Genomic DNA, 461,373 nt, shown 5'->3' on the forward strand with positions numbered 1-461,373 from the left:
AGACCTCCCCACATATAGGAAAATTTATCTCCAAAGAGTGTGAATAGCTTTTCTTTATCTGCAATTCGCTCTTTAATGATCTTCATTTCTAATTCTTTTCTTTCTTCACCTATTTCTAGACTCATGATTTGTTCAGCATCGGATGTTGAATATAATCCTGTTGTTTCGTGGTTAAGTCCTACGACAAATTTCCAAAGGGGATCACGATTAGATAAAGGATACTGTGTAACTCCTGTAGCAATGAATGCAGAGCTCACGAGATAATGGACAGCATAAAAGACAAAAAGAATACCAATAAGTTTCTTTGTTGTAGTAACCATTGATTTCTTATCTTTCCCAAGAAACCCGTGAAGGAATAGATAAATAATAACTGCTAATAAAATAAAGCTACCTAGAGGACGTGTTATATCACCAAGCGCTAGTGTAATCCCTACAAAGATCCAAGTATATTTACTATAGAATCTTTTTGACACTAATAAATAGAACCCTAAATAAAATAAAAATGTTGCAAGGTGGTCATTAGTTAAGACAGAGCTCATCATAATGCTTGGAATAAAAAAAGCATATAATAGTCCAGCTATACGCCCAGTCCACTCATTAAAAATGTTGCTTGTAATGCTATATATACATATGGTAGTTCCTGTACAATAAAGGACATTTAACAACTTCAGGATGAATATATGGTTACCGAATACATTGATGATAAAAGCTTGATACATCGTAAATCCAAGTTGATATACCCATGCTGTATAGTAGGGAGAACTTGAAAAACTATAGTCACCGTGAGCAGCTTGTACAGCACTCCTATACATTAATGCAAAGTCAGATTCAATTGGTGTTGGGACTTTTAGAATCCAAATGAACCGAAGGGTAAACGTGCAAAGTATTAACAAAATAATAAAGGCAGTTTTAGAAAGATATTTATTACAAAGGTAAGTTAGTAATATCAGCAAAATCATAATGATAATTACAATTGGGCCGCTAATAAGTGTTCGAACACTTAGAGTTTCTTTAACAGTTAAATAAGAGCCCCAAATAGTAAAAGCAAAGATAAGTAAGCATAAAAACACGAGGCATTTTGCTAACAATGAATTTAAACGATTCCATTGTAGGGTTAACATGGCTTATTACACTCCTTGTTTTTATTAATTTTCAAGGTGAAGTATAGTAATAATTTATGTATTTAGATGGGAATAAAGCGCACTCTTCATAAGAATGCAATTTTTTAAACAAGGTAAAATGTTTTTCCTAAAGAAGAAATAATGAAATATGCCTCTTGTCTTAGACAAGAGGCATATTTTTATCCCGCATTAACGGGCAGTAAGACCCCCACTGATGGAAGTTTCACTTTATTGATGAGCAGCTTTTTCCGCCCATTCCTCTACGTTCCAAACTTTTGTAATCCAACCTTCATAAAAGTCTGGTTCGTGGCAAACAAGAACGATTGTCCCTTTATAGGCTTTCATAGCGCGCTGTAATTCATCTTTTGCTGTTACGTCAAGGTGATTTGTTGGCTCGTCAAATAATAGCCAGTTACTTTCTGTTGCCATTAATTTGCATAAACGAACTTTTGCTTGCTCACCACCACTTAGTTGGCTCAATGGACGAGAAATATGCTCATTTTTTAAACCGCATTTCGCAAGCATTGCACGTACTTGATGTTGGTCTAAGTGTGGGAACGCATTCCATACATCATCAATTGGTGTAATATTTTCTGCTTTTACTTCTTGTTCAAAATAAGCTGGCTCTAAGAAATCACCAAGGCTTGTTTTTCCGCTTAGCGGTTTAATTTTTCCAAGAATCGTTTTGAGTAATGTTGATTTTCCGACACCATTACATCCGACAATGGCAATTTTCTCACCACGTTCAATTGTCATTGTTAATTTCGGTAATAGAGGGTGTGTATAGCCAATTTCTACATCTTCTCCTTCGAAGACAAAGCGGCTGCTTGCACGGCACTCTTTAAAAGAAAACTCAGGTTTCATAGCAGTTTCTGGACGATCAATACGCTCCATACGCTCCAACTGCTTTTGACGGCTTTTTGCACGTCCTGTCGTTGAGTAACGCGCTTTATTTCGTGCGATAAAATCTTCTTGCTGTTTAATGAACTCTTGTTGTTTTTGATATGCTTGTAAATGTTGATTTTTGTTGATTTCTGCTAGTTCTAAGAACTTTTCATATGTTGCTGTGTAGCGTGTCATTTTTGAGAATTCCAGATGGAAAATAACATTGACACATTTGTTCATAAATTCTGTATCATGGGAAATTAAAAGGAACGCATGTGGATATTCTTTTAAATAGTTTGCTAACCATTGAATGTGTTCAACGTCTAAATAGTTGGTCGGCTCATCGAGTAATAGCACTTCTGGTTGCTCAAGTAATAGTTTAGCAAGCAATACTTTCGTACGTTGTCCACCACTTAATGCTGAAACATCACGATCTAAACCAATTGCATCAATTCCAAGACCGCGTGCTGCTTCTTCAATTTTAATATCTAATAAATAGAAACCGCCTGCTTCAAGTGCATCTTGCGCTTCTGCCATCTGTTCAAGTAGTACTTCTAATTCTTCTGGTGATGCCGTTGCCATTTTTTCAGTAATTGTATTTAACTCTTTTTCTTTCTCAAATAACGGTAAGAATGCATCTGTTAATACGTCACGAATAGTTCTTCCAGGCGTTAAAATTGTGTGCTGGTCTAAATATCCGTAATGCGTACCTGGTGTCCATTCTACACGTCCTTGATCATGAATAAGTTGCCCTGTAATAATATTCATAAATGTTGATTTACCAACGCCGTTTGCGCCGACTAAGCCAACATGTTCTCCTGCTAATAAACGCATTGATACATCTTTAAATAATGTACGATCGCCAAAGGTATGCCCTAGGTTTTCAACTGTTAATAAGCTCATAGTGTCCTCCGCCCTGTTTGAAATAGTATCTTGAATCATGATACTAAATTCTTAAATATAAAGCTATCTTTAAATTATCACGTATTCCTTATGAATGGGATATGTAACTTTATGGGAAAAAGTTATGTTTGTACTCAGGAAGAATATGAATTGTTGTAACTATCGATTTACCTTACAATAATGTAATTTTTTTGTAAGATAAATCGATAGTTGATTCCTTTTATATATTATACACTTTCGTTAACAAGGCCTTATGAACATATAGATGAATAAATATAATGATAAATACGATGATGCGTGCTTTATACCAAGATGATAAATTGTCATTATTTTATTCATCACTTGTTTAGAGATTATAAAAAATCTCCTTGTTTTTTTGTAAGTTAAAACCCTATAAAGAAAAAGCAACTGTCCAACGAAGGATCAGTTGCTTTTTCTTTTATCACGCTATTCGCGGGCAGTAGGACCTCCACCTCAAGATTGAGAGAGAAGTGCAGTAGATAGGTGGGGGCTAACTGTCCCGTAAAAGCCCGATTGGTGAGGGCTTTCCATCAGTGGGGATAAAGAAACTCCTCACCGATGGAAGTTTCACTTTATTTAAAGTACCCTCTGACAATTCCTTTTAAGCGATTTGCATGGAATTTTCGTTTATCGTTAGAGATGTTTTGCATCGTACGGAATGTAGCAGCAGCAATGGCACGTACAAAGTAAGGGAATCCGTAATGCAAGCGAATGACTCTGCCGAAACCTCCAGCATAGGAAATTGCTCTTTTCAATGATTGCTCATTAATGACTTCTTCTTTTACAGGATGATATACGAAAAGGTCTTTCTTAAATACACCTGTATATCCATTCTTCATACCGCGAAGTACGAAGTCAGTTTCTTCACCGGCTCCATAAATCGTTCCTGATCCAACTCCTAAGTCTTCATCAAATGTGCCTACATCTTGTACAAATTGTTTCGTGAAGAATAGTGCAAAGGAAGGTCCCATGAAGCCATATTTGTTATTTAAAATGATGTCTGTTTCTGGTGCGTGTATTAAAGAGCCTGTCCCTTCTACATTTGTTGTATTGGTAGAGACAAAGTGAATATCTTTGTCTCTACCAAACGTTTCTTGGATGCTTTCTAATACATTTGTTTCGTAAATACAATCGTCATCTGGAAAAGCAATAATATCGCCGTCAATTACTTTTAATCCTGTGTTACGTGCACGAGATAGACCTTTAATTGGTGTGTATATATAGTTGATTGGGAATTTTTCTTTATAATCTTCAAATAAATCAGAGATTGGTATATCATTTTGATCAACTACGATGAGTTCAAAGTTTTTGTATGTTTGTTTTTCTAGCGATGTTAGTAAATCTATAATATCATCACGTCTGCCGCAAGTGGCCATGATTAAAGAGAATTTCAATCGTAACAGCTCCTTTAAGAAGTTTCGTTAGCAGGAGGATTGAGGAAAAGATGTAGTATCCTTTCCTCATGTGTATTACGCTTTTTTAAATTTTATTTTATTTAAAAACATAAAGAGAATTTCATCTTTTGTTACCAATAAGATAAGAGCGTAAGCAAATATATTTACTGAAATTGTGATAAAAGCAAATGATAGCGTGTTTTTGAAATACATCTTTACAATAAATGTTAATGGAATAAACGTTAGTGAGTAAAGTAAATATTTTAATTTGCTCATATCAAACAATGTGTAATTTACTTTTAATTTCTTCTTTACATACATATATTCCAAAACAATCAATAAGCAGTTTGCAATTGTTGTTGTGAAAATAGCAGTTGCTGGTGTGAAGACATGAAAGATAATTAATGAAATATCTAATACAAGGTTTGTGAAACCGCATATGAATAAAAAGCGAACTAAAATATGTTCTTTCTTCTTCACATAAATAATTTGGTTCGATAGAATCGACTCGATTCCTACGGAAACCATATATAGAGCAAAAATAGATAATGTATTCCCAGCAGGTGCAAATTCGGATCCGCCATAAATAACAACAGCAGCATGAGAAATTAAAATGAGGCCAACAGCAGCAGGGAAGAGTGTAATAAAGTATACCTTTGAAATCTTATTTAATAATGTTTCATACTCTTTTTCATCAGCATTTCCTGATAAATAGGATAGTCTTGGAATGGTAACTTGAATTACGCTGACCATTAGTGTATTAACAATGGTCATCATTTGAAAGGCCATTACATAGAATGCCACATACTCTGCACCTAAATATTCTCCAAGTAAGAAACGGTCTAATTGTGTATACAAGATGCTTGTATTTGAGAAAATAACAACTGCTAGTAATGGTTTTAAGTGCGGAACGATTGTAATATTAGAGAAATCAAATTTTATTTTCCGCTTAATGTATATAAAGCTAGTAAAATGATTTAAAAATGTTGAAAGAGCTAATAGTGCTGCATATTGTTTATAGTCGTTTGCATTATGAACGATTATAAATAATAGCACAACGTAAGTTAATCTAACACAAATGGTTTTTATAGCAATAAAATCATATTTTTCATGAGCCTCATTTACCCATTCTACGTAGAACATATTCGAAATGAAGTTAAATCCGAAAATAACTAACACCGGGAATATTTTTTCATTGCCATAGCCGATGTAACTAAATATTAAAAAGGTTGTTAGAGCAAATAAGCTTGTCATTAAATTAATAAGGTAAAGGTTTGTGAAAAGTTGACTTACCTTTTTTTTATCATTTTTTATTAAGCTCATTTCTCGTAATCCATATTGATAAATACCAAATACAGCAAAAATGAAGAAGTAATTAAAAATCGTATCAGCAAAGTTAACAGTTCCCATTGATTGTGCTCCAAGCGCTCGGTAAGCGTATGGTCCAACGAGTAAGGGGAGAATAATGTTAAAGACATTCAGTGCAATCTTATACAAAATGTTTTTAAATAGTGATTTTTGCATAACTAGATCCTTCTATACATAATTTTATGGAGTTCATGATTTGTGCTTTATCTATTACACATTTCGTAATTATACGATTTATCTTATGTTGTGGGCAAATTTTTTTAAAAGCCCTAGCTAACTTATAAGTAACCTTATCAGTGTAACGCACGTAAACTTTGTAAAGCAACTTATGGAAATAATCATTGATGAAAACGGATTTTAAATGTCATATTAAAGATTAAGAAGAAGTATGAGAAACCACCATCCTAATAGAGGATGGTGGTTTCTTTAATTATGCATTCCACGGTTTTTGGATGGTTAGTACTTCTGCCATTTCTTTACTTTTTAGTCGGTTCAGTTTTCGTTTTTCTGCACGTTCTGCACCTGTATTATATAACCATTGCTCTTCTTCTGTTTCAGCAATTAAACCTGGTACAGAGGATGGTTTTCCGTCCTCTAATGCCACGAAAGTAATGAAGCAAGTAGCAGCAATGCGGCGTTCACCGCCTAATAAATCCTCTGCAACGACTTTTACGAATACTTCCATAGAAGATCTTCCTGTATAACAAACGAATGCTTCATAGCAAACAGAATCAGTTTGATGAATTGGTGTTAAAAAGTCAACAGAATCGATAGAAGCTGTCACACAGTGTTTACGGCTATGACGTGCAGCTGCGATAGAAGCAATGCTATCAATTTCTGCTAATAATTTTCCGCCAAATAATGTTTGATGGTTATTTAAGTCATTCGGAAAAACACGTGTTGTTTTTATCGCCTTGGATTCTCTCATAAATTTCTTTTCCATATTATCTACTCCTGTTTGTTTTGTTCTAATGATACCCATAAGAACTCGATTTGTTCTGTTCATTATTTATAATAATTAATGAACAGAAGTTTCACTCCGTATAGATTGTAGTGTAAAAGAGATTTCGCTTACATTGCAAGGAGAATATGTGATGTTACTAGCTTTGTCATAGAAATAGGCTACCAGCACTCCTTTTATTCATGATAAAATCATTTTGTTAAAAATATAAAGTTAAAGGGAATAGATATCCTTTAACAAAGAGAAAAAGAGGTGCAATGCAATAGAATTATGAGTAATGTACAGATAGGCTTTCATTCTTTTTTTAACAAGATAGTAGTTGGACTCATGTTCCTCTTTTTTTTATATTCATTTTGGTATTCTTTTGAAGAGGTAAGCAATATTTTTGATATAAACTCTTCCAGTTTAGTGATTGTGTTAGGTGTTTGTATCATTTTAATTTTGCTGGCTACATCTATTTTACAATATCGATTTACGAGTAAACAATTTATTCTTTTTCTTATTTCAATTACTGTGGTACTTCGCTTTCTATCAATTGTGTCGATGGGAGCCCCACTTGAAGGTAACGCGAAGGTGATATATGAGGCCGCTAAGCAAATTGGGCAAGGAAATACTAGTTTAAGCGGAATAGAAAATCTTGTACAATTACCTTTTATTATGTATGAATCCTTTTTTATTCGTCTTTTTGGAGATGCAATGTTTGTATTAAAGATATGTAATATCTTATATTGCGGGGCTACAGCCTTTTGTATTTACAAGCTTGCTTCTACGCTATTTCATGAAGAATGCGGCCGAATTGCAGCTATGTTATATGCTTTGTATATTCCTAATATTGTACTTTGTTCCGTGTTAACGAATGAACATTTAGCAACATGTTTATTTTATTTTGCATGTTACTTACTTATACATAAAGGTTTAAGTCACTCGTATATGTGGGGAGTGGCTGCTGCTTTATTTGCTTTTAGTAATATGATTCGTCCATTAGGTTTATTTTTGATTATAGTCCTTGTTATGTACCTTGTAGTGGTGGAAGTTTTGCAAAGTGCAGAACGAAAAAAAATGCTTTTTAAAATAGTAGGTGTATGCGTTATATTTTATGGTGTCCATTACGGAGTAAGTTACGCGTTGGCAAAATCAAATAGTTTACAATATACATTTACAAATGATCAGTATATTCAATCTGTATTAGTAGGAGGAAATGAAAAAACAACAGAACAAGAGAAGAAAGAGAAAAAAGAGTATACTGTGGATTTTATAAATAAAAAGTTGAAAGCAATAGAGATGGATCAGTTTACCTCTATTCAAATGAGTTTAGGGAAATTTCAGAAACAAGGAATACAAAACACTCTTATAAAGGGTGGGTACCTTATATATATAATGATTACAATATTTGCAGCAATTGCTATGTTACATCTTCTATTTCAAAAACCGGGAAATGAAAGTTATATGCTGCTTCTATTCATTACAGGAGGCTATTTATTTACAAGATTTATGGATATGCGTATTGTATATGATGGCATACTAGTCCCTAGTTTATTGATATTACAAAGCTATGGGATATATATAGTATATCAATATTGTCAAAAGCTGTTTTTTAAAAAATAAAAGAATCCTCTAAGTAGGATTCTTTTTTCATCTTTAAAAATGCTTAGCATGATTGTTCCTCCTGTATATGTTTATCCTGCTATCTCTAGACAATAAGCCCCTACCTCAAAATTTAAAGGCGAAATCCCTTGTTGGTAGAAGTTTTACCTTATAAAATGTTTGGCATTTTATTTATTATAGCTTTTCTTTAGATTCTTATATTTAATTTAAGTGATTATAATAACATAAAGAAAGAGAATTCTTCCGAGAATTCCCTTTTGTATGAAAATAGATCAATGACCTTTATTCATTCTTGCATGTGTCTTGAAAAAGACTGGGAAATGTACATTATAGATAAAAGTTACAACACGTATAGTAAATGTTACAAGTAAACAAATATAGAAAGCTAATACGTGTGATCCCATTTCATACGTAATAAGAAAGCTAATTGCACCTAAAATGGAGGCAATTGCATAAATTTCTTTACGAAAGACATATGGGATATCTTGAGCACAAATATCGCGTAAAATTCCACCGCCAATACCTGTAATTACTCCCATAGAAACAACTAAGAAAGAAGCAGTCATATGATGGGTAATGGCTGCATTTGCACCGATTGCAGTAAATACGCCTAAACCAACAGCGTCTGAGAGCATAATAACAACTTGTAATTTATGAATTCTTTCAAAAAACATACAAGTAAATAATGCGGCTAAGATGCTAATGAAAAAGTAAATGGGTTGAACAAATGCAACTGGAGGTAAGTTTCCAATCATAACATCGCGAATTATCCCGCCGCCAAGTGCAGTTGCTACAGATAAACAAAGGACACCAAATAAATCAAGTTCTTTTTTCAAGCCTACTAATGTACCAGAAATGGCAGCTGCGATAATACCGAGAAATGTAAATACATCAATTAAAAACATTGCTCCAATCCCTTCCTTCTAAAGATGTTCCAAGGAAAGAATATACACTAAAGTTATGAAAATAACAATTACTGTTTCGCTACATGTAAAAAAAGTGAAAGAATAAGGAAAGAAAGCGTTTGAAAATGCTATTTGAGAGTGAATAAATTATAAAGTGAAACTTTCCTCAGTGGGGGTCTTACCGCCCGTTAATGCGGGATAAAAATGAGGTTTTTAAAGATTTTAGTATTCAATTAAAATACCACTTAGTCAATTGAGGACTTATGCTATAATAAGTATTTGGAACGAGTTACGATACTTACAATATTTATCGGAGGCAAAGATGTTAAATAACAATAGTTTAGGTTATAAATTCGAGAGCTTTCTATTGATTTTTATTATATTACAACCAATTATAGACTTGCTTACATCATTTTGTATTTTAGTGCTCAAAATTGATGCAACGGTTGGAGTGATATCGCGTTTCTTTGTTATGGCTCTTGCTGGTATTTATATTCTCATGCAAGCCCGTGTTAGAGAAAACCGAAAATATATTATATATTTACTTGGACTAGGAATTGTCCTTGGATTAGGATTTTTAAATAATAAAATGATTAAGAATCCGATGTTACAAGGAGAAGAGATTAAGTTTATCGCAAAGACGTTATACCCATTTGTCATGATAAGCTGTTATATTCTAGTATTTAAGTCATTAAAAATGAAAGAAACGATGCATACAAAGATGAGAAATTATGTAGCGTATGCAGCTTTAATTATAAATGTGGTTATGGTTGTATCTATCGCAACGGGAACAGATTCTAATAGTTATGAATATTTTAAAGAAGGTTCACGTGGCTGGTTTTTTGCAGGGAATGAACTTGGATCGGTTTTAGCAATAATATGTCCAATTGTTGTTTTGTATTCTATTGAAAAAACAACAAGCTTGGCAAAGAGTTATTTTTGGATTCCGTCTCTTTTAATAATATTTTCATTATTTGCAGTTGGTACAAAAGTAGGAGCGGGAGCTATTTTCTGTACAGTTGCTATTGCTATTTTTATGTGCTTTATACAAGCATTTTTACAACGGAAAGAGCATAATAAAAAGCCATATTTGTTAAATGGTTTGATTGCAACAGTTATATTTGTAGGAGTATTGGGGTATTTTCCGTTCTCGCCAATATATAAAAATACAAGTATTCATGTTCAAGTTTTTGAAAAAGTACAACGAGAGAAAAAACAACAGAATAAACCTGTTACACCAGAGGATATTAAAAAAGAGAAAGAAGAAGAGAAACAGGCTGAGACACAATCTCTCATTTTCAGTGGACGTGAATTATTTACACAGATGTATAAAGACTTTTATAAACAAGCGCCTATGTCTCAGAAGTTACTTGGTATGGGGTATGGTGGTAACTTTAAAGATGCCCCAAAATTAATTGAAAGAGATTTCCATGATTGGTTTTACACATTTGGAATTATCGGTTTCATTTTCCTTATGATTCCATTTGTGTATTATGGTTTGAGAATCCTAATGGTATTTATAACAAGGTTTCGTGATATGTTTACAGTTAAGTATGCGTTGTTAGCTGCGGGTCTTTTGTTAGCATTAGGAATTGCTTTTACAGCAGGTCACGTATTAACGGCACCAGGGGTAAGTATTTACTTTGCTGTATTATTGGCATATTTAATCGTAGATTTAGAAATAGAATGATGGGAAAATAAAAGCTAGCATTATGTTAGCTTTTATTTTTTGCTATAGTAAAACAAAGGAAAAATATATTAACGGAGGAAGAAAAAGATGAAAGTGTTACATATGAATGCTGGAGCAGAGACAGGTGGCGGAAAAACGCATATTATTTCACTTTTGTCACAATTTCCGAAAGATGAAGTAGAATTAGCAGTATTTGAAGAAGGTCCAATTGCAAGCGAAGCGAGAGCGTTAGGGATAAAGGTACACGTTTTTTCACAATCATCTCGCTATGATATATCTATTCTCTCAAAAATACGTTCTTTTATTAATGAAGAACGTTTTGATATCGTTCATACACATGGAGCAAGAGCAAATTTTTATCTTTCTCTATTAAAAAGAAAGATAAGTGCCAAATGGGTCACAACAGTTCACAGTGATCCGACGCTGGATTTTATGAAACGTGGTTTAAAAGGATGGATTTTTACAAAGTTAAATTTACGTTCGTTTAAGAAGATTGATTTGTTTTTTGCAATTACAGAACGTTTTAAGAGAAATACGGTAACACTAGGTGTACCAGAGGATAAAATTTGTACAATCTATAATGGTATTGAATATGATCTTACACCAGCAAAGCCTTATAACTTAGAGGAACAATTCGGTATACAAGCAGACGTATTTACAGCGATTCAAGTAGCGCGTCTTCACCCTGTTAAAGGGCATGAAATATTATTTGAGGCATTACAAAATACGGAGATTCCAAATATAAAAGTATTGTTACTTGGCGATGGTCCGATTGAGAATGAGCTAAAAGAAATGGTAAAACAAAAAGGAATAGAAGATAAAGTACTATTTTTAGGACATCGTCAAGATGTAAAAGAATTATATGCATCAGCACATATTAACTTACTTACATCACATAGTGAAAGTTTCTCACTTGTTTTATTAGAAGCGGCAAATCAACGTTTAACTTCTATTGCTACAGATGTTGGTGATATGTCACAGCTCATTGTCGATGAGACATATGGCTGGATCATTCCAACTGGCGATGCTGCGGCTCTTGCTCATGCATTAGAGGAAGCATATGAAAAATGGAAGAATGGTGAATTGGCGGAAATGGGTGAGCGTTTATATATGCATGCGTCTTCTCACTTTTCCTTACGAAAGGTGTATGAAGATACGCATAAAGCGTATGAAAAGCTTTTATCCCGCATTAACGGGCAGTAAGCCCCAAACCTCAAGATTCAAAGAAAAGCGAAGAAGATAGGTGGGGGATAACTGCCCGTAAAAGCCCGATTGGTTCAACTAACCATTAGTGAGAAGAGAGTTCACTGATGGTTAGTTGAACCTTATAGAAATAGAAAAGATATTTGAAATAGAGAGGATTTTAAATATGGCAGTGCAAACAATTGATATTTTAGGCGTGCCCTTCTCAACGATGACAATGGAAGAAACGATTCGATATATGCTGCAGCAGCTAGAAAAGGAACAAGAGAATACATTCCAAGTTGTAACGGCAAACCCTGAAATTGTGATGTGTGCAAAAAAAGATGCTAAATTCCATGAAACGCTTCTTCAGGCAGATATTATTACACCGGATGGAATTGGCGTAGTAAAGGCAAGCGGTATGCTAGGTACACCGTTAAAAGAGCGTGTAGCAGGTTTTGATTTGATGAGTGATTTATTTAAAACATTATCACAAGAGAAGAAATCGGTATCTGTCTTTTTACTTGGAGCAAAGCCGCACGTTGTAGAAAAAGCTGCTCAAACTTTAACAGAAAGATATGAAGCGTTATCCATTGTAGGTACACAAGATGGATATTTTAAACAAGAGCAGGAAGAAGAAATTATTGCGCGTATTCAAGAAGCGCAGCCAGATATTTTGCTTGTTGCACTTGGATTCCCAAGACAGGAAAATTTTATTCAGCAGAATAAACATCGTTTAAATACAAAGATAGCTGTTGGTGTTGGGGGAAGTTTTGATGTTTGGGCAGGAGAAGTAAAGCGTGCCCCGAAATGGATTCAAGCTATTCATTTAGAATGGTTTTATCGTTTATGCAGCAATCCAACGCGCTGGCGTCGTCAACTTGTATTAGTTGAATTTTTAAAAGAAGTGGTTCGGTCGAAAAGGTAGCGATATTTTGCTACCTTTTTTTCTATGCAAGTCTGTATACGTAACGCACTTTCCCCATGAAAAAATACCTATGTATGAGGTGTTTTTTCATGGGAAAGATAAGGTTTATGTAGGTAGTTCGTCTTCTTTAGTACGTAATTAAAAAAGTATTTTACTTATGTAATATACATATGTAAAATGAAGTGTAAAGACAGCTTTGTAAGGAGGACCTCTAGTGGGGAAAGTTACAGAAATCTCGAATCGAAAGCTTCTCGGAATTGCTGGGCTTGGTTGGCTATTTGATGCAATGGATGTTGGGATTCTTTCGTTTATTATTGCTGCTTTACAAAAAGAATGGCAGCTTAGTGCACAGCAGATGGGGTGGATTGGTAGTATTAACTCCATTGGAATGGCAGTTGGAGCACTTATATTTGGGATATTAGCAGATAAAATCGGTCGTAAACCCGTTTTTATTATTACATTATTATTATTTTCTGTTGGTAGCGGTTTAACAGCTTTATCAACAACATTAACTGTATTTCTTATACTTCGTTTTCTTATTGGAATGGGACTTGGAGGAGAATTACCTGTTGCATCAACACTTGTATCTGAAAGTGTTGCCGCACATGAACGTGGTAAAATTGTTGTTTTATTAGAAAGCTTTTGGGCTGGTGGGTGGTTAATTGCTGCTCTCATTTCATATTTTGTTATTCCGACATATGGTTGGCAAACAGCGATGGTTTTAAGTGCAATTCCAGCTTTTTATGCACTATATTTACGCTGGAGTTTACCAGATTCACCACAATTTCAAAAAGCACCTCAAAAACAATCTGTATTTGCAAATATAAAGGCAGTTTGGTCTGGGGATTACAGAAGAGCGACTGCTATGCTCTGGATTTTATGGTTTTGTGTTGTATTTTCTTATTATGGAATGTTCCTTTGGCTTCCAAGTGTACTAGTATTAAAAGGGTTTAGTTTAATTAAAAGCTTTCAATATGTGTTAATTATGACACTTGCGCAGCTTCCGGGTTATTTTACAGCTGCTTGGTTTATTGAACGTTTTGGCCGGAAGTTTGTGTTGATCACATACTTACTTGGAACGGCATGCAGCGCATATTTCTTCGGGGAAGCAGATTCACTTCTCACGTTAATGATCGCAGGTATGTTGCTATCTTTCTTTAATTTAGGAGCTTGGGGAGCGTTATATGCGTATACGCCAGAGCAGTATCCAACAGTTATTCGTGGTACAGGAGCTGGGATGGCAGCGGCATTTGGCCGCATCGGTGGTATTTTAGGACCATTATTAGTTGGTTATCTCGTAGCCACGCATGTTTCTCTTTCTGTTATCTTTACGGTCTTTTGTACAGCTATTGTAATTGGTGCTCTTGCTGTACTTGTGCTTGGAAAAGAAACAAAACAACAAGAATTAATATAATGAAAAGGAAGCTATGTAAAGCTTCCTTTTCATTGTTTTCTGACAAAAACATGGTATATTTGATAGAAAAATGGTTTATAAAAAGGGATTATTTCGAAAAAAGCGAATGTATACAACAAGGCGTATGGACAAAAGGATTAGGTGGTTGGGCAGACATGAAAATTTTAATCGTAAATGAACGAGAAGAAAACAGAGGACAATTAATAGATTTTTTCAAAGAACATGTAAAGAATTTGGAATGTTTTGAAGCGAAAACAGGAATGGAATCACTACAGATAGCGAAAAAGTATACGCCAGATTTTATTTTTTTAGATACACAATTACCAGATGCAACGGGTTTTGAAGTCGCAGGCTTGTTGCGCCAATTAACATTACATACAAAGTTTATATTTACAGGAAACGACATGAAAGATGCAATTATATCATTTCGTTTTCACGCTTTTTACTACTTATTGCAACCATTTAAGCAGGAAGACTTGCAGTTTTTATTGCATAGTATTGAGCAAGAAAGAGTAACACGAGAGAGGAATCGATTGCAAAAGCTCCCGATTGAATGTCATGAAGGAATTACATATATTCTTCCAGACGATATTGTATATATAAGTAAAAATAAAGAAAATAAAACAGTTTCAATTTATACAATCAATAATCAATATATCTCAACGTATACATTGCAAGAATTAGAAGGTAAGTTAGCGGTATACGATTTTTTACGTGTTCATAAAAGTTATCTTATTAACGTTATATATGTGCGAGAATTAAAGCCTTATTATAACGGAACGTATAACTTATATCTGGAAAGGTATGATAACCAGCCGATACCTGTTAGTCGAAATTATGTAAAACGGCTTCGAAATAAAATTGAGTTGTAACAAGTCGTGGACGAATTTAAACATGTTAAAATAGGAAACATTCATCATAAGGAATATTATATTTAACTATTCTGAAAATTTAGTACAATTCCCTCTAAGGCATAACATTAGGGGGGATTTTTGTTGAAAGCATGGAAATCTATTTTACTTTGGGGTGTGATTACGGCTTTAGGAGCAGCAGGATTTGCTGTTTTAGCGTTATCTCGCGGTGAAACGATTAATGCAGTTTGGTTGTTGGTTGCCGCTGTTTCCGTATATGCTGTTGCATATCGCTTTTATAGTAGATTTATCTCCAGAAAAGTTTTTGAATTGGACGATAATCGAAAAACACCGGCAGAGCTTTTGAATGATGGGAAAGATTATGTTCCGACAAATAAATGGGTTTTATTTGGGCACCACTTTGCGGCAATTGCTGGGGCTGGACCGCTAGTTGGTCCAATCTTAGCTGCACAGATGGGATATTTACCAGGAACGCTTTGGATTATTGTTGGAGTTGTGTTAGCCGGAGCTGTACAAGATTTTGTGATTTTGTTCGCGTCTATGCGTCGCAACGGGAAGTCGCTTGGTGAAATGATTAAAGAAGAGATTGGTCCAGTAACAGGTTTTATTGCGATGATCGGTATTTTGGGAATTATGATTATTTTATTAGCGGTATTAGCTCTTGTTGTGGTGAAAGCGCTCGTAGGAAGCCCGTGGGGAATGTTTACGATTGCAGCAACAATTCCAATTGCAATTTTAATGGGTGTATATATGCGTTACATTCGTCCAGGCCGTGTTGGAGAAGGTTCAGTTATCGGTATTATTTTACTTCTTTTGTCACTTGTAGCGGGTCAGTATGTAGCAGAAAACCCAACGCTTGCTACTATGTTTACATTCAAAGGTGAAACAATTGCAATTATGCTTATTATTTATGGATTTATTGCTTCTGCATTGCCTGTTTGGTTATTACTTGCACCGCGTGATTATTTAAGTACGTTTTTAAAGATTGGAACAATTGTTGGTTTAGCGCTCGGTATCGTGATTGTTGCACCAGATTTACAAATGCCGGCAGTTTCACAATTTATTGATGGAACGGGCCCAGTATTTGCAGGGAATTTATTCCCATTCTTATTTATTACAATTGCTTGCGGAGCTGTATCTGGCTTCCATGCGCTTGTTTCTTCTGGTACGACCCCGAAAATGATAGAAAGGGAAGGACATGCACAGCCAATTGGTTACGGTGCTATGCTTATGGAATCATTTGTTGCAGCGATGGCAATGATTGCAGCTTGTGTACTAACGCCAGGTACATACTTTGCAATTAATAGCCCTCCGGCAGTCATTGGAACGGATGTAACACAGGCAGCACAAGTAATTAGTTCTTGGGGGTTTACTGTGACGCCAAATGAGCTGAAAGAATTGGCTGTAAACGTCGGAGAACAAACGATATTATCTCGTACAGGTGGGGCACCGACGTTCGCGATTGGGATGGCTCATATTTTCTCTCAAGTAATTGGCGGAAAAGCATTAATGGCATTTTGGTATCACTTTGCAATTTTATTTGAAGCGCTCTTCATTTTAACAACGATTGATGCAGGAACACGTGTTGGTCGGTTTATGATTCAAGACATTTTAGGGCACGTTTATAAACCATTTGCAAAAACAGATTCTATGCTTTCCAATATTGTTGCAACAACGCTGTGTGTTCTAGGATGGGGATATTTCTTATATCAAGGGGTAATTGATCCGCTTGGTGGTATCAATACGCTATGGCCGCTCTTTGGAATCGCAAATCAAATGTTAGCTGGGATTGCATTATTACTTGGAACGACTGTTTTGTTTAAAATGGGAAAAAAGGCATATGTTTGGGTGACACTCATTCCGACAACGTGGTTACTGATTGTTACAATGACAGCTGGCTATCAAAAGTTATTTCATGAAAATCCGAAAATTGGATTCCTCTCTCATGCAAAAGTGTTTCAAAGTGCACTAGATAAAGGGAAACTATTAGCACCGGCGAAAAACGTAGCACAAATGAAACAAATTATTTTTAATGATTATATTGACGCGACGCTTTGTGGAATTTTCATGCTTGTTGTAATCGCGGTACTGATATCGTCTATTAGAATATGGATACAAGTATTGAACAATAAAGCAACTCCATTAAAAGAAGCGGCGTATGTTCCACGCGATGAAAGCGAGGCACAGCACTATGCTTAAAACAATGATAAGCATGTGGAGATACCGAAAACAATTTATTAGTTTGCTTGTTGGTGTACCTAGCTATGAGAAGTATGTTGCTCATATGAAACAACAACATCCAAATGAAATGATATTATCTCGAAAACAATTTTTTGCCGAAGCGCAAGAAGCAAGATTTAATGCGAAGGGCGGTAAAATTTCGAGATGCTGTTAGAGAGAATATAGTAAAAAAGGGCGATATCTCGCTCTTTTTTTATGTTTCAAAGTTTCACGTGAAACATATAAAGAAAAGTTTGGGAATTGTAGGGGGATAATATACAAAAATAAATAGGAAAAGGGGTACAAAATGGATAGGGATGGAACTTTCATGTGAGTCTTCAAGTTGTAAAAAGACCAGGTATATTTTTATGCTAGATAATCTAGTTGTTAATACAACTATTATCCTTTCTTTTATTTTTGTTGGTATTGTAATGGGAACTTTAGGTGTTCTGCTTATGAAGTTTGGTGTCCATATTGAGGATGTGATGCTAGATTTACGCTATCTTTCTGTTATATTAGCTTTCATCATTATTTTAATTGTACGTTTATTGTTAACGAATTATTCGGTAGGTGCTTCAATCTATGTAGACTCACTGCAGCAATTTATTCAACTTGCAGATGATGCATTATACTCTTCCAACGAAATAGAAGAAATCAAGTGAGTGCTGTTTCATGAAAAATAAAGTCGTCACGTATGGACGACTTTATTTTAAATTTTAATCCCGCTATTCGCGGGCAGTAAGACCCCTACCATTGATTGAAGTTTCACTTTATACAAGCTCTTTTCCAGCTCCAAATTTACGATATGCACCGTGATGAGTTGGACCCACATATTCGTTTAGTTTGAATGAGTGGTGAATTGCAGCTGTAATAAACTCTTTTGCTACTTGCACAGCTTCTTTTACAGATTTTCCTTTTGCTAACTCTGCTGTAATTGCAGCAGCATATGTACAACCTGCACCGTGTGTGTATGTTGTTTCAATTTTTTCAGATTCTAAAATTTCAAATGTTTCTCCATCGTATAATAAATCGATTGCTTTTTCTGTTCCTAGCTTGCTGCCGCCTTTAATAAGTACATATTTTGTACCTAAAGCATGGATTTTTTCAGCAGCTTGCTTCATATCTTCAAGTGAGTTAATTTTTACACCGCTTAGTTGATACGCTTCAAATAAATTTGGTGTTACAATCAATGCTTTTGGAACAAGCACATCGCGTAAGCATTCGTTCGTTTCCGGGTGAAGCGCCTCGTCTGCCCCTTTACATACCATAACAGGGTCTACTACTACGTTTTGTAGATTATGTTTCTCAATTGTTTCAGCAACAAGTTCAATAATTTCAACAGATCCAAGCATACCTGTTTTTAATGCATCAACGCCAACGCCTTCAATTGTCGTTTCTAATTGTGGTTTCAATGTAGACGCTGGAATTGGGAACACATTATGTGCCCAACCGTTATGTGGATCCATTGTTACGATTGTTGTAAGAGCTGTCATACCATATACCCCAAGCTCTTGGAATGTTTTTAAGTCTGCTTGCATACCAGCGCCGCCGCTTGTATCAGATCCAGCAATTGTAAGTGCTTTGTTTAATGTCATTGTGAAAGCCCCCTCAAGTAATATAATGAAAACTACATTTTTATCCATTATATCAATGTTATGAATAACTACAAAGTGAAAAAGTTACTTGCATGTTTTAGAAGAGACTGAATTTGATACAATGAGAAATGAAAATATTGTATGTAGGAGTAGATATGATTAACGACACATTTAAGGCTGGTAGAGGATTTAACAGCAGAAGAAATTATTGCAGCAGGTCTTGAAAAAGCTGTTAAAGTAGCAAGTGCGTTCTAATTAACAAAACAAATGCTATTTAATAGAGCAGTACCAACACTATAAAAGTGCCGGTACTGTTTTTTTATCCCGCTATTCGTGGGCAGTAATACTCCCACCTCAAAATTCGGTGAAAACAAAGAAGATAGGTGGGAGATAAACTGCCCGTAAAAGCCCGATTGGTTCAACTAATAATCAGTGGGGAATGAAGAAAACCCCCACTGCTGGGAGTTTCACTTTATTTTATTATTTTATTTTTGTACCAGTTCTTCTTGTTCATTCTTATTATGATTCGGAAGTGGAAATACATTACCGATCATTGCAGCTCCAATCATTGGTAACAATAAATTAATTGGGAAGAACATGAGTAATAATAATGTCATAGCGATTGGTTTTCGTACTGCATAGCTTGAAATAGCTGTCGTTACAATAGCTACACAAGCAACTGGATCTAATGACGGTATGAGAGTTGCTATAGCATAGCCAATACTTGCACCAGAAAATACAATTGGAAAAATATGTCCGCCACGCCAACCTGTAGTTAAACAAACCGCGGTTATACACAACTTTAAAATCCCTGAAAGAGCCAGTATCCCAAATGATATTCCTGTCCATTCATTTACTAAGTCTTTTAATTGGTGTTCTCCTGAAAACAGTGTATACGGAAGTATAGTTCCTGCAATCCCTAAAAGGATACCACCTATAATCGCTAATGTTAGCTTATATTCTTGAAAAGGATGTACTATTTTTTCTAATATATGTTCGAATTGGAAATAACAGTATCCCACCCCAACACCTATAAAAATAAGAGGGAGAAAGGCAATCCATTCATGGAGTGCAAAAGATCCTTCTCCGAAATTAACAATAAAGGATCCTCGATTATCGAACTGACTGAGAAATAAATAAACAGTAAAACCAGCAAAAGTAGTAGCGAGATATACAATAGTCTTTTTCCCTTTAAAATTTTCAGTGAGTTGTGTATCCTCATGTTCTCTTGGAGCTAAATAACCGAATAGTGGTGCATTAAAAATAACACTTAAAGCAGCGCCAATCCCAAATTCTGTTAGTTCGTGCATTCCTTTTAAAGTAAATTTAAAGCGATCACCAACCCACGTACAAAGCCCACCTATAATCCCAACAAGTGCTGCTTCCGGTCCTAAGCTTGCGCCAAATACTAAAACAATAATAGCTGTTAACGTAGCTTTATGCACAAAATGGTACTCGATTCTACCTGTTTTCTGATATTCAGCCATGGTCTCTGGCATTAAACGAGGATATGTACCGAAATACTTCTGTGTCAGTCCGACAAGAACACCACCAATTACTGTTACACAAATTGTGTAATAAGAGGGTGATCCTAATTCTTTAGGTAAATATTCCCAAATAAACTGGATTCCAACATTTGTGATAACTAAAAATAACCAGACTATAGCACCAACTATAGCACCTAGAAATATACCGTACATGATGAGTAAATAGTGCATGTTTCTCCTAGTAGCCATTTTTTATGCCTCCTTTATGTTACATCCTATTATGAAAAAGTTAGAGATTCTGATACGAAAATAATTGGATAACTCATTCAATATGAATATTATCTTTTTTAAAGAGCTACTTATTCAAAGTATATTACAAAAATCAGCATCATTATTGTATGAAACCCTGAACTAGTCATAATTTTAATCATGTTTATACATATATTTTGATGCTTGCTAAAATTAAGTATAACTCTTTAATTTTACATAGTAAGTAAAGTTTTTGAAACGTTTTTTTTGTTTTTAGTATAGAATATCAATGTTTTTTTAATATAATTTAAAGTTTGAGAATGAACAAACGGATTGTTGTTATTTTTACAAAGATTCAGAAAAATAATTGACACTAGGAAATATTTGCTATAAAATCAACGGTAATTGCATAAGTCTTATCAAGAATAGGTGGAGGGACCGGGCCCTACGAAACCTTGGCAACAGCCGTAAAACGGAATTGTGCCAAATCCTGCAGGTATTTCCTGAACGATAAGAAAGGCGACATGTCGAGCGTTTATCTAAGCTGCTTCTTTCTTATTTAGGAAAGAAGCAGCTTTTTTTATGTTAAGAAAGAAAGGGGATTGAGGAATGAGTGATACAAGGGGAAAAGGCACAATTTGTGTACAAGGTGGTTATACGCCGAAAAATGGTGAACCGCGTGTTTTGCCGCTTTATCAAAGTACGACGTATAAATACGATACATCTGACGATTTAGCAGCTCTTTTTAATTTAGAGGCAGAAGGTTATATTTATACCCGTATTGGTAACCCAACGCTTGCGGCGTTTGAGCAGAAACTGACGGAGTTAGAAGGCGGAGTTGGTGCGGTTGCAACTGCATCTGGGCAGGCTGCAATTATGTTAGCGGTATTAAATATTTGCGGCAGCGGCGATCACCTACTTTGCTCATCAACAGTATACGGCGGTACATTTAATCTATTTGCAGTTAGTCTGCGGAAACTTGGCATTGAGGTTACCTTCTTTAATCCAAATTTAGCCGCTGATGAAATTGTTGCTCTCGCAAATGAGAAAACAAAGCTTGTGTATGCAGAATCGCTTGGAAATCCAGCGATGAATGTTCTTAATTTTAAAGAGCTTTCTGATGCAGCAAAAGAGCTTGAGGTGCCATTTATCGTCGACAATACGTTAGCGACGCCGTATTTATGTCATGCATTTGAACATGGTGCAAACATTGTCGTTCATTCTACAACGAAATATATTGATGGTCATGCAAGTTCACTTGGCGGTATTGTCATTGATGGCGGTAATTTCGATTGGAGCAAGTTTCCTGAATTTGTTGAACCAGATCCAAGTTATCATGGTGTGAGTTACGTCCAAAGATTTGGGCAGGCGGCATACATTGTGAAAGCTCGTGTACAGTTATTAAGAGACTATGGAAATTGTATGAGTCCATTCAATGCGTATGTAAGCAATATTGGCTTAGAAACATTGCATCTTCGTATGGAGCGTCATAGTCAAAATGCACTAGCTGTTGCACAGTGGCTATCTCAGCATGAACGCGTTGAGTGGGTCAATTATCCAGGACTTCAAGGTAATGAAAATTATGCATTGGCACAAAAATATTTACCGAAAGGTGCGAGCGGTGTTTTAACGTTTGGAGTAAAAGGCGGTATTGAATCCGCTAAGCAGTTTATTGCAAATGTGAAGCTCGCAGCATTGGTGACGCACGTGGCAGATGCAAGAACTTGTGTGATTCATCCTGCAAGCACGACGCATCGTCAGCTTACTGAAGAGCAGCAGCATCTGGCCGGTGTAACGCCTGATTTAATTCGGTTATCGGTTGGTATTGAAGATGCGGCGGATATTATTGCTGATTTAGCAGAAGCCCTTTCTGGAGGAAAACAGTATGCCGATCATCGTTGCTAAAGATTTACCCGCTCGTAAAGTATTACAAAATGAAAATATTTTCGTGATGACGAAAGAACGAGCAGAAACACAAGATATCCGTGCTTTGAAGATTGCTATTTTAAATTTAATGCCAACAAAGCAAGAAACTGAAACGCAGTTGCTTCGTTTAATTGGAAATACACCGCTTCAGCTCGATGTACATTTACTGCATATGGAATCTCATACATCAAGAAATGTGGCGCAGGAGCATTTAACAAGCTTCTATAAAACATTTCGGGATATTGAAGGGGAAAAATTTGACGGACTGATTATTACTGGCGCTCCGGTTGAAACACTTCCTTTTGAAGAGGTAGATTATTGGGAAGAATTGAAGCAAATTATGGACTATTCGAAGAAGCATGTTACATCGACGCTTCACGTTTGTTGGGGGGCACAAGCGGGGTTGTATTATCACTATGGTGTTCCGAAACATCCGCTTCAGCAAAAGATGTTTGGTGTGTTTGAGCATGAAGTGAAGCAGGAGCATGTGAAATTGTTACGCGGTTTTGATGAAAGCTTTTTTGCACCGCATTCTCGTCATACAGAAGTCCGTGCATCGGATATTCAAAAAGTGCAGGAACTTGATATGTTAGCGACATCTGAAGAAGCTGGTGTTCATCTCGTTATGAGTAAAGACGAAAAGCATATTTTTGTTCTTGGCCATAGTGAATACAGCTGCGAGACGTTAAAGCAAGAATATGAGCGTGATCAACAAAAGGGGCTCGATATTGCTATTCCAAAAAACTATTTTAGGCATGACAATCCATTGGAAAAGCCAGTGGTAAAATGGCGTAGCCATGGGAATCTACTATTTTCAAATTGGCTAAATTACTATGTATATCAAGAAACCCCTTATATTTTGTAAAGGAAACTATACAACACTTGGTAGCGTTTTCTTTGTAAGGAGTGCCTTTTATTATTCGGAATGTTCCAAATATATTGTTTTTTTGAATTTTACCTTATATAATGGCACCTAAATACAATTTTTAGAGGGGTGGACAATATTATGAACGAAATTCGAGTCGGCTTATTAGGTCTTGGAACTGTAGGAAGCGGTGTGGTGCGTATTATTGAAGATCATCAAGATCGTTTAGCGCATCAAATCGGTTGTCCTGTCAAAGTAGCAAAGGTGTTAGTACAAAACATAGAAAAAGAACGTGAGGTCCAATTAACCCCTACATTGTTAACGAAAAATCCAGATGAAATTATAAATAATCCAGATGTTGATGTTGTTATTGAGGTGATGGGCGGTGTAGAAGATGCGAAAGCATATATTTTACAAGCGCTGCAAAACGGAAAGCATGTTGTAACAGCAAATAAAGATTTAATGGCACTTCACGGTGCAGAACTTCTTACTGTGGCAAAAGCAAATCAAGCTGATTTGTTTTATGAAGCGAGTGTAGCAGGCGGTATTCCGATTTTGCGAAGCATTGTGGAAGGTCTCTCTTCTGATCGGATTACGAAAATGATGGGGATTGTGAACGGAACAACGAATTTTATTTTGACAAAAATGTCTGACGAAGGGAGAGCATACGAAGACGTGTTAAATGAAGCACAGCAACTGGGATTTGCAGAAGCAGATCCAACATCGGACGTTGAAGGGTTAGATGCGGCTCGAAAGATGACGATCTTAGCGACACTAGGCTTTTCTACAAATGTAGAACTTCATGATGTGAATGTAAAAGGGATTACATCCATTACGGAGGAGGATATTACATATAGTAAGAGCTTAGGCTATACAATTAAGTTAATCGGCGTAGCGAAGCGTGATGGTGAGAAGTTAGAGGTGACAGTAGAACCAACACTGCTGCCAAATGCGCACCCGCTTGCAGCTGTTCAAAATGAATATAATGCCGTATATGTATACGGCGAAGCGGTAGGAGAAACAATGTTTTACGGACCAGGTGCAGGAAGTTTACCAACAGCAACAGCTGTTGTATCTGACTTAGTTGCAGTTATGAAAAATGTACGCCTCGGTGTAACAGGGAATAGTGCTGTGACTCCGCAATATGAGAAAGTGTTAAAAGAGGAAGACGAAATTTATGTGAAGAAGTTTCTACGCCTTCATGTGAAAGATGAGGTAGGTGTGTTTGCAAAAATTACATCTCTGTTCTCTGAACGCGGTGTAAGCTTCGAAAAGATTATTCAAATGCCATTACAAGAGAAAGGAGCGGCTGAGATTGTCATCGTTACACATCGCGCATCCCTTGCAGATTATGCGTATATTTTAGAAACGCTAGAAACGTATGAAGAAGTGGCTTGCGTGAAAGCGAATTACCGTATTGAAGGAGATGCTCGCTAATGTGGAACGGACTACTTGCTGCTTATAAAGAATATTTACCGATTACTAATCAGACGCCGGCCCTTTCGTTATCAGAAGGAAATACACCACTTGTTTTATTAGAAAACCTTTCAGAAAAATGGGGTGTTTCTGTTTATGCGAAAGTAGAAGGGGCAAACCCGACTGGTTCCTTTAAAGATCGCGGGATGGTTATGGCAGTAGCGAAGGCAAAGGAAGCTGGCAGCAAAACGGTTATTTGTGCTTCAACAGGAAATACATCTGCGTCTGCGGCTGCTTATGCAGCGCGCGCAGGTTTATCTTGTATTGTTATGATTCCGAACGGAAAAATTGCATACGGTAAGTTGGCTCAGGCAGTGATGTACGGAGCTGAGATTATTAGTATTGACGGGAACTTTGACCATGCTCTGCAAATGGTGCGGAAGCTGAGCGACTCATCGCCCATTACACTTGTGAATTCAGTGAATCCGTATCGCATTGAAGGGCAAAAAACAGCAGCATTTGAAATTTGTGATGCACTTGGAAAAGCGCCTGATATTTTAGCCATTCCAGTTGGGAATGCGGGCAATATTACAGCATACTGGAAAGGGTTTACAGAGTATAACGAAAAGCATAGTACGGGTTTACCGGAAATGCGCGGCTTTGAAGCGGAAGGAGCGGCAGCGATTGTACGCGGATATAAAATTGAAGATCCTGAGACAGTTGCCACTGCAATACGCATCGGTAACCCTGCAAGCTGGGATAAAGCCGTTGCAGCTGCCCGTGATTCAAATGGAAAAATTGATGAGGTAACAGATGCAGAAATTCTTCAGGCATATGAATGGCTTGCTAAGTATGAAGGGATTTTTGCAGAGCCTGCTTCTTGTGCGTCGCTTGCTGGTATTTATAAGCAAGTACAAACAGGAAAAATAACAAAGGGAAGTAAAATTGTTGCTGTTTTAACAGGAAATGGTTTAAAAGATCCTAATATTGCAATTGATACGAAAAAAATTCAGCCGCTTGTTTTGCCAAATGATGAAAAGGTTGTGTTTGAACACATTCAAGGAGCTGTCCTGCGATGAAGGCAGCTCCCATGTTTACAATTCGTGTGCCTGCCAGTACAGCAAATCTTGGGCCAGGCTTTGATTCAATTGGCCTTGCGGTAAGTAAATATTTAACGGTAGATGTATTTTCGCATTACAGATGGGAGTGCAAGGCCAAAACACCACTTCTTCAAGGTGTTCCAGAAGATGAGAATAATTTACTGATTGAGACTGCTAGGGGAATAGCCGCTCGTTATAATAAGGAGCTTCCATATTGTAGTCTCTATCTCGATAGTGATATTCCATTAGCAAGAGGACTTGGAAGCAGTGCCTCGGCAATTATTGCTGGGATTGAACTTGCCGATCAGCTCTGTGATTTGCATTTATCTAGCAGAGAAAAGCTATTGATTGCAACGGAAATAGAAGGACATATCGATAATGTTGGAGCTGCGTTATATGGTGGACTTATAATAGGAACGTATGATGGAAAAGATATTGCATTTTTGTCACAGCCTATTCATGATGTAGAACTTGTTGCAGTTATTCCTTCATATGAACTCAAAACAGTTCATTCAAGAGACGTGCTTCCGAGTAAGTTATCGTATATGGACGGCATTCGCGGCAGTGGTGTTGCCAATGTACTTGTAGCAGCTTTATGTAAAGAGGATTGGGTGCTTGCTGGAGAAATGATGAAACAGGATATGTTTCATGAACCGTACCGTAAGCAGCTTGTTCCTGAATTACAAAAACTTCATGAATTAGAGCATGAGAATGTATATGGTGTTTCTTTAAGCGGTGCCGGACCAACTGTGCTTTGTTATGTGAAAAAAGGAAGTGCTCAAGAAGTGAAGGTATGGCTGCAATCTATTTTCAGTCATTGCGTGGTAGAAACGCTTCAAGTTGTAAACGAAGGGGTTCATATTATATACGAACAACAAAAGCCCATTGAAAGCATATAGCTTTCAATGGGCTTCTTGCGTACGACTACTTTGTAAGATTTTTGTACCAATTTGAATAAATGTTTGAATGAGCCAGCCTGTTGTAAAAGATAGAATAATGGTACCAAAATAAATAGGCCCATGTAGCATGAAACTACCAGCTAAAAATAGACAAGCTAGAGAAATTTCTGTTTTCTGAAAGGACCACTTTGTTTTTTCAGAGATTGTTAAAACAAATGCTTCTTGCGGCGCAGTGCCAAGCTGTGATGAAACATAAATACCGATACCTGCGCCGACAGATACATTTCCGCATATAAGTGTTATATAATTTGGAAGAGCTCGAATGCCATCCATTATAAATGCAACGGAGCCAATCATATCAACAAAAACGGAGATTAGCACCATCGTTACGATTGTACCAATTGTAATGCGCTTTCGGTTCATATACAGTACGATAAGGGTAAAGATAAGATTGATAATAAACATCCAAGATCCGATGCTTAAACCAAAATTTTGATATAAAGCAATGAAAAGCGAATCATACGGACTAAGACCAAATGAAGTAATCGTTGTCATCATATTTATACCGAGAGAGAGTAGCAGTAATCCACCTATAAAAAAGATATACTCTAGCTTAATTTTCATAATGAAACACAAATCCTTTCTTAATAAGCTTGCTAGCAAAGGATATAATGTGAAAAGCTTACCAGGTCAAGGGGTACATTTCTAAAATTTTTTTGTATGCGATAATATGAATGATGGGAAGGAGGATTTTATTATGCCAAATATAAAAAAAATCGCAGAAATGGCAGGTGTCTCAATTTCTACCGTTTCACGCGTTTTAAATAATCATCCGTATGTAAATGAGCAAAAACGAAAAGAGATATTAGCAATTATCGAAAAGTTAAATTATACGCAAAATTCGAATGCCATCCATTTAGTAAGAGGGAAAACGAATGTTATTGGTGTTCTCCTTCCGTTTGTAAACAATCAATATTACAGTGCAATTATAGAAGGCATTTCAAGAGAGGCCGCAAAACATAATTACAATATGATGCTTTGTCAAACAGGTTATAGTGCTGATAAAGAAATAGAAATTTTGAATATGTTAAAGATGAAAAAGTTAGATGGAGTCATAATATGTTCGAAAATCAATGATTGTCAGGAGATCGAGAAGTACGCAAAGTTTGGTCCAATTGTGACGTGTGAAGATACGATATCAAATACAATTTCTAGTATTCATATTGATCACTACAAAACGTTTGCATTAGGAATGGAGTATTTAATAGAAAAGGGACATAAACGAATTGGATACTGCGTTGGACGAAGTAATAGTTTCAACAGTCAAAATCGAAAGCAAGCGTACTTGGACGCTTTATCATCTATCCATGTTATGCCGAAAGAGGAGTGGGAGTTTGTAGATTGTTTTACAATAGAGGACGGGAAACGTGTTGTTCAATCACTGCTTCATATGAAAGAGCGTCCAACCGCTCTTCTTGTATCTTGTAATCATATTGCATCTGGTATTGTAACAGCCGCCCAAAAAAGCGGCCTTTCTATTCCAGATGATATCACGATTATTGGTTGTGATGATCAGCAAGTTGCAGAGATACTAGATATTACAACAATTGCTCATTCGAGTGTGGAGGTTGGTGCAGGTGCGTTTACAATTTTGCATGACCAAATTACGAGTAGAGAAAAAGAAGTAAAAAGAATTGAGTTATTTGCGAAATTAACGGAAAGACTTACAACATAAGGAATAAAGTGAAAAGCACAATCTGGATTAAAATGATTGTGCTTTTTTCATAGGCTGATGAAAATCGCTTTTCGAATTTCCATTTGGTATAATATGGTCAATCTATAAGGGGATAAAGGGGTTTTAGGATGAGATCGAAATTTGTGAAAGCTATTTTATTTGTTACACTGGCATCTTTTTGTTTATTTGCTTACGGCTTTATTGCCGGTGTAAATGATGTTCTAAATCCGAAAGTCTCTAAGTTAACTCCCGCTGTGCCAAAAGAAGCAAAAGGGAAACAACAAAAAGGAACGTTACAAATTGTTAGTTTAGGTGATTCTTTAACGCGCGGTGTTGGAGATAAAGAAGGCATTGGATATATTGGACGTATGAAGAATGAATTGCAAACGAAATACAAACAAAAGGTAGCGCTTACAAATTTAGCGGTGAGCGGTGCAAAAATGCCTGATTTACTGAAACAAATGGAAAGCAGCGGCGCCGAGTATGCAATCAAGAAAGCTGATGTGCTTGTTTTGACAATTGGAGGAAATGACTTATTTCCAGGGTGGGAATCGCTTGGGAATCTTGATTTAACGACGTATCGCCCTGATACAGTAACATTTCAAAATAATGCGAAGCAAATTTTATCCAAGCTGCGGCAATTAAATCCAAACAGCCCAATTTTCTGGATTGGTTTGTATAATCCATTTGAAGATGTAGAAGAGCTAAAAGGCTCGTCTCCAATTGTTATTGATTGGAATGCGTCATTAGAAAAAATTGCACTCGATTATCCAAACGTATATGTTGTCCCGACATTTGATATGTTCCAAAATCGTGGTAAGGATTTATTATATTCTGATCACTTTCACCCGAATGAAACAGGCTATACATTCATAGCGGATCGGTTATTACAAAATGTTGTGAGTAAATTAAAGCTTACTGGGGGTGAAGAGAAATGACGACGGTACTATCTGCACGAAATTTAAAAAAAGTAATTAAGAAAAAAACGCTTGTTGAAAATGTATCGTTTGATATACAACAAGGAGAAGTATTTGGTTTTTTGGGGCCAAACGGAGCGGGGAAAACAACAACGATTCGTATGCTTGTCGGTCTTATTCAAGCAACAGAGGGAACAATTTCAATCGGTGATTATGATATAAAAGAAGATTTTCGCGGGGCGATGAGGCAAATTGGGAGTATCGTTGAAAACCCTGAATTGTATACATATTTGACTGGCTTTGAGAATTTAAAGCAATTTGCTCGCATGCTGGGCGGGATTTCTGATGAGCGTATTATAGAAATTGCAAAAATGGTACATCTTCATGAACGCATTCACGATAAGGTGAAAACATATTCACTTGGAATGAAGCAACGTCTTGGGATTGCACAAGCTCTTCTTGGGAATCCGAAACTCCTTATATTAGATGAACCGACGAATGGGCTCGATCCGGCTGGTATTCGAGAACTTCGTGAATTTGTGCATACACTTGTGAAAGAGGAAAACATGAGCGTATTCATCTCCAGCCATTTGTTAAGTGAAGTGCAAATGATTTGTGACCGGGTTGCGATTATTAATAAGGGGAAAGTGATTACGGTAGCAAGGGTTGAAGAATTAGTGAAGCAAGCGAGTGGCCGTATGGAGTGGATTGTTACACCGCTTGAAAAAGCAAAGACAGTGCTTGAAGAATCTGGTGAAGTGACAGAACTTGTAATAGAAGAAGGGCGATTATTATGCCGGATGAATCAAGAGCGTGTAAGTTTTTGCAATAAGAAATTAGTAGAGCACGATGTAGACGTTCATAGTGTAAAAGAAATTGTATTTACATTAGAAGATTTATTTATGGAACTGACAAAGGGGGAGCAACATGCGTGAATTTGCGAACCTCGTCTATAATGAGGCGGAGAAAATATATCGAAAGAAGCGCATCTTAGTAGTCATGCTCATTTTGGCGATATTAATTCCAATTTTTGTGTATGCGCAGTATCGGGAAGTGCAGACGACTATAAAACGTCTTGGTACAAGTGATTGGAAAGTATCGTTGCAGCAGCAAATTGTTGATTCGCAAAATCGTTTAAATAGCTCGCGTCTACCGGAAGAATGGAAAGACTGGCTAAAAGTAAGGATAGAACAGCAACAATATTATTTAGATCATAATATTAATCCAATTGCTCCAGGAGCACCGACTTTTGTACGTTTATTTATTGAACAAGGAATTACGTTATTTATTCCGCTTCTCGTCATGATTGTAGCAATTGATATCGTATCGGGAGAACGGAGCGATGGAACGATGAAAATGCTCCTTACTCGGCCAATTCGGCGCTGGAAAATTCTTTTAAGTAAATACGTGACGATGGTGCTGTTTATTTCGCTCATTTTATTACTTGTTGGTGTTATTTCTTATGTAATATCAGGAATTGTATTTGGTTATTCGGGATGGAGTTTACCGGTGCTGACAGGGTTTGTTACTGAAAAGGATACGTTAAACACAAACTTTGTTCATCTTATTCCGCAGTGGCAATATATTATTATGGCTTACGGGCTTGCTTGGTTTGTTGCGGTTGTCGTCGGCACAATCTCATTTATGGTTTCCGTACTGATTCGCAATACACCGGCTGGCATGGGAGTTATGCTGGCAGCATTAATTGCGGGAGGTATCTTAAATAATTTTGCAACGTCTTGGGAAGGTGCAAAATATATTTTTAGTGTCAATTTATCGTTAACGGATTACTTATCAGGACAGTTACCAGCACTGCAAGGATTATCGATGAGCTTTTCATTACTTAATCTAACAATTTGGGCAGTTGTATCGCTCATTATTGCTTTTGCAGTATTTACAAAACAAGATATGGTCAATTAATACAATAGGAAGTGAAAAAATGGAACAAATACTAAAGAATGATTGGGCACCGTTGCTCGCACCTGAATTTGAGAAACCATACTATCAACAATTACAATTATTTTTAAAAGAAGAATATCATACACATGTTGTATATCCAAAGCAGGAGGATATTTTTAATGCTTTGCATTATACAAGCTATCAAGATACGAAGGTACTTATTTTAGGACAAGATCCATATCATGGGCCAGATCAAGCGCACGGTTTAAGTTTTTCGGTGCAACCTGGCGTACGTACGCCGCCGTCACTGCAAAACATGTATAAAGAATTACTGGATGACCTTGGCTATCCAATCCCGAATAACGGCTATTTAGTAAAATGGGCAGAGCAAGGTGTGCTTTTACTAAATACTGTATTAACTGTACGTCAAGGAGAAGCCAATTCCCATAAAGGAAAAGGGTGGGAAGTTTTCACAGATCGCATTATTGAATTGTTAAATGAACGTGAGAAACCAGTTATCTTTGTGTTATGGGGACGACCTGCTCAGGCAAAGAAAAAGCTCATTACGAATCCAAACCATCATATTATTGAATCTGTTCATCCAAGCCCATTATCAGCACGCCGAGGGTTCTTTGGCAGCAAACCATTTTCAAAAATAAACAACTTGTTAGTAAAACAAGGAGAACAGGAGATTGATTGGCAAATTCCGAACCTCTAAATAAGAGTTCTTTCATTTAGAGATTTATACATTTAAAAAACAGACCACTACATATGTAGCGGTCTGTTTTTATTTATTTTCTTCTTTTTTTAATTTCGCATCTAGTACGAACGTACCAAATGGAATAACAGATGCAACAAGCGCACCAAATGCCCATGACTTTGATTTATGATGAATAGTGGTTACTTGAAAGACAGCGTAGATGAATAGTATAAACAAGACACCATGTGCCATACCTGCTACAGTAACGGCTTTTGCAAAACCTGCAAAATATTTCAGCGGCATTGCGATGAATAGAAGGATGAGAAAAGAAATTCCTTCAAGTACTCCAATAACTCTTAAACGTCCAATCGGTGTTGATAACATAAAATGACCTCCTTATAAGCCTGTCTATGATAAATTTGTATTCTTTTTGTGAATAAAATAGCCTATTTTATTCCATTATAATCGAAAATAAACTTTACACTACAAGAATAGTGCAAAGTTCAAAATATCTTCACAAGCTGCTAAAAATAAAAGATAAATCCCGCTGAAATATTTGACTTCAGCGGGATTTTATAGACGATTGGTTTAACTAATCTTCAGCGAGCAAGTTATTCTATACAAGCACTTCGCTGTTTAATACAAATTGTTCTACGACTTTTGCAACACCGTCATTCATGTTTGTGTCTGTTACATGATTAGCAATGGCTTTAATGTCATCAGGTGCATTGCCCATTGCAACGCCAAGGCCAGCAAATTCAATCATTGCTAGGTCATTGTAGCTATCGCCCATTGCGATAACTTCTTCACGTTGAATACCAAGTTTTTGGATGAGTTGGTTTAAGCTTGTGCCCTTTGTTACGCCAGCCTCTGTAAATTCTAAGAAGAATGGCTTTGAGCGCATAACACTTAATTGTCCTTCAAATTCTTGTTGTAATTTTTTTTCAACCTCTACAAGGCGTTCTGGTGCTTCCATCATTAATACTTTCACAACAGGTTCTTTCACTGTATCTACAAAACTATCAATTTCAATAATTGGCATACCCGTAATATGAGCTTCAACTTCTGTATATTGATTATTTTCTTCTGTTACAATGTCATCGCCGATATACGTATGAATCCAAACATCCTCATGCTGGCTTGTTTTATATAAATTATGAACGGTTTCAGGTGATAACGTACTGCTAAATAATTCCTCATTTGTTTTGCAGTTAATAATTTTTGCGCCGTTAAACGATAAAATAAAACTTCCGTATTCTTCTAAACGAAGTTCTTTTGCAATCGCCCACATCGCAAATGTTGGGCGGCCAGAAGCTAGTACGACTTTCACGCCGCACTCTTGTGCTTTCATCAGCGCTTCTTTTGTACGCGGTGAAATGGTATGGTCATCGCGAAGTAATGTATCATCTAAATCTAGTACAATCATTTTATAAGACATTTGAATGGTCCTTCCTATATGGATTTAACATAAGTTATAAGACATCGAACTTCTTTGTTAATGGAATCGATTCCGTGCGCATTCATATACGAGCAGAAGAATCTTGTCTGCTCGTATATGTCTCTATTATCGTAACAATACTTAAAATAGACTGCAATGCTTGAAGTTTGCCAATTTGGTTTACATTTTGTGTCGATTGGCTCAACTAACCCTCAGTGGGGGAGGAAGAACCCCACACTGAGGGAAGTTTCACTTTACGATGCTTGTTTGTCTGTTGAACGAGAAAATAATACTTCTAGTATAATTGCCATTACAGAACCGAGTACAAGGCCGTTGCTTAAAAAGGATGCAAGAAACGGTGGAAGTGAAGAAAAGGATTCTGATGGGATGAACATGACACCAATCCCGGTAAAGAGAGCAAGACCGGAAACTTTGAATAAGCGTTCTTTATCTTTCACAGTTTCATATTCTCGAAAAGCTAGCCCAATCATACTTGCAAATACAGGATAAATAGCTGCATAACCAACAGCTACTGGAATCGCTGCAAAGAAAGATGTAACTTTCGGAAATAGGCTAATGAGAATAATAAAGGTTGAACCTAGAATAAACGGTAATCGTTTATAAATATTTGTTGTTGAAATAAAACCAGCTGATCCAGAAATAGCAACAGGCCCAATTGCTGAAAAAAGGCCCCCCAGAAGCTGGTTGATGCCAGTAATAACCCCTGCTTGTTTAAATCGATTTTGTATTGGGGTTTCTTCATGTTTTGAAACGACTTGTTGCACAACGCGAATACTTGCTAACATGTTTGTAAGCAGTAGTAGTGTTACGAAAACAACCGTAATGACCATATTCCATTCTACGCGGGGCATACCGAAAACAAAGATAGAAGGAAGATGGATGATATCATTTACTGGTGTAATCGGATTAGAGAGTCCGAAGTAAGCAAATAGAATCCAGCCGATTACGATACTACATAAAACAGAATATTGTCCCAGAACAGGTAGCTTCATAATAAAGAATGATAGTAAAATAACGATGAGAGAAAGAAGAAGTACTTTTCCTTGTATTTCTTTATGCTGTCCATCAAGTCCAAACATTCCTTTCAAAAAGGAGCCGCTTAGCTGGGCAACGAGAAGAAATAAATATGTTCCGACGACAGTTGGTGTAAAATAGCGCACGAGCTTATCGATAAGTCCAAATACACTAAGAAGGATACAAATGAGACCGCTTAGTAAAAAAGAATATTGTAATACACGAAGTGTTTCACCACTTGACCCGAATAACGTAATTCCGAGGCTTGCGTATAACGAAAATATACCCCACCAAAGTCCAGCAGGCCCTTCTTGAATTGGCAAGCGATGTCCAAATACAGCTTGTAATATGCCGGCAAAGCCAAGAACAAATAATGTTCGTTGTACAAAAGCGATAGCCTCTGCCCCTTCAAGTCCGTAATTAGCAGCAACGCTAATCGGAACAATAAGACTACCGGCTAAAATAAATAATGCCCATTGCAAGGCAGAAAGAAAAGTTTTCATCTTATCGACCTCTTTCTTGTATTCCGTTTCTAGTATATATGTATTTGATTTGTTGTGGCAAAGATTGAACATAGAGAAAAGAGATGAAAGAATATCATGAGTGCACGTAAACAATTGATTATTGCAATTATATGTATGTGTTTCGTTGTAATTGTTGGAACAATCGGGTTTATGATAATAGAAGAGATTAGTATGTTTCAAGCATTTTGGATGACAATGATTACTGTATTAACAGTTGGATATGGAGATGCCGTCCCATTAACGAAAGCAGGAAAGATTTTTGCCCTTTTAATTATTCCACTTGGTGTCGGTATTGTGACGTATGCAATTGGGGTAGTAGCAGCTATGATTGTCGAGGGAAATTTATTTCAAGCGATGCGGAGGAAGAAGATGGAGAAACAAATTGCAGAAATAAAAGATCATATTATTGTGTGCGGGTGCGGCAGGGTTGGTTTGCAAGTTGTGCAAGAATTACGAGAAAAAAACATTCCGTTTATTGTTGTTGATAGAGAAGAGTCTGTATTAGTAGAGCAAAAGCTTTTATATGTACACGGCGATGCAACAGAAGATGGGGTGTTACATAAAGCTGGTATTACGAGGGCAATTGGTTTAGTGGCAATCGTTGCCAGTGATGCAGAAAATGTGTTTATTACATTAACTGCAAGGGGCCTAAATGCGAATATTAAAATCATAGCTCGGGCAGAAAAACAAGAATCGGAAGAGAAGCTAAGACGCGCTGGCGCGAATAAAGTTATTAATCCATCCAGTATGGCGGGAATTCATATTGCAAAAGGCATTACAAATCCTTTAACGGTTAATTATATAGATACAGTGTTATATGGAACAGAGCAGAATTTTGCTATTGAAGAAATTGAAATGGCTGCAGGGTCATCCTTAATTGGGAAAACATTAATAGAAGGAAATGTAAGAAATCGTTTTGATGTTACGATTTTAGCGATTTTGCGAGATGGTCATATTATTCATAACCCAACAGGGGCGGAAAAGTTGGCAGAACGTGATATGATAATAGTATTTGGTCCAGTAGAGAAATTGGAGCAATTTGAGAAAGAATTACAATACATGAGGTGATAAAGAATGCAAATATCTAGCGATAAGATTTTGAATAAAATGGCAAGCGAAATTGCAAAAGCGAAAGGAAGCGAATCACATAAAACGAAAGAACATCTTCTAGTTGTTCGTGCATTATGCGATTTATTGCTTGAAGAACAGACGGAAGTTCCTGCGTATGTTGAGCCGAAAATACAAACACATGTTATAGCGCCGCAAATGCCGGTTCAGCCAATTGCTTCGTTTTCAGGAGAGCCTGTATATATAAAAGAAGACGATGCAAATGGAAACTCTCTTTTTGATTTTTAAGAGTTAAATAGTTGGATTATGTGTAAAAAATTTTTTATTATAAAAATAAAAAGGGGAATTCCAATGAAAATTTTCTTCTTATTAGGTTGTATTGCAGCTGCACTAGCTGTTGCACTCGGTGCATTTGGAGCGCATGGACTTGAAGGGAAAATCTCTGCGAAAATGTTAGATGTGTGGAAAACAGGTGTTACGTATCAAATGTTTCATGCAGGTGGATTATTTGTTGTAGCTTTGTTAATGGACAAGATTCAATCTTCTCTTGTAAGCGCAGCAGGCTGGTGTATGGTGGCAGGTATTATTATGTTTTCCGGAAGCTTATACGCATTAAGTACAACTGGTATGAAATTTTTTGGTCCAATCACTCCGCTTGGCGGCGTAGCATTTATTGTAGGCTGGGTTTTATTAGGAACTGCGGTCGTAAAAGGATTATAAAGTGAAACTTCTTCTTGGGAAACGTTTTTCTTCCCAAGAGGTTAGTTGAACCAATCGGGCCCTTACAGATGGTTTGTACTTACTTCCTTATCTAACCTCTTACCAGCTGTTTGGGCGGGATAAAAATAAAACAAAAGCTGGCATTTGCCAGCTTTTTCTTATCATCTTGGAGGGTAAGTTGCTGGTTGTTGTCCTGGGAAGTAGGTGATTTCTCCAGGAAATTCTACATAGTCAAGATAGATCATAAGTAGTAAATAACGTTTTCCGGACTTAGGTTCACTTACAATGATATGATCGCGTCCTGCAGCCTCAATGATGCCTGTATAGGATTGTGTACCAAGTGTGCTGCCGCGCTCATATGTCATGAAAAAAGTCGCTGGTTTTCCTTTGTTTAAACGAAGGATATTTTCAATATACGATTGCTCAAGTGGAAGCATGCCTTGAGAAGCGGCAATTTGCGCTTGAGTAGGTTGCGGCGTTTGTGGCATTTGCATTTGTTGTCCTGGTTGCCCTGGTTGCCCTGGTTGCGGCTGCATATATCCACCAGATGGTTGATAAAATCCTCCCCCATAGTATGGGTTTTGTTGCTGTGCCATACAAAATCCCTCCTCTTTTCAATTCACTAATATACACCTGGACAGGCTTCACCAGTTGGTTGGAAAAAGCAATGGTTTTTAAAACGACCAGAATTTTCTTGATTAAACCAAGTTGGCGGACAATCACCTGGTGGTCGGAAAAACCATAAAGAAAAATTAGCAGGCCAAAAGCGTTCACCTTGAACTGTGCGTCTTGCCAAAGCGACATCACTTTCACGAGCACGCTGATAAAAGTAACCTTTTTGCGTCGCCTCAAACCCACCAGGACTTTGAAATACCATTTGACGAAGGTTTCGAATCTTTTTAAAGTCTAAGCAATTCCCTCTTACGCGATTGACGCCGACATTTCCAACCAAAAGCATTCCTTTAGGCCCTTCTCCTTCTGCTTCTGCCCGCATTAACCTTGCGAGTAGTCTTAATTCTTCATCTGTATAGGCAATAACACCCATCTCTTTCACCTCTCTTATTACTCTGCTAGAGAAAAGAAAGTGTAGAACAATCACTAATTCATAGGTATGAAAAAAAAGGAGCAGATATGACAACTAAGCCATGTTTTGTGATGAGGGATAATCTTTAGTTTGATTGAGGGTTGATTCAACTGAGAGTGTTAGCAGGGTATAAAAAAAGGAACGAAAAATCGTTCCTTTTTAGCTTATACATGTAAAAATTTTGCGACCTTCTCGCTTGGTAAAATGTTTCCAATGAAAAATGTTCCAAACTCACCGTAACGTGCACTTACTTCATCAAAGCGCATTTCGTATACAAGTTTCTTAAATTGAAGAACATCATCAGCGAATAATGTTACGCCCCATTCATAATCATCAAAACCTACAGAGCCAGTAATGATTTGACGTACTTTTCCTGCATATTGACGACCGATTTTGCCGTGGCTATACATTAATTTTTTACGCTCTTCCATCGGTAACATGTACCAGTTATCATCACCTTGGCGGCGCTTGTCCATTGGATAGAAGCAAACGTGATTTGCTTTTGGTAATGTTGGGTATAGACGCGCAAGAATTTGTGGATTTTGGTACGGATCTTCTTCAGCAGGAAGATAGTTACTTAACTCCACAACAGATACGTAAGAGTATGTAGGAAGCATATACTCTGCTAATGTTGTTTTATTGAATTCTGCTTCAATTTCATTTAATTCTTCCATTGTTGGACGTAAAATCATGAACATGATATCAGCCTTTTGTCCAACGATTGTATACATTGCATGGCTACCTTGTTTTGCAGTTTCTGTTTTGTTCCATTTTTCAACGATGTTGAAAAATTCGAACATTGCTTGCTGACGTTCGTCACTAGATAATGTTTTCCATGCCGCCCAGTCCATAGAACGGAAATCGTGTAAACAATACCAACCATCTAACGTTTTTGCTGCTTCACTCATTAGATTCACCTCGAATAGTCAAGTTTTACACGTTAACTATATCATATATAGATGAAAAAGCATGTATCGGAATCTTGGAAGCACAAAATTGTCACATTTCATGGCGGAATTTTAAGAAAATATAATCATTTTTATTTTGCCTATTTTTTAGAAGCAATAAGTTTAAAATATAGATAAAAAGCGGTATTCTTAAATATGGATTTGAATTTGTAGGAGGGTTATTCGTGAGCAATTTATTTACAACAGTAAAAGAAAAAGTTCAAGGGAAAGGCGTTTCTATCGTACTTCCTGAAGGAACTGATGAAAGAATTTTAGGCGCTGCAGAGCGTTTAGCAAAAGAAGAATTAGTAAAACCAATCTTAGTTGGTAATAAAGAAGAAATTAGCGCGAAAGCTGCTAGCATGAACTTAACATTAGCAGGTGTTGATATTTATGACCCAGCTACATACGAAGAAATGGATGCAATGGTAGCATCTTTCGTTGAACGCCGTAAAGGTAAAGCAACAGAAGAAGCTGCTCGTGAAATCTTAAAAGACGAAAACTATTTCGGTACTATGCTTGTATACATGGGAAAAGCACAAGGCTTAGTAAGCGGTGCAGCTCATTCTACAGCTGATACAGTTCGTCCAGCACTTCAAATCATTAAAACAAAACCAGGCGTTACAAAAACTTCTGGCGTATTTATCATGGTACGTGAAGAAGAGAAATATGTATTCGCTGACTGTGCAATCAACATTGCTCCAAACAGCCAAGATTTAGCTGAAATTGGTATTGAAAGTGCAAAAACAGCTGAATTATTCGGCATCGATCCACGCGTTGCAATGTTAAGCTTCTCTACAAAGGGTTCTGCGAAATCTCCAGAAACAGAGAAAGTTGTAGAAGCAACTCGCATCGCGAAAGAAATGGCTCCTGAGTTAACATTAGACGGTGAGTTCCAATTTGACGCTGCATTCGTACCATCTGTAGCAGAAAAGAAAGCACCAGGCTCTGTTATTAAAGGTGATGCTAACGTATTCGTATTCCCAAGCTTAGAAGCTGGTAATATCGGCTACAAAATTGCACAACGCTTAGGTAACTTCGAAGCAGTGGGACCAATCTTACAAGGCTTAAACATGCCAGTAAATGATTTATCTCGTGGTTGTAACGAAGAAGAAGTGTACAAGTTAGCTCTAATTACAGCAGCTCAAGCACTATAATTATGAAAAAAGCCCCGCATTTGCGGGGCTTTTTAGTTTTCTAATCCAAGTGATTTATTGTTTCGATCAATAATGCGCTGTAAGTGATGTTCGTATAATGGTACTTCGTCTATTGTAAGCTGTGACGGTGTTAACTGCGGTGTGAAATGCTGTAATGTTTGTAAAAGTCGCATCATCAAATCTTGTACGGTAATGTCTTTACCAAGTAGTTCTGATAAGGAAGCCATCGTACTTGGAACGATTTCGGGATAGGTAAACTTTGTTTCTTCTCCTTGAATAGCTAAGTTATAAAAATCACGAACAAGTGCAGCGCGTTCTGAACCGCTATTTGTGGCACATAAATAAATTTGTACAGCAACGCCTCCACGAATGCGGCGCTGTGAAATACCAGCAAACTTTTTATCGTCAATGCTTAAATCATAGCTGCCAGGACAGTAAGAGCCGACGATTTCTTTTGCTTCAATATTGACATCATAATCTTTTAGCATTTCTTTAATTAAATGCCACATTGTATCATAGCCAAGATCGATATCAATGCCTTTTTCTGTTTCTTGGAATAGAAGAGAGACGTTCAGAACACCCTCATCTAACACAACAGCGAGCCCGCCTGAATTGCGGACAATGGCATTGAAACCTTTACTTTTTAAAAATTCAATTCCCTGTTTTAAATAAGGTAATCGTGTATCTTGAATGCCAAGAACAATTGTATTGTGATGAACCCAAGAGCGCATTGTTGCAGCAGATGTACCGTTTCCGACTGTTGTACATAACGTATCATCCATTGCGAAAGACTGCAGCGCATGGAATTGCGGACCTAAGCTTGATTGATCAACAATGCGCCACTCTGGTTGAGATAGAATCGAACGAGAATCGCTCATGTAAATAACCCCTTATCTATAAAATGACAATATTTATCAGTAAGACCCCCACCTCAAGATTCAGAGAAAAGCGAAGAAGATAGGTGGGGGATAACTGCCCGTAAAAGCCCGATTGGGCGGGCTTCCCATCAGTGGGGGGAAAAACACCACTGATGGAAGTTTCACTTTATTATAGCAAAAAAGAGAGAGTAGAGAGGAAGGTTGTGAAGAAGAACCTGAAAGGATTGAAAAAGCTAGAAAAAACTAGAGTTAAAAGAAAATCCGAAAAAAGAGAGTTATCCCGATGTACGTAGAGAATCTAAGATGGAAGAATTTCAAACGGTGAATGAAACCATAATAAAAAGGATGCTATCATAGCATCCTTCTCATTCCGCAATCTTTTCTAAATTTCCGTTTCGATCCATGCGAAACGAGGTTTGTGTACGCTCTTCGTCGTCCATTAATGCAAGTTTACGCGCGCGGTTCATAATTTTCATCAGCGTCTCGTAATCTTCTTGAACTGTAGTTGATTGCTGTTCTAGTTTTTCCACTTTCGTTTCTAATTCAGCATTTCTTCGCATATACTCGGCAATTTCTTGTTTCAATCTCTCATTCTCTCTTTCAAGCGCGGATACTTTTACATTAGAAGTTCCGAGTGACTGTAGAAAATGGATAACGTCGTGCATAGCAATGGAAGAAGTTGTTGGCGTTACTTGGGCAGTTTGAACAGTTTGAACGGTTTGAACGTTTTGAACGGTTTGAATAGGTTGCTCAATTTCGATAGCTATATTTTCATCGGTTGTTACAGTAGATGAAATCGGCGGTGTATATAGAAGGCGTTTTTTCGCCTGTTCGCCGCCATTTGCACGCATTTTATCTTTACGATGCTTTTTCGCAAGTTGTAATGCTTGATCGTAACTATAGCGCACCACAGCATTCCAACGAAATCCACAAGCTGCTGAGGTACGATTTAATTTATCACCAACTTCTTCAAAGGCATTTAATTGTGTACTTCCTTCGCGAACGTGGCGCAAAACGGTTTCAGCAAGAAGTAAATCATCTTCTTCAGTCCAAGCATCTTGTCTTACTTTCATAGATTCATCTCCCTTTCTTTTTATCAATATCTTATTTTTAGAATGGACAAAATAAACCCCTTTTATACAAAGCTTTTAAAATTATGGTAGATTTTGAGCGGAAGTGTGTTTGCAGGTTATATTTGCTGTGCGAAAAAGCGAGAGTATGTGATTGGTTTGACATGAAACCTGGCAGGAAGAAAACTTGCATCACATCAAAAAGAAAGGTAAAATACCATTTAGTGTTTATTGTTATATGTACTTGAGAAAAGTTTCAAATAGAGGAAGTGTTATATAAAATGGGAAACGAATTTCGTGTGTGTGATGATTGTCAGGCAACGAATATTAAGACGTTAGTACCGCGTTTAAAAAAAATAGATGAATGTGCAGATATTCAAATCGGATGCCAATCGTATTGCGGTCCTGGTCGTAAGAAATCATTTGCATTTGTAAATAACCGTCCAGTTGCAGCACCAAATGAAGATGAGTTAATTAAAAAAATTGAAGCAAAGTTAAACAAGTAAAAAGATGCGATATCGTATCTTTTTTTTGTACACTAAAGTTTTTCAGGGCGTAAAAAAGTTTTGTATAACAAAATTAGTGGTTGACAAATTTTAGTGTAAATTTGTAGAATGATATTGAGAATCATTATCGAAATCAAGAATCGCTCTTGGTTTTCTTTTTTTGCCCTATAATGAGAATGAATTTCATTATTATTTATGTATATTAAGAGTTAGGATGTTGTAGATGGAAGTGAGTACGAGAAGGTTTTACGAAGAAGAATCGGTAGACGTAAAAGAGATAAAAAGCCGGCCTCTTATTGCCTTAATGATTTTAATTGTTGGGACTGCTTTATTAGCTTTAAGTATGGCAACTTCTATATCGTTTGGTGCTGCCGATATTAGTTTGAAAACAGTATGGCAAGCTGTGTTTCAGTTTGATGAATCGATTACATACCATAATGTTATTCAAGAATTGCGGCTTCCAAGAGCGATTGGAGGAGCAGTTGTTGGAGCATTTTTAGCAGTATCTGGTGCGATTATGCAGGGGATGACGCGAAACCCACTTGCGTCTCCGTCACTTATGGGGATTACAGACGGATCAGTATTTGGAATTGCGATTATGTTTGCGTTCTTTCCAAACTCGCCATACTTCATGTTCGTAATTGCTTCCTTTATTGGTGCAGCATTTGGTGCGAGCATTGTGTATGGGATTGGTGCAGCATCTCAGGGTGGATTAACGCCAATTAAGTTAGCGTTATCAGGAGCGGCGATTAGTGCATTATTAGGCGCAATTTCCTCTGGGATTGCACTATATTTTAACCTAGCGCAAGAAGTTAGTATGTGGCATGCAGGCGGTGTTGCTGGTGTAAAATGGGAAAGTTTACGTATGCTACTTCCAGTTGGTCTCGTTTGTCTTATTGTTGCTATTATGCTAGCAAGATATATTACGATTTTAAGTTTTGGTGAAGAAATTGCTATTGGACTTGGACAAAATACGAAGCTCATTAAGTTGATTGGAACTATCCTTGTCCTTATTTTAACAGGTTCTGCGGTTTCAATGGCTGGATCTGTTGGGTTTGTTGGCCTTGTTATTCCACACTTAACGCGCTTTCTTGTTGGGTCAGATTATCGCTGGGTGATTCCGTGTGCTGCCGTTTTAGGCGGCTTGCTTGTTGAATGTGCCGACATAATTTCCCGTATTATAAATCCGCCATTTGAAACACCAATTGGTGCTGTAACAGCGATGGTCGGAGTACCATTCTTCCTCTACTTAGCACGTAAAGAAGGGAGAGGGAAAATGTGAATCAAGGAATTTTAACGAAAAAAAATATTTCAATTTTATCTAGTATTAGTATTTTAATTTGTGCAGTATTTTTCATTAGCTTATATACAGGTACATTCAAAGTGTCACCGGTTGAAGTATTAAAAACACTCGTTGGACTTGGAGCCGAAGATCAAGCAACAATTTTATTTGATTTTCGTATGCCACGAATAATTATTGCAATTTTCGTTGGATCAGCTTTGGCTGTTTCAGGTGCAATTATGCAAGGACTATCTCGAAACCCACTTGCTGATCCAGGGATTATGGGTATTAATGCCGGGGCTGGATTATCGGTTGTTGTCTTTGTTTATTTCTTCTTTGGAAAAGTAACGATGTCTTCGTTTTTATCTGTATTTATTTTGCCGTTTTTTGCTTTAGTTGGTGCAATACTGGCGGCAGTTATTATTTATGCGCTTGCTTGGAAGGACGGAGTTTCTCCGGTTCGTTTAATTCTTGTCGGGATTGCCGTAGCAGCCGGATTTGGAGCTGTAAGTCTAGTATTCTCGATGAAAATGACATCAAATGATTTCCGCTTTGCTACGATTTGGTTATCGGGAAGTTTATGGGGAACAGATTGGAAATTCGTATTAAGCGTTCTGCCGTGGATGCTTATTTTCTTACCGATTGCTTTTATGAAGGCACACGTCTTAAATGTAATGAATTTAGGAGATGCAGCGGCAACAGGTCTCGGTTTGGATGTTGAGAAAGAACGCCGCAAGTTACTATTTATCGCTGTTTGTTTAGCTGGTGCCTCCGTTGCAGTAGCAGGGGGAATTAGTTTTATTGGATTAATGGCTCCCCATCTTGCGCGCCGCTTAGTAGGTGGAAAGCATCAAATAATGTTACCAACTGCTGCGTTAATTGGAACATTATTGCTATTGTTTTCTGATCTTCTTTCACGCAGTTTACTTACAACATCAGAAATACCGGTCGGTCTTGTCATTTCAGTGATAGGCGCGCCGTATTTCATTTATTTACTTGTAAAAACAAGATAAGGGAGACGATCTATATGCCATCTTTATCAGTTGATTCGATATCTGTTGGATATAATGAAAATTTCATTATTGATGGGTTATCTGTTGAAATACCTGAAGGGAAAATTACAACAATTATTGGTCCAAATGGATGTGGGAAATCTACGCTGCTCAAAACAACTTCGCGCATTTTAAAGGCAAAACGGGGCACTGTTTATTTGGACGGGAAAGCAATTGAGAAACAGGCGACGAAAGAAATTGCGAAAAAAATGGCGATTTTGCCGCAGACAGCAGAAGTGCCAACAGGTCTTACTGTATTTGAACTTGTTTCATATGGACGTTTCCCGCATCAAAAAGGGTTCGGTACGCTATCAGAAGAAGATTATCGCTACATTCGCTGGGCGCTTGATGTGACTGGCATGAGGGAATTTGCAAATCGACCAGCCGAGGCACTCTCAGGTGGGCAACGTCAACGTGTTTGGATTGCGATGGCACTCGCACAAGGAACAGACTTGCTTGTGTTAGATGAGCCAACAACGTATCTTGATATGGCGCATCAACTTGAAGTGTTGAATTTATTAAGAAAGTTAAATGAAGAAGAAGGCCGGACGATTGTGATGGTTATTCATGATTTAAATCATGCTTCTCGTTTTTCTAATCATATGATTGCGTTAAAAGATGGAAAATTAATGAAACAAGGAACGCCTGATGAAGTCATGACATCTGAAACGCTTCGCGAAGTGTTTGAAATTGAAGCACAAATTGTTTCGTGTCCTGTCAATGGCAAACCAATTTGTCTTACTTACGATTTAATGGAAATCAATAAAGTGAAACTTTCAGCAGTGGGGGTCTTACTGCCCGTTAATGCGGGATAAACAAGTGCGTAAGCAGGCTTAATTTGGTTCTAGCGGGCAATAAATGGCTGACGATAGAGTCGGAGATTTACTGCCCGTTAGAACGGGAGAAGGTTAGGTTTCCATAATTTCATAAAAATGGTTGGTTTTATGAAGAGACTCTTGTAGATGGTCATTTTGTAAGAAAGAGTTTCGTAGCGCTGTCTATTTAGAGTGAGATTATAATAAGGTCAGGAGAGAGAATCATGAAGAAGTTCAAAGTTACTCTATTAGTTTTCGTGTTAGCTATTATTTCTGTATTATTTGCTGCATGTTCTTCTGATAAGAAAGAAGAAAAGAAAGCAGATGCAAAAAGTGAAGAGCGCGTTGTCAAACATGCTAAAGGGGAAATTAAAATTCCTGCAAATCCAAAGAGAATTGCTGATTTAAGCGGGTCAACAGAAGAATTATTAATATTCGGCATGAAACCTGTTATTACGGCAAATACGACCGAAGAGAAAATTGACGCACATATTGCAAATCAATTAAAAGGTGTGAAGCCAGTTGGTTCTGCTTGGGGCGATAAAATTAACATCGAAGCAGTAGCTGCTGCAAAACCAGATGTAATTTTGGTGAACAATCGTCAAGAAAAAATCTATGATCAATTATCTAAAATTGCACCAACAGTTATGTTAAGTACCCCATTAGATCAGTGGCGTCCAAAGTTTGAAGAAGTAGGTGAAATCTTCGGTAAAGAAAAAGAAGCAGCTGCATGGCTGAAGAAATATGATGAAAAAGCAAGCCAATTACATGATGAAATCGTTGCAAAAACTGGCGATGCGAAATTCATGGTAATGGCTGCATATCCGAATGCATTCCGTGTTTACGGTGATTACGGTTACGGTAGTGTTCTATTTAAAGATTTAAAATTGCCAGCAGTTAATGGCACACCAACAGATAAGCCGTTAGTACAATTGCAAAAAGAAGCATTAATTGATTATAATCCGGACTATTTATTTGTATTTACAACAGGTGACGGCACGCAGCGTCTAAAAGAATTCCAAGAAGAAACAATTTGGAAAAACATGAACGCTGTGAAAAACAATCATGTGTATATGATTAAAAATGAAGATCTCAATAAAGGATACTTCCCGCTTGGTAAAGAGATGTTATTAGATGAGCTATCTAATTTTATTTTAGAAAAATAATGATGATAGAGAAAATCACCTTCGTTTTTTGAAGGTGATTTGCTTTTTATACAGTAATATACAGTCTTTCATTTCTTTCTGTTTCGCCTTTCGTTTATAATAGGAGTAAGAACGTATAATGGAGGGCGGTGAATTTTAATGGCATATGTAAGTGACAAATTAGATGAAACGAAAGTGTTTAAAGACCCAGTGCATAAGTATGTGCATGTGCGCGATCGCGTGATTTGGGATTTAATCGGGACGAAAGAGTTTCAACGTCTGCGCCGCATTAAGCAGCTAGGGACGACATTTTTTACATTTCACGGTGCGGAGCATAGTCGCTTTACTCATTCATTAGGTGTCTATGAAATTATCCGCCGTATGATTGACGATGTGTTTGATGGAAGACCAGATTGGAATGCTGAAGATCGTTTGTTGTGCTTATGTGCAGCACTCCTGCATGATGTAGGACATGGTCCTTTTTCGCATTCATTTGAAAAAGTATTTAAACTAAACCATGAAAAGTTTACACAAGAAATTATTGTAGGCGACACAGAAATTCACGATGTATTAAGCCGTGTTGATCGTGAGTTTCCGCAAAAGGTAGCAGACGTCATTGCAAAAACATCTCATAATAAATTAGCAATTAGTATGATTTCTAGCCAAATTGATGCGGATCGTATGGACTATTTATTACGAGATGCGTACTTTACAGGTGTGAAATATGGAAACTTTGATATGGAGCGGATTTTACGGGTAATGCGTCCATTTAATAATCAAGTTGTGATTAAATATAGCGGTATGCATGCTGTAGAGCATTATATTATGAGCCGATATCAAATGTACTGGCAAGTGTATTTTCACCCAGTAACGCGCAGTGCGGAAGTAATTTTAACGAAAATTTTGCACAGGGCGAAAGCATTGCATGAACAATACTATACATTTAAATATCATCCGGTTCATTTCTACTCTTTATTTGAAGGAGAAGTAACGGTAGAGGATTATTTAAAGTTAGACGAGAATGTGATGTATTATTACTTCCAAGTATGGCAAGACGAAGAGGATGCCATTTTAAGTGATTTATGTCGCCGTTTTATGAACCGTAACTTGTTCAAATGTGTAGATTTCACAGAAAAGCACGGGCTAAACAATTGGGTAGAATTAAATAGTTTATTTAAGAAAATTGGGCTTGATCCAGAATATTATTTAGTAGTAGATTCCACATCAGATCTGCCGTATGACTTTTACCGTGCAGGTGAAGAGGAAGAACGTCTGCCAATTTTACTCCTTATGCCGAATGGAGAGCTCCGTGAATTATCTCGTGAGTCGGATATTGTTGAGGCAATTACAGGTAAAAAGAGAACTGATCAAAAATTGTTCTATCCGCATGATTTACTGTATGAAGACGGACGAAAAGGAAAAGTAAAAGAAAAGATTATTCGTCTATTAGAAGGAAAAGAGTAGGAGAAGCAGCAGGGCTCCTTCTCCTGTATCAAATATTATTCTTGGTCGCTTAAGCGTTTGCCGCCAACTGCGTAATGATTTTTAGACATTTCTTCAATGAAAACAACGATGTTTTCTTCAGGAGCACCAGTTGTTTCGCTTACTGCTGCAGTTACTTTCTCAGCAAGAGCTTTCTTTTGTTCTTCTGTGCGTCCTTCTAGCATTTTTACTGTTACGTATGGCATATGTATCGCTCCTTTTATGTATATTACAGTACTATTATAACGGATTCTTGAAGAGAACAATCAGAAAAAGAAATTTTTTTCTTTTTTAACATAATGAAGAGGGAGAGGAAGTATGGAACACTTTTTTGCATATCCGCTGTACCAATTACCGTTATTGGCAATGGCTGTTGTAATAGCTTTGTCAGTACATGAATTTGCACATGCTTATGTTGCGTATAAATTTGGAGATGATACAGCAAAAAGACAAGGCCGTTTAACATTATCTCCACTGGCACACTTAGATATAATCGGGCTTATTGCTGTATTATTAATCGGATTTGGTTGGGCACGTCCAGTACCAGTCAATCCTTATAATTTTAAAAGACCACGTCTTGCTGGTATTCTTGTTTCAATTGCTGGACCAATTAGTAACTTATTATTAGGAGCCCTTGGGCTTATTGCTTGGTATAGCTTGTTGAAATTTGGAATTATTGATGCAGTCCCAATAGCAGTAGGAGAAACACTATTTCAGTTCTTTCAAATTTTTATCGGGATTAATATAGTTTTATTTATTTTTAATTTGTTACCAATCCCGCCATTAGATGGTTACCGTGTTGTGGAAGATTTAGCACCGACAAATGTACGTGCGAAAATGACGCAATATGAAAAATACGGTTCAATCTTTTTATTAATTCTTGTGATTACACCGTTAGATCGATATACGATTCAGCCAATTTTCCAAGTCGTTATTCCGCACGTTTTAGGTATGCTGCATAGTATAATTGGACCACTATTTGGATTGTATTAGAAGAGAAGGGGAGGCTTTCTTATGGCAGAGAAAAAGAAACAAATCGGTTTTAATATTATTAAAAATGACTCCACAGATGGACATGGCGGTTTTGGAGTCGGCGCATTAAGTCTAGAAAATATTTCTCCTGTTATTATTGATGTAACAGAAGGAACGGCAGTTGTTGATATTGGTGCGATGCATGCACGCAGTGCTGCTGAAAAAGGAATTAAATTTTTAACTAATAAAGAAGAAGTACCAAATGCACAACCATATTGGCTCGTTTGGGTGACAATTGAGCGCACTGCAAACGGCGCATATTATGCTGGTGTAACTGCATGCGAAATGACAATAGACCGTGAAATTCGCCGCGGCTATAAATCATTACCTGAGCATGTAAATAAAATGGACAAATCATTAAAGCGTTACATCATGGTTGATCATATGGATGAACCTTCTAAAAAAGTACTTGGTACGTTCTTAAAAGAACATAATGAAGAGCTATGGAATCTTTCTAGTGAGAAATTACGTAGCGAATTGTTAGGAGAGTAATAGGAAATCCCTTTCGTGTTGAAAGGGATTTTTTGTTTGTTCTGAAATAGGCGAAATGTTGGTACCGGTATTTTATCCTGCTATTTGCGGGCAGTGTCACCTTATATGCAGGAAATAAAAGGTTTTGTTAGAAAACATATTTTATATGAAAATTTTTATAAAGGGTACGAGGAGGAGGACACATCTTGGAATTAAAGGGAAGTCGTATTTTAGTAAAGATTCTTGAAGATAATGATGCAGAAAAATTGTTAGATTTGGAATTGAAAAACCGCGATTTTTTTCAAACATATACACCGTTAAGAGAGTGTGATTTTTATACGTTAGAAGGTCAACTGGATCGAATTAGGAAGAACAAGGAAAAGAAAGATCTTGATGAGCTATATTCATTTGGTATTTACGTAATCGAAACAGAAGAATTAATTGGGAATATTACACTGACAGAGGTGCTGCGTGGCCCCTTACAAAGTTGCTATATTGGATATTATCTAGATCAAAATCATAATGGAAAAGGATATATGACAGAGGCTGTTCGTCTTGTTGTATCGTATGCGTTTAATGAGCTGAAACTCCATCGATTAGAAGCAGGAGTTATGCCACATAATATCGGATCGATAAAAGTTTTAGAGAAATCAGGGTTTCATAAAGAGGGAATTGCAAAGAAAAATGTAAAGATAAATGGAAGATGGGAAGATCATCAAGTGTTAGCTATCGTAAATGATAAGGATGAATAGGGGATAGTACTTATTTTGCGCTGTTTAAGAAAGAAAAGGGAGCAGAAGAATCACTGCGCCCTTTTTGTAATGTAATCTTTGAGTGGTTTCATTTTATAAGTTTCCGTTACCAAGGGAAATACTTTTTCCACCAGCTTTCTTTACCTTTCGTTTTCTCTTTTAGCACCGCCTCAAATTCATCTTTTTCATCAATATGATCCATACAATATTCTGTTGGCTCAGTACCTTTTACAAAATACATTTTTACAGAAGTAGGACAACCTTTCGTTGCGATTTTCCCATTTTCAGGGTTAATGTTTAATGCGACAACATTGGCCGGCTTTTTAAAATCTTTTTTCGGGCTTTCCTCTAAACCTTGCTCCATAATGGTTGCCCACATATTTTTCGCATAAGATTGCTCAGCTGGGTTAGAGATTGTTTTTTGTTTATCGTAGCCGACCCAAATACCTGTCACGAGCTGTGGTGTAAAGCCAATCATCCAGCTATCTGTCTCGGTTGAACCTGATTTTCCAGCGTATGTGCGGGATAACTTTGGAATAAGGTTTTGTCCAGTGACAGAGGCGTAGCTGCTTAATTTTTTATTAAACATGCCCGTCATCATTTCTTCCATCACAAAGGCATTATTCTCATCAAGAATTTGTTTGTTTTCTAAATGAGCATCATACAAAATGTTTCCATCATGATCGACAACGCGCCGAATAAATGTCGGTTTCACTTGCTTGCCGCCGTTAGCAAGCATACTGTAAGCATTCACCATTTCAAGCGGTTTTACAGGAGATGTTCCAAGTGCAAGCGATGGAACATCTTTTAATGCGCTTGTAATCCCAAATTGCTTCGCCGTTTTTACAAGTGACTCTTCACCTAAGAAAAGATGTGTTTTCACAGCGTACACATTATCAGAAACAGAAAGTGCTTGCATCATCGTTATAAAGTCATCTGCATAATAGCCTTTATAATTCGCTGGGTTATATTTGGAAACACCATCGCCTAATGTGAATACAGTATGCTCACTTTTTAAGCGAGTTACTGGTGTAAAGCCTTGCTCAAGAGCGGCGTAATATAAAAAGGGTTTAAATGTTGAACCTGGCTGCCGGTACGCTTGCGTTGCTCGGTTGAATTGACTCTTCTTATAATCGCGTCCGCCAACAAGTGACATTACTTCGCCTGTTTTTGGATTCATGGATACAATAGCCGTTTCTATTTCTGTTGTACTTGGGATGGTTTCTTTTACTGTACTTTCCGCAATTGTTTGTAGCTTTGGATCTAGCGTTGTATATACACGCAGGCCACCGCGTCCTACTGTTTGTTCATCGAGACCAGCATCATTGATGAGGGAAGTTCGTACAACATCCTGAAAATAAGGTGCCATTTCTGCTACTTCTTCTTTTTCAAGAGGGGCCAAGGTGAGTTGTTCTTTTTTGGCCGCTGTTGCTTCTTTCTTCGTGATATACCCCTGTTCTACCATTTCATCTAAAATGAGAGCTTGTCTTTCTTTGGCCCGATTTTCATGTGAGTAGGGAGAATACAAACTTGGGCCTTTTGGAATGCCTGCTAGCATACTTGCTTCTGCTAAATTTAAATCTTTCGCATTTTTATTAAAGTAGAGACGAGCTGCTGCTTCAATGCCATAAGCACCATGCCCGTAGTAAATCGTATTTAAATAACCTTGTAAAATATTATTTTTATTGTAATTAACTTCAAGTCGGATGGTGTACATCGCTTCTAACAGTTTTCGTTTCCATGTTTTATCGTGGTCCAAATATAAATTTCGGGCGTATTGCTGCGTAATTGTACTTGCGCCTTGTACTTTTGCCCTCGCTTTAATGTCAGCAATTACTGCCCCGCCGATGCGCTTTACATCAAAACCATGATGTTTATAAAAGCGCTGATCTTCAATAGAAAGCGTTGCTTCTCTCACGTAAGGTGAAATATGGTCGAGTGACACATTATAGCGTTCCTGCGCTCCGTGACTTTGCCCCATAACAGAGTCATCATTTGCATAAAAGATAGTTGTTTGCGGAACTGCAATAGGTGGTGGACCGGCAATTTTTGCAACAAGTAAGATAATGAAAATAGTAGAAACAAAGAAAATAACACATGATAACAGTGCAGTGAGGAAAAAGCGCATATATTTTGCTTGTTTTTCATTTGCTGTAAGTTCCATTTTTTGTCACCCCTCATAGCATACTTTTATTAGTATTGAGGGTTTTGGCTGTTTTTAAACTAAAAAAGAGCTTCTTATTAAGAAAGAAGCTCAAAAGCACGTGTTGGCCAGTCGGTAATGATTACATCGACGCCGTAATCTATCATCCTTTGTAAGTCTTTGTATTCATTGATTGTATAAGGGCGGAATATGTATCCTTGCTGCTGAGCCATTTGTACAAACTCTTTTGTGAGTAATTCAAAATTTGGATGAAGACCATTTGCCTGTCTTTTCTTTGCTTCAGCAATTGGATCCACGAGTGGTTCATCGTATAAAATCGCGCGAGGGATCTCTGGCGCTAAAGCTGCAAGCAGGGAAACGGATTCATGATTAAACGAAGAAAATACAATTTGATTAGATAGATGAAATTCGCGAACAAGATCGACGACTTTTTCTTCTATACGGGGATAACGAATAACATCCGTTTTTAATTCAATATTTAATTGCATTGTTGTTGTAGAAAGCCAAATAAGCACTTCACGGAGCGTTGGGATTTTTGCTTCATGGAAAGAAGGATCTTTATAACTGCCAGCATCGAGTGCTTGCAATTGCTGGACAGTTTGTTCATATACAAGTCCTGCTCCATTTGTAGTTCGGTCCACAGTTTCATCGTGAATGACAACAACTTCTCCATCTTTGGAGATATGTACATCAAGCTCAATGCCATGCGCACCAACACGCTCAGCCTCTTGAAAAGCAATCATTGTATTTTCTGGGTGCGTACTTCTCACACCGCGATGCGCAAAAATAAGTGGTTGTTTCATAACAAATTCTCCTTATGGTTCATTTTATCCCGCATCTCACCTTAAGGTTCGGAGAGAAGCGAAGAAGATAGGTGGGAGATGAAAAAATCCCGACTGATGAAAGTTTCACTTTGCTTCAATTATGAAACTGAGCAATCAAAAATACAATGCCGGTAGAAAAAATTTACAAAGGCGTAATGGTTGCACAAAAGTTAACGTTAACGTAAAATGTAATATTGTTAGGGAGGAGGAATAAAATTGTATAAAATTGATGAAGTTACAAAACAAACAGGTTTAACAAAGCGGACTCTTCGTTATTATGAGGAAATTGGCTTAATTCATCCGCCAGAGCGCAGTGAAGGGAATATTCGCCTATATACAGATGAAGATGTAGAGAGAATCAAAAAAATTGTAGAAGCGAAAGAAGTATTAGGTATTACGCTTCAAGAAATGCAGTATTTCTTATCACTTAAAGAACGTATGGAGCAAAGAAAAAATAGTGATAACCCGCGCGACCGAGAAGTAATTCAAGAAATAGCGCATATGCTGACAAATCAAGTCGAGACGTTAGATAAGAAAATGCTACAAATGAAGCGCGTGAAGGAAGAATTAGAACATAGCTTGGAAAGAGCAACGAAGTTCTTAGAAGAAACAAAAGGAGAGTGATTTATATGGAGAGTAAACAACGACTTGGAAGGCTTATTACAGTAGTCGCTACTTTTCTTGCCTTTTCTGGCATTGGAGTAGTCGATCCAATTTTGCCAAGCATTGCAGAGCAAATCGGTGCAACACATTGGCAAGTAGAAATGTTATTTACAGCCTATATTTTAACGATGGCAATTATGATGCTGCCAGCTGGTCTTTTTGCGGCAAGATTTGGCGATAAGCGTATGATGACAATTGGTCTTGCAACTGTAACGGTATTTGCGTGTATTTGCGGATTCTCACAAACAATTACGCAGTTATCTATTTTTCGTGCCGGCTGGGGTTTAGGGAATGCGATGTTTTTTGCAACGGCAATGACGTTATTAATTGCGCTGAGCAAAGAGGTGCATGAAGCTGTTGGATTGTATGAGGCAGCAATTGGTTTAGGTATGGCGGGAGGTCCGCTGTTAGGTGGTTTATTAGGTGGATATTCTTGGCGTTATCCGTTTTTTGCGACAAGTGTTTTAATTGCTTTAGCATTTATTCTTGTTTTCTTTTTTGTGAAAGAACCAGAGCGCAAAGTGAAACGTCAGTCAGCTGGATTGAAGGAATTAATTAATCTGGTGAAATATAAACCTTTCATACAAGGTGCCATTTCCGGGATGTTATATTACTATGCTTTCTTTGTTGTCTTAGCATATTCACCGCTTGTTTTACATTTATCTGCCATTCAGCTTGGCTTTGTCTTTTGTGGCTGGGGTCTTGCATTAGCGTATGGTTCTGCTGTGCTTGCACACCAATTAGAAGGAAAATACGAACCGAAAATGTTACTACGCTATAGCTTGCTTGTATTTGCAATCTTTTTAATGCTATTGTTCTTCGTACAAGTCATGTGGTTACAAATTGTACTAATCATTTTATCAGGATTAGCGTCTGGTCTTAATAATGCATTATTTACAAGTTACGTAATGGATATCTCACCTTATGAAAGATCTATTACATCTGGTGTATATAATTTTGTTCGTTGGCTGGGCGGGGCAATTGCACCAATTTTATCTGGAATTATTGGTCACGTAGTTTCACCGCAAAGTCCGTTTTTAGTAGGAGGAATTGTTGCGCTAGTTGGATGTGTGATGATTTGTCTACCGATTCGAGAAAATGAGAGCAAAACCCTTTCCTAGGAAAGGGTTTTCTTACCGTTTTATACATAATTGACTAAATATACGAACGAAAACGACTCGTTTACAATATATTTACGTTCCTTTTTATATTTTTAACTATACATTTTACATGTTTTGTTTTATTTTTGTTAGGGGACATTAATGGTGTCCACATTATAATTTGCAACGAAAGGCGTGATTGTACAATGGAACTATGGTTCACTGAGAAACAAACAAAGCATTTTGGAATTACAGCGCGTATTAACCGCACTTTACATACGGAGCAAACAGAATTTCAAAAGCTAGATATGGTTGAAACTGAAGAATTCGGCAATATGCTTATTTTAGATGGCATGGTTATGACAACGCAAAAGGATGAATTCGTATATCACGAAATGGTAGCGCACGTACCATTATTCACACATCCAAACCCTGAAAACGTTTTAGTTGTTGGCGGCGGAGATGGCGGCGTTATTCGTGAAGTATTAAAACACCCAAGCGTGAAAAAAGCGACGCTTGTTGAAATTGATGGAAAAGTAATCGAGTACTCTAAAAAATACTTACCAGAAATTGCTGGCGAGTTAGAAAATCCACGTGTAGAAGTAAAAGTAGGCGATGGCTTCATGCACATTGCTGAAAGCGAAAACGTGTATGACGTAATCATGGTTGATTCTACAGAGCCAGTAGGCCCAGCTGTAAACTTATTTACAAAAGGATTCTACGCTGGAATCTCTAAAGCGTTAAAAGAAGACGGTATTTTCGTAGCGCAAACAGATAACCCTTGGTTCACACCAGAATTAATTTCAAACGTGTTTAAAGACGTAAAAGAAATTTTCCCAATTACACGTCTATACACAGCAAACATTCCAACGTATCCAAGCGGCCTTTGGACATTCACAATCGGATCTAAGAAGCATGATCCACTAGAAGTAAGTGAAGAGCGTTTCCACGAAATCGAAACGAAATACTATACAAAAGAACTTCACAAAGCAGCATTCGTATTACCTAAATTCGTTGGGGATTTAATTAAGTAAGAAAAGCGAAGCTGACGGTGGCTAAGGTTCTTTCCCACAGAAGGCACTATTTGCTTTCTCGTGGGGAAGGTTCTTAGATGCTAGGGTCTAGTGGGACAGAGCTAGCTGCCGAAGTTGTAATAAAAGTAAGTAAATTTCTTCTCGACTAATTGGGTTGAGGCGAGTGTGGTAAATCGATAAAGAGGAGCAAAACCGCTCCAAATTTGAGACAAAATGAAAGGTTGGGATACCTTCAGTTCCAGATAGGAGGAAAAAGAATATGCGTTTTGATGAAGCTTATTCAGGTAAAGTATTTATTAACAGTCATCCAAGTTTTGAAGATGCTGAGGTTGTTATTTATGGGATGCCGATGGATTGGACAGTAAGTTATCGTCCGGGTTCTCGTTTCGGTCCAGCACGTATTCGTGAAGTATCAATTGGACTAGAAGAATATAGTCCGTATTTAGATCGTGAATTAGAGGAAGTTAAATATTTTGATGCAGGTGATATTCCGCTTCCTTTCGGTAATGCACAGCGCAGCTTAGACATGATCGAAGAATATGTAACAAAACTATTAGATGCTGGTAAGTTTCCACTAGGTCTTGGTGGTGAGCACCTAGTGTCTTGGCCAATTTTTAAGGCGATGGCCAAAAAATATCCAGATTTAGCAATCATCCACATGGATGCTCATACAGATTTACGTGAGTCGTATGAAGGCGAGCCTTTATCTCACTCTACACCAATTCGTAAAGTGTGCGATTTAATTGGTCCAGAAAACGTATATTCTTTCGGTATTCGTTCTGGTATGAAGGAAGAATTTGAGTGGGCAAAAGAAGTTGGCATGAACTTATACAAATTTGATGTATTAGAACCATTAAAGAAAGTATTGCCAACACTTGCAGGACGCCCAGTCTATGTTACGATTGATATCGACGTATTAGACCCAGCGCATGCTCCTGGTACAGGAACATTAGAAGCTGGCGGTATCACTTCAAAAGAACTACTAGATTCCATTGTTGCAATTGCAAATTCAAATATAAACGTAGTTGGAGCAGACTTAGTAGAAGTAGCTCCTGTATATGATCACAGTGACCAAACACCAATCGCAGCAAGTAAATTTGTGCGCGAAATGTTACTTGGATGGGTGCAGAAATAAAAGCGAAGCCGACTGTTTAGGCCTGGTGGCTAAGGTTCTTTCCCGTAAAAAGTGCTTTTTACTTTTAGGCGGGGAAGGTTCTTAGACGCAAAGGCCTAGGAGGCGTAGCTAGATAGAAATAAAAGTAAAGCGACCAAGTATTCCAGTCACTAGAGCTAGATGAAAAGTAAGCTTTCTAAAAAAGGCTATTTCGAATGAATTCGAAATAGCCTTTTTTGTTGGGAAGATATTTTAATTAACTTCTCTTACAATGATGTAAGAGAAATGTAAGAAAAATCGATAGAGACTATTTTGGATAGATTTTATACTCAATGAAGCATTATACAAGGATACATGTTAGAGGTGGAAAGATTCGTGCGTATGATATTAAAAGTTATAGCGGTACTGGCTATTTTAGGCGGTGCAGGTGTTTTTTACTTACAATCAAAAACAGAAGGTGTGCAAGCTTTTGTAGATAACTTTTTTTCAGGTAAGGAAGTAAAGGATTATTATGCTGTAACAAATCAAGGGGAGAAAAAAGGCGATAAGTATTTGTATACATTTACTGCTTATGATAGGGATGGAAATGAGCAAGTTGTGAAAAAAATGATAAATCGTGAACTTTGCCAAGGAGTATACTTGAAAATTTACGCAAAAGGCAGCCAAGGAAAAGGATTGGCAGAACTGCGAGAGAATGAAGTGCCAGCGAAAGTGCTAGAAAAACTGAAAAAATAATGAAAAACCCAAGTTCAATATGAACTTGGGTTTTAATGTTTTACAAGGATGATACCAACATTTTTATAAATTGCTTTTTGAACTACATCTTTCAATAGGTTTCCTAATATTTCAGCAGACAGACACCGCTGTTTTTTGATATGATAGGAAAAGTGATTTATTATGAACTATATGTAATATCTATAACATTTCGAAAGGTGTGCAAGACGTGGAGAAGCAACTTGCAGGCTTACCAGTACAAGTTCACTTTGTAACGGAAGTTCGTGAAGGGGCGCGAAAGGAAACTATTGCTTTTGACGCAAATGGTCTATACTATGTAAAGGGTCAAAGTACATATGTAACGTTTCAAGAGCCGAACGAACAAGGCGAAGTGAAGACAATTATTAAAATCCAAGATGATCAAGTTCTCATTATGCGTTCAGGTGCTATTTCTATGCGTCAAACTCATAAAAAAGGCGAGTGGACAACAGGAACGTATACAAGTGAACTTGGAACGTTTGCATTGCAAACGAAAACAGATAACGTCCTTTTTAAATGGTCGGAAGAAAAGAAAAAGGGACAACTCTTTCTAACGTATGCATTGCTTCTAAGTGAGCAAGAAGCAGGCCGATATACAATTACTATTAATCTCAAGGAGGCACAATAATGAACTCTTTAGAACAAGTAAAAGAACTCATTAAAGAGGAAATTAAAGCTGCTGTAGTAAAAGCAGAATTAGCGACAGAAGAACAAATTCCAAACGTTGTATTAGAAACGCCAAAAGATAAAACACATGGTGATTTCTCTACAAACATGGCGATGCAGCTTGCACGCGTAGCGAAAAAGGCACCGCGCATGATTGCAGAAGAATTAATTGCAAATTTCGATAAAGCAAAAGCTTCTATTGAAAAAATCGAAATTGCTGGACCTGGCTTCATTAACTTCTACATGGATAACAGCTACTTAACAGATCTAATTCCAACAATTATTACAGCTGGCGAAGCTTACGGTGAAACAAGCACTGGTAAAGGTGAGAAAGTACAAGTTGAGTTCGTATCTGCAAACCCAACAGGTGACCTTCACTTAGGACATGCGCGCGGCGCGGCAGTTGGTGACACGTTATGTAACGTATTAGCAAAAGCAGGATACGATGTATCTCGTGAATATTATATTAACGATGCTGGTAACCAAATTCATAACTTAGCGCTTTCTGTTGAAGCTCGTTACATGCAAGCGTTAGGGTTAGATAAAGAAATGCCAGAAGACGGTTACCATGGTGCAGATATTATCGGTATCGGGAAGCGTTTAGCAGAAGAGTTTGGCGATCGTTATGCAAAAGCTGACGCAAAAGAAAGCTACGAATTCTACCGTGAGTACGGTTTGAAATATGAATTAGCAAAACTTCAAAAAGACTTAGAAAGCTTCCGTGTTAAATTTGATGTGTGGTTCTCTGAAACATCATTATACAAAAACGGTAAAATCGATGAAGCTCTTGCAGCGTTAAAAGAGCGCGAAGAGGTATTTGAAGAAGAGGGCGCAACATGGTTCCGTTCTACAACTTACGGTGATGATAAAGACCGCGTATTAATTAAAAACGATGGTTCTTACACATACTTAACGCCAGATATTGCGTATCACCGTGATAAATTAGAGCGTGGTTTTGAGAAATTAATTAACATTTGGGGTGCTGACCACCACGGTTACATTCCACGTATGAAAGCAGCAATTCAAGCGCTTGGATACGATAAAGATACATTAGAAGTAGAAATCATCCAAATGGTACAACTATACCAAAACGGTGAAAAAGTAAAAATGAGTAAACGTACAGGTAAAGCTGTTACACTTCGTGAGCTTATGGAAGAAGTAGGCGTGGACGCAATGCGTTACTTCTTTGCAATGCGCAGCGGTGATTCTCATTTAGACTTTGATATGGACTTAGCGGTATCAAAATCAAATGAAAACCCTGTATACTATGCACAATACGCACATGCACGCGTATGCAGCATCCTTCGCCAAGGTGAAGAGCTTGGATTAACTGCAGGCAGCGATGTTAACTACAAACTTGTTGCTTCTGAGAAAGAAGTAGACTTATTAAAGAAACTGGGTGAATTCCCAGCGGCAGTTGCAGAAGCAGCACAAAAACGTCTGCCACACCGCATTACAAGCTATGCATTTGACTTAGCAGCAGCGCTTCATAGCTTCTACAATGCAGAAAAAGTATTAAACCAAGATAACCTAGAGTTAAGTAAAGCTCGTTACGACTTAATGCGTGCGGTACGCATTACACTTCAAAATGCATTAGCATTAGTTGGAGTATCTGCACCTGAGAAGATGTAATAAAGTGAAACTACCGAGTACTCTAGTCGCTGGCACTAGATAATAAAAAAGCAGGATGTACGGAAATATTTCCGTGCATCCTGCTTTTTCTTATAGTTGTGTTAAAATAATTGGTTCACCGCGTGTAACGACAACGGTATGCTCACATTGAGCAACAAGGCTTTTATCTGGCGTTACAAATGTCCAGCCATCATCACCGCGTTCGATAATATGATCCGCACCCATGGATACGAATGGTTCTACTGCTAAGACAAGTCCGTCTTTTAATAGCGCACTATCCATAGGATCGAAATAGCTTAAAATATGGTTTGGTGCTTCGTGTAAGCTAAGTCCAATGCCGTGTCCTGTTAAGTTTTGAATTACTGCGTAGCCATTTTTACGCGCATCATTGGAAACCGCACGACCAATTTGGTTTTGTTTTGCGCCAGCTTTTACTTTTTTCATGGCTGCCCAAAATGCACTTTCAGCAGCAGCGCAAAGTTTTTCTTTTGCTTCATCTTGTCCAAGAACGAACGAAATACCTGTATCTGCGTAGTAACCGTCAAGTGCTGCAGATACATCTACGTTTACTAAATCGCCTTCTTTTAGGACGCGATTCCCTGGAATGCCGTGGGCAACTTCTTCATTGACACTAATGCAAGTTGTGCCTGGAAAATCATATTCTTTTTCAGGTGCAGAAATGGCACCGTGCTCATCTAATACTTTCTTACCAATTAAATCAAGCTCTTTCGTTGTCATACCTGGCTTCGCTTGTTTCTTCATTTCCTCGCGAGCAAGCGCAACGATGCGGCCGATTTTTCGTAAGCCTTCTAAATCTTTTTCATTACGAATAATCATGAAAACCACTGTCCTTCCTCGAATGTACATCTCACATGATTGTATCACGTTTGTTTTTGTCCTGCTACTTGCGTGGGAAAACCCGTATTTTAAGATTTCCTGACATTTGTCATATTCATATCATGACGTCTTTTACTGTTTTCCATCTCTTCCAATTTATACAATATAAGTGTAAGTAACGATGGAGGTGGAGAAATGGAACAAGTAATTGAAGTGAATGGTGTTTCAAAAACATTTAAATATAAAAAAGCAGTAAATAACGTTTCATTTACAGTAGAGAAGGGGAAAATTGTTGCATTACTTGGACCAAACGGGGCTGGGAAAACAACAATAATTTCGATGATGCTTGGATTAAGGGATCCTTCAGAAGGAAATATTTCTATATTTGGCAAGAGCCCAAAGCACCGGGACGTTCGCAATCGCCTTGGGGCAATGCTGCAAGAGGTGAGCGTAATTGATAGTATCTCTGTGGAAGAGGCAATTGATTTATTTCGTAGTTATTATACGAATCCACTTGCAAAAGAAACACTGCTTCAGCTATCCAATTTAGAGTCAGAAAGAAAGCAAAGATGTGAAAAGTTATCTGGTGGTCAGAAAAGACGTTTGAATTTTGCACTCGCACTTGCTGGAAATCCAGAATTACTATTTTTAGATGAACCAACAGTAGGGATGGACATCACGTCTAGAAAAAACTTTTGGGATACAATTCGAAAGTTAGCAGGTGAAGGAAAAACGATTATGTTAACAACACATTATTTAGAAGAAGCAGATGCACTAGCAGATCGAATTTTATTGTTTGCAAATGGGAAAGTGATTGCTGATGGAACACCAGATGAGATGAAAGCAACAATTTCTCAAAAAACAATTTCATTTTATGCAAAAGAGGAAATGCCAACAAGCCTGCTTCGAAGTTTATCTCATGTTACAAGTGTCCAGTGGCATGAAAAACGTGTGGTGCTGACAACAGATGATACAGATGCTACACTCCGGGAAATTTTCAATAAAAACTTGCCGGTCATGGATATTGCTGTTGAGCGCGGCAGCTTGGATGAAGCTTTTGAACAGTTTGTTGCAAATCAGAAGGAGGGAATTGCATGAGAGCGTTTTGGATGCAATGTAAAATAGAAATATTACGTACGTTTCGCAATAAATTATTTATCTTTTTCTCGTTATTAATGCCAGTTATGTTTTATTACATTTTTACAAATGTCGTGTCAGTGCCGGAAAATGGAGATGCATGGAAAGCACACTATTTAATTTCAATGGCTACTTTTAGTATTGTAGGAACAGCACTTTTTAGTTTCGGTGTTCGTCTTTCACAAGAAAAAGGGCAAGGATGGACACAGCTTTTACAAATTACACCGCTGCCAGAAGGGGCGTATTTATCTGCAAAAATTGTTGCACAAACGCTTGTAAATGCTTTTTCAATCTTAGTTATTTTTATCGCGGGAATATTAATTAATGATGTACAGTTAACGATTGGACAGTGGATTGGCGCTGGATTATGGTTGTTAATTGGTGTTACGCCATTTTTAGCGCTTGGAACGGTAATTGGTTCGATTAAGAAGGCTGATGCGGCTGCTGGGCTAGCAAATATTTTAAATATGTGTTTAGCCATTCTAGGTGGTTTATGGATGCCAATCGAAGTATTACCAAAAGCGTTAAGAAGTATTGGGGAATGGACACCGACATATCGTTTCGGAAGCGGTGCTTGGGATATTGTTGCTGGTAAGGCAATTGGCTGGGAGAATGTTGCAGTGTTAGGAGGTTATTTCATCGCTTTTGTTGTATTATCAATATATATAAGAAAGAGACAGGAAGCGATATAAAATGATCGAAAAGAAACAGTTTGAATTCTTTCCAAAACATATGGGATTTTTCCCTTATATATGGCTCGTGTACTTGTTGTTTCCTCTTTATTACTTGATGGGGCAATCAGGTTGGAAATTGATATTAGGAGGCGGGATGCTCATACTCTTTGTTATTGCATACCGCCAGCTTTATTTTGTGAAAAAAACATTTGTTATATGGGCATGTATTCAATTTATGATTACATTTCTATTTAGTGCATTTTATGAACCATATATGATTTATTTTGGATTTTATACAGCAAATGCAATGGGGTTTACACCGACAAAAAAACAATTTCGATTGTTGTTTTTCCTTTTGATCGTAATGATTGGTTCTTTTATGTTGCTGCATATGAATGAGCTTACAAAAGCGTCTTTTATAACAGCGATTCCGATGTTTATTTTAATGATTCTTACACCATTTGGTATGCGGAATTTTAATCAAAAAAAGATATTAAAAACACAATTAAGTGAAGCAAATGAACAAATTCGTGATCTAGTGAAGCGAGAAGAACGCCAGCGCATTGCGAGAGATTTACATGATACGTTAGGACATACGTTATCGCTTATTACGCTAAAAAGTCAGCTTGTTGAGAAGCTTATTGTGAAAAATCCAGAACGTGCTTGTCTAGAGGCAAAGGAAATCACGCAAACATCAAGAAATGCGTTAAAACAATTACGGGAATTAATTTCTGATATGCGTATGATTACGGTGGAAGAAGAGCTAGAGCAAGTGAAGGTGATTCTCCAAGCGGCCAATATATCATTAGAAGTAAAGCAGGAGACAAGTACGAATGTATTATCACCGCTAGAACAAAACATTTTAGGAATGTGTTTACGTGAAGCGGTGACAAACGTTGTAAAACATAGCAAGGCAACAACGTGCGTGGTTGCTTTACTTGAAACACAAGGGAAATTGATTTTACAAGTAAAGGATAATGGAATCGGACTACAAAAAAATCATGATGGGAATGGCATTCTTGGAATGAGAGAACGATTGGCTCTTATTGATGGAGTACTTGAGCTAGACGCTATTCATGATGGAACGATGTTAACAATACATGTACCAATTGTTATAAGAACAGGGAAAGATGGGGTGAGAGCATGATTCGAATCATCATTGCAGAAGATCAGCGTATGCTTCGCGGAGCGTTAGGAGCTTTACTTGATTTAGAAGATGATATTGAGGTTGTTGGGCAGGCGGAAAACGGAGAAGAGGCTTTGCGACTAATTGAAAAACTACAGCCAGATGTTAGTATTATGGACATTGAAATGCCAATTCAGAGCGGATTAGATGTGGCTGAAACGTTACGGAAACAACAGTCACAGTGTAGAGTTATGATTTTAACAACATTTGCCCGTCCTGGTTATTTCGAGCGAGCGATGAAAGCAAACGTGCATGGGTATTTATTAAAAGATAGTCCAAGTGAAGATCTTGCAGCGGCAATTCGGAATGTAATGAATGGGAAAAGAGAAATTTCTCCTGAGCTCATGTTTGGGCTTTGGCAAGAACAAAATCCGCTAACAGATAGAGAAAGAGAGGTTCTCTTGTTAGCGAAAGAAGGAAAAACGGCAAACGAAATTGCAAAAACACTATACTTGTCATCTGGAACCGTTCGAAACTATATTTCCGATGTGTTAACGAAATTAAATGCAAAAAATCGGATTGAGGCAATTACAATTGCTGAAGAAAAAGGGTGGATATGAAAAAAGAAACAACTGTCTTATCTAGTAATGGGTTCGGTTTAGAGGGAGAAAACAGTAAATAACATACATTTTGGAGATGTAATTCGTATATGAATTAGCATCTCTTTTTTATCCCGCTATTCGTGGGCAGTAATACTCCCACCTCAAAATTCGGTGAAAGCAAAGAAGTTAGGTGGGAGATAAACTGCCCTTATTTTCATACGTACATCGCCTTTCATGTGTTTATAGAAAAAAGGAAAGGACTGTTCCAATCCATTCTTTTCCTTTGTCTAAAAGAGAGTGAGGAGAAACATCTTGAATTGAAAGTGAAACGGAAGCTTCTAAGTCGTGATTGATTTCTTTCTTCACTTGTTCTAAAAACGGTGAGCCATATAATATACAATTGATTTCATGGTTCAGATATAAGCTTCTCATATCAAAATTCGCAGTTCCAATATCACAAATACAGCCATCTATCATTACAATTTTGGCATGAAAAAATCCATCTTGAAATTCGTAAATATGACAGCCTGCTTCAATAAGCTTCCGGCAATATGGGAGTTTCGCTTCACGAACAAATGGATGATCCGCTTTTTTAGGTACGAGAATGGTAATACGAACGCCTCGCTTTTTTGCGCGTAGCAATGCACTCATTAGCTTTTTCCCAGGGATAAAATAGGGCGTACCGATATATAGCTCTTTCGTTGCCTTTTCAATTAAATCGAGAAAAGTTTGTTGTAAATAAGCGCCGTCAGTTGGTACGAACTGATGGGAAGTTTCTCCCTTTTCCAGTATTGGAAAGTAATAATCTTCATGCAATAAATCTTCATTTGTATCATCGCGCCAATCGTGTAGAAACTGCGTTTGTAAGTCTTGTACGCCTTCTCCGGTAAGGCGTAGATGGTAATCACGCCATGGACCGAGTGCAGCATTATGCCCTAGGTATTCTTCACCGATATTAAAGCCTCCGATATAGCCGATTTTTCCGTCAATAATCGTAATTTTTCTATGGTTCCGTTGATTAGCGGAAAAAAAGAGAAATGGGAGACGGATTTTATGACAAAATGAAAAATGTATGCCCTGTTGTTTTAATTCACGGATTGTTTCCTTTGATAAATGATGGCTGCCAATCCGATCAAGGAGAAGGCGTACTTCAATACCTTGTTGTGCTTTTTCCATTAGAAGCTGTAAAAATGTATGGCTAATCTCATCGTTTTTTACGATAAAAAATAAAATATGTACGTGATGCTTAGCCTGTTGTATATCAGTAAATAGCTCCTTATATAATGTTTGGCCATATGTATAGAGTTTAAAGTTACTATGGCGCAAAGGAAATGAACGAGGTTTAAGTTGTTTTAAATGAAGTTTTCTTCCATATATGAAGTCGAAATTTATCCACAGTAAGAAAAAGACAAGGAAGAGAAATAAAAAGCTCATGTATCCATTCCCTCCTCTATATTCATTTTTATCCCGCTATTTGCGGGCAGTAAGACCCCTACCTCAAGATTCAGAGAGAAGCGAGGAAGATAGATGGGGGATAATTGCCCGTAAAAGTCCAATTGGTTAACCATCAGTGGGGATGAAAAAATCCCTTGCTGATGGAAGTTTCACTTTATAGTTTCACCGAAATAAAAAGCTTTATGAAAAAATATATTGTTGTATAACAAAAAACTGTTGACTGAACGCTCACTCATCATATAATGGAAATAGGGGCAATAAATTCAGAAAATTATTTATTTTCGAAGATTCGAAAAAGGGAATATTACACGGAGAGGGGTTGGCAGAAAGATGAATAGCTTATTAATTGTGAATTGGTTGGCGACAATCGCCATCATAGCGTATGCAGCATATTTATTTGTATATCTCATACGAACGCGGATTACCTACATACAATTAGGAAAGAAAGTCGAATTTGATCGCCGCTTCAAAGAAAGATGGGATCTTATTAAGGGGAATGTCTTCGGACAAAAGAAGCTTCTTAAAGATAAAAAGAGCGGTATCATGCATGTTATGTTTTTTTATGGATTTATTCTTGTCCAATTTGGAGCAATTGACTTCATATGGAAAGGCTTAGCACCAGGATCACATCTTCCACTTGGACCACTATACCCTGCATTTACATTCTTCCAAGAAATCGTCACACTCATCATTTTAATTGCAGTCTTTTGGGCTTTTTATAGAAGGTATATTGAAAAACTTGTGCGCTTAAAACGTAATTTTAAAGCGGGACTTGTTTTAATTTTTATCGGCGGCTTAATGCTATCTGTTCTTCTTGGTAACGGAATGGGCATCATTTGGCATGGCGAGGAATTATCATGGAGTGAACCAATTGCTTCTGCAATCGCTTACTTATTTTCTGGAATTGGTGAAACAGCTGCGATTGTTGTGTTCTATTTTGCGTGGTGGATGCATCTACTTATTTTGTTAACGTTTTTAGTTTACGTGCCACAATCGAAGCATGCACATTTAATTGCAGGACCAGCAAATGTATATTTTAGCCGTTTAACAAACCCAGGAAAATTAGAAAAAATCGATTTTGAAGATGAAACACAAGAAACATTTGGCGTTGGAAAAATTGAAGATTTCAAACAAACGCAACTTATTGATTTATACGCATGTGTAGAGTGCGGCCGCTGTACAAATATGTGCCCAGCAACGGGAACAGGAAAGATGCTATCACCGATGGATTTAATATTAAAACTGCGTGATCATTTAACGGATAAAGGCGCAGCGGTGACATCGCGCGCACCATGGGTTCCAACTGTTGCATTTAACAATACACAAGGTAATCAGCTAGCGATGATGGCGGCTGGAGAGGGACAACATGAATCTGCAGCAACATTAGCATACAATCCAAGTTTAATTGGCGATGTCATTACAGAAACAGAAATTTGGGCTTGTACAACGTGTCGTAACTGCGAAGACCAATGTCCAGTTATGAATGAACATGTTGATAAAATTATTGATTTGCGCCGCTATCTTGTTTTAACAGAAGGAAAAATGGATCCAGAAGCGCAGCGTGCCCTGACAAATATCGAGCGTCAAGGAAACCCTTGGGGGCTGAACCGTAAAGAGCGTGAAACGTGGCGTACGATGGAAGAAGAAGTTTCTATTCCGACTGTGAAAGAGAAAACGAAAGCAGGCGAAGAGTTTGAGTACTTATTCTGGGTAGGCTCTATGGGATCATATGATAACCGCAGCCAAAAAATTGCGTTATCGTTTGCGAAGCTGATGAACGAAGCTGGTATTTCCTTTGCTATCCTCGGAAATAAAGAGAGAAACTCAGGTGATACACCGCGTCGTCTTGGAAATGAATTTGTCTTCCAAGAGATGGCGAACAAGAATATTGAAGAGTTTGAAAAAGCGGGCGTTAAGAAAATCGTGACAATTGATCCGCACGCATATAACACGTTTAAAAATGAGTATCCGGACTTTGGCTTACAAGCAGAAGTCTATCATCATACAGAATTGTTAGCACAGTGGGTGAAAGAAGGACGATTAAAACCAGTTCACCGCGTAGAAGAAACGATTACGTATCACGATTCTTGTTATTTAGGACGCTACAACGAAGTGTACGAAGCGCCGCGTAATATTTTAAAAGCGATTCCAGGCGTGAATCTCATTGAAATGGAGCGTAACCGCGAAACAGGAATGTGCTGCGGAGCGGGCGGTGGTCTGATGTGGATGGAAGAGACTGCTGGTTCTCGTATTAACGTTGCACGTACAGAGCAAGCGCTTGCTACATCGCCGACGATCATCGGTACGGGCTGTCCATATTGCTTAACGATGATTAGTGACGGTACGAAGGCAAAAGAAGTAGAAGAACGCGTGCAAACCCTTGATATAACAGAGATTTTAGAGCGCTCTGTTATCGGGTCAAAGAAAGAAGCAATGTAACATGTAAGAATCCGTACAACTTTAGATAAAAGGGGGTGCAAAGGTTGCACCTCTTTCTCACAACAGCTGAACTGAACGAGCGTTCAATCAACGCCGCAAAATGAAGAAATGGGGGAATATGTTTTGACTAGAACAGTAATTTTAAGTGCTGCAAGAACACCTGTTGGAAAGTTTGGGGGAGCTTTAAAGGATGTAAAGGCAACGAAGCTTGGAGGAATTGCAATTGGAGCGGCATTAGAGCGCGCGAATGTTGCAGCAAGTGATATTGAAGAAGTTATATTTGGAGCGGTTATTCAAGGTGGTCAGGGACAAATTCCATCACGCCAGGCGGCAAGAGAAGCAGGGATCCCATGGGAGACGCGCACAGAAACAGTCAATAAAGTATGTGCTTCCGGGCTTCGTGCAGTAACGTTAGCAGATCAAATTATTCGTACCGGCGACCAATCGTTACTTGTAGCAGGCGGCATGGAATCGATGAGTAATAGTCCATATATTTTACGCGGTGCACGCTGGGGATATCGCATGGGGCATAACGAGGTTGTTGACTTAAACGTGGCAGATGGCTTAACGTGCTCATTTTCTGGCGTGCATATGGGTGTGTACGGCGGAGATGTAGCGAAAGAAGATGGTATTTCCCGCGAAATGCAAGATGAATGGGCATGCCGCAGTCATATGCGCGCCGTTGCATCACGCAAGGAAGGCCGATTTGAAGAAGAAATTGTACCTGTATCTGTGCCGCAGCGAAAAGGTGAGCCGGTAGTTGTTGCTCACGACGAAGCACCGCGCGAAGATACAACAGTTGAAAAACTAGCAAAATTAAAACCTGTATTTGATAAGGATGCAGCGGTTACCGCAGGAAATGCACCAGGTTTAAATGACGGCGCGGCAGCGCTCGTATTAATGAGTGAAGAGCGTGCGAAGCAAGAGGGAAGAAAGCCGCTTGCGACAATTTTAGGTCATACAGCGATCGCGGTTGAAGCGAAAGATTTCCCGAGAACACCAGGTTATGCCATTAACGAGTTGTTAAAGAAAACAGGTAAGAAAGTAGAAGAGATAGATTTATTTGAGATTAATGAAGCATTTGCGGCTGTAGCTATTGCAAGTGCAAATATTGCTGGTATTGATCCAGAAAAGATTAACGTAAATGGCGGAGCAGTTGCGATGGGACATCCAATCGGAGCAAGCGGTGCGCGCATTATCGTTACTCTTATTCATGCGTTAAAGCAGCGCGGCGGCGGAATCGGTATTGCATCTATTTGCAGCGGCGGCGGTCAAGGCGACGCAATTATGATAGAGGTTCAGTAAAAAAGGGGGCTATAAATATGACGGTACAAAGCATTGTTGTAATTGGTTCAGGACAAATGGGATCTGGAATTGCACAGGTATGTGCGATGGCAGGTTATGACGTATATATGCAAGATTTAAAACAAGAGCAGTTAGACCGCGGCATGGGGATTATTACGAAAAATTTATCTAGGCAAGTTGAGAAAGGCCGCATGAGTGAAGAGGATAAGCAGGCAACATTAAATCGTCTTACAGCAACACTTACACTTGATTGCGTGAAAGAAGCAGATCTTGTCATTGAAGCAGCTGTAGAGAGAATGGATATTAAAAAACAAATTTTTGCGAACTTAGATACGTTAGCACCGGATCATACGATCTTGGCAACAAATACATCATCGCTGCCAATTACAGAGATCGCAGCTGTTACGAATCGTCCAGAAAAGGTTATTGGCATGCATTTTATGAATCCGGTTCCTGTTATGAAGCTTGTTGAAATTATTCGCGGCTTAGCAACAGAGGACGTTGTATATGAAACGATTGAAGATATTACGAAAAAAATCGGCAAAGTTCCAGTTGAAGTAAATGACTTCCCAGGATTTGTTTCGAACCGTATTTTATTGCCAATGATTAACGAAGCAATTTATACGCTATATGAGGGCGTGGCGACGAAAGAAGCGATTGATGAAGTTATGAAGCTCGGCATGAATCATCCGATGGGACCGTTGACACTCGCTGATTTTATCGGTTTAGATACGTGTCTATACATTATGGAAGTACTGCACGAAGGATTAGGAGATAGCAAATATCGCCCATGTCCGTTACTTCGTAAATACGTAAACGCAGGCTGGTTAGGGCGCAAGACAGGACGCGGTTTTTACGTTTACGAATAATAACATACTCCGGTAGGGCACCTCTTTGCATGCACTAGTGGTCTTACCAAATAGTTGAATTACTATATAAAACAATTTGAGGTGGAGCATATGAACTTTCAATTTACAGAAGAGCAGCAAATGATGCGAAAAATGGTTCGGGATTTCGCTCAAAAGGAAATTGCTCCCTTTGTTCCTACTATGGAACAAGGGGTGTTTCCTAGAGAAGTCTTACAGAAAATGGGCGAGCTTGGACTGATGGGAATTCCTATTCCAGCGAAATACGGCGGAGCGGAAATGGACTTTATTTCATATATTTTAGCAATTAATGAACTGTCAAAAGTAAGCGCAACCGTAGGTGTAATTTTAGCAGTGCATACCTCTGTTGGAACGAATCCTATTTTATATTTTGGAACAGAAGAGCAAAAGCAAAAGTATCTTCCGAAGTTAGCAGCTGGTGAATATTTAGGAGCGTTTGCATTGACAGAGCCAGGCGCTGGATCAGATGCAGGAAGTTTGAAATCAAGGGCAGTTAGATGCGGTGATGAGTACGTAATTAACGGTTCAAAAGTATTTATCACAAACGGCGGCGAGGCAGATACATATATCGTGTTTGCTTCTACGAATCCGGATGCGGGTACACGCGGGATATCGGCATTTATTGTTGAGAAAGATACACCGGGTTTAATCATTGGAAAAGATGAGCACAAAATGGGGCTATTAGGTTCTCGTACAGTGCAATTAACGTTCGAGGACATGAGAGTTCCTGCTGAGAATTTGCTTGGCGAAGAGGGTCAAGGTTTTAAAGTGGCAATGGCAAACTTAGATGTTGGTCGCATTGGTATCGGGGCGCAGTCACTTGGCATCGCTGAAGCAGCGCTTGCATGTGCTACTGATTATGCGAAAGATCGTCACCAATTTGGCAAGCCGATTGCCGCGCAGCAAGGACTAGGCTTTAAGCTAGCGGATATGGCAACGGCTGTTGAAGCAGCACGTTTACTCGTATACCGTGCAGCATCACTAAGGGCACAAGGCTTACCGTGCGGGAAAGAAGCGTCAATTGCAAAACTATTTGCTTCCAAAACAGCAGTAGAAGTTGCGATTGAAGCTGTGCAGGTGCTTGGCGGTTACGGTTATACAAAAGAGTATCCTGCGGAGCGATTCTTCCGCGATGCAAAAATATGTGAGATTTATGAAGGAACAAGTGAGATTCAGCGCTTAGTTATTAGCAGAGCGCTTTAAGGGGGAATAGAGATGCACTTTAAATTATCAGAAGAACATGAAATGATTCGGAAAATGGTTCGTGATTTTTCGAGAAATGAAGTGGCACCAACGGCAGCAGAGCGCGACGAGGAAGAACGCTTTGACCGCGCTTTATTTGATCAAATGGCGGAGCTTGGCTTAACTGGTATTCCGTGGCCTGAAGAGTACGGTGGAATTGGGAGCGATTACTTGGCTTATGTGATTGCGGTAGAAGAGCTGTCACGTGTTTGCGCATCTACAGCTGTAACATTATCGGCGCATACGTCGCTTGCAGGATGGCCAATTTTTAAATTTGGTACAGAGGAGCAAAAACAGAAATATTTACGTCCGATGGCAGAAGGAAAGAAAATTGGAGCTTACGGCTTAACAGAGCCGGGTTCAGGCTCTGATGCTGGTGGAATGAAAACAACAGCAAAGCGTGACGGCGATCATTATATTTTGAACGGTTCGAAAATTTTCATTACAAATGGCGGAATTGCGGATATTTATGTTGTGTTTGCACTGACAGATTCAGAGTCAAAGCAGCGCGGAACAAGTGCATTTATTGTGGAAAGCGATGCGCCTGGATTTTCTGTTGGAAAGAAAGAGAGCAAGCTTGGTATTCGTTCTTCACCGACGACGGAGATTATATTTGAAGATTGCCGCATTCCTGCCGAGAACTTACTTGGCGAGGAAGGCCAAGGATTTAAAATTGCGATGCAAACGTTAGACGGCGGCCGTAATGGTATTGCTGCGCAAGCGGTTGGCATCGCACAAGGTGCACTTGATGCTGCTGCCGATTATGCGAAGGAACGCCATCAATTTGGTAAACCAATTGCTGCGCAGCAGGGGATTGGCTTTAAACTAGCAGATATGGCGACGGGTGTAGAGGCGGCACGCTTGTTAACATATCAAGCGGCTTGGCTTGAGTCAGAAGGACTGCCGTATGGCAAAGAATCAGCAATGTCGAAATTGTTTGCAGGAGACACGGCGATGAAAGTGACAACCGAAGCTGTGCAAGTATTTGGGGGATATGGTTATACGAAAGATTATCCAGTTGAGCGTTTTATGCGTGATGCGAAGATTACGCAAATTTACGAAGGCACGCAAGAAATTCAGCGCCTTGTTATTTCACGTATGTTAACGAAGTAGAAGCTAGAAGAAGCGTAGGGAGCCTCCTACGCTTCTTCCTGCAAAATGACAGAGAAAGGGGTGAAGGATATGGTTAAGCACAATGTACAAGCATCTGTGAAAGATGAAAAACTTATTGCACTTCGGCGCGAACAAATGATTAAAGGTGCTGTACAGCTCTTTAAGCAAAAAGGATTTCCGCGCACAACAACGAGAGAAATCGCGAAAGCAGCAGGCTTTAGCATTGGTACACTCTATGAATATATTCGAACGAAAGATGATGTGCTTTATTTAGTGTGCGATAGCATTTATGAACATGTAAAAGATCGTTTAGAGCAAGTGCTGTGCAGAGAAAAAGGCAGCATTGATAGTTTAAAAGCCGCGATTACAAATTATTTTAAAGTTATGGATGAGCTGCAAGAAGAGGTCCTTATTATGTATCAAGAAGTTCGTTTTTTACCAAAAGAGTCGCTGCCTTACGTATTAGAGAAAGAATTTCAAATGGTAGGGATGTTCGAAAATATTTTGCAGCAATGTGTTCAAAATAAGGTATTTACTTTAACAAAAAAAGAGGTTCAACTGCTTGCTCATAATATTTTTATTCAAGGACAAATGTGGGGATTTCGGCGCTGGGCACTGCAGAAACTTTATACATTGGAAGAATATACAGAGATGCAAATTCGTTATGTATTAAATGGTGCTCATATGATTCAAAACTAAAAAGGGCAATAACGTTGCAATATGTAGGGAAATCACTTTATGATTCCCTATTTTTTTTGTGGCATATTTGGTGGAGTTTTGTTTATAATGAATAGTATGGATTTTTTTTGAACAGGCCTTTATATTAATAGGATATATTTTAAGAAAGGAAGTGCCGCATAAGTGAATTTAAAGCAATATTCACCAGAAGAGCTAAAAGAATTGTCCATGATCGAAGCTGTACATAGCTTGTTAGAGGAAAAACAACAAGCAACATCTTTTCACGATCTAGTTCAAGAAATTGCTCAATTACTGGGACTAACTGAAGAGCAAGTTGCTGCGAGAATCGCACAATTTTATACAGATTTAAATATCGATGGGCGCTTTATCAATCTCGGAGAAAATCGTTGGGGACTACGCGGATGGTATCCATATGAGCAAATTGATGAAGAAATCTTACCTCAACCGAAACCTAAGAAGAAACGTAAGGTAGAAGAGGACGAGCTAGATGACTACAACGATGATGAAGAGGACGACTTCGAAGAAGAGGCAGATGAAGACTTTGAAGAAGTTGAAGATGAAGACGAAGATGTAGAAGATCTTGATGAAATTCTGGATGAAGATGATGAAGATCTTGATGATCTAGAGGACGACGATGATTTTGCCGATGAAGATGAGTTGGAATACGACGAATCAGGCGAAGAAGAGGAAGAACAGTAGTCCTTGACTTTTTATTATCGTCCATGTAGAATCATTTTTGGGCTCTTTAAAAAAGACGATAATAACTTTTACGTGTAAATATAAAAGAAAATTGCTCCCTATTTATTACTTTTAGTGATAAAGGGAGCAATTTTCTTTTTTGTTTTTTGTTTAGAAAAACAAAAGAGTCTAACAATAAGATAAGGTAAGTGTTATCTACATACGTTGCGATTTGCAGCGATGATTATATAACAGCAAACTAGAAGGGAGTACTTTCATGACTAAGTATATTTTTGTCACAGGCGGTGTAGTATCTTCTTTAGGAAAAGGTATTACAGCAGCATCTTTAGGAAGACTTTTAAAAAATAGAGGACTAAACGTAACAACCCAAAAGTTTGATCCATACATTAACGTAGACCCAGGGACAATGAGCCCATACCAACACGGTGAGGTTTTCGTAACAGATGATGGTGCAGAAACAGACTTAGACCTTGGTCACTATGAGCGTTTCATCGATATTAACTTAAATAAATACAGCAGCGTAACAACAGGTAAAATTTACTCTTCTGTTCTTCAAAAAGAGCGTCGCGGTGAATATTTAGGGGGAACAGTTCAAGTTATTCCTCACATTACGAACGAAATTAAAGAACGCGTATTCCGTGCGGGTCGTGAAACAAATGCAGACGTTATCATTACAGAAATCGGCGGAACTGTTGGTGACATTGAGTCTCTACCATTCTTAGAAGCAATTCGCCAAATTAAGAGCGATATTGGCCGTGACAATGTAATGTACATTCACTGTACGTTAATTCCGTACTTAAAAGCAGCGGGTGAAATGAAAACAAAACCAACGCAGCACAGCGTTAAAGAACTTCGCAGCTTAGGTATTCAGCCAAATATTATCGTTGTTCGTACAGAACTTCCTGTTTCTCAAGATATGAAAGATAAGCTTGCATTATTCTGCGATATCGATCCAAAAGCAGTAATTGAAGCGCGCGATGCAGATACATTATATACAGTTCCATTATCTCTTCAAGAGCAAAATATGGACCAAATCGTTTGCGATCACTTAAAACTAGACAATCCAGCTGCAGACATGACAGAGTGGAATGCATTAGTAGAAAAAGTACGCAACCTGTCTAAGAAAACAAAAATCGCTCTTGTTGGTAAATATGTAGAGCTTCAAGATGCATACATTTCTGTTGTAGAAGCACTTCGTCATGCAGGTTACAAATTTGATACAGATGTAGAAGTGAAATGGGTAAATGCTGAGCACGTAACAGCAGAAAACGTGAAAGAATTAGTTGGCGATACAGATGGTATCCTTGTACCAGGTGGTTTCGGTGACCGCGGTGTTGAAGGTAAAATCGCTGCAATTCAGTATGCACGTGAAAACAAAGTTCCATTCTTAGGAATTTGCTTAGGTATGCAGCTTGCATCAATCGAATTTGCACGTAACGTATTAGGATTAGAAGGAGCTAACTCTTCTGAAATCAATCCTGACACGCCTTACGCAATTATCGATTTATTACCAGAACAAAAAGATGTAGAAGATTTAGGCGGTACACTTCGTCTTGGTCTATACCCATGTAAGCTTACTCCAGAAACAAATGCTTACAATGCGTATACCGAGCCAGTTGTTTATGAACGTCACCGTCATCGCTATGAGTTCAATAATCAATTCCGTCAAGACATGGAAAACGCTGGATTCATCTTCTCTGGTACAAGCCCAGACGGCCGTTTAGTAGAAATTATCGAATTAAAAGAGCATCCTTGGTTCGTGGCATCACAGTTCCACCCAGAATTTGTATCTCGTCCAAATCGTCCGCAACCATTGTTCCGTGACTTCGTAGAAGCTTCTATTATTAATAAAGAAGGTAAGTAATAAGAAAAAGGCGTCCTATATAGGGCGCCTTTTTACGTCACTCATATTCATTCATAATGTCATCGATTGTAAATTTTAATCCATGATATGCAAATAAAGCCGTTATTAAACTTGGAAAACCATAGCGAGAGCCATCGTCATCTGGAATCAATGCCTTTACAAGCTTTGTATCAATATGTGCATCGGTGAATTGTTCTAGCGATAATTCGCCTTCTTGTTTTGCAGAAATACCAACAATAAAATGACCGTTTTCTTGCAGCTGCTTTGCTAATGAAATGATATCTTCATCCGTGGAAAAGCGGCTGATAAGTAGTATACGGTCAGCGACGGTCGCGCTTGCTTGTTTACCGTCTTCAAATAGCCGTTTTGCACTTTGCATAGGCTCGGATCCATACAAAGCTTCACAAATTACACCTTCCATCTCTTTTGTACCGTGCAAATAAATGTGGCCATCTCCAACTAATGCTTGTGCAAGTAAACGAGCGCCATCTTCTATATTCATCTCTTCTTTCTGAGCAATTCTTGTGAAATAACCACCCAGCTGAGTGGAAAAAATTTTAAACATGAGGATTCTCCTTTCTAACGTGTTAGACGGCTTTCATTATAGCTCATTTTTTCATAAAGGCGCTAGCGCTAGTAAATAGTAGGCGGTAAAATAAGAAAGAATAGGAAGGAATTTGATAAAAAGTAGCGAAAATAATCGAAAGAGATATGAGAAATATAAATTTTGTATTTATATAGAAAGGTTGGATAACATGGAAGGGAAAATCCTAATCGTTGATGATCAATACGGCATTCGTGTTTTATTACACGAGGTGTTTCAAAAGGAAGGGTATCAAACATTCCAAGCAGCAAACGGTTTTCAAGCCCTTGATATTGTGAAAAAAGACTGTCCTGATTTAGTTATTTTAGATATGAAAATTCCAGGTATGGATGGAATTGAAATTTTAAAACATGTGAAAGAAATTAATCAAGAAATTAAAGTGATTTTAATGACGGCGTATGGGGAATTAGATATGATTCAAGAAGCGAAAGACCTTGGTGCATTAATGCACTTTGCAAAGCCGTTCGATATTGATGAAATTCGCAGTGCTGTGCGAAAAGAAATTACAGTACAAGCATAATCGTGAATTTTTTATTAAAAAATATAGAAAAAAGCGTTTTCATGGGCTGATGAGCAGGTGAATGCAGTTGAGTTTTTGAGTACAAGTTGGTATCCTATTGAGTGTAGAAAAAAGTCCGGTATGTGATTATACATATTTTTCCTTTTCGTGGTCATACTACCATCGATAAGAACTTATCGGATACAAAAAACGTTTTTAGGAGGATTCACCATGCCTTTAGTTTCCATGAAAGAAATGCTAAACAAAGCGCTAGAAGGAAAATACGCAGTTGGTCAATTCAACATGAACAACTTAGAGTGGACACAAGCTATCTTAGCTGCTGCGGAAGAAGAAAAATCTCCTGTAATTTTAGGTGTATCTGAGGGCGCAGCTCGTCATATGACTGGTTTCAAAACAGTTGTAGCTATGGTTAAAGCTTTAATCGAAGAAATGAACATCACTGTTCCTGTAGCGATTCATCTTGACCATGGTTCAAGCTTCGAAAAATGTAAAGAAGCAATTGATGCAGGTTTCACATCTGTAATGATCGACGCTTCTCACCACCCATTTGAAGAAAATATCGAAACTACTAAAAAAGTAGTAGAATATGCACACGCTCGTAACGTATCTGTAGAAGCTGAGCTTGGTACAGTTGGCGGACAAGAAGATGACGTAGTAGCTGAAGGTGTTATCTACGCTAATCCAGAGGAATGTAAAGAACTAGTAGCTGCAACAGGTATCGACTGCCTAGCTCCAGCATTAGGTTCTGTACATGGTCCTTACAAAGGTGAGCCTAACTTAGGATTCAAAGAAATGGAAGAAGTTCGTGACTTAACTGGTGTACCTTTAGTACTTCATGGTGGTACTGGTATCCCAACAGCTGACATTAAAAAATCTATCTCTTTAGGTACTTCTAAAATCAACGTAAACACTGAAAACCAAATCGAGTTTACAAAAGCGGTTCGTGAAGTATTAAATAAAGACCAAGAAGTTTATGATCCTCGTAAATTTATCGGACCTGGTCGTGAAGCAATTAAAGCGACTGTAATCGGTAAAATTCGTGAATTTGGTTCTAACGGTCAAGCATAATTCTAAAAATATTTTTAGAAACCGTCTAGCCTTTTAGACGGTTTCGTTTCGTTGTATAATGAAAGCGTGACCATTTTATGGGATAGACAATTTTCTACTTGTTAAGGCGTTTGAAAGGAAATATTTTTATAATTGTGTAAAAATAGAGGAAACAAATAGCATGGATATACTCATACGTGTAAAAACGTATCCGAAGTTGTGAAATCACCCGTTGTAGTGGGGAGGCTGGAACGGTAGATGAATTCACGAGAAGGGGGCTCAAAATGGACAAGTTGCTGATTGAAGGCGGTGTGCCTTTGCAAGGTTCGATTCGTGTAAGTGGTGCAAAAAATAGTGCTGTTGCGCTTATTCCCGCGACCATTTTAGCAGAAACACCAGTTACAATTGGTGGTGTACCTAATATTTCTGATGTAAAAATACTTGGTGACTTATTAGAAGAAATTGGTGGTTCTGTTACGTATCATCAAGACGAAGAAATGACAATTGATCCTTCTAAAATGGTAGCCATGCCTCTTCCAAATGGAAAGGTAAAAAAACTGCGTGCTTCTTATTATTTAATGGGAGCGATGCTCGGTCGTTTCAAAAAAGCAGTAATTGGGCTTCCTGGTGGATGTCATCTAGGACCAAGGCCAATTGATCAGCATATTAAGGGGTTTGAAGCGCTTGGAGCATATGTAACAAATGAGCAAGGTGCAATCTATTTACGTGCAGACGAACTGCGGGGAGCACGTATTTATTTAGATGTTGTCAGCGTAGGTGCGACAATTAATATCATGCTTGCTGCAGTGCGTGCAAAAGGTAGAACAGTAATTGAAAATGCAGCGAAAGAACCAGAAATTATTGATGTAGCGACGCTTCTTACAAGCATGGGTGCTCGTATTAAAGGAGCAGGAACAGATGTGATTCGTATTGATGGTGTTGAATCGCTTCATGGTTGTTACCATTCTATTATTCCTGATCGCATTGAAGCTGGAACATATATGATTTTGGGCGCAGCTTCTGGTGGTGAAGTTACAGTTGATAATGTGATTCCGCAGCATTTAGAATCCATAACGGCTAAGCTTCGAGAAATGGGTGTAAAAGTAGATACACACGATGATCAAATTGTGGTGAATGGGAATCGCCAACTAAAAATGGTAGATGTAAAAACACTCGTATATCCAGGATTTCCGACTGATTTACAGCAACCATTTACAGCGTTATTAACGAAAGCGAATGGAACGGCAGTTGTAACGGATACCATTTACGGAGCGCGTTTTAAACATATAGATGAGTTAAGAAGAATGAATGCGCAAATTAAAGTGGAAGGTCGTTCTGCTATCGTAACAGGCCCTGCTTCGCTGCAAGGAGCCAAAGTAAAAGCGAGTGACTTACGCGCCGGGGCTGCTCTTGTAATCGCAGGTTTAATGGCAGAAGGAATCACAGAAGTTACAGGATTAGAGCATATTGATCGTGGATATGAAAATTTAGAAGATAAGCTTCGAGGTCTTGGAGCAAAAATCTGGCGTGAAAAAATGACAAGTCAAGAGATTGAACAGATGAAAAATGCATAAAGATCTTTACATGGGTAAAGTGATATATTTGTATAAAGTGTAAGTGAAAACGGCATAAGGTAAAAATTTTATTGGAAGTTTAGTATGAGATAAATATTACGGCTTAAAGGAGAGGGATTATTGTGGAAAGAAGTTTATCTATGGAATTAGTACGTGTAACAGAGGCTGCAGCGTTATCATCTGCGCGTTGGATGGGACGCGGTAAGAAAGATGAAGCAGATGGTGCAGCAACGTCAGCAATGCGCGACGTATTTGATACAGTACCAATGAAAGGAACAGTGGTAATTGGCGAAGGGGAAATGGATGAGGCGCCGATGCTATATATTGGTGAAAAATTAGGAACTGGATATGGTCCGCGTGTTGATGTAGCGGTTGATCCGTTAGAAGGAACAAATATTGTTGCAGCAGGAGGATGGAATGCGTTAGCTGTTATTGCGGTAGCAGACCATGGAAATTTACTGCATGCACCTGATATGTATATGGAAAAAATTGCAGTTGGCCCAGAAGCGGTTGGTGCTGTCGATATTAATGCACCGGTTATTGATAATTTACGCGCTGTTGCAAAAGCAAAAAACAAAGATATTGAAGATGTTGTAGCAACGATTTTAAACAGACCACGTCACCAAGCAATTATTGAGGAAATCCGTAAAGCGGGAGCTCGCATTAAATTAATTAACGATGGTGATGTAGCTGGTGCAATCAACACAGCATTTGATCGCACAGGCGTTGATATTTTATTCGGATCTGGCGGTGCGCCTGAAGGGGTACTAGCAGCCGTTGCATTAAAATGTTTAGGCGGAGAAATTCAAGGAAAGCTTCTGCCACAAAATGATGCAGAATTACAGCGCTGCAAAAAGATGGGTATCGATGATATTAATCGCATTCTTCGTATGGAAGATTTAGTAAGAGGTGACGATGCAATCTTTGCGGCAACAGGTGTTACGGACGGAGAATTACTGCGCGGTGTTCAATTTAAAGGAAGTACTGGTACAACACACTCCCTTGTTATGCGTGCAAAATCTGGGACAGTTCGCTTTGTTGACGGGCGTCATAGCTTAAGCAAGAAACCAAACTTAGTTATAAAGTAAAACTTCCATTAGTGGGGAGGCTTTATCCTCCGCTGATGGAAAGCTCCCATCAATCGTGATAAAATAAAAAGCGTGCAAAAGATGGGTAGAGCGAAGACAAATTTTCTTGTCTTCGCTTCTTGTATTTGTCTCGCAACGTATTGATTAAAACGAGGTAAAAGGGTTACAATAGTGAATATTACCCTACTTGTACTTATTGCCTTTCATTATTACGTATTTGCCTTCCGTAATTTCCCTTACCCATCTGAAAAGAGAATAATATCAAAGTGTGGTGTCTGAATGAATTTAACAATTTCAGCTTTAGAGAACATGAAATTAAAAGAGTTATATGAGCTTGCGAAAGAATTTAAGATTTCCTATTACAGCAAATTAACAAAGAAAGAGTTAATTTTTGCGATTTTAAAAGCACGAGCAGAAAAAGAAGGTTTCTTTTTCATGGAAGGTGTACTTGAAATTATTCAATCAGAAGGATTTGGATTCTTACGTCCAATCAACTATTCTCCGAGTTCTGAAGATATTTATATTTCAGCTTCGCAAATTCGTCGTTTTGATTTGCGTAATGGAGACAAGGTTTCTGGTAAAGTGCGACCTCCGAAGGAGAATGAACGTTATTTTGGATTGTTGCAAGTTGAAGCAGTCAATGGAGATGATCCAGAATCAGCAAAGGAACGTGTGCATTTCCCTGCGTTAACACCGTTATATCCAAATCGTCAAATGAAATTGGAGACGGAAACGAAGAAACTATCAACACGCATCATGGATTTAATTGCACCAGTTGGGTTTGGTCAACGTGGTCTAATTGTTGCGCCTCCAAAGGCTGGTAAAACGATGCTGTTAAAAGAGATTGCTCACAGTGTTACAACGAATCATCCAGAAGCAGAACTGATTGTACTTTTAATTGATGAACGTCCAGAGGAAGTAACAGATATTGAACGTTCTGTAAAAGGTGATGTTGTAAGTTCTACTTTTGATGAAGTTCCGGAAAATCACATTAAAGTGGCTGAGCTTGTGCTAGAGCGTGCAATGCGCCTTGTTGAGCATAAAAAAGACGTTATCATTTTAATGGATAGTATTACCCGTTTAGCGCGCGCCTACAACCTTGTAATTCCACCAAGTGGACGTACGTTATCAGGTGGTATTGACCCAGCGGCATTCCATCGACCAAAGCGCTTTTTCGGAGCAGCTCGTAATATTGAAGAGGGCGGTAGCTTAACAATTTTAGCAACAGCTCTTGTTGACACAGGGTCTCGTATGGATGATGTCATTTATGAAGAGTTCAAAGGAACAGGAAACATGGAGCTTCATTTAGATCGTTCTTTAGCAGAACGTCGTATTTTCCCAGCTATTGATATTCGTCGTTCTGGTACACGCAAAGAAGATCTATTAATTCCAAAAGAGCATTTAGACAAGTTATGGGGTATTCGCAAAACGATGAGAGATACACCAGACTTCATAGAAAGCTTCTTACGCAAGTTACGTCAAACGAAGACAAATGAAGAATTCTTAAAAAATATCCCTGAAGATTCAAAGAGATATGTCGCGATGAAGTAATGCTAAAAACAGGTAGTTGCAAAATGCAGATAGCCTTGTTATAATTTCATCATGTGCGTTTCATCATTATAGTTGTGATTGCAGCTAACGATGAAAAACTCTGTTTCGAAAATGATTCAGGGCGGAAGGAGATGAAAAGAATGAAAGCAGGAATCCATCCAGATTACAAAAAAGTTGTATTTATGGATACTAACACAGGCTTTAAATTCTTAAGCGGATCTACAAAAGGTTCTAACGAAACTGTCGAGTGGGAAGATGGTAACACTTATCCATTATTAAAAGTCGAGATCAGTTCTGATTCTCACCCATTCTACACAGGACGTCAGAAGTTTGCTACTGCAGACGGACGTGTTGATCGCTTCAACAAGAAATACGGCCTTAAGTAATAACAAACATAAAGCAGGCAAGTGTATATATCCGCTTGTCTGTTTTTTTTGCGAAAATATAAACCTTTACCTACTTACAGTAAGAATAAGTAGACGAAAGGAGGAGCTCTTATGTACGTAATAAATCAAGACGGTTGGATTGAAGTGGTTTGCGGAAGCATGTTTTCGGGGAAATCAGAAGAGCTCATCCGCCGTGTACGCCGGACACAATTCGCAAAGCAAAATGCAATTGTATTTAAACCGTGTATTGATAATCGTTATAGTGAAGAAGATGTTGTGTCTCATAATGGATTGAAAGTAAGAGCAGTTCCTGTTGCGGCTTCAAAAGAGATGTTTGAGCATGTAACAGAAGATATAGATGTTATAGCAATTGATGAAGTGCAATTTTTTGATGGGGACATTGTGGAAGTGGTGCAAGAATTGGCAAACCGCGGCTATCGTGTGATTGTTGCTGGTTTAGACCAAGATTTCCGGGGTCTACCATTTGGACAAGTTCCTCAGCTTATGGCGATTGCGGAGCATGTGACGAAGCTGCAAGCAGTATGTGCTAAATGCGGATCTCCTGCAAGTCGTACGCAACGTTTAATTGATGGGGAACCAGCGTCTTTTGATGATCCTATTATTTTAGTTGCTGCATCAGAATCATATGAACCACGTTGTCGTCATTGTCATGTTGTGCCAATTAAACAGAGATAAAAACTCGCTACATAAGGCGGGTTTTTTTAGAAAATGCGTAGGGGCTGAATGAGCCGTTTGCGTTTTTAAATATAATTTGCGTTTTTTTTGTTATGTACCATATACTATTTGTATTAGAGACTAGGATGTTGAGGTGAATAGTGTGTTAGATCGTTTGCAAGCTGTAGAAGACCGTTATGAGAAGTTAAATGAGCTTTTAAGTGATCCAGAGATTATAAGTGATTCAAACAAACTTCGTGAGTATTCAAAAGAACAATCTGATATACAAGAGACGGTAGAGGTGTACCGTGAGTATAAAGATGCTCGTGAACAATTAAGAGATGCAAAGGCGATGTTAGAAGAGAAGTTAGATGCTGACATGCGTGAAATGGTAAAAGAAGAAGTGTCTGAGCTAGAGGGACAAGAGAAGGAATTATCAGAGCGTCTGAAAATTTTACTTGTTCCAAAGGACCCGAATGATGATAAGAACGTTATCGTAGAGGTTCGTGGTGCTGCTGGTGGTGATGAAGCGGCATTATTTGCTGGTGATTTATACCGTATGTATAGCCGTTATGCTGAGGTGCAAGGTTGGAAAACTGAAATTATCGAAGCGAGTTATACAGAACTAGGTGGATATAAAGAGATTATCTTTATGATCAACGGTAAAGGCGCTTTTGCAAAGTTGAAATTTGAAAATGGTGCGCACCGTGTGCAACGTGTTCCGGAAACAGAATCTGGAGGACGTATCCATACTTCTACAGCAACTGTAGCTGTATTACCGGAAGCAGAAGAAGTAGAAATCGATATTCATGAAAAAGATGTTCGTGTGGATACGTTTGCTTCTAGTGGTCCTGGTGGACAAAGTGTTAATACAACGATGTCAGCGGTACGTTTAACGCATTTACCGACTGGTGTAGTTGTTTCTTGTCAGGATGAAAAGTCACAAATTAAGAATAAAGAAAAAGCAATGAAAGTATTACGTGCACGTGTTTATGATAAGTTTAGACAAGAAGCGCAAGCTGAGTACGATCAAAACCGTAAACAAGCTGTTGGTACGGGAGACCGTTCTGAGCGTATTCGTACGTACAACTTCCCGCAAAACCGTGTTACAGACCATCGAATCGGTTTAACGATTCAGAAGCTGGATCAAATCTTACAAGGTAAGTTAGATGATTTCATCAATGCCTTAGTGATGGAAGATCAGGCGCAAAAGATGGAGGCAGCTGAGTAATGCGTGTCTATGAAGCCCTGAAATGGGCTTCTTCTTTTTTACAAGAAAATGGGCGAGATGAAAATGCGGGAGAAATTGTCCTTTGTCATGTATTAAAGACGAATCGAACAGGTTTAATGATGAACATGCGTGAAGAATTAACGGAAGAACAAGAGCAAACTTTTACAAACTTTATCCACAAGCATGTAGAAGGTATACCTGTTCAGTACTTAATTGGATATGAAATGTTTTATGGACGTCCATTTTTCGTAAATGAAGAAGTACTAATACCAAGGCCAGAAACAGAGGAGCTTGTGCTAGGTGTGCTAACACGTATTCGCCGTAAATTTGGGGATAAGCACGTGCATGTGGCGGACATTGGTACTGGCAGCGGGGCAATTTCGATTACACTTTCTTTAGAAAATCCTCATTTACATGTATACACAGTCGATATTGCTCCGGAATCGATTGAAGTGGCGCAGAAAAATGCAGCAGAATTACAGGCAAATGTAACGTTCTACCACGGTGATTTATTGTCGCCGTTTCAGGAAACGAAGCAAAAGCTAGATGTTGTTGTGTCGAATCCTCCTTATATTCCAGAAGAAGATTGGAGAGGGCTTTCTTCTGTTGTGAAGGAGCATGAGCCAAAGCGTGCGCTTGTTGGCGGTGAAGATGGGCTCAATTTCTATAGACGCTTTATGGAAGAGCTGCCAAAGGTTCTGCAAGAAGAAGCGATTGTTGCTTTTGAGGTAGGTGTGGGGCAAGGAGAAGATGTGCGTGCCCTGCTGCAAGAAACATTCCCGCACGCACATGTCGAGATTGTCTTTGATATTAATGGGAAAGATCGTATGGTCTTTGCGGAAATGTAATTTTAACAGGGGGCTGACCTGAAAATGGACTTTTGTCAGCCCCCTTTAGTGCATCTAGCATGTTGAATATCGTCGAAGGGTCTTTATCCCGCATTAACGGGCAGTAAAGGCTGGAGAAAAGCGGGGAAGAAAACTGCCCGTAAAAGCCCGATTGGTGAGAGCTTTCCATTAGTGAGAAAAGCGTCACTGATGGAAGTTTCACTTTATATCGTGCCGAAGCGCCGATATATCGAAAAAAACGGTCGATATATCAGTGGACATGATCTTAAAAAGAAAAGCGTTTGTATGAATCACCTAAAAAACGAATAGATTCTGAATTTAGTAGTTTAGAAAGAAAAAAACTTGTCTACACTGTTTTACTGAAGGGGCGGTGGAGATAGGATGAAAAAACAAGCGATTGCTTATCTGCTTTTATTATTAATCGGTGCACAAATGGTTGCGCACTTTGGATATATGAAAGTTGATGCAAAGGAACCTGTCGTAATTCCCAAAGAAGCAATTCGATTACGTATTTTGGCTAATAGTGATTCGAAGGAAGATCAAGAGTTAAAACGTAAAGTGCGCGATGAAGTGAAAGCACAAATCGATGGCTGGGTGGCAGATTTAAAATCGTTTGAAGACGCACGTCGTATCATCCGAAGCCGTATTCCGGAACTTGAACAAACAGTGGCGAACACGTTGAAACGAGAAGGCAGTAAGGAAACTTTTACAGTTCAGTTTAATAAGCATATTAAATTTCCAACGAAATTGTATGGGAACTTTATTTATCCAGCTGGAGAGTATGAAGCGGTACTTGTGACAATTGGTAAAGGTGAAGGTGCAAATTGGTGGTGCGTGTTATTTCCTCCAATGTGTTTCTTAGATTTCTCTAGTGGTACAGCTGTGGAGAAAGAAGAGCATGTTGTAAAGGCGGAAACAATTGACGAGGACGATATAGAAGAAAATTATTTGCAAAAGGAAGTTGCAAGAGAAGAAGTAAAACAATCTCTTAAAGCTAAGAAAGAGACAAACATCGCACCTAAACAAAAGGTAAAGGCAAAGGCTATGCGAGAAAACAGGGCTGAGAAAGAATTACAGGAACAAGAAGAAGTAAAGCAAGATGAACCGAGTGCTGTCAAAAAAGAAGAGCACGTGAAGGTAGTAGAAGAAACGGAAGAAAAGCCAAAGGTAAAATTGTTTATCGTTGAAGCATTTGCATCTTTATTTTCAAAATAAGTTCTAAAAGATAATCCCTCCTCATATATAAAAATATGGGGAGGGATTATGTATGAAGCAAATACGTTTTGCTACAAAAACAGATGTAGAAAGATTGCAGGCCTTTTTTGGACAAGCTCATATGAAGGAAGAACGACTAGATCAATTATATGGGAACTTTATGATATTAGAAGAAGAGGGAAAAATTCAAGCGGCCGTTGGATTTGAGCAAGCTGGAACTGATGCGCTTCTTCGCTCTTGTTTATTCACACCTGCTGTGGATAAAGTTACATTCTTACATTTTTTTGAAACGTTTTTGCAGTATATTAAAGAGAAAAGTATTGAGCAATTATATTTACTCACAAAGAGTCCACAGTCGGTTACAATATTTCAGTTTTTCCAGTTTGAAGTTGTGGAAAAGCATGTTGTGTCAGAAGAAATTCAAGCATTAGAACATTTTTGTAAAAATATAAAACAACCAAATGTAATTATACTAAATTGTCAGCTATTCACAAAGTTATCCACTGATTAAATTGATTTATCCACATTTTGTGGATAAATCTTATTTGTCTTTTGGATAAATCTCATAGTAAACTACAAATAACAAGTATTTCATGGCAGAAAAGGACGTGGGAAGAAATGAATACAAAAATGTGGGTTGTGGATAATATTGTGGAAATAAAAAAAGATTATCCACAGTTGCAAGAAGCAGCGCATTTATTACGAGAAAATGAAGCAGTAGCGTTCCCAACTGAAACAGTATACGGACTCGGTGCGAATGCATTAAACGACGAAGCTGTTGCGAAAATTTTTGAAGCAAAAGGAAGACCAAGCGATAATCCGCTTATTGTACATATTGGTACGGAAGAACAATTAGATGGCATTGTGGCTCATATTCCGCCGATCGCGAATGTATTAATGAGGCACTTCTGGCCAGGACCACTAACACTTATTTTCCCGAAAAAAGAAGGGATCTCTGAAAAGGTAACAGCTGGATTACATACAGTGGCAGTTCGAATGCCAGATCATCCGGTAGCATTGGCGCTTATTGAAGCGGCAAATGTACCAGTAGCAGCTCCAAGTGCGAATCGTTCTGGTCGTCCTAGCCCAACGCTCGCTTCTCATGTATATGAAGATTTAAACGGAAAAATTGCCGGTATTGTTGATGGCGGGGCAACTGGTGTTGGTGTTGAATCTACTGTAGTAGATTGTACGAGTGAAATACCGACGATATTGCGCCCAGGCGGTATTACAAAAGAGCAGTTAGAAGAAGTAATTGGAACTGTTTTGTTAGATCCGGCATTAAAGGATGAAACGGAAAAACCAAAATCACCAGGAATGAAATATACACATTATGCACCAAAAGCACCGCTTAGCATTGTTGAAGGTTCGCGTGCATTTATTCAACAACTTGTGGATAACAAAGAGCAAGAGGGTTATAAAGTAGGTGTATTAACAACGGAGGAATATCAGCATGTGTATAAAGCAGAAGTTGTTCTTTCTTGTGGAAAGCGCAGTGATTTAGCGACAGTTGCGACAAAGCTTTATGACGTATTGCGTACATTTGATGCAAGCGGTGTTGATATCATTTTTAGTGAGTCATTCCCAAGCGATGGAATTGGTAGTGCGATCATGAATCGTTTAACGAAAGCTGCAGGTCATCAAATCATCTTCGAAAAATAAATTCTATCTCTCCTCGGACGTGCATATTGTGAAGTAGCAAGTCCGAGGAGGGACATTATGAAGATTGAACATATTATAAGCGAATTGTTGCCGCTGTTTATTATGGCATTTGCACTAGGGCTTGATGCATTTTCTGTCAGCCTCGGTATGGGGATGATTACGCTTAAGCAGCGCCAAATCTTTTATATCGGTATTATAATTGGTATATTTCATATAATAATGCCTTTTATCGGCATAATGCTCGGCCGCTTTTTATCAGAGCAATTTGGTTCTATTACTACAATTGTAGGTAGTATTCTATTAATGGGATTAGGGTTTCACATTGTGTATAGCTCAATGTCTCATGATGATGAGTATAGGAGCGTCCCTGCCGGCGGAAGTTTACTGTTGTTTGCTTTTAGTGTGAGTATGGATAGTTTTTCTGTCGGTTTAAGCCTTGGTATTTACGGAGCACGTACATTTGTAACTATTCTTATATTCGGCGTTGTGAGTATGATGCTCACTTGGATCGGATTGTTAATTGGCCGCAGAGTACAAAGTATTCTTGGAACGTATGGGGAAGTGCTTGGCGGGATTATACTTGTTGGATTTGGGATTAAATTATTATTTTCGGTATGAAGTGAAACAAATAATGTAAGAAAGCCCAGCCATTTATTGTGGCTGGGCTTTCATTTTTAGTTCTATCCAGCTCCAGCGGCTAGAACAGTCGGTGGCTTCGCGTCTTCCGCCGAGGCAAAGAGCGCCTCTATGTCAGAAGCTCCATCCTCCTCCTGTTCTGAGCGAGCCGCTTCCGCTTTTAGTTATGGCCTTACAAGTTCAAATTGTTCCCCAAGTTTTGCGTAATTATGTCCAGCCAGTCGGCTTATTGGTTTTAACCCTTCAGCATGAATGCGTCCATTTTCATATAAGTGCTCAGCGATATGGAAACGCACAATGCGTCCAATTAAGAGATCGCATGCAGGGGAATCTTCTGTTCCGCCTAGCTGAATAGCGCGCTCTAGTATACATTCCATACGGATACTCGCTTCTTTTACCCCCGGTACAGAAATGACATCGCTGTCAATTGGTGTTAGTTTTGCAAGTTCAATCTCACTTTCATTAGGAGGAAGGTTAGCTGCTGTTTCATTGATAGCCTCCGCGTACGATTCGTCAGAAATATGAACGACAAATTCTTCTTTTTCCATCGCGTTTCTTGCTGTATCTTTTGGTTCTCCACCTTTTCGCTGCACAGAAATTGAGATAAGAGGCGGATTAGCAGCAACGATATTAAAGTAGCTAAATGGTGCTCCGTTTAGTACTCCATCATTTGTAACGGTTGTGACGAAGGCAACTGGGCGCGGAATAATGCTTCCTGTTAGTAATTTGTAATTGTCTTTTTCAGTTTGTGCATTTGGATTAATAGACAGCATGTATGTAATCTCCCTTCGAATATCTGTAACACTTCTTTGTTTGTTTACAAGATAGAGGGGGAAAACTCCTGCTGAAAAAATATTTTTTTGCCGATTTTTGTAAAGGGTATGAAACAGTTCCTCACAAGGAATATGGAAACGATTCAAGGGCAGTAAGACCCCAACTTCAAGATTCAGAGAGAGGCGAAGAGGATAGGAGGGGAAATTCACTAAGGGGGTATATATTTAAAAAAACAAAAAGATGACATATGTCATCTTTTTGTTTTTTACGTTCTAAGTTTTTCATTGTTGCATCGAACAAATACAATCTGCTTCATTATAGACGATAGGATGAAACGTTGATGCCTTTCCACTCATAGTAATCTAAAATACCAGAGTAAATTGCTTCTGCAGCACGTTGTCTCCAATATTCAGATCCTAATTTTTCATTTTCTTGCGGATTGTCAATGAAAGCGAGCTCTGTAAGAATGGCAGGCATTGTATTTTCACGAACAACATAAAAATCGCCATCTTTTACACCGCGGTCTGTCGTTTCCATAGCATTTACAAGACGACCTTGTACTTTTTCAGCTAATACACGGCTTTCCTCTGTATTAGGGTTTCCTGCAGTTCTTGATTGCCAGTAGTACGTTTCTGTTCCGTGTGCAGTACCATCGAAGCCATTTGCGTGAATGCTGACAAAAATATCTCCGTTATTTTGTTGTGCAAATTCTACGCGTTTTTGTAGTGATTCGCTAGCGGTATTACCAGGCCGTGAATCTGTTTCACGAGTTAACAGCACTTTAAACGGTGATTTTTGATTAAATAGATCACGAACACGTAAGGAAACATCCAATACAACTGCGTCCTCTGTTATGCCGTCGTTGATACCAGCATGACCATCATCGACACCACCATGGCCCGGATCAATGATGATTGCTTTTCCGTTTAATGGATCTACTTGTAGATCGGTTGCTTGAACCCATCCTGTTTGATCGCCAATGCGAACTTCAATCCAGTTATTTGGATCTTTGCGCAGTACATCAACGGTTGTTCCTTGCTGCAGTGTCCATTTTTTATTATTGGCATATGGATACGGTTCTGTACGGAACTCGTCTGTTGTTCTTGTAATTTGTCCTTTTGTGTTTGCTGCGTAGTTCGTAAAAGGAATATCTTTTGGCAAATCATGTGAATCCTTAACCGGTTCATTATTTTTAGGTAAAATATTCACGCCGTCATATTCAGAACGATTATATGGATGTATTTCTTCCATAAGGTTTGCAATCTTAGTTGCCCACGCAGGATCTGTTGAATAGTTAGCGTTAATATCTTTTACTGTGACCCCTTTATAGCGCCAGTCGCCAGGTTCTAAATAATACGCTCTTACGTAAGAGGCATTATAATTAATACTGTCATTAAACGTATTGAAGTAGCTGGCTAAGCCAAACGGGTCAGAATCTTCAGCACGAAGTCCAAATAGATTATGTTTTCGATAGGCAATTAATGATTTGCCGTACCCCGACTCTAAAATAGCATGAGATGCTAAGAATAGAGCGTTCACACCATATTTGTTTTGTGCGTCAATAAACGCCTGTCCATATCCGATAAGCGGGCTTGTCCCGTTTGTTCTTCGGCTCATATAATTATCAATTTCTTGGGCAGTTACTTTTGAAGGTTTGCGCAAATCTAGCGTTTCATAAGGCTGGCCAATATAGTAATCTAGTGAAAGATTCGCTAAGCCGCTTCCTTCAAAATACTCCACGCGCAGCTTATGATTTCCTTTTGTTAAAGAAATTTTTCCTGTACGTGTACCGTTGTTACTTGCTTCCCAAGAGTTAATAACGGGCTGATCATCTACATAGACGCGAACGCCATCGTCTGCTTTCGCCGAGAATGTATAATTGCCACCTTCAAAGTATTCTGTTTTTGTAAAGCGAGCAGAGAAGTTATCATTTGAAATAAATGGGCTTGGAGAACCATTTTGCCAATTGAAATCAATCTTCTCAATTTTTTGTAAGGCGTTATTGCCACCAAGAATAATAGGATCGCCTTGAAGATTCGTATTGTTATAGATCTCACCGAGCCAAGTAGACGAATTTTGTACAGTACTGTAAGGTTCAATGCTAAATTCTACGCGACTTTGGCCTGTTTGTTCTAAATATTGTACTTCAACTAAATGCGTATCTGGTTGATTGGCTTTACCAAATGCCCAGGCAGCAGTTCCATCAGAAATATGAATTTTCTTCGCGTATTCTGTAAATCCTGATGGTCCCCAACGATCAAGGACAAGTTTCCCATCAATAAAGACACGAATCCCATCATCAGCGCGCCCGCGAATGACGTAATCTCCAGCAGATAAACGTTTTACCGTTGTGTAACGAGCGGAGAAGTTGTCGGCCGGCACTTTAGAAGTTGGAGCGCCGATACCATTATTTTCAGCGAGTTGCTTCGTATCCCCTTGTGGCGTTAGTACTTTTGCATCGACAGGATAGCCGTTTAAATTAGTATTTGGGTAATAATAAGCTAGCCAAGAATCGAATGGTACAATATCAGAAAAGATAGCTGCTTGACCGCTATTTTCATAGAAGTCAGTTCGAATTTTATGATCCCCTTGCGGTACATTTGTCACGATAGTACGATCGATTTGTCCAGGAACATCATACCAACGGTCAATTACTTGTTTCCCGTCAAAAGAAACTTTGACGCGATCATCAGCTAACGTATGTATAAAGTAATCACCGGCAGCCAGCTGCCTAGATTGATCAAAAGTCGCTGTGAAATCATCTTCTGTTTGATCGGGTGTAGGACTTCCATATCCCCAATTATAATGAACATCTCCGCCTGTTTGAGAAAAAGGTCCAGGAGATTTTTTATAATCGAATTGAAGATTGGCTTTTCCGCTTTGTTCCATATATTCAACAGTAATTTTATGTTCTCCAGCTGACAATGGTACTTTTACTTTGCGAGTTTCACCGTTACTAGCATTCCAAGAATCGATTACAACTTTGTTATCAACGTAAACACGCACACCATCGTCTGCTTTCGCCGTGAATAAATATTCACCTTGTTCAAACTTATCTACCTTAGTAAAGCGGGCAGAAAAATTATCGTTTGAGATAGCTTTATGCGGTGAGTTGTCTTCCCAATTAAAGTTGATTGTGTTTAACTTTTCTGAAGAATTCGCTCCGCCGATAACAACAGCGTCACCTTTTAACTCTTTGTTATTATAGAATTCGCCGAGCCAACTAGTTGATTTTGTTGCTTCGCTGTAAGGTTCAATTTGAAAATCTACTTGGCTGTTTCCGCCTTCTTCTAAGTATTGCACTTCAACTAGATGGGTATCTGTTTGATTGGTTTTACCAAATGCCCATGCTGCAGTTCCATCATTAATATGGATTTTTCGAGCATCTTCCTGTAACCAACCGGATCCCCAGCGGTCAAGAACAAGTTGTCCATCAATAAAGACACGAATACCATCGTCTACTTTTCCGCGAATGATATAATCTCCAGCAGGTAATCGCTTTACTGTCGTATAGCGAGCAGAGAAATTATCTGCGGGCACTTTTGGTGTTGGTGAACCAATTCCATTGTTTTGGAACAGCTTCTTTTCTGTTCCTGTTGGAGGAATCACTTTTGCGTCTACTGGATAACCCTCTAAATTTTTGTTCGGATAATAGTAGGCTAACCAGTGATCAAATGGAACAATGTCAGAGAAAACCGCTGCTTGACCAGTATTTTCATAGAAATTTGTTTGTAACTTATAAGTTCCCGCTTTTACATTTGTTATAAGTGCACGATCAATTTGTCCACCAGCATCATACCAACGATCAATTACCGGTGTCCCGTTAAAGGAAACTTTGATACGATCATCAGCTAACGTATGTACGAAGTAGTCTCCAGCTGATAATTGTTTTGATTGATTAAAGATGCCGGTAAAATGGTCCGCTGAAATGTCGGATCTTGGACTTTGATATCCCCAGTTGTAATGTACATCTCCATCATTTTGGGTAAATGTATCATTGCTCGCAGCATGTGCAATAAATGGGGTTAGAAAAAAACCAACTGCTATGATTGGAGCATACCATTTTTTATTCACTTTTTTTTTCTTATCTCCCTTCTCTAAAATAAACTCGAACTTTATCAATCTACCATAATCTTGCATGGAAAGGTATACAAATAATAGTTTTGTAATATTAGGCTTAAAGCTTCAGCATTTATCATAACTTGATCCAAGCATATGCAGTCTGTTCTGGGGAACATGGGGAATTTTTGAAAGAAAATAATTGTAAAGCTTCTTTAATAAATGTTTGTGCAGGATAAAATTTTTAGCGATGATGTTGTTTTCTTATAAAAAACTGAACGACCTTTGAATAATGAATTTTTGTATTATCAGTAGCTATGGGAATAAATTTATTTTCGAATTGGTTTCATGCATACTGAAGGAATGCTAAAAAAGCTTCTTTACATATATGAAGAAGCTTTTTCGTGGTGTGCTCAGCGTGTATATATTCTCTAGGGTTCAAGTTCCGCGTCGTGAAGGCATTACGACTAGCTTAAGACAAGGGTGTCTGTTGCAACGAACCCCCAAAACTAAACGGAGGAGTAAAGCTATTAGGTAAAAATATTATTAATACTAATTGAAGGAAAAAAATCCCTCACAATTGTGAGGGACTGAGTTGATAAATATCTCGAATTCAAGATAATAAGTTAAATTAAAGTGTAAGCGCCAGGTCCAATAAGAGCAACGCCAACTGCAACTGCGATTAAGATAAGGTTATATTCAAAACCGTTTTGTGTAACCCAGTAACCATTTTTACCATGAACTGTGAAGATAGCCATTAACATTGTACCGACAATAAATAGAGCACCTACCCAAGTGAAAATACCAGCAGCAAATAAGAAACCACCTAGTAATTCAGTTGCCCCAGCCATAAACGCCATAAATACTCCTGGTCGTAAGCCGATTGATTCCATCCAGCCGCCAGTACCTTTTAAACCATAGCCGCCAAACCAGCCGAATAGTTTTTGAGCACCATGTCCCATGAATGTAACCCCAATAATAAGACGAATAATAAGAAGACCAATGTTCATCATTTTATAATACCTCCTAAAAAGTTATTTACTTATCTTATGTAAGTAATAATAAAATAGTTACTTATTTTAGTCAAGTAACTTTAATAAAAAATAAAAAGAAATTTTACAAATGGTAAACGAAAAAATAATTATGTTGTTAAGACTTCTAGACAACTGGAGAAAAAAAGGCTTAAATAGAGATGAAGAAGTTCACTTCTTTCCATTTGAATTCAGACTGTCTGAATTGACTGGAATTTTGCAAGGCGATACAATAAGGGTCTAATTGACAACTCTCTTTTTTATATCGAAAACGTTTTATGCTAGTAAAGCGAAGGGTTGTAATTATTGAGCTCAAGTGTATTGTAAGTAAGGAATATAAGGAGGATTATCCTATGTTTAAGAAATTATTTGGTCTTGGTTCTAAAACAAATGCAGAAACAATCGTAGCTCCATTAACTGGAGAAGTGAAAAATATTGAAGAAGTGCCAGATCCAGTATTCGCTGGCCGTATGATGGGAAATGGTGTTGCAATCGATCCAACTGAAGGTGTAGTAGTGTCTCCAGTAGACGGTGAAATCGTGCAATTATTCCACACAAAACATGCTGTAGGTATTAAATCGAAAAATGGTGCAGAGATTTTAATCCACGTTGGATTGGAAACTGTAACAATGGCAGGCGAAGGTTTCGAAGCACATGTAGCTGAAGGACAAACTGTTAAAGTTGGCGATAAATTAATCTCTTTCGACTTAGAATTAATTCGTGAAAAAGCAAAAAGCACAATTACACCAATCGTTATTACGAACACAGATGCAACAGCATCTATTGAAACAACTATAGGCGTAACAGCTGCAAAAGGTTCAACAGGAGTAATGAAAGTAACAATGAAATAATCGTTTTGATTGATAAGGAATCCATTTCATATTTGAAGTGGATTCCTTTTTTGTGGATGAAAGAATAACAGTAGATTTTTTTCTGCCCTGTATTACTATATTGTGGCCACTTGGAAATAGAGTTTCACATGTGTAATGAGAGCACATTTCTTCTAGAAGAAATGCGTTTTTCTATATATACATTTCTTTTTTTCATTATCATTGTGCGTTATGATGAAAATAGATATTCATCATAAGGAGTTGGTGTTTGGTGAAGCGAGTATTATTCGTTTGTACAGGCAATACATGCCGCAGTCCGATGGCAGAAGCGTTATTACGGCATCATGGAGAAAAGCATTTTGAAGTGCAATCTGCGGGCGTATTTGCCGCAGTGGGCAGTGATGCATCTGCGCATGCTAAAAGTGCGTTAGAAGAAAAAGGAATTTCAATTGCACATGCTTCTCAGCAAGTGACGGAAGAGTTGCTAGAGTGGTCTGATGTTGTATTAACAATGACAACGGGACATAAGCAGCTTTTACTGGCCCATCATCCAGAAGTAAACGGAAAAGTGCATACATTATATGAATTTGTAGAAGGTACAAATAAGGACATTTCTGATCCTTTTGGCGGCTCGCTTGCTATTTATAAAGCAACGCTGGAAGAAATGGAACAACTTGTACAAACTTTGCTGAAAAACCATTCAGAAAGTTAATGTTTCGTGTATAATACGATATTGGAGATTATATCGATTTAACGGGTAATATATCTCATATCTCAAAGGTTTGAGATGGGGTCAACTGTTCAGTTCATTGTTAGTGGGGGAGAAGAGAAACCCGCTGGCATGTGCCCGATTGGTTCAACTAACTATTCGGAGAAAAAGCATCTCCGAACGGAAGTTTCACTTTATATTTGGAGGGGTTTGGAATGAAAGTAGTAGTAGCATCTGATCATGGCGGATTGAACATTCGCAAAGAAATCGTAAATTTATTAGAAGAGTTAAATATTGAATATATTGATTTAGGTTGTGAGTGCGAAGCGGGTTCTGTAGATTACCCTGATTTTGCATTCCCGGCGGCAGAAATGGTTGCAAGTGGTGAGGTAGACCGCGGTATTTTAATTTGCGGAACAGGCATTGGTATGTCAATTGCAGCAAACAAAGTACATGGCATTCGCTGCGCATTAGTACATGATACATTTAGTGCAAAAGCAACGAGAGAACATAACGATACGAACATGTTAGCAATGGGTGAGCGTGTAATCGGAGCTGGATTAGCACGTGACATCGCGAAAATTTGGTTAACAACGGAGTATGAAGGCGGTCGTCACGAGAATCGTGTAGGGAAAATTAAAACATACGAAGCGAAGTAATCGTATTCTAACTTCTAGTAAGAGTTAATATAATTTGTTGAACCTACCTGCGAAAGGAAGAGCGTAATGAATGAAATATTACAATTGAAAGAGCAGTTGCAAACAGCGCTTTCTGAGTTTCAAGAGCAAGCTTCGCTGCGAAATGGAAACATTTTTGTTGTGGGCTGCAGTACGAGTGAAGTACTAGGTGAAAGAATTGGAACATCGGGAACGATGGAAGTAGCGGAAGCGATTTTTTCTGCGTTAAAACAATTTCAAGAGCAGTGTGGTATTGCGTTAGCGTTTCAATGCTGTGAACATTTAAACCGTGCTTTAGTCATAGAAAGAGAAATCGCAGAGAAGCACCAGTTCGAAATTGTAAATGTTACGCCTGTCAGATCAGCAGGTGGGGCTCTTGGAACATATGCATATCATAATATGAAAGATCCTGTTATCGTAGAGTTCGTAAAAGCAGATGCGGGTATTGATATTGGAGATACGTTCATTGGTATGCATTTAAAACATGTAGCTGTGCCTGTACGCACACGTGTAAAAGAAATTGGGCATGCGCATGTAACGATGGCAAAGACGCGTCCGAAGTTAATTGGCGGGGCGCGTGCAGTATATGCCGTAAAAGAGGAAACGTTTACTTGTAGTTAAGTCATAAATTTACAATAAAAAAAAGACCAGATTCGGTCTTTTTTTTCTTTTATCATGTGTAGAGTCGTGTTAGAATGTAGTTGAAAACATGAAGGTTTAGAAGAATTACAACTGGAATTTTCGTTTTTTCTTGCAAAATGGAGAAAAAATATCGGGAATAGATGTAATTCGTTCAGAAAAGGGGGATTTTGATGGAGCATTTAAAACGTCAAGATGAAAAGGTGTTTGCTGCAATTGAATTAGAATTAGGAAGACAGCGTTCAAAAATCGAGCTTATTGCATCTGAAAACTTCGTAAGCCAAGCCGTAATGGAAGCACAAGGTTCTGTATTAACGAACAAGTATGCAGAAGGATATCCAGGGAAACGTTATTACGGTGGTTGTGAGCATGTGGATATCGTAGAAGATATCGCACGTGACCGCGCAAAAGAAATTTTTGGCGCAGAGCACGTAAACGTTCAACCGCATTCTGGTGCACAAGCAAATATGGCTGTATACTTCACAATTCTAGAGCAAGGTGACACAGTGCTTGGTATGAACTTATCTCACGGCGGTCACTTAACACACGGAAGCCCTGTTAACTTTAGTGGTGTACAATACAACTTCATCGAATACGGTGTAGATCCTGATACACATCACATCAATTATGAAGATGTATTAGAAAAAGCGAAAGAGCATAAGCCGAAATTAATCGTTGCGGGTGCTAGTGCGTATCCTCGTGTAATTGATTTCAAAAAATTCCGTGAAATCGCTGATGAAGTTGGCGCATATTTAATGGTAGATATGGCACATATCGCGGGGCTTGTAGCAGCTGGCTTACACCCAAATCCAGTACCATACGCTGATTTTGTAACAACAACAACTCATAAAACATTACGCGGACCACGCGGTGGTATGATTTTATGTAAAGAACAATTTGCAAAACAAATTGATAAATCCATCTTCCCTGGTATTCAAGGCGGACCGCTTATGCACGTAATCGCTGCAAAGGCAGTTGCATTTGGAGAAGCATTGCAGGATGACTTCAAAACATATGCACAAAACATTATCAACAACGCAAGTCGTTTAGCAGAAGGTCTGCAAAAAGAAGGTATTACACTTGTTTCTGGTGGCACGGACAACCACTTAATTTTAATGGATGTTCGCAATTTAAACATTACTGGAAAAGTTGCAGAGCATGTATTAGATGAAGTTGGTATTACAACAAACAAAAATACAATTCCATTTGACCCAGCTAGCCCATTTGTAACAAGCGGAGTTCGTATTGGAACTGCAGCTGTAACATCAAGAGGCTTTGGACTTGCTGAAATGGATGAAATTGCATCCATTATCGCTTACACATTAAAAAATCATGACAATGAAGCAGTACTAGAAGAAGCACGCGTGCGTGTAAATGCTTTAACAAATAAATTCCCAATGTATAAAGAGCTATAAGAGAAAAAAGCTGTTGAAACATATTGTTTCAGCAGCTTTTTTTGTTAAATTCTTGATATAGTGTTTATCCTTCTATTCGCGGGTAGTGAGCCCCACTCGCTGATAGAAGTTTCACTTTATCCCGCAGTAAGACCCCACCTCAAGATTCAGAGAAAATCGAAGAAGATAGGTAGGGGATAACTGCTGGCATGTGCCTGATTGGTTCAACTAACCATCAGTGGGGGATGAAAAAAACACTGATGGAGGTTTCACTTTACTAAAAGATAAACTTTTCATGTGTGTGTAATGAAAGTCTTGTTTATTTCGTACATTTATCATCTTCTTATGGAATATGTTTTAGTTGAAAAAGAAAAGAAAAAACATTATTTAACAGATTTTCCACAAAAATATTACACATGAGAAAGAAGAGCATGCAAAGCATCCTATGTATGTATACAAATCATGAATATATTTTAAATATATAATGAAGGATTTCGTTTCCATAATTGGTAAGGCTATTCTTGATAGAGAGAAGAAGCATTTGAAATTTTGCCAAATTCACCCTTGAATATTAGTGGCGTTTTCTTTACAATCGTACATAGTGTAAAAAACGGCGTGTCCTCACGCATCAATATCATCTGAAGGAGAGATTCACATGGGAAAATTGTATGTTTTTGATCACCCTTTAATTCAGCATAAGATTACATATATTCGCGATAAGAATACAGGAACGAAAGAATTTCGTGAGCTAGTAGATGAAGTAGCAAGCTTGATGGCGTTTGAAATTACACGCGATCTTCCGCTTGAAGAAATTGAAATTGAAACACCTGTAAGTAAAGCGAAAACAAAAGTGATTGCAGGTAAGAAGCTTGGTTTAATTCCTATTTTACGTGCGGGCTTAGGAATGGTAGATGGAATTTTGAAACTAATTCCAGCGGCGAAGGTAGGTCATATCGGTTTATATCGCGATCCAGAAACATTACAACCTGTAGAATACTATGTGAAACTTCCAACTGATGTAGAAGAACGTGACTTTATCGTACTTGATCCAATGTTAGCAACAGGCGGATCTGCATCAGAAGCAATTACTTCTTTAAAGAAGCGCGGTGCGAAACATATTAAATTAATGTGTATCGTTGGTGCTCCAGAAGGCGTAAAAGTTATTCAAGAAGACCATCCTGATGTAGATATTTACGTTGCTGCATTAGATGAAAAATTAAACGATCATGGATATGTTGTACCAGGTCTTGGAGATGCTGGTGACCGTTTATTCGGAACGAAGTAAGACAACAGACGAGAAGGATACTTTCTCGTCTGTTTCTTTATGCAACATAACATACAGTCCAATTGCATATAATATAGAAACTTCTACTTGAGAAAGTTATATTACAGAAGGAAAACGTTATATTAGGAAAAGTTAATAGTGACAAATGTGTGAACTTTTTCTTCCATTATAAAGAGAAAAGGTCTAGAAATTAGACGTTTATTAACAGTATTTTGAAGGGGAACGTTTTCATTTCTGTCAATAAATGACTAATACTCAAATTTTTTGATTTTTTTCGATTTGACGTTGACACTGTTTAATACCCTATTGTATGCTAACAACGGGGATAGATGGTAGGGTTTTCATTGACAATTTTTCATCTATTCAGTGACGAAAAAGTTAACTTTTTTATTTGACTAGGATTTATACAAAAAAATGAGTTATTATTAACGCATAGTGAATGAGGCTTTACATATGGAGGGATGAATCCTTGGAGGAAAACAAGCGTAGTCCATTTAAGGCATATGCTTTAATGACCGGAATTCTTTCTCAGCTCGTTGGTGCTATTTTAGTTGGAATTTTTGGCGGGCAATGGATTGATAGTAAGCTTGGAACGTTTCCTTTATTCCTAGTAATCGGTTTATTACTAGGTCTTGGAACAGGGGTTTATGCTATGATTCGACTCATTCGACACTTTTATTCAGGAGAGCAATGATGATAGAAGTACATGAACTTGTCCAAAGACAAAAGAAATATATGTACAACCTTCTCGCACTCTTTGTATTAGGATGGGGCTTTACCTCATACAAAGATGTCTTTCTGGGGCTGATTATCGGAACGATTTTCGGTTTTCTTAGTTTGCGCATCGTTGCACACAAGACGGACAGGCTGTTAGATCGCGTTACACAAGGAGCAAATGTAAAGTATAAAGCGACCGCAGTGAGTACATATTCGAGATTAGCCACGATAGGGTTATTAATTATATTTGCAGCGAAATATCAATATTTAATAGCGATGTGGAGCTTAGGAGTAGGATTGCTGACAGGATATCTTGTCATGATCATAGATTTTCTTTATCTACAATATAAGAGCAGGGAAGAGAGGTGAATTACTAGTGGAACACGGTAAATTAGTTGAATTTCTAGGTTTAACGTTCGACTTGTCCGCTGTTATGATGACGACTGTTGCGGCAGTAATCGTATTTATCATTGCTATGATTTGTACACGTCGCTTAGCCTTACGTCCAACAGGAATGCAAAACTTCCTTGAATGGATTATGGACTTCGTGAAGGGTATGATCAATAGTACGATGGATTGGCAAACAGGCGGACGATTTTTAACGCTTGGAGTTACACTCATTATGTACATATTTGTAGCAAACATGCTCGGTTTGCCGCTCATGCTTACGGTAGCTGAGGGTGGTGAGCACCTTGCAGGTTGGAGATCTCCAACGTCTGACCCAGCAGTTACTCTAACATTAGCCGTGATGGTAGTTGCCCTCACCCATTATTATGGAGTTAAGATGAAGGGTACGAAAGAATATTTAAGAGGCTATTTTCAACCAATGAAATTCTTATTCCCGTTAAAGGTGATTGAGGAATTTGCTAATACATTGACGTTAGGTCTTCGTTTATTTGGTAACATCTATGCTGGTGAGATTTTATTAACATTACTTGCTCAGTTAGGTGCAAGCGGTGTGTTTGGCGCGTTAGGTGCTGTTCTGCCGATGTTAGCATGGATGGGCTTCAGTATTTTCGTAGGTGCTATCCAGGCATTTATCTTTACAATGTTAACGATGGTGTACATGGCTCATAAAGTAAGCCACGACCATTAATATATTTAAAGTAAGTACAAAATTTATTTTTTAATGATAAAAAGGAGGACTTTTAAAATGAGTTTAGGTGTAATCGCAGCTGCAATCGCAATTGGTTTATCTGCATTAGGTGCTGGTATTGGTAACGGTCTTATCGTATCTCGTACAGTTGAGGGTGTTGCTCGTCAACCAGAATTACGTGGTCAACTTCAAACAATTATGTTCATCGGGGTAGCGTTAGTTGAGGCGCTTCCAATTATCGGTGTAGTAATCGCGTTTATCGTATTAAACAAATAAGGGATAGCTCCCCTTACAATAAGTGGCGAAGATCGTTTTGGGACCTTCTTCGCCATTGCTTTATGAATGAAACATTACTTGTCTTTTCATTTATTTAATTTAGATTTTTGAAGGGAGTGAATCCTTGTGCCAACTCTATTATTAGGAGCTGCTGCTGTTCCATACGGAACGGTACTTTATACATTAGTCGTTTTCCTAATTCTATTAGCACTGCTTCGTAAATATGCATTTGGACCTTTAATGGGAATTATGAAGGAACGTGAAAATCATATTTCTAGCGAAATCGACGCTGCAGAAAAGAACAATGCAGAGACGAAAAAGTTAGTAGAAGAACAACGTGAAATGTTAAAACAATCACGTGTTGAAGCGCAAGAATTGATTGAGAGAGCGAAAAAGCAAGCAGAGGATCAAAAAGAAAGTATCATTGCTGCTGCAAAAGAAGAAGCAGTATCTATTAAAGAATCTGCTGTACAAGAAATTCAACGCGAAAAAGAGCACGCGATTGCTGCTCTGCAAGAACAGGTTGCTTCTTTATCTGTACAAATTGCTTCTAAAGTAATGCAAAAAGAATTGAAAGAAGAAGATCAAGTTCAATTAATTCGCGATTATATTAAAGAGGTAGGAGAAGCGCGATGAGCAATGAGATTGTAGCTAAACGTTATGCTGTCGCTCTTTTTCAAATCGCAAAAGATAAACACGCACTAGAAATGTTTGAGGAAGAACTGCGCCTTGTACAAAGTATTTTTGTAAGTAGTAAAGAACTACATACTTTTTTAGGACAACCAAGCATTTCAAAAGAAGAGAAAAAACAATTCCTTTCTAACGTGTTTTCTACTGTTTCTCAACCAATTTTAAACACGTTATATATTTTAATCGATAATCATCGCGAAACATTAGTGCCTGAAATTGTAGATACGTATGTTGCACTTGCAAACGAAGAGCGTAACGTAGCTGATGCAATTGTTTACTCTACTCGTTCTTTATCAGAAGATGAGAAGCTTAGCATTGCAGAAGTATTTGCAAAGAAAACAGGAAAAGATGCAATTCGCGTTCAAAATGTTGTAGATGAAAATTTACTAGGCGGTATTAAAGTACGCATTGGAAACCGCATTTACGACGGCAGTTTACAAAGAAAGTTAGCACGTATCCAGCGTGAACTTATGAAGAATAGATAGGGGTGAAGCGCATGAGCATCAGAGCTGAAGAAATTAGCGCACTGATAAAGCAACAAATTGAAAACTATCAATCTGAGATCGAAGTTAGCGATGTTGGTACAGTTATTCAAGTTGGTGACGGTATTGCACGTGCTCATGGTCTTGATAACGTTATGGCTGGTGAACTTGTTGAGTTCGCTAACGGCGTTATGGGACTAGCACAAAACTTAGAGGAAAATAACGTAGGTATCATTATTTTAGGACCTTATACTGAAATTCGTGAAGGTGACGAAGTACGTCGTACAGGTCGCATCATGCAAGTACCAGTAGGGGAAGAATTAATCGGCCGTGTTGTAAACCCATTAGGTCAACCAGTAGACGGTTTAGGCCCAATTAATACAACAAAAACTCGTCCAATCGAAAGCCCAGCACCAGGTGTAATGGACCGTAAATCTGTTCATGAGCCACTTCAAACTGGTATTAAAGCGATTGACGCTCTTGTACCAATTGGTCGTGGACAACGTGAGTTAATCATCGGTGACCGCCAAACTGGTAAAACAGCTGTTGCACTTGATACAATCTTGAACCAAAAAGATCAAGATATGGTTTGTATCTATGTAGCGATCGGACAAAAAGAATCTACAGTTCGTAACGTAGTTGAAACATTACGTAAGCACGGTGCATTAGAGTACACAATCGTTGTAACTGCATCTGCTTCTCAACCTGCTCCATTATTATACTTAGCTGCATATGCTGGTGTAACAATGGGTGAAGAGTTCATGTACAACGGCAAACATGTATTAGTTGTATATGATGACTTATCTAAACAAGCAGCTGCATACCGTGAGCTGTCATTACTATTACGTCGTCCTCCAGGTCGTGAAGCATATCCAGGGGATGTATTCTACTTACACTCCCGCTTACTAGAGCGTGCGGCAAAATTAAGTGATGCAAAAGGCGCTGGTTCTTTAACAGCATTACCTTTCATCGAAACACAAGCAGGGGACGTATCAGCTTACATCCCAACAAACGTAATCTCTATCACAGATGGACAGATTTTCTTACAATCTGATCTATTCTTCTCTGGTGTACGTCCAGCGATCGACGCAGGTACTTCTGTATCTCGTGTTGGTGGTGCGGCTCAGATCAAAGCGATGAGCAAAGTATCTGGTACACTTCGTCTTGACCTTGCATCTTATCGTGAATTAGAAGCGTTCGCTCAGTTCGGTTCTGACCTTGATAAAGCAACACAAGCGAAATTAAACCGTGGTGCACGTACAGTAGAAGTATTAAAACAAGGCTTACATAAGCCATTAAAAGTAGAGAAGCAAGTTATGATTCTTTACGCATTAACACGCGGATTCTTAGATGATATCCCAGTAGCGGACATCACTCGTTTCGAAGAGGAGTTCCATGCTTGGTTAGATACGAATGCAGCTGAATTATTAACTGAAATTCGTACAACAACAAAACTTGCTGAAGACGAAAAAATGGCAGCAGCTATTAACGGCTTCAAAAAAGTTTTCGTAGCATCTGAATAATAATAAAAAGCAGAGCCGGCTCTTGTAGCCGCTCTACTTGAATATAGAAACAGGCAACTCTTACATAGAGTGCTAACGGATATGTAGAGGAAAAGAGTAGGTGCACCTATTCTTTTCCTTCAATCATGAACAAGTATAACTTGTTAATTAGATTGGGAAGATGAACAAACGGAGAGTCTTTCTAATCATGCCAACTTCCGGAAAAAAGGTGGTGAAAACCTGTGGCATCTTTACGCGATATAAAAGCAAAAATTAACTCGACAAAGAAAACGAGTCAAATTACGAAAGCGATGGAGATGGTATCTGCATCAAAATTAAACCGTGCAGAGCAAAATGCTAAATCTTTCGTTCCGTATATGAATAAGATTCAAGAAGTAGTAGCGGATATAGCGCAAGGTAGCGGGGTAAATCACCCAATGCTAACAGCGCGTCCTGTGAAGCGAACAGGATATATTGTTATTACATCGGATCGCGGACTAGCAGGTGGATATAACAGTAACGTTTTACGTGCAGTAAGCAACGTAGTGAAAGAGCGTCACAACATGGATGCAAACCAGTACGCGATTATTGTACTAGGACGTCTAGGCCGTGATTATTTAAAACGTCGTGGTTTTAATATCATTGATGAAGTAATTGGATTATCTGATCAACCATCATTTGCTGATATTAAAGATATTGCTTCAAGAGCAATTTCTATGTTTACAGATGGTGCTTATGATGAATTGTATATTTATTACAATCATTATGTAAGTAAGATTTCACAAGAAGTAACGGAGAAGAAAATTTTACCGCTTACTGATGTGGCATCTGAAAAAGCAAAAACTTCATATGAGTTTGAACCGTCTGAAGAAGATATTTTAAAAGTATTATTGCCTCAATACGCAGAAAGCTTAGTGTACGGTGCATTGCTAGACGGTAAAGCAAGCGAGCACGCAGCGCGTATGACAGCAATGAAAAGTGCTACAGACAACGCAATGGAAGTTATCGATACACTTACACTTTCTTTCAACCGCGCTCGTCAAGCAGCGATTACGCAAGAAATTACGGAAATCGTCGGCGGTGCAGCAGCGTTAGAATAGGAATAAAAAGCGGAGCCGATAATCTCAAAGCGAAATGAAATATAAAAAAATTCAAAGCCGACTGTTCGTAGAAAAGCTGGCTAATTTAAAGAAAGCTAGGAGGGAACCCGATGAATAAAGGGCGCGTTACGCAAATCATGGGTCCGGTTGTAGACGTTAAGTTTGACGGCGGAAAGCTACCTGAAATCTACAATGCCCTTAAAATTAAACAAGATGCAATTAACTTAACTTTAGAAGTTGCGATTCATCTTGGTGATAATACAGTTCGTACAGTAGCAATGTCTTCTACAGACGGACTTGTTCGTGGCGTTGAAGTAGAAGATACTGGTAAAGCAATCTCAGTTCCAGTTGGTAATGCAACACTTGGCCGTGTATTTAACGTATTAGGTGATGCAATTGACTTAGGTGAAGCAGTAGCAGCGGATGTACGCCGTGATCCAATTCACCGTCAAGCACCTGCATTTGAAGAGTTATCTACAAAAGTAGAAATTCTTGAAACTGGTATTAAAGTAGTAGACTTATTAGCTCCTTATATTAAAGGTGGTAAAATCGGTCTATTCGGTGGTGCCGGTGTAGGTAAAACAGTATTAATCCAAGAATTAATTAACAACATCGCACAAGAGCATGGCGGTATCTCTGTATTCGCTGGTGTAGGTGAGCGTACTCGTGAAGGTAACGACTTATACCATGAAATGAGTGATTCTGGCGTAATCAAGAAAACAGCGATGGTATTCGGACAAATGAACGAGCCACCTGGAGCACGTCAACGTGTTGCATTAACAGGTTTAACAATGGCTGAACATTTCCGTGATGAGCAAGGACAAGACGTACTTCTGTTCATCGATAACATCTTCCGTTTCACGCAAGCTGGTTCTGAAGTATCTGCCCTTCTTGGTCGTATGCCATCTGCGGTAGGTTACCAACCAACACTTGCAACTGAAATGGGTCAATTACAAGAGCGTATTACATCAACAAATAAAGGGTCTATCACGTCTATCCAAGCGGTATATGTACCAGCCGATGACTACACTGACCCAGCACCAGCAACAACGTTCGCTCACTTAGATGCAACAACAAACTTAGAGCGTCGTTTAACACAAATGGGTATTTACCCAGCGGTAGACCCATTAGCGTCTACATCTCGTGCACTTTCTCCAGAAATCGTTGGAGAAGAGCATTATGCAGTTGCTCGTCAAATTCAGCAAACATTACAACGTTATAAAGAGCTTCAAGATATCATCGCTATCTTAGGTATGGACGAGTTATCTGAAGAAGATAAATTAGTTGTACATCGTGCTCGTCGCGTTCAGTTCTTCTTATCACAGAACTTCCACGTAGCAGAGCAATTTACAGGTCAAAAAGGATCTTATGTACCTGTAAAAGACACAGTTCGTGGATTCAAAGAAATTCTAGAAGGAAAACATGATGACCTTCCAGAGGACGCATTCCGTCTTGTTGGTGGTATTGAAGAAGTTGTTGAAAACGCGAAGAAAATGATGGCGTAAGGCCTTAGGAGGGACGAATTATGAAGACATTTCCAGTCAGTATTGTAACTCCTGATGGACCGGTTTACGAAAATGAAGTTGAAATGGTAAGCGTAAAAGCAGAGAGCGGGGAAATGGGGATCTTGCCAGGTCACATTCCAACTGTTGCACCACTTAAGGTTAGTGCAATTCGCTTGAAAAATGGTGGACATACAGATTACGTAGCAGTTAGCGGTGGCTTTATTGAAGTTCGCCCTGAGAAAGTAACAGTATTAGCACCATCTGCTGAAACAGCAAGTCATATCGACGTTCATCGTGCAAATGAAGCGAAGCGCCGCGCTGAGCAACGTCTGCAAGATAAACAAGCACATGTTGACTTCAAACGTGCAGAAATGGCACTACAACGTGCAGTGAACCGTTTGAACGTTTCAAATATGAAGTAATGAAAAAAGCCGTAAAGGGATGAACCTTTACGGCTTTTTTTATAGTTATCCCGCAGAAGTATGAATACCATGTGCTTTTAAGTTTTTGTTCCTTTTTCCCAATATATCGACATAGGAATTTAAAATTTGATATAATAACCATAATTGCATTATTTAGAAAAATTAAAAAATAATAAATGGTGCAAATCAATCATAACGTTTACTGAGTGCACTTGTATTTGTGAGGGGGGAGAGAGTTTCACAATGGAAAATGTATATGAAAATAGTTATATGATTGTCGTCATTTTTTTGCTATTAGGTATATTACTGCCGATTGTAGCACTCACATTGGGAAAGTTGCTGCGTCCACATAAACCGAGTACAGCGAAGAAAACAACATATGAAAGTGGAATTGAGCCGTTTCATGATGCAAACGTCCGCTTCCATGCCCGTTATTATATTTTTGCATTGCTTTTTGTCATTTTTGATGTAGAAACTGTATTTTTATATCCTTGGGCGGTAGCGTATGACAAGCTGGGTCTATTTGCATTAGTGGAGATGCTCATTTTTGTTATTATGTTACTCATTGGTCTTGCATATGCTTGGAAAAAGAAGGTGTTACAATGGCTATAAATTTTGGAGATATTCATCCGCAAGAACGCGCTGAATTAGAAAGAAATATATTTTTTACGACACTTGAGCAAGTAAAGGGCTGGGCTCGCAGTAATTCGCTATGGCCGATGACATTTGGACTGGCATGCTGTGCGATTGAGATGATGGGAGTCGGCTCTTCGCACTATGATTTAGATCGATTTGGCTCTTTCTTCCGTACATCACCCCGTCAATCAGATGTCATGATTGTATCTGGAACAGTAACGAAGAAAATGGCACCAATCGTTCGTCGTTTATATGATCAAATGCCAGAACCGAAGTGGGTCATTGCAATGGGATCTTGTGCAACGGCAGGAGGACCATATGTGAATTCGTATGCTGTTGTAAAAGGGGTGGATCAAATCGTACCAGTGGATGTATACATTCCTGGCTGTCCACCAAATCCAGCAGCTTTAATTTACGGTATTAATAAATTAAAAGAGAAAATTCGTTACGAAGCAAAGACAGGGAAGCAGGTGACGAATAAATGAGCGACCAAGATAAAAATATAGATGATGCGAAAAAAGAGGCGGCAAGACGTGCAAAGGAAGAAGCGCAGAAGCGACTGGCGGCACGTCAGGAAAATGAGATTCAACTTGTAGAAGAAAAAGAGAAAGCGCTATCAAATGAGAATGAAATAGATGTAGCAGAAGTAAAACGCCGGGCAGCAGAGGAAGCAAAAGCGAAGGCGGCAGCGCTAGCGGAGCAGAAGGAAAAGGAAGAAGGATCGCCGGAAGAGGATGAGAAGGCCAAAGCAATTGCGGAAGCGAAAGCAAAGGCAGCGGCAGCACTAGCGAAGCAAAAAGAAAAAGAAGAAGAATCGCCGGAAGAGGATGAGAAGGCCAATGCAATTGCGGAGGCGAAAGCAAAGGCAGCGGCAGCAGCAAAAGCGAAGGCGGCAGCACTAGCGAAGCAAAAAGAAAAAGGAGAAGAAGAATCGCCAGAGGGTGACGAGAAAGCGAAAGCAATTGCAGAAGCAAAAGCAAAAGCAGCAGCAGCGGCAAAAGCGAAGGCGGCAGCGCTAGCGAAGCAAAAAGAAAAGGAAGAAGAATCGTCAGAGGATAACGAGAAAGCGAAAGCAATTGCGGCAGCGAAGGCTAAAGCAGCGGCCGCGGCGAAAGCAAAGGCAGCAGCGCTAGCGAAGCAAATGGGAACAGAAGAAGCCCCGGAAGAGGATGAGAAGGCCAAAGCAATTGCGGCAGCGAAGGCCAAAGCAGCGGCCGCGGCAAAGGCTCGGGCGGCTGGAGAGAAGAAAGAGGAAGAAGAACAGAAAGTAGAAGAGCCGTCACGAAATCAGCCGTATTTAGATGCGTACGTTCAGACAGTTGCAGCAAAATTTGGTGAAGGTGTGTTAGAAGATTTCTATATTAATAGATTGTCCAAGGATGTGCCAACGCTTATTGTGAAGCCAAAGCATTACTATGAAGTGATGGAACTTTTAAAGGTGGATCCCGAATTTGCATTCGATTATATGTCAGAATTGCATGCGACAGATTTTGTAACGCATATGGAAGTTTACGTGCATTTATTTTCTTACGGCAAGAGGCAACCTGTAGCGGTAAAAGTAAAGCTTGACCGGGACGAGCCGAAAGTGTCTTCCATTGTACCGTTATGGAGCGGGGCAGATTGGCCGGAGCGCGAGGCGTATGATTTACTTGGCGTTGTGTTTGAAGGGCATCCAAATTTAAAGCGTATTTTGATGCCGGATGATTGGATTGGTTATCCGCTGCGAAAAGATTACGAGCCTTTTGATGTGGAGGTGTAGCAAATATGATTCGTACAGAAGAAATGCTTTTAAATGTAGGGCCGCAGCATCCGAGTACGCACGGTGTATTTCGGCTCGTTATTAAAATTGACGGAGAAATAATTAAAGAAGCTACGCCTGTCATTGGATATTTGCACCGCGGCACAGAGAAAATTGCGGAAAGCTTGCAGTATACGCAAATTATTCCGTACACGGACCGAATGGATTATTTATCAGCGATGACAAATAATTATGTCATTTGTCACGCGGTTGAGACGATGATGGGGCTGGAAATACCAGAGCGTGCTGAGTATTTGCGCGTACTTGCAATGGAACTTGGGCGCGTGGCGAGTCACCTCGTTTGGTGGGGGACAAATTTGCTTGATATCGGAGCGGTGAGTCCGTTCTTATATGCATTTCGTGAACGCGAGATGATTATTAACCTACTGAACGAATTATGCGGAGCACGTTTAACATTTAACTATATGCGTGTTGGCGGGGTGAAGTGGGATGCGCCGGACGACTGGATTGAAAAAGTGCGCGAGTTTGTTCCGTATATGAGGGAGCAGCTAAAGGGATATCACGACCTTGTGAGCGGCAATGAAATTTTCTTAAACCGTGTAAAGGGAGTCGGTGTTTATTCGGCAGAGGATGCGCTGCAATATTCATTAAGCGGAGCGAACTTGCGCTGCACAGGTGTGAAATGGGATCTTCGTAAAGACGAACCGTACTCGATTTATGACCGTTTTGACTTTGATGTTCCGGTCGGTAAAGTAGGCGACGCTTGGGACCGTTACGTTTGCAGGATGGAGGAAATTGAAGAGTCGCTGAAAATCATTGAGCAAGCGGTAGAGCAGTTTCCAAAAGAAGGAGCTATTTTAGCGAAGGTACCGAAGATTATTAAAGCACCAAAAGGTGAGGCGTTCGTTCGAATTGAATCACCGCGCGGAGAGATTGGCTGCTACATTGCGAGCGATGGAAAGAAAGAGCCGTACCGCTTAAAGTTCCGCCGTCCATCTTTTTATAATCTACAAATATTACCAAAGATTTTGAAAGGCGAGAATATCGCAAACTTAATTACAATCTTAGGCGGCGTTGATATTGTACTTGGGGAGGTTGATGGATGATGATACAAAACCTCTTAGAGTCACCCGCAAGCTGGACGAATTTTCTTATCTTTTTCGGATTAGCAACGTTGTTATTGTTTGTCGTTCTTGGTTTTGTTACATATGGGATTTTAGCAGAGCGAAAAGTAATGGGATTTATGCAAGGGCGCATAGGACCAAACCAAGTGGGAGGTCGTTTTGGACTCCTGCAAACAGTAGCGGACGTGTTAAAGCTTCTGTTAAAAGAAGATACGATTCCGAAAGCTGCTGATAAACCCCTCTTCATATTAGCACCTGTCATTGCGTTTGCGCCGGCATTTATGGTATTAGCAGTGATTCCATTTACAGATAAATTGCAGTTTGCTGATATTGGTGTTGGTTTACTGTATTACATTGCAATCTCTGGTATTACAACAATTGGCGTTGTAACTGGAGGCTGGGCGTCTAACAATAAATACTCCTTACTAGGAGGAATGCGCGCCGCAGCGCAAATGATTTCCTATGAAATTCCACTTGTTATGAGCGTAATTGGAATAATTCTTCTAACGGGCAGCTTGAATTTAAATGAAATTGTCGAGGCGCAAAAAGGGGTTTGGTTCATTTTCGTGCAGCCAGTTGGTTTTGTCGTATTCTTAATCGCAGCTGTTGCCGAATTGAACCGGACGCCGTTTGATTTACCAGAAGCTGAATCGGAGCTTGTTTCTGGATACCATACAGAATACTCGGGATTCCGCTGGGCGTTCTTCATGCTTTCTGAGTACGTGTATTTCTTTGGAATGGCATCGCTTATGACGGTACTATTTTTAGGGGGATGGCAGCCAATTCCGTTTCTATCGTTTATTCCAGGTGCCGTTTGGTTTGCGCTGAAATTTAGTGCTGTTGTGTTTCTATTAATTTGGTTCCGCGTTACGTTTCCGCGTATACGAGGCGATCAATTGATGGAGTTTGGCTGGAAAGTACTATTGCCAGTAGCGCTTGCGAATATTTTCTTAGCTGCACTCATAAAAGAATTGTTCTTCTAATCTAAAAAGGGGGTAGGAGTACAATGAAAGGATTATTTAAAGGTTTAAAGTATACACTTAGTAACTTAAGTAAGAAGAAAGTAACGTATGACTATCCAAATCAGCCGCTACCACTTCCAGATCGCTTTCGCGGTATTCAAAAGTTTTATCCAGAAAAATGTATTGTTTGCAATCAATGCGCAAATATTTGTCCGACAGACTGTATTCAACTAACAGGGAAAAAGCATCCGGATCCAGAGAAGAAAGGGAAGATCATTGATACGTATGATATTAACTTCGAAATTTGTATTCTTTGCGATCTTTGTACAGAAGTTTGCCCGACAGAAGCGATTGTGATGACAAATAACTTTGAGCTAGCGGAATATACACGTGATGATTTATTTAAAAATTTACAGTGGCTGGATGAAAATGATCAAAATGTGAGAAGGGAGAATAAAGCATGAATGGCGAGTTAGTAGCATTTTTAGCATTAGCCCTGCTTGCGATGATGGGCGGTGTACTTATGCTGAACTTAAAGAAAGTGATGCATATGATGCTCGCTCTAGTGTTTACGTTCCTTAGTATTGCTGGGCTTTATTTTATGTTATCAGCAGAGTTTGTCGGGGTTGTCCAAATTTTGATTTACTCCGGTGCGATTACGATTATTATGATTTTTGGCATTATGTTAACGAAGCATAATGATGAGGAAGAAACGCGTTTTGGTTGGCGGAAATTATTTGTCTTTCTTGCAGTTACAGCATTCGGTGCGGTGATGTATTTTGCGGTGAATAACGTAGGTTTTGAGAATCGAAGCGTTCAAGATGGGGTACTGCTTCATGAGCAAAATACACTTCAGATTGGAGAATTGTTGTATTCGAAATATATAATACCGTTTGAGTTAACATCTGTTTTGTTACTTGTTGCTCTTATTGGCGCAATTGTACTTGCGAAGAAGGATGAGAAAGAGGGGGATTCGCATGAATAGCATTCCAGCTTCTGCTTGCCTGACGCTTGCGATTATACTGTTTTGCATCGGTTTATTTGGAGCATTAACGAAGCGTAATACAGTAATTGTATTGGTTTGTATTGAACTGATGCTGAACGCGGCGAATTTAAATTTAGTTGCCTTTAGCAAATTAGGGATGTTTCCAAATTTAAAGGGACAAATTTTCGCACTGTTTACAATGTCCGTCGCTGCAGCAGAAGCTGCGGTTGGCTTGGCAATTTTAATCGCTTTATACAGAAACCGCGCAACGGTTAATACAGATGAAATGGATTCGTTAAAGCATTAATGTTGTGACCGAAAAGGGGGGAGAAACTAATGATGGACTATGCATGGCTAATACCGCTTTTCCCGCTTGTATCTTTCGTTGTACTCTTGATGTTTGGTAAGAAGCTGAAAGAAGGAAGTAGTTGGCTTGGCACCTTTCTCGCTTTTCTTTCATTTGCGGGTGCGGTACTTGTATTAATAGAACGGCTATCGGCAGAAACGGTAAAACAGCAATGGACATGGCTGCAAATCGGAGATGTGAATATTTCCTTCGGCTTTGAAGTAAATGCGTTAAACGCATTGATGCTCTTTATTGTCACACTTGTGAGCTTGCTCGTTCATATGTATTCGAAAGGGTATATGCACGGCGATGAAAGGTTCCATATTTTTTATGCATACTTAGGGCTATTTACGTTTGCGATGCTTGGGCTTGTGATTTCAACTAACTTATTGCAGCTTTATATATTCTGGGAGTTAGTCGGACTCGGTTCCTTCTTGCTAATTGGTTTCTATTTCTTTAAAGAAGAAGCAAAGGCAGCTGCAAAAAAGGCGTTTATTATGACGCGTATTGGAGATGTCGGCTTATTTATCGGGATGATTCTATTATTCTGGCAAGTTGGCAGCTTTGACTATGATGCAATCTTCCAGGCGGTACAAGCTGGAGAGATTTCAGGGACGATGATTACACTAACGGCGATTTTAATCTTTGTCGGCGCAATGGGGAAGTCCGGTCAGTTTCCGCTGCACACGTGGCTTCCGGATGCGATGGAGGGCCCGACGCCAGTATCAGCGCTTATCCACGCAGCGACAATGGTTGCAGCTGGGGTATATTTAGTTGCTACCATGTTCCCGCTTTTCTCAGCGAGCGAAGCGGCGATGCAAACTGTTGCCATCGTTGGCGGCGTTACGGCAATCTTTGCGGCATCCATTGGTTTAGTGCAAACAGACATTAAGCGTGTGTTAGCGTACTCCACAGTAAGTCAGCTTGGTTATATGATGCTTGCACTAGGTTCGGCAGGGTACGTGGCTGGTGTTTTTCATTTAACGACGCACGCGTTCTTTAAGGCATTGTTATTCTTAGCAGCCGGAAGCGTCATTCATGCCGTACATACGCAAAACATCGAAGAAATGGGCGGCTTGTTTAAGAAGATGAAAATAACCGGCTCGTTGTTTTTAATTGGTACGCTTGCAATTAGCGGTGTTCCGCTATTTTCCGGATTCTTTAGTAAGGATGAAATTTTGGCGGCGACGTGGGAGCGCGGCAATTACGGTTTATTCGTCCTTGCGGTGATTGCAGCTTTCTTCACGGCCTTCTATATGTTCCGCCTTTACTTCCTTGTCTTTACGGGAGAAGCGCGCGGGGAACAGAAGAATGTGCATGAATCTCCGGGCGTGATGACAGTACCAATGATGGTTCTTGGCATCTTGGCGGTTGTAGCAGGGTATGTGAATACGCCTTGGTTCGGAACATTTCTTGGCGATTGGCTTACAAAAGACGTAGCGTTTCAGGTGAAGCAAGTCCATGGCCCGGCCTGGATCATGATTGTGGCAACGCTCGTTTCATTAGCAGGGATTTTCTTAGCGTATTTGATATATGGAAAACGCACAATTTCCCGTGATTGGATTGGCGGCGAGAGGACCGCAATGTACAGCTTGCTGAAGGAGAAATATTATATTGATGAATTGTATAGCGTAACAGTGCTTCCGCTCGTGAAAGGAACTGCATATGTGTTGCACTTTTTTGAAACGTATGTTGTCGAAGGAATGGCGAAGCTAGTTGCTGGCATTGTAAGAGGTGTGAGCGCGGCCTTATCGAAATTGCAAAACGGGCAAGTACAAATGTACGGCACAGTTACAGCTATTTGTTTAGCTGCATTAGTAATGATTCTGCTATTGACAGGGGGGCATGGACAATGAGTTCCTTTCTATTATCTTTCTTCATTTTCTCCCCGCTGTTAGGTATCATACTGTTGGCATTTATACCGCGGAAAGAGGAGAGAGCGGCGCGGATTGTTGGTCTGCTTAGCACATTCCTTCCCCTCGGGTCCGCACTCTTTATTGCGATTACATATGCATCGGGAACAAGCTTAGCGATCTTTGCTGAGAAGGTAAAGTGGATTCAATTTGGCCGCTTTCCAGGTATGGAGAAAGAATTGTTTACGATTTATTATGAGCTTGGCATTGATGGTTTCTCGCTCGTTATGATGCTTCTGACAGCATTGTTAGCAACATTAGCAGCTATTACGGCGTTTTCCGTTACAAAGCATGTAAAAGGTTTCTATATGTTACTGCTTATGCTTGAAATCGGAATGCTTGGTGTCTTCGCTGCTGAAAACTTGCTGCTGTTCTTCGTTTTCTTTGAAATTACATTGCCAGCTATGTTTTTACTCGTTGGCAAATGGGGGAAATTTAGCAGTGAAAAAGCAGCATACAGCTATTTGATTTATAACGGCATTGGTTCTGCGATTTTACTTATTGCCTTTTCGATTTTATTTGCGAGAGCGGGTACAACGAATATAGCGGAGCTGCAAGCCGTTTTAGCAGGAAAAGAAATGACAACAGTCGGTGAATTGTCTGATTCGTTGCAGCTTGGTTTATTTTTAGCGATTATGGTTGCGTTTATGATTAAGCTTCCGGTCTTTCCGCTTCACCGCTGGATGGTAAACGTTCACGTGCAAGCGCACCCGGCAATTGTTATGCTGCACGCGGGTGTTCTCTTAAAGATTGGGGCGTACGGGATTGTCCGTTTTGGAATAGGGCTCTTCCCAGCGCAATTTGAAAAGTTTGCGTTTATCTTAGGGATTTTAGGGGTTATCAACTTACTGTACGGTGCATTGTTAGCGTTTGTTCAAACAGATTTTCGAAAAGTGCTCGCATATTCAAGTATTTCGCATATGGGAATTGTGCTAATCGGTTTAGCTGCGCTGAACGAGGCAGGGATGAAGGGCGCATTGTTCCAAGTTGTTTCCCACGGTTTAATCGCGGCGCTGTTATTTTTCCTTCTTGGCGTCATCGAGCAGCGCTTTGGCACTTCTGACATTACAAAGCTTGGCGGCTTAGCGAAGCAAGTACCAATCCTCAGTGGTTTCTTATTAGCTGGAAGCATGGCTTCGCTCGGTCTTCCTGGAATGTCTGGTTTTGTGAGTGAATTTCTAGCGTTTCTTGGCTTGTTTCAAGCGCACCCAATCTTAGCGGCGGTCGGAGCAATCGGTATTATTTTAACAGCGGTGTATGTACTCCGGGCAGTTATGCAAGTTACGTTTGGACAAAGGGAATGCGAAGCAAAAAGCGATATGCGCGGATTGGAATACATCCCCGTTGTGATTTTGCTGGCGTGTATTCTAATTATCGGTATCGTGCCAGATGTACTTGGTGAACCGCTTCGTGACACACTACAATCTTTAGGGGGGAGATAGAAGATGGATATGAAAACATTACTAGGCTTATCGTGGTATTTAATGACGCCGGAGTTCATCCTTATTGGCGGCGCTATTCTTCTATCTCTTCTTGATCTGTTCGCAAAACAAACGTTTCATCGCCGGAATTTAGCGTACGGGGCAATTGGAACGGTCATACTTGCACTTGTTGCGCTCGTTACATTGTACGGTGCACCGGCTGGAGAGATTTTAGATGGATCATTTATATTAGACGGATTTTCCAAAGCATTTAAAACGCTCTTATTGCTGGGCGGTATTCTTGTATTATTCATTGCGATGAGCGACGATGCCAAGCAGCCAATTGAAGATCGAGGAGAATATTATTACTTATTTTTAACGGCGCTTCTTGGTGCGATGGTTATGGCGTCTAGCAGTGATTTTATTACATTATTCATCGGTCTTGAATTATTATCATTGTCTTCGTACATTTTAGTCGGCATTCGTAAGAACAATAAAGCTTCGAATGAGGCGGCAATGAAGTACGTAATTAATGGCGGTATTTCTACAGCAATCACACTGTTTGGAATGAGTTATTTGTACGGACTGACGGGTACAACGAATATTTTGGATATGCAGGGCTTGTTTATACAAGGAGTGAGCGGTGATATAGAACTTTTATTGGCACTTGCGTTTATCCTGCTCTTTGTCGGTTTGTCTTTTAAAATTGCGACTGTCCCATTTCATATGTGGGCACCTGACGTATACGAAGGAGCAGCGACGCCTGTTACAGCATTGTTAGGAACAGTATCGAAAATTGCTGGATTTGTGATGATTATTCGTATTTTCTTAGTCATCTTCGCATTAGTTCCTGTTCAAAATGAAACAACATCACTATTAAGAAATATGAGCATCTATATTGCAGTTCTTGCTGGTGTAACAATGATTGTTGGAAATAGCGTTGCCTTAAAGCAGTACAATATAAAACGAATGCTTGCGTATTCAGGAGTGGCGCATGCTGGTTATTTACTTGTACCGCTCGTAGCGTTGTCACCATTTCTGATGGATAGTATGTGGTTTTACATGCTTGCTTACGTACTGATGAATATCGGAGCATTTGCGATTATCCACGGCATAATCTTACAAACGGGACAAGAAAATATATCTGCTTTTGCAGGTTTATATAAACGATCACCATTTGCAGCGGTCATGATGACAATTTTTATGTTGTCACTTGCTGGTATCCCGGGGACAGCAGGATTTATCGGAAAGATTAACATCTTTTTAGGAGCCTTTATCGTCCAGCCAGCTCATTACGTACTAGCATCAATCATGATGGGAACAACGGTCATTTCATTCGTCTATTATTTCCGCATTTTGCAGCAAATATTTTTCCGCCGTGCAGAAAGTGAAGAACGTATCGTTCTTCCGGTTAACTTGAAAATAGTTGTGAGCCTTTGCGCGATTGCAACAGTTGTGCTCGGTATATTACCGGCAATCGGTTACAATTTCTTTTATGATTATTTTCCGCTTATGAAGGATTTCTTCTTTGTCGGGAACGTGGTACAATAGTAAAAATTGAAAGTGTAGAGCATGTACTCTACACTTTTTATTTTGGTTATTTTTTGTTTACTACAAAAGTAGTAAATGGGTTGAACCAATCGGGCTCATGCGGGCAGTTGTCTATTAGAGTAAGATAAAGTGAAACTACGTTTTGGGAACGATTTTTTCGAAAAGGTTAGTTGAACTAATCGAGCTCATACGGGCAGTTGTGCACCAAGATATACGAAAGTTACTGCCTGTTAGAGCGGGATAAAGGGGTCGATTTTTTATGGCACAAATTTTAGGGCAACAAGCACTCATTGCGATTGTGTCGCATTTACTGTTTATTACCATTACGTGGTGGACGCTTCAGGGCCTTCATGTAGAACGCCTGATGAAACCAGGGAAAGTATTGCAAACGAGAGTGTTCATGATTCTTGTAACGATTGCCATCGGTGCATCGGTAAGTAACTTTTTCCTTGATTACTTAGGGTATTCAAAGAGCTTAACATACCTTGTAAAGTAAAAAAGTATAACGTATAGAACCATCCTTCTCAGTCAACAATGGGGACTAGGAGGGGATGAACGTGAAAAAGATGCAAGCCATGCTATTGATTGTTGTCAGTGCTGTTATATTTTTAGTCGGATATAGAGAAATGAAACCTGTGAGCGATCAGGAAAAAATGGAAAGTATGATTGCTGCTTTAGAGAAACATGGTGCAGATGTTCAGCATTGGTCTTGGTTAGCGCGGGAAACAAAGACAATTTCAAATATACATACGTTTGAAAAGTTACTTGGTCAAATTAAGCAACGTGCAAATGTAGAAAAATGGGAAATTGAGAAGTCTAGGGACGGTTATAAAGCAACAGCACAAAAAAGTTTTTCTTCTTATGAAGAAAGGCTAGTAGTTACATGGACAATGGAAAATACTAAAGAAAACACTTTCATTATATATGAAGTGAGCGGAGCAAAATGGGATTCTAAATATACGGATAAAATGAATAAAGTTTTTAGTACAAAACCAAAAATTTATACTTGTGTTCAAGGTACGCTCAGTGATAAGATTGAAGGTGTTTTGCAAGATAAAGCCAATGAAGTTTTGAAAGATCTTTCAGCAAAAGCGATTGAAAGAGTAGAAGAAAGAGCATTTGTGTCAGTCTCCGCATATAATAAAAAATGGAATGACGCTCTTTCAACAAATAAAGAGAAAATCAATGTGCAAATAGCAATACGTTCTACAAACAACAAGAATTCAATTGTGGTTGGCACACCGATCATAACTTCTGAGTATTGAATATATGTGAAAAAAGGACACGGAGGGGAATAACTTGGAAAAGATCATCGTCCGTGGCGGAAAGCGGTTGAACGGCACAGTGCGCGTAGAGGGCGCAAAAAACGCTGTATTACCTATAATCGCTGCAGCCCTATTAGCGAGTGATGGAAAGAATGTACTATCTGAAGTACCAGAACTATCAGATGTATACACAATTAATGAAGTATTACGTCATTTGAATGCAGAGGTTTCTTTTGCAAACAATGAGGTAACAATCGATGCATCAAAAGAACTAAAAATCGAGGCACCATTTGAATATGTACGTAAAATGCGCGCGTCCGTTCTTGTAATGGGACCGCTTTTAGCACGCAATGGTCGTGCACGCATTGCGCTTCCTGGTGGTTGTGCAATCGGTTCACGTCCAATTGACCAACATTTAAAAGGCTTTGAAGCAATGGGAGCAAAAGTAAAAGTTGGTAACGGATTTGTTGAAGCGTATGTAGACGGTAAACTAACAGGTGCAAAAATTTACTTAGATTTCCCGAGCGTAGGGGCAACAGAAAACATTATGTCTGCTGCTGTATTAGCAGAGGGGACAACAGTGCTTGAAAACGCAGCAAAAGAGCCAGAAATCGTAGACTTAGCGAACTTCTTAAACGCAATGGGCGCAAAAGTACGCGGTGCTGGAACTGGCACAATTCGTATTGAAGGTGTCGATAAATTATATGGTGCAAACCATTCAATTATTCCTGACCGTGTTGAAGCAGGGACATTTATGGTTGCAGCAGCAATTACAGGCGGAAACGTGTTAATTGAAAATGCTGTACCAGAACACTTGCGTTCTATTACAGCGAAGATGGAAGAAATGGGCGTTACAATTATTGAGGAAAACGAAGGTGTACGCGTTATTGGCCCAGAGGAGTTAAAAGCGGCTGATATTAAAACGATGCCACACCCAGGATTCCCGACAGATATGCAGTCACAAATGATGGCATTATTATTAAAAGCAAACGGCACAAGCATGATTACAGAAACAGTATTCGAGAACCGTTTCATGCATGTGGAAGAATTCCGCCGTATGAATGCAGATATTAAAATCGAAGGCCGTTCTGTAATTATGAACGGACCAGGTAACCTGCAAGGTGCTGAAGTAGCGGCAACAGATTTACGTGCTGCAGCGGCATTAATCTTAGCTGGTTTAGTATCTGAAGGTCATACGCGCGTAACAGAATTAAAACATCTTGACCGCGGATATGTAAACTTCCACGGCAAGTTAGCTGCATTAGGTGCAGATATTGAACGTGTAACTGAAAGAGTGGAAGAAGTAGCAGAACAACAAGTATCTGATCTTCACGCTTAATAGAGATAGCTTCTATGCTTTGGCATGGAAGCTATTTTTTTATGTACTATTATTGTTATAGTCAGGAAACATAATCTTTATGCCTGTTTCATTAAAAATATTCTAAAAATTTAATTTTGTGTCCTGTTAGAAAGAAGAAAAGAACTTGTTCTAAATGCTTGTCTTACTCCATAAGAATGAAATGAGTCTAATTTCATATGGAGGAAAGCAATGAAAACTACGAAGCCAATTATGGTCATCGTAACGCTATTAGTAGCGTTAGTGATTATCGTACCAAGCATGCTTGTTTTTCCGTTTACAAAAGCGAAAGAGGAAAAGCATCATACGCCTTCTGCTCCTCCAGCAGCGCAAAATGCGCCAGCTCCTTCTCCTACGAAAACCAATGTGCAAGTATCTGTGTATCGCAGCGAACAAAAGAAGATCGAAACTGTTTCAATTGAAGATTATGTTGCTGGGGTTGTCGCTGCAGAGATGCCAGCAAATTTTGAAATGGAAGCATTAAAAGCACAGGCATTAACAGCGCGTACATTCGTTGTGAAGCGCATGTTAAGCGGGCAAAAGCTTCAGAATAAAGCAGACGTAACAGATACAGTGGAAAATCAAGTGTACAAAAGTAAAGAAGAGCTAAAAAGACAGTGGGGAAAAGAGTATGAAGGCAGAATGAATCGTATTGAAGAAGCTGTATCGAAAACAGCCGGGCAAGTTTTAACGTACGAGGGAAGTCCAATTACAGCATCGTTTTTCTCGACAAGTAATGGCTATACAGAAAATGCCGCAGATTATTGGGGCAGCGACTATCCGTACTTAAAAAGTGTAAATAGTCCGTGGGATCAGCAGTCACCAAAATTTACGAGCGAACAAACCTTTACTGTTGCTGATTTTCAAAAGCGTCTTGGCGTGAAAGTGTTAGCAAACGGTAATGTTGGCAACATTAAAGAACGAACAGAAGGAAAGCGCGTGAAGGAAGTTGAATTTCAAGGGAAAAAATTAACGGGAAAAGACGTACGGGACAAGTTAGGTTTACGCTCGTCTGATTTTACGTGGAAGCAGCAAGGCGATCAAATTGTTGTGACAACGAAAGGTTTTGGTCACGGCGTTGGGATGAGCCAATACGGCGCTAATGGAATGGCGAGGGAAGGTAAGGCGTATACAGATATTGTCGCACATTATTATAAAGGCGTGGCAATTTCAGCACTGAATCAGTATGAGGGAAAATTGACGGCGGAGAAGTGAAAGCATAGCGCATTGGCGCTATGCTTTTTTATATGGGTGAGTCGAGGGTGTCTGATTGTGTCGAAGCGCCGATAAACAGCGGCCCCTGATGTATAAGTTCTGTGTCAGCTTTTGTAGAAAAGGAAAGAAATGTTGCTAGTTTTTGCCAGGTGATGTCATGTTATAATACAGTTGTACCTTTAGATATACAATGATAACAGGGGGAATGTAAGATGATGATGGATGTACCACTTCTCATTCCATCAATGCTGGAACGGGCAGAGAAGTACTTTTCAAAAAAGGAAGTTGTTTCGCGTACTGCATCACGTATTCAAACATTAACATACGGAGAGATTGCGAAGCGGACAAGACGACTTGCGAGTGTATTAAGTAAAATGGGGGTTGAGACGGGAGATAAAGTGGGAACAATCGCTTGGAATCATCACCGTCATTTAGAAGCATACTTTGCGATTCCAGGAATCGGAGCTGTATTACATACGATTAACTTACGACTTTCAGAAGACCATATTTCCTACATTATTAACCATGCCGAAGACAAAATCATTCTTGTGGATGAAGATATGGTTCCGGTATTAGAAAGCATTCAACACGAAATTCCTCATGTAAAAGCATTTATCATTATGACAGATGACAACACACTACCTCATACAACACTATCACCAGCATATCACTATGATAAACTACTCGAAGAAGGCGATGAAACATTTCCATTTGTAACAGATCTAGATGAGAAAGCACCTGCGGGCATGTGCTATACTTCCGCAACGACAGGAAAACCAAAAGGTGTCGTGTATACGCATCGTAGTATTGCACTTCACAGTTACACGCTTGGACTTGTGGACGGCGGTAGTATATCAGAAGGAGATACATGTATGCCGGTCGTTCCAATGTTTCATGTGAATGCGTGGGGACTTCCGTTTGCAGGTACATGGTTCGGTACAAAGCTTGTCTTACCAGGCCCGCACTTTACTCCGAAAATTTTAGCGCAGTTAATTGAACGGGAGAAAGTAACGATTACTGCTGGCGTGCCGACAATTTGGATTGGTTTATTACAAGAGATTGAAAAATATCCATATGATATTAGTAGTGTTCGCAGCATATGGTCAGGCGGATCGGCAGCGCCAAAAGGTATGATTCGCACATATGAAGAAAAATATAATATTTCTTTCAGACAAATCTACGGAATGACAGAAACGAGTCCAGCAGTTTTGATAAACCGTCCGAAGTCGTATCAACACGATTTACCGAAAGAAGAGTATTATGAGTTACGCTCCCGCCAAGGTTGTTTACTCCCAGGTCTTGAAATGAAAGTCATCGGTCAAGATGGTGAAGTAAAATGGGACGGTGAAAAAATGGGAGAACTTTGCCTCCGCGGACCATGGATTGCCGGCAGTTATTATAATGATGAACGCACTGAAGAATCGATGAAAGATGGCTGGTTGCACACAGGCGATATCGTAACAGTAGACCCAGAAGGTTTTGTTAAAATTGCCGATCGCACAAAAGATTTAATTAAAAGCGGCGGGGAATGGATTTCTTCTGTTGATTTAGAAAACGCTTTAATGACACATGAAAAAGTATTAGAGGCATCTGTCGTTGCTGTTCCGCATGAAAAATGGCAAGAGCGTCCGGTTGCCTGTGTCGTTTTAAAAGAAGGAGAAGTGGTCAGCCAAGAAGAGCTATACGAGCTATTAGAAAATCAATTTCCAAAATGGTGGATGCCAGATGATATTTTATTTGTGGAGGAAATTCCAAAAACATCCGTCGGGAAGTTTTTGAAGCGAGCACTTCGTGATCAGTTGAAGAGTTATATGGTGAAGTAGAAATAATAGAGAGGGCTATCCCTATAGGGGATAGCCTATTTTTATCGTAGGAATAGATTGTATAATTATGAAATAAATTCCTATATAACATTTGATATAATGGAATAAAAAACCAACATAGGGGTGAGAGGATGGCGTTATTAGAGCTAAACCAATTAGCAAAGACAAATGTGTTGCCATCTATTCAGTTAGAAATTGAAAAAGGGCAGTGTGTTGTATTGCAATGCAATAATCATATCGGCAAAACATTGCACCGGATTATCATGGGAGTGGAAGAGGCATCGACTGGGACTGTGTTATTTGATGGGCAGCCGCTTGGGAAACATTCTTTTTCGCGGATTGGTTTTTGTTTTTTAGCAGATGAAGCATACGAACGATTAACGGTAAAAGATTACTTTATTTTCTTGCGAGGGTTATATGGTAATGGATTATCAGTAGATGAAGTCGTTCAGCTTATTGGCCTTTTGGATAAGAAAGAAGTAAAGATAAGGGAGTTAACCTTTTCTGAAAAACGTCGTCTTCATATTGGCAGGAGTATTCTGCATAATCCGGAGCTTGTTATTTTGGAAGAGCCGGAACAAAACGTAGATATTGAAAGTACAATTATTATTCGGAATGTTATTACAAAGGTAAGAGAGCAAGGGAAAGCCATTTTTATAACTTCTGCATTTCTTTCAGATGCCTTATCTTTAACGGAAGATGTGTACGTGCTGCACCAAGATGGTGTGAAAAAAGTTGAAATTGAGCAAGAAGGAAGGATAGAAGCAGAAGAGGAAAAGGTTATCGAAATGATTCCGCAAATGAAACTAGAGCGCATCCCCGCTAAGGTAAACGATAAAATCATTTTACTGGACCCGATGGAAATTCAATTTATTGAAACGCAAAATGGCACAACGCATATTCATGTGCGTGATGGTGATTTTATTTGCGTGCTTACATTAAGTGAATTAGAAGAACGCCTAAAAGGATTCGGATTCTTCCGTTGTCACCGCTCTTACCTCGTAAACTTACAACGTGTACGCGAAGTTATTACGTGGACACGAAACAGTTACAGTTTAATCCTTGATGATGAACGAAAAACCTCTATTCCGCTTTCAAAAGGAAGAATGGATGAATTGAAGGGTGTAATCGGATTGTAAATGTTATGTGTCGTTCAACCCTATATTTGCTCCAATCATCCGTATGCTGTTTCGGCGGACTGAAACTATGCTCCATTCACCGGTAAAAATACTCCTTTTACCGGTATTTTACTGCGCATTCCTTTTATTTTTCATATGATGAAGTCAATAAGAAAACGAAAAGCGGAAGCAGCTCGCTTAGAATGGAGGACATAGGGCTCCTGACGCAGAGCAAAGGGGATGACGAAATGACGTTGGCAATTGAAATGAAAGATGTAATGAAAACCTTCGATAGTAAAACAGCGCTTCGCAATGTAAATATTGAAGTGAAGGAAGGAGAAATCTTCGGGTTTCTCGGACCGAGCGGGTCGGGGAAAACAACAACTGTAAAAATTTTAACTGCGCAGTTGCTTCATAGTGTAGGAAAGGTGAGAGTACTAAGTCAAGATATTACAGGACCAGGCAGCATTGATTATAAACGAATTGGTATTTTAACAGATAATAGCGGTTTATATGAAAGACTTAGTATTTATGATAATTTGCTATTATTTTGCGACTTATACGATTGTAAAAAAGAACGAATTGATGAAGTGTTAGCACAAGTGAACTTATTAGACGATAAAACAACACAGGTGAAAAAGCTCTCAAAAGGAATGAAGCAGCGTGTGACGTTAGCGAGAGCCATTCTGCATAAACCGGACATTCTGTTCTTAGATGAACCAACATCAGCGCTTGATCCAGCCAATGTACAAAATATTCATAATATCTTAAGGGATTTAAATAAAGAAGGAACGACAATCTTCTTAACGACTCACAATATGGATGAAGCAGAAACACTTTGCGACCGCATCGCGTTCTTATGCGGCGGAGAAATTGTGGCGCTGGACACACCGGGAAATTTAAGGCTTCGATATGCAAAAGATAAAATTGAAGTTGTGCTAAAAGACAGACGGAAAGAAACGGTACAAAAAGATGAACTCGGGGCGAAACAAATTTCGGAGTGGATGAAAAATGGTGAACTCCTATCGATTCATTCTTATGAGCCAACGTTAGGTGATATTTTCATTGAGGTAACTGGGAGGGGATTATAATGACGTTTTCAATGAAGAGATTTTCGGCAATTGTTCGGAAGGAAATGTATGATGCAGGGAAAAATTCACAAATTTTAATTATGGCTTTGTTGCCAGTTCTACTCGCTTTCTTTTATAGCAATATTGATTCACAGAAAGAATTTTTTGCTGGCTTTACGGTTGCGATGACGCTCACAATGGTAGGAAGTTTCGTGCAAGCGATTATGATTGCTGAAGAAAAAGAAAAACATACATTACGTGTCTTAATGTTATCTCCGGCAAATCCGATAGAAGTTATTTTAGGAAAAAGTGTGCTAACGATCTTCTTTGTCATTGCAGCAAGTTTTGCTAGCTTAGTGATTTTAGGAACTTTAAAAGGGAACATCGGAATGCTAATTGTCATTCTCCTTGTGGGCACATTACTTTGTATTATATTAGGTACAATTGTTGGGCTATTGTCACAAAACATGGCACAGACATCTATTGTAGGGATGCCAATTTTCTTATTGTTTACATTGGGACCAATGCTGCAAGAGTTTGTGAAAAATGAAGTTGTAAAAAAAGCAGTAGGTTTTCTTCCAACAACCCATATTATAGAAGGTATGGGAAAAGTAATGCAGGGAAAAGGTTTCTCTGCCATTCAAGAGCATATTTTCAATAATGCAATTTGGGCTGCATTTCTGATTGTGATTTGTTTCTTTGTCTATAAAAAGAAACAATTAGACTAAAAAACTGAGCCATAACGCTCAGTTTTTTTCTTTTTTTATCATTTCCTCGGAAATCTTGTAATTCCTATGCATATTTTTACAAATTTTGTCGAAAAGTAATTAGTTGTTGATTGTATAGGATGAATGAATCTTGTTCAAAATGATTGCTGAGGTGATGATAGAATGAGAGAGAGGGAAAACAAGAAGTCTTCTCGAAAAGTAGTGCATTTATTCCAAAAGCGTTGGGTATTCCCGACACTATACATTGTGTGTGCAGCGGTGATTTTAACAGTTGCATTATGGTATCAGGCAGCGAATACGAAAAAGACGCCTGAGAAAAATGAAGCAACACCGCAAAGCGTAAGTGAAATTCCTACAATGCCAGTTACAAAATTTTCAGAAGTCGTGAAGATGCCAACTGCAAATGCAGCAGACGTTGTTGTAAAGAAGAAGTTTTACGAAGATAAAGCAGCAGCCGAGGAGCAAGAACAAGCACTTGTCTTTTATAACAACACATACTCTGCGAATACAGGAATTGATATCGCAGCAAAAAATGGTAAAGAGTTTGATGTCACAGCGGCATTAAGCGGTACGGTTACAAAAGCAGAAAAAGATCCACTTCTTGGCTATGTTGTAACAGTTGACAACGGCAATGGCGTTACAACGTTTTATCAAAGCTTAGGCAGTGCAAAAGTGGAAAAAGGTGCGAAAATCAACCAAGGTGAAATGTTAGGAAAAGCAGGACTAAGTGAAATGAACAAAGAAGCAGGCTATCACGTTCATTTCGAAGTTCGTAAAGATAACGTTGCAGTAAACCCAGAGCTTTACTTCGACAAGTCTGTTGCAGATATTAAAGTTGAAAAGCAAGAAAAGCAAGAAAAGCAAAAAGAGGAAAAATCAACAAACGGCGCAACTGACGAGAAACAAAAAGAAGAAAAATCAACAAACAGCCCAGCTGACGATAAGCAAAAAGAAGAAAAATCAACAAACAGCCCAGCTGACGACAAGCAAAAAGAAGAGAAATCAACAAGTGGCACAAATGATGAGAAGCAAAAAGAAGAAAAATCAACAAACAGCCCAGCTGATGAAAAGAAAAAAGAAGAGAAGTCTACAAATGGCTCAGCAGGTCAAGATGATAGCTCTTCTGCTGAACAAACAGAGTAATATACGAAACCATCAGCCCTCTATACGAGGATTGATGGTTTTATTTTTATATAAAAATAATTAATATTTCTAAAAAAACCTGTAATAGCAAGGAAATTGGACAGAATTCTCGAATATATATTACTAAAAGGAGGGGATTACTTTACTATGTCATTGCTATTCGTTTTGTTGATTGCACTTATTTTATTGTTTGTTTTATCTTCATTATATTATTTGATTACAAGCAAAAGGGAAGTCCCCCGTCAAAGCCTTTGGGAAGAAAAAATAGATCAAGAAGAATGACGCTCTTAAATAAGGAGTGTTTTTCTTTTTGTAATGTTAATGCAATTTTTTTAGAAGAGTGTGTCGCAAAACTATAATAAAAATCTAATATTATGCATAAGAAGCATCGCCTGGACATACAAAGGTAAAGTTTATAGCCTGTATACCATGAGAATGGCGTAGATTTTCCCTTTACGGCTTGTGAATCATACAAACTGCTTCGTAATGCAGTACTGTCAATGACGGCGACCAGCGTATGACGAAGCCCCATTCGTTGTAAGGTTTTCAAGCTGATTGACTCGTATCCTTCTTCCCGAAACCATGCGGCAACACGGGCAAATGTAGCGAGATGCGGAAGTGTATGGAAGCCGCACAAATGAGAAAAGTATGGAAATTCCTGTAGAAACGTCCTAAGTTTTCGCAAGAAATCCAAGCGAAACCACGTTTTCAAAAAGAGACTTTTGAGAAACGATTTCCGACAAGGTGGAGGACGTCCCGTTTTGCCGCTAGGAACTTCCAAAACCTGCATTCCATCAATATAATGAAAAAATGCTTGTAGTGCATGTGTAGATGAATGAGAATCTGTAATATGGGAAACCATAATGATAGTCCGTTTTCCTTTCTATGGTTGGGTCGAGTCTATCATAGGGTGTAAGGAAGCGGGCTTTTTTATGCGAATTTTTTGTATGAAGATACGTTTTGCGACACGCTCTAAGAAGAAAAATCAAAGGGCATCTATTGGAATTTCTAATTTTTACAAGTATAATACTAATTGTGTTTTTTACATAAAGAAGCAATGTTGAGATGCAGTATGGTATAGAAAGTACTGTGTTCTTTTGTTGTGTTTGAGGGGGAGTTTTTTGGTGAAAGCTAGAGAGGGTAAGGGGTCAAAGAAACTATTTATTTTCATCATAGCGGTGGTAATTGGGTTAATTGGTGTAAGTGGATTTGTGGTTTACGACAAAGTTAGTCAAGCGGAGAAAGTGCCCGTTTTAATGTACCATCATTTACTTAAGGAACAAGAAAAAAATGAAAATCCTAAATTCAAAAATATGGATTCGATTTTATCAGTAGAGCAATTTGAAAAACAGATGAAATATTTGGCGGATAATGGATATAATACTTTAACGTTAGAGGAGTTTGAGGGATTTGTAAAAGGTGAGAAAAAATTACCTAAGAAAAGTGTTTTAATTATCTTTGACGATGGTTGGAAATCAAATTATGTGTATGCATATCCGATTTTAAAAAAATATAAAATGCATGCTGCGTCCTTCCCAATTACATCTAAATTAAAAGATGATCAAGAAAAATTTGATCCTAAACAATTACAATTCCTTAGTAAATCTGATATCGAGAAAATGAAGGATACTTTTGAATTTGGAAGTCATTCATATAATCTTCATAATACACTTAGTAATGGTAAAGTTGATTTTGTAACGAAACCTATTGCTGATGTGAAGAAAGATATTGAATTAAGTAATAAAATTTTAAATACCAAATATTTCTGTTATCCATTTGGAGCGTACAATGAGAATTCAATTAAGGTACTAAAGGAATTAGATTTTCATTTAGCTTTCACTACAAATGCTGGGTATGCTACGCCAAATAGTAAACCGTTAGAAGTTAATAGTTTTGTGATGAAACCACAAATGAATATGCATACATTTTCTGAAATAGTTTCTGGTAAGTATGAAGCTGTGAAAAAATAATATAGTATTAATTAAATAATGGTTGTAAAAAAGAGTATGTAGGGATAATATTTAAAAATTATCTTTACACACTTTTTTTTTACAATTTCTCACCAAAAAAGCATAAATTTTCTTAATTTAGTCCGCAAAAATACAGAACTTGTAGCATATTAATACAATGCGGGCAATAGAATGGTATAAACCAAAGCAAAGAGAGTGTTTGAGGTGAGAAATCGTGGATCATTTTATTATAAATCCCAGGAAGTATAACGCTTACAAACAGCATTCGAACGTACAGCCTAGTCATATGCAGCGAGTCTCATTTCACCCTTCTCACATCCAATTTAGGGAGGCGAGTGGTGTGCACGATTACATCAAAGAGAGAACAATCAAGATTGGCAAGTATATCGTGGAGACAAGAAAAACAGTTCGTGTGATTGCAAAGGAATTTGGTGTATCAAAAAGTACTGTGCATAAAGATTTAACAGAACGCTTACCAGAAATTAATCCAGAGCTCGCGAATGAAGTGAAGGAAATTCTTGATTATCATAAGTCAATTCGTCACCTCCGCGGCGGCGAAGCAACGAAACAAAAGTACCAAAAAGAGGATACAGAAAAAATCGTGCGTCAATAATCTGACAATCAGCAAACATTCCTAATGAAAGGTAAAAAAATTCGGTAGAATCTATTTCTTCAATATTACGTTTCTACAAAGAATATGCTAAAATTAGAAATTAGGTGTAAAGTATTCGGGTTAAGCCTGATTTATATATTGAGGAGGAAAACACAGGAATGTTTGCGAGAGATATCGGAATTGACCTTGGCACGGCCAACGTATTGATTCATGTAAAAGGTAAAGGGATTGTATTAAATGAACCGTCTGTTGTGGCGATTGACCGCAATACGGGAAAAGTATTAGCGGTAGGTGAAGAAGCAAGACGCATGGTAGGGCGTACACCTGGAAACATTGTAGCGATTCGTCCGCTAAAAGATGGTGTAATTGCTGATTTCGAAATTACAGAAGCGATGTTAAAACATTTCATCAACAAACTAGACGTAAAAGGCTTCTTATCAAAACCTCGCATTTTAATTTGCTGTCCAACAAACATCACATCTGTAGAACAAAAAGCTATTCGTGAAGCTGCTGAGAGATCTGGCGGTAAGAAAGTATACTTAGAAGAAGAACCAAAAGTAGCTGCTGTTGGTGCTGGTATGGAAATCTTCCAACCAAGCGGAAATATGGTTGTAGATATTGGCGGAGGTACAACGGATATTGCAGTACTTTCAATGGGCGATATCGTTACCTCCTCTTCCATTAAAATGGCGGGCGATAAGTTTGATATGGAGATCTTAAACTATATTAAACGTAAGTATAAGCTATTAATCGGGGAACGTACAGCAGAAGATATTAAAATTAAAGCAGGTACAGTATTCCCAGGTGCACGCAGTGAAGAACTTGAAATTCGCGGCCGTGACATGGTAACAGGTCTGCCTCGCACAATTTCAGTATGCTCTGAAGAAATCACAGAGGCATTGAAAGAAAACGCAGCTGTTATTGTACAAGCTGCAAAAGGTGTATTAGAACGTACACCGCCTGAATTATCTGCTGATATTATCGACCGCGGCGTTATTTTAACGGGCGGCGGAGCGCTACTGCACGGCATTGACATGCTTCTTGCAGAAGAATTAAAAGTACCTGTATTGATCGCGGAAAATCCAATGCACTGTGTAGCAGTTGGAACAGGTATCATGCTTGAGAACATCGACAAATTACCACGCCGCGCTTTACTATAAGTAAGAAAGAACGTTAGGTATATTGCCTAATGTTCTTTTTTATATTTATTTTTAAAAATATATAGTTTTTGCGAAAAATGTAGAAATATAAAGGAAAACAGAGAAAAATAAACCTTTACTTATATATTTTAGCAAATTTGCCATTTTTCATATTAGAAATGGTTATACTATAATGAATCCGAATACGACACATAAGGCAATATGCCTCCTCGCATATTGCCTTCCCCTAACTTGGGCATGCACTCTCTTCTACCTCCGTGTCAACTGTATTTATTTCTGTTATACCAAAGTTTGTAGGAAAGAAAGAGTGTATGCATTTTTTTGAAGCGATACGAAGCAGGAAAGACTGCTTCGTTTTTTTCATAATGACAAATAATAAATAAAGTGGGATAATAATATATAACCAAGTACTAAGACTAATTTCTAAAAAAGGAGCGATATACATATGTTGAACATAGAGCAAATTAAAGAAATTATCCCGCATCGTTATCCATTCCTACTTGTTGATCAAGTTCTTGAAGTAGAAGAAGGAAAACGTGCGGTTGGTATTAAAAACGTATCGGCAAATGAAGAATACTTTAACGGCCATTTCCCTGACTACGCGGTAATGCCTGGAGTATTAATCGTTGAGGCACTTGCACAAGTCGGAGCAATTGCTGTTTTAAAGAAAGAAGAAAACCGCGGCCGCCTTGCTTTCTTTGCAGGTATTGACAACTGCCGTTTCAAAAGACAAGTACGTCCGGGCGATCAGCTTCGTTTAGAAGTAGAAATGACGCGTGTACGCGGTCCGATTGGTAAAGGAAAAGCAGTTGCAACAGTAAATGGTGAAGTTGCTTGTGAAGCAGAAATTACATTTGCGCTTGGAGATAAGAAGGAATAATTTTAAAAAGAACACTCGGGCAGAGTGTTCTTTTTTTATGAAGAAATTTCACTATATGTATATTTTTGAGTAAGAATAGTTTGTGTAATAAAACCTGCTGCGCATAACATCTTAATCCGCTTTCTTAACAACACGCATAATAGACTGAAAATATAGAATAAACATATTGTTAAACAAATGTATTTTATGTATTATTTGTATATCTTATTAATCACAAAGAACAATATCTTTATATAAGAAGAAATATAAGTTTATTTTGTTGGAAATCAGTGATCACACAACGCTTCTGGTAAATTGCTAGGAGCTGTTTTAAATGACAAAAAGCGACAAACGGACTAATAGGGATGCTATTAATAGAGAAAACCTATGATAGAAAAATCCTAGGCTTTCTCTATCTATTCAATGTTTCACGAGTAATAGTTTTTTATCCCGCATTAACGGGCTGTAATACTCCTACCTCAAAACTTAAGAGAATACAAAGAAGTTTAAGTGGGAGATAAACAGCCCGTAAAAGCCCGATTGGTTCAACTAACAATCAGTGGGGGATGAAGAAAACCCCCACTGATTGAAGCTTCACTTTATGGAAAAGCGATTTTGTGGAAATTTCATGGCGAATGTTGTAAAACTTAATAATTTTATGTAAGATTATATGCGTTGGTCTTATTACAATGACATAAAAAATTTACATATCTATATTAAGATGATACAAAAAATTAACATTTCTATATCGAAATGACATAAAAAATTAACATTCCTATATTAAAATGTTATATTATCATGTTGCAATTTGTTTTTTATGTAAAAAACTGAAAGCTGGAGGAAGTTATGGAGGAAACAATTAGTTTAAAAGAGTTATTTCACATTTTACGAAAACGCCTAGCAATGATCCTTTCAATTACATTTGGCGCCGCTATTATTAGTGCAGTGGTAAGTTTTTTCTTTATAACGCCAATCTATCAAACTTCTACGCAAATTCTTGTGAATCAAAAGAAACAAGAAGGAGCAACATTTCAAAATGGTGAAATTCAAACCAATATTCAATTAGCAAATACATATAAAGAAATTATTAAAAGCCCAGTTGTTTTAGATCAAGTAAAAGAAAAACTAAATTTAGACATGACAACACAAGCTTTAACACAGAAGATTGATGTTGTGAATGAGAAAGATTCTCAAGTTATCTCGGTAACTGTCAAAGATAATGATCCAAAGTTAGCACGTGATATTGCAAACACAACAGCAGAAGTGTTTAAAGGTGAAGTTGCGAAGATTATGAACGTAGATAACGTAACCGTTCTTTCGAAAGCGGAAGTAGCAGAACATCAATCACCAATTAAACCGCGTCCGACGCAAAATATTGCAATTGCATTTGTTGTTGGATTAATGGCTTCTATCGGTCTTGCATTCTTACTAGAATACTTAGACAACACAGTGAAAAAAGAAGAAGATATCGAAGCGTTACTTGGTTTACCTGTATTAGGGGTTGTAGCGCGGATGGATGAAGAAGAAAAAGGATCTAGAAAACATGCAGCATCAGCAAAGAGAGTAGGGGGACATACCATTGGCTCTTAAAGGTTTATTCCGGAAAAATAACAATCATCGTCAACGTCGTCAATTAATCGCATATAATCAGCCGAAGTCTTCGGTAGCAGAACAATTTCGTAACATTCGCACAAATATTGAATTTGCGGCGATAGATACGAATATTCATTCTTTAATGGTAACATCTCCAAACCCAAGCGAAGGAAAAACAACAATAATAGGGAACCTCGCTGTTGTATTTGCCCAGCAAGGAAAGAGAGTACTACTTGTCGATACAGACTTACGGAAACCAGCTCTGCACCAAATGTTCCAAGTCGATAATATTTTTGGTTTAACAAACATTTTGACACATAGTGAAAGATTTGAAAAATGTGTGCAAACAACGAATGTTGAAAATCTATATTTTCTTCCGTGCGGACCGATTCCGCCAAACCCAGCAGAGCTGCTTGGTTCTAAGGCTATGAAAGGATTTCTCGGACAAGCTTACAGCATGTATGATTTAGTCATCTTTGACTTACCACCGATTTTGCCAGTATCAGATGCACAAATTATGGCAAATCAATGTGACGCATCTCTGCTTGTTGTACGCAGCGCGCACACGGAAAAAGAAGCAGCATTAAAAGCAAAAAGGTTACTAGAAGCAGCAAAAGGTAAATTATTAGGTGTTGTTCTGAACGACCGTGAACGTGAGCAAAGCTTATATTACTATTACGGCACAAATTAAAGAGAAGAGGTGTGTGGAATACGCACACCTGGCTCTCTCTTATTAAACGTATATGTATGAAAGGATGGAAAACGTGATTGACCTGCATTGTCATATTTTACCCGGTGTTGATGACGGGGCACAAACAATAACAGATAGCATCGCAATGGCTAAAGCAGCAGTAGCAGAAGGAATACATACAATTGTAGCAACTCCCCATCATCAGAATGGAAAATATGTCAATGAGCGCACGCATATTCTTCATCAGGTAAAACAATTAAATGGTTTATTAAACGAAAATGATATAAATTTGACGGTTTTACCAGGTCAAGAAGTTCGATTATACGGCGACTTACTAACAGACTATGAAGCGAACAAAATCGTTACATTAAACGAAACAAGCACATACATACTCATTGAATTCTCGTCTAATCATGTACCGCGCTATGCAGAACAAATGCTGTACGAATTACGAGTAAAGGGATTAATCCCAATTATCGTTCACCCAGAGCGCAATGCAGAGTTAATCGAGCACCCTGATAAGCTATACAACTTTGTTAGCAAAGGAGCACTTACTCAAGTAACAGCAGGAAGTTTACTTGGCAATTTCGGTAAAAAAATTAAAAAATTCTCACTGCAACTCATCGAACATAACTTAACACATATGATCGCATCTGATGCGCATAACACAACAACACGCGGATTTCACTTACAAGCTGGTTATGATGTCATTGAAAAAGAATTTGGTACTAGCATACTTATGGATTTTAAAGAAAATCCATATCTATTAATAAACGGAAAAAGTGTTTATAAAGAAGATCCAGAACAAATTCGCCGTAAGAAAATATTCGGTATCTTTTAATATGTATATGGTAATGTCTCCTAACCGTTATCAATGGAGGCACTCGGCCTTGCTGTGGGTAGAAATTTCATTTCAACCTACCTTAGACGCGTGTCGTCAGGAGCAGGGCGTGAGGATGGGTTAGATGCCCAGAATTATTTTAAAAACTCTAGCTATAGAGTTGTGCTTAAGGACGCTATAGCTAGGGTTTTTATTATTTGATTATATTTATAAATATACATACAAATAAAATACGTTTAGGGGGCTGACAATGAAACAAGTAAAAAAAGCAATTATTCCAGCAGCTGGACTTGGAACAAGATTTTTACCAGCAACGAAAGCAATGCCAAAGGAAATGTTACCAATTGTCGACAAACCGACAATTCAGTACATCGTAGAAGAAGCAATCGAATCAGGGATTGAAGACATTATTATCGTAACAGGAAAAGGAAAACGTGCAATTGAAGATCACTTCGATCATTCCTTTGAATTGGAACAAAACTTATTAGAAAAAGGGAAGTATGACATGCTTGAAAAAGTACAAGCATCTTCCAAAATTAACATTCACTACATAAGACAAAAAGAACCACAAGGATTAGGTCACGCAGTATGGTGTGCGCGTAAATTTATTGGAAACGAACCATTTGCTGTATTACTTGGAGATGACATTGTCCAAGCAGAAACACCATGCTTACGTCAATTAATGAATGAATATGAAGCAACAAAAGCTTCTGTCATTGGGGTGCAAACAGTACCAGACAATGAAACACATCGCTATGGTATTATCGATCCAATTGAACAAAATGGCCGCCGTTATCAAGTGAGTCAATTTGTAGAAAAACCAGCACAAGGAACAGCACCATCGAACTTAGCGATTATGGGCCGTTACGTCTTAACACCAGAAATCTTCATGTTCCTAGAAAATCAGCAAACAGGTGCGGGCGGAGAAATTCAGTTAACAGATGCAATTCAACGTTTAAATGAAATTCAACGAGTGTTTGCGTATGACTTCGAAGGAACACGTTATGACGTTGGGGAGAAGTTTGGATTTATTAAGACGACGATTGAGATGGCACTTCAGCATGATGAACTGAAAGAAGAATTGATGAAGTATATGAATGAACTTGTACAAAAACAAAATGTACATATATAAAAGTGAGGTGGGAGAACGTTGAACTTGGTAAAAGTATCAAGTGAAGATGTAGGTAAAGAACATAATAGAGAGCCTATTTTGGAAGATGTGAATGGTCGTAAAGGGTATTTAGCAGCAAAACGTTGCATCGATTTTATCGGGGCTTTATGTGGTCTTATTTTATTATCTCCTGTCTTTTTAATTGTAGCCTTACTTATTAAATATGAAGATTCAAAAGGCCCTGTATTTTTCAAGCAAATTCGTGTTGGCAAAGATGGAAAAGAATTTTATATGTACAAGTTTCGCTCTATGGTTACGGATGCGGAAGAGCGATTAAATGATTTATTACAACATAATGAAGTATCAGGTGCAATGTTTAAAATGAAAGAAGATCCTCGTGTTACGAAGATTGGAAGATTTATTCGTAAAACGAGCATTGATGAACTGCCACAGTTATTGAATGTGTTAAAAGGTGAGATGAGCCTTGTTGGGCCGAGGCCACCGCTGCTGAGAGAAGTGAAAGAATATACGGAGTATGATAAGCAAAGATTAATGGTTACACCTGGATGCACTGGTTTATGGCAAGTCACAGGAAGAAATGATGTTGGTTTTAACGAAATGGTTCAATTAGACTTAGAATATATACAAAAAAGAAGTTTTGTTTTTGATATGAAAATAATCTTAAAAACTATTAAAGTGATGTTCGGCTCAAACAATGCATATTAATAGATAATAGTAGATGAAGACTCAAAATTTTATATAGTATAGTAGGTTATCGTGGTTTGGTATGGACAGTTAATTTAAGGAGGAATTAAACAGTCGAGAGGCTATAAAACTTGTCCTTATAAACATGTTCAACCTTTTGATATATATAATTAATCATTGGTAATAAATTAAAAACTTTTACAGATAGTTACTATGGTGTTGTTAAGAAAAGGAGCATACTAATAATTATGGAAACAATCTCAATATTAATTCCCACTTATAACGCAGAAAAGTATATAAATGATTTATTTAAAGGGTTATATAATCAAGTAGTGGGAAAAAATCAAAGTATAGAAATAATAGTGATTGATTCATCATCTACTGATAATACGGTTGCTATAATTAATGAAATGTATCCTCGTGTAAGAGTCGAAACTATTTCTAATAATAGTTTTGACCATGGTGGTACGAGGAATTATTTAGCTTCGTTAGCTAAGGGGAATTATCTATTATTTATGACACAAGATGCCATTCCATATGATGAGTATTTAGTTCAGAATCTATTGCGCCCATTAGAAGAGAAAGAAATAATGATAAGTTATGCAAGACAGGTACCAAAAGCTGATGCAAAGCCTTTAGAAGTATTTGCACGCAATTTTAATTATCCTGAACATCAAATAATAAAGAGTAAAGCCAGCTTAAAGGAATTAGGGATAAAAACATTTTTTAATTCGAATGTATGTAGCATGTATAAACGAGAAGTTTTTGAGCGCCATAATGGCTTTCCTGAAAAGATTATATTGAATGAAGATATGATACTATCATCCAAATTAATATTAGCTGATTTTAGCGTTTCATATACAGCTGATGCAAAAGTTTATCATTCTCATAATTATAATCTGAAACAACAATTTAAACGTTATTTTGATATTGGTATGGCTTTCAATCAAACAAGCTATTTACTTGAATATGCTTCTAATGAAAAAGAAGGGAAGAAGATGATATTTCAGCAAATGAAATATTTAGTTTGCAATAGGGAGTTTTTAACTTTACCAATAGCTATTCTTGAGAATTTTTGTAAATATGTAGGCTATTTTTTAGGTAAAAAGCATATGTACTTCCCATACAAGGTAAAAAAAAGATTTTCAGCATATATGAAATAGATAGTTGAAAATAAGAAATGTAGTAATAAGATCAATAGTCTTAAAATAAAGGCGTTTTAGTTGTAAAAGTTTCTATTAAAAATAATCACTGTTACCCATGGAGCTGAAAATGCGAAATTCAATAAATATTCCGACGGATAATTTAGAAAAAACAATCAGTGTGAATTCTATATATAACTTTTTTTATATCCTACTTATGTATTTAATATGTATATTACCTACTACTAAAATATATTTTAAATTAATTATAGGCATATTATTAATTTTAAGTATCTTTGTTGTAAAAAAAATAAATGTATATACTTTTTTGTTGATACTTTTCTTGGCAACTGTATTACTTTTTACCTTTGCTCAAGGCTTACAAAATGGTTTTAATACTTATAGCAAGGAAGAATTTTTTAGTTATTTAGGCGCAATTATGGTTGCCTGGATAGGGTTCAACACTAAATTGAAAAAAGAAGTATTATTAAAACATTTATATAATGCAATTGGTTTATATTTAGTTATTAAAATATTTTTGTGTATATTGGTTATGGTTGGTTTTATAGATATATTCCAATTTATAGACTTAGTTAAGGCGGTATTTGATTATAAAATTGTTACTTATTTAATTAATGATCAGCTAAATTTATATAGGTTATACCTAATAAATGATTTAATGTTACTCGTAGTGCCTTATTTATATTTTTGGTTGAAACATAATAATAAGGTTAGCAAATTAGATTCGATAATATTAGTTTTATCATGTATAGGAATATTATTAAGCTATTCTAGAGCTTTAATAGCTTCTTATTTTATTTTATTGCTTTTTAGTAGTTTTTTAGTTTCTTCAACCAAAAAGATAAAGGTGATTTTTTCTTTATGTATATTTTTAGTTAGTATCATCCTTGTTTGTAACTATCTAAATTTAACGGATAGTTTCGTTGATAGATTTAGTAGTAATTCTGTTGCGAATGATTTTTCAGATGAATATAGGGGTATTCAAAAAAGGGCTTTAATACAAGAAATTAATCAACATGCAGTCAATGGAATTGGATTAGGAGGTTATTCTATAGAATTTCCGGGGATAGAAAATGTTCCGTATTCTTATGAAAACCAATGGTATGCAGCATTTATGAAATTTGGGTTAATAAAGTTTATCTTATTTTTCGGAAGTATTATCCTTTCGTTGTTTATTTTATTAAGAAAAAATAAGGTAGCTTTGATGCATCTAGTTGTCTTATTTATGCTTCCTTTTACTAATCCGTATTTAACATCTATACAATTTAGTGTAATACTAATGATTTTGGTGATAAGTACCATATCTAAATATGAAAATTAGTTTTTTGTAACCTGGTTACCATATTAAAAGACATATTTTCCTCATCAATTTATTTACGTTAATAATATAAATTCTAGGGATTTATAAATGAAGGTACAGGAATAAAAAATTGAGAAAGGGGGACATTTGAAATGCAAAACGAGCTATCATTCATATTTGTTATTTATAATGATTCACAGCTTTTAAAGTATTCTTTTCCTTCAATTGTGGAACAAAACATAGAAAAAAAAGAAATAATTATAGTAGATAATAAGCCTTCTGATGGCTCTGCCAAAATAGTTAATGATTTATCCTCTAAGTTCAATGATGTGAAGGTAAGCTATTATCCACATCCAGAAAACTTAGGATACAGTGGAGGAGCAAATTATGGAATCAAAAAGGCTGAATATAAAAATGTAGCAATACTTAATGCTGATATTATTTTAACAAAAGATTATAGTAAAAAAATCTTAGATAACATTTATCAAGACACTAAGATAGCGGGAGGAACAGGGAAAATACTGAAATATGATTTCGAAAATGATATTTCAACAACCGTAATTGATACAACAGGAATTAGTTTAGCTCGCAATTTGAAAGCTTTTGACAGGGGACAAGGGGAAAAAGATTCAGGACAGTACGATAGTCATTTGGATATTTTCGGTATTTGTGGGGCGGTAGCGATTTTTAAGAAGGAAGTATTAGAACTTTCAAGTGTTAATGGAGAGTATTTTGATGAGGATTTCATTGCATATAAGGAAGATGTAGATTTAAGTTGGAGGATAAATAGATTTTCGTACAAGTTTGTTTATATACCTCATGCAACTGGTTACCATGGTCGGGCACTCGGAAAAATAAATGATGGTACTATTATAGGGACAATAAAAAAGAGGAAACGACAGCCTGCTTTTTTAAGAGAGCTTTCGTTGGCAAATCAAAGAAAAATGATTATAAAGAACATGAGCTACAGTTTTTTATTTGCAAATTTCTTTCATATTCTTGCTAGGTTTGTTATGGAGTTTACTTTTTCAATTATTTTTGAACCAGTAGTATACGTTAAGAGTTGGAAGAGAACTTTAAAGAATTTAAATAAAGTGCTGTGGAAGAGAAAGCAAATAAATTATAAGTTAAAAAATGAGACAGTGAGTTGAATTTTATATGACAGATATAATATTTTTACCGTGGAGAGATATTCATAACTACAGAAAAGAAGGCTTTCGAGTTCGAGAAGGAAATATTATAAAAAGTTTTTCTGAGAAAAAAAATATTAATAAAATATTGATTGTTAACAGAGCTAGAAATCTAAAATCAGTTATTAATAAGAGTAGCACTGGAATGGAAATAGCAGCAGAAATATGGCCAAATAAAGAATTAGTTAATACATTTTGGGGTAGTAAACTTTATAAAATTCAAGATAATATGTTTTCTTTAGAATTACCTAGATATTTTTTCAATAAAGGTGATAATAGTTTGGAAAAATATTCATTTTTTCAATACTATCTAATGCTAATCATTAAAAAAGCTGCAAAATTTTTAAATATAGATCTAAATTCAAAGAAAACTTGGGTATGGTCTTCAGATTTGTCTAGAGCATTTGTTTTTAAGGTATTAAGTCACACAAAGTTAAAGTGTAAAAAGATATTTGACACGATTGATAATTTGACTCAGCACAAAGCATATACAGAGAAACAAAGGAGGGAAAATGCAAAGAGATATCAAGTAATTGATGAGAGTGTGGACATTATATTTTCTGTATCCAAAGCTAATCTAGAAGTTTTATATAAAAATCAAAAGAATCAAAAGTATTGTGTTGAAAACGGCATTGATATAGAAAGATTTGATATTACTGAATGTTCATCGAGAAAAAACAATAAAAAACTTATTTGTGGATACATTGGAGTAATTGAAAGCCGAGTTAATTTCGACTTATTAATAAAATTGGCGAGAAGGACTCCTAAAATAGAATATCGATTAGTTGGTCCGGTTTTAAATAATGAGGATTTAGAAATAAAACAATTGTATAAACAAGAAAATGTGAAATTTATTGGCCCGGTTTCATTTGAGGAAGTCGCTACCATTGTAAATGACTTTGATATATGTATGATACCGCATGTCATTAATACTTTTACCTGTTCAATGAGCCCATTAAAATTTTACGAGTATCTTGCTGCTAACAAACCTATTATAATGACACAAGTTCCACCAGCAGAATCTGTGTATAATTTAAATGGAGTTTGTATTGCCAACACCATTGAGGAGTGGTTAGATGCTCTTGAAAAATTTAGTGTAAACAGAGAAACAGAACTAAAGAATGACGTAGAACGGCAACTTCTAATTCAAAATCATTCTTGGAATAAAATTGCTGATAAAATGATGGACCATATTTTAAATAATTAGCTAATCAAGAGGAATTTAAATGATACTAAAAAAAGATATTAAAAGGATAGTTGTTAATACTACTTTTTTAAGTGCTTTACAAATATTTAATTATGTTATGCCGTTCTTTTTGTTTCCATATCTTATGCATACATTGGGAACAAAAACATTTGGTGCTTGGATGTTAGTTCTTAGTGTTACTCAATACTTAAATATATTAATAGATTACGGATTTAATCTATCTGCCACTAGAAGAGTGGCTATTTTAAAAGACAATAATACTAAGGTAAAGCAACTTTTTACCAATGTAATGTTTGTTAAATTTTTATTTTTCACCATTATTTTATGTATAGCAGGTATATGTAACAATGTCATTAATAATTTGTTGCATATACCTAATTTATTGATGTTAGAAATGTTTCTATATTTATTTGGTTTAATTTTAACGCCTTTTTGGTTATTTCAAGGACTAGAACAATTAAAAATTCCTACTATATTGAATTTAATTGCTCGCATAGTTTCTATGGTTGCTACATTTTTCTTTGTTAAACATGCTAGTGATATTTTTCTACTTCCAATAATAAATGGAATTCCTTTGATTGTAACAGGAATAATTTCTTGGCTATTACTATATAAGCAAGCAATTAGCTTATCACTTCCTAGCTGGGATCTCATGAAATATGAAATTAAAGAAGGTGCTGATTTATTCGTATCTTCTATATCTGTAACATTATATACTACTTTAAATACGGTTTTTTTGGGGATTTTTTCTAGTCCACAATCTGTAGCATATTACTCTATTTGCGAAAAAATTATTCAAGCCATAAAGAGTGTTGTAACACCTTTATATCAGGCAACTTATCCCTATATGGTTAAAGCTCTGAATGAGGAAAAAGGTATTAGTTTAAAGAAGTTAAAAATATTGCTTTCTTTAAGTTTAATCATAGGAGTTTCAATTATTTTAGTACTTAATATCTTTAATGACTTGATTCTTAGTTATTTCTTTAATGGAGAATTTAATAGTAGGATAAAATATACATTGTTAATTATGAGCTGTATTCCATTAATCAGTTTTGTAAATAATGCGTTGTTTATACAGACTCTAGTACCCTTAGGTGAATCTAAATACTTAAGAAGAGTAACTCTCCTGGCAGGAATTGTTAATATTGTATTTGTATTTGTATTCACTAGTTCGTTGGAAGATATAGGAAGTTCATTGGGGTATATGCTTTCCGAATTTACGGTTTTAATTCTTGGGATTGTAAAAATATATTCAATGCTTACAAAAAAGCAAGAGAAAGGAGGATTAGCGAGTGGAATCTGAAATAAATATTACTGTTATTACAGTAACCTATGGAGATAGATGGGCTTATTTAGAGAAAAATTTATTAAGTTTAGAAAGTATTGATTTAATAAAGAACGTTATTGTTGTAAATAATGGAGTAAATTATGATCTTAATAAAAAGTTAAATAAATTTCGTAAATGTTTGTTAGTTGATTTAAATAGGAATAGTGGATCAGCAGTGGGCTTTAGTTATGGAGTTAAAAAGTTTATGGAAATAAAAGATACCTCTGGTTCGCATCAAAACTTAAGAGATTGGGTATTGTTTTTGGATGATGATAATTACATAAAAGAAGTTGATACAGAATCCTTAAAAAAACTCTTGTCTAATAGTTGTATAGAAAGACAAGCTTATTTTTGTAATAGAATCAGTAGAAGTAAGTATTACAGTAACTATCAACCAATTAAGTATAATGGATTTCTTAGTTTCAATTGTTTTAAGAGTGAGCCTGTTAGTAAAATAGATACTTTAGAATTATTGCCATATAGTGGACTGCTACTAACTAAGGAAATAATTCGTAGTATTGGATTCCCTAATGAAAAATTTTATTTGTATTGTGATGATTATGACTATTCTTTTCGCTTAGTACAAAATAATATTGTTACAAAAATGATAGATTGCTGTGTTATTGATGATGTAGAAGTTAGTTGGAATCAGGAAAATGAAAATTTTGCCGTAAGTGTGGTTACCGGAAGTCCTTTGAAAGTTTATTATAGTGTGAGAAATAGAATATATTTAGAAAAGAGTAATATGGTTTCTAATTATTTTATTTATCTTAGTAATGCGTTTTTATTTTTGTTGTATGTAATTTACAAAAATGTTAAATGTAGAACTAAAATCAAATCAGGAAGCATATATGCGCTAGTTTTGGGTATATTTGATGGATTGAGAGGTAAGTTAGGTACACATAAGAAATATATTTTAAAGTAATTTAAATACATGTTTTGTTTTAAAAAATAAGATAGATTTAGGAGGTTATTATAATGAAAGGTATTATTTTAGCGGGGGGAAGTGGAACGCGTCTTTATCCGCTGACACGTTCTATTTCAAAACAATTATTGCCTATATATGATAAACCTATGATATATTATCCACTTTCAGTTTTAATGCTTGCAGGTATTCGAGATATTCTTATTATTTCTACGCCAAGTGATACACCAAGGTTTGAACAATTATTGGGTAATGGTTCAGAGTTAGGCATCAATTTAAGTTATGCTGTACAGCCATCTCCTGATGGTCTAGCACAAGCATTTATTATTGGAGAAGAGTTTATTGGAAATGATTCTGTAGCTTTAATTTTGGGTGATAATATTTTCTATGGACATGGTTTTACTAGTCTTCTAGAGAAAGCGGCAGCTAGAGTTGAAGGAGCTACGGTATTTGGATATAACGTTAAAGATCCAGAGCGCTTCGGTGTAGTGGAGTTTGATGAAAGAGGAAAAGCTATTTCTATTGAAGAAAAACCAGAGTATCCTAAGTCTTCTTACGCTGTAACAGGTTTATATTTCTATGATAATAATGTAGTAGATATTGCAAAATCTATTAAACCTTCTGCACGTGGTGAATTAGAGATTACGTCTGTGAATGAAACTTATTTAAAACATGGAAAATTAAATGTAGAACTATTAGGACGTGGCTTTGCTTGGTTAGATACAGGGACACATGAATCTTTGCTTGAAGCTTCAACTTTTATTGAAACAGTAGAAAGAAGACAAAGCTTAAAAGTTGCTTGTTTAGAAGAAATTGCTTTTCGCAAGGGTTACATTACAAAACAACAGTTAATTGATTTGGCTAAACCTCTTAGCAAAAATGAGTACGGTCAATACTTATTACGGTTAGCTGAGAGATATTCATTAGAAGAAATGTTAGTGGGTGGTGCAGTATGAATCTAATTAAAACTAAATTTGAAGATGCTTTTTTAATAGTACCTAAAGTATTTGGGGATCATCGCGGTTTTTTTATGGAGAGTTATAATCAAGAATTATTTAAAAAGAATGGTATTGACGTTGTTTTTATTCAAGATAATCATTCTTTATCTCAGCAAGCAGGTACGCTGCGTGGTCTTCATTATCAACTCAGCCCAAAAGCACAAACAAAATTAGTACGTGTAACAAGGGGTGCTATTTATGATGTTATTGTAGATATTCGAAAAGGTTCTCCTACTTATGGACAGTGGCAGGGTTTTATTTTAACAGCAGAAAACAAACATCAATTGCTTGTTCCGAAAGGCTTTGCACATGGTTTTTGTACATTAGTAGAAAATACCGAGGTTCAGTATAAAGTAGATGAGCTTTATTCCCCAGAACATGATCAAGGAATTCTTTGGAATGATCCTAGCCTAGGGATTGACTGGCCAGTTAATGAACCAATTCTTTCTGGAAAAGATGAGAAACATCCAGTACTAGCAGAAGCGATAAATAATTTCGAATGGGAGAGAAAATAATGAATCTTTTAGTTACAGGTGGCGCAGGTTTTATTGGTAGTAATTTTGTTCGCTATATACTCGAAACATATCCCGAATATAAAATTGTAAACTATGATTTGCTAACTTATGCTGGAAATCTTGAGAATTTAAAAGATGTTGAAAGCAATTCGAATTACACATTTGTTAAAGGTGATATTAATAATCATGAATTAGTAGATTTTCTTGTTAAAACGTATAAAATTGATGTTATTGTTAATTTTGCTGCAGAATCTCATGTGGATCGAAGTATCACAGAGCCAGACGTATTTGTAAGAACGAATGTTTTAGGTACACAGACATTGTTAGATGTGGCTAAAAATAACAATATTAAGAAATATGTTCAAATTTCTACAGATGAAGTATATGGTTCGCTTGGTGAGGAAGGTTACTTTACTGAAGAAACTCCTTTAGCACCAAATAGCCCTTATTCTGCAAGTAAAACAGGGGGAGATTTACTTGTACGTGCATATTTTGAAACATATGGTATGAATGTGAATATTACTAGATGCTCAAATAACTATGGACCATATCATTTTCCAGAAAAATTAATTCCTCTAATGATAACAAATGCAGTAGAGGAAAAAGAGCTTCCTATCTATGGAGATGGCAAAAATATTCGTGACTGGTTGCATGTAAAAGATCATTGTTCAGCTATTGACTTAGTAATTCATAAAGGTGAACCGGGTGAAATATATAATATTGGTGGTCATAATGAACGTACAAATAATGAAATTGTACATTTAATTGTAAGTAAGTTAAATGCTTCACAAGAATTGATTAAATATGTACAGGATCGTTTAGGGCATGACCGCCGTTATGCAATTGACCCTACGAAAATTACAGAGCAGTTAGGGTGGGCTCCCCAGTATACATTTGATACAGGCATTGTAGAAACTATTCAGTGGTACATTGATAATCAAGAATGGTGGAAAAATATTAAATCAGGCAATTACATGAATTACTATCGTAAACAATACGGTGATAAATGATGGGAAATCAAAAGGTACTTGTGACAGGAGCAAAAGGACAATTAGGAAAAGATATGGTTCATTTACTTACTAATCATGGATACGAAGTCTATGGTTTTGGAAGAGATGAACTAGACATTACAAACATTAGTCAGGTTAAGCAAGTTATATTAGAGATTCGACCAGCGATTGTAATTCATACGGCAGCTCACACGAAAGTGGATTTAGCTGAGTCTGAACCAAGTGAAGCATTCTTGGTTAACGGTATCGGAACACGGAATTTGGCAGTTTACTCTGAGGCTATTGGAGCTAAAATGGTATATGTAAGTACTGATTATGTATTTGATGGAAGCGGAACGACTCCTTACAATGAATTCGTTCCAACTAGCCCTCTGGGTGTATATGGAAGGTCAAAACTTGCTGGAGAACAATTTGTTCGAGATTTACATTCTAAATTCTTTATTGTTAGAACATCGTGGGTGTATGGACAGCATGGTAATAACTTTGTAAAAACTATGTTAAGAATAGCCCAAGAAAAAGAAGAAATTTCTGTTGTAAATGATCAAGTAGGGTGCCCTACCTATACAGTAGATTTAGCAAATTACATCTTACAATTAGTTGATACTGAAAAATATGGAACTTATCATGTATCTAATTCTGGTCAATGCTCTTGGTATGAGTTTGCTAAGGCAATTTTTGAAGAGGCAGGTATAAATATTCAAATAATCCCTTGTACTACCAAGGATTTTCCTCGACCAGCTCCTCGGCCATCCTATTCGGTATTTGATCATATGTCTTTAAGGCTTAATGGTTTTAATACACCTAGAGATTGGAAAGCGGCGTTGAGCGAATTTATAAGTGTTATAACGGTAAAGGTACAATAGGATAAATAGTAATTGCCCAAAATACAAAAAAATTTAGGGCTTAAGGTTCCTTAAATTATAGAGAAATAAAAATGAAAGCTTTTATAGTATAGGTGACAATAATCTAACTGTATGTTTTTAAAAGGGCTAACTCATACTTCTATGAGTTAGCTTCTTTATATTAAGAAAATTATTCATTAACTAAAAAGCGGTATTTAAAATTATACTTCGAACAGGGAACTCAATACCTTCTTTTTACGTATGAAGGAATAAATATTTGTTTAATCACAGTAAATGTATTTTGATTCGGTAAATTCTGCTAATTTAAATAAATATGAGTTAGAAATATAAGATTTGAAAGGACTGAGGTTGTCAATGAATATATCGGTTGTAGGTACTGGTTATGTTGGTCTTGTAACAGGTGTATGTTTGTCTGATATAGGGCACCACGTAATGTGTATTGATATAGATATTAATAAAATAGAAAAAATGAGAAAAGGGGTTTCCCCTATATATGAGCCAGGATTAGAAGAATTAATGATCCGGAACATACAAAAGGGAACTTTGGAATTTACAACTAATTATAATGAAGGTTTTAAAGATGCACAAGTAATTGTTATAGCTGTAGGTACACCGCAAATGCCTGATGGCTCTGCTAACTTACAATATATAGAATCAGTTGCTAAATCTATTGGTGAACATGTAATTCAAGATGTGGTGGTTGTTACAAAGAGTACAGTTCCAGTCGGTACTAATGATTTTGTTAAGAAAACAATTCTTAACAATTTAAAAAATGATATAAAAGTTAGCATAGCATCTAATCCAGAATTTTTAAAAGAAGGATCAGCTATTGAAGATACATTTAATGGGGATCGTATTATTATTGGAACAGAAGATGAAACTACAGCAGAAATCTTAGAAAACATGTACAAAGCGTTTGAACTACCTATTTTTAAGACAGATATTTATAGTGCTGAAATGATTAAATATGCTTCTAATGCATTTTTGGCAACAAAAATTAGTTTTATAAATGAAATTTCTAACATTTGCGAAAAATTAGGAGCGAATGTTGAAGATGTGTCAAATGGTATGGGAATGGATAGACGTATCGGTAGGGCGTTCTTAAATGCTGGTATTGGCTATGGTGGCTCTTGTTTTCCAAAAGATACACGGGCGCTAGTACAGATTGCAGGTGGGGCACAACATGATTTCGAGTTGTTAAAATCTGTGATTAAGGTAAACAATATACAACAACGTTTATTGATAGAAAAAATTAAAAGAAGGTTTGATAATTTACAAGGGAAAACAGTGGCTGTATTAGGGCTGGCTTTTAAACCTAATACCGATGATATGAGGGAAGCTGCTTCTATTGTGCTAGTACAAGAACTGGTGAAATTAGGGGTAAATGTGAAAGCATATGACCCTATAGCAATTGATAGTGCTAAAAAGCATCTTCCTTTACAAGTTACTTACACGACAACATCAAGAGAGGCATTAGAAGGATCGGATTTTGCAGTGATTGTAACTGAATGGGAAGAGTTTAAAAACTTAGATTTAACTCAATTAAAAAACTTACTAAAAGAACCAGTCTTATTTGACGGTCGAAATTGTTTTCAATTAGATGAAATTCAGAAAGCAGAAATCGAATATCATTCTATTGGAAGACCTTCTGTATATACTAAATTGTTGGCTATGAATAAATGAAAATAAAAAATTGATAACTATGTTTATTCCTTGTATAAGAAAGAGTATAAATTTAAAATTAGGGGTAACGTCTTATAGTGATTACCTCTATTTTTTTATTAATGATTAGTGACCAATGGACAGATAAAATTAGCCTTTCAGATTTTTTAATGTTGTTTACTTTAAATACCTAGACAAAATCTATGAAAATTGTAAGTATTCTATGTGATATTTTATGCAGGAATCACTAGTAAAGGGAAGAAAGATAAAATTAACCATGCTTATGCATTTGTGGCTACCATGTAACAGATCAGACTCGCCAAGAATTGTCTAATAAATTAAGTGAACAACTTGAGCTACCTAAGAGGTAAAATTGCAAGAGACTGTTCTAGAAGTGAAACTTTTGGAACAGTCTCTTTTTTTGTATTGTTTTCTATTATTTAGTTCATAAAATACTGTGAAACAACTTGCTCCAGTTGTGCCTTGTCCATTACCAATTGATCATTATTATTCTTTAAAATATCATCATACATGGTCTTCCACTCTCCGCCAATTTGATGATATTGTAATTGTTTCGTAGGATCAAAGTCTTTTACAGCCATTCCCAAGCTCAGCATATCAGATGTCGTCATATTAGTTGCGATTAAGAAGTTCGGAATTTGTTTTGCAAGCTCTGGAAGCTTTGTCACGTTTGATGGTTGCAGCACTTTCTTTGCAATTCCTACTAATGCTTCTTCCTGTAATCTTTGACGGTCATATTCACCGTTTTTAAGAGAATAGCGCTCATGTACAAGCTCTGTTACCATTTTTCCATCTACAGAGTGTGTGCCGGCAGTTATTACCTTATCTTTATTTTCTGGGTACCATGGATGTGTAAGCTTCACATCAAATGGTACATTCATTTCAATGCCACCGATTGCATCTACCATTCCCTGTAAGCCTTCATAGTTTGTTTCTACGTAGTAGTTAATATTTACACCTGTTAATTCGGTAATGGCTTTTATTGCAGCATCCACACCTTGTTGCTGACCTTCTGTCGCTTGTTTGATGTATTGGACGCTTGTCAATTTTGTATAGCCGTAGCCGTCAAGGTGTACACGTGTATCGCGAGGAATACTCATCGCGTGATATTCTTTTTTATTCAAGTCTACATGAACAATCATCATAGAATCGGAATGGCCGATGTTTTCACCTTTTCGCTCATCTGAACCGATTAATAAGATATTAAAGGCACCGTTTTGTACCTTTGTGTTCTCACTTGCTTTTGCCTTTTTCGTAGAATCAGAATTTACTACAGGGACATTTTTGAAATGGTTCTCAGGCTTTAATTGTTGGTATGCATAAGCGCCTGCCGCTCCAGCAATAATTATTAATGCCAGCAAGCTGAACCCAATAATTTTACCTATTTTCTTTCCTTTTTTCATAGAAGCCTCCATTATTTTCTTGTTATCTAGACAATTAAAAACAAATTTGCTACATGTATATAAAATAATTTTACTATATAATGAGGGCATTTTTCTATGTAATTTCATTGTTTTTGGTATTTTTAACAAGTATCCAGAAGTATAGCATGCCTTGCGTTTAATAGAGGTAGATATTGAAGGTTCAGTAAGGAAGGGAGCTTGTGTGGGATAATGAAATGTCCAGACGTAAAAGAAGGAATATTACTGAAAAATCTGAGGGAGTTTATTACTTATGCTTCCGTCTTGTACGTAAAATCAAGAAAAGATTAATTGGAATAAGTACGAATAACTGAAATCAAAGTATTTCTTTATACCCGCTTGACGTACATGCTTATTCATTTCAAGTTCTGAAAAAACGAAATCAAGTTCTTTTGATAGTTGTCTGTTTTGGATACTTTGATCTATTTTCGTCTATCATATAGGAGACATTTCTTCTATTTAATAGTGTTTTTTATTTATCAAGAAGTTTGTCAAGGAACATAGTTGATAGGCCACGAGTTTAATGCAGGAAATCAAATTGATAGAAAAATGCGAAATTACAACTGATAAAAAGATGAATATATCGTATAATAGTTCTAGTTCAACTGATTTATCTATAGTGGTATCATCAGCAAATAAAATTCATCGAGAATTAGGATGGAAAGCGTTATGCTCTATTGACGAGGCGATTCATTCTGCTTGGCTGTAGCATAAACGGTTTCCAAGTGGGTATAAGCATAAAGAATTAGTTTATAAATAGAGAGAGGGTTAGAGAGATGAAAAAGAAAATTTTATTCTGGATTCTTGGTATCATAGGTGTTCTCGTGGTTGGAGGAGGAGCTTATGCGTATCATATTTACTCCAATGTATCGAGTACATTAGATGCAGTTCATAAACCATTAGACCGTGATAAGTCAGAAAAGCGTGAAGAAAAAATAGATGTAGCAGATCAAAAGCCTATTTCTATTCTACTAATGGGTAGTGACCAACGAGAAGATGAGGTTGGCCGTTCCGATTCTTTAATGTTATTTACTTTAAATCCAAAGACAAAGTCGACGAAAATTGTCAGTATTCCACGTGATTCTTATACAGAAATCATTGGCAAAGGGAAGAAAGATAAGATTAACCATGCGTATGCATTTGGTGGAGTTGATATGGCTGTGAAAACAGTTGAAAATTTCCTTGATGTTCCAGTTGATCATTACATTGAAGTAAATATGGCTGGTTTTAAAGATATTGTTGATGCTGTTGGCGGTGTAGATGTGAATAATGACTTAGATTTCACATCAGATGGTAAGCATTTTGCAAAAGGGAATATTCATTTAACAGGTGATGAAGCTTTAGCATATACACGTATGCGTAAAGAAGATCCTCGAGGTGATTTCGGTCGTCAAATGCGTCAGCGTCAAGTTATCCAAGCTGTAATTAAAAAAGGTGCAAATGTATCGTCTCTAGCAAATTATGGTGATGTGTTAGCTGCGATTCAAAAGAATGTGAAGACGAGCTTAACGCAGGAGCAAATGTTTGATATTCAAAAAAATTATAAAGACTGCATGCAAAATACTGAAGAAATCCAAATTCCTGGTGATGGTCACAAGGCTGAGGATGGTATTTGGTACTACTTTGTAACAGATCAAACACGCAAAGATATCTCTAATAAACTAAGAGAGCATCTTGAGTTACCGAAGAAATAACCTTTCAAACCCAACTACTCTTATGGTAGTTGGGTTTATTTTTTTTATGCCCTTATACTAATATTATGTAGTATAAGATTATTAATGGAATGAAACGCATGAATAAGAAAGTTTGGTTCGTGCTTTGGATTTTTGTGTTGTTTGTTGTTTCTTTTGTGAGTGGTAAGGTGTATTCGGTAACTACAAAAGATGTATTAGAAAGTACATTATCTTAATCATCCGCAGATATTATTGACCACGATGTTATTTTAATAGGCGTCATAGCATCGTTATATAGTATGGATTGCTGAGATGTATTGCGTTACTGTTGAAAAAAAAGAATTTATCTGCATAATAGGTTCAATTTTGTCAGATTTAGTGATATTCTAGATTATGTAAATTAAAAGTTAAGTTTGTAAATTTAAGGTAAAGTTTTTAAAGTTGAAGTTAAGTTTATGGACTTAACTTCAATTTTATTATCAGTCTATAGTTAATGAAATTAACAAGTTTAAAAAAATTAAGGATGAAAGATACAGTTAGTATAGAGGAAAAGAGGGATGCAACAAAATGAAGAAAGTTTTGGTAGTAGCACAAAATTTCTACCCAGAAATAGGAAGCGCTGCGAATCGCATTAAAAATATTCATTCCGAACTAACAGAAGAAGGATATGATGTAACAATCCTTACAACAGATCCACGTTATCCGAATCAAAATTTATATAAGAATCAGGAGTTCTGGGATGAAGAGTTCTTGGAAGACGGAAAAATAATCCGTGTTACACCGAAAACTAAAAAGTATACGAACAATATGATAAGAAGATTGTTTTTATATTTAGAGATTACTTTTCGATTTATTATGGCTATTTTTGAAATTAAAGGGAAATATGATTGTGTATTTGTTTCAACGCCTCCAATTTTCATTGGTTTAGCGGGCATATTTGCGAAAAAAAATTGAATACCAGGCTCATTTTAGATGTTCGAGACCTATGGCCGGAATCTTTATTGGGGGTAGGGGTTTTTGCGAATCGTTTTGTATTATTCATTGCGTATAGTTTAGAAAAGTTTTTATATCGTTCTGCGGATCAAATTATTGTAAATAGTGAGGGCTTTATTCCGTATATCGAACTGAAAGGGATTACAAGAGACATTATATCCTTTATGCCAAACTCACTTACAGAGAAAGAATTGCAGATGATAAAACATCAGCCGAAAGAGAATGATAAGAAACAAGAAGGGATTACAGTAATTTACACGGGAAATATCGGTTTAGCACAAGATATAAAAAAATTAATTGATGTTGCAGAGTATTTGAAGAAATATGAACATATTCAATTCAAAATAATTGGCTATGGATTTAAAAGTTATGAAGTAGCAGAAGTTATTAAGAAAAAAAAGCTTCTCAACATGGAAATCGTTAAGGCTAAAAGCCGTAGTGCTACTTTGAAAGAAGTTGCAAAAGCGCATATTGCATATGTTAGTTTAGTAGATAAAAAAGTATTTCAAACAGTGTTACCAGGGAAAATTATTGACTACATGTGCATGAAAAAGCCTATTGTTGGAGATGTAGCGGGATATGCTAAGAAAGTTATTACAGAAGCTGAATGCGGTATTATTTCACATAGTCGTACAGTTGAAGAGTTAGGAAAACATATTTTAACTTTAGCTGAAGACGAAGTATTAAGAAGAGGTAAGGGAAACAATGGGTATGGTTATGCTTTTCAACATTTAAGGTGGAAAAACAACATCAGAGTACTAACTAACTTAATGGAGGAACAGGATGTCTCAGAAGAAAGTATGTATGTTCGTGTGGAATCACTTCACAAATGATGCGCGTGTATTAAGGGAGTGTACAGCATTAGCTGAAGTTGGATATGAAGTAGATTTAATATGTATCCATGATTGGAAACAACGTGACCTACCGAAGTGGGAAATGCGAAAAGAAGGATTTACAGTAACACGCGTAAATAATCGTCTTCTACCTTTACAGAAAGTGCTTGGAGCAGCGAATCGTGTAAAGAAGTTTGCTATGAAAAATGTAATTACAATGCTACTATGCGGTATATTTACTATTCTCACATTGTGGAAGTTTCCTATAGTAATATCAGTTTTGTTGCTATTTGCTATTTTACTGTCTGCAAAAAAAGTAGGAACTTTAATTATTCGTTCATATATTTTAATGCAAATGGTAAAAAGTGGATTAAAAAAGAACTATGATTTATATCATTCCAATGACTTAAATACGTTACCGCAGGGCTGGCTATGCGCTAAAGTATTTAGAAAGAAAAAGTTAATCTATGACTCTCATGAAGTGCAAACAAGTCGTACAGGGTATAATAGCAAGATTTATGGGGTTATGGAAAAATTCTTTCTTAAATTTACAGATGTAATGATTATGGAAAACCATACACGTGCAAAATATGCTGAAGACTTATATGGCTTCTATCCAAAAGTTATTCATAATTATCCTTTTGTTACACAGCCAGAAGAAAGTGATGCAATTAATTTACATAAGATGTTAAACATTCCTAAAGATGAACCAATTCTTCTATATCAAGGCGGTATTCAAATCGGTAGAGGTTTAGATAAGTTAGTACAAGCTGCTCCAATGTTTAAGAGAGGAACAGTTGCATTCATTGGTGATGGACGTATTAAACCAGATTTGCAAAAAATGGTCATCGAATTAGGTTTAGAAAACAAGGTGAAATTTATTCCAAAAGTACCAGTAAATGAATTGTTACATTATACAAAAAATGCTTATTTAGGTTTTCAGGTATTAAATAATGTTTGTTTCAATCACTATTCAGCTTCATCTAACAAATTATTTGAGTATATGATGAGCGGTGTACCTGTAATTGCCTGTAGTTTCCCTGAAATCCAACGTGTTGTTGAGAAGGAGTATACAGGGATTTGTGTAGATTCTCATGATCCTGTTTCTATTGCAGAAGGTGTGAACTATTTACTTGATCATCCTGAAGAACGGGAAAAAATGAAGCAAAATTGTTTTTCTGCAAGGGAAAATTATAATTGGGAAAATGAAAAAAAGATTTTTATAGATATATATGAGGATTTGCAATAACACAAGAGATAGAAAATAATTTTCTATTTCATATGTTATTGTACGGTTTAGAAGATGGGACTGGTGGTTGTTGAGAAATCTGAAATTAAGTGTAGTAATTGCAAATTATAATAAAGAACAGTATTTAGAACAATGCCTTAACTCTGTCATAAATCAAACATTGAAAGATATTCAGATTATTGTTGTAGATGATGGATCTACGGATAATAGTATAGAAATCTTGAGAACGTATGAAAAGCAATATGAGCAAATAACAGTGTACGTTCAAGATAATGCTGGAGTAAGTGCTGCACGTAATAGTGGGCTTCAACATGCAAAAGGAGAATATGTTACATTTTTAGATGCTGATGACTATGTAAACCCAACAGCCTATGAACAGTTATATAAGCATGTCATTAAAGAAGGTGCAGACATTGGTATTGCAAATATTAAATGCTTTAATGAATATAAGCAATGGCCGCTTTCGTATATGAAGAAGGTATTTCAGAAGGGTTTACCTACAGTCAGAAATATTACAGTACATTCAGAATTACATTTGACACCATCTGCTAGTAACAAAATATTTAAAAGAGGATTATGTAGACAACATAACATTCAGTTTGCTGAAGATTTGCAAGTAGGAGAAGATTTACTGTTTACACAACAATGTTTTCTTGTATCTGAACGTATTGTTGTAAAAGATATTCCTTTTCTTAACTATAGGGTACTAGATGGTGGAGAGAATTTATCCAAAAAAACAAGCATCTCATTTTTTAAACAATTAGTTACATTACAAAAGAAATTAGAAGCTTTGTATGAGAAGTATGCAAAAAAAACATATATTTATTACATTGAGAAAAGACAATGGAAATTCTTTGTCGATTCTATTGTTTTAAAAGGTGCGAGCTTTTCCAAGGAACAACTCTCTCAAGTTATTCAGTTTGGGAATGAATTTCTCTTAAGTTTGCATGGTTCAAACATTACAGAAAATTTAAATGTACGTGATCAATTAATAACAGAGATAATTAAACAGAATGATTGTACAGCTTTAAAACAATTATTAGTCATTCTTCAAGATGAATCTATTTCTAAAGAACTTATTTGTGAGAATGAGAAATATTATTATTATTTTTATCAATTTTTCCCTCAGTATAAAAGCTTGTTACAAGTAGATTATTTAACATTAAATCATCGAATTGAAGGTATAAGACTTCGACAAGCAACTTTAATAATCAGTGGATATGCTTTTATTGAAAACTTGTCTACAAAGGGAATAAAAAAAGAATTGGTATTTCGCAAAAAAGGAACTACTAAAATAATTCAATTAAAGAACTCCTTACGTACCGATATAACATACCTATTTTCTAACAATACCATTGACTATAATGATGCGGGCTTTGAAACAATAGAAGTTAATGTGAAAGATTTATTAGAAGAGGGAGAATGGAAAATATCAATACGCCTCATCATAGGGAATACTGTTGTTGAAGAACCAATGAAGGTACTATTAGCACAGCTACGCAACAATACTAAGTATCAAAATTTAAATCCGTTAGAAATTAGAATGCCATATAAAAATAGTGAAGCTACAATTCAGATTCGTAAGTGTAATTATAGAAGACGAATCATGAATAAATATCGTGAAATAAAACGCGCAATGCGCTATGATATAGGTCTTTTTAAAAGGAAAAAGTATGCAGCATTTTTTGCAATCCTTGCGTATAAGCTACTTGGTTCATATTTTCGTAGAAAAAAAATATGGTTAATTGGAGAAAGGTCAGATACAGCGCAAGATAATTCGTATCATTTGTTTACTTATATTCGCAAACAACATGCTAGTACACCAATTTATTATATTATCGATAAACAATCGAATGATTACAAGAATATTAAACATCTAGGTAATATTATTCAATATGGAAGTTTTAAGCATACGTTTTACTTATTAATTTGTGATAAGACGATTAATAGTTATTCAGAAACAGCAAATATGTATACGAATGAGTATAAAGATATTTTAAAGTATTATCCAGGATGGCAAAAAAATAAGAAAATTTTTATTCAACATGGAGTCATAGGTGTAAGCCGAGTGAATCATGTATTAAACAAAAATCGTATGGGATACTCATTGTTTGTTGTATCTTCTCAATTCGAAAAGAATCATGTTGTAAAGGAATTTGGCTATAACGAAGATGAGGTCATTGTAACAGGACTTGCACGTTGGGATGCATTACAAGATGAAAGCAAAGGAAATGAAATTTTACTTATGCCAACGTGGAGAAGTTGGATTAAAACGAAAGAGCAATTGGAAGAATCGAAGTATTGGCAAACATATATGTCGTTTTTACAAAGTAAAGACCTTCATCAGATATTAGAAGAACAGGATTTAACATTAACCTTCTTCCCGCACTATCAAACACAAAAATTATGTGCAGAAATGCCTGTTTTTCATGAGCGAATCAAAATCATTAAACAAGGAGAAGAAACTGTCCAAAGTTTATTAAAACGTCATCGTTTACTAATTACGGATTATTCTACTGTTTCATTTGATTTTGCTTATATGGATAAACCTGTAATTTTTTATCAGTTTGATTATGATGAGTTTTATTCTAGGCATTATAACGAGGGGCCGATTAATCATAAGAAAGATTTGTTTGGACCGGTGGTGTCTGATTTAGGTGCTGTCCTCCAAAATATATTGCAATATTCTAAGGGAAGTGGTTTTTCTCGCTCATTTGAAAATAAAAAAAACAAATATTTGATACAAGATTCAGGGCCCCATTGTAGGGGGATATTTGGAAAAATATCTAAACTAGAGGAGATAAATTTATGAAGGTTCTTACTATTGGGACAGGGAGTCAGTTGCTATTTGATTTGTATGATGCATCAGAAGTATCTTTAATCGGGAGCATATGCAAAACCAATATAGTAAGTTTAATTTCTAATCCAATAACAAATTTGCAAAGCCAACATACAGAAGGAATAAATCATTTTGTATCTGGGCAGTTAAAAAAAGACTATTTTAAGTATTTATCCGCGAAAGTAAAAGACTGTGACTATATTATTCTAGATTTTTTGGATGAGATGCATGATTATGCTCAGTTAGAAGATAGTTTCATTACCTTAAATTATGATGTGCAACAAAGTTCATTAATGGATATTTTAAAAGATAAAGAAGTTCGTCAGAATAAATTTAGTGAACAATGGTGTAATGCCTGCTTACGATTCATAGATAGACTTAAACAGTTTGTTCCTAGTAATAAGATTATTCTGCATGAAATGTATTTAGCTGAAAAATATGTAAATAATGGAGAACTATTGCAGTTTTCTAATGTAAAAGATATTCAAAAAACAAATGAAATTTTAAAGAAAAAGTATACTTTTTTTAAACAAAATTTTAAAGGTGTTAATATTATTAGCATTGATGAAAATTATGCGGATGCTAACCATAAGTATTTGTTACGTCCACATTTATTAAATTATAGTTATTATGAAAAGTTTTATGATCATTTATATAATACATTTGATTTAACACAAGAGCTTTATAAAATACCTATAGATAAAAATATACAATTAAATTTGCCTGCCAATATTAAATTTACTTTTCTTCCAGGTGGAGAAGCTGAATTACAAACCTATTTAGATATTAACTATAAGGAAATTGTCTGTTGGACTGACTATTATGACAGGATAAATAAAAAGGAGAAAACAATTCTTCCAAAGTTAAAAAAGAATGCTCAATATATCTTAGAGTGTGTTGGGATTTCAAATGTAGATTTAAAATTAAGAATAGAATTTTATGATTCCAAGGATAAGTTAGTGGATTCTATGGTGTGCCAAAAGAAAGATCTTGTCGTTAAAACTCCAAAAGAATTTGCTTCTTATCAAATATATTTACAAGCTGAAGGAATGGGAGAAGCTCATATCCAATTTTTGAAAATAAGAAGATTTCGCAGACAAGGATATGTTACTGGATTTGATCATATTTTAGCAAATAAAGATAGTGAAGATATTAAATATATTTTTGAAAAACACGATAGTCCTTACTTGGTAGTAGTTTTTCATGGTTTTAATCCCTATAATACAGCTTATGAATTTTTAGGAGTTTTAAAAGATGTTAAAGTAAATAAACTATATTTACTGGATGATTACGGTCTGAACGGTAGATTCTATCAAGATGTAAATCGTAAGGATAACTTGCAACAGAATATTATTCAATTAATAGAACGCTTAGCTGAAGAACAAGGAATAGTTAAGGATAATATTATTACCCTTGGGGGATCAAAAGGCGGAGGTTCTGCTACTTATTATGGTTTAAGAATGAATATTGGCCATGTTATAGCAGGGGGACCACCATTGTATTTGGGGATTTTCAATACATATTATAATCACCATATTAGTTTTCTAAATAGCGTTGCAGGAGGAATTACTCAGGGAGATGTTGAGTATATAGATGATATTATTCCAGCTGTCGCTAGAAAAGGAAACATAAAAACAAAGTTACACTTTTTAAGTATTACAAATGATATTTATTATGAAGGATATTTCGAAAAATTTTCCAGTGTTTTGGAAGATAGTAGAATAACTTATAATAACGATTTAAGACAAGGAAAAGGTCATCAAGATTTACCTAAGCATTTAGGAACTTGGGCAAAAGAAACACTTTTGAACATTATTAGTGATCAAAATCAAAAAGTTAAAATGTTGATATTTGGTAGCTGTGATTCCAGGGATATTTTTAGAGTATATGAGGAGCATAATGGACATCCGAAATATGAAATAATAGATTATTATGCTCGGAGCAGTTTGGCTAGTGTAACAGCAAAACCAATACCATATAAAGAAGAGCAAATATCTTTGAGTAGTAATTTTAGAAGAAAATCATTGCATAGAGACTTAGACAAAGCTTTTATAAAGAACTTAAAAGATATTGCTAAGAAAGTAGATTATTTAGTAATAGATTTCATGGAAGAACGTTTTGATATTTTAAGGTATAACAATACACATCTTACAAGAAGTTGGGAGTATAGAGAATCAAATTTGCAAAATGAATTTAATGCGACTATATTAGATAGATTTGACTCGGAGGTAACAAAGATTTGGGAAGAAAATTGTTCTAAGTTTATCGAGGAATTAAAAAAATATTTTCGTCCAGAGCAAATTATTTTAAATGAAATTCAAATGGTAAAGTCTTATTTAAAAGATAACCAGATGTATTTATTTGAAAACCAAGATTATATTTGTAAATTTAATAAACTATTAGTTCATTATCATCAATACTTCAAAGAGAATTTTGAGGGGATAAATGTAATTAAGCCGAAGGATGAGGACTATTTCTACTGCGACTCAAAACATTTATGGGGATGTTTCCCATATCACTTTAATGATAGATATTACTTAGAGTTAGAAAGACAAATAGGAAGATTTATAGATTAAAAACGGTTAGAAAGGTGAGCAGAATGAATATTATCTCTTTAGGTTATGAAACAGGCACAATGTTAAGTATGGTAGCCAATGAAAAATTATATGTTGATATTGATTATACACTAGGTTCTATTATAGATATAATGTCTCCGCCATTAAACGTTGACCCTAAAAAAATACAACCAGCGGTATATAACAAACAAGTTATTTTAGCTAATGAACTCAATAAAAAAATTGTAGGAGATATAGAAGAGTTAGGAAGAAAAAAAGATTATATTGTTATTGATTTATTAGATGAACGATATAATTTACTTAAATATAAAAATACCATGATTGTGGAAAGCTGGTTATTAAAAGACAGCAATTTATATTCAGAAATACAGCAAGGTTCTAGTGTGATTTCAAACGTTGATTTTAGTCTTTGGAAAAAATATTGTGATGAGTTTATAAAGCTTTTAAATAGTCATTTTGCTAATAGAATAATTATTCATGAAATGTATCTATCAGAACAATATTTGAAGGATGGGAAATTCAGGGAATTTAAAAATATCAATGAAATTAGAGCGTGGAATGAGAAACTAAAACAGTATTACAAATATTTAAAAGAAAATATTTCAAATGCTAAAGTAATTAGTATTGAAGAAGAAAATTATTCTGACATATCTTTAGTCAAGGTTTTAAATCCTGCAAAAAAGAATGAGAAGTACATTGAAAAGCTTGTAAAAGAAATTCAATGTTCATATCAAGAAAAGAAATATACGTATAATGCTGCAGTTGTTATCGCAAGCTATAATGTTGAAAATTATATTGAGGAAGCTATTCAATCTGTACTAAAACAAACGCTTGAAAATGTACAAGTTGTAGTAGTTGATGATGGATCAACAGATAAGACACAAGATATCATTAGAGATATGGCAAGTAAACATACAAATATCAAATATCATTTTTTAGAAAATACAGGAAGTCCATCAGAGCCAAGAAATATAGGTATTAGTTTAGCTGATGCAAAATACATTACATTTTTAGATGGGGATGACTATTTAGGTCTTGATGCTTGTGAGAAAATGTATTCATATGCCGAAGAACAAAAAGCAGATTTAGTTGTCGGTAAAATGATGTCCTTTGTAGGTGAATCATTCTTTGAATCTTCTAAGGTAAATCCAAGATTTGCTGAAAGATATAAATATGAAAATAGTATTGAGGGATATAAGGAAACACATATTAGAAATAATCCAGTTCTATATTTATTTCCAAGTTCTTGCGCTAAATTTTATAAATCAAGTTTAATTCAAAGAACCCGTTTTAATAAGCGTATTAAATATGGGGAAGATTTTTTATTTGCAATTGAAACCTTTTTTGATTCTAGAAAGACTATATTAATTGAGGATTTTGTATATTATTATCGTGGTAGACGTGAAACAGATAATGAATCCACTACCCAACAAAAAACACTTAAAAATTTATCAGACTTACAAATAGCGTTAACGGCTGTGGACTCGATTATAGATAATAAGCGTTTTTCCATTGCTAAGTTAGAGAAGTTCCATAGTGATATTCAATATTACAGAATGTTAGAAGCAAATCAGCATATCGCTAATATTCTCGATTATCCGGAAAGTGAACAAATTCAAGCGTTAAAGATAATTAAAAATACATTATTTAGTCAAGAATTTAATCAAGAAAGAATAAAAATCTTTTCTATTGTGAATTACGCGAAATTAGCACTTTTAATAGCTGAAAAGTATGGTGAGTTAATAACCTTATCGCAACTATTTAGTAAGGTAACGATGTATGATTATGTAAATCAATTTCCTTTTAAAACTCTAAAGCGTAATGATACTTGGTATTTTTCTTTCATGTATAAAAAGAAAGAAATCTTGATTGATATTACGCATCTTTTTAAATCCGCTAAACTAGTAAATCGATTACTTGATATCAAGTTTATCGATAACAAAATGATTTTAAGAGGGTTAGCATATTTCAACAATATTTCAATAACAAGTAAAAAAGATATTAAACATACTATTATAATGCAACATAGAAAAAGTAAAAAAGAATATCGTTTTACGTCATCTTATTCATATAACAATAAATTTTCTTCTTCTCGTTTTAAGTATGGTCATGGGGGTTACGAAGTTACTATCCACTTTGATGAAAATATTAAACCAGGTGGATATGACTTCTTTATTGAGACTGATTTTTTGGGTGTTCAAAAGAGTATCCCGCTTGGAGGTATGAATAATAATTTCATTTATAAAGCAAATAATAGCTTCATAGAAAATACTGAAGGAAGATTTGAAGTTGTTCCTATTGTTAAGACTAGAAGCAAATTAGCTTTAAATTACAAGAAGTTTGATAATAAATGGGAGTATTTAAAAAGAAAAGTAGTTTCTAATTTAAGAAAAAAACAGTATTCGATAAAACAGATTAAAAATAATGAATATATTAGTTATTCTAAGAAATTAAAGCTATTTTTAGGTGTAATAACAGAAGACATTTCAAATGTATTACTTCATAAAAAAGAGATTTGGTTAGTAGGGGAAAAAATAGGTCGCTCTGCAAACGATACTGGATATTGGTTTTTTAAGCATTGTAGGGAAAAATATCCTGAAAAAAATGTATACTATTTAATTGATAAAAAATCTCCTGATTATGCTAAGGTTAAAAAGTTAGGACGTGTTATTCCATTTTATAGTTTAAAACATATTATTTATTCTATGAATGCTAAATATATATTTAGTAGTGATAATGTAAATATACTATTACCGTCTAATATTAAGCATTTAAGAAATGCTACACGTGTATTTATCCAGCATGGTGTCATTCTTCCTGGGCGAGTAGAGAATGTATACCATTCAAACAAAGATTTAACAGACTATATTTTGACAAGTGGTAATTTAGAAACACAAATTATTAAAAATCATTTTGGTTACAATAATGAAGAAATTTGGGATTGTGGATTGTCTCGGTTTGATACGTTACAAAATAAAGAGGCAGAAAAACGCATCATGATGACATTTACTTGGCGTAAAAACATACAAGATCTTGAGCAATTAAGAGAAAGTAAGTATTTTACAGCGATCCAATCTTTATTGCATAATAGTAAGTTTATAAAAGTATTAGAAAAAAATAATATTATGCTAGATGTATGCTTACATCCAAGGACGTGCCAGCTTCTAGAAGAGGATAATTCAGGTATCTTAAATAGCTTAAAAACATCACCAAATATTGAAATTCATGATTTTAATAAAGCAGATGTAAGAGAATTGATTGAAAGAAGTTCTATGATGTTGACGGACTACTCAAGTATCTCCTTTGATTTTGTATATCTTGAGAAACCAATCATTAATTACTTGTTCCAAAATAATACACCAATTTCTGAAGAAAATATTGAAAATGTATTACCAGGATATGTGTCTTATTCAGAAGACGATGTAATTCGTGCTGTGGAGTCATGTTTAGTAAAACAAAAACGACTTAAGAAAATTAATAAGAAACATTATATTAAGTATGATGATGGACGTAACTGTGATAGACTTGTAAAATTTGCTAGTGGGAGTCGATGATTTGTGAAAGTTTGTGTAATAGGCCTAGGTTATATCGGTCTCCCTACTTCCGCCATGTTTGCAAAACATGGCGCTGAAGTAGTGGGAATTGATATTAATCCAGATGTTGTAGGCAAATTAAACCGAGGAGAAATTCATATTGAAGAGCCGGGACTTGGAGAAGTCGTAAAAGAAACGGTAAATCAAGGGACACTGCGTGCTTCACTTACACCGGAAGAAGCAGATGCTTTTATCATTTCTGTTCCGACTCCAAATCATGATAATCAATATAAATCGTGTGACTTAACTGGTGTGTTAGCAGCAGTTAAGAATATTCTTCCTCATGTTAAAAAAGGTAATGTGCTAATTGTGGAGTCAACAATTGCTCCACGTAGCATGGATGATTATGTAAGGCCTTTAGTTGAGGAGGCAGGTTTTATAGTAGGGAAAGATATTTATTTAGTGCATTGTCCAGAGCGTGTACTTCCGGGGAGAATTATAGAAGAAATTGTCTGGAATAATAGAATTGTAGGAGGAATAACCCCAGCTTGTGCTCGGATGGGGGCGCAAGTATATGACGTGTTTGTACAAGGTGAAATCGTTGAAACGGATGCAAAAACAGCAGAGATGTCTAAGTTAATGGAAAATACATTTCGTGATGTAAATATTGCATTGGCTAATGAGTTAGCTAAAGTGTGTAATAAATTAGATATAAATGTATTAGATGTGATTGAGATGGCAAATAAGCATCCACGTGTCAATTTACATCAACCAGGTCCTGGGGTAGGGGGGCATTGTTTAGCTGTTGATCCATATTTTATTGTGGCAAAGGCACCAGAATTGACCAGTATTATCCGAATGTCTCGAGATACGAACGTATCTATGCCTACATATGTTGTAGAAAATGTTAATAAACTCTTAAAGGACATTAAAGATCCTAAAATTGCTTTGTTTGGATTGGCATATAAGGGAAATACGGATGATATGAGAAAAAGTCCAGCATTAGAAGTCTATGATTTACTTCATCATCATGGATATAAAGTTACAGTCTATGATCCATATGTTCAAAGAGATTTCTTTAATATCCAATCGGTAGAAGAAGCTGTGGAGAATGTAGATTTAATTCTTGTGTTGACTGATCATAATGAATTTAAAACAATGAATTATAATGAGCTAGCTTCTAGAATGAGAAGACCTGTCCTTTTTGATACTCGTAATTGTGTACCAAAAGATATAGAAGGTAATATGAAAATAATTAATTTTGGAGATTTATATACAGTGTTGCAGGAGAACGAGGTTACTATATGAAAGCAATTAGAAGTGTTATTCAGGAACAATTAGATAACATCTATTTAATGGGGAGACTATCTTCATATGAGCTCAAACAACAATATGCAGCAAGTACGTTAGGAGTTATGTGGATATTTTTAAATCCATTAACACAAATCGGAGTGTACTGGTTGGTATTTGGTCTAGGTATTCGAGGTGGAGCACCCGTAGAGGGGGTTCCTTTCTTTGTTTGGATGATATGTGGTATTATCCCGTGGTTTTTTATTAACAGTTCGATTATACAAGGTTCAAATTCTATTTATGCTAAGCTTAGTGCAGTTTCTAAAATGAATTTTCCATTGAGTGTTATCCCAACATACGTCATATTGTCACAATTATATACACATATGATTTTAGTTGCCTTGTTAATAATGATTATATTATTTATTAAAGGGTTAAGTTTTTTGAGTATAGTTGGATTGATATACTGTATATTTTCTACTTTTTGTTTTTTGCTTGCATTAGCTTTTATTACTTCTACAATCTCTACTATCTCAAGAGATGTACATTTATTTATTCAATCGATTACAAGAATGTTATTTTACGTAACGCCGGTATTATGGAAACCAAGTGAGCATATGAGCGGTATTTTTACACTTTTAATGAAGTTAAACCCATTTTACTATGTGGTAGAGGGGTATAGACTTTCATTATTACATGATGATATTAGTTTCATATGGTCACTATATACATTATACTTTTGGGGAATCGCAATCATTTTGTTTGTGATTGGATCAATGTTTCATATAAGATTCCGCAAGCAGTTTGTTGACTACTTATAAAAGGTGAATGATTCAATGAATTATAAAGTAAAGTTCGAACATGTTACAAAAAAATATAAGATGTACAATAAGCCTTCTGATAAACTAAAGGATTTATTTTTTAAGAGTGAAGATGGAGAGTACCATTACGCTTTAAATAATGTATCGTTTGAAGTACCAGAGGGAGAAATTGTTGGAATTGTAGGTTTAAATGGATCGGGAAAGAGTACGTTATCCAATTTAATTGCGGGTGTGACGATTCCAAATAAAGGGGAAGTGAGCGTTAAAGGTTCAGCAGCACTAATTGCGATTTCTTCAGGATTAAATGGCCAATTAACAGGAATTGAAAATATCGAGTTAAAAGGTTTAATGATGGGGCTTACGAAAGAACAGATTCAAGAAATTACGCCAAAGGTTATTGAATTTGCTGATATTGGAAAGTTTATGTATCAGCCTGTTAAGACGTACTCGAGTGGGATGAAGTCGCGAATTGGATTTGCTATTTCAGTTCATATTGATCCGGACATTTTAGTAATTGATGAAGCCCTTTCTGTTGGTGATCAAACATTTACGCAAAGATGTTTAGACAAAATGAATGAATTTAAGGAACAAGGAAAGACGATTTTCTTTATTAGTCATTCGTTGTCTCAAGTACGAAATTTCTGTACAAAAGCGCTGTGGCTTCATTATGGTCAAGTAAAGGAATATGGGGATATAAATGAGGTAGTGGATCATTATAATGAATTTTTAAAGCAATATAACCAAATGAATGCAGAAGAGCGTAAGCAGTTACGGATAGAGCAAACATCACAGTTTCAACATGGTTTATTGCAAGAACAACCAACAAAAATTCAAAAGCATCGTCGTAAGGGTGCAACGCATCGCCGTAAAGTGAAAAAGAAAAGTGTTATGATAGTTGGTATTTGTTTAGCTATTATCACCGGTATTATTACAACAGGGACTTATTATAAAGACTTGCTTCTATTAAAAAAGGGGAATAAGCATACAGAAAACAGCGTTTTAAGTAAGAGTGTGACTAAAGATAAACAGGATACACAAGATCATGCTAAAGATGAAAAATATATAGTAAATAGCAATGGCATTAGTGTTCGCAAAGAAGCAAATACAAGCAGTGAGCGACTGGTTGTAGTAAACTCTGGAGACATATTCACTATATCTGATCGTAAAAAGGATACGGAAACTGATAACGAATGGTTACAAATTACTTTACCGAGTGGTGAAGCGGGGTGGATAAGCTCACAATATTTCGTGCCATTCACACCAAGTAATAGTGTGCTGGAGGATACAAAATTAGATGATGTAACCTCTTTGTTAAGTAGTGTGTATGGGACTGAATTTGTGAGTGCTCCTACTTATATTGGAAAGACATTAAACGAACTAAAAGCAACATATCCTAATGCATTAACTTCACCACAAAATGTAGCAGGTAAAACGATTGTTAAAGATGGTAATATTCAATTTGGTGTTTTACAAGATAAAGTAGTAGAAGTTGTATTCCAAGATATTTCAATGTCTACTGCTAAATTGCATGAATTACTTGGTAAAGAAAGTATAAGTAATGATTCAGAAAAAAACTATTTCTATGAAACAAAAAGTTATTATATCGCAGCCCGTTCCGATCCAACACATAAGGAAATCCAATCATTATCGATTGTGAAGAAATAATTGTGTTTGTATATTCTTAGAGATTTATCTTGTTTATTAAAGATAAATCTCTTTTTCTATTCATTTTCTATCCTTCATGCCTGTGTAGTATTGAATTTGTTGAATAAACGCTTCGTCAAATATCCTTTGGGAAGCTGTAAAACGTTAATAGGTGTTGATTTTCTGGAAGTGATTTCACCACTTATAGAAGTTCACAGTAAATTCATCATAAGAACACAACTTTTTAACTAAGAAACTTTAATATAAATATAAAATAGAGAAGAGAGATGATTAATGTGAAGCTATTTGAAGTTTTACATGATTATGAGAATGGAAAATTTAAAGATGGCGATATGTTTTTGTATCAAAATAATCCGAATATGATTGCAATGCTTAAATTAGGCAGTTTTATTTGGTGTGACAATCGGGTAGCTGTTAGTTGTAAAGAAATTTTAAGAGACGTTTGGGTATATAAAGAAGCACGATAAACTTTTTGTGAAATAGGTTGGACTTTATAAATGCGCGGTGAGGAATTTGTGCGCGTATATCAAAGAGCAATGAAGCTTGATGAATTCAAAGTATGTAAATTTATGAGAGAGAATTTACCAGATGCGATGGTAATTATATCGAAAAAATGTTCTATGTGGCAATAAAGAAACATTTGTTTATACGATAAGAAGAGGGTGCTTCGTTAAAAGAAGCACCCTTTTCTATAAATCTATTACATTCATGCACCGTTCGCACCAAGTTTATAGCCACCAACTGTTGTATTCGCAACTGCGATGCTTACAAACCGTTCATAGTCTTCGCGAAGCATAGTAATGTCTGCATCATCATTCCACGGGTCTTGCTGATCCAAGCAGTGTTCCATCTGTTAGCCAATACGAAATTTGATGTGCTGAGTGTGTTTTAACGGATCTTTTTTAACCGCATCTAAGACAATTCCCTCCATTTTTCGAAATATATATTTCGAAAACATCCAATTTGTATACAGATTTATCCACTTTTTGTATCTAGCATTAACCTATCCCTAAATAAGAAGTAGGTATTCATTTGATCGTTGCTTCTTAATCAAACGTTTGTTTAAGAAAACCAGAAAGGAAGTGTAGGGAAGACTGATGGAAGTTTCGCTTTATATATGATTGTGATAGAATTAAAAAATTCAAAATATTACATTATTTTTTACGATCAATAATAGAAATGTCAAACTATGTAATATAAATGCGAGAAATATCAGATGTCTGTTGAGATTTTTTGGAAAAATTTATATAATTTTATTATATAAATAATTCTAAATAGAAGGAGATAAAAAATGTTACCAGAAACCGTTCATACCCCGAATAAAAAGAAAAAGTGGATTGTGGTAGGAATTATTGCTCTTATTGTCATCGTTGCTGCTATTAATATTTTTATCATGAAAAATAAGGGGCTACACAAAAAAGTAAACGTGAATTTTGTAGAAGTAACAGAACGTCAGCTGAATAATACAAAGTTAGTTTCTGGTCAAGTGAAACCAGGGAATATTGAAAGCTTCTATGCAGATATGACAAAAGGAAAAGTGAAAGATATTGCTGTAAAAGAAGGGCAAGAAGTGAAAAAAGGGGACAAGCTGTTCTCGTATGATAATGAAGAAATTAATTTGCAAATGCAGCAAGCAGAAATTGATCAAGAAATGGCGTCTATGCGCTATGATCAAGGACAGAAAAAGATAGATTCATTGGAACAAGATATTAAAAAAGCGAAAGATAGCGGAGCAGGGAAAGCGGCGCTTGAATCATTAGAATTACAATTAAGTGAACTCGAAATGGCGCAAAAAACAGCAGAACTTGAAAAAGAAAAAGGAAATCTCCACATGGAAGAGCTGAAGAAAAAACAAGGTGAACTTACGGTTTACAGTAATTTTGCCGGTGTCGTACAAAAGCTTGATAAAGATGCAACGCAAGGTTCCACGCAAGCAATGGGTGGCCAAGGAAAGCCATTTTTACAAATCGCCTCTAAAGATCCGTTCCAAGTTCAAGGAACATTAACGGAGTTACAAAAATCACAAATTCAAAAAGATCAAACTGTTACAGTGACAGCAAAAGCAGCACCGAAGAAAAAGTGGACTGGAAAAATTACAGAAGTAAGTGAATATCCAACAAGTGCCGACGTTAATACACAAGCTATGACAGGCGCAGAAGCAGGACAAAATATGTCTTATTATACATATAAAGCAACGCTCGACTCACAAGATGGATTATCACCGGGATATCATGTATCACTGCAGGTGAATTTAGAGAATAGGAAAATGGTTGCAGTTCCTCGTAAAAGTATCGTAGAGGAAAAAGATGATGCATTTGTGTATGTAGAAGATAAAGGAAAGCTTCGCAAGCAAATGGTGAAGAAAGGTTCAAGTGACGGAGATTGGGTGGAAGTGCTTGAAGGCGTAACAGTAGGACAAAAGGTGGTTGAAAATCCTTCCGATAAAGTGTTTGACGGAATGGAAGTGAAGAAAAAATGATTACCTTAAACAATATTGATAAAACGTATTATCAAGGGAGCCTAGCTGTGCCCATTTTACATGATATTAGTTTGAAGATTGATAGCGGTGAGTTCGTTTCTATTATGGGACCGTCTGGATCGGGGAAATCGACGCTTATGAATATTATCGGTTGTCTCGATCGTCCAACAGAAGGCGAATATATGTTGAATGACGTGAATATTTTAACAGCAGACGAGTCAAAATTGGCACTCATTCGAAATGAATATATCGGCTTTGTGTTTCAGCATTTTAATTTATTGCCTCGTCTTTCGGCGGTGGAAAATGTGGAGCTGCCGCTTATTTATGGCGGTATAAAGAAAGCAGAGCGCCGTCAAAGAGCATTAGAGGCGTTAGAAAAAGTTGGATTAGCAGATCGCGTGCATCACTTGCCAAATGAATTATCAGGCGGGCAAAAGCAGCGCGTGGCGATTGCGCGTGCAATTGCGAACAACCCAACATTTATTATGGCTGATGAACCAACAGGTGCGCTCGACACGAAATCCGGTGAGCAAGTTATGAATATTTTCACTCAGCTTAATAAAGAAGGTACAACAATTGTCATGGTTACACATGAAGAGGAAGTTGCTGCGTATTCGTCTCGCCGCATTGTGCTCAGAGATGGAAGAATTACAGAAGATAGAAGGTGGGCCGTATGAGTTTACTAGATAGTATGAAAATTGCACTTTCTTCTATTCTAGCTCATAAATTACGCTCGGCATTGACGATGCTAGGGATTATTATCGGTGTTGGTTCTATTATTACTGTCGTTGCCATCGGACAAGGCGGGGAAGCGATGCTGAAGTCGCAATTTGCCGGTGCAGGTAATAATGTCATTCCAATTCAATTTCAGGCGGATATCAATGATCCATTTGCGGTGGGAATGGGAGAACGTCCTGAATTAACAGACGAAGATATTTTGGAACTGAAACAAGTGCCAGAAATTTCTCATGTTGTGACGACAAATTCGAGTATGGAGCCGCTCGATATTAATGATAAAAAGGATATGACAAATATTATCGGGCTGGACAGTGAATATTTTGCGGTCAATAAAATCAAATTGATTGAAGGCCGCTCTTTAAATGAAGGTGACGTTGAGCATGGTAATAACGTTGCGATGATTAGTACGAAAGCAAAGGATATGTTTTATTCGAAAGAAAATCCTGTTGGAAAAATTATTGAGTTAAAGGGCCAGCCACTGCAAATTATCGGGGTGTATAAATCTGATAATGAATTTATGGGCATGGGGATGTCGGAAATGTTAATTCCGATTTCACTTTGGCCAACGTTATATGGAAAAAGTGAAATTCAAAATATTGCGGTGCAAGCGAAAAATGTGGATCAACTACAAGAGGCAGGGAAAAAAGCAGTTGGCGTTTTAAACGACCGCAAACCAAATGATATTCCAGGTAAATATGAAATCATTGATCTTGAGAAAATGAAAGAAAGCATCTCGAAAGTAACAAGTATTATGACGATGATTATCGGCGGTATTGCTGGTATTTCTTTAGTCGTTGGCGGCATTGGCGTTATGAATATTATGCTCGTATCTGTTACAGAGCGTACGCGTGAAATTGGTGTTCGTAAAGCGCTCGGGGCAACGCGCGGAAAAATCTTGCTTCAATTCTTAATTGAAGCAGTGATGTTAACGCTTCTTGGCGGTCTTATCGGAATCGGCCTTGGTTATGGAGGCGCTTATATTGTTTCTGCCTTTGCGAAATGGCCACCGCTCGTTTCGTGGCAAGTTGTACTTGGAGGCGTTTTATTCTCAATGACACTCGGTATTATTTTCGGATTAATTCCGGCAAACAAAGCAGCGAAGCTCGATCCAATCGAAGCGCTACGCTATGAATAACAGAAGGTTTTTGTATATTTCTTTATAAAGTGAAACTTCCATCAGTGAAGGGGGCTTTATCCCTCACTGATGGTTAGTTGAACTAATCGGGCTTTTACGGGCAGTTATCCCCCACCCATCTTCTTTGCTTTTCTCTGAATCTTGAGGTGGGGGTCTTACTGCCCGTTAATGCGGGATAACACCCAGTTCTTGTGGGTGGTTAATCTCTATTTGAAAAAGTAGGGATTAACCACCCGTTAGAACGGGTATCAAATAAAAGGAGGTTTTACATATGGAATCGAACGTAAACACGCAGAAGGTAAGTGGAGAGAAGCCCTCATTATTTGGGATGATTACCTCGCCTAGTTTGCAGTTTGAGAGAATGAGAAGTAATGCACCGGTGTGGGGCGCGTTTTTCTTAATGGCTGTATTAGGTGGCCTTATCGGGGCTATAGCTACATATTTATATTCTATAGACCCTGCAGTTGTCGCAAAAAATAAAGAGCTTGGTTTTGAACTGCCTATAGCAATCACATTAGGCACTGGATTTGTAATGGCATTAATTAGCGTTATGGTTACATTCTTTATTGGTGCAGCTCTGTATAAAGTACTTATGATGTTTATGAGCAATGATACGTCTTATAAGAAGTTATTAGCAATTACTGTTTATTCTAGTATTATTACAGTTATTGGTGGCATTATTAATATGGGATTAGCATGGATTCTTGGCGGAAATGGTCAAGAAATGTATACAGGATTAGGACCGGTATTTGCTTCTACTGGCGGCGTTGTACATGGCATTGCAAAATCATTTGAAGTTTTCGCGATTTGGGGATTGGTGGTAACAGGATTAGGATTGCACATTACAGCAGGCTTAAGCAAGAAACAAGCAACGATCCTTGTTGTTATTTTCTTTATTTTATCAATGGCATTTGGAGCAGTTGGTGGTTTATTCCCAAAAGCATAATATAAGATCATATTTATAGAAACGGCTCATATAGAGCCGTTTTTTTGTCGTATGTTGGCGAAGTATCTTTATCCCGCATTAACGGGCAGTAAAGGCTGGAGAAGGGCGGGGAAGAAAACTGCCCGTAAAAGCCTGATTGGTAAGAGCTTTCCATCAGTGAGAAAAGCGTCACTGATGGAAGTTTCACTTTATATCGTGTCGAAGCGCCGATATATGGAGAGTTTCCGCCGATATATTGGCGCTGAAGATAAAATTGCTATGAAATTTCAAATTTACCTGTGCAGAATTTCAAATGCTGTATAGGTAAATTTGAAATTCTGCTAGTCTATCATGAAATGCAGTGCGGTGAAAGCTGTACTGTTTTTTTATAAGGTAAGGGTACCGCGGAATAACAAAGAGGCATGCCTTTTAGAAATGGACTAAACATGAAGCCAGTTACCTTTGCAGAAACAGTAGCACTGTATGAGGGGATGATTAGAAATCAAATGAGGAAGCTTTGTATTTACCGTGATTATGAAGAGTATTATCAATGCGGACTCATTGCGCTTTGGCGAGCTTATGACAAATACGATGAAGAGAAGGGAAGTTTTCCGGCGTATGCGCTTGTAACGGTGCGCGGTTATTTGCTAGCGCAGTTAAAGAAGGAGCGCCGTTTGCAAGACCGGGAAACTTGCACGGAGCAAAATATATTAGAAAATATAGGCGGTAAAGAGAAGCAGACGGAAGTGTTTGAATATATGAGTATGCTAGGGGTGAAAGAAAGGCTTATTTTGTTAGAGCATTTCTACGGGGGAAAGAAAATGCATGAGATTGCAACTGAGCTAGGCATGACTTATCATCAAGTGCGCTGGCTATATCGGCAAGCACTGAAAGAAATGCGGGTGTACGCAGCAAAAAAATGAACGAAAGTGAAACTTCCATCAGTGGGGATTTTACTGCACACGAATAGCGGGATAAAAAGGAGGCAACATATGAGGTTGTCTCCTTTTGCTATATGTATTAACTTTTGTCATGGTATCGATCTAGAAGATTGAGCTTCGCTAAAATATGGCCAGCTCTTATCCACTGATGTTCCATTTGGTAGAAACTGATCGGGAAAATTTGTGCCTTACCGTTACGGAAATGTATTTTTGTGTGCCGGGAATCATGACGTTCAACTTTTTCTATATAAGCGTAAAATATCCAGGAGCAGGGCCAAGATGAAGGTGACTTTGTAGGGATGGCGCAAATGTAGTGCTGATGATCGATAGGGATTGGAATGTTTTGTTTAAAATGACAGCATTTTTGAATGGCTAATCGTTTTCCTTCATAGGTAGAGTAGTTTCTCAGAAGACAACTTTCCTGAATGAGCTGTAATGGTGTTTTTGCTGAGAAGAAGGTTCCTCGTGTGTCCAAAATTTTTGTCTGGTAAAATGAATGAGCGTACGGTTCCAGTGACATTGTATGAGCTGAAATTTCATACCGATCAGCTAATTCAGTCAATGTAAAAACCTCCTTATATATTGTTATTATGAATTATATTTTCAATTATAAAACTATAATATAAAAATAATTTAAAATATTTGTAAATTTATGTTAAATATTGGATTTGTAAGATATTTCTATCATTCAGGTTGTCTAATTTGCAATGAAATTCCATATAAATGAAAATAGAATAGATAGGCGGTGAAAAATATGAAATGGAAATATGTGCTCCTCGCTTTGTCTCTAGTGCTTCTCGTATATTTAGCTAATAGTAATCCGAGCAAAGGAGAATATACGGACTGGGCAGCGAAGCAGTTGATGACGCGCAATGATATTCATAAGAAATTAACGGAAGTAGAGAAAGAAGACCAAGAAGGACTTTTTGGTGAGTTAGCTACAATGGGGAAGAAACTAGCGAAGAAATATGTAGAGCCACAAGTGGGCGTACTGATTGATCACTATACGAAGCGTAATGATTATATTTTCTTTTCGACATATACAACAGAGTTTACGATAGGGAAAGAAAACTATAAATATGTTTCAGTTGGTATTTCAAATATCTTTATACCAATTGACATGCCAAAAAAGAAAGAGGAGTAGCCCAAGCGGTAACTCCTCTTTCTTTTTAACTATGCGTTGATGTTTACTTCAGAAATAGTCTTTTCGACGATCCTTGCTCCTTTTTTACGCGCAGATTGCCCAAGTGCGAGAAAAATATCAGAGGATACAATTGTATCCATGACACTAGTTACGATTTGTTCGTTTACAGGTGTAATCGGATTCTCGATAGAAAAAGTTGTCGTTTTACCGTCTTCTTTTAAGAAAACGAGTTCTAGTACTTCCATCTGTTATAACCTCCTTTTGTTATTGATTAGATACGTCAGTTGTGCTTACAAGTTGAACTGCATCAAGCTTATGCTGCTGTAAAGATGCAATTGCAGTTGCGACTTCGTGCACTTTGTTTAAGTCTGCATTTGTTTTTACATTTTTAAATTGTTTGTTTTTCATGATGGCTTTACCGTTTTTGTCTGTACCGCCGTTTAGGACAAGACGTAAGCTCATATCAGATACAATCGTTTGAATTGCCATGTTTTTCACCTCCTTTTCGTCATATATATAGGAGGTAAGGTCATACTTTTGGCGTGAATTTTTTTCTTTTTTTTGGTACGCTTGAAAGAAATAGGACAAGGAGTTTCAAATATGAATCGTAAGTGGTTATTCTGGATTCCCGTTTTATTATGGATAGGAGTCATTTTTTATTCTTCTTCTCAGCCGTATACGAAGCAAGATATGCGTTCGGATATCACAAAACATGTGAATGATGAGTGGGTGAAAGAACATTTCTCATGGGTATCCATTGATTACGGAGGCGGTACACCTGTTAGCATTGCCAACAAAGGGGTAGGCGGTTTTATCGAATTTTTTGTTCGTAAAGGTGCTCATTTTACTGTGTTTGGTATTCTTGGTGCACTGTTGTATATCGCGTTATTTCAATATGGATTTAGGAGAAAGGAAGCTTTCCAGTTGGCGCTGCTACTCGTCGCTGCCTATGCGGGAATAGATGAAATTCATCAATCCTTTACGGGTGACCGTACACCGATGTGGCAGGATTCTGTATTAGATACGTGCGGTGGTTTCACGGGGATTTTAATAAGCAGTTTCTATTGGAAAAGAAAAAGGAGCTAAATCCTTCCCCTTTAGGTAGACAGTAAAAAAGAGTCCATCTGGTATGATGGGCTCTTTTCTATTGTTTATCTAGGGGGATTTTTTATTTTCAATTACTGACCCGTTGGACTTTTTATAGGGGATAGCACGCTAATATTTTGGCCAGCTGACGATAGTAATCTGTCAAAATAGGATTAAGGTCCGGTACCCAAAAGAATATAAGTCACAATTGACTTGATTAATGCTAATATGACTTAATTTTACACTTCGAAAATACGAAAAATGTCAAAACGATAATGATAGGATGCAGTAGTTGTAAGGTATTCTAAATTTACTGAAAATTGGCATAAAAATTGCATCAAGTAGGTTGAATAAGTATTTGGGGGCGATAAAAGTAATGGAGCAACAGCAGAACAAACTACAGAAGCAGCTAAAATCAAGGCATGTAACAATGATTTCTCTTGGCGGAATTATCGGGGCAGGTTTATTTGTAGGTAGTGGGGCGGTTATACACGAAACAGGCCCTGGTGCTATTCTCTCTTATGCAATAGCAGGTTTGCTCATCGTTTTACTCATGCGTATGCTTGGGGAGATGGCAGTCGTGAATCCAGACAGCGGTTCTTTTTCCACCTACGCACGACAAGCGATTGGACCATGGGCAGGTTATACCATTGGATGGTTATATTGGTTTTTCTGGGTAATTGTTATTGCTATCGAGGCAACAGCAGGAGGAGCGATTGTTCATGGGTGGATTCCTTCTATGCCGATTTGGTTAGTGAGTTTAATTTTAACCCTTTTGCTAACGCTTACAAACATTTACTCCGTTAAATCGTTTGGTGAATTTGAATATTGGTTTTCGATGATTAAAATTGTGGCAATAATTGCATTCATATGTATAGGGATAGCAATTATCTTTGGTTTTATCCCAGGAGTTGAATCACCAGGGCTGTCTAATCTTACAGAACACGGAGGATTTATGCCGAAGGGATTTGGTTCCGTTTTTGTTGGTATTATTACTGTTATTTTCTCATTTTTTGGTGCGGAGATCGCAGCAATTGCAGCCGGAGAATCATCTAATCCGGAAAAATCAGTAGTTGTAGCAATCAATAGTGTTGTTTGGCGTATTCTACTCTTTTTTATTGGTTCAGTGAGTGTACTGGTTATTCTTCTCCCTTGGAATTCCGCTGAGTCGCTTGAAAGTCCGTATGTAACAATGCTTAATATGATTGGTATTCCAGCTGCTGCTCAAATTATGAATGTCGTCGTTCTAGTCGCAGTTCTTTCTTGTTTAAATTCAGCTCTATATACGAACTCTCGTATGCTGTTTTCTCTTGCTCAAAATGGGAATGCGCCACGTGCACTTTTAAAGGTAAGTAAGAATGGTGTACCCGTAAGAGCTGTTTTAGCAAGTACATTTTTTGCCTACATCTGTTCTATTTTTAATTTTGTGTCTCCAGATAAATTATTTCTCTTTTTAGTGAATGCGTCTGGAGCTATTGCGTTACTTGTTTATCTTGCTATTGCTGTTTCGCATTTACGTATGCGAAGAAAGTTGGAAAAAGAAAATCCAGAAGCAATGAAGCTAAAAATGTGGCTATTTCCTTACTTAACATACGTAACGATTATTGCTATGGTCGTTATTCTGATTGCCATGGCATTCATTGATTCTATGCGTTCACAGTTTTTCTTAACCATGATGATTACTATTCTGGTTATTATTTCTTATTTTGTATCTAAACGTAAAACTGCTCATAGTTCTATAGATGAAGAGAAAAATGTTATCTAACGTTCAAAATCAAGGGTTGAATGAAATAGGGAGCATGCCAAGTAAGTTATAAAATAATTTAAATCTTGTGCTTTCTATATTAGAACAATTAAAGGGAATGAAACGACCATCGCAAACCTGTTTACGTTCTGAACAAGGGTTCCAATGGATATCTAAAAGTTATGTGAAACAACTAGAACAATTAGATATAAAAAGGAGTCATTCTAGGCGAGGAAACTGTTTTGACAACGTATGTATTACGCTATATTGCATTGTATAATCAGGAGCGATTCTAAGAAAAATTTCACGGCCTCTCCCAGGTAGAATGTTGGGAGAGGCCGTGGCATGTGTACTTTTTTATTATTGTCTAATTGACGGATACACCTAGTAATTCTTTCAGCTCGTTTGTTGATAGCTCTGTGATCCAATTTTCACTTGTAATAATCGCATTATTGAGCGATTGTTTCCGCTCTAGCATTTCATCAATTTTTTCCTCAAGTGTTCCTGTTGTAATGAGTTTATGCACATGAACAAACCGCTTTTGACCGATTCGATAAGCACGGTCTGTTGCTTGGTTTTCAACGGCAGGGTTCCACCAGCGGTCGTAATGAATAACATGGTTGGCTGCGGTTAAGTTCAGGCCTGTTCCTCCTGCTTTTAGAGAGAGAAGAAAAATACCGTGTTGTCCGCTTTGGAACTGCTCAATCATTTTATCGCGTTCTTTCTTCGGCACACTGCCGTTTAAGAAGATGACGCGCTCTCCAAAATGCCCTTCTAACAATGTTTGTAGCATATTCCCCATTCGAATATATTGCGTGAAAATTAAACAGCTTTCTTGCTGGTCGCGTATGTTTTCCACGAGTTCTAATAATGTTTCTGTTTTCATAGAACGCTCAATTAAGTTTGCTGGTGTGTCTTCTTTTAAATAGAGAGCAGGATGATTACAAATTTGTTTTAGTTTATTTAACATGAGCAAAATAAATCCGCGGCGCTCAATCCCCGTTAATCCTTCTACATTCTTCAATGTATCTTGAACGAGTTGTTCATAGAGCGATGCTTGCTCTGCCGTTAACGAGCAGTACGCTTTTTGCTCTTGTTTATCTGGTAAGTTCAAGGCAACTGTCTTATCTTGCTTCGTACGGCGCAGTAAGAATGGTGCGATTAAACGTTGCACTTGCTGAATCTTTGTCTCATCGCGATCTTTTTCAATTGGTGTCACGAAGCGGCGCTGGAACTGTGGCAAACTGCCAAGATAGCCGTGATTCAGAAAATCAAAAATAGACCATAGTTCTGATAGACGATTTTCCATCGGTGTTCCTGTTAAAGCGATCTTATGATTCGCTCGTAAATTCCGAACCGCACGCGATTGCTTTGTATGCGGGTTTTTTATATTTTGTGCTTCGTCGAGAATAATCGCATCCCACAGCTGTGTGTTTAGCTCTTCTTCATCAAGCTGTGCTAGCGCATAGGATGTAAGAATCACATCGGCATCTTGCAGGAAGACAGGCAAGTCTTCTCCCTTTGCCCGGTTGCCGCCGTAATGGAGCTTTACTTGTAAGCTCGGTGCAAAACGCTCAAATTCTTTTTGCCAGTTACCAAGGACTGATGTAGGCGCTACAATAAGCGCCGGGCCTGTTTTTAGGTTGTGTTGTTTTGTGTATAGTAAGTAAGTAATGGTTTGAATGCTTTTGCCGAGTCCCATATCATCGGCTAGCAACGCGCCAAATCCTAGCTCTCGTAAGTAGAGGAGCCACTCGACACCTTGCTGCTGGTATGGTCTTAATGTTGCTTGTAAGGAAGCCGGCACCTTGGCAGGTGGAATTTCTCCAATGTGCAGCAATCTTTCAAACAGTTTATCGTAATAATCATCGAATTCAAATTCCATATCTGCAAAAGGATTTTCTTCTTCGACTACTTCAGTTTCTGCACTTCGTAGTAACCGCTGCTGCACGACGTCTTTCATTTCAAGGCCGTACTTGTCTGCTTTCTTCATCAGCTTCTTCACTTCTTCGATAAATGCTGGATCAAGTCTCATCCATTGTCCATTTATGTGAATAAGACGTCTGTTTTGTTCAATGAGCGCAAGAAACTCGGCCTCTGATAAATCGATGCCGTTTGTAGAAATGCGCCAGTCAAAATCTACGAGCGTATTCATTCCAAAGAATGCCTGCCCTGTTTTCGCATTATGTTTCACTTGGACGCGCAGCTTTGGTTTATTTGCTTTTAAGTTTTGCCACCATGATGGCAGTAAAATATCAACACCGGCCGCTAGCAATTCATTGCTGGCTTCTGTTAAAAAGCGCCATGCTTCCGTTTCGTATAATTCGCTCCGAAATACATCCTCTTCCATTAACCAAGGTACGAGTTTGCCGAAACCTTCTTGCGTTTCGATAATACGTTCTTCATGGTTTATCCACCTTTTTGACAGCGAATCGGTGCCTGTATATACGGATATTCGCTGATTGCCGCGTTTTGGTGTTAGTATGGTTTCAAGCTTCCATGCTTCAAAATCATTCTCTGGTTCTTGTAATCGAAGCCCAATTGCAAATGGTAGATCATCCTCGATATAGCCAATTTTACGTAGCCAATCGTTTTCATGAATGGCTGTCTCAAGTTGCCGTTTCGTGAAGTCATAATGCTCATATAAGCGCTTCGCATCCTCCCATGCATCGTCAGAGCGAGTATGATGCCGAAGTGTTTCATTAATCGCTTCTGAAAACAGCTTTTGCATCGTTTCATCCATTTCCTCTTCATGAGCGGTTTTCCAGGATGGATACTGGCCCCAGTGTTTGATGTCTGGAAGAAAGTTTCCTGTTGTGTAAGCCTCCCAAGCCTGCTGAGCGGCTGGCTTGAGTTCAGTAATGTTTGCGCTTGTTTGCAGCTTTGTAAATGAATTCACCGGCTTTTTGGCGATATATTCAAATGCTTGAGTAGCGCTCAAAATGATACCGCTTCGCTGTTCATATGTTCCTTCTTGCAAAAATGTTCCGTAGAAAGAAGTGGAGTGCCATGTGAACGCATGTTGTTTCCAACTGCTTAGAGGCAAACTGCTTCCTGTTTCATCCTCTGCCCAAAGAAACCAGTTTTCTTTCATTCGTTCGAGCCGAATGGTAATGTCAATTTGTGTTGTCATGGATCAACTTTCCTTTCCGCAGTTCTTCTTGCAATGCCCGCAGCCGTGAGTGAGAGGAGGCAATCATTATAATGAAGTAATCCCATTCGTCTGTCCGTTTGAGCCTTTTGTAAAGTGTTCTCAATTTTTTTAAGTAGCGAATAGCTCTGCGATATGATTTTCGATTCTTTTCTTCAATGGCTTGCATTGCGGCATAATGATAGAGCGGAAGAGCAGCTTCTGGCGCTTCTTTTTCAATTTCTTTTAACGGTTCTTTTAACAATTCAATTGCTTCAAATCCATATAGTAAATGAAGCTCTGTCCATGTGTGATATTGCTTTTTAGCGAGCACATATTGCTCGTAGCTTACAAAACTATATGGCAATAATTCTTGAAGAACCATTTCATAGCCAGCTTGTTCGTTCGTATGCGTGGCATATGTTTCATACATCATCATAAATAAACGGACAACATCTTTCACAAAGTATGAATCGTGCTCGGCAGTTATCGTTTCTTTCACTCGTTTGTAAGTGAATGATAGCCATTGTTCTGCTCGCTCCCACTGCATGGAACTTAATAAATCTTCCAACCAGTCAAAGTAAAGTCCAACAACTTGTGGTGGCTGTGCTCTTAGTACATCCATTGCTTCTGCATCCTTTTTCTGTAGAAAGAGAAGGTGAGCGGATGCAAGTGCTTTTGATAAGGGATGAACCTTTGTTGCAATCCGCAGTTCCTCTTCTTGTATCCAAGCTTGCTCTGTGAAAAGCTCTCCCCATATGTGGCGATAAATAAAAAATCGCTCTTGTGTATAGGAAGAGGACGAGAAGAAGATTGTATGTAGCACTTCGGCAGTGTGCTGCAAAAATGGCGTAAGTACATCTGGAAGCGGCTCAGCTTTAAAATCCCTTACAATGCTTTCTATTTTATCAACAAAGAGCCGTACAATATTGATTGGTTTATGATAGGAATAGAGTTCATCTTCTTCAAATATTTGTATTTCCTCAAGCAGCTTTTGAAAAGAAAAGAGAGCTGCACTCAGTCTAAACAGTTCGTGAACAGCAACAATGCGCGGTGCTTTTCGTTCAATTTTCATATAAAAATCCATGAAAATGTTCATCAGAAAATACATTTGTTTGTATGATAGGCGCTTGTGTTCTTTTGCGAATGTATCGTATTCAGATTCAAAATAGGCAAGCCAGCTTTTGTAATCTGTATCTTTAAAAGATGTTGTTTGCAACATTTGCCGTGCTGTGCGAATAGGCGGGAGAGTAGGTTTACTTTTATTTTTAAATAAAGTTAGAATGTCTCCCACTTTCCCAAAGCTTGCGGCTGCATAGAGCAATACAGCGAGCATGTGTTTACATTGCGTCGGTGAAAAGCAGTCGCAATAACTTTCCGACACGTTTCGAATAGGGATGTTTACACTAAAAATATTTCCATCGTTTTCAACTGTCCCCGATAATGTGTATCCATCAAAATCAACGTTATACACGAGGCCGCTACGGTAGAGCTGAAGTGCATCTGAAACTTGTTCTTTGTCAGATGCTTGCTGTGGATCCAGTCCTTTCAAAAATTCATTGGCGATTTCCATAATCTCATCTTTCGTAATTGAATGTTGCAGCATAACGTTCCTCCGCGCAAAAAATTTCCTTCTTCTACATTATAAACACAATGAGTATAAAAATAGAAAAAAACAAGTTTAATCTCAAAAAATTTGAAAATTATGGTAAAATATCACATTCGTTATGGTGGTGGATCTGTGAAATTTAAAGACTTTAGTAATGAGCATATTATTACAGTCGCACCAGAAACAAAGAATTCATGCAAAAAAGACTATCTCTTTTAAAAAGAGGTAGTCTTTTGTTGTAATACGCTTTGTACGTAAGGATCTTGCAAAATCATTTCGATTAAAGGAATGGTTTTATTTTTGAAGTGGTGGCCGGTATCAATCGGAAATGGTTTTTGTCCACCAGGTTTGACGCCATATTGTATAATTTTATACTGCACGTCCTCATCTTGTTGTAATACGATTAGTCTATAACGGTTATCGTCATGCTCTAATGAAAAATCAATTGCAGTCGCATCGTATGTGACATCGTCTTTATATATATACGGAGTAGGTGTGCCAATCCAGTCAACTTTTGCGTTTATATTCATATAGATGCCTCCTTTTCTTCTATCCCGCACTAACGGGCAGTAATATCCCACCTCAAGAGTAAGAGAAAGCAAAGAAGATAGATGGGGGATAACTGCCCGTAAGAGCCCGATTGGTTCAACTAACCTTCTGGGAAAAAAACGCTCCCAGAAGGAAGTTTCACTTTATTATAAGCAAAATAAAAGCCAGCTCTCAACTGATGAGAGCTGGCTTTGTTTTTTTTATAGCAATAGCATTTAGTCTAAAATTTTCACTTTTACATGTTTGCGTCCCCATTGGTTTGCAGCGGCATCAGAGCCGACTAGGACGTCGATACGGTTTCCTTTAATTGCACCGCCAGTATCACCAGCAATTGCTTCTCCGTATCCTTCTACCCAGATCTTTGATCCAAGTGGAATCACTTTCGGGTCAACAGCAACCATTTTCATGTTTGGATTTGCTGTTAGGTCATGCCCCATTGCAGTTAATACATGACCGCCATGTGTGCCGCCATTTTCGCTTGGGTCAGCTGTGTAAGCAGTTGCTTCAACTGTTAGTTCACGGCCGCCAGCTGGTGCAGCTTTTGTTGGTGCAGCCTTTGTTTGTGTAGCAGTCTGCGTTGCTTGAGCTTGAGCTGGTTGTGCTTTTGCAGGAGCAGGTGCTTGTTCTTGTGCTGTCACAACAGGTGCAGTACCTGTTAAATAAGGAACATTTACATAAGCTGTCTTTCCGTTATATTCAAATTGTAACCAACCGTTTTGAACTTGATGTGTCGTTTGAATGACATCATCTTTCTTTAATGTACCCAGAATTTCTGAGTTTGTGTTTGCATCAGCACGTACATTTAATACGTTTGCTGTTACATAATAGATGTTTTTCGTAAACTCGGAGCTTACGAATCCTTCTTTACCATTTAGGTTCACTTTTAGCCAACCGTTTTCTGTATTTTTAACATCTAATTTATAACCATCTAATACTTTACCTACAACTTTTGATTCAATAGTTGGGTTTTCTCGTACGTTTAGAACGTCTGCGTTAACAACTGTTTCTGCTTGTGCAGAAGAAGTGAAAATCCCAAGACCAAAAACTGCTGCTGTTGCTATACCAAGTAACTTTTTCATGAATAGCCTCCTATGCTTTTGTTTTCGTGTCCTCATTATAGCAACAGGTTTTCAGCGAAAATGGGAAATCACACAATTACAAACCATTCGTAACACTTCATTAATACTTTGTAATATAAAAAAATACATAAACAAACCGCTTTTTTATTGAGTTTTACGGGACTTCATTACATGTTGCAGGATTTAGGAGAGGTGAGTAAATATTTTAAGGGGGTTAATCGTGTTTCAGTAGTATTACAATAGTGTTATGAAAGGATTACTTCCGTTGAGTATTTTATTAATTTATTTCCAAAATAGTTATTTAATTATAAGTAGTTTGTGTTATTTTTCACAAATTATAGCCCTATTTTACGAAAAATCATCATACAATTGTTACAAAAAGAAGGGGTTGTCATAGAACAAATTTGTTCTTTTTCATCTCTGTAACATATCACAATGAATGAAATACGTATTATTTATTCCAGCAAGAGGGGAAAAAGAAACCGTCTAGTTAGGATGTTTTTTATTTTGTGTAATATTGACAAAAAAATGTCGAAAATGTGTTGTCACATCTTCCTAAATGTGCTATATTATTTCCTGTAAGCGATTTCAATTTAAGTTTTACGGCAACTAAGGGGAGGACATCCAGAGTAATGAAACGTTACGAACGAAAGTGGAAGCATATTTGTTTAAAGCGTGCTACGCACCGAGCAGTACATGAAAACGAAGAGCGAAAGATAGAAAAACCTACAAAAGAACCAGAAAAGCAATTGGTCTCGCAAAAGTAGGATCCACTTTTGTCGTATATATAAGAAAGTGTTACGTTCGTTGGGGGATGGGCGTAAAGTAACTTTCAACTAAGGGGTATTAGTTCAATATATAAGTTTACGGTTAAAATAAGCGCAGAGCATACGGCAGCTCTGCGCTTATTTTTTTCTATATATATAGTAGAAACTCGTTTGAATCGTATCGCAAGGCATGCCCCTGCGATTCTGGGCACGCTAAGTAAGACCCTCACCTCAAGATTTAGAGAAAAGTGAAGAAGATAGGTGGGGGACAACTGCTGGCATGAGTCCGATTGGTTCTACTAACCATCAGTGGGGGACCACTGATGGAAGTTTCACTTTATTTATCCTTTTTAAATCGTACTGTTTTGTCCCAGCCGATGACCTGTTTTTTGCTTTTTGCACGTAAATATAGGATGAGACTTCGGATAAACAAGTATGTGAAGAGCTGGGCATATGTGAAATACATAATGACACTTATAAATATGTTTATCGGTGTGAATGTTTTTTCGACGCTTTGTGCACTGAATAGTTGAGATGTATATGTCACGTATGCAACATACCACATAAACATAAGTGGAATTGGGTATTGAATATGAAAGATACCGAGTAAGCCGATGATGAACCAAACGTTTGAAATGATGAGAAACAGCCAAAAGACAACATAGACCGATACTTGCTGTAAGGAGTGAACAAGAAGTTTTCCTTTGAAGAAATCAAAGGAAGAGAGCATGTTCTCTAAAATATATAAATTTCCTTGTAACCATCGTGTGCGCTGTTTAATCAATACTTTCAAATGTTCTGGCTCTTGTTCCCGTGTAATAGACTCAGGTACAATCGGTAAGAGATAACCTTTATGAGTAATTCGAAGTGTGAGTTCGGCATCTTCTGCAATTGCATAAGGGTCATAGCCGCCGAGCTCTTCTAAAACAGAGCGGCGAAGAAGCATATTTGTCCCCGTTAAAGAACCTGTTTGGAATAAGAGCCAGCGCCCAGATTGCATAAGCAGTTGAAAAACTTGAAATTCAAGTGAAATCATGCGGGTAAGCCAGTTGTGTGTTTCGTTCACCGTTCGTACATGACCGACTGCTCCAACGGCATCTTCTACTGTTTCTGCATATTCCACAAGCATACGAAGCGCATGAGGCTCTGGCTGGTTATCTGCATCGTACACACAGAAGTATTTACCATCTGAAATGCTTAATCCATAGTTTAGAACGCGTGATTTTCCTTTCGGTTCTTCAGGCGGAACACGAATATGCCGAATATGTGTATAAGCTTGTTCAAAACTATCGACAATTTCTCCTGTTTCATCGTGCGAGTTATCATTTAATAAGTAAACCGTTAGTTGACCTGGATATTCAATGTTTGCCATCGCTTCTAACGTGTCTTTTATTACGATACCTTCGTTATAGGCAGGAATTAAAATATCAACGCTCGGATAATGAGAAAGCGTGCGATCTTTTCGTTTCCGATTGCGATGAATTAACCCGGCAATTGTTAAGAGAGAGTAATAAGCAAGCAAGCCGGAAAATAAAAATGCTGTAAAAATAAGAACATATTTGATCGAAAAGATGATGCTAATCCAAAAAACAAGTATACAAAATAACATAAATAAAATAAGAAGAATGAGCGCCATCATAGTGAAGGTGACTCCTGTTTTCCAATCTGTTCTTGTTTCAGTTGAATTTGTTTAATCGCATCGTCGGTTAGGCATGTTTTCATCTTTTCTTGTAATCGGTTCATGACAATCTCTGTTCCTGCTGCATTTGTGTTTTGCAAGAGAATGACGAGTTTTTCATCATTATATTTTCCCACTAGGTCAAAATTATTGCGTACTGTTTTTAATAGAAGAAAGGCAACGCGATTCATCACGCTGCCGCGCGTATATTTACTGAAAGATGAAAAGTCAAAGTAGATAATAATTCCTGTTTCATCGCGTCGCTTCATCGCAACTTCAAGTAATATGCCGCGATTTTCAAATTCTTGTTTTGTTAATAATTTTGTACCAGCTATATATTGTTCTAATTTTGTAAGCTGTTCTGTTAAACGTTTATTTTCGTGAACAACTTGTTTGAGTAAATAAGTTGAAATGTAAATAAGGAAGAAGTTAGAAGCTGCGAGAAAATGAAATATGATATAGCTGAGTTGTTCTGATGTGTTCCATAAGTATAACCATGCTTCATAAAATAAATAGAAAACAGAAAGAATGGTTCCGATAATAAAGAGTACAAAAGCTCGTTTATTGGGAATAAATAGGAATAACAAATGAACAGCCACATACATAATTGTAAAGATAAGAGCATATTTGTATTCGGTCATCTGTACTGTACTGAAATAAAAAAGAATTTGTACAATCCATACTAATAATACTTCATAGGATGCACTTTTCATGGTAAACGCCCCCTAATGTAAATATCACAGGTTATTTGTAATATGTGTAATTAGAAGGAAGATGAGTCAAGCGATTTAATCACACCGGATGTTTGAAGTGTAGAGTGCGACTTTTCATCATGATTAAAAGCTTGTTATACGATGAGCGAGGGATAAAAGGGAATTGTATATAAAAAATCCCTCTTAAGTTAAAGACTTAAGAGGGATCTTTGTATATTAAAACATCATGCCCGCTACGGCAGCGTTTAAGAAGTTAGCTAATGTACCAGCAATTACTGCTTTAATTCCCAATTGTGCAATTTGTTGACGGCGTGAAGGAGCAAGTGTACCTGTCACACCTAATTGAATTGCAATAGATGAGAAGTTTGCGAAGCCGCAAATTGCAAATGCTAAAATAATGTTTGTTTTTTCGGAAAGGTCTCCCATATGCTGAGCTAAATTTCCATATGCAACGAATTCATTCACTGCAAGTTTCTGTCCGATGTAACCAGCTGCTTGAATTGCTTCATGCGGCGGAACCCCGATTAGTACAGCGAGTGGAGACAGGATGTAACCAAAAATTAGATCAAGGCTTAGTTTTATATCAAACCAAGAACCAATCCATCCTAGTAGACCATTTAATACAGCGATTAACGCAATAAATGCCATAAGCATGGCTGCAACGTTAATAACAAGCTGCATCCCTTCAGATGCACCGCGTGCTGCTGCATCAATAACGTTTGCATCTGTACGCTCTGTAGAAAGTTGCACATCGTTATTTACTTTTTCCGTTTCCGGCATGATTAATTTTGCAATCAGTAAGCTTGAAGGTGCAGCCATAATAGCAGCTGCAAGTAAATGCTCAAGCGGAATTCCCATTGCTGCATAACCAACAAGAACAGAACCGGCAACAGACGTCATACCGCTAACCATAATAGCGAAGAATTCACTATTTGTTACGCGATCTAAGTAAGGTTTAATTAAAATTGGTGCTTCCGATTGTCCTAAGAAAACAGTTGTAACAGCATTTAAGCTTTCTGTTTTTGAAGTGCCAAGAAGTTTGCTTAACCCGCCGCCAATAATTGAAATAAACCATTGCATGATACCAAAATAATATAATATAGCTACGAGTGCACTAATAAATACAATTGGAAGTAATGCTTGAATAATAAAGACGAAGCCCCAAGGACCTTTAGTGTTTGCTAGATCGCCCACAACGAATTTAATTCCTTCGTATGAGAAATTAATAAGACTTTGTACACCACCAGCAGCATGTTTTAAAACAGCTTTTCCAGCGTCCCATCTTAATACGATGAAGGAGAAAGTGATCTGAATAGCTAGCGCAATTAAAATTGTACGCCAATTAATAGCTTTGCGGTTGGAAGACAATAAAACTGCAATTGCCAAAATTCCAAGCACGCCGCCAATTCCCCATAAAACATTCATGCTTGTAAAATCTCCTCTCTAAATTGACGAAACATTGCGAATAGTAGAATTGCTACGTTTCTCTGAAAATATTATCTTATGTAACTTATCACACCAGACATCAGAGGTCAAACGTCTACGGAAAAGTCAGAATAGGAAAACAATAAGAGGGATAACTGCCCATAAAAGCTCGATTGGTTCAACTAACCTTCCGGGAAAAAAACGTTCCCAGAAGGAAGTTTCACTTTATCCCGCCCAAACAGTCGGTAAGAAGTTAGGTAAGGAAGAGAGACAAACAAACCGTCTGTAAGGACCCGATTGGTTCAACTAACCTTCCGGGAAAAAAACGTTCCCAGAAGGAAGTTTCACTTTATGTCATTTTTCCGATTTGTATTTATATATATAATGAAAAGAGCCTTCTAGTAATCTAGAAGGCTCTAAAACTATCAATTAATAAGGCTTAGAATATCCTAAGAAATGACTGTTCCAATATGAGTTGTTTAATGAAGCTACTTTAACACCATTGTCACCGGCTTGAATAAACGTACCGCCGCCAAGGTAAATACCCATATGAGATGGACCAGATTTATATGTGTTTTGGAAGTAGATTAAGTCGCCTGGCTGTGGGTTAGATGTATGTTGGAAGCTGCTCCAATATCCAGCTACACTTGTACGACTGATTGAATAACCAAACTTCTTATATACGTGATAAATGAAACCACTGCAGTCAACACCATTTGCAGAAGTGCCGCCCCATACGTATGGAACACCTTCCATTGATCTTGCGTATGAAAGTAGTGATGACATATCACCAGAGTTATTGCTTGTATTGTTGTTATTGTTATTATTGTTGTTGTTATTATTGTTTTCATTATTCGGTTTTTCAGCTGGTTTATTTTCTTGTCCGCCGCTTACAGGTGTTTTAGATAAGTAGCGAGTGCCTACATATCCAGTGCGGCCATTATAGTTAATTTTGCTCCAGCCGTATTCGTCTGCAAGTACTTGTACTTTTTGTCCTTGTGGTAAGGCTCCGATTACACCGTAGTTTGAGCCAGCACCGCTGCGTACATTTAGTGCGCTTGCATTAACGTAATATTCTCCGCTTCCTTGCGATGGAGTTTGATCGTTTGTTGCTGGCGGAGTAGGTGTAGAAGTGCCGTCTTTTACAAATTTCACAAATTCGCTGCTAACATAACCAATTTGTCCATTATGCTTCACTTTGAACCAGCCATTTTCAGCGCCAATAACGTTTAATTTTTGTCCGTTTAATACGCCGCCAATGATACTGTTGTATGTAGCTGGGCCTGTACGAACGCGTAAAGATGTTGCGTTTACAACGTAAGTACCGCCAGGTTGAACTGTAACATTGTTGTTATTATTTTGCTGTTGGTCATCCTGTGCAGCATCTGTATTAGAGCCGCCTTTTGTTACATAATCTTTGCTAATGTAAGCTGTTTGTCCGCTGTAGTTAATTTTGAACCAATCTTGTACTTCGCCAACGACTTGTACAACTTGTCCTTTATGTAGAGAACCTAACTGTGTATGTGATGTGCTAGGGCCTGTACGAACACGAAGGGAGGATACATTTACTGTATAGTTTCCACTTGCTGGTCGAACAGTTGTGTTATCGTTTGGTTTAGAATCGGTATTCGTATTGCCCGCATTTACAAACTCACCGCTAACATAGCCGATTTTTCCATGGTGATTAATTTTATACCAGCCATTTTCTTGTCCAATAACGTTTAGTGTTTGTCCTTCGTATACGCGAGACATGATGTGATTAGAAGTACCAGGACCTGTACGAACGCGTAATACGTCCGCGTTTACTGTGTACTTTGTTGTGTTTTGTGATGTTGCTTGAGCCGTTTGAGCTGTTTTTGCTGCAGGTTGTTGTACGGTTTCAGCTGCTTGAACCGTATCCATTGTCGGCGCTACAGCACCTGCAACAGATACCGCAGCAAGACCGGCAAGATATTTTTTCATAGTTTGTCGATTCCTTTCTGCCTGTATTTTAAGGTAATGAAAAATTTACCAACTATAAAAATTCTAAGATGGTTGTCGATTGATGTCAATACTTATGAAGAAATCCGAATATCCTAAAAAGGGATAACAAAAAAAAGAAAGGTGCAAAAATGCACCCTTTTTTTGGTTTTATATCCATATATTCCTGTTTTTTGAGGTGTAATTGTCCGCTTTTAAGGCCAAAGGACGTTGGAAGTAGAAAAACTTTGCATAAATGTTTTTTGTAACAATTTTGTGATAGGCCCGACTTGTCCGTTTTGAATAGCAGTCCCATCGAGGTGTGTCACTGGCATCACTTCAAAGGTTGTTCCTGTAAAGAAACATTCATCTGCTTTGTATACATCATGAACACTAAACAATTCTTCTTTCAGGGGAATATGTAATGTATGAGCAAGCGATATAATATATTGCCGAACAATACCGTTTAAAATGAGATGATTGGCAGGGTGTGTATATAGCGTTCCGTTCTTCACAAGAAAGAAGTTAGAGTGGCTTCCTTCAGTGACGATTCCGTTACGAACGAGAAGAGCCTCTTTGCAGCCTTTTCGCTCTGCTTTTGTACTAGCTAATACATTGGGTAGTAAATTTAGTGACTTAATATCGCAGCGCAGCCAGCGGATATCAGGCTCTGTTATGGCGCGAATTCCATATTCAATCCATAAAGCGGGGCGTTCTTTTTTGCGTATGTACGCATAAATAGTTGGAGTTGCATCAAAGGAAAAGGCATGAACACGCGGTTTGACGCCTCGTGAAATTTGGAGATAAATGATGCCGTCTTCTTGAAATTGATTTTTTTCTAGCAGCTCGTATAGGGATGCGATAAGCTCAGCTTTTGAGAGAGAAAGGGTGAGCTCCATTTCTTCCATAGAGCGATATAATCTTGTTATATGTGGATCTAACAAATGCAAGGTCCCTTTATAAACACGAATGACTTCATATACGCCATCACCAAACTGTAGACCGCGCTCTTCTAAGTCAACATGAGGTTGTTCGTTTGTTGTATCAATCATTTTTCCATTCCATAATACAAAGCGTTCATATTTCATGTTTTTCTCCTTCCTTCCCCAAATATTGTCTGCACATACAAATTCGAAGATTGGAAGAAAGAATCCTGCTTTGCAAAAAAAAACAACGTTCTATTACAGAACGTTGTATAAGGAGGGTAGCTTGTATCATAGGGACAAAGCTTACATGTTTTATTATAAAGATGTTTCATAAATTTTATGTAAAATTTTGGTTAAGGTTGTGTAATGATTGCTCAGCGTTTTTCTTGAAAGCTGTTTCTGCATGGTATGTATTTAAGTTGTATATTGTAGAATCATCGATAGATGTTACAACTAGAAAAAAGACGCTGATTACGCAGCGTCTTTTTCTTTATTGTTTTCTTTATCTTTATCTTTATCTTTTTCTTTTTCTTTATTGTTTTCTTTAATGGTTGTTTTGATTGTGCCTGTTTTTACTTTGTTACCTTCATAGAAACGCAGTAAGTCACCTTCAATGATTTGATCTGACATGCGCAATTCATTTTGTGCGCGGTCGATCATTGCTTGTGCTTCGGCTTTTGGCACTTCTGCAACTTGACCTGTCGTACGGTTATAGAACGTATTATTTGTGTAAATGTATTGATCTGTAACGAAGCTTCCATCACGTTGTACGACAAATGGTTTGCGCTCTGGTGCGAATAAATCATGACCAAAGTTAATGTCGTTCGTTGTATCAACACCTAGTAAATGAAGGATTGTTGGTTTTACATCAATTTCTCCAGCAGGTGCTGAAATTGTTTTTCCTTCTGTTTGACCAGGAACGTGAATGAAGAACGGTGTACGTTGTAAGTTCATACGATCAAATTCTGTAATTTCTTGTTTTCCTAAGAATTGTGCCATTGCACGGTTATGGTTGTCAGAAATACCGTAGTGGTCACCATAGAATACAATAACAGAGTTATCGTAAAGTCCCTCTGCCTTTAAATCTTCAACAAAGTGTTTTAACGCTTCATCTAAATAACGAGCTGTTACTACGTAATTGTCAAATACATCGTCACCAGAGTTATATGGCTCAATTAATTTCGTTGCTTCATCATAGTCAAATGGATAGTGGTTTGTTAACGTAAGGAAACGTGTATAGAACGGTTGCTCAATATTTTTTAACATATCCACTGATTGATCAAAGTACTCGATATCTTTTAAACCCCAACCTAGCTTTGTTTCAGGGGTAACCTTGTAGTCTAATTCATTAAAGTAACGATCGTAACCAAGTGCTGGGTACACCATGTTACGGTTCCAGAACGTTGCGTTGTTTGCATGGAATACAGCTGTGTAATAGCCTTGCTCATGCAAGATTTCTGGTGTTGCAACAAATTCATTATTACCATGCGTAAAGAATACAGCGCCGCGATCTAATGGATATAAAGAGTTATCTACAAGAAACTCTGCATCAGATGTTTTACCTTGACCTGTTTGGTGATAGAAGTTTTCAAAGTAATAGCTTTCTTTCGCAAACTGGTTTAAGAATGGTGTTACTTCTTGTCCGTTTACTTTTGCACCAATTAAGAATTGCTGCATGGACTCAAGAGATACAACAATTACGTTTTTTCCTTTTGCTGCACCGAACATATTTGGATCTGGCTTTTCTTGCATTGTTTTCACATAGGTCTCTGCTTCTTGCAGCTTACTGCCATCTGCAAATGCTTTTTGTGAACTTGATTTTGCTTGTAAGCCAAGGTCGTACACTTGGTGTACGTATAAACCCAAGTTTTTAACAAGCATTACACGGTCAAATGAGCGTGTTAATAATTCCGGACGCTCTGCTTCTGCAAGTCCTAAGTTTGCAAAGAAAATGGCAATTGTTGATACGAAATATAGTGATCGCATCGGACGTGAAACACGCTCTGTTTTTGCATAGTCTTTCTTTTTCTTTAAAAGGACTGCGAAGAAGATAATATCGGCAAAAGCGACAACAATTTTGTAGTTAAGGAGTGACTTCACACTAGAGCCAAGACTACCGAAGTTTGACGTTTGTCCAAGTACAGGTAATGTTACAAAGTCGTTATAGAAACCGTAGAACATTACGTTACCAACAAGAATGATGGTAAGGAGAAAGTCAATGCCAAGTGCAATATAGTTTCGTTTTTTCCCTTTTGCAAATAATGCAAGACCCACTAGAAATAATGATGAGGCTAATGGGCTAATAAATAAAATGAATTCTTGCATGAAAGATTCTAGTTTTAAGTCAAAGCTAGTACGTGTAATAATATACGTTTTTAGCCACACTGTGATGGCAATAAAGAATGTAAATCGTACGTTTTGAAATTGTAATTTCAAAGATTCCTTCATCCATTTTCACCCTTTCTCTATCAGGCTTGGTCGATTTTTGAGAGAAACCCGCTAAAATAAAAAATACATAGTTTTCTTTGCCATGGATAGAGTTTTTTCTTTATACATCTATATATGACTTGAACTATGCATACCCTTTTGTTTTCCTGTCATTTTGTATTGTTCCATAAGAACAAAGCCATTTTGTATTATACAACAAAATTTAGCTATTAGGAACACACTCGCATCTTACATTTTTTGTCTTTTTTTCCATTATAGCTGACAGTGAAAACTTTAACATTGGTTTATATGCTCGTCAACTAGAAAATATAACAAATATGGGAAAGAGTCCGTAGAAACGAGGACTTTTTATATTGAGAAAAATTAAAAAATCAACACCAAACACTTGTTCTTTTTCGCTTGTTTGTTATAATAAGAATGCATGATAAGTAACGTTGCCAAGCCAGAACCTACATTAATATTGTATGTATGTGAAGTTTGCTTATGTTGTAAATAAATTCGGCATAATAGAAATAAAGTGAAACTTCTATTAGCAGGGGGTCTTACTGCCCGTGAATAGCGGGGGAAAAGAATAACGAGGGGAGATTTCATGATGAAGGAGAAATTTTCAGTCGAAGCGTTTTGGAATAAAGTAAAACATGTAGCGATTAAGGCGGGGCATTCCGTCATTTATGCTAGTTTGTTACTGTTTTATGTATTGCAGAAACCAGGTGTTCCAAAACGAGTGAAGCTTACGATTATTGGTGCTCTTGCGTATTTTATTGCACCGATTGATGCTATTCCGGATTTTATAGCTGGGCTCGGTTATACAGATGACTTAGGCGCATTAACAGCTGCGCTCGTACAAACTGCTATGCATGTAGATGAAGAAGTGAAAGAACAAGCGCGTACAAAGCTGGGAGAATGGTTTGGTTCTGATGTGGATACGTCACTTATTGATCAAAAATTAGATTAATGTAGTGAGACGTCTATTGGTGTTTTTCCATTAATGGGCAGTCGAACGAGTTAGGATTGAACGGAAGGAATTGGATATGCCATCAGGAAAAACACACACGAAGATAAACTTAGTTTCTCTTCCCATTGTATTATTTATGCTCGGTTCTTACGGGTTAACGAATTTTGATTTTCTTCTTACGTTTACGATTGGATTTATTATTGGGACGTACTTTTTAACACCGGATCTGGATATTCATAGTTCTGCTTACCGAAAATGGGGGTTATTTCGCATCTTTTGGTATCCATATCAAGTTGTAATGCCGCATCGGTCACCACTTACGCACACGATTATTATTGGTGATTTGATTCGTCTTCTTTATATGCTGCTCGTTTTCTCACCGTTTTTATATGTTTTAAATAAAACAGTGCTAGAGGGAAAACTGATAGAGATGGCAAAGGCGCATAAAGTGGCAATTATTATGTTTGTACTGGGCGTTATTGCCGCTAGTGCATTACATATTATCGCGGACGGTGTGAATACAAGGCGTAAAAAAATGATGCGCCGCAAACGAAGAAAAAGAAGATGAAAAAAGTACTCGCACGCTGCGAGTACTTTTTTCTTATATAAAGGATAGTGAAATTTTCCTTTATCCCGCCATTCGCGGGCAGTAAGACCCCCACCTCAAGATTGAGAGACAAGCGAAGAAGATAGGTGGGGGATAACTACTGGCATGCTGGGAAAAAACGCTCCCAGAATGAAGTTTCACTTTATAGTTTTTGCACTGAAAACCACAATCAAAAGCTCTTCTTAAGAAACCTTTGATGAATTATAATGTATGGTTTGTTTGAATTTTTGCCTGTTTGAGTTAAAGCATTTTTCAATTCCAAGGTAGCGGTCTAAACTTAAAACGTAACTGCGTTCTAAAAAGAATAATATTCCAAATGCACTTGTATATAGTGTAAGACTTGTTAAATTCATATTACCTGAGAGAATAAAATTAATATGCATAAAAAGACAAATACAAACAGAAGGAATAATCATTAATCCTACTATCATACATATACCAACTACAATCTGGACGATAGGAATCGTATAGTTAAAGAATATAATATGTTTTAGTGCTATGTATTGAATGAAATCATGATAAAATTCTGGAACATTTGGTTTTTCTAGTGCCATTATTAAGTAATTTTTAAGAAAAATCCCCGGTTCACTAAACCAATGTTTTTCTGTAATTTTTGTTATTCCTGCCAAAAGCCATCCAATACCAAAAAAAACGCGCATTAAAGTAACTAATAATTGAAATAATTGCTTTTCCAGACGCCTTGATAATACATTCATAACATTAAACATCTCCAATCTTGTAAGGGGAAAAGAAGTGCCCTCAAATATTGATAACGATTATCATTATCGAAATTAAATTTAACAATTATGATAACTATTTTCAACGGAAAATGTAGGATAATTTGCAAAAGCTTAGGAAGTGAATTCCCGCTTCAAGATTCGAGAGAGAGGTGAAGGGAATTTTCATACATGAAATGTCATTCCAGTTCTATCAATTAAGTTTAGATCGGGCGAATTATAATGGAATGAAAGCAAGACCGTCTTTTGACGGTCTTGCTTCTTATTTTTCTTTAATTCATGACTCCAACAAATACCCAAACAAATTATTTCGTATTAACGAGCTGTGACATCTTTAGCTGCTTCAGAAATACGGTCAACTGTTGCTTTTCCAGCATTTTCAACAGCATCAACTGCATTTTGTACTGCATCGCTTGCTGCTTCAATTCCGCGTTTTGTGTTATTACGCCCTGCATCAATGGCAGATTGAGTTCGATTTTGCTCAGTCATTTTTTGTCCTCCTAAAATCAGTTTTCGACCTTAGTATAAGAAAATGTCATTTTCCTATTCATACATTAGAAAAACTGCCAATAATCTGGGGTGTGTAACCAAAAAATCCCGTCGGAACACGTTCATCATTTACGGTTGCAGCTCTTTTTTATCCCGCCCAAACAGCCGGTAAGAAGTCAGGCAAGGAAGAGAGACAAACCGTCTGTAAGGACCCGATTGGTTTAACTAATCCTCAACGAGAAAACCGTTCGTTGAGGAAAGTTTCACTTTATTTTAGAAACCTGTAATCATATCACATTTTGTGAAAGGATGAACAAAGAAAATGTGAAAAAAATTCGAAAATAGCATTGTAAATACAGGGAAATATGATAAAGTAGAATTATCAAATATTCATGAAAACGTTTTCTGTAAACGTTTTATTTTTTGGACCTAAAGGTCTGATGACCTGGTTGTCTACTTATAGGATTATAAGTACATGAAAAAGAGACATTAGAAGGGAAGAGAAACTATGAGCACATGGACACAAGTTTATGATCCGCTAGGTAACATTTGGCTTTCGGCAGCAGTTGCAATGATTCCAATTATATTTTTCTTCTTAGCGTTAACAGTTTTTCGTATGAAAGGCTATGTTGCAGGGTTCATTACAGTTTTATTAACAGTTATAATTGCACTTTTTGTTTATAAAATGCCATTTACGATGGCGATAGCAGCAACGGGTTATGGGTTTGCTTATGGATTATGGCCAATTGCGTGGATTATCATCATGTCAGTATTTTTATACAAAATCTCAGTAAAAACGGGACAGTTCGATGTCATTCGTGCATCTGTTCTTTCTATTACAAATGATCATCGTCTACTTGTCATTTTAATCGGCTTCTCATTCGGTGCATTTTTGGAAGGAGCAGCTGGATTTGGAGCACCAGTAGCAATTACAGCAGCGCTTCTTGCAGGGCTTGGTTTAAACCCGTTATACGCAGCGGGGCTTTGCTTAATTGCAAATACAGCACCGGTAGCATTCGGAGCGATGGGTATTCCAATTTTAGTAGCTGGTCAAGTAACAGGTATTGATCCTCATAAAATAGGAGAAATGGCTGGGCATCAATTACCGCTTCTATCATTATTTGTTCCATTCTTTATTGTATTCTTAATGGATGGATTAAAAGGTGTAAAACAAACGTGGCCTGCATTACTTGTAGCAGGCGGTTCGTTCGGGATTACGCAGTTTATTACAGCAACATATCTTGGGCCTGAACTCCCGGATATTACATCAGCACTAGTGAGTTTAGTGAGTTTGGCGCTATTCTTAAAAGTATGGCAGCCAAAAGAAATTTACCGTTCTGGAAAAGGACAAGCAGAAGCAGCGGCGACGGTAGATGCTGGTTCTACAATAAATTTAACAGCAGGAAAAGTTTTGAAAGCGTGGTCACCATTTATTATTTTAACGATAATGGTTGTAATCTGGAGCCAAAAATTCTTTAAAGCTTTATTTGCTCCAGGCGGTGCACTTGAAAGCTTAGTGTTTAAAATTCAAATTCCGGGTCTGCATAATTTAGTGATGAAGGCAGAGCCAATTGTTAATAAACCAACACCATATGAAGCTATATTAAAGATTGATATTTTATCGGCAACAGGAACAGCAATTTTGATTGCATGTATTATTACAATGTTTGTTTTGAAAATGAGTCCAAAACAAGCAGTGGTCACATTTAAAGAAACGTTGAAAGAATTGAAAATGCCAATTTTGTCAATTGGATTAGTACTTGGTTTTGCGTTTATCGCAAATTACTCAGGACTTTCATCGACATTGGCATTAGCGTTAGCAGGAACGGGGAAATTCTTCCCATTCTTCTCGCCATTCCTTGGATGGCTTGGGGTATTCTTAACAGGATCAGATACATCTGCAAACGCATTGTTCTCAAATCTACAAGCAATTACAGCGCAGCAAGTAGGCGTAAGCGAAGTGTTGCTTGTTGCAGCGAATACAACGGGCGGTGTAACTGCTAAAATGATTTCACCGCAGTCCATTGCAATCGCATGTGCGGCAGTTGGACTTGCTGGAAAAGAATCTGACTTATTCCGTTTCACAGTGAAACATAGTTTATTCTTCGTAACAATCATTGGTATTATCACATATATTCAAGCTTATTATTTAACTTGGATGATTCCTTAATAGAAAAAGGGGTGTCTCTTATGATGAGATACCTCTTTTTGTTATTTTTAATTTTAGGATGGAAGATGTACGGTTTTAACGTGATGTAAATTAAAATGAAAACGCTGATTACGTGCTGTAATGAGTTCAATTTGGTTGTCGGTTACTTCAGCTAATTTGCCAATTTTATAACTCTGTATGCCTAGATCAAGTAAAACGATATGTTGTTTTAGTTTTTTCATTTGCTCAGAAAATGTACGTGCAAGTGTAATCTTTGAAGCTGGCGATAAGAGTTTTGTATTTTCTAGTCCGTAAGGCGTTTCTGCTTCCTTATACGGAACGATATATTTTACGTGATGAAAGGGGATGTATAACATTTGATAGACAGGTGAGAGGAAGATAAAATAGTCATTCATAATATGGGTAACATATCCATGTAAGAAGTGTTCATGTGATAGCGCAAGTTCAATAAATTGTCCTTTTGCCACTTGCAATGTTTTTCGCAGTGAAATAGTGGATTCACTTGATATTATGTCTGGCGGTAGTAAAGATTCTGGAATTGCTAGGTTATCAAGTAATGAAGAATCGATGCTTGGGGTTAAATGTTGAATGTGTAAACTAGAGATATACATGTATTTTTCTCCATCATACAATACAATAATATCCGAGCCTTTATCAATCATAATTCCTTCAAATGGAATAATTTCCCTTGACAATGTCACTTGTATGGGCTGATTAATATATTTTTGTAAATGAAGCATAATAATCACCTTTCTCGTAATTACATAATCTCCTCCTTCTAACATAGTGGAAGGAGGGAGATGTTTTAAGATGTGAAGATTAATTTAACCCAATAATATAAACATAGCAGTGTAAAAATGACGGTTGGCGGAATGACAAGAAGTGTAGTTTTTATATAGGTATCCCAACCGATAGTTACTTTTCCTTTTTTCACAATATACATCCACATTAAGCTTGCTAATGTACCAATCGGGAGTAATAATGAGCCCATGTCACTACCGATGATGTTTGCAAGATAAATGGTTTTCAATGTAATAGGATCTAGTCCCATTTCGGTGAGTTCAATTGTGCCAATCATTAAGGCAGGATGGTTATTAAAAATGTTAGAGAGGATAGAGACTAGGCCCCCCATAACAAAAGTGGCATGAAATAAACTACCAGTGATGATTGGCTGAAATGTAGTGATGAGCAGGTTGGTTAAGCCGATGTTATTAAGTCCATACACAATCACGTACATAGAAAATGCGAAAATTAAGACATACCAAGGTGTTTTTTTAATCATATCATGAGGTGGAAGGCGCAGTTTGTACCATCTCCACCCGAGTAAAATAACGGAGCCAATGACTGCTACAATGGCGATAGAAAACTGAAAGAAAGATGCGATAAATAAGCTGATACGAACGCATAAAACAAATAATAGAATTCCAAGCATAAACCTTGTTCGCTTACGATTTTCATCAATTGCGGGACGTGGTTGCAGTGGGTGAAAGGATTTTTTAACGAAATTTTCATCTAAGTATGTCGACAAGACCGGGAGTTTTTTAGGGATTTTTTTCCGAAACACAAGGAATAACAGAAACGACATAAAAAGGAGACCTAACGTAGCGGGAACAAACATCATGGCTGTGTGCATGTATAAGTCCATATCAATAATTCTCAAGGCGATTAAATTCACAATATTGCTTACACCAATCGGCGCGCTTGAGGCAGTGGCGATGAGTGCACCACTTAGTAAGTAAGGTATTTTTTGATCATGTGTGAGTCGCAAATGGTGTAACAAAAGCAGTAAAATGGGAGTTGTAATTAAGATGCTACCATCGTTATTGAAGAATAATGTCATGAGAAAACAAAGAAGATTTGTATACCAAAAGAGGCGAATACCAGAGCTTTTTGCTTTTTTAGCAAGTTGAACGGCGCACCAATAAAAAAAGCCGAAACTCTCTAATACGATTGCCATAACAATGGTAGCCATAATTGTTATGGCGGCGCCAATAATTTTTGAGCTAATATCACCCAAGTCGGTAAGAGAAACTGTACCGCTTAAAATGACAATTACTGCACCAACTGTTGCTGGAATTGCTTCATTCATCCCTTTGGGACGCCAAAAGATGATGAGCGTGGTTCCGAGAAAAGCGAGTATGGTTATTGTAGATTGTAGGTTTATCAACTCTTTCACCCCTGTTCTTATCGTGAAAAGTTTACATAAGACATACGTCCTGCACTGGCTTATATTCTATATGTATGAAGTGCGGATTCGGCTTGTACTGAGTGAAATACCCATTTTTTGAATAAGGAAAAAAATAATATAAATACCTTTGCATTTTTTTGACAATGATGTATGATAAGAGCGTAGTGAAAATTTAATCAGTGATAAACTAGGGGTGCCCAAGAGCTGGGCTGAGAGGGAAGCGTGTTGAAGCTTCTTAACCCTTTGGACCTGATCTGGTTCGTACCAGCGGAGGGAAGTTAACGGCTTTACATAACAATGCCTTATGTTGCCAGGTCCTATTCTTTATTATGGACCTGGCTTTTTTATTTGAGCATATACTAGCCGCTAGTTCTCATCCTGGTCATAAGAAAAGTGGAGCCAACTGTTTAGACGCAAGGGTCTAGGCGGCGAAACTGAATCTAAAGAAAAGCGGAGGTTACTTCGCTAAGACACAGGGGAGGAAACACATTTATGAAACAATCTGTTTCAGCTGAGCAAATTGAGTTGAAGTCAAGTTTACCGGGAAGTAAGAAGGTATATGTAGAGGGTACGCGTGAAGATATGAAAGTACCGATGCGCGAGATTGCACAAAGCGATACAAACGGTGTAACAAATCCATCTATTCGTGTGTATGATACGAGTGGTCCTTATACTGATCCGGATTACAAAGTGGAATTAGAAAAGGGGATTCCAACGCCGCGCCGCTGCTGGATTGTGGAACGTGGAGATGTAGAAGAGTATGAAGGTCGTGAAGTGAAACCGGAAGATGATGGTGTAAAAGTAGCAGCTAAACATACGCCTGTATTCCCGCAAATGGGACGTAATCCGCTTCGCGCAAAAACTGGGGAAAATGTTACGCAAATGCATTATGCGCGTAAAGGTATTATCACAGCAGAGATGGAATATGTGGCGATTCGTGAAGGCGTGGAACCAGAATTTGTACGTAAGGAAATTGCTGAAGGTCGTGCCATTTTACCGGCAAATATTAATCATCCGGAAGCAGAACCAATGATTATCGGGCGTAACTTCCATGTGAAAGTAAATGCGAATATCGGGAACTCAGCTGTATCATCGTCGATTGCAGAAGAAGTAGAGAAGATGACATGGGCAACACGTTGGGGCGCAGATACAATTATGGATCTTTCTACTGGGAAAAACATTCATACGACGCGTGAATGGATTATTCGTAATGCGCCTGTACCAGTTGGAACAGTGCCGATTTACCAAGCGCTTGAAAAAGTAAATGGGATCGCGGAAGATTTAACGTGGGAAGTATACCGTGATACGCTAATTGAACAAGCAGAGCAAGGAGTAGATTACTTTACAATTCATGCTGGTGTACTGCTTCGTTACATTCCGCTTACAGCAAAGCGTGTAACAGGAATTGTATCACGCGGTGGTTCGATTATGGCCCAGTGGTGTTTATATCACCATCAAGAAAACTTCTTATATACACATTTTGAAGAGATTTGTGAAATTATGAAGAAGTACGATGTTTCCTTCTCTCTTGGAGATGGATTACGCCCTGGTTCAATTGCGGATGCAAACGACGAAGCTCAATTTTCTGAGCTGGAAACATTAGGAGAACTTACGCAAATTGCTTGGAAGCATGATGTACAAGTGATGATTGAAGGCCCAGGACATGTACCGATGCATTTGATTAAAGAGAATATGGATAAAGAACTCGACATTTGTCATGGTGCACCGTTCTATACGCTCGGACCGTTAACGACAGACATTGCACCGGGTTATGACCATATTACTTCTGCGATTGGAGCAGCGATGATTGGTTGGTTCGGTACAGCAATGCTTTGCTATGTAACACCAAAAGAACATCTTGGCTTACCAAACAAAGATGATGTTCGTGAAGGGGTTATTACGTACAAAATTGCCGCGCATGCTGCTGACCTTGCAAAAGGTCATAAAACAGCACATCAGCGTGATGACGCTCTTTCTAAAGCGCGTTTTGAATTCCGCTGGCGTGATCAATTTAATTTATCATTAGACCCTGAGCGCGCAATGGAATATCACGATGAAACATTACCGGCAGAAGGAGCAAAGACAGCGCATTTCTGCTCAATGTGTGGTCCGAAGTTTTGCAGTATGAGAATTTCGCATGATATTCGTGAGTATGCAAAGGATAATGATTTAGAAACGACAGAAGCAATCTCAAAAGGTATGAAAGAAAAAGCAGAAGAGTTTAAAGAAACAGGCAGTCAATTATATCAATAATTAGAAAGCATCTTTCTGAACACCTCTTAATCTATGATCATGTGTACCCTAACCTAATATAGATGATAGTCCCCCTGCTGAGCGAGAGCAGGGGGATTTTGTTATACTTTACATAAAAAGCAAGGGAAATCAGAGGGGTAAAAATGAAACAGAAAATTGTTCCTGCTACTGCATTTATATTACAGATTCTTTTTGTTGTTACATTCGTTTTTTTATTGTCACCGAATTATGAGAAACAAATGGATATTATCATAACAGCTGTCAGCACGTTATTTCTTGTGTTTAGTAGTTTTGGCCTTTCTGTATATTCATTTGCGAAGAAGTGGTACCCGAAATTATCGTTTTTCTTTATGATTACATCATGCATGTTGCTTGCTTATTTTATCTTGGCTTTTATTCTTCCCGAGGCGGGGATTCCGCCTTATCTCTGTCACCGATTTACGGAGCGTTAGTATTAATAGAAATAGGAACCTTCCGTATATATTTTGGAGGGTCCCTATAAGGTGTTTTATCCCGCATTAATGGGCAAAAACGAGCTGCACCCAGTAGTATAGGAGGAAGAGTGTTACGATTGTTGTGAGTGGAATGACAATTAAGGAGACACTCAAGTAATCTTTCCATTTTACTTTGATTTTATTTTGTTTCAAGATATACATCCAAATAAGGGAAGCAAGTGTACCAATTGGTAGTAATAATGATCCCATATCGCTACCAATGATGTTTGCGAGGTAGATTGTTTTGAGGGTAACAGGATCTAATCCCATTTCCGTTAAAGTAATGGTTCCAATCATTAAGGCCGGATGGTTATTAAAGAAGTTGGATAGAATTGAAACGAGTCCACCCATCATAAAGCTTGCATGTAATAAACTTTGATTTACGATTGGCTCACATACTTGTACAAGCCAAGCTGTTAATCCAGCGTTATGAAGCCCGTAAATAATGACGTACATGGAAAAAGCAAATATGAGAATGTGCCACGGTGTCTTTTTTAATATATCGACTGGATTTGTTCGTAAATAATACCATCTCCAGATGAGTAGAACGAGAGAGCCAATTACGGCAACAATTTCAATCGGAATCGCAAAGAATGAGGCAACGAAAAGAAGACAACGCATAAGGAAGACAAACAGTAACACTTTTAACATAAATTTTGTGCGTTTGCTTTTTGTATCAACAGAATCTTTCCCCTTTAATGGGTGAAAGTGTTTTGTGAAAAAGACTTCTTCAATGTCATAAGCGGATGTTGGTAGTTTTTCCGGTAATTTCTTTTTCACAACTAGGTACATGAGCCATGACATAAAGATAAGCCCTAACGTTGCAGGTACGAACATCATTGCTGTATGCATATAGAGTGTCATATGAACGATGTTTAATGCGATTAAATTTACAATATTACTAACGCCAATTGGAGCACTAGAAGCAGTTGCAATTAATGCACCGCTTAATAAATATGGAATTTGTTGTTGTGGTTTTAATTGAAGGTTTTTCAAAAGCAGAATTAAAATTGGTGTGGTAATTAAAATACTGCCATCGTTATTAAATAATAGCGTCATGAGAAAACAGAGTAATTGAATGTACCAATATAGACGGTGCCCGGAACCTTTTGCTAAGTTCGCGAGCCGGGCTGCTGCCCAGTGGAAGAAACCAAAACTTTCTAATATAACGGCCATAACGATTGTCGCGATGATGGTGATAGAGGCGCCGCCGATTTTACTAATAATATCGGCAATGTTGCTGCGTGTTACAAGACCGGTAATAATGATAATCCCCGCTCCAATTGCAGCTGGCCATGCTTCGTTTATTCCTCCTGGCCGCCAAAATATAACGACCATGGTGATGACAAAAACAAAAAGTGTAATCCAAATTTCAATACCCATAGCTAGCCTGCCCTTCTTGATTCTTTAGTTTGAACAAGAATATTTCTACTTGTCCACGACCTTATATTTAATCATATTCATATTCTTAAAAGAAGGTATGGGGTATTACACTAACTATTGTAAATATGTGCGTTTGGTACTTTGAGGAAAAGACCTAGTATATAGGGAATTCTAAATGAAAATAGGCACATATCCAGTATGTGCCTATTAGGTATTTATAATAGAAAGGTTATTACAGGCATCTACCTAGTTTTCTTTTGGTAGGTAGACGTGGATGAAAATATGCTACTTATTTCGTGGTAGATGATGTTTGACTAAGAATTTTGTTATCAGTATGGGTATTTGTAATACTGTCTGTAAGAGCCTGATTGGTTCAACTAACCTTCTGGAAAAAACGTTCCCAGAAGGAAGTTTCACTTTACCCCGCTCAAACGGCTGGTAAGAAGTGAACGCAGGAAGAAGAGCAAACCAGCCGTAAGAGCCCGATTGGTTCAACTAATCCTCAACGAGAAAACCATTCGTTGAGGAAAGTTTCACTTTACCCCGCTCAAACGGCTGGTAAGAAGTAACTACAAGAAGGGGAGCAAACCAGCCGTAAGAGCCCGATTGGTTCAACTAATCTATCGTGAGGAAAAGCGTCTCACGATAGGAAGTTTCACTTTATTTTAAAAAAGTTCGATCTTTCAAGAATAAGTTCCAGAAGAAGATGAAGCCTGGTAATAGTATTGCGATACCGACTGCATAGAGAATGAGCAGCGCATAAAACGTTTCTTTCGTTGTAAAACTTGTGAACACAGTCACTTCTGGATAAATAATATATGGAAGGTGTGCAACGCCGTAAGCGTAGCTTGCAAATCCATACTGGGCAACGACAGAAAGAACAGCAATGCGCGGCCAGCCGAGTGTTTCATGTTTTTGGTTTGTCCACCAAAGGGAGGAATAGCCAATGATAAAAAAGATGATCGAGATTGTAAACCATTTGAATTGTTTAATTAATCCTTCCATGAGCCAATGTGTTTCTGGCTCCATTACGACAAGTGCGACGATGGCGGTGACAAGCGTTGCAGGACCGAGCACGATGGCGTTTCTCCGGTAGACACGATATGTATCTTCGGATCCTTGTTCTCTAGCAAAATCAGCGAGAAAGAGCGCTGATAAAAAGAGTTCTGATGTTAAACCAAAGAGCATGTACCAGTATACGACTGGACTTGATAATAACTTTCCATATAATAATGTTTCTTTGCCACCAGTAGTGGTAATGAAGGCTCCTTCTGTTACAGGAAGAACTGTAATTAAGAGAGCTGGAATTAATAGACCGGTAATGCCCGAAATAATGCGCATTATACGCTCATACTTTGGCAAGGAATAAGAAAACACCATAAAAGTACTACGAATTGTAACGAGTATGAGAATTAAGGTAACAGGTAAAAACATTGCGGTTGCGAGTGTAAATGCAGCTTTTGGAAAGAAGCCGAGAAACGCAACAACGACAAAGACTAGAAATGTATTTGTAACTTCCCATGTTGGGGACAAATAGCGATTAGCAAGTTTTCCGGCAAGTGTTGGATGCTTTGCATACACCATCCCCCAAAAGCCGGCCCCAAAATCAATTGAACCTAAAATACTGTATACAAAGACGACAGCCCAGAGAATGATAATAGCAATGCTTGCTTCAGGCATGTGAGTCCCCTCCGTTCGGTTGTAAGTCTTGCTTCAATGGATGGCGCCTAAAGAATGTTCGTAATACGAAGACAGTTAAGATGCCAAGTGCAATGTAAAGTACGACAAATACGACAAATAATGGCCCAACAAAGTCGGCGCGCGTTGCAGCATCTGTTGTACGTTGAAAACCGTAAATCGTCCAAGGCTGCCGTCCGCTACAGCTGAAAATCCAGCCACATTCAATGCCGAGAAGCATAATCGGACCGCCCGCAGCGATTGCCCCTAGCAGCCATTTTGGCAATTGCCCGCCTTTTTTTCGGTAAATGAAGTACCAATATCCAAGTGCAATTGCAGCGACAGCGAATGAAAATGTAGCTGCTCCAACCATTAAGTCAAAGAATAAATGGGTGTAAAAAGGAGGCCACGTGTCTGGTGAAAATTCATTTAATCCTTTTACAACCGTATTTGGAGAAAAACCAACTAACATACTTAACATGTTTGGGAATTCAATGGCGTATTTTAATTCGTGTGTTTCTGGATCGAGAACGCCTCCAACGGCTAGTGGTGCATGTGACTGTGTATGAAATAATGCTTCTGCTGCTGCCAGTTTCTCTGGTGAGTGCTCATGAAGTCCAATCGCAGATTCATGTCCAGAAACCCACATAATCGCGCCTGTAATGAATGTGACCATAAGACCTAAGTACAATCCTTTTTTATGATAAGCAATCTCCCGTGCACTTTTATTTCGTTTTAATAATTTAAAGCCAGCGATAGAAGCAATGACAGCAGCTCCTGTTGCATAGGCGGTAATGACAACATGAACGGAGCTTGTGAAAAAGCTTGGATTAAAAAAGGCTTTCCAAGGATTGACGTTATAGACAGAGCCGTCCGGTGCCATTGAAAATCCGGCTGGTGTATTCATCCACGTATTTGCTGATGTAATGAGTACAGCGGATGCAGTCGCGCCGAGCATAACAAAAAAGAGCGATATTAATCGCATGAATGGTGGTAATTTGTCTGCAGCATAAACGTAAATGGACATGAACAATGCTTCTAGGAAGAAGGCGAAAATTTCAATTTGAAATGGAACGGAAATGACTTGTCCAACAATTTTCGCAAAGCCAGGCCAAAGCAAGGAAATTTGGACGCCTACAATTGTTCCTGTTGGAATGGCAACACCAAGAAGAATCGCAAATGCTTTCGTCCATCTTTTTGCCATCACAGAGTAATCGGAGTCCTTCTTCCAGTGATATAACACTTCACTTATAAAAATCATTAAGGAAAGTCCGATTCCAAGTGTTGCAAAAATAATATGGAAGGCTAACGACGATCCAAAGAAAGCGCGCGATAGTGTAACAGTATCCATGTTTCTACTCCTCTTCGTTTTTGCCATTATTTTCTTACTGGTATGGAAATTTTATTCAAAAAAGTGACAAAAAATATATATGTACTTTAGGAGAGATTATGATATTATAATGTTGAAATCTTCTGAAAATAAAAATTTTTATTTTAGAATTGTGCTTTGAGGGAAAATATTTTATAATGCTTTATGCGAACGCAAGTTCTGTTTGTGGGATTTCTTTACAAACTGTAAGGGAAAAATGCGGATGTGCACTGGATTTAGTCGTTTTCATGAAACGGAGGGAAAGTTTTCATGTATCCAGAAGTCATTAAAAAGATGGCATTTTCGAAAGAGCATAAAGATTTATTGTTGAAGTTATACAATAAGGAAATTACGCGACGTGAATATGATCGTCTCGTACAAGCACTATATCGACCAGCGAAAGAAAGTGTGTAAATATCCATTCATAGTGATTGGATAACTGAATCTCATATTAGTGAAGAAGGCAATCTGAAAAGATTGCTTTTTTATTATGATGGTTAGTTGAACCAATCGGGCTTTTACTGGCAGTTATCCCCCACCTATCTTCTTTGCTTTCTCTGAATCTTGAGGTGGGGGTCTTACTGCTCGTTAATACGGGATAAATAAAAACCATCTTAAAATCTCCTATTAAGATGGCTTTCATTTATAATGCTTTGGATTGATTCTCAAAAGTCAATAATTGAACAGAAGAAATGAATCTATCAAGTAGAGTAGATAGAAAATAACAATCCACCCTTATCTTTTAGTGCTTAAAATGGTCGCTGCAAAGAAAGTGAAGGAGTCGGACCTGTAATCCATTTATGAAACGGAATATAGCTAAACACAATGATTGTTCCTAAAGATAAAATTGCTGTGCAGCTAAATAAGCATATGCTATAAAGAATAGAGTTAGCTGGCAATGCAAAGAAAGACAATAGTTTGACACTTATATTTAAAAAGAAAAAGTGTGCTAAATAAGCCCCGTACGTAAAATTCCCGATAAATCGAAGCCCTTTATATAAGAGAGTACGATACTGTGCAATTGTTACAGATAACGCATATAAAATTATAATTTCACAGACGATGTATACAAACATAGATGGTTTTAAGTACGTTACAACTGTAAGTCGAATCGTATTTGCGCCGTAAAAATTAAAGAGTTGATAATTAATGAATAGAAATAAAGCGAAAAATAAAGCTGTAAAAAGCGGTATGTGTTTAAACACAAATATACGCCAAGCACGCAGAGCAACTGCTGCAATTCCTCCCATAACAAAGTAGAAGGAATAGAATAAGAAAGAGCGATCTGTATAATGCAATGTAGTGAATTTTGTTAATTTCTCTCCGTTAAAAATATAGTGGGAAGAGAACCACATTAATAGAAAATAAATAAGAGCAAAGGCAAATGTGTACCGATATACATCTTTCTTGTTATGGCTACGTTTATGAAACCAATGAAAGACGAGACAAAGAAGCGGGAACAATAAATGAATTTGAAACATCATAACAACATACCAAAGATGAGGTGCTGCTGTTCCGAGTAGAAGGCTACGAATAATTTCCCATAGTGATGGTATCTGTTTCGCCGTAAATAAGTAGACAATGGACCAAAAGAAATATGGCGCAAGTAAGTTTGTTGTTTTTTCATAAATGTACTGTGTATATAACATTTGTTTTGTATATTGACTAATAAGATGAAAGCCGACAATAAAAATAAATGCCGGAGCAGAAAATTTTGCTAGATTAAATAGCATGCCGATAATAATAGACTGCTCAATCGCTAAATTTCCTTGATTCATTGTATATAGTAATGAACTTTGCAAAACAACAGCTAGAAAGGCAATGCTTTGTAGTACTTTAAACTCAGGGGCATTTTGTGTCATTGTTATCATCTCCTATTCCATACATGATTATAGTACAGGAGAGAGGATTGTAATATAGCCACTTTGTGAAACTTGTAACAATTTAGTGACAGCGCATACATTGTATATGTAATAGAAAAAATCCTTCTAGCGAAAATCACGAGAATCGCTTCTATATTAAAGGAATTCATGTTCAATTCCAACCTTAAAGTTTAGTAGAAAGAAATGAGATTTGAAGATCCTCCAATTGATGGGAATTTCATCTATTAGGTGGACTCGCTCGTTGATAGAGAGAATAGCGTGAATAGAGGATTTTTGTTGGTATGCTCGTCATACGAAAATTACCCTAGACATATACATAGGTTAACTTAAACTTATTCCGCTGCCCGCATGCGGTAAGACTCCTGCCTTCAAATTTTGAGAGGTTAAAAAAATAGGTGGGAGATAAGTATTGGCATGTGCCCGATTAATTCAACTAATAATCATGGGAGATGCCTAAAATGATTATGGACAGTTGTAAAGAGTGGGCTAAGAAAGGGGGCATCGTATGAACATTTTGCTTTGCTGTGCTGCTGGTATGTCAACGAGTTTGCTAGTTACGAAGATGGAGAAAGCAGCACAGGCACAAGGTATAGAGGCAAAAATTTGGGCTGTATCTGGATCGGAAGTGCGTAATCATATCGATGAAGCTGATGTATTACTACTCGGTCCACAAGTGCGTTATCTGCTACCGAAAATGAAAGAACTATGTAAAGAGAAAGGAATACCTGTTGATGTCATTCAATCTGTACACTACGGACTTTGTAACGGGGAAGCGGTGTTACAAGCAGCATTGTCAATGAAGTCATAAGGAGAGTGGAGAAGATGACGGGGTTTTTAGAGAGATACGTTATGCCTATAGCTGGAAGAATTGCGGAGCAGCGCCACTTACAAGCTATTCGAGACGGAATTATTTTAACGATGCCTTTCTTAATTATCGGCTCTTTTTTCTTAATTATTAGTGCTTTGCCGATCCCTGGATATCATGAATTTATGGCTAATTTGTTTGGCGATGGTTGGCAAAAAGCATTAGGGTATCCAGTTAGCGCAACATTTAGTATCATGTCTTTAATTGCTGTTTTTGGAATCGCTTACAGATTGGCGGAGCAGTATAAAGTGGATGCATTAGCTGCAGGAGCGTTATCGCTTGTGTCTTTCTTACTCGCAACGCCATTTCAAGTTTCTCATATTATAGAAGGAACAAAGGAAAGTATTATAGTAGAAGGCGTTATTCCAGCTGTACTTATGGGAAGCCAAGGGTTATTTGTGGCAATGATTTTAGCACTTATATCTACAGAAATATATCGCGTCTTTATACAGAAGAATATTGTTATTAAACTGCCAGAAACAGTACCGCCGGCTGTGTCTCGTTCGTTTACTGCACTTATTCCTGGTTTTATTGTCGTAACAGTTGTTTGGATTTTACGATTAATGATGGAACATACTTCATTTGGAAGTATTCATAATATTGTTGGACAATTATTACAAGCGCCGCTTAGTGAAATTGGTGCTAGTTTGTTTGGGGCTGTGGTCGCTGTTATTCTTGTTCATGTATTATGGGCATGCGGAATTCACGGAGCGGCAATTGTTGGCGGAGTTATGGGTCCAATTTGGCTCTCATTAATGGATCAAAACCGCGTTGCCTTTCAAGCTGGGCATACTTTACCAAATACGGTTACACAGCAATTTTTTGATCTTTGGATTTATATGGGAGGGTCTGGTGCAACACTGGCACTCGTTGTCGCGATGTTATTATTCGCACAAAGTCAGCAGCTAAAAAGCTTGGGCAGATTATCAATCGCACCAGGTATTTTTAATATTAATGAAATGGTGACTTTTGGGATGCCAATTGTATTAAATCCGCTTCTTCTCATTCCATTTATTCTAGTTCCTGTTGTCTTAACGATTGTGACGTACTTTGCGATGGAATGGGGCCTTGCCGCGCGGCCAAGCGGAGCAGCTGTACCGTGGACAACACCGATTATTTTTAGCGGTTATTTAGCAACGGGCGGCAAGGTTTCAGGAATTGTTATGCAGTTAGTAAACTTCTGCTTAGCGTTTCTAATCTACTTTCCATTCTTAAAAATATGGGATAAGCAAAAGCTAGCAGAAGAAAAGGGGGAGCAATAGAGAGACATGGATACATTAGAGACAATGGCTTTTCATTTAATTTTACACGGGGGAAATGCCAGAAGCTCAGCGATGGAGGCAATTCAATTTGCGAAGGAAGGAAAGCTTCCCGAAGCGGAAGAAAAGCTGCAGGAAGCAGCCAGCGAGTTAAAAGAAGCGCATCGCTTGCAAACAACGTTGATTCAACAAGAAGCAGGCGGCGAAAAGGTCGAACTCAGCTTACTGTTCGTTCACGCCCAGGATCACTTGATGAATGCTATAACAATAAAGGAACTAGCGAGTGAGTTTGTTGATTTATATAGGAAGATGCTAGATGGGAAATAGGCCTTGCATGTGCAAGGTCTTTTTTATGCGTAGAAAACAGCAAGTTAAACAAATAACGGGACCGCTTATGTACATATCCATTTATTTTTTCCACATTTATGTAAAAATGAAATGGAAAAGGGGGGACGGCATGAAGGTTCAATTTTCATATGTGTAGGAAGCTTTATGATTATTTACTTCATTATTTGGTTTGCAATGACAATGTACTGGAAGAAAAAAATTGAGGGGTTAAATAACCAGATTAAATAAGAAGGAGTATATAAAGTGAAACTTCCATCAGTGAGCGATTTTTTCACTAATGGTTAGTTGAACCAATCGGGTATTTATGGGCAGTGACCCCCCACCTATCTTCTTCGCTTTTCTCTGAATCTTGAGGTGGGGGTCTTACTGCTCGTTAATGCGGGACAAAACACGCCAGGTGTGAAAATCATTTGGCGTGTTGATCGTTTAGTTAATGACGGTGATTTCGCCTAAGCCGCGAATCACCCGTTTTACATATAATTGCTTCGGATTGAGTATAGGCAATATATAATCGATGGCTTGTTGCGGGTCTACCTTTGTTCCACACGTATAGCAGTCAATAGCTGCAAACTGTTTTTCTGGATACGTATGAATAGAGATATGGCTTTCCGATAGTAAAACTAATATTGTAACTCCAGATGGTTCGAATGTTTTGGAGTCTACTGATAATACAGTTGCACCGCACATATTGGCTGCCATGACTAAATGTTGTTGTAAGAATTCATGATCATTTAATAAGGTAGTGTCTACCTCCCACATATCTACCATTATATGTCTTCCAAAAGTTGAATACTCCATGATACCTCCTGTTTATATATAAGACTAATATTCCATATCTTCATGATAACAACGGTGTAGAATAAGTTGGTTCTCTGTGTTGATTACTGCGTTTTGCCGTTCTTCTAAGAGGTCTTCTCTAAAGCGAAATAATAAAGCGAGGTTTTTCGGAAGTGTTCGATGAGGAACGGTTACGGGTAATGGGTTTCTATTGCGCATAATGGAGGAAGAATTGGTCGCGATATGAAAGCCCCAATCGTTTCCGAAAGAAGGAACGATTGTATGATAGCTTGCAACTGTTAATCCAGTGCTGCGAATTGTTCGGCCGATGCTCCAATAGGTAAGTGGTGCATCTTCTGGTGAGTTGGATTGACAGACGAACGCTCCACCTTTCGTAAGGAAGCTAGATACAACAGAAAATAATTCTTTTGTATATAGCTGACTTAATGTTTCGGTTGCAGGGTCTGGGAAGTCGATAATAATCACGTCATATTTGCGAGATTTCGTACGTAAAAATTTTCGAGCATCGTATGCATGGATATTTACACGCTTATCGAAAAAAGCCCTTTCGTTTAACGCGACAATTTCAGGCACATGAGTCGCAATTTTAATAATTTCTTCATCCAAATCGACAAGATCGACGCGGCGAACTGTTTTATATTTTAAAACTTCTCTTAATGCAAGACCATCTCCGCCTCCTAAAATGAGAACAGATTCTGGGGAATCTACTAATGCCATTGCAGGATGAACAAGTGCTTCATGATACAGTCGCTCGTCTACAGAGCTAAATTGTAATTGTTCATCAAGATACATTCTGACATCATTCACCTTTAGCACATCAATCTTCTGGTATTGACTCTTTCCTCGAAATAGAGCAGTATGCTTGTCTGCTAATATTTCTCCTAAACTCAGTTTGTCCCATATATCCCCGTGGCTGTAACTTTGAGATGATGTTGAGTTTGACTTGTTGTTGTTAGATTTTTTATTATAATATTTTTTACAATCTGAAGTAGATTCTTCCTTTTGATCATCTTTTCGGCAGTTTCTCGCCATGTTGAGCTCCTTTCTTTTATAAGAAATAGATTTTGTAAGTTCATGTTAGTATATGTACATTACTAGAGAAGGCTTGGACAATTCTTTATATTGAGGCAAAGAATAGGTTCATATAGAATTCTCCGACGACGCCAAAAGAAGCAATTGAATGAAGCGCATCATTTTCAAACCGAGCTCATACAATCAGAAGCAGGAGGAGAAAAAAACAGAGATTACAGTACTGTTAATTCATGCGAAAGGGGAACATGCAGCATGCGTGGAATAAAAATTACAACAATTGGCGGCGGCTCTAGTTATACGCCAGAATTAATTGAAGGTTTTATTAAGCGCTATCATGAAATTCCTGTTCGTGAAATTTGGTTAGTTGATATAGAAGAAGGAAAAGAAAAGTTAGAGATCGTTGGTAACTTAGCAAAGCGTATGGTGAAAAAGGCAGGAGTACCAATTGATATTCATCTTACGCTTGATCGCCGCGAAGCGTTAAAAGGGGCAGATTTTGTTACAACGCAGTTTCGCGTGGGATTATTAGCAGCGCGCAGTAAAGATGAAGCAATTCCATTAAAATATGATGTGATCGGTCAAGAGACAAATGGTCCTGGTGGTTTATTTAAGGCTTTGAGAACGATTCCTGTTATTTTAGATATTTGTAAAGACATAGAGGAGATTTGTCCAAATGCATGGTTAATCAACTTTACAAATCCAGCAGGTATGGTAACAGAAGCTATCCTTCGCTATACAAACATTCAAAAAGTTGTTGGGTTATGTAACGTTCCGATTGGGATTCGTATGGGATTAGCGAAGATTCTCGATGTAGATCCAAGCCGTGTACACGTTGATTTTGCAGGTTTAAACCATATGGTGTACGGATTGGATGTGTATTTAGATGGTGTGAGCGTCATGGATCGTTTGCTGGAATTAGTGACAGACCCAGAAAAACAAATTACAGTGCAGAATATTGTAGCGCTTGATTGGGAGCCTGATTTCATTCGTGCACTTCGTGCGATTCCGTGCCCATATCATCGCTACTACTACAAAACACGCGAAATGTTAGAAGAAGAAAAACAAGCATCCATGGAAAAGGGTACACGTGCAGAAGTCGTAAAAAAATTGGAAGCTGATTTATTTGAGCTTTATAAAGATCCCAATCTAGACATTAAACCACCGCAATTAGAAAAACGCGGCGGAGCATATTATAGTGATGCAGCGTGTAGCTTAATTACCTCTATTTATAACAATAAAGGTGACATCCAGCCTGTAAATACAAGAAATAATGGTACAATTGCAAGTCTGCCAGCTGATTCTGCTGTTGAAGTGAACTGTGTCATTACAAAGGATGGTCCAAAACCAATTGCAGTTGGGGACTTACCGGTAGCGGTTCGCGGTTTAGTACAGCAAATTAAATCGTTTGAACGTGTAACAATTGAAGCTGCTGTAACAGGTGATTATCATAAGGCGCTGCTTGCGATGACGATTAACCCACTTGTACCATCCGATAAAGTGGCAAAGCAAATTTTAGATGAAATGCTAGAAGCTCATAAAGAGTATCTTCCGCAATTCTTCAAAAAGGTGGAGAACTAAAGGCAGCGCTATATAAGCCTGCTTTTTTCTTGTTACGTAATGGGAGGGGATAGAATGATTCGATTAATCGTAAACGCAGATGACTTTGGCTTAACGCGAGGTGTAAACTACGGTGTTATTGACGCGCATGTTAACGGACTTGTCAATTCTACAACGATGATAATGAATATGCCGGGAGTAGAACATGCAGTGCAATTAGCGAAGGAATATAAGACGTTAGGAGTTGGCGTGCACCTCGTATTAACCGCAGGAAAACCATTGCTTTCTGATGTGCCTTCTCTTATAAAACAAGATGGTTCGTTTCATTCGCAACATACGATTCGGAAAGGAAATATAGATCCGCATGACGTCGAGCGAGAGTGGACCGCTCAAATTGACAAGTTTCTATCCTATGGTTTAACACCGACGCATTTTGATAGCCATCATCACGTACATGCACTGCCGATTTTACATGGTGTATTAAAAAGATTAACAGAGAAGTATAAAATCCCAGTACGCCGCCTTAAACAAGGCCGTGCAGTAAGTCCATTTTCTGATGTATTTCTCCGTAATTTTTACGGAGTTGGTGTAACGGATGATTATTTTACAAATTTACAAGAGCGTGTACGGGACGGGGCAACAGTTGAAATTATGGTGCATCCGGGCTATGTCGATGCGGAGTTGATGAAATGTTCATCTTATGTCATGAAGCGTGTTGAAGAATTACGGATTTTAACAGAGAGTAAGCTTCCAAGTGGAGTGGAGCTTGTAAAGTTTTAATATATAAGAAAGACGGCTATTTCTCGGAATAGCCGTCTTTCTTATAATACTGACAAAATGATTCCACTTATCGCGCCAACTATCACAATTACCCACGGCGGCAGCTTCCAAAAGGCAAGCATTGCAAATAAGAGTAATGCGACAACGAAATCAGCAGGCTTCTCAACCGAGCTCGTCCAAATCGGTTGATAGAAGGCGGCAAGTAAAATACCGACAACAGCTGCATTTATACCAAGCAGAGCACCCTGTACGTACGGTTTACGGCGCAGTGCATCCCAAAAGGGTAACACGCCTACTACGAGTAAGAAAGCTGGAAGGAAAATTGCAATCGTCGCAATTGTTGCTCCGAGAGCTCCGTTCATAATCGCACCGATATAAGCGGCAAATGTAAATAATGGTCCAGGGACAGCTTGCGTCATTCCATAGCCAGCGAGAAACTGCTCTTTCGTTATACTGCCGTTTGACACAAACTCATTTTCTAAAAGCGGAAGAACGACATGACCGCCGCCAAAGACAAGAGAGCCTGATCGGTAGAAGCTATCAAACATGGCAATCCAGTGCGAGAGAGGGCGTAATATTGGTAATAGTATCAATAAGATAAAGAACAGAGATAAGCATAGCACTGCGACTTTGCGTGAAATCGGAATGAATATTTTTGTTTCAGTTGCTATTGTATGCTCTCTGTATAAGAGCCACCCAATTACACCGGCGAATAAAATAACGATGATTTGTATCCAAGCTGCTTGGAATAATAGAACGGCAGCTGCAGCGATGACTGCGATCGTTGCGCGGCCACGGTCTGGTGTTAACTTCTGTGCCATTCCCCATAATGCATGAGCGACAATTGCTACGGCTACAAGTTTTAAGCCGTGAATCCATCCGGCATGGGCAATGTCTATTTGCTGTAATACGGAAGCAAACAATACGAGCACAAGAACGGAAGGTAACGTAAATCCAAGCCAAGAAATAATCGCCCCAAGTATGCCGCCTCGAGATAAGCCAATGCCCATGCCGACTTGGCTACTAGCAGGTCCAGGAAGAAATTGACAAAGCGCTACTAAATCAGCGTAGCTTTTTTCATCTATCCACTTTCGTTTTTGAACGTATTCGTGGTGAAAATAGCCAAGATGTGCAACAGGCCCCCCAAAGGAAGTGAGCCCAAGTTTCGTAGAAACGAGAAAGATTTCTATTAATATTTGTAAGTAGTTTGTAATGGTTTGTTTTGTTTTCAAAATGAAGTAAATTCTCCTTCTTTTTTGATGAACGTTTTCTTCTATCATATCGAATATATGTAAATGAGAACATCGATAGAATGTAATAAATATGTAAATTTGCATACACTGCGAGTATCGTTTTATGGAAGTTTCACTCTATTGGAAATTTGGGTGAGGTAGTCAAAGAAACAAGCATATTTAGAACGGAATGAGTATCGTATCAGCTTTATATAAGGAGGTGGTTAGAAGAGTGACAAAAGCTTTTTTGCTAGATTAAAAGGACGTAATGAAGTCCCTCCTGTAGAAACTGTTGCTTGTAGTAAGGTGAAATTCATGTTTAATGAAGACTTTACAAAGCTATATTATAAATTAACTAGAAGATGACTGTCGCTCACATTCATTTAGGGAAGGAAGGAAAAAATGGACCAGTGAATCCTGGGATTAGTATTGATAAAGGCGTTGTAAAGGGTGTATTGACAAAAGATAATCTTGTTGAGCCACTCCAAGGAAAGACTTTAGTAGATCTTATGAAAGAAATACAGGGGGAAATGCGTATGTCAATGTGCATACAGAGCAATATCCTCAAGATGAAATTCGCGGACAAATTCAAGAGGTATGCTAACAAGGAAAAGGAGCTGACCTAACTTAGTCAACTCCTTTTTGTATTGTTTTATAAAGTGAAACTTCCATAAGTGGGGGGCTTCATTCCCCTCGGCTATTGATCACTATTTTAAAGTTTACACAAAAATAGGAATTGGGGAAGGAGTGGACAGATTTAGCAGAGGCTAAAGTTGTTACAATCTCGTATCCTTCCAAAAATTAACTTCTAAATGAGAAGAAGGGTTGTAAGGAAGAAGTGTATACCCTTGTGAACGAAGATAGTCAATTATGTTTGGTAAAACTTGCACGGTGACACTTGAGTCATGCATTAAAATGACTTCAACTGGTTTATTACTTTGACTCATTATCCGTTCCAATACAGCAGAAGGATTATGATCACTTTTCCAATCATATGTATCGACTGTCCAATCCCACATTTTATAGTGAGCTACAACAAGAGCATCACGATAGTTTTTCTTTAAATAGGGCATACTGCCATAAGGAACGCGAACGAGATGCGTATCGAGTCCGGTGATAGTTTGAACGATTGCCCGAGCTTGTTCCATTTCAGAAACTAAAATAGAGGGATCACCGTTATAAAGGTATTTTGCATTATGAGACATACTATGTAATCCTAGGTAATGACCTTCTTGAATCAATCGCTTTGTTGTTTGAGGATAACGAGAGACACGTCCGCCAATAACGAAGAAGGTTGCTTTTTCATTTTTTTGCTTTAAGATATTTAAAATTTGTGATGTATATTTGTTTGGTCCATCATCGAATGTTAAATAAGCCACTTTTCTTTGCGGAGTAGCTGTATTCTGATGAGGCAGTTGTGTTTCAAGATGAGCGATAGAGCGATTCTCATGTGAAGATACAACTGCAGCCTGCTTGGATGATAGAAAACATGAGATGATAGTATAAAACAAACAAATCAGTAGAAGCGTTCGCTTAATCATGATGCTCACCCTAATTTGAAAATTGTACCTTTATTTTGCTCCAATAGTGGTATTCTCAAACGAACTATATTTTGGAAAACAAAAAACCGGATGATTTCTTTAAAGAAATCATCCGGTTTGTATATTTTTATATTGAATTGGTTATACTACTGTTATTCTTCACGTTTTTTTACCTTTTTATAGACTGAAATAATTGGTTTATAGCGATCGTGTACAAGACCAATAATCTCTGCGACAATTTCAGTAACTAAAATAAGAACGAATAGAAGAAAAATGGATAACCATAATGTTGCGCTTGAAAAAATAATCGCGTTGACACTAAAGAAAATCCCGAAGGCATAAATGATAAGCACCGTTGTTCGATGAGAGAATCCTAGTGCAAGTAAGCGGTGATGTAAATGTGATTTATCTGGTGCCGAAATTGGTTTTTTATTTACAATACGGCGAATGATCGCAAATGTTGTATCAAATATTGGTACTCCTAAAATAATGACTGGAACGATAAAGCTAAACAGTGTTACGCTTTTGTACAGTCCAAGTAGTGATAGTACAGCAATACAATATCCTAAGAACAGTGCCCCTGTATCTCCCATAAAGATTTTCGCTGGATGGAAGTTATAGAATAGAAATCCAATTGTACTTGCCAGTGCAATTAACGCAAGCGGCAAAATGATAGCACTCCCAGCGCCAGTAACGCTAGTAGCAGCCATGTAAGCTAACGTTGCAAGAACAATGGACGAAATTCCAGCTGATAATCCGTCAAGGCCGTCAATTAAATTAATGGCATTTGTAATACCGACAATCCAAAATACTGTAATCGGATAAGATAACCATCCAAGTTCAGTTTCTCCTAAAATTGGAATATAAAGCACCGATATTTGTAAATTTTTCACGATTAGCAATGCCACTGCAAGTTGTCCGCCGAATTTTACTTTTGCAGATAGTTCATACACATCATCTAATATACCAATGATGATGATTATGACAGCACCTAAACTAATCGATAGGATACGCTGTTCATACAAGCCGCTAACGAAGCATCCTACAGCAACTCCGATAAAAATTGCCAGTCCGCCAAGACGAGGCATAATCTGTTGATGTACTTTACGAGCATTTGGCTTGTCTGTTGCCCCAATCTTAAAAGCTAACTTAATCACGAAAGGGGTAGCAATTAGTACGGTAATGAAAGATGCCAATACTGCATAAATAGTTCGTGAGTCCATTAATACCCCACCTTTTATATTTTAACGTATGCAAATCTTTCTTTTACTTAAAAGTTCGATAAGTGTTTTTGGCTCATAACATATGGTATCATAAAAAGAATAGAATTCAATCTTTTTTTCCCTTGACTTTGATGAATAATGGCCAAAATATGTGACATTTTTTAGTGAATTATAGATGCAAATTAATCTTAATATGGATGTTTTACAGGAAAATATGTATGATTCCTACTTCAGGAGTATATGGTAAATTGCGGGTGTGAATCACAATATAATCTTATTGTCTAAATATACATATATAATGAGATGAGGTTTTTAATTATTTTTCGTCATAGTGTGTCATGCATAAATGTTGAGGAAAATGTATAATAAAGGAAAACTTCTATTTGTGGAGAATGAAAGCCTCTCAACTGATGGCAGTTTCACTTTATAATATGGAGCAAAGGTATCTGATGATAAATTTTTTTCAGGGGGAGAACGCATGATTTTAGTAGTTGGCGGTGCAGGATATATTGGAAGTCATACAGTAAAACAATTGTTAGACAAAAATTTTGAAGTGGTCGTATTAGATAACTTATCGACTGGTCATCGTGAGAGCGTTGATAAAAGAGCACTTCTAGAAATAGGAGATTTAAGCAATGCAGCGGATTTAGATCGTGTATTTGGCAAATATTCTATTGATGCTGTTATGCATTTTGCGGCAAATAGCCTTGTCGGAGAATCCGTTTTGAATCCGTTGAAATATTATAAAAACAACGTAACGGCAACGATTACGTTGCTTGAAAAAATGATGGAGCATGATGTGAAATCGTTTATTTTCTCTTCAACAGCAGCAACGTACGGAATTCCAGATACAGATATCATTACAGAAAAGAATGCAACAAACCCAATCAATCCATACGGACGTTCTAAATTAATGATTGAACATATTTTACAAGATTTTCATGCAGCTTATGGCATGAAATATGTTGCACTGCGTTATTTTAACGCAGCAGGTGCTCACGTATCCGGAACAATTGGAGAAGATCATACACCAGAGACACATTTAATTCCGCTTGTGCTGCAGCACTTATTAGGAAAACGTGAAACAATTTCTGTATTTGGCACAGATTATGAAACAAATGATGGTACTTGTATTCGTGATTATATCCATGTAACAGACTTAGCAGAGGCGCACATCTTAGCACTGCAAAGCTTACAAAATGAACAAAAAACAAATGAAGTGTATAACTTAGGAAATGGCAAAGGTTTTTCTGTAAAAGAAGTGATTGAAACGTGTGAGCGTGTAACTGAGAAGAAGGCGAATGTCGTTTACACGGAACGCCGCGCTGGAGATCCAGCACAACTGATCGCTTCTTCAGCAAAGATCTATGACGAATTAGGCTGGAAGGCAAAATATTCACTTGAAGAAATGATTCACACGGCTTGGGAATGGCATACAGCTCATCCGAACGGATATAGTAAGTAAAAACAAGTCAGCTGCCGATAAAGCAGCTGACTTGTTTCTTTACAAGATATTTTGGTAGTAGGACTCCCACTTCAAGATTGTGAGAAATGAAAGAAGATAGGCGGGGGATAGCTGCTGGCAGGTGCCTGATTAATTCAACTAATAATTAGTGGGAGATGAAGAATACTTACATTGATTAAAGTTTCACTTTCGAGAATTTCAGCGCTTTTCTTTACAAAAGCTTAAAAAATGAGGCTAAGGATGTTTCATATAATAAAATTAAAGTGAAACAAACCATAAGTAGGAGGTGTTGTTTATGAAAATTACAGTAGTAGGTACTGGATATGTCGGGTTAGTGACAGGGGTTGGATTAGCGACACTTGGGCACTCTGTGATTTGTTTTGATATTGATGAACAAAAAATACGGTTGTTAGAGAAAAATGAATTGCCGATATATGAACCGGGCTTACAAGAATTATTGGAAGAGGCTGTTTTGAAACGGAGATTATCGTTTACTTCAAAGCGAGAAGAAGCTTACGAGGCAGCTGATTTTATTTTTGTGGCGGTTGGTACACCGTCCTACTCAGATGGATCTGCAAACTTAACACATATTGTCAATGTGTGCCGTGACATTGGCATGTATGCAAAGCGTGATGTGACTGTAGTGACGAAAAGTACGGTTCCAGTTGGGACAAATGATGCTATGAAAGAATGGATTCGAGAGTCAGTGCGAACAGATATAAGTATACATCTTGTATCAAACCCGGAGTTTTTGCGAGAAGGCTCTGGCGTACATGATTTCTTTCATGGTGATCGAATTATAATTGGAGCAGAAACAACAGAGATTGCAAAGAGAGTTGGTGAGCTGTATAAATCGCTCCCAATTGAAATATTTACAACAGATGTGCGCAGTGCAGAGATGATTAAGTATGCATCGAATGCTTTTTTAGCGACGAAAATTAGCTTTATCAATGAAATTTCAAATATATGTGAAAAAGTACAGGCTGATGTGACGGAAGTGGCAGCTGGTATGGGAATCGATAAAAGAATTGGCCCGCATTTTCTGCAGGCGGGTATTGGATACGGCGGCTCGTGTTTTCCGAAAGATACAAACGCACTTGTGCAAATTGCTGGGAATGTGGCGCATGATTTCAGGTTATTAAAAGCAGTCATCGAAGTAAATAATAAGCAACAAGCTTCACTCGTGGAGAAGGCAGAAAAGGTGATGAATTTACGAGGGAAACGAGTTGCTGTTCTCGGTCTTTCGTTTAAGCCAAATACAGATGATATAAGGGAAGCACCTTCTCTTATGATTATTGAACAGTTACTAGCTTTAGGAGCTAATATTATCGTGTACGATCCAAAGGCAATTTTACATGCGAAGCGTATATTGGCACATCAAGTACAATATACGACAGATATAGATGCAGCCATTATGAAAGCAGATGCAGCCTTTATTGTAACGGAGTGGGAAAGTATTCGAACGTATCCTATTGCGAAGTATGTACAGCTTATGAATGAACCGATTTTATTTGATGGAAGAAATTGTTATGACTTAGAAAAGATAGAGAAGTATGCTGTTGATTACTATTCCATTGGCAGAAGAGCGATTCGAAGGCGCGATGTTTCACATTTGTTTTAGAAAATATTTCCTTTTACCACTTGGAATTCTCATATATAATGAATTGGAACACTGAAAGAAAAGAGGAACTCAATATGACAGAACGCATGAAAGTAATGACGATTTTTGGAACGCGTCCCGAAGCTATTAAAATGGCCCCTCTTGTGTTAGAGCTACAAAAACATTCAGAACAAATCGAGTCGATTGTGACAGTAACAGCTCAACATCGTCAAATGCTAGATCAAGTGTTAGATATTTTCGGTATTACACCAAATTATGATTTGAATATTATGAAAGACCGTCAAACGTTAATTGATATTACAACGCGTGGTTTAGAAGGCTTAGATAAAGTCATGAAAGAAGCAAAGCCAGATATCGTTCTTGTACATGGTGATACAACGACGACATTTATTGCAAGCCTTGCTGCATTTTATAATCAAATTCCAATCGGTCATGTAGAAGCTGGTCTTCGTACGTGGGATAAATATTCTCCATACCCAGAAGAAATGAACCGTCAATTAACAGGCGTCATGGCAGATCTTCATTTCGCACCGACGGCAAAATCTGCAACAAACCTGCAGCAAGAAAACAAAAAAGAGGCAAATATTTTTATTACAGGAAATACAGCAATTGATGCGTTAAAAACAACAGTAAAAGAATCATATACGCATCCTGTTTTAGAGAAGGTTGGAGATGACCGTCTTATCCTTATGACAGCACATCGCCGTGAAAATTTAGGTGAACCGATGCGCAATATGTTCCGTGCAATTAAGCGTCTTGTCGAAACACATGAAGATGTGCAAGTTGTATATCCAGTACATATGAATCCTGTTGTTCGTGAAATTGCAGGAGAAATTTTAGGAGATCATAATCGCATTCATTTAATTGAGCCGCTTGATGTAATTGATTTCCATAACTTTGCATCACGTTCATACTTAATGTTAACAGATTCTGGCGGTGTACAAGAAGAAGCGCCATCACTTGGTGTGCCAGTTCTTGTTCTTCGTGATACAACAGAGCGTCCAGAAGGTATTGAAGCCGGTACATTAAAGCTTGCTGGTACAGATGAAGAAACAATCTTTACTTTAGCAAATGAGTTATTATCAGATAAAGAAGCACACAGTGCAATGGCAAAAGCATCGAATCCATATGGTGACGGGCATGCGTCAGAGCGTATTGTAAAAGCGATTGTGGAGTATTTTAATAAATAATAAAGTGAAACTTCCATCAGTGAACGATTTTTTCACTGATGGAAAGCTCTCACCAATCGGGCTCTTATAGGCAGTTTGATTTTGCAGCAATGAATAACATTTTACTGCCCGTTAGAGCGGGATAAAAAAACAGCTATCTCCATTGACGGAGATAGCTGTTTTTAATGTGCAGACATTTGCCATTCTGTATTTGATTCATGAGTGTCTGAATTTGTCTTTTGTTCATGCGATTTAGACGATGGTGTAGATTGTTCCTGTTTTTCAGGTTGATGTTGTATATTCGAGCCATGAGACGGTTTAGCCGGTTCTTGTGTTTCAGGCTGCTCTTGTGTATCCGACGCAGGAGCTGAATCTTCAAGTTCTAAGTTTTGCATAAAGGTATGGTGAATTTCTTGGATACTTGATTCGTCTGGAATGAAATAGTAAATTCCATCTATTTTTGCATCTTTTCCTTCCATTTTTACTGTTTGAATGGTAGATGCATCAAAGCCAGAGAATTCTTTATAGAGTGCAAGACCATCTGATACAGGTATATCTGTTTTTATATACTTTCCGACTACTTTTGCAATGTCATTGATTTTAAATACAGTAGAAGGTGAGTTTAATTCCTGTAACACCGCTTCAAGTACTTGACGTTGACGTGCAGCACGGCCAAAGTCCCCATTCGGATCTTGCTTTCTCATCCGAACATAAGCCAAGGCTTCTTCGCCATTTAAATGCTGTGGTCCTTTTTTAAACTCAATCTTTTTGTAATAGTCAACATCAGAGCGTTCCCAGAAATCGAATGGAACATCGACTGTAACACCGCCAACTGCATCGACTATGCCTTTAAATCCTTTAAAATCTAATTTAATATAATGATCGACAGGTACTTTTAAAAGGTTTTCCACTGTATCCATGGCCATTTTTTCTCCGCCATAGGCATGAGCTGCATTTATCTTATCTTTTTTGTCACGCCCAGCGATTGTTACGCGTGAATCACGCGGGATACTCATTAAAGATACTTGCTTGGTTTTTGGATTAATAGTTGCAAACATTAAGGAATCCGTTCGTCCGTTTTGGCCGCCTGTGGCATAATCTTCAATTCCCATGATTAAAAGACTAAATGGTTTTTTCGTAATTTCTACATCCTCTGTGCGGAGTTTAGATTTATCATGCTTCGAGCCGCTGTAAATTCCCATTAAAGAAGAGTAAGAATTATACGCATAAACTGCTACGCCTCCGATAAGGATAGCAAAAATAAGGAATATAAGCGATTTGCGTCTTCTTTTCTTTTTCGTCCTTCTATTCTGGAGATGATGATAACGATCTTCCATAAATAATCTCCTTTAAGTATAAATTAGTGTTGTACTATATCTTGTTCTAGATATAGCATCTCATCTTCATTAATTGTACATTTCCCATTTGTGATTTCAATCATCCATTCTGTGAATGATTGTTTTTGGCTTTCCCCTACATATGTGTCAAACGTGACATGATCTAAGTAATGTATATCTTTAATCGTATATATAGAGTTGCGTAGTTCATTTTCAATTTTTCCGAGTAATGTATAGTCAATTTCAGTTTTCATGACGCGCATCAGCTTTCGCTCAACGATGCCGACATGATTTAGACCTTCACTTGTACATTTCCCGTATGCACGAATTAAACCGCCTGCTCCGAGTTTAATGCCACCGAAATAACGCGTTACAACAACGACAGTATCTTTTAAGTGACGCTTCTTTAATACTTCTAGGATCGGGACACCAGCTGTACCACTAGGTTCTCCGTCGTCGTTTGCTTTTTGAATTTGGTCATGTTCGCCAATTAAGTAGGCTGAGCAGTTATGGGTTGCATTCCAATGTTGTTTTTTAATCTTTTGGATAAATTCTTGCGCTTCTTCTTCTGTTGTTGCGCGGCTTACATGACAAATAAAGCGAGATTTTTGAATCACTATTTCATGTTCGCCGCACCCTTTTACGGTGAAATATTGTAGTAGCACTAATTTTTACGCCCCTATCTTTATAAATTACAGCTTTTATTAGTGGGCAGTTCTATCCCAAGCTGATGGTTAGCTTTATGAAATCGGGTTCTTGTGAAACGGGGTTCTACCTTCATTTTCTTTCGTTTCTCAGAAGGTGAAGAACGTATTACTCGTTAGATAGATAAATTATCAATACTTTTTATTCTAAAAGGGCTAGTGTGGAGTTTCAAATCTTTTTTTGCAGAAATTTAGCCATTTCTATTATAATTTGAATTTTTTTGTTGTAAATTGTTGAAATAGTATTTATAATTTTAACCTCTCGTTTTTTCAGCAGTTAATGCACCTTTTTCCATTTTCATGTACAATTAATAATAAATTTGTTTATAAGGTAGGTACGAAAATGAAAACAGCTATTGTAACTGATAGTACGGCATATTTACCAAAACATGTTCGTGAAGAATTAAATATACATATAATCCCGTTGAATGTCATTTTTGGGAATGATTCTTATCAAGAAGAGGTTGAAATTACGGCTGCAGATTTTTATGTGAAAGTTCGTGAACAAGAAGAGCTGCCGAAGACATCTCAACCAGCTATTGGAAAGTTTATTGAGTTATTTGAAGAGCTAGGGAAAGAATATGATGCAGTGATTAGCGTTCATCTTTCTAGCGGTATTAGTGGTACGTACCAGACGGCGACGACAGCGGGTCAAATGGTAGACGGAGTAAAGGTATATACATACGACTCAGAAATTAGCTGTGAAGTTCAAGGTTTTTATGCACGTGAAGGCGCAAAAATGGCGAGTGAAGGGAAAACTCCGGAAGAGATTATCGCTCGTTTTGATGAAATGAAGAAAACAGTGGATGCGTATTTCGTTGTAGATGATTTGCATCATTTGCAGCGCGGCGGTCGTTTAAATAGTGCTCAGGCATTTATTGGAAGTTTATTGCAGGTGAAACCGGTACTATATTTCCGCGATAAAGTTATTATTCCGTTTGAAAAAATTCGTACGCGTAAAAAAGCATTAAAACGTATTGTTGAAATTTTTGATGAACAAGCAAGTAAAGGTATGCCAATGGAAGCAGTTATCATTCATGCTAATCGGGAAGAAGAAGCAAAAGAATGGAAGCAAGAATTGCAAGAAGCATACCCGCATGTGGAAATTCGAATCGGTTATTTCGGAGCGGTAATTGGTACACACTTAGGAGAAGGTGCTCTTGGCTTAGGATGGTACACGAAATAAAAAAAGCTCTCTTTCATGTAGAGAGCTTTTTTGGTAAAAATATAACAAACAAAATAAGTTTAATTACTTACTTTTTATAAGAAACTATTTTATAATAGAGAAGAGGTGAAACATATGGAACATAATCCGTGTTTATGTCCGAAGTTCGAGTCTGCTTTTACACTTCTTAGTAAAAAGTGGACAGGATTAATTATTAAATCACTGTTAGAAGAACCGAAACGATTTCGAGAAATTGCTGATATCATTCCAAATATGAGCGATCGTATGCTATCAGAGCGCTTAAAGGAATTAGAAAGTGAAGGAATTGTTGTGCGTGCCGTTTATCCGGAAGTGCCAGTTCGTATTGAATATGGTTTGACAGATAAAGGAAAAGCATTAGAGAGTGTAATGGATGAAGTACAAAAATGGGCAGAGAAATGGGTTCATTAATTGGGATTTTACTACCAAAAAGTAGTGGGATAAAAAAGTGCAGGGAGATATTCCTGCACTTTTTTGCTTTACAAATAAAGGAAAATGCAGTAAAAAATATTTCCTTTCGATTAAAAATATTACATTGATATAACAAAAGGGTTACATGTGTATTTTAAGTGTAATATAACCCTTCTTGTGGAGCTGGAAATTTAATTGTTAATTTGGAAGATATGTAAAAATAAGGTAGTATATGGTCTTACTATGGCCAACATGGTGTGAAGAAGACGAGTTGGTTATATGATGGTGGAAAATGGTATTATTTCAATTCAGATGGTAAAAGGAAATTATCAAATCAATGGCAAATAGAATAAGTTCAATGAAAATGGTGTTTGGTTAGAGGAAGTAAAAGCTTAATAGATTAGTAAACTCTCTTGCGTGATAGCAAGAGAGTTTTTTGTTATACATCACATAACCATAAAGTAAATAAAATCGTGCGACAAAAGAGAAAAAAGTATCGTCCTCATTCTCCATTTCTCTACAAAAAGGCACAATATTAGAACATAAATGTCAAGAAATTACAAACGTAATATTACATTTCTTTTACAAAAGCGTAACATTGCTAAAAAACATTGGTAATTATGGTATAAATTTTATTAGACAAATTCGGAAAACCAAGAAAAAGAAAGCGGTGTAAAACAAAATGAAAAAATTTAAAATCGCATCTTGCGCATTAGCAGCAGGATTTATGATGTTTTCAGTAGTAACACCAAATGCATTTGCTGAAAAAAATGACGACGTAAAAACACAAATTCAACAACAAAATGACACTTTACATAAACAACAACAAGAACGTGATGATCTTCAAAAACAAATGGACGAATTAAAGAATACAATTCAAGGATTGGATAAGTCTGTTCAAGAGAACGAAGCTAAACTTGCTGAAACAACGAAGCAAGTAGAAGAAACACAAAAATTAATTGAACAAAAAGATAAAGAGATTGCAGATTTACAAACGAAAATTGCACAGCGTGAAGAACTGTTGAAGAAGCGTTTAGTTGCTCTTCAAGAGAAACCAAACACGAATGTTGTAACGGAAGTAGTTGTAAATTCTAAAAGTCTTGCAGATTTAATTGATCGTTTAACTTCTGTTTCACAAATTCTTGAGTCTGACCAAGACATTATGAAAATGCAACAACAAGATCAAGATAAAGTGAAAAAAGATGTGGAACTTATAAAATCAAAACAACAAGAATTAAAAGATGCACAAGCAAAAATTGAAACTGCGAAACAAGAACTTGATGCTGAAAAAGCGAAAAAACAAGCAGCGATAGATGATTTAAGTGCAAAAATGCAAACAGTTGTAAACGGAATGTCTAGCACAGAGTCGCAATTGAAAGATTTAGAAAAACAAGCTCTATACTTACAAAGCTTAGCTGAACAACAAGAAAAACAAGCACAACAAGCACAACCAGCACAACAAACGCAACAAACGCAACAACCAGCAAATAATGGCGGCGGACAAGCTAAAAATGCTTCTAATTCGAAACCAGCTCCTGCAGCACCGCCACAAGAAGTAAGCGGCGGCGGGGATTCAAGTGTAATTGCAAAGGCACAAAAATACCTTGGTATGCCATATGTTTGGGGTAGTGCATCTCCATCTAACGGTGGATTTGACTGCAGTGGTTTCATTTCTTACATTTACGGCGTAGGTCGTCAAGATGTAGCTGGATACTGGAATTCTGTTCAGCATATTAGCAGCCCACAACCTGGTGATTTAGTATTCTTCCAAGGTACGTATAAAGCAGGTCCATCTCATATCGGTATTTATGTTGGCAACGGACAAATGATTCACGCTGGTGATGACGGAATTGCATATTCTAACATTAACAGTAGTTACAACCAAAAACATTTCTTAGGTTACGGTAGATTCTAGAATTTTAATTATATAAAATACGTGTATAAAGTCGATAGCTTACTATTTTAAGAGTAGGTTATCGGCTTTTTTGATTTTTTACAAACTCTTTCAATCTTTTTATAGTAAAAATAGAAAGGGGGAGAGAGGATGCTAGAAGGCCGACAGTTATTACTAGAGGAAGTATCCGTATCAGAGGAAGAACTTTATAAGCTGGAACGAGATGGCTATATTTGTTATGAGAAAGGCGTTATAAAGAAAAGCTCTCGTTATATGTGTCAGCGCTGCGGAAATGAAAAACGGCGATTATTTTTTTCGTTTTTATGCTATCGCTGCAATAAAATGTGTGCGTATTGCCGGAAGTGTATCTTGATGAGAAGAGTGAGTGAATGTACGCAGCTCGTTCGTTGGATTGGTCCTATACAAAATAAAATCATAGTGAATTGTCTTGAGTGGAACGGTCAGTTATCAGAAGGACAACAAAAGGCTGCAGACGGAATTGTAAGGGCAGTGCAAAGAAAAGAATCCTTTTTCGTCTGGGCCGTATGCGGTGCAGGGAAAACAGAGATGTTATTTCATGGTATACAAGAAGCCTTAAGTAAAGGAGAACGCGTTTGTATTGCGACGCCGCGGACGGATGTTGTCCTCGAACTTTATCCCCGTTTGCGGGAAGTATTCCCATCTGTTTCAATTTGTGCATTATATGGTGGAAGTGACGACTTATACACAAATGCGCAGCTTGTTGTTTCGACAACTCATCAACTCCTGCGCTATTATAGAGCATTTGATGTCATGATCGTGGATGAGATTGATGCCTTCCCTTATTCAATGGATAAAACGCTGCAATACGCAGTTAACTCTGCTAGTAAAGAAAATGCAGCGTTTATTTATTTGACAGCCACTCCATCTAAAGACTGGCAGCGAAAGCTTCGTAATGGAAAACAAAAAGGAGTGATTATTCCTGCACGCTACCATCGTTATCCCCTACCTATCCCTATTTTTCGCTGGTGCGGGAATTGGCGGAAATTCATCCAAAAGAAAACCTTACCTTCAATTATTTTGCGGTGGCTTCATGTATATCTCGAAAAGCAATATCCTATTTTTTTATTTGTTCCTCATGTTTGTTATGTAGAAGAAATTGTTTCTATTTTAAAATGTATTGATAATCGTATAGAAGGCGTGCATGCGGAAGATCTGAAGCGAAAAGAAAAGGTGGCTTCATTCCGAAAGGGAGAGATTCCGTTATTAGTGACGACGACGATTTTAGAAAGAGGCGTTACCGTTTCGAATTTGCAAGTGGCGGTGTTAGGGGCAGAAGAGCATGTTTTTTCAGAAAGTGCGCTCGTTCAAATTGCAGGACGAGCGGGGCGTAGTAGCCATGCTCCTTATGGCGATGCCATCTATTTTCATTATGGAAAGACAGAGGCGATGGTTACGGCAAAAAAACAAATTCAATCAATGAACAAACGAGCAAAGCAAGAAGGGTTGGTAGACTAATGCATTGCCTTCTTTGTGATGATGTTATCTCTGTTTTGCCGAGCTGGTTTTCTTTTTTTGTTGCACAAGAAAAGGGATACGTATGCGCATACTGTGAACAAAAATTTTCTTATATTATAGGAGACATTTGTGCAGATTGCGGAAGATCCTTTCAGTATCTATCAGATGAATATAGGCAAGGAGAATATTGTCAGGACTGTTTACGCTGGAAGCAAGATCCGTATTTTCAGTATGTATATGTAAAAAATCGATCTGTCTATGTATATAATGATTGGATGAAAGAAGTGTTAGCCCGTTTTAAGTTTCGCGGCGACGCCGCTCTTGTTCAAGTATTTGCTTCTTCTTTTGCGAATGTTTTTCGGCAGTATTTTCCCCATTGTGATTGCATTGTTCCTATTCCCCTTAGTCTGTCTCGTAAATATGAACGAGGATTTAATCAAGCAGAATTGTTAGCCTCATGCTTATCTATTCCAATTGTGAAAACATCACTCATGCGAAGCGATGCAGAGAAGCAAAGTAAGAAAACAAGAACAGAGCGTTTGCAGCGTCCGCGGCCCTTTTATTTTGCAGAGGGAGAATCCTTTCACGGAAAAGATATTCTTTTAATTGATGACGTATACACAACTGGGATTACGGTGCGTCAAGCGGCGCAATGCTTCTATCAAAGAGGTGCACGGAATGTTTCATCATTGACGCTTTGCCGCTGAATTCTTATTTGGTGTCCTCTTTGCTAATATAGTGCAGCTCAAATATTCTGGAATTTTTTTCACTTTTGGATACACACGGAATCCTTCCGGCCACTCTAACTACAATAAAGTGAAACTTCCATCAGTGGGGGGTTCTTCCTCCCCCACTGATGGAAAGCTCTCACCAATCGGGCTTTTACGGGATAAATCTTAAGTACATTTTCTCAACGTGGATTGTAAATTTTTTAGAAGGTTTTTAAGAAATTAAGAAAGAATACGTTCATCACCATTAAGTGCAATGGAGGTAGAAAAATAAAAAGTAAATGAGTCAGAAAATTCAAACTAAAGTTAAGGAGACCTTTTCTATTACACGCTTATCATTCCATCAACTATAAATTATAGGATGAATTGAAGAACAACGTATTTGCATGAAGATGGGAATTGCAAATTAAATAAGGGGGACTGCTGTGTTGCATAAGTGCAAACGTTTTTTCGCAGTATTGACTATTTTTATTTTTGCTTTTTGTTCTTTTCATATTTCATCCGTTTCCGCTAGTTCTACGCAAATGTCTGGTGGGATTTTTCCGCCATCAGAATCGTTTACTCCTGGGAGTTGGTTTTTAGGGGCAACTCCTGAGCATGATGCGAATAAACCACCTATCGTTTTCGTTCAAGGTAAGAATGGAACTGCTAAGGACTGGTACGGTGAAACCGTTTATCACGGTATGAACGATATGTATAATTATGCTTATAATGCAGGGTATCAAACTGTTTTCGTTCAGCTGTATGATGCGGCCGGAAGGGGCTCAGCAAGTGAGTGGGATAATGGGCGTTTGCTCGCTTCTATGCTGGAGCAAATCTATAATCATTTTGGTAAAAAGATCAATATTGTCGCACACAGCAAAGGCGGACCTGACACGCAAGCAGCGCTCGTTCACTACGGTGCAAGTCGCTTTGTTGGAAACGTAGTGACGCTCGCTTCTCCTCACTATGGCTCTAACTTAGCAGATTTGGCGTACAGTTGGTGGGCAGGCTGGCTCGCTTCCTTGTTAGGACAACGGGATGACGGCACGTACTCTTTGCAGACAGGGGAAATGGCGCAGTTTCGTAATATAACGGATAACAATCCAAACGCTAAGTTGAACCGTTATTATACAGCTGCGGGTACAAGCTGGGGACCTGCCTTCTCTGCGCTGTCTATGGGAGGATTTTACCTTTCCTGGTATGGTTCTAATGATGGGTTAGTCAATGAATGGAGCACGAAACTTCCTTATGGAACACATCTGTTTACAGATGCTAGCCTGGATCATGACAGCATTCGAAAAGGATCAGCTGTATTTTCACGGATTGAGCCTTATTTGCACAATACTTCTTCGGTTGCCTCTATTGCAAACGAAAATATATTTGAAGAATCACAAAAAAATCTAGCTGTGAATGCTAATCAAACGGTGTTAGGAGGACCGCTCACACCAAACAGTTGGGTGGAACAAACCTTTGCGGTGGATACTGTAACGGATGGAAATGTTTCTGTGTTGACTGCATCTCCAGACGTACAGATGCAGCTTATCGCTCCATCTGGCAAGGTGTACACCAATCAAAACAGCAAAGCAGCGACGGGAGAAGAATATGCGTATTTTAGCGGAGCGACAATCCGAACATTCCAGGTTGATCAAATGGAAGTAGGTGAGTGGCGCTTAAAAATGATGTCACAAGCACAAAAAGATGCATATCTTATGCTAGCTAATTATAAACAGGTTGCACCGTTTACATTAGAAATGCCGGGTAAAGTCAAGAAAAATAAAGCGGAATTTAAGTTAAAGCAATCTACAAAACGTTCCCTACAGCAGGGGGATCTTTCTTTTGATATACGCGTTGTAGATCGGGATGGGAATTTAGTATCGCACTCCAATAAGCTGCAAAAGACAGATACAGTCACATTCACCGGAAATTTGCCAGATGTCGCAAAATCAGGTGTGTATAACGTAACGATTGATATTAAAGGAAAGAATAAAGAGGGAAAAGCATATAATCGGACGGTTGTGCGTTCTGTGTATATTGAGAAATAAGACATGTCGAAAGGTACAATAAAAAGGCGACAAGTCTTCTTTGACTTTGCACTTTTCCATTCGTTATATTCAAAGTATGGGGCAGATACCCTTATTTTACGATTGAAGGGAATGGAAAGAACATGCAAGGAAAAGTAAAATGGTTTAATGCGGAAAAGGGTTTTGGGTTTATTGAGCGCGATGGCGGTGACGATGTTTTTGTTCATTTTTCTGCCATTCAGCATGACGGATATAAAACGTTAGAAGAAGGACAAAAAGTTGAATTTGATATTGTAGAAGGTGCGCGTGGTCTGCAGGCAGCAAATGTTGTGAAGTTATAATTGAAACATGGTACAGCTTCAAAGACCAGCGTTTCACATAGGGGAGCCTCCGTTACATAGGTAACGGAGGCTTTATCATAAAGTGAAACTTCCATCAGTTATCCACTACCTATCTTCTTCGGATTCCTCACAATCTTGAGGTAGGAGTCTTACTGCCCGCGAATAGCGGGATAAACAAAAAGCTGTCAAAAAGTTGTAGTATTTTTGTAACGGATTTTTCACACTTATATATGCTAACTACGATATAAATAGGATAAAATAATAATAGAAAAGGAATTACATTTCTTTTTCTACAAAATTCGATAAAAAAATATCAATTTTGTCAAAAAATTTAAAAATGAAAGAAGGGTTTTTGATACCTTTGTCGAAAACCTATACATAGGCTTGAAAGGAGGAGTTCATCTTATGAAATTTAACATTCGCGGTGAAAATATTGAAGTAACTCCAGCATTAAAGGAATATGTAGAGAAAAAGCTAGGTAAGTTAGAGCGCTATTTCGAGACTTTTCCAGAAATTAAGGTAAACTTAAAAGTGTACTCTGACAAGCAACGAGTGGAAGTAACAATTCCGTTTCCGGATTTATTACTTCGCGCTGAAGAAACAAATAGCGATATGTATGCTGCTATTGATTTAGTCGTAGATAAACTTGAACGACAAATCCGTAAACATAAAACAAAGGTAAATCGTAAGTTACGTGAAAATGGCATTACAAAAACAATGTTGATTCTTCCAGAGCAACCAACTGCGCAAGAAGAGGTTGCTGAAGATGAATTAGAACTTGTTCGTACAAAACGATTTGACTTAAAACCAATGGATGTAGAAGAAGCAATTTTACAAATGGACATGTTAGGCCATAACTTCTTCGTCTTTACAAATTCAGAAACAAATGAAACAAATGTTGTATATGGACGTAAGGATGGAAAATACGGTTTAATTGAAACTAAATAATAATATAAGGAAAACGCAGCTGTAATGGCTGCGTTTTTTTAGGTTATCAGGAACTTCCTGATAGCCGTTTTTTGTAAACTCGCCAATAAATTGATGTGATCCCGCTATTCGTGGACAGTAAGACCCCCCACCTCAAGGTTCAGCGAAAAGCAAAGAAGATGAGTGGGGGCGTTTTCATGAGTACGCGTTTGGCCGATTGTTGTCATAGATATAAAACAAGTGTTACAATTGTCAGTAGGTTTATCCTTTTTTAAGGAAAAGAATCCTATTTTTTAGCAAAGAAATGAGATTGAGTGTTATAGCGACCAATCAGTGAAAAGAGCAATAACAAATCGCACTGATGGAAGTTTTATTTTAATAAAAGAGGAGCGTATTCCCATGATCGGTATTTTAAAAAAGGTGTTTGATGTAAATGAACGTCAGATAAAACGTATGCAGAAAACCGTGGATCAAATCGAAGCATTAGCACCTCAAATGTCACCACTGACAGATGAACAATTAAAAGGAAAAACAGTAGAGTTTAAAGAACGATTAACAAAAGGTGAAACAGTGGATGATTTATTGCCAGAAGCTTTTGCAGTCGTACGTGAAGCGGCAACACGTGTACTTGGCATGCGTCCATATCCTGTTCAGTTAGTGGGTGGTATTGCCCTGCATGAAGGGAATATCTCTGAGATGAAGACAGGGGAAGGTAAAACGTTAACTTCTACATTACCAGTATATTTAAATGCCCTTACAGGAAAAGGTGTTCACGTTGTTACAGTGAATGAATACTTAGCGCAGCGTGACGCAAGTGAGATGGGACAATTACATGAGTTTCTTGGTTTAACAGTTGGTATCAATTTAAATCATATGTCACGAGAAGAGAAGCAAGCTGCGTATGCTGCTGATATTACGTACAGTACGAATAATGAGCTTGGATTCGACTATTTACGTGATAACATGGTGCTTTATAAAGAACAACGCGTACAGCGTCCATTACATTTTGCCATCATCGATGAAGTAGACTCGATTTTAATTGATGAAGCACGTACACCGCTTATTATTTCTGGACAAGCGCAAAAGTCTACGGAATTATATTTATTTGCGAATGCATTTGTTCGTACATTAACGAATGAAAAAGAATATACATTCGATGTGAAAACGAAAAATGTTATGTTGACGGAAGAAGGAATCAACAAAGCAGAAAAATCATTCCACATTGAAAATTTATTTGATTTAAAACACGTAGCGCTTCTTCACCATATTAACCAAGCGTTGCGTGCTCATGTTGTGATGCAGCGTGATACAGATTATGTTGTGCAAGAAGGCGAAATCGTAATTGTTGACCAATTTACAGGTCGTCTTATGAAAGGGCGCCGTTACAGCGAAGGATTGCACCAAGCGATTGAGGCAAAAGAGGGCGTTGAAATTCAAAATGAAAGTATGACGCTTGCGACGATTACATTCCAAAACTACTTCCGTATGTATGCGAAGCTTTCTGGGATGACAGGAACAGCGAAAACAGAAGAAGAAGAATTCCGTAACATCTATAATATGCAGGTTATTGTTATTCCGACGAATAAACCAATTGTTCGTGATGACCGTGCAGATTTAATTTTCAAAACGATGGAAGGAAAATTTAATGCGGTTGTAAATGATATTGTTGCTCGTCATAAAAAAGGGCAACCAGTTCTTGTTGGTACAGTAGCAATTGAAACGTCTGAGTTAATTTCGAAGATGTTAACGAGAAAAGGTGTGCGCCATAATGTCTTAAATGCGAAAAACCATGCACGCGAAGCAGAAATTATCGCTGAAGCAGGTCATCCAGGTACGGTGACAATTGCAACGAACATGGCTGGACGTGGTACAGATATTAAACTTGCAGAAGGCGTACGTGAAAACGGTGGTTTATCTGTTATCGGTACAGAGCGTCATGAAAGCCGACGCATTGATAATCAGCTGCGCGGTCGTTCAGGACGTCAAGGAGATCCTGGTGTGACGCAGTTCTACTTATCAATGGAAGATGAACTGATGCGCCGTTTCGGTTCTGATAATATGAAAGCGATGATGGATCGTCTCGGTATGGATGATTCTCAGCCAATCGAAAGTAAAATGGTATCTCGCGCTGTTGAATCTGCACAAAAACGAGTAGAAGGTAATAACTACGATGCTCGTAAGCAGCTTCTTCAATACGACGATGTACTTCGTCAGCAGCGTGAAGTTATTTACAAGCAGCGTCAAGATGTAATGGAATCAGATAATCTGCGCGGCATTATTGAAGGAATGATGCATTCTACAGTAGAACGTGTTGTAGCTCTTCATACGCAAGAGGAATTAGAAGAAGAATGGAACATTGCTGGTCTTGTTGAATACTTAAATACAACTCTTCTACAAGACGGTGATGTGAAAGAAGAAGAATTACGCCGCTTAGCGCCAGAAGAAATGATCGATAGCATTTTTGCGAAAGTGAAAGAGCGTTACGACGAGAAGGAAGCACAAATGCCAGAAGCACAAATACGTGAATTTGAAAAAGTAGTTGTATTCCGCGTTGTAGACTCGAAATGGATGGATCATATCGATGCGATGGATCACTTACGTGAAGGTATTCATTTACGTGCATATGGTCAAATTGATCCGCTTCGTGAATATCAAATGGAAGGCTTTGCGATGTTTGAAGCAATGATTGCTTCTATTGAAGAAGATATTTCTCGTTATATTATGAGAGCGGAAATCGAACAAAACTTAGAGCGTCAAGAAGTAGCGCAAGGAGAAGCGGTTCATCCAAAAGACGGAGATGGAGCTGGAGTTTCAAAAAAGAAACCAGTCGTAAAAGGTGAGCAAACAGGCCGTAACGATTTATGCACATGTGGCAGCGGAAAAAAATACAAAAACTGCTGTGGAATTGGGAAATAAAGAAAAGCGGAAGCGGCTCGTTTAGGATGTTTTACCTCATGGATGGAAAATTTCCATGATCATTCATATAATAACAAGAGATGAACTCTCTCTCGCAAAAGCAGGGAGAGTTTGCCTTGTTGTTCGTATAAAGTGAAGTAGGGTCTTACTGCACGTAAGCAGCTTGATAAATGAGGAAAGTAATAGTAATTACATAGAGGTGACCAAAATGGAATTAGTAGAAATTAGACAAGAACTAGAGAAAATGGCTAAGAGATTAGCGGCTTTTAGGGGGTCTCTTTGACCTCGCTGGAAAAGAAAAGCGAATCGCAGAATTAGAAGAAATTATGATGGGTGCAGGCTTTTGGGATGATCAAAAAAGTGCACAAACAGTCATCAATGAAGCAAATGTTTTAAAAGACATGGTTGGTAAGTTTAATACGCTTAACGAAACGTTTGAAAATCTAGAAGTAACGCATGAACTTGTGAAAGAAGAATACGATGAAGAATTGCATGCGGAGCTTGAAGCGGAAGTAAAAACTTTATCTGCAGATATGAACGAATACGAACTTCAATTATTACTAAGTGAAGAACACGACAAGAATAATGCTATTTTAGAGTTGCATCCAGGTGCAGGTGGAACAGAATCACAAGATTGGGGTTCTATGCTGCTTCGTATGTATACGCGCTGGGCGGAAAAACGCGGTTTTAAAGTAGAAACGTTAGATTATCTTCCTGGTGATGAAGCGGGGATTAAAAGCGTTACGTTATTAATTAAAGGGCATAATGCCTACGGTTATTTAAAAGCAGAAAAAGGCGTACATCGTCTTGTACGTATTTCGCCATTCGATTCATCTGGCCGTCGTCATACATCTTTCGTATCTTGTGAAGTTGTACCAGAGTTTAACGATGATATTGAAATTGAAATACGTACAGAGGATTTAAAAATAGATACGTACCGTGCAAGTGGTGCAGGTGGACAGCATATTAATACGACTGACTCCGCTGTACGTATTACACATATCCCAACAAATGTCGTGGTAACATGTCAATCTGAGCGTTCACAAATTAAAAACCGTGAACATGCAATGAAAATGTTGAAAGCGAAACTGTACCAACAAAAATTAGAAGAACAACAAGCAGAACTTGATGAAATTCGCGGTGAGCAAAAAGAAATCGGATGGGGAAGCCAAATTCGTTCATACGTATTCCATCCATATTCCCTTGTGAAAGATCACCGTACAAATACAGAGGTCGGGAATGTTCAAGCGGTTATGGACGGAGAGATTGATGCATTTATTGATGCATATTTACGTTCTCGTATTTCATAAGCTGAAACTTCTATAGATATAAAAAAACGCCAACAGGTCGTTGGCACATGCGTGAGGCAATGAGGAGTATACCTTCTGTCTAGAGGGAGAGAAAGAGGAGAGAAGTTGCGAGGCAACTTCTCTTTTTGGTGGATGTAGTTGTAGCATACAAGCTTGTATATTGTTTTGTAAAAAGTAGAAAATAACAAAATGTTGGAAGTAATTGATCAGAAGAATGGGATGATTTTCGTATTCTATATGCTAGGAAAATTCGTTGTTTTGCATCATATCATTCGTTCACAAAATTGATACAATTACTGAAAAGCATTACGCCTGTAAGTGTCCTTTCTCATTTAGGGTAATATTGGTTATGCAGGTAAGTTTTGAAATTGCAGGAAAATCATTATAATGCTATTGAGGGATTAATTAACAGCAGGGAGCGATATAGATGAAAAAGAAATTGTTGATGATTGTAGCAGGTACATCATTAGCTCTTGCATTAGGAGCATGCGGGAAAACGGAAGAAAGTAAACCTTCTAGTCCTAGTCAACAGGCAAGCACAGATAGCGCTGAAAAAATATTCCAAAAAAGCTGTGCAGGATGCCATGGTAATGATCTAAAAGGATTATCTGGACCATCGTTAGAAAAAGTGGGCGGAAAATATTCAGAAGAAGATATTGAAGGCATTATCGCTAAAGGCCGCGGCATTATGCCAGCTGGTGTAATCCAAGGCGAAGACGCGAAAAAAGTGGCAGAATGGCTAGCTGAGAAGAAGTAAGAAAGAAAAGCGGAAGCGGCTCGTTCAGAATCGCAGGACGTTGGAGCCCCCGACAGAGAGGCGCTTTTTGCCTCGTCCGAGGGGGCGAAACGACCGGAGATTCTAGCCGCTAGAGCTGGACAAGAAAAGTGGAGCTGACTGTTCAAGTGTGAATGCTGATTTTCTTCTGTATAGAAGAAAATTAGCATTCTTATGCGGCAGCCTCCAGCCATCGCTGTATGAAATTCAAACAAATAAGACCTTTTTACTTGATGCTAGAAGGTCTTATTTGTTTGTGTCATGTCATATATTCCGCGCTATGTAACACAACTGTAACAAAGTTGTATCCGAATTGGAAACCGAATAATGGTACAATGTAGGGCGTAGTATCTTTTGTAGAATTTTGAAGAAAAAGTTGTACATACATGAGAAGCTGAAATAGCGATTGTTTAGAGACGCAGCGAAAGATTGAATATTGCGATCGCTATGGCTAAACAACGAAGAGTATAAAGTGTCGAAAAAAAATCATTAATATTGGGTGATAAATAATGATAACAATGACGAATGTTTATAAGGAGTATCCAAACGGCATGAAAGCTGCTAATGGACTCACAGTTAAAATTAAGCAAGGTGAATTTGTATATGTAGTAGGACCGAGTGGAGCCGGGAAGTCTACATTTATTAAGATGATGTATCGTGAAGAGAAACCGACTACAGGTTCTATTAATGTAAATGGTTTAGTAATTGAATCTTTAGCAGAGCGCGATGTACCGTATTTCCGTCGCCAGCTAGGTGTGATTTTCCAAGATTTCAAGTTGCTTCCGAGGTTAACTGTATTTGAAAATGTTGCATTTGCCTTAGAAGTAATTGAAGAAGAGCCAGACGTGATTCGTGAGCGTGTTATGGAAGTGTTAAATCTTGTAGGTCTTGACGATCGTGCTGATGCATTGCCAAGTGAACTTTCTGGTGGGGAACAACAACGTGTTGCAATTGCAAGAGCGATTGTGAATCGTCCGAAAGTTGTAATTGCCGATGAACCAACAGGTAACCTTGATATGGATACAGCGATGGATATTATGAATATTTTCAAACGCATTAATGAGCGTAATACAACAATTATTATGGCAACGCATAATGCGGATATTGTAAATACAATTCGTCACCGTGTAATTGCGATAGAAGATGGAAAGATTGCTCGAGACGAGATTGAGGGAGGATACGGATATGAAGACTAAAACCCTTAGTCGACATTTACGAGAAGGTGTCAAAAATTTATCCCGTAACGGATGGATGACATTTGCTTCTGTAAGTGCAGTAACAGTTACATTACTGCTTGTAGGTGTCTTTTTAACAGCGATTATGAATATGAACCATTTTGCAACGAACGTAGAGCAAGATGTAGAGATTCGTGTACACATTGATCCAGCGGCTAAGAAAGAAGATCAACAGAAATTAAAAGAAGATATTTCAAAGATTTCGCAAGTCGATTCTATTAAATATTCTTCTAAAGATGAAGAGCTAAAAAGATTGATTAAAAGTTTAGGAGATAGCGGGAAATCCTTTGAGCTATTTGAGCAAGATAACCCATTAAAAGACGTATATGTTGTAAAAGCAAAAGAACCAACTGATACAGCAAGTGTTGCAAAGAAAATTGAGAAAATGCAATTTGTAAATCAAGTACAATACGGACAAGGTGAAGTAGAAAAACTATTCGATACAGTAAAAGCTGGTCGTAATATTGGTATTGTATTAATTGCTGGTCTTTTATTTACAGCAATGTTCTTAATCTCTAATACAATTAAAATTACAATTTATGCACGAAGCACAGAAATCGAAATTATGAAACTTGTTGGAGCGACAAACTGGTTTATTCGTTGGCCGTTCTTATTAGAAGGGTTATTCCTAGGGATACTAGGATCGATCATTCCAATTGTTGTAATCTTAACTTCGTATAATTCGCTTCAAGCTATGTTTAATGAGAAATTTAGCGGAACAATTTTTGAATTGCTTTCATATAGCCCATTCGTTTTCGAGCTATCTGCGTTATTAATGCTAATCGGTGGATTAATCGGTATGTGGGGAAGCGTCATGTCTATCCGTCGTTTCTTAAAAATATAAGTGTAAAAAGTTGCAAACATATTTCGTACAAGCTTATCATATAGTAGAAATAGATAAAGGCATCGCACAGTGTGTGATGCCTTTTCATACACCATTGTGTGTTCGGAAAGGGGAATTCCGCATTGAAACGTAGAGTTGCGATTATTGGAATGATTGTTGCGTTTTTAATTGGCGCTGGCGGAATGTTCGCAGGTATGCATTGGCTTGAAAATGGCTCTTACACAGTACAATCCATTACAGGGAAAAATGCCAATGTAAAACAAGCGGATTTGGATAAAATTCGCGAAGCGTATGCACTAATTGATTCACGTTATGTTGAGGATGTGAACGACGACAAGCTTGTTGAAGGAGCTATTCAAGGGATGCTTGCAACGCTGAAAGATCCATACTCTACATACATGGATAAGAAAACAGCAACGCAATTTGAGCAATCGCTTGATCCAGAGTTAGAAGGAATTGGTGCTGAAGTAAATAAAACGGATGATAAGTTAATGATTGTTTCGCCGATTAAAGATTCTCCAGCAGAAAAGGCTGGTCTTAAACCGAACGATCAAATTTTAACAGTTGATGGAAACAGTGTGAAAGACTTATCCCGCGAAGAAGCAGTTATGAAAATTCGAGGAAAGAAAGGAACAACGGTTACGCTTGAGGTAAAACGTTCTGGAGTTAATGATCCGTTAACATTTAAAATTAAGCGTGATAAAATTCCGATTTTGACTGTATTTAGCTCTGTGAAGCAAGAGAATGGGAAAAATATTGGGTATATGCAAATCACATCATTCTCTGAAAAAACAGCAACAGAGTTTAAAGATCAATTGAAAGATCTTGAAAAGAAAAATATACAAGGACTTGTTATTGATGTGCGTGGAAATCCAGGTGGTTATTTAACGAGTGTTGAAGATATTTTAAAAGTGCTGATGACAGACCAAAAGCCAATGGTTCAAATAGAACAACGTAATGGTGAAAAGCAAAAGTTCTATACATCATTAAAAGAGAAGAAACCATATCCGATTTCTGTATTAGTCGATAAAGGCAGCGCATCTGCTTCTGAAATTTTAGCAGGAGCTTTACATGAAGGAGAAGGTTATCCTCTTATTGGTGAGAAAACGTTTGGTAAAGGTACCGTTCAGCAAGCTGTACCGTTTACGGATGGTAGTAACATTAAACTGACGATGTTTAAATGGTTAACACCGGACGGCAATTGGATTCATAAAAAAGGAATTGAACCGACGGTCGAAGTGAAGCAGCCTGATTACTACTACGCAACGCCAATTCAAATTGAAAAAACATTGTCTTACAATGATAACGATGAGCAAGTGAAGCATGCACAAGAGATGTTGAAGAGTCTTGGATATGAGCCGGGGCGTGAAGATGGCTATTTTAGTAAAGAAACAGAAGCAGCTGTGAAAGCATTCCAAAATGCAAACGATATGAATGCAACGGGTCAGCTTGATAAAAAGACAGCAGAAGCAATCCAAAACAAAATCGTCGAAAAAATTCGTTCTGGTGAAAACGATCTGCAGCTACAAACAGCTTTAAAATTAATGGCGAAATAAGGTTCAACTAACCGTTTGGAGATGTTTTTTCTCCAAATGGAAGTTTCACTTTATTTCACTGGTGAAAGATAAAAAATATACAGGCTTACATAGCCTGTATATTTTTTTTATGTGTTAAACAAACGTTTGATTAATTGTGATAAGATAAAATAAAACTTCCATATCCTACATAATGGCAATTAAGTTCTTGTAGGCAGGAAATCTTACTGCCCATTAAGTGTGGCAGAAATGAAATATATTATATTATAAATGGTGGTGAATCGTTTCGTGGAGGTTTGGTCGTCAGAAATTGTGAAGGCAATTGTGCGTTTCTTTGCACATCCTGCTTTGTATGTTTTCTTTATAAGTAGCTTTTTTGTTGGATATTTACGAGTACTACGAGAACGGAAAGATTTTTCCTTTAAAGTGTATGATATTTTGTATGAATTACGTACATCTGCATTCGCAGGAATTGGTTTTGGACTCATTCTATCATTGATTACAGTTGGAATGGGGCTTGTTATCTCACAAGCAAGTGTATTTATGATAGCAATTTGGACGGTATTATTTGCTCTTATTGCTCAATATAGATACTTATCTCCTGCATACACATTCGGAATTGCGATTGCAGCGACGTTATTATCTTCAAAACTTCCAGTCTCTTTCTTACAGCTTCGTGAGGGAGAAGAGAGCAGTGTCGTGTCGTTAGCGATTTTACTTGGACTTACGTTAGTTGTGGAAGGTTTTCTTATTTCTAATAACGCAGCGAACTATTCGACGCCGAAATTACGAAAAGGAAAACGTGGTTTAAATATTGGACTGCATGAATCAAAAAGATTATGGTTAGTACCGATATTTGTTCTTGTACCAGGTGACGCCATAACGCAGTTTGCGTCTTGGTGGCCGGTTGTATCTGTCGGATCGCAAAAGTTTTCTTTATTCTTAATTCCATTTTTAATTGGGTTTACGAGAACAATTAAAAGTTTTGAACCAAAAGGAGCATTGTTATTTACAGGTCGTCGTGTGTTTGGATTAGCTGCAATTGTTCTTCTATTAGGAATAGCAAGTTACTGGTGGCATACACTAGCAATTGTAGCTATGGGAGCAGCAATGCTTGGCCGTTTAACGATTACTGTGCAAGAACGTTTAGAGGATGAAAAGCGCCCTGCATATTTTTCCTCCCGTGATCATGGCTTAGTTGTATTAGACACAATTCCAGGGACAGCTGGAACAACGATGGACTTGAAACCAGGGGAAACGATTGTGAAAGTGAATGGAATCAGTCCGACCAATGTGGACGAGTTTTACAATGCCCTGCAATCAAAAACAACAGGCGCTTTTTGTAAAATGGAAGTTATTGATACGAATGGTGAACTTCGTCTTGTACAACATGCGATTTATGAAGGAGAGCATCACGAACTGGGAATTGTTTTTGTAGAACAAGAGCATCAGTGGGATACGGAAGTTGTGTGATGTGATTTTGGACAGACTTTTCATTTTGAAAGGTCTGTCCTTTTTTTTTATCTAATAGATTTTCGTACCAGAACTAATATAGAGGTATGGTATCAAAAATTATTGTTAGATAAATAATATATTAATTTCTTCATCAATCCCGTCTAATTTTACGTTAAATTTCATGTTTTAATCTAGTAATGAAGTTCTTGCAAATTTGAGAATAATGTTTTCCTTCTGAACGTGCCCATGCAAAATAGACATCTTGCTGTTTAGGAACTTCAAGTTCAATCATTACAATGTCTTTTTTTAATAAAGTAGATTCACTAGTAAAAGAATAATCAGGACCAATAGTGATAGCTAATCCGTCTTGAATCGCTCTTTGGATCGCATCTGTATTGTTAGTGGTAAAAAGAATATCGGCAGGGCCATATGCAGCTGTAAACTGGTTCATAAACCATTCGACGTAATCATCTTTGTATAAAACTAAAGAATGAGCTAACAGTTCTTCTGGAGTAATTGATTTGTTAAATGCTAAAGGTGAATTACGATTGACCCCAATCACCATTTTTCCTTTTAATAATGGTTCAAACAATAATCCACTACTTTTATGAACAATATCTTCAAATAGAATAATTAGCCCCATGTCAATTTTATGTTGACGAATATCATCTAGTATTTCTTGTGAACCTTTTTCAAATATCTCTATTTTTACATTTGGATAATCCTTTTTAAAATTTGTTACTGTATGAACCAATAAAGACATAGGACCAGGAATTGTTGCAATTCTTAGTTCACCACGTACGGTATTCGCGAACCCGTTAGCCTCATCTTTTAACTCCTGGAGTTTCCCTAATGCTTCAGCAGCTTTTTTAATAATAATTTTTCCTTCAGCAGTAGGGATTGTACCTAATCGAGAACGTGTAAACAATAATACTCCTAATTCTGCTTCCAATGCTGAGATAGATTGACTGATAGCAGATAATGTGACATGCATATTTTGTGCTGCAATGGTTAAAGAACCTGCATTTGTAACCTCAACTATGTATTCTAATTGTTCAATGTTCATATAAACACGACCTCTTTTATTAAGTCTTACTTAAGCAATGATAAGTATGTTTTAATAATATTTAATGTATAGAAGTGTTACAATTATTGCAAGAAATCTGATAGCGAATAGGGGGAGTAGTTATGATGACAAGAAGAGTTGCTGTAATTACAGGTGGAGGAAGTGGAATTGGTCGACAAACATGTATCAAATTTGCAAGAAAAGGAGATCAAGTGGTAGTCGCTGATGTTGATGAAGCTGGTGGAAAAGAAACTGTAGAACTCATTGAAGCTGAAGGTGGAACAGCTATTTTTGTTAAGACAGATGTTTCGCAGTACGAGCAAGTAGAAAATTTAGTTAATATCGCAGTAGAAACGTATGGCCGAATTGATATTATGTTTAACAATGCTGGAATTGGCGGGGCAGGTCCAGTGCTGAATCAAAATATGGATCGCTATGAAAAAGTAATAGGAGTTAATCAACATGGTGTTGCCTATGGAATCATAGCGGCCGGTAAGAAGATGAAAGAGTTAAATATAAAAGGTGTAATTATAAATACGGCTTCTGTTTATGGCTTCTTAGCTTCTCCAGGTACATTTGCATATCACGCAACAAAAGGTGCTGTTATTATGATGACAAAATCTGCGGCGCTTGAATTAGCTGAATATGGAATTCGTGTAGTAGCAGTAGCACCAGGCGTTGTCGATACACCTATTCTTCGTGGATATAGCGATAGTATGATCGAATCTATGAAAACGAAAGTAATGGGTAATGAGTTAACGAATCCAGAAGCACTTGCTGATGTAATCTACCTTCTTTCATTAGAAGAAGCAGATGCCATTAATGGAAGTGTAGTAATGGCTGACCACGGATATGCTTCATTTAAATAATGAAATATGAATGTGATTTTTCTAGTTTTTAAATATAAATACACGCAATGTTTTTGGAATATTCCGTTAATTTGTTTTGTTTGTGATTGAAATGTCCGCGATAGAACGTATAAATTTTTCGGGCTTTCATCAATAGAGATAAAAAAATTTCCACTGATGAAAGTTTCACTTTACTAAGGAAAGGATTTTTTACATGAAAGGGACTAGCAATATTCCGCAGCCTAAAACTTTCGGGCCACTTGGCAATTTACCATTGTTAAAGGGAGAGGAACCTTTACAATCAATTTTAAAGCTTTCGTATGAGTATGGACCAATTTTTCAACTTGAATTGCCTGGAAGGACTCGCACCATTGTTTCTAACCATGAATTAGCAGCAGAAGTATGTGATGAATCTCGCTTTGAAAAGAGCGTTGGAACCGCTTTACAAAATGTTCGTGCATTTACTGGTGACGGGTTATTTACGAGCTGGACAAACGAACCAAACTGGCATAAGGCACATAATATTCTGCTTCCTAGCTTTAGTCAACAAGCTATGAAGGGATATCACTCTATGATGGTTGACCTTGCTATGCAGTTAGTTCAAAAGTGGGAGCGTCTCAACCCAAATGAAAGTATTGATGTACCAGAAGACATGACACGCCTTACGCTAGATACCATTGGGTTATGTGGATTCAATTACCGTTTTAATAGCTTTTATCGTAATACTCCACACCCTTTTATTACTAGTATGGTTCGTTCGCTTGAAGAGGCGATGAACCAATCTCAACGCTTAGGTATACAAGATAAATTAATGGTTATGAAGAAACGTCAGTTTAAACAAGATATTCAATCTATGTTTGATTTGGTAGATAATATTATTGCAGAGCGTAAAGAAAGTGATAATCGAGATGGAGATGACTTGCTAGCTCATATGCTGAATGGGAAAGATCCGCAAACAGGTGAAATGTTGGACGATGAAAATATTCGTTTTCAGATCATTACTTTTTTAATAGCCGGACATGAGACGACTAGTGGTCTATTGTCATTTGCACTATATTTCCTTTTGAAAAATCCGGATAAGCTTAAGAAGGCATATGAAGAAGTAGATCGAGTTTTAACGGAGCCGATTCCTGCATATGGTCAGGTTCAAAAACTGAAATACATTCGTATGATTCTCAATGAGACATTACGTTTATGGCCAACAGCGCCAGCTATTTCACTTTGTGCGAAAGAAGATACACTTCTTGGTGGAAAGTACCATATAGAAAAGGGAAGAGAGGTTACAGTTCTCATACCAAAGCTTCACCGTGATACGAGTGTATGGGGGGATGATGTTGAAGATTTCCGACCTGAGAGATTTGAGAATATTGAACAAATCGCTCCGCATGCATATAAGCCATTTGGGAATGGACAAAGAGCTTGTATTGGACAACAATTTGCACTTCAGGAAGCTACTTTAGTATTAGGTATGATTCTGCAATATTTTGAAATTATCAACCATACAGACTATCAATTAAAAGTTAAGGAAACATTAACTTTGAAACCAGATGGATTTACTATGTGCGTCAAACCGCGAACTAAAAAAGTAACCTTTGCTGTTTCTGATTCAAAGGTTACAGTGCCAACAGAGCAGGAAGTAAAACATAACTTTAAAACTGTTGTTGATTCGCATCATACACCGCTACTAGTACTTTACGGATCAAACCTTGGAACAGCGGAAGGACTCGCACGAAAACTTGCTGACACTGCTCGCTTTCAAGGCTTTCTGAGTGAAGTGGCGCCGCTTGATGAGTATACTGAAAAGCTCCCTAGAGATGGAGTCGTATGTATTATCACTTCTTCATATAATGGTAACCCGCCTGACAACGCAAAGGAATTTGTCCATTGGATAAGCGAGTTAGAGGATGAAACGCTAAAAGGAGTGCAGTATGCTGTTTTTGGCTGCGGCGACCGTAATTGGGCTAGTACATATCAACGTATTCCAAGATTTATTGACGAACAATTGGCCTTAAAGGGTGCGACTCGTCTGACTATACGTGGCGAGGGTGACGTGAGTGAAGACTTTGAGTTCCAATTTGACGAGTGGCAAAATCAGCTATGGGAAGATGTAGCAAGAGCTTTGAATTTAGAAGTTAATAAAAATGAAAAACGTTCGGAAAATAAACTTAAATTACAATTTGTTAGCGAATTGACAAGTACGCCTCTAGCGAAAACGTATGATGCACTTTCGGCGTATGTTATAGAAAATCGTGAGCTTCAGACAGAGAAAAGTGTACACAGTACGCGCCATATTGAAATTACCTTGCCTGAAGGTGTTCAATACAGAGAGGGTGATCATCTAGGAGTCTTACCACAGAATAGAAAAGATCTTGTAGAACGTGTTTTACAACGATATGGATTAAATGGGAAAGATGTTCTTCTTCTAAGCGGAAATGATCACAGTATTGCGCATCTTCCTTTAGAGCAGTCTGTATGTGTTTATGAACTGCTTGCAAATTATGTTGAATTACAAGAGCCGGTGACACGGATGCAACTTCGTGAATTAGCGGCATATACTGTTTGTCCGCCTCATAAACGAGAGTTAGAAGCTCTTTTAGAGGAAGAGGCATACAAAATAAATATTCTTCAAAAACGTACAACTATGCTTGATTTACTTGAGAAATATCCGGCTTGTGAATTGCCATTTGAAAGGTTTGTAGAACTTCTTCCACCGCTAAAAGTTCGATACTATTCAATTTCTAGTTCACCGCAAATTGTTTCGAATCGTGCGAGTATCACAGTCGGTGTCGTAAGAGGGCCATCATGGAGCGGGCGTGGTGAATACTTGGGCGTTGCTTCAAACTACTTGGCCGAGCGACAAGTAGGAGATGCTATCGCATGTTTTATTCGTAATCCACAATCAGGGTTTCACTTGCCGGAAAATCCTGAGAAACCAATTATTATGGTTGGACCTGGAACAGGAGTTGCTCCATTCTTAGGATTTTTGCAAGCACGTCGTGTTCAAAAGCAAGAAGGACAGAAGTTGGGAGAGGCACATTTGTACTTTGGCTGTCGTCATCCTGAACAGGATTATCTGTACCGTGAAGAGCTAGAACGTGCTGGGGAGGATGGATTAGTCATGCTTCACACAGCATTCTCTCGTTTAGAGGGACAACCTAAAACATATGTCCAGCATCTTATGAAGCAGGATGCAAACAATTTAATTCGTTTACTTGATGAGGGTGGTCAACTTTATGTATGTGGAGATGGAAGTCGAATGGCTCCGGATGTAGAGAGGACTTTATGTGAAAGCTATCAAATTTATCATGGTGTTGATGAGCAGAAAGCAAAAGACTGGCTTGATCATTTGCAATCTGAAGGAAGATATGCAAAGGATGTTTGGGCCGGTATATAAATTTTATTTTTTAATTTGATGGTGATGTGACGGTATCTCATTAATTGGAGTAAGGTAAATATCATAAAAAACCTGGTTATTCATTGAGTTGTTCTTAATATTGGATAGCTAGGTTTTTTATTTATTTCTTTAGCTTGATAGTGATACTCCAAAAAGAAAAAATCGCTGCTATGTCCCTATGATTTGGTTTTGCACACATCTCTGCTGAACTCCATGTTAAAATTAACAATGTGGATTACTTGATTAAAGTTTTACTTTAGGTTTATATACTATAGTATAGACAAAGTAACATACATAGAAAGGAACGATGAAATATGCCAAAGCAACAAATTGGAGTTGTTGGTGTGGGCGTTATGGGAAAAAGCCTTGCACTTAACTTTGAGAGTAAAGGGTATTCTGTTGCCCTATATGATATTTCAAAGGAAAAAGTAAATGAAATCATTGAGGAGAACAGTGGTAAAAACTTAGTTGGTACTCATATGGTTGAAGAGTTTGTTAACTCACTTGAATCACCTAGAAAGATTTTATTAATGGTTAATGCAGGGGAAATTACAGATAAGGCGATTGATTCGCTACTTCCTCACCTTGATAAAGGTGATATTTTAATTGACGGCGGCAATACATACTTTGGTGATACAATTCGCCGAAACAAACGTCTTGCCGAAGAAGGAATCAATTTCATTGGTGCAGGTGTGTCAGGCGGAGAAGAGGGCGCATTGAAAGGGCCGTCCATTATGCCGGGTGGACAGAAAGATGCATATGAAAAAGTGAAAGATATGCTTGAAAATATCTCTGCGAAAGTAAATGGCGAGCCTTGCTGTTCTTATATCGGGCCTAATGGTGCAGGTCATTATGTAAAGATGGTTCACAATGGTATCGAGTATGGAGATATGCAATTAATTTGTGAAGCGTATTTCTTCTTGAAACAAACACTTGATTTGACTGCAGAAGAGTTTCACGAAATATTTGCTGAATGGAATAAGGGTGAGCTTAACAGCTACTTGATCGAAATTACAGCAGATATTTTCACGAAGAAAGATGAAGAAACTGGAAAGCCATTAGTGGATGTTATTCTTGATACTGCGGGACAAAAGGGTACAGGGAAGTGGACAAGCCAAAGCGCGCTTGATTTAGGTATCTCCCTTCCTATTATCACGGAATCTGTATTCGCACGTTGTATTTCTGCTTTAAAAGAAGAGCGTGTGAACGCAAGCAAAGTATTATCTGGCCCTAAAGACAAACCAGCACTTGGAATTGAAAAAGCAGAATTAATCGAAGCAGTGCGCCAAGCTTTGTATATGAGTAAAATTTGTTCTTATGCGCAAGGGTTTACGCAATTAAAGGCAGCTTCTGAGGAATATGACTGGAACCTTGATTTCGGCAGCATTTCTATGCTTTGGAGAGGCGGATGTATTATTCGTGCAGCCTTCTTACAAAACATTAAAGAGGCTTATGAGAATAACACTGACTTACCGAACCTTTTACTTGATCCATACTTTAAAGAAATTGTGGAATCATATCAAGGCGGATTACGCAAAATCATTTCATTGGCTGTACAACAAGGTATAGCGGTACCTGCGTTTTCAGCAGCAATTTCTTACTATGACAGCTATCGTACTGCAACACTGCCTGCAAACTTGTTACAAGCACAGCGCGATTATTTTGGAGCACATACGTATAAACGCGTGGATAAAGAAGGTACATTCCATACAAAATGGATATAAAGTGAAACTTTAATCAGTGGGGGGCTTCATCCCCCACTGATTATTAGTTGAACCAATCGGGCTTTTACGGGCAGTTTATCTCCCGCCTAACTTCTTTGCTTTCACCAAATTTTGAGGTGGGAGTATTACTGCCCGTTAATGCGGGATAAAATAAAAGGTGGACCAAGATTTCAATCTTGGTCCACCTTTTTTATCCCGCTATTTGCGGGCGGTTTCATTTTATTGAAATAATAACACACGTGCTGGTGCTGCATCTGTACCCATTAGTTTTAATGGAGCTGCGACCATAAAGTATGTTCCTGCTTCTACTTCTTTAAATGTTAATCCTTCGATTACAATAATATCGTGCGCAAATAGTGTTTTATGGGTTGGATGCCCTTCTTGTGCACGTTCAACACCTAACGCATCAATACCGACACCGCGAATGCCTTTTTCAGCAAGCAGCTTCGCGCCGCTTTCAGCTAAATAAATAAACTCAAAGTTAAATCCCTCATCAAAGGAGTTCTTTGTTTTAAATAAGACAAAGTCGCCTTTTTGAATATCGAAATCTTTCAGGTCTTCAGCAGTAATGCCGCCCTCAACATTTGTCAGGTCAAAAACCTTTGCTTCACCTACTAATTTCTCAATATCAAGCGTTTCAAATGTATCTCCGTCATTTATCATGTGCAAAGGCGCATCAATATGCGTTCCTGTATGAGCATCCATTTTTAATGTGGATTCTGTTACATGACCGTTTGTAACTTTGGAAAGTTGAGGCTGTTTTTCCGGCTTATTTTTATATACCGGCATTCCTTCGTAAATAGGTACTGTAATGTCATATACTTTTTTCATAAAAATTCCCCTTTCGCCTTTGCTATGATTAGATTGAGTAGTCACTATCATCTGAAATAGGCCACCAATGGAAGCCATTTTCCGCAAGTAGATCATCAGAAGCTTGAGGCCCCATTGACCCTGATTCGTAAGTAAGTAAATCGTTTGATACATCTTGTTTCCATGCTTTAGAAATAACATCAACAAATTTCCATGATAACGCTACTTCATCCCAGTGAGTAAAGTTTGTTGCATCGCCTTGAATTGCATCATATAGCAGCTTCTCGTAAGCTTCTGGTGTATTTACTCCGTCTACGCAGTCATTGCAGTAATCAAGTTTAAATGGTGTCGTCTTTTCAGAAGTACCGATTTTCTTACCGTTTAAAACAAGAGAAATTCCCTCATCCGGCTGAATATGAATAATAAGTAAGTTCGGATGAACGGTGTTTTCTGATTTAGAATATAAATTCATTGGCAATTCTTTAAACTGAATAACGATTTTTGTTGATTTTTCTTGCATGCGTTTACCTGTACGAATGTAGATCGGTACACCAGCCCAGCGGAAATTGTCTATTAATAATTTACCCGCCACAAATGTTTCCGTTCTTGAGTTTGGATCCACTTTATTTTCGCTTCTGTACCCAGGAACTTCTTTTCCGTTGATTGCTCCTGGACCATACTGACTTCGTACAAAATATTCATCCACTTCTTCTACTGTTATTGGTCGAAGTGCACGTAATGCTTTAATTTTTTCGCTTCGGATTTCTTCTGTTGTTAAACGAATTGGCGGTTCCATTGCCAATAAAGCAACCATTTGTAATATATGGTTTTGTACCATGTCTCTTAAGGCACCGGAATGATCATAGTATCCTCCGCGATCCTCTACACCTAAAGATTCACTGGATGTAATTTGAATATTAGAGATGTATCTATTATTCCATAATGATTCAAATATTGCGTTTGCAAAACGAATGACACCAATATTTTGAACCATTTCTTTTCCTAGATAATGGTCAATACGATAAATTTCATCTTCCGCAAATGCGTGACGAAGTTCCTCATTTAATTTTTGTGCGGATGGGAAGTCATGCCCGAAAGGCTTTTCAATAATCAATCGATTCCAGCCGCTTGCGTTTGTCACACCTTCTGATTTCAAGTAAGAAGCGATTGTTCCGAAAAATTCAGGGGCCATTGCCATATAGAACATTCTGTTTCCTGGGATATTGAATTGTTCTTCTAGGTTAGTAAGTAATGCATTCAAATCTTGGTATGAAGCAGTATTCGTAACATCAAACGCTAAGTATCGGAAATGAGTTAAAAATTCATCTAAATCATCGCCTGGTTCAATTTTTGACTCTTGAATAGAGGAAAGTACATTTTCACGAAATACATCATCACTCCATTCACGTCTTGCCACACCAACAACAGCAAAATTTTTAGAGAGCTGCCCTTTTTTATATAGGCTATATATAGAAGGGAATAATTTTCTCTTCGCTAAATCTCCTGTTGCTCCAAATATAACCATAGTGCAATATGCATTGTCGTTCTTGTTCACTGGGTACCCTCACCTTTATTAATGTATATTGAATAGTATCTCAGAAGATTTTAACACAATTTGAAAGAAGTCTCCTACTTTAAGTATGTGTAAGAAAGTAATAAATCCTTAAATTATTTTAAGGCGAAGATTGTAGAAAATCAAAAGAAAAGCACGAAATCACCACTTCAATGTAATTTAGTTATTTTGAAGTTAGAAGAGGAGAGTAAGTACGACGCAATAAGGAACAAATGGAACCCTGCAATTGTAAGAGTTAAGACGGAAAAGAGGGTCAATTGGGGGAGCGATCGATTCTGGTGCAGCGAAATAAATTGTGCTATGATGTGGATAAATATAGAATAAAGCCATTTAACGGAGGGATTCACTTGCCGCATATTGTATTTCGTGGAATTACTACTGAACAATTAAAGAGTATAAGTAAACCATTAGTAGAAGAGCTCGCAGAGATTTGCGAATGTGGTACAGATAATTTTACATTAGAACTACCAAATTCTACATTTGTATATAATGGAGAAGAAATAGAGGCTTTTCCTCTTATTGAGGTTAAATGGTTCGAACGTGGACAGGAAATTCGTGATCGATTTGCCGGGGCACTTACCACATATATAATGGATTTTGATCTTCCTGAAGTAGAGGTTGTATTTACGGTCTTCTCAGAATCAGCATATTATATTAACGGAAAACATTGTGCAGAATAAGGTTACTTAGGTTTTTGTGTGAATCTTAAATTTTATCCCGCTATTCGTGGGAACTGATTGAAACTTCACTTTATATACATAGGAGGACATATATTATGATCGTTACAACAACTTCTACTATTCAAGGAAAAGAAATTGAAGAGTATATTGATATCGTAAACGGAGAAGCAATTATGGGAGCTAATATTGTTCGTGATTTATTCGCTTCTGTTCGTGATGTTGTTGGTGGCCGTTCCGGTGCGTATGAAAGTAAGTTAAAAGAAGCACGTGATATTGCGATGGGCGAAATGAAAAATCTTGCAAAGCAAAAAGGCGCAAATGCAATTGTTGGTATCGATGTTGATTATGAAGTAGTTCGTGAAGGTATGTTAATGGTAGCTGTAAGTGGAACGGCGGTTAGAGTTCGATAAGGGAAGCAGCTGTGCGTACCCTATAATAATATGTGAACCCTTTTCTCTATCAAGAGTAAGGGTTCTTTTTATGTAAATAAATTAAGATTGTTATCATATGGATCCGTTCATTGGAAAATTCTCTAACGAGCAAGCTACTCGTGTGGCGATGATTGATGGTGGTTTAGTAGCGATGCAACTTATGTTAGCAGCAAAAGCAAAAGGCTTTGATACTGTGCCGATTGGCGGTTTTCATCCGCAGAAGTTTGTAGAAGCTTTTAACGTTCCAGAAAACCTTGAACCTGTCATGTTAATTTATGTAGGTAAAGCAGTTAAAGCTGGTTTTGAAAAAGTTCGTCTTCCGCTTGATGATGTGTTAACGTGGAATAAATTTTAATCATGTTTGATTTCAGATGAAAGAAAAAGGCAGTGTGATCTGCCTTTTTCTTTCATTTTTAGAGTAGGCGTGTTCTGCATTCTTGAATTTGACGTAGCAATTGCTCATATTCATTTTCAAGAAGAATAACATTATCATGACGTCCTGGCATTGAAATGCGCCCGATTACTTCTGTTAACTTTGTTTGTAAGCGCAACAGTTCCTGCTCTGCTGGATTGATAGAAGCTTGTTCTGTCCGCTTTGTATACTGTTCATAATTCCCTTGAAAGAGTCGTGGTGCTTCTTCATCTAGGTGTAAAATGTGATCAGCAATTTTATGAACAAAGGTGCGGTCGTGACTAATGAATAAAACAGTACCAGGATAATCTTGTAGCATTTGTTCTAGTTCTTCTTGAGTGGCGAGATCTAGATAGTTTGTCGGTTCATCAAGAAGGAGCATATTGTAGTCTCCTAAGAAAATTTTGACCAGCGCTACTTTCACGCGTTCGCCGCCGCTTAATACGTTCACTTGTTTATGAACATCCTCTCTTCGAAAGAGAAGACGTGCAAGAATCGTTCGTACAAATGATTCGTCATAACGTGTTTCTTCCATAACGTTTTGTAAAATGGTTTTGTCACTTTGCAGAATTGCTAATGTTTGTTCAAAGTAACCAATTTTACAGCTTTTCGAAAGTTGAATTCCTCGTTCATTTGCTTCAATCATATGAAATAGTGTTGTTTTTCCGCTCCCGTTTTTTCCGAGAATAGCAAGCTTTGCGCCCGGAGCCATACTTCCATTTATATTGTGAAAGAGGCTGCGGTTTCCAATCTTTTTCGTAACCTTATTAAACTGCACAACCGTTTTACTGTGAATCGGTGCGTGGTACTGTGCATCAAACTTTGCATGCACAATTTCCCTTGGCTTTTCTTTCTTTTCTAATTGCTCTAATCTCGTTTCTAATGCTTTGGCGGCTTTTTGGACGTTCCCTTGGCTGTAAGCGGCTCCTGATTTATATAGCTTAGATTCAGAAGAACTATAGCGAGTTGGGATTTTTGTCATACCGGCAGCTCGCTGTAGTCTGCTGGTGATTGCTGTTTCTAAGCGCTGTTTTTCTTTCGTATACTGTTCATATTCTGATTGTTGGCGCTGCCTTTGCTGTTCTTTTTGCTCGCGATAGTTTGTGTAATTTCCTTTATATTCACGAACAGAGCCATCTTCAATTTCGATAATCTTTGTGCAAATGGCGTCTAACAAGGAACGGTCATGGGAAATTAGAAGGATTGCTCCTTTATAAGATTGTAATGCTTTCTCTAGTTGTTCTGTGCCATACATATCGAGATGACTCGTTGGTTCATCAGCGAATAAGATAGATGCTTCTTGTTCAAGAGCATGAGCAATTTTTAAACGTTCGCGTTCGCCGCCGCTCATATTCGTTGTGACATGAGAAATTCCCCATTGTCCTTTTGAAAGAGAAGAAGCTGTTTCTAATGTCTCTTCATGGAACTGCGGAATGATAGCGATGGAACCGTAGTGGTCGATTGTTCCGCAATCAGGTTCTATTTCTTTACTTAATATTTGTAATAGCGTTGATTTCCCTGCACCGTTTACACCGACGATTCCAATACGGTCATGCGCCTGAATATCAAGTGCTTGTAATGTAAATAAAGTACGATCACCATAGCTTTTTTCAATGTTTCGTGCTGTTAAAATGGTCATAAAAAAACCTCCCTAGTTTCACTAGAGAGGATATACGTCACCCATAGTATGTAAAAAGGTATGCACAAAAAAACAGTACACGTATTTTTTACATGTTCATGTCAAAAGAAAGTTATCGACAAAAGGGCATACTAATCCTCTTCTAGTTTTCATCATTTCGTTTCACTATTTGTGATGGATGAATAAAAAAGAGAATTAGAACTTCATTGGCCGATGTACCTTCCTTTCATAAATTTACATTTATTGTATGTGTATGGAGATGTATTTGTCAAATCATTCTGTTAATTATTTTTGCTTGAAAGTACGATTATATACTTTTACTTTTTCTATTGTTTCTTTATCATTCACGATTTCGCCTGGTGCGTTGGCAGCCCCAATCATATAACCTTCAAAAGAAGCTCCTACAAAGTCAAAAATATATTGAAACTGTGCAATAAGCGGGAGTGCCTTTAATTTTGGATTGTCACCGCCGACAATGACAACATACATTTTTTTCCCTTGCATACGTTCTTTGAAATGAAGTGATGCATCCCGCAAGCTTTGCGACCAGCGATCCACAAAGTTTTTCATATATCCGCTCATACCGTACCAATAAAGTGGTGTTGCAAACACAATTGTATCATGCTCAAGCATACGCTGAATGATACCTTCGTAATCATCGTCGATAGGTTGAAAGCCTTCTGCATCATGACGCTGGTCTGTAATTGGTTGGATTGTATGATTGCGTAAATATACTTCTTCAGCATGTACGCCTTCTAGCATCATATGCGTTAATTGTTCTGTATTCCCATTTGAACGTGAACTTCCGTGTAAAACGAACATATTTATCAATTCCTTTCTTTCCTTTGTTTCAACAGCGTAACGTGTTTTTGTAAGTTCGTTTGGATATGAGAAAGTAACGAAATCTGCTTTGTTACTTCAGCGAGCTTTTCTTCGTAAAGCGTAATGATACTGCTGCATGGATTATCATAAAAGTGTGGCTCTATTTCTAAACAGCGCAGCATTCGCGCGGTTTCTTCTAAGTTTAAACCTAACTGTAAATACATTTGAATGAGCTCTACTTTTTCAATCATCGCTTCATCAAAATCACGATAGCCATTTGTGAGCCGTTTTGAAATAAGCAAGCCTTTTTCCTCATAATGCCGTAGGGAGCGTTCACTTACGCCTGTATGTTTAGATAATTCTCCGATGCGCAAAACCATCACTCCTTCTCTCCTTATTCTAAACCTTCACATTAGTGTAAAGGTCAACTATGTTTATCCGCAAAGTTTTGCACATGATCTAAGAATACTTGAATCGCTTTGGAAGGAATGAAATATTTTCCTCGTACAATAGAAAAAGGGCGCATGAGCTTTTCGTTTGGGACAGGTATATGACATACTTCGCCAGCTTGCAGTTCTTTACGTACCGTCCAATCTGATAAAATCGCAATTCCGAGTCCGGCAGCAACGGCTTCCTTTACACTTTGAATGCTGCTAAATGTGAAGTAACGCTTCATTTTTAGATGATGGTCATGGATGAAGCGGTCGCTGTAAGCTCGCGTTCCTGAACCGGTTTCGCGGAGCACCCATATTTGATCTTGCAGTATGTTTGTATCAATCGGACTTGTCATTGTAAGAGGATGATTTGGTGGAACGACAAGCTTCATTTCATCCTCCATAAATGATTCTACGTCTACATCTGTGTATATCACTTGCCCTTCTACTAAGCCAATATCTAGTTGATTCGAGCGAACTCCCTGTAAGACCTCTTCTGTATTCGAGATAAAGGTATGAACTTCAACGCGCGGATGTTCCTTCGCGTAGTTTGCTAATATCTTGGGAAGAAGATATTCTCCGATTGTAAAACTGGCGCCAATGCGCAGTGTACCCGTAACAATATTATGCAGGTCATGAATTTCTTGTTTTGCTTCTTCATATAGAGTGAGCATTTGTTTTGCATGTATGTATAAAATGTTCCCAGCTTCTGTGACTTGCACATGTTTTGGTGAGCGTTGAATGAGCGTTGTACCAAATTCATTTTCTAAATTGCGAATGTGCATGCTTACCCCGGGCTGTGAAAGATTCAACATTTCGGCAGCTCTTGAAAAGTGTTTTTGCTCTACGACTGTTACAAAAATTTTTAAAATGTCGGTGTTTATGAGACTCATTCCTTTCGGTGAATAAAATAGTCGGCTCCGCTTTTCTTATTGTCCAGCTCTAGCGGCAAGAGTGGTCGGTGGCTTTGCTTCTTCCGCCGAGGTAAAGAGCACCTCTTTGTCAGAAACTCCATCCCTCTCCCATTCTGAACGAGCCGCTTCCGTTTATCGTTATATCCCGCATTAACGGGCAGTAAAACCCCGATTGGTTCAACTAACCATCAGTGAAAAAAATCGTTCACTGATGGAAGTTTCACTTTATTTTATCATAAGTTTTCTTGATGATTGAGATATCATATTAGTATTAAACTTATGATTAAAATACTCTTATAATGAAAGTAGAACGAACATGCATGTTATAAGATGATTATTGGAGTGGTATAAAATGGAACAAATGTTAGAGTTACAAAAGGAGAAGCGTTTTGGATTTGCGCAAGGTATTGGGATTACGTTACTTATTGCTATTGTTGCAAGATATTTGGCGCAGCTTCCATTTTTAAGTATTATGGGCCAATTAGTGATTGCTATTCTAATTGGAATGGTATGGAGAGCGGCAATTGGTGTACCAAGTCAAGCGATCGCAGGAACGAATTTTGCGAGTAAAAAACTACTGCGTCTAGGGATTATATTACTCGGTATGCGGTTAAATTTAGTTGATATTGTGAAGGCGGGCCCGAAGGTATTGGTTATGGCGGCAATTGTCATTACGTTTACACTTATTGTTGTATATGCATTAACACGTGTTTATAAAGTGGAGAAGAAGCTTGGCATGTTAACAGCATGCGGAACAGCGATTTGCGGAGCAGCAGCAGTTATTGCGATTGGACCACAAGTAAAAGCAAAGGACGAAGAAGTAGCGGTTAGTGCAGCGATCGTTGCGATTTTAGGAACCATTTTCACATTAGCATATACGCTACTATATCCTGTACTTCATTTGTCTCCGTATGAATATGGTGTTTTTTCGGGTGCAACATTGCATGAGATTGCTCATGTGATTGCAGCAGCAGCACCTGGTGGAAGCGAGTCGGTTGATATTGCGGTAATTATGAAGTTAACGCGCGTTGCCTTTCTTGTACCTGTGGCAATTTTAATTGGCATATGGTTTCAGCGCGGAGAAGAATCGGGGGAAAAGAAATCTTGGCGTGATGTTCCGATTCCGTGGTTTATTTTTGGCTTCTTAGCAGTTAGTGCGTTTCATTCATTAGGAATTGTACCTGAAAAAATTGCAAGCGATATTGTTGTTGTTTCTTACATGCTTATGGCAATGGCGATGGCTGGGCTAGGTTTAAATGTAGAATTTAAGACATTTCGTAAACTAGGAACAAGAGCATTTGTTGCAGGATTGATTGGATCGGTATTGCTTTCTGTTCTTGGATATATACTCGTAAAGGTATTACATTTTGCGTAGAAGACCGAGGATTATGATACGATCAAATGGAGTTTGGAATAGATAAAAAAAACTGCTGAACGTTATGGTTCGGCAGTTTTTTTATAAATCCGTATTCTTAGAATATGTATCTAGCAATCAAATAGGCTTGATAGGGCTTTTTCCCATCGCCATCAAGTTAAGAAATTCATTGTTCCCCAAAATGAAGAAAATGAGCTGAATTCTCGTAGACAACTGTGGAGGGATAAAATTTTTGTTTTGGAGGTACTTCAAAATATTAGCTTGGTGGGCAGGGGTATTTAATTACTTTACCTTGATGGAGATGTGTTTCCTATTGCCCAGATTCTTCTTCCTCAAATCGAACCAACGCTGCTTTCGCACGGTCCCTAAGTGAGACTAAATCTTCTTCGACCTTTAAGAGGTTTTTCTTTTTTTGTTCGATGAAGTTCAGCTGCTCTTCGATAGTATTTACTACTTTTCTTAACTTTTCTGTTTGTTCACTTGTGCCTTTTACTTGCCTGTAATCCGCTTTGTGAAGCTCTAACGTGTCGCTGAGCGCGATGAATTGCTGAAGCTCTTGAAGGGAAAAGCCCATTACTTCTTTGGCATTTGTGATTTTTTTCAGGAAGTCAATATGTTCCTGGGAATATAATCTTATGCCTCCTTCACTTCGCGGGGGAGCAGGCAGCAGTCCGATTTGTTCGTAATATCTGATGGTTCGTTTCGTTAAACCGCTTTGTTTCGCTACGTCATCTATTTTTATTCCGTCCATCATTCCGCTCCTATATTTCTTTATTTTTACTATTACACTAACAGGATGGAGCTTTTTAGCTCAAGAATATTATACTACAACCAGAGCTTTTCAGAAAAAACAAGCAGTTTACGCTAACGAAGAAGAGGAAGTTATTAATAAAATCATTCTTTTGTCCACTTTAATTGACGTTGACGTCAAGGTTAGAAAGTTTTATACTAATATTTGTAACGAAATTGCAATCATAGCTTTTTCAATATAAAGGGGATGGATAAGAGATATCAATCAGAGACCCGTAAACGGTAGGTTGAACTCGCCCCAAAACTATATATAAAGGAGTTTGGAATGGATGAATTCAAATCAATCATATTCACTTAGTGCCCAAAACCAATCGGCCAAACAGCCGCTTGTCGTTTGGGTTATCTTTTTTGCCTCAATCATTTCTTTCATGGGCTTAGGACTTGTCGATCCTATTTTACCTGCGATTGCAGAACAACTTCATGCAACCCCAAGCCAGGTTTCCTTACTATTTTCAAGTTATAACTTGATTACTGGGATTGCGATGCTGATCACCGGCGTTGTCTCCAGCAGGATTGGCATTAAATGGACTTTATTGACCGGTATTCTATTTATCATCGTCTTTTCGGCACTGGCGGGTTCTTCAGACGGCATATGGCAAATTGTCGCTTTCCGCGGTGGATGGGGACTTGGTAACTCATTGTTTATTGCCACAGCGTTGTCTGCGATAGTAAGTTTATCTGTAGGCGGAACCACCAAAGCAATCATTTTGTATGAAGCAGCCATCGGGCTTGGTATTTCCGTAGGCCCGCTGCTTGGCGGAGAATTAGGCTCTATTTCTTGGCGCGGCCCGTTCTACGGGGTAAGCGTGCTAATGATCATCGCTTTTTTTGCTCTTTTATTAAAAATGCCTCAGGTTGCAAAGCCGAAAGTAAAAAGCTCTATCCTTGATCCGATCAAAGCATTGAAATTCCCTGGATTATTAAGACTTGGGATTACAGCATTCCTTTATAACATCGGATTTTTCACGTTAATGGCATATGCTCCATTCGTCATGGGATTGGATGAGCATGGATTGGGATATGTGTTCCTTGGATGGGGAATTTGTCTCGCTATCACATCCGTCTTTGTTGCTCCGAAGCTTCAAGCCAGATTTGGAACGATTAAATCAATGTGCGCGATGTTAGCCTTGTTTGCATTAACTCTTTTGGCAATGGGAATTTGGACAGAATCAAGAACAGTTATTATTGTTTCTGTTATCATCGCAGGCCTATTCTTGGGAACGAATAATACTTTGATCACTACAGCGGTTATGCAGGTTGCACCAGTAGAGCGTGCTACGGCCTCCGCAGCATACAGCTTCGTCCGTTTCATCGGCGGAGCGATCGGACCTTGGTTGGCAAATAAGCTTGCTGAAACGTATACTCCACATGTTCCTTTCGTAATTGGCGCTGTATTTGTATTCTTGGCCATGCTGGTCGTTGCTTTTGGACGGAAACACATTGCACATGTAGATCAAGTTAGCGGCCACTAAAAAAGCACGTGCCCTTCATCATGCAGCGGAGATGGGGAAAACAATCGGATTTGAAAATAGAATTGTACCTGAAACAATTGCAAACGATATTGTAATTGTTCCCTACATGCTCATGGCAATGGCTAGGCTAGGTTTAAATGTAGAATTTAAGACATTTCGTAAACTAGGAACAAAAGCATTTGTTGCAGGCTTGATTGAATCGGTACTGCTTTCTGTTCTTGGGTATACGCTTGTATATGTATTGCATTTTGTGTAGAGGACTTGCTGGGCAAGTCCTTTTTTTTATTGGAAATTTTGTAAAGATATCTTTACTTATTTTGGAAAATATTTATAATAAAAGTAAAGATATCTTTACTTTTTAAAGGTGGATTCTATGAGTGTACAAAACAGAATTAAAGAATTAAGAAAACAAAATCATATTACGCAAGTAGAGATGGCAAAAGCAATGCAAGTGACGCGTCAAACAATTGTTGCGATTGAAAATCATCATTACAATCCAAGTTTGGAGTTGTCGTTGAAGATTGCGAAGTATTTTAAGATGAGTGTGGAAGAGATTTTTACGTTGGAATAAGGAGAAATGAATGATGAAAAGACGGGCTGATGAATATGACTGGTATGTAACTGGAAAAGCCTCTAGATACACCTTTATGTTTTATAGTACATGCCTTTTAATTTGGACATTCTACGACATGATAACAAAAGGGAAAACAGGATGGGAGTTTCCAATTATGGCGACTGGTAGTGCGATTTTTTTCTCGATTTGTGCACGGGAGAAACGAAAGCTTAAAAATCTTGAAGATGATGAATAAGAATTATTTCTATAAGAGCTGTTTACACGAACTTAGATGTGAACGGCTCTTTATTTTTATAAAATCTCTTGAAGCTAACGTTACGTCACCTTTTATAATGAAAACGAAAGGGTGATGGAAATGATTTCTATTCAACAACTGACAAAGGAAACAGGTGTGACAGTAAGAACGCTTCGATATTATGATCAGATTGGTTTGTTAGAGCCAAGTGGAAAGACAGAAGGCGGACACCGGCTATATAGTGAATGCGATGTACTGAAATTACAGCAAATTTTGTTTTTGAAAGAAATGGGTTTCCCTTTAAAAGAAATTACGAATATGTTAGAAAAAGAACGTTCCATTTTTAAAGAGGTTTTGCAAAATCAGTTGTTGTTCGTGCAAGAAGAACAGAAGAAGTTTTCTCGCATGGAAAAAATGTTGCAAGCTGTTTTATATTCCACTGATCTGGAAGGGGCATTCAATTGGGATATTATGTTTGAACTTATTCAGCTTTCACAGCAGTCTCCACGTATGCGGCAATTATTTCAGCAACAAGCATTTTCACAGGAAGAAGAACAACTAATTAAAAATTTACCAAACATGAGCGAGCAAAATGCGGAAGTGCAAGAGTGGATTATTTTATTAAAGAGAATGCGTCAGCTCATGCAAAAGAAGAAAGCACCAAGTGATGCAGAAGTACAAGGCATTACTGGCATTATTCTAGAGAAATGCAGAGAAATGGCAAACGGTGATGAGGCGTTTTTAGATAAATTGTGGGAAGTGCGCAAGTCAAAAGAGCAGTCAAAAATGATGAATATGTATCCGATTGAAGAAGAACTTCTACAATATATGGATGCTGCATTTGAAGTGTATATAAAAGGTGAGGAGAAATAATGAATATACTAATCGAGTATCGCTGGGCATTTTTAGTTGGCACTGAAATTGTGTTTTGGACGACCGCAATTAGTTTCTTTTTGCTCCGTTATGGATTTCGTTTACATAAAGCAAGTTTTATAGTAGGGATTGTGTTATTGCTAAATGAATTATTTATTTTAACGTTAGGTGTCGTTGATTATTATGAAACCGGGAAGTTTTCACAGTTTCAAGTTATTATCGTAATCATATTATTGTATGCTGTTTTTTACGGAAAGAAAGATTTAAGAAGGTTAGATTTACGTATACAGCGATTCATTGCAAAGCGGCGGGGAGAAGCATTGCCGATTATAGAAGAACCAGTAGAATTAACGGGCTGGGCACATACGAAGCAAGAGCTATTTCATTGGGGGATTCACTTTGTTTTATTTGCTGGTACGCACATTGTATTTTTCTTTTTGTATGGATTGGTGCCGCTTGAAAATATAGCTAGTTTTGATGCAGATGTATTTTTAAATGAAATCGCGAATCGTGTGAGTAAAGTGTGGAGAATTGTTTTTTTTGTAGATACGCTTATTACTCTCTCTTATGTTATTTTCCCAAAAAAGAAAAAGAAAAAGAAAGAGAAAGAGAAAGAGATGTTGCCGCGCTAGGATAACATCTCTTTCTCTTTCCGTGCCCTTTATTTCTCACGGCAGATACAGATCAATTTTTTTGATGAATACATGTAATCCACCTTGAGTAGAGTCAAGATTTGAGACACTCAAGCTCTTAAAGTTTTCTACTTGAAATATTCTTGTACTTTCTGTAATTATAGCGGTAATAGGATTACAGGGGCTTTTTAATATAATGGTTACCGCCAAAGGTAAAGGATCTCCACCTTTTAATGAGACAGAATTCAACTGAAGTAATGTTTTATTCTGATTATCAGTAAAATCTTGAAAAACAGGTTGATGGCTAGTGCCTCCTGGTATGAGAACTAGTACTGGGGAATTTGTTGATCCAATTGTATGATTTCCAAAAAAACAGTTATGAGTATTTGATTTATCTTTAAGACATTCCTCATCAGATTTGTCATGATGATCAGGCATATTGATGTTAAACCTCTTTTCTTTATTTTTGATACATTGTATTCCATAAGTAGAAAACACGTGTGGACAATGCGTGACGAGCTAGCTGTTCATTCAAGTTGAAAACATCTTGTTTGAGCTACGTGAATTTGGTGTATGTCAATATATAAAAAAGCTGCTGCCCTTAATGGACAACAGCTTTTTTGTTACCTCGTATTATCGGATAGTAAAACCCCTGAGGGAAGTTTCACTTTATCCCGCTCTAACAAGCAGTAAGAAAAGATGGGAGTGCAAGAAGAGGAACTGCTTGTAAGAGCCCGATTGGTTCAACTAACCTTCTGGGAAAAAAACGCTCCTAGAAGGAAGTTTCACTTTATCCCGCCCAAACAGCCGGTAAGAAGTTAGGCAAGGAAGAGAAGCAAACCGTCTGTAAGGGCCCGATTGGTTCAACTAACCATTCGGAGGAAAAGCATCTCCGAATGGAAGTTTCCCTTTATGCGGCGTCGTCTTTTTGTTCGTTTCTCAAAGTACTGTTTTTATATCCGTAGCTGAAATATACAATTAAACCGATAACTAACCAAACGCCAAAGCCAATCCATGTTGTTACTGGAAGCTGTAATGTTAGGTATCCGCAGAATAGAATTGCTAATATTGGAACCCATGGTACGAATGGTACTTTAAAGGCACGCGGCAAGTCTGGCTGTTTTTTGCGTAAGATGATAACGCCAATTGATACAACGATGAATGCGAATAATGTACCGATGTTTGTTAGTTCTGCTAGCTTGCTTAATGGAACGAAGCCAGCAAAGAAAGCAACCATAGCTGCTGTAATCCAGCTATTCATAACAGGTGTTTGCGTTTTTGGGCTTACACGAGAAAGTGCTTTTGGCAGTAGGCCATCGCGGCTCATTGCATAAAATAAACGTGTTTGTCCATATAACATAACGAGTAACACTGTTGTAATCCCAGCAATTGCTCCTAAAGAGACAAGGCCGGCAACCCAATCTTGATGAATATATTGCAGTGCAAATGCTACAGGGTTCTTTACGTCTAACTGACTGTAGGGAACGATTCCTGTTAATATTAATGAAACAACGATATATAAGATTGTACAGATTGCTAAGGAAGCGATAATACCAATTGGCATGTTACGCTGTGGATTTTTTACTTCTTCAGCAGCTGTTGATACAGCATCAAATCCAATATAAGCAAAGAATACAGTTGCAGCTCCAGTTGTTACGCCAGAGAAGCCAAATGGCATAAATGGTGTCCAGTTTTCAGGTTTTACATAGAAAGCACCAACACCGATGAATAGAAGAACAACAAATAATTTGATAGCTACCATAATAGCGTTAAAACGAGCTGATTTTTTTGCGCCTCTTGTTAATAACAATGTCATGATGAAAATAATGCAAATTGCCGGTACGTCTACATATGTTCCAGCCGCAGGGTTGTAAGCACTTGTTAAAGCATGCGGCAGTTTAATGCCAAATCCAGCTAATAATCCTTGGAAATATCCTGACCAACCAGATGCAACGGCTGAAGATGCCAATCCGTATTCTAGAATTAAATCCCATCCTAAAATCCAAGCGATTATTTCTCCAAATGTTGCATAGCTGTAAGTGTATGCACTACCTGATACTGGTACAGTTGAAGCGAATTCGGAATAACATAGTGCCGCGAATACGCAGGCTAAACCTGATAAAATAAACGATAAAATAAGTGCTGGTCCTGCATGTTCGGCTGCGGCAACGCCGGTAAGAACGAAAATACCTGTTCCGATAATGGCGCCGACTCCTAACATTGTTAAATCAAATGCCCCTAAATCCTTTTTTAAAGAAGCTCCTTTCTGCTGCGATTGTGCTAACATTGCGGAAATCGATTTTTTTCGAAATAGATCCATATAAATCCCTCACCCTCATAGTTGTTATAATATTCTGAACATTAAGATCAAGTTGTCGTATAATGTCGAATCTTTAAACGTATTGTAATATGAAAAATGGGCATTGTAAATATAAAATTTTTAGAAAATTCTACCTATACAAAAAACGATGGACTTCTTGTCGATATTTGTATAGGTGTTTTTATTGCTACGCTAAATTTCATTTTGGATGGTAGTATTAAGCGAAACTTCCATCAGTGGGGGTCTTATTGCCCGTTAATGCGGAATAAAGTGCGTATTGTGAATTATACAGATGAAGGAGATCCGATTTTTCAAACATTAGATTATGATGGAATCAATATAAACTATCTTTTTGATGATTCCAACGATAAATTTGGAGGAAGTCATAAAGGAAAAAAAGTGATGTGTGTAAAGGGATCATGGAAGAAAAAAGCGGTGAAGACGTAAGCTGTAAACTAAGTGAATGTAAAGGAAATCATGAGTATATCAGTTATTTTTTGCTGAAGGTACCTCATGAATAACCATGGGCAGATGCTTAGTAAATAAGCCTCTTTTTTGTTATTACATATTAGATTTGTAGAAACGCTGTCGAATTGTTTATCGAATGCTTGTTCGTTTTTTTGGTTTTTTTATGAGCATTCGTGGTAAAATGAGAATACAGATTTTTTACGAGGAGGGCGGATTTATTTGGAACATCAATTTGAAATTGTCTCAGAATATTCCCCGCAAGGTGACCAGCCAAGAGCGATAGAGCAGCTGGTAGCTGGGATTAAAAATGGTAAGAAACATCAAGTGTTGCTTGGAGCGACAGGAACGGGTAAGACATTTACGATTTCAAATGTCATTAAAGAAGTGAAGAAGCCAACACTTGTAATGGCTCATAATAAAACGTTAGCAGGACAGCTATATAGTGAGTTGAAAGATTTCTTTCCGAACAATGCGGTTGAATATTTTGTTAGTTACTACGACTATTATCAACCGGAAGCGTATGTACCACAAACCGATACGTTTATTGAAAAAGACGCACAAATTAATGATGAGATTGATAAATTGCGTCACTCAGCGACATCGGCTTTATTTGAACGAGATGATGTCATTATTGTAGCGAGTGTGTCTTGTATTTACGGTTTAGGTTCTCCAGAAGAATATAGTGAACTTGTTGTCTCTTTACGCGTTGGTATGGAGAAGGAACGCAATCAATTGCTTCGTGAACTTGTTGATGTACAATACGGCCGTAATGATATTGACTTCCAGCGTGGAACGTTTCGCGTGCGCGGGGATGTAGTTGAGATTTTTCCAGCATCCCTTGATGAACATTGTATTCGGATTGAGTTTTTTGGCGATGAGATTGATCGCATTCGAGAAGTGAATGCATTAACAGGTGAAGTATTAGCAGAACGTGAGCATGTGGCAATCTTCCCGGCATCTCACTTCGTTACACGCGAAGAAAAAATGAAAGTTGCCATTGAAAATATTGAAAAAGAATTAGAAGAACGTTTAAAGGAATTAAATGATAACGGTAAATTATTAGAAGCGCAGCGGATAGAGCAGCGGACACGTTACGATTTAGAAATGATGCGTGAGATGGGCTTTTGTTCAGGGATTGAGAACTACTCCCGTCATTTGACGCTCCGTCCAGCTGGTTCAACACCATATACATTATTAGATTATTTTCCTAAAGATTTTCTTATCGTGATGGATGAGTCGCATGTATCAGTGCCGCAAGTAAGAGCGATGTACAACGGAGATAAAGCGCGGAAACAAGTGCTTGTCGATCATGGATTCCGTCTGCCATCAGCGCTAGATAACAGACCGCTTATGTTTGAAGAGTTTGAAGAGAAAACGAATCAAGTTGTGTACGTATCAGCAACGCCGGGGCCGTATGAACTAGAACATGCACCGGAAGTTGTGGAGCAAATTATTCGTCCAACTGGGCTTTTAGATCCGCAAATTGATGTGCGTCCAATCGAAGGACAAATTGATGATTTATTAGGAGAAATTCACGACCGAATTGCAAAAAATGAGCGCGTTTTAATTACAACATTAACAAAGAAAATGTCAGAGGATTTAACTGATTACTTGAAGGATGTTGGTATTAAAGTAAATTATTTGCATTCTGAAATTAAAACATTAGAACGGATTGAGATTATTCGTGATCTTCGTCTAGGGAAGTTTGATGTGCTTATTGGTATTAACCTACTTCGTGAAGGGCTCGACATTCCAGAAGTGTCGCTTGTAGCAATATTAGATGCAGATAAAGAAGGATTCCTTCGTTCAGAGCGTTCGCTTATTCAAACAATTGGCCGGGCAGCACGTAATGCAAATGGTCATGTTGTGATGTATGCAGACCGAATTACAAAATCGATGGAAATTGCAATCAATGAAACGAAGCGTCGTCGTCAAATTCAAGAAGCATACAATGAAAAACATGGGATTACACCAAAAACAATTCAAAAAGAGGTGCGCGATGTTATTCGTGCAACGATGGCTGCGGAAGATACAGAAACGTATGAGACAGCACCACTAACTTCTAAGAAAATGACGAAAAAAGAACGAGAAAATGTTATTGCAAAAATGGAAGCGGAAATGAAAGAAGCTGCAAAAGCGCTTGATTTTGAACGGGCAGCTGAGCTTCGTGATTTATTACTAGAACTAAAAGCAGAAGGGTGAAGGCGATGAGTAAAGATTTTATCGTTGTAAAGGGTGCGAGAGCCCACAATTTAAAAAATATTGATGTCACCATTCCGAGAAATCAACTTGTTGTTGTAACAGGGTTATCTGGTTCAGGGAAATCGTCGTTAGCATTTGATACGATTTATGCGGAAGGACAGCGCCGTTATGTAGAATCACTATCGGCGTATGCACGTCAATTTTTAGGGCAAATGGATAAACCAGATGTGGATGCAATTGAAGGATTGTCTCCGGCTATTTCAATTGATCAAAAAACGACGAGCCGCAATCCGCGTTCAACAGTTGGAACGGTGACAGAGATTTACGATTATTTACGTTTATTATTTGCGCGTATCGGAACACCGATTTGTCCAAATCACGGCATTGAGATTACATCGCAAACAGTTGAGCAAATGGTAGATCGTATTTTAGAATATCCAGAGCGTACGAAGCTGCAAGTGCTTGCACCGATTGTATCAGGCCGTAAAGGTGCACATGTAAAGGTGTTAGAAGATATTAAAAAGCAGGGGTACGTCCGCGTTCGCGTTGACGGGGAAATGCTTGATGTATCGGAAGAAATTACGTTAGATAAAAATAAAAAGCATTCGATTGAAGTTGTAATTGACCGTATTGTTGTGAAAGAAGGAATTGCAAGCCGTCTTGCTGATTCATTAGAAACGGCTTTGAAGCTTGGTGAAGGTCGCGTTTTAATTGATGTAATCGGAGAAGAAGAGTTGCTGTTTAGCGAGCATCATGCTTGTCCGCATTGCGGATTTTCTATTGGTGAACTTGAGCCGCGCATGTTTTCTTTTAACAGTCCGTTCGGTGCTTGTCCGTCTTGTGACGGTCTTGGTGCGAAGTTAGAGGTAGATCTTGATTTAGTGATTCCCAACTGGGATTTATCATTAAACGATCATGCGATTGCACCTTGGGAACCGACAAGTTCACAATATTATCCGCAATTGTTGCAGTCCGTTTGTAACCATTACGGCATTGATATGGATGTACCGGTAAAAGATATTCCGAAACATTTATTTGAGAAGGTGTTATACGGAAGCGGAGATGAAAAAGTATATTTCCGCTATGTGAACGACTTTGGCCAAGTAAAGGAAAGCGATATTATTTTTGAAGGTGTAATTCCTAACATTGAGCGCCGTTACCGAGAAACAAGCTCCGATTATATTCGTGAGCAAATGGAAAAATACATGGCAGAGCAAGCTTGTCCAAAATGTAAAAGCGGTCGTTTAAAACCAGAAAGTTTAGCTGTTTTTGTAGGTGAGAAAACGATTGCGGAAGTAACGCAGTTTTCTGTTAAGGAAGCACATGATTTCTTTACCGATATTGAATTAACAGAAAAGCAACAAAGTATTGCCAATCTTATTTTGCGTGAAATTAAAGAGCGTCTTAGCTTCTTAGTTAACGTAGGACTCGATTATTTAACACTTAGCCGTGCAGCTGGAACATTATCAGGCGGAGAAGCGCAGCGTATTCGCTTAGCGACGCAAATTGGATCGCGGTTAACGGGTGTATTATATATTCTTGATGAACCTTCTATCGGTTTGCATCAACGTGACAATGACCGCCTAATTCAAACGCTGCAAAATATGCGTGATTTAGGAAATACGCTTATTGTTGTTGAACACGATGAAGATACGATGATGGCTGCAGACTATTTATTAGATATTGGTCCTGGTGCAGGTATTCACGGCGGGCAAGTCGTTTCAGCCGGTACGCCGCAAGAAGTGATGCATGATGACAATTCCTTAACAGGACAATATTTATCAGGCAAAAAGTTCATTCCAGTTCCGCTAGAGCGCCGCAAAGGTGATGGCCGTAAAATTGAGGTCATTGGAGCGAAGGAAAATAATTTAAAAAATGCGAAGATGTCATTCCCGCTTGGTACATTTGTTGCTGTGACGGGTGTATCAGGTTCAGGGAAAAGTACATTAATTAATGAAGTGCTATATAAAGCAGTTGCTCAAAAATTATATAAATCGAAAAGTAAGCCTGGTGTGCATAAAGAAATTAAGGGTCTTGAGCATTTAGATAAAGTGATTGATGTTGATCAATCACCAATTGGGCGTACACCGCGTTCAAACCCAGCGACATATACAGGTGTGTTTGATGATATCCGTGATGTGTTTGCACGAACGAATGAAGCGAAAGTGCGCGGTTATCAAAAAGGGCGCTTCAGCTTTAATGTGAAAGGTGGCCGCTGTGAAGCGTGCCGCGGCGATGGAATAATTAAAATTGAAATGCACTTCTTACCAGATGTATATGTTCCGTGTGAAGTTTGTCACGGAAAACGTTATAATCGTGAAACATTAGAAGTAAAATATAAAGATAAAAATATTTCTGAAGTATTAGAGATGACAATTGAAGATGGAGTAGAGTTCTTTGCGAATATCCCGAAAATTAAACGTAAGCTCCAAACGCTTGTGGATGTAGGACTCGATTACATGAAGCTCGGTCAACCAGCGACGACGTTATCGGGCGGAGAAGCGCAGCGCGTGAAGCTAGCATCTGAGCTGCATCGCCGTTCAACAGGACGAACGTTATACATTTTAGATGAACCGACAACTGGTCTTCATGCACATGACATTGCTCGTCTATTAAAGGTGCTTCAGCGTCTTGTTGATAATGGTGAAACAGTGCTTGTGATTGAACATAATTTAGATGTTATTAAAACGGCAGACTACCTTATTGATCTTGGACCTGAAGGCGGCGATAAAGGCGGACAAATCGTTGCAACAGGTACGCCGGAGCAGGTTGTGAAAGAAGAGCGTTCTTACACAGGCAAGTATTTAAAAAGTGTTTTAGATCGTGATAAAGCACGCATGAAAGAAAAAGTAGAAGAAGTAGAATTAACACAGTAAAACAAACATCTAATAAGGAAGTATTACTTCTTTATTAGATGTTTTCTGCTATATCCATGAAAAAGGGAGTGGATTTTGTGGATTCTACGCAAAAAATTTTAGCTTCATGCTGCTATTTCAGTATTTTTTTTGCCCCGTTATTGTTTCCAATTATCGTGTATTTTGTTGTTCCTCATGAAGATGTGAAATCTCATGCAAAGAAAGCTTTCATTTCACATTTACTACCATTCTTTTGTTTATTTCTCGTGTTTCTATTTGTATTTGTTATGAACACACCAGAACAAATTGGTGCACTCGTACTTGTAGCTATGTTGTTATTTGGTCTTGTGAATCTTGTTATTTTTATATGGAATATTGTGAAAGGTGTACAGGTGCTTGCGAATGAGTAAATGATCCCGCTACTTTTGGGCAACTCAAGATTCGGAGAAAAAGCATCTGCGAAAGGAAGTTTCACTGTACCCCGCTCAAACAAGCAGTAAGCAAAGAGAAAATTCGAGAAGGAGGAACTGCTTGTAAGAGCCCGATTGGTTCAACTAACCCTTCGGAGGAAAAGGCATCTCCGAAAGGAAGTTTCACTGTAATTGTACTTGGTTTTTTTTTCTGATTTGGAGTATTATTGTTGATATATGTAGTTTGGGTTGTAATTGTCCCTAATGAAAAGGAAGTGTAAGGAATATGAGATGGATTCTATCACTTATTGTGAATAGTATTGTGCTAATTGCTGTATCGGGTCTTCTTAAAATTTTTGCACCAGGTGCGTTTGAAATAGCAAATATAAAAACAGCAATTATTGCAAGCTTAATTTTAGCAGTTTTAAATGTAGTTGTGAAACCGTTCTTAATTTTAATTACGCTGCCAATTACGATATTAACATTTGGTTTCTTCTTAATTGTTATTAATGCGATTACGTTGGAAATTACAGATTCGTTACTTGGCGATGCGTTTAATTTATCTGGATTTGGCGTAGCGATTGTTGCAGCAATCTTTATTTCGATTTTAAATATGTTAATTGATAAAGTGATTATTGAACCATTGTCTGAGAAAAAATAGTGGAGAGTATAAGTATCCGACAAAACGTAAAACATTTTGCGCAAAGCGTGGAATGTTTTTTTCTTTTTCAAAAGAAACCGTGTTTCGTGTTTTAAGAAAAAAATGGTACAATAGCGGGGAGAGTGGTAGTACGCTGCTTAGATACATTCCGCAACGTGGAGGTTTACATATGCCAAAAGTTCGAACGAAAGATTTAATTGAACATTTTCATTTAGAACTAGTAAGCGGTGAAGAAGGAATTCATCGTCCGATTGATACAAGTGATTTATCACGACCTGGAATTGAAATGGCGGGATTTTTCACATATTATCCAGCGGATCGCGTTCAGCTTCTTGGGAAAACAGAGCTTACTTTTTTTGATACGTTAACAGAAGGACAAAAGCAAGCGCGTATGCAAGCACTTTGTACAGAAGAAACACCGTGTATTATCGTAACGCGCGGTCAAGATGTACCTGAGGAATTAATGCAAGCATCTCGCCAGGCAGATGTGCCCCTGCTGCGTTCACCGTTAAAAACAACACGCTTATCAAGCCGCTTGACGAATTACTTAGAAAGTAAATTAGCACCAACAACAGCAATTCATGGTGTATTAGTTGATATTTACGGTGTTGGTGTAATGATTACAGGACAAAGTGGTGTCGGGAAAAGTGAAACAGCACTTGAGCTTGTGAAACGAGGACATCGACTTGTGGCTGATGATAGTGTAGAAATTCGTCAAGAAGATGACGATACACTAGTCGGAAGTTCACCGGAGTTAATTGAACATTTACTTGAAATTCGTGGACTTGGCATCATTAACGTTATGACGTTATTTGGTGCAGGTGCAGTGCGTAATCATAAACGTATTTCACTTGTAATTAATCTTGAGATTTGGGATCAAAAGAAAAACTACGATCGTCTTGGTTTAGATGAAGAAAAAATGAAGATCATTGATACGGATATTACAAAGATTACACTTCCAGTACGACCTGGTCGAAACTTAGCTGTTATTATTGAGGTGGCAGCGATGAATTTCCGTTTAAAACGTATGGGTGTCAATGCAGCGCAGCAATTTTCAGAGCGTCTTATGAGTGCGATTGAACTAGGAGATCAAAATTAATATAAGTGAAACTTTCATCAGTAGAGGGGTTCTTTCTCCTCCACTGATAGAAAGAGAAAGGGAGTAGAGAATATGCTGTTAGGGTCTGTACCACAGCTTGATCGTGTGGCGATTCAGCTCGGACCGTTTCCGATTTATTGGTATGGTGTAATTATTGGCACTGGTGTCTTACTTGGCTTATGGCTCGCAACTCGGGAAAGTGAACGGCTTGGTCTGCCGAAAGATACAATTATTGATTTAGTATTGATTGCGGTGCCGATTGCAATCCTTTGTGCACGTGCATACTATGTTATTTTCGAATGGGGCTATTATTCGCAAAATCCAAGCGAAATTCTTAGAATTCGTCACGGCGGCTTAGCCATTCATGGCGGATTAATCGGAGCAGTTATTACAGGATGGGTATTTGCGAAAAAACGCGGTCTTTCTTTTTGGAAGCTAGCAGATATTGTTGCACCAAGTATTTTACTTGGACAAGCGATTGGACGCTGGGGAAACTTTATGAACCAAGAAGCACATGGCGGTGAAGTGACGCGTCAATTTCTCGAAAGTTTACATTTGCCACAGTTTATTATAAATCAAATGTATATTGATGGTGTATATTACCAGCCGACATTCTTATATGAATCATTATGGGACTTTGCTGGGGTTATTTTGCTTTTACTTCTTCGTAAAGCGAATTTACGCCGCGGTGAACTATTCTTTACATATTTAATTTGGTATTCTACTGGGCGCTTCTTTATAGAAGGATTACGTACAGATAGCTTAATGCTCGGCCCGCTTCGTGTTGCACAAGTTATATCAATTGCCATAATTATCGTCTCCATCATTTTCATTGTTGTGAGACGCAAAATGGGGTATGCAGATAAACGATATTTAGAACAATAATGATATAACTTTGTGATTCAGTGAATGAGTCGGGGTTGAATGAAAAAAGTAGCGTCACATATGCGGCGCTGCTTCTTTTCTTATCATACAACAACAAAGGATGGCGAAAAGATGAAAATTAATACAGTGTTATTTGATTTGGATGGAACGTTGATTAATACAAACGAACTTATTATCTCTTCATTTTTGCATACATTAGAAAAATACTATCCAAATCAATATAAACGTGAAGATGTACTGCCATTTATTGGTCCGTCATTACACGATACATTTAGTAAAATCGACGAGAACCGAGTGGAAGAACTTATTCAATGTTATCGTGATTTTAACCATGAACATCATGATGAATTAGTAGAAGAGTATGAAACAGTGTATGAAACTGTACAGGTGCTTCGGGAAAAAGGTTATAAAGTCGGGATTGTAACAACAAAGGCGCGCAAAACTGTTGAAATGGGATTACAGCTAACGAAATTAAAGCAGTTTTTTGATGTTGTGGTAACAATTGATGATGTAGAACATGTGAAACCACATCCAGAGCCAATTCAAAGGGCACTTCAGTTATTAGAGGCAAAGCCGGAAGAATCTTTGATGGTAGGCGATAACCATCACGATATTGTTGGTGGACAAAATGCTGGTGTGAAGACAGCTGCTGTTGCATGGACAATTAAAGGACGCGAATATTTAGAGTCTTACAAACCTGATTATGTGTTAGAAAAAATGAGTGACTTATTAACAATCTTACCTCACTAATCGTTTTTCTTACGAGCGGCTGGGCTCAGCGAGTACAAAAAGGGAGAGAGCAAAGTGCGACGGACAACGCGCTATCCAGTATCGGGAGCAAATTCATTATGGAATGTATATAAAACGGTTTCATTTTGGAAAGTGATGAAAAACTTCATTGTAATCCAAATCGCGCGATATACCCCTTTTTTACGTATGAAAAATTGGTTATATCGCACATTTTTGCGGATGCAAATCGGAGAGAAAACTTCTTTTGCACTTATGGTTATGCCAGATACTATGTTCCCAGAGAAAATTACAGTTGGACGTAATTCAGTGATTGGCTATAATACAACGTTATTAGCTCATGAATATTTAATTACAGAATATCGTCTTGGTGAAATTATTATTGGAGACGAAGTAATGATTGGTGCAAATTCGACTGTTTTACCTGGCGTTGTCATTGGAGATGGGGCAATTGTTTCAGCTGGGACACTTGTTCATCGCGATGTACCGGATGGTGCTTTCGTCGGTGGGAATCCTATGCGAATTATTTATACGAAAGAGGAAATGGCAGCGAGAGAAGGGAAATGTTAGAAATGTAACATTTTCCTTTTCTTTTCGGTAATGAAAAGGAAATATTTGTGTATAATATATTGTTTTGTTTTTGGAGGAATCGTTTATACTTAGAGATAGAAGAATGAAATAATGGAGGAGTTATGGGGAAAAATCAAGAAATTCATAAAGATAACGGACAAGTTATTTCTTTTAATCAATTAGCTAACTTCTTTTATGATAAAGGCATGAAGGCTTATCGCAATCATCATTTAGAAGATGCAATTAAATATTTTAAGAGAGCGGCACAAGATCAGAAAGAGCCGTTTATTTTATGTCAATTAGCAACGGCATTATCGGAAGCGGGAGAGTATCACGAATCGAATCAAATCTTATTACAAATTGTTCGTACGGGTGAACAAATAGAAGAATGCTATTATTTTATGGCAAATAATTATGCGTATCTTGGGTTATTCCAACAAGCGAAAAAGTATGCAGAACGGTATTTAGAAATTGCGACGGATAAAGAATTTATTGCTGAAACAATAGAACTTTTAGAGATTATTGAAGAAGAAGAAATGGATACGCCGGAATTCGAAGATGAAGATGGATTAATTGTGATGCAAGAGCAAGCAAATCATTATATTCGTAACGGTCAATTAGAAGAGGCGATTGCGACGCTTGAAGGAGTCATAACGGAATATCCGGAATTTTGGTCAGCGCATAATAATTTAGCAATTGCTCATTTTCAGCTTGGGAATGTTGATCAAGCGTTGAAAATGACAGAGCTGATTTTAGAGAAGAATCCAGGGAATATTCATGCGTTATGTAATACGCTTATTTTTCTATATTCTATTGGGGAATATAAGCAAGTAGAAAAGTTAGCAGAGCAATTGGAAACAGTGTATCCGATGTCGTTTGAACATCGGGTGAAACTAGGGACAACATTTGCGACAATTGGTCGTTTTGAAAGTGCATATAAATGGTTAAAAGTGTTAAAACGTCAAGGTTACGAAGGTGATGTTAGCTTTTATTATTGGTTTGCATATTCTGCCTATATGGTAAAGGATGAGCAAACAGCCGAGAAAATGTGGGCGCATGTAGTGGAATTACATCCTGATAAAAAGGGAAAAGAACCTTGGAATGCTATTAATTTAGTAGATGAAGGCCAAAATATTTTATTCCGAGAGCTTCAGCAATCGTTTCAAAAAAGTGAAACATTGGAAGAACAAATGCTCGCTTTATATTTAATGAATGAACTGACAACACCAGAAAAGCTTGGCTTTTTCTTTGATGTTATGCAATCTCCTAATCGTGTTCCAATTGTATCGCAATTAGCGAACTATTTCTTTTTAATTAACAGTCATAAAAGTATTCCAGGAGAACTGCAGCAGTTTGAACAATGTATTCGCATTGCAGATGCTTTATACAATTATACGAAAAAAAATGATGAGCTTATTGAAGAATGTTTACATCTTTGGTTTTGTACATTTATACGTTTATACACGAGCGAAACGTCCTTTACAAATGTATATGGCTGGTCAGCGGCAGTTGAATATATTGTAAGAGGCGAGTGCCAAAATAAGCTGACGCAGGCAGAGCTTGGTAATATATATAATGTATCGGTAGCAACTGTACGAAAATATGTGCAAGCAGTGAGACGTTTGCATGCATAAAGTGAAACTTCCATTCGAAGGTGCTTTTCCTTCGAATGGTTAGTTGAACCAATCGGGCTTTTACGGACAGTTATCCCCCACCTATCTTCTTCGTTTTTCTCTGAATCTTGAGGTGGGGGTCCTACTGTCTGTTAATGCGGGATAAAGTGAGACTTTCATCAGTGGAGGTCTTACTGCCCGCGAATAGCGGGATAAATGCAAGCAAATCGCTGGGAAAAACCAGTTGCCAGCAGTATAATGAGGGTATCAAAAGAGCGATAAGAACAGGAGATGAGCAATATGGCAGAAGAAAAAATTTATGACGTAATTATTATCGGAGCTGGTCCAGCGGGGATGACAGCAGCTGTGTATACATCTCGTGCGAATTTAAGCACACTGATGCTTGAACGCGGTATCCCAGGCGGACAAATGGCAAATACAGAAGAAGTAGAAAACTACCCAGGATATGACCATATTTTAGGGCCAGACTTATCAAACAAAATGTTTGAACATGCGAAGAAATTCGGTGCAGAATACGCATATGGTGATGTGAAACAAGTTATTGATGGGAAAGAATATAAAACAATTGTAGCTGGAAAGAAAGAATATAAAGCACGTGCAATTATTGTAGCGAGCGGTGCGGAATATAAGAAAATTGGCGTGCCAGGAGAGAAAGAACTTGGCGGCCGCGGCGTATCATACTGTGCGGTATGTGACGGTGCATTCTTTAAAGGTAAAGAGCTTGTTGTTATTGGCGGCGGCGACTCAGCTGTTGAAGAAGGTGTGTATTTAACACGCTTTGCAACGAAGGTAACGATTGTTCACCGTCGTGACCAATTACGTGCACAAAAGATTTTACAGGACCGTGCTTTCCAAAATGAAAAAATTAATTTCATTTGGAATCATACTGTAAAAGAAATTAACGAAGCAAACGGAAAAGTAGGCAGCGTAACACTTGTGGATGTAAATAGCGGTGAAGAGCAAGAGTTTAAAACAGATGGCGCATTTATCTATATCGGTATGCTACCACTTTCTAAACCATTTGCAGAGTTAGGTATCACAAATGAAAATGGTTATATTGAAACAAATGAACGTATGGAAACAAAGGTTCCTGGTATTTTCGCAGCTGGTGATGTTCGCGAAAAGATGCTTCGTCAAATTGTAACAGCAACTGGTGATGGAAGTATTGCAGCGCAAAGTGCACAGCATTATGTGGAAGAACTAGTAGAAGAATTAAAAGTAGGAAAATAATCAACAAAGAAGGGAAGCTATCTTTATTAGGGTAGCTTCTCTTCTTTGTGATATAGGATTTCGGCACTTTAATTGTTATCGAGATGTCATATATGCTTTTGGGTTTTGTTACTACTCTTTTTCTTTTGTTGTTATACTTTAATTTGGGAAAAATATGCAAAAGAAATGAGGAATGTACACAAGATGGAATGGCGTAATGTATATCGTGGTTTTTGTATGGGAGTTAGTGATTTAATTCCTGGTGTGAGTGGCGGCACAATCGCTGTTGTACTGGGGATTTATGAGCAACTACTTGCAGCCATCAGCGGATTCTTTAGTCGTGAGTGGAAAAAACATTTAGCGTTTTTGATTCCGCTTGGTGCTGGTATAGCGGCAGCGTTTTTGACGTTAAGTCATGTAATTAAGTATTTACTGGAAAATCATTATGAGCCAACGCAATTTTTCTTCCTTGGCTTAATCTTGAGTATTTTACCAATGTTAATGAAGGAAGCAAATGCGAAGGAAACATTTAAAGCAGGACATATTATTATATTGTTTGTTGCTGCAGCTCTTGTAGCCGTAACAGTATTTTTTAAACCAGATAAAGCGGCAGACCCAATTATGACGTTAACAATTTCAAATACGATTGGGCTGTTCCTTGCGGGCTGGATGGCTAGTATGGCTATGCTGCTTCCAGGGATTAGTGGATCGTTTATTTTATTAATCATTGGTGTGTATCCAACGGCGATTGAAGCTTTAACAACATTGAATCTACCACTAATTGCAGTAATTGGTGCGGGCGTTATGGTAGGGTTTGTTGTGAGTAGTAAAGGAATTAGCTATTTATTAACGCATTATAAAAGTGCAACATTTGCGGCAATTATCGGACTTGTTATTGGGTCAATTGCAGTGGTGTTTCCTGGTATTCCAACAGGCGGTATATCGATTGTAAGCTCTATTATTATGTTTATTTTAGGATTTGCGATTGTATCCTATTTTAGTAAGAAATAAGTGATTGAGGGACAGCCCTCAATCACTTATTTTTTTGTTTATACAGTAAGACCCCATAGTTAAGTGGATTTGTTAGCCTGCGAGCAGTACTAGTACAATAAAGGTGACTTGTATACTAGTTCGTAGCCATAGTGAGGGAGGATGTTTTCCAGCGATAGTTAACCTCTCTTTTGATGCCTTGATATTTGCTGGAAACATAGCGATGAGTAAGATCGCTAAGCAAATGGAAGTCAATCTAGACATAGATGGAATTAATATACCTATCGCTGCAGCAATTTCTAACAAACCAGTAATCAAGACGATTAAATCAGGTCTGGGGAAAATCGATGGTACCATGCGGATTAAGTCAGTTTTTCTCTTTCCCCACCTGGCGGAAGCAGCAATAAGTAACATAGCAGCAATAGCTGCTTGAAGTGATGTGTGCCAACTATCAAAATAAGACAAACCCATTTGCCCCATACCTAGAAATAAAAAGAATGAAATAATGAGCACGTAAAATGCTACCATAACTATTCTCCTCCTCCTGATTAAGCTTTTAATAAATTACTCATGAGTAATTTTAGTTCTTCAGTTTAAAAGAAGGTTTTTTTCCAGGAATAGCATGATGTACTTGGTAACCAAGCATCAGTAAAATCCACAGTTCTGCTGTTCTACTACTATCGATGGAGCTTTTAATCACAGCAAGTTGTTGGCCACTTTCAATCCATTGTTTTGAAAAATGTAATGCATGTTCATAGTATTGCTTTAGTACCTTCATGACAGAAGGTTCATTTTCTCTTCCTAATAAATATAACAGTACTCGATTTGTCACTAGATGATCCTCAGAAGTCGACAAGTTCTGTATAACTTTCTCTAAGGATGCCTCAAAAGTTTTTCTCCTTTACTTACCATTTTTATTCATATTTTTTACGTTTTTTACTAAAAATACAAAAAGGTAGATTGGTTGACAAAGTTACTTGAACATACAGTGATTATCTTTGCTTTTCTACTGTATCCGCAGTAAGCGAAGGTGGAAATTCAAGGAGGAGAACTGCTTGTAAGAACCCGATTGGTTCAACTAACCATTTGAAGGAAAAGCACCTTCGAATGGAAGTTTCACTTTATCCCGCTACTTTACCTTATTTGGAGGTGTCAATATGAAAGTATCCGTATTTATTACTTGTCTTGGAGATGTTTTTTATCCAGAAGTAGGAAAAGATGTTGTTGAAATTCTTGAAGATTTAGGTTGTGAAGTCGACTTTCCAAAAGATCAAACCTGCTGTGGTCAACCTGCTTATAATAGCGGTTATCAAAAAGAAACGAAAACGGCTGCAAAACATATGATTGAAGCATTTGCTGGTTCAGAATATGTTGTGGCACCATCCGGGTCTTGTGTCATGATGGTTCACGAGTTTTCAAGCTTATTTTCTGAAAGTGAAACAGAATGGCGGCAAAAAGCTACTGAACTGGCGAATAAAACATATGAATTTACACAATTTCTTGTAGAAGTGTTAGGTAAAGAAGATTTAGGTGCGGAACTTCATAAAAAAGCAACCGTTCATACATCTTGTCATATGAGCCGGTTGATGGGTATTAAGGAGCCTCCTCAAAAGTTATTAAAACATGTAAAAGGGTTAGAAGTCGTTCCGTTATCACACAATTATGATTGCTGTGGATTCGGCGGTACATTCTCAGTGAAGATGGCAGAAATCTCAGAGCAAATGGTTGATGAAAAAGTGAAACATATTATGGAAACAGGTGCGGAAGTGTTAATCGGGATGGATTGCAGCTGTTTAATGAATATAAAAGGCCGATTAACACGTAATGGTTATCCAATTGAGGTAAAGCATATTGCGCAAGTATTAAATGAAGATAGAAAGGGGATATAAAAATGGGAATGAAAATTGGAAATGATCCCTTTCATAAACGTACTGAAACGGCCGTTGGTGATCAATTCATGAGAAGGGCTGTTGCGAAAGCGCAAGATGGCCTTAGAGGTAAGAAACTAAAAGCAACTGAGAGTCTTGGGAATTGGGAAGAATGGCGCTCTTTAGGAGAAGAGATTCGAAAGCATACATTAGAAAACCTTGATTATTATTTATATCAACTCAGTGAAAATGTTGAGAAAAACGGGGGCTTTGTTTATTTCGCAGAGACTGCTGAAGAGGCAAGGGAATATGTAAAAGGGATTATAAAAAAGAAAAATGCGAAAAAAATTGTGAAATCAAAATCTATGGTAACGGAAGAAATCAGTCTAAATGAAGCAATTGAAGAAGTGGGCGGGGAAGTACTAGAAACGGACCTTGCAGAATTTATTTTACAAATTAATGACCATGATCCGCCATCACATATTGTTGTTCCTTGTCTTCATAAAGATAAAGAAAGTATTTGCGAGTTGTTTAAAGAAAAAATAGGGTATACCGGAACAGCTGATCCTGAAAAAATGGCGAGGTTTGTACGGAACTATTTGCGCAATGACTTTTTAACAGCGGATGTAGGTGTTACTGGGTGTAATTTTGCTGTTGCTGAGTCCGGGTCGGTTTCTATTGTAGCAAATGAAGGGAATGCGAGGTTAGTTACGACCATTCCGAAAACGTTAATTACCGTTATGGGGATGGAACGGATTGTCCCAACATGGGAGGAGATGGATGTGTTAGTAACACTCCTGTGCCGAAGTTCTGTAGGGCAAAAATTAACAAGTTATATTACAGGCCTAACGGAACCTGGGGGGACGGATGGACCTGAGGAATTTCATTTAGTGATTGTTGATAATGGGCGTTCCAATATTTTAGGAACAGAATTCCAAAGTGTCCTTCAATGTATTCGTTGCGCTGCATGTATTAATGTATGTCCAGTATATCGTCATATCGGAGGTCATGCATACGGCTCAATTTATCCAGGCCCGATTGGTGCTGTATTGACACCGCTTTTAGGAGGGTATGATGAATATAAAGATCTACCTTATGCATCTAGCCTTTGCGGTGCTTGTACGGAAGCATGTCCGGTAAAAATACCTTTACACGAATTGTTAATTCGACATCGCCGACAGATTGTGGAAGAAGCGAAAAAGTCTCCTTTAGCTTGGGATATGGCTATGAAAGGCTTTGAAAAAGTGGCGAATAGCTCGAGGTCGTTCTCTCTTGCAGCGAGGACAGCTCCGTACGCATTAAAGCCTTTTATAAAAGGAGACAAAATTGAACGCGGGGTAGGGCCGTTAAAAGCTTGGACAGAAGCGAGAGATTTTCCGGCTCCGAAAAAACAACCGTTTAGAGATTGGTTCGAAAAACGGTCAAGGGAGGAGAAATAATGGCTATTCAAAATCGCGATACATTTTTATCCCAATTATCAGAGAAACTGGGCAGAAAACGCCCGGAAACAGTAAAAAAACCAAGTTGGTCTGTTTCTCCACAATGGAGCGTTTTTGACGGATTAACACAAGACGAACTTATATCGAAGTTAGTTGAACAATGTGAAACCATTCATACAGAGGTGCAGCGAACAACAAAGGCTCATCTTGTTGAAACGTTACAAACTTTTATGAAAGAATGGAATATCGGATCTGTTATTTATTCTTATGATGAACGATTTGATGAATATGATCTGAGTGGATTTTTTACAAATGAAGGGGAAATACATTTCCATAAATGGGACTTAGATCATAAAGAAGAGAGTATTGAATTTGCAAAAACAGCTGATGTTGGAATTACGTTTAGTGATATCACTCTTGCTGAATCAGGAACTGTCGTTTTATTTAATGAGGGTATAAAAGGGAGGCCCGTTAGTCTTCTTCCTGAATCATATATCGCAATTGTCCCGAAAAGTACGATTGTGCCAAGATTAACACAAGCTACAAAGATGATTCATAATCAAAATATGAAGGGTGAAAAAATCCCATCCTGTTTGAACTTCATCTCTGGCCCATCAAACAGTGCTGATATTGAAATGAATCTTGTCGTAGGTGTACATGGACCAATAAGAACAGCATATATTATTGTGGATGATCAATAATTGTACAAGGCCTCTCCCTGGGGCCTGCCACCTGCCGATCAAATTAATATGCTGAAGTATTCCAATAAGAAAATTTTTTTCGCTACTTTGGAGCAGTAAGATTCCCGCCTCAAGATTCAGAGAAAAACAAGAAATATAGGTGGGGGATGAAAAAAATCCCTGATGGAAGTTTCACTTTATTTTTTTCACTGAATGGTGATGGGAATAGTCTCCCATCATCTTTTTTATTTGTTGGAGACCGGAAGTTCCTTCATTGTGACAAACTGTATTTGATAGTATAATGAAGTGAGTATATAATGGGAATTTCCCTGTTATAAGTAGCTGAGGTGAGAAGCTTGCAAAGAGTGACAAACTGTGTGTTAATCAAGGATAATGAAGTTCTCCTATTACAAAAGCCTCGTCGAAATTGGTGGGTTGCTCCAGGTGGAAAGATGGAGCGCGGCGAAACAGTAAGAGAGTCGGTTGTTCGTGAATATCGCGAAGAAACGGGTATTTATTTGAAAAATCCAACATTAAAAGGTGTCTTTACTTTTGTGATCCAAGAAGGAGATAAGGTTGTTTCTGAATGGATGATGTTTTCCTTCTTAGCTACAGATTTTGCAGGAGAAAATAAATTGCAAAGCGAAGAAGGGATAATAGGCTGGCATACAGTTGATAAGATTGATGAGCTGCCAATGGCGCCAGGAGATTATCATATTATTGATTATTTAATTAAAGGAAATGGTATTATTTACGGTACATTTGTATATACACCAAATTTTGAATTACTTTCGTATCGATTGGATCCGAGTTAAACCATAAGGGGGGGATAATGATGGACGCACATAATGATATTAAAATGGTCATTATTACAGGAATGTCCGGAGCAGGAAAAACGGTTGCTCTGCAAAGCTTTGAGGATTTAGGATATTTTTGTGTGGATAATTTACCGCCCATGTTGTTGCCGAAGTTTGTTGAATTAATGGCAGATTCGAAAGGGAAAATGAATAAAGTAGCGCTCGGTATCGATTTGCGTGGCCGAGAGTTCTTTGATCACCTATGGGGAGCGCTTGATGATTTAACAGAGCGTACATGGATTATTCCTCATATTTTATTTTTAGATGCAAAAGATAGTACACTTGTAACTCGATATAAGGAAACAAGGCGTTCACATCCACTTGCTCTAACAGGTCTTCCGTTAAAAGGAATAGAAGCAGAGCGTACGCTGTTAACAGATATGAAGGCGCGCGCGAATATTGTCCTTGATACGTCAGACTTAAAACCGAAAGAGTTAAGAGAAAAGATTATTCAATTATTCTCAACTGAGAGTGAGCAAGCATTTCGTGTGAACGTGATGTCATTTGGATTTAAATATGGTATTCCAATTGATGCTGATTTAGTATTTGATGTTCGTTTTTTACCGAATCCATATTATATTCCACACATGAAGCCGTTAACAGGTCTTGATGAGGAAGTATCATCCTATGTACTGAAATTTAATGAAACGCATAAATTTCTAGAGAAGTTAACAGACCTTATTTCCTTTATGCTTCCACATTATAAGCGAGAAGGAAAAAGTCAACTTGTTATTGCAATTGGATGTACAGGGGGACAACATCGATCCGTTACGCTTGCAGAATATTTGACGAAACATTTGAAGCAAGAGTGTCCAACTCATGTGTCTCATCGTGATGTGGAGAAGAGAAAGGGACATTAAGCGATGGAAAAAGAGAGAAAACCGAAAATCGTTATTATGGGAGGCGGAACTGGTTTATCCGTTTTATTGCGCGGGTTAAAAAAGTATCCTGTCGATATTACAGCGATTGTAACGGTTGCTGATGATGGGGGAAGTTCTGGGAGACTTCGTGATGAGTTAGAAATCCCGCCTCCTGGAGACATTCGCAACGTGCTTGTTGCGTTGTCTGATGTGGAGCCTCTTGTGGAGGCGTTATTCCAACATCGTTTTACATCAGGAGAAGGATTAACAGGACATGCGCTTGGTAATTTATTGTTAGCTGGAATGACAGCTATTACGGGCGATTTCTTTCATGCCATTACGGAAACAAGTAAAGTGTTAAATGTAAGAGGGCGTGTACTTCCAGCTGCGAATCAAAGTGTTGTTTTGCATGCGGAATTGGAAGACGGGCAAATTGTAAGCGGGGAATCTAAAATTCCGTATTACGGCAAAAAGATTAACCGTGTATTTTTAACACCGGGGGAAGTCGAACCGCTTCATGAAACACTAATGGAAATTCGAAAAGCTGATTTACTTGTATTTGGACCAGGTAGTCTGTATACAAGTATTTTGCCGAATTTAATGGTAAAAAAAATCGGCGATGCAGTCCTTCGTGCAAAAGCGAAGAAAGTGTATGTGTGTAATGTAATGACTCAAGTTGGTGAAACAAGGGGATATACAGCGTTTGATCATGTGAAAGCATTGCACGATCATCTTGGAGAAGCGTTTATTGATACAGCAATAGTGAACGATGAACCAATTCCAATTGAATTATTAGGGCGTTATGCAGAAGAAATGTCGAAGCCAGTTACAATTGATGAAGAGCATTTTACATCGCATAATATTAAGTTGATTAAAGATCGTTTAGTAAAATATGATGATCAAGTTGTGCGTCATGACACAGTAAAATTAGCTTCGATTTTACATTCGTTAATATAAATTGTAAGCTTGTAGAAATAATGAATAGGCTTGCATGATGGAAGGCGTTACTTCTTTGAGGTAACGCTACAAATTCATTTAGGGCATGAAAATAATTTTTACATTTTGTCAGGAGGTGAAATGGTTGTCATTTGCATCAGAAACAAAGAAAGAGCTGACAAAGCTTGAAATGAAGGGGTGCTGTGAGAGGGCAGAGCTATCAGCATTACTTCGGATGAACGGTTCACTCTCCTTTTCAAATCGCCGTGTAATCATTGATATTCAAACGGAAAATGCAGCGATTGCTCGAAGGATTTATACATTATTGAAAAAAGGATATAACGTTACAGTTGAGTTGCTTGTGCGTAAGAAAATGCGCTTAAAGAAAAATAATGTGTATATCGTTCGTTTAGTTGAAAAAGCACGTGAAATTTTATCGGATTTGCACATTGTACGAGAGGACTTTTCGTTTATTCGTGATATTTCACAAGAATTAATTGAGAAAAAGTGTTGTAAACGTTCATACTTACGCGGTGCGTTTTTAGCTGGTGGTTCCGTTAATAATCCGGAAACATCATCATATCATCTAGAAATTTTCTCGTTATACAAAGAACATAATGATGCGATATGTGAACTTATGAACGAGTTTGCATTAAATAGTAAAACGTTAGAAAGACGAAAAGGGTATATTACGTATTTAAAGGAAGCGGAAAAGATTACCGAGTTCTTAAATATTATTGGTGCTCATAATGCTCTTTTAAGGTTTGAAGATATTCGCATTGTGCGCGATATGCGTAATTCTGTAAATCGTCTTGTGAACTGTGAAACAGCAAACTTAAATAAGACGATTGGTGCAGCCTTAAGGCAAATCGAAAATATTCGTTATATTGATGAAACAGTTGGTCTGGATTTTTTACCAGATAAATTACGTGAAATCGCAGAACTGCGTATCAATTATCAAGATGTTACATTGAAAGAATTGGGGGAAATGGTATCCGGGGGGAACATTAGTAAATCGGGTATCAACCATCGTTTACGTAAAATCGATGATATTGCTGATAAATTGCGTGCTGGAGAAGCGGTTGTAAAAAAATAAAAGGTAAAGGGGAATGGAGCTGTGGTTCAAAAACAGGTAGAGGTGTTGTTGAAAACTGGATTGCAAGCACGTCCGGCAGCGTTGTTTGTACAAGAAGCAAATCGTTTTCAAGCCGATATTTTTATGGAGAAAGACGGAAAAACAGTCAATGCTAAGAGTATTATGGGGATTATGAGCTTAGCAATTGGATCTGGATGTAAAGTTACAATTACTGCAGAAGGATCAGATGAAACAGCAGCATTAGAAGCACTTGTTGCTTATGTGCAAAAAGAACAATAAAGTGAAACTTCCATCAGTGGGGGTCTTACTGCCCGCGAATAGCGGGATAAAAAGAGCTATCGCGAATGTGCGATAGCTTTTTTTGTAGTCCGCTTTTCTTAGCGATTTGTAAAGATTTTATCGATTAAGCCATATTCTAGTGCTTTATCTGCTGTCATGAAGTTGTCGCGCTCTGTGTCGCGCTCGATTACTTCTAAATCTTGACCTGTACGCTCAGAAAGAATTTTGTTTAATTTATCACGTAAGAATAGGATGCGTTTTGCAGCGATTTCGATTTCTGTCGCTTGTCCTTGTGCACCGCCAAGTGGTTGGTGAATCATAACTTCACTGTTTGGAAGAGCGAAACGTTTTCCTTTTTCACCAGCAGCAAGTAGGAAAGCGCCCATAGATGCAGCCATACCGATGCAAATTGTAGATACTTTTGGTTTAATGAATTGCATTGTATCGTAAATTGCCATACCTGCTGTAATAGAGCCGCCAGGACTGTTGATATATATATGAATATCTTTTTCTGGGTCTTGTGATTCTAAGAATAAAAGCTGAGACACGATAGAGTTTGCTACGTTGTCATCAATTGCGCTGCCAAGCATAATGATGCGGTCTTTTAATAAACGAGAGTAAATGTCGTAAGCACGTTCCCCGCGATTTGTTTGTTCAATAACTGTAGGAATTAAATTCATGTGTAACTTCCTCCTTTAACACATTTGTTAGTTTTATAATACAATTATGGTCAATAAAGGTCAAACGAAACCACTTCAGTTTAAAAAATATGTAGGTGTATCATGTTAATTCGCTATAAATAAGGAATTCCCTTCTTCTTTACCTTCCTCATCATAACCGAATTGTATGAATTTAAACATATCAAATATGGAGAAAGGCTGCCATACAAAAAAGAACGCCGTTACATATATAAGCGTTCTTTTCTCTTTTACTCTTTAAGTAGATAAGTCACTTTATTTAAAATTTCCTCTATCTTCTTGGCATTATTTGCATACATGCTGCTAGCAGCATTTGATTTCGTTTCTAAAGAAAATAGTTCGAGATCAGCATGACACTTCTTTAAGGAAGCGAGTAATAATGGCTTGTCTTGAGGAGAAGGCATTTGGATTTTATCGTTGTATATGTCGACAGTTAGTTGTCCGTAAGAATCGACTTGTCCGATGAAAACATTATCTAGTGCAACCCCAATTTTTTCGAGTTCAGCGCGAAGCCAAGCGCGGTTATGGCCGCTAGCTGAAAGCGGTTCGTCTAGTATGTTTCCATCCATAATGACTGTGTGTGTTTCTTTTTCATTTGGTACTTTTAATGCAATATCTTTTGCGGTTAGTGGTTGTCTGTCTTTCTTTAATAAAACGTTTAATTCCCCGCTTGGTTCGAGAACAGCGTATTCAACATCGTTCATGTTGAATACATCTTTTTTTCGAAGAAGCTCTAGTAGTTCGTCGCTCGTATATTTTTCCTTTTTTAAATTATCTTCGAGTACTTTGCCATCTTTTATAAAAATAGTGGATTTACCTTCAACAAAATCTCGTACTGTCTTATTTTTTAAGGAAATCAGTCCTGCGAAAAAAGGTATGATAGCAAAAACCAGCATACTAGAAATACCGTGGACGAAGTTTTGTTCCAATCCTGTCGATACTTCTGCAGCGATATCACCAATCGTCATACCGGCTATGTATTCAAAAAAGGAAAGTTGAGAGATTTGTCTTTTGCCAAGCCATTTCGTAATGGCGAATAAAACAATTAAGACACATAAAGAACGTATAATGACAAGCGGCCATTCTGGTATGTGAATGTTAGGCATATAAAGTCCCTCCAGTCTTCTTAAAATCCTTTATATTGTGGTTCTTCTCGTTCTAATGCTGAAACTCGCCTTTGTAAATCAGCGATGACACTATCCATTTCTATCATACATTCGTGAAAAACGCGTTTCGCTTCTTCGTCAGCAGCGTTTTGTGAAAGTGTACTTAAACTTGCCTGTGCGCCTTTTAAGCTGGCAAGGCATGTTTTTACACTAGCAACAACGGTCATGAGAACACCTCTTATCCTTTTGGTTTAAATAATAAAGCTCCGATAAAACCGAAGATAATCGCGGCAGATACACCAGCGCTTGTTACTGCAAACATTCCTGTTATAACTCCAATGATGCCATGCTCAGCCGCTTCTGCCATCGCACCGTGAACAAGGGCGTTACCGAAGCTTGTAATAGGAACTGTTGCACCGGCTCCAGCAAAATCAATTAATGGTTCATACAAATTTAATCCATCTAATATGGCACCAATGACAACAAGCGTTGACATTGTATGAGCGGGGGTAAGTTTAAAGACATCAAACATAATTTGACCAATCACACAAATGGCGCCGCCAATTACGAAAGCCCAAAAATAGATCATTTATTGTACACCTCCAACTTCAATGGATACTGCATGGGCGATACAAGGAATTGTTTCTTGCTGCTGGAAAGTTAATGGGGAAAGTAAAGCACCGGTAGCGACTACGAGCATTTTGCTGAATTCCCCTTTTTTCATTCGATTTAATAAATGCCCGTACACGACAGTTGCTGAACAGCCTGGACCGCTTGCTCCTGCTAAAATCGGTTGATCTTCCCTATAAATGAGTAATCCGCAATCTTGAAACTGTTCGCTTGTTATAGATGTTCCTTGCTTACGCAGTAAATCAAAGGCAATTTCGCGTCCTATATGACCGAGATCACCTGTTACAATTAAGTCATAGTAGGAGGCATCAATTTGTCGTTCCCTTAAATGTGCTTCTATCGTATCGACAGCAGCGGGCGCCATGGCACCTCCCATATTAAATGGATCTGATAAACCCATATCAATAACTCTTCCAATTGTTGCTGATGTAACACAAGGTCCGTCTCCTTGATCGCTTAATAAAGCAGCCCCTGCTCCAGTTACTGTCCACTGAGCGGTAGGGGGCTTTTGTCCTCCATATTCAGTTGGATATCGGAATTGCTTTTCAACAGCGGTATTATGGCTAGATGCTCCTGTTAATAAGTATTTCGCCCCTTTTCCATTTACAATACTTGCCCCTAAAGCAAGGCCTTCCATTGAAGTAGAACAAGCTCCAAATAATCCAAGATAAGGAGCGCCGAGTGTTCGGGAGGCAAAACTTGAGGGAGTGATTTGATTGATAAGATCTCCTGCTAGAATAAATTGAATATCCTCTTTACGCAGTTTTGCTTTTTCTGTTGCCCTGCTGCAAGCTTCTTCAAATAAAATTCGATGTGCTTTTTCATAGGAGTCTTGTCCTAACCATAAATTATCGTGCAATGTATCGAAATCTTCAGGGATGTTTCCATTTGCCTCAAATGGTCCGCCAATGACACCAGTTGATATAATCACAGGCTTATTTTCAAATACCCATGTTCGGTGACCTTGTAACATTTAAAAACCTCCCCATTGAACGAAAATGGTTCTAATAAGTGCGATGATAAAAGCGGAAAATACACCAAATAAAATAACGGATCCTGCTAGCTTAAACATATTCCCGCCTACTCCAAGAACAAAGCCTTCTGTACGATGTTCAATACAAGCTGCGATGACTGAATTTCCGAAGCCGGTAACAGGAACAGCTGTACCAGCCCCGCCAAACTGAGCTAATCGATCGTACACACCAAAGCCTGTTAGGAGCATGGAGATAAAAATCATTGTAGCTACAGTCGGATTCCCGGCTGATCTTTCAGTGAAATCGAAATAAGTAATATAAAACGTGGAGATAAGTTGACCGATTAAGCAAATAAAACCGCCGACAAAAAAAGCTCTTATACAATTTTTCAGAACAGGCCGCTTCGGTTCACGCTGCTTTTCAAATTGTTTATACTCTTGCTGCACTGGTGTTAAATCTTTGTTTCTCTTTGACATATGAATCCTTCCTTTTCTGTTTTGAAAAGTATCCTTACGTATCAGAATGCATTTCTTTTTTCACTATTTTTAGCTGTTTTTTTACTTCTTCCTTATCTACTTCTTTATTTTTAATCTTTGTTTCTAAATTATCGAGCAACATAAAAATTTTTTTATCTACACTTACATAAATTTTTAAATTAGGATACATCTTTTTTAATGTCTGTTTCATTTCCTTTTTTAATTTGTCTAGTTGAAAGCGTTCATGGTGCTCTGGTTTTGCAGCTACATAAAGCTCGTTATTTAAATTAACAGCTTTTACATCAACTATTTCTTCCATGTCAAGAATCTTATTTTTCGCTTCATCCGCTATCGATTGATTAATGGATTCTATGTTTATCTTTGTTAGTTTCGCATCTGTTTTATTTATTTCTTGTGCTGATTCTTGCTTTTCTTGTGTATCTTTTTTATCTAATGGACTGTGACATCCGCATAGGAAACTGGATAAGAGAAGGAATAACAAGGAGATTGTTCCGAATTTTCGCATGGTATCATTCCATTTCTATTGCTTTATGTAATTTGATTTGAAAAAAGGATGATATTACATCACCCTTTTTTCAGCTAATCAGAAAGTATACATATAATAATGAATTAGCCTATGTAGGCGTACATTAATAAGTATCATTCTGTTTTTTGCAGTACGCTGGCTTGTGAATGGCCAGTTTTCCTTATATCGTTATTGCTGTGTATATTGAGGTTCTTCTTGTTCAACTTCTTGAACACGTGGAGATAAAGTCTCAATAATTGATTGCGTTTGCTGAGCTGCACTTTGAAATAATTGCTTCGCTTGTTGGTTATCAGTATCAAGAGCGAATCCTTCTAAGCTTGCTTGCGCACTTTTTAATCCTGAAACAGTTTGTTTAAGTTTTGTAATTACAGTCATAATGTAATTCCTCCTCTGATTGAGTTTGATTTCAATCATTAGAGTTTGTGAATGAGCACTGAAATATAATTACCAATTTTAGGGTTCCTTGAAAGTGAAGCATTTTTAATTTTATTTATCCCACTATTCGCGGATAGTAAGAACCCACTGATGAAAGTTTCACTTTATTAGATGTGTCGTATATCGAATTTTAAAAAATACAAGAAAGTTAATATTATGTAGCCCGTTAGCATGAAGCTAGCGGGTTTTTCGTATTATATATAATAAATTTCTAAACGTTGATTGCAGATTTTCTATTGTGGATATTTTCGAAAGCTACATAGTTTAGATTTTGTTGTTCAAAATATTATGTATCAATTAAAATAAGAGAATAAAAAATAGCAATTAAAAGGAGAAAAAGCTATGGATCATCACACTTTAGTTAGATGGTTGGAAGCAGTATTAATCATACTAGCATTGGCCGCAATTTGGTTTTCTGCAAGTAACTTCGGTAGTGTGAAGCGATTTTTAATTGGTCGCCCTATGCGAACATCGGAGCTTCATGCACAACATAACAAATTGTTTTGGTTGATTGCACTTCCTATTCTCTCAGCGGATTTGTATTCATCCGTTGCGTATGGACCTGAATCAGGAATGACAGAGCTTGTAGGACTTGGTCCTGATGCCAAATGGATGATCTTGCCTATTACCATTTCTACTATCGTTCTTTTGGCAATTTTGATTGTATCGTATATTATGGGAATTTTGGCATATCCAAACGGCGGGGGAGCATATGCCATCGCAAAAGATAACTTCAAGCCGCGATGGGTTTCTCTTGTTGCTTCTAGTTCGTTGCTCGTTGATTACGTGTTGACTGTGGCTGTATCTGTATCTGCAGCTATAGAAGCGATTTCATCTGCTTATCCTGTAGTTGCTCCTTATGAAACGATTTTGGCCATTTTGTGTGTTATTCTCTTAGTACTTGTGAATTTGCGAGGAGTAGCAGAATCAGCGCGCGTTTTTGCTTGGCCGACATTCGGTTTTATGGTTTGTATGTTAATTTTAATTTTTACCGGCTTTTTTGATGAATTTCGTCACGGCTTTACACAATCAACTACACCATCCTTTGGAACGGTTCCAGAAGGATTAACAACTTTATTGATTTTGAAAGCGTTCAGCTCAGCTTGTTCGGCGCTTACAGGAATTGAGACAATTTCGAATGCAGTTCCTATTTTTAGAGAACCACAGCAAAAAAATGCAATTAGAACTTATATTGCTTTGGGCTCGATCACAGCTGTGACACTGTTAGGATTTTCGTATCATCTGTATGTGAAGGGAATTACGCCAGATCCGCACAACACGATGCTGTCTCAGTTGACTGGCATGTATTTTGGGCACGGAATTATATATCAACTCATTATATGGTTTACGTTTATTGTTTTGATTTTAGCGGCAAATTCTACATTTACAGGATTTTCTCAGCTTGCTGCGATTGTAGCCGCAGATGGATTTTTGCCTCGAAGTTTGACAAATCGCGGAGACCGTTTAGGGTATTCAAACGGAATTATTGTGTTAGCATCATTGGCGTGTATTTTGATTATCTCGTTTCACGCGCATACGAATGCTTTAATTCCATTGTATGCGATCGGTGTTTTCCTTTCGTTTACAGTAGCGCAAATTGGTTTGATGCGCCGCTGGAAACGAGTTAAAGGACCACATTGGAGAATTAAGCTTACGATTAATACAGTTGGTGCTGTTATCACATCAATAGTTGCTGTTATTTTCGCTGTTACAAAGTTTACAGGCGGCGCTTGGGTTGTATTAGTTGTATTGCCTATTATCATTTTTATTTCAATGGCTATTCACAAGCATTATGAAGATATTGCAAAAGAACTGCGCATTGATACGCAAAGCATACGTCCAGAAGCAAGTCAGGTAGTCACCCTTGTTTTAGTGTCGGGCGTTCATCGTGTTGTGAACAATACGATTTCCTTTGCGAAAAGCTTAGATGTTGATCCGGTTGCTGTATACGTTGGTTTCGATGACCAATCTATAGATAAAATGGAGAAGAAGTGGAAAGAGTGGGGAAATCCTTGTAGGCTGGTAGTTCTTCGAAGTAAATATCGCTCTATTCTTGAACCGCTGAATCGTCTTATTAAAACAATAGAGGCGAAACAAGAAAATGGGGGACATATCCATATTATTATTCCTCAGTTTATTCCACACAAATGGTGGCATCATGTATTACATAACCAGAGTGCACTCCTTTTAAGAATGTGGTTTATTCGTCATAAAGATATCGTGATTACAACGGTTCCATATCATTTGCATAAATAATTCATTTTCATTTCGGGTATTTATGAATTTGCTACTGATAATTTAAGTTATACGCCTGTGTCGTCAATCGACGCGGGCGTTTCTTTTATTGTATGAACGGATAAAGTTGAAGGGACGAAAGTATAGAAGAAGTGAAGTTACATGTAATATAAAGATGGCTTTTTCATTTCGATATCTAGCTGTAGTGAAAGATAAGAGTCGTTCTGTAAACTGCGACGTAATAAGTAATTGCTTCCAAAACGAAGATATCGTATAATAAACATTACGCAAGGCGGCGTGAAAGTGTCTCTTGCGATTGTAAGCATAAGGGAAGTCCTTGATGCTATTATATATTTCATGCGCCCATAGCTCAGTTGGATAGAGCGGTGGTTTCCGGTACCACGTCTGTCGGGGGTTCGAATCCCTCTGGGCGCGTAAAAAAACCCTGACTTATATTTTGAAGTTAGGGTTTTTATTAGTTTGTTTATAAAGTTCTTACCAGAATATACAGGAGAAAAAGAGTAGTTTAAGTATAACGAAACTTCATTATACTTAAACTACTCTTTTTAATTGTTATTTCTTCAAATAGGAGTTACTATTAGTATGTGGTATAAAATTTGTGATTATTTTTAAGATTTTGGCATTTTCTTTCGGTATTACTCATTTTTTGGTTGTAATATATAAACTTAATTAATACATATGAAGTAATAATATATGGATGTTGGTATTTTGTAAGGATTCTCCTTTTGAGAAACTTATTGTACAATAGAAGTGAGGGGGAGATTAGGGTGAAAGCAAGTCTTTTACAAGAACAAAGTTTACGTTTGGCAATGACGCAAGAGTTAAGACAAGCGATTACAATGCTCCAATACAATGTGCAGGAATTAACGGAGTTTTTGTATGAGCAATCGCTAGAGAATCCCCTTATTGAGTTGGGGGGATTTGACAGGGAAAAGAAAAAGAGTAAAACAACAAGTAAACAAACAGAGAATCAAATGGAAATTTATAGTGTCGATTCAACAACGATTCAACAACATTTAGTCAATCAATTGCAGTATTATAAAATAGATGAAGAACAAAGAAAAATTGCCTCATTCATTATTTTAAATGTGGATGAGAACGGGTACTTACAAGAAACAAACGAGGAATTAGCAGCATTATTATCAGTATGTGTAGAAGAAATTAATAGCGGTATGGAGCTCGTCCAATCATTAGAGCCAGCAGGGGTAGCTGCAAGAAATATTCAAGAGTGTTTATCAATTCAATTAAAGCGCTTACAAAAAAAGAGCGCATTAGCAGAAATGATTGTGGACGAACATTTTGCATATTTTGTAAAAAAAGATTGGCGCAAGTTAGTAAATGTGCTGAAATGTAGTACGGAAGAATTGCAAGAAGCTGTTCATGTTATTACATCACTGCAGCCGAAACCAGGTTTGGCATTTTCTTCGGAAAAACCGATGTACATCGTTCCTGATATGGCGGTGAAAAAAGAGGATAATCGTTTGGTGCTCCAAATGAATGAACGTAATATGCCGAAGATTGAAATTCATTCAGAATATAGTGAGCTCCTTCATAATAGTGAAAGAGACGTTGCTTCTTATGTGTCTGAAAAATATCAGCATGTACAATGGATTATGCGCAGTTTAAAACAAAGAAAACAAACGCTTCTGAAAGTAATGGAAGTAATTATTGAAAAGCAGCGCGACTTCTTTATGAATGGCCCTCAATATTTAAAACCGCTTGCATTAAAAGAGGTGGCTGAGATATTAAGTGTCCATGAGTCAACAATCAGCCGTGCAACGCGTAATAAATATGTGCAAACACCATATGGTTTATTTGAGATGAAATCATTCTTTAGTAATGCAGTAGCAACAACAGAGGATGAAGCAATTTCAACAAAGAGGGTGAAGCAGCTTATTCAAGAGTTTGTAGGGAAAGAAGATAAGAAAAAACCACTCTCAGATCAAAAGATTTCAAAAATGTTAGAGGAAGAACATGAAATTGTTGTTTCGCGCAGAACGGTAGCGAAATATCGAGAGCAGTTAAACATTCCGGCGTCTTCACTGCGAAAAACGATTGTATAGGTGATGAACATGGAGGTTATTCTATATACAAAGGAAGAATGTGGTCTTTGTCAGAAGGCGAAACAACTTCTGCAAGAGCTGAAAACTGAATATGTATTTGATCTAAAGGAAATAAATATTTATGAGGATGAGCAGCTGTTAGAGAAGTATCATCTTATGATTCCTGTCGTTGAAATTGAGGGGAAAGAGGTAGAATATGGAATCATTCACAAAGATGTCATAATAAACAGCATAATTCGCGCAATAAGAGTTGAATAACTTTGGATCTCCTGTTACAATAATAACCGTAGCAGGGATTATTTTTTTACTCTATGTGGGACACAATTTGTCACTACGGGACATATAATGACCACATAGGGAATGAACCAATGTGGTGAGGAGATAAAATATGATGCGCTCATGGATTCAGTATACGAAAAAATTATTACCTGATCTGCTACCTGTTATGCAAACAAGAATGCAAATTCTTCAGTACATTCGGTTAACACAACCTATTGGTAGAAGAAACTTATCTGCAAGTCTTGGTATGACAGAACGAGTATTACGAAGTGAAGTGCAAGTTTTGAAAGAAGAAAACTTGGTTCACGTCGCCTCTTCTGGAATGACATTAACAGAAGAAGGAACAGCTGTTGTTCTTGCTTTGGAAGACTTTATGAAAGAAATTTCTGGTTTAAAGGTTTTGGAAAAACAGCTTAAGGAAACATTAGACTTGGATGAAGTTTTCGTTGTCCCTGGTGATAGTGATGAATCACCTTGGGTCAAGCTCGAGATGGGCCGCGCTTGTGTTGCTTGTATAAAAGATCGTCTGACAGCGAATAATATCGTTGCTGTGACTGGAGGAACAACAATAGCTGCCGTAGCTGATATGATGCAATTGGATTGCAGGGATCTACATACATTATTTGTCCCAGCACGCGGTGGAATAGGAGAGAGTGTTGAGCTAGAAGCGAACACAATCTGTGCGAAAATGGCACAAAATACGATGAGCAACTATCGCTTATTGTATGTTCCCGATCATGTGAGTAGCGAAGCATATGCGTCCATTGTGACGGAACCTTCTGTGAAAGAAATTCTTGAGTTGATTCGATCTTCCAATATTGTCATTCACGGAATTGGTGATGCCTTAACGATGGCGCGTAGACGAAGTACTTTAGAAGCAGATTGGATGAAAATTAAAGAAATGCAGGCAGTCGGTGAAGCGTTTGGGTATTACTTTAATGAACAAGGTGAAGTTGTCCATAAAGTACAAACGGTCGGCATGCAGCTCGAAGATTTACAACATGTATCTCATGTCGTTGCAGTTGCTGGAGGTTCATCAAAAGCGAAAGCAATTCAAGCAGTAATTAAGCAAGGGCACACTTCATTACTCATCACAGATGAAGGTGCAGCAAAAGAGTTAGTAAAGGGTAAATAACCCTTAATATACATCCCCCAAGGAGGAAATTCAAATGACTAAAATTGGTATTAATGGATTTGGACGTATCGGACGTGTGGTATTCCGCGCAGCTCTTAACAACCCTAACGTGGAAGTAGTAGCAATCAATGACTTAACAGATGCTAAAACATTAGCACATCTTTTAAAATATGATTCTGTTCATGGAGCAGTAAATGCAGAAGTATCTTCTAACGGCGACAGCATCGTTGTTAACGGTAAAGAAATCAAAGTTATCGCTGAGCGTGACCCAGCTCAATTACCATGGAGCGACTACGGCGTAGAAGTAGTAGTAGAATCTACTGGACGTTTCACTAAAAAAGCAGATGCTGAAAAACACTTAGGTGGATCAGTTAAAAAAGTTATCATCTCTGCACCAGCTTCTGACGAAGATATCACAATTGTTATGGGTGTTAACCACGAACAATACGATGCAGCTAATCATAACGTAATCTCTAACGCTTCTTGTACTACAAACTGCTTAGCTCCATTTGCTAAAGTATTAAACGAAAAATTTGGCGTAAAACGCGGTATGATGACAACAATTCACTCTTACACTAACGACCAACAAATCTTAGACTTACCACATAAAGATTTACGTCGTGCACGTGCAGCAGCAATGAGCATGATCCCAACTACAACTGGTGCAGCTAAAGCAGTAGCATTAGTATTACCAGAACTTAAAGGTAAATTAAACGGTGGTGCAGTTCGTGTTCCAACTGCTAACGTATCTCTTGTAGACTTAGTTGTTGAGCTTGAGAAAGAAGTAACAGTTGAAGAAGTAAACGCAGCATTCAAAGCAGCAGCTGAAGGCGAATTAAAAGGTATCCTTGGATACAGCGAAGAGCCATTAGTATCTATCGACTATAACGGATGCACAAACTCTTCTACAATTGATGCATTATCTACAATGACTATGGAAGGCAACATGGTTAAAGTACTTTCTTGGTACGATAACGAAACTGGTTACTCTAACCGTGTAGTTGACTTAGTAGACTATATCGCTTCTAAAGGTCTTTAATTCATAAGTTTATCCGTAATTAATGACAAAACGAGGGAGAGGGTTTGTTCCCTCTCCCTTCTTTCGTTTTCTAAGCAAATGTGATAAGCTTTTGAATGGGTTTTGTCAATCCTAACTAGTCGGAGGGAAATCCAATGAACAAAAAATCAATTCGTGACGTAGATTTAAAGGGGAAACGAGTATTTTGCCGCGTTGACTTCAACGTACCTATGAAAGAAGGCAAAATTACAGACGAGACTCGTATTCGCGCAGCTCTTCCTACAATTCAATATTTAGTAGAGCAAGGTGCGAAAGTGATTTTAGCAAGCCATTTAGGTCGTCCAAAAGGACAAGTAGTAGAAGAAATGCGTCTAACTCCAGTAGCAGCACGTTTAGGTGAACTTCTTGGTAAAGACGTGAAAAAAGCGGACGAAGCATTCGGACCTGCTGTACAAGAAATGGTTGCAGCAATGAACGAAGGCGACGTATTAGTTCTTGAAAACGTGCGTTTCTATGCGGGCGAAGAAAAGAACGATGCAGAACTTGCGAAAGAATTTGCAGCTCTTGCTGATATCTTCGTAAATGATGCATTCGGTGCAGCTCACCGTGCTCACGCTTCTACTGCAGGTATTGCAGATTACTTACCAGCAGTATCAGGTTTCTTAATGGAAAAAGAATTAGAAGTACTAGGGAAAGCACTTTCTAATCCAGAGCGTCCATTTACAGCAATCATCGGTGGTGCGAAAGTAAAAGATAAAATCGGTGTAATTCGTCATCTACTTGATAAAGTTGATAACTTAATCATTGGCGGTGGACTAGCTTATACATTTGTAAAAGCATCAGGTCATGAAATCGGACAGTCTCTATGTGAAGATGACAAAATTGAACTAGCAAAAGAGTTTATGCAGCTTGCAAAAGAAAAAGGCGTAAACTTCTACATGCCAGTTGATTGCGTCATTGCAGATGACTTCTCTGAAACTGCAAACCGACAAGTGGTAGATATCGATTCTATCCCTGCTGATTGGGAAGGATTGGATATTGGACCAAAAACAAGTGCAATTTATGCAGATGTAATTAAAAACTCTAAGCTTGTTGTATGGAACGGGCCAATGGGCGTGTTCGAAATGGCTCCATTTGCAGAAGGTACAAAAGCAGTAGGACAAGCATTAGCAGATGCAGAAGGTACATACTCTGTTATCGGCGGTGGTGACTCTGCAGCAGCTGTTGAAAAATTCGGTATGGCTGATAAAATGAGCCACATTTCTACTGGCGGCGGTGCGTCATTAGAATTTATGGAAGGTAAAGAACTTCCTGGTGTAGTTTGTCTTAACGACAAATAATTAGCAGCCAAGAAAAAGGACGGTGCAAAGCATGCGTAAACCAATTATCGCAGGTAACTGGAAAATGAATAAAACTCTATCTGAAGCAGTTAGCTTCGTAGAGGAAGTAAAAGGTCAAATCCCAGCAGCTACAGCTGTTGATGCGGTTGTTTGCTCGCCAGCTCTTTTCTTAGAGCGTCTTGTAGCAGCTTCAGAAGGAACTGACTTACAAGTAGGTGCACAAAACATGCACTTCGAAAAAAATGGTGCATTCACTGGCGAAATTAGCCCAGTAGCACTTAGCGACTTAAAGGTGAGCTACGTAGTACTTGGCCACTCTGAGCGTCGTGAAATGTTTGCTGAAACAGACGAAACAGTAAACAAAAAGACGTTAGCAGCATTTGAGCACGGTTTAACACCAATCGTTTGCTGTGGTGAAACGTTAGAAGAACGCGAAAGCGGAAAAACATTTGATCTTGTAGCAGGTCAAGTGACTAAGGCACTTGCAGGTTTAACAGAAGAGCAAGTGAAAGCAACTGTTATCGCATATGAGCCAATTTGGGCAATCGGTACAGGTAAATCTTCTTCTGCACAAGATGCAAACGAAGTATGTGCGCACATCCGTAAAGTTGTTGCTGAAGCTGTTTCTCCGGCAGCTGCAGAAGCAGTTCGTATTCAATACGGCGGCAGCGTAAAACCTGAAAACATTAAAGAATATATGGCACAATCTGATATCGATGGTGCTTTAGTTGGCGGTGCAAGCTTAGAGCCTGCGTCCTTCTTAGGTCTTTTGGAGGCGGTAAAATGAGAAAGCCAACAGCTTTAATCATTCTTGATGGTTTTGGACTACGTGAAGAAACTTACGGGAATGCTGTAGCACAAGCTAAGAAACCTAATTTCGACGGCTACTGGAACAAGTTCCCTCACACAACACTAACAGCGTGCGGTGAGGCGGTAGGCCTTCCAAAAGGTCAAATGGGTAACTCTGAGGTAGGACACTTAAATATTGGTGCCGGCCGCGTTGTATACCAAAGCTTAACGCGTGTAAACGTTGCAATTCGTGAAGGTGAGTTCGATCAGAACGAAACGATTCAAAATGCAATGAAACACGTGAAGGAAAAAGGTACAGCCCTTCATTTATTCGGCTTACTTTCTGATGGCGGTGTGCATAGTCACATTGACCATATGTTTGCTCTTCTTCGCTTAGCTGCAAAAGAAGGCGTGGAGAAAGTATATATCCATGCGTTCTTAGATGGCCGCGATGTTGGTCCGCAAACAGCAAAAGGTTATATCGATGCAACAAATGAAGTGATAAAAGAAACAGGAGTAGGACAGTTCGCGACAATCTCCGGTCGTTACTACTCCATGGACCGTGACAAACGTTGGGATCGCGTTGAAAAATGTTACCGTGCCATGGTGAACGGCGAAGGCCCTACTTATAAAACAGCATATGAGTGTGTGGATGACTCATACGCAAATGGTATCTACGATGAATTCGTATTGCCGTCTGTAATGGTAAATGAAGATGAAACGCCAGTTGCAACAATCAATGATGATGATGCAATCATCTTCTACAACTTCCGTCCAGACCGTGCAATTCAAATTGCTCGTGTATTTACAAACGAAGACTTCCGTGAGTTCGATCGTGGTGAAAAAGTACCTCACATTCCAGAATTCGTTTGTATGACACACTTTAGTGAAACGGTAAAAGGTTATGTAGCATTCAAGCCAATGAACTTGGATAATACGTTAGGTGAAGTTGTTTCACAAGCGGGATTAAAACAACTTCGCATTGCGGAAACTGAAAAGTATCCGCACGTTACATTCTTCTTTAGCGGTGGTCGTGAGGCTGAATTCCCAGGAGAAGAGCGTATCTTAATTAACTCACCAAAAGTCGCAACATACGACTTGAAACCAGAAATGAGCATTTATGAAGTAACAGATGCTCTTGTAAATGAAATTGAGAATGACAGACACGATGTTATCATTCTAAACTTTGCAAACTGTGATATGGTTGGCCATTCTGGGATGATGGAACCAACAATTAAAGCAGTAGAAGCAACTGACGAATGTTTAGGAAAAGTTGTAGAAGCAATTCTTGCAAAAGATGGTGTAGCACTTATTACTGCTGACCATGGTAATGCTGACGAGGAATTAACTCCAGAAGGCACACCGATGACAGCTCATACAACGAACCCGGTTCCTTTCATCGTTACAAAAGAAGATATTGAGCTTCGTGAAGGCGGTATTTTGGGAGATATCGCACCAACAATGCTTACACTTCTTGGTGTTGAACAGCCAAAAGAAATGACAGGTAAAACAATTATTAAATAATTACACATATAAAAGGAGAGAAATAATATGCCAGCAATTTTAGATATTTATGCTCGTGAAGTTTTAGACTCTCGTGGTAACCCAACTGTAGAAGTAGAAGTATACACAGAAAGCGGCGCATTCGGACGCGCATTAGTACCAAGTGGTGCATCTACTGGTGAATACGAAGCAGTAGAATTACGTGACGGTGACAAATCTCGTTACCTTGGTAAAGGTGTTCTTAACGCAGTAAATAACGTAAACGAAGTTATCGCTCCAGAAATCGTTGGTTTCGATGTAACTGACCAAGCTGGAATCGACCGTGCTATGATCGAATTAGACGGCACTCCAAACAAAGGTAAATTAGGCGCTAACGCTATCCTTGGTGTATCTATGGCAGTAGCTCACGCAGCAGCTGACTATGTAGGTCTTCCATTATACCGTTACCTTGGTGGATTCAATGCAAAACAATTACCAACTCCAATGATGAACATCATCAACGGTGGTTCTCACGCTGACAACAACGTAGACTTCCAAGAGTTCATGATCTTACCAGTTGGTGCTCCAACATTCAAAGAAGCAATCCGTATGGGTGCTGAAGTATTCCATGCATTAAAAGCTGTATTACATGACAAAGGTCTTAACACAGCAGTAGGTGACGAAGGTGGATTCGCTCCAAACCTTGGTTCTAACCGTGAAGCATTAGAAGTAATCATCGAAGCAATCGAAAAAGCTGGTTACAAAGCTGGCGAAAACGTATTCTTAGGAATGGACGTTGCTTCTTCTGAGTTCTACAACAAAGAAACTGGTAAATATGATCTTACAGGTGAAGGTCGCAGCATGACTTCTGCAGAAATGGTTGATTTCTACGAAGATCTTTGCAAGAACTTCCCAATCATCTCTATCGAAGATGGTTTAGACGAAAACGACTGGGATGGCCACAAGTTATTAACTGACCGTCTTGGTAAAAAAGTTCAATTAGTTGGTGACGACTTATTCGTAACTAACACTCAAAAACTTGCTGAAGGTATCGAAAAAGGTATCTCTAACTCAATCTTAATTAAAGTTAACCAAATCGGTACTTTAACTGAGACTTTCGAAGCAATCGAAATGGCTAAACGTGCTGGTTACACAGCAGTTGTATCTCACCGTTCTGGTGAAACTGAAGATGCTACAATCGCTGACATCGCAGTTGCAACTAACGCTGGCCAAATCAAAACTGGTTCTATGAGCCGTACTGACCGTATTGCGAAATACAACCAATTATTACGCATCGAAGACGAACTAGGCGAAATCGCTGTTTACGATGGTTTAAAATCTTTCTACAACCTTCAAAAATAATTGTAGAATATAAAAACCGGCCGTGAGAAATCACGGCCGGTTTTATTTTTCCCCCGCATTAACGGGCAGTAAGCCCCCACCTCAAGATTGAGAGAGAAGCAAAGAAAATAGGTGGGGAATAACTGTCCGTAAAAGCCCGATTGGTTCAACTAACCATCAGTGGGGGATGAAGAAAACCCCCACTGATGGAAGTTTCACTTTATCCTGCTATTTACGGTCAAATTCTCACCTCTAGTATCCTCTCGAAAAGTCTGAAAATATAAACTTTATGCTGCAATAAGTTCATTTCATTCCTAATTACGTTTACAAATACAGTAAAAATGCCATTGTAAGCGCATACCATGGTCGGTTTTGCTTGTCAATTCGGGAAATTGCGGGTTTTTACAATTTATACTATGATAAATATAGAAAGTATAAAGAATCGTATAATGAAGGATGATAGACAGATGAAATTCACAAAAATTATTGTCCAAGTAGCAGCATTTTACGTGTTTAATATGATTGGCACGTGGATCCAAGAAGCGCTGCACATCCCAATTCCAGGGAATTTAATAGGGATGTTCTTGTTGCTCATATTGCTTGGTTTAAAAGTCCTTCCAGTAAAATGGTTTGAATTAGGAGCAGAAACATTGATGGCTCTTATGCCATTTTTATTAATTCCTGCAACCATTGGTTTAATGAATTATGGTTCTTTTTTTATGAATAAAGGTATTTCGCTGTGTATTACTATTATCGCGAGTACGTTTTTAATTATTATTGTAGCAGGACATACAGGACAATATCTTGCGACTAGAAAGGAAAAAGAGACACAATGAGTATAGTCATCGGAATTGGTTGGATTATTATAACAGCTTTAATGTATCAACTGTCAAAGAAGATTTATCAATGGATTCCAACACCGTTTACAGTTCCAATGCTTGTCGCAACAGCTTTAATGATCTTGTTGTTAGTCGTATTTGATATACCATATCAACAATACATGCAAAGCGGCGGGGGCTGGATTTCGCAATTGCTTGGTCCTGGTGTGGTAGCATTTGCAATCCCTCTATATAAACAACGCGGCGTTTTGAAGAAGTATGTTGTACCAATTGCTGGTGGTGTATTGGTGGGAACGATAGTTGCGATTGCAAGTGATATGATAATTGCCACAATTATGGGAACGGATAAAAGCTTAATTTTATCTTCCTTACCAAAGTCAGTAACAATGCCAGTAGCCATGAGTGTGTCACAAGAAGTTGGTGGTGTACCATCTTTAACTGCAGCTTTCGTAGTAGTTGCAGGAATATCTGGAACCATTTCTGGTCCTATTTTATTAAAATGGAGCAGAGTGACAAATTCTGTTGGAAAAGGAATTGGATTTGGCTGTGCATCTCATATTATGGGCGTTATGCGTGCGATGAAAAATAATGAGCATGAAGGTGTAATTGGATCAGTAACAATGACATTAACAGCAATCTTAACATGTATACTTGGTCCATTGTTTGCGGCGCTTTTTATTTAATGTGGTGAAGTATTCGGTGAGTGAGAGTCCATGAGACGCTCTCGCTTTTCCAATTATTTTATGATACATTTAAAGTAATCGAAACTTTAGGAGGCATGTAAAGTGCATACGTTTTTATCAGTTTTACTTATTATTGTATCACTGTTATTGATTGTACTTGTATTAATGCAATCTAGTAAGAGTGCTGGTTTATCCGGTGCAATTTCCGGCGGAGCAGAGCAATTATTCGGTAAGCAAAAAGCACGCGGAATAGAAGCTATATTAAACCGCATTACAGTTGTTGTTTCTATACTATTTTTTGTATTAACATTTGCTGTTACGTACTTACAAGTATAAAATAAAAAGATTCGCCTTTTTCGGGTTGAATCTTTTTTTACTTTAAGCAAAAAAGTTTCTAATTAGATTATGGAAAAGAAACTATGATAAACTATAAATAGACCATATATGAAGATTACATTATAGGAAGAGAAGGAGAACGTAAAATGAAGCTAGCATCCCCAAAACCGTTTACATTTGAAGCGGGAGAACGTGCAGTTTTACTATTACATGGATTTACAGGGAACTCTGCAGATGTTCGTATGCTCGGACGTTATTTAGAGACAAAAGGTTATACATGTCATGCACCGATTTATAAAGGTCATGGTGTACCGCCGGAGCAACTTGTACACACAGGTCCAGAAGACTGGTGGAAAGATGTTATGGCAGCGTACCAACATTTAAAAGATAAAGGATATGAAAAGATTGCAGCTGTTGGTTTATCACTGGGCGGCGTTTTTTCGTTAAAACTTGCTTATACAATGCCGATTATTGGAGTTGTACCAATGTGTGCACCGATGTACATTAAGAGTGAAGAAATCATGTATCAAGGTATATTAGCATATGCGCGCGAATATAAAAAACGTGAGCGTAAATCACCAGAGCAAATTGAAGCAGAGATGTTTGAATTCAAACAAACACCGATGAACACATTAAAAGCACTGCAAGGTTTAATTCGTGATGTACGCAATAACATTGATATGATTTATGCACCGACGTTTGTCGTTCAAGCACGTCATGATGAAATGATTAATACAGATAGTGCAAACATTATTTATAACGGTGTAGAGTCAAATTTAAAGGAAATGAAATGGTACGAAGATTCCACGCATGTAATTACGCTGGATAAACAGCGTGATGAGCTGCACGAAGATGTATATAACTTCTTGGAGCAACTAGATTGGTAAGATCTAGTTGCCTCTTTTTTACATAAAAAAACATCATTTATACATGGTTATATTTTCGGATAGACTATAGAATACGAGGATTTAAAAGGAGGTTTTTGTACTTGGAAGAAATCATTCAAGCAAACATCGATAAATTGTTATCGTTTATGAAAGAAGAAGCATATAAGCCGCTTACTGTGCAAGAATTAGAAGAAGCATTTGGCATTGAAGATGCAGCGGATTTTAAAGAGTTTGTGAAAGCACTTGTCATTATGGAGGAAAAAGGGCTTGTTGTTCGAACAAGAAGTAACCGCTATGGTCTTCCAGAAAAGATGAACTTAGTGCGCGGTAAACTAATTGGACATGCCCGTGGATTTGCGTTTGTCGTACCTGAGGAAAAAGGGTTAGATGATATTTTTATTCCGCCAACAGAATTAAAGGGTGCACTGCACGGTGATACAGTATTAGCACGTATTAGTTCGGAATCAAGCGGTTCACGCAAGGAAGGGACAATTGTTCGGATTATAGAACGCGGAACAAAAGAATTAGTTGGTACATATACAGAATCGAAAAATTTTGGATTTGTTCTCCCTGACAATAAGCGATGGGCGAGCGATATTTTCGTTCCAAAAAATGCTTCTATGGGTGCAGTAGAAGGACATAAAGTCGTTGTTAAAATTACGAGCTATCCGCAAGATCGTTTAAGTGCAGAAGGAGAAGTTATTCAAATTCTTGGTCATAAAAACGACCCAGGCGTTGATATTTTATCAGTTATCCATAAGCATAACTTACCGCTTGCGTTTCCGGCAGATGTAATGGAGCATGCGAACAGTGTACCAGAAACAATTGATGAGAACGATTTACAAGGGCGCCGTGATTTACGAGACCAAACAATTGTTACAATTGATGGTGCGGATGCGAAAGACTTAGATGATGCGGTTACAGTAACGAAGCTTGAGAATGGTAACTACAAGCTCGGTGTACACATTGCGGATGTAAGTCATTATGTTACGGAAGGATCTGCAATTGACCGCGAAGCAGCTGAACGAGGAACGAGTATTTATCTTGTAGACCGCGTAATTCCGATGATTCCGCATCGTTTGTCTAACGGAATTTGTTCATTAAATCCAAAAGTAGATCGTTTAACATTATCTTGTGAAATGGAAATTAATGATCAAGGGGAAGTAGTGAGTCATGAAATTTTCCAAAGCGTTATTAAAACGACGGAGCGTATGACATACTCTGATGTGAAGCACATTTTAGATGATGAAGATGAAGAATTAATGGCGCGTTATGAGCCGTTAGTACCAATGTTCCAAGAGATGGGGAAATTGGCTGCCATTTTACGTGAAAAGCGTATGCGCCGCGGGGCAATTGATTTTGACTTCAAAGAAGCAAAAGTGCTAGTGGATGAAGAAGGAAAGCCGACTGATGTGATTTTGCGTGATCGTTCTGTAGCTGAGAAGTTAATCGAGGAATTTATGCTTGTAGCAAACGAAACAGTCGCTGAGCATTTTCACTGGATGAACGTACCGTTTATGTACCGTGTTCACGAAGATCCAAAAGAAGATAAATTAGAGCGTTTCTTTGAGTTTATTACAAACTTCGGTTATGCGGTAAAAGGTCGTGGGAACGAAGTACATCCGCGTGCGCTTCAACAAATTCTTGAAATGGTACAAGGTCAGCCGGAAGAGATTGTCATTTCGACAGTTATGCTTCGTTCCATGAAGCAAGCTCGTTATGATGCAGAGAGTATCGGCCATTTTGGTTTATCTACAGAGTTTTATACACATTTCACATCACCAATTCGCCGTTACCCAGATTTAATTGTGCACAGATTGATTCGCACGTATCTCATTAACGGAAAAATCGATAGTGAAACACAAGCGAAGTGGCGTGAAAACTTACCGGATATTGCCGAGCATTCTTCCAACATGGAGCGCCGTGCTGTTGAAGCAGAGCGTGAAACGGATGAACTGAAAAAAGCAGAGTACATGCTTGATAAAATTGGTGAAGAATACGATGGTATGATTAGTTCTGTAACAAACTTCGGTTTGTTCGTAGAGCTTCCAAATACAATTGAAGGTCTTGTTCATGTCAGCTATTTAACGGATGATTATTATCGTTATGACGAACATCATTTTGCGATGATTGGCGAACGTACAGGAAACGTCTTCCGTATTGGCGATGAAATTACGATTCGCGTTGTGAATGTAAACAAAGATGAGCGTGCGATTGACTTTGAAATTGTCGGTATGAAAGGCAATGTGAAGCGACAACGAAAAGATCGTCCTGTTGTCATTGAGCAGCCAAAAGGAAATAGAAGAAAACGTGGCGGCCGTGAAAATAATCGCGGTGGACAAGACAACGAGTCAAACCGAAATGGAAATGGAAAACGAAATGGTGTTAAAAAGAAAAAGGCATTCTTTGAAAATGCACCGAACTTTAAGAAGAAAAAGAAAAAACGTAAGTAAGAAAGAAGCCATATATGGCTTCTTTCTTCATATTTTGCTACAATGGTAAAAATGAAGGGAGGCGTCAATCGAGATGCCAAAAGGTCAAGGAAAAGTCATCGCACAAAATAAAAAAGCATATCATGATTATTTTATTGAAGAAACATACGAAGCAGGTCTTGTCCTTCAAGGAACGGAAATTAAGGCAATTCGTGCAGGTCGTGTAAACTTAAAAGATGCCTTTGCGCGTGTGCAAAATGGTGAAGTATGGGTACATAATATGCATATTAGTCCATATGAACAAGGTAATCGTTTTAACCATGATCCGCTTCGTACAAGAAAGTTACTTCTTCATAAAAGAGAAATTTTAAAGCTTATTGGATATACAAAAGAAACAGGCTATACGCTTGTGCCGCTTAAAATTTATTTAAAAAATGGATTTGCGAAAATGGAACTTGGTTTAGGTAAAGGTAAAAAGCAATATGATAAGCGCCACGATTTAAAAGAAAAGGAAGCAAAGCGCGAAATTGCACGTGCATTCCGTGATCGTCAAAAAGCATAATACAAAAATTTACAATTGCAAAATAGCGAACGTATGCTATAATAACAAATGTAAGACCAGTTGAACATTGAAAAACAGCTCAATAGCAGCTATCACGAATATACTTCGTATGCTCCATTTCTTATATGGGGACGTTACGGATTCGACAGGGGTAGTTCGAGCTTAGGTTGCGAGTCGAGGGGATCGGCCTCGTTAAAACGTCAAAGCCTATAACTGGCAAACAACAAAACAACTTCGCTTTAGCTGCTTAATAACAGCTTTTAGCGGTTCGCCCCTCCATCGCCCATGTGGTAGGGTAGCGGACTCACTCTAAGTGGGCTACGCCGGAGTTCACCGTCTGAGGACAAAGGAAGAGAACAACCAGACTAGCAATTCGGAAGCCTGTCGATAGGCCGAAGAATTTGCGAAATGCTAATATATCGACTACACTCGTAGAAGCTTAAGTGCCGATACTTTTGGACGTGGGTTCGACTCCCACCGTCTCCACCAATACATATTTGGTGGTTTTTTTATTTTGTGTAATATGAACCATAAGTTTGCCGGAACGGCAAGCTTATGGTTCTTTTTGTTTGCGGCAAACTTATGCTTCCAAAAATAAAAGATTTTAAACCGTATCTTTATTATTGTCTACTTGACAGGGAAATGACCACCTTACGTGTATATGATATTCATTGAATTTCCACAATTTAAAAGTACAATTTGTACCCATTGATAAAATTACTAGATTTATACTAAAAACACGCATTTTGATTAAGTTTTTTCAAAATGCGTGTTTCATTTATTTTTATATTTTACAATGATGCAAACAAACCTTCTTAAATTGTTTTTACCTATATTTATTAATTGTATTTTTGAAGAAAGGCTTTTACTTTTTCAAAAGCAAATTGCGTATTCAAGCTACCTGGTTTTACATCAAAAACGTGATCAGCTCCTGGAAGAAGATAGAATTCATGTGAAACGTTATTTTCTCTCAGCTTCCTGTCTAAAGATTTACCTTGTTCATCTGGGACAACTCGGTCACTTGTTCCATAAAATGAAATAGTAGGAGGTGTATTTTCATTAATGTAACTGATCGGAGAGAGTATTTTGTAACGATCAGGGAATTGTGAAGGTGTACCCTTTATATACTTTTTCAATACATCTTCCGCGTAGTCAGGACTTCGTTTATTCTTGTAAAACTCTGTCATATCAGACGGACCGTATATATTAATCACAGAGTTAATAGGTACCGGTGAAACGCTAGTAGAAGGTGGTAACTGTTCATCCCCCATACTATAGGCGGCTAGCATAGCTAGATTCCCCCCTGCTGATTGCCCCATTACATTTATTTTTTTAGGATCAATTTTGTAAGTATCCGCATGTTCTACTACCCATCCTATTGCTGATTTTACATCACCTACTTCATCTTTCCATCCCGCATGAGGTGGCATACGATATTGTACATCAAAAACAGTATATCCTAATTCACTAAGTCTTTGATACCAATGAGGTGAACCACCTTTATCACCCTCAACCCAGCCGCCTCCATGTAACATGATAACAGCGGGGTGAAGTGATTTTTTTGAGTCTCCATGAGCTGGCCACACATCAAGCTTTAATTCCACACCATCAGAGGTTGTACCGTATACAACGTCCTGTGTGACTTTTGATGTTATCTCTGTCTTACCAAAAAAATGAGAACTAAGCGAAACGGAAACATTCTCGTTTTTAGCATAGTTTAACGTCTGAGTAATTGGCTCTATTATTAAAAATAATACTAGTAATAATTGAGGAATCAACAATGCTCGAGCGATTAAAGCTTTTTTCCATATAGCTAATATTAATAGCACAATTATAAATAATGTTAGAATTACTAAAAACATTGGCATTTGCAATGCAAGCATTGCCAAAAGACTCATTATATTAGAAATTCTTAATGTGACATTAAAATCTGATGGATTCCAAATATAATATGCCAAACTACCAATAAAAGCTAATGCTAGTACTGTAAGAACTGTCAGAAACCATTGAATAAAACCTCTAGGACGCCAAGAGGTTGATTGTTTTTGTTGTTTCTTTTTCACTTTTTTATATTCCTCCATAACAAAAAATCAATTTTAAAATGTTTAATATAAATTGTATCTGAATATCCCTCCCTATTTATAACTTGAAAAATGGCGGTAAATCCCCAATGGGAGACAAAGGAAATGGCACACATTTACAGCAATCATGTCCTTTTATATATTTACATAATTAGCGAAGGAGATCTATACTTTCTCTAAAAAACCGCTTCTCTTTTATAGGGAAGCGGTTTTTTTATGAATACAACTATGAATTAACTTTAACTGTTCTGTTTATATATCTTTTCACTTTTGTTTTCCATGTGATGTATAATGCTTTCTCCTTCAACATCAATGTTAGGCAAAATTTTATCCAGCCATTTTGGCAAGTACCAGGCTGACTTACCCATGAGAGCCATGACCGCAGGTACGATTGTCATTCTCACGATGAATGCGTCGAAGAAAACACCGAATGTAAGAGCCATGCCTATGGATTTAATGATGCTATCAGGTGCCAACATGAATCCAATAAATACAGACATCATAATTAATCCTGCTGAGACTACGACTTTACCGCTCTCTCGCATTCCTTCTAAAATAGCTCTCTTCGGGTCGCCTGTATGCGTATATACTTCCCGCATCTTGCTCACTAGGAACACCTCATAGTCCATGGCAAGTCCGAACAGGATGCCAATCAGAATAACAGGCAAGAAAGCTAAGATTGGACTGGCAGCTGGGAAACCAAATAAATTTTGGAAATGCCCATCCTGCACGAAAAATACCACGGCTCCCAACGTAGCACCAAGAGAAAGTAGAAACCCTAATACTGCTTTTAATGGAATGAGTAGAGATCTAAACACTAGAACTAAGAGTACATATGCGAGTCCCACAATAAGAGCAGCGAAAACTGGCAAGGCATCACTCAGCTTTTGCACAATATCAATATTCATCGCTGCTGTGCCCGTTACCATTAGTTCAATTCCATTTTCTTTCTCGGTCTGGTTTGATTTGTCCCGAATCGCATTTACCAAATCCTTCGTCTTTGTATCGTCAGGTCCTGTTTTTGGTGTGACGGAAATCATATAAATCTTTCCAGAAGGACCAGGGATAGCTGGTGTCACACTTTTCACGTCAGATAGGTTACCCAATTCTTTTGCAATGGTGTTCATAACATTTTGCGTTTCAGCTGTTGCTTCCTCCGATTTTGCCACTACCGCTAAAGAGGCATGAATTCCTTCTCCATATGCTTCCGTCAATAAATCATATGCTCTTCGTTCTGTCGTTTCTGTGGACTTTGATGTTCCATCAGAAAGCAGCCCAAGGTTCATATGGAAAAATGGAATCGTAATTACTGCAAGTAGTCCGATTGCGAAAATCGAAACAACCAGAGGACGTCTTACGACAAATTCCCCCCATTTATTTGAACCAGTGCGTTTCTTACCTGCCCCAGTCATCTTTTCCAAGAATCGATTTTGTTTAGATGGGGCAATCTTATGGCCGATAATTCCTAATATGGCCGGTAATATGACGACGGAAACCACCACAGCTATGAACACAGTAAAAGCAGCGGATACGCCCATCGCTATTAGGAATGGAATCTTTGTAACAGACAGTCCCAAAAGACCAATAATAACAGTTAATCCTGCAAAGATTACGGCACTTCCCGCTGTTCCCGTTGCAATGGCAACAGATTCTGGAACAGAATCTCCTTGTGCGAGCTGCTGTCTAAAGCGATTGATAATGAAAAGCGCATAGTCAATGCCTACTGCGAGTCCCAGCATGGCAGCTAATGTTAAGGAAACAGATTGGATTTCCACATAATTGGTTCCAATCATGATTCCTAGCATTCCAATCGCTAATCCGATTATCGCAGTGAGAATCGGCAGTCCAGCTGCTAGAAAAGACACAAAAGTAAATGTCAGGACTACGAAGGCAACAAGTACTCCAACAATTTCAGTCATACCTGAAGTCTCTGAGTCGGAAAACTTAATATCGCCTCCTGATAGCTCCGTTTGAATGCCGGCATCTCTTGTTGTTTCAATACTATCTAAAATCTTATCCTTAGAAGCTTCTGTGACCTTTTCCGCTTTCACTTTGTACGTAACAACTGCATATCCGATTTTCTTATTTTCACTAAGGTTCTGCAGTTGCATCGGTGCTGCCACAGAATCAACAGCTGAATCTTTTTTAATCTCACCTAGAACTTCTGCAATTTTCTGTTGTACTTCCGCTGACTCCAAGGTTTCGTTTTTTGGTGCTTGAAATACTACTTTTACTTGTGCACCTGCTGGTTGCATCGCTTTAAACTCTTTTTCAATTACTTTTCCTGCTTTATCTGCCGGTGTATTCGGAATGCTCATCTCATCATTGAAAGAGGAACCCATGTTGACTCCAATAAGCACAAATGCAATAAGAATTGCGAGTGCACTGAATACAACCTTTTTCCTATGATTTACTGCCCAATGTCCTAACTTATAAAGATATTTTGCCAATTAAATCTCACCCTACTCTCGTTGAAAATTTGTCTTGTTCTTACGTTGTAATCTAGAAACGCACAAACACCAAAATCACATATTATTCATATAAAAGGATTTTAAAATGTATATTGTAAATTGTATCGGTATATCCCTACCTATTTATAGCTTGCAAAATGGCGGAAAATTGCCAGTAGGAAACAAAGAAAATGGTACACATTGACAGCAATGATGGCCTTTTATACAATGACATTATCACTACACTAACAATTGTACTTACATGTGTAAGTATAACAGTGAATTTTCATCTTTCAAGCACTATGTGATAATTTGCACTTAAAACGAACAGAATGAAGGGATGTGTTAGCTTTGAGGAAGTCAAGAGAAGACAGTATACACTCTCAGAGATACATTATGGAGGCATTGAGCGCACTGTTGCATGAACATAAACTGCAAGATATAACCGTAACAGCTATTTGCAAAAAGGCTGGAGTTGCCAGAGTCACATTCTACAAATACTACCGCAACGTTTACGACGTCGTACAAGTATCTGTGGATGAAATTGTTCAACAATTCTTGAAAGAGGTTGATAGTTTGGATCCGTATGAAAGTATGCAGCTAATTATTGAATATATTATAGAGGGCTTTGTGTCTGCACAGAAGCCGTCAGGAAAGTTAATTGATGCAAATATATCTAGTATGATGCTTGATTATTTGAATTACACAATGGAAAAGGTCTTTCAAGCGGATATTACGCGCAATCATGACATAAGCAGAATGCAAATCCTGTTTTTAGCAGGCGGTATCTATAATATTGTTAACGATTGGATTAAAAGAGGGGCAAAGGAATCTCCCCAGGCACTTGCTGCAAAAATATACGAGATCCTTCCATATGGGACAACAGATACAAGGAATTTGGCAAATTCATGATGCAACTGTTCTACCTTTGATTACATCTAAAAAATGGGCATCACATAAATAGCTGTGAGGAGTTCATCTAACCATAAACGACTGTTTTTGGTTAAATGTAACAAGAAGCATAAGATGGCCGTTTTGGTCAACTTATGCTTCCTTTAGCTTGCGGCCAACTTATGCTTCTAATATGCACACAACAAAAAAAGATAGCTCAATAAGCCATCATTAGTAGGATACATAATTATCGTTATCGGAAGTTAATATATGTATTATCTTATGAAAAAACTCATCAGAATTTATTCTGACGAGCTTTTTTGTTTATATAATTTATCAATAATTATTCTTTTTTCTCCGGCTGATAGGAAAGAATAACGACCCCTGAACTGGTCGTTCTTGTTTCTATAAGTTTTAAAGCTTTTGTATTGTTCCGGTCTTTAAAGAGACGTTTTCCGCTCCCTACGATAACAGGATTGACTATAAAGTGATATTCATCAATGAGGTCATGTTGCATTAATGTTTGTGTAAGATCACTGCTGCCATAGATTAAAAGGTTCTGACCGGGCTGTTCCTTCAGTTTCGATATTTCTTCTACAATATTACCCTTGATAAGATTTGCATTCCATTCGGTTTCTTCCAAAGTTGTTGAAGCAACAAATTTAGGCATGCTGTTCATCTTATCAGCAAAACCCTCTTCATCAGTCATAGAAGGCCAGGCAGCTGCAAAACCTTGATAGGTTACTCGCCCTAGTAGAAGAGCTTCACTTTCAAACAGTAAATCGGATTGAAACTTTGCTACTTCTTCATTGAAGTATGGAGCAGTCCAAGCTGGTTCCTCCATGACACCATCTAGTGAGAGGTACATCGATACAATTATTTGTCCCATTTTGTTCTCCCTTAGTTTAGATTGAGATTTCTATATATTGGCCAACAATTATTAGTTCTTCAGATAGAGAAATTCCCCTTTTTAATAGTTTCGACAAAATGTATTTATGTATATTCTATATATGTCATGTTTACATAACGTCTCATTATCAGAAGTTTTCCTCACCAACAATCCCCGGCTTATTAACATTCTATGAAGCATCCTCTTCACCTATGTATGCAGTTTCTTATTCATCCCGTTATATCAGTGGTTATAAGCAATCATTGTCTTTATTGCCTTTAGTCCATATGTATAAAATTCCGCATAAACTAACGGCCAGCTTATGGGTAAAGTGACATTGTGTGATTTGAAGCATAACTTTGCCGTTTCGGCAATATTATGCTTCCTTTTATTTACGGCAAAGTGTTATGTCTTAAATTTGTAAGGAAGGGTTGTGGGGGAGAGAATGTGTATTTGTATCTTTAAAACAAAGTTTAACCATTTGTAATAAAGTTGCATTGTTTCTCCCTTTAAATATGATTATCCAACTAAATTTTTCTTTCCCTCATGAACCTCATAAAAACGTCAGAATCCTATTTAAGTAGTTGTTAATTTAGCGTAGATGATAAAGAACAGGGTTAATTCTCCCATTATGACAATGTTCGGAACTACTATGATTAAATTAATAATAAAAAAGATGGCCAAAATCCCTAGAAATAGCCCTAAATGATAATATTTCAAACGATGTTTTTCATATCTGTATTGATGAAAAACAATAGAAGTTGCAATGAAATAGAGTAATACAGAGCCGAATACAAAATACAAGATAAACAAATAACGAACCTCTTGTAAAAACAGCAGCTTGATAGATGCGGCAATCATACTCAAAGCCATTAAAATAAACAGGTGACCGTAAATAATGATTTGGCCGGCTGTTTGGATTGATTTATCTACTTTCTTTTCTACATTATCAAAATACTGCCACCACATAGAAATAATAAGGATAAATGAAATAAACGAAAAGGAGATTGAATGCCAATCCCCTTTTTGCGGTTGCAGCACAGAAATGGTGCTAACGACCGATTCTCCAAAAAGGATTAATGTCAATAAAGCAAACCGTTCTAATAAATGAGCTGTATTGGGTGGTGCTTTCACCAAATACTTGCGTCCGAAAATAGGTACAATAATATCCACAATAATTCCTGCATATAACAAGGCGTATCGAATCCATGAATCAAAAAAGAGAGAAAAAAATGAGATTATGATTCCAAGCCAAAAACCTCTTCCTAAAAAGCGAGCCACCTTTTTTCGATTACCTTCTTCTATCTTTTGAACAACAAGATATTGGATAGCTGTTAGTGCTCTTAATCCAATATAACCAATCAGGAAGGAGAGATAGTATTGATCAAAATCTACCGATAAGCTGGATGTCATAATAAGAACAAACAACATTTGAAGAATCATAAATATACGTTGATGTAAAAAATCTTGCCCATACCGATTCGTAAACATTGTTTGTCCAGTCCAAGACCACCATATCGGAATAAACATGAGAGCAAACTTTAATAAATATTCTGGGTGAATATACCCTTTTTCAACATGAACTAGAACTTGAGTAGTAGTTGCAACTCCTGCTACAAATAACAGGTCATAAAAAAGTTCTAACCATGTAACCTTTTTTTCTTCCATTTTTAGCACTCCTTCCCATATTTGATAGAGTATAGTATCATGAAAGGTAACTTCGAACAAGGAGGGTAATTTAAATGACTAAAACGATTGGCCTTATTTGCGGCAGTTTAAGAAAAAATTCTTATAATCGAATCATTGCTCAATCATTGACAGATATGAGTGATTCTGTCCAATTTCGTTGGATCGAGATAAAAGAGCTTCCTCTATTTAACGAAGATTTAGAAGTAGGAGGAGATCCAGAAGTAGTAACATCATTTAAGTCATCTATTCAAGAAGTTGACGGTATTATTATCGTTAGTCCAGAGTACAATTCCGGCATTCCGGGTGCGTTAAAAAATGCGTTGGACTGGGCATCAAGACCTTCGAAATCCTCCGTTCTTAGTAGAAAACCAGTTGGCTTAATTGGAGCAACTCCTGGCGGATTAGGTACCGCCTTTGCTCAAATGCAAATCAGACAAATACTAGAAGCCATGCAAGTTCATGTTCTTCCATTTCAAAAAATGCTGATTTCGCAAGTACATGAAAAGATTGATTCCGATCAAAAAGTGCTTACTGACGAAAAAACAAAGCGATATCTTCAGCGTTATTTGCAACAATTTATTCAGTGGATTGATCACACTCCTGTTCTAGATTAACAAAAGGGGCAAAATTTTAATGCCCCTTTTCTCCTTCTTCATGGAACGTGAGGAACAGAATACGATTTATCCCGCATTAACGGGCAGTAATATTGGTAGAATGATTTCGAACGATTCTTCGCTGTTAAGAGTATGAGGGAATGTATTAGAGCATGGGATGGAGCGTTTTTTTTCGCCGCATTGCTGAAGGTGTCTTTGGTGAAGAAGATCTTATTTTTCGCACGAAAGAATTGAATCAATTTTTAATGGAAATGTATCAGGAATCGATGATTTTTGTTATTTCTTTTTTAATATACTTAAATATGCATCCCATGGGCCAACGTCTTCTCTGTACCTTTCAGACATAACACGAACGATTTGAGAAATATGTGTTAAATCATGAACAACCCATGTTGAAATCAATTCTCTTACCTTCACCACACCAAATGCAGGATGGTATCCCGTCAATTCAAGATGTAATTCAGAATCAATAAGTGATGTAAGTTTGGTTATGTTATGTTTTCTAATTGTTTTAAACTCAAATAATTTTTCTTCAATAGATCCTTGAGATTTATTGTTTAAGTGGGAAAAACGATCAAAATGAGGGAAAGGTTTACTTTCACCTTCCTGGAGAATAAATTCTAGTCGCGGTATCCAATTGTTTTTCTCCCCCTCAATGAGGTGCTCAATCACTTCAGAGACATTCCATGTTCCTTCCCCTTCATTGCAGTGCAACCATCCATCAGATAAACCAGACAAAAAATACTCCAATGTTTGTGGTGTACGATCAAGAATCTCAACAGCTTCATTTACATTAAAGTTCACATAATTTCCCCCTCTCGCTAATGATACAAAGGTATATTCCAAAAAATCATCTTCATACAACCCTTTAAAAAATTGTAAATCATTCACATTATTATACATTAGTTTTTGGTGAACATTTATTACAATAATTACTTTAATTTCTTTTTTGAGATATGGTGATGATTTTTATCCCGCTATTCGTGGGCAGTAATGCTCCCACCTCAAAATTCAGTGAAAGCATTGTCCAGCTCTAGCGGCTAGAATCTCCGGTCGTTTCGCCCCCTCGGACGAGGCAAAAAGCACCTCTCTGTCGGGGGCTCCAACGTCCTGCGATTCTGAGCGAGCCGCTTCCGCTTTTCTAAAGAAGTTAGGTGGGAGATAAACTGCCCGTAAAAGCCCGATTGGGGAGGGCTAATTAAAGTTTCATTTTATCTTTTCTATCCAAGTCTTGATATATAAGATGTATTTTTTGCGAGCTTATGCTTCTTAAAATTGTAAGGAAGAGTTGTTAGTTAAACAATTGTACAATTAATAATTTATTAATTTTGTATAGTAATTAATAAATTATGACCCTTTGTATAGTGAGGCGGTTTTGCTATAATGTATTAGCATAATTTTTATATATAGAGGAGTGCTAGATGAAATGCAAAGATCTAAAATCGATCATTACATTGCTGATATTTTACAGTGGATATTAAATATAGCTCTTATTATATTATCCCTTGTTCTATCTATCTTTTTAATCAATGAAACATTCACATTTATACAATACGTATTTTCATCAAAAAAATATACACCGTATAAACTAGTTGAAAGTATTATTGTTTACTTTTTATATTTTGAGTTTATTGCATTGATTATTAAATATTTCAAATCGAATTATCATTTTCCGTTACGTTACTTTATTTACATAGGAATTACAGCCCTAATTCGATTAATTATTGTTTCTCATGAAGAACCATTTGAAACATTATTATATGCAGGCTCTATTCTCATTTTAGTTGTTGCTTTATATCTCTCTAATGTAAGGGATTTGAAGAAAGATTAATTTACTCCGCGGCACAGTAAGACCCCTATCTCGAGATTCAAAGAAAGCCGAGGTGGGGGTCTTACTGTTTGTATATGCCCGATTAGGTGTGCTAACTATCAGTGGGGGCTCTACTAATAGAATATTGGAAATGGTTCTACATTTCTTTGAGAATTTATTTTCTGATGGTTATCCATTATATGATGACTCATTTTGGGGACATTAAAAAATGGATTTCTTTCATTGTTTTTGTAAATTGAAACATGTTGGGAGGTGTTTTTTATGGGAGAAAATTGTACAGCACTACTCATTATTGATGTACAAGAGGGTTCGTTTAAAGAGGAAAAAATATTATATAAAGGAGAAGAGTTATTACAAACAATTCAATCGTTAATTAAGAAGGCGCATTCTTCTCATGTCCCCGTTATTTATATGAAATTTAACGGACCATCCGGGGCACCTCTTGAACGAGGAACATCAGGTTGGGAAATTCATAAATCTATATCTCCCTCAACACATGACATCATACTTGAAAAAAATCATCCTGATTCATTTCATGAAACAAGTCTTCAACAAGAATTAGAGGCAAGGAATATAAAACGAATTATTCTCACAGGAATTCAATCGGAGATTTGCGTGGATGCAACATGTCGATCCGCCTATGGACGTGGATATGACGTTATCCTTGTAAAGGATGGACATAGTACATACGATTCTCAAGTTTTATCTGCATCGCAAATTATTGATCATCATAATCATGTACTTGGGCAATGGTTTGCTGATGTAAAAAATGCTCAAACAATTAAACTGTAATTTCTTTTAATTTTCATATTAAACAATACACATAATATAGATGTCATATTTTTCCGAAAAAATGAAGTTGTATATCGGGCATACTAAAGCTCTTTTTCGTTCCTATCGGTATATCGTATCCTCAAATTAAACATCACTAAAAAGCATTCTGGATAGGGAATACCCTTTATCCATTCATATAATTTCGGGTTATTCCCATGTCTATGAAGCTAAACTTATCAAAGTGTAATTTTAGGGAGCCCCATACATGCTCATCAACCTAAGAGCTTAGATTTTCCCATTGTCATCAACAATAGATAAAATGCTGAAAGGTTGCAAGAAAATAAAATTGAACAAAATAAAGAGTCCTATTATAAATAGGACTCTTTATTTTAGGTATTGTTGGTTGGTTTTTTCTAGCAGCCGAATCCGCCTCAAAAACAGCTACATCCAATTATAATTAACAGGATGAATAACACAATTAATAAGGCGAATCCGCCTCCAAAACAACCACAACCAGCTCCAAAACCCATATTGACTCCTCCTTTATAAATAAGGAGATAAAACAGTGGGACATATTTGCTTACGGCAGATTCAAATTCAGTATATGTTATAAGCGTATATACAGTGTAAGTCCTTATGTTGAAGTCGGTGTTGCTGAATTTTGTTCGAAGCGAGATGATACCTCTTCCTCCTTTTGTATGGATAATGATAGAATAGGAGAAAAAACTTTCATACATAGGAAAGACATTCGGGGGGAGCAGAGTTTGCAAAAGAAGAAGTTGTATTCCAGATTGTACCGTAATTTTGTGCTGATAGGAGGAGCTTTACTGTTTTTTGCACTTCCAGTTCAAGCGGCGGATAATCCTCCTGCGACTAGCGTACAAGAGAATCAAATCGTGGCATGGACGAAAGGAAATTCCATTTGGACGCTTCCTTATGGATTAACGGGTGCTAGTTATGTAGGGTCTACGAATGATTATTCGGGTAAAGAGATTCAGCTAGTTCAGAAGATGATTGTAAATGATGTGGTATGGTATCAATTTAGTATAAATGGTCAAGTAATCGGATGGCTCGATAGCCGCGCGCTAAGTGATTTGAAAAATATCCAAACGATTAATCAGACTGCTGTGATGGGGGCAACGGCAGTCAATGGTGTATGGTCGATGCCATACGGTGTATCGGGTGCGAATTATTTAGGTTCAACGGATCTTTACGCTTACCAAGATATTCAGTTGGTAGAAAGTGCTACATATGGCGGTGTGCAGTGGTATAAATTTAGCGTAGATGGCAAGGTAATCGGCTGGATAGATCAAAAGGCGTTAGATAATGCTGGGGAAGCAAAAGATGCCAATTTTACGGTTACAATCGGAAGTACTTATAACAATGGTATATGGACAACGCCTTATGGGGTCACAGGTGCTAAGTATATTGGAAGCACCAATGATTATGCCTATCAAACAGTTCAAGTGGTGAAGACTGTAACGCGAGGGAATGTAACATGGTATCATGTGATGAAAGATGGCAAACTGCTAGGTTGGATTGATGGAGAGAAGGCAGTTTCAGATTTACAGAATGTAAAAGATGAAAATTACTCTGCTGTAATGGGTCTTTCTACGAAAGGAGACGGAATATGGAGCGCTCCTTACGGCGAATATGGCGCAAGTTGGGTTGATTCTACCAATAGTTATAGCTATCAAAACGTACAGGTTGTACAAAGTGCCACGAAAGGAACGGTTACGTGGGATAAAATTATGGTAGACAACAAAGTATTGGGTTGGGTAGATGCGAGAGTATTTACGAAAACGATATCGAATATAAAAGATGAAAATCGAATCGCACTTGTTGGAGATACGGATGGTCATGCAGTATGGAGTGCACCTTATGGTGAAAATGGTGCATCCTTTGTTGGCTTTGCAAATAATTATGATAGTCGTCCGATTCAGATTACCCGCAGCTTAGATAAAGATGGGGTGCATTGGTATTATTTTAAAGTAGATGGTCACGAAGAAGGTTGGATTGATGCAAATGCAATTTCTAGTGCAACGAATATTCAACCTTTAAACAAAGTTGGACATGTGAGCAATGTAGCAGGTAATGCGGTCTGGACGAAGCCTTATGGAATGCAGCATGCTAATTATGTTGGTTCTGCAGCGGATTTTGTACATCAAAACTTGAATTTATTACAATCTGCAACCTATAACGGGGTGACGTGGTACCAAATTGAGCAAAACGGCCGCACTGGATGGCTCGATAGCCGAGCGGTTAGCCTAGGTGGAATCACACTTGCAGATAGTTTCCATACAGTTGATGATAATAACCAATTAATTGTAGTTACAACGAATGGTTACGGAACAAACTTAGCACGTATTCGTACGTTTGAACGTGTAAATGGTGCTTGGAAGCAGCTGTTAGATATTAATGGGCATATTGGCCGGGATGGATTTGCATCGAAAATGAGTGAGAATGTTGTGCAGTCGCCGAGGGGAAAATATTCTATTGGTACGGCATTTGGTCGTTATGGCAACCCAGGTACAAAATTACCATTCCGTCAAATTACGCCGGATGACGTTTGGGTTGATGATTCGAAGAGTGCTCTCTATAACACATGGCAGTCTCGCAGTGCGACGCAGGGACAATGGAACAGTGCTGAAAAGATGGATATACCTGCTTATAATTATGGATTTGTCATTAACTATAATACAGACAGAATTCCAGGTGCCGGAAGTGCAATCTTCTTCCATGTTTCTGATATGTATACAAATGGTTGTACTGGTACGGATCAGCAAGACGTTATTTCTATATTGAAGTGGCTAGATCCAGCTAAAAATCCGGTGATCATTCAGAGTCCTGAATCTGAGTTAGGAAATTATTGAAGAGGTTTATCCCGTATTAACGGGCAGTAAGATACCCACCTCAAGATGAAGAAAGAAACGAGGAAGATAGGTGGGGGACAACTGCCCGCAAAAGCCCGATTGGTGAGAGCTTTCCATCAGTGGGGGATGAAGAAAACCCCCACTGATGGAAGTTTCACTTTATATAAAGGGAAAGAAAAGGATAGATGCAAGCAGTTACATACTGCCTGTTCTATCCTTTTTTTTAATAATAACTCAACACGTATGAAAAATATCCTATTTTAGGGAATGCTAATACAAGCTGTGTTAGCGATTATCTGGGTTCAATATATGATTTATAAATTAGAGAAAAACAGCACATGAAACAAACAGGAGGAAGGTAACATGCATGAAATCATAATGTCAACTTTCGCAGGATTAATCGTAGGAATCATATTTACTCTGTTAAAACTCCCGATTCCTGCACCCCCGGTTTTCTCAGCAATCATGGGAATCATTGGTGTATGGGGTGGAATGAAGTTAGTTCAATTTTTTTTAGGTTAAGTTAGGCGGTAAAATGAACTTCGGCGGGTTCGAGGTTCTTATCGTAAGTGTGAAATACGTAAATACCTTAGTTAATGCTTTAAATAGAAATATCTCCAAATCAACAATGGCCGTCTTGATTAATATAAATAATTTGCTAATACCTTTGACAAATTACCGTCAGAGGTGTTTTTTCTATGCATAGAGTACGGAAAAATAACAAAAGAGACCTTAAAGAGTCTCTTTTTCTACATAATCACTGATATCGGTAGTGAAATGGATATTTTTTTCGCTTCTATTATATCTCGAAGAATGTTCTTTCGAATGTCCCCGGGATAAATTGCACCCCTGCATCGGGTTCGAAGATCTCAATATTTGTGTAGAGAACTGATACAAGAACCATAATCTGTCCTCCAGGGAATTCTAATGTTGCTGCAGGTGGACTTAGCGTAAGCATTCTAGTAATTTGTCCATTTCCTCCTGAGGTAAATTCTCCTGATGCTTCAAGGGTTCCACTAACTTCAGTTCTCTTCGTATTACTAGGAAAGCTTCCATCTCTGTTCATGCAAGCGTATACTGCCAGTGCATCTGCCATTGCAATAACCGTTGTCGTCACATTATCGTCAAGACCTGCTATTTGAAATGAAACTAACAGGTTCCCGCTTGAAGAAGGTCCAGCGGCACTGGCATTAATAAATTGTGCATTCGTCTTAAAGTGTTGATTCGTCATGAAATCTCATCCCCTTATTCATGATAATTCAATATATGCCTGTACGAGGAAGAACGAAAGAGACAAGAGTGGAAAATTTTAAGTATATGAGAAAAGATAATGAGTGAAATAGAGATGGATATCGTACTTTCGTAATTATAAAAACCACTGTACATACAGTGGTTTTTATAATTGGATTATCTCCCTTTTTATCCCGCTATTCGTGGGCAGTAAGATCCCCACCGATGGAAGTTTCACTTTATTTCCGTTATATCTCAAAATTTGTTCTTTCGAATATTCCCTCAATAGATACTGTGCCGGTATGGGGTTCTGAAACTTGAACATTCGTGTAGGAAGCCGATACAAGAACCATTTCTTGTCCTAGAGGGCATTCTAATGTTAGTGCAGGTAAATATATTGTAAGGGTTCGAGTAACTTGCTCAATTTTTCCGGATGTAAATCTCACAGATGCTTTAACGGGTCCGCTTACTACAGCTTTTTTCAGATCGTTAGGGAAGTTTCCGCTCCTGTTTATGCAAGCGTATACTGCAGTTACATCAGCGCTTGCAGTAGCTGTTGTCGTCATATTATCGTCAAGACCTGCTATTTTAAATGAAACTATCAAGTGCGCACTTGGAGAAGGTCCAGCGGCATTTGCGCTAATAAGAGGTGCACCACCACTGATTTCAATTTTTTTAGACGGACGAGTGATCGATTTTGACACCACTACTGCATTTTGTAATGTATTAGCTAAAGTGGTCGTATAAATTTTAGCCATGACTGTATTTTGCGAGTCTACAAATTGATTGTTGTTTTGTAGATTAGTACCATTTTGTAATCTTGCATCATTATTTTGATTATCACATAAATTTGGAAAGTGCTCTCTAAAGTATTGACTATTATAATGAATATCATCACTTTGATACGTATAGCCAGATTTGTTAGTAGTGTATAGCTTTTTTTTATTAGAAGTCATTTTTTCACCTCTAAATGAAACGTTTTATAATGTCTGTATACATAATATATATAAGATGCAATGAATTTGTTTGCATATGCATTTAAATGTTTTTATCCTGCTACTTTTGGGCAGTAAGAGTCCGATTGGTTCAACTAATAATCAGTGGAGGATGAAGAAAACCCCCACTGATTAAAGTTTCACTTTATTTTTCGACCCATTTGTGCTGCTGTTTTCCTAGTTCCATATTTCTTACCTCTTGCATACATTATGTTAGGCATTGAGAACTATTTTGAATTGAGGTGTGAATGATGGGAACACAAGAATCAAGTGAGACACAACAGTCAAGTAATATACAACAACCAAATGGTACACAGCATTCAAGTGAGACACAACAGTCAAGTAATACACAACAATTAAGTGGTACACAGCATTCAAGTGTATTCACCTCTAGTACGAATCCGTCATCCGATCCGCGTTCTAAAGAGGCGAAAAAATTAGAAAAGGAGATTTCTACACTTATCAAGGATGTTTTAGGTGATTTGAAAATGAGTTTAAAATTACAAAAATCACAGATGAAAAGGAACATTCGTAACATGGACATTGCAAATAAGCAGGAAATCTTACAACAAACAGAGGAAGGCTTACAAGCTATACTTATGGATATAAAAGATCAAATTCGGATGGACATAGAACAAATGGAGAAAAAAGAGGATGCGATTTCTGTATCAATAGAGGCAGATGCAGAGAAAAAACCTGAAATCAGTAAGAAGAAAATTCGTAATATACTTCCGAAGGAAAAAGAGAGTGATGAATAGGAGATATCCATCACTCTCTTTTTTATCCTAAAGTTTGTGGAGGAACAGTAAAACCAACAATAGAACATATAGAAAATACGTAGATGGTTGTTGGTGTAGTAAGATTATCTACAAAAAACGCAAGACAATCGCATACTTTTAATACAAAGATATTGTCAATGATGGAAGGAAACCCTTCAACGAGCAGGTTTATTTTCAATCCAAAATTTGAAGTTGCTTCTAATTCTGTGCCCACCGTGTGGGAACAACATTTTTTACAATTACGTTTACAATCACAGTGTTCAGTTTCTTTTTTTATGCTGTCGCAATTGTTAGTTGTAGCAAGTAGAAAATCAAAAACTGGATTGTTAACGGCACTAATACCTGTAATTTTATTTATTTGTAAGGTTGTATTTAGAATTGGTGTATTTAGATTTACCTTTTTAAATGTTACAGTTGCACAATCATTTACATTAGTAATGACCTGATTTGGAATCGGGTTTCCTAGCGGAGTCGTCGTATTTACATAGATGTTTATCTGTTTATCTGCGGGGGTAGGAATCGTAGTTTGGGCATTTTGTATCATGCGCAATAATGCGGATAAAGATGCAGTACAACAATCACATTCTTTAAACTTACAATCACAGTCTTCAAAGCTGCAACCACATTTTTTTCGATTATGTTTTCGAGTTTTTTTCTTTTCATTGCACTCACATTCTTTAAACTTACAATCACAGTCTTCAAAGCTGCACTCACATTTTTTTCGATCATGTTTTCGATCTTTTTTCTTTTCACTGCAATCGTGTTCTTTAAACTTACAATCACAGTCTTCAAAGCTGCAACCATATTTTTTTCGATTATGTTTTCGATCTTTTTTCTTTTCATTGCACTCGCATTCTAAATTCACATTAACGGTAACACCACCCACATTTGTGGAGATGGTTTGGGTATTGTTTAACGGGGAGTCATTTGTATGCCCCTGAATAGTTTGTTGTCCTTGCGCTTGGAGCTGGTCTCCTAATGTTTGTGTTTGTTGCTCATGTTGCTTTTGTGTTTGCCCTTCTTGTGTTGTCCTTTGTTCTTGGTCAACAATAGGTCCTTCTTGCTCAGCATTTTGTCGATTATTTTGTTTTTGTTCTTGTTCAGGCCCTTCTTGTTTAGCCTTTTGTAGAGTATCCTGTTCTTGTTCGACGTCTTGTTCAGGTCCTTCTTGCTTAGCGTTTTGTAGAGTATCTTGTTCTTGTTCGACGTCTTGTTCAGGCCCTTCTTGTTTAGCCTTTTGTAGAGTATCTTGTTCTTGTTCGACGTCTTGTTCAGGCCCTTCTTGTTTAGCCTTTTGTAGAGTATCCTGTTCTTGTTCGACGTCTTGTTCAGGTCCTTCTTGTTTAGCGTTTTGTTGAGTATCCTGTTCTTGTTCGACGTCTTGTTCAGGTCCTTCTTGCTTAGCGTTTTGTAGAGTATCTTGTTCTTGTTCGACGTCTTGTTCAGGTCCTTCTTGTTTAGCGTTTTGTTGAGTATCCTGTTCTTGTTCAGGTCCTTCTTGCTCAGTATTTTGTCGATTATTTTGTTCTTGTTCAGGTCCTTCTTGCTTAGTATTTTGTCGATTATTTTGTTCTTGTTCAGGTCCTTCTTGCTCAGTACGTTGTCGATTATTTTGTTCTTGCTCTTGTTCTTGGCAGTGACAATCACACCTAGATCTGAAACATTTTCGACAAAAGCCAATAGGTGGACAAATGTCTTTTTTTCTATGGCGTCTATCTCTATCACACTCGCATTTTTCTTTACGGCATCTGTCACATTTTTCCTTGCGGCACTTTTCTCTATCGCAATCGCACTTTTCTTTACGGCATCTGTCACATTTTTCCTTGCGGCACTTTTCTCTATCACACTCACACTTTTCTTTACGGCACCTGTCACATTTTTCCTTGCGGCACTTTTCTCTATCGCAATCGCAATCGCATTTTTCTCTACGGCACCTGTCACATTTTTCTTTGCTGCTCATATGCTCTCTCCTTTCTTTCAGATTTCTTCATTGTATTCAGAAGCAAATTGGAAAGTGCGGTATGGATAAGTACCCCTTTATTTTTGTGATATTTTAAAAAAATTCATATAATCACATTGTTTTAAGTGTAATTTTAGATGTTTAAGAAACAAAAATGATTTAAGAGCGCATAAATTTGTATAGTGACAATAAAGTCATTTAAAGGATAGTAAAGCTCTTTCAAATGGGGGTTTAGTAAGTGTACACATTCATGTAAAGGGGAGTTTGGAGACAGGTTGTCAATATGAGAAGACTATGGCAGTATATAAAAGTATATAAGGACGACCTATATTTTTTATGAAAAGGAAATTAAAACCAATTCTTATATATTAGAATGACAATAACGGATGGAGGAAATGGAATTATGTCGAATTTACCAAATTGCCCAAAATGTAATTCAGAATACACGTACGAAGATGGAGTCCTTTTTGTTTGCCCAGAATGTGCGCATGAGTGGAGTTTAGAAACTGAAGGTAGTGAAGATGAAAAGGTTATTAAAGATGCGAACGGAAATGTTTTAAACGATGGTGATTCTGTAACAGTAATCAAAGACCTTAAAGTAAAAGGAACTTCACTAGTCGTAAAAATCGGTACAAAAGTAAAAAACATTCGTTTAGTAGATGGCGATCATGATATTGATTGCAAAATTGATGGTTTCGGACCTATGAAATTAAAATCTGAATTTGTTAAAAAGGTATAAAGTAAAGCATTTATCCCGCTATTCGCGGGCAGTAAGACCTCCACCTCGAGATTCAGAGAAAAGCGAAGAAGCTAGGTGGGGGGTAACTGCCCGTAAAAGCCCGATTGGTTCAACTAACCATTCGAAGGAAAAGCACCTCTGAATGGAAGTTTCACTTTATAGAAACTTAAAAGGATTACCTTGTATTCATAAGAGGTAATCCTTTTTAATCTGTTTTCTTTTTTATCATTTTGTTGAAATGACTAACTATCGAAGGATAAAAGTTTGTAAACATCGCAGTGTCTAACTCCTTTAAGCGGTTGTTAAAAATAAGTGCTATTACATGAAAAATTGATGAACGATTTTTATAAAACAAGCAATACAAGATAATAATACAAAGCCTCCTAAGCAAGAACCAGTAACAATTTGGGTGAATAATAAATCTTGATTTTCGTTCATGAGAATCCGCTCCTTTGTCATATCCTCTAGCTTTATCCCGCATTAACGGGCAGTAAAACCCTCACCTCAAGATTGAGAGAAGCGAAGAAGCTAGGTGAGGGATAACTGTCCGTAAAAGCCCGATTGGTTCAACTAACCATCAGAGGGGGATGAAGAATCCCCCTCTGATGGAAGTTTCACTTTATTGTTAGCTTACATGGAATCAAGAAGCGGAAACATCGAATTGCCTAACAAATTTCTTACATTATTGTAAGAATTATAATTCCTTCAAAAAACAAATAAACTTCTCTAAACTTTGTGACCTTTGTTTCCCGCGTTTAATAATAAAATCAATCTTCATTTTGTCTGGTAATTCCTCATGATGAATGGTCTTCATTTCGTTTCGGCTATGTGCAACATCTGCTGGCATGATACTAATCCCAAGCCCTGCATGAACAGCTTGGAGAATGGATTCAAGTGAATCAAATTCTATAATAGTTGGTTGATTAAAATGATGTTTCTCTGCAAAATCTAACAACTTATTTCTATATATACAACTTGGATCGCTATTCACAAGTAGTGTTGGATGATGATGCTGTTCAATTGGAGAAATGAGTATAAGGTTTTCGAAATAACGGTAAACACTTTCGAACTGTGAATCGTTATATGTACCGCTTATAAAAATTCCATCAACCTCTCCGTAAGAAAGCATTTCTTGTAATTTTGGCTTATTATTCGTCCGGATTTTTAGATCAATGTTTGTATTTGATTGCAAAAAAGAAGAGAAGAGCCACGGAACTTTCACAGCAGAAATCGTTTGAGATGCCCCGATGATTAAAGATTCTCTCCACTTTTTCGGATTTATTTTTGATTTGGCTTCATCCATTAACATCATAATTTGATTTGTGTAATCTAACAAAACTTCTCCTTGGTCAGTTAATGTTACTCCTCTGTTATTACGTATTAATAATGGGACGCCTAGTTCTTCTTCTAAGCTTTTTATGCGCTGGCTTATATTTGGCTGTACATATCCGAGTTTTTCAGCGGCTCTAGATATAGATTGTAATTCAGCAACATGTTTAAAAATCCATAAATCGTGACTTTCCAAAAATACATCCCTCCACTGATATCATTTTAAATGATACCGGCCTCATTATTCAGTATTATACCTTTCGTATGAGCGAAGATACAATGAGTCATAACAAATATGAAAAGAAGAGGAGAAGGAAAAATGGAGATAAAAGATAAAGTGGCTATTATAACAGGCGGTGGTACTGGTATCGGAAAGGCTGCGGCTATAAAACTAGCAGATGCAGGAGCGAAGGTTGTAATTAATTATAGCCATTCGGAAAAAGAAGCGTTAGAAACAAGGGACGAAATTGTACAATGCGGAGGTACAGCGCTCATTGTGAAAGCCAATGTAGCGATAGAAAAAGAAGTTGAGGACATGGTACTGCAAACCGTGAAATCTTTTGGGACAGTAGATTTTTTAGTGAATAATGCAAGTATAACAGCGCAAATACCTATGGATGATTTGCAGTCTGCAACGGATGAAGTGTGGGATTCTCTTTTTAACGTAAATGTGAAAGGAATGTTTCATTGTGTAAAGGCTGTTGTTCCTTATATGAAGAAACAACGATCGGGTGCTATTGTGAATGTAGGCAGCGTTGCCGGAATAACAGGGCTAGGTTCGTCTGTACCGTATGCAGCAACAAAAGGAGCTATTCATACGATGACAAAATCGTTAGCCATTGCACTTGCACCTGAGATTAGGGTAAATAGTATCGCTCCTGGTGCAGTTCATACGAGATGGTGGGCTGACAATGAAGAGAAGATGTATCAACTTGCGGGAAACATACCGCTGAAAAGAATTTCAACACCTGATGAGATTGCAGAGGCTATTATTTTTCAATTGACTCAGGAGTCTATTACAGGACAGGTATTTACAATTGATAACGGGCAGACGCTTTGAAGTTTCACTTTATAAAAGAAACATCTTCTTATTTCATATGTAAGAAGATGTTTTTAGTTATAGATGTTTTTAAGATTCACGGTTACACAGCAGAATGGATATGCATGTTTGAAAATCGTACGTGTATTTTTAATTTTGTTCCTTCAGTTTATCGTTTAAAATATTCTCCTCCAAGACAGCAAATTTATCACCATATACTTTCGTAATATGTTTTTCTCCCCAAGTACATAGAGAGCTTAAAATATCTTGTAAGCTCCATCCATATTCACTTAGTTCATATTCCACTTTTGGAGGCACTTGATTGTAAACAATACGATTGATGACGCCATCTTCTTCTAATTCACGTAATTGCTGCGTTAACATTTTCTGTGTAATGTTTGGCATAAGACGTTTCAATTCACTTGTGCGTTTTTTACCATGCGTAAGATGACAAAGAATCACACATTTCCACTTTCCTCCTATTACTTCGAGTGTTGCTTCTACGGAAATATTGTACTTTTTTTTCTCCATGCTCTTCCTCCTAATTGACAGGTACTTTTTAGTTCCTATAGAACTTTTTGGTACCTATATTACTTAAAAGTACGTACTTTTCTTTATTTCTTCTATATCCCATAATAACATTTGCTGGCGGATTCTTACCATATGGTTTTCTATATAGCTTGTCTAGAAGAGATGGAACGATACAACAAGAAGATGGGGAGGAGAAAGAATGAGTTTAGATAAAAAACGAAGTACATTGGCACTGTTGGCATTAGCTGTAAGTGCTTTTGCAATCGGAACAACAGAATTTATTAGTGTAGGATTATTACCACTTATTGCGCAAGATTTAAACGTTACTGTTACAACAGCTGGATTAACTGTTTCTTTATATGCTTTAGGGGTGACATTTGGAGCGCCTGTCTTAACTTCTTTAACATCCAGTATGTCGCGTAAATCTTTATTACTTTGGATTATGATTGTCTTTATTGTTGGAAATAGTATTGCTGCGAGTGCAACAAGTATCAGTTTGTTGCTAGTTGCTCGTGTTGTTTCTGCGCTTTCACATGGTGTATTTATGTCAATAGGCTCTACGATTGCCGCGGATTTAGTTCCAGAAAATCGCCGAGCAAGTGCGATTGCGATTATGTTTACAGGGCTCACAGTAGCAACTGTTACAGGTGTTCCAATTGGTACATTTATTGGACAACAATTTGGCTGGAGGGCTTCTTTTGTAGTGATCGTTGTAGTAGGTATCATTGCTTTTATTGCAAATAGTATTCTTGTTCCATCTAATTTGCGAAAAGGTAATCGAACAACATTTCGTGATCAAATTACTTTGATCACAAACGGTCGTTTACTTCTTTTATTCATTATTACAGCTTTAGGGTATGGAGGTACATTCGTTGTCTTTACGTATTTATCTCCATTGTTACAAGAGATAACTGGGTTTACGGCAGGGGCTGTTACTATTATTTTACTCGTTTATGGAGTAGCAATTGCGATTGGTAACGTCATTGGTGGTAAAGTAGCGAACCGTAATCCGATTCGTGCATTATTCTATATGTTTATCGTACAAGCGGTTGTACTCTTTATATTAACGTTCACAGCTCCATTTAAGATAGCTGGTCTTATTACAATCATTTTAATGGGATTATTAGCGTTTATGAATGTACCAGGATTACAGATATATGTAGTGATGTTAGCTGAACGTTTTGTACCGGGTGCAGTAGATGTGGCATCTGCAATTAATATTGCTGCATTTAATGCTGGAATTGCCATTGGTTCTTATTTAGGTGGTGTAATTACAGATTCGATTGGGCTCATTCATACGCCTTGGATTGGAGCATTAATGGTTCTAGGAGCTGTAATTTTAACAGGTTGGAGCAAGACTCTAGAACAAAAAGATCAAAAACGTGCAGCGTAGAAAATTTTCTTTAAAAATTAGGAGGTTTATTTATAATGGCGAAACATTTACAAGATAAAACAACTTTGCATAACGGTGTACAAATGCCTTGGTTTGGTATTGGGGTATTTAAAGTAGAGGAAGGTCCTGAGTTAGTGAATGCTGTAAAAACAGCGATTACACATGGCTACCGTAGTATTGATACAGCAGCGATTTATGGAAATGAAGAAGGAGTTGGGCAAGGGATTCGTGAAGGAATACAACAAGCGGGTATTTCTAGAGAAGATATATTCGTCACATCAAAGGTTTGGAATGCAGATTTAGGATATGAGTCTACAATTGCTGCTTATGAGACAAGTTTAAATAAACTTGGACTAGAGTATTTGGATTTATATTTGATTCATTGGCCTGTAGAAGAGAAATATAAAGAGGCGTGGAGAGCATTAGAGACCCTTTATAAGGAAGGACGAGTAAAAGCGATTGGAGTAAGTAATTTTCAAATCCATCATCTTGAAGACTTAATGAAAGATGCAGAGATTAAACCAATGGTGAACCAAGTAGAATACCATCCACGCTTAACGCAAAAAGAGCTGCAAGCATTTTGTCAGGAACATGACATTCAGTTAGAAGCTTGGTCGCCGTTAATGCAAGGACAATTACTCAATCATGAAGTTATTCAAGAAATTGCTAACAACTATAACAAGTCTGTTGCACAAGTCATTTTACGCTGGGATTTACAAAATGGTGTTATCACCATCCCGAAATCTACAAAAGAACATCGAATTGTTGAAAATGCAGATGTATTTGATTTTGAGTTAAAGGAAGAAGATATGAAACGCATTGATGATTTGAATGAGAATCATCGTGTTGGTCCAGATCCTGATAATTTTGATTTTTAATGTAATGCACTGTTCCAAAGGTGGGATAGAGGAGTTATCCTGTCAGACAGCTGTGTCAATTTTGCTCATGTTAAGCATCTGAGGGGATACATGAAGAACCCGCACTTCAAGATTGTAAGGAGAGAAGTGCGGGAGTTTTCATAATACGATCATTGATACCAACCCAAGTAATTGAGTTATTGTCTAGTTCTCATTTACATCATCGGCTATAATATGGTTTAGAAAGGATGATTTCTATGGAACAGCGCTCGCTCGTCCTGCTTGGTTTGCTTATGAGCCAAAGTCAGCATGGATATCAAATTAATGAATTTATTGAAAGAAATTTAAGTACAGTTACAGATATGAAAAAACCTACTGCTTATGCAACTTTAGATAAACTTCATAAGAAGGGATACATTGATGTTCAATTGGAGCAAGAAGGAAACAGACCATCGCGCAAGGTGTATTCTATTAATGAAAATGGTAAGCAATATTTTTATAAATTGTTATTGGACAACTTATCTTCAGCCGAGAGTGTTAATTATCAAGGCGATATAGGGTTAATGTTTATTGATTTTCTACCATTAGAAAAATCGTTGCCTGCTCTAGAGGAACGATTAAATAAAAATAAGAAGTTCATTCATATTTTTAAACAAACTCCAGCTCATGAGATGAGGATTGGAGTCAACCTGGCAATAGAACATAAAATAACAATGTTAGAAGCAGAAATTGCGTTTCTTGAAAAAACTGTTCAAACTCTTAGTTCCAAAATTTAAATGCTCTAAAGACAAGGGAACCTCTGTATAGTAGGTTCTTTTTTGTTATCCCGCATTAACGGGCAGTAAGACCCCCACCTCAAGAATTAGAGAGAGGCAAAGAAGATAGGTGGGGGATAACTGCCCGTAAAAGCCCGATTGGTTCAACTAACCGTCAGTGGGGGATGAAGAAAACCCCCACTGACGGAAGTTTCACTTTATATATGTGAGTGTTTCTGCTGCATATTCTGTTGATATAATTACCCTAAATATAACAATTTAATTTATAGTCATGTTTTTATTAGTCACAGTTGACTAATGAAAATGTTGTGTATATAATAATCTTAATTAGTCACACGTGACTAATTATTTTAAAACTAAAGGGGTGACTCACATTATTTCTCGCACTGTTATGAACAGTCCTTCTACTATTTTAGTAGATGAATCGAGAGTAAGCTTTGATATTCAGAGAGTCTATGAAGTCGTCCAACTATCGCAAAATAAGTGAATTTTAGAAATCAAGTAATCATTATGGTAACGCATGCTTGAATACTGTGGCAAAGTCTACCGAATGAAAGACGGTAAACTAGAGCAAGTTAATTATTATTTAGCAAGAAAATAGAAACAGAGATCATTCTAGCATTAGGATGAATGAAAAAAGTATATATGTAATGCAGATATTCAATTCGAAGAAGTTTTCCAAACATTAAGGAGGTTTTTGAAGATGATCGTTGTTACAAATAGAATTAAAACAAAATTAGGATTTGCAGAAAAGATGGCTCCAGCATTTACTCGTCCAGGTGCACTACAAAAAATGGAAGGTTTTGTGAAAGTTGAAGTTTTACTTACACAAAACTTAACTGAGCATGATGAAATAAGTGTAAACACGTACTGGGAAGATAAAGAGAGCTTTATGAACTGGAGAAATAGTGATGCTTTTAAAGAAGCTCATAAAAGACCAGAACCAGGTTCTCAAGAAGCACAACAAGAATCACCGGTTTTAGGTAATCAAATTATTGTTGCAGAAGTTGCAGGTGTAATGGAAGCACTTCCTGAGAAGTAATACAATATAAATACGTTTTTTTAATAGGAACGGATGTATCCGTTCCTATTCTATTATTTAATTTACAAAGGGAATTTCATACATGAGAAAAAAGAAAAGCACCTCAAACGACTAGCGAGGTGCTTTTCCTTATATATTTTTATACACGTACAGCTGTACCGCTTACAGCAACCATTAACATTCCATCACGAACAACTTCGTAGTCTACATCGATACCGACAATTGCATTTGCACCTTTTTGCTTCGCAAGAGTTTTCATTTCTTCCATCGCAATATCACGTGCTTCTTTCAATTTACTTTCATATGCACCAGAACGGCCACCGACAACGTCACGAACAGAAGCGAATAAATCGCGTACGATATTTGCCCCCATAATTGCTTCACCGTTTACAATGTCAATATACTCAATAATTTCTTTTCCTTGAATAACAGAAGTTGTTGTTACGATCATTACCGACACTCTCCTATAATCTTTAAAATGTATGATTGTTTCTTATGCTTTTATTATTACATTGAAACAGTATGGTAACTATCTAATAACCTTACATAAAGGTGACAGTTTCGTAAGGTTTTATAAGTGGAAAAATGGAAGTGAAATTTTATTTAAAAGTTGATGGGTGGTTCACGACATGTATATGAACTATTCATTTTGTTGAAAACATGGATAACAAAGAAGGGGGTATAGACTTAGAAGAGTTTGTCCGATACTAGGAATACCCACGTATAAAATTAGCCCAGATAATGGAGTTATTGATATGCAAAAATATTTTCAATTTCATTCAAAACTGGATCCGTTTCGTCTTTTTTCCAAGGAGCACTTATTGACGCTCGGAATCATTATAGCCCTCAGTATTCTTCTGTTTGTTTTTAGAAAACAGATTCAAGAGCAGGGAAGAGAACGGCTTTTTCGTTTCTCTCTAGCGTTTCTCTTATTGGCTTTTGAAGCTCTTAATCATCTCTGGCTCGTGTATGAGAATGCTTGGTCGCCTAAAACGGCTTTGCCGCTCCAACTTAGTGATTTAGCTGTTATTTTGGCCATTGTGATGTTACTGACGAGGAGCTACAGACTTTTTCAATTTATGTATTTTGCGGGATTAAGCAGTTCTATTCAAGCTATCATTACACCTGACCTTGGAAAATTTTCGTTTCCTCATTTTCGATACATCGAGTTTTTTGTTTCGCATGGAGGAGTGGTGATAGCATGTTTGTTTATGGTGGCGGTCTGCAAATATCGGCCGACCATTCCTTCTATGTGGGTGACCATTCTCATTGTTAATCTTTATGCAGCTTGCGTATTTTTTCTTGATAAGTGGTTAGGGGCGAACTACCTGTATATCATGAAAAAGCCCAAAAGCGCTTCTCTTTTAGATTATCTTGGACCGTGGCCATGGTATCTTCTCTCGATGGAGTTAATGATGATTGTAAGCTTTTATCTTCTGTACAGTCCATTTTGGTTAACAAGGAAAATAGGAAGAAAGTAATTGAGTCGCCTTAAGGAGATTTTAAAAAAATAGATGATGAATATAGGTGTGGAGCATTAGTTTGCCAAAATGGCAGGCTAATGCTTTTTTATGAAAGCTTGACTTGTAAAATGACAATAAAGTTATTTAATTTTAAAAGCTCAAACAAGCATAACCCCGTTCTAAATTTGGGACGGGGTTAAAAATATAGTTGTTTAATCTCGATGCGAGATACTTCACTACACTAAAAAATATAACAATAAAGTCGTTTGAAATCTAAGTTTTAATTAACAATCGCACTCTTTTGCGGAAGATTAAGATAATGATTATAATTGCAGCCCATTAGCTGGTTGAACTAACATATCTTTTTGTTCAACACTGTATTGAGTCTAATAATTACAGCAAATATTTTACTGTCCGTAAAGCGTACTCGATTATTACGCTATCGTCCTCTGTTTATTTGAATTTAGGTCAAATTTTTAACTAAATAAATTGTGCCAATAGTTGGTTAAATTTCTCGCGTTCTTCCCAGAAAAGGCCATGACCACTATATTGAAACGGAACAAGCTGTGAATTTCTTATCTTTTCATTTAGTTCCTGAGCTTGTGCAAATGGAATAACTTTGTCATGAATGCCGTGAACGATTAAAGTAGGAACATTAATTTTCGGAAGATCCGCATGTAGCTTCTCATCTCTTAATGTAGTTATAATAGCAGCTGTCGACCAACTTGCTGCTTGTAGCCCCATTTGCAAAAACCAGTCCGAAAATGGTTTAGTTATATTCTGAAAGAAAAAGCCATCTGTTACGCCCTGCATCATTTTAGGCCGATCATTTAAGGTTTCTTTAAGGTAGTTATTAGCAGTTTCTGCGGTAAATCCAATTGGAGCGGCCGCATCAATAAGAACAAGCTTTGATACCCTAAAACCATTGTGACGAGACATATATCGAATTGCGATAGACCCACCGGTAGAGTGACCCACAAGAGTAAAATTGTTTATTTGAAGTGTACCAACTACTGTGCGGATATCATCTGCAAGTCTGTTAAAAGTATAGCCGCTCATTGGTTTATCCGAATTGCCAAATCCCCTCCAGTCTATACCAATACAGCGATAGCCCATAGCAGGAAGAACATTAAACTGATATTCAAACTGTTTATGGCTTAACGGCCAGCCATGTAAAAATACGATGGTCTTATTTCCCCCGGGGTTAATATCTTCTACATATAAATTCACACCTGACTCTACGGTAACAAAGTATCCCATGAAGATTCCTCCCTAGTTAATATAGTTTCAACAATAGATATTCATTTTGGTTAATATAAATGAGTACCAATTCAAGTTATAGGCCAGGGAAGCGAAACAGGACGGGCTTTATTGAACTATCCTGCCCCTTTAGTTTAAGTACATTCATTCACAATCTCCTCTATAAATTTAAACATAAATAATCAATTTATTTTGAAAATAAGTTACTCAACAATCTGACCCGATACATCAAGAAAAAACGCTCGATTGTTGAATACAATGATTGGTATTTTTTAAACAACTTTATTGTCACTTAACATATTTTTTAAACGATTTTTTTGTAAATTAAATAACTTTATTATCTCTACACATGACTTCCAATTTAGTTGTAACTTTTATAGTTATAAAAAAGACGAAAAAAGAAAAGTGAGGGAGCGTTTATTATTGGTGATGAGGTCATTCAAGGACTAGCTAGCAAAGAAAGATTAGCAAAAGCGATTGATCAGGAATTAGAAAAAAATAAAATAAACGAATTAGACGGCATGCAATGTAATATAGATGGATATTGTTAGTACTAGATTGAATTGTGCGTCAGCAAGAAAGGGATGGATATAAATTTAAACATTTATTGGAGGAATAAAAATGTCAGTAACTACAACAAATTTAAAAGATGCAATTATGAACCGTCGCTCTATTCGTAAAGTGAAAAAGAACGAAAATATTACGAGAGAAAGAATTAGTGAAGTTTTAAAAACAGCTTTATACGCACCATCATCTTTTAACATGCAAGGCGGCCGCGTGGTTGTATTAATGGATGCAGAACATGAAAAGTTTTGGGATATTGTAAAAGAAACACTTCGCGCTTTTGTTCCAGCAGAAAACTTTGACGCAACTGTAGAAAGATTAAAAGGATTTCGTGAAGGCGTAGGCACAGTTTTATTCTTTGAAAATCAAGGAACAGTGAAGACAATGCAAGAAAACGCGCCATCATATAAAGAGCAATTTCCATATTGGTCTCATCAAGGAAACGCCATGTTACAGTATGCAACATGGATGGCTTTATCTGCAGAAGGAATTGGAGCGTCACTGCAGCATTACAACCCAATTGTTGATGAAGAAGTAAAACAAACTTGGGATATTCCAGCAGAGTGGAGCTTAGTAGCACAAATGCCATTTGGTGAGCCAAATGAACAACCGGGTGAAAGAACGTTCTTACCTTATGAAGACGTTGTAAAATTTTATTAAGATAAACAAACGCATTGAGGTAAAAATCATGAATCAACGAACGAATTTAGAAATAATTCGCAGCTCATATAAAACATGAATTGAATAAAGTAATTTGATGAAAAAACGTCTCAAGTTTTCTTGAGGCGTTTTCTTGTATAGTTATGTTGAAGTATTAAAAAATATAAATTTTTGAAACCAAAACATTCCATATTCTATCTAATAAGTGGAAGGAGGGATAAGATGGATGAAATAAAATTAGTGAAAAAAGCGAAAAAAGGTAATGATGCAGCGTTTGAACAGCTCATTAGCCTTCATCAGGACCAGCTGTATCGTACTGCTTATATGTATGTGCAAAATAAAGAAGATGCATTAGATATAGTACAAGAAACAGTTTATAAAGCGTACTTATCCTTAGATCAATTACAAAAACCAAACTTTTTTCTGACGTGGTTGACGCGTATTTTAATACATAATGCTTATCAGCTGTTGAATGAGAAGAAAAAGGTGCAAAAATTAGAAGATAGCAAGAAATTAGCTGTTTACGAGGACGTACGAAACACGGCAAACCGAATTGAGCAAAACATTGACTTACAAGTAGCAATTGGACAATTAGATGAAAATTATCAAACCGTTATTATTTTATATTATTATTATGATCTTCCAATAAATCAAATTGCTTGGCATATGCATGTGCCTGAAGGAACTGTCAAAACGTATTTGCATAGAGCGAGAAAATTGTTAAAGAAATTACTGGGAGGGAGTGATGAGAATTGGATAAACAGTGGTTTAATGATGAAATAAACAAAATCGAAGTTCCTCGGGAAGAATTACAGATTGCCATAACAAAAGGTATGAATAGAGCACAACAAGAAAAACCAGTAAAAAGAAAATATAAACGAAGAAAGATTGCATGGTTAGCTGCTGCGTCAGTATGTATAGGTGTGCTAGGTTCAGGTTTTGTTTTCCCGCAAATGAATCGTGTATTAGCGGAAGTTCCACTTATAGGAAAAGTATATGATTATTTTCATGATACGGTGGGACAAGATCTCACAGAGAGTAAACTTGTAACAGAGTTGAATCAACAAGCAGTAAGTAACGGGGTTAGTGTCACAATGAACAGCGTGTATTACGATAGTGGTAGAATTAGTGTAACGTTTAAAGTTGATAGCCCAGAAAAAGTATCTATAAAAAATACTTTTGCCAATGGCTTTTATTATGAGTTTAAGCTTGTTGATGGAAGTCGGAAATGGATGAGTGCTGCTTCATGGGATGGAAAGATAACGGAAAATGGATGGCTTGGTAATATCCATATTGATTATCCAGAAAAAGAATTACCTCCAAATACAACATTACCAATTACCATCACATCTATTGGTGAAACGAGAGGATTTTGGAAATTTGATATTCCAGTGAAGCAATTAGAGAATAAAAAAATTAATACGCAGCAGTCCATTAGTAGTGAGGATCAAGAGCATACCTTTAATTTTGAAACAATTACAGTCGGAAAAGGATCAACGACGATTGACTATAAAGCGATTTATCCGCTTGCAGGAGAGAACGACTTAGCACGAATTGAAAAAATTACAGATGATAAAGGAAAAGAAATTCATATGTCCACTTCAGGGATTGAATTTGGCAGAGAAAAAGTGGGCGATCATGTAGAATCAGAAGAGCGTTCCATTTTCGGGAAAATTCCTGATGGGGCGGAATTCATTACGATGTATCCTGTTGTACGATTATCTGAAAAACCAGCTATTATTAAGCTGAACGAAACAACGCCATTTGAAATAAAAAGTACTCGTAGTGATATGAAAATAATCATTAATAAAATTCAGCATAAGAATCAGCGATTAATTGTGCAGTACACACTTCAAAATGCGGATACAAAACATAAATCTATGGATGAATTTATTAATTGCGGTGAAGTCATGAACCTTAAGGATACTGCGTACATAGACAAGGAGTTTGCACCAATTGGTCATGTTATAAAGGGAAGTACTGTGAAAGTATTAGACAAGGAAAAAATGCAGTTTCAAGCAACGTTTCAATTGGACGGAGAGTATGGCGTGAAGAATTTCAGCTTGAAGGATTATGTATTAGAAGTGGAGATGTCGCCGTTTCACCCTGATAAAACATTGCCGCCAGTTCAGATTAAATTAAAGTAAAACCATACTTCATGATTTGACATGCAATTGGTTATAGTAACAAAGGAACGATAATCAAGGAGGCTACTTTAGTGGACAACACAAGTAATTTTGTAGAGAAATTGCACGATACACAGGAAAAAGCTGAAAGAAATAAAAAGCGTCAAGGCAATGGGAATCCAGGCAAAAAAAAGCCAAATAAAACGCATAAATAATCACGAAAAGTTCATGTAAAAAAACACCTCCGTATTGAGGAGGTGTTTTTTCTTTGGTTTTAGTCCCTTTTCTTTTCCTCAACTTCATGTGCATCGCTTCGCATTTGCTTTTTTATTGCGCACATATAGAAAAACCAAAACGAAAAGCGCGAGAACGAGTAACACCAATAATAAGATAGAAGCATAACGGTGAATGGAATGGCCGATTAAATGCCAATCTTTCCCGAATATCATTCCTAATTTAATAAAAGTGAAACTCCATATGAATGCTCCCGTGTAAGCGTAAAGGCAAAATTTCCGAAAGCTCAAACGGGAAATACCAGTTAAATAGGCGGTAACATGCCTAACTCCCGGAATAAAGTAACCAAAAATCAATAAAGGTGGACCAATTTTTTGAAAGAGAGTTCGTGTCCGAGCGATTTTATTTTCTGTAATGTGCAGTTTAGGACCAAATTTCTTTAAGAAGGGAAGTCCAAGTATTTTTCCTAATATATAACTAAGTGTAATGCCAATTGAAGAGCCAACCCATGCAGTTAGTAAGGCAAGAGAAAATATCATCTTTTTTTGAAATATAGAGTACCCTACAAAAGTTAATAAAGTTTCATCGGGTATCGGTAATCCGATAATTCCTCCAACTAAAGCAATGATCAGTCCGAAATATCCATAATGGGAAATGATATAAGTTAAGTGCTGTTCTATTTGTAATCACCGTCCGTCTCATATGCATTAAGAATTACTATGTATTCTTCCTAGTTTCACCCAATTACATGTAATCATTACTATACGGATCATTTACTTTGCATGAAATAGCATGTATAAAAACGCCCCGTAATTAAATACTAAACATATTAAATTTGCTATTTTCTTTATTATAATCCAAAAAGGGGCTGTAAGCATGATTTTAAAACAACCGTATAAGTTCTGGATTGCCTTCGTGAGCGCGCTATTCATCATAACAAATCTCGTTTTTCCGCTTGGAAAGGCATTCGCAGAAGTGATGGATCATACGAAGTATCAAATGGATTGGAGTTATAGTAAATCTTTAAAGAAACCAATTCGAACTGAGCTCATTAAAACAGCAGATGGAAAAATTGCCTTTTGTTTAAATGTGCATTTAAAATCACCAAGCGGTCAGGATTTACCTGAAATAGGAAAAGCAGATATTGGGGTATACCGTGTATTACTCAATGGATATCCGGTAAAAAGTCCGCAAGAGCTCGGTGTATCGACTTGGGAAGAAGCGCATTATGCAACGCAGTTAGCTGTATGGAATGCGCTGAAGCAAATCGATATTAATGATTTAGATCATCGCAATAAAAATGTAGGAAAAGCAATGAAAGAAATTGTTGCAAAAGCGGAGAGCAGCCAAGAAGTGCAAGAGATTACGATGAATGTAACTCCAACAGAAAAGCAAACAGCAACGTTAAAAAATGATTTCTTTGAAACCGATTTGTATACAGTGGAAACAAATGCAACAAAAGGTACGTATCAAGTGCAAGCAACGAATGCACCTGAAGGTGTAAAGTTTGTGAATGAAAATGGCGAAGCAAAAACACAGTTTAACGTAGGAGAAAAATTTCGTGTTTTAATTCCAAAAGCAACAAAAACAGGAGAATTTAGTTTTAAAGTTGTTGCAAACCTTTCGAGGTTACAAGCTATTAAATATAAAGGTACTCCTGCAATCCAAGATGCAACAGTTCTTTTAGAACGAGGAGAAGAGAAAGCAAGTCCTGACTTGTTAGTAAATTGGGAAGCGCCAGCACCTTCTAAAAAGAAAAGATAATAACAAATCCCAACGCTTCGAGTTAGTATGAAACGTTGGGATTTTTAATTTCTAAAATTTTTTAAAAAACGACGGACATAAAATCGTATGTCCTTTCGAATAATATAGTGTAACGTTGTAAACACAATATTTATATATAAAGAGGAGAGAGGGAACATGATAGAAAAATATGAAGATATCGCTGAAATATTAAAGGTATTAGCGCATCCTGTGCGTTTATGTTTAGTAGAAACCATGCTTGCAAAAGGCCCTACGAATGTAACAACAATGTATGAAAAATTGGGAATGCCTCAAAGTACAATTAGTCAACATTTAGCCAAGTTAAAAGCTGCTAAAATCGTTTCGGGCACTCGAAAAGGGTTAGAAATTTATTATGAAGTAGTGGATAATCGTACGAAAACGATATTATTAAACCTTGTGTAATTTTCTTGTCTTTGTAGTAAACGAGTGAAACGGAAACTGTGGAACTTGCTACTTTCGCAAAAGACATAAAACACCCCCAATTTGGGGTATCACATTCCGATCACTTTTTCAGTCTAATGCTATTTTTTAACAGTCTAATAATTTATCGTAGATTTTAAAATATTTCTTAATAAAATATTAGGCTGTTAACCGAATAATAGAGAAAAGAAAACAAAAATCATAAAAAAAGCGCAATTCTTTTAGAAGGAATTGCGCTTTTTTTATGTGCATTATATTTTTATGTCAGAAAAACTAACATGACTTATTTTTATGAAAACGTTTGTATTATTGAGTATTCACGAGAAAAATAGAGTATTAACGAGATAAATTTGTATGAAATTGTTGTTTTGTCGAAAAATGTTGATTTTTGATTGATTTTAGGATACAATTCAATTTATGTGAAAAAAAGGGAGGGGACAATATGATTAGCATTTTAGAAAAATTCGTCGGAGTAACGAATGATATTCTATGGACTTATGTTATTATTGCCATGTTAATTGGCTTAGGCCTTTATTTTTCTTTTAAACTTAAATTCGTTCAAATTCGTCACCTAGGGGAAATGGTGCGTTTAATGACGGATGGATTGACAGGGAAGACGCGTAAAAAAGGTAGCGTTTCTTCTTTCCAAGCTTTCTGTATGAGTTCTGCAGCCCGTATTGGGATCGGGAACTTAGCAGGTGTAGCACTAGCGATTTCTTTGGGAGGTCCAGGTGCGGTATTTTGGATGTGGTTAATTGCGCTTATTGGGGCATCTTCAAGTTTTGTAGAGAGCACATTAGCGCAAATTTATAAAATAAAAGATGGCAGCGGGTTCCGCGGCGGTCCAGCTTATTATATGGAAAAAGGTTTAAATAAGCGTTGGATGGGAATTGTATTCTCGATCTTAATTACAATTAGTTATGGACTGATTTTTAACTCAGTACAAGCAAACACAGTTACACTTGCATTTAAGAATGCATTTGGTCTTGACCGTTATATAGTTGGAATTGCACTTTCTCTTTTAGTTGCAGTTATTATTTTTGGCGGTGTTAAGAGTATCGCACGTATGTCAGAACTGATTGTGCCACCAATGGCAATTGTATATATTGGAATTGCATTGTTTGTTGTTCTTAAAAACATCACATTGCTTCCAGATGTATTTACAGAAATCTTCACGAATGCATTTGGTTTACAAGAAGCAGTGGGCGGCGGCGTTGGTGCTGCGATTATGATGGGTATTAAGCGTGGTTTATTTGCGAACGAAGCAGGTATGGGTAGTGCACCGAATGCAGCAGCAACAGCGGACGTATCTCACCCTGCGAAGCAAGGATATATTCAAACGATTGGTGTATTAGTCGATACGTTCTTAGTATGTACATCTACAGCATTTATCGTACTATGCTCTGGTGCTTACAAAACGCCAGGCTTAACAGGTATTGAGTTAACACAAGTTGCGTTAAGTTCACAAGTCGGATCTTGGGCAAGTGGTTTCTTAGCGATTATTATCTTTTTATTTGCATTTAGTTCTCTACTAGGAAACTATTATTATGGTGAAACGAATATTGAGTTTATTAAAACAAGCAAGACTTGGTTAACGGTATATCGTATTGCGGTAGTTGGAATGGTTATGTTCGGTTCTGTTGCAGCTGTACAAATTGTTTGGGACATGGCTGATTTATTCATGGGCTTCATGGTAATCACAAACTTAATTGCAATTGCGCTTCTGGGTAAGTTTGCATTTGCTGCACTCACAGACTATGTGAAGCAGAAGAAACAAGGGAAAGATCCTGTATTCTATGCGAGCTCTATCCCAGGATTAAAGAATACGGAATGCTGGGAAGATTCAGTTGCTGGAAAAGAAAAACAAGTAGGCTAGTAATGCAAAAAGAACATAGAAGAAAGATTCTATGTTCTTTTTTTTGGCTATTTTTCCCTAAAAAAAATATATTGCATTTCCTCAAGATAACGCTTACAATTTGCTTATGGATAGAACAAAATGATATCATTCTCATATTCCACATGAACTATGTAGTAGTATATAAATTTGCATAATGCAAACGCTTACTAGTGTAGGCGGTAAATTGTTTTTAGAGGGACTTATTTTTTTAATCTGAATTGTCAGACGTCTATCGTTCAACGACTAATAGGGAATAATAGATGAAACGAAAAAAATGGAGGATTCACGTATGAAATTTGTTATGTTTCTTGTAGGATTAATTGCTGTATTTATACTAGCGTTCCTTGTAAGTAGCGATCGGAAAAAGATTAAATATAAGCCAATTGCTATTATACTTGTTATTCAATTAGGATTATCATATTTCTTACTAAATACACAGATTGGATACTATTTAGTTAAAGGAATTTCTGATGGATTTAGTACAATTTTAAAATTTGCGGACGCTGGAGTTAACTTTGTATTTGGCGGAATGGTAAATAAAGGAGAATTTACGTTTTTCCTTTCTGTATTACTTCCAATTATTTTCCTTGCGGTGTTAATTGGAATTCTGCAACATCTTAGAATTTTACCAGTCATTATTAAAGCGGTCGGATTCTTATTAAGTAAAATAAATGGTTTAGGTAAATTAGAATCTTATAATGCAGTAGCAGCGGCAATTGTTGGTCAAGGGGAAGTTTTCATTACAGTAAAAGATCAACTAAGTAAGTTGCCCAAAAATCGTTTATATACACTATGTGCGTCTTCTATGTCGACAGTTTCCATGTCAATCGTTGGTTCTTACATGAAAATGCTTGACCCTAAGTATGTTGTAACAGCACTTGTTTTAAACTTATTTAGTGGATTTATTATCATTCACATTTTAAATCCTTACGATGTGAGTGAAGAGGAAGATATTTTAGAGTTACAAGAGGACAAGCACCAAACGTTCTTCGAAATGTTAGGCGAGTACATTATGTTAGGATTTTCAATTGCAGTTACAGTAGCAGCGATGTTAATCGGATTCATTGCATTGATGGCAGCAATTAACGGTCTATTCGATTCTATTTTCGGTATTACATTCCAAACGATCTTAGGGTATGTGTTCTCACCATTAGCGTTCATCATGGGTATTCCAGCATCAGAAATTGTATCAGCTGGACAAATTATGGCAACAAAATTAGTAACAAACGAATTCGTTGCGATGCTTGATTTAGGAAAAGCAGCAGCTCATTTAACACCTCGTACAGTTGGTATCTTATCTGTATTCCTTGTATCATTTGCGAACTTCTCATCTATCGGAATTATCGCAGGTGCAACGAAGAGTATCGATGCAAAACAAGCAAATGTTGTATCTTCTTTCGGATTAAAACTTGTATATGGTGCAACGTTAGTAAGTATTTTATCAGCGATTATCGTTGGGGTAATGCTATAAAAAAAGAAAAAGCAATGGGCAGCGGGCTCGTTGCTTTTTTTGTTGCGTGCCCAGCTAAGCTGGGCACTGTTCACTGGTGAAGGTTCAGTCTAGGTAAGAACCAAGTCGCCTAGTAGCTGACAGGCAATCGGGGGAGAAATTCTAAGATTGAAGCCTTGTGACAAAGTAACTTCTTACTAGAAGTGCGAGCGAATTAGCAGACCGTAACATAAAGTGAACCTTGCCGCTTCGTCAAGAGCACCCTAGCAATAGGAGAAGTCGAAATTAGTGAATACGTGGGACGGAAAAGAGGGATTTAATTTTCTTGGATTTCATCATCGGAAATTTCCAAAACATGTGAAAGACGGGAAGAGAGTGCATATCATGGCACACGTACCGAATAAGGAGGCCATGAAGAACATGCGAGAGCGCATCAAGAAGTACACAGAGTCTAGAAATAAATTGTACTTACAATTGAATGAGATGGTGAAAGGATTAAACCGAATCTTACAAGGGTTTAAGAATTATTATAGCCTATCTCCAATGGGGCAGAAATGGCTTGGCAAAATAGGCTGGTACGTTCTGGAACGACTGAATCTTTTCTGGAACAAGAAAAGAAATGTTCGAAAGAAACATAGTCGCATTAAGGACTTGATGAAGAAAACAACATACACACTCGTGAAAGTGGGAAGCTAGAACAAAACTGAAAGCCAAAGAAAGAAGAACATCGGAAAGCCGTATGAGGGAAAACCTCACGTACGGTTTGATGAGGGGAAACCGGAACAGAAAAGAGATGGCAAAGCCATCTCTAAGACATCTGTTTCAGTTTTCTACTCTACTACCTCTGTGCCCACCTAGGCATGGCGAACTGCTCTTTACCGTGTGAGTAACCCCTCCTTATCCACCTTCTGGTCTGATTGAAGAAGGGGAATTCTTTTGGAAGCATGTTAAAAAGAAAGAGGAGTACATAGATTATTTACAATACACAAAATCGTAACAAAGTAGACAGTATATTTAGAGATTTCAAAAGGTGTATGTCACTTTCTTGTTGAATAAGTTATGTAGAGAATTTTGACCAAATAAAAACCCGAATCATAGATAAACATGATTCGGGCTATCATTCAGATTAGTAAGCTAAGCTGAATAATCCTTTAATGTGTGATAAGTAACGAACGTTACTTGCTTCTTTCATTAATGATGCTGGTAAGCCTTTAAGTGGAGTTGAGCTTGCTCCGATTGTAGCAACAGCATCTTTACGTCCTAGACTTGCAAGTGTTCCAGAGTTTACTGGTGCGAACTCTTCGAATGCTTTGCCTTCTAGTGCTGCGTATAAGTTGTATCCAATTAACTCACCCATTTGCCAAGCGATTTGTGCAGTTGGTGGGTATGGACGGCCGTCTGGAGCGAAGACAACAGCGCTGTCTCCAGCAACGAATACGTCTTTATGAGAAGTAGATTGAAGGTATTCGTTAACAGTTGCACGGCCGCGGTTTACTTCAAGACCTGATTCACCGATTAATGGGTTACCTTGTACGCCGCCTGTCCAAACGAATGTGTTAGCAACGATTTTTTGACCGTCTTTTAAGTCGATTTCATTGCCAGCAACGTTTGTTACAGGAAGACCTGTTAAGAATTTAACGCCGCGTGCTTCTAAGCTAGTAGTTGCACGTTCAATTAAATGGTCAGGTAATACTGGAAGAATTTTTGGGCCTGCTTCAACAAGAAGAAGTTTAACTTCTTTTGGATTTACGCCGTGGCTTTTTGCAAGTTTAGGCATAATGTCAGCAAGTTCACCAACTAGCTCAACGCCAGTTAATCCGCCGCCGCCGATTAAGATTGTAGCATCAGCTTCGTTTTTCGTTTTAGCGTATTCACGAATACGGTCTTCAACGTGTTTGTAGATTTTGTTTGCATCAGCAGCAGATTTTAATACCATGCTGTTTTCTTCTAGTCCTGGAATACCGAAGTAAGCAGTTTTACTTCCTAAAGCAACTACAAGTGCATCGTAAGATAAAGTAGTGCCACCAGCTAGTTTAATTTCTTTGCTATCAACTGAGAATGACTCAACTGTTGCGATTTTAAGATCGATATCTTTGCCTTTGAAAAGTTTTTCTAATGGCATAGCAATTGCCTGTTCAGAAATATTTCCTGCTGCAAGGCGGTGTAGTTCCGTAATAATTTGATGTGTTGGATATTGGTTGATAACTGTAACTTGTGCTTCTGATTTGCTGTAATGTTTACGTACATTTAAAGCTGCAAGAAGTCCGCCATAACCAGCACCTAAGATGACAATTTGTTTTGACATAGTATGATATCCCCCGTCTTTACTAATTGTTGTGTAAGAAAGAATTATTTATGATTGCGTTCTGCAGTAATTTGAAGATAAGCGTTTACAAAGCGAAACATTTTTTGTGCTTGCGGATCTTTTAGCATTCTTAAAAGGCCAAAAAGACCGATAACTTCGTTGCTTTCTTCAGCGCGATCTTTCGCTTCGATAGCAGTTGCAGCAATGGCTTTCACTGTATCTTTTACAGGTTCTGCAAGTTCTTGGATTGCTCCAACAGTATCATTTTTTAATACTTCATCAGTAGCGACTGCTTGAGCGAAATCATAAGACTTTGTTAAAATGTTAACGAGCTCAGTTAATTTTGGAAGTTGTTCTACTAATGTAGTTAAAGACTCTTGAACTTCAGGCTTTAATAGCTGATCAAGTACATCAAGCTGTCCTTGACTAGCAGAAATTTGTAATGATTCTTGTTCAGGCTTTGTTTGAGTGATTGTTTCTGGCATCTCCAATTCTCCTTTACGATAGCAATACTTCTTAAATTTTTGGGAATGAAAGAAGATTCCCCATTACAGGTAAGATTTCTTCGTCCGTAACAACTCGAGGAAATTTGTAAAAATTTACACAAAGATTTAGGGCAAGCTGCTCTTAAAGTTACTATTGCCGGTGAATATGTCTTTTCAAATCGTTGCAACATTCGAATGAACTATAAGTAATCACCGAATCTGAAATAGTAAATTTTAAAAGGCTAGTTGCGTCCTCTAGCTTATGGACTTGTCCAGTAAAAGACTTTGCCTACCAACTGAGTATATTATATACTGTAATACACCTATGTTAACATAAAAATGATTATTAAGCATTCGATTTTAATGACTATAATCTACGAACCTACAGGGCGTTATATCTGTTTTTTTATTCCAATTTTACAATGTAAGAAGCATAAATTGACGAAAGCGGTTGATTTATGCTTTTTTTGTTTGCGTGCCAGCTAAGCTGGAACAGAAAAGAGATGGCAAAGCCATCTCTAAGACATCTGTTTCAGTTTTCTACTCTACTACTCAGCTGGTGGAGTAAACGTGCGTTTTTCTAATTCAGCATCTAACATAAATAATGCATTTGAATCGTTTGTAATTCGTTTTAATTTTTGAATGGTGCTATCGAAAGATGCTTCTTCTTCAACTTGTTCGTCAACAAACCATTTTAAGAAGGTAATCGTAGCATGCTCGCGCTCATCCCAAGCAATATCAGATAGGTGATAAATTCGTTTTGTGACTTCGCGTTCATGTTCGAGACCGATTTCAAAAGCAGCTAAAATGGATTCGTACTCGTTATTTGGATGATCGAATCCAGTAATGATCGCACGCTCACCGCGATCATTAATATAATTGTAAAGCTTCATTGCATGGAAACGCTCTTCCTCTGCTTGTACAAGAAAGAAGTTGGCAAATCCATCATAGCTTTCTGATGTACAGTAAGCCGCCATTGCCATATACACATGGGCGGAGTAAAACTCAAAGTTCATTTGATCATTTAGTGCTTCACGTAATTTTGGAGATAACATAAAAAGACCCCTTTCATATTATTACGATATAATCATATCATAATTGAAAATAATTCTCATTTATATTCGAATCGCTTGGAGAGTTTCTTAACATGCGTTTCCATAATATCTTGTAAATCTAAATTATATTTTTGCGCTAAAATAATAAGATTTCCTAACACATCTCCAATTTCTTCTTTTAATTCAATTGTTAATTCTTCTTCGCTTTTTTTTCGTTCATCTGGACGATCACGACCAATTTCAATAGCACGCACGACGCGAGAAACTTCTCCCACTTCCTCCGCTAAAAAATTAACGCGAATAAAGGAATTATATTGTGCCCAGCCCCGCTCATAATAAAATTGTTCCACCCAGCTTTGAAATTCATTCGTGTTCATCCTTTTCCCATCCTCCCAATATGTAGTATGATTACATTGTAGCATAACAATATGTAGTTTTGGGGTGGAGTAATGAAGCGTATTTGTGTATTTGCAGGATCGAATGTTGGAGAGCGTCCAGAGTTTCAAGCAGAAGCTCGGCAACTTGGAGAAATACTAGTTCAAAATAATATAGAGCTTGTATACGGAGGCTCTTGTGTTGGATTAATGGGAGAAGTAGCAAATCAAGTATTAGAGCTAGGCGGCCGTGTAACGGGTGTCATGCCTCGTGGATTATTTAGAGGAGAAATTGTTCATCAAGATTTAACAGAACTAATCGAAGTGGAAACGATGCATGAGAGAAAAGCAAAAATGAGTGAACTTGCTGATGCATTTATTGCACTTCCAGGCGGTTATGGAACGTTTGAAGAGCTGTTTGAAGTGGTATGCTGGTCGCAAATTGGGATTCACGAAAAGCCTGTTGGCCTACTGAACATTGCAGAATTTTACACACCGTTATTACAAATGGTGGACCGTGCAGCAGAGGAAGGCTTTATGAATCCATCGAATAAAGAATTGCTTGTATCTGCAAAAACGGCTAATGAGTTAATTCCTAAAATGAAAGAGTACAAACGACCAGTGATGGGGAATAAGTGGAAGCAGTTAACATAAATAAATAAATAAAAAACCGAGCGGAATTGTCCCGCTCGATTTTTTGGTGTGATATTTGTCGAATGTGGTCGAAGGGTCTTTATATTGTGTCGAATCGCCGTTATATTAGAAAAAACGCCGATAAATGATGCATTTGCGCCGATATATTGCTAAGCTGCTGCCGTTTTTCTTATTGATTCAAGAATGCGCGTAACATCCATGCGTGTTTTTCAAGTTCTGTGTAGATGCCAAGTAGTAAATCAGATGTCGTTTCATCGTCTGCATCTTGTGCGATTTCCATGCCTTTTTTGAGCTCAAGAAGCATTGCTTCATAGTCTTTCATAATTGCTTCGACCATTGCTTCGGCAGTTTCTCCGTAAGCTGCTTCTTGAACAGAAGATAGTTCTAAGTATTCTTTCATCGTTGCTACTGGTTTGCCGCCGATTGCTAAAATACGTTCTGCAATTTCATCGATGTGCGTAGCTGCTTCTGTATAAAATTGTTCGAATTTCTCATGTAATGTAAAGAACTGAGGTCCTGTTACGTACCAGTGGTAGTTGTGTAATTTTGTAAATAAAACGTTCCAGTTTGCTACTTGTCTGTTTAATACTTCAATAACTTGTGTATTCATAATATCAATCTCCTTCACGTTTTTTTTATTTTTAATACCAATTACTAATTTATAATTATTATAATCTAATAGATGGTATAAAATCAACCCTTTTTGCATATATATTTTTAAATATTTTGTGACATAGGTGTAGGTTTAAAACAAGGAATAATGTGGCATACAGAGAAAAGAGAATAATATAGAAAGGAGAATGAAGATGCAACTCCTATCTCAAAAGATATATCAACACACTGAGAACTGGTATGTACTTGATGAAGATTTTCCATGGGATATAAATCAAGTAAAGAGGGATGTGTTCTCATTAATTGAACGGCGTGATATACCTGTATTTTTCTGTGATACGTGTGAAACAAATGATGTGCTAGTCCGACTAGGAGAAGAGGAAGAAGAATTTTTATTTCCGCTGAACGGATTTTATCATAAAGAAAAGCGTTTAATTTTCGTTTGTATGTGGGAGAAGTATGAGTGCTTATTGGAAACATTGTTGCATGAGTTTCGGCATGATATGCAGCATGAACGGAAGTTATTATATGTCGGTAATGAAATGTATGAAAAGCGGTGGATTGAGAAGGATGCCAGAGTGTTTGCGAAGAGAAAGATGAGAGAATATAGGAGAAGGTGTGCAAACTAAGACATAGTGAATCCGGCACTATGTTTTAGTTTTACTTACAAAAAGAAAGTAGTTGACATTTGTATAGTTTAGTTCTAAACTATAGTTACAAAGCTTAGCGAGGTGATGGAATGAAAACAGATGAACGACTTGGTTTATTAGTATGGTTTCGTTTATCACGCTTTTACAACCAAAGTATTAGAGAAACGAATCAGCATTTAAAAAAATGGGATTTGTCTGCTGCACAATTTGATGTATTAGTACAAATTGGGACAGGGGATCGTTTAACGCAGCAAGAATTAGGTCAAAAGCTTTTCGTTACAAAAGGAAACGTTACGCAGCTTTTGAGTAAAATGGAGCAGCTTGATTTGATTCAAAGAGAGCAAGAAGGAAAAACGAAATATCTTTCCTTAACAGAGAAAGGTAAAGCACTGTATGAAGAAGTTGTTCCGCCCCAAGAAAGATTTCAAGCAGCGCAATTTTGCAAGTTGGATCGCGAGGAACAGAAACAGCTGTTAGCATTACTTCGTAAATTACAATCATAAAAATTTTAAATAAATATCTCGAATTCGAGATAAAATGAGGTGAAGGATATGTTCAAAAAAATTGATCATAAACAAATGGGAAGAGCAAATCACGGTTGGTTAAATACACATTTTCATTTTTCATTTGCAGATTACTACAACCCAAATAATATGAGATTTGGTGCACTTCGCGTAATTAATGATGATTTAGTAGCAGCACAAACAGGATTTGATATGCATCCACACCGTGATATGGAGATTATTTCTTACGTAGTGGACGGAGCATTAACGCACCAAGATAGTATGGGAAACCGCGGGACAATTGAACGCGGCCATGTGCAATACATGAGCGCTGGAACAGGTGTCTTCCATAGTGAGCACAACTTAGGAGATGAAACATTGCGTCTTCTGCAAATTTGGATTTTACCAGACCGTGCTGGCCATACGCCAAATTACGGTGAATTTAAATTTGATTGGAGTAAACGTGAGAATACATGGTTCCACATGGTTTCACCAATTGATGGCGGTGCACCGATTGAAATTCATCAAGATGCAAATCTGTACTCTCTTGCTTTAGAAAAAGGAAAAGAGATTACATTCCTAGTTGGTGAAGGGCGTCAAGCTTATTTGGTTCAAATTGAAGGAAGCGGCATTGTGAATGGTGAAACGTTAGTGATGAGAGATGCAGCAGAAGTCATTGAAGAAGATATCCACATTCAAGCAGCAGAAACAGCTCATTATTTAGTAATTGAGATGAAGAAACAATAATTAAGTGAAACTTTCAACAGTGAGGGGGCTTACTGCCCGTTAATAAAAATATGCCACGAGTAGCGTCTATAGATAGCGCTGCTCTTTTTTTGTATGAATTTTCTGTCGAAATTTTCTAAAATTTAAACGGGAGGTTATTACTATTATCTCTAGAATTGTATAAAAGTGTCAAAACATTAGGGGATGGGGAGTGTTGTTTTTGAAAAAGAAGGTATTATCTTCAACGTTAGCTTTATCTCTAGCTTTAGGGGGATTTGCGACATTTGGTACGTCACGTACATATGCAGCAGAGCAAAAAGTTCAATACAATCAAGAATTTCAGACACCATCTTATATTGGGGAAGAGTGGAAAGCACCGGAAGGATTAGATAAAAAAGAAACGGTGTTTGAGTATTTAAAGAGTAAGAAAGACATGTTTAAATTAGCAGGAAATATGGAGAAACATTTTGAAATTGTTGGAGAAGAAAAAGACGCAGAAGCGGGAACAACGCATGTGAAGCTTATTGAAAAATATAATGGTGTTCCTGTATATGGCTCTGATCAAACAGTAGCAATTGATAAAGATAATAATGTGAAAGCATTTTTCGGACAAGTTATCCCGAATTTAGAAAATAAAAATATCCCAGCAACTGCAAGTATTTCAGAAGATGAGGCTGTAAATATTACGAAAGCTGATATTGAGAAAGAGATTGGAAAAGTAGACAACTATGATGGGATTAAGAAAGATTTATATGTATATGAAAAAGATGGACAATATTATCTTTCCTATCTTGTAAAAGCATCTGTTTCAAATCCAGCACCAGGCTACTGGCATTATTTCGTTGACGCGACAAATGGGAATGTAATTGAGAAATATAATGCGATTGATCATATTACGGGATTTGGATATGGTGTGTTAGGGAATCGAACAAGTTTTGAAATGGCACAAGACGAGAAAACAGGGGCATTTTATTTGTTTGATGGAAAACGCGGAAAAGGTGTTCATACATTCGATGCGAAAAATACGCCTGCATGGTTGTTTGATCTTCTCTCACGATATCTTGGATATACAGGTGCGGAAGTAGAAAGTAAATCGAAGTTCTTTGAAGATAAAGCAGCTGTTGATGCACATGCAAACGCTGAGAAAGTATACGATTATTATAAGAAAACATTTAACCGTAATTCTTTTGATAATGAAGGAGCAAAATTAATTTCTACTGTTCATGTAGGGGATGGCTGGAATAATGCAGCGTGGAATGGTGTCCAAATGATGTATGGAGACGGTGATGGAAAAACATTTATTCCGTTCTCAGCAGGACTTGATGTTATTGCACATGAGCTGACTCATGCAGTAACAGAATACTCCGCAAATCTAGAGTATCAAGACGAATCTGGTGCATTAAATGAATCGTTATCTGATATTATGGGTGCGATGGTAGACCGTGATGATTGGGAGATGGGAGAAGATATTTATACGCCAGATAAACAAGGGGATGCATTCCGTTCTTTAAGCAATCCTGCTGCTATTCCAAATCCATTAAAGCCAACTGAAGGCTATCCAGATCATTACAGTAAGCGCTACACAGGAACGGTTGATAATGGCGGTGTTCATATTAATAGCAGCATTAACAACAAAGCTGCATATCTCGTTTCTGAAGGTGGTACACATTACGGTGTTACTGTAAAAGGTGTAGGACGCGCAGCGACAGAGAAAATTTATTACCGCGCTCTTACAAAATATTTAACTGCAAACTCAAACTTTAGCATGATGCGCCAAGCTGCCATTCAAGCGGCTGCAGATTTATATGGTCAAAACTCTGATGCGGTATATGCCGTAACGAAAGCGTATGATGCAGTAGGTGTAAAATAAGAAATAAAGAAGACCTGACTTTGATAATGTCAGGTCTTTTTTTATCTAATCGCGAATTCCTAGTGCGATTTTTGCAATGCGTGACATACGTTCTTTGGACCAAGGAGGATTCCAAACAACATTTACTTCTATTTCATTTACCTCTGGAACATTTGTCGATAATACCTTTTTTACATCAGATACAATTTGTCCAGCCATTGGACAACCGATAGAAGTCATTGTCATTGTAATAACAGCATTATTTTGTTCGTCAGTTGTGACATCATATACTAGCCCGAGGTTTATAATATCTACGCCAAGCTCAGGGTCAATTACAGCTTCTAAATTGGCATATACTTTATCTTCTAAAGTTTGAGACATATGAAAACACCTCTATTCATGATTGATAGTTATTCTCATTATACAAGATGGAAAGAGAAGATGCAGTGATTGAGCTCACAGCATTTTTTTCTAGATGAAAAAAGCATTCCTCATAAAGTTTCACTTTATCCTATTTAATTATATTTTAGTAATCTCCAACTTCGACTTATACACGCTATACATAGAAGAAAAACTCTCTTCATTTTGAAGAGAGTTTTTCTATATATTTTTGGCGATCAGTGTATATAGTCCAGGGATGCGATGTTCAATTCCTTCCGGTGCTTGAGGTGGAAAGACCCATTTTTGCTTTGCACCACATTCTTCTGTGAGCTCTTCGATACGGAGTCCTGCTTGAGCGATTTTTGTTACAATTTCTCCTAACGTCCATCTGCGAATTGTATTTTTAGGTAAAGAGGAGCGCTCTGCTTCTGATAAGAGCATACCGTATGCTACATCTACTTCGATTACATCTTCATAAAAGTAATTTCCATTTGCGATTGCTTGGTTATCTTCTATTTGTAGAAGTTTTGTATACATTGGGTGATAGTCGCGTAAAAGGAATGTTCCACCTTGTTTTAACAATTGAGAAATAAGTGTAAATAAAGGCTCTAAATCTATGAAATAGTGGAGCACACCAAGCTCAAGTAATACTACGTCGAATGAGCCTATTGTTTCTGGTAAATCTAGTACATCAGACACGATGTATTCAATATGTATTTTAGCGGCTGCGGCAAGTTCCTTAGCATATTTCGCATTGCTCTCCGAAATATCGACAACCGTTACTTCTGCCCCTAATAATGAAAGGGCAACCGCCTTACTCCCTTTTGATCCCATTAAATTTATAATTCGTTTTCCTCGCACTTCACCGATGTAAGGCAAATAATAAGCGACCTCGGCAGTAGGGTTTTCCCGTATTTGCTTGCCAAAAGAATGCGGCGTTCCGTGACGATTTGTCCAAGCTTCATAAGCGGCTTTACTCCAGCCCGCTTTATTCTTTGCGCTTAATTGCTGTTGATTCAAAAAGACCTCTCCTTTCCATGAAGATGTATAAGTTCTTCGTAAACATGGAATTTCCTTTCAATGGAATGAATTATAATTTTTTTACAATAAAACGAACAAATAGTTTGATTTTTCTGTATAATATTATAAAATGTAAATTACATATGAAAAGCGTTGAAGAGGAAAAGTAGAATGAAATCATTCTTTCCAGAGAGCTTCGGTAGCTGAGAAGAAGCAAGAATACTCATTTGAACAATGGCCTCTGAGCTTCGTCCTGAACTTATCACTTGATAATAGTAGGCGACGACGAGTGTTGGCTTTCGTTATCAAAGTCACAGTATACGAGCAATAGTTGCTCCGTACTTGCAGAGGTCAATCGTGTGAGCGATTGACGAAATAAGGTGGTACCACGACTGTATATACAGCCTCGTCCTTATCTTTTTAAAAGATAGGGGCGAGGCTTTTTTATTTTTAAAGGGGGGCATGTAGGATGAATATTTTTATTGGAGGCGCTTGGCCATATGCAAATGGTTCATTGCACCTTGGTCATATTGCTAGTTTACTACCAGGAGATATTTTAGCGCGTTATTACCGTTTAAAAGGAGACAATGTGTTATATGTATCAGGAAGTGACTGTAACGGTACACCGATTGCAATTCGTGCTAAGCAGGAGAGAGTAAGTGTAAAAACAATTGCGGATCGCTATCATGAGGAATTTGAACGATGTTTTCAGAAGTTAGGTTTTTCCTATGATTGCTATACACGTACTGACTGTGTTCATCATCATGAAGTAGTTCAGAACATTTTCTTAGAGCTTTTAGAAAAGGGGCTTATTTATAAAAAGAAGGTGGAGCAAACATATTGTGAGACTTGTGCGCAGTTTTTGCCGGACCGTTATGTGGAAGGGATTTGTCCGCAATGCGGCGCACAGGCGCGTGGTGATCAGTGCGATGCATGTTCTGCTATTTTGGATCCGATAGATTTATTAGAGAAAACATGTAAGTTGTGCGGCAGTGTGCCGACAATTAAGGAGACAGAGCATTTTTATTTTGCACTAACGTCATTACAGAAGCAGTTAGAAGAGTATATAGAAACGGTGAAACAGAATGGCACGTGGCGTGAGAACGCCGTACAGCTGGCGCAGCGATATTTACAAGAAGGATTACAAGACCGTGCTGTTTCAAGAGATTTGCCAATTGGAGTAAGCGTTCCGATTGCTGGGTACGAAGAGAAGAAGGTGTACGTTTGGATTGAGGCTGTGTCTGGTTATTATTCAGCAAGTAAACAATGGGCACAAGAAATAAACTGTGATGATACACCATTTTGGCAAGCGGATACACGGACGTATTATGTGCATGGCAAAGATAATATTCCATTTCATACAATTATTTGGCCAGCTATTTTGCAGGGAATACAAGCGAAAGTATTGCCAGAATATATTGTTTCTAATGAATATTTAACGGTGGAAAAAAGGAAGTTATCTACGAGTAGGAATTGGGCTGTATGGATACCAGACATGTTAAAGGAATATAATCCTGATTCGATACGCTATTTTTTAACTATAAACGCACCAGAAAATCGAGATACAGATTTTTCGTGGCGAGAGTTTATTTATAGTCATAATAGTGAATTGTTAGGAGCATATGGAAACTTTGTTAATAGAACGCTGAAGTTTCTTGAAAAATATTACGAGAATACTGTACCAACTGGACACATCAATCAAGAAATTGAAGAAAAGCTAAAAGGATTATATGTGGAAGTAGGACGATTGATTGAAAAAGCACATTTTAAACAAGCACTAGAACTAATTTTTGAAACGATTCGTTATGCTAATAAATATTTCGATGAGAGACAGCCTTGGAAACAAATAAAAGAGGACAAGAGAGCCTGCGATGAAACAATGCGAAATTGTGTTCATTTCATTATAAACTTTGCACAAGTATTAGCGCCGTTTCTTCCGTTTTCATCTGCACAAGTACAACAAATGTTAGAGGTTTCTCAGAGCAAATGGAATTACGTCACTGAATGTCCAGCTTATATTTCGAATGTATCACCGTTATTTGAACGTATCGATGTGAAGAAAATTGAGGAAGAAGTGGAAAAACTGTATGGGTCTTTAATATGAAAAAATAGCACCGATTGTGGTGCTATTTTTTCATTAAAGTATATAATCACTTTCCTTACAAAAATGTAATCTTATTGTAAGCCATTGCGATAGTAGTTTCGACAAGGTTTTTATACAATAAAGATACAAAATCAGTACGTGCTAGAAGAATGGGTATCAATAAGAAAAGGAGAGCGAGAGATGGAATGGATTCACGACTTATTTCAACAGCATGCATACTATGTTGTACTTATTGGATTGATGCTAGAGTATATTGCATTTCCGTTTCCGGGAGAGCCAACATTAGCGTATGCAGGGTATTTGGCACATACCGGTGAGCTACATCTAGTGCCGCTAATCTTTTTATCTTTTGTAGGAACAAGTGTAGGTATGACAATTCAGTACTTTGTCGGAAACAAGCTTGGGATGCCATTTATACAAAAGTACGGAAAATATGTCTTTTTAACGCAGCGTAAAATTGATTTAACGAATAAATGGTTTGATAAGTACGGTTATTTTTTAATCTTTATTGGTTTCTTTATTCCTGGTGTGCGTCATTTTACAGGGTACTTTGCGGGAATTATTAATTTACCATTTCGCCGCTTCGCGATGACGATTTATTCTGGAGCATTGCTTTGGGTATCATTCTTCTTAGTGGGCGGTTATTGGTTAGGTGGAAACTTAGATAATATATTTAGAGCAGTTGAAGGCCATATTGGAAAGATTATTATCGGTGTTGTTGTGGTCGTGGCAGCAGGTGCAGCGGTAGGATTCCGTAAACAAATTAAACGTGTGTTTGCTCAAACAGTAAATTAAAAATGTCCATTCTATGTCGAAAAAGGCGGTCTCTGAAATGTACCCTTTACAAAGGGCGCATTTCAGAGACCGCCTTCTTTTTTATTATGAATTACTTTCCATTTGAACATGACTTTCATCTTGTAGTAAATCAAAGATATCCGCTAAGCAAAATGCGATAAACCAAGTCCAAAGACCATGGAAGAACGCTGTACTAAGTTGCAGAGGTAAATCATAAGTTGTTGTGGAAAATGAGATACAACCGCCGACAATTCCAATCATCGTTAAAAGTGTTGTTTTTCTTGCGTTTTCTTCCGGATTGAAAAGAAAGAAAGTAAACGAACCTAAAATTGAAGCGCTTACAATAGAATCGATTCCATTCATATATAAATTTTCACCAGTATGAGTATTTGTCCAAAAGCATACGAGACCGCCTGCTACGGCAAATAATGTTGCGATTATAAATCTAAATTGTTTGTTCATACGTTCATCTCCTTCATCATCATCATTTGAACAGGAGGACCTGAATTTTAATTAATAGAAATTAAATAAGAAGATATAGTTATTATCTACTTTTATGATATATACATAGTATAACATGTTTTAGATTTGAATAAAAATAATTATCTGATATTTCTAGTTTTTGATGTTTCAAATAGCTATAAACATCATTCCATTTCCTTCGATATCATAAAGTGAAACTTCCATCAGTGGGGGGGTTCATCCCCCACTGATGGTTAGTTGAACAAATCGGGCTTTTACGGAACTCTTTTATATGCAAATAAAAACGCAAGGATTTCCTCCTTGCGTTTTGTTATATACGTTTAAATCGTCCAACCACTTCTACTGTTTCTGTAATGTTAATAAAAGCATGGCTATCAACGTGGCGGATTAGACGTTTAATTTCTCCTAATTCATAGCGTGTAACAATTGTGTAAATCACTTTTTTCTCATGATCTGTATATCCACCGACAGCATCAACCATTGTTACACCGCGAATCCCGTTTTGTAGTAATGCTTTTTTAATGGCACTTCCTTTTTCTGTAACGGTCATCACCGTTAATTTAATGTGCTTTGTATGAATAGAATCGATGACTTTACTTACAACAAATCGGCTGATAAGTGTGTAAAGTGTAATATCCCATCCAAAAATAAAACCACCGACTGCAAGTAGAATAAGGTTAAAGCCAAAAGTAATGGATCCAATGGAAATATCCCTATGTTTTGCTACAATTAATCCAATAATATCGAATCCACCTGTTGAAGAGGCAAAACGGAAAATGATTCCCGTTGCAGCTCCGCAAAGTACACCACCAAAAACAGAAGACAACAAAACATCCTCAGAAAGTTGATGAACTGAAATGATATTCATTGCAAGAGTCGATGCAGCAAGAAAGTATGCTGTTAAAAAAGTTGTTTTCTTTCCTAAATAAAAATAGCTAAGAAAGAGTAGTGGAATGTTTAATAAAAAGATGAGTGCACCAATGCTGTAGTGCATTAAGTAACCGATAATCATCCCAACGCCAGCAAAGCCGCCACTAATCATGTGGTGTGGAATAAAAAACATATTCATTGAAACTGCATAGAGAATTGAAGCAACTGAAATAACAACAAGTTGAATGATGAATTCTAGATGCAATGTTTTTGCGGCTGGGAATGATAAAAAGGCGGTATCGGGAACGTAATCGGCGTCTCCTAGTTGGCCCATAGTCTGTTTTCATCTCCATATTCGTTTTTAATTACAAGAAGAGAATAATGCTTTTTTTAAGTACTGGCAATAGTTTTATTATTATACGAAAATTTTATAAAATTTTTACAATTTAAGTGTATGAATAAAAACATGAATATGTAAAATATAAGGAATTTACATGTTGAAACAGTATGATATAATCCTGTCATAAGGATGTGAAGAGATGGAATTCCTATTTCAAGATGCAGTGTTATGTATATCTGTTGTAACAACGGCACTTTGTTTATTAGAAGTCTTATTTCTCACTAATGTTTCACGTTTTGTGCGTCAGCAAACATATAGAGGTAGACAGAAAGCTTTCGCAGTCGTTGAAACATGTGAGGATCATATAGGGAATAGCTTACTTTTCTCTATCTTTTATAAACATGGAATGGCCCACTCAGTTCGCAGGCAAGAAGCAAGCGGAGAGAGTGACGATGTAGGTCCGTATATAACCAATGTTTCGCTAACGAATTAAGAAACATTGGAGGAATATATATATGTTTAAATCATACCGAGCTTGGCTCGTAAGTTTATCTTTATTACTTGTTGTTGTTTTATCTGGTTGTAGTAATGCGAATGCAAATGCAGGACCAGTTGATGCGAATAGTCCAGGATTTTGGAATCACTTTATTGTATATCCAATTTCTGTTATGCTGCAGTTTGTGGCGCACCATTTGCCGAATCATAGCTTTGGGATTGCCATTATCATTATTACGATTGTAGTTCGTACGATATTACTGCCGCTGACGATTACGCAATATCGCAGCCAATTAAAAACGAAAAAAATGCAGCCAAAGATTCAGAAATTGAAGGAAAAGTATGGCGATACGACGAAGAATCCGGAAAAACAAAAGCAATATCAACAAGAAATGATGACTTTAATGAGAGAGGACGGTGTAAACCCGCTGATGGGTTGTTTACCGTTGCTGCTGCAAATGCCGGTCTTCTCAGGATTGTACTATGCAATTAGTCACACGGAAGAGATTCGTTCATCTTCTTTCTTATGGGTAAATTTAGGACATGCAGATCCTTATCACATTTTACCTGTCCTTGCTGCTATGTCAACATTCCTGCAAATGAAAGTATTTCAGTCTAATATGACAGGAGAACAAGCTCAAAATCAAGTATTAAAAGTCCAGCAGTTTATAATGCCGGCAATGATTTTATTTATGGGATCAGCTGCACCATCAGGACTTGTCTTGTACTGGATTACAAGTAACCTATTTACTGTGATTCAAACTATAGTATTGAGGAAAGTCATGGATCGTGAAGATGTACAAGTGCAAGGGCAAGGGGCATAAGAAAAATTTAGTTTTATAAATAAGACAGTGCTTGTGAGAGCACTGTCTATTTTTGTGATTTCGATATACGAAATTGATGCATGAATGTAATGACCACTTGTTATCGGCTTGAATATGAAGGGGCTTGGAGGTTAATAGAGAGGAACTTTGTATCTGTTATATTATACCGATATAATTTGTGTGTGTAATATAAAACACTCTTGCATTTTTTCAAAAATTCAATATAATGAACAGTAACAACAACATTCGACAAAAGTATTGATAAGGACATGATCTATTTTTTACGATTCTCAGAGAGGGAAGCCTGAGGCTGTGAGCTTCCTAATACGAAAGAATAGTTTACCACCTTTGAACTGCAGCAGTGAACGAACATCTAGTAATTGTTTGCCGGCAACAGCCGTTATCTGAAACTTGAGCAATTGGCGCTTTGTGTCTTCGTGTCAATTGGAACAAGGGTGGAACCGCGAATCAAACACTCGTCCCTTTTTTTAGGGAGGAGTGTTTTTTTATTTTATTTAGATCAAACTAGGATTAGAGGGAGGAGACGCAGTATGCATCACGATGACAAAAATAAAATTGGCCTAACAGTCGCATTATCAATCGTTGTCGGAACAATTATCGGCTCTGGGGTATTTATGAAGCCAGGTAAGGTACTGGATTACGCAGGAAGTTCTAACATGGCAATCTTTGCTTGGGTAGTAGGGGGGATTTTGACCTTAGCAAGTGGTTTAACTGTTGCAGAAATTGGGGCGCAAATTCCGAAAAATGGTGGCTTGTATACGTATTTAGAAGAGATTTACGGAAGATTTTGGGGTTATTTATCTGGATGGATGCAAACACTTGTATATGGACCAGCAATTATTGGAACATTAGGATTGTATTTTAGTTCGTTAGTTTTAAACTTTTTCCATATTGATAAAGTGTGGAATTTACCAATCGCGATTGGAACAGTTGTATTTCTTGGTGCTGTAAATAGTGTTGGAACAAAGTATGGGGGTATTGTTCAAACTGTGACAACAGTTGGGAAAATGATCCCGGTTGTACTTATTATTGTGATGGGGTTTTGGAAAGGGGACAGCGATATATTTAACGTCGTTGTACCAGCGTCCGCAAATCAAAGTATTGGGATGGCAATTTTGGCAACATTATTTGCATATGATGGTTGGATTTTACTAGCATCTATCGGCGGTGAAATGAAAAATCCAACAAAGCTGTTGCCAAAAGCGCTGACAATTGGAATCCTTGTAGTAACAGCAGCGTATGTGTTGATTAATATGGCATTATTAAAAGTGTTACCAGCTCCGCAAATTGTTGCACTTAGTGAGAATGCAACAGCGAAAGCGGCTGAAATGTTATTAGGTGAATACGGTGGGAAATTGATTAGTATTGGGGTTATCGTTTCAATTTTCGGATGTTTAAATGGAAAAATTTTAACATTCCCACGCATTCCAGTATCAATGGCAGAACTTGGTCAGCTACCGTTTTCAAAATTTATTGCGAAAATTAATGATAAGTTTAAAACGCCAGCAAATGCAATTTTTGTAGAGATTCTACTTGGTATTATTTTAATGATTGTAAGTGACCCGAATAAATTGTCCGAGATTTCCGTATTTATTATTTATATTTTCTATGTGATGACATTTATCGGTGTATTCATTTTACGAAAACGTAATGCAGGACAAAAGCGTGAATATAGTGTTCCCTTATATCCAATCGTACCAATCATAGCAATTTTAGGATCATTCTTTGTAATTGGAAGTGCGATTATTAATGATCCAATCAGTTGTTTCTTGTCAATTGGTATCGTATTAACTGGATTACCAGTGTATTGGTATTTGAATAAGAAAGAGGCAAATTTGAATAAGAAAAAGGTAAGTTAGTCGATAATGAATTTTGAAATAGGCATCTTTTGGAGATGCCTATTTTTTTGTGCAAGGATGTTGAAAGAGATTGTGGAATATGTTGTTAAAAGGAGGTGTTTACAGTGTTAACGTCTGTTGTCGAATTTATCTTTATGATTGCACCACTTGCATTGCTTGCCTTTGTGTTTCGATGGATTCGTTTTATTTATATAAACTCAGAAGAACAAATAAAACAAAATGAACAAATTATTTCGTTGTTATCGGATATAAAGAATCAAAATGAAGAACGGACATGAGTGGGAATACATGTCCGTTTTTTTAATAACGTAATTTCATTAATATGCTTCGAATTTCCTCATCGTTCATAAATAAATCATGATGCTTTTCTGTAATTTTCGCAAGGGCAACGTCATGATAGAAAAATTCTGTGAAAAATTTAACGAATGGCTGAGACATTGTTTTCATTGCTTGCCATGAGTTTTGCTCAACACCTGCAAATAAAATTTCATGATCATCGATAATGATGAGTAAAAAGCGTTCAAGTGCATCATGTTCTTCTGTTGGGATGAGAAGGTGAATTTGTTCTAGTGTTGTATCAAGATTCCCTACAACAAGTGCTTCTATCTCTACACCTTGCTTTTTCTTCTCTTCTAATAACGGCATATATTCTAGGAACGTATCATTCCATGCAGACATACGGATGGATTTCTTTGCTTCCTGCACAAGTTGTTTACTTTGCGCATGAATAGAAGACTGTATTTTTAAGCTCCAAACACGGTCATCTGTATATATTTTTTTCGATACGTTGTTTTGTAACTCTTCAATATTTGATTGAAATTCTGCGGTTAACTTTTCGATAGCAAGCTGCAGCGGCAAGGCGATATATAGTTTTTTCTTTTCAGAAACAGAATCCATCACCATGCCTTTATCAATAAGACGTGCCAATACTTCGTATATCTTTGCTTTCGGAACACCAGAATACTTCACGATGCTCGTTGCATCAAGCGGCTCTTCGCTTGAAACGAGGACTTCGTATGCTTGACTTTCATATTGTGAAAAACCGAATCTTTGTAACATAGTTCCTCCTGAACGAAAATTTCTTCTTTCTTAAGAATAAGGAACTCTCTTCGTGAATACAAGGGAAGAAGCTTCTTCTCTTGTGATTGAAACAGAAGCGGCAGCTATATCAGAAGAAGTTAATGCAGCGGCAGAAACACAGGTATCTCATTTAGAAAAAGTGTCAGGAACGATGAAGCAATTAATAGTAGAAATGAGCGATTTGGAAAAGCGAGTAGAACAGTTTAAAATAGAAAATTGAACTTTAGGCTGTCGGGATTTTCCCGACAGCCATTTTTGAATGTTTTTTGGGGCGTATTCATGTCGTATATTGTCGGAAGGTCGATATCCCGCATTAACGGGCAGTAAAGGCTGGGGAAGAGCGGGGAAGAATACTGCCCGTAAAAGCCCGATTGGTTCAACTAACCATCAGTGAGAAAAGCGTCACTGATGGAAGTTTCACTTTATGTTGTGTCGAAGCGCCGATAAATGCCCCACTTCCGCCGATATATCGTGAAAAACACCGATATATTGAGATTGTAACTCTTTTCATATTTAATTATGGACAGCTTGGAATGTGAGGATGCCGTTACTTTCTGTTACCATTAATGTCCCGCCAATAGCTTGTGTTGTATATTGATGAGATGTACGATCAGTTAATCCAAGTTGTTCTAAAATAGACATAACACCTTGCTGACCAAGAGAAGGGTCTAAACTCAAAATAACAAGACCTACCGTTGCATAAAAGGCTGAAGTGTCTTGTTCAGAAGCATCTGAACCGACAACAGCAACAGCACCGATATTGCCGTTAGATTTATAAATTGTCATGCCAAATCCTAAACCATTGCTGAATGTTCCATTGTACGTAACAGTTGCTTGATCCTCTGTGAATAGCTTAACATTTCCTAAGTTATATCCGGATGGCTTTCCAAGACGGTTAAAAGTGGAAACATATTCTTGGATAGTTCGAGTTGTCTCAGCTTGTGCTGGTTGATGTGGATTAGGTTGGCCCGGTTGAGGAGCAGGTTGTGGGTTTGGGGTAGGAGCTGGGGCTGGTATTTGTTCTGGTGGAACTGGCTTTTCAACTGGAGGAGAAGAAGTTGGTTTGTCTTTCTCTTTCTCACACGCTGTTGTTCCTAGCAGAAGACTTCCTGCTAATAATAAGGTAATAAATAAACGTTTCATAATCCACTTCCTTTCAAAGTTGCGAAAATGCGATTTCTTGCAGAAGTCATATCAATATATGCAGGGCGGACAGAAAAGAGTTACGGTAGATAAGCATATTCTGGGAAAATAAAGTAAAACTTCCATCAGTGGGGGCATCCCCCACTGATGGTTAGTTGAACCAATCGGGCTTTTACGAGCAGCCATTTTTTTAGGTGAGTTTCTGTCGTATATTGTCGGAAGGTCGATATGTTGTGTCGAAGCGCCGATAAATGCCGTACTTCCGCCGATATATCGTGAAAAGCGCCGATATATTTTTAGTTATGGAGAAAATTTTGTACAATAGTAAAGAATCTACAGAAGAGGTGAACAGAAATGGCAATTGTTGATGTTACCATTATTCCAGTTGGAACAGGCACTACAAGTGTAAGTGAGTATGTAGCGGAAATACAAAAAGTACTTGAGAAAAATGCAGATCGCGTGAAGTATCAATTAACACCAATGAATACAATTATTGAAGGAGAACTTCCGGTGTTATTTGAAGTCATTCAACAAATGCATGAAGTTCCATTTTCTAAAGGCGCAGGTCGCGTAGCAACAAATATTCGTGTTGATGACCGCCGTGATAAAGTCAGCTCCATGGAGAAGAAGTTACAGTCTGTACAGTCGAAGTTATAGAGTGGAACTAATCGGGATTTTACTGCCCGAATAGGAGAAGCAGCGAAATAAGGCTGCTTCTTTTTTAATATGACTTAAAAAAGTAGGACAAGAAAATTGTTTCTATCTTTAAATTTATTTACTATCAAATATGAAGAAATGAGAAGGGAGCTAGAGGGATGAGTGACAAATTTCAAGAACAGTTTGACGGCTTGCTACAGAAGTATACAGAGCTATTATTAGGAGAGAGCAACGAAGAATATAAACAAAAGGTTGAGAAATGGGCGTTATATTCGTATATTGCTAAAACGATGCCAGCTCTTGTAAAGCATTGGAATGAAACGTATCCAGATGCAAAAGAAGAGATGGTAAAGTTAATTACAGAAATTAAAAAGCGAAATGATGAGCATAGACAAAATAAGTGAAAAATAGGAAAAGGCTACTTGTATAAGTGGTCTTTTCTTATTTTTGATGAATAGGCATATGAGTTATTTTTATATAATGTTTGTTTATCTGTATACCACTTTTTATATGAAATGGAAGGAGTGTTTATAGAGAGGAGAAGATGTTAAAAAGCATTTGTCGAAATTATTTTTTGAAGAAGGCATTTTACTATATTGTTACCCACCCCCCCGAAATTTCTGTATGTCGAAAAAATTTTATTTCGTATTTTTCCTTTTAAAATTCAATTATACATACATTCTTGTATTATTATGTTAATTATCTAAATAATTATTTGTATCAAATAATTTTAAACAATGATATAATTTAGAAGAGGGGTAAAAAACAGACAAAGTACAGTCATAGGGGTGAAATACATGGAACAATTAATGCGTAATTCTTTCTTGTTTTTATCAAAAAATAAAGCGTTAACAAAACTAGCGAAAAAATACGGTTTACGTTTTGGAGCAGGACGCTTTGTTGCGGGGGAAACAATTGATTTAGCAGTAGCTGCAATTAAAGATTTAAACAAACAAAACCTTTGCGTTACGATCGACTATTTAGGGGAATTTGTTGATAACGAAGCAGAGGCAAATGAAATGGCGGATGAATCGATTGAAGCGATTCGTGCAATCGGTCGCGAAAAGCTAGATTCTCAGCTTTCATTAAAAATGACTTCTATGGGTTTAGATATCTCAGAAAATTTAGTTATGAACAATATGCGCCGTATTTTAGATGCAGCGAAAGAAAACGGTGTGTTTGTAACAATTGATATGGAAGATTATTCACGTTGCGGAAAAACAATTGATATCTTCATGAAATTAAGAGAAGAATATGATAATGTTGGTACAGTAATTCAAGCGTATTTATATCGAACAGAGAAAGATATAGATGATTTGAATGCGTATCATCCAAATTTACGTCTTGTAAAAGGGGCGTATAAAGAGTCTGAAGAAGTTGCATTCCCAGAGAAGAAAGATGTAGATGACAATTATAAAAAGATTATTAGAACGCACTTATTAAATGGTAATTATACAGCAATCGCTTCACATGATGATGCAATTATTGAATATACAAAAAAACTTGCTGAAGAATACAACATTTCTCGTGATCAGTTTGAATTCCAAATGTTATTCGGCATTCGTACAGAGCGTCAACTTGAGCTTGTGAAAGAAGGATATAAAATGCGCGTGTATGTACCATATGGAAACGACTGGTACGGCTACTTCATGCGTCGCTTAGCAGAACGTCCAGCTAACGTAGCATTCGTATTAAAAGGAATGGTTAAAAAATAACCAAGGAAGTTTAAACTTCCTTGGTTATTTTAATTGTTCAAAAGCATAGTCTGCCATCTTTTTTGCATCAGGGTACAGTGTTTTGCGGCCAGAAGAGAGGACAACGGTAATAACCCTTTTCCCGTCTTTCTCATCTACTGTAGCGACTGTATATTCTGCTAATGTAGAAAGACCGCTTTTGCTTCCAATCGCATGTGGATCAGCGTACAGTTCTTCACGTCCATAGTTTGCGATTTTTTTCGTTTGCATGGATGTATGTATAGTTGTATGAATGGTATTCATATCTTGTAAGACTTCTGGATACTTTAATACTTTTTTTGTAATAAGTGCTAAATCATATGGTGAAATTTTATTTCCAAGCGCATCAGCCCCGCTTGCGTTTTTAAACGTTGTATGTGTCGCTCCGAGCTGTTTTGCTCGTTCATTCATCATTTTTGCGAATTTTTCTTTGGAACCGGCGATATGTTCTGCGATCGATTCAGCGATTGGATCGGCGCTAATAACAAGCATCAACTTTAATGCCTCATCGCGCTTTAGCTTTTCTCCAGCATGTAGTGTAATTTTTTTACTTTGGATTTCTGTTTTTATTGCATGTTCTGTAACGGTAATTTCTTCATCTTCTTTTACATTTTCTAGTAGAAGAAGAGCAGTCATCATTTTCGTTACACTTGCTGGGTAGGAGCGTTCATGTTCACGTTTTCCATATAAAACTTCTCCTGTATTTGCATCAATTGTCACGCCGTACTTTCCGTATATATCAGGCTGGGCAGCTCTGGCTACTTTTTGTCTGTGCGCATATAAGGAAAAGATCATCGCAATAAATAATGTAGCAGTAATAACAAGTAGTGTAATCGTTCGTTTCATTCTGTACCCTCTTTTATGTATGGAATAGGCAGCGATATAGCCTATTTTTCATTATGCCACGTTCGCTGCCTATAGTTGTACTCTTATTTTTCACCCATGTTTTGTTTTTTATATTGCTGATTGTTTCCTTGTCGGCCTTTTTCGATGCCGCGATCAACTGGACCAGCATTTCCTGTTACGCTTGTAGAACTAATACCTGCTTTTGATGGGTTTTTCTTAATTTTAGCCATAAGTTATGCCTCCGTGTGATCAATTTTATGGATTTTTAAAGTGTAACTAACCTTTTTAGGAGAAGGTGTTTTAAGAAAGGAAGTTCACTACATATCATGCCCAAAATATAAAAAAGAAATAAGTTCAGAAAATTTTATCTTTAAATATATTGCGAAAATTTAAACAATATCATATATTTATTAGTAGAGGCTCATTCATAGATTGCGACGTTTGTCGAAAAATTGAATGAGCATTCATTCAAGAATAAGGGGGAGAATTGGATGTTCCAAATTAAAAAGGCTGCAGTTCTTGGTTCTGGTGTAATGGGTTCTGGAATTGCTGCGCATTTAGCTAACATCGGTATACCGACATTATTGCTTGATATTGTACCGCCAACGCTTACAAAAGAGGAAGAAGCGAAGGGACTTACATTAGAACATAAAAGTGTACGAAATCGTTTCAGTAACGGAGCGCTGCAAAAATTGTTAAAGCAAAAACCAGCTCCTCTTACAATGAAAGAAAACTTAACGTTAATTGAAGCTGGCAATATGGAAGATGATATGGAACGCCTTGCTGACGTTGATTGGATTATCGAAGTTGTTGTTGAAAATTTGGAAATTAAAAAGAAAGTATTTGCGAAAATAGACGCTGTTCGCAAGTTAGGTTCTATTGTTAGCTCAAATACATCGGGTATTTCCGTTGAAAAAATGGTAGAAGGGCGTTCAGACGATTTCAAAAAACACTTCTTGGGAACGCACTTTTTTAACCCTCCACGTTATTTAAAACTTCTTGAGATTATACCGACAAAAGAAACGGCTCCTCATGTGTTAGACTTCATGAAATTATTTGGCGAAGATGGACTTGGAAAAGGTGTTGTTGTTGCAAAAGACACACCAAACTTTATTGGAAACCGCATCGGTACGTACGGACTGCTTGTAACGCTGCAAGAAATGCTAAAACGCGGTTATAGCATTGGCGAAGTAGATTCAGTAACAGGTCCGTTAATTGGTCGTCCGAAAAGTGCAACGTTCCGCACATTAGATGTTGTCGGATTAGATACGTTTGTTCACGTTGCAAATAACGTATATGAAAACGTACAAGAAGAAGAGCGTGAAGTCTTCAAAGTGCCAGCTTTCATGCACGACATGTTAGAACGAAAATGGCTTGGAAGTAAGACAGGTCAAGGCTTCTTCTTAAAACAAGGAAAAGAGATTTTAGAGTTAAATCCTGAAACGATGGAATACGAGGCTCGTAAAAATTTGAACGCGGCTTCTGTTGAATTAAGTAAACAGGAAAAAGGATTAGCAAACAAATTGAAAGCGCTTGTATACGCAAAAGACCGCGCTGGCGAATTGTTATGGAACATTATTACGCCAACTCTTCTATATTCAGCAAAGCTTATGAAAGAAATTGCTGATGATATTGTTGCAATTGATAATGCAATGAAATGGGGCTTTGGCTGGGAGCAAGGACCATTTGAAATTTGGGATGCAATTGGCGTTGAGAAGTCCGTTCAGAAAATGGAGGAAGACGGTCAAGTTGTTCCAGCTTGGGTAAAAGAAATGATCGAGAAAGGCATTACATCGTTCTATAAACATGATAATGGTGAGAGCTATTACTATGATAACGGTGAATATAAACAAATCGTTCGTAATAAAAAGGCAATTTCTCTAAAACAACTGAAAGAGAAAAATGGCGTACTGAAGAAAAATAGCGGTGCGAGCCTTATTGATTTAGGCGATGGCATCCTTTGCTTAGAATTCCATTCAAAGAGCAACGCAATCGGTATGGATATTACGCAAATGATTAATTACGCTGTCGATGAAGTTGAAAAGAATTATAAAGGACTTGTCATTGGAAACCAATCGAAGAATTTCTGCGTTGGTGCGAACCTTGCGATGATTTTAATGGAAGCGCAAGATGACAATTATTTTGAAATTGAGTGGGTCGTGAGAAACTTCCAAGATGCAATGATGAAAATGAAGTACTGCTCAAAACCAGTCGTGGCAGCGCCTTATGGGATGACACTTGGCGGCGGTACAGAGGTTTGCTTACCGGCAGCTAGCATTCAAGCGTCTAGTGAAACGTACATGGGATTAGTAGAAGTCGGTGTTGGTTTAATCCCTGGCGGAGGCGGTAACAAAGAGTTATACATTAAACATTTGAATAAAATGGCAAACGGTGTTGAGTTTGACCTGCAAAAAGTTGCAAATAAAGTGTTTGAAACAGTAGCGATGGCGAAAGTTTCAACATCTGCACAAGAAGCAGCTTCTCATAACTTCTTAGGCGATAAAGATGGTATTAGCGTCAATGGCGATCACTTACTATATGATGCAAAACAAAAGGCACTTGCTTTATATGAAGCGGGCTATAAAGCACCAATTCGTAAAAAGATCCCAGTTGTCGGTGAAACAGGATATGCAACGCTCGTGCTTGGGGCAGAAGCAATGCACTTATCTGGCTATATTTCCGAACATGACTTACACATTGCGAAAAAACTCGCATATGTCATTGCTGGTGGAAAAATCCCATATGGAACAGAAGTTGATGAACAATATTTATTAGATGTGGAACGCGAAGCATTTATCAGTTTAGTGAGCGAAATGAAATCACAAGCAAGAATGCAGCACATGCTTGTAAAAGGAAAACCATTACGTAACTAAGGAGGACGAGTGTTCATGAGAGAAGCTGTTATTGTTGCAGGGGCAAGAACGCCAGTTGGGAAAGCGAAGAGAGGATCATTAAAAACAGTACGTCCTGATGATTTAGGGGCATTAGTTGTAAAAGAAACATTAAAACGTGCGAATAACTATGACGGTCCAATTGATGATTTAATTTTTGGCTGTGCGACGCCAGAAGCAGAGCAAGGTTTAAATATGGCGCGTAATATTGGTGGATTAGCAGGACTTTCTTATAATGTTCCGGCTATTACAATTAACCGTTACTGTTCTTCTGGACTGCAAAGTATTGCTTTTGGTGCAGAGCGTATTATGCTTGGGCATTCGGAAGCAGTATTATCTGGCGGCGCTGAATCTATGAGTTTAGTGCCGATGATGGGACACGTTGTTCGCCCGAACAACCGTCTTGTTGAAGCAGCTCCAGAATATTATATGAGCATGGGACATACAGCGGAGCAAGTAGCAGTGAAATATGGAATTTCCCGTGAAGAGCAAGATGCATTTGCAGTAAGAAGCCATCAGCGTGCAGCAAAAGCATTAGCGGAAGGAAAGTTTGTGGATGAAACAGTACCGGTGGATGTAACACTTCGCACTGTTTCGGTAAATAACAAATTACAAGAAGAAACAATTGTGTTCTCACAAGATGAAGGTGTAAGAGCAGATACGACGTTAGATATTCTTGGGAAACTACGACCAGCATTTAACGTGCGCGGTTCAGTAACAGCTGGCAATTCTTCGCAACTGAGCGATGGCGCAGCAGCAGTACTACTGATGGATCGTGAAAAAGCAGTAAGCGACGGACTAAAGCCGCTTGGAAAATTCCGCTCCTTCGCAGTAGCTGGTGTACCGCCAGAAGTAATGGGAATCGGTCCAATTGCAGCGATTCCAAAAGCGTTAAAATTAGCAGGCTTAGAACTATCTGATATCGGCTTATTTGAACTAAATGAAGCATTCGCTTCTCAATCGATTCAAGTTATTCGCGAACTTGGACTAGATGAGGAAAAAGTAAACGTAAACGGCGGAGCGATTGCACTTGGACATCCACTTGGATGTACAGGAGCGAAATTAACATTATCTCTTATTCATGAAATGAAGCGCCGTAATGAGCAGTTCGGCATCGTGACAATGTGTATTGGTGGCGGAATGGGTGCTGCTGGAGTGTTTGAATTATTGTAAAAGCGAAATCACTATAAATAGATAGCATTTCAAAATGGAAGCGACTAAAGGGTATAAAAACAAACAAAGGAGGGCTAGCTTCTCTCACAACAAGAGAAGCAGCCTATGAAAATATGAAGGAGGAAATTTTTCATGGAAAAAATAGTAGGAAGTGCAGTAAAAGGCGGCAGCTTTTTAGTTGATGATTTTACAATTGATCAAGTGTTTACACCTGAAGATTATACAGATGAGCATAAAATGATCGCGAAAACGACAGAGGACTTTATCGTAAATGAAGTACTGCCAGAGCTTGAATATTTAGAGCAGCATGAGTTTGATCGTTCCGTTCGTTTATTAAAAGAAGCAGGTGAGCTTGGATTATTAGGTGCTGATGTACCAGAAGAGTACGGCGGCATTGGCCTTGATAAAGTTAGCTCTGCGTTAATTGCAGAAAAATTTTCGCGTGCGGGCGGCTTTGCGATTACGCACGGTGCTCACGTAGGGATTGGATCGTTGCCAATCGTATTATTTGGTAACGAGGGGCAAAAGAAACAATATCTTCCTGCATTAGCAACAGGCGAAAAGTTAGCTGCGTACGCATTAACTGAACCAGGTTCTGGATCTGATGCATTAGGAGCAAAAACAACGGCTCGTTTAAATGCGGAAGGTACACACTATGTATTAAACGGTGAAAAACAGTGGATTACAAACTCTGCTTTCGCTGACGTATTCATTGTATACGCAAAAGTAGATGGCGAACATTTCACAGCGTTTATCGTAGAGAGAGAATACGCTGGCGTATCCACAAGCCCGGAAGAAAAGAAAATGGGTATTAAATGTTCTTCTACTCGTACGTTAATTTTAGAAGACGCATTAGTGCCAAAAGAAAATGTGCTTGGTGAAATTGGGAAAGGTCACGTAATCGCATTTAACATTTTAAATATCGGCCGTTATAAATTAGGTGTTGGTACAGTTGGTTCGGCTAAACGTGCTTTAGAAATTTCAGCACAATATGCAAATCAACGTCAGCAGTTTAAGCAGCCAATTGCTCGCTTCCCGTTAATTCAAGAGAAGCTTGCAAATATGGCAGCAAAAATTTATGCAGCGGAAAGCTCTGTATATCGTACAGTTGGTTTATTTGAAAGCCGTATGAGTACATTATCAGAAGAAGAAGTAAAAGACGGTAAAGCTGTAGCAGCTTCTATTGCTGAATATGCAATTGAGTGTTCTTTAAATAAAGTATTTGGTTCTGAAGTATTAGATTACGTAGTAGATGAAGGTGTTCAAATTCATGGTGGTTACGGATTTATGGCAGAGTACGAGATTGAAAGAATGTACCGCGATTCTCGTATTAACCGTATTTTCGAAGGTACGAATGAAATTAACCGCTTAATCGTACCAGGTACGTTCCTGCGTAAAGCAATGAAAGGTGAATTACCACTTCTCGAAAAAGCACAAAAACTACAAGAAGAATTAATGATGATGATGCCGGAAGAAGTAGGCGATGAGCCATTAGCACTGCAAAAACATTTAGTGAAGAATGCGAAGAAAATCGGCTTAATGGTAGCTGGATTAGCTGTTCAAAAGTATGGTAAAGCTTTAGATAAAGAACAAGAAGTTCTTGTGAATATCGCTGATATCGTAAGCAACCTATACGCAATGGAATCAGTAGTTCTTCGTACAGAAAAAGCAATTAAAACAACTGGCCTTGAGAAAAACAAACAAAAAGTTCTATACACTGAAGTATTCTGCCAAGAAGCATTCAATCAAATCGAAGCAGATGCGAAAGAAACAATTATCGCTGTAGAAAATGGCGATATGCTGCGCATGATGTTATCTGCGCTTCGTAAATTTACTCGTCACACACCGCTTAACGTAATTCCGAAGAAACGTGAAATTGCGGCGAAAGTGTTAGAGGATGAGCGTTATACAGTTTAATATGTAAAAAGCAGGAGTCGTTTAGAGCGGCTCCTTTTTTCGTGTTCATCGATATATCGGCGGAAGTAGTATATTTATCGGCGTTTCGATGATGTTCAACATGCGAATCGTTGAGCGACTCCTGCCTTTTTTTTGCCCAAAAATGGAATTTTCAGTGACAAAAACTAATACCATTAGTATAATAAAACTAACATCATTAGTTTTTAAAAGGGAGCTGGAAATATGAGAATGATGCATGAGAAAACGGTATATCAATTGTCATTTTTGCCAAGAGTGTTTCCTGTGAATTGTTACTTTGTGGAGGAAGAAGACGGTTTAACTTTAATTGATGCGGCGCTGCCATATAGCGCAAAAGGCATTTTACAAGCAGCTCAAAAAATCGGAAAGCCGATTACTAATATTGTATTAACACATGCACATGATGATCACATTGGTGCGCTAGATGCATTAAAAGAAGTACTTCCTGATGTTCCTGTTTATATTTCAAAGCGGGACGCACGTTTGTTAGAAGGAGATACGACATTACAAAGAGATGAACCAAATACGCCAATAAAAGGCGGTGTACCTAAAAAAGTAAAGACAAGACCAGATGTTTTATTAGAAGATGGAGATCGAATTGGATCGCTTCTTGCGATTATGACACCGGGACATACACCAGGTTCCATGTCGTTTCTTGATACGCGAAATAACACTCTTATTGTCGGAGATGCATTTCAAACAAGAGGAGGCACTGCCGTTTCAGGACAAATGAAATTTTGGTTCCCGTTTCCTGCGATGGCAACGTGGAGTAAAGAAGTAGCATTACAGAGTGCAGAGAGATTAAGAGAATATGGGTCTTCCTTACTTGCAGCAGGACATGGAAAAATGATAAAGGATCCAGCCGCGGCAATAGACCGTGCGATTGAGGAAGCAAAGCGAAATATAGAAAGCATGAAAGAAGGTTAATTTATGTCACCGAGAATAGGGCTTACATTACAGAAAATCATCGATACAGCAGCAGAAATCGCAGATGTAAACGGAATGCAAGAAGTAACATTAGCGTCATTATCGCAAAGGCTAGGGATACGCTCTCCCTCTCTATATAATCATGTGAAAGGTTTACAAGACGTACGAAAAAACCTTGGTGTTTATGGAATAGAGCAGCTGCATGAGGAGCTGAAAGAGGCGGTAGAGGGTAAAAGTATGGATGAAGCAATTCATGCATTAGGAGAAGCGTACGTGTCGTTTGTCCGAAAACATCCTGGATTGTATGAAGCAACTTTTTTACGAGATGAAGAAGTACAACAAGCAGGAGATGGAATTGTAGAGCTTTGCCTTCATGTTTTACAACACTATGGTTTAGAGGGTGAAAAAGCACTCCATGCGACGCGTGGATTAAGAAGTATTTGTCACGGATTTGCGTCGATTGAACAGCAAGGTGGATTTGGATTGCCGCTGGATTTAGATGTGAGTTTACATTTATTACTGGAAACGTTTATTAAAGGGCTACATGTAATAAAAGAATAAATAAGGGGAGAGAAAACATGAATTTTTTGCTGTTCATGCTTCTTTTTACAGTAGGTTGCGGCTTGTTAGAGATGAAAGTGCAAAAGGATGTGAAGTGAAATGTTTGCAGGACATTTTGGCTTAGCTGCAGCAGTGAAGGCAAAGTCACCGAAAATACCGCTTTGGGCTCTCATGTTAAGCACACAACTATTGGACGTGATCTTTGTGCCGCTTTATGTTTTAGGAGTAGAGACAATAGAGCCTATTGGTGGTAATGGCTATGGTGAAGCAGTGATTCATGCGGATTATTCACACTCTTTAATAGGAGCACTGTGTATTGCCTTTTTTGCAGGAATAGTGGGTATGAAGTTTTGGGGAAGACGAAGTGGCTTTGTTATTGGAGCGGTAGTTTTTAGTCATTGGATCCTTGATTTACTTGTGCATCGTGCTGATTTGCCATTACTTCCAGGGAATTTCGGAGACTTACCTATGCTTGGTTTTGAGTTGTGGCGATTTCCAGCTATTAGTATCGCATTGGAATGTATTCTTATTGCATTAGGTAGTATATCATACTTTCGATATGTTGTTTCGAGTGTAGAGCAACAAAAGAAATCTATAGCAAGAGTAGCCGGCGGTGTAGTAGTTGTGTTATTAATTCTTTCGTTAATTACAGATGTAGTTGGCTTTGCGGCTTGAGTATGAATAAGAGGGAACCTTAGAAGCGATCCTAAGGTTTTTTTAGTGCATACAATCTAAAAATAAATAGATACTAAATCTTGAATGAACAAAGAAAGGAAGGCTGTTACGATGCAAAATTTAAACGAGCTTGAAGTGGAGAATTTACGTCATCTTATTGGCGGGCATGCAACAGTTATTAACAAATTACAAGAGTATGCACAAGCATGTACGGATCCGCAGCTGAAGCAGATGCTGCAAAAAGATGTGCAAGATGCACAAAATACGAAACAACAATTAATGTCTTTTCTAGGATAGGGGGGTAAAGAACATGAATGAAAAAGATATGGTAAATGATTATTTAGCTGAATTAAATGCAAGTTTAACAGGCTATGCGAATTACATTGCTCAAACGAATAACGATCAATTATATCAAACGTTAATTCAAATTCGTAATCAAGACGAAATGCGTCAACGTAATCTGTATCAATTCGCAAAACAAAAGAATTATTATCAACCAGCAGCTCCTGCTAATCCAACGATTGTTCAGCAGTTGAAGAATCAATTAAGTGCACAATAAGAAAAGAAATTTTTTAAAACGGGTGACGTGATTGAGACGTTACCTGTTTTTTTGTGAAAGTAAAAAGTTCGTGACTTTGTCGAAATTATATGCAAGGGGACATAAAACGTCCATATTATTTGTGATATATTTCACAAATTGTACATGGTTTCCATGGTAAAAACTTCTATAATAAAAAGTGTAAAGAACACAGCACAAAGAAAATTACACTAAGAAGCAGGTGAGATTGTCATGAATAGAAACACAAGAAAGATTGCGATTATTGGTACTGGATTAGTTGGATCAAGCTGTGCGTATTCTATTGTGAATCAAGGAATCTGTGAAGAATTAGCGTTAATTGATCTGAATCATGAACGAGCAGTCGGCGAAGCAATGGATTTATCACACTGCATTAATTTTACAAATACAAGAACAAAAGTATATGCAGGAACTTATGAAGACTGCAAAGATATGGATATTGTTATTATTACAGCGGGACCTGCTCCAAAGCCAGGTCAAAGTCGCCTTGATACTTTAGGGGCAAGTGCGAAAATTATGGAGAGTATCGTATCAAGTGTAATGGAGAGCGGATTTGATGGCATCTTCCTAATCGCATCAAACCCAGTTGATATTATTACTTATCAAGTTTGGAAATTATCAGGTTTGCCAAGAAATCGCGTCCTTGGTACTGGGACATCACTAGATTCTTCTCGTTTAAGAACAATTTTATCTGAAATGCTGGAAGTTGACCCTCGTAGCATTCACGGTTACTCATTAGGTGAGCATGGCGATTCACAAATGGTTGCTTGGTCACATGTAACAGTAGGTGGAAAGCCTGTCTTGCAAATTTTAGAGGAGCAAAAAGAGCGTCTAGGTGAAATTGATTTAGATGAAGTTGTGGAAAAAACAGCAAAAGCTGGTTGGGAAATTTATAAACGGAAAGGAACTACTTATTACGGTATTGGGAATGCGTTAGCTTATATTGCACGTTCTATTTTTAATGATGATCACTGTATTATTGCTGTATCAGCCGTTTTAGACGGTGAATATGGTGAGTATGAAATTTCCACAGGTGTACCAGCTATCATTACAAGAGATGGTATAAAAGAACTTGTCGAACTGAACTTAACAGAAGCTGAAGAAAGCCGATTTGCAAAATCAAATGACATTTTACGCGACTACATGAAAACAATCGGTTACTAAACTAGAAGAAGGTGAAACAGATGAAGGAATATATCATGCCTCGTATATTCAAAGGATCTGCAGGAATTGCACAAGGTATTTTCGTATCTCTTGGAATTGGTTTGCTCATCGAAAATATAGGAAGAATTGCTGATATTCCTATGTTAATTACAATTGGAGTTGTTGCAAAATCACTTATGGCACCAGCAATTGGAGCAGGAATCGCTTTTATGCTTGGAGCAAATGGACTTGTCATTTTCTCAGCGATGGTTGCAGGAGCGATTGGAGCTGGATCAATTTCGATTACTGCAGCCGGCTTGATGATTAAAACTGGTGAACCAATTGGTGCGTTATTAACAGCAACACTAGCAGTTTATATCGGTAAACGATTAAGCGGAAAAACTGCTTTAGATATGATGCTTGTTCCGTTTGCTGCAATATTAGGTTCAGGTTTAGTTGGTATTTGGTTATCCCACAATATTAGCCCGGTTTTAAATGCGGTTGGAGCATTTATTAAAGATAGCTCAGCAGGCAGTCCGTTTATTGCTTCTATTTTACTTTCAGTTGTTTGGGGTTTATTATTAATTTCTCCAGCGTCATCAGCAGCTTTAGCGATTGCCCTTAGCCTAGACGGCGTAGCAGGCGGTGCTGCACTTGCAGGATGCGTCGCTCAATTTATCGGATTCGCTGTTATCTCTGCGAAAGAAAATAATTTAGGCGGTATTTTGGCACAAGCCCTTTGTACACCGAAAGTACAGCTTCCGAATATTACTAAGAACCCGATGATTCTTGTACCAACTGTTGTCGCCAGTGCAATTGTAGGTCCTGTATCGGCGCTTGTATTCCAAATGACAGCGGGGAAAGAAATTGCGGGTCTTGGACTTAGTTCTTTAATCGCACCAATTAACTTAATTTCAAGCAAAGGATTAAGTGTTGTTCCAGCGATGGTAATTACTTATATCATAATTCCAGTAGCTGTTTCTTATATACTGTATATGATTTTGAAAAAAGCAGGTCGTATTAAACCTGGCGACATGACTGTACCGCAATCTTAAAGATTAGTAAGAGTGTGACATATAATATACCAATTTGAAAAGCTCCTTTTACATAGAGAAAAGCAGACTGAAGCCGCAGTCTGCTTTTGTTTTTATAGATTATACGATCATCCAGCAGGGGCTTTAACCTTTTGTTTACGTAATTCAAATACAGATTGCATAGCAGCATAAAGAAAGCTTGCTACTACGATGCCTGTTATTACATCTATAAAGGCGTGCTGTTTTGTAAACAAAGTAGATAAAATAATGAGTGCGCCAACAAATGTTAATAGACCATATTCCCATTTGTTTTGCTTTTTTCTCTTATATGCTGTAATCATAATGACAAATGTTGTGAGCACGTGAATGCTAGGAAAACAATTTACAGGTTGATCGATACTGTAAATAAAGCGAACTAAATTAGCAAACACATCATTGCCAATCACTTCAGGACGTGTTACCGTTGTTTGCCACATATAATAAATGCTAAAAGAAAGAAGGTCACCTAATATAACACTACTTAATGTAACGTAGTAGAGCTTTCGGTCAGCAAAGCAGTAATAAATTAGAGTACCGTATAGATAGGGAAACCAAAGTAAGTATGGAACGATAAATTCTTTTGTAAAAGGAATCCATGCGTCTATTTTTGTTGTTACATTCACAGCACCTACTGTTGATTGATTGAGCACGTCATAAAGAAGACCTACAAGTATGAGTAGCAATATATAACATAATGGAAGAAAGGATGAACGTTGATTATTCTCCATAGCGGTTCTCCTATTTCTAATGTAATGAGATAAAACTTGAGAAATTATAAATAGAAAAAATGTAAATGAGCTATCAATTTTCATTAAAGCGTTTTCACTATATCATATTGTAAGATGACGATATTATTCATTTGTATTTTTGATAAAGAGAAGCTGTCAGTAAACAAAAGTTTGTTTAAGAGGTATGTTCGAGTTTATCCCGCATTAACGGGCAGTAAGACCCCCGCACTGATGGAAAATTATAATAGAAAAATATAAACGAGCTATCGATTTTCATTAAAGCGTTTTTACTATAGTATATTCTAAAGTTAAGATATAGCCCATTTGCATTTTCAATAAGAGAGAATTGCCATTAAATAAATGTTTGATTAAGACGTACGTTCGATTTTGTGGTCTTAATCAAACGTTTGTTTAAGAGGTATGTTCGATTTTATAATACTAATTAAACGTTTGATTAAGATATATGTTCTATAATGCTGCGCACCTTGTTTGAAAAAATAAAAAAACACTTCTCAAAAAAAATGAAGTGTTTTTCTGTCTCTAAATATATTATAATAAAAATAGTTAGAATTTTATTATTTCAATAAAATATCATATAAGCTTAAATAGATGTATTATATTCATTTATGTATTTAGTTACGCTTTCATTTAATGTTGCGAAAAAGTCTGGGAATTCTGAACTATTTGTGCGAATATTATCTATATGTTGTAAAGAGAATTTTTCGTTTAAGAGAAACTCACCGTGATGTCCAAATACCTGTATATTAGCATTCATTTGTCCTGAATCTTCTTGTGTTGATACGAGAATGTAGTGAAATGCTTTTACAGGAATGACATATGTTTTGCGATATGTATTCGTACTGTTTATTCCGGTTTGTTTTATCACTTGAAACTGGAGAATGTCTTTGTTTATAGCAACAGACAATGTTGTTGACTTTAACTTTGTGTCTGTTAATTCATCAAGTTCTTCAAGTTGAAAGTGGATTGTAGTTTGATCTGAATGATGTTGAATTTGTTGCTGGATGACTGAGTGAATTTGTAGGTCCATATAGTTAAATAATCTCCTTTTCTTTATGTACTATCAAAGACAAAAATATAGAACAAAAGAATTAATATAACAGTTTCAAGCAGTAAAAAAGATTAAACATTTGTATTCTTCCTTAAAGAGAATACATGACAAATTACTAAAAAACAATATAAACTGATTTAGTATTTCGTGTTTTAAAAACCGTATATTTAACATAGTTAATATTATGTTAAATAATTTCTTTAGGGTAGTAAAGTATTTTTTGAGAATTTAAGAAAAATAAAAAATTTTGCAGGATAAAAGAAATTCTTAGCGAATTAAGTTAAAGTTTGAAATGAAAAAATATTTTCTATATGATAAGGTAAAGGTTAGTGAAAAGTAGGTGAATGTATGCCAGTAACATTTTATTCATATCCAAAATGTGGAACATGCCAAAAGGCAAAAAAATGGTTAGAAGCAAATGATGTAGCATATGAAATGATTCATATTGTTGAAAATCCACCTTCTAAGGAAGAACTTCGCAGTTTATATGAAAAAAGCGAATTGCCATTAAAAAAGTTCTTTAACACAAGTGGAATGCGTTACCGCGAGCTTGGTTTAAAGGATAAGCTAAAAGATGCAAGTGAAGAGGAAATGTTGGACATGCTCGCTTCTGATGGCATGTTAATCAAACGACCAATTGTAACAGGCAGTAATCATGTAACAGTTGGCTTTAATGAAGAACAATTTGAAAGCGTGTGGAAAAAGTACCGATAAGGTATTTTTACATAATTAATACATTCATTGGAGGTACAGACATGAGCATTCCAAAACAATTACGTTACTCTGAAGAACACGAATGGGTAAAAGTTGATGGCAACCAAGTTGTTATCGGTATTACAGATTTCGCACAACACGAATTAGGAGATATCGTATTCGTAGAACTTCCTGAAGTTGGTGCAACAATCGAAGCTGACGAGCCATTCGGAAGCGTAGAATCTGTTAAAACAGTTTCTGAGTTATACGCACCTGTAGCAGGTAAAGTTGTAGCAGTAAACGAAGAATTAAACGACAAGCCAGAGCTTGTTAACGAGTCTCCATACGAAGGTGCATGGATGATTAAAGTTGAGATTGAAGATGCAGGTCAAGTGGATAACTTATTAACTGCAGAACAATACGAAGAAATGATCAATCAAGACTAAGATGGAAAGGGCAGCTAATAGCTGTCCTTTTTTATTTGTGTCAGCTCTAGTAGCTAGAATGTTCGGTGGCTTCACTTCTTCCCCACATTCTGAACGAGCCACTTCCGCTTTTATTCACAAAAATAAACAGGAAACAACATTGAAATATCGAATATACTATATACTAAAGGTAAGGTTGTATCATAGTATATGGTGATCGGGTGATGCCAAGTGGTCTATGTGGAAAAAGTAATTATTGTTGAAGGTAAATCAGATAAGAAGAAGATTGAAACGATTATTAGAGAACCGGTGGAAATTGTTTGTACAAATGGTACAATTAGTTTGTCGAAAATGGATGAACTTATTGATCAGCTGTACGATAAAGAAGTGTATGTGCTTGTGGACGCAGATGATGCAGGAGAGAAGCTACGCAAACAATTTCGCCGAGAATTTCCACATGCTGAACATATTTATATTGATCGTTCGTATCGTGAGGTTGCAACTGCACCATCAAATCATTTAGCGAACGTTTTATGGGGAGCTGACATTGACGTTTATACAGAATTTTTACGGTAAGGAATGGTAGAATGATCGATTTGACAGGAAATGAAGCTATGGCTGCAGTTGAAAATCAAGATAAAACGGTGTTATACGTATATACGCCAATGTGTGGTACGTGTCAACTTGCTAAAAAAATGTTAACAGTTGTTGAAGCCGCATTACCTCATTTGGAAATTGGGATGCTAGATTTAAATTACGCACCGCATTTTGCGCGGGAGTACGAAATTGAAAGCGTTCCGTGTTTACTTATATTTGAGAAAAATCAACTTATGAAGAAAATATATGCATTTCAATCTGTGGAATATTTATATATGGAATTACAATAGGCGGCAAATACTTTGCCGCCTCGACATATTTCTTGGGAAATATAAGCAACAAGTGATTTTTTGTCGAGAGAAAGATACAGGAGAGCTCGTTATAGAAATGGAATGGTATTATGTAAAACGTGATATGAGGAGTGTGACGGAGATGAAATTGTATTCACTGCTTCAATCATTTGTAACATATGCCAATACGCAATATCATTTAGAACCGCTACTGCCGCAATTTGAGCGGACTGTTTGTTTTACTTTTCAAGATGAGCGTTATTCATTGAAAATTTCAAGAGATAAAATTGAGCTTACGAATGGTGCAATGGGAACGGAAGAACTTGTTTGTTTTCAAGAAGATGACTTGCAGTTATTAATTACAGGACAAGTTCGTTTGCAGTCACTATTGCGTAGAAAGGCCATTACATATAGAGGGGCATACCAAACAATGTTATTATTAGAATCTGTATTTCATATTTGTAAGCCGCTACGAATAGGTGCTTAAATTTCAGAAAGTTCCTTCTTTGCAAAAATTTCTGTTGACATCTATTTCATGCGTTGATACAATTCAAAACATGAAATAACGAAAACTTCATAACGACAAAATCAGACGAAATTTACATCTGATTTTCTCTTATCAAGAGAGGTGGAGGGACTGTGCCCGATGAAACCCGGCAACCGTCAACTTATGTTGAAATGGTGCCAATTCCTGCAAAGCGAATGCTTTGAGAGATGAGAGGAAAGGATAATAGTAATTTATGTATATAAACCTTTCTGCTCATTTTAAAGCAGAAAGGTTTTTTTGTTGTTTCAGTGTAGGAGGACGCTCAAACAACAGCTTCATTTATCCCGCATTAACGGGCAGTTATCCCCCACCGGAAGGTTCAGAGAGAAGCAAGGAAGATAGGTGGGGGATAACTGCCCGTAAAAGTCCGATTGGTTCAACTAACCATCAGTGGGAGATGAAAAAACTCTCCACTGATGGAAGTTTCACTTTATCGGTATAGCGGAGAGCCGCTTACACTTTTTAATTAAAAAGGGGTGACATCAATGATTGTGTTAGAAAATGTAAAGAAAATATATCGCTCCAAAAACGGCGATGTTACTGCTGTTGATAATGCGAATTTACAAATAGAAAAAGGTGAAATTTTCGGGGTTATCGGATATAGCGGTGCCGGAAAGAGTTCCTTAATTCGCTTGTTTAATCAATTGGAGAAACCAACGTCTGGAAAAATTACTGTTGGAGAGCGTTTGATTTCAGCAATTAGAGGAAAAGAACTGCGAGAAGCGCGTCAAGAAATCGGGATGATTTTCCAGCATTTTAACTTGCTTTGGTCACGAACTGTTCGTGAAAATATTGCTTTTCCGCTTGAAATTGCTGGAGTGACAAAAGAGAAAAGAACACAGCGTGTAGATGAATTGATTCGTCTTGTTGGTTTAGAAGGGCGAGGAGATGCGTATCCATCTCAGCTGAGTGGTGGACAAAAGCAGCGCGTTGGGATTGCGAGAGCATTAGCAAATAACCCGAAAGTATTATTATGCGATGAAGCGACATCAGCACTAGATCCAGAAACAACAGATCAAATTTTAGATTTGCTTCTCGATATTAATAAACGCCTCGGTTTAACGATCGTACTCATTACACATGAAATGCACGTTATTCAAAAAATTTGTAACCGCGTTGCTGTTATGGAAAAAGGAAAGATTGTTGAAAGCGGCAGTGTGTTAGATGTATTTCGTAATCCGCAGCAAGACATTACAAAGCGCTTCGTTAAGCAAATAACAGATTCTGAAGATACAGATGAAGCAATTGAACATTTAGTAGAAAAATACCCGGAAGGAAAAGTCGTGAAACTGCAATTTATTGGTGAAGCAGTGGAAAGACCAGTTCTGCAGGAATTAATGAAGAAAGATGGAATTGAAGTGAGCATTTTGCAAGGAAATATTGCTCAAACGACAAACGGGGCGTATGGAAGTTTAATTGTTCATTTAAAAGGTGACGAAGATGTGGTTGCAGAGGCAGTTGCAACGATTCAACAAGAGCAAGTAGAGCTGGAGGTGATTGCACATGGATAATTTGTTTCAAAATGTCGATTGGGATCAAATGTTAGAAGCAACACAAGAAACGTTATACATGACGGCAATTGCCACGCTTGCAACGTTCGTATTAGGTCTTATTCTTGGATTAGTACTGTTTCTCACAGGAAAAGATAATCTGTGGGAGAACAAGCCAGTCAATATTGTGATTGGCGCGTTTGTAAATATTTTTCGTTCTATTCCGTTCATCATTTTAATCATTTTATTGATTCCGTTTACGAAGTTTCTTCTTAATACGATTCTTGGAGCAAGTGCCGCATTACCAGCATTAATTGTTGGAGCAGCACCGTTCTATGCGAGAATGGTTGAAATTGCGCTTCGTGAAATTGATAAAGGCGTTATTGAAGCATCAAAAGCGATGGGAGCAAAGACGAGTACAATTATCTTAAAAGTATTGATACCAGAATCTTTGCCAGCACTTATTTCGGGTATTACGGTAACGGCAATTGCACTTGTAGGCTATACAGCGATGGCTGGAGTTGTTGGAGCAGGCGGTCTTGGTACACTTGCTTATTTAGAGGGATTCCAACGCAATAATGGCGATGTCACTCTCATGGCAACAATTCTTGTGCTGGTTATTGTATTTATTATTCAAATGTTTGGTGATTTTCTTACGAAGCGTCTTGATAAAAGATAAAGGGAAAGTTGGTGGTGGATATATTATCTACCTCTAGCTTCAGAAAGTTATTATTGGGATAAAGTGAAACTTCTATTAGTGGAGGGCCGTATCCTCCACTGATGGAAAGCCCGCCCAATCGGGCTCTAACGGGGAGTCTACTGCCCGTTAATGAGGGATAAAGTGTTTTCGTCTCACACGAAACTCTCTATAGAATTTATATTTCGAATATTGAAAAAAGAAAGGATGTTATAATTATGAAGAAGGTATTATTTTCAGCACTTCTTGCTGTATTTGTATTTGCATTAGCTGCTTGTGGTGGCGGCGGAAAAGATGAAAAGACACTTGTAGTTGGTGCTTCTAACGTACCGCATGCGGTTATTTTAGAACAAGCGAAACCACTATTAGAGAAAAAGGGTATTACATTAAAAATTAAAAAATTCCAAGACTATGTATTACCAAACAAAGCATTAGCTGATAAAGATCTTGATGCAAACTATTTCCAGCACATTCCATATTTAGAGAAAGAAATTCAAGAAAAAGGATATAATTTTGTAAATGCAGGAAAAATTCATTTGGAGCCTATGGGTATTTACTCTAAGAAATATAAAAGCTTAAAAGACCTTCCAAATGGTGCAACAGTTATTATGAGTAATAACGTAGCAGAGCGTGGGCGTATGTTAGGACTTCTGCAAAAAGGCGGCGTTATCAAACTTAAAGATGGTGTAGATATCGTAAAAGCGACAGAAAAAGATATTGTAGAAAATCCAAAAAACTTGAAATTTAAAACAGATGTTGAGCCAGGGCTTACACCGAAATTATATGAAAACAACGAAGGCGATGCATTATTCATCAACTCAAATTACGCAATTGATGCAAAATTAAATCCGACAAAAGATGCAATTGCACTTGAAGGATCAGACTCTCCTTACGCAAATATTATTGCTGTTCGTAAAGGTGACGAAAACAGAAAAGAAATTAAAGAACTTGTCGAAGTATTACATTCAAAAGAAATTCAAGATTTCATTAAGAAAGAGTACAAAGGAGCTGTACTTCCTGTAAGTGAATAAGGTGAAAAAAGGGCTAGAATTTTTCAGCCCTTTTTTCTTTATATAAGTAGGAAGAAAGGTGTATCATAATATAATGTGCAGAAAATACCTGCTCGTATTTGTAGAAAAATTGTTACATTTTTTCAACGTTTGCGATATCATTTTATTTGATATAAAATTAGAATGAGAATAAAATGAGAATGTGAACGTTTTAGGAATTTTTAAAATGTATATAGATGATTAATGGAGGTATTGAGATGGCTGGTTCTACATTAACGATTAAAGATTTACATGTATCAATCGATGGCAAAGAAATTTTAAAGGGTGTAAACCTTGAAGTAAAAGGTGGAGAAATCCACGCAATTATGGGGCCTAACGGAACGGGTAAATCAACTTTATCTTCTGCAATTATGGGTCACCCAAAATATGAAGTAACACAAGGCAGCATCATCATCGACGGTGAAGATGTATTAGAAATGGAAGTAGATGAGCGCGCACAAGCGGGTCTATTCCTAGCAATGCAATATCCAAGTGAAATTAGCGGAGTAACAAACGCTGACTTCTTACGTTCTGCAATTAATGCACGCCGTGAAGAAGGCGATGAAATTTCTCTTATGAAATTTATCCGTACATTAGATAAAAACATGGAATTCCTAGAAATGGATCCATCAATGGCACAACGTTACTTAAACGAAGGTTTCTCTGGCGGTGAGAAAAAACGTAATGAAATTCTTCAATTAATGATGATTCAGCCAAAAATCGCAATCTTAGACGAAATTGACTCTGGTCTTGATATCGATGCATTAAAAGTTGTATCTAAAGGTATTAACGAAATGCGCGGCGAAGATTTCGGTTGCTTAATGATCACGCACTACCAACGTTTATTAAATTACATCACTCCAGATCATGTACACGTTATGATGAATGGTCGTGTTGTGAAATCTGGCGGTCCTGAGCTTGCACAACGTTTAGAAGCTGAAGGTTATGACTGGATTAAAAAAGAACTAGGTATTGAAGACGAAACAGAAGAGCAAGAAGCGTAAGAGAGGAGCATAAACATGACAATTGGTACATTACCTTTCGATCAAGATTCTATCCGTCAGCATGCAAGCGAAGCGAACGAAGCTGCTTGGTTGACTGAGTTCCGCTTACAAGCTCTTGCAAAGGCAACTGAACTTCCAATGCCAACGCCTGATAAAACAAAAATTGATAAATGGGATTTTATCGGCAAAGGTCACACTGCAAAGCAAGAGCCTGTACGTTCTTTAGAAGAACTTCCAGAAGCAGTGAAAAATTTAATTGACGAAAATAATAGCGTTCTTGTAGGGCGTAGCGGTACAACTGCATTCGTTTCTTTATCAGAAGAGGCGAAAACAAAAGGCGTTATTTTTACAGATATCGTAACAGCTGCAACTGAGCATGCTGAATTAGTACAAAAGTATTTAATGAAAGACGGCGTGAAAGTTGACGAACATCGTTTAACAGCGCTTCATGCTGCACTAATCAACGGCGGTGCGTTCGTATACGTTCCGAAAAACGTTGTTCTTGAAACACCACTTCAAGCTGTATTCTTAGTAGACGGCGAAGAAGCAAACGTTTATAACCACGTACTATTCGTTGCAGATGCAAACAGCTCTGCAACATATGTAGAAAACTACGTGGCAAATGAAACTGTAACTGGTATTGCAAATATCGTGGCAGAAGTAATTGTAGAACAAGGTGCACAAGTGAAATTTGGTGCAGTTGACTTATTAGCAAAAGATGTAACATCTTACGTAAACCGCCGTGGCGTAGTTGGACGAGATGGACGTCTAGAGTGGGCATTAGGTCTTATGAACGATGGAAACACAATTTCTGAGAACGTAACAAACTTAATGGGCGACGGTTCATTTGCTGATACAAAAACAGTAACAATTGGCCGTGGTAACCAAATACAAAACTTTACAACAAAAGTTGTTCACTTCGGTAAACATTCTGAAGGCTTTATCTTAAAACACGGTGTACAAAAAGATAGCGCAACATCTATCTTTAACGGAATTGGTAAAATCGAGCACGGTGCTTCTAAATCAAATGCACAGCAATCTTCTCGCGTTCTGATGTTAAATGAAAAAGCACGCGGCGATGCAAACCCAATTCTTTTAATCGATGAAGATGATGTAATGGCAGGTCACGCAGCTTCTGTAGGACGCGTAGATCCTACACAACTATACTACCTAATGAGCCGTGGTATTCCGAAGAAAGAAGCAGAACGTTTAGTCATCCATGGATTCTTAGCACCTGTAGTAAATGAGCTTCCAATCGAAGGAGTAAAAGCACAGCTTGTTGAGGTAATTGAAAGGAAAGTTCGCTAATGGATATTCATGAAATACGCAAACAGTTTCCAATTCTTGATCAAAAAGTGAACGGCAAACAACTTGTTTATTTCGATAGTGCGGCAACTTCTCAAAAACCAATTCAAGTAATTGAAACGTTAGAACGTTACTATAAAGAATACAACTCTAATGTTCATCGCGGTGTTCATACGCTCGGTACGAAAGCAACCGATGCGTATGAAGGCGCACGCGAGAAAGTTCGTAAGTTTATTAATGCGAAGTCTATGGAAGAGATTATTTTTACGCGCGGTACAACAACAGCGTTAAATACAGTTGCGGCAAGCTATGGTATGGAACATGTAAAAGAAGGCGATGAAATTGTCATCTCTTACATGGAGCACCATAGTAACATTATTCCTTGGCAACAAGTTGCGAAGAAAACAGGCGCAACATTAAAATATCTTCCGCTTCAACCAGACGGGACAATTTCATTAGAAGATGCTCGTCAAACGATCACGTCAAATACGAAAATCGTATCTATTATGTACGTGTCAAACGTACTTGGAACGATTAACCCTGTAAAAGAAATTGCAGAAATTGCACACCAAAACGGAGCAATCATGGTCGTTGATGGTGCACAAAGTACACCGCATATGAAAGTGGACGTACAAGATTTAAACTGTGATTTTTACGCTTTATCCGCTCATAAAATGTGCGGACCTACAGGTATTGGCGTATTATATGGTAAGAAGGAATTGCTTGAAAATATGGAGCCAATTGAATTTGGCGGTGAAATGATCGATTTCGTAGACTTACAAGAGTCTACGTGGAAAGAGCTTCCTTGGAAATTCGAAGCAGGTACACCGATTATCGGCAACGCAATCGGACTTGGAGCTGCAATTGATTTCTTAGAAGAAATCGGTCTTGATAATATTGAAAAGCATGAACATGAATTAGCGCAGTATGCTTTAGAAAGACTATCAGAAGTAGACGGTGTTACAATTTATGGTCCAAAGCACCGTGCAGGTCTTGTTACATTTAATATTGATGACGTACATCCACACGATGTTGCGACAGTATTAGATGTAGAAGGTATTGCGGTTCGTGCAGGTCATCATTGTGCACAGCCGTTAATGAAGTGGCTCAAAGCTTCTTCTACAGCACGTGCAAGCTTCTATTTATATAACACAAAAGAAGAAATTGATACATTTGTCGAAGCGCTGACGAAAACAAAGGAGTATTTCACAAATGTCATTTAATAATTTAGATACGTTATATCGTCAAGTTATTATGGATCATTATAAAAATCCACGTAACCATGGCGTATTAGAAGATAGTGTTACGGTTAATTTGAACAATCCAACTTGCGGTGACCGCATTCAACTTACAATGAAAGTAGAAGACGGTATTGTTCAAGAAGCGAAGTTTGAAGGAGAAGGCTGTTCCATCTCTATGTCTTCCGCTTCTATGATGACGCAAGCAGTAAAAGGAAAGAAAATTGAAGAGGCACTTCAGCTTTCAAAAATTTTCTCGGATATGATGCTAGGAAAAGAGTATGATGACAGCATTGATTTAGGAGATATCGAGGCATTACAAGGTGTATGCAAATTTCCAGCGCGTATTAAGTGTGCAACATTAGCTTGGAAAGCGTTAGAAAAAGGCTTGAACGAAGAGAAGTAATGCAAATGAGTTCCTAAATACGAAGTTTATCCAAGGAGGGACATACGAACATGGCGAAACAGCTGCCAGATATCGGCGATTATAAATATGGTTTCAAAGATAAAGACGTTTCAATTTTCCGTGCTGAGCGCGGTTTAACAAGAGAAATCGTAGAAGAGATTTCACGTATGAAAGAAGAACCACAGTGGATGTTAGACTTCCGTTTAAAATCACTGGATCACTTCTATGAAATGCCAATGCCACAATGGGGCGGCGACTTAAATGACTTAAATTTCGATGAGATTACGTACTACGTAAAACCATCTGAGAAATCTGAGAAGTCTTGGGATGAAGTACCTGATGAAATTAAAGCAACGTTTGATAAATTAGGTATTCCAGAAGCTGAGCAAAAATATTTAGCGGGTGTATCTGCACAGTACGAATCTGAAGTTGTATACCACAACATGAAAGAAGATTTAGAAGAGCTAGGAATCGTATTTAAAGATACAGATAGCGCATTAAAAGAGAACGAAGATATTTTCCGTGAGCATTTCGGAAAAGTAATTCCGCCAACTGATAATAAATTCTCAGCATTAAACTCTGCAGTTTGGTCTGGTGGATCATTCATCTACGTTCCAAAAGGTGTGAAAGTAGAAACACCGTTACAAGCGTATTTCCGTATTAACTCTGAAAATATGGGACAATTCGAGCGTACGCTTATTATCGTAGACGAAGGCGCACACGTACACTACGTAGAAGGTTGTACAGCACCTGTTTACACAACAAACTCACTTCACAGTGCGGTAGTAGAAATCATCATTAAGAAAGATGCATATTGCCGTTATACAACAATCCAAAACTGGGCAAACAACGTATACAACCTAGTTACAAAACGTGCAGTTTGTGAAGCAAACGCAACGATGGAATGGATTGACGGTAACATCGGATCGAAATTAACGATGAAATACCCAGCTGTTATCTTAAAAGGCGAAGGCGCTCGTGGTTTAACATTATCTATCGCGATTGCTGGTAAAGGCCAACACCAAGATGCTGGTGCGAAAATGATTCACTTAGCGCCAAACACATCTTCAACAATCGTTTCTAAATCGATTGCTAAACATGGTGGTAAAGTAACATACCGTGGTATCGTACACTTCGGACCAAAAGCGACAAACTCTCGCTCTAACATCGAGTGTGACACATTAATCATGGATAACCAGTCTACATCTGATACAATTCCTTACAACGAGATCAAAAACGATCACGTATCACTTGAGCACGAAGCGAAAGTATCAAAAGTATCAGAAGAACAATTATTCTACCTAATGAGCCGCGGTATTTCTGAGCAAGAAGCAACAGAAATGATCGTAATGGGCTTCATCGAGCCATTCACTCGCGAACTTCCAATGGAATACGCAGTAGAAATGAACCGTCTAATCAAATTCGAGATGGAAGGTTCTATCGGTTAATTTAAAAGCGGAAGCGCCCTGTTTACAGGGCGCTTTTTTACTTGGAAGCAAATATATCAGCCGTTTCTCCCGATATATTGGAGTTATTCTTGAAATAACGGTGCTTTGACACGATATAAAGTGAAACTTCCATCAGTGATGCTTTTCTTACTGATGGTATAGGCTTAAAGATGTTAAGAAGTAAAAAAGAATCGGGTGCATGAAAGTAGCTGAAAAACTATCTGAAAAAATTTTATCAATATACAAAAATCAAAATTTTATGATATAATTTTTTGAAAAAAGGAGGTTAGTTTTTAGAGAATTCTAAACTTTATTGAGGGAATAAAATTTCTAGTATGTTTATTAGTTAGTTTATGCACTATTAATTATTCGTTTATTTCCTTCGCTGAAACTTAAACAAGTAATTCAGCTGATGCAACAAAATTATTCTAAAAAAGGAGTTGAATTTTTTGAAAATTATAAATAGTGTCAGAGGAATAAAGTTTCTAGTATGTTTATTAGTTAGTTTATGCACTATTAATTATTCATTTATTTCCTTTGCTGAAACACAAACAGATAATTCAGCTGATGCAACAAAAAATGCTAGTGGAATTGATACTGGCATAGCAAATTTAAAGTATGATAGTAGAGATATTTTAGCAGTAAATGGTGATAAAGTTGAGAGTTTTGTGCCGAAAGAAGGTATTAATTCAAATGGTAAATTTGTAGTGGTTGAACGTGAGAAAAAATCACTTACAACCTCGCCGGTGGATATCTCAATTATTGATTCTATGGTTAATCGTACATATCCAGGAGCAGTACAACTTGCAAATAAAGCTTTTGCGGATAATCAACCTAGTTTATTAGTGGCCAAGAGAAAGCCTTTGAATATTAGTATAGACTTACCCGGCATGAGAAAAGAAAATACAATAACTGTCCAAAATCCAACATATGGTAATGTGTCTGGAGCAGTAGATGATTTAGTATCTACTTGGAATGAAAAGTATTCATCAACACATACGTTACCTGCAAGAATGCAGTATACGGAATCTATGGTTTATAGTAAATCTCAAATAGCAAGTGCTCTTAATGTTAACGCTAAATATCTTGATAATGGACTGAACATTGACTTTAATGCGATTGCAAATGGAGAGAAAAAAGTGATGGTTGCGGCATATAAGCAAATATTTTATACCGTAAGTGCAGAACTACCTAACAATCCATCAGACCTTTTTGATAATAGCGTTACTTTTGAAGAGTTAACTCGTAAAGGGGTAAGTAATACGGCTCCGCCTGTTATGGTGTCAAATGTAGCTTACGGCAGAACAATTTATGTAAAATTAGAAACAACTTCTAAGAGCAAAGATGTACAAGCTGCCTTTAAAGCTTTACTTAAGAATAACAGCGTCGAAGCGAGTGCGCAGTACAAAGATATTTTTGAAGACAGTACCTTTACCGCTGTAGTATTAGGCGGAGATTCAAAAGAGCATAACAAGGTTGTTACAAAAGATTTTAATGAGATACGAAATATAATTAAAGATAATGCAGAATTAAGTCCTAAAAATCCAGCATATCCAATTTCATATACTAGCACTTTCTTAAAGGATAACGCGGTTGCTGCTGTTCATAATAATACAGATTATATCGAGACTACAACTACAGAATATTCCAGTGCTAAAATGACGCTTGATCATTATGGTGCATATGTTGCTCAATTTGAAGTATCCTGGGATGAATTCTCATATGATGAAAATGGAAAAGAAGTACTATCCCATAAAAGTTGGGAAGGAAACGACAAAGACAAAACTGCTCATTTCTCTACAGTCATACCACTTCCACCGAATTCAAAAAATGTAAAAGTGGTAGCCAGAGAATGTACAGGTCTTGCATGGGAATGGTGGAGAACCGTTATTAATGAACAAAATGTTCCATTATCAAAAGAAATCAAAGTTTCAATTGGAGGAACGACATTATACCCAAGTGCTAATATTAGTTATAATTAAAGGTAATGTATATGTCAGAAGCGCCTTGTTTACAGGGCGTTTTTTTCATGGGCGCAAATATAACGGTGCTTTGACACAATATAAAGACCTTCTGAAGAAGTTCGATAGGCGAGAAGCTTTTGTTAATTACAATCATGCTGCATCTTCTCCTTAACTTTTAAAGAAGAAACTTTTGCTTTTTCCATTAATGAGAGTACAATGTAAAATAGCAAGAAAAGACGAAAAGTATTTACAGGATTCGAGCTTGCATATAGCGTAAACAAGAAGTATGGAATTGAGAGGAGGTTTTTTCTCTGAATATAGATACGGAAGTAACAATTCATCTTTATCATACAAATGATATACATAGTCATTTTGAAAATTGGCCGCAAATTTCTCGGTTTGTTGTAGAAGAGAAAAAGCGTCGTCTTGCTGCTGGTGAAGCGGTCTTTACATTAGATATTGGCGATCACGTTGATCGCTTTCATATGATTTCTGAGGCAACGAACGGAAAAGGAAATGTGCAGCTATTAAATGAAGCGTTGTACGATTATGTAACGATTGGGAACAATGAAGGGATTACACTTGCGAAGGAGCAACTGGATCATTTATACGACGATGCAAATTTTGAAGTGCTCGTTGCCAATTTATTTGAAACAAATCAAACACGTCCTAGCTGGGTAAAACCATACGTGCTGCAAACACTTGATAATGGGGTTACAATTGCTTTTATCGGTTTAACAGTGGCATATCCTGACTTTTATGCGAAGTTAGATTGGCATATTGAAGATCCGTTTCTACATTTGGAAACAATTTTAGAAGAGGTACGTTCAAAGGCGGATGTCATTGTTGTATTATCTCATTTAGGAAAGAATGCAGATGAATATATGGCAGAGCATTATGATATAGATGTTATTTTAGGTGCACATACCCATCATTTATTTGAGCGCGGTGTATTAGTGAATGGAACGCTTCTCTGCTGCTGCGAGAAGTGGGGACATTATGTGGGGCATGTGCAAATAACGGTGGACTTACAAACAAAGCAAGTGACGAAAAAAGATGGACGGGCAATTAGTGCGAAGCGATTAGGCGCATATGGAGAGCCCAATATTTTATTAGGAGAGCTTGAACAAGAAAGTAAGTTCATGATGGCAGAGCCTGTTGTAAGTTTAAAGGAATCGTTAGAAATGGATTGGTTTCAGGAAACGAAGTTTGCTCATATACTTGCCGAATCCCTTAGGGAGTGGTGCGATGCTGAAATTGGCATGGTGAATGCTGGTGTATTACTCGAAGGATTACAGGAAGGTATAGTTACCCGAGGAGATATTCATCGCATTTGTCCACATCCGATTAATCCATGCCGCTTGCAAGTAAAAGGGAAAACATTGCGAGATGTTATTTTGAAAGCACGACGTCCAAACATGGAACAGCTTGAAGTAAAAGGTTTAGGTTTTCGCGGGAAAGTCATGGGGAAAATGATGTATGCTGGCGTAGAAGTTGTGCCAGATACGATTCCGGGTAATAAAATTTTACTCGAAGACGTAATCATTAACGGGGAATCATTAGATCTAGAACGAATCTATACAGTAGGAACGATTGATATGTTCACATTCGGTTACTTATACCCAGAGCTTGCGGTCGTGCCAGAAAAAGAATATTATATGCCGGAATTGCTCCGTGATGTTTTGAAGGATACATTAATGAAATGTGCATCATCTGTAAAATTATAGCCTACTGATTACAGTAGGCTTTTTGTATTCACATTCTTTTTTCTACTCTCATACAGATAAAGGAGAGAGGAGTGTGAACTATGGTTAATATAGAACCAATTATAATAAATGAATGCACGTTTATAGCAGTGAGTGTAAAGCTTCCAAAGACAAATTTGTTAGCAGTTATGAGCGATAAAGGATATATTATGTGCGGGGCGTTAGATGTGGGATTGTTAAACGAAAAGTTAAGCGATCGCGGCATTCTTGCAGGGCGCGCTGTTGGCGTAAGAACGATTGAACAGTTGTTAGAAGCACCACTTGAATCGGTTACGATTGAAGCAGAAAGGTTAGGAATTACAACTGGCACAATTGGAAAAGATGCACTGCTAAAAATGATCTAAATATATCGTCCCTCTTTTTTGCATATACATGTGTAAGAAGGAGGGATTTGTTATGCGTGCGTTTCGCCCCCGGACTTCTCGGTTTCGGAAAGGACCACTGCCATTTCGGTACGTATTGCTTATTTCATTTGCTATTTTTATTATACTTACCTTACAAGGATTGTGGCTTGTGAACAAAAGCATCCAGCCAACGTTAATGAAATATGCAGAAATGCAGACGAAGCGAACAGCAACAGTTGTCATGACGAAAGCAGTAAAAGATAGGGTTGCACAAGGGATCGATGTCGATTCATTAATGAAGGTGCAAACGGATAAAAACGGAAAAGTCGCGACGATGGATGTAAATACAGCAGCAGTTAATGAAATTCTCACATCAACTACAACGTACATAGAGAAATATTTACATCAAGCAGAAAAGGGAGATACGAAGGCGTTAGGTTTGCCGGAGGACGGAGGAGCTTCATTATCTGTTCCGCTTGGGAGAATTACAGACAATGCATTGCTCGGTAATTTAGGGCCGGATATTCCAATTACATTTACAACAATTGGTGATGTGTATACAAATATTAAGCAAGACTTTGAGCCAAATGGAATTAATAATACAGCTATTAAAATTGTGATGGAAATTGAAGTGACGCTTCAGGTTATTATTCCGTTCCATACGAAAGAAGTGACAGTAAAGCAAGATATTCCAGTGGCAACACGTATGATCCAAGGTGAAGTACCTGGCTATTATGGAAGCGGCGGAGTTGTTGCACCAGAGAAAAAGGAGAAAAAAGCGGATAACTAATGTTACCCGCTTTTTCATATTTTTCATAACCGCCGCACTGCGGTTATTTTTTTGAGTTCATTCGTTCTTTCCGCTCCCATAAGCTTAAATGCATGTACGGATCAAACGCCCATTCTGTATAGCCGTTATCTTTATACAATCCAAAGTGCAAGTGAGGCGGGAATTTACCTGCTGTTCCAGGCGGACCATAACCAGTACTGCCGACAAATCCAATGACAGTTCCAGGCTCGACGATTTGTCTAAGTTGTATTTCTTTGGAAAATCCGCCTAAATGTGCGTAGTAATGGTAGTTGTTATATAAGTCGCGAATACCAATACGCCAGCCGCCAAGACGATTCCAACCTTTCGTTTCAATAATGCCATAGCAAGTAGAACGAACAGGTACACCATAGCCAGCGAAAATATCTGTTCCTTCATGCATACGCCGTCCGCCAAAGCTTCGTTTAGCACCAAATGTACTGCGGTAACTATGATCGCTGCGAACAGGCAGAGGGAAAGCATTACCTTCTAAATTAATCCGATTGTAATGTTTGTACATACGAGCATAACCTAATATTAGCTCTACTGTTTTAGATCGCTGATAATATTCCCACAACATAATTTTTAGCTGTTCTCGATTTGTCCCACGTTTCCCTAATATGGTAGCCATTGTATAGAGAACATCTTCTTCATTATTTGCGTCTGCCAATCCATCGTTGTCTCCGTCTAACCCCATGCCTCCAAATAAGGAGATTGTGTACGGTTTTGTATCATGGGGGTCCGGATTTGCTGGCCCGGACCATACTTCTGGTTTGAAGTAAATAGAGATAATGGCATCTGGCTTTTTCGGAATATCGCTGCGAACAGCACGGATATTTCGCTCGTATTGATCGATGGCAGCAAAGTAGTACCATGGAATAAGAGAGAATGTCTCCATTTCTTTATATAATGTCATTCGCTTCATGTATATATCTTCTTGCTTGTTTTCTTGTCCGTACACAATGTTTGTTTGAAGAAGAAAACAGATAGAAAACAGAAGGAAAAATTTTCGATGCACGGCAGTAAGCTCCTTTCGAAATCACTACCTTTAGTGTGGGATATACACGATATTTCATTATAAGTAATAATTGGAAGGAATTCTTTGAATCTTCATTTGAGCAAATCGCTTTCATACGATAAAATAGATATGTTACATTAAAAGAAGCGAACATGGTAAACTATTTCATATTGTGCGGAGTTGATAAACATGACAAAACAAACAGAATATATGCGCAAGCCCGAGTGGTTGAAAATTAAATTAAACACAAATGAAAACTATACAGGCTTAAAGAAAATGATGCGTTCTAAGAACCTTCATACCGTTTGTGAAGAGGCGAAGTGTCCGAATATTCATGAATGCTGGGCTGTTCGTAAAACAGCAACATTTATGATTTTAGGTGCAGTTTGTACGCGCGCATGCCGTTTCTGTGCGGTTAAAACAGGCTTACCAACAGAGCTTGATTTACAAGAGCCAGAACGCGTAGCAGATTCTGTAGAACAAATGGGCTTAAAACACGTTGTTATAACAGCAGTTGCACGTGATGATTTGAAAGACGGAGGAGCAGCTGTTTTTGCTGAAACAGTGCGCGCAGTTCGTCGTAAAAATCCATTCACATCTATCGAAGTTTTACCTTCTGATATGGGCGGAGTAGAAGAAAATTTAAAAATGTTAATGGATGCACGTCCTGATATTTTAAACCATAACATTGAAACGGTACGTCGATTATCTGACCGAGTTCGCGCTAGAGCAAAATATGATCGTTCTCTAGAATTTTTACGTCGTGCTAAAGAAATGCAGCCTGATATTCCAACAAAATCAAGCATCATGGTAGGGCTTGGGGAAACAAGAGAAGACCTTATCGAAGCAATGGATGATCTACGTGCAAACAACGTTAATATTTTAACGCTTGGTCAATATTTGCAACCATCTAAAAAGCATTTACCAGTTATTAAGTATTACACACCAGCAGAATTTGCAGAGCTAAAAGAAATTGCACTTAGCAAAGGATTTAGTCACTGTGAGGCTGGTCCGCTTGTACGTTCTTCTTACCATGCAGATGAGCAAGTACAATCTGCAAAAGAAAATACAGTAGAAGCAAAATAATGAGGAAATCCCTCTTAGTGAATCGGCTAAGGGGGATTTTTTTTGAACAAGATATCAGTGTAGAAAATACGATAGAGCATAAAGGGGGAAGTCTATGAAAGGATTTGTTTTTTTAGCGTTTGCAATTGTGAGTGAAGTATTTGGGACAACGATGCTGAAGTTGTCAGACGGATTTACGAAAGTATGGCCAAGTATCGGTGTTGTTCTTGGTTTTACATCTGCATTTTATTGTTTATCCCAAGCGTTGCAATACCTTCAACTTAGCACTGCTTATGCGATTTGGTCTGGAGTTGGTACAGCGCTAACGGCATTACTTGGTGTTCTCATTTGGAAGGACGCTTTTACATGGCAAACGTTCGTTGGCATAGTGCTTATTATTGGCGGAGTTGTTGTATTAAATATGTCGGGTTCGGGTGCACATGGATGAAAAAAGAACTGAAATTTTCAGCTCTTTTTCATTCATATTCTAATACGGTATTTCCACATGTGGATAACACTTTACGTAATTCTTCTGTGGATAAAGCAATTGTAAATTCAGGGACACCAGGTGAAATCAATATTTTTTCGTATTGATAGATAGAAGAATCCACAATAATTGTTACATCCTCTGTATAGCCAAAAGGAGCAACACATCCTGGGATGCATCCTGTTGTCGTTCTTAGTTCATCAGGTGAACAAAGAGAGACGTTTGTACCGATCATATTTTTCATTTGCTTCATATCAAGGCGAGTTCCTTCTAATGTAAAAAAGACATAGTAAGCCCCGGATTTCGTTTTTAAAAAGAGACTTTTACTTGGTTCACCCTCTAAACCGAGACGTTCCCGAATCATTCGATCTGTTTCATAATTTAAAACAGGTTCATGTTCAAATTTCTCATATAAAACATTCGTTTTATGTAGTAATGAGATGACTTCTTCGTACATTGGAATACAAGCTCCTTTCTTTTCACTTATCGAGTGTTTTCCGAAATTTTTCGAATTTTTTTTGTTTACCCCGCACTAACGGGCAGTAATATTTAGCGAAAGCAAAGAAGTACTAACTGCCCGTAAGAGCCCGATTGGTTCAACTAACCTTTTGGAGAAGAGCACTCCAAAAGGAAGTTTCATTTTATACACATATGTCCTGGAGCTGTAATGGGGCGTATTCAGCTGGAAGGTATTCAATACATACTTTTCCATTTACGTCTAACTTTTTGAAGACAAGTCCTTCTCCCATTCGCTGTTGCAACCATGTTTTCTTTTGCAAAACTCAGTGTGCCATTCTTTTGTCAGATATAGCACAGCAAATATGTTCTGATTCTAGATTATCAGTAGTTACGTTAATTCGTTTCACAATGTATTCCCCACAATCTGTGGATAGTCGCTGTACCATGTTCTAACGTAATTTCGTATACGTCTGGATTGCTTAAGCTTCCCCATGTGGAAAAACCAACGTTTTTGTCAAAAAGCCTTAAAATGAGCGTGAACAAGTTACCATGTGTAACGAGCATTGTTACTTTTTTCGTATCTTCTTGTAATATGCTGTGGATAAGTGGCTGTACTCTCTCGGTCGCTTGGCGCGTCGATTCTCCGCCAGGAAATGCGACATCTATTTCTATAAATGTTTGCTCTAGCATTTGTAGCCAATTACTCATTGGAGCGCCGCTCAGTATACGCTCAGTTAACCGCACATCCTCTTGAATAGGGAGCTGCATATGTGACGCGTAAGGTGTAATGGATTGAACAGCACGAGTAAATGGGCTAGAGATAATGTTTTCGATAGGGAGCTGTTCTGTGATGAGAAAATCTGCAAGAGCTTTAGCTTGTTGCTGACCTGCTGCTGTAAGTGGTGCATCATGTTCTTGCCCAGTTGCAGTGCAATGGCGGACAACAATTAATTTCTTCATGATTTATCCCTCACTTATGAATAGACGAATTTGTACGTACTTCGACAAATAGAGTGAGGAATCCTCCTTTCTCTAGTTATTGGTAACTGAAATCAAAATAAAAAGCTAAGCCGATTCGGCTTAGCTTGCATGTTCTGCTAGGAATTTTGTTTTCATTTTACGAATTAGGATGTAAGCACCAATGCCAAACAGTATCATAATTCCTTCCGTTACGAACAAATTGATTTGTCTGCGTTGGTAAAGCGCTGCGAAAAAGTCAACAAACGAATGAAGAAATACTGCCAGCCCTACAAACATATACTTCTTATGCTTTACGCCATATAAGACAAGCATTGTAAGAGCAATTTGTATGATAAAAGCAACGATCCGCTCTACTCCGCCAAGTAAATAGAAGTAAGGTGGAGTATGTAGTAATGCATCTTGGACAGCGCTGAGCTGAGGTACCTTTTCAATCATTTTGGAGAAGGTTCCGTTATTAATAGAGAAAGCAAATACAAGACTTTGCACTCCGGCAGTCGCCCCAATTAATAATGATTCAATCCCTCCGTGACCGATTCCATAAGCAAGGCCGTCTTTATACTCCTGGTACTTCTTGAGTAAAAAGAAAAAGGCGATAAAACGTGCAAGTTCTTCAAAAATACCAGCAGTTAATCCGCCATATATAGCATAGATAAACGGATTTTTTAGTAGCTCAGTTGCTGCTGGATTTCCAAATACATAGACATGTAACGTTTTTTCTAAAATTTGTGAGAATCCCAAAAAGAATACAATCCCGACACCGACAATTTTTAAAGAGATTCCATACTTCTTTCGACAGTAAACGAGAGCAATGATTGGGATAAGAACTGAAATAGCAATTTGCACAATCATACTTCCAATTGTTGCATTTGAAACCATACATTTCACCACTTTCTAATATATATACTATTTCTATTATGCAGGAAAAACGGTGAAATGTTTAGTAAATAACCTGAGAGTATATTCTCAGGTCATTTAATGTATCCTGTTATTAGTAATAATTTAGCAACATTAAAGGAGTGCTAACTGCCGGCATGCGCCCGATTGGTTTGGGAAAGAGCACTCCAAAAGGAAGTTTCACTTTACCCCGCACTAACGGGCAGTAATATTTAGCGAAAGCAACGAAGTGTTAACTGCCCGTAAGAGCCCGATTGGTTCAACTAACCTTTTGGAGAAGAACGCTCCAAAAGGAAGTTTCACTTTATTCATTGTGTTAGGCAGTGTAGTATTTTGCGTGTTGTTTAAATGCGGATTTTTGCTCATTTCATGCTTGAGCATATCGAGTGTTTGTGCATATTCTTTATCATTTAATGTGCCGGATTTGAGTCCTTGAATTTGTGATATTAATTTTTGATCTGTTGATACATATGCTTTGTAATAGCGGGGAACAACAGACAATGCTGCTTTTTGTACTTGATCAGCGACTAGAGCCGGATCTGTCGTGTTTGCTCGGTATACAACAAATACTTCGTCATCTGTTACAAGTGTTGCGGCATTTATAACGTCTGGAAGTTTCACCGTTATATCTGTAATCATTTCTGCTAATCGTTCCTTGTTAATCGTACCGACTTGGCGATTCGACACTTCATCTTTTTGTTTTTGAGAATAGCCGACTCTTGTCAGCATTCGGTTTGGCACGTCCTTCCCGTATATGTCTTTATGCTCAGACACAAGTACGCGGCTTCCTTCTTCCTGTTTCATTTCCGCTTTGTTGTTTGTTTGACATCCAGCAAAGATGGAAAGGGTGAGAAGGGATAGGAGCAGTTGTTTTTTCATGATTGTTTCCTCCTTATTGATCTCGCTATTTGCGGGCAGTAATACCCACATCTCAAGATTCAAGGAAACACGAGGAAGATAGGTAGGGGATAACTGCCCGAAAAAGCCTAATTGGTGAGAGCTTTATTCATCCCGCCCTAACGGATAGTAAGGCTCCCCCTCAAGATTGTGAGAAGTCAAAGAAGATAGGAGGGAGATAACTGTCCGTAAGAGCCCGATTGGTTCAACTAACCTTTTGGAAAAGAACGCTCCAAAAGGAAGTTTCACTCTATAGCATTTCCCACTTAGGAGGTTTTTTGTATTTGAAATTGTTGGTTTTGTGGCTTTATGATACGATAAAAAGAAGAAAGAATAGGAAAGGGAATGGAAGATGGAGCAGAAGCAGGAGATTCGCACTACAGTTTACGTGAATAATATCCACTATGAAGTCATACAAGAAAATCGAAATGGATTTAATGAAGAAGCATTTAAAGCTCGTTACGCAGAAATTTTAAATAAATATGATTATATCGTGGGTGATTGGGGGTATGATCAGCTACGATTACGCGGCTTTTTTGACGATAGCAACCAGCGTGCAACGTATGATACGAAAATTAGTACGTTATCGGAGTATTTATACGAGTATTGTAATTTTGGATGTGCATACTTTGTACTGCGAAAAGTGAAGAAGTAAAAAAAATCCCTCTTACATTAGGTAAGGGGAATTTTTTTTGCCTATCGCATGTATATAGAAATACAATCACCAGCTGAAAGTTTGGCATTTTGCTTAATGCGTTGACCGTTTAAGTGAATAGATCCGTCTTTAATTTTCTTTATGATTACCGTACGGCTCCATTCTGAAATATAGGTCGCGAGTGCTTTGTCGATGCGAAACAATCCATGCACGGATTCTAATAGGATGGTTAGTTCCGTCAATCCTGCGTTTTCATAGGGCAGGATTGAAATGTTGTGTATCGTTTCTTGGCTTTCTTTTTGAAGCATATCGACTGTTTCAACATGTTCAGAATACGTTTTATATATGTGTAATTTCTTATTCCATGTATGTCCTTTTTCGCATTTATAAATTGCAAAACGATAAATGTTTTTACCGTTCGCATTATGTCTGCGAATATGTGTATCAGTAAACAGGATTGTATGACCACAATTTTTACAATGTTTTTCTACAGTATCTTCTAATTCTGTCTTATATAAATTCCAAGAAAGTTGTATGTTCTGCATTTTCCTTCACCTCGTATTTAGATAAAGGAACGTGGGACATCTATTTGGATGTCTTGCAGTATGAAATATAGAAAAAAGAGAAAAATAAAAGAAGATTCCCCTGTGAGGAACCTTCGTAACAATCATACTACAGATGTGCTACGTTCCTTTGTAATGGGAATTGGGCAGACTACTCCCCTGAAAAAAGCGTTGTGCTTTTTTGAGAGTAATACTATCCAGTTGCTGCTCCATTACAAAGTATATGTTGGCATACGTAGTGTAACATCCTTTCTATCCAAATAAATTTGTCGTTATTATATCACATTAAACTGAAAATTCTAAATATATAACATAAAAAATCACCAACTCTGTTGTAAGTTGGTGATTTAAATTTACATCAGTTCAAATAAAAATGAACGTAATTCTTCTGCATTTTCTTCTGAAATAGAAAATGCATGTTCTAAGTAGCCAGGTTCTTCTAAGTCGTCACGACCGATAATGGCAAATTTATTGCGCTGTATATCAAGGACGATAGTTTTACCATAATGACGGTCAGAATACAAAAGTGCTAAATCGTGGCGCTCGTTTTCTCCCATAAAGCTTACGAAACGCGTTTTTGTTTCCACTGTATCATCGTAAAGAAAAAAACGTTCTCCCATGAACATGACTCCTTTTTAAATATCTAAATTTAAGTGTGGTTTATGATCTAAATGGTGGTGCGTTTTAATAAAGCGCACTGTTCTTGTTTTATAGCGCATAACGATAGAATATGTTTCTGCTAAATCTCCGCCAAGGAATTTCACACCATCTAATAACTCGCCAGCAGATACACCTGTTGCTGAGAAGATTGCATCGTCACCGGATACTAAATCATCTAGCATAAGAAGTTGACGTGGGTCTTCTAAGCCCATGGCATGGCAACGTGCTTCTTCTTCTTCATTCATTGGAACGAGACGTGCTTGCATTTCTCCGCCAAGACATTTGAGTGCAGCAGCAGAGATAACGCCTTCCGGAGCACCGCCAGTACCGATAAATAAGTCGATTCCTGTTCCAGGAAGGGCTGTTGCGATAGATGCACCAACATCACCGTCACCGAATAATTTTACACGTGCACCTTTTGCACGTACTCGTTCGATGATGTCTTGATGACGTTCACGCTCTTGTATGATAACTGTTAAGTCACGAATTTTTTTATTGTTTGCTTCGGCTACAATTTCAATTGTCTTTTCAATTGGATCATCTAAGCTAATTTTACCAGCTGCATTTGGACCAACTGCGATTTTTTCCATGTACATATCAGGAGCGTGTAGAAGGTTTCCTTTATCAGCGATAGCGATAACAGCCATTGCGTTTGCAAGACCTTTTGCTACGATATTTGTTCCTTCTAATGGATCAACAGCGATATCTACTTCTGGACCGTTTCCTGTTCCAAGCTTTTCACCAATGTAAAGCATTGGTGCTTCATCAAGTTCCCCTTCTCCAATCACAACAGTGCCTGCCATGTTCACAGAGTCAAACATCGTACGCATTGCAGTTGTTGCAGCATCATCTGCTTCATTTTTCTTACCGCGACCCATCCATTGTGCGGATGCAAGGGCTGCTGCTTCTGTTACACGGACAATTTCTAATGCGAGTTCACGTTCCATGGTGCCATTCCTCCAATTCTCCAATTCCGAAAATCATACACGTATAACTATAACAAAGAATGGGAAAAAGGTGAATTCGAAAAATTGTCGATTTTTTTCGAATAAAGGGGTACAATTGGGAATGAAAATGCTTTAATTTCCAGGTAGGTGACATATATGTACTTTGTAGACCGTAAAAAAATTGAACAAATGTTACAGTGTTTAGAGAAAGTTGTTGCAGCATTTCAAACAAAACAAGAGTACCGCGGAGCGCTTGATGAATATGCATTAGAGCGCATGGCACATCTTATGATTGATTGTATTTTAGACGTAGGCAATGCCATGATTGATGGATTTATTATGCGTGATCCAGGTAGTTATGAAGATATTATTGATATTTTAATGGATGAAAAAGTTGTTACGAATGAAGAAGGAGAGCGTTTAAAAGAAGTCGTTCGTCTTCGTAAAATGATTGTGCAGGAATATGTAAATATGAACCATACAGAAGTGTATGATACAGTGCAAAAACATATTGATATGATCAAACAATATCCTGCTAATATTCGCCGTTATTTGGAGCAAGAACTTGGTCCTGTATCTGCATTTGCAGGAGAGTAAAGTGAAACTTTCATCAGTGAGGGATTCATCCCCACTGATGGAAAGCTCTCAACAGTCAGTCCCCACCTCTCTTTTTTGTTTTTTCAGAATGTTGAGGTGGGGGTTTTACTGCCCGCGAATAGGGGATAAATTCATGTGGCTTTAATGGACAGTGATGTACTTTGCTCATTAAAGCTTGTTAAAGGGAAGAAGGTAGAAAAATGGGGGAAGCAGCACGTTCTACAAAAGAAGAAATTCTTCAACTTTTGAAAGTAAGGGGAGAACAGACTGTTGCGGTATTAGCGGAAGCATTGCAAATTACGGAGATGGCAGTGCGTCGTCATGTAAGTAGGCTTGAAAAGGAAGAGTTGATTGAAACGAAGATGGTGCGTCAACATGTCGGGAGACCGATGTATGTCTATCGTTTAAGTACGAAAGGAGAAGACTTGTTTCCGAAACAATATAAGCAGTTTGCAGTCGAAATGTTAGAAGACTTGCTGCATATTGGCGATGAGGAACTCGTTAAGAAGCTTTTAATGGCACGTACGAAACGTATGGAAGAACAATTGGCAAACCGTATAAATCGAAAAGAAACAACAGTAGAGCGATTAAAAGAAATTGCAGTCATGCAAGAGAAAAATGGTTATATGGTGCGTGTGCAGCAAGAAAGTGAGCGCTCCTTCCTATTACAAAAGCAAAATTGTCCGTTAATAGAGGTAGCTGAAAAATTTCCGCAAATTTGTCATGATGAGAAAAACATGTATAATACACTGTTGCCAGATGCTGATGTGAAAGTATTATCTAATATGTGTGATGGAGATTGCTTCTGTTCGTATCAAATAATAGAAAAAAAATGAACATTATGGGACGCTTTTTGAAAAAGCGTTTTTTTCTTTTGGGAAAAAGGATACGATAAGAGGAGAGTATGTATCAAAAAGGAGTGGCACCTATGTATAAAGGCTATTTAATTGACTTAGATGGAACAATGTATCGAGGCGAAGAACGAATTGAAGAGGCAAGTGATTTTGTAAAGGCGCTGCAAGAGCGTAACTTACCATATTTATTTGTTACGAACAACTCAACGCGTAAACCAGAGCAAGTTGCAGACAAGCTTGTGCAGTTTGATATTCCAGCTAGCGCAGAACAAGTATTTACAACAAGCATGGCAACAGCGAACTTTATATATGAAAGAAAGCAAAATGCTTCTGTATATATGATTGGAGAAGAAGGCTTACGCGATGCCCTTGTGGAAAAAGGATTCACACTTGTGGATAGTAATCCGGATTTTGTCGTCGTTGGATTAGATCGCGAAGTTACATACGAAAAGCTAGCAAAAGCGTGCTTAGCCGTTCGTAACGGGGCAACATTCATTTCAACAAACGCTGATATTGCGATTCCAACAGAACGCGGCTTATTACCAGGGAACGGTTCTTTAACATCTGTTGTAGCAGTATCCACAACAGTAAATCCAATTTTCATTGGTAAACCAGAATCCATTATTATGGAACAGGCTCTAAAAGTGCTTGGTACAACGAAAGAAGAAACGTTAATGGTTGGGGATAACTACGATACAGACATTTTAGCTGGTATGAATGCGGGGATGGATACGCTTCTTGTCCACACAGGAGTCACATCTGTGGAAAAATTAACAGAATATGATGTGCAGCCAACGCATGTTGTCCACAGTTTAACAGAGTGGATTGAGAAGATGTAGGAAGAGATAGGCAATCGTAAAAGGTTGCCTATTTTTTTTATAACAAAAAATTCGTTCTGGTGATACATATGGTCGAATTGTGTGAAGTTTTATTCCTTCCTTGCTGAATAGGTGGGTGGTATAATATGGAACAAATGTGATGAGGAGGCGTATTTATGAAGTGCACAAAAATGATGGGGGTACAAATTTAAGGGGAGAACGCATCATTTACCCTATAAACTGCGTGATTCCCCTTTAATATGGGGGTATCATCCTAGTGGAAAAAGATTTACAAGAATTAAAGAATAGTAATATATCAACTACAGTAACCGATTTAACGAATTATGTGTTTACTGATGTGAAGAAGGCTTTTCTATGGCTTGGATTTCTTGCTTTCTTCAGCGTATTGAACGAAATGGTTTTTAATGTAGTTTTACCGGATATCGCGAAAGAACTTGGTATATCACCGTCTTTGGCTAACTGGGTAAATACAAGTTTTATGCTTTCATTTGCTATTGGATCAATCACGTACGGAACAATAAGTGATAAATATGGTGTGAAGAAATTACTTGTTTTCGGTCTGCTAGTTTATAGTGGTGGGTCACTTTTAGGTGTGTTGGCACATTCTAATTTTTTAGCTGTAATTGCTGCGCGTTTTATTCAAGGTGTTGGTGCATCATCAGTGCCGGCGCTTATTATGGTAATCGTTGTACGCTACGTGAAATCAGAAAATCGTGGTAAAGCATTTGGTATAATCGGCTCGTTGGTAGCTATGGGAGAAGGAATAGGTCCAGCTCTTGGCGGGACGGTTGCCCATTATGTACAGTGGCCATTTCTTTTTCTGATTCCGATGCTGACACTTTTCACTATCCCCTTTTTTCTAAAAGAACTTCCTAATGAATCCACAAAGGGAGAGAGGATAGATACTTGGGGATTAGCGTTACTGTCCTGTGGGATTGTCACATTTACTATATATACAACGCAATATAACTGGTTGTATTTGTCGATTAGTTTTGTGTTGTTTGCAGGATTCGCTTTGTATATACACAAAGTTGAACAACCTTTTATAGAACCAAGATTATTTCTAAACCGAAAATTTATATTGGTAGTTCTAACTGGGTGTATTCTGCTAGGAACCGTAGCAGGTTGTATATCAATGATCCCTTATATGATGAGAGGTGTACACCAGCTATCTGCAAGTATGATTGGGTGGGTTATATTCCCAGGAACTATGAGTGTAATGTTATTCAGTATAGTTGGTGGTAACTTAGTTGATAAACGAGGAACTACATTTGTGTTATGGATGGGCTCATTTTTCATTATTACAAGCTTTTTTATCATTTCATTATTTGCAGATCAAACACCATGGTTAGTTTCAGGTATGTTGATTCTAATGTTTGGTGGACTTTCCTTCGTTAAAACAGTAATTTCTACGAGTGTTGCGGATGCTCTGGAGCCGAAGGAAGTCGGCGCAGGTATGGGATTTCTCAGCTTCGCCTGCTTCTTAGCGGAGGGACTAGGGATGGCTACTGTTGGTGGGTTGTTAACAAAACATATTCTAGAATATCCGTTATTTTCCACTATACAAAATGCTAAAGCGTACTTGTATAGTAATTTACTACTTGTTTTTATTGTTACCATATTAATCGGAGCAACTATCTATACAGTAGCTTATAGTCGAAGAAGGAAAAGGCGATAAAACATTCGTACAGGGACAATTTCCGCAAGAGAATGTCTTTTTGGATCGCGGTATAGAAAAGTGGAATAACAATGTAAACTTATTAATTAGAAATGAAGATATAAAAGAGTTAGAAGAGGTCCTGCAAAGATATATCCCTAAAATTATTGGAAATTAAAAATCCACCTTCACAAGGTGGATTTTCGTTAAAACAAACGATTCACTAGTTCTTTCACTTCTTCAAGGTATTGTGTTCTCACTTCGTTATCCACAGAAGGAACGCTCGTATAGAAAGCGTGCTCGACTGTTTCAATACCAGTAAAATCAAAAATACCTGCATCAGTTGTTTTCTTCATTGCTTCAAACATACCGCTTGCATCGTAATTCTCTTTTGAATTGCCCATTGTGGATAATAATACCCCTTTTTTACCTGTTAAAAATTTATCAACGCCATTTGGGCCGTATGTAAAAGCAAATCCTTGGCTAAATACACGTTCTACATACCCTTTTAAGATAGCGGGAAGGCCTGCCCACCAAACTGGATAAATAAATGTGATCACATCTGCCCACGTAATATGTTCTTGTTCTGCCTTAATATCAGCCGGCGTATTTCCTTGTGAAAAGGAAATGAAATCATCGGCAGCTAATACAGGATTGAAGTTTATAGCATATAGATCGCGAACACGTACTTCATGTCCTTTTTCTTGTAACTGTCCTTGAAATGTTTCTAAAATTGCATGATTAAAGCTTTGTGGATTAGGGTGTGCATAAACGATTAAATGTTTCATTACAATTCCTCCTGCCTGTGGATATGTTAGTAGTATGTTCAAAGTGTGAATAAAACATATTTTGTAACTATTGTAGTTACAATGTGTTAAGAAGTCAAAGAAGATGCCTCTTACAGATTAAGAAACAGGAGTTTTCCTAGCGTGAGCGAATATGTAGAAGGAAAGAGAAGGTGAACGTAGGAATGAACATTCATAGACTTACGCTAGAAGAAGCGCAAAACATAAATGTGTGGCAATATGATGCACCGTATGAATTATATAGTTTTACCGGAGCGTCTGAAACGCTGGAAGAATTGCTCGACGGTACATATTATGGCGTTCGTAATGAGCATAATGAAATCGTCGGTTATTTTTGTTTTGGGGATAACGCACAAGTGCCGGGCGGAAGAGAGGCAAAGTTATACACAGGTGAGTGTGTTGTGGATATTGGGCTTGGAATGAAACCGGCGTTAACTGGAAAGGGATTGGGGATATCTTTTTTACAAGCTGGACTGCAGTTTGCGAACGAGCAATTTAGACCAGAGAAAATCCGTTTAAGCGTAGCTGCTTTTAATGGGCGTGCAATCGCTCTGTATATGAAAGCAGGTTTTCAAAAGAAGACTTCTTTCATGAGCAGGGGAAGGGAATTTTTACTTATGGAGTATGACGCGGCGGAATGTAAAAACAAATAAGAAAAACCAGCTTAAAGAAGTTGGTTTTTCCTGTTTTTGTACTATTCAGCGTGTGCAGCTCTATGCGCTAAACGGCTGGATGCAGCAGCGGCAATTGCTCCGACGATATCATCGAGGAATGTATGAACTTTACCTGTGGATTTGTCATTTAAATATTCTAAAATACCTGGTTTTAATTTATCAATATAGCCAAAGTTTGTGAAACCGATTGAACCGTATACGTTGACGATAGATAAGGCAACGACTTCATCTACACCGTATAATCCTTCGTCACGATGTATGATGTCTTGAAGAGGAGCGCTTAACAACCCTTTTTCGGCAAGGACGTCCAGCTCAATTCCTGTAATGAGTGCATTTTGCACTTCGCGTTTGGATAAGACGCGTTCTACGTTATAACGACACTCTTCCATTGCTAAATTGGGATGATATTTTTTTTGAAGAAAATGAACGAGATCTGCAATATCGTCAATTGTTACACCGCGTTCTTGTAGTAATTGTAATGCTCTTTCTTGTAGTTCATTTCGTTGTGTCATGATTATCACCTTTTTTTCTTTTTAATATTGTATACGTATATGTGTACTATGTGCATAGGAATGAAAGTTAATCAGAAGCTCATATATATATAGAAAAAATATAGGTGGCGAGTACGATGATTCAACATATTTATGAGCATTACCATATACACGTCAAAGAATTTACAACCCTCGGTCCCTATAAAAGCTTTTGGGTTCGAAATAAAACTTATGTGCTTCTTGCTACGGGAAACTTGCAAGAAGAAGAGCTTTTTGAAATGAAGAAGTTAAGTGATTATATGAATCAGCAAGGCGATATTACAGTTGCGACGTTTGTTCCAAACATACAAGGTTATTATGTTAGCGAGATAGAAGATACAAATTATTGTTTGCTGAAAGGAATGCGTATGTTAGAGCGCAATGTAATGTCTTCAGGAAGCGAGCTATCGTTATTTCATAAGCGCGGAGCATTCTTTTCTGATGATATTGAACATCTCAGCCGAATTGGTGAATGGAAGGCGCTGTGGGAAAAACGATTAGATCAGCTCGAACGCTTTTGGCAATCAAAAATAGTGAGTCACCCTACTGACATGTTTGAACAATTATTTATCGAATCATTCCCTTACTATTTAGGTCTTGCCGAAAATGCGATTCAATATGTAATGGATACAGAAATTGATGATATTCCTCAACGCGCTGACGCCGCAACGATTTGTCAGGAACGATTTACGCCATTACTTTGGCAGCAAACGAAGCGATTAAAGCTGCCAGTTGATTGGGTATACGATCATCCAAGCCGCGACTTAGCAGAGTGGGTCCGTCACGTTTCTTTTGAAAAAAGAGCGAACTGGGAAGAAGAAATTGCTCAATTTGTAACCGACTATGAACGTAACTATCCATTATCTTCTTTTGGATGGCGGCTGCTATTTGCGCGTCTTCTCTTTCCTCTTAATTACTTTGAAACAATTGAAGGGTATTACTTAACTGGAAGCGAGACGCAGAAATATGTATATCAAGATCGGCTAGAAACCATTTTACAGCGGGTAGATCAATCGGAACAATTTCTTCAGCACTTTTATGATCTTATTCGTTTACCTGTTGATAAGTTAGGAATTCGTAAGTTAGATTGGTTAACATAATATGTAATTTAGAAAAAAGAGACCATAGTGGGTCTCTTTTCTTTAGCTTAAAATACTTGTTCTACTTCGATTACGCCTGGTACTTCTTCTAAAAGTGCGCGTTCGATACCAGCTTTTAATGTGATTGTAGAACTTGGGCAGCTGCCGCAAGCACCTAGAAGGCGTAATTTAACGATACCCTCTTCAACATCTACTAATTCTACGTCACCGCCATCACGAAGTAAGAATGGACGTAATTTATCTAATACTTCTGCTACTTGTTCGTGTAAGTTTTCGTTTTCCATTTTTATCGACTCCTTTCATTAGTTTTATTATAATCAAGATACAGGGGAAAATCTATTTTTAATGTCTTTCTTATGTTGTCAAAATAGTTTATGGAAATTTCCTTCTTATATGTGACAATAAGATGCAGAAAAAAATGTATGTGCAAATGGGGGAGAGAATATGATAAAAGTTAGCGTCTATGGGGCAAAGGTTGTGTGTGCTAGCTGCGTTGGGATGCCGTCATCAACAGAAACGTATGAATGGCTGCAAGCAGCAATTGGAAGGAAGTATGAAGGACAAGAAGAGAAATTTCATTTTGAATATGTGGACATTCACGAGCAGCAAGAAGAGGAAGAAAAACGAGTTTTTGCTGAGCGTGTGATTGAAGAAGACTTATTTTATCCTGTTGTTCTTGTGAATAATGAGATTGTCGGAGAAGGCAATCCTCGCTTAAAGGATGTATACGAAGAAATTGAGAAATATTTATAATATAACTTATAACTCACAGAGCTCTTGCAACGTAGACTACGAATCGCAAGGGCTTTTTCTGTATTTGAAAGGGTGGATGAGATGAAGAAGGGCTTTGTAATAGGGAGTATAGGACTTTTTGTAGTCAGCGGTATTGCCTATATGGAAGGAGATGCAGCGATGATTTACTCTTTAGCAGGTTGGCTGAGCCTCTTTTTCTTAGCTAGTGCAGCATTTCTTTGTATAGATGGATTCATTTTAGGAGCGCAGGGGACATTTGCTTCAGCAAAACCAACGCGAAAAGAATCTCGTTTTCAATCTGCTAAAACGAATGTGTTTGCAGCGATTCCAAATGTGGCAGCTGCGTTAGGGGTATACTTATGGGTATCGTAACGGAGCATTTTGTACCAGAAGAAGTAAAGGTCTTATTAGAGCAGTATGTGAATGGACTTCAGGAAATCGTTTCTAAAGAAAAACTAGTTGGCGTGTATTTGTATGGTTCATTAGCATTAGGAGCTTTTCATTTGGGAATGAGTGATGTTGATTTTGTAACGGTGACAACAGAACAAGTGAGTGAAGCAGAGAAAGTGAAGATACGTGAACTACATAAGAAACTCTATAAACATGATCTTGGTAAGCGAATGGACGGTATGTATATTCCGTTTGTTGATTTAGGAAAGCAAAATCATGAAATGTCACCGTATTTATATTGTTCAGATGGAAAAATGAATGAAGGGCATTGGGATATTAATTCTGTGACGTGGTGGACATTAAAAAATCAAGGTATTACTGTTTGGGGTAAACAAGCAAACGAACTTCCGTATGCAATCACGTGGAATGATGTTGTGAACACAATGAAATACAATGTGGAACAATATTGGAGTGAGAAAGTAAAGCGTCCGTATTTATTTTTATCTACAGAATGGGTGGAGTTTGCAGTTGTGACAATGGGACGTATCCTATACACGTTAGAGACGGAACGGATTGTTTCTAAAGATGAAGGGCTGCAATACGTGATGCAATCTTTTAAGCAATGGGAACCGCTGTTGCAAGACGTATATCGAATTCGTCACAAAGGAGGAATGAAACCGTCCTTATCGAGATGGAGACGTGCTGAGATGACGAAGAAGTATTTATTGTTTGGGATAGAGGGATGTAAGAAGAGGTGGGGAAGATAAAGTGAAAACAAAAAAACAAGAGCTGCACGTGCGCTCTTGTTTTTTTGTTTAACCATTATGATGCTTATACATCCAAAGAATACCTGATTTTAAAAGGCGAGGTACGCGGCCCATTAATGGCTGATTTGCGAGTAAACCGAAGCCGTGTTTTTTACCGAGAGAACCAAGAACACCTTTTAATTTAATAACAGGTAGTTCTTCTGGTAATGTTTCATTATTCCAACGTTTTAATAATATTTGGACAATTTGCTCGCCTTGTCCTTCTGCTAGCTGAGCAGATGGTGCGTGCGGCAACGCAGCGCAATCACCTAACACATACACATTCTCAAAATCTGGAATATTATGATATTTTGTTAATACAACACGACCGCTATTATCGTGCTCGACAGGTAGATTACGAACAACCTCATTTGCTTGAATGCCAGCTGTCCATACGATTGCGTCGCATTCAAGTGGTTCATCGTGGTTATACACAATATTTGGCTCCACTTTTGTAATGTTCGAGTTGCGAATGATTGTAACATTATGTTTCAAAAACCACTCTTCTACATATCTACTTAATTTTTCTGGGAATGGGAAAAGAATGCGATCTTTTCGGTCAAATAAATAAATGTTTAAGTCTGGACGGCTTTCACGAAGTTCACTTGCTACTTCAACACCGCTTAGTCCAGCTCCTACAACAGCAACTGTTGCGTGTGGCTCTAAACCGTTTAGTTGTTGATATGTTTGACGAACTTGTTCAATGGATTGAAGGCTATACGTATGTTCTTGCGCTCCTGGAACGTTGTGATAGTTGTCTTCGCAACCAAGTCCAATAATTAAGTCATCATAATTCACAATTTCACCGTCATCAAGATGAACGGCTTTGTTTTCTAAATCAACATTAGTTATCGTCCCGTATTGAATATTAAGTCGTGGATGTTCTGGAAATGGAATGCGAATATGCGTTTCAGAAATCGTTCCTGCTACTAATGCGTAGTATTCTGTTTTAAAACAGTGATACGGCACTTTGTCGATTAATGTCACTTGAACATCATCCGGAAGTTGGTTGCTCGGAAGAAGACGCTGTAAAACTCTCATTCCACCGTAGCCCCCACCAAGTATTACGAGGTGCTTCATGATGGATTACCCCTTTTCTGTTGAAATATCCCCTAATCATAAAAAGTTTTTATATTACAAAAATATTTTGACTTTACCCACTCAAATTATATCGAATTCAGAAGCAAATAACAATGTATGAATGCATAATCTGTTGTACAATAAGAAGAAAAGTGGGGCGATTTGTGAAAAAATTGTAGAATGTTGCAGTTTTCGACCGAAAAGTGCTTTTTATTAAGGATTAACGCATAAAACGATTGAAAATTTTAGTCGTTTCAGCTCGATTTATACAACATCTTAGTTTTACTGTTATAAAACAAGGGTTAATATATAGATGTAGGGGGGAATAAGGGTGATTAAACCGTTAATTGAATTTTGTGTTGGCAACCTTGCAAGTGGTGCGCAAAAGGCAAGGGAACAACTAGAGAAAGATCCTAATTTAGATGTGATTGAGTATGGTTGTCTTGGTTATTGCGGTATTTGCTTTGAAGGACCGTATGCACTTGTGAACGGTGAAGTTGTAAAAGGCGAAACACCGGAAGAACTTGTGAAAAATATATATGATTATTTAGATGAAAATCCGATGTTTTAAGGCGTTGCAACGAAGCAGCGTCTTTTTTATTTGGATACATAAAATCATCTCGAAGGAACAGGCTAATTAGTGCAGCAAGTACTGATATGTATATATAAAAAAAGAAAGCCCTTTGTTGAAGGGCTTTTTTCTTACACGATACGTGTAAGCACGACCTTGTTACGCCAAAATTGTCGTTGAATATGAGAAACGGGGGACATTCTTATTGTTTTCCAAAAGCGCTCATTTTATACTTATAACAATAAAAAATTTTGGAGTGAACCAATATGGAACAACTTTCTTTCACGAAAATGCACGGTCTTGGAAATAATTATATTTATGTAAATATGTTTGAAGAACAAATTGCAGAAGAGCATCTAGCGAAAGTTGCTGAAAAAGTGTCAAATGTGAATACTGGGATTGGTTCTGACGGAATGATTCTAATTTGTCCATCTGACGTTGCTCCTGTAAAGATGCGTATTTTTAATAAAGACGGTTCAGAAGGAAAAAGCTGCGGGAATGGACTGCGATGCGTTGCAAAGTACGCATATGAGCATAAATTAGTAGAAGAGACTGTTTTTGCAATTGAAACGTTAGCAGGAATTGTTACAGCAGAAGTAGTAGTTGAAGATGGAATTGTAACTTCCGCTACAATTGATATGGGTGCGCCGCGATTAAAACGCACGGATTTACCGATGTTAGGTGAAGGAGAAACACCATTTATTCGTGAAGATTTCCTTTACAGCAATCACCGCTATGCATTTACAGCTGTCTCAATGGGAAATCCGCATGCTGTTATTTTTGTAGATGATATTGACGAAGCGCCGCTTACAACATTAGGGCCTGTGCTAGAAACACATGAGATGTTTCCGGAAAGTGTGAATGTAGAATTTATTGAAGTTCTGAATCATCATGAAATGCATTTCCGTGTATGGGAACGCGGTTCTGGTATTACACAAGCGTGTGGAACAGGAGCATGTGCCGCAGTTGTAGCTGCAATCTTGAATGGAAAGATGAAGCGCGGGCAAGAAATCATTGTTCATTTAGCAGGCGGAGATTTAATGATTACGTGGACAGAAGAAGGGACAGTTTTAATGAATGGTCCTGCAGAAGTCACTTGCAGCGGTGTATATTATTATAAGATTGAAGAGTAAAGATGTATAATAAAATGAAAGAAGAAAGGAAGGTGGATTCTATGATTACTGTAACAGAACAAGCGGCATATCAAATTAAAGATATGTTAAAAGATGCTGAAGATGGAGAGAAATACGTTCGCCTTGCAGTGCACGGCGGTGGATGTAGCGGTCTTTCTTACGGCTTAGGATTTGAAAGAGAACCAAATGAAGACGACACAGTTCTTGAATTTTTCGGTGTTGAATTTGTTATTGATAAAGAAAGTGCTACGATTGTAAAAGGAGTAAAAATCGATTATAAGCAATCAATGCTTGGCGGTGGATTTACAATCGATAATCCGAACGCAATCGCATCATGCGGCTGCGGATCATCTTTCCGCACAGCAACGAATGCTGGTAAGCCTGAAGAGTGCTAATGCAACTTTTTAGTATCGAGATATGAGTATTCAATCGAATATGAGAAGCTGCTAAAGAAGCCTATTGAGGATTTAATCAAATGGTTATCTAATTCGCTATAAATGAAAAACGCTTGGATTCGTTCAAGCGTTTTTTTTGTGATTTCTAATAAAATCATGGCAACATTCTAATACTAATAAAAAGAGGTGATTTTGATGGGAAAATGGAATGAACAGGCGGCACCAAATAATAATTTGCCAGCCAGCACAATTCGGTCATCCGAACTCCTGTTAGGAAAGAAAGCAGATCATGAATTTTCAGAGGAGATTTCCGATGGCGGAGAAAGAGATAAAAACATTCAGATACTCAAAAACAGTTCTAAATAGAAAAAACTGATGCAGAGGTGGCGATGAAAAAATCGTCACTATTTTTTTTTGCTTTGTTCCCCATATTCTCTCAACATACGCTTCAAAAAAATATGCCAAAATCAAAAAGATTATTGTATAGTTTAAATATTAAATCACCTAGAAGAACCATACAGCAGTTAGTGATGTTACGTAATCACTTTCGAGAAAAAGATATTAACATTGTTTCTATTTTATTACTAAAGGGGGAGTAGACATGGCACAACAAAGCTTGAAACGCGAACTGCAACCGCGCCATATCAGGCTTATGGCAATAGGCGGGATGATTGGGACAGGAATTTTCAAAGGAAGTGCAGATACAATTTCAGCTGCAGGACCCGGCATCGTTTTTTCTTATTTATTTGCAGGATTTCTTCTTCTCATTGTTATGAGTGCAATAGCGGAAATGGCTATTGCTTATCCTGGTTTAAACATTCAAGGGATGATTCAAAAAGCTTTCGGTTCTCGTTTCGCCTTTGTCATTGGTTGGCTCTACTGGGTCGACTGGATTTTAGTTATTATTGTTGAGGTTTTGGCAGGGGGGAGCTTTTTACAATACTGGATTCCATCCGCTCCTTTATGGCTGCTTAGTTTAGCATGTACTGCGCTTCTTCTTCTTATCAATTTGTTTAGCGTCAAACTTTACGGTGAAATAGAGTTTTGGCTTGCGAGTTTCAAAATTATTACTCTTGTTTTATTTATTTTGCTTGGTTTTGCCTTATTATTTGGCTTCATTCCAAATCATGAAGCAGCATATTTTACAAACTATACAAGTCATGGCGGATTCTTTCCAAAAGGATTGGGAAGTATTTTCACAGCACTCTTAATAGTTGTCTTTTCTTTCGGAGGCTCAGAATTAATCGGATTAACTGTAACAGAAACGAAAAATGTGGAACAGACGCTTCCTAAAGTAATAAAAGGGGTTATGTTCCGAGTGGTTTTATTTTACACATTACCTATTCTCATCATCACTGGACTTATCCCTTGGGACGAAGTAGGAAAGCAAGGCAGTCCTTTCGTACAGGTTTTCTCTGCAACTGGATTACAAGGTGTAGCACATATTATGAACTTCATTTTATTGACCGCTGTGTTGTCGGCTGCCAATTCAGGAATGTATGCTACTTCTCGCATTTTGTACTCTCTGGCACAAAATAACGAAGCTCCTGCTCTATTTTCTCGTCTTACTAAGCGCGGTGTTCCTATCTGGGGAGTTCTTGTCAGTTGCACTGGTTTATTAATTGGAGCTTTTATCGCGTTCCTTACACCAGAGCATGTTTTTGGCTATTTGATGTCTATCCCGGGCTTTACTGTTTTGCTCATTTGGACTAGCATTTGCCTCGCGCAATTCAAGTTGCGTAAACAGTATCCTAAAATGCCGTATTTTCGCGTGTGGTTCTTTCCATACAGCACCTTGTTTGCAGCAGCTGCCTTGGCAATTATTTTTATTTTCTTCTTGTTCAATGCAGGCAATATAATTAACTCTATTGTATGCGTAAGTATTCTTATCCTTTTATCTGGCCTATCTATTTTGGTTGGTAGAAAGGAATCGAAATAAAGATCTTCAGCTTAAAAATGCCGTGTGAAGCGGCTTTTTTTTTGTCCTAGCATTTCCGTTTTATTAAAAAAAACTTCTGCAAGACTTTAACAGAATGTATATTCCACACATGATTAGTTCATATAACATGTTTTCAAAAAATTTCAGATGACTAATAGTAATTACGGAAAAATAATTCTTCACATAACGTTCGAAAAAATGTTTGAAAAATCTAAAAAATTAGATTATTATTTAATTAAGGTTGATTTTTCGACAAATAAAGTCAAATGTTTACAAAGAACGAGAAGTTTTGTGGTTGTATTTTTCATTCTATATCTTTGATTCCAAAGAAAATAAGGAGGAATGATTATGCCAAAAAAAACCCGTAAATTACTCAGTAAATCATTTAAAGAATTAGTGCAAGAAAATAAACAAATGATACTTAATGATAAACAAGAATTGGAACGAATTGAACAACGAATTGAACAACGTCATATAAATAAAAAACCAGCCTCATAATGGCTGGTTTTTTCATTTATCCTGCTATTCGCGGGCGGTAAGACCCCCACCTCAAGATTCAGAGAGAAGCAAAGAAGATAGGGGGGATAAAGAACCCCCCACTGATGGAAGTTTCACTTTATTAAAAAAAGCTTCTGCAAGACTTTAGCAGAATGCATATTCCATACATGATTAGTTAACATGAAATTTTTTGGAAAAATCCCCAGATAATTAATGGTAACTTGGGAAAAAATTTTCACATAACGTTCAAATAAATAACGTTTGAAAAATGAAAAGTTATATTATTATTTAGGTAAGTCGAACTTTTCGACAAATTAAGACATTTTTTTACAAAGAGCGAGAGATTTTGTGGTTGTATTTTTCATTCTGCATCTTTGATTCCAAAGAAAATAAGGAGGAATGATTATGACAAGAAGGTACCGTAAATTACTCAGTAAATCATTTAAAGAATTAGTGCAAGAAAATAAACAAAAGATACTTAATGATAAACAAGAATTGGAACGAATTGAACAACGAATTGAACAACGTTATATAATTACAAAACCAGCCTCATAATGGCTGGTTTTTTCTTTCACTGAAATACTTGAGGGAACTGCTTTACTATTCCTTCAGTAAGCGCATCCGCCATTTCTAAGGCTTCCTTCTCAATTTTGTCATACAATTGCGCACTTGATTGATAATCTTTCTTTAGCATGGATACTGCCTCAGCTTTAGTTAATGCTAGATGCTCATAAAACATTTTCCTGAATTTTTCTTTAGGTATATGAGGATTTATGCTGCTTATGAATTCAACAATTTGGTCTGCATTGGCGTACCATTTTTTCTCTGCGATTGAGGCAGCGTTTTGATCGCCGGCCTTTGCTGCCTTGACAAGGTCTGCGGCGATTACTAAGTGGTCTTTTATCAAATTACTATATTTTGTCGCTGCATTTTGACCGTAGAAAGGTTTGAGTAAATTACCCATATCCGGAGCGTTTTTAAGGAGTCGTGTAATAGTAACGTTAACATCTGGTAAATTAAAAATAATGCTAATGATGGCCATCCTTGTCCAAGCGACATGCTGTTCCCATAGTGAGCGCATATAACTTTTTAAATCAACTTCATTTTTACTGATACGGTAATCTCGTGCCATTAAAAACGCAGATTGTGGATCCCAACTTACATAAGGTATATCATATGTGAAATAATTGGATTGCCAATAAGGGTACATAATGATTACACTCCTTTGAATATATATATATCACGATATGATAAACTTCATTCTTAAGTTCTGTGTCCAAATACTTTTATACACTCAGTCGGTGATACGTGACACCAGCGTTATAATAACCTTCAAGATGTCACCGATAGTCTTCTTGTGGATTTGAAATAAAATTCGGCCGTTTTTAGATACAAAAGAGTAAAAATGAGCTGTCACCCCATGAACTTTACCTATACAAAAAAGAGCTTGTCTACATATCTTAATACCTAGAAGGTCAATATTTAATAAGAAAGTAGGTAGAAAGATTAATGGGACAAGAAGTAAAAATTATGTCTTGGGATCTCTATCTTGGTGCTGATGCTACAATAATCTTAGGGACCACTCCTGAACAAGTCCCGCAAGTTGTTACAGAAATTTACCGGCAAGTACAGGCTACAAATTTTCCTGAAAGAGCAAAAGCAATCGCCAAACAGATTTCCAAGCAAAATCCTGATTTTATTTGTCTCCAAGAGGCAGTTATATGGCAGATATTATCACCTCCTGGCTTTGAGCCTGTGATTCACTTTGAGTATGATTTTCTTAAAATACTTCTCGAAGAGTTAAAATCCAGAGGTTTGAAGTATGAGGCCATTGCGATTAATCAGAATTTAGACATTGAGGTTCCTGCAAGTACCGGGTTCATCCTTCATTTCATGGATCGAAATATCATTCTCGCAAGGAAACATTCTGATTTTACCATCTCTAATACAAAATCCGGTCAATATCAAGCGATTTTCCTGGCTCCCATTGGCGGCCAGTCAATCCCCATTCCCAGAGGCTGGGCGTCTGTTGATGTAAAAATAGATGGGAAGAAGTTCAGATTATTGACGACCCACCTCGACCATGATTCAGAGACAGTACGGGATCTACAAGCAGTAGAGCTCATACAACTCACAAGTGCGGCTGATCTCCCACTGATTTTAACAGGAGATTTTCAATTTGATGCTAATAGCAGTCCCGCTCCTTCACCGTACCTCTTATTTTTAAACGCGGGTTTTGAAGATGCTTGGAAAATTGCGGGGGAAGGTCCTGGGTTTACGTGCTGCCAGGATTTCGATGTATTAAACCTGGTATCGGAGCTTAACACCAGACCAGACTTAATTCTTTTTCGGGGTGACCTAGATGTGAAAAAGATTGATTTAGTTGGAGAAAGTCAAAATGACCGCACTTCGAATGCTCTTTGGCCGTCTACTGCTACGGGGCTCGTTGCTGATTTTAAGCTTTTCCAAAAAAAGCATGAGCACAAAAAGAATGTTTTTGATTATATTGTCATCGGAGCTGGAACGGCAGGCGGGGTAGTTGCTAAGAAATTAACTGATGACCTGCGTACTTCTGTACTGGTTCTTGAGTCGGGAATTAATAGCACTGCTACGCTAAGCGACCCCAACATTTTAAATGCCATTTTTTTGGCCAGTGATAATAAGTATGCCTTCAACCTTTTATCCAGATTAGAGGCAGTGCTTGGACGGCAGCTTGTTACGGTCAATGGGAGAGTCATTGGCGGGAGCTCAGAGGTTAACGATATGTTTGCTGTCCGCGGGAGTAGAGAGCTGTATGACGAATGGGCAGCCATTTCCGGGAATGACCAATGGAACTACAAACATGTTCATTCACTGTTCATTGAAAATGAAACTTATACTGGACAAACACAAAGTCCCAAGCAAAGGGGAAGAATGGGACCCATATTTATTAGACAACAGCATATTCCCCCGGATCCTAATGGTCTGATACAAAGATTGACAGATGCAACTGCAGAAATATTAGGTATCCCCATTGTTGAGGACTATAACACTGGCGTAAGAGACTGTACTTTTTCCAAGGGCCAATATATCCAGAAGGAGGAGGCGGACGGAAAAATTACCCGTTCATCGACTGCAACAGGATATTTAAATGAGAGTATTGTTACGCAAGGAAACGAGTTTCAACCGGATGAGTTTGGAGTAGGGAAAAGAAAGTTGAGCATTTTCGCTCAAACAACGGTGAACAAAGTCTTATTTAAGAAAAAGAAAGGGCAAATGATTGCCGTGGGAGTTGAATATGTCAAGGACGGTGTTTCTCACAAAAGTTTTGCTCGAAAAGGTGTGATTGTTTCGGCAGGATTTTTCTCTCCCTTAATCCTTCAACGATCAGGGATTGGCAATCCCACTGATTTGATTAATGCAGGGATTACACCTTTAATTGAAAATCCGAATGTAGGTTGCAATTTGCAAACTCAAGCCTCTGTGGGACTTGGAGTCGAGGTCGATACATCCCAGATAATTCCAATAGTTGTAGCAGATTCTAATCAGCCTCTTCTCCTCGGTGCTTTTAAAGCTGAGCATAAGGATAGTTTGGAGGGCCGCCGTCTTCAAATTTTAGGAGCACCCGCACCCCTCTTTATTCCTGGTTCAGACGTGGCAAGTAATGAGTGGGAATTTGATTTAAAAAAACCTACTAATATCATGAGCTTTGGCATTATCGACCTCAATCCAAGAAGTAAGGGAACCATTATGGCCTCCCATAGCGCTCCTGAAGCCCTTCCTTCGTTTTCCTTCGATCCGTTGCTGCGAGAAAATGACTTAGATTTCTTGGTAGATCAATATATTAACATGTACAATATTATTCGAAGCGCTAAGTCAAAAGGGAACAGCGGGATTCACAAAGTAGTCTATCCACCAGAGAATATCTTCAAAAAAATGGATAGAAACAAGCTTAAGGATTTTGTTAGAGCATCGTATTCGAATTTCTTCCATTATGGCGGACAATGTAAGATGGGCAGCAGCATCCAAAATGGTGTTGTCAATGGATTCCTCGATGTATTTGGAACCGTCAATCTTAAAGTGGCTGATCTGTCAATTGCACCTATTTTACCAGATGGCAACACATCCATCCCCGCTCAAATGATTGGTTTAAATGCTGCACAATTTATTCAATCTAATCCTCATCCTTATGTGTTGGATGATGAAGACTTTGAGGAATTCGAATCATTAAATTAATATATGGAAAGTCCCTAATAGGGTCGTATTTTTAAAGTCTTTAAAAAAATGCAACCAACCAAACAATGATAGGATCCCCTTAATAGTAGATAGATGAAAAAATAAAAATCTGTTGGATAAGAATCCATTTTAATTAATCTTTTTTTTAAATGGATTCTTTTTATTTATAGTAAGATGCTGGTTTATGAGGTGTTTTTGATCAAACTTTATCCCGCATTAATGGGCAGTAAAAGCCCGATTGGTTTAACTAATAATCAGTGGGGGATGAAGAAAACCCCCACTGATTAAAGTTTCACTTTATTTCAAAGCAACACTTCTTCATTTTCTTGTTCATATCGTTTGATTTCTTCACTCTTCTTACGTTTGTATAAAGTCATCTTCCGAAATAACTGTAAAGCCATGTCGTCTAAATAGTGCAGTTGTAACGCCGTACCCATTTTGTTTTTGTCCGTTAAACTCTCCTGTGTAAATGACGGAACTTCCGCAAGATGGACTGCGTTCTTTCAAAATTATATATTCTGGGTTTAAATCTTTGATTTGATTCAATGCCTCATAAGCACCCGCAATAAAGATTTCCGTCACATCATTTCCGTTTTGGTCTATTACTTTTGCAGTTCCGTTCAATACATCGTCACCGTTTCCACCGACAATTTCGGCAGGTGTACGAGGTGTTGGCAATCCGCCTAATACTTCCGGACAAATAAGAATCGTTTCTTCTTTTTCTAGCAGTTCTTGAATCTTTGTAACGAGATTATCATTTCCGTCATAACGACAAGCAATTCCAGCCAAGCATGCACTGATTACGATCATGTTTTCACCTCAGTTTGATGGATTTACTTTCATCATACAATAAAATCTTTCACCACTTTTCTGTTTTTCCTCTTATTTATACAGTGAAAGACTACCCATGAATAGTGGGATAAACAGGGGGATAAGCATGAGTAAATTATATACATTAATGAAAGAATATAGCGAGTTTCAAAGTAAAGAAGAGTTTAATACATATCAACAGCAAATTTTGACGCAGTATCAAGCTCATATGAATAAAACAGATTTTCTCGTAATCTGTTTGTTAGGAAGGTATGCGATAAACGAAAAGCAAAAAACGGTTGGTGTTGCATGTCCATTAATGGAAACAATTGCAGTGAAAATAGGGAAGAGTGTACGGACTGTACGCCGTTCGGTTGCAAAGCTTGAACAGCTTGGGATTATTAAGCGTGTGTTTACGAAAGAGAGGTATAAGCGCGGGGGATATAGTGCGAATTTGTATGTGTTTCGTAAACAGACAGTTGACCGCATGAGTGACCGTATGCAAATGACCGCATGTGAAAATGGCGAGAGTGCAGGAGAGTGTAAGAAGGAGCAGTTGAATGAGGAAACGGAAACTATTGTTTATGAAAACAATTTAAAGATACAACAGAAAATAAAAACGTATGATATGGACGAAACGTATTGCCGTCATGATATTCCAGTGCGATTTGTAGATGCGATTTCACCAATGTCTCGTCATCCACAAACAATTAATTTTACCTGGAGTAAAGTGGAACTCGCTTATAAAAAGAGCGGTTTATTTGAGCTAGGGTTGTTGTGGGAACAGATTATGAAGCATGATGATATACAAATGCAAATCATTAGGCGGACAAAAAGCGTTGTAAGGGCGTATAAGTACGGTGAGATTCGCAAAGATTTTGGTGCACTTTTATATGGTACGATGCAGGCATTATTTTTAGACATCGCATTAGAGTGGGGGGCGGCAGTGAGAAGGAACAGCGGGATTGTTTTATATAATCCATTTGAAAGTGTAAAAAGAAAAGAGTCATGCTTATGAAGCATAACTCTCTACTTTTAATCAAATTTTCGCACAGTCGGAACGCGAATGGCGATAAATAATACAAACAGAATGACAGCAATTGCACCGCTTTTCATAATCGTGACAATCGGTATCCCGGCAGCTAGTGCAAGTGAGGTAAGGGCATACGAAATAGGGATAAAGCCCATCGATGATAACATGAGTAAGCTCATGACTCGGCCCATCATTTCTTCTTTCACAGTTGATTGAATCATGGCCATTAACGGTACGATGGCCATTGCGATTGAAATACCGTAAAAGCAGCCTGCCAGAACTGCTTGCCAAAGTGTTGTACTAAAGTTAATAGATAAGAAGAAAATACCAGATAGCAGCATCATAATAATGCAAAATAAACCGCGTCGCCGATTAATATTTCTCAGCCCGACGATAACTGCACCAATGGCCATTCCCCCGCCAACAGCAGCTTCTAAGTAGCTAAAGTGGAGCGAGTCGCCGTGCAGTACATCTTTAATGAACAGCGGAAAACCGACTTGCATCGGTCCAATTAAAAATAAATTCAAAAAGGCGCTGCAAATAAGAAACGTTGATAAAAATGATGATTCTTTCACATAAAGGATGCCTTCTTTAATAGAAGTGAACATGCCTTTGTTTGGATTTGTTTCTTCTTGCACTGTACTTGTGTGAACTTTTTGGATGAGTATGGCAGCAATAAGTAATAATAAAATCGCTATCGTAAAAATTGTTTCATAATTACTGAATTTAATTAGTATTCCGCCAAGGACAGGACCAAGAATAACAGATGCTTGGTTTGTCATTTGCGTGAGTGAATTTGCTTGTGTAAGGCGATGTTTCTCTACGAGATCCGGTAAGATAGAGCCATCAGCTGACCAGAAAAAGGCATCAGCTAAACCAAAGAAGAGCGCAAAGAAAGCAAATGTGTATAATGTGACGTGCCCAACGATGAACCAAATGAGAATGACTGTTACAAGAAGCGCGCGCACAATATTAGAATAAAACATGATGTTTTTTTTCTGGAATTTGTCTGCAACGGCTCCGCCGATAATCATAAAGATTAGGCGCGGAACACTAAGGGCAACAAATACAATTCCAAGTGATGCTTCTAAGTTTAATGTCTTTGCTATGTACCACGTTTGCGAAAACGTAAAAAATGCTAAGGCAAAGCTTGAACATAGGGTAGCGCCCCAAAGAAAGAGGAAGTTTGTATTTTTTAATAAAGGCGTTCCCATTTCTTTTACAGCAAGTTTACTTTTATGTAATTCCTCCATATGAATCCCTTTCTGTCATATGTCTTTTTATCTTTGTTAACAGTTTCTAATTTTTCTATACAGATACTTTTCCATTGTATTCAAAAAAGCAGAATTTGCCCAGCGGATTTTTGAAGCATAAAAATAAGAAGGTGCCGAGGCATCTTCTTATTTTACACTTTAAACTAACGCAATATAAATATCAACTTGTGCATTATTTGGATCGAAAGTTCGTTTATCTAAGTAACTAAGTCAATACAGTAATAGTACAAGTGTGTATATTTGGTAGTAATTGACCATAATTACTTGTAAGAGGTGATTCATGTATGGAACAAAAAATAATATGTTTTAGTGCTTGTAGTTCAGAAGCTTATAAAAATTTTCAAGAATCCGTTGAGCAACCAGTATCAGTTAATCAATTGGGCAAAAATATTAAAGTAGCTATTCAAGAAGTTGATAGTTCTTTAGATTCTGTATCGATATGGGCTATGCGCTACAGCCCTAAAAATCAAAAGCTTTGGGAGAAAATTGATGAAGGCGATATTGCCCTTTTTTATGGAAATAGGAAATTTATTTCGTACGGTAAAATTATTAAAACGTTAATGTGTGAACAGACAGCAAAAAATATTTTTGGTGATACTATTTACAAGTTACTTATCATAATGGAAAAAAATAAAGCTGTAGATCAAAAAAGAGATAAGCTTTGGAATACATTTAAGTACTCTGAAATAGCTCGTATTCAAGGTATGATGATCCCAAATATAAAAGTGCAAAATGAACTTTTACAACTTCACAACAATAATATAAGTAGTTTATTAAATGACTTATTAGAAATAAAAGATAATGTAGGTTGATATTAAACTGTTCCATTAATAGACACTTCGAAAAAAGTTGATTAATTTTTCGAATGATTCTTTTGATTGATTAAGTACCTAATTATTTTGATATTTGCTCAAATTTCATATAGGTATTTACCGTATTTTGGAATTTATATCTTTTATGATTGTTTTTTTATAATAACAGCTTGATTTGCATAAGTCGTTTAGAGGTCATCACAAATATAGCATATCGCCTAAAACATAAAATACTGAATCCCACATATAAGAATATATCTAATATGTGGGATTCAGTATTTTATTGTGATTTGTCGCACTGTTATTGTATGTTAAAATAGTTTAGCCCATGAATTATCCGTTTGACAAATTATGAGGTGATTATAAATGTGGAACAAAGTTTTTAAAAATATGGAATTTGAAAACCTTCACAATAATGATAGCTTTGTAGGATTGGGAGATAGTGTAGATCTACTTAAGAAGGTTAATGATAAAACGATTGATTTAATATTTGCAGATCCTCCTTACAACATTGGGAAAGATTTTGGTAATAATAAGGACAAGTGGGATAATACTCATGAATACATTAATTGGTGCAAGCAATGGATTGACGAATGTTTCCGTGTGTTAAAGGATAATGGAACATTTTATTTTATGACAGCAACACAATACATGCCTTACTTAGATGTTTATATTAGTGAAAACTACAATGTACTATCTAGAATTATTTGGACATACGATAGCTCAGGTGTTCAGTCTAAAAAAATGTTTGGTTCACTTTATGAACCCATTCTTATGGTAAATAAGGACTCTAAAGCAGCTTATACTTTTAATGCTCAAGATATTTTAGTTGAAGCAAAAACGGGTGCAAAAAGAAAACTAATTGATTATCGTAAGAATCCACCACAGCCTTATAGTACTGAAAAAGTTCCTGGGAATGTGTGGGAATTTCCGCGTGTTCGATTTAAGATGGAAGAATACGAAAATCATCCGACTCAGAAACCAGAAGCTCTTTTGGAAAGAATTATAAAAGCTTCTTCTAATCCGGGTGATATTGTTTTAGATCCATTTTCTGGTTCGTTTACTACTGCTGCGGTTGCTGTTAAGAATGGCAGAAAAGCATTGGGGTTTGAGTTCAATAAAGACTTCTATTTAATCGGTTTGAGAAGAACAGGAATAACAGAAAGATATGACGGAATTAAATTAGAAAAAGATAAGAGTCGAAAAACAACCAATAAATCTAAAAAAGACCACGTAGTTAGAGAAGGTGACATTACTTCTGGAGTGGAAGAAATAGAACACCTTGAAATGTTTTCAGGAGCTAATTTAAAAGTCCGCTAAATGCGGGTTTTTAAATCAGCTCCTTTTTGGTTTCATTAAAACTAGGTTGGCATCTTATATCAATCTATTTTTAATGAATATTTCCTTCTACTTTTCGATATTATCCAGTTCCAGCGGTTCGGCTACTCGCATATCGAGCATCGTCGAAGGGTCTTTATCCCGCATTAATGAGCAGTAAAAGCTGGAGAAGAGCGGGGAAGAAAACTGCCCGTAAAAGCCCGATCGGTTCAACTAACCATCAGTGAGAAAAGCATCACTGATGGAAGTTTCACTTTATATCATGTCGAAGCGCCGATAAATCGGCGGACACGTAAAAAAGGGACTGATCTCAAAAGGCACTTACGTGCCTTTTGGATCAGCCCTATATTAAAACATGCTAGAACTATGCATTGGTTGCAGCTTCGCATTTGGATCGAAGTACGCTTTTGCATTGTTTACTGCTGTTGGCGCTTCGCCAAATCCGCATGCAATTAGTTTTACTTTTCCTTCGTATGTACAAATATCACCAGCTGCGTAAATACCAGGGATGTTTGTTTCCATTTTAGAGTTTACAACGATGCTGTTTTTTTGGATATCTAAGCCCCAGTCTTTAATTGGACCAAGAGAAGATACGAAGCCGTAGTTTACGATGACATCATCAACATCAATGACAACTTTTTCTTCCGTTTTCACATGTTGAAGTACAACTTGTTCAATTTTCTCTTCACCGATTAGTTCAACTGGAACGTATGGTGTTTTGACTTGTGCGCGAGAGTTCATTAACGTTTCAACGCTATGCTCATGTGCGCGGAATTTATCACGACGGTGAACAATTGTTACTTCTTCTGCGATTGGCTCTAACATCATTGTCCAGTCTACCGCAGAGTCTCCGCCGCCAAACACGACAACGCGTTTGCCAGCAAATTTATTCATATCCTCAACGAAATAGTGTAAGTTTGCTTTTTCGAATTTCTCTGTATCCTCTAATTCTAAACGGCGTGGTTGGAACGCACCGTTTCCAGCTGTAATGATGACTGATTTAGAGTAGTGTGTTTCTTTATTTGTTACAAGTTTGAACACGCCATCTGCTTGTTTTTCTAACGTTTGAACAGCTTCTTCTAAACAAACAGTTGGTTCGAACTTGCTCATTTGTTCTTTTAAGTTGTTAATGAGTTCTTGTGCACGAATTTTAGGAAAACCTGCAATATCATATATGTACTTTTCAGGATATAATGCAGATAATTGACCGCCGAGTTGTGGCAAGCTTTCGATAATTTTTACGCTTGCTTGTCTCATACCTCCGTAAAAAGCTGTGAATAGTCCAGTTGGGCCTCCACCAATAATAGTGATGTCATATACTTTTTGATTTTCTGTCACTGTTTACTCCCCCTATAATTAGGAAATTTTTCGTGATTCTCCTATATACACTCGTATGTATGTTATACGGAACTTCCGTGAACGGAGTGCAAGCGCACTCAAGACAAATAATATCATATTTTATAAAAAAAAGCGTTAGAAAACGACTGAATTGTGTATACACTTCGTATAGATTTGTTAGAAAAGAAAAACTAGCCAATAAGTGAGGTATATATTAATTGGTAATTATAACCATTTGTAGTTAATTGAATAGATTTATAGATAATGATTCCACATTTGAAGGTGAGAAGACAGTAATTGTCTCTTAAATTCTGAGCAAATAAGGGAATGTGAAAAAACTTAAAAAGACCTCGTTATTTTAAAATATTGATAATTCTACAATTGCTTGAAAAGTAAAGAGAAAACGACTAATATAGGAAAGTGACTTTGTTAATTTTTTGTGACAAATTTCGTAACATTTTTCAAACTTAATTTTTTTATTTTGTCTAGATTGTGAGAAAGTCTACATTCTTAGCATTTAAATTGTTTTAGCATTATTTTTGCTATTTTTACTATCTATATAAAGAAGATTAATTTTTTTATTTTGTCTAGATTGTGAGAAAGTCTACATTCTTAGCATTTAAATTGTTTTAGCATTATTTTTTATTATTTTTTACTATCTATATAAAGAAGAGGGTTGTGATTAGGGTGAAGAAGCCAAAAATCGTAGTTCTAGGCGCAGGTTATGGCGGAATGATTACTACTGTTCGTCTGCAAAAAACATTATCTGTAAGTGAAGCTGAAATCACATTAGTAAATAACAACAGCTATCATTATCAAGCAACTTGGTTACATGAAAGTGCAGCTGGTACGTTGCATCATGATAAAGTTCGCTTAGACATCAAAGATGTAATCGACACAAACAAAGTAAACTTCGTGCAAGACACAGTTGTAGAAATTAAAGCAGCTGAAAAGCGCGTTATCTTAAAAAATGGCGAGCTAGAGTATGATTACTTAGTAATCGGTCTTGGTTTTGAATCTGAAACGTTTGGTATTAAAGGATTAAAAGAGCATGCATTCTCTATTGCTAACATTAATGCAACTCGTCAAATCCGTGAGCATATGGAGTACATGTTCTCTCTATATGCTTCAGAAAAACGTGACGAGTTAGTTACAATCGTTGTCGGCGGTGCTGGATTTACAGGTATCGAGTACGTAGGTGAACTTGCAAACCGTGTTCCTGAGCTTTGCAAAGAGTATGATGTTCCTCGCGAAAAAGCACGCATCATCTGTGTTGAGGCTGCTCCAACAGCGCTTCCTGGTTTCGATCCAGAGCTAGTTGAGTACGCTGTAAAACAATTAGAGAAAAAAGGTGTAGAATTCCGCATCGGTACAGCAATTAAAGAAGGAACTGAAGAAGGTATTCTTGTTGCAAACGGTGACGATGTAGAATTACTGAAATCTGCAACTGTAGTTTGGGCTGCAGGTGTTCGCGGTAACGGTATTGTAGAAGAGTCTGGCTTTGAAGCAATGCGCGGCCGTGTAAAAGTGGACGAGTACATGCATGCTCCAGGTCATGAAGAAGTATTCATGGTTGGTGATGCAGCGTTAATCATTAACGAAGAAATTAACCGTCCATACCCACCAACAGCACAAATTGCAATTCAACAAGGTTATAACATTGCACATAACTTAGCTGTTCTTGTTCGTGGTAAAGGCGAAATGCAGAAGTTTGTATTCGATAACAAAGGCTCTGTATGTTCATTAGGTCATGACGATGCAATGGGCGTTGTAATGGGCAAAAAATTAACTGGTTGGAAAGCTTCATTCATGAAGAAAGTAATCGACAACCGTTACCTATTCATGCTTGGCGGACCTTTATTAGTTCTTAAAAAAGGTAAGTTAAAGTTATTTTAATACGTAATGTAAAGCAGAAATGGCTGTAAGCTGTTTCTGCTTTTTTTATTTTGGTTTTACTGAATATTCTAAAATAAGTGAAGACCTTTCACAAAGAGTACACATTTCCCAACATTCTCCTTTCGAAAGCTTTATCCCGCTATTCGCGGGCAGTAAAACCCCCACTGACGGAAGTTTCACTTTATAGTATAATGAAAGAAAAGAATGAATATTCTGTTCGTTTGATTGGAAGGGGTTTGCAGTGATGAGTAAGCGAGGAAATGTGTGGCTAGCGGTAAGTGGTCTCGTTATCACAGCAGATGGAAGATGGCTGGTCGTTAAGAAAAAATATGGTGGATTAAAAGGGGAATGGTCATTGCCCGCGGGTTTTGTGAACGAAGGAGAAACAATCGATCAAGCAGTGCAGCGTGAAGTATTAGAAGAAACAGGAATTGCCACAAGTGTAAAAGGAATAATGGGTGCACGATCTGGCGTGATACGCGGTGAGATTAGTGATAATATGATTATTTTTCTTTTAGAGCCAAAAGGAGAAGACATTGTCGTTCAAGAGCGAGAATTGTATGAGGGAGCGTTCCTATTTCCAGAGGATATTGTAAATGATGAAAATGCCTCAGTGTTAATTCGTTATTTGTTAGAAGCGATGCCAGCACCGCTTTTAAAAATGGACGAGACGTTAAATCCAGGGGAACAGTTTGATTATACGGTATATAACGTTTTTGTAGGAAGAGTAGATTGATAAGTAAGAAAGGGTGAAGAAATCATGAGCATACCTGTTTTATTAATCTCAATGATGTTATTTTTAGTCTTATTTTTTGGAATTGGCTTTTTATTAAATATGATTTTACGAGCAACATGGGTGATGGTCGTTGTATATCCGCTTATTTGTGTGTTTATTATTGATAAAGTTGATTTCTTCGATTATTTTGTACAGCCGAAAGAGGCTTTCTCTTCATTAGGAACAAGTTTTCTTCATCTTGGACAAGCTGATATTATGATTTTATCAACTGGATTAGTTGGTGCTGCTTTATCTGGTGTTGTGATCAAAACATTGCGGAAAAATGGGTATCAAATGTTTTGAGGATCCTTTCTTAGAAGCTTTTTTAGAGTTGTCTAGCTTCAGCGCTTGTCATTGCTAAACAGGACACTTACGTTTTTTATGCGTATTTTCTTCATCGTTTAGGGAACAATAACGATGAAGGAGTGTGAAAAATGATAAAACGATTTAGCATTCGCATGATGATGGTTTGCTTATTTTTAGTTGCATTATGTGTAACTTGGCAAGCTGTGTCAGGAATCTCTCTTTCTGAAATGATTCATATGTATAAGAAAAATGAAGTGAAAGAAGTTCACGCAGCTGAGCAAAGTGAGCAAGCGATTCCAAGTGCCACAGTCATTCGTGCTTTAGAGAATGAAAAAGATTGGTCAAAATATCGTTCGATGGAAGTTATGGCAACAGGATATACAGCTGGCAGAGAGTCAACAGGGAAGACAAAAGGACATCCTGAGTATGGGATTACATATTCCGGTGTAAAAGTAAAACGGGACATATATTCAACAATTGCGGCTGATTTGCGCGTATTTCCGATTGGAACAATCTTGTTTATTCCTGGCTATGGCTATGGTGTTGTAGCGGATAAAGGCGGTGCTATTAAAGGAAATCGACTTGATTTATATTATGAAACCGTGCAAGATGTATACAGTCAATGGGGAAAGAAGACAGTGAATGTTTACATTGTAAAAATGGGAAATGGAAAATTTACAGAACAAGAGTTAACACTTTTAAACGAAGCGGAACCGATGCAAGTGTTTCGCGGACAATATTTAAACCAACGATAGTCTAGACGCTTATAGCGCTAGACTTTTTTTTATTCTCTTGTCATCATGAAATAGAGGGGAAAGAAAATATAGCAAAGGGAGAGCATATATGGAAGACTATCCTTTAGCGTATTATGAGTTTTTCATAAAGTATAACGAAGGCGATTATTATACGTGTCATGACTTATTAGAAGAAATGTGGCTTGAAGATCGGGGGAATTTGTTTTTAAAAGGTTTATTGCAAATGGCAGTCGCTCAGTATCATTACAGCTATGGGAATATAAAGGGAGCACGAATGATGATGGAAGTAGCGGAAGAATATTTAACTCCATATTGCCCTGTTTATTGGAATTTGAATGTTGAAAAGGTCGTACACTTTATTCAATTGTGCCGCAAAATTTTACCGAAAGAGATAAATCGAATTCCATACGAGCAAGTTCAGAATTTGCCGCAGCTCCCAGAGTTTATTTTATATATGGAAGAAGTTTGAATTGTCGCATTTTCACGAAAATAAAGCTATAATAGAAACAGAAAAAATCTGGGGGTGCTAGCATGTTTCAAGTACAAAAAGAACTAGCAAGTCATGAAGCGGTAGTTGTTGCCTTATTTGAAGATGAGGTAATGAGTAGTTTTGTAAAAGAATTAGATCAAGCGTTTGATGGACATATACAAGTGCTATTAGGCGAAAAAGAAATTTCTCCGAAGAAAAAAGTGATTTCTAAAGTACATAGCTTAGGGAAAACAAATGTAAAGCGTTACTATTTTGTCGGTCTTGGCAAAAAAGACAGATGTACAACAGAAACATTGCGCGGTGCACTTGGAAAATTAGCGAGAACGTTACACGGTGCAAAAGTAAAAAATGTCGCATTTGTATTAGATTCATTCGTTACTGAAAAAATGGACGCAATTGATGTAGCGCATATTGCAGCAGAAACTTATTTACTTGGTACATATGAGTTAGTAACATATAAAACGGATAAAAAAGAAGCGCATCAATTAGAAAGCTTTGTTGTTGTTACAGAAGAAGATCCGCAAGAGATTGAAGCAGCATTAACGGTTGGTTATGTACATGGACGTGCTACAAATTCTGCGCGTACGCTTGTGAATTTGCCGCCAAACGTATTAACGGCAACTGCTTTAGCAGACTATGCAGTTGATCTGGCAGAAAAATATGATATGGACTATAAAGTGCTTGAGAAAGAAGAGATGGAAGAGCTTGGAATGGGTGCGCTTCTGGCGGTCAACCAAGGCTCCGCAGAACCGCCAAAAATGATTGCTCTTTTATATAAAGGTAAAGAAGAGTGGACAGATGTAATCGGCTTAGTTGGTAAAGGTATTACATATGATACAGGTGGTTATTCTTTGAAACCGCGCGAAAGCATGGTTGGTATGAAAGGCGATATGGGCGGCGCAGCAGCTGTTCTTGGAGCGATGGAAATTATCGGTGAGCTTCGCCCAGAGCAAAACGTAGTTGCGATTATTCCTTCTACGGACAATATGGTGAGCGCAACTGCATTTAAACCAGATGATGTGATTACCTCAATGAGCGGTAAAACAATTGAAGTATTAAATACAGATGCAGAAGGCCGCTTAGCATTAGCTGACGGTATTACGTATGCGAAAAAGCTTGGTGCAAATTATCTTGTTGATGTTGCGACATTGACAGGCGGTATTATCGTTGCTCTTGGAAACCATACAACAGGTGCAATGACAAATAACGAAGCATTTTATGAGCAAATGTTAGAAGCAGCGATGGAAACGGATGAGCCAATTTGGCAATTACCGATTTTTGAACGTGATAAAGAGCGTGTTCGTAACAGTAAATTTGCAGATTTAAATAACTCACCAGGACGCGATGGTCATGCAATTATGGCAGGAACATTTCTTGGAGAGTTTGCAGAGGATACACCTTGGGTACATTTAGATATTGCAGGAACATCTGATACAAAGAGCACACACGACTTAGGTCCAGCTGGCGGAACAGGCACAATGGTGCGTACATTAGCAACACTTGTTGAGCGTTTTGGGGAAGAGTAAATGAGGAAAGGATTGGCAGATGCCAATCCTTTTTTAGATGCTTGCCAGTGTTTTCCTTTCATAAACAAAGAGTTAAATGTTGTAAAAAGATAAAAAATATTTGAGGAAAGCGCTATTTTTTTCATATAATGGGATTATGCCTATTGAGAGGAGAAAGCAACATGAACTGGAAAAAAGAATATGAACGCTGGATTTCCTTTGCGAATTTAGATGCAGAGCTAAAGCAGCAACTAGAAGCAATGCAAAGTGATGAAAAGAAAATTGAAGATAGTTTTTATAAAGATTTAGAATTTGGTACAGGTGGTATGCGCGGGGAACTGGGTGCTGGCACAAATCGTTTAAATGTGTACACTGTCCGCAAGGCAACAGAAGGTTTAGCCCGTTTCATTGAAAACCAAGGTGAAGAAGCAAAAGCACGTGGCGTTGTTGTCGCATATGATTCTCGTCACAAGTCTCCAGAGTTTGCGATGGAAGTAGCAGCAACACTAGGTGCTCATGGCATTAAAACATATGTATTTGAAAGCCTGCGCCCAACACCAGAGCTTTCTTTTGCAGTACGTTATTTACATACATGCAGTGGAATCGTTCTTACAGCAAGCCACAATCCGCCTGAATATAATGGCTATAAAGTGTACGGAGATGATGGCGGGCAATTGCCTCCAAAAGAAGCGGATGAGTTAATTCATTATGTAAATGATGTAAGTGACGAATTGACAGTAGAGGTTGCTGATGTAGAGCAATTGAAACAAAATGGTCTCTTACAGATCATCGGTCAAGAAGTTGACGATGCATATTTAGAACAATTAAAAACAGTTATTCTTAATAAAGAGCTTGTGAAGGAAGTTGGACAAGATTTAAAAATTGTCTTCTCACCTTTGCATGGAACATCTAATATTCCAGCTCGCCGCGGATTAGAGGCTGTTGGATTTAAAAATGTAACGGTTGTGAAAGAACAAGAACAGCCAGATCCAGACTTCTCAACAGTAAAATCACCAAATCCAGAAGAACATGCTGCATTTGAATTGGCAATTCGGTACGGTGAAGAAATTGATGCAGACGTATTAATTGCAACAGATCCGGATGCTGACCGTCTTGGTGTAGCAGTTCGTAATCATGATGGCAAGTATCAAGTGTTGACAGGAAATCAAACAGGTGCTTTAATGTTGGATTACTTATTAACACAAAAGAAAGAACAAGGTATTTTACCGACAAACGGTGTTGTATTAAAAACAATTGTTACATCTGAATTAGGACGCACAATCGCAAAAGCTTACGGACTTGATACAATCGATACGTTAACTGGCTTTAAATTCATCGGTGAAAAGATTAAGCAATATGAAGCGAGCGGAGAATATGAGTTCCAGTTTGGTTATGAAGAAAGCTACGGTTATTTAATTCGCCCGTTCTGCCGTGATAAAGACGCAGTACAGTCTGTATTATTTGCATGTGAAGTTGCCGCATATTATAAAGCGCAAGGTAAAACATTATATGATGGTTTACTTGAAGTATTTGAAAAGTACGGATATTTCCGTGAAGGACTTGTTTCCTTAACGTTAAAAGGAAAAGATGGAGCAGAGCAAATTCAAAATATGATGACATCTTTCCGTGAAAATAGACCGACAGAAGTGGCTGGCTTAGAAGTAACGATTGCGGAAGATTATAAAGCGAGCGTTAGAACAAAAGTAAAAGAAGATGCGACAGAAGAAATTGAATTACCAAAATCAAATGTATTAAAGTATTATTTGGCAGATGGATCTTGGTTCTGCCTGCGACCATCAGGAACAGAGCCGAAGATTAAGTTTTACTTTGGTGTACAAGGAGATTCACTACAACATAGTGAAGAGAAGCTTGAAGCGATTAAAGAGGATATTATGAATCGTTTTTAATATGAGTAAAGAGGGGGGAATATTTTCCCTCTTTTTTTTATTTTATTTATGTTTCTATAATAAAGACAAGAAAGATTATGAGATAAGCATGAAATTTCTCTTATTCTGTGATAGAATTTTATATCGTGTGGGATAAGTATACGCTTTCAAATTGAAAGTTTAGAAGAATTACGTTTTATCTATACGTCAAGAATGGTGAGTTAATATCGGAATATTCGGAATGTTTGAAGAAGAGCCCGGAAGTGGCTGGTTGATTCAACTGATCATCAGTGCAGGAGAATTTCCACTGATGAAAGTTTTATTTTCTATCTAGGTTTAATTCATAAAAAGAGAGTTGAGTGTATGAAAGCATCTACTAAAAATTATGTATTTTTACATGCAGCCTTTTTTTTATACTCTATCATAATGGTGTATATGAAATGGGCGGCAAAATTTTCAGTTACTTCAATTAGTTTTTTCTTAGCTTACATGGGACTTATTATTCTTTTGTTTGGATATGCAATTATTTGGCAGCAAGTAATTAAACATTTTGAAATATCTAAAGCGTATTCACATCGAGGGATTATTATTTTATGGGGACTTCTATGGTCCGTAGTATTTTTTGGAGATGTCATAAAATGGAATAATTTACTAGGTGCAGCTATTATCATAATTGGAATTGTTGTGGTGACAAGAGATGAATAAATTTGTACTGCTTTATATTTTCGGGATTATTTTGGCGAACTATTCCCAAATTTTATTAAAAAAAGCAACGTTAGCTGTTTATGATAAGAAATGGAAGGAATATGTAAATCGTTATGTAATTATTGGATATTCTTTATTTGTGATAAATGCGGGTTTAAATGTAATTGCGATGAAAGGTGTCCCGTTAAAGCAAGCACCTGTTTTAGAATCGCTTAGTTATGTTGTTATTTTAATATTCAGTTGGTATTTTCTTGGTGAGAAAATCACGAAAAGAAAAGTAATCGGAAATATTATTATCATTATAGGAATTGCTGTGTTTTGTATGCAGTGAGAGGAGTGTATTTCTATAATAAGTAGTGTTAATTTAAGACAAATAATATAAATGGAGTGTTATGTTGTATGGTAAATAGGAAAAAGATACTTTTTTCTTTTTTTGTAGTTTTTTGTGCAGTTTTGTATGTATGCCTGACGGGATCTACTCATACTGTAAGCAAAAGTCTTGCTTATAGCAATTATAAGATGGTTGATTTAGCCGAGGGCGATGAATTACGACAAGAGTTTCATTTTGATGGGGAAAACCCAAAGAATTTGTTATTACCTCTTACAAGCGAAAGTTATCATAAAAATGCACTATTGGAGTATGAACTTTCGGTTAAAGGAAGAGTAGTGAGTAAAGAGACAATCGATTTGAACAAATGGGGTGGAGAAGACTATATTAAAGATCCTCATTTTAAAAGTAGTATCATAGTTCCTATTCCAAAAGATCTAGATAATGATGTTGTCTTAAAAGTGAAAATCGTGAAAGCGGAGAATGGTGAAAAAATTGGTATTCGTACTGGGGCATCATTATCATCAGATGGAAAATTGATTGTTAATGGTAAAGAAGATAAAGGACAAGCAGTAGCAGCTAAAATATTATACGATCAGCTGGATTGGCTAAAAATTAGACAAGCTACAATTACTGCATTAGTTGCCCTAGTTGTTTTAGCTTTAATTGGGAAAAATACAATTAAGAATTTTGTTGTTGTGGCTGGAGCAATGGGGATTATGTTTAGTTTTAATAATCCGCTGTTTGAAGCAACTGATGAGAATTTTCATTTTGCAAAAGCTTATGATATTAGTTTAGGGCATCTTCTGTCTACGAAACAAGGTGATAAAGTAGGCGTTAACTTGCCAGAAAATATAGATGACATGCCACGACCAAATCAATTTGAGACAACCTATGGATTGCTTGCAAATGGCGAAAGATACGATAGAGCTAAGAGCGAGGCTTGGGATACGTATACCTTTGCAAATAAAACAAAATTTGTCGAGCAACCGACAACGGCTGTTTATACACCAATTCCATATATTCCACAGGCTCTTGGTTTGTTTATTGCCAATATATTAGGTTTAAAAGCTTTTAGCGCTTTAATGTTAGGAAGAATTTTCAACTTAATTGTGTATATTGCCTTGACTGCAATGGCGATAAAAATAATTCCAAGATTGAAAAATACGCTAGCGTTTTTAGCTGCATTTCCGTTATTTGTATCATTAGCTGCATCATTTTCGGCTGATGCAATGTTGATGGGGTTAACTTACTTATTTATCGCTATTATATTACAGAAACTTATGTGTTCGGAAAAGGATGTATTACGAGTTAAGGATTTTGTTATTCCAACCTTGTTATTAATCCTTATTGTATTGTGTAAATTTACGTATTGGCCATTATCATTCTTAATGTTTTCATTTGTTGGACGAGACCTATTCCGTACGAAAATGCAAGGTATTACTTCTTTCCTTATGCTTGCAGGTATATCTGGTTTAATGATGAGTTCTTGGAATTTATTTGTAATGAAGTTTGTTGGAACAATTAATCCAAATGAAAAAATTAATCCAGTTGAGCAATTGAAATTCATGTTTGGACATCCAGTTGAGGCTATGAAAACATTCTTTGGAACTTTTGAAAACGGAATGAGTACGTGGCTGACCATGTTAAATCAAGTTGGATGGGTAACGCACTTACTGAGCGGTATTGTAATTATTAGTTTGGTTGGGCTTGTTATGACAGCAATCTTTGATTATACAGAAGATAAGTTTAAATTACGCAACTTCGATTATGGGATTTTTATTTTAACAAGTATAAGTATAATTGGACTAGTTATGTTAAGTTTATATTTGACTTGGTCTGAAGTAGGTGCAGATTTTATAAGTGGGCTACAAGGAAGATATTTCTTACCTATTTTACCAATTATATTGTTCATGTTTAATGAAAAAATGAATGTGAAACAGCATTCGGAGTTAACTGCACAAAGGTCAGCAAGGTTAGCATGTTGGATGTTGTTGTATGCAAATGTTTTTATGTTAGGTTATTTATATTAAAGTGGAGTGGGGGATTACTTTTGTTTAAAAAGAAGCTCATTATTATTCCTGCCTATAATGAATCAACGAACTTAATTCATGTTGTAGAGGATATAGAAACGAATGCACCGGATTTTGATTACGTCATTATTAATGACTGTTCAAAGGATGATACAGAGCAAATTTGTAAAGATAATAATTTTAACTACGTCAGTTTGCCAATTAATTTAGGAATAGGCGGAGCGATGCAAACGGGGTATAAATATGCGCAGCGCTACGGTTATGATATTGCTGTACAATTTGATGGTGATGGTCAACATGATGCTGCCTATTTAGGCGTTCTTCTTCAGACGATGGAAGAAAAACAGGCGGATATGGTGATTGGTTCACGTTTTATTAATAAAGAAGGCTTTCAGTCTTCCTTCACAAGAAGATTAGGAATTCGTTTCTTTGAAAAGTTAATTAAAGCTGTATCTGGAAAAATAATCACAGATGCTACTTCTGGATTTAGAATGGTGAATCGCGATATTATTAATGAATTTTGCGATTACTATCCAAAAGATTATCCAGAACCAGAAAGTATTGTTTCTGTATTAAGAAATGACTATAAAATAGAGGAAGCCCCTGTACTTATGCGAGAAAGAATCGGTGGCACATCTTCAATTGTAAATTACAAAGCAATTTATTATATGATTAAAGTGACACTTGCGATTACAATCGACAGATTAAAACCTAAACGAAAGGAGAATGCTTCATGACAATTCGCCTTCAAATATTAATTATTTTAGGTGTATTAGTAGGATTGATTATTTTTACAAACTTAGTGCGTAAAGAGAAATTAGACCTGAAGTATGTACTAACATGGTTTGGCGTTTTAATCGGTATTCTCATCATTGGAATCTTGCCAAAAACGATTAATGTTGTATCGGATTTATTAGGCGTTGCAACGCCAATTAACGCATTGTTTTTCTTCGGATTTATATTTGTAACATGTGTATTGTTCTTTTTAACGATTGTTGTTTCAAGATCTTCTGCTCGTATTAAAGAGTTGACGCAAATCGTAGCGATTCATCAGCATGAAAATGAAAAAATGAAGAAAAAATTGGATAACTATTATAAAGAAGAGAACCAAAAAGTGACTATGTAATAAAGTGAAATTTTTATCGTAGCGCTTTCCCTACTGATGGTTAGTTGAACGAATCGGTCCCTAACAGGAAACCTAACTTTTTGGATTGCTCAGGACTTTGAGTTGAGGGCTTATTGCCTATTAGAGTGGGATAAAGAGAACAAAAAGGAGTGAATCTTGTATTCACTCCTTTTTGCATGCGTGTAATTCAAACTCATTTAGGTGAATATAAAGTAGGAATATTATGATTATTGGTGATGTTTATATAATAATTAGGGTTGCTTCATTTTCTTACTATTTAAGTGGATTTTTTCGTTGGAAAAGTATAGTAAATTCTTATTTTATTGAAGTAAAAAGAATGAAGAAGTAACGGCAGGAGCATATGGTAATGCTAGAACAAAGCATGTTACATGATGTGCGCTTTTAGATATTAACTGTTTATTAAAGGAAAGTGACAAATAAAGGACAACTATAAAGTAACCTTGACGAATAAAGAAGCAATCATGTAGAATTTGTAGGAAGTGTCATTTTCGGTAAGTGAGAAACAAACATGTAAGAAAACTGTAATATGACACTCAGATTAATAGATATATAATATAGAAGTTGCGTTTTTTCTATAAGAGATGTCTTGTCAAGGAATAAAATGTATTCAATAAATATACTTTGACGGGGCAAATTAAAAAAATAAATATTTGTATAAATGCGCATATAAACCAACAAAGAAAGAGGTTATAAGCATGAAAAAGGTAAGAAAGGCCATTATCCCAGCTGCTGGTCTTGGAACACGTTTTTTACCAGCAACGAAGGCAATGCCAAAGGAAATGTTACCGATTGTTGATAAACCAACAATTCAATATATCGTTGAAGAAGCAGTTGCTGCAGGTATTGAAGATATTATTATCGTTACAGGTAAAGGAAAACGTGCAATTGAAGACCATTTCGATAATGCTTTTGAATTAGAGCAAAATTTATTAGAAAAGAAAAAGTATGAGCTACTTGAAAGGGTACAAGCTTCTTCTAAAATGGTGGATATTCACTATATCCGTCAAAAGGAACCAAAAGGTTTGGGCCATGCAGTATGGTGCGCGCGCAAATTCATTGGTGATGAGCCGTTTGCTGTATTACTTGGAGACGATATTGTACAAGCAGAAACACCTTGCTTAAAACAGTTAATCGATGAGTATGAAAAAACACTGTCATCCGTAATTGGTGTGCAAACAGTTCCAGAAGACGAAACACATCGCTACGGTATTATTGATCCATTAGAAAAAGACGGCCGTCGTTATCAAGTAAAACAATTTGTTGAAAAACCAGCACAAGGTACAGCACCTTCAAATTTAGCGATTATGGGCCGTTATATATTAACACCGGAAATCTTCCGTTTCTTAGAAGAACAACATATCGGTGCTGGCGGTGAAATTCAATTAACGGATGCAATTCAAAATCTAAATGAAATTCAACGCGTATTCGCTTACGATTTTGAAGGAAAACGTTATGATGTTGGTGAGAAACTTGGCTTTATTCAAACAACAATTGAAATGGCGCTGCAACATGACGAATTAAAAGAAGATTTACTACAAATTATGCAAAACCTTGTGAAAGAACAAGGAGAAGCGATTAAAAACTAATTATTGATAGATGTGTAAGATTAGACATAGTGAATTGGAGAATGAGGTATTCTAAGGAAAACATCCAATTTACTATGTCTAATCTGTGCTTATAAATTGTTCTTTACTTGGAAAATTTGAAAAAGAAAGGGGTACCTACTTTGAAGACCATTACAATTTTAGTACCGGCCTACAATGAAGAAGAAGTGTTAGATCAGTTGTATAGTCGGTTGACAGGAGTAATTGAGTCGGTGCCAAATTACGACTTTGAAATTTTATTTGTGAATGATGGAAGTAAAGATAATACATTAAATATTATTAAAGAGTTTCGAGTACACGATAAACGCATTTCTTATGTAGATTTATCTCGTAACTTTGGAAAAGAAACAGCAATGATTGCCGGACTGGATCATGCAATGGGAGATGCGGTTATCATTATTGATGCTGATTTACAAGACCCACCGGAATTAATCCCAGAAATGATTAAATATTGGGAGCAAGGCTATGATGACATTTATGCCAAAAGACGTTCTCGTGCAGGAGAATCTTGGGCGAAAAAATGGACAGCTGGGAAATTCTATAGCCTATTAAAGAAAACAACAAGAATCCCAATTCAAGAAAATACAGGCGATTTTCGTTTACTGGACAGACGCTGCGTGGAAGCATTAAAGAAAATTCGTGAAACACAGCGCTATACAAAAGGAATGTTCAGTTGGATTGGCTACAATAAGAAAGAAATTTTATTTGACCGTGATCCGCGTGCGGCTGGTGAAACGAAATGGAACTACTTTAAGCTAATGGATTTAGCAATCGAAGGAATCACATCCTTTACAACGTTTCCATTACGTCTTGCATCCTTCACAGGGTTTACCGTATCATTCTTTGCATTTTGTTACATGGTGTGGATTATTATTAAGACGATGATGTATGGTGAACCGGTAAGCGGCTATCCATCTATGATGACAGCGATTTTATTCATCGGCGGCGTACAGTTAATCGCAATTGGAATTATCGGTGAATATTTAGGACGTATCTTTAACGAAACGAAAAATCGTCCACTATACTTTGTAGATGAGTATAATGATGATAAAGTAACAAATTTGGATGAAAAGCCGACAGCAAAGTTATATCGCGTAGAAGATCATAAAGTAAAATCAAATCGTTAGGAGATTACAAACGTGAATAACAAGACGAAGGAAATCTTTAACTATTTGCTTTTTGGCGGTTTAACGACGCTGGTCAACATTGTTACGTATTATGTTTGTGCAACTTTAGCTGGAATGGATTACAAAGTTGCCACGACAATTGCATGGATTGTATCTGTGCTGTTTGCGTATATTACAAATAAAAAATATGTATTTAGCAGCCAACACACAAGCTTTGCCCATGCCATGAAAGAATTCTTCTATTTTATGGGCTTTCGCGTTTTATCCTACTTCATCGATCTTTTCTCTATGATTGCATTAGTCGAATGGTTAGGTATCAATGATTTAGTATCTAAAATTATCGCGAATGTTATTGTTGTAGTTGTTAACTATTTTGCAAGTAAATATATAATCTTTAAAAAAAAGGTCGAAGTTAAAGAAGGCCAAAATGCATAAAAAACAAATAGCTTGGCTTTATGCCGGCTATTGTTTTTTATACATATATATTTTGAACTAGGAATAATATGGAGGCGTATAATGCAACAACTGTTAGATTTATTTAAGAAAAAGAAATTTTTGTACGCATTAGCTTTTTTCCTTCCGTTTTCTATTTATGGTGTAATGTTTATGCTGCTTGGTATTGCTCCATTTGGAGAAAAGTCAATTCTTGTTACTGATTTGCACACACAGTATGTACAGTTTTACACATATTTATATGATGTTATGAAAAATGGAAAAAGCATTTTTTATAGCTGGGAAGGCGGAATGGGACTAAACTTCCTTGGCGTATTTGCCTATTATTTAGCAAGCCCGTTTTCTATTTTAATTCTCTTTTTTGATCGTGCTCATATTCCAGAAGCGATTATGGTCATGACATTATTAAAAGTCGGGTTAGCTGGTATGACAATGACGCATTATTTAAGTCACATGATGAAGCGTCGTGATATTACAATTGCAGTATTCTCAACTTTTTATGCGTTAATGTCATTTGTAACAGTCTATTCTTTCTGTGTCATGTGGCTAGATGCAATTTATCTACTTCCACTCATTATGCTTGGAATTGAGAGGTTGTTGACGACTAAAAAATACGGATTGTTTATTTTTAGTTTAGCTCTTACATTTATTACAAACTTCTATATTTCTTATATGGTTGGAATCTTTACATTTATTTACTTTATCGTGCGCTTTTGTGTCCTTTATGACATTCGCAATGTAAAGCAATTCTTTCAAAAATTTGTATGGTTCTGTATTGGGACAGGTTTAGCAGTTGGAATGTCAGCATTCATCGTGCTGCCAACGTATTTGGATTTAAACAGCAACTTTGCGGAACGTACGAAAATTCCATTTTCTACAACGTTTAATTTTGACCCATTGGACTTTTATAGTCGCTTCTTTAATGGGGTTATTGATACAACGGTTAATGGAATGCCAAACGTTTATGCGGGTGTATTAACAGTACTGCTCGTACCATTGTTCTTTGTAACAAAGAAAATTTCATTAAAAGAAAAAATTGTGTATGGGACAGTGATGCTGTTTTTAGTTCTTTCTTTTGAACTACCGTTTTTAAATATTGCTTGGCATGGTTTTGAGCCGCCAACGAATTTCCCGTATCGTTATTCGTTTGTATTTTCATTTTTGCTTGTTTATGTGGCTGCTCGAACATTTATGGTATTTGGAGAAGACTTATTACCAGCATTGAAAAAAGTAGTTTTCTTTAACCTATTTATGATCATTTTACTTGGGAAAGTAGCACCTTCTTATATGCAATCCAATAAAATGATGGCAAACATCTTTTTGGTTGTTGTTTATGCGTTGTTACTATACTTAAAGGTTCGACTAAAAAACAAAAAAGCATTAGTATCTTTTGCCTTGTTAGCTATAGCCTCGCTGGATGTTGCACTGAATACAATGTATTCGATTAAGCTAATGGGTTATGAGTATGGTTACATTAATCGTCAAGAATATGCATCTCCATATCCGGGATATGAAGAAACGATTCAAAAAGTAGCTGAAAAAGATCCAGGGTTATATCGCATGGAAACGACAATGGGGAGAACCTGGAATGATGCGATGCGCTTCGGGTATAAAGGTATTACTCATTTCAATTCTGTTGCGAATGGTCATTTGAATTTATATATGCAAGATTTAGGTTACGGTTATTTGGACGCATTAATTTTACAAAACGGCAAAGGAATTGTTTCAACTGATGCCCTGTTTGGTATGAAATATATGATCTCGGATAGTCCATTAAATAAATATGGTTTTGAAAAAATCGACAGTGTCGGTGACTTCTCCATATATGAGAATAAAAATGCCCTTCCGTTTGGATATATGGTCAATAAAGAAGAGTTTGATACAAAAGGAAAAGATAAGTTAAAGGTTCAAAAATACAATTATACAAACTCATTTGAAGAGCAAAATAAACTAATTGGCAAGTTAAATGGACAAAGTGTTGAATATTATAAAGCGCTTCAACCGGTTTCTGTTCAATATGACAACTTACAAGTAGTAGAAACAGAAAAAAGCAAGAAACAACTTGCTAATGAAAAGCAAAAAATGGCTCTTACAAACCAAAAACCAATCGAGTTGGCAAAACTGCAAGATGATAAGCCAGCGAGTATTAAATACGTGTTTGATGTTAAAGGAAAACAACAGTTATATACAAAATTGCGTGTGAACCCAACTGGTGTAACAAAGGTTTACGTAAATGGAAAAACATTAGGTAAAACAATTGGTGAGGGACCGGATAGCGACTTATCTAATTATCCAGAGTATTATTGGAACAATGGTATTCTTGACTTGGGCTCTTTTGAAAATGAAAAAGTGGAAGTAGAAGTGCAGGTAAAACCTCATTCTATTGAATTAGATCAACAATTGTTCTATGGACTTGATGTAGATACATTTGAAAAACGGGTAGATGAATTAAAACAACAGCCGTTGAACGTAACAAACTACACGGGTCGCAGTGTTGAAGGAAAGATTGATGTAAAAGAAGATGATTTCCTTTTCTTATCTATTCCATATGATAAAGGATGGAAAGCAACAGTTGATGGGAAAGATGCAAAAGTACTGAAATTAAATGATGCATTTCTTGGAATAGAACTACCAAAAGGTACGCATACAATTGAATTGAAGTATACATCCCCAGGATTTACAGTAGGGGTCATTGTTTCTGTTATCAGCTTACTAGCAACGGTTTTACTTTGCTTTATCGTGCTGAAGAAGAGGAAGTAAAATGAAAGAGGATCCTCTCTAAGTAGGGCTAACAGAGCCTACTTAGAGAGGATTTTTATATATTCGCTTACGTCAAGAAACAGCAAGTACGCAAGAGGAAAATAAAAATAAAACAGGAGCGTAAAATAATGAAAAAATTAAGAAGTCTGTATGGCGTTCTGTTCTTTTTCGTTCCATTCTGTATATTACTTATATGCTATGCTTTGTTCGGTGTATATCCGTTTGGAAAGTATTCAATATTAATTAGTGATTTAAACACGCAATATGTTCAATTTTATTCTTATTTACATAGCGTATTTACAGAAGGGAAGAGCTTACAATATACAATTGAATTAGGCGGGGGACTTAACTTTCTCGGGACATTCGCCTACTATTTAGCAAGCCCGTTTTCTGTTCTTCTTTACTTCTTTAATAAGGAAAGCATTCCAGAATTTATTTTTCTTATTACACTTTTAAAAGTGGGATTTGCAGGATTAACATGTGGTTGGTTTTTACGTTATGTGATAGGGAAAGAGCATAAAGGGTTGTTACTGTTTTCAACTGCTTATGCATTGTCAGGGTATGTTATGGCCTATTCATTTCATGTCATGTGGCTAGATGGTGTCGTGTTCCTACCTGTTGTTTTAATCGGAGTGGAAAAGCTCTTACGAGACAGAAAGGTTATTTTCTTTACGGTTGCATTAGCGATTATGTTTATCGCTAATTTCTATATTTCATTTATGTTCGGGATTTTTACATTCCTTTATTTTATCATTCGACTCTTTTCACAATATAAGTTTCGAGATATAAAAACATGGGGGAAATATTTTCTGTTGTTTTGCATTGGAACGGGACTAGCTGTTGGAATAGGATCTGTAATTATTTTTCCAACTCTTGGAGCGTTAAAGAGTAACCCATATAGTATCAGTTCAATGGACTTCAAATTAGAATGGAATCTTAATTTACTTGATTTTTATTGGAAGCTATTATCTGGAGGATATGATTCAAGTTTATTTGGTGCTCCTAATGTATATGCATCCACATTAGTATTAGTATTATTACCTTTATACTTTGTTAATAAAGAAATTAACAAGAGAGAAAAATTCTTATCTATATTTGTATTTTTGTTCTTAATTTGCAGTTTTGCAATTCCGTTTTTAAATTTAGCTTGGCATGGGAATAAGCCGCCAAATGCGTATCCACATCGTTTTGCCTTTGTATTTGTTATGTTAACAATTTTTATGGCAGCCAGAGTATTTCAACATATGAATCGAAAATATGTTGTGCCATTATGGATTAGTTACATCGTACATCTTATTCTACTCTATTCATTATCAGTGAAAGGATATAAAGCAGTTCATAACGATATACTGCTTACAAACGCTCTTTTTATTACGGTTGTTGTTATAGTATTGCATATTCGTATGATGAAACCATCATTATCAAAATTAACAACAGGATTATTGTTCATTTGTTTAATAGTTGATGTTGGTTTTAATACAAATAACTACATTCATGGTCTCCATAAAGAAATGACTTATGCAAAGCGGAAAGAATACGAACTGAATAAAACTGCTAAACAAGCTATTCAATATGTAAATGAAATCAATACAGAGCGGTATCGTGTAAGTTCTCAATATTTTCGAACGCTAAATGATTCATTACAATATGATTATCCATCTTTTCAAACATTTAATTCGATGGCAAATGGATCATTTCATCGCTTTTTAAAGCAGACAGGGTACTCAACGTCCCCCGATTTTTTAGTAGCAAATAATCATGGTGACACATTGTTATTAGACGCTATTTTAAAAATTGGATATAGAATTGAAGATGGTAGTATACCGAAATACGGGTACGAGAAAATAAAGCAAATTGGTTTTGCTAATGTGTTTAAGGATAACAATATTGTTCCATTCGGCTATCCGGTTGAACGTATACCTTCTAAAGATGAAAAGAATCCTTTTGTTTTTCAAGAAAAGCTGGTTGGTGCAAAAGAGGGAACGCTATTTAAAAAGCTAGCAGACCCAAAAATTTCGCTAAAAAATATGGCCGCTGTTCCAGGAGAAGAAGGAATATATGAAAGAGTTAATAAGGCAGAACCGGGATATATTACGATTCAAGTAAGTATACCAAAAGAGGTTCAATTATATGGATTAGCTGATGGAATTGAAAAGTGGAAAGAAATCGTAGTGAATGACCAGTATACGTGTTACTTACCGCCTGATCCAGAAAAATCTATAATTGATTTTGGATACTTCCCAACAAAAGGGATTACAACAATGAAGATAAAGGTTGAGGACGAAGATGTCTTCTCATTAAAAGGGCTCCAGTTTTATGGATTAGATATAGACAAATTTAATGAGACGGTAAAAGAATTACAAAAGAGCACAATGAAAGTTACTGAAAACAAAGGAACAACAATAAAAGGAAATATAGCATTAAATAATGAATCTACATTTGTATTTC

442 protein-coding genes, 1 tRNA gene, 1 other RNA gene, 13 pseudogenes, 3 riboswitches and 2 other annotated features (2 of these 462 running past the window's edge) are annotated in these 461,373 nt (G+C 37.5%); of the genes and pseudogenes, 333 read left to right on the forward strand and 124 right to left on the reverse strand.

Annotation, left to right across the window (positions count from 1 at the left end; all coding sequences use genetic code 11):
* The 5 genes from ACTDJC_RS05325 to ACTDJC_RS05345 form a co-directional block, all read right to left on the reverse strand.
* Positions 1-1,121, reverse strand: partial view of an ArnT family glycosyltransferase gene (locus ACTDJC_RS05325; protein WP_440602802.1) — the 5' portion only. It extends 325 nt beyond the left edge of the window; only the first 1,121 of its 1,446 coding nucleotides appear in the window; the start codon lies at positions 1,119-1,121; the stop codon falls past the left edge of the window.
* Positions 1,122-1,349: 228 nt separating this feature from the next.
* Positions 1,350-2,948, reverse strand: coding sequence for an ABC-F family ATP-binding cassette domain-containing protein (locus ACTDJC_RS05330; RefSeq protein WP_098310113.1), 1,599 nt, complete (start codon positions 2,946-2,948; stop codon positions 1,350-1,352).
* A gap of 554 nt (positions 2,949-3,502) precedes the next feature.
* A complete protein-coding gene (locus tag ACTDJC_RS05335; protein ID WP_098310112.1) occupies positions 3,503-4,324 on the reverse strand; it encodes a glycosyltransferase family 2 protein in 822 nt (273 codons plus the stop codon).
* A gap of 75 nt (positions 4,325-4,399) precedes the next feature.
* Positions 4,400-5,848, reverse strand: coding sequence for an oligosaccharide flippase family protein (locus tag ACTDJC_RS05340; protein WP_253631022.1), 1,449 nt, complete (start codon positions 5,846-5,848; stop codon positions 4,400-4,402).
* 274 nt (positions 5,849-6,122) lie between these two features.
* On the reverse strand, positions 6,123-6,635 hold the full coding sequence (locus tag ACTDJC_RS05345) for an acyl-CoA thioesterase (protein ID WP_098310110.1): 513 nt from the start codon (positions 6,633-6,635) through the stop codon (positions 6,123-6,125).
* Positions 6,636-6,980: 345 nt separating this feature from the next.
* Between ACTDJC_RS05345 and ACTDJC_RS05350 the strand changes: the two genes are divergently transcribed.
* Complete coding sequence (locus ACTDJC_RS05350) at positions 6,981-8,258, forward strand: glycosyltransferase family 39 protein (protein ID WP_440602803.1); 1,278 nt, start codon at positions 6,981-6,983, stop codon at positions 8,256-8,258.
* Positions 8,259-8,530: 272 nt separating this feature from the next.
* Here ACTDJC_RS05350 and ACTDJC_RS05355 read toward each other — a convergent pair whose 3' ends face one another.
* Positions 8,531-9,163: a trimeric intracellular cation channel family protein gene (locus ACTDJC_RS05355; protein WP_440602804.1), complete on the reverse strand. Its 633-nt coding sequence runs from the start codon at positions 9,161-9,163 to the stop codon at positions 8,531-8,533.
* 322 nt (positions 9,164-9,485) lie between these two features.
* On the opposite strand from ACTDJC_RS05355, the gene ACTDJC_RS05360 reads away from it, so the two are divergent.
* From ACTDJC_RS05360 to ACTDJC_RS05395, 8 genes and pseudogenes are all read left to right on the forward strand, one after another.
* Complete coding sequence (locus ACTDJC_RS05360; protein WP_098310107.1) at positions 9,486-10,853, forward strand: O-antigen ligase family protein; 1,368 nt, start codon at positions 9,486-9,488, stop codon at positions 10,851-10,853.
* Between the two features lie 87 nt (positions 10,854-10,940).
* A complete protein-coding gene (locus ACTDJC_RS05365) occupies positions 10,941-12,056 on the forward strand; it encodes a glycosyltransferase (RefSeq protein ID WP_440602805.1) in 1,116 nt (371 codons plus the stop codon).
* Positions 12,057-12,222: 166 nt separating this feature from the next.
* Entirely contained in the window at positions 12,223-12,963 is a 741-nt protein-coding gene (locus ACTDJC_RS05370) for a WecB/TagA/CpsF family glycosyltransferase (RefSeq protein ID WP_440602806.1), read from the forward strand.
* Positions 12,964-13,177: 214 nt separating this feature from the next.
* Entirely contained in the window at positions 13,178-14,377 is a 1,200-nt protein-coding gene (locus ACTDJC_RS05375; RefSeq protein WP_098310104.1) for an MFS transporter, read from the forward strand.
* Positions 14,378-14,532: 155 nt separating this feature from the next.
* Entirely contained in the window at positions 14,533-15,249 is a 717-nt protein-coding gene (locus tag ACTDJC_RS05380) for a LytR/AlgR family response regulator transcription factor (RefSeq protein ID WP_098310165.1), read from the forward strand.
* 123 nt (positions 15,250-15,372) lie between these two features.
* Entirely contained in the window at positions 15,373-17,448 is a 2,076-nt protein-coding gene (locus ACTDJC_RS05385) for a carbon starvation CstA family protein (protein ID WP_098310103.1), read from the forward strand.
* A complete protein-coding gene (locus ACTDJC_RS05390; RefSeq protein ID WP_098310102.1) occupies positions 17,441-17,644 on the forward strand; it encodes a YbdD/YjiX family protein in 204 nt (67 codons plus the stop codon). Before ACTDJC_RS05385 ends, ACTDJC_RS05390 begins: the two co-directional genes overlap by 8 nt.
* Positions 17,645-17,837: 193 nt before the next feature.
* Positions 17,838-18,050 (forward strand): annotated as a pseudogene (locus ACTDJC_RS05395) (GGDEF domain-containing protein); the annotation flags it as partial.
* Positions 18,051-18,239: 189 nt separating this feature from the next.
* Here the strand turns inward: ACTDJC_RS05395 and pdxK are convergent.
* Complete coding sequence (gene pdxK / locus ACTDJC_RS05400; protein WP_098310101.1) at positions 18,240-19,064, reverse strand: pyridoxine/pyridoxal/pyridoxamine kinase; 825 nt, start codon at positions 19,062-19,064, stop codon at positions 18,240-18,242.
* A 485-nt stretch (positions 19,065-19,549) separates the two neighbouring features.
* Positions 19,550-20,800 (reverse strand): chloride channel protein, encoded by a 1,251-nt coding sequence (locus ACTDJC_RS05405; RefSeq protein WP_440602807.1) that lies wholly within the window; start codon positions 20,798-20,800, stop codon positions 19,550-19,552.
* Between the two features lie 413 nt (positions 20,801-21,213).
* Positions 21,214-21,317, forward strand: a riboswitch (SAM riboswitch).
* A 92-nt stretch (positions 21,318-21,409) separates the two neighbouring features.
* Here ACTDJC_RS05405 and ACTDJC_RS05410 point away from each other — a divergent pair.
* The 5 genes from ACTDJC_RS05410 (at position 21,410) to thrB (ending at position 27,006) form a co-directional block, all read left to right on the forward strand.
* The gene (locus ACTDJC_RS05410; protein ID WP_440602808.1) at positions 21,410-22,705 is read left to right on the forward strand and encodes a bifunctional O-acetylhomoserine aminocarboxypropyltransferase/cysteine synthase; all 1,296 of its coding nucleotides are present in this window, start codon (positions 21,410-21,412) and stop codon (positions 22,703-22,705) included.
* Entirely contained in the window at positions 22,686-23,591 is a 906-nt protein-coding gene (metA, locus tag ACTDJC_RS05415; RefSeq protein ID WP_440602809.1) for a homoserine O-acetyltransferase MetA, read from the forward strand. The genes ACTDJC_RS05410 and metA overlap by 20 nt, the downstream gene beginning before the upstream one ends.
* 141 nt (positions 23,592-23,732) lie before the next feature.
* A complete protein-coding gene (locus ACTDJC_RS05420) occupies positions 23,733-25,028 on the forward strand; it encodes a homoserine dehydrogenase (protein WP_440602810.1) in 1,296 nt (431 codons plus the stop codon).
* Positions 25,028-26,086, forward strand: coding sequence for a threonine synthase (gene thrC / locus ACTDJC_RS05425; protein WP_440602811.1), 1,059 nt, complete (start codon positions 25,028-25,030; stop codon positions 26,084-26,086). Before ACTDJC_RS05420 ends, thrC begins: the two co-directional genes overlap by 1 nt.
* Entirely contained in the window at positions 26,083-27,006 is a 924-nt protein-coding gene (gene thrB / locus ACTDJC_RS05430; RefSeq protein WP_440602812.1) for a homoserine kinase, read from the forward strand. The genes thrC and thrB overlap by 4 nt, the downstream gene beginning before the upstream one ends.
* Positions 27,007-27,009: 3 nt before the next feature.
* On the opposite strand, the gene ACTDJC_RS05435 is transcribed toward thrB, so the two are convergent.
* Positions 27,010-27,630 (reverse strand): YczE/YyaS/YitT family protein, encoded by a 621-nt coding sequence (locus tag ACTDJC_RS05435; protein WP_301287744.1) that lies wholly within the window; start codon positions 27,628-27,630, stop codon positions 27,010-27,012.
* A gap of 133 nt (positions 27,631-27,763) precedes the next feature.
* Here ACTDJC_RS05435 and ACTDJC_RS05440 point away from each other — a divergent pair, with 133 nt between their 5' ends.
* From ACTDJC_RS05440 to ACTDJC_RS05460, 5 genes are all read left to right on the forward strand, one after another.
* Positions 27,764-28,741, forward strand: coding sequence for a LacI family DNA-binding transcriptional regulator (locus ACTDJC_RS05440; RefSeq protein ID WP_440602813.1), 978 nt, complete (start codon positions 27,764-27,766; stop codon positions 28,739-28,741).
* 128 nt (positions 28,742-28,869) lie between these two features.
* Positions 28,870-29,679: an SGNH/GDSL hydrolase family protein gene (locus ACTDJC_RS05445; RefSeq protein WP_440602814.1), complete on the forward strand. Its 810-nt coding sequence runs from the start codon at positions 28,870-28,872 to the stop codon at positions 29,677-29,679.
* Positions 29,676-30,593: an ABC transporter ATP-binding protein gene (locus tag ACTDJC_RS05450; protein WP_440602815.1), complete on the forward strand. Its 918-nt coding sequence runs from the start codon at positions 29,676-29,678 to the stop codon at positions 30,591-30,593. Before ACTDJC_RS05445 ends, ACTDJC_RS05450 begins: the two co-directional genes overlap by 4 nt.
* A complete protein-coding gene (locus ACTDJC_RS05455) occupies positions 30,586-31,578 on the forward strand; it encodes an ABC transporter permease (protein WP_440602816.1) in 993 nt (330 codons plus the stop codon). The genes ACTDJC_RS05450 and ACTDJC_RS05455 overlap by 8 nt, the downstream gene beginning before the upstream one ends.
* A 19-nt stretch (positions 31,579-31,597) precedes the next feature.
* Positions 31,598-32,275 (forward strand): uracil-DNA glycosylase, encoded by a 678-nt coding sequence (locus tag ACTDJC_RS05460; RefSeq protein ID WP_440602817.1) that lies wholly within the window; start codon positions 31,598-31,600, stop codon positions 32,273-32,275.
* Between the two features lie 69 nt (positions 32,276-32,344).
* On the opposite strand, the gene ACTDJC_RS05465 is transcribed toward ACTDJC_RS05460, so the two are convergent.
* The 3 genes from ACTDJC_RS05465 to ACTDJC_RS05475 all read right to left on the reverse strand — a co-directional run bounded on the left by ACTDJC_RS05465 (position 32,345) and on the right by ACTDJC_RS05475 (position 35,233).
* Positions 32,345-32,641, reverse strand: a complete 297-nt coding sequence (locus ACTDJC_RS05465) for a DUF3817 domain-containing protein (RefSeq protein WP_098310089.1) — start codon at positions 32,639-32,641, stop codon at positions 32,345-32,347.
* A gap of 232 nt (positions 32,642-32,873) precedes the next feature.
* Positions 32,874-33,695 carry a Cof-type HAD-IIB family hydrolase gene (locus ACTDJC_RS05470; RefSeq protein WP_440602818.1) on the reverse strand — a complete coding sequence of 274 codons (822 nt, stop codon included), beginning with the start codon at positions 33,693-33,695 and terminating at the stop codon, positions 32,874-32,876.
* Positions 33,696-33,949: 254 nt separating this feature from the next.
* Positions 33,950-35,233: a purine/pyrimidine permease gene (locus ACTDJC_RS05475; protein WP_440602819.1), complete on the reverse strand. Its 1,284-nt coding sequence runs from the start codon at positions 35,231-35,233 to the stop codon at positions 33,950-33,952.
* A 96-nt stretch (positions 35,234-35,329) separates the two neighbouring features.
* Between ACTDJC_RS05475 and ACTDJC_RS05480 the strand changes: the two genes are divergently transcribed.
* From ACTDJC_RS05480 to ACTDJC_RS05490, 3 genes are all read left to right on the forward strand, one after another.
* Positions 35,330-36,322 carry a potassium channel family protein gene (locus ACTDJC_RS05480; protein ID WP_440602820.1) on the forward strand — a complete coding sequence of 331 codons (993 nt, stop codon included), beginning with the start codon at positions 35,330-35,332 and terminating at the stop codon, positions 36,320-36,322.
* Between the two features lie 6 nt (positions 36,323-36,328).
* Positions 36,329-36,610, forward strand: a complete 282-nt coding sequence (locus tag ACTDJC_RS05485) for a YwdI family protein (RefSeq protein ID WP_098310085.1) — start codon at positions 36,329-36,331, stop codon at positions 36,608-36,610.
* Positions 36,611-36,673: 63 nt separating this feature from the next.
* Positions 36,674-37,042, forward strand: coding sequence for a DUF423 domain-containing protein (locus ACTDJC_RS05490; protein WP_098310084.1), 369 nt, complete (start codon positions 36,674-36,676; stop codon positions 37,040-37,042).
* Between the two features lie 161 nt (positions 37,043-37,203).
* Here ACTDJC_RS05490 and gerQ read toward each other — a convergent pair whose 3' ends face one another.
* The 3 genes from gerQ to hemQ all read right to left on the reverse strand — a co-directional run bounded on the left by gerQ (position 37,204) and on the right by hemQ (position 39,034).
* Complete coding sequence (gerQ, locus tag ACTDJC_RS05495; protein WP_098310083.1) at positions 37,204-37,638, reverse strand: spore coat protein GerQ; 435 nt, start codon at positions 37,636-37,638, stop codon at positions 37,204-37,206.
* A gap of 26 nt (positions 37,639-37,664) precedes the next feature.
* Positions 37,665-38,087 (reverse strand): cell wall hydrolase, encoded by a 423-nt coding sequence (locus ACTDJC_RS05500; RefSeq protein WP_253631002.1) that lies wholly within the window; start codon positions 38,085-38,087, stop codon positions 37,665-37,667.
* A 203-nt stretch (positions 38,088-38,290) separates the two neighbouring features.
* Positions 38,291-39,034 (reverse strand): hydrogen peroxide-dependent heme synthase, encoded by a 744-nt coding sequence (hemQ, locus tag ACTDJC_RS05505; protein WP_098310081.1) that lies wholly within the window; start codon positions 39,032-39,034, stop codon positions 38,291-38,293.
* 224 nt (positions 39,035-39,258) lie between these two features.
* Here hemQ and pta point away from each other — a divergent pair, with 224 nt between their 5' ends.
* Positions 39,259-40,230: a phosphate acetyltransferase gene (gene pta / locus ACTDJC_RS05510; protein WP_429717801.1), complete on the forward strand. Its 972-nt coding sequence runs from the start codon at positions 39,259-39,261 to the stop codon at positions 40,228-40,230.
* Between the two features lie 32 nt (positions 40,231-40,262).
* Here the strand turns inward: pta and ACTDJC_RS05515 are convergent, their stop codons facing one another.
* Complete coding sequence (locus tag ACTDJC_RS05515) at positions 40,263-41,108, reverse strand: lipoate--protein ligase family protein (RefSeq protein ID WP_440602821.1); 846 nt, start codon at positions 41,106-41,108, stop codon at positions 40,263-40,265.
* Positions 41,109-41,473: 365 nt separating this feature from the next.
* A complete protein-coding gene (locus ACTDJC_RS05520; protein WP_098310078.1) occupies positions 41,474-42,181 on the reverse strand; it encodes an RsfA family transcriptional regulator in 708 nt (235 codons plus the stop codon).
* A gap of 278 nt (positions 42,182-42,459) precedes the next feature.
* Between ACTDJC_RS05520 and ACTDJC_RS05525 the strand changes: the two genes are divergently transcribed.
* From ACTDJC_RS05525 to ACTDJC_RS05550, 6 genes are all read left to right on the forward strand, one after another.
* Positions 42,460-42,684: a DUF1450 domain-containing protein gene (locus ACTDJC_RS05525; RefSeq protein WP_098310077.1), complete on the forward strand. Its 225-nt coding sequence runs from the start codon at positions 42,460-42,462 to the stop codon at positions 42,682-42,684.
* A 223-nt stretch (positions 42,685-42,907) separates the two neighbouring features.
* Positions 42,908-43,966 (forward strand): FecCD family ABC transporter permease, encoded by a 1,059-nt coding sequence (locus tag ACTDJC_RS05530; protein ID WP_098310076.1) that lies wholly within the window; start codon positions 42,908-42,910, stop codon positions 43,964-43,966.
* A complete protein-coding gene (locus tag ACTDJC_RS05535; RefSeq protein WP_098310075.1) occupies positions 43,963-44,979 on the forward strand; it encodes a FecCD family ABC transporter permease in 1,017 nt (338 codons plus the stop codon). The genes ACTDJC_RS05530 and ACTDJC_RS05535 overlap by 4 nt, the downstream gene beginning before the upstream one ends.
* 14 nt (positions 44,980-44,993) lie before the next feature.
* Positions 44,994-45,833, forward strand: coding sequence for an ABC transporter ATP-binding protein (locus ACTDJC_RS05540; RefSeq protein WP_440602822.1), 840 nt, complete (start codon positions 44,994-44,996; stop codon positions 45,831-45,833).
* Between the two features lie 224 nt (positions 45,834-46,057).
* Positions 46,058-46,999 carry an ABC transporter substrate-binding protein gene (locus tag ACTDJC_RS05545; RefSeq protein ID WP_098310073.1) on the forward strand — a complete coding sequence of 314 codons (942 nt, stop codon included), beginning with the start codon at positions 46,058-46,060 and terminating at the stop codon, positions 46,997-46,999.
* Between the two features lie 138 nt (positions 47,000-47,137).
* On the forward strand, positions 47,138-48,442 hold the full coding sequence (locus ACTDJC_RS05550) for an HD domain-containing protein (protein WP_440602823.1): 1,305 nt from the start codon (positions 47,138-47,140) through the stop codon (positions 48,440-48,442).
* A gap of 35 nt (positions 48,443-48,477) precedes the next feature.
* Here ACTDJC_RS05550 and ACTDJC_RS05555 read toward each other — a convergent pair whose 3' ends face one another.
* Entirely contained in the window at positions 48,478-48,666 is a 189-nt protein-coding gene (locus tag ACTDJC_RS05555) for a 2-hydroxymuconate tautomerase (protein WP_253630992.1), read from the reverse strand.
* A 112-nt stretch (positions 48,667-48,778) separates the two neighbouring features.
* Here ACTDJC_RS05555 and ACTDJC_RS05560 point away from each other — a divergent pair, with 112 nt between their 5' ends.
* The 3 genes from ACTDJC_RS05560 (at position 48,779) to ACTDJC_RS05570 (ending at position 50,715) form a co-directional block, all read left to right on the forward strand.
* A complete protein-coding gene (locus tag ACTDJC_RS05560) occupies positions 48,779-49,453 on the forward strand; it encodes a site-2 protease family protein (RefSeq protein ID WP_429709738.1) in 675 nt (224 codons plus the stop codon).
* Between the two features lie 21 nt (positions 49,454-49,474).
* Positions 49,475-49,984 (forward strand): YwhD family protein, encoded by a 510-nt coding sequence (locus tag ACTDJC_RS05565; RefSeq protein WP_440602824.1) that lies wholly within the window; start codon positions 49,475-49,477, stop codon positions 49,982-49,984.
* Between the two features lie 185 nt (positions 49,985-50,169).
* A complete protein-coding gene (locus tag ACTDJC_RS05570; protein ID WP_440602825.1) occupies positions 50,170-50,715 on the forward strand; it encodes a GNAT family N-acetyltransferase in 546 nt (181 codons plus the stop codon).
* A 106-nt stretch (positions 50,716-50,821) separates the two neighbouring features.
* Here the strand turns inward: ACTDJC_RS05570 and ACTDJC_RS05575 are convergent, their stop codons facing one another.
* Positions 50,822-52,879: a transglycosylase domain-containing protein gene (locus tag ACTDJC_RS05575; RefSeq protein ID WP_440602826.1), complete on the reverse strand. Its 2,058-nt coding sequence runs from the start codon at positions 52,877-52,879 to the stop codon at positions 50,822-50,824.
* Positions 52,880-52,956: 77 nt separating this feature from the next.
* A complete protein-coding gene (locus ACTDJC_RS05580) occupies positions 52,957-53,682 on the reverse strand; it encodes a glycerophosphodiester phosphodiesterase (protein WP_440602827.1) in 726 nt (241 codons plus the stop codon).
* Positions 53,683-53,919: 237 nt separating this feature from the next.
* On the opposite strand from ACTDJC_RS05580, the gene ACTDJC_RS05585 reads away from it, so the two are divergent.
* From ACTDJC_RS05585 to argS, 7 genes are all read left to right on the forward strand, one after another.
* Entirely contained in the window at positions 53,920-54,327 is a 408-nt protein-coding gene (locus ACTDJC_RS05585; protein ID WP_440602828.1) for a MerR family transcriptional regulator, read from the forward strand.
* A 5-nt stretch (positions 54,328-54,332) separates the two neighbouring features.
* Entirely contained in the window at positions 54,333-55,487 is a 1,155-nt protein-coding gene (locus ACTDJC_RS05590; RefSeq protein ID WP_440602829.1) for an MFS transporter, read from the forward strand.
* Between the two features lie 185 nt (positions 55,488-55,672).
* Positions 55,673-56,500: a polyamine aminopropyltransferase gene (gene speE, locus ACTDJC_RS05595; protein ID WP_098310064.1), complete on the forward strand. Its 828-nt coding sequence runs from the start codon at positions 55,673-55,675 to the stop codon at positions 56,498-56,500.
* A gap of 259 nt (positions 56,501-56,759) precedes the next feature.
* Positions 56,760-57,635, forward strand: coding sequence for an agmatinase (gene speB, locus ACTDJC_RS05600; protein ID WP_020059760.1), 876 nt, complete (start codon positions 56,760-56,762; stop codon positions 57,633-57,635).
* 354 nt (positions 57,636-57,989) lie between these two features.
* Positions 57,990-58,349, forward strand: coding sequence for a YxeA family protein (locus ACTDJC_RS05605; RefSeq protein WP_440602830.1), 360 nt, complete (start codon positions 57,990-57,992; stop codon positions 58,347-58,349).
* 208 nt (positions 58,350-58,557) lie between these two features.
* A complete protein-coding gene (locus ACTDJC_RS05610; protein ID WP_440602831.1) occupies positions 58,558-58,995 on the forward strand; it encodes a DUF1934 domain-containing protein in 438 nt (145 codons plus the stop codon).
* The gene (gene argS, locus ACTDJC_RS05615; RefSeq protein ID WP_440602832.1) at positions 58,995-60,665 is read left to right on the forward strand and encodes an arginine--tRNA ligase; all 1,671 of its coding nucleotides are present in this window, start codon (positions 58,995-58,997) and stop codon (positions 60,663-60,665) included. The genes ACTDJC_RS05610 and argS overlap by 1 nt, the downstream gene beginning before the upstream one ends.
* Positions 60,666-60,755: 90 nt before the next feature.
* On the opposite strand, the gene map is transcribed toward argS, so the two are convergent.
* A complete protein-coding gene (gene map, locus ACTDJC_RS05620) occupies positions 60,756-61,550 on the reverse strand; it encodes a type I methionyl aminopeptidase (protein WP_440602833.1) in 795 nt (264 codons plus the stop codon).
* 147 nt (positions 61,551-61,697) lie between these two features.
* Here map and ACTDJC_RS05625 point away from each other — a divergent pair, with 147 nt between their 5' ends.
* Genes ACTDJC_RS05625 through ACTDJC_RS05640 form a run of 4 tightly spaced genes read left to right on the forward strand, consistent with a single transcriptional unit; the run spans position 61,698 to position 65,059 of the window.
* Complete coding sequence (locus ACTDJC_RS05625; protein ID WP_440602834.1) at positions 61,698-62,600, forward strand: ABC transporter ATP-binding protein; 903 nt, start codon at positions 61,698-61,700, stop codon at positions 62,598-62,600.
* Positions 62,597-63,331 (forward strand): ABC transporter permease, encoded by a 735-nt coding sequence (locus tag ACTDJC_RS05630; protein ID WP_098310057.1) that lies wholly within the window; start codon positions 62,597-62,599, stop codon positions 63,329-63,331. The genes ACTDJC_RS05625 and ACTDJC_RS05630 overlap by 4 nt, the downstream gene beginning before the upstream one ends.
* A gap of 1 nt (position 63,332) precedes the next feature.
* The gene (locus tag ACTDJC_RS05635; protein ID WP_440602835.1) at positions 63,333-64,460 is read left to right on the forward strand and encodes a sensor histidine kinase; all 1,128 of its coding nucleotides are present in this window, start codon (positions 63,333-63,335) and stop codon (positions 64,458-64,460) included.
* Positions 64,457-65,059 carry a response regulator transcription factor gene (locus tag ACTDJC_RS05640; RefSeq protein WP_440602836.1) on the forward strand — a complete coding sequence of 201 codons (603 nt, stop codon included), beginning with the start codon at positions 64,457-64,459 and terminating at the stop codon, positions 65,057-65,059. Before ACTDJC_RS05635 ends, ACTDJC_RS05640 begins: the two co-directional genes overlap by 4 nt.
* A 222-nt stretch (positions 65,060-65,281) precedes the next feature.
* Here the strand turns inward: ACTDJC_RS05640 and cls are convergent, their stop codons facing one another.
* Positions 65,282-66,475 (reverse strand): cardiolipin synthase, encoded by a 1,194-nt coding sequence (cls, locus tag ACTDJC_RS05645; RefSeq protein WP_253630976.1) that lies wholly within the window; start codon positions 66,473-66,475, stop codon positions 65,282-65,284.
* 351 nt (positions 66,476-66,826) lie between these two features.
* Between cls and ACTDJC_RS05650 the strand changes: the two genes are divergently transcribed.
* The 8 genes from ACTDJC_RS05650 (at position 66,827) to pyrG (ending at position 76,744) form a co-directional block, all read left to right on the forward strand.
* Complete coding sequence (locus ACTDJC_RS05650) at positions 66,827-68,935, forward strand: (Fe-S)-binding protein (RefSeq protein ID WP_440602837.1); 2,109 nt, start codon at positions 66,827-66,829, stop codon at positions 68,933-68,935.
* 108 nt (positions 68,936-69,043) lie between these two features.
* The gene (locus tag ACTDJC_RS05655) at positions 69,044-70,240 is read left to right on the forward strand and encodes an acetyl-CoA C-acetyltransferase (protein ID WP_440602838.1); all 1,197 of its coding nucleotides are present in this window, start codon (positions 69,044-69,046) and stop codon (positions 70,238-70,240) included.
* A gap of 17 nt (positions 70,241-70,257) precedes the next feature.
* Positions 70,258-71,109, forward strand: coding sequence for a 3-hydroxybutyryl-CoA dehydrogenase (locus tag ACTDJC_RS05660; protein WP_440602839.1), 852 nt, complete (start codon positions 70,258-70,260; stop codon positions 71,107-71,109).
* A gap of 90 nt (positions 71,110-71,199) precedes the next feature.
* On the forward strand, positions 71,200-72,330 hold the full coding sequence (locus ACTDJC_RS05665) for an acyl-CoA dehydrogenase (protein WP_098310050.1): 1,131 nt from the start codon (positions 71,200-71,202) through the stop codon (positions 72,328-72,330).
* 12 nt (positions 72,331-72,342) lie between these two features.
* Positions 72,343-73,482 (forward strand): acyl-CoA dehydrogenase AcdA, encoded by a 1,140-nt coding sequence (gene acdA / locus ACTDJC_RS05670; RefSeq protein WP_098310049.1) that lies wholly within the window; start codon positions 72,343-72,345, stop codon positions 73,480-73,482.
* Between the two features lie 69 nt (positions 73,483-73,551).
* Complete coding sequence (locus ACTDJC_RS05675) at positions 73,552-74,181, forward strand: TetR/AcrR family transcriptional regulator (RefSeq protein ID WP_098310048.1); 630 nt, start codon at positions 73,552-73,554, stop codon at positions 74,179-74,181.
* A gap of 162 nt (positions 74,182-74,343) precedes the next feature.
* Complete coding sequence (gene rpoE / locus ACTDJC_RS05680; RefSeq protein WP_440602840.1) at positions 74,344-74,880, forward strand: DNA-directed RNA polymerase subunit delta; 537 nt, start codon at positions 74,344-74,346, stop codon at positions 74,878-74,880.
* Positions 74,881-75,136: 256 nt separating this feature from the next.
* Positions 75,137-76,744, forward strand: a complete 1,608-nt coding sequence (gene pyrG, locus ACTDJC_RS05685; protein ID WP_253630971.1) for a CTP synthase — start codon at positions 75,137-75,139, stop codon at positions 76,742-76,744.
* Positions 76,745-76,781: 37 nt separating this feature from the next.
* Here pyrG and ACTDJC_RS05690 read toward each other — a convergent pair whose 3' ends face one another.
* A complete protein-coding gene (locus ACTDJC_RS05690; protein WP_440602841.1) occupies positions 76,782-77,309 on the reverse strand; it encodes a DUF2529 domain-containing protein in 528 nt (175 codons plus the stop codon).
* A gap of 190 nt (positions 77,310-77,499) precedes the next feature.
* On the opposite strand from ACTDJC_RS05690, the gene ACTDJC_RS05695 reads away from it, so the two are divergent.
* The 13 genes from ACTDJC_RS05695 to ACTDJC_RS05755 all read left to right on the forward strand — a co-directional run bounded on the left by ACTDJC_RS05695 (position 77,500) and on the right by ACTDJC_RS05755 (position 89,763).
* Positions 77,500-77,868 (forward strand): response regulator, encoded by a 369-nt coding sequence (locus tag ACTDJC_RS05695; protein ID WP_429709718.1) that lies wholly within the window; start codon positions 77,500-77,502, stop codon positions 77,866-77,868.
* 210 nt (positions 77,869-78,078) lie between these two features.
* Positions 78,079-78,936, forward strand: coding sequence for a class II fructose-bisphosphate aldolase (locus ACTDJC_RS05700; RefSeq protein ID WP_098310043.1), 858 nt, complete (start codon positions 78,079-78,081; stop codon positions 78,934-78,936).
* A 263-nt stretch (positions 78,937-79,199) separates the two neighbouring features.
* A complete protein-coding gene (locus tag ACTDJC_RS05705; protein ID WP_098310042.1) occupies positions 79,200-80,489 on the forward strand; it encodes a UDP-N-acetylglucosamine 1-carboxyvinyltransferase in 1,290 nt (429 codons plus the stop codon).
* Positions 80,490-80,611: 122 nt separating this feature from the next.
* On the forward strand, positions 80,612-81,577 hold the full coding sequence (gene glpX, locus ACTDJC_RS05710) for a class II fructose-bisphosphatase (RefSeq protein ID WP_098310041.1): 966 nt from the start codon (positions 80,612-80,614) through the stop codon (positions 81,575-81,577).
* Positions 81,578-81,856: 279 nt separating this feature from the next.
* On the forward strand, positions 81,857-83,128 hold the full coding sequence (gene rho / locus ACTDJC_RS05715) for a transcription termination factor Rho (RefSeq protein ID WP_098310040.1): 1,272 nt from the start codon (positions 81,857-81,859) through the stop codon (positions 83,126-83,128).
* A 140-nt stretch (positions 83,129-83,268) separates the two neighbouring features.
* On the forward strand, positions 83,269-83,514 hold the full coding sequence (locus ACTDJC_RS05720; protein WP_000643433.1) for a type B 50S ribosomal protein L31: 246 nt from the start codon (positions 83,269-83,271) through the stop codon (positions 83,512-83,514).
* Positions 83,515-83,625: 111 nt separating this feature from the next.
* On the forward strand, positions 83,626-84,210 hold the full coding sequence (locus ACTDJC_RS05725; protein ID WP_098310039.1) for a thymidine kinase: 585 nt from the start codon (positions 83,626-83,628) through the stop codon (positions 84,208-84,210).
* A gap of 142 nt (positions 84,211-84,352) precedes the next feature.
* Positions 84,353-85,420, forward strand: a complete 1,068-nt coding sequence (gene prfA / locus ACTDJC_RS05730; protein WP_141525065.1) for a peptide chain release factor 1 — start codon at positions 84,353-84,355, stop codon at positions 85,418-85,420.
* The gene (prmC, locus tag ACTDJC_RS05735; RefSeq protein WP_440602842.1) at positions 85,420-86,268 is read left to right on the forward strand and encodes a peptide chain release factor N(5)-glutamine methyltransferase; all 849 of its coding nucleotides are present in this window, start codon (positions 85,420-85,422) and stop codon (positions 86,266-86,268) included. Before prfA ends, prmC begins: the two co-directional genes overlap by 1 nt.
* Before the next feature lie 381 nt (positions 86,269-86,649).
* Positions 86,650-87,483 (forward strand): stage II sporulation protein R, encoded by an 834-nt coding sequence (gene spoIIR / locus ACTDJC_RS05740; protein ID WP_098310036.1) that lies wholly within the window; start codon positions 86,650-86,652, stop codon positions 87,481-87,483.
* 52 nt (positions 87,484-87,535) lie between these two features.
* Positions 87,536-87,994 (forward strand): mechanosensitive ion channel protein, encoded by a 459-nt coding sequence (locus tag ACTDJC_RS05745; RefSeq protein WP_440602843.1) that lies wholly within the window; start codon positions 87,536-87,538, stop codon positions 87,992-87,994.
* Positions 87,995-88,101: 107 nt separating this feature from the next.
* On the forward strand, positions 88,102-89,145 hold the full coding sequence (locus ACTDJC_RS05750) for an L-threonylcarbamoyladenylate synthase (RefSeq protein WP_440602844.1): 1,044 nt from the start codon (positions 88,102-88,104) through the stop codon (positions 89,143-89,145).
* A gap of 57 nt (positions 89,146-89,202) precedes the next feature.
* The gene (locus ACTDJC_RS05755; protein WP_098310033.1) at positions 89,203-89,763 is read left to right on the forward strand and encodes a manganese efflux pump MntP; all 561 of its coding nucleotides are present in this window, start codon (positions 89,203-89,205) and stop codon (positions 89,761-89,763) included.
* A gap of 182 nt (positions 89,764-89,945) precedes the next feature.
* On the opposite strand, the gene ACTDJC_RS05760 is transcribed toward ACTDJC_RS05755, so the two are convergent.
* The 4 genes and pseudogenes from ACTDJC_RS05760 to ACTDJC_RS05775 form a co-directional block, all read right to left on the reverse strand.
* Positions 89,946-90,554, reverse strand: coding sequence for a flavin reductase family protein (locus ACTDJC_RS05760; RefSeq protein WP_440602845.1), 609 nt, complete (start codon positions 90,552-90,554; stop codon positions 89,946-89,948).
* Positions 90,555-90,870: 316 nt separating this feature from the next.
* Positions 90,871-91,596 (reverse strand): annotated as a pseudogene (locus ACTDJC_RS05765) (N-acetylmuramoyl-L-alanine amidase); the annotation flags it as partial.
* Positions 91,597-91,806: 210 nt separating this feature from the next.
* Positions 91,807-94,695: pseudogene (locus tag ACTDJC_RS05770) on the reverse strand (PA14 domain-containing protein); the annotation flags it as partial.
* A gap of 545 nt (positions 94,696-95,240) precedes the next feature.
* On the reverse strand, positions 95,241-95,627 hold the full coding sequence (locus ACTDJC_RS05775) for a DoxX family protein (RefSeq protein WP_253630965.1): 387 nt from the start codon (positions 95,625-95,627) through the stop codon (positions 95,241-95,243).
* 371 nt (positions 95,628-95,998) lie between these two features.
* Here ACTDJC_RS05775 and ACTDJC_RS05780 point away from each other — a divergent pair, with 371 nt between their 5' ends.
* The 38 genes and pseudogenes from ACTDJC_RS05780 to ACTDJC_RS05965 all read left to right on the forward strand — a co-directional run bounded on the left by ACTDJC_RS05780 (position 95,999) and on the right by ACTDJC_RS05965 (position 129,667).
* Positions 95,999-96,496 carry a PTS sugar transporter subunit IIA gene (locus tag ACTDJC_RS05780; protein WP_098310029.1) on the forward strand — a complete coding sequence of 166 codons (498 nt, stop codon included), beginning with the start codon at positions 95,999-96,001 and terminating at the stop codon, positions 96,494-96,496.
* Positions 96,497-96,746: 250 nt separating this feature from the next.
* Positions 96,747-97,187, forward strand: coding sequence for a low molecular weight protein arginine phosphatase (locus ACTDJC_RS05785; protein WP_253630964.1), 441 nt, complete (start codon positions 96,747-96,749; stop codon positions 97,185-97,187).
* A 212-nt stretch (positions 97,188-97,399) separates the two neighbouring features.
* Positions 97,400-97,843 carry a ribose 5-phosphate isomerase B gene (gene rpiB, locus ACTDJC_RS05790; protein WP_253630963.1) on the forward strand — a complete coding sequence of 148 codons (444 nt, stop codon included), beginning with the start codon at positions 97,400-97,402 and terminating at the stop codon, positions 97,841-97,843.
* 66 nt (positions 97,844-97,909) lie between these two features.
* On the forward strand, positions 97,910-98,482 hold the full coding sequence (locus ACTDJC_RS05795; RefSeq protein WP_098310026.1) for a TIGR01440 family protein: 573 nt from the start codon (positions 97,910-97,912) through the stop codon (positions 98,480-98,482).
* Between the two features lie 191 nt (positions 98,483-98,673).
* Positions 98,674-99,915, forward strand: a complete 1,242-nt coding sequence (gene glyA / locus ACTDJC_RS05800) for a serine hydroxymethyltransferase (RefSeq protein ID WP_141524974.1) — start codon at positions 98,674-98,676, stop codon at positions 99,913-99,915.
* A 634-nt stretch (positions 99,916-100,549) separates the two neighbouring features.
* A complete protein-coding gene (upp, locus tag ACTDJC_RS05805; RefSeq protein ID WP_020061432.1) occupies positions 100,550-101,179 on the forward strand; it encodes a uracil phosphoribosyltransferase in 630 nt (209 codons plus the stop codon).
* A gap of 329 nt (positions 101,180-101,508) precedes the next feature.
* Positions 101,509-101,622: pseudogene (locus ACTDJC_RS05810) on the forward strand (DUF4024 domain-containing protein).
* A 26-nt stretch (positions 101,623-101,648) separates the two neighbouring features.
* Positions 101,649-101,873 (forward strand): AtpZ/AtpI family protein, encoded by a 225-nt coding sequence (locus tag ACTDJC_RS05815; protein ID WP_141524975.1) that lies wholly within the window; start codon positions 101,649-101,651, stop codon positions 101,871-101,873.
* The gene (locus tag ACTDJC_RS05820; RefSeq protein WP_154710236.1) at positions 101,873-102,265 is read left to right on the forward strand and encodes an ATP synthase subunit I; all 393 of its coding nucleotides are present in this window, start codon (positions 101,873-101,875) and stop codon (positions 102,263-102,265) included. The genes ACTDJC_RS05815 and ACTDJC_RS05820 overlap by 1 nt, the downstream gene beginning before the upstream one ends.
* A gap of 7 nt (positions 102,266-102,272) precedes the next feature.
* Positions 102,273-102,992: a F0F1 ATP synthase subunit A gene (gene atpB, locus ACTDJC_RS05825; protein ID WP_098307123.1), complete on the forward strand. Its 720-nt coding sequence runs from the start codon at positions 102,273-102,275 to the stop codon at positions 102,990-102,992.
* Between the two features lie 57 nt (positions 102,993-103,049).
* Positions 103,050-103,268, forward strand: a complete 219-nt coding sequence (gene atpE, locus ACTDJC_RS05830) for a F0F1 ATP synthase subunit C (protein WP_098307126.1) — start codon at positions 103,050-103,052, stop codon at positions 103,266-103,268.
* A gap of 126 nt (positions 103,269-103,394) precedes the next feature.
* The gene (gene atpF, locus ACTDJC_RS05835) at positions 103,395-103,904 is read left to right on the forward strand and encodes a F0F1 ATP synthase subunit B (RefSeq protein WP_098307128.1); all 510 of its coding nucleotides are present in this window, start codon (positions 103,395-103,397) and stop codon (positions 103,902-103,904) included.
* Positions 103,901-104,443 carry a F0F1 ATP synthase subunit delta gene (locus ACTDJC_RS05840; RefSeq protein ID WP_098307130.1) on the forward strand — a complete coding sequence of 181 codons (543 nt, stop codon included), beginning with the start codon at positions 103,901-103,903 and terminating at the stop codon, positions 104,441-104,443. The genes atpF and ACTDJC_RS05840 overlap by 4 nt, the downstream gene beginning before the upstream one ends.
* An 11-nt stretch (positions 104,444-104,454) precedes the next feature.
* Positions 104,455-105,963: a F0F1 ATP synthase subunit alpha gene (atpA, locus tag ACTDJC_RS05845; protein WP_098307132.1), complete on the forward strand. Its 1,509-nt coding sequence runs from the start codon at positions 104,455-104,457 to the stop codon at positions 105,961-105,963.
* A gap of 221 nt (positions 105,964-106,184) precedes the next feature.
* Positions 106,185-107,042 (forward strand): ATP synthase F1 subunit gamma, encoded by an 858-nt coding sequence (gene atpG, locus ACTDJC_RS05850; RefSeq protein WP_098307134.1) that lies wholly within the window; start codon positions 106,185-106,187, stop codon positions 107,040-107,042.
* 110 nt (positions 107,043-107,152) lie between these two features.
* Positions 107,153-108,547 (forward strand): F0F1 ATP synthase subunit beta, encoded by a 1,395-nt coding sequence (gene atpD, locus ACTDJC_RS05855; protein WP_440602846.1) that lies wholly within the window; start codon positions 107,153-107,155, stop codon positions 108,545-108,547.
* A 20-nt stretch (positions 108,548-108,567) separates the two neighbouring features.
* A complete protein-coding gene (locus tag ACTDJC_RS05860) occupies positions 108,568-108,969 on the forward strand; it encodes a F0F1 ATP synthase subunit epsilon (protein WP_098307138.1) in 402 nt (133 codons plus the stop codon).
* 243 nt (positions 108,970-109,212) lie between these two features.
* Complete coding sequence (locus tag ACTDJC_RS05865; protein WP_429707203.1) at positions 109,213-109,581, forward strand: NADH-quinone oxidoreductase subunit A; 369 nt, start codon at positions 109,213-109,215, stop codon at positions 109,579-109,581.
* Positions 109,572-110,090, forward strand: a complete 519-nt coding sequence (gene nuoB, locus ACTDJC_RS05870; RefSeq protein ID WP_440602847.1) for an NADH-quinone oxidoreductase subunit NuoB — start codon at positions 109,572-109,574, stop codon at positions 110,088-110,090. Before ACTDJC_RS05865 ends, nuoB begins: the two co-directional genes overlap by 10 nt.
* Positions 110,087-111,364 (forward strand): NADH-quinone oxidoreductase subunit C, encoded by a 1,278-nt coding sequence (locus ACTDJC_RS05875; RefSeq protein WP_440602848.1) that lies wholly within the window; start codon positions 110,087-110,089, stop codon positions 111,362-111,364. Before nuoB ends, ACTDJC_RS05875 begins: the two co-directional genes overlap by 4 nt.
* Before the next feature lie 5 nt (positions 111,365-111,369).
* Positions 111,370-112,470 (forward strand): NADH-quinone oxidoreductase subunit NuoD, encoded by a 1,101-nt coding sequence (nuoD, locus tag ACTDJC_RS05880; protein WP_440602849.1) that lies wholly within the window; start codon positions 111,370-111,372, stop codon positions 112,468-112,470.
* Positions 112,470-113,471 carry an NADH-quinone oxidoreductase subunit NuoH gene (gene nuoH, locus ACTDJC_RS05885; RefSeq protein WP_098307172.1) on the forward strand — a complete coding sequence of 334 codons (1,002 nt, stop codon included), beginning with the start codon at positions 112,470-112,472 and terminating at the stop codon, positions 113,469-113,471. The genes nuoD and nuoH overlap by 1 nt, the downstream gene beginning before the upstream one ends.
* 23 nt (positions 113,472-113,494) lie before the next feature.
* The gene (nuoI, locus tag ACTDJC_RS05890; RefSeq protein WP_098307150.1) at positions 113,495-113,914 is read left to right on the forward strand and encodes an NADH-quinone oxidoreductase subunit NuoI; all 420 of its coding nucleotides are present in this window, start codon (positions 113,495-113,497) and stop codon (positions 113,912-113,914) included.
* Positions 113,911-114,435 (forward strand): NADH-quinone oxidoreductase subunit J, encoded by a 525-nt coding sequence (locus tag ACTDJC_RS05895; RefSeq protein WP_440602850.1) that lies wholly within the window; start codon positions 113,911-113,913, stop codon positions 114,433-114,435. The genes nuoI and ACTDJC_RS05895 overlap by 4 nt, the downstream gene beginning before the upstream one ends.
* Positions 114,428-114,742 (forward strand): NADH-quinone oxidoreductase subunit NuoK, encoded by a 315-nt coding sequence (gene nuoK / locus ACTDJC_RS05900; RefSeq protein ID WP_440602851.1) that lies wholly within the window; start codon positions 114,428-114,430, stop codon positions 114,740-114,742. Before ACTDJC_RS05895 ends, nuoK begins: the two co-directional genes overlap by 8 nt.
* A 29-nt stretch (positions 114,743-114,771) precedes the next feature.
* On the forward strand, positions 114,772-116,637 hold the full coding sequence (gene nuoL / locus ACTDJC_RS05905; RefSeq protein ID WP_440602852.1) for an NADH-quinone oxidoreductase subunit L: 1,866 nt from the start codon (positions 114,772-114,774) through the stop codon (positions 116,635-116,637).
* The gene (locus ACTDJC_RS05910; protein ID WP_440602853.1) at positions 116,634-118,136 is read left to right on the forward strand and encodes an NADH-quinone oxidoreductase subunit M; all 1,503 of its coding nucleotides are present in this window, start codon (positions 116,634-116,636) and stop codon (positions 118,134-118,136) included. The genes nuoL and ACTDJC_RS05910 overlap by 4 nt, the downstream gene beginning before the upstream one ends.
* 9 nt (positions 118,137-118,145) lie before the next feature.
* Positions 118,146-119,666, forward strand: a complete 1,521-nt coding sequence (gene nuoN / locus ACTDJC_RS05915) for an NADH-quinone oxidoreductase subunit NuoN (protein WP_440603053.1) — start codon at positions 118,146-118,148, stop codon at positions 119,664-119,666.
* Between the two features lie 259 nt (positions 119,667-119,925).
* On the forward strand, positions 119,926-120,162 hold the full coding sequence (locus ACTDJC_RS05920; protein ID WP_098307162.1) for a DUF1146 family protein: 237 nt from the start codon (positions 119,926-119,928) through the stop codon (positions 120,160-120,162).
* Positions 120,163-120,232: 70 nt separating this feature from the next.
* Positions 120,233-120,931 carry a YwmB family TATA-box binding protein gene (locus ACTDJC_RS05925; RefSeq protein WP_440603054.1) on the forward strand — a complete coding sequence of 233 codons (699 nt, stop codon included), beginning with the start codon at positions 120,233-120,235 and terminating at the stop codon, positions 120,929-120,931.
* Between the two features lie 34 nt (positions 120,932-120,965).
* A complete protein-coding gene (gene murA / locus ACTDJC_RS05930; RefSeq protein WP_440602854.1) occupies positions 120,966-122,270 on the forward strand; it encodes a UDP-N-acetylglucosamine 1-carboxyvinyltransferase in 1,305 nt (434 codons plus the stop codon).
* A 210-nt stretch (positions 122,271-122,480) separates the two neighbouring features.
* Positions 122,481-123,503, forward strand: a complete 1,023-nt coding sequence (gene spoIID / locus ACTDJC_RS05935; protein ID WP_440602855.1) for a stage II sporulation protein D — start codon at positions 122,481-122,483, stop codon at positions 123,501-123,503.
* A 212-nt stretch (positions 123,504-123,715) separates the two neighbouring features.
* The gene (locus ACTDJC_RS05940; protein WP_440602856.1) at positions 123,716-125,326 is read left to right on the forward strand and encodes a long-chain fatty acid--CoA ligase; all 1,611 of its coding nucleotides are present in this window, start codon (positions 123,716-123,718) and stop codon (positions 125,324-125,326) included.
* 131 nt (positions 125,327-125,457) lie between these two features.
* Complete coding sequence (locus tag ACTDJC_RS05945; protein WP_429720501.1) at positions 125,458-126,465, forward strand: LytTR family transcriptional regulator DNA-binding domain-containing protein; 1,008 nt, start codon at positions 125,458-125,460, stop codon at positions 126,463-126,465.
* A 227-nt stretch (positions 126,466-126,692) separates the two neighbouring features.
* Positions 126,693-127,535 (forward strand): ATP-binding cassette domain-containing protein, encoded by an 843-nt coding sequence (locus ACTDJC_RS05950; protein ID WP_440602857.1) that lies wholly within the window; start codon positions 126,693-126,695, stop codon positions 127,533-127,535.
* The gene (locus tag ACTDJC_RS05955) at positions 127,535-128,242 is read left to right on the forward strand and encodes an ABC transporter permease (RefSeq protein ID WP_440602858.1); all 708 of its coding nucleotides are present in this window, start codon (positions 127,535-127,537) and stop codon (positions 128,240-128,242) included. The genes ACTDJC_RS05950 and ACTDJC_RS05955 overlap by 1 nt, the downstream gene beginning before the upstream one ends.
* Positions 128,243-128,404: 162 nt before the next feature.
* A complete protein-coding gene (locus ACTDJC_RS05960; protein ID WP_440602859.1) occupies positions 128,405-129,385 on the forward strand; it encodes a peptidoglycan DD-metalloendopeptidase family protein in 981 nt (326 codons plus the stop codon).
* Between the two features lie 147 nt (positions 129,386-129,532).
* Positions 129,533-129,667 carry an ABC transporter ATP-binding protein gene (locus ACTDJC_RS05965; protein WP_098310419.1) on the forward strand — a complete coding sequence of 45 codons (135 nt, stop codon included), beginning with the start codon at positions 129,533-129,535 and terminating at the stop codon, positions 129,665-129,667.
* Here the strand turns inward: ACTDJC_RS05965 and ACTDJC_RS05970 are convergent.
* Positions 129,603-130,247: a transposase gene (locus ACTDJC_RS05970; protein ID WP_440602860.1), complete on the reverse strand. Its 645-nt coding sequence runs from the start codon at positions 130,245-130,247 to the stop codon at positions 129,603-129,605. The two genes, ACTDJC_RS05965 and ACTDJC_RS05970, sit on opposite strands and share 65 nt — an antisense overlap.
* A gap of 262 nt (positions 130,248-130,509) precedes the next feature.
* On the opposite strand from ACTDJC_RS05970, the gene ACTDJC_RS05975 reads away from it, so the two are divergent.
* The 21 genes and pseudogenes from ACTDJC_RS05975 to ACTDJC_RS06075 all read left to right on the forward strand — a co-directional run.
* Complete coding sequence (locus tag ACTDJC_RS05975) at positions 130,510-131,355, forward strand: polysaccharide deacetylase family protein (protein ID WP_440602861.1); 846 nt, start codon at positions 130,510-130,512, stop codon at positions 131,353-131,355.
* 340 nt (positions 131,356-131,695) lie between these two features.
* Positions 131,696-131,968 (forward strand): sporulation transcriptional regulator SpoIIID, encoded by a 273-nt coding sequence (gene spoIIID, locus ACTDJC_RS05980; protein ID WP_020061467.1) that lies wholly within the window; start codon positions 131,696-131,698, stop codon positions 131,966-131,968.
* A 158-nt stretch (positions 131,969-132,126) separates the two neighbouring features.
* Entirely contained in the window at positions 132,127-133,128 is a 1,002-nt protein-coding gene (locus tag ACTDJC_RS05985) for a rod shape-determining protein (protein ID WP_440602862.1), read from the forward strand.
* Positions 133,129-133,573: 445 nt separating this feature from the next.
* Entirely contained in the window at positions 133,574-134,008 is a 435-nt protein-coding gene (gene fabZ / locus ACTDJC_RS05990; RefSeq protein ID WP_035430592.1) for a 3-hydroxyacyl-ACP dehydratase FabZ, read from the forward strand.
* Between the two features lie 825 nt (positions 134,009-134,833).
* On the forward strand, positions 134,834-135,577 hold the full coding sequence (locus tag ACTDJC_RS05995; RefSeq protein ID WP_440602863.1) for a YveK family protein: 744 nt from the start codon (positions 134,834-134,836) through the stop codon (positions 135,575-135,577).
* Positions 135,567-136,271, forward strand: coding sequence for a CpsD/CapB family tyrosine-protein kinase (locus tag ACTDJC_RS06000; protein ID WP_440602864.1), 705 nt, complete (start codon positions 135,567-135,569; stop codon positions 136,269-136,271). Before ACTDJC_RS05995 ends, ACTDJC_RS06000 begins: the two co-directional genes overlap by 11 nt.
* 73 nt (positions 136,272-136,344) lie before the next feature.
* Positions 136,345-137,112 (forward strand): tyrosine-protein phosphatase, encoded by a 768-nt coding sequence (locus tag ACTDJC_RS06005; protein ID WP_440602865.1) that lies wholly within the window; start codon positions 136,345-136,347, stop codon positions 137,110-137,112.
* Positions 137,113-137,362: 250 nt separating this feature from the next.
* Entirely contained in the window at positions 137,363-138,244 is an 882-nt protein-coding gene (gene galU, locus ACTDJC_RS06010) for a UTP--glucose-1-phosphate uridylyltransferase GalU (protein ID WP_440602866.1), read from the forward strand.
* 18 nt (positions 138,245-138,262) lie between these two features.
* Positions 138,263-138,949, forward strand: coding sequence for a sugar transferase (locus ACTDJC_RS06015; RefSeq protein ID WP_440602867.1), 687 nt, complete (start codon positions 138,263-138,265; stop codon positions 138,947-138,949).
* Positions 138,950-139,176: 227 nt separating this feature from the next.
* Positions 139,177-140,091 (forward strand): glycosyltransferase family 2 protein, encoded by a 915-nt coding sequence (locus ACTDJC_RS06020; protein ID WP_440602868.1) that lies wholly within the window; start codon positions 139,177-139,179, stop codon positions 140,089-140,091.
* Between the two features lie 109 nt (positions 140,092-140,200).
* Positions 140,201-141,412 carry an O-antigen ligase family protein gene (locus ACTDJC_RS06025; protein ID WP_440602869.1) on the forward strand — a complete coding sequence of 404 codons (1,212 nt, stop codon included), beginning with the start codon at positions 140,201-140,203 and terminating at the stop codon, positions 141,410-141,412.
* A 131-nt stretch (positions 141,413-141,543) separates the two neighbouring features.
* On the forward strand, positions 141,544-142,542 hold the full coding sequence (locus tag ACTDJC_RS06030) for a glycosyltransferase family 2 protein (protein WP_440602870.1): 999 nt from the start codon (positions 141,544-141,546) through the stop codon (positions 142,540-142,542).
* A 7-nt stretch (positions 142,543-142,549) separates the two neighbouring features.
* Complete coding sequence (locus ACTDJC_RS06035; RefSeq protein ID WP_440602871.1) at positions 142,550-143,788, forward strand: glycosyltransferase; 1,239 nt, start codon at positions 142,550-142,552, stop codon at positions 143,786-143,788.
* 19 nt (positions 143,789-143,807) lie between these two features.
* The gene (locus ACTDJC_RS06040; protein WP_440602872.1) at positions 143,808-145,091 is read left to right on the forward strand and encodes an oligosaccharide flippase family protein; all 1,284 of its coding nucleotides are present in this window, start codon (positions 143,808-143,810) and stop codon (positions 145,089-145,091) included.
* The gene (locus ACTDJC_RS06045) at positions 145,081-146,040 is read left to right on the forward strand and encodes a glycosyltransferase (RefSeq protein WP_440602873.1); all 960 of its coding nucleotides are present in this window, start codon (positions 145,081-145,083) and stop codon (positions 146,038-146,040) included. Before ACTDJC_RS06040 ends, ACTDJC_RS06045 begins: the two co-directional genes overlap by 11 nt.
* A 53-nt stretch (positions 146,041-146,093) precedes the next feature.
* Complete coding sequence (gene rfbA / locus ACTDJC_RS06050; RefSeq protein ID WP_440602874.1) at positions 146,094-146,996, forward strand: glucose-1-phosphate thymidylyltransferase RfbA; 903 nt, start codon at positions 146,094-146,096, stop codon at positions 146,994-146,996.
* Entirely contained in the window at positions 146,993-147,553 is a 561-nt protein-coding gene (gene rfbC / locus ACTDJC_RS06055) for a dTDP-4-dehydrorhamnose 3,5-epimerase (RefSeq protein WP_440602875.1), read from the forward strand. The genes rfbA and rfbC overlap by 4 nt, the downstream gene beginning before the upstream one ends.
* Positions 147,553-148,563 carry a dTDP-glucose 4,6-dehydratase gene (gene rfbB / locus ACTDJC_RS06060; protein ID WP_440602876.1) on the forward strand — a complete coding sequence of 337 codons (1,011 nt, stop codon included), beginning with the start codon at positions 147,553-147,555 and terminating at the stop codon, positions 148,561-148,563. The genes rfbC and rfbB overlap by 1 nt, the downstream gene beginning before the upstream one ends.
* Positions 148,563-149,426 (forward strand): dTDP-4-dehydrorhamnose reductase, encoded by an 864-nt coding sequence (gene rfbD / locus ACTDJC_RS06065; protein ID WP_440602877.1) that lies wholly within the window; start codon positions 148,563-148,565, stop codon positions 149,424-149,426. Before rfbB ends, rfbD begins: the two co-directional genes overlap by 1 nt.
* Positions 149,427-149,780: 354 nt before the next feature.
* The gene (locus ACTDJC_RS06070; RefSeq protein WP_440602878.1) at positions 149,781-151,109 is read left to right on the forward strand and encodes a UDP-glucose dehydrogenase family protein; all 1,329 of its coding nucleotides are present in this window, start codon (positions 149,781-149,783) and stop codon (positions 151,107-151,109) included.
* Between the two features lie 95 nt (positions 151,110-151,204).
* Positions 151,205-151,379, forward strand: a pseudogene (locus ACTDJC_RS06075) (LCP family glycopolymer transferase); the annotation flags it as partial.
* Between the two features lie 149 nt (positions 151,380-151,528).
* Here the strand turns inward: ACTDJC_RS06075 and ACTDJC_RS06080 are convergent.
* Positions 151,529-152,512 carry an LCP family protein gene (locus tag ACTDJC_RS06080; RefSeq protein WP_440602879.1) on the reverse strand — a complete coding sequence of 328 codons (984 nt, stop codon included), beginning with the start codon at positions 152,510-152,512 and terminating at the stop codon, positions 151,529-151,531.
* A 556-nt stretch (positions 152,513-153,068) separates the two neighbouring features.
* Between ACTDJC_RS06080 and ACTDJC_RS06085 the strand changes: the two genes are divergently transcribed.
* The 11 genes and pseudogenes from ACTDJC_RS06085 to ACTDJC_RS06135 all read left to right on the forward strand — a co-directional run bounded on the left by ACTDJC_RS06085 (position 153,069) and on the right by ACTDJC_RS06135 (position 170,469).
* Positions 153,069-153,239, forward strand: a complete 171-nt coding sequence (locus tag ACTDJC_RS06085; protein ID WP_440602880.1) for a hypothetical protein — start codon at positions 153,069-153,071, stop codon at positions 153,237-153,239.
* Between the two features lie 67 nt (positions 153,240-153,306).
* Positions 153,307-154,224 (forward strand): polyisoprenyl-teichoic acid--peptidoglycan teichoic acid transferase TagU, encoded by a 918-nt coding sequence (tagU, locus tag ACTDJC_RS06090; RefSeq protein WP_440602881.1) that lies wholly within the window; start codon positions 153,307-153,309, stop codon positions 154,222-154,224.
* A gap of 546 nt (positions 154,225-154,770) precedes the next feature.
* Positions 154,771-156,029 (forward strand): annotated as a pseudogene (locus ACTDJC_RS06095) (glycosyltransferase family 4 protein).
* Complete coding sequence (locus tag ACTDJC_RS06100) at positions 155,980-157,278, forward strand: glycosyltransferase (RefSeq protein WP_440602882.1); 1,299 nt, start codon at positions 155,980-155,982, stop codon at positions 157,276-157,278. The pseudogene ACTDJC_RS06095 and the gene ACTDJC_RS06100 overlap by 50 nt, the downstream one beginning before the upstream one ends.
* 70 nt (positions 157,279-157,348) lie before the next feature.
* The gene (locus tag ACTDJC_RS06105; protein ID WP_440602883.1) at positions 157,349-160,090 is read left to right on the forward strand and encodes a bifunctional glycosyltransferase/CDP-glycerol:glycerophosphate glycerophosphotransferase; all 2,742 of its coding nucleotides are present in this window, start codon (positions 157,349-157,351) and stop codon (positions 160,088-160,090) included.
* Positions 160,087-162,693: an accessory Sec system protein Asp2 gene (locus ACTDJC_RS06110; RefSeq protein ID WP_440602884.1), complete on the forward strand. Its 2,607-nt coding sequence runs from the start codon at positions 160,087-160,089 to the stop codon at positions 162,691-162,693. Before ACTDJC_RS06105 ends, ACTDJC_RS06110 begins: the two co-directional genes overlap by 4 nt.
* A 23-nt stretch (positions 162,694-162,716) precedes the next feature.
* Complete coding sequence (locus ACTDJC_RS06115; protein WP_440602885.1) at positions 162,717-166,247, forward strand: glycosyltransferase; 3,531 nt, start codon at positions 162,717-162,719, stop codon at positions 166,245-166,247.
* A 3-nt stretch (positions 166,248-166,250) separates the two neighbouring features.
* Positions 166,251-167,534 (forward strand): nucleotide sugar dehydrogenase, encoded by a 1,284-nt coding sequence (locus tag ACTDJC_RS06120; RefSeq protein ID WP_440602886.1) that lies wholly within the window; start codon positions 166,251-166,253, stop codon positions 167,532-167,534.
* Positions 167,531-168,337: an ABC transporter permease gene (locus tag ACTDJC_RS06125; protein ID WP_440602887.1), complete on the forward strand. Its 807-nt coding sequence runs from the start codon at positions 167,531-167,533 to the stop codon at positions 168,335-168,337. Before ACTDJC_RS06120 ends, ACTDJC_RS06125 begins: the two co-directional genes overlap by 4 nt.
* 15 nt (positions 168,338-168,352) lie before the next feature.
* Positions 168,353-170,002, forward strand: a complete 1,650-nt coding sequence (gene tagH / locus ACTDJC_RS06130; protein WP_440602888.1) for a teichoic acids export ABC transporter ATP-binding subunit TagH — start codon at positions 168,353-168,355, stop codon at positions 170,000-170,002.
* Between the two features lie 266 nt (positions 170,003-170,268).
* Positions 170,269-170,469, forward strand: a complete 201-nt coding sequence (locus ACTDJC_RS06135) for a hypothetical protein (RefSeq protein WP_440602889.1) — start codon at positions 170,269-170,271, stop codon at positions 170,467-170,469.
* 239 nt (positions 170,470-170,708) lie between these two features.
* On the opposite strand, the gene ACTDJC_RS06140 is transcribed toward ACTDJC_RS06135, so the two are convergent.
* Positions 170,709-170,840, reverse strand: coding sequence for a LicD family protein (locus ACTDJC_RS06140; protein ID WP_440602890.1), 132 nt, complete (start codon positions 170,838-170,840; stop codon positions 170,709-170,711).
* Positions 170,841-171,293: 453 nt separating this feature from the next.
* Here ACTDJC_RS06140 and ACTDJC_RS06145 point away from each other — a divergent pair, with 453 nt between their 5' ends.
* The 5 genes from ACTDJC_RS06145 to ACTDJC_RS06165 all read left to right on the forward strand — a co-directional run bounded on the left by ACTDJC_RS06145 (position 171,294) and on the right by ACTDJC_RS06165 (position 176,202).
* Positions 171,294-172,481, forward strand: a complete 1,188-nt coding sequence (locus ACTDJC_RS06145) for an efflux RND transporter periplasmic adaptor subunit (RefSeq protein WP_440602891.1) — start codon at positions 171,294-171,296, stop codon at positions 172,479-172,481.
* Complete coding sequence (locus ACTDJC_RS06150; protein WP_253630918.1) at positions 172,478-173,158, forward strand: ABC transporter ATP-binding protein; 681 nt, start codon at positions 172,478-172,480, stop codon at positions 173,156-173,158. Before ACTDJC_RS06145 ends, ACTDJC_RS06150 begins: the two co-directional genes overlap by 4 nt.
* Positions 173,155-174,354, forward strand: coding sequence for an ABC transporter permease (locus ACTDJC_RS06155; RefSeq protein WP_440602892.1), 1,200 nt, complete (start codon positions 173,155-173,157; stop codon positions 174,352-174,354). The genes ACTDJC_RS06150 and ACTDJC_RS06155 overlap by 4 nt, the downstream gene beginning before the upstream one ends.
* Positions 174,355-174,625: 271 nt before the next feature.
* Positions 174,626-175,300, forward strand: coding sequence for a Yip1 family protein (locus ACTDJC_RS06160; protein WP_440602893.1), 675 nt, complete (start codon positions 174,626-174,628; stop codon positions 175,298-175,300).
* A gap of 425 nt (positions 175,301-175,725) precedes the next feature.
* Positions 175,726-176,202, forward strand: a complete 477-nt coding sequence (locus ACTDJC_RS06165; protein WP_440602894.1) for a sigma-70 family RNA polymerase sigma factor — start codon at positions 175,726-175,728, stop codon at positions 176,200-176,202.
* A 97-nt stretch (positions 176,203-176,299) separates the two neighbouring features.
* Here the strand turns inward: ACTDJC_RS06165 and ACTDJC_RS06170 are convergent, their stop codons facing one another.
* The gene (locus ACTDJC_RS06170; protein ID WP_253630914.1) at positions 176,300-176,782 is read right to left on the reverse strand and encodes a competence protein ComK; all 483 of its coding nucleotides are present in this window, start codon (positions 176,780-176,782) and stop codon (positions 176,300-176,302) included.
* 192 nt (positions 176,783-176,974) lie between these two features.
* Here ACTDJC_RS06170 and ACTDJC_RS06175 point away from each other — a divergent pair, with 192 nt between their 5' ends.
* The gene (locus tag ACTDJC_RS06175) at positions 176,975-177,364 is read left to right on the forward strand and encodes a DUF4359 domain-containing protein (protein WP_440602895.1); all 390 of its coding nucleotides are present in this window, start codon (positions 176,975-176,977) and stop codon (positions 177,362-177,364) included.
* Between the two features lie 29 nt (positions 177,365-177,393).
* Here ACTDJC_RS06175 and ACTDJC_RS06180 read toward each other — a convergent pair whose 3' ends face one another.
* The gene (locus tag ACTDJC_RS06180) at positions 177,394-177,609 is read right to left on the reverse strand and encodes a DUF2922 domain-containing protein (protein WP_098310954.1); all 216 of its coding nucleotides are present in this window, start codon (positions 177,607-177,609) and stop codon (positions 177,394-177,396) included.
* 19 nt (positions 177,610-177,628) lie between these two features.
* Complete coding sequence (locus ACTDJC_RS06185) at positions 177,629-177,853, reverse strand: DUF1659 domain-containing protein (RefSeq protein WP_098310955.1); 225 nt, start codon at positions 177,851-177,853, stop codon at positions 177,629-177,631.
* 111 nt (positions 177,854-177,964) lie between these two features.
* Here ACTDJC_RS06185 and ACTDJC_RS06190 point away from each other — a divergent pair, with 111 nt between their 5' ends.
* Complete coding sequence (locus ACTDJC_RS06190; protein WP_253630911.1) at positions 177,965-178,450, forward strand: VanZ family protein; 486 nt, start codon at positions 177,965-177,967, stop codon at positions 178,448-178,450.
* Positions 178,451-178,826: 376 nt separating this feature from the next.
* Positions 178,827-180,215 (forward strand): GABA permease, encoded by a 1,389-nt coding sequence (gabP, locus tag ACTDJC_RS06195; RefSeq protein ID WP_440602896.1) that lies wholly within the window; start codon positions 178,827-178,829, stop codon positions 180,213-180,215.
* Between the two features lie 346 nt (positions 180,216-180,561).
* Here gabP and ACTDJC_RS06200 read toward each other — a convergent pair whose 3' ends face one another.
* The 4 genes from ACTDJC_RS06200 to ACTDJC_RS06215 form a co-directional block, all read right to left on the reverse strand.
* Positions 180,562-183,327 (reverse strand): DEAD/DEAH box helicase, encoded by a 2,766-nt coding sequence (locus ACTDJC_RS06200; protein WP_440602897.1) that lies wholly within the window; start codon positions 183,325-183,327, stop codon positions 180,562-180,564.
* On the reverse strand, positions 183,311-184,930 hold the full coding sequence (locus ACTDJC_RS06205; protein WP_440602898.1) for an SWIM zinc finger family protein: 1,620 nt from the start codon (positions 184,928-184,930) through the stop codon (positions 183,311-183,313). Before ACTDJC_RS06205 ends, ACTDJC_RS06200 begins: the two co-directional genes overlap by 17 nt.
* A 218-nt stretch (positions 184,931-185,148) precedes the next feature.
* Positions 185,149-185,463 carry a DUF3910 family protein gene (locus ACTDJC_RS06210; protein WP_440602899.1) on the reverse strand — a complete coding sequence of 105 codons (315 nt, stop codon included), beginning with the start codon at positions 185,461-185,463 and terminating at the stop codon, positions 185,149-185,151.
* Positions 185,464-185,697: 234 nt separating this feature from the next.
* Positions 185,698-186,561: an SH3 domain-containing protein gene (locus ACTDJC_RS06215; protein WP_440602900.1), complete on the reverse strand. Its 864-nt coding sequence runs from the start codon at positions 186,559-186,561 to the stop codon at positions 185,698-185,700.
* Positions 186,562-187,193: 632 nt separating this feature from the next.
* Here ACTDJC_RS06215 and ACTDJC_RS06220 point away from each other — a divergent pair.
* Positions 187,194-187,328, forward strand: coding sequence for a hypothetical protein (locus tag ACTDJC_RS06220; RefSeq protein WP_098310962.1), 135 nt, complete (start codon positions 187,194-187,196; stop codon positions 187,326-187,328).
* A 337-nt stretch (positions 187,329-187,665) separates the two neighbouring features.
* Here ACTDJC_RS06220 and ACTDJC_RS06225 read toward each other — a convergent pair whose 3' ends face one another.
* The 6 genes from ACTDJC_RS06225 to ACTDJC_RS06250 form a co-directional block, all read right to left on the reverse strand.
* Entirely contained in the window at positions 187,666-188,967 is a 1,302-nt protein-coding gene (locus ACTDJC_RS06225; protein ID WP_440602901.1) for a glycosyltransferase family 2 protein, read from the reverse strand.
* A complete protein-coding gene (locus tag ACTDJC_RS06230; RefSeq protein ID WP_440602902.1) occupies positions 188,964-189,719 on the reverse strand; it encodes a GGDEF domain-containing protein in 756 nt (251 codons plus the stop codon). The genes ACTDJC_RS06225 and ACTDJC_RS06230 overlap by 4 nt, the downstream gene beginning before the upstream one ends.
* Before the next feature lie 216 nt (positions 189,720-189,935).
* Positions 189,936-191,144, reverse strand: a complete 1,209-nt coding sequence (locus ACTDJC_RS06235; protein WP_440602903.1) for a NupC/NupG family nucleoside CNT transporter — start codon at positions 191,142-191,144, stop codon at positions 189,936-189,938.
* A 429-nt stretch (positions 191,145-191,573) separates the two neighbouring features.
* Complete coding sequence (locus ACTDJC_RS06240) at positions 191,574-193,106, reverse strand: C40 family peptidase (RefSeq protein ID WP_440602904.1); 1,533 nt, start codon at positions 193,104-193,106, stop codon at positions 191,574-191,576.
* Between the two features lie 212 nt (positions 193,107-193,318).
* Positions 193,319-194,191: a D-amino-acid transaminase gene (locus tag ACTDJC_RS06245; RefSeq protein ID WP_440602905.1), complete on the reverse strand. Its 873-nt coding sequence runs from the start codon at positions 194,189-194,191 to the stop codon at positions 193,319-193,321.
* 309 nt (positions 194,192-194,500) lie between these two features.
* Positions 194,501-196,477 (reverse strand): LTA synthase family protein, encoded by a 1,977-nt coding sequence (locus tag ACTDJC_RS06250; protein WP_440602906.1) that lies wholly within the window; start codon positions 196,475-196,477, stop codon positions 194,501-194,503.
* Between the two features lie 592 nt (positions 196,478-197,069).
* Here ACTDJC_RS06250 and ACTDJC_RS06255 point away from each other — a divergent pair.
* Entirely contained in the window at positions 197,070-197,432 is a 363-nt protein-coding gene (locus tag ACTDJC_RS06255) for a YkvA family protein (protein WP_440602907.1), read from the forward strand.
* A gap of 76 nt (positions 197,433-197,508) precedes the next feature.
* Positions 197,509-198,000, forward strand: coding sequence for a metal-binding protein (locus ACTDJC_RS06260; RefSeq protein ID WP_440602908.1), 492 nt, complete (start codon positions 197,509-197,511; stop codon positions 197,998-198,000).
* Positions 198,001-198,221: 221 nt separating this feature from the next.
* Here the strand turns inward: ACTDJC_RS06260 and ACTDJC_RS06265 are convergent, their stop codons facing one another.
* Complete coding sequence (locus ACTDJC_RS06265) at positions 198,222-198,755, reverse strand: hypothetical protein (protein WP_440602909.1); 534 nt, start codon at positions 198,753-198,755, stop codon at positions 198,222-198,224.
* 336 nt (positions 198,756-199,091) lie between these two features.
* On the reverse strand, positions 199,092-199,265 hold the full coding sequence (locus tag ACTDJC_RS06270) for a hypothetical protein (RefSeq protein ID WP_440602910.1): 174 nt from the start codon (positions 199,263-199,265) through the stop codon (positions 199,092-199,094).
* A 508-nt stretch (positions 199,266-199,773) separates the two neighbouring features.
* Between ACTDJC_RS06270 and ACTDJC_RS06275 the strand changes: the two genes are divergently transcribed.
* Positions 199,774-201,435 (forward strand): lactate permease LctP family transporter, encoded by a 1,662-nt coding sequence (locus ACTDJC_RS06275; RefSeq protein WP_440602911.1) that lies wholly within the window; start codon positions 199,774-199,776, stop codon positions 201,433-201,435.
* Between the two features lie 53 nt (positions 201,436-201,488).
* On the opposite strand, the gene ACTDJC_RS06280 is transcribed toward ACTDJC_RS06275, so the two are convergent.
* A complete protein-coding gene (locus tag ACTDJC_RS06280; RefSeq protein WP_098310972.1) occupies positions 201,489-202,175 on the reverse strand; it encodes a DUF2642 domain-containing protein in 687 nt (228 codons plus the stop codon).
* Positions 202,176-202,240: 65 nt separating this feature from the next.
* Positions 202,241-203,599, reverse strand: a complete 1,359-nt coding sequence (locus ACTDJC_RS06285; protein WP_440603055.1) for an arsenic transporter — start codon at positions 203,597-203,599, stop codon at positions 202,241-202,243.
* A 203-nt stretch (positions 203,600-203,802) separates the two neighbouring features.
* Positions 203,803-203,916: riboswitch (TPP riboswitch) on the forward strand.
* Positions 203,917-204,115: 199 nt separating this feature from the next.
* On the opposite strand from ACTDJC_RS06285, the gene thiC reads away from it, so the two are divergent.
* Complete coding sequence (thiC, locus tag ACTDJC_RS06290; protein WP_098310973.1) at positions 204,116-205,876, forward strand: phosphomethylpyrimidine synthase ThiC; 1,761 nt, start codon at positions 204,116-204,118, stop codon at positions 205,874-205,876.
* A gap of 143 nt (positions 205,877-206,019) precedes the next feature.
* Positions 206,020-206,328, forward strand: a complete 309-nt coding sequence (locus tag ACTDJC_RS06295; protein ID WP_440602912.1) for a hypothetical protein — start codon at positions 206,020-206,022, stop codon at positions 206,326-206,328.
* A gap of 66 nt (positions 206,329-206,394) precedes the next feature.
* Here ACTDJC_RS06295 and ACTDJC_RS06300 read toward each other — a convergent pair whose 3' ends face one another.
* From ACTDJC_RS06300 to ACTDJC_RS06310, 3 genes are all read right to left on the reverse strand, one after another.
* Positions 206,395-207,753 carry an arsenic transporter gene (locus ACTDJC_RS06300; protein WP_098310974.1) on the reverse strand — a complete coding sequence of 453 codons (1,359 nt, stop codon included), beginning with the start codon at positions 207,751-207,753 and terminating at the stop codon, positions 206,395-206,397.
* Between the two features lie 660 nt (positions 207,754-208,413).
* Positions 208,414-209,433 (reverse strand): cytochrome d ubiquinol oxidase subunit II, encoded by a 1,020-nt coding sequence (locus ACTDJC_RS06305; RefSeq protein ID WP_098310975.1) that lies wholly within the window; start codon positions 209,431-209,433, stop codon positions 208,414-208,416.
* A complete protein-coding gene (locus ACTDJC_RS06310) occupies positions 209,426-210,781 on the reverse strand; it encodes a cytochrome ubiquinol oxidase subunit I (protein WP_098310976.1) in 1,356 nt (451 codons plus the stop codon). The genes ACTDJC_RS06305 and ACTDJC_RS06310 overlap by 8 nt, the downstream gene beginning before the upstream one ends.
* 288 nt (positions 210,782-211,069) lie before the next feature.
* Here ACTDJC_RS06310 and ACTDJC_RS06315 point away from each other — a divergent pair, with 288 nt between their 5' ends.
* Positions 211,070-211,213 carry a hypothetical protein gene (locus ACTDJC_RS06315; RefSeq protein WP_098310977.1) on the forward strand — a complete coding sequence of 48 codons (144 nt, stop codon included), beginning with the start codon at positions 211,070-211,072 and terminating at the stop codon, positions 211,211-211,213.
* Positions 211,214-211,548: 335 nt separating this feature from the next.
* On the opposite strand, the gene ACTDJC_RS06320 is transcribed toward ACTDJC_RS06315, so the two are convergent.
* Complete coding sequence (locus ACTDJC_RS06320) at positions 211,549-212,661, reverse strand: acyltransferase (protein WP_098310979.1); 1,113 nt, start codon at positions 212,659-212,661, stop codon at positions 211,549-211,551.
* Between the two features lie 526 nt (positions 212,662-213,187).
* Here ACTDJC_RS06320 and ACTDJC_RS06325 point away from each other — a divergent pair.
* From ACTDJC_RS06325 to ACTDJC_RS06340, 4 genes and pseudogenes are all read left to right on the forward strand, one after another.
* Complete coding sequence (locus tag ACTDJC_RS06325) at positions 213,188-213,490, forward strand: PTS sugar transporter subunit IIB (RefSeq protein WP_098310980.1); 303 nt, start codon at positions 213,188-213,190, stop codon at positions 213,488-213,490.
* A gap of 14 nt (positions 213,491-213,504) precedes the next feature.
* Entirely contained in the window at positions 213,505-214,809 is a 1,305-nt protein-coding gene (gene celB / locus ACTDJC_RS06330) for a PTS cellobiose transporter subunit IIC (protein WP_440602913.1), read from the forward strand.
* A 6-nt stretch (positions 214,810-214,815) separates the two neighbouring features.
* Positions 214,816-215,133, forward strand: a complete 318-nt coding sequence (locus ACTDJC_RS06335; RefSeq protein WP_440602914.1) for a PTS lactose/cellobiose transporter subunit IIA — start codon at positions 214,816-214,818, stop codon at positions 215,131-215,133.
* Positions 215,134-215,280: 147 nt separating this feature from the next.
* Positions 215,281-215,382: pseudogene (locus tag ACTDJC_RS06340) on the forward strand (DUF3021 family protein); the annotation flags it as partial.
* Between the two features lie 198 nt (positions 215,383-215,580).
* Here ACTDJC_RS06340 and speD read toward each other — a convergent pair.
* Complete coding sequence (speD, locus tag ACTDJC_RS06345) at positions 215,581-215,952, reverse strand: adenosylmethionine decarboxylase (RefSeq protein ID WP_440602915.1); 372 nt, start codon at positions 215,950-215,952, stop codon at positions 215,581-215,583.
* A 24-nt stretch (positions 215,953-215,976) separates the two neighbouring features.
* Positions 215,977-216,984 carry a spermidine synthase gene (locus ACTDJC_RS06350; RefSeq protein WP_098310984.1) on the reverse strand — a complete coding sequence of 336 codons (1,008 nt, stop codon included), beginning with the start codon at positions 216,982-216,984 and terminating at the stop codon, positions 215,977-215,979.
* 252 nt (positions 216,985-217,236) lie between these two features.
* Here ACTDJC_RS06350 and ACTDJC_RS06355 point away from each other — a divergent pair, with 252 nt between their 5' ends.
* Both ACTDJC_RS06355 and chbG read left to right on the forward strand, forming a co-directional pair.
* Positions 217,237-218,562: a 6-phospho-beta-glucosidase gene (locus ACTDJC_RS06355; protein WP_440602916.1), complete on the forward strand. Its 1,326-nt coding sequence runs from the start codon at positions 217,237-217,239 to the stop codon at positions 218,560-218,562.
* Positions 218,563-218,616: 54 nt separating this feature from the next.
* Positions 218,617-219,321, forward strand: coding sequence for a chitin disaccharide deacetylase (chbG, locus tag ACTDJC_RS06360; RefSeq protein ID WP_440602917.1), 705 nt, complete (start codon positions 218,617-218,619; stop codon positions 219,319-219,321).
* 41 nt (positions 219,322-219,362) lie between these two features.
* Here chbG and ACTDJC_RS06365 read toward each other — a convergent pair whose 3' ends face one another.
* Entirely contained in the window at positions 219,363-220,553 is a 1,191-nt protein-coding gene (locus ACTDJC_RS06365) for a chromate transporter (RefSeq protein ID WP_440602918.1), read from the reverse strand.
* Between the two features lie 544 nt (positions 220,554-221,097).
* On the opposite strand from ACTDJC_RS06365, the gene ACTDJC_RS06370 reads away from it, so the two are divergent.
* The gene (locus tag ACTDJC_RS06370) at positions 221,098-221,157 is read left to right on the forward strand and encodes a CHRD domain-containing protein (protein WP_309247659.1); all 60 of its coding nucleotides are present in this window, start codon (positions 221,098-221,100) and stop codon (positions 221,155-221,157) included.
* A 172-nt stretch (positions 221,158-221,329) separates the two neighbouring features.
* Here the strand turns inward: ACTDJC_RS06370 and ACTDJC_RS06375 are convergent, their stop codons facing one another.
* Both ACTDJC_RS06375 and ACTDJC_RS06380 read right to left on the reverse strand, forming a co-directional pair.
* A complete protein-coding gene (locus ACTDJC_RS06375; RefSeq protein WP_440602919.1) occupies positions 221,330-222,094 on the reverse strand; it encodes a polysaccharide deacetylase family protein in 765 nt (254 codons plus the stop codon).
* A gap of 152 nt (positions 222,095-222,246) precedes the next feature.
* The gene (locus ACTDJC_RS06380; RefSeq protein ID WP_440602920.1) at positions 222,247-223,317 is read right to left on the reverse strand and encodes a glycosyltransferase family 4 protein; all 1,071 of its coding nucleotides are present in this window, start codon (positions 223,315-223,317) and stop codon (positions 222,247-222,249) included.
* Positions 223,318-223,795: 478 nt separating this feature from the next.
* On the opposite strand from ACTDJC_RS06380, the gene galE reads away from it, so the two are divergent.
* From galE to wecB, 3 genes are all read left to right on the forward strand, one after another.
* On the forward strand, positions 223,796-224,782 hold the full coding sequence (gene galE / locus ACTDJC_RS06385) for a UDP-glucose 4-epimerase GalE (protein ID WP_253630887.1): 987 nt from the start codon (positions 223,796-223,798) through the stop codon (positions 224,780-224,782).
* Positions 224,783-225,077: 295 nt separating this feature from the next.
* Entirely contained in the window at positions 225,078-226,403 is a 1,326-nt protein-coding gene (locus tag ACTDJC_RS06390) for a UDP-glucose dehydrogenase family protein (RefSeq protein ID WP_440602921.1), read from the forward strand.
* Positions 226,404-226,477: 74 nt separating this feature from the next.
* Positions 226,478-227,593, forward strand: coding sequence for a non-hydrolyzing UDP-N-acetylglucosamine 2-epimerase (wecB, locus tag ACTDJC_RS06395; RefSeq protein WP_440602922.1), 1,116 nt, complete (start codon positions 226,478-226,480; stop codon positions 227,591-227,593).
* 161 nt (positions 227,594-227,754) lie between these two features.
* On the opposite strand, the gene ACTDJC_RS06400 is transcribed toward wecB, so the two are convergent.
* Positions 227,755-228,909, reverse strand: coding sequence for an LCP family protein (locus tag ACTDJC_RS06400; protein ID WP_440602923.1), 1,155 nt, complete (start codon positions 228,907-228,909; stop codon positions 227,755-227,757).
* Between the two features lie 23 nt (positions 228,910-228,932).
* Entirely contained in the window at positions 228,933-229,574 is a 642-nt protein-coding gene (locus ACTDJC_RS06405) for a YigZ family protein (protein ID WP_440602924.1), read from the reverse strand.
* Between the two features lie 382 nt (positions 229,575-229,956).
* Between ACTDJC_RS06405 and ACTDJC_RS06410 the strand changes: the two genes are divergently transcribed.
* The 16 genes and pseudogenes from ACTDJC_RS06410 to ACTDJC_RS06485 all read left to right on the forward strand — a co-directional run bounded on the left by ACTDJC_RS06410 (position 229,957) and on the right by ACTDJC_RS06485 (position 248,706).
* Positions 229,957-230,799 (forward strand): DegV family protein, encoded by an 843-nt coding sequence (locus ACTDJC_RS06410; protein ID WP_440602925.1) that lies wholly within the window; start codon positions 229,957-229,959, stop codon positions 230,797-230,799.
* 114 nt (positions 230,800-230,913) lie between these two features.
* Entirely contained in the window at positions 230,914-231,228 is a 315-nt protein-coding gene (locus tag ACTDJC_RS06415; RefSeq protein ID WP_098308329.1) for a winged helix-turn-helix transcriptional regulator, read from the forward strand.
* 257 nt (positions 231,229-231,485) lie between these two features.
* A complete protein-coding gene (locus ACTDJC_RS06420) occupies positions 231,486-231,581 on the forward strand; it encodes a hypothetical protein (RefSeq protein WP_440602926.1) in 96 nt (31 codons plus the stop codon).
* Between the two features lie 329 nt (positions 231,582-231,910).
* The gene (locus ACTDJC_RS06425; RefSeq protein WP_440602927.1) at positions 231,911-233,143 is read left to right on the forward strand and encodes a C40 family peptidase; all 1,233 of its coding nucleotides are present in this window, start codon (positions 231,911-231,913) and stop codon (positions 233,141-233,143) included.
* Between the two features lie 129 nt (positions 233,144-233,272).
* The gene (locus ACTDJC_RS06430; protein WP_440602928.1) at positions 233,273-234,619 is read left to right on the forward strand and encodes a DEAD/DEAH box helicase; all 1,347 of its coding nucleotides are present in this window, start codon (positions 233,273-233,275) and stop codon (positions 234,617-234,619) included.
* Positions 234,619-235,326, forward strand: a complete 708-nt coding sequence (locus tag ACTDJC_RS06435) for a ComF family protein (protein WP_440602929.1) — start codon at positions 234,619-234,621, stop codon at positions 235,324-235,326. The genes ACTDJC_RS06430 and ACTDJC_RS06435 overlap by 1 nt, the downstream gene beginning before the upstream one ends.
* A gap of 560 nt (positions 235,327-235,886) precedes the next feature.
* Positions 235,887-237,371 (forward strand): annotated as a pseudogene (locus ACTDJC_RS06440) (lipase family alpha/beta hydrolase); the annotation flags it as partial.
* 122 nt (positions 237,372-237,493) lie between these two features.
* Entirely contained in the window at positions 237,494-237,691 is a 198-nt protein-coding gene (locus ACTDJC_RS06445) for a cold shock domain-containing protein (RefSeq protein ID WP_440602930.1), read from the forward strand.
* A gap of 405 nt (positions 237,692-238,096) precedes the next feature.
* A complete protein-coding gene (hpf, locus tag ACTDJC_RS06450) occupies positions 238,097-238,639 on the forward strand; it encodes a ribosome hibernation-promoting factor, HPF/YfiA family (RefSeq protein ID WP_253630877.1) in 543 nt (180 codons plus the stop codon).
* Between the two features lie 378 nt (positions 238,640-239,017).
* Positions 239,018-241,534, forward strand: a complete 2,517-nt coding sequence (gene secA / locus ACTDJC_RS06455) for a preprotein translocase subunit SecA (RefSeq protein ID WP_098308345.1) — start codon at positions 239,018-239,020, stop codon at positions 241,532-241,534.
* Between the two features lie 208 nt (positions 241,535-241,742).
* Positions 241,743-242,844, forward strand: a protein-coding gene (prfB, locus tag ACTDJC_RS06460; RefSeq protein WP_440602931.1) for a peptide chain release factor 2 whose coding sequence is annotated in 2 segments (ribosomal slippage) — positions 241,743-241,814 and positions 241,816-242,844 — 1,101 coding nt in all. Because the reading frame shifts where the segments join, the coding sequence is not laid out codon by codon here.
* Positions 242,845-243,271: 427 nt separating this feature from the next.
* Positions 243,272-243,601 (forward strand): cytochrome c551, encoded by a 330-nt coding sequence (cccB, locus tag ACTDJC_RS06465; RefSeq protein WP_429719910.1) that lies wholly within the window; start codon positions 243,272-243,274, stop codon positions 243,599-243,601.
* A gap of 527 nt (positions 243,602-244,128) precedes the next feature.
* Positions 244,129-244,815: a cell division ATP-binding protein FtsE gene (gene ftsE / locus ACTDJC_RS06470; protein WP_440602932.1), complete on the forward strand. Its 687-nt coding sequence runs from the start codon at positions 244,129-244,131 to the stop codon at positions 244,813-244,815.
* Positions 244,805-245,698 carry a permease-like cell division protein FtsX gene (ftsX, locus tag ACTDJC_RS06475; RefSeq protein ID WP_253630873.1) on the forward strand — a complete coding sequence of 298 codons (894 nt, stop codon included), beginning with the start codon at positions 244,805-244,807 and terminating at the stop codon, positions 245,696-245,698. The genes ftsE and ftsX overlap by 11 nt, the downstream gene beginning before the upstream one ends.
* 122 nt (positions 245,699-245,820) lie before the next feature.
* Positions 245,821-247,254: a S41 family peptidase gene (locus ACTDJC_RS06480; protein ID WP_440602933.1), complete on the forward strand. Its 1,434-nt coding sequence runs from the start codon at positions 245,821-245,823 to the stop codon at positions 247,252-247,254.
* Positions 247,255-247,503: 249 nt separating this feature from the next.
* The gene (locus tag ACTDJC_RS06485; RefSeq protein ID WP_440602934.1) at positions 247,504-248,706 is read left to right on the forward strand and encodes a PDZ domain-containing protein; all 1,203 of its coding nucleotides are present in this window, start codon (positions 247,504-247,506) and stop codon (positions 248,704-248,706) included.
* Between the two features lie 154 nt (positions 248,707-248,860).
* On the opposite strand, the gene ACTDJC_RS06490 is transcribed toward ACTDJC_RS06485, so the two are convergent.
* A complete protein-coding gene (locus ACTDJC_RS06490) occupies positions 248,861-249,754 on the reverse strand; it encodes a LysR family transcriptional regulator (protein WP_440602935.1) in 894 nt (297 codons plus the stop codon).
* Positions 249,755-249,876: 122 nt separating this feature from the next.
* Here ACTDJC_RS06490 and ACTDJC_RS06495 point away from each other — a divergent pair, with 122 nt between their 5' ends.
* The 3 genes from ACTDJC_RS06495 to gndA all read left to right on the forward strand — a co-directional run bounded on the left by ACTDJC_RS06495 (position 249,877) and on the right by gndA (position 255,720).
* Positions 249,877-250,623, forward strand: a complete 747-nt coding sequence (locus ACTDJC_RS06495; protein WP_440602936.1) for an SDR family NAD(P)-dependent oxidoreductase — start codon at positions 249,877-249,879, stop codon at positions 250,621-250,623.
* A gap of 193 nt (positions 250,624-250,816) precedes the next feature.
* Entirely contained in the window at positions 250,817-253,996 is a 3,180-nt protein-coding gene (locus ACTDJC_RS06500; protein ID WP_440602937.1) for a bifunctional cytochrome P450/NADPH--P450 reductase, read from the forward strand.
* A gap of 314 nt (positions 253,997-254,310) precedes the next feature.
* The gene (gndA, locus tag ACTDJC_RS06505; RefSeq protein ID WP_098308366.1) at positions 254,311-255,720 is read left to right on the forward strand and encodes an NADP-dependent phosphogluconate dehydrogenase; all 1,410 of its coding nucleotides are present in this window, start codon (positions 254,311-254,313) and stop codon (positions 255,718-255,720) included.
* A 219-nt stretch (positions 255,721-255,939) separates the two neighbouring features.
* On the opposite strand, the gene ACTDJC_RS06510 is transcribed toward gndA, so the two are convergent.
* Both ACTDJC_RS06510 and zwf read right to left on the reverse strand, forming a co-directional pair.
* Positions 255,940-256,551, reverse strand: a complete 612-nt coding sequence (locus tag ACTDJC_RS06510; protein ID WP_253630866.1) for a cyclase family protein — start codon at positions 256,549-256,551, stop codon at positions 255,940-255,942.
* A 28-nt stretch (positions 256,552-256,579) separates the two neighbouring features.
* Entirely contained in the window at positions 256,580-258,055 is a 1,476-nt protein-coding gene (zwf, locus tag ACTDJC_RS06515; protein WP_440603056.1) for a glucose-6-phosphate dehydrogenase, read from the reverse strand.
* Between the two features lie 395 nt (positions 258,056-258,450).
* On the opposite strand from zwf, the gene ACTDJC_RS06520 reads away from it, so the two are divergent.
* The 3 genes from ACTDJC_RS06520 to ACTDJC_RS06530 all read left to right on the forward strand — a co-directional run bounded on the left by ACTDJC_RS06520 (position 258,451) and on the right by ACTDJC_RS06530 (position 259,569).
* Positions 258,451-258,783 (forward strand): DUF1904 family protein, encoded by a 333-nt coding sequence (locus ACTDJC_RS06520; protein ID WP_429718762.1) that lies wholly within the window; start codon positions 258,451-258,453, stop codon positions 258,781-258,783.
* Positions 258,784-258,878: 95 nt separating this feature from the next.
* Entirely contained in the window at positions 258,879-259,193 is a 315-nt protein-coding gene (locus ACTDJC_RS06525) for a heavy metal-binding domain-containing protein (protein ID WP_098308370.1), read from the forward strand.
* Between the two features lie 97 nt (positions 259,194-259,290).
* On the forward strand, positions 259,291-259,569 hold the full coding sequence (locus ACTDJC_RS06530; RefSeq protein ID WP_440602938.1) for a nitroreductase family protein: 279 nt from the start codon (positions 259,291-259,293) through the stop codon (positions 259,567-259,569).
* Between the two features lie 58 nt (positions 259,570-259,627).
* Here ACTDJC_RS06530 and abc-f read toward each other — a convergent pair whose 3' ends face one another.
* The 4 genes from abc-f to ACTDJC_RS06550 form a co-directional block, all read right to left on the reverse strand.
* Positions 259,628-261,265: a ribosomal protection-like ABC-F family protein gene (gene abc-f / locus ACTDJC_RS06535; protein ID WP_440602939.1), complete on the reverse strand. Its 1,638-nt coding sequence runs from the start codon at positions 261,263-261,265 to the stop codon at positions 259,628-259,630.
* A gap of 285 nt (positions 261,266-261,550) precedes the next feature.
* Positions 261,551-262,087 carry a flavodoxin family protein gene (locus tag ACTDJC_RS06540; RefSeq protein WP_440602940.1) on the reverse strand — a complete coding sequence of 179 codons (537 nt, stop codon included), beginning with the start codon at positions 262,085-262,087 and terminating at the stop codon, positions 261,551-261,553.
* A 5-nt stretch (positions 262,088-262,092) separates the two neighbouring features.
* Complete coding sequence (locus ACTDJC_RS06545; RefSeq protein ID WP_440602941.1) at positions 262,093-262,461, reverse strand: MerR family transcriptional regulator; 369 nt, start codon at positions 262,459-262,461, stop codon at positions 262,093-262,095.
* Between the two features lie 50 nt (positions 262,462-262,511).
* The gene (locus ACTDJC_RS06550; RefSeq protein ID WP_098308501.1) at positions 262,512-263,405 is read right to left on the reverse strand and encodes a LysR family transcriptional regulator; all 894 of its coding nucleotides are present in this window, start codon (positions 263,403-263,405) and stop codon (positions 262,512-262,514) included.
* A 382-nt stretch (positions 263,406-263,787) separates the two neighbouring features.
* Here ACTDJC_RS06550 and ACTDJC_RS06555 point away from each other — a divergent pair, with 382 nt between their 5' ends.
* On the forward strand, positions 263,788-264,810 hold the full coding sequence (locus ACTDJC_RS06555; protein ID WP_440602942.1) for a YeiH family protein: 1,023 nt from the start codon (positions 263,788-263,790) through the stop codon (positions 264,808-264,810).
* Between the two features lie 310 nt (positions 264,811-265,120).
* On the opposite strand, the gene ACTDJC_RS06560 is transcribed toward ACTDJC_RS06555, so the two are convergent.
* A complete protein-coding gene (locus ACTDJC_RS06560) occupies positions 265,121-265,561 on the reverse strand; it encodes a MerR family transcriptional regulator (RefSeq protein WP_098308380.1) in 441 nt (146 codons plus the stop codon).
* 328 nt (positions 265,562-265,889) lie between these two features.
* On the opposite strand from ACTDJC_RS06560, the gene ACTDJC_RS06565 reads away from it, so the two are divergent.
* The 6 genes and pseudogenes from ACTDJC_RS06565 (at position 265,890) to ACTDJC_RS06590 (ending at position 269,406) form a co-directional block, all read left to right on the forward strand.
* Positions 265,890-267,092, forward strand: coding sequence for an MFS transporter (locus ACTDJC_RS06565; protein ID WP_440602943.1), 1,203 nt, complete (start codon positions 265,890-265,892; stop codon positions 267,090-267,092).
* A 61-nt stretch (positions 267,093-267,153) separates the two neighbouring features.
* Positions 267,154-267,348: pseudogene (locus tag ACTDJC_RS06570) on the forward strand (YeiH family protein); the annotation flags it as partial.
* 117 nt (positions 267,349-267,465) lie between these two features.
* Entirely contained in the window at positions 267,466-267,663 is a 198-nt protein-coding gene (locus ACTDJC_RS06575; RefSeq protein ID WP_440602944.1) for a helix-turn-helix transcriptional regulator, read from the forward strand.
* A 13-nt stretch (positions 267,664-267,676) separates the two neighbouring features.
* Positions 267,677-267,901, forward strand: a complete 225-nt coding sequence (locus tag ACTDJC_RS06580) for a hypothetical protein (RefSeq protein WP_440602945.1) — start codon at positions 267,677-267,679, stop codon at positions 267,899-267,901.
* Positions 267,902-268,015: 114 nt separating this feature from the next.
* Entirely contained in the window at positions 268,016-268,774 is a 759-nt protein-coding gene (locus ACTDJC_RS06585) for a MerR family transcriptional regulator (protein ID WP_440602946.1), read from the forward strand.
* The gene (locus ACTDJC_RS06590) at positions 268,774-269,406 is read left to right on the forward strand and encodes a hypothetical protein (RefSeq protein WP_440602947.1); all 633 of its coding nucleotides are present in this window, start codon (positions 268,774-268,776) and stop codon (positions 269,404-269,406) included. The genes ACTDJC_RS06585 and ACTDJC_RS06590 overlap by 1 nt, the downstream gene beginning before the upstream one ends.
* A 36-nt stretch (positions 269,407-269,442) precedes the next feature.
* On the opposite strand, the gene ACTDJC_RS06595 is transcribed toward ACTDJC_RS06590, so the two are convergent.
* A complete protein-coding gene (locus ACTDJC_RS06595) occupies positions 269,443-269,844 on the reverse strand; it encodes a hypothetical protein (protein ID WP_440602948.1) in 402 nt (133 codons plus the stop codon).
* A gap of 472 nt (positions 269,845-270,316) precedes the next feature.
* Complete coding sequence (locus ACTDJC_RS06600; RefSeq protein WP_098308389.1) at positions 270,317-271,726, reverse strand: amino acid permease; 1,410 nt, start codon at positions 271,724-271,726, stop codon at positions 270,317-270,319.
* Between the two features lie 96 nt (positions 271,727-271,822).
* Here ACTDJC_RS06600 and ACTDJC_RS06605 point away from each other — a divergent pair, with 96 nt between their 5' ends.
* From ACTDJC_RS06605 to ACTDJC_RS06660, 12 genes are all read left to right on the forward strand, one after another.
* A complete protein-coding gene (locus ACTDJC_RS06605) occupies positions 271,823-272,173 on the forward strand; it encodes a DUF4362 domain-containing protein (RefSeq protein WP_440602949.1) in 351 nt (116 codons plus the stop codon).
* Positions 272,174-272,413: 240 nt separating this feature from the next.
* Complete coding sequence (uvrB, locus tag ACTDJC_RS06610) at positions 272,414-274,396, forward strand: excinuclease ABC subunit UvrB (protein ID WP_253630861.1); 1,983 nt, start codon at positions 272,414-272,416, stop codon at positions 274,394-274,396.
* Positions 274,397-274,401: 5 nt separating this feature from the next.
* Complete coding sequence (gene uvrA, locus ACTDJC_RS06615) at positions 274,402-277,272, forward strand: excinuclease ABC subunit UvrA (RefSeq protein WP_440602950.1); 2,871 nt, start codon at positions 274,402-274,404, stop codon at positions 277,270-277,272.
* Positions 277,273-277,328: 56 nt separating this feature from the next.
* Entirely contained in the window at positions 277,329-277,661 is a 333-nt protein-coding gene (locus ACTDJC_RS06620) for a hypothetical protein (RefSeq protein WP_440602951.1), read from the forward strand.
* A 286-nt stretch (positions 277,662-277,947) separates the two neighbouring features.
* On the forward strand, positions 277,948-278,322 hold the full coding sequence (locus tag ACTDJC_RS06625) for a phage holin family protein (protein WP_098308397.1): 375 nt from the start codon (positions 277,948-277,950) through the stop codon (positions 278,320-278,322).
* A gap of 169 nt (positions 278,323-278,491) precedes the next feature.
* Positions 278,492-279,421: an HPr(Ser) kinase/phosphatase gene (hprK, locus tag ACTDJC_RS06630; protein ID WP_440602952.1), complete on the forward strand. Its 930-nt coding sequence runs from the start codon at positions 278,492-278,494 to the stop codon at positions 279,419-279,421.
* Between the two features lie 72 nt (positions 279,422-279,493).
* The gene (gene lgt, locus ACTDJC_RS06635) at positions 279,494-280,306 is read left to right on the forward strand and encodes a prolipoprotein diacylglyceryl transferase (protein WP_098308399.1); all 813 of its coding nucleotides are present in this window, start codon (positions 279,494-279,496) and stop codon (positions 280,304-280,306) included.
* Positions 280,307-280,417: 111 nt separating this feature from the next.
* Entirely contained in the window at positions 280,418-281,056 is a 639-nt protein-coding gene (ppaX, locus tag ACTDJC_RS06640) for a pyrophosphatase PpaX (RefSeq protein ID WP_098308505.1), read from the forward strand.
* A gap of 54 nt (positions 281,057-281,110) precedes the next feature.
* Positions 281,111-281,623 carry an acyltransferase gene (locus tag ACTDJC_RS06645; RefSeq protein ID WP_098308401.1) on the forward strand — a complete coding sequence of 171 codons (513 nt, stop codon included), beginning with the start codon at positions 281,111-281,113 and terminating at the stop codon, positions 281,621-281,623.
* A gap of 122 nt (positions 281,624-281,745) precedes the next feature.
* Positions 281,746-283,257, forward strand: coding sequence for a tetratricopeptide repeat protein (locus ACTDJC_RS06650; RefSeq protein ID WP_440602953.1), 1,512 nt, complete (start codon positions 281,746-281,748; stop codon positions 283,255-283,257).
* A gap of 279 nt (positions 283,258-283,536) precedes the next feature.
* The gene (gene trxB, locus ACTDJC_RS06655) at positions 283,537-284,487 is read left to right on the forward strand and encodes a thioredoxin-disulfide reductase (protein ID WP_141525009.1); all 951 of its coding nucleotides are present in this window, start codon (positions 283,537-283,539) and stop codon (positions 284,485-284,487) included.
* A gap of 183 nt (positions 284,488-284,670) precedes the next feature.
* The gene (locus ACTDJC_RS06660) at positions 284,671-285,477 is read left to right on the forward strand and encodes a DUF368 domain-containing protein (protein WP_440602954.1); all 807 of its coding nucleotides are present in this window, start codon (positions 284,671-284,673) and stop codon (positions 285,475-285,477) included.
* Between the two features lie 72 nt (positions 285,478-285,549).
* Here the strand turns inward: ACTDJC_RS06660 and ACTDJC_RS06665 are convergent, their stop codons facing one another.
* Together ACTDJC_RS06665 and ACTDJC_RS06670 are read right to left on the reverse strand one after the other, a co-directional pair.
* Positions 285,550-285,984, reverse strand: a complete 435-nt coding sequence (locus ACTDJC_RS06665; protein ID WP_098308409.1) for a DoxX family protein — start codon at positions 285,982-285,984, stop codon at positions 285,550-285,552.
* A gap of 52 nt (positions 285,985-286,036) precedes the next feature.
* Positions 286,037-286,288 (reverse strand): hypothetical protein, encoded by a 252-nt coding sequence (locus ACTDJC_RS06670; protein ID WP_440602955.1) that lies wholly within the window; start codon positions 286,286-286,288, stop codon positions 286,037-286,039.
* 325 nt (positions 286,289-286,613) lie between these two features.
* On the opposite strand from ACTDJC_RS06670, the gene ACTDJC_RS06675 reads away from it, so the two are divergent.
* The 8 genes from ACTDJC_RS06675 (at position 286,614) to ACTDJC_RS06710 (ending at position 293,471) form a co-directional block, all read left to right on the forward strand.
* Positions 286,614-287,345, forward strand: a complete 732-nt coding sequence (locus ACTDJC_RS06675; RefSeq protein WP_098308412.1) for a (Fe-S)-binding protein — start codon at positions 286,614-286,616, stop codon at positions 287,343-287,345.
* Between the two features lie 2 nt (positions 287,346-287,347).
* Positions 287,348-288,763: a LutB/LldF family L-lactate oxidation iron-sulfur protein gene (locus tag ACTDJC_RS06680; protein ID WP_440602956.1), complete on the forward strand. Its 1,416-nt coding sequence runs from the start codon at positions 287,348-287,350 to the stop codon at positions 288,761-288,763.
* Positions 288,763-289,464 (forward strand): LutC/YkgG family protein, encoded by a 702-nt coding sequence (locus ACTDJC_RS06685; protein WP_098308415.1) that lies wholly within the window; start codon positions 288,763-288,765, stop codon positions 289,462-289,464. Before ACTDJC_RS06680 ends, ACTDJC_RS06685 begins: the two co-directional genes overlap by 1 nt.
* Positions 289,465-289,799: 335 nt before the next feature.
* Entirely contained in the window at positions 289,800-290,258 is a 459-nt protein-coding gene (locus ACTDJC_RS06690; protein ID WP_098308417.1) for an NUDIX hydrolase, read from the forward strand.
* 20 nt (positions 290,259-290,278) lie between these two features.
* Positions 290,279-291,160 carry an RNase adapter RapZ gene (rapZ, locus tag ACTDJC_RS06695; protein WP_098308419.1) on the forward strand — a complete coding sequence of 294 codons (882 nt, stop codon included), beginning with the start codon at positions 290,279-290,281 and terminating at the stop codon, positions 291,158-291,160.
* Positions 291,161-291,163: 3 nt separating this feature from the next.
* Positions 291,164-292,117 carry a gluconeogenesis factor YvcK family protein gene (locus tag ACTDJC_RS06700; RefSeq protein ID WP_098308421.1) on the forward strand — a complete coding sequence of 318 codons (954 nt, stop codon included), beginning with the start codon at positions 291,164-291,166 and terminating at the stop codon, positions 292,115-292,117.
* A 124-nt stretch (positions 292,118-292,241) separates the two neighbouring features.
* Positions 292,242-293,192, forward strand: coding sequence for a DNA-binding protein WhiA (whiA, locus tag ACTDJC_RS06705; protein ID WP_098308423.1), 951 nt, complete (start codon positions 292,242-292,244; stop codon positions 293,190-293,192).
* A gap of 21 nt (positions 293,193-293,213) precedes the next feature.
* Positions 293,214-293,471, forward strand: a complete 258-nt coding sequence (locus tag ACTDJC_RS06710) for an HPr family phosphocarrier protein (protein ID WP_230576567.1) — start codon at positions 293,214-293,216, stop codon at positions 293,469-293,471.
* A gap of 98 nt (positions 293,472-293,569) precedes the next feature.
* Here the strand turns inward: ACTDJC_RS06710 and clpP are convergent, their stop codons facing one another.
* The 8 genes from clpP to ACTDJC_RS06750 all read right to left on the reverse strand — a co-directional run bounded on the left by clpP (position 293,570) and on the right by ACTDJC_RS06750 (position 298,277).
* Positions 293,570-294,151: an ATP-dependent Clp endopeptidase proteolytic subunit ClpP gene (gene clpP / locus ACTDJC_RS06715; protein WP_098308426.1), complete on the reverse strand. Its 582-nt coding sequence runs from the start codon at positions 294,149-294,151 to the stop codon at positions 293,570-293,572.
* 248 nt (positions 294,152-294,399) lie between these two features.
* Entirely contained in the window at positions 294,400-295,275 is an 876-nt protein-coding gene (locus tag ACTDJC_RS06720; protein WP_440602957.1) for a DUF421 domain-containing protein, read from the reverse strand.
* A 20-nt stretch (positions 295,276-295,295) separates the two neighbouring features.
* Positions 295,296-295,502 (reverse strand): DUF1657 domain-containing protein, encoded by a 207-nt coding sequence (locus tag ACTDJC_RS06725; protein ID WP_098308430.1) that lies wholly within the window; start codon positions 295,500-295,502, stop codon positions 295,296-295,298.
* Between the two features lie 11 nt (positions 295,503-295,513).
* Entirely contained in the window at positions 295,514-295,864 is a 351-nt protein-coding gene (spoVAE, locus tag ACTDJC_RS06730) for a stage V sporulation protein AE (RefSeq protein WP_098308432.1), read from the reverse strand.
* On the reverse strand, positions 295,865-296,878 hold the full coding sequence (spoVAD, locus tag ACTDJC_RS06735; protein ID WP_098308434.1) for a stage V sporulation protein AD: 1,014 nt from the start codon (positions 296,876-296,878) through the stop codon (positions 295,865-295,867).
* Positions 296,879-297,355: a stage V sporulation protein AC gene (gene spoVAC / locus ACTDJC_RS06740; RefSeq protein WP_440602958.1), complete on the reverse strand. Its 477-nt coding sequence runs from the start codon at positions 297,353-297,355 to the stop codon at positions 296,879-296,881.
* A 34-nt stretch (positions 297,356-297,389) separates the two neighbouring features.
* Complete coding sequence (locus ACTDJC_RS06745; RefSeq protein WP_440602959.1) at positions 297,390-297,881, reverse strand: YhcN/YlaJ family sporulation lipoprotein; 492 nt, start codon at positions 297,879-297,881, stop codon at positions 297,390-297,392.
* Positions 297,882-298,070: 189 nt separating this feature from the next.
* Positions 298,071-298,277 carry a DUF1657 domain-containing protein gene (locus tag ACTDJC_RS06750; RefSeq protein ID WP_098308440.1) on the reverse strand — a complete coding sequence of 69 codons (207 nt, stop codon included), beginning with the start codon at positions 298,275-298,277 and terminating at the stop codon, positions 298,071-298,073.
* Between the two features lie 402 nt (positions 298,278-298,679).
* On the opposite strand from ACTDJC_RS06750, the gene ACTDJC_RS06755 reads away from it, so the two are divergent.
* From ACTDJC_RS06755 to ssrA, 17 genes are all read left to right on the forward strand, one after another.
* A complete protein-coding gene (locus tag ACTDJC_RS06755) occupies positions 298,680-300,593 on the forward strand; it encodes an APC family permease (RefSeq protein ID WP_440602960.1) in 1,914 nt (637 codons plus the stop codon).
* Between the two features lie 338 nt (positions 300,594-300,931).
* Positions 300,932-301,007, forward strand: a tRNA-Arg gene (locus tag ACTDJC_RS06760).
* A gap of 353 nt (positions 301,008-301,360) precedes the next feature.
* Complete coding sequence (rpoN, locus tag ACTDJC_RS06765) at positions 301,361-302,656, forward strand: RNA polymerase factor sigma-54 (RefSeq protein ID WP_253630850.1); 1,296 nt, start codon at positions 301,361-301,363, stop codon at positions 302,654-302,656.
* A 9-nt stretch (positions 302,657-302,665) separates the two neighbouring features.
* On the forward strand, positions 302,666-302,914 hold the full coding sequence (locus ACTDJC_RS06770) for a glutaredoxin family protein (protein WP_154711227.1): 249 nt from the start codon (positions 302,666-302,668) through the stop codon (positions 302,912-302,914).
* 133 nt (positions 302,915-303,047) lie between these two features.
* Complete coding sequence (locus ACTDJC_RS06775; RefSeq protein WP_098308507.1) at positions 303,048-304,070, forward strand: sugar-binding transcriptional regulator; 1,023 nt, start codon at positions 303,048-303,050, stop codon at positions 304,068-304,070.
* A 34-nt stretch (positions 304,071-304,104) separates the two neighbouring features.
* Entirely contained in the window at positions 304,105-305,109 is a 1,005-nt protein-coding gene (gap, locus tag ACTDJC_RS06780; RefSeq protein ID WP_098308450.1) for a type I glyceraldehyde-3-phosphate dehydrogenase, read from the forward strand.
* Positions 305,110-305,243: 134 nt separating this feature from the next.
* A complete protein-coding gene (locus ACTDJC_RS06785) occupies positions 305,244-306,428 on the forward strand; it encodes a phosphoglycerate kinase (RefSeq protein WP_098308452.1) in 1,185 nt (394 codons plus the stop codon).
* A 31-nt stretch (positions 306,429-306,459) separates the two neighbouring features.
* Positions 306,460-307,215, forward strand: coding sequence for a triose-phosphate isomerase (gene tpiA / locus ACTDJC_RS06790; protein ID WP_098308454.1), 756 nt, complete (start codon positions 306,460-306,462; stop codon positions 307,213-307,215).
* Positions 307,212-308,741 carry a 2,3-bisphosphoglycerate-independent phosphoglycerate mutase gene (gene gpmI, locus ACTDJC_RS06795; RefSeq protein ID WP_440602961.1) on the forward strand — a complete coding sequence of 510 codons (1,530 nt, stop codon included), beginning with the start codon at positions 307,212-307,214 and terminating at the stop codon, positions 308,739-308,741. Before tpiA ends, gpmI begins: the two co-directional genes overlap by 4 nt.
* A gap of 27 nt (positions 308,742-308,768) precedes the next feature.
* The gene (gene eno / locus ACTDJC_RS06800; protein ID WP_440602962.1) at positions 308,769-310,061 is read left to right on the forward strand and encodes a phosphopyruvate hydratase; all 1,293 of its coding nucleotides are present in this window, start codon (positions 308,769-308,771) and stop codon (positions 310,059-310,061) included.
* Positions 310,062-310,507: 446 nt separating this feature from the next.
* Complete coding sequence (locus ACTDJC_RS06805; RefSeq protein ID WP_440602963.1) at positions 310,508-310,876, forward strand: CidA/LrgA family holin-like protein; 369 nt, start codon at positions 310,508-310,510, stop codon at positions 310,874-310,876.
* Positions 310,873-311,562 (forward strand): LrgB family protein, encoded by a 690-nt coding sequence (locus tag ACTDJC_RS06810; protein ID WP_253630847.1) that lies wholly within the window; start codon positions 310,873-310,875, stop codon positions 311,560-311,562. Before ACTDJC_RS06805 ends, ACTDJC_RS06810 begins: the two co-directional genes overlap by 4 nt.
* 102 nt (positions 311,563-311,664) lie before the next feature.
* Positions 311,665-311,898 (forward strand): preprotein translocase subunit SecG, encoded by a 234-nt coding sequence (secG, locus tag ACTDJC_RS06815; RefSeq protein WP_098308464.1) that lies wholly within the window; start codon positions 311,665-311,667, stop codon positions 311,896-311,898.
* 146 nt (positions 311,899-312,044) lie between these two features.
* Positions 312,045-312,785: an alpha/beta hydrolase gene (locus tag ACTDJC_RS06820; RefSeq protein WP_098308466.1), complete on the forward strand. Its 741-nt coding sequence runs from the start codon at positions 312,045-312,047 to the stop codon at positions 312,783-312,785.
* Positions 312,786-312,931: 146 nt separating this feature from the next.
* Complete coding sequence (gene rnr, locus ACTDJC_RS06825) at positions 312,932-315,238, forward strand: ribonuclease R (protein ID WP_440603057.1); 2,307 nt, start codon at positions 312,932-312,934, stop codon at positions 315,236-315,238.
* A gap of 73 nt (positions 315,239-315,311) precedes the next feature.
* Complete coding sequence (gene smpB / locus ACTDJC_RS06830; protein ID WP_098308470.1) at positions 315,312-315,779, forward strand: SsrA-binding protein SmpB; 468 nt, start codon at positions 315,312-315,314, stop codon at positions 315,777-315,779.
* Positions 315,780-315,906: 127 nt separating this feature from the next.
* Positions 315,907-316,268: a transfer-messenger RNA gene (gene ssrA, locus ACTDJC_RS06835) on the forward strand.
* Positions 316,269-316,618: 350 nt separating this feature from the next.
* Here ssrA and ACTDJC_RS06840 read toward each other — a convergent pair.
* Entirely contained in the window at positions 316,619-317,842 is a 1,224-nt protein-coding gene (locus ACTDJC_RS06840) for an alpha/beta hydrolase fold domain-containing protein (RefSeq protein WP_440602964.1), read from the reverse strand.
* Between the two features lie 257 nt (positions 317,843-318,099).
* The gene (locus ACTDJC_RS06845) at positions 318,100-320,310 is read right to left on the reverse strand and encodes an MMPL family transporter (protein ID WP_440602965.1); all 2,211 of its coding nucleotides are present in this window, start codon (positions 320,308-320,310) and stop codon (positions 318,100-318,102) included.
* Between the two features lie 396 nt (positions 320,311-320,706).
* On the opposite strand from ACTDJC_RS06845, the gene ACTDJC_RS06850 reads away from it, so the two are divergent.
* A complete protein-coding gene (locus tag ACTDJC_RS06850) occupies positions 320,707-321,222 on the forward strand; it encodes a TetR/AcrR family transcriptional regulator (RefSeq protein WP_043935894.1) in 516 nt (171 codons plus the stop codon).
* A gap of 322 nt (positions 321,223-321,544) precedes the next feature.
* Here ACTDJC_RS06850 and ACTDJC_RS06855 read toward each other — a convergent pair whose 3' ends face one another.
* Positions 321,545-322,090, reverse strand: a complete 546-nt coding sequence (locus ACTDJC_RS06855) for a dihydrofolate reductase family protein (protein ID WP_429706960.1) — start codon at positions 322,088-322,090, stop codon at positions 321,545-321,547.
* A 576-nt stretch (positions 322,091-322,666) separates the two neighbouring features.
* Positions 322,667-323,758, reverse strand: coding sequence for a low temperature requirement protein A (locus ACTDJC_RS06860; RefSeq protein WP_440602966.1), 1,092 nt, complete (start codon positions 323,756-323,758; stop codon positions 322,667-322,669).
* A 74-nt stretch (positions 323,759-323,832) separates the two neighbouring features.
* Here ACTDJC_RS06860 and ACTDJC_RS06865 point away from each other — a divergent pair, with 74 nt between their 5' ends.
* Both ACTDJC_RS06865 and ACTDJC_RS06870 read left to right on the forward strand, forming a co-directional pair.
* On the forward strand, positions 323,833-324,393 hold the full coding sequence (locus ACTDJC_RS06865; protein WP_440602967.1) for an NADPH-dependent FMN reductase: 561 nt from the start codon (positions 323,833-323,835) through the stop codon (positions 324,391-324,393).
* Positions 324,394-324,511: 118 nt separating this feature from the next.
* A pseudogene (locus ACTDJC_RS06870) lies at positions 324,512-324,644 on the forward strand (carboxylesterase); the annotation flags it as partial.
* A 25-nt stretch (positions 324,645-324,669) separates the two neighbouring features.
* Here ACTDJC_RS06870 and ACTDJC_RS06875 read toward each other — a convergent pair.
* A complete protein-coding gene (locus tag ACTDJC_RS06875) occupies positions 324,670-325,197 on the reverse strand; it encodes a DinB family protein (protein WP_440602968.1) in 528 nt (175 codons plus the stop codon).
* Positions 325,198-325,819: 622 nt separating this feature from the next.
* Between ACTDJC_RS06875 and psiE the strand changes: the two genes are divergently transcribed.
* Entirely contained in the window at positions 325,820-326,224 is a 405-nt protein-coding gene (psiE, locus tag ACTDJC_RS06880) for a phosphate-starvation-inducible protein PsiE (RefSeq protein ID WP_440602969.1), read from the forward strand.
* Between the two features lie 261 nt (positions 326,225-326,485).
* On the forward strand, positions 326,486-327,016 hold the full coding sequence (locus tag ACTDJC_RS06885) for a cysteine hydrolase family protein (RefSeq protein ID WP_440602970.1): 531 nt from the start codon (positions 326,486-326,488) through the stop codon (positions 327,014-327,016).
* Between the two features lie 413 nt (positions 327,017-327,429).
* Here the strand turns inward: ACTDJC_RS06885 and ACTDJC_RS06890 are convergent, their stop codons facing one another.
* The gene (locus ACTDJC_RS06890; protein ID WP_098308481.1) at positions 327,430-327,528 is read right to left on the reverse strand and encodes a YjcZ family sporulation protein; all 99 of its coding nucleotides are present in this window, start codon (positions 327,526-327,528) and stop codon (positions 327,430-327,432) included.
* A gap of 234 nt (positions 327,529-327,762) precedes the next feature.
* Between ACTDJC_RS06890 and ACTDJC_RS06895 the strand changes: the two genes are divergently transcribed.
* Positions 327,763-329,871: a GW domain-containing glycosaminoglycan-binding protein gene (locus tag ACTDJC_RS06895; RefSeq protein WP_440602971.1), complete on the forward strand. Its 2,109-nt coding sequence runs from the start codon at positions 327,763-327,765 to the stop codon at positions 329,869-329,871.
* 363 nt (positions 329,872-330,234) lie between these two features.
* The gene (locus ACTDJC_RS06900) at positions 330,235-330,393 is read left to right on the forward strand and encodes a XapX domain-containing protein (protein WP_098308487.1); all 159 of its coding nucleotides are present in this window, start codon (positions 330,235-330,237) and stop codon (positions 330,391-330,393) included.
* Positions 330,394-330,670: 277 nt separating this feature from the next.
* Here ACTDJC_RS06900 and ACTDJC_RS06905 read toward each other — a convergent pair whose 3' ends face one another.
* Positions 330,671-331,102, reverse strand: coding sequence for a hypothetical protein (locus ACTDJC_RS06905; protein WP_098308489.1), 432 nt, complete (start codon positions 331,100-331,102; stop codon positions 330,671-330,673).
* Between the two features lie 247 nt (positions 331,103-331,349).
* Complete coding sequence (locus ACTDJC_RS06910) at positions 331,350-332,057, reverse strand: hypothetical protein (RefSeq protein WP_098308491.1); 708 nt, start codon at positions 332,055-332,057, stop codon at positions 331,350-331,352.
* 290 nt (positions 332,058-332,347) lie between these two features.
* On the opposite strand from ACTDJC_RS06910, the gene ACTDJC_RS06915 reads away from it, so the two are divergent.
* Positions 332,348-332,854, forward strand: a complete 507-nt coding sequence (locus ACTDJC_RS06915; RefSeq protein ID WP_176524560.1) for a hypothetical protein — start codon at positions 332,348-332,350, stop codon at positions 332,852-332,854.
* 22 nt (positions 332,855-332,876) lie between these two features.
* On the opposite strand, the gene ACTDJC_RS06920 is transcribed toward ACTDJC_RS06915, so the two are convergent.
* The gene (locus tag ACTDJC_RS06920) at positions 332,877-334,835 is read right to left on the reverse strand and encodes a hypothetical protein (RefSeq protein ID WP_440602972.1); all 1,959 of its coding nucleotides are present in this window, start codon (positions 334,833-334,835) and stop codon (positions 332,877-332,879) included.
* Between the two features lie 403 nt (positions 334,836-335,238).
* Between ACTDJC_RS06920 and ACTDJC_RS06925 the strand changes: the two genes are divergently transcribed.
* Positions 335,239-335,574 (forward strand): zinc ribbon domain-containing protein YjdM, encoded by a 336-nt coding sequence (locus ACTDJC_RS06925; protein ID WP_098308947.1) that lies wholly within the window; start codon positions 335,239-335,241, stop codon positions 335,572-335,574.
* Between the two features lie 318 nt (positions 335,575-335,892).
* Here the strand turns inward: ACTDJC_RS06925 and ACTDJC_RS06930 are convergent, their stop codons facing one another.
* Both ACTDJC_RS06930 and ACTDJC_RS06935 read right to left on the reverse strand, forming a co-directional pair.
* Positions 335,893-336,012, reverse strand: a complete 120-nt coding sequence (locus ACTDJC_RS06930) for a DUF4027 family protein (protein ID WP_141525022.1) — start codon at positions 336,010-336,012, stop codon at positions 335,893-335,895.
* Positions 336,013-336,268: 256 nt separating this feature from the next.
* A complete protein-coding gene (locus tag ACTDJC_RS06935) occupies positions 336,269-337,099 on the reverse strand; it encodes a LysR family transcriptional regulator (protein ID WP_440602973.1) in 831 nt (276 codons plus the stop codon).
* 123 nt (positions 337,100-337,222) lie between these two features.
* On the opposite strand from ACTDJC_RS06935, the gene ACTDJC_RS06940 reads away from it, so the two are divergent.
* Entirely contained in the window at positions 337,223-337,963 is a 741-nt protein-coding gene (locus tag ACTDJC_RS06940) for an SDR family NAD(P)-dependent oxidoreductase (RefSeq protein ID WP_440602974.1), read from the forward strand.
* A 129-nt stretch (positions 337,964-338,092) separates the two neighbouring features.
* On the opposite strand, the gene ACTDJC_RS06945 is transcribed toward ACTDJC_RS06940, so the two are convergent.
* Positions 338,093-338,473: a winged helix-turn-helix transcriptional regulator gene (locus tag ACTDJC_RS06945; RefSeq protein WP_253630831.1), complete on the reverse strand. Its 381-nt coding sequence runs from the start codon at positions 338,471-338,473 to the stop codon at positions 338,093-338,095.
* A 199-nt stretch (positions 338,474-338,672) separates the two neighbouring features.
* Between ACTDJC_RS06945 and ACTDJC_RS06950 the strand changes: the two genes are divergently transcribed.
* The 4 genes from ACTDJC_RS06950 (at position 338,673) to ACTDJC_RS06965 (ending at position 342,541) form a co-directional block, all read left to right on the forward strand.
* Positions 338,673-339,866: an MFS transporter gene (locus ACTDJC_RS06950; protein ID WP_098308943.1), complete on the forward strand. Its 1,194-nt coding sequence runs from the start codon at positions 338,673-338,675 to the stop codon at positions 339,864-339,866.
* 35 nt (positions 339,867-339,901) lie between these two features.
* On the forward strand, positions 339,902-340,744 hold the full coding sequence (locus ACTDJC_RS06955) for an aldo/keto reductase (protein WP_440602975.1): 843 nt from the start codon (positions 339,902-339,904) through the stop codon (positions 340,742-340,744).
* A gap of 236 nt (positions 340,745-340,980) precedes the next feature.
* Positions 340,981-341,499 (forward strand): PadR family transcriptional regulator, encoded by a 519-nt coding sequence (locus ACTDJC_RS06960; protein ID WP_440602976.1) that lies wholly within the window; start codon positions 340,981-340,983, stop codon positions 341,497-341,499.
* 703 nt (positions 341,500-342,202) lie between these two features.
* The gene (locus ACTDJC_RS06965; protein WP_440602977.1) at positions 342,203-342,541 is read left to right on the forward strand and encodes a heme oxygenase; all 339 of its coding nucleotides are present in this window, start codon (positions 342,203-342,205) and stop codon (positions 342,539-342,541) included.
* A gap of 139 nt (positions 342,542-342,680) precedes the next feature.
* Here the strand turns inward: ACTDJC_RS06965 and ACTDJC_RS06970 are convergent, their stop codons facing one another.
* Complete coding sequence (locus ACTDJC_RS06970) at positions 342,681-342,992, reverse strand: heavy metal-binding domain-containing protein (RefSeq protein WP_230574642.1); 312 nt, start codon at positions 342,990-342,992, stop codon at positions 342,681-342,683.
* Positions 342,993-343,296: 304 nt separating this feature from the next.
* Here ACTDJC_RS06970 and ACTDJC_RS06975 point away from each other — a divergent pair, with 304 nt between their 5' ends.
* Positions 343,297-344,022: a YwaF family protein gene (locus ACTDJC_RS06975; RefSeq protein WP_440602978.1), complete on the forward strand. Its 726-nt coding sequence runs from the start codon at positions 343,297-343,299 to the stop codon at positions 344,020-344,022.
* A 462-nt stretch (positions 344,023-344,484) separates the two neighbouring features.
* Here the strand turns inward: ACTDJC_RS06975 and ACTDJC_RS06980 are convergent, their stop codons facing one another.
* Positions 344,485-345,264 carry an alpha/beta fold hydrolase gene (locus ACTDJC_RS06980; protein WP_440602979.1) on the reverse strand — a complete coding sequence of 260 codons (780 nt, stop codon included), beginning with the start codon at positions 345,262-345,264 and terminating at the stop codon, positions 344,485-344,487.
* A 419-nt stretch (positions 345,265-345,683) separates the two neighbouring features.
* On the opposite strand from ACTDJC_RS06980, the pseudogene ACTDJC_RS06985 reads away from it, so the two are divergent.
* From ACTDJC_RS06985 to ACTDJC_RS07005, 5 genes and pseudogenes are all read left to right on the forward strand, one after another.
* Positions 345,684-345,815 (forward strand): annotated as a pseudogene (locus ACTDJC_RS06985) (DsbA family oxidoreductase); the annotation flags it as partial.
* 70 nt (positions 345,816-345,885) lie between these two features.
* On the forward strand, positions 345,886-346,488 hold the full coding sequence (locus tag ACTDJC_RS06990; protein WP_440602980.1) for a nitroreductase family protein: 603 nt from the start codon (positions 345,886-345,888) through the stop codon (positions 346,486-346,488).
* A 222-nt stretch (positions 346,489-346,710) separates the two neighbouring features.
* A complete protein-coding gene (locus tag ACTDJC_RS06995) occupies positions 346,711-347,271 on the forward strand; it encodes a sigma-70 family RNA polymerase sigma factor (protein WP_440602981.1) in 561 nt (186 codons plus the stop codon).
* Positions 347,241-348,635 (forward strand): DUF4179 domain-containing protein, encoded by a 1,395-nt coding sequence (locus ACTDJC_RS07000; RefSeq protein WP_440602982.1) that lies wholly within the window; start codon positions 347,241-347,243, stop codon positions 348,633-348,635. Before ACTDJC_RS06995 ends, ACTDJC_RS07000 begins: the two co-directional genes overlap by 31 nt.
* A 71-nt stretch (positions 348,636-348,706) precedes the next feature.
* Positions 348,707-348,829, forward strand: a complete 123-nt coding sequence (locus ACTDJC_RS07005; RefSeq protein ID WP_098308933.1) for a DUF4023 domain-containing protein — start codon at positions 348,707-348,709, stop codon at positions 348,827-348,829.
* Between the two features lie 84 nt (positions 348,830-348,913).
* Here ACTDJC_RS07005 and ACTDJC_RS07010 read toward each other — a convergent pair whose 3' ends face one another.
* A complete protein-coding gene (locus ACTDJC_RS07010) occupies positions 348,914-349,528 on the reverse strand; it encodes a DedA family protein (RefSeq protein WP_098308931.1) in 615 nt (204 codons plus the stop codon).
* Between the two features lie 196 nt (positions 349,529-349,724).
* Between ACTDJC_RS07010 and ACTDJC_RS07015 the strand changes: the two genes are divergently transcribed.
* The 5 genes from ACTDJC_RS07015 (at position 349,725) to ACTDJC_RS07035 (ending at position 355,096) form a co-directional block, all read left to right on the forward strand.
* Complete coding sequence (locus ACTDJC_RS07015; protein ID WP_253630821.1) at positions 349,725-350,612, forward strand: thioester domain-containing protein; 888 nt, start codon at positions 349,725-349,727, stop codon at positions 350,610-350,612.
* A 156-nt stretch (positions 350,613-350,768) separates the two neighbouring features.
* Entirely contained in the window at positions 350,769-351,035 is a 267-nt protein-coding gene (locus tag ACTDJC_RS07020) for an ArsR/SmtB family transcription factor (RefSeq protein ID WP_253630820.1), read from the forward strand.
* 463 nt (positions 351,036-351,498) lie between these two features.
* Positions 351,499-352,929: an alanine/glycine:cation symporter family protein gene (locus ACTDJC_RS07025; protein WP_440603058.1), complete on the forward strand. Its 1,431-nt coding sequence runs from the start codon at positions 351,499-351,501 to the stop codon at positions 352,927-352,929.
* Between the two features lie 310 nt (positions 352,930-353,239).
* Positions 353,240-354,421, forward strand: coding sequence for a NupC/NupG family nucleoside CNT transporter (locus tag ACTDJC_RS07030; RefSeq protein ID WP_440602983.1), 1,182 nt, complete (start codon positions 353,240-353,242; stop codon positions 354,419-354,421).
* A gap of 267 nt (positions 354,422-354,688) precedes the next feature.
* On the forward strand, positions 354,689-355,096 hold the full coding sequence (locus tag ACTDJC_RS07035) for a group II intron maturase-specific domain-containing protein (RefSeq protein ID WP_440602984.1): 408 nt from the start codon (positions 354,689-354,691) through the stop codon (positions 355,094-355,096).
* 430 nt (positions 355,097-355,526) lie between these two features.
* Here ACTDJC_RS07035 and ACTDJC_RS07040 read toward each other — a convergent pair whose 3' ends face one another.
* The 4 genes from ACTDJC_RS07040 to ACTDJC_RS07055 all read right to left on the reverse strand — a co-directional run bounded on the left by ACTDJC_RS07040 (position 355,527) and on the right by ACTDJC_RS07055 (position 358,622).
* A complete protein-coding gene (locus tag ACTDJC_RS07040) occupies positions 355,527-356,705 on the reverse strand; it encodes an NAD(P)/FAD-dependent oxidoreductase (protein WP_098308922.1) in 1,179 nt (392 codons plus the stop codon).
* Between the two features lie 44 nt (positions 356,706-356,749).
* The gene (locus ACTDJC_RS07045; protein WP_253630818.1) at positions 356,750-357,190 is read right to left on the reverse strand and encodes a DUF1641 domain-containing protein; all 441 of its coding nucleotides are present in this window, start codon (positions 357,188-357,190) and stop codon (positions 356,750-356,752) included.
* Positions 357,191-357,738: 548 nt separating this feature from the next.
* Positions 357,739-358,245 (reverse strand): ferritin, encoded by a 507-nt coding sequence (locus tag ACTDJC_RS07050; protein WP_098308918.1) that lies wholly within the window; start codon positions 358,243-358,245, stop codon positions 357,739-357,741.
* A 56-nt stretch (positions 358,246-358,301) separates the two neighbouring features.
* A complete protein-coding gene (locus ACTDJC_RS07055) occupies positions 358,302-358,622 on the reverse strand; it encodes a MazG nucleotide pyrophosphohydrolase domain-containing protein (protein WP_098308916.1) in 321 nt (106 codons plus the stop codon).
* Positions 358,623-358,694: 72 nt separating this feature from the next.
* On the opposite strand from ACTDJC_RS07055, the gene ACTDJC_RS07060 reads away from it, so the two are divergent.
* Positions 358,695-359,273 (forward strand): TIGR00730 family Rossman fold protein, encoded by a 579-nt coding sequence (locus ACTDJC_RS07060; RefSeq protein ID WP_098308914.1) that lies wholly within the window; start codon positions 358,695-358,697, stop codon positions 359,271-359,273.
* 169 nt (positions 359,274-359,442) lie between these two features.
* Here ACTDJC_RS07060 and ACTDJC_RS07065 read toward each other — a convergent pair whose 3' ends face one another.
* Positions 359,443-359,883, reverse strand: a complete 441-nt coding sequence (locus ACTDJC_RS07065; RefSeq protein ID WP_440602985.1) for a Dps family protein — start codon at positions 359,881-359,883, stop codon at positions 359,443-359,445.
* Positions 359,884-360,079: 196 nt separating this feature from the next.
* Here ACTDJC_RS07065 and ACTDJC_RS07070 point away from each other — a divergent pair, with 196 nt between their 5' ends.
* From ACTDJC_RS07070 to ACTDJC_RS07085, 4 genes are all read left to right on the forward strand, one after another.
* Entirely contained in the window at positions 360,080-360,514 is a 435-nt protein-coding gene (locus tag ACTDJC_RS07070; RefSeq protein WP_440602986.1) for a DUF3920 family protein, read from the forward strand.
* A 110-nt stretch (positions 360,515-360,624) separates the two neighbouring features.
* Positions 360,625-361,038 carry a MarR family winged helix-turn-helix transcriptional regulator gene (locus ACTDJC_RS07075; RefSeq protein ID WP_230574662.1) on the forward strand — a complete coding sequence of 138 codons (414 nt, stop codon included), beginning with the start codon at positions 360,625-360,627 and terminating at the stop codon, positions 361,036-361,038.
* A 48-nt stretch (positions 361,039-361,086) separates the two neighbouring features.
* Positions 361,087-361,785: a pirin family protein gene (locus tag ACTDJC_RS07080; RefSeq protein WP_440602987.1), complete on the forward strand. Its 699-nt coding sequence runs from the start codon at positions 361,087-361,089 to the stop codon at positions 361,783-361,785.
* A 199-nt stretch (positions 361,786-361,984) separates the two neighbouring features.
* A complete protein-coding gene (locus tag ACTDJC_RS07085) occupies positions 361,985-363,634 on the forward strand; it encodes a M4 family metallopeptidase (RefSeq protein ID WP_440602988.1) in 1,650 nt (549 codons plus the stop codon).
* Between the two features lie 45 nt (positions 363,635-363,679).
* Here the strand turns inward: ACTDJC_RS07085 and ACTDJC_RS07090 are convergent, their stop codons facing one another.
* Together ACTDJC_RS07090 and ACTDJC_RS07095 are read right to left on the reverse strand one after the other, a co-directional pair.
* Positions 363,680-363,994: a metal-sulfur cluster assembly factor gene (locus ACTDJC_RS07090; protein WP_440602989.1), complete on the reverse strand. Its 315-nt coding sequence runs from the start codon at positions 363,992-363,994 to the stop codon at positions 363,680-363,682.
* Positions 363,995-364,213: 219 nt separating this feature from the next.
* The gene (locus ACTDJC_RS07095) at positions 364,214-365,014 is read right to left on the reverse strand and encodes a class I SAM-dependent methyltransferase (RefSeq protein WP_440602990.1); all 801 of its coding nucleotides are present in this window, start codon (positions 365,012-365,014) and stop codon (positions 364,214-364,216) included.
* 144 nt (positions 365,015-365,158) lie between these two features.
* Positions 365,159-365,431, forward strand: a binding site (T-box leader).
* Between the two features lie 52 nt (positions 365,432-365,483).
* Here ACTDJC_RS07095 and metG point away from each other — a divergent pair.
* Both metG and ACTDJC_RS07105 read left to right on the forward strand, forming a co-directional pair.
* Positions 365,484-367,118, forward strand: a complete 1,635-nt coding sequence (gene metG, locus ACTDJC_RS07100; RefSeq protein WP_440602991.1) for a methionine--tRNA ligase — start codon at positions 365,484-365,486, stop codon at positions 367,116-367,118.
* Between the two features lie 180 nt (positions 367,119-367,298).
* The gene (locus tag ACTDJC_RS07105; RefSeq protein WP_440602992.1) at positions 367,299-367,913 is read left to right on the forward strand and encodes a DedA family protein; all 615 of its coding nucleotides are present in this window, start codon (positions 367,299-367,301) and stop codon (positions 367,911-367,913) included.
* Positions 367,914-367,997: 84 nt separating this feature from the next.
* Here ACTDJC_RS07105 and ACTDJC_RS07110 read toward each other — a convergent pair whose 3' ends face one another.
* Positions 367,998-368,375: a DUF3938 domain-containing protein gene (locus ACTDJC_RS07110; RefSeq protein WP_440602993.1), complete on the reverse strand. Its 378-nt coding sequence runs from the start codon at positions 368,373-368,375 to the stop codon at positions 367,998-368,000.
* Between the two features lie 331 nt (positions 368,376-368,706).
* Entirely contained in the window at positions 368,707-369,600 is an 894-nt protein-coding gene (locus tag ACTDJC_RS07115) for a YitT family protein (RefSeq protein WP_440602994.1), read from the reverse strand.
* Between the two features lie 205 nt (positions 369,601-369,805).
* Here ACTDJC_RS07115 and ACTDJC_RS07120 point away from each other — a divergent pair, with 205 nt between their 5' ends.
* The 4 genes from ACTDJC_RS07120 (at position 369,806) to ACTDJC_RS07135 (ending at position 373,083) form a co-directional block, all read left to right on the forward strand.
* Complete coding sequence (locus tag ACTDJC_RS07120; RefSeq protein ID WP_440602995.1) at positions 369,806-370,099, forward strand: hypothetical protein; 294 nt, start codon at positions 369,806-369,808, stop codon at positions 370,097-370,099.
* Between the two features lie 22 nt (positions 370,100-370,121).
* Entirely contained in the window at positions 370,122-370,925 is an 804-nt protein-coding gene (gene yidC, locus ACTDJC_RS07125) for a membrane protein insertase YidC (protein WP_440602996.1), read from the forward strand.
* A 249-nt stretch (positions 370,926-371,174) separates the two neighbouring features.
* Positions 371,175-371,412, forward strand: a binding site (T-box leader).
* Positions 371,413-371,476: 64 nt separating this feature from the next.
* Positions 371,477-372,805 carry an APC family permease gene (locus ACTDJC_RS07130; RefSeq protein ID WP_440602997.1) on the forward strand — a complete coding sequence of 443 codons (1,329 nt, stop codon included), beginning with the start codon at positions 371,477-371,479 and terminating at the stop codon, positions 372,803-372,805.
* Positions 372,806-372,909: 104 nt separating this feature from the next.
* Positions 372,910-373,083, forward strand: a complete 174-nt coding sequence (locus ACTDJC_RS07135) for a hypothetical protein (protein ID WP_253631215.1) — start codon at positions 372,910-372,912, stop codon at positions 373,081-373,083.
* A 22-nt stretch (positions 373,084-373,105) separates the two neighbouring features.
* On the opposite strand, the gene ACTDJC_RS07140 is transcribed toward ACTDJC_RS07135, so the two are convergent.
* Positions 373,106-373,864 carry a TrmB family transcriptional regulator gene (locus ACTDJC_RS07140; RefSeq protein ID WP_253630802.1) on the reverse strand — a complete coding sequence of 253 codons (759 nt, stop codon included), beginning with the start codon at positions 373,862-373,864 and terminating at the stop codon, positions 373,106-373,108.
* A gap of 52 nt (positions 373,865-373,916) precedes the next feature.
* On the opposite strand from ACTDJC_RS07140, the gene ACTDJC_RS07145 reads away from it, so the two are divergent.
* On the forward strand, positions 373,917-374,105 hold the full coding sequence (locus ACTDJC_RS07145) for a hypothetical protein (RefSeq protein ID WP_440603062.1): 189 nt from the start codon (positions 373,917-373,919) through the stop codon (positions 374,103-374,105).
* A gap of 293 nt (positions 374,106-374,398) precedes the next feature.
* Here ACTDJC_RS07145 and ACTDJC_RS07150 read toward each other — a convergent pair whose 3' ends face one another.
* Positions 374,399-375,028, reverse strand: a complete 630-nt coding sequence (locus ACTDJC_RS07150; RefSeq protein ID WP_440602998.1) for an adhesin — start codon at positions 375,026-375,028, stop codon at positions 374,399-374,401.
* A gap of 354 nt (positions 375,029-375,382) precedes the next feature.
* On the opposite strand from ACTDJC_RS07150, the gene ACTDJC_RS07155 reads away from it, so the two are divergent.
* From ACTDJC_RS07155 to ACTDJC_RS07165, 3 genes are all read left to right on the forward strand, one after another.
* Positions 375,383-375,685, forward strand: a complete 303-nt coding sequence (locus tag ACTDJC_RS07155; protein ID WP_090998954.1) for an MTH1187 family thiamine-binding protein — start codon at positions 375,383-375,385, stop codon at positions 375,683-375,685.
* A gap of 158 nt (positions 375,686-375,843) precedes the next feature.
* Positions 375,844-376,089: a YusU family protein gene (locus ACTDJC_RS07160; RefSeq protein ID WP_098308883.1), complete on the forward strand. Its 246-nt coding sequence runs from the start codon at positions 375,844-375,846 to the stop codon at positions 376,087-376,089.
* 393 nt (positions 376,090-376,482) lie between these two features.
* Positions 376,483-377,400 carry a proline dehydrogenase family protein gene (locus tag ACTDJC_RS07165; RefSeq protein ID WP_098308881.1) on the forward strand — a complete coding sequence of 306 codons (918 nt, stop codon included), beginning with the start codon at positions 376,483-376,485 and terminating at the stop codon, positions 377,398-377,400.
* Between the two features lie 24 nt (positions 377,401-377,424).
* Here the strand turns inward: ACTDJC_RS07165 and ACTDJC_RS07170 are convergent, their stop codons facing one another.
* Both ACTDJC_RS07170 and ACTDJC_RS07175 read right to left on the reverse strand, forming a co-directional pair.
* Positions 377,425-378,264, reverse strand: coding sequence for a D-alanyl-D-alanine carboxypeptidase family protein (locus ACTDJC_RS07170; RefSeq protein ID WP_440602999.1), 840 nt, complete (start codon positions 378,262-378,264; stop codon positions 377,425-377,427).
* 83 nt (positions 378,265-378,347) lie between these two features.
* The gene (locus tag ACTDJC_RS07175; RefSeq protein ID WP_090916082.1) at positions 378,348-378,494 is read right to left on the reverse strand and encodes a YuzL family protein; all 147 of its coding nucleotides are present in this window, start codon (positions 378,492-378,494) and stop codon (positions 378,348-378,350) included.
* 261 nt (positions 378,495-378,755) lie between these two features.
* On the opposite strand from ACTDJC_RS07175, the gene ACTDJC_RS07180 reads away from it, so the two are divergent.
* The 10 genes from ACTDJC_RS07180 to ACTDJC_RS07225 all read left to right on the forward strand — a co-directional run bounded on the left by ACTDJC_RS07180 (position 378,756) and on the right by ACTDJC_RS07225 (position 389,201).
* Complete coding sequence (locus tag ACTDJC_RS07180) at positions 378,756-381,137, forward strand: 3-hydroxyacyl-CoA dehydrogenase/enoyl-CoA hydratase family protein (RefSeq protein ID WP_440603000.1); 2,382 nt, start codon at positions 378,756-378,758, stop codon at positions 381,135-381,137.
* Between the two features lie 15 nt (positions 381,138-381,152).
* Positions 381,153-382,328: an acetyl-CoA C-acetyltransferase gene (locus ACTDJC_RS07185; RefSeq protein WP_440603001.1), complete on the forward strand. Its 1,176-nt coding sequence runs from the start codon at positions 381,153-381,155 to the stop codon at positions 382,326-382,328.
* A gap of 132 nt (positions 382,329-382,460) precedes the next feature.
* Positions 382,461-384,245 (forward strand): acyl-CoA dehydrogenase family protein, encoded by a 1,785-nt coding sequence (locus ACTDJC_RS07190; protein WP_098308873.1) that lies wholly within the window; start codon positions 382,461-382,463, stop codon positions 384,243-384,245.
* Between the two features lie 222 nt (positions 384,246-384,467).
* A complete protein-coding gene (locus ACTDJC_RS07195; RefSeq protein WP_253630800.1) occupies positions 384,468-385,190 on the forward strand; it encodes an MBL fold metallo-hydrolase in 723 nt (240 codons plus the stop codon).
* A gap of 3 nt (positions 385,191-385,193) precedes the next feature.
* Positions 385,194-385,751, forward strand: coding sequence for a TetR/AcrR family transcriptional regulator (locus ACTDJC_RS07200; RefSeq protein ID WP_253630799.1), 558 nt, complete (start codon positions 385,194-385,196; stop codon positions 385,749-385,751).
* A gap of 99 nt (positions 385,752-385,850) precedes the next feature.
* A complete protein-coding gene (locus ACTDJC_RS07205; protein WP_253630798.1) occupies positions 385,851-386,426 on the forward strand; it encodes a permease in 576 nt (191 codons plus the stop codon).
* A 111-nt stretch (positions 386,427-386,537) separates the two neighbouring features.
* The gene (locus ACTDJC_RS07210; RefSeq protein WP_098308865.1) at positions 386,538-386,723 is read left to right on the forward strand and encodes a hypothetical protein; all 186 of its coding nucleotides are present in this window, start codon (positions 386,538-386,540) and stop codon (positions 386,721-386,723) included.
* Positions 386,724-386,736: 13 nt separating this feature from the next.
* Positions 386,737-386,985 (forward strand): spore coat protein, encoded by a 249-nt coding sequence (locus ACTDJC_RS07215; RefSeq protein ID WP_098308863.1) that lies wholly within the window; start codon positions 386,737-386,739, stop codon positions 386,983-386,985.
* Positions 386,986-387,216: 231 nt separating this feature from the next.
* Positions 387,217-388,167, forward strand: a complete 951-nt coding sequence (locus ACTDJC_RS07220; protein WP_098308861.1) for an L-lactate dehydrogenase — start codon at positions 387,217-387,219, stop codon at positions 388,165-388,167.
* A 20-nt stretch (positions 388,168-388,187) separates the two neighbouring features.
* Positions 388,188-389,201, forward strand: a complete 1,014-nt coding sequence (locus tag ACTDJC_RS07225) for a PTS transporter subunit IIC (protein WP_098308859.1) — start codon at positions 388,188-388,190, stop codon at positions 389,199-389,201.
* 107 nt (positions 389,202-389,308) lie between these two features.
* On the opposite strand, the gene ACTDJC_RS07230 is transcribed toward ACTDJC_RS07225, so the two are convergent.
* Both ACTDJC_RS07230 and ACTDJC_RS07235 read right to left on the reverse strand, forming a co-directional pair.
* Positions 389,309-389,947 (reverse strand): phosphatase PAP2 family protein, encoded by a 639-nt coding sequence (locus tag ACTDJC_RS07230; RefSeq protein ID WP_440603002.1) that lies wholly within the window; start codon positions 389,945-389,947, stop codon positions 389,309-389,311.
* Positions 389,948-390,548: 601 nt separating this feature from the next.
* Positions 390,549-390,995: a DUF3978 family protein gene (locus tag ACTDJC_RS07235; RefSeq protein ID WP_440603003.1), complete on the reverse strand. Its 447-nt coding sequence runs from the start codon at positions 390,993-390,995 to the stop codon at positions 390,549-390,551.
* 369 nt (positions 390,996-391,364) lie between these two features.
* On the opposite strand from ACTDJC_RS07235, the gene ACTDJC_RS07240 reads away from it, so the two are divergent.
* From ACTDJC_RS07240 to yunB, 17 genes are all read left to right on the forward strand, one after another.
* A complete protein-coding gene (locus tag ACTDJC_RS07240) occupies positions 391,365-391,730 on the forward strand; it encodes an arsenate reductase family protein (RefSeq protein WP_098308853.1) in 366 nt (121 codons plus the stop codon).
* Positions 391,731-391,771: 41 nt separating this feature from the next.
* A complete protein-coding gene (gene gcvH / locus ACTDJC_RS07245) occupies positions 391,772-392,155 on the forward strand; it encodes a glycine cleavage system protein GcvH (protein ID WP_098308851.1) in 384 nt (127 codons plus the stop codon).
* Positions 392,156-392,365: 210 nt separating this feature from the next.
* Positions 392,366-392,710 (forward strand): toprim domain-containing protein, encoded by a 345-nt coding sequence (locus tag ACTDJC_RS07250; RefSeq protein WP_098308849.1) that lies wholly within the window; start codon positions 392,366-392,368, stop codon positions 392,708-392,710.
* Between the two features lie 11 nt (positions 392,711-392,721).
* Positions 392,722-393,021, forward strand: a complete 300-nt coding sequence (locus ACTDJC_RS07255; RefSeq protein WP_440603004.1) for a thioredoxin family protein — start codon at positions 392,722-392,724, stop codon at positions 393,019-393,021.
* Between the two features lie 142 nt (positions 393,022-393,163).
* Positions 393,164-393,508 carry a hypothetical protein gene (locus tag ACTDJC_RS07260; RefSeq protein ID WP_440603059.1) on the forward strand — a complete coding sequence of 115 codons (345 nt, stop codon included), beginning with the start codon at positions 393,164-393,166 and terminating at the stop codon, positions 393,506-393,508.
* 126 nt (positions 393,509-393,634) lie between these two features.
* A riboswitch (SAM riboswitch) is annotated at positions 393,635-393,742 on the forward strand.
* Between the two features lie 311 nt (positions 393,743-394,053).
* Positions 394,054-395,079 carry a methionine ABC transporter ATP-binding protein gene (locus ACTDJC_RS07265; RefSeq protein WP_440603005.1) on the forward strand — a complete coding sequence of 342 codons (1,026 nt, stop codon included), beginning with the start codon at positions 394,054-394,056 and terminating at the stop codon, positions 395,077-395,079.
* Complete coding sequence (locus ACTDJC_RS07270; protein ID WP_440603006.1) at positions 395,072-395,737, forward strand: methionine ABC transporter permease; 666 nt, start codon at positions 395,072-395,074, stop codon at positions 395,735-395,737. The genes ACTDJC_RS07265 and ACTDJC_RS07270 overlap by 8 nt, the downstream gene beginning before the upstream one ends.
* A gap of 236 nt (positions 395,738-395,973) precedes the next feature.
* Positions 395,974-396,786 (forward strand): methionine ABC transporter substrate-binding lipoprotein MetQ, encoded by an 813-nt coding sequence (gene metQ, locus ACTDJC_RS07275; RefSeq protein WP_440603007.1) that lies wholly within the window; start codon positions 395,974-395,976, stop codon positions 396,784-396,786.
* Positions 396,787-397,022: 236 nt separating this feature from the next.
* On the forward strand, positions 397,023-397,808 hold the full coding sequence (gene sufC, locus ACTDJC_RS07280; protein WP_035433106.1) for a Fe-S cluster assembly ATPase SufC: 786 nt from the start codon (positions 397,023-397,025) through the stop codon (positions 397,806-397,808).
* A 15-nt stretch (positions 397,809-397,823) separates the two neighbouring features.
* Entirely contained in the window at positions 397,824-399,116 is a 1,293-nt protein-coding gene (sufD, locus tag ACTDJC_RS07285) for a Fe-S cluster assembly protein SufD (RefSeq protein WP_440603008.1), read from the forward strand.
* Complete coding sequence (gene sufS, locus ACTDJC_RS07290; RefSeq protein WP_440603009.1) at positions 399,116-400,336, forward strand: cysteine desulfurase SufS; 1,221 nt, start codon at positions 399,116-399,118, stop codon at positions 400,334-400,336. The genes sufD and sufS overlap by 1 nt, the downstream gene beginning before the upstream one ends.
* The gene (sufU, locus tag ACTDJC_RS07295; RefSeq protein ID WP_035433100.1) at positions 400,326-400,757 is read left to right on the forward strand and encodes a Fe-S cluster assembly sulfur transfer protein SufU; all 432 of its coding nucleotides are present in this window, start codon (positions 400,326-400,328) and stop codon (positions 400,755-400,757) included. Before sufS ends, sufU begins: the two co-directional genes overlap by 11 nt.
* A 50-nt stretch (positions 400,758-400,807) precedes the next feature.
* Positions 400,808-402,205 (forward strand): Fe-S cluster assembly protein SufB, encoded by a 1,398-nt coding sequence (sufB, locus tag ACTDJC_RS07300; protein WP_440603010.1) that lies wholly within the window; start codon positions 400,808-400,810, stop codon positions 402,203-402,205.
* A gap of 440 nt (positions 402,206-402,645) precedes the next feature.
* Positions 402,646-404,187 carry a thiol-activated cytolysin family protein gene (locus ACTDJC_RS07305; protein WP_440603011.1) on the forward strand — a complete coding sequence of 514 codons (1,542 nt, stop codon included), beginning with the start codon at positions 402,646-402,648 and terminating at the stop codon, positions 404,185-404,187.
* Between the two features lie 317 nt (positions 404,188-404,504).
* Positions 404,505-405,896 (forward strand): bifunctional metallophosphatase/5'-nucleotidase, encoded by a 1,392-nt coding sequence (locus tag ACTDJC_RS07310; RefSeq protein ID WP_440603060.1) that lies wholly within the window; start codon positions 404,505-404,507, stop codon positions 405,894-405,896.
* Positions 405,897-405,976: 80 nt separating this feature from the next.
* On the forward strand, positions 405,977-406,279 hold the full coding sequence (locus ACTDJC_RS07315; protein WP_098308826.1) for a YunC family protein: 303 nt from the start codon (positions 405,977-405,979) through the stop codon (positions 406,277-406,279).
* Positions 406,280-406,331: 52 nt separating this feature from the next.
* Positions 406,332-407,069 (forward strand): sporulation protein YunB, encoded by a 738-nt coding sequence (yunB, locus tag ACTDJC_RS07320; RefSeq protein ID WP_440603012.1) that lies wholly within the window; start codon positions 406,332-406,334, stop codon positions 407,067-407,069.
* A gap of 43 nt (positions 407,070-407,112) precedes the next feature.
* Here the strand turns inward: yunB and ACTDJC_RS07325 are convergent, their stop codons facing one another.
* On the reverse strand, positions 407,113-408,105 hold the full coding sequence (locus ACTDJC_RS07325) for a M23 family metallopeptidase (protein ID WP_440603013.1): 993 nt from the start codon (positions 408,103-408,105) through the stop codon (positions 407,113-407,115).
* A gap of 189 nt (positions 408,106-408,294) precedes the next feature.
* On the opposite strand from ACTDJC_RS07325, the gene lipA reads away from it, so the two are divergent.
* Complete coding sequence (gene lipA / locus ACTDJC_RS07330) at positions 408,295-409,191, forward strand: lipoyl synthase (RefSeq protein ID WP_429706823.1); 897 nt, start codon at positions 408,295-408,297, stop codon at positions 409,189-409,191.
* Positions 409,192-409,285: 94 nt separating this feature from the next.
* Positions 409,286-409,618, forward strand: a complete 333-nt coding sequence (locus ACTDJC_RS07335) for a DMT family transporter (protein WP_440603014.1) — start codon at positions 409,286-409,288, stop codon at positions 409,616-409,618.
* A 28-nt stretch (positions 409,619-409,646) separates the two neighbouring features.
* Here ACTDJC_RS07335 and ACTDJC_RS07340 read toward each other — a convergent pair whose 3' ends face one another.
* The 4 genes and pseudogenes from ACTDJC_RS07340 to ACTDJC_RS07355 form a co-directional block, all read right to left on the reverse strand.
* The gene (locus ACTDJC_RS07340) at positions 409,647-410,114 is read right to left on the reverse strand and encodes a YbaK/EbsC family protein (RefSeq protein WP_440603015.1); all 468 of its coding nucleotides are present in this window, start codon (positions 410,112-410,114) and stop codon (positions 409,647-409,649) included.
* Positions 410,115-410,509: 395 nt separating this feature from the next.
* Complete coding sequence (locus ACTDJC_RS07345; RefSeq protein ID WP_440603016.1) at positions 410,510-411,076, reverse strand: histidine phosphatase family protein; 567 nt, start codon at positions 411,074-411,076, stop codon at positions 410,510-410,512.
* 120 nt (positions 411,077-411,196) lie between these two features.
* Positions 411,197-411,973 (reverse strand): YhfC family intramembrane metalloprotease, encoded by a 777-nt coding sequence (locus ACTDJC_RS07350; RefSeq protein WP_440603017.1) that lies wholly within the window; start codon positions 411,971-411,973, stop codon positions 411,197-411,199.
* A 321-nt stretch (positions 411,974-412,294) separates the two neighbouring features.
* Positions 412,295-412,870: pseudogene (locus tag ACTDJC_RS07355) on the reverse strand (YhcN/YlaJ family sporulation lipoprotein); the annotation flags it as partial.
* Between the two features lie 370 nt (positions 412,871-413,240).
* Here ACTDJC_RS07355 and ACTDJC_RS07360 point away from each other — a divergent pair.
* Positions 413,241-413,543 carry a YutD family protein gene (locus ACTDJC_RS07360; RefSeq protein ID WP_098308808.1) on the forward strand — a complete coding sequence of 101 codons (303 nt, stop codon included), beginning with the start codon at positions 413,241-413,243 and terminating at the stop codon, positions 413,541-413,543.
* 41 nt (positions 413,544-413,584) lie between these two features.
* On the opposite strand, the gene ACTDJC_RS07365 is transcribed toward ACTDJC_RS07360, so the two are convergent.
* From ACTDJC_RS07365 to glpX (ACTDJC_RS07375), 3 genes are all read right to left on the reverse strand, one after another.
* Complete coding sequence (locus tag ACTDJC_RS07365) at positions 413,585-414,088, reverse strand: RNA-binding S4 domain-containing protein (RefSeq protein ID WP_440603018.1); 504 nt, start codon at positions 414,086-414,088, stop codon at positions 413,585-413,587.
* Between the two features lie 371 nt (positions 414,089-414,459).
* Positions 414,460-414,726 (reverse strand): DUF3055 domain-containing protein, encoded by a 267-nt coding sequence (locus ACTDJC_RS07370; protein WP_098308804.1) that lies wholly within the window; start codon positions 414,724-414,726, stop codon positions 414,460-414,462.
* Positions 414,727-414,741: 15 nt separating this feature from the next.
* Positions 414,742-415,713 (reverse strand): class II fructose-bisphosphatase, encoded by a 972-nt coding sequence (gene glpX / locus ACTDJC_RS07375; protein ID WP_098308802.1) that lies wholly within the window; start codon positions 415,711-415,713, stop codon positions 414,742-414,744.
* 156 nt (positions 415,714-415,869) lie between these two features.
* Between glpX (ACTDJC_RS07375) and hepT the strand changes: the two genes are divergently transcribed.
* The 5 genes and pseudogenes from hepT to ACTDJC_RS07400 form a co-directional block, all read left to right on the forward strand.
* A complete protein-coding gene (gene hepT, locus ACTDJC_RS07380) occupies positions 415,870-416,310 on the forward strand; it encodes a type VII toxin-antitoxin system HepT family RNase toxin (protein WP_098308800.1) in 441 nt (146 codons plus the stop codon).
* Between the two features lie 200 nt (positions 416,311-416,510).
* Complete coding sequence (locus tag ACTDJC_RS07385; RefSeq protein ID WP_440603019.1) at positions 416,511-417,146, forward strand: helix-turn-helix transcriptional regulator; 636 nt, start codon at positions 416,511-416,513, stop codon at positions 417,144-417,146.
* Positions 417,147-417,238: 92 nt separating this feature from the next.
* Positions 417,239-418,003 (forward strand): TIGR01457 family HAD-type hydrolase, encoded by a 765-nt coding sequence (locus ACTDJC_RS07390; RefSeq protein ID WP_440603020.1) that lies wholly within the window; start codon positions 417,239-417,241, stop codon positions 418,001-418,003.
* Positions 418,004-418,328: 325 nt separating this feature from the next.
* The gene (locus ACTDJC_RS07395; protein ID WP_440603061.1) at positions 418,329-419,681 is read left to right on the forward strand and encodes an MFS transporter; all 1,353 of its coding nucleotides are present in this window, start codon (positions 418,329-418,331) and stop codon (positions 419,679-419,681) included.
* Positions 419,662-419,838, forward strand: a pseudogene (locus ACTDJC_RS07400) (iron ABC transporter substrate-binding protein); the annotation flags it as partial. The gene ACTDJC_RS07395 and the pseudogene ACTDJC_RS07400, both read left to right, overlap by 20 nt.
* Before the next feature lie 28 nt (positions 419,839-419,866).
* On the opposite strand, the gene ACTDJC_RS07405 reads toward ACTDJC_RS07400, so the two are convergent.
* On the reverse strand, positions 419,867-420,448 hold the full coding sequence (locus tag ACTDJC_RS07405) for an NAD(P)H-dependent oxidoreductase (RefSeq protein WP_440603021.1): 582 nt from the start codon (positions 420,446-420,448) through the stop codon (positions 419,867-419,869).
* A gap of 182 nt (positions 420,449-420,630) precedes the next feature.
* Here ACTDJC_RS07405 and ACTDJC_RS07410 point away from each other — a divergent pair, with 182 nt between their 5' ends.
* Positions 420,631-421,119 carry a GNAT family N-acetyltransferase gene (locus tag ACTDJC_RS07410; protein WP_440603022.1) on the forward strand — a complete coding sequence of 163 codons (489 nt, stop codon included), beginning with the start codon at positions 420,631-420,633 and terminating at the stop codon, positions 421,117-421,119.
* Between the two features lie 41 nt (positions 421,120-421,160).
* Here ACTDJC_RS07410 and ACTDJC_RS07415 read toward each other — a convergent pair whose 3' ends face one another.
* Positions 421,161-421,652 carry a phosphatidylglycerophosphatase A family protein gene (locus ACTDJC_RS07415; protein ID WP_098308752.1) on the reverse strand — a complete coding sequence of 164 codons (492 nt, stop codon included), beginning with the start codon at positions 421,650-421,652 and terminating at the stop codon, positions 421,161-421,163.
* 116 nt (positions 421,653-421,768) lie between these two features.
* Here ACTDJC_RS07415 and yutH point away from each other — a divergent pair, with 116 nt between their 5' ends.
* Positions 421,769-422,770 carry a spore coat putative kinase YutH gene (yutH, locus tag ACTDJC_RS07420; protein WP_440603023.1) on the forward strand — a complete coding sequence of 334 codons (1,002 nt, stop codon included), beginning with the start codon at positions 421,769-421,771 and terminating at the stop codon, positions 422,768-422,770.
* A gap of 47 nt (positions 422,771-422,817) precedes the next feature.
* Here yutH and ACTDJC_RS07425 read toward each other — a convergent pair whose 3' ends face one another.
* On the reverse strand, positions 422,818-423,054 hold the full coding sequence (locus ACTDJC_RS07425; RefSeq protein ID WP_098308748.1) for a NifU family protein: 237 nt from the start codon (positions 423,052-423,054) through the stop codon (positions 422,818-422,820).
* 160 nt (positions 423,055-423,214) lie between these two features.
* Here ACTDJC_RS07425 and ACTDJC_RS07430 point away from each other — a divergent pair, with 160 nt between their 5' ends.
* The 3 genes from ACTDJC_RS07430 (at position 423,215) to ACTDJC_RS07440 (ending at position 424,680) form a co-directional block, all read left to right on the forward strand.
* Positions 423,215-423,523 carry a YuzD family protein gene (locus tag ACTDJC_RS07430; RefSeq protein ID WP_429706797.1) on the forward strand — a complete coding sequence of 103 codons (309 nt, stop codon included), beginning with the start codon at positions 423,215-423,217 and terminating at the stop codon, positions 423,521-423,523.
* Positions 423,524-423,604: 81 nt separating this feature from the next.
* On the forward strand, positions 423,605-423,895 hold the full coding sequence (locus tag ACTDJC_RS07435) for a hypothetical protein (RefSeq protein ID WP_440603024.1): 291 nt from the start codon (positions 423,605-423,607) through the stop codon (positions 423,893-423,895).
* Positions 423,883-424,680, forward strand: a complete 798-nt coding sequence (locus ACTDJC_RS07440) for a nucleotidyltransferase domain-containing protein (protein ID WP_440603025.1) — start codon at positions 423,883-423,885, stop codon at positions 424,678-424,680. The genes ACTDJC_RS07435 and ACTDJC_RS07440 overlap by 13 nt, the downstream gene beginning before the upstream one ends.
* Before the next feature lie 48 nt (positions 424,681-424,728).
* On the opposite strand, the gene ACTDJC_RS07445 is transcribed toward ACTDJC_RS07440, so the two are convergent.
* Entirely contained in the window at positions 424,729-425,799 is a 1,071-nt protein-coding gene (locus tag ACTDJC_RS07445) for an NAD(P)/FAD-dependent oxidoreductase (protein ID WP_098308738.1), read from the reverse strand.
* A 331-nt stretch (positions 425,800-426,130) separates the two neighbouring features.
* Here ACTDJC_RS07445 and ACTDJC_RS07450 point away from each other — a divergent pair, with 331 nt between their 5' ends.
* The 7 genes from ACTDJC_RS07450 (at position 426,131) to ACTDJC_RS07480 (ending at position 430,890) form a co-directional block, all read left to right on the forward strand.
* Positions 426,131-426,370: a YuzB family protein gene (locus ACTDJC_RS07450; RefSeq protein WP_098308736.1), complete on the forward strand. Its 240-nt coding sequence runs from the start codon at positions 426,131-426,133 to the stop codon at positions 426,368-426,370.
* Positions 426,371-426,636: 266 nt separating this feature from the next.
* Positions 426,637-427,503 (forward strand): diaminopimelate epimerase, encoded by an 867-nt coding sequence (dapF, locus tag ACTDJC_RS07455; RefSeq protein ID WP_440603026.1) that lies wholly within the window; start codon positions 426,637-426,639, stop codon positions 427,501-427,503.
* A gap of 41 nt (positions 427,504-427,544) precedes the next feature.
* Complete coding sequence (locus tag ACTDJC_RS07460) at positions 427,545-427,898, forward strand: HesB/IscA family protein (RefSeq protein WP_440603027.1); 354 nt, start codon at positions 427,545-427,547, stop codon at positions 427,896-427,898.
* A 195-nt stretch (positions 427,899-428,093) separates the two neighbouring features.
* Positions 428,094-428,264 (forward strand): hypothetical protein, encoded by a 171-nt coding sequence (locus ACTDJC_RS07465; RefSeq protein WP_440603028.1) that lies wholly within the window; start codon positions 428,094-428,096, stop codon positions 428,262-428,264.
* A gap of 235 nt (positions 428,265-428,499) precedes the next feature.
* On the forward strand, positions 428,500-429,837 hold the full coding sequence (locus ACTDJC_RS07470; RefSeq protein WP_253630771.1) for an amino acid permease: 1,338 nt from the start codon (positions 428,500-428,502) through the stop codon (positions 429,835-429,837).
* Between the two features lie 342 nt (positions 429,838-430,179).
* Complete coding sequence (locus ACTDJC_RS07475) at positions 430,180-430,335, forward strand: FbpB family small basic protein (RefSeq protein WP_098309268.1); 156 nt, start codon at positions 430,180-430,182, stop codon at positions 430,333-430,335.
* A 405-nt stretch (positions 430,336-430,740) separates the two neighbouring features.
* The gene (locus tag ACTDJC_RS07480) at positions 430,741-430,890 is read left to right on the forward strand and encodes an FbpB family small basic protein (protein WP_440603029.1); all 150 of its coding nucleotides are present in this window, start codon (positions 430,741-430,743) and stop codon (positions 430,888-430,890) included.
* 16 nt (positions 430,891-430,906) lie between these two features.
* Here ACTDJC_RS07480 and ACTDJC_RS07485 read toward each other — a convergent pair whose 3' ends face one another.
* Positions 430,907-431,545 carry an acetylglutamate kinase gene (locus tag ACTDJC_RS07485; protein WP_440603030.1) on the reverse strand — a complete coding sequence of 213 codons (639 nt, stop codon included), beginning with the start codon at positions 431,543-431,545 and terminating at the stop codon, positions 430,907-430,909.
* A 299-nt stretch (positions 431,546-431,844) separates the two neighbouring features.
* Between ACTDJC_RS07485 and ACTDJC_RS07490 the strand changes: the two genes are divergently transcribed.
* Positions 431,845-434,550: a GMC family oxidoreductase N-terminal domain-containing protein gene (locus tag ACTDJC_RS07490; RefSeq protein ID WP_440603031.1), complete on the forward strand. Its 2,706-nt coding sequence runs from the start codon at positions 431,845-431,847 to the stop codon at positions 434,548-434,550.
* A gap of 357 nt (positions 434,551-434,907) precedes the next feature.
* On the opposite strand, the gene ACTDJC_RS07495 is transcribed toward ACTDJC_RS07490, so the two are convergent.
* Positions 434,908-435,360, reverse strand: coding sequence for a DUF523 domain-containing protein (locus ACTDJC_RS07495; RefSeq protein WP_440603032.1), 453 nt, complete (start codon positions 435,358-435,360; stop codon positions 434,908-434,910).
* 127 nt (positions 435,361-435,487) lie between these two features.
* Here ACTDJC_RS07495 and ACTDJC_RS07500 point away from each other — a divergent pair, with 127 nt between their 5' ends.
* On the forward strand, positions 435,488-436,378 hold the full coding sequence (locus tag ACTDJC_RS07500) for a helix-turn-helix domain-containing protein (RefSeq protein WP_440603033.1): 891 nt from the start codon (positions 435,488-435,490) through the stop codon (positions 436,376-436,378).
* Between the two features lie 17 nt (positions 436,379-436,395).
* Here the strand turns inward: ACTDJC_RS07500 and ACTDJC_RS07505 are convergent, their stop codons facing one another.
* Entirely contained in the window at positions 436,396-437,646 is a 1,251-nt protein-coding gene (locus ACTDJC_RS07505; RefSeq protein WP_440603034.1) for an MFS transporter, read from the reverse strand.
* A 305-nt stretch (positions 437,647-437,951) separates the two neighbouring features.
* On the opposite strand from ACTDJC_RS07505, the gene ACTDJC_RS07510 reads away from it, so the two are divergent.
* On the forward strand, positions 437,952-438,479 hold the full coding sequence (locus tag ACTDJC_RS07510; RefSeq protein ID WP_098309262.1) for a hypothetical protein: 528 nt from the start codon (positions 437,952-437,954) through the stop codon (positions 438,477-438,479).
* Positions 438,480-438,845: 366 nt separating this feature from the next.
* Positions 438,846-439,799, forward strand: coding sequence for an adenine-specific DNA-methyltransferase (yhdJ, locus tag ACTDJC_RS07515; protein ID WP_440603035.1), 954 nt, complete (start codon positions 438,846-438,848; stop codon positions 439,797-439,799).
* A gap of 366 nt (positions 439,800-440,165) precedes the next feature.
* On the opposite strand, the gene ACTDJC_RS07520 is transcribed toward yhdJ, so the two are convergent.
* Positions 440,166-441,155, reverse strand: a complete 990-nt coding sequence (locus ACTDJC_RS07520; RefSeq protein WP_440603036.1) for an NAD(P)/FAD-dependent oxidoreductase — start codon at positions 441,153-441,155, stop codon at positions 440,166-440,168.
* A 687-nt stretch (positions 441,156-441,842) separates the two neighbouring features.
* Between ACTDJC_RS07520 and ACTDJC_RS07525 the strand changes: the two genes are divergently transcribed.
* From ACTDJC_RS07525 to ACTDJC_RS07605, 17 genes are all read left to right on the forward strand, one after another.
* Positions 441,843-443,051, forward strand: coding sequence for an NAD(P)/FAD-dependent oxidoreductase (locus ACTDJC_RS07525; RefSeq protein WP_098309259.1), 1,209 nt, complete (start codon positions 441,843-441,845; stop codon positions 443,049-443,051).
* Positions 443,052-443,295: 244 nt separating this feature from the next.
* Complete coding sequence (locus ACTDJC_RS07530) at positions 443,296-443,787, forward strand: NUDIX hydrolase (RefSeq protein ID WP_098309258.1); 492 nt, start codon at positions 443,296-443,298, stop codon at positions 443,785-443,787.
* A 24-nt stretch (positions 443,788-443,811) separates the two neighbouring features.
* Positions 443,812-444,129 (forward strand): YuiB family protein, encoded by a 318-nt coding sequence (locus tag ACTDJC_RS07535; RefSeq protein WP_098309257.1) that lies wholly within the window; start codon positions 443,812-443,814, stop codon positions 444,127-444,129.
* A gap of 131 nt (positions 444,130-444,260) precedes the next feature.
* Positions 444,261-444,887, forward strand: a complete 627-nt coding sequence (locus ACTDJC_RS07540) for a 3D domain-containing protein (RefSeq protein ID WP_098309256.1) — start codon at positions 444,261-444,263, stop codon at positions 444,885-444,887.
* An 88-nt stretch (positions 444,888-444,975) separates the two neighbouring features.
* Positions 444,976-445,356 (forward strand): DUF309 domain-containing protein, encoded by a 381-nt coding sequence (locus ACTDJC_RS07545; RefSeq protein WP_098309255.1) that lies wholly within the window; start codon positions 444,976-444,978, stop codon positions 445,354-445,356.
* A gap of 62 nt (positions 445,357-445,418) precedes the next feature.
* Positions 445,419-446,903: a leucyl aminopeptidase gene (locus ACTDJC_RS07550; RefSeq protein ID WP_440603037.1), complete on the forward strand. Its 1,485-nt coding sequence runs from the start codon at positions 445,419-445,421 to the stop codon at positions 446,901-446,903.
* A gap of 161 nt (positions 446,904-447,064) precedes the next feature.
* Positions 447,065-448,789, forward strand: coding sequence for a phospho-sugar mutase (locus tag ACTDJC_RS07555; RefSeq protein ID WP_440603038.1), 1,725 nt, complete (start codon positions 447,065-447,067; stop codon positions 448,787-448,789).
* Positions 448,790-449,131: 342 nt separating this feature from the next.
* On the forward strand, positions 449,132-449,473 hold the full coding sequence (locus ACTDJC_RS07560; protein ID WP_098309252.1) for an EamA family transporter: 342 nt from the start codon (positions 449,132-449,134) through the stop codon (positions 449,471-449,473).
* On the forward strand, positions 449,466-449,804 hold the full coding sequence (locus ACTDJC_RS07565; RefSeq protein WP_098309251.1) for an EamA family transporter: 339 nt from the start codon (positions 449,466-449,468) through the stop codon (positions 449,802-449,804). Before ACTDJC_RS07560 ends, ACTDJC_RS07565 begins: the two co-directional genes overlap by 8 nt.
* Before the next feature lie 68 nt (positions 449,805-449,872).
* A complete protein-coding gene (locus tag ACTDJC_RS07570) occupies positions 449,873-451,834 on the forward strand; it encodes a DUF2142 domain-containing protein (RefSeq protein WP_440603039.1) in 1,962 nt (653 codons plus the stop codon).
* 20 nt (positions 451,835-451,854) lie between these two features.
* Entirely contained in the window at positions 451,855-452,571 is a 717-nt protein-coding gene (locus ACTDJC_RS07575) for a glycosyltransferase family 2 protein (protein WP_098309249.1), read from the forward strand.
* Positions 452,568-452,960 (forward strand): DUF2304 domain-containing protein, encoded by a 393-nt coding sequence (locus ACTDJC_RS07580; RefSeq protein ID WP_098309248.1) that lies wholly within the window; start codon positions 452,568-452,570, stop codon positions 452,958-452,960. The genes ACTDJC_RS07575 and ACTDJC_RS07580 overlap by 4 nt, the downstream gene beginning before the upstream one ends.
* Positions 452,961-453,676: 716 nt before the next feature.
* The gene (galU, locus tag ACTDJC_RS07585; protein ID WP_098309247.1) at positions 453,677-454,567 is read left to right on the forward strand and encodes a UTP--glucose-1-phosphate uridylyltransferase GalU; all 891 of its coding nucleotides are present in this window, start codon (positions 453,677-453,679) and stop codon (positions 454,565-454,567) included.
* 140 nt (positions 454,568-454,707) lie between these two features.
* Positions 454,708-455,712, forward strand: coding sequence for a glycosyltransferase family 2 protein (locus ACTDJC_RS07590; protein ID WP_098309246.1), 1,005 nt, complete (start codon positions 454,708-454,710; stop codon positions 455,710-455,712).
* A gap of 12 nt (positions 455,713-455,724) precedes the next feature.
* The gene (locus tag ACTDJC_RS07595; protein ID WP_098309245.1) at positions 455,725-456,147 is read left to right on the forward strand and encodes a GtrA family protein; all 423 of its coding nucleotides are present in this window, start codon (positions 455,725-455,727) and stop codon (positions 456,145-456,147) included.
* 81 nt (positions 456,148-456,228) lie between these two features.
* On the forward strand, positions 456,229-458,925 hold the full coding sequence (locus ACTDJC_RS07600) for a YfhO family protein (RefSeq protein ID WP_440603040.1): 2,697 nt from the start codon (positions 456,229-456,231) through the stop codon (positions 458,923-458,925).
* Positions 458,926-459,053: 128 nt separating this feature from the next.
* On the forward strand, positions 459,054-461,373 hold the 5' portion of the coding sequence (locus ACTDJC_RS07605) for a YfhO family protein (protein ID WP_440603041.1). 233 nt of this gene lie beyond the right edge of the window; 2,320 of the gene's 2,553 nt are visible here — the first part of the coding sequence; it begins with the start codon at positions 459,054-459,056; its stop codon lies beyond the right edge, outside the window.

The sequence above is a fragment of the Bacillus sp. GB_SG_008 genome, assembly GCF_052038115.1.
Lineage (GTDB): Bacteria > Bacillota > Bacilli > Bacillales > Bacillaceae_G > Bacillus_A > Bacillus_A rhizoplanae.

Excerpts from the sequence above, each read along its gene's own strand:
- ACTDJC_RS05330 (WP_098310113.1), bottom strand. The coding sequence starts at position 2,948 with ATGATTCAAGATACTATTTCAAACAGGGCGGAGGACACTATGAGCTTA.
- ACTDJC_RS05340 (WP_253631022.1), bottom strand. The coding sequence starts at position 5,848 with ATGCAAAAATCACTATTTAAAAACATTTTGTATAAGATTGCACTGAAT.
- ACTDJC_RS05345 (WP_098310110.1), bottom strand. The coding sequence starts at position 6,635 with ATGGAAAAGAAATTTATGAGAGAATCCAAGGCGATAAAAACAACACGT.
- ACTDJC_RS05350 (WP_440602803.1), top strand. The coding sequence starts at position 6,981 with ATGTTCCTCTTTTTTTTATATTCATTTTGGTATTCTTTTGAAGAGGTA.
- ACTDJC_RS05355 (WP_440602804.1), bottom strand. The coding sequence starts at position 9,163 with ATGTTTTTAATTGATGTATTTACATTTCTCGGTATTATCGCAGCTGCC.
- ACTDJC_RS05360 (WP_098310107.1), top strand. The coding sequence starts at position 9,486 with ATGTTAAATAACAATAGTTTAGGTTATAAATTCGAGAGCTTTCTATTG.
- ACTDJC_RS05365 (WP_440602805.1), top strand. The coding sequence starts at position 10,941 with ATGAAAGTGTTACATATGAATGCTGGAGCAGAGACAGGTGGCGGAAAA.
- ACTDJC_RS05370 (WP_440602806.1), top strand. The coding sequence starts at position 12,223 with ATGGCAGTGCAAACAATTGATATTTTAGGCGTGCCCTTCTCAACGATG.
- ACTDJC_RS05380 (WP_098310165.1), top strand. The coding sequence starts at position 14,533 with ATGAAAATTTTAATCGTAAATGAACGAGAAGAAAACAGAGGACAATTA.
- ACTDJC_RS05390 (WP_098310102.1), top strand. The coding sequence starts at position 17,441 with ATGCTTAAAACAATGATAAGCATGTGGAGATACCGAAAACAATTTATT.
- pdxK (WP_098310101.1), bottom strand. The coding sequence starts at position 19,064 with ATGACATTAAACAAAGCACTTACAATTGCTGGATCTGATACAAGCGGC.
- ACTDJC_RS05405 (WP_440602807.1), bottom strand. The coding sequence starts at position 20,800 with ATGGCTACTAGGAGAAACATGCACTATTTACTCATCATGTACGGTATA.
- ACTDJC_RS05410 (WP_440602808.1), top strand. The coding sequence starts at position 21,410 with ATGAGTGATACAAGGGGAAAAGGCACAATTTGTGTACAAGGTGGTTAT.
- metA (WP_440602809.1), top strand. The coding sequence starts at position 22,686 with ATGCCGATCATCGTTGCTAAAGATTTACCCGCTCGTAAAGTATTACAA.
- ACTDJC_RS05420 (WP_440602810.1), top strand. The coding sequence starts at position 23,733 with ATGAACGAAATTCGAGTCGGCTTATTAGGTCTTGGAACTGTAGGAAGC.
- thrC (WP_440602811.1), top strand. The coding sequence starts at position 25,028 with ATGTGGAACGGACTACTTGCTGCTTATAAAGAATATTTACCGATTACT.
- thrB (WP_440602812.1), top strand. The coding sequence starts at position 26,083 with ATGAAGGCAGCTCCCATGTTTACAATTCGTGTGCCTGCCAGTACAGCA.
- ACTDJC_RS05435 (WP_301287744.1), bottom strand. The coding sequence starts at position 27,630 with ATGAAAATTAAGCTAGAGTATATCTTTTTTATAGGTGGATTACTGCTA.
- ACTDJC_RS05440 (WP_440602813.1), top strand. The coding sequence starts at position 27,764 with ATGCCAAATATAAAAAAAATCGCAGAAATGGCAGGTGTCTCAATTTCT.
- ACTDJC_RS05445 (WP_440602814.1), top strand. The coding sequence starts at position 28,870 with ATGAGATCGAAATTTGTGAAAGCTATTTTATTTGTTACACTGGCATCT.
- ACTDJC_RS05450 (WP_440602815.1), top strand. The coding sequence starts at position 29,676 with ATGACGACGGTACTATCTGCACGAAATTTAAAAAAAGTAATTAAGAAA.
- ACTDJC_RS05455 (WP_440602816.1), top strand. The coding sequence starts at position 30,586 with ATGCGTGAATTTGCGAACCTCGTCTATAATGAGGCGGAGAAAATATAT.
- ACTDJC_RS05460 (WP_440602817.1), top strand. The coding sequence starts at position 31,598 with ATGGAACAAATACTAAAGAATGATTGGGCACCGTTGCTCGCACCTGAA.
- ACTDJC_RS05465 (WP_098310089.1), bottom strand. The coding sequence starts at position 32,641 with ATGTTATCAACACCGATTGGACGTTTAAGAGTTATTGGAGTACTTGAA.
- ACTDJC_RS05470 (WP_440602818.1), bottom strand. The coding sequence starts at position 33,695 with ATGTCTTATAAAATGATTGTACTAGATTTAGATGATACATTACTTCGC.
- ACTDJC_RS05475 (WP_440602819.1), bottom strand. The coding sequence starts at position 35,233 with ATGAAAACTTTTCTTTCTGCCTTGCAATGGGCATTATTTATTTTAGCC.
- ACTDJC_RS05480 (WP_440602820.1), top strand. The coding sequence starts at position 35,330 with ATGAGTGCACGTAAACAATTGATTATTGCAATTATATGTATGTGTTTC.
- ACTDJC_RS05485 (WP_098310085.1), top strand. The coding sequence starts at position 36,329 with ATGCAAATATCTAGCGATAAGATTTTGAATAAAATGGCAAGCGAAATT.
- ACTDJC_RS05490 (WP_098310084.1), top strand. The coding sequence starts at position 36,674 with ATGAAAATTTTCTTCTTATTAGGTTGTATTGCAGCTGCACTAGCTGTT.
- gerQ (WP_098310083.1), bottom strand. The coding sequence starts at position 37,638 with ATGGCACAGCAACAAAACCCATACTATGGGGGAGGATTTTATCAACCA.
- ACTDJC_RS05500 (WP_253631002.1), bottom strand. The coding sequence starts at position 38,087 with ATGGGTGTTATTGCCTATACAGATGAAGAATTAAGACTACTCGCAAGG.
- hemQ (WP_098310081.1), bottom strand. The coding sequence starts at position 39,034 with ATGAGTGAAGCAGCAAAAACGTTAGATGGTTGGTATTGTTTACACGAT.
- ACTDJC_RS05515 (WP_440602821.1), bottom strand. The coding sequence starts at position 41,108 with ATGAGCGATTCTCGTTCGATTCTATCTCAACCAGAGTGGCGCATTGTT.
- ACTDJC_RS05520 (WP_098310078.1), bottom strand. The coding sequence starts at position 42,181 with ATGAAAGTAAGACAAGATGCTTGGACTGAAGAAGATGATTTACTTCTT.
- ACTDJC_RS05525 (WP_098310077.1), top strand. The coding sequence starts at position 42,460 with ATGGGAAACGAATTTCGTGTGTGTGATGATTGTCAGGCAACGAATATT.
- ACTDJC_RS05530 (WP_098310076.1), top strand. The coding sequence starts at position 42,908 with ATGGAAGTGAGTACGAGAAGGTTTTACGAAGAAGAATCGGTAGACGTA.
- ACTDJC_RS05540 (WP_440602822.1), top strand. The coding sequence starts at position 44,994 with ATGCCATCTTTATCAGTTGATTCGATATCTGTTGGATATAATGAAAAT.
- ACTDJC_RS05545 (WP_098310073.1), top strand. The coding sequence starts at position 46,058 with ATGAAGAAGTTCAAAGTTACTCTATTAGTTTTCGTGTTAGCTATTATT.
- ACTDJC_RS05550 (WP_440602823.1), top strand. The coding sequence starts at position 47,138 with ATGGCATATGTAAGTGACAAATTAGATGAAACGAAAGTGTTTAAAGAC.
- ACTDJC_RS05555 (WP_253630992.1), bottom strand. The coding sequence starts at position 48,666 with ATGCCATACGTAACAGTAAAAATGCTAGAAGGACGCACAGAAGAACAA.
- ACTDJC_RS05560 (WP_429709738.1), top strand. The coding sequence starts at position 48,779 with ATGGAACACTTTTTTGCATATCCGCTGTACCAATTACCGTTATTGGCA.
- ACTDJC_RS05565 (WP_440602824.1), top strand. The coding sequence starts at position 49,475 with ATGGCAGAGAAAAAGAAACAAATCGGTTTTAATATTATTAAAAATGAC.
- ACTDJC_RS05575 (WP_440602826.1), bottom strand. The coding sequence starts at position 52,879 with ATGGAACTTACAGCAAATGAAAAACAAGCAAAATATATGCGCTTTTTC.
- ACTDJC_RS05580 (WP_440602827.1), bottom strand. The coding sequence starts at position 53,682 with ATGAAACAACCACTTATTTTTGCGCATCGCGGTGTGAGAAGTACGCAC.
- ACTDJC_RS05590 (WP_440602829.1), top strand. The coding sequence starts at position 54,333 with ATGGAGAGTAAACAACGACTTGGAAGGCTTATTACAGTAGTCGCTACT.
- speE (WP_098310064.1), top strand. The coding sequence starts at position 55,673 with ATGGAACTATGGTTCACTGAGAAACAAACAAAGCATTTTGGAATTACA.
- speB (WP_020059760.1), top strand. The coding sequence starts at position 56,760 with ATGCGTTTTGATGAAGCTTATTCAGGTAAAGTATTTATTAACAGTCAT.
- argS (WP_440602832.1), top strand. The coding sequence starts at position 58,995 with ATGAACTCTTTAGAACAAGTAAAAGAACTCATTAAAGAGGAAATTAAA.
- ACTDJC_RS05625 (WP_440602834.1), top strand. The coding sequence starts at position 61,698 with ATGGAACAAGTAATTGAAGTGAATGGTGTTTCAAAAACATTTAAATAT.
- ACTDJC_RS05630 (WP_098310057.1), top strand. The coding sequence starts at position 62,597 with ATGAGAGCGTTTTGGATGCAATGTAAAATAGAAATATTACGTACGTTT.
- ACTDJC_RS05635 (WP_440602835.1), top strand. The coding sequence starts at position 63,333 with ATGATCGAAAAGAAACAGTTTGAATTCTTTCCAAAACATATGGGATTT.
- ACTDJC_RS05640 (WP_440602836.1), top strand. The coding sequence starts at position 64,457 with ATGATTCGAATCATCATTGCAGAAGATCAGCGTATGCTTCGCGGAGCG.
- cls (WP_253630976.1), bottom strand. The coding sequence starts at position 66,475 with ATGAGCTTTTTATTTCTCTTCCTTGTCTTTTTCTTACTGTGGATAAAT.
- ACTDJC_RS05650 (WP_440602837.1), top strand. The coding sequence starts at position 66,827 with ATGAATAGCTTATTAATTGTGAATTGGTTGGCGACAATCGCCATCATA.
- ACTDJC_RS05655 (WP_440602838.1), top strand. The coding sequence starts at position 69,044 with ATGGGGGAATATGTTTTGACTAGAACAGTAATTTTAAGTGCTGCAAGA.
- ACTDJC_RS05660 (WP_440602839.1), top strand. The coding sequence starts at position 70,258 with ATGACGGTACAAAGCATTGTTGTAATTGGTTCAGGACAAATGGGATCT.
- ACTDJC_RS05665 (WP_098310050.1), top strand. The coding sequence starts at position 71,200 with ATGAACTTTCAATTTACAGAAGAGCAGCAAATGATGCGAAAAATGGTT.
- acdA (WP_098310049.1), top strand. The coding sequence starts at position 72,343 with ATGCACTTTAAATTATCAGAAGAACATGAAATGATTCGGAAAATGGTT.
- ACTDJC_RS05675 (WP_098310048.1), top strand. The coding sequence starts at position 73,552 with ATGGTTAAGCACAATGTACAAGCATCTGTGAAAGATGAAAAACTTATT.
- pyrG (WP_253630971.1), top strand. The coding sequence starts at position 75,137 with ATGACTAAGTATATTTTTGTCACAGGCGGTGTAGTATCTTCTTTAGGA.
- ACTDJC_RS05690 (WP_440602841.1), bottom strand. The coding sequence starts at position 77,309 with ATGTTTAAAATTTTTTCCACTCAGCTGGGTGGTTATTTCACAAGAATT.
- ACTDJC_RS05695 (WP_429709718.1), top strand. The coding sequence starts at position 77,500 with ATGGAAGGGAAAATCCTAATCGTTGATGATCAATACGGCATTCGTGTT.
- ACTDJC_RS05700 (WP_098310043.1), top strand. The coding sequence starts at position 78,079 with ATGCCTTTAGTTTCCATGAAAGAAATGCTAAACAAAGCGCTAGAAGGA.
- ACTDJC_RS05705 (WP_098310042.1), top strand. The coding sequence starts at position 79,200 with ATGGACAAGTTGCTGATTGAAGGCGGTGTGCCTTTGCAAGGTTCGATT.
- rho (WP_098310040.1), top strand. The coding sequence starts at position 81,857 with ATGAATTTAACAATTTCAGCTTTAGAGAACATGAAATTAAAAGAGTTA.
- ACTDJC_RS05720 (WP_000643433.1), top strand. The coding sequence starts at position 83,269 with ATGAAAGCAGGAATCCATCCAGATTACAAAAAAGTTGTATTTATGGAT.
- ACTDJC_RS05725 (WP_098310039.1), top strand. The coding sequence starts at position 83,626 with ATGTACGTAATAAATCAAGACGGTTGGATTGAAGTGGTTTGCGGAAGC.
- prmC (WP_440602842.1), top strand. The coding sequence starts at position 85,420 with ATGCGTGTCTATGAAGCCCTGAAATGGGCTTCTTCTTTTTTACAAGAA.
- spoIIR (WP_098310036.1), top strand. The coding sequence starts at position 86,650 with ATGAAAAAACAAGCGATTGCTTATCTGCTTTTATTATTAATCGGTGCA.
- ACTDJC_RS05745 (WP_440602843.1), top strand. The coding sequence starts at position 87,536 with ATGAAGCAAATACGTTTTGCTACAAAAACAGATGTAGAAAGATTGCAG.
- ACTDJC_RS05750 (WP_440602844.1), top strand. The coding sequence starts at position 88,102 with ATGAATACAAAAATGTGGGTTGTGGATAATATTGTGGAAATAAAAAAA.
- ACTDJC_RS05755 (WP_098310033.1), top strand. The coding sequence starts at position 89,203 with ATGAAGATTGAACATATTATAAGCGAATTGTTGCCGCTGTTTATTATG.
- ACTDJC_RS05760 (WP_440602845.1), bottom strand. The coding sequence starts at position 90,554 with ATGCTGTCTATTAATCCAAATGCACAAACTGAAAAAGACAATTACAAA.
- ACTDJC_RS05775 (WP_253630965.1), bottom strand. The coding sequence starts at position 95,627 with ATGATGAACATTGGTCTTCTTATTATTCGTCTTATTATTGGGGTTACA.
- ACTDJC_RS05780 (WP_098310029.1), top strand. The coding sequence starts at position 95,999 with ATGTTTAAGAAATTATTTGGTCTTGGTTCTAAAACAAATGCAGAAACA.
- rpiB (WP_253630963.1), top strand. The coding sequence starts at position 97,400 with ATGAAAGTAGTAGTAGCATCTGATCATGGCGGATTGAACATTCGCAAA.
- ACTDJC_RS05795 (WP_098310026.1), top strand. The coding sequence starts at position 97,910 with ATGAATGAAATATTACAATTGAAAGAGCAGTTGCAAACAGCGCTTTCT.
- glyA (WP_141524974.1), top strand. The coding sequence starts at position 98,674 with ATGGAGCATTTAAAACGTCAAGATGAAAAGGTGTTTGCTGCAATTGAA.
- upp (WP_020061432.1), top strand. The coding sequence starts at position 100,550 with ATGGGAAAATTGTATGTTTTTGATCACCCTTTAATTCAGCATAAGATT.
- ACTDJC_RS05820 (WP_154710236.1), top strand. The coding sequence starts at position 101,873 with ATGATAGAAGTACATGAACTTGTCCAAAGACAAAAGAAATATATGTAC.
- atpE (WP_098307126.1), top strand. The coding sequence starts at position 103,050 with ATGAGTTTAGGTGTAATCGCAGCTGCAATCGCAATTGGTTTATCTGCA.
- ACTDJC_RS05840 (WP_098307130.1), top strand. The coding sequence starts at position 103,901 with ATGAGCAATGAGATTGTAGCTAAACGTTATGCTGTCGCTCTTTTTCAA.
- atpA (WP_098307132.1), top strand. The coding sequence starts at position 104,455 with ATGAGCATCAGAGCTGAAGAAATTAGCGCACTGATAAAGCAACAAATT.
- atpD (WP_440602846.1), top strand. The coding sequence starts at position 107,153 with ATGAATAAAGGGCGCGTTACGCAAATCATGGGTCCGGTTGTAGACGTT.
- ACTDJC_RS05860 (WP_098307138.1), top strand. The coding sequence starts at position 108,568 with ATGAAGACATTTCCAGTCAGTATTGTAACTCCTGATGGACCGGTTTAC.
- ACTDJC_RS05865 (WP_429707203.1), top strand. The coding sequence starts at position 109,213 with ATGGAAAATGTATATGAAAATAGTTATATGATTGTCGTCATTTTTTTG.
- nuoB (WP_440602847.1), top strand. The coding sequence starts at position 109,572 with ATGGCTATAAATTTTGGAGATATTCATCCGCAAGAACGCGCTGAATTA.
- ACTDJC_RS05875 (WP_440602848.1), top strand. The coding sequence starts at position 110,087 with ATGAGCGACCAAGATAAAAATATAGATGATGCGAAAAAAGAGGCGGCA.
- nuoD (WP_440602849.1), top strand. The coding sequence starts at position 111,370 with ATGATTCGTACAGAAGAAATGCTTTTAAATGTAGGGCCGCAGCATCCG.
- nuoH (WP_098307172.1), top strand. The coding sequence starts at position 112,470 with ATGATACAAAACCTCTTAGAGTCACCCGCAAGCTGGACGAATTTTCTT.
- nuoI (WP_098307150.1), top strand. The coding sequence starts at position 113,495 with ATGAAAGGATTATTTAAAGGTTTAAAGTATACACTTAGTAACTTAAGT.
- ACTDJC_RS05895 (WP_440602850.1), top strand. The coding sequence starts at position 113,911 with ATGAATGGCGAGTTAGTAGCATTTTTAGCATTAGCCCTGCTTGCGATG.
- nuoK (WP_440602851.1), top strand. The coding sequence starts at position 114,428 with ATGAATAGCATTCCAGCTTCTGCTTGCCTGACGCTTGCGATTATACTG.
- nuoL (WP_440602852.1), top strand. The coding sequence starts at position 114,772 with ATGATGGACTATGCATGGCTAATACCGCTTTTCCCGCTTGTATCTTTC.
- ACTDJC_RS05910 (WP_440602853.1), top strand. The coding sequence starts at position 116,634 with ATGAGTTCCTTTCTATTATCTTTCTTCATTTTCTCCCCGCTGTTAGGT.
- nuoN (WP_440603053.1), top strand. The coding sequence starts at position 118,146 with ATGAAAACATTACTAGGCTTATCGTGGTATTTAATGACGCCGGAGTTC.
- ACTDJC_RS05920 (WP_098307162.1), top strand. The coding sequence starts at position 119,926 with ATGGCACAAATTTTAGGGCAACAAGCACTCATTGCGATTGTGTCGCAT.
- ACTDJC_RS05925 (WP_440603054.1), top strand. The coding sequence starts at position 120,233 with ATGCAAGCCATGCTATTGATTGTTGTCAGTGCTGTTATATTTTTAGTC.
- spoIID (WP_440602855.1), top strand. The coding sequence starts at position 122,481 with ATGAAAACTACGAAGCCAATTATGGTCATCGTAACGCTATTAGTAGCG.
- ACTDJC_RS05940 (WP_440602856.1), top strand. The coding sequence starts at position 123,716 with ATGATGATGGATGTACCACTTCTCATTCCATCAATGCTGGAACGGGCA.
- ACTDJC_RS05945 (WP_429720501.1), top strand. The coding sequence starts at position 125,458 with ATGGCGTTATTAGAGCTAAACCAATTAGCAAAGACAAATGTGTTGCCA.
- ACTDJC_RS05950 (WP_440602857.1), top strand. The coding sequence starts at position 126,693 with ATGACGTTGGCAATTGAAATGAAAGATGTAATGAAAACCTTCGATAGT.
- ACTDJC_RS05955 (WP_440602858.1), top strand. The coding sequence starts at position 127,535 with ATGACGTTTTCAATGAAGAGATTTTCGGCAATTGTTCGGAAGGAAATG.
- ACTDJC_RS05960 (WP_440602859.1), top strand. The coding sequence starts at position 128,405 with ATGAGAGAGAGGGAAAACAAGAAGTCTTCTCGAAAAGTAGTGCATTTA.
- ACTDJC_RS05965 (WP_098310419.1), top strand. The coding sequence starts at position 129,533 with ATGTCATTGCTATTCGTTTTGTTGATTGCACTTATTTTATTGTTTGTT.
- ACTDJC_RS05970 (WP_440602860.1), bottom strand. The coding sequence starts at position 130,247 with ATGGTTTCCCATATTACAGATTCTCATTCATCTACACATGCACTACAA.
- ACTDJC_RS05985 (WP_440602862.1), top strand. The coding sequence starts at position 132,127 with ATGTTTGCGAGAGATATCGGAATTGACCTTGGCACGGCCAACGTATTG.
- fabZ (WP_035430592.1), top strand. The coding sequence starts at position 133,574 with ATGTTGAACATAGAGCAAATTAAAGAAATTATCCCGCATCGTTATCCA.
- ACTDJC_RS05995 (WP_440602863.1), top strand. The coding sequence starts at position 134,834 with ATGGAGGAAACAATTAGTTTAAAAGAGTTATTTCACATTTTACGAAAA.
- galU (WP_440602866.1), top strand. The coding sequence starts at position 137,363 with ATGAAACAAGTAAAAAAAGCAATTATTCCAGCAGCTGGACTTGGAACA.
- ACTDJC_RS06020 (WP_440602868.1), top strand. The coding sequence starts at position 139,177 with ATGGAAACAATCTCAATATTAATTCCCACTTATAACGCAGAAAAGTAT.
- ACTDJC_RS06025 (WP_440602869.1), top strand. The coding sequence starts at position 140,201 with ATGCGAAATTCAATAAATATTCCGACGGATAATTTAGAAAAAACAATC.
- ACTDJC_RS06030 (WP_440602870.1), top strand. The coding sequence starts at position 141,544 with ATGCAAAACGAGCTATCATTCATATTTGTTATTTATAATGATTCACAG.
- ACTDJC_RS06035 (WP_440602871.1), top strand. The coding sequence starts at position 142,550 with ATGACAGATATAATATTTTTACCGTGGAGAGATATTCATAACTACAGA.
- ACTDJC_RS06040 (WP_440602872.1), top strand. The coding sequence starts at position 143,808 with ATGATACTAAAAAAAGATATTAAAAGGATAGTTGTTAATACTACTTTT.
- rfbA (WP_440602874.1), top strand. The coding sequence starts at position 146,094 with ATGAAAGGTATTATTTTAGCGGGGGGAAGTGGAACGCGTCTTTATCCG.
- rfbC (WP_440602875.1), top strand. The coding sequence starts at position 146,993 with ATGAATCTAATTAAAACTAAATTTGAAGATGCTTTTTTAATAGTACCT.
- rfbB (WP_440602876.1), top strand. The coding sequence starts at position 147,553 with ATGAATCTTTTAGTTACAGGTGGCGCAGGTTTTATTGGTAGTAATTTT.
- rfbD (WP_440602877.1), top strand. The coding sequence starts at position 148,563 with ATGGGAAATCAAAAGGTACTTGTGACAGGAGCAAAAGGACAATTAGGA.
- ACTDJC_RS06070 (WP_440602878.1), top strand. The coding sequence starts at position 149,781 with ATGAATATATCGGTTGTAGGTACTGGTTATGTTGGTCTTGTAACAGGT.
- ACTDJC_RS06080 (WP_440602879.1), bottom strand. The coding sequence starts at position 152,512 with ATGAAAAAAGGAAAGAAAATAGGTAAAATTATTGGGTTCAGCTTGCTG.
- tagU (WP_440602881.1), top strand. The coding sequence starts at position 153,307 with ATGAAAAAGAAAATTTTATTCTGGATTCTTGGTATCATAGGTGTTCTC.
- ACTDJC_RS06100 (WP_440602882.1), top strand. The coding sequence starts at position 155,980 with ATGTCTCAGAAGAAAGTATGTATGTTCGTGTGGAATCACTTCACAAAT.
- ACTDJC_RS06110 (WP_440602884.1), top strand. The coding sequence starts at position 160,087 with ATGAAGGTTCTTACTATTGGGACAGGGAGTCAGTTGCTATTTGATTTG.
- ACTDJC_RS06115 (WP_440602885.1), top strand. The coding sequence starts at position 162,717 with ATGAATATTATCTCTTTAGGTTATGAAACAGGCACAATGTTAAGTATG.
- ACTDJC_RS06125 (WP_440602887.1), top strand. The coding sequence starts at position 167,531 with ATGAAAGCAATTAGAAGTGTTATTCAGGAACAATTAGATAACATCTAT.
- tagH (WP_440602888.1), top strand. The coding sequence starts at position 168,353 with ATGAATTATAAAGTAAAGTTCGAACATGTTACAAAAAAATATAAGATG.
- ACTDJC_RS06135 (WP_440602889.1), top strand. The coding sequence starts at position 170,269 with ATGATTAATGTGAAGCTATTTGAAGTTTTACATGATTATGAGAATGGA.
- ACTDJC_RS06145 (WP_440602891.1), top strand. The coding sequence starts at position 171,294 with ATGTTACCAGAAACCGTTCATACCCCGAATAAAAAGAAAAAGTGGATT.
- ACTDJC_RS06150 (WP_253630918.1), top strand. The coding sequence starts at position 172,478 with ATGATTACCTTAAACAATATTGATAAAACGTATTATCAAGGGAGCCTA.
- ACTDJC_RS06155 (WP_440602892.1), top strand. The coding sequence starts at position 173,155 with ATGAGTTTACTAGATAGTATGAAAATTGCACTTTCTTCTATTCTAGCT.
- ACTDJC_RS06160 (WP_440602893.1), top strand. The coding sequence starts at position 174,626 with ATGGAATCGAACGTAAACACGCAGAAGGTAAGTGGAGAGAAGCCCTCA.
- ACTDJC_RS06165 (WP_440602894.1), top strand. The coding sequence starts at position 175,726 with ATGAAGCCAGTTACCTTTGCAGAAACAGTAGCACTGTATGAGGGGATG.
- ACTDJC_RS06175 (WP_440602895.1), top strand. The coding sequence starts at position 176,975 with ATGAAATGGAAATATGTGCTCCTCGCTTTGTCTCTAGTGCTTCTCGTA.
- ACTDJC_RS06180 (WP_098310954.1), bottom strand. The coding sequence starts at position 177,609 with ATGGAAGTACTAGAACTCGTTTTCTTAAAAGAAGACGGTAAAACGACA.
- ACTDJC_RS06185 (WP_098310955.1), bottom strand. The coding sequence starts at position 177,853 with ATGGCAATTCAAACGATTGTATCTGATATGAGCTTACGTCTTGTCCTA.
- ACTDJC_RS06190 (WP_253630911.1), top strand. The coding sequence starts at position 177,965 with ATGAATCGTAAGTGGTTATTCTGGATTCCCGTTTTATTATGGATAGGA.
- gabP (WP_440602896.1), top strand. The coding sequence starts at position 178,827 with ATGGAGCAACAGCAGAACAAACTACAGAAGCAGCTAAAATCAAGGCAT.
- ACTDJC_RS06200 (WP_440602897.1), bottom strand. The coding sequence starts at position 183,327 with ATGACAACACAAATTGACATTACCATTCGGCTCGAACGAATGAAAGAA.
- ACTDJC_RS06205 (WP_440602898.1), bottom strand. The coding sequence starts at position 184,930 with ATGCTGCAACATTCAATTACGAAAGATGAGATTATGGAAATCGCCAAT.
- ACTDJC_RS06210 (WP_440602899.1), bottom strand. The coding sequence starts at position 185,463 with ATGAATATAAACGCAAAAGTTGACTGGATTGGCACACCTACTCCGTAT.
- ACTDJC_RS06215 (WP_440602900.1), bottom strand. The coding sequence starts at position 186,561 with ATGAAAAAGTTACTTGGTATAGCAACAGCAGCAGTTTTTGGTCTTGGG.
- ACTDJC_RS06220 (WP_098310962.1), top strand. The coding sequence starts at position 187,194 with ATGAAACGTTACGAACGAAAGTGGAAGCATATTTGTTTAAAGCGTGCT.
- ACTDJC_RS06225 (WP_440602901.1), bottom strand. The coding sequence starts at position 188,967 with ATGATGGCGCTCATTCTTCTTATTTTATTTATGTTATTTTGTATACTT.
- ACTDJC_RS06230 (WP_440602902.1), bottom strand. The coding sequence starts at position 189,719 with ATGAAAAGTGCATCCTATGAAGTATTATTAGTATGGATTGTACAAATT.
- ACTDJC_RS06235 (WP_440602903.1), bottom strand. The coding sequence starts at position 191,144 with ATGAATGTTTTATGGGGAATTGGCGGCGTGCTTGGAATTTTGGCAATT.
- ACTDJC_RS06240 (WP_440602904.1), bottom strand. The coding sequence starts at position 193,106 with ATGAAAAAATATCTTGCCGGTCTTGCTGCGGTATCTGTTGCAGGTGCT.
- ACTDJC_RS06245 (WP_440602905.1), bottom strand. The coding sequence starts at position 194,191 with ATGAAATATGAACGCTTTGTATTATGGAATGGAAAAATGATTGATACA.
- ACTDJC_RS06250 (WP_440602906.1), bottom strand. The coding sequence starts at position 196,477 with ATGAAGGAATCTTTGAAATTACAATTTCAAAACGTACGATTTACATTC.
- ACTDJC_RS06255 (WP_440602907.1), top strand. The coding sequence starts at position 197,070 with ATGAAGGAGAAATTTTCAGTCGAAGCGTTTTGGAATAAAGTAAAACAT.
- ACTDJC_RS06260 (WP_440602908.1), top strand. The coding sequence starts at position 197,509 with ATGCCATCAGGAAAAACACACACGAAGATAAACTTAGTTTCTCTTCCC.
- ACTDJC_RS06265 (WP_440602909.1), bottom strand. The coding sequence starts at position 198,755 with ATGAATGTATTATCAAGGCGTCTGGAAAAGCAATTATTTCAATTATTA.
- ACTDJC_RS06270 (WP_440602910.1), bottom strand. The coding sequence starts at position 199,265 with ATGACTGAGCAAAATCGAACTCAATCTGCCATTGATGCAGGGCGTAAT.
- ACTDJC_RS06275 (WP_440602911.1), top strand. The coding sequence starts at position 199,774 with ATGAGCACATGGACACAAGTTTATGATCCGCTAGGTAACATTTGGCTT.
- ACTDJC_RS06280 (WP_098310972.1), bottom strand. The coding sequence starts at position 202,175 with ATGCTTCATTTACAAAAATATATTAATCAGCCCATACAAGTGACATTG.
- thiC (WP_098310973.1), top strand. The coding sequence starts at position 204,116 with ATGAAACAATCTGTTTCAGCTGAGCAAATTGAGTTGAAGTCAAGTTTA.
- ACTDJC_RS06295 (WP_440602912.1), top strand. The coding sequence starts at position 206,020 with ATGAAACAGAAAATTGTTCCTGCTACTGCATTTATATTACAGATTCTT.
- ACTDJC_RS06300 (WP_098310974.1), bottom strand. The coding sequence starts at position 207,753 with ATGGGTATTGAAATTTGGATTACACTTTTTGTTTTTGTCATCACCATG.
- ACTDJC_RS06305 (WP_098310975.1), bottom strand. The coding sequence starts at position 209,433 with ATGCCTGAAGCAAGCATTGCTATTATCATTCTCTGGGCTGTCGTCTTT.
- ACTDJC_RS06310 (WP_098310976.1), bottom strand. The coding sequence starts at position 210,781 with ATGGATACTGTTACACTATCGCGCGCTTTCTTTGGATCGTCGTTAGCC.
- ACTDJC_RS06315 (WP_098310977.1), top strand. The coding sequence starts at position 211,070 with ATGTATCCAGAAGTCATTAAAAAGATGGCATTTTCGAAAGAGCATAAA.
- ACTDJC_RS06320 (WP_098310979.1), bottom strand. The coding sequence starts at position 212,661 with ATGACACAAAATGCCCCTGAGTTTAAAGTACTACAAAGCATTGCCTTT.
- ACTDJC_RS06325 (WP_098310980.1), top strand. The coding sequence starts at position 213,188 with ATGAACATTTTGCTTTGCTGTGCTGCTGGTATGTCAACGAGTTTGCTA.
- celB (WP_440602913.1), top strand. The coding sequence starts at position 213,505 with ATGACGGGGTTTTTAGAGAGATACGTTATGCCTATAGCTGGAAGAATT.
- ACTDJC_RS06335 (WP_440602914.1), top strand. The coding sequence starts at position 214,816 with ATGGATACATTAGAGACAATGGCTTTTCATTTAATTTTACACGGGGGA.
- speD (WP_440602915.1), bottom strand. The coding sequence starts at position 215,952 with ATGGAGTATTCAACTTTTGGAAGACATATAATGGTAGATATGTGGGAG.
- ACTDJC_RS06350 (WP_098310984.1), bottom strand. The coding sequence starts at position 216,984 with ATGGCGAGAAACTGCCGAAAAGATGATCAAAAGGAAGAATCTACTTCA.
- ACTDJC_RS06355 (WP_440602916.1), top strand. The coding sequence starts at position 217,237 with ATGCGTGGAATAAAAATTACAACAATTGGCGGCGGCTCTAGTTATACG.
- chbG (WP_440602917.1), top strand. The coding sequence starts at position 218,617 with ATGATTCGATTAATCGTAAACGCAGATGACTTTGGCTTAACGCGAGGT.
- ACTDJC_RS06375 (WP_440602919.1), bottom strand. The coding sequence starts at position 222,094 with ATGATTAAGCGAACGCTTCTACTGATTTGTTTGTTTTATACTATCATC.
- ACTDJC_RS06380 (WP_440602920.1), bottom strand. The coding sequence starts at position 223,317 with ATGGACTCACGAACTATTTATGCAGTATTGGCATCTTTCATTACCGTA.
- galE (WP_253630887.1), top strand. The coding sequence starts at position 223,796 with ATGATTTTAGTAGTTGGCGGTGCAGGATATATTGGAAGTCATACAGTA.
- ACTDJC_RS06390 (WP_440602921.1), top strand. The coding sequence starts at position 225,078 with ATGAAAATTACAGTAGTAGGTACTGGATATGTCGGGTTAGTGACAGGG.
- wecB (WP_440602922.1), top strand. The coding sequence starts at position 226,478 with ATGACAGAACGCATGAAAGTAATGACGATTTTTGGAACGCGTCCCGAA.
- ACTDJC_RS06400 (WP_440602923.1), bottom strand. The coding sequence starts at position 228,909 with ATGGAAGATCGTTATCATCATCTCCAGAATAGAAGGACGAAAAAGAAA.
- ACTDJC_RS06410 (WP_440602925.1), top strand. The coding sequence starts at position 229,957 with ATGAAAACAGCTATTGTAACTGATAGTACGGCATATTTACCAAAACAT.
- ACTDJC_RS06415 (WP_098308329.1), top strand. The coding sequence starts at position 230,914 with ATGGAACATAATCCGTGTTTATGTCCGAAGTTCGAGTCTGCTTTTACA.
- ACTDJC_RS06425 (WP_440602927.1), top strand. The coding sequence starts at position 231,911 with ATGAAAAAATTTAAAATCGCATCTTGCGCATTAGCAGCAGGATTTATG.
- ACTDJC_RS06430 (WP_440602928.1), top strand. The coding sequence starts at position 233,273 with ATGCTAGAAGGCCGACAGTTATTACTAGAGGAAGTATCCGTATCAGAG.
- ACTDJC_RS06435 (WP_440602929.1), top strand. The coding sequence starts at position 234,619 with ATGCATTGCCTTCTTTGTGATGATGTTATCTCTGTTTTGCCGAGCTGG.
- ACTDJC_RS06445 (WP_440602930.1), top strand. The coding sequence starts at position 237,494 with ATGCAAGGAAAAGTAAAATGGTTTAATGCGGAAAAGGGTTTTGGGTTT.
- hpf (WP_253630877.1), top strand. The coding sequence starts at position 238,097 with ATGAAATTTAACATTCGCGGTGAAAATATTGAAGTAACTCCAGCATTA.
- secA (WP_098308345.1), top strand. The coding sequence starts at position 239,018 with ATGATCGGTATTTTAAAAAAGGTGTTTGATGTAAATGAACGTCAGATA.
- cccB (WP_429719910.1), top strand. The coding sequence starts at position 243,272 with ATGAAAAAGAAATTGTTGATGATTGTAGCAGGTACATCATTAGCTCTT.
- ftsE (WP_440602932.1), top strand. The coding sequence starts at position 244,129 with ATGATAACAATGACGAATGTTTATAAGGAGTATCCAAACGGCATGAAA.
- ftsX (WP_253630873.1), top strand. The coding sequence starts at position 244,805 with ATGAAGACTAAAACCCTTAGTCGACATTTACGAGAAGGTGTCAAAAAT.
- ACTDJC_RS06485 (WP_440602934.1), top strand. The coding sequence starts at position 247,504 with ATGGTGGTGAATCGTTTCGTGGAGGTTTGGTCGTCAGAAATTGTGAAG.
- ACTDJC_RS06490 (WP_440602935.1), bottom strand. The coding sequence starts at position 249,754 with ATGAACATTGAACAATTAGAATACATAGTTGAGGTTACAAATGCAGGT.
- ACTDJC_RS06495 (WP_440602936.1), top strand. The coding sequence starts at position 249,877 with ATGATGACAAGAAGAGTTGCTGTAATTACAGGTGGAGGAAGTGGAATT.
- ACTDJC_RS06500 (WP_440602937.1), top strand. The coding sequence starts at position 250,817 with ATGAAAGGGACTAGCAATATTCCGCAGCCTAAAACTTTCGGGCCACTT.
- gndA (WP_098308366.1), top strand. The coding sequence starts at position 254,311 with ATGCCAAAGCAACAAATTGGAGTTGTTGGTGTGGGCGTTATGGGAAAA.
- ACTDJC_RS06510 (WP_253630866.1), bottom strand. The coding sequence starts at position 256,551 with ATGAAAAAAGTATATGACATTACAGTACCTATTTACGAAGGAATGCCG.
- zwf (WP_440603056.1), bottom strand. The coding sequence starts at position 258,055 with ATGGTTATATTTGGAGCAACAGGAGATTTAGCGAAGAGAAAATTATTC.
- ACTDJC_RS06525 (WP_098308370.1), top strand. The coding sequence starts at position 258,879 with ATGATCGTTACAACAACTTCTACTATTCAAGGAAAAGAAATTGAAGAG.
- ACTDJC_RS06530 (WP_440602938.1), top strand. The coding sequence starts at position 259,291 with ATGGATCCGTTCATTGGAAAATTCTCTAACGAGCAAGCTACTCGTGTG.
- abc-f (WP_440602939.1), bottom strand. The coding sequence starts at position 261,265 with ATGACCATTTTAACAGCACGAAACATTGAAAAAAGCTATGGTGATCGT.
- ACTDJC_RS06540 (WP_440602940.1), bottom strand. The coding sequence starts at position 262,087 with ATGTTCGTTTTACACGGAAGTTCACGTTCAAATGGGAATACAGAACAA.
- ACTDJC_RS06555 (WP_440602942.1), top strand. The coding sequence starts at position 263,788 with ATGGAACAAATGTTAGAGTTACAAAAGGAGAAGCGTTTTGGATTTGCG.
- ACTDJC_RS06560 (WP_098308380.1), bottom strand. The coding sequence starts at position 265,561 with ATGGACGGAATAAAAATAGATGACGTAGCGAAACAAAGCGGTTTAACG.
- ACTDJC_RS06565 (WP_440602943.1), top strand. The coding sequence starts at position 265,890 with ATGAATTCAAATCAATCATATTCACTTAGTGCCCAAAACCAATCGGCC.
- ACTDJC_RS06575 (WP_440602944.1), top strand. The coding sequence starts at position 267,466 with ATGAGTGTACAAAACAGAATTAAAGAATTAAGAAAACAAAATCATATT.
- ACTDJC_RS06580 (WP_440602945.1), top strand. The coding sequence starts at position 267,677 with ATGAAAAGACGGGCTGATGAATATGACTGGTATGTAACTGGAAAAGCC.
- ACTDJC_RS06585 (WP_440602946.1), top strand. The coding sequence starts at position 268,016 with ATGGAAATGATTTCTATTCAACAACTGACAAAGGAAACAGGTGTGACA.
- ACTDJC_RS06590 (WP_440602947.1), top strand. The coding sequence starts at position 268,774 with ATGAATATACTAATCGAGTATCGCTGGGCATTTTTAGTTGGCACTGAA.
- ACTDJC_RS06595 (WP_440602948.1), bottom strand. The coding sequence starts at position 269,844 with ATGCCTGATCATCATGACAAATCTGATGAGGAATGTCTTAAAGATAAA.
- ACTDJC_RS06600 (WP_098308389.1), bottom strand. The coding sequence starts at position 271,726 with ATGGATCTATTTCGAAAAAAATCGATTTCCGCAATGTTAGCACAATCG.
- ACTDJC_RS06605 (WP_440602949.1), top strand. The coding sequence starts at position 271,823 with ATGGGCATTGTAAATATAAAATTTTTAGAAAATTCTACCTATACAAAA.
- uvrA (WP_440602950.1), top strand. The coding sequence starts at position 274,402 with ATGAGTAAAGATTTTATCGTTGTAAAGGGTGCGAGAGCCCACAATTTA.
- ACTDJC_RS06620 (WP_440602951.1), top strand. The coding sequence starts at position 277,329 with ATGAAAAAGGGAGTGGATTTTGTGGATTCTACGCAAAAAATTTTAGCT.
- ACTDJC_RS06625 (WP_098308397.1), top strand. The coding sequence starts at position 277,948 with ATGAGATGGATTCTATCACTTATTGTGAATAGTATTGTGCTAATTGCT.
- hprK (WP_440602952.1), top strand. The coding sequence starts at position 278,492 with ATGCCAAAAGTTCGAACGAAAGATTTAATTGAACATTTTCATTTAGAA.
- lgt (WP_098308399.1), top strand. The coding sequence starts at position 279,494 with ATGCTGTTAGGGTCTGTACCACAGCTTGATCGTGTGGCGATTCAGCTC.
- ppaX (WP_098308505.1), top strand. The coding sequence starts at position 280,418 with ATGAAAATTAATACAGTGTTATTTGATTTGGATGGAACGTTGATTAAT.
- ACTDJC_RS06650 (WP_440602953.1), top strand. The coding sequence starts at position 281,746 with ATGGGGAAAAATCAAGAAATTCATAAAGATAACGGACAAGTTATTTCT.
- trxB (WP_141525009.1), top strand. The coding sequence starts at position 283,537 with ATGGCAGAAGAAAAAATTTATGACGTAATTATTATCGGAGCTGGTCCA.
- ACTDJC_RS06660 (WP_440602954.1), top strand. The coding sequence starts at position 284,671 with ATGGAATGGCGTAATGTATATCGTGGTTTTTGTATGGGAGTTAGTGAT.
- ACTDJC_RS06665 (WP_098308409.1), bottom strand. The coding sequence starts at position 285,984 with ATGGTAGCATTTTACGTGCTCATTATTTCATTCTTTTTATTTCTAGGT.
- ACTDJC_RS06675 (WP_098308412.1), top strand. The coding sequence starts at position 286,614 with ATGAAAGTATCCGTATTTATTACTTGTCTTGGAGATGTTTTTTATCCA.
- ACTDJC_RS06680 (WP_440602956.1), top strand. The coding sequence starts at position 287,348 with ATGGGAATGAAAATTGGAAATGATCCCTTTCATAAACGTACTGAAACG.
- ACTDJC_RS06685 (WP_098308415.1), top strand. The coding sequence starts at position 288,763 with ATGGCTATTCAAAATCGCGATACATTTTTATCCCAATTATCAGAGAAA.
- rapZ (WP_098308419.1), top strand. The coding sequence starts at position 290,279 with ATGGACGCACATAATGATATTAAAATGGTCATTATTACAGGAATGTCC.
- ACTDJC_RS06700 (WP_098308421.1), top strand. The coding sequence starts at position 291,164 with ATGGAAAAAGAGAGAAAACCGAAAATCGTTATTATGGGAGGCGGAACT.
- clpP (WP_098308426.1), bottom strand. The coding sequence starts at position 294,151 with ATGAATTTAATTCCTACAGTTATTGAACAAACAAATCGCGGGGAACGT.
- ACTDJC_RS06720 (WP_440602957.1), bottom strand. The coding sequence starts at position 295,275 with ATGCCTAACATTCACATACCAGAATGGCCGCTTGTCATTATACGTTCT.
- ACTDJC_RS06725 (WP_098308430.1), bottom strand. The coding sequence starts at position 295,502 with ATGACCGTTGTTGCTAGTGTAAAAACATGCCTTGCCAGCTTAAAAGGC.
- spoVAE (WP_098308432.1), bottom strand. The coding sequence starts at position 295,864 with ATGATCTATTTTTGGGCTTTCGTAATTGGCGGCGCCATTTGTGTGATT.
- spoVAD (WP_098308434.1), bottom strand. The coding sequence starts at position 296,878 with ATGTTACAAGGTCACCGAACATGGGTATTTGAAAATAAGCCTGTGATT.
- spoVAC (WP_440602958.1), bottom strand. The coding sequence starts at position 297,355 with ATGTCAAAGAGAAACAAAGATTTAACACCAGTGCAGCAAGAGTATAAA.
- ACTDJC_RS06745 (WP_440602959.1), bottom strand. The coding sequence starts at position 297,881 with ATGCGAAAATTCGGAACAATCTCCTTGTTATTCCTTCTCTTATCCAGT.
- ACTDJC_RS06750 (WP_098308440.1), bottom strand. The coding sequence starts at position 298,277 with ATGACTGTAATTACAAAACTTAAACAAACTGTTTCAGGATTAAAAAGT.
- ACTDJC_RS06755 (WP_440602960.1), top strand. The coding sequence starts at position 298,680 with ATGGATCATCACACTTTAGTTAGATGGTTGGAAGCAGTATTAATCATA.
- ACTDJC_RS06770 (WP_154711227.1), top strand. The coding sequence starts at position 302,666 with ATGGAGGTTATTCTATATACAAAGGAAGAATGTGGTCTTTGTCAGAAG.
- ACTDJC_RS06775 (WP_098308507.1), top strand. The coding sequence starts at position 303,048 with ATGCGCTCATGGATTCAGTATACGAAAAAATTATTACCTGATCTGCTA.
- gap (WP_098308450.1), top strand. The coding sequence starts at position 304,105 with ATGACTAAAATTGGTATTAATGGATTTGGACGTATCGGACGTGTGGTA.
- ACTDJC_RS06785 (WP_098308452.1), top strand. The coding sequence starts at position 305,244 with ATGAACAAAAAATCAATTCGTGACGTAGATTTAAAGGGGAAACGAGTA.
- tpiA (WP_098308454.1), top strand. The coding sequence starts at position 306,460 with ATGCGTAAACCAATTATCGCAGGTAACTGGAAAATGAATAAAACTCTA.
- gpmI (WP_440602961.1), top strand. The coding sequence starts at position 307,212 with ATGAGAAAGCCAACAGCTTTAATCATTCTTGATGGTTTTGGACTACGT.
- eno (WP_440602962.1), top strand. The coding sequence starts at position 308,769 with ATGCCAGCAATTTTAGATATTTATGCTCGTGAAGTTTTAGACTCTCGT.
- ACTDJC_RS06805 (WP_440602963.1), top strand. The coding sequence starts at position 310,508 with ATGAAATTCACAAAAATTATTGTCCAAGTAGCAGCATTTTACGTGTTT.
- ACTDJC_RS06810 (WP_253630847.1), top strand. The coding sequence starts at position 310,873 with ATGAGTATAGTCATCGGAATTGGTTGGATTATTATAACAGCTTTAATG.
- ACTDJC_RS06820 (WP_098308466.1), top strand. The coding sequence starts at position 312,045 with ATGAAGCTAGCATCCCCAAAACCGTTTACATTTGAAGCGGGAGAACGT.
- rnr (WP_440603057.1), top strand. The coding sequence starts at position 312,932 with ATGAAAGAAGAAGCATATAAGCCGCTTACTGTGCAAGAATTAGAAGAA.
- smpB (WP_098308470.1), top strand. The coding sequence starts at position 315,312 with ATGCCAAAAGGTCAAGGAAAAGTCATCGCACAAAATAAAAAAGCATAT.
- ACTDJC_RS06850 (WP_043935894.1), top strand. The coding sequence starts at position 320,707 with ATGGAGGCATTGAGCGCACTGTTGCATGAACATAAACTGCAAGATATA.
- ACTDJC_RS06855 (WP_429706960.1), bottom strand. The coding sequence starts at position 322,090 with ATGGGACAAATAATTGTATCGATGTACCTCTCACTAGATGGTGTCATG.
- ACTDJC_RS06860 (WP_440602966.1), bottom strand. The coding sequence starts at position 323,758 with ATGGAAGAAAAAAAGGTTACATGGTTAGAACTTTTTTATGACCTGTTA.
- ACTDJC_RS06865 (WP_440602967.1), top strand. The coding sequence starts at position 323,833 with ATGACTAAAACGATTGGCCTTATTTGCGGCAGTTTAAGAAAAAATTCT.
- psiE (WP_440602969.1), top strand. The coding sequence starts at position 325,820 with ATGCAAAGATCTAAAATCGATCATTACATTGCTGATATTTTACAGTGG.
- ACTDJC_RS06885 (WP_440602970.1), top strand. The coding sequence starts at position 326,486 with ATGGGAGAAAATTGTACAGCACTACTCATTATTGATGTACAAGAGGGT.
- ACTDJC_RS06890 (WP_098308481.1), bottom strand. The coding sequence starts at position 327,528 with ATGGGTTTTGGAGCTGGTTGTGGTTGTTTTGGAGGCGGATTCGCCTTA.
- ACTDJC_RS06900 (WP_098308487.1), top strand. The coding sequence starts at position 330,235 with ATGCATGAAATCATAATGTCAACTTTCGCAGGATTAATCGTAGGAATC.
- ACTDJC_RS06905 (WP_098308489.1), bottom strand. The coding sequence starts at position 331,102 with ATGACGAATCAACACTTTAAGACGAATGCACAATTTATTAATGCCAGT.
- ACTDJC_RS06910 (WP_098308491.1), bottom strand. The coding sequence starts at position 332,057 with ATGACTTCTAATAAAAAAAAGCTATACACTACTAACAAATCTGGCTAT.
- ACTDJC_RS06915 (WP_176524560.1), top strand. The coding sequence starts at position 332,348 with ATGGGAACACAAGAATCAAGTGAGACACAACAGTCAAGTAATATACAA.
- ACTDJC_RS06920 (WP_440602972.1), bottom strand. The coding sequence starts at position 334,835 with ATGAGCAGCAAAGAAAAATGTGACAGGTGCCGTAGAGAAAAATGCGAT.
- ACTDJC_RS06925 (WP_098308947.1), top strand. The coding sequence starts at position 335,239 with ATGTCGAATTTACCAAATTGCCCAAAATGTAATTCAGAATACACGTAC.
- ACTDJC_RS06930 (WP_141525022.1), bottom strand. The coding sequence starts at position 336,012 with ATGAACGAAAATCAAGATTTATTATTCACCCAAATTGTTACTGGTTCT.
- ACTDJC_RS06940 (WP_440602974.1), top strand. The coding sequence starts at position 337,223 with ATGGAGATAAAAGATAAAGTGGCTATTATAACAGGCGGTGGTACTGGT.
- ACTDJC_RS06945 (WP_253630831.1), bottom strand. The coding sequence starts at position 338,473 with ATGGAGAAAAAAAAGTACAATATTTCCGTAGAAGCAACACTCGAAGTA.
- ACTDJC_RS06950 (WP_098308943.1), top strand. The coding sequence starts at position 338,673 with ATGAGTTTAGATAAAAAACGAAGTACATTGGCACTGTTGGCATTAGCT.
- ACTDJC_RS06955 (WP_440602975.1), top strand. The coding sequence starts at position 339,902 with ATGGCGAAACATTTACAAGATAAAACAACTTTGCATAACGGTGTACAA.
- ACTDJC_RS06960 (WP_440602976.1), top strand. The coding sequence starts at position 340,981 with ATGGAACAGCGCTCGCTCGTCCTGCTTGGTTTGCTTATGAGCCAAAGT.
- ACTDJC_RS06965 (WP_440602977.1), top strand. The coding sequence starts at position 342,203 with ATGATCGTTGTTACAAATAGAATTAAAACAAAATTAGGATTTGCAGAA.
- ACTDJC_RS06970 (WP_230574642.1), bottom strand. The coding sequence starts at position 342,992 with ATGATCGTAACAACAACTTCTGTTATTCAAGGAAAAGAAATTATTGAG.
- ACTDJC_RS06975 (WP_440602978.1), top strand. The coding sequence starts at position 343,297 with ATGCAAAAATATTTTCAATTTCATTCAAAACTGGATCCGTTTCGTCTT.
- ACTDJC_RS06980 (WP_440602979.1), bottom strand. The coding sequence starts at position 345,264 with ATGGGATACTTTGTTACCGTAGAGTCAGGTGTGAATTTATATGTAGAA.
- ACTDJC_RS06990 (WP_440602980.1), top strand. The coding sequence starts at position 345,886 with ATGTCAGTAACTACAACAAATTTAAAAGATGCAATTATGAACCGTCGC.
- ACTDJC_RS06995 (WP_440602981.1), top strand. The coding sequence starts at position 346,711 with ATGGATGAAATAAAATTAGTGAAAAAAGCGAAAAAAGGTAATGATGCA.
- ACTDJC_RS07015 (WP_253630821.1), top strand. The coding sequence starts at position 349,725 with ATGATTTTAAAACAACCGTATAAGTTCTGGATTGCCTTCGTGAGCGCG.
- ACTDJC_RS07020 (WP_253630820.1), top strand. The coding sequence starts at position 350,769 with ATGATAGAAAAATATGAAGATATCGCTGAAATATTAAAGGTATTAGCG.
- ACTDJC_RS07030 (WP_440602983.1), top strand. The coding sequence starts at position 353,240 with ATGAAATTTGTTATGTTTCTTGTAGGATTAATTGCTGTATTTATACTA.
- ACTDJC_RS07040 (WP_098308922.1), bottom strand. The coding sequence starts at position 356,705 with ATGTCAAAACAAATTGTCATCTTAGGTGCTGGTTATGGCGGACTTCTT.
- ACTDJC_RS07045 (WP_253630818.1), bottom strand. The coding sequence starts at position 357,190 with ATGCCAGAAACAATCACTCAAACAAAGCCTGAACAAGAATCATTACAA.
- ACTDJC_RS07050 (WP_098308918.1), bottom strand. The coding sequence starts at position 358,245 with ATGTTATCTCCAAAATTACGTGAAGCACTAAATGATCAAATGAACTTT.
- ACTDJC_RS07055 (WP_098308916.1), bottom strand. The coding sequence starts at position 358,622 with ATGAACACGAATGAATTTCAAAGCTGGGTGGAACAATTTTATTATGAG.
- ACTDJC_RS07060 (WP_098308914.1), top strand. The coding sequence starts at position 358,695 with ATGAAGCGTATTTGTGTATTTGCAGGATCGAATGTTGGAGAGCGTCCA.
- ACTDJC_RS07065 (WP_440602985.1), bottom strand. The coding sequence starts at position 359,883 with ATGAATACACAAGTTATTGAAGTATTAAACAGACAAGTAGCAAACTGG.
- ACTDJC_RS07070 (WP_440602986.1), top strand. The coding sequence starts at position 360,080 with ATGCAACTCCTATCTCAAAAGATATATCAACACACTGAGAACTGGTAT.
- ACTDJC_RS07075 (WP_230574662.1), top strand. The coding sequence starts at position 360,625 with ATGAAAACAGATGAACGACTTGGTTTATTAGTATGGTTTCGTTTATCA.
- ACTDJC_RS07080 (WP_440602987.1), top strand. The coding sequence starts at position 361,087 with ATGTTCAAAAAAATTGATCATAAACAAATGGGAAGAGCAAATCACGGT.
- ACTDJC_RS07090 (WP_440602989.1), bottom strand. The coding sequence starts at position 363,994 with ATGTCTCAAACTTTAGAAGATAAAGTATATGCCAATTTAGAAGCTGTA.
- metG (WP_440602991.1), top strand. The coding sequence starts at position 365,484 with ATGAATATTTTTATTGGAGGCGCTTGGCCATATGCAAATGGTTCATTG.
- ACTDJC_RS07105 (WP_440602992.1), top strand. The coding sequence starts at position 367,299 with ATGGAATGGATTCACGACTTATTTCAACAGCATGCATACTATGTTGTA.
- ACTDJC_RS07110 (WP_440602993.1), bottom strand. The coding sequence starts at position 368,375 with ATGAACAAACAATTTAGATTTATAATCGCAACATTATTTGCCGTAGCA.
- ACTDJC_RS07115 (WP_440602994.1), bottom strand. The coding sequence starts at position 369,600 with ATGGGCCAACTAGGAGACGCCGATTACGTTCCCGATACCGCCTTTTTA.
- ACTDJC_RS07120 (WP_440602995.1), top strand. The coding sequence starts at position 369,806 with ATGGAATTCCTATTTCAAGATGCAGTGTTATGTATATCTGTTGTAACA.
- yidC (WP_440602996.1), top strand. The coding sequence starts at position 370,122 with ATGTTTAAATCATACCGAGCTTGGCTCGTAAGTTTATCTTTATTACTT.
- ACTDJC_RS07130 (WP_440602997.1), top strand. The coding sequence starts at position 371,477 with ATGCATCACGATGACAAAAATAAAATTGGCCTAACAGTCGCATTATCA.
- ACTDJC_RS07140 (WP_253630802.1), bottom strand. The coding sequence starts at position 373,864 with ATGTTACAAAGATTCGGTTTTTCACAATATGAAAGTCAAGCATACGAA.
- ACTDJC_RS07150 (WP_440602998.1), bottom strand. The coding sequence starts at position 375,028 with ATGAAACGTTTATTTATTACCTTATTATTAGCAGGAAGTCTTCTGCTA.
- ACTDJC_RS07155 (WP_090998954.1), top strand. The coding sequence starts at position 375,383 with ATGGCAATTGTTGATGTTACCATTATTCCAGTTGGAACAGGCACTACA.
- ACTDJC_RS07160 (WP_098308883.1), top strand. The coding sequence starts at position 375,844 with ATGAGTGACAAATTTCAAGAACAGTTTGACGGCTTGCTACAGAAGTAT.
- ACTDJC_RS07165 (WP_098308881.1), top strand. The coding sequence starts at position 376,483 with ATGGAACAATTAATGCGTAATTCTTTCTTGTTTTTATCAAAAAATAAA.
- ACTDJC_RS07170 (WP_440602999.1), bottom strand. The coding sequence starts at position 378,264 with ATGAAACGAACGATTACACTACTTGTTATTACTGCTACATTATTTATT.
- ACTDJC_RS07175 (WP_090916082.1), bottom strand. The coding sequence starts at position 378,494 with ATGGCTAAAATTAAGAAAAACCCATCAAAAGCAGGTATTAGTTCTACA.
- ACTDJC_RS07180 (WP_440603000.1), top strand. The coding sequence starts at position 378,756 with ATGTTCCAAATTAAAAAGGCTGCAGTTCTTGGTTCTGGTGTAATGGGT.
- ACTDJC_RS07185 (WP_440603001.1), top strand. The coding sequence starts at position 381,153 with ATGAGAGAAGCTGTTATTGTTGCAGGGGCAAGAACGCCAGTTGGGAAA.
- ACTDJC_RS07190 (WP_098308873.1), top strand. The coding sequence starts at position 382,461 with ATGGAAAAAATAGTAGGAAGTGCAGTAAAAGGCGGCAGCTTTTTAGTT.
- ACTDJC_RS07195 (WP_253630800.1), top strand. The coding sequence starts at position 384,468 with ATGAGAATGATGCATGAGAAAACGGTATATCAATTGTCATTTTTGCCA.
- ACTDJC_RS07200 (WP_253630799.1), top strand. The coding sequence starts at position 385,194 with ATGTCACCGAGAATAGGGCTTACATTACAGAAAATCATCGATACAGCA.
- ACTDJC_RS07205 (WP_253630798.1), top strand. The coding sequence starts at position 385,851 with ATGTTTGCAGGACATTTTGGCTTAGCTGCAGCAGTGAAGGCAAAGTCA.
- ACTDJC_RS07210 (WP_098308865.1), top strand. The coding sequence starts at position 386,538 with ATGCAAAATTTAAACGAGCTTGAAGTGGAGAATTTACGTCATCTTATT.
- ACTDJC_RS07215 (WP_098308863.1), top strand. The coding sequence starts at position 386,737 with ATGAATGAAAAAGATATGGTAAATGATTATTTAGCTGAATTAAATGCA.
- ACTDJC_RS07220 (WP_098308861.1), top strand. The coding sequence starts at position 387,217 with ATGAATAGAAACACAAGAAAGATTGCGATTATTGGTACTGGATTAGTT.
- ACTDJC_RS07225 (WP_098308859.1), top strand. The coding sequence starts at position 388,188 with ATGAAGGAATATATCATGCCTCGTATATTCAAAGGATCTGCAGGAATT.
- ACTDJC_RS07230 (WP_440603002.1), bottom strand. The coding sequence starts at position 389,947 with ATGGAGAATAATCAACGTTCATCCTTTCTTCCATTATGTTATATATTG.
- ACTDJC_RS07235 (WP_440603003.1), bottom strand. The coding sequence starts at position 390,995 with ATGGACCTACAAATTCACTCAGTCATCCAGCAACAAATTCAACATCAT.
- ACTDJC_RS07240 (WP_098308853.1), top strand. The coding sequence starts at position 391,365 with ATGCCAGTAACATTTTATTCATATCCAAAATGTGGAACATGCCAAAAG.
- gcvH (WP_098308851.1), top strand. The coding sequence starts at position 391,772 with ATGAGCATTCCAAAACAATTACGTTACTCTGAAGAACACGAATGGGTA.
- ACTDJC_RS07255 (WP_440603004.1), top strand. The coding sequence starts at position 392,722 with ATGATCGATTTGACAGGAAATGAAGCTATGGCTGCAGTTGAAAATCAA.
- ACTDJC_RS07260 (WP_440603059.1), top strand. The coding sequence starts at position 393,164 with ATGAAATTGTATTCACTGCTTCAATCATTTGTAACATATGCCAATACG.
- ACTDJC_RS07265 (WP_440603005.1), top strand. The coding sequence starts at position 394,054 with ATGATTGTGTTAGAAAATGTAAAGAAAATATATCGCTCCAAAAACGGC.
- ACTDJC_RS07270 (WP_440603006.1), top strand. The coding sequence starts at position 395,072 with ATGGATAATTTGTTTCAAAATGTCGATTGGGATCAAATGTTAGAAGCA.
- metQ (WP_440603007.1), top strand. The coding sequence starts at position 395,974 with ATGAAGAAGGTATTATTTTCAGCACTTCTTGCTGTATTTGTATTTGCA.
- sufC (WP_035433106.1), top strand. The coding sequence starts at position 397,023 with ATGGCTGGTTCTACATTAACGATTAAAGATTTACATGTATCAATCGAT.
- sufD (WP_440603008.1), top strand. The coding sequence starts at position 397,824 with ATGACAATTGGTACATTACCTTTCGATCAAGATTCTATCCGTCAGCAT.
- sufS (WP_440603009.1), top strand. The coding sequence starts at position 399,116 with ATGGATATTCATGAAATACGCAAACAGTTTCCAATTCTTGATCAAAAA.
- sufU (WP_035433100.1), top strand. The coding sequence starts at position 400,326 with ATGTCATTTAATAATTTAGATACGTTATATCGTCAAGTTATTATGGAT.
- sufB (WP_440603010.1), top strand. The coding sequence starts at position 400,808 with ATGGCGAAACAGCTGCCAGATATCGGCGATTATAAATATGGTTTCAAA.
- ACTDJC_RS07315 (WP_098308826.1), top strand. The coding sequence starts at position 405,977 with ATGGTTAATATAGAACCAATTATAATAAATGAATGCACGTTTATAGCA.
- yunB (WP_440603012.1), top strand. The coding sequence starts at position 406,332 with ATGCGTGCGTTTCGCCCCCGGACTTCTCGGTTTCGGAAAGGACCACTG.
- lipA (WP_429706823.1), top strand. The coding sequence starts at position 408,295 with ATGACAAAACAAACAGAATATATGCGCAAGCCCGAGTGGTTGAAAATT.
- ACTDJC_RS07335 (WP_440603014.1), top strand. The coding sequence starts at position 409,286 with ATGAAAGGATTTGTTTTTTTAGCGTTTGCAATTGTGAGTGAAGTATTT.
- ACTDJC_RS07340 (WP_440603015.1), bottom strand. The coding sequence starts at position 410,114 with ATGTACGAAGAAGTCATCTCATTACTACATAAAACGAATGTTTTATAT.
- ACTDJC_RS07345 (WP_440603016.1), bottom strand. The coding sequence starts at position 411,076 with ATGAAGAAATTAATTGTTGTCCGCCATTGCACTGCAACTGGGCAAGAA.
- ACTDJC_RS07350 (WP_440603017.1), bottom strand. The coding sequence starts at position 411,973 with ATGGTTTCAAATGCAACAATTGGAAGTATGATTGTGCAAATTGCTATT.
- ACTDJC_RS07360 (WP_098308808.1), top strand. The coding sequence starts at position 413,241 with ATGGAGCAGAAGCAGGAGATTCGCACTACAGTTTACGTGAATAATATC.
- ACTDJC_RS07365 (WP_440603018.1), bottom strand. The coding sequence starts at position 414,088 with ATGCAGAACATACAACTTTCTTGGAATTTATATAAGACAGAATTAGAA.
- ACTDJC_RS07370 (WP_098308804.1), bottom strand. The coding sequence starts at position 414,726 with ATGGGAGAACGTTTTTTTCTTTACGATGATACAGTGGAAACAAAAACG.
- glpX (WP_098308802.1), bottom strand. The coding sequence starts at position 415,713 with ATGGAACGTGAACTCGCATTAGAAATTGTCCGTGTAACAGAAGCAGCA.
- hepT (WP_098308800.1), top strand. The coding sequence starts at position 415,870 with ATGTACTTTGTAGACCGTAAAAAAATTGAACAAATGTTACAGTGTTTA.
- ACTDJC_RS07385 (WP_440603019.1), top strand. The coding sequence starts at position 416,511 with ATGGGGGAAGCAGCACGTTCTACAAAAGAAGAAATTCTTCAACTTTTG.
- ACTDJC_RS07390 (WP_440603020.1), top strand. The coding sequence starts at position 417,239 with ATGTATAAAGGCTATTTAATTGACTTAGATGGAACAATGTATCGAGGC.
- ACTDJC_RS07405 (WP_440603021.1), bottom strand. The coding sequence starts at position 420,448 with ATGAAACATTTAATCGTTTATGCACACCCTAATCCACAAAGCTTTAAT.
- ACTDJC_RS07410 (WP_440603022.1), top strand. The coding sequence starts at position 420,631 with ATGAACATTCATAGACTTACGCTAGAAGAAGCGCAAAACATAAATGTG.
- ACTDJC_RS07415 (WP_098308752.1), bottom strand. The coding sequence starts at position 421,652 with ATGACACAACGAAATGAACTACAAGAAAGAGCATTACAATTACTACAA.
- yutH (WP_440603023.1), top strand. The coding sequence starts at position 421,769 with ATGATTCAACATATTTATGAGCATTACCATATACACGTCAAAGAATTT.
- ACTDJC_RS07425 (WP_098308748.1), bottom strand. The coding sequence starts at position 423,054 with ATGGAAAACGAAAACTTACACGAACAAGTAGCAGAAGTATTAGATAAA.
- ACTDJC_RS07430 (WP_429706797.1), top strand. The coding sequence starts at position 423,215 with ATGATAAAAGTTAGCGTCTATGGGGCAAAGGTTGTGTGTGCTAGCTGC.
- ACTDJC_RS07435 (WP_440603024.1), top strand. The coding sequence starts at position 423,605 with ATGAAGAAGGGCTTTGTAATAGGGAGTATAGGACTTTTTGTAGTCAGC.
- ACTDJC_RS07440 (WP_440603025.1), top strand. The coding sequence starts at position 423,883 with ATGGGTATCGTAACGGAGCATTTTGTACCAGAAGAAGTAAAGGTCTTA.
- ACTDJC_RS07445 (WP_098308738.1), bottom strand. The coding sequence starts at position 425,799 with ATGAAGCACCTCGTAATACTTGGTGGGGGCTACGGTGGAATGAGAGTT.
- dapF (WP_440603026.1), top strand. The coding sequence starts at position 426,637 with ATGGAACAACTTTCTTTCACGAAAATGCACGGTCTTGGAAATAATTAT.
- ACTDJC_RS07460 (WP_440603027.1), top strand. The coding sequence starts at position 427,545 with ATGATTACTGTAACAGAACAAGCGGCATATCAAATTAAAGATATGTTA.
- ACTDJC_RS07465 (WP_440603028.1), top strand. The coding sequence starts at position 428,094 with ATGGGAAAATGGAATGAACAGGCGGCACCAAATAATAATTTGCCAGCC.
- ACTDJC_RS07470 (WP_253630771.1), top strand. The coding sequence starts at position 428,500 with ATGGCACAACAAAGCTTGAAACGCGAACTGCAACCGCGCCATATCAGG.
- ACTDJC_RS07475 (WP_098309268.1), top strand. The coding sequence starts at position 430,180 with ATGATTATGCCAAAAAAAACCCGTAAATTACTCAGTAAATCATTTAAA.
- ACTDJC_RS07480 (WP_440603029.1), top strand. The coding sequence starts at position 430,741 with ATGACAAGAAGGTACCGTAAATTACTCAGTAAATCATTTAAAGAATTA.
- ACTDJC_RS07485 (WP_440603030.1), bottom strand. The coding sequence starts at position 431,545 with ATGTACCCTTATTGGCAATCCAATTATTTCACATATGATATACCTTAT.
- ACTDJC_RS07490 (WP_440603031.1), top strand. The coding sequence starts at position 431,845 with ATGGGACAAGAAGTAAAAATTATGTCTTGGGATCTCTATCTTGGTGCT.
- ACTDJC_RS07495 (WP_440603032.1), bottom strand. The coding sequence starts at position 435,360 with ATGATCGTAATCAGTGCATGCTTGGCTGGAATTGCTTGTCGTTATGAC.
- ACTDJC_RS07500 (WP_440603033.1), top strand. The coding sequence starts at position 435,488 with ATGAGTAAATTATATACATTAATGAAAGAATATAGCGAGTTTCAAAGT.
- ACTDJC_RS07505 (WP_440603034.1), bottom strand. The coding sequence starts at position 437,646 with ATGGAGGAATTACATAAAAGTAAACTTGCTGTAAAAGAAATGGGAACG.
- ACTDJC_RS07510 (WP_098309262.1), top strand. The coding sequence starts at position 437,952 with ATGGAACAAAAAATAATATGTTTTAGTGCTTGTAGTTCAGAAGCTTAT.
- yhdJ (WP_440603035.1), top strand. The coding sequence starts at position 438,846 with ATGTGGAACAAAGTTTTTAAAAATATGGAATTTGAAAACCTTCACAAT.
- ACTDJC_RS07530 (WP_098309258.1), top strand. The coding sequence starts at position 443,296 with ATGAGTAAGCGAGGAAATGTGTGGCTAGCGGTAAGTGGTCTCGTTATC.
- ACTDJC_RS07535 (WP_098309257.1), top strand. The coding sequence starts at position 443,812 with ATGAGCATACCTGTTTTATTAATCTCAATGATGTTATTTTTAGTCTTA.
- ACTDJC_RS07540 (WP_098309256.1), top strand. The coding sequence starts at position 444,261 with ATGATAAAACGATTTAGCATTCGCATGATGATGGTTTGCTTATTTTTA.
- ACTDJC_RS07545 (WP_098309255.1), top strand. The coding sequence starts at position 444,976 with ATGGAAGACTATCCTTTAGCGTATTATGAGTTTTTCATAAAGTATAAC.
- ACTDJC_RS07550 (WP_440603037.1), top strand. The coding sequence starts at position 445,419 with ATGTTTCAAGTACAAAAAGAACTAGCAAGTCATGAAGCGGTAGTTGTT.
- ACTDJC_RS07555 (WP_440603038.1), top strand. The coding sequence starts at position 447,065 with ATGAACTGGAAAAAAGAATATGAACGCTGGATTTCCTTTGCGAATTTA.
- ACTDJC_RS07560 (WP_098309252.1), top strand. The coding sequence starts at position 449,132 with ATGAAAGCATCTACTAAAAATTATGTATTTTTACATGCAGCCTTTTTT.
- ACTDJC_RS07565 (WP_098309251.1), top strand. The coding sequence starts at position 449,466 with ATGAATAAATTTGTACTGCTTTATATTTTCGGGATTATTTTGGCGAAC.
- ACTDJC_RS07570 (WP_440603039.1), top strand. The coding sequence starts at position 449,873 with ATGGTAAATAGGAAAAAGATACTTTTTTCTTTTTTTGTAGTTTTTTGT.
- ACTDJC_RS07580 (WP_098309248.1), top strand. The coding sequence starts at position 452,568 with ATGACAATTCGCCTTCAAATATTAATTATTTTAGGTGTATTAGTAGGA.
- galU (WP_098309247.1), top strand. The coding sequence starts at position 453,677 with ATGAAAAAGGTAAGAAAGGCCATTATCCCAGCTGCTGGTCTTGGAACA.
- ACTDJC_RS07600 (WP_440603040.1), top strand. The coding sequence starts at position 456,229 with ATGCAACAACTGTTAGATTTATTTAAGAAAAAGAAATTTTTGTACGCA.